Origin of the sequence: Streptomyces sp. NBC_00726, from assembly GCF_045161735.1 — a bacterium.
GTDB lineage: Bacteria > Actinomycetota > Actinomycetes > Streptomycetales > Streptomycetaceae > Streptomyces.
Genome location: NZ_CP108983.1, coordinates 6228383 through 6652437 on the forward strand (window position 1 = coordinate 6228383; position 424055 = coordinate 6652437).

The window sequence follows — 424055 nt, forward strand, 5'->3', positions numbered from 1 at the left end:
GCGACCCCCGTCGCCGTACTCGCGGGAGCGCGTACGGACCTCGCGACGCTCACCACCGAGAAGGCGGAGCCGACCGACCCGCCGACCACCGACCCGCCGACCACCGACCCGACGCCGACCCCCACCGACCCGCCCACCACCGACGCGCCGAACCCCGGGAACGGCCCCGACCTGAAGAAGGGCGTGGCCTATCTCACGGGCGCGGCGCAGCTCAAGCAAGGCCGGTACTACCCGGTCGGCCCCGGGTCCGGGCGCGCCGACTTCGGCCTGACCATCGACGGCGCCTACGCGCTCGCCGCCACCGGCCTCAACGACGCGAAGCTGCGCGGCATCGTGGACTTCCTGGACGACGAGGGCGAGGACGGCGAAGGGCGGACGGTCAACGACTGGACGGGCGTCGGCACCGAGTACGAGGCCGGCGGATCGCTCGGCAAGACCGCGCTGCTGGCCGAGGCCGTCGGGCGCGACCCGCGCGACTTCGCCGGGCACGACCTGATCGCCGCCCTGGACAAGGCGGTGTGCCCCGCCGCGAGCACCGCCCCGGACCGCTCCTGCGCGGCCGAGGGCGCCTACACCTACGCGCCGTCCGTCTTCTCGCAGGCCCTCGCCGTCATGGCCCAGCTGCGCGCGGGGGACGAGGACAACGCGAAGGCACCGCTCGCCTATCTGGAGAGCCTCCAGAACGACGACAGCGGCGCCTGGCCGAGCCTGATCCCGCCGACCGGCGACTCCGAGGTCGACTCCACCGCCATGGCCGCGATGGCCCTCGACCTCGCCGGCGGGAAGACGGCGGACGCCGCGGTCGGCAAGGCCCTGAAGTGGATCGCCTCCCAGCAGCTTCCCGACGGCGGATTCCCGGGCGCGGCGGGCAACTCGGTCAACTCCGCGGCCCTCGCGGTGCAAGGGCTGTCCCTCGACAAGGCGACGTACCAGAAAGAGATCGACGCGGCGCTGAAGTTCCTCGCCGGGCAGCAGAACTCCGACGGCGGCTTCAAGGTTGCCAAGGAGGGCCAGCCGGGCTCCGATCTGCGGGCGTCCACCCAGGCTGTGGGCGGCGCCACCGGCATCTCCTTCGGGAAGCTGGACCGCGGCCTCGACGGCACCTCCGCCCAGCCCACCCCCACCGACGACGCCGGCGGCACCCCGCTGATCGTCACCCCCGGCGACGACGACTCCGGTTCGGGCGGCGCCATCGTGGACGCGGACGGCGGTGACGGCGGCGCGCTGGCCTCCACCGGTGTCCAGATCACCGCGCTGGCGGCCTTCGCCGTGCTGCTCACTGCCCTCGGCTGGTGGGCCGTCGTCGCCGCCCGGCGCCGGGTCGCGGCGGGAGCGGGGCGATGAGGCCGGTCCTGCGTACCGTCGCACGTCTGGTGGCCGCGCTCGGCCTCACCCTCGCGGGGCTCGGCGCGACCGCGTCCCCGGCAGCGGCCGACCCGCAGCCCATGGGCCGGTGCACGACCACGTCGGGCGCGGTCCTCGCCGTCGACTTCAGCCACTGGGGCGGGCCCATCTACCGGGCCTGCGGTACGACTCCGACGACCGGCTACGAGCTGCTGAACCAGGGCGGCTGGCGCACGGTGGGGACCGGGCACGACGGACCCGCGTTCATCTGCCGGATCGGCTTCAGCGGCTACAAGAGCGGCAAGCAGTTCCCGCCCACGTCCGAGGAGGACTGCGTCCTCACGCCGCCGGCGTCCGCCTACTGGTCGTACTGGCACGCCGACCCCGGTGCCAATGACTGGGAGTACAGCCAGCTCGGCGCGATGCTCTACCGGCCGAAGCCGGGCAGCGTCGACCTGTGGATCTTCGGCGGGACCGACATCGGGGGGACCAAGGGCCGCCCCAAGGTCACCCCCGACCAGTTGCGGGCCCACAACACCAAGCCCACCGGGGCCGGTTCGCCCGCGTCCACCGAGAAGGCGCCCGACCTGCCGCCGGACGTCGACACGGGCCCCGCCCCGGAGCAGGGCGCCACCCAGGAGAACACCCCGTCCCCGACGCACTCGAAGAAGCCGAAGGCGTCCAGGACGCCCGAGTCCACGAAGCCCGAGCCCGAGACGAGCGAGTCACCGTCGCCGTCTCCCTCGGACACCGCGAGCGCGGACGCGGCGGCCGCGAAGGGCAAGACGCCCGTGCTCAACGCCGAACCGACCGCCGACGCACCCCACGACTCCGGCTCGGTGCTGCCGGTCGTCGCGGGCGCGGCCCTCGTGGTGCTCATCGGGGGCGCCGCGTTCTACGCCGCCCGCCGCAGGCGGCACGAGTGACCTCGGTGGCCCGCACCGCCGCGCAGCCGCCCGCCGCCCCGCCCGGTCCCGGACCGGACCGGGGCGGCCGGCGGCTGCCCCGCGGCCTGCACCCGCTCGCCTGGTGGATCTGGGCACTCGCCCTCGCCACCGCGGTCAGCCGCACCGCCAACCCGCTGCTGCTCTTCCTGGTGCTCGCCGTCCTCGGCTACGTCGTCACGGCACGCCGTACGACAGCGCCCTGGGCCCGGGGCTTCAAGTACTACCTCTACCTGGCGCTGACCGTCGTGGCGATCCGCGTCACCTTCCGCGCGGTCTTCGCCACCGGCATCACCCCGCACGACCACTTTCTCTTCGCCCTGCCGCACATCCCCACCCCCGACTGGTACGCCGGCATCCAGCTCGGCGGCCCCGTCTCACTGGAGGCGGTCCTCTCCTCCGCCACGGACGGGCTCCGCCTGGCGTGCATGCTGTGCTGCATCGGCGCCGCCAACACCCTCGCCAACCCGAAGCGGGCCCTGCGGGTCCTGCCCGGCGCGCTGTACGAGCTCGGCGTCGCCGTGACCGTCGCGATCAGCGTCGCCCCCCAGCTGGTGCAGAGCGTCCAACGAGTGTCCCGGGCACGGAAGCTGAGAGCAGGCCGGACCCGGGGCCTGGGCGCACTGCGCGGCATCGTCGTGCCCGTCCTGGAAGACGCCCTGGAACGGTCACTGCGCCTGGCCGCCGCCATGGACTCACGGGGTTACGGCCGTGCCGGCACCGCGACCCGCACCTCCCGGCGCGTCACCGGTGGCCTCATGCTCCTCGGCATGTGCGGACTGTGCGCGGGGGCGTACGGGCTCCTCGACGCCACCGCCCCCGCCTTCCTGGGCCTGCCCGCGATGAGCGTCGGCGCGGCGCTGTGCGTCGCCGGGCTCCGGCTCGGCGGCCGTCGTGTCACCCGTACGACCTACCGGCCCGATCCCTGGCGCGCCGCCGAGTGGCTGGTCGCGGGCAGCGGTGTGCTTTCGGCGGTCCTGCTGTTCGCGAACCTCGGCTACGACCCCGCCCAGCTCAACCCCACGTTCTACCCGCTCACTTGGCCGGACCTCCCGCTGGTGCCGACCTCGGCGATCCTGCTGGCCGGCGCGGCCGGATTCCTCGCCCCGCCGCCGGCCGCGACCCACCGCACCGACCCGAAAGCCGGAACCGCGTGATCACCTTCGACCAGGTCACCATCGAGTACGACGACGCGGCGGGACCGGCGCTCCGGGACGTCGACCTGACGGTCGAGGAGGGCGAGTTGTGTCTCGTCGTCGGCCACACCGGGGTCGGCAAGTCCACCCTCCTCGGCGCGGTCAACGGCCTCGTCCCGCACTTCACCGGCGGCACCCTGTACGGCAGGGTCACGGTCGACGGCCGGGACACCGCCCACCATCCGCCGCGCGAACTCGCGGACGTCGTCGGCGTGGTGGGCCAGGACCCCCTCGACGGATTCGTCACGGACACCGTGGAGGAGGAACTCGCGTACGCCATGGAGCAGCTGGCCGTCCCGCCCGCCACCATGCGCAAACGCGTCGAGGAGACCCTGGACCTGCTGGGGCTCGCCGACCTCCGCCACCGTGCCCTGCACGAGCTCTCCGGCGGCCAGCAGCAACGCGTCGCCATCGGCTCGGTCCTGACGAGCCACCCCCGCGTCCTCGTCCTGGACGAACCGACGTCCGCCCTCGACCCCACCGCGGCCGAAGAGGTCCTGGCCGCCGTCACCCGCCTCGTCCATGACCTCGGCGTCACCGTCCTCATGGCGGAACACCGCCTCGAACGCGTCGTCCAGTACGCCGACCGCGTACTCCACCTGCCCGGCGACGGCCACGTCCGCATCGGCGCCCCCGCCGACATTCTGCGCACCTCCGCCATCGCACCCCCCATCGTGGAGCTCGGCCGCGCCGCCGGATGGGACCCCCTCCCGCTGTCCATCCGCGACGCGAGACGCACCGCCCGCGAGCTGCGCACCCGGCTGACCGGCCACACCCCGGCACCCGTCCGCGAGGACCCCGGACCCGGCCGGCCCGACCTGCTCACCGCCCGCAAGGTGACCGTCGCCTACAAGGGCGTCCCCGCCGTCCGCGAGGTCGACCTCATCCTGCGCGCGGGCGAGGTCACCGCACTGATGGGACGCAACGGATCCGGCAAGTCCTCACTGCTGTGGGCCCTCCAGGGCACCGGGGCCCGGCACTCCGGCACCGTATCCGTGGCCGACGGCACGCCACGCGGCGCCGACCCCCACACCCTGCCCGCCGCCCGGGCCCGGCAACTGGTCGGCCTCGTCCCGCAGACCCCCGCCGACCTCCTCTACCTGGAAAGCGTCGAGCAGGAACTCGCCCAGGCGGACACCGAATCCGCGAACGGCCGGAACGCGCGGGAGATCCTGGACCGGCTCGCACCCGGAATCCACGGCGGCACCCACCCGAGAGACCTCTCCGAAGGGCAGAAACTGGCCCTCGTCCTCGCCATCCAGCTCACCGCGGCCCCGGACGTCCTGCTCCTGGACGAACCGACCCGGGGCCTCGACTACCGGGCCAAGAACAGTCTCGTGGAGACGGTCGACGCACTGGCCGCCGAAGGGCGCGCGATCGTCGTCTCCACCCACGACGTCGAGTTCGCCGCCCGCGCCGCCGACCGGGTCGTCGTCATGGCCGAGGGCGAGATCGTCGCCGACGGGCCCACCACGGACGTCATCGTCTCCTCCCCGGTCTTCGCACCCCAGACGGCGAAGATCCTGGCACCGCTGTCCTTCCTCACCGTGGACCAGGTCACCACCGCGCTGGCCGCACCCCGACCGGAGGGCGATCAGCCGTGACGACGCCGAACACACCGACCGTGCCCGCGATCGTGCTCGTGCCGCGCGCCACCGTCGTCATCGTGCTGGCGGCGCTCCTGGGGATCGTCGCCTTCTTCTGGCCGTTCGTCGTGGCGCCGGGCACCTTCGGGTCGAACTACGCACCGCCCCTGATCTTCGGCGTGCTGCTCGTCCTGATCCTGTGCGTCGTGCTCTCCGAGATCGCCGAGGGCGGCATCGACTCCAAGGCCCTGGCCATGCTGGGGGTGCTGTCCGCCGTCAACGCCGCGCTGCGCCCCCTCGGCGCGGGCACGGCGGGCATCGAGACCGTCTTCTTCGTCCTCGTCCTCGCGGGCCGCGTCTTCGGCCCGGGCTTCGGCTTCACCCTCGGCTGCACCTCGCTCTTCGCCTCCGCGCTCATCACCGGCGGAGTCGGCCCCTGGATGCCGTACCAGATGTTCGGCTGCGCCTTCGTCGGCATGCTCGCCGGGTTCCTCCCGCGCGCCACCGGCCGCCGCGAAGTGCTTCTGCTCGCCGTCTACGGCTCCCTGTCCGGCTACCTCTTCGGATTCCTTCTCAACCTCTCCTTCTGGCCGTTCTCCCTCGACCCGAACAGTTCCATCGCCTACCTTCCCGGCCTGCCCTTCACCGAGCAGTGGCACCGGTACGTCGCCTTCGACCTGGCCACCTCCCTCGGCTGGGACACCGGGCGCGCCGTGACCAACTTCGTGTGCGTCCTGCTCGCCGGCCCGGCCGTGCTCACGACGTTCCGCCGCGCCGCCCGCCGGGCCCGCTTCCGCGCCCCGGTCCGCTTCACCGCACCTCAGCCGGTGGACCGCACCGAGGGGCATGAGACGATGACCGCCGAATCGGGCGACGGGAGCTGAGGAAGCCGGTGTGAATCCGGCGCGGTCCCGCCACTGTGACCGGGCACGGCCCGGGAGCCAGACACTCACACCGTCGCCACCTCCACGACGTCCGGGGCGGACCTCCCCGGTGAGAGGCGGACGGCGTCATGCCGGAAACAACGGGCCTTACCGCAACGGCTTCCGCGCCCAGCAGGGTGACGGTGTGCCGGGACTGCTGCTGCGGCACGGTCAAGGTGCCGGGCGACCACGCGGCCCAGACCGCGCGCCTGCGCTCGGCCGTACCGGTGCGCGTCTCCGCGTGCCTGGACGTGTGCGAACAGGCCAACGTCATCGTCGTACAGCCCTCGGCCGATGCCCGTCGCGCCGGGGCCCGGCCGGTGTGGCTCGGGCTGGTCAACGACCGGGACGCGACCGAGGACGTCATAGCCTGGGTGAGCGCCGGAGGCCCCGGCACGGCCCCGATGCCCGAGATTCTCGACCTGTACGCGTTCGACCCGGGCGCGGCCGGCCGGGGGCCGGGACGCGAGTGACGTCCCGGCCCCCGGCAACCCCGTTCAGGAAGCGGGCAGTTCCGCCCGGACGGTACGGGCGGCGGCGACCAGGTTCTCCAGGGAGGCCCGGGTCTCGGTCCAGCCGCGGGTCTTGAGGCCGCAGTCGGGGTTCACCCAGAGCCGTTCGGCGGGGATCGCCTTCAGTCCCGTACGCAGCAGCTCGGCGGCCTCCTCGGCGCTCGGGACGCGGGGCGAGTGGATGTCGTAGACCCCCGGTCCCGCCTCACGCGGGTAGCCGTGGGCGGCCAGTTCGCGGGCGACCTGCATGTGGGAGCGGGCGGCTTCCAGGCTGATGACGTCGGCGTCCAGATCGTCGATGGCCTGGACGATGTCCCCGAACTCCGCGTAGCACATGTGGGTGTGGATCTGGGTGGCCGGCCGCACCCCGCCGGTCGTGAGCCGGAACGCCTCCGTGGCCCAGGCCAGGTAGTCCGCCCGGTCGGCCGCCCGTAGCGGCAGCGTCTCGCGCAGCGCCGGTTCGTCCACCTGGATCACCGAAGTTCCGCTTGCCTCAAGGTCATTGACCTCGTCGCGCAGGGCGAGCGCCACCTGCCGGGCGGTCTCCCCGAGCGGCAGGTCGTCGCGGACGAACGACCAGGCGAGCATGGTGACCGGACCCGTGAGCATGCCCTTGACCGGGCGGTCGCTCAGCGACTGGGCGTACGAGGTCCAGCGCACCGTCATCGGCTCGGGGCGCGAGATGTCCCCGGCGAGGACCGGCGGACGCACATACCGCGTGCCGTACGACTGCACCCAGCCGTGCTGGGTGGCGAGGTATCCGGTCAGCTGCTCGGCGAAGTACTGCACCATGTCGTTGCGTTCGGGCTCACCGTGCACCAGCACGTCGATGCCCGTCTTCTCCTGGAAGGAGATCACCTCGCGGATCTCCGTCCGGATGCGCTCCTCGTAACCTGCCGTGTCGATGCGCCCGGCCCGCAGATCGGCGCGGGCCGTCCGCAGCTCGCCGGTCTGCGGGAACGAGCCGATGGTCGTCGTCGGCAGCAACGGCAGCCCCAGGTGTGCCCGTTGGGCGGCGGCCCGCTCGGTGTACGGCTGCGAGCGGCGGCCGTCCGTGTCCGTCACGGCCTCGGCCCGGGCGCGTACGGCCGGGTCCCGGGTGATCGGGGAGTCCGCCCGGGAGGCCAGCGCGGCCCTGTTGGCGGAGAGCTCACCGGCGATGGCGTCGGTGCCCTGCGCGAGCGCCGTCGCCAGGGTGACGATCTCCGCGGTCTTCTGCCGGGCGAAGGACAGCCAGCGGACGATCTGCGGGTCGATGTCCCGCTCGGCGGCGGCGTCCAGCGGCACATGGAGCAGCGAGCAGGAGGCGGCCACGTCGACGCGGTCGGCCAGCCCGAGGAGGGTGCCCAGTGTGGACAGCGACTTCTGGAGGTCGTTGATCCAGATGTTGCGGCCGTTGACGACACCGGCGACCAGGCGCTTGCCGGGCAGTCCGCCCACGGCCGCCAGGGCGTCCAGGTTGGCGGCGGCGGCCTCGGTGAAGTCCAGCGCCAGGCCCTCCACGGGAGCCTTCGCCAGCACCGGAAGCGCCTCGCCCAGCCGGTCGAAGTAGGAGGCGACGAGCAGCTTCGGGCGGTCGGTGAGCGCGCCGAGGTCACGGTAGGTGCGCTCGGCCGCGTTGAGCTCGGCCGGGGTGCGGTCCTGGACGAGGGCCGGCTCGTCCAGCTGCACCCACTCGGCCCCGGCCGCACGCAGATCCGCCAGCACCTCCGCGTACACCGGCAGCAGCCGGTCCAGCAGGGTCAGCGGCTCGAAGTCGGCGGGCACACCGGGGGCCGGCTTGGCCAGCAGGAGATAGGTGACGGGGCCGACCAGCACGGGCCGGGCGGCAAGCCCCTGCGCCAGGGCCTCCTTGAGCTCAGCGACCTGCTTGCCGGAGTCCGCGGTGAAGACGGTGCCGGGGCCCAGCTCGGGCACCAGGTAGTGGTAGTTCGTGTCGAACCACTTGGTCATCTCCAGCGGCGCCACGTCCTGGGTGCCGCGCGCCATGGCGAAGTAGCCGTCCACCGCGTCGGCCGCGACGGCTTCCCGGTGGCGCTCGGGGATGGCGCCGACCATGACGGTGGTGTCCAGCACATGGTCGTAGAGCGAGAAGTCACCGGTGGGGACTTCCTGGATGCCGGCGTCGGCGAGCTGCTGCCGGTTGTCGTGCCGGAGCTGTGCGGCGGTCTGCCGGAGGGCGTCCGCGGTGACGCGGCCCTTCCAGTAACCCTCGACGGCCTTCTTGAGCTCCCGGTCCCGGTCCTGGCGGGGGTAGCCGTACACGGTGGCGCGTGCTGCCGCGGCTGCGGACTTGGTGGTCACGGAGATCTCCTTCGCGAGATGAATCCCTGAGATCCCGGAGACGGGACGAGAGCGCGAAGGTGACGACGACCCGACGGGCAAGGACGCTCCGCCTGGTGTGTACGCCGACCCGCCCACGAGGTCACCGGAATATCCGTGTACGGAATGGTCCGTACACGGGCAGTCGGCAGGTCTTCGGACTCGCGGGCCCATCCTCCGTGCCGGAGGACACCTACTGGCCGTCGCTTCCCAGACCCGTCCCGGGTCCAGTGCGTATGACGGCGGTCGTTCCCGCTCACCGCTGCGGGGCAGTCCCGGATTCCCACCGGGTTCCCTCTTACGACGCATCCCGCCTGGCGGACGGGGCGAACCAGCTGCGGTGCCCAGCCTACGACATGCCGGGACGCGCCTCTGGATTTACTAGGACGTCCAACTATATAGTCGCGAGTACAAGGCCCGCGGTGCAGGGAAGCCGGTGTGAATCCGGCACGGTCCCGCCACTGTGACCGGGGAGTACGCCGTCGAGCGTTACGCCACTGACGAGTTGGATGTCGGGAAGGCGGACGGCGCGCGCTGATCCGGGAGTCAGGATACCGGCCGCGGGATGTTCTGTGTTGTCCACGAGGATGGAGCTGACACGCATGGCATCGGTATGTATCCACGACCCAGGTGAGCCCGCCGTCTGACGGGGCCTCCGGCCATTCGCGATCTCGCGCCCCACCATACCCGTACGCCTTCGGTGCGGGTGTGCGCCCCGGCGCGCCATCCCCGGATCCCTCCTGACGAGAGCAGGCAGTCATGGTCCGCGAGCACGAACGCGCCTCCGTGCGCGAGTTGACCCACTTCGTCGGCGGTAAGAGCGTCCCGGGAACGTCCGGGGCGTACGGCGAGGTGTACGACCCCAACACCGGCGAGGTGCAGGCCCTGGTGCCCCTCGCGAACCGCACCGAGACCGAGGCGGTCATCGCCGATGCCGTCGAGGCGCAGCGCGGCTGGGGCGAGTGGAACCCGCAGCGGCGTGCGCGGGTCTTCATGAAGTTCCTTCAGCTGGTGGAGCGGGAGAAGGACGCGCTGGCCCGGCTGCTGTCCGCCGAGCACGGCAAGACGGTCGCCGACGCGCACGGCGACATCCAACGGGGCCTGGACGTGGTCGAGTTCGCGGCCGGCATCCCGCACCTGCTCAAGGGGGAGTTCACCGACAACGCCGGCACCGGCATCGACGTCCACTCCCTGCGCTCCCCGCTCGGCGTCGTCGCCGGCATCACCCCGTTCAACTTCCCCGCGATGATCCCGCTGTGGAAGGCCGCGCCCGCCCTCGCCTGCGGCAACGCCTTCATCCTCAAGCCCTCGGAGCGCGACCCCTCCGTCCCGCTGCGGCTCGCCGAACTGTTCCTGGAAGCGGGGCTGCCGCCCGGTGTCCTGAACGTCGTCAACGGAGGCCGCGAGACCGTCGACACCCTCCTCGACGACCCCCGGGTCGCCGCCCTCGGCTTCGTCGGTTCCACGCCGGTCGCCGCACACGTCTACGCCACGGCCGCCGCGCACGGCAAGCGCGCCCAGTGCTTCGGTGGCGCCAAGAACCACATGATCGTGATGCCGGACGCCGATCTCGACCAGGCCGTCGACGCCCTGATCGGCGCCGGCTACGGCTCGGCGGGGGAGCGCTGCATGGCGGTCTCCGTCGCCGTCCCGGTCGGTGAGGAGACCGCCGACGCGCTGGTGACCCGGCTGAAGGAGCGCATCGGCACGCTCCGGATCGGCCGCAGTGACGACCCCGACGCCGACTTCGGTCCGCTGGTCGGCCCGGAGGCCGTCGAACGGGTCCGCTCCTACGTCGACCTCGGCGTCGAGGAGGGCGCCGAACTCGTCGTGGACGGGCGGGACTTCGTCCTGGACGGGCATGCGGGCGGCTTCTTCGCGGGGGCCTCCCTGTTCGACCGGGTGACGCCGGCCATGCGTATCTATCAGGAGGAGATCTTCGGCCCGGTGCTGTGCGTCGTACGCGCCGCCGGCTACGAGGAGGCCCTGCGCCTGCCCAGCGAGCACGTCTACGGGAACGGGGTCGCGATCTTCACCCGTGACGGGGACACCGCCCGTGACTTCACCCGCCGCGTCGACACCGGGATGGTCGGCGTCAACGTGCCCATCCCGGTGCCGGTGGCGTACCACACCTTCGGAGGCTGGAAGCGCTCCGGCTTCGGCGACCTCAACCAGCACGGCCCCGATGCCATCCGCTTCTACACCCGTACGAAGACGGTCACTTCGCGCTGGCCCGCCGGGTTGCGCGAGGGTGCCAGCTTCACGATCCCCACGATGGGCTGAACGGCCATGACCAGCACCCTGCTCACCGAGGACCAGCAGGCCCTCACGGAGACCACTCTCGACTTCGCCCAGGATCACCTGGCCCCGCACGCCCTCGACTGGGACCGCGACAAGCACTTCCCCGTCGACGTCCTGCGCAAGGCCGCGGGGCTCGGGCTCGGCGGCGTCTACGTCCGGGAGGAGTCCGGCGGCTCGGGGCTCAGCCGCGCCGACGGCGTCCTCGTCTTCGAGACCCTTGCCTCCGGCTGCCCGTCCATCGCCGGCTACCTCTCCATCCACAACATGGTCGCCTGGATGATCGACCGGTACGGCGACGACGCTCAGCGCGAACGCCATCTGCCCCGGCTGTGCGCCATGGAGGACCTCGCCAGCTACTGCCTGACCGAACCCGGCGCGGGCTCGGACGCCGCCGCCCTCACCACCCGCGCGCGGCGGGACGGGGACGGCTGGCTGCTCACCGGCGTCAAGCAGTTCATCTCCGGGGCCGGCGCCACCCAGCTGTACCTCGTCATGGCCCGCACCGGCGGCCAGGGGGCGGACGGCATCTCCGCCTTCCTCGTGGACAAGGACGACCCCGGTCTCTCCTTCGGGCCCAACGAGCGGAAGATGGGCTGGAACGCCCAGCCGACCCGCCAGGTGATCCTGGACGGCGTACGCCTCCCCGCCGACCGGCTCATCGGCCGCGAGGGCGAGGGCTTCCGCATCGCCATGAACGGCCTGAACGGCGGCCGCCTCGGCATCGCCGCCTGCTCGCTCGGCGGCGCCCGCAGCGCCCTCGACCGCAGCCTGGCCCACCTCGCCGACCGGGAGGCGTTCGGGCAGCGGCTCCTCGATGCCCAGGCGCTGCGCTTCCGCCTCGCCGACATGGCCACCGAACTCGCCGCCGCCCGCGCCCTGGTGCAGCAGGCAGCCCAGGCCCTGGACCGGGGCGATCCGCAGGCCCCGTACCTCTGCGCGATGGCCAAGCGCTTCGCCACCGACACCGGCTACGCGGTCGCGGACCGCGCGCTCCAGCTGCACGGCGGCTACGGCTACCTCAACGAGTACGGCATCGAGAAGATCGTCCGCGACCTGCGCGTCCACCAGATCCTGGAAGGCACCAACGAGATCATGCGGTCATCGTCGCCCGGGGACTGACGGAGGCGTTCGGGTGAACGACGTCCTGTTCCGTACCACCGGCCACGCCGCCCACATCACCCTCAACCGCCCCAAGGCCCTGAACGCGCTCACCCACGAGATGGTGCTCCGCATCGACTGCGCGCTCACCGAGTGGGAGCACGACCCGGCCGTCGAGACCGTCATCCTCACCGGTGCCGGAGAACGCGGCCTGTGCGCCGGCGGTGACATCCGGGCCATCCACGACGACGCCCGCCACGGGGACGGCACGGCCGCCGCCGCCTTCTGGCGCGACGAATACCGCCTCAACGCCCGGATCGCCCGCTACCCCAAGCCGTACGTCGCCGTCATGGACGGCATCGTCATGGGCGGAGGCGTGGGTGTCTCCGCGCACGGAAGCGTGCGGATCGTCACCGAACGGTCCAGGGTCGCCATGCCCGAGACCGGCATCGGCTTCGTCCCCGATGTCGGCGGCACCTATCTGCTCGCGCTCGCCCCCGGCGAACTGGGCACCTACCTGGCCCTGACCGGAGCACCGGTCGGCGCGGCGGACGCCCTGCTGTGCGGGCTCGCCGACCACTTCCTGCCCTCGGCCGCCGTCCCGTCCCTCGTGGCCGATCTGGCCGGGATGCCGGTACGCGACGCCCTCGCGCGCCATGTGCAGGACCCGCCACCGGGGCGGCTGGCCGCCGGGCGGGCGTGGATCGACGACTGCTTCTCCGCCGGCACCGTCGAGGAGATCGCCCAACGGCTGCTCGCCCAGGACGTCCCGGCCGCCGACGAGACGGGCGTCACCCTGCTCGCCAAGTCCCCGACCGCGCTCAAGGTCACCCTGGCCTCGCTGCGCCGGGCCCGTCGGCTCGGCGCCCTGGAGCGGGTGCTCGACCAGGAGTACCGCGTCTCCCGCGCCTGCCTGCGCGCCCCGGACCTGGTGGAGGGCATCCGGGCCCAGGTCATCGACAAGGACCGCACACCGCACTGGTCCCCGAAGTCGCTCGCCGACGTCACCGAGGCGGACGTCGAGCGGTTCTTCGCCCCGCTGGGCGCGTACGAACTCGGGCTCGCCGCCGCAACCGACACGACCGAGGAGGTGGTCTGGTGAGCAGGACTGTCGCGTTCATCGGGCTCGGACACATGGGCGGCCCGATGGCCGCCAACCTGGCCAAGGCCGGTCACCGGGTGCTCGGCCACGACCTGGTCCCCGAGCTCCTGGCGGCCGCCGCCGGCACCGGCGTGGAACCGGCCGCGTCCGTCGCGGCCGCGGTCGCCACCGCCGACGTGGTCATCAGCATGCTCCCCGCCGGGCGCCATGTGCTCGGCCTGTACGACGACATCCTCACCGCGGCCCGGCCGGGCACCCTCTTCGTGGACTGCTCCACGATCGACGTCACCGACGCGCGGGCCGCCCAGGAACGCGCGGCGGCCGCCGGGATGCGGTCCCTGGACGCGCCGGTCTCCGGCGGGGTGGTCGGTGCCGAGGCGGGCACCCTCACCTTCATGGCGGGCGGGGGAGAGGCGGAGTTCGCCGAGGCGCTTCCCCTGCTGGAGGTCATGGGCAAGAAGGCCGTGCACTGCGGCGGCGCGGGCGCCGGCCAGGCGGCGAAGGTCTGCAACAACATGATCCTCGGCGTCTCCATGATCGCCGTCAGCGAGGCGTTCGTCCTCGGCGAGAGCCTCGGCCTGACCCACCAGGCGCTGTACGACGTCGCCTCCACGGCGTCCGGACAGTGCTGGGCGCTCAGCGTCAACTGCCCCGTCCCCGGACCGGTGCCGGCCAGCCCGGCCAACCGCGACTACCGGCCCGGGTTCGCCGCGGCGCTGATGGCCAAGGACCTCGGGCTGGCCGCGAACGCACTGCGCGAGGGCGGCATCCACGCCGAACTGGGACTGCGCGCGGCCGAGTTGTACGCGGCCTACGCCGAACAGGTCGGTGACACGGAGGACTTCTCCGGCATCGTACGTACCATCAGGGACCGGACCGGAGGCGCCGCATGACCACCCCGTACGAGACCGTCCTGGTCGAACGCAAGGGCCGCACCGCCCTCCTCACCCTCAACCGGCCCAGGGCCCTCAACGCACTGAATCTCCAGGTCATGAACGACGTCGTGGCCGCGACCGAGGCCCTGGACCGGGACCCGGACTGCGGCTGCATCGTGATCACCGGTTCGGCGAAGGCGTTCGCGGCCGGCGCGGACATCAAGGAGATGCGGCCCCAGGGCTACCTGGACATGTACCTCGCGGACTGGTTCGCGGCCTGGGACCGGCTCGGGCAACTGCGCACCCCGACCGTCGCGGCCGTCGCCGGATACGCCCTGGGCGGCGGCTGCGAGCTGGCCATGCTGTGCGACATCCTGCTCGCCGCCGACACCGCGGTCTTCGGCCAGCCGGAGATCAAGCTCGGGGTGATCCCCGGCATCGGCGGCTCCCAGCGGCTGACCCGGGCGGTGGGCAAGGCCAAGGCCATGGAGCTGTGCCTGACCGGGCGCACGATGGACGCGCAGGAGGCCGAGCGGGCCGGACTGGTCTCGCGGATCGTGCCCGCAGGCGAACTGCGCGGGGAGGCCCTGGCGGTCGCGGAGACCGTGGCGGGCATGTCGCTGCCGGTGGCGATGATGGCCAAGGAGGCCGTCGGCCGGGCCTTCGAGACCACGCTCGCCGAAGGCGTCCGCTTCGAACGACGCCTGTTCCACGCGGTGTTCGCGACCGCCGACCAGAAGGAGGGCATGGCCGCCTTCACCGACAAGCGGCCACCCGTCTTCCGGCACCGCTGATCCCGTCGCGGGTGTGTGGCCCCGGAACCCTTCCGGGGCCACACACGTTCCGGATCACACAGCCACGAGAACGGGGACTCCCGCGTCCCGGTCATGCGGGAGGAAGGGCCCCTCAGCCCTGGTCATAGGTGTGGAACCCCCGGCCGGCCTTTCGGCCCAGGAGCCCCGCCTCCACCATCCGCTGGAGCAGCGGCGGTGGTGCGTAGAGCGGTTCCTTGAACTCGGCGTAGAGCGATTCGGCGATCGACGCGACGGTGTCCAGGCCGATCAGATCCGCGAGCTTCAGCGGCCCCATGGGGTGGGCGCAGCCCAGCTCCATCCCGGCGTCGATGTCGCCGGCCGTGGCGAAGCCCGACTCCGCCATCCGGATCGCGGACAGCAGATACGGCACGAGCAGGGCGTTGACGAGGAAGCCCGCCCGGTCCTGGCTGCGGATCACGGTCTTGCCGAGCACCCGGCTCGCGAAGTCCTCCACGGCGGTGACGGTCGTGGCCGAGGTGTGCAGCGAGGTCACGACCTCGACCAGCGGCAGCACGGGCACCGGATTGAAGAAGTGGAGCCCCACGACCCGGTCGGCGCGGCTCGTGGCCATGCCGAGCCGCATGACGGGCAGCGACGAGGTGTTGGTGGCCAGGACGGCCGCCGGGTCCTCGACGATCTTGTCGAGTGCGGCGAAGACCTCGGTCTTGGCCCCGGGGTTCTCGATGACGGCCTCGATGACGAGCTGCCGGTCGGCCAGATCGTCCAGGCTGCCGGTGAACACGGTCCGGGCGAGCGCGTCCCCCGCCGCCGCCCGGTCCAGCTTGCCGCGCCGCACCGCCCGGTCCAGCGAGGCCGCCACCCGTTCGCGGGCCGTACGGGCCGCCACCGCGTCCACCTCGCAGACCACGGTGTCCAGCCCGGCCCGCGCGCAGACCTCCGCGATGCCCGCCCCCATCTGCCCGCCGCCGACCACACCGACGCGTGTGATGTCCGTGCTCATGCCCGCACCTCCGGCCGGCGGACCAGGTGGCGGGTGTAGGCGGCCGGAGTGAAGAACTGCGGCAACTCGCCCCGCATGGCCGTCTCCTCGAAGAGCGTACGGATGTCTTCGACGGGCGCCCACGGGTATTCCGCGCCGAGAGCGGTGATCTGGTCGTCGACCAGCGCGGTCATGGTCTCCCGGTCGGTCACCCGGTGCCGCAGCCACTGCCAGATCTGCACCCGGGCGATCTCGGCGGTGGCCGCGTCCTCCATCAGCCCGTCGATCGCGACCGCGCCCTGTCCGCGCAGCCATGCCGCGTAATACCGCAGCGCGACGGAGATGTTGGTCCGGACGCCCTCGGCGGTGGGCGGGCCGCTGATCCGGCGGACGGACAGCAGCTCGGCCGGGGTGACCTCGACGTCGTCGCGGGTACGGTCCAGCTGGTGCGGCCGGGCGCCGAGGACACCGTCGAACACGTCGCGGCAGACGGTGACGAGCGCCGGGTGGGCCACCCAGGAACCGTCGTAGCCGTCCTCCGCCTCCCGCTCCTTGTCGAGCCGGACCTTGGCGAACGCGGCCTCGTCGGCGGCCGGGTCCTTCGTGGGGACCTGTGCGGCCATGCCGCCGATGGCGTGCGCGCCGCGCCGGTGGCAGGTGCGCACCAGGAGTTCCGTGTACGCCCGCATGAACGGCGCGGTCATCGTCACCTTGGCGCGGTCCGGCAGCAGGAAGTCGGAGCGGTGGCCGAAGGTCTTGATGATGCTGAAGAGGTAGTCCCAGCGGCCGGCGTTGAGCCCGGCGCTGTGCTCGCGCAGCTCGTAAAGGATCTCCTCCATCTCGAAGGCCGCGGTGACCGTCTCGATGAGGACGGTGGCCCGGACCGTGCCGCGGGGGATGCCGAGGAGTTCCTGCGCCAGGACGAAGACGTCGTTCCAGACCTGGGCCTCGTAACGGTTCTCCAGCTTCGGCAGGTAGAAGTACGGACCGGAGCCGGCGTCGATCTGCCGCTGGGCGCAGTGGAAGAAGTACAGGCCGAAGTCGACCAGCGCGGCCGGCACCGGGCGGCCGTCGTACTCCAGGTGCTCCTCGTCCAGATGCCAGCCGCGCGGGCGGACCATGATGGTGGCCGGCCGGTCGCCGATGCGGTATTCCCTGCCCTCCGGCGTGGTGAAGTTGATGCGGCGCTCGACGGCGTCCAGCAGGGTGAGCTGGCCGTCGATGACGTTGTCCCACAGGGGAGCGGTCGCGTCCTCGAAGTCGGCCATCCACACTCGCGCGCCCGAGTTGAGCGCGTTGACGGCCATCCGGCGGTCGGGCGGCCCGGTGATCTCCACCCGGCGGTCGGCCAGTCCCGGCCCGGGAGGCGCCACCCGCCAGGTGGGGTCGTCGCGCACCGCGGCGGTGATCAGGGGGAAGCCGAGGGGTGAGCCCGAGGCCAGTCGCAGTGCCTGGCGGCGGCGTTCCTTCAGCAGCCACTGGCGGCGCGGCTCGAATGCCTCGGCGAGCCGGCCGAGGAAGTCCAGGGCGGCGGGGGTGAGGATCTCGTCGTGCCGTCGCCCGGGCGCGGCGAGGACACGGACCTGCTGGGTGAGTGCGGTGGTGGTCATCGGGCTCTCCTGAGGGGTGGGGCGGAGGGGGACGGGGACGGTCGTCCCCCTCCGCGGCCGAAGCCGGCCGGACCACGGCGGTCCGGCTCAGCGGCCTAGTGGAACTGCTCTTCCTCCGTCGAACCGGACAGCGCGGTCGTGGAGGAGGCCGGGTTGACGGCGGTGGACACCAGGTCGAAGTAGCCGGTGCCGACCTCGCGCTGGTGCTTGACGGCGGTGAAGCCCTGCGCCTGCGCGGCGAACTCCTTCTCCTGGAGATCGACGTACGCGGTCATGCCGTGGTCGGCGTAGCCGCGCGCGAGGTCGAACATCCCGTGGTTGAGCGAGTGGAAGCCGGCCAGCGTGATGAACTGGAACTTGTAGCCCATCGCGCCCAGTTCGCGCTGGAACTTGGCGATCTGGTCGTCGTCCAGCGCCGCCTTCCAGTTGAAGGACGGCGAGCAGTTGTACGCGAGCATCCGGTCCGGGTACCTGGCGTGGATCGCCTCGGCGAACTCGCGGGCCTGCGCCAGGTCCGGGGTGCCGGTCTCGACCCAGATCAGATCGGCGTACGGGGCGTAGGCGAGACCGCGCGCGATCACCGGGGCCATGCCGTTGCGGACCTGGTAGAAGCCCTCCGCCGTGCGCTCGCCGGTGACGAACTCGGCGTCCCGCTCATCCACGTCCGAGGTCAGCAGATTGGCGGCCAGCGCGTCCGTACGGGCGATGATCACGGTCGGGGTGCCCGCGATGTCCGCGGCGAGACGGGCCGAGTTCAGCGTACGGATGTGCTGCGAGGTCGGCACCAGCACCTTGCCGCCGAGGTGGCCGCACTTCTTCTCGGACGCCAGCTGGTCCTCGTAGTGGATGCCGGCGGCGCCCGCCGCGATCATCGCCTTGGTCAGCTCGAAGGCGTTGAGCGGACCGCCGAAGCCGGCCTCCGCGTCCGCGACGATCGGCGCGAGCCAGTCGGTGGTGTCGCCGGCGTCCTCGGCGGTGGCGATCTGGTCGGCGCGCAGCAGGGCGTTGTTGATGCGCCGGACGACCTGGGGGACCGAGTTGACGGGGTAGAGGCTCTGGTCGGGGTAGGTGTGCCCGGCCTGGTTCGCGTCGGCGGCCACCTGCCAGCCGGAGAGGTAGATCGCCTGAAGTCCCGCCCTCACCTGCTGGACGGCCTGACCGCCCGTGAGCGCGCCGAGCGCGTGGACGTAATCGAGGTCGTGGAGCTGCCGCCACAGCCGCTCGGAGCCGCGCCGGGCCAGGGTGTGCTCCTCGCGGACGCTGCCGGAGAGCCGCACCACGTCCTCGGCGCCGTAGGTGCGCTCGATGCCCTTCCAGCGCGGATCGGTCGCCCACTGCCGCGCCAGGTCCTCGATCGCCTGCGTCGTCTCCGCCATGACTCTCTCCGTCTCCTCGGTTTGTGCTGGCTGCCAACATCGCGGCCCGGATGGGACTGGAGGTGGCACTAAGTGTCTTCAAGTGAAGGGTGCGGCCCGCCGGTGCCGGGCGATGGAGCTGAGCAATGTTGCCGTGCAAGGGGATTCCCCTGCAAGTTCCGGAGGGCCGCACCACGACTCTGGCATTGGCACGGAGTGCCATCAAGCAGGGATGTGTGCCAACCTTTGCGAATCTTCCCGGCCGTTTTTGCCAAGGTTGCAAAGGCCGTGGGGTGTGATCCATCCCGTACGCTGAGCCGGAGAACCCCGGCTTCGAGGAGCGGACTGGTGAGCAAGACATACGCGGGTGCGCGGCTCCGCCAGCTGCGCACGGAGCGCCGGATGAGCCAGGCGGACCTGGCGCGGGTGCTCGGCATCTCGCCGAGCTACCTCAATCAGATGGAGCACGACTCACGGCCGCTCACCGTGCCGGTCCTGCTCCGGCTGACCGAGGCGTTCGGTGTGGACCCGGGGTTCTTCTCGGAGCGTGACACGGCCCGCCTGCTGGCGGACCTGCGCGAGGCGCTCGCCGGAGAGCTCGCCGAGTCCCAGGTGTCCGTCGCCGATCTCGGCGACCTGGCCACCCGGCTGCCCGCGGTCGCGAAGGTCCTCGTCGGACTCGGCCGCCGCAATCAGGAGTTGTCCGAGCGGCTGGCCGGGGAGGCGGACGGCCGGGGCCCCGGCCGGGCCACCACCACGCCGCACGAGGAGATCCGCGACTTCTTCTACCGCCGCCAGAACTACCTGCACGAAACCGATCTGGCGGCCGAGCACCTGGCCGCTGAGATCGGCATCCGGCCCGGAGAGGTGACCGGCGCCCTCGGCAGACGACTCACCGAGGCACACGGCGTCCGCCTGGCCGCGAAGCCGGGGGACCGGCTGCACCACTACGACGACAGAAGCCGCACGCTGCACCTGTCGCCGCGGCTGCGCCCCGGCCAGCGCGCCTTCCGCATGGCGACCCAGCTCGCCCTGCTGGAACACGGCGAAGAGCTCGGCCGGCTGGCCACCGAGGACTTTCCGCCCGCGTCGGCCACCCACGGGCTCGCCCGGATCGGCGTCGCCAACTACTTCGCGGCCGCCCTGATCTTGCCCTACGCCGCCTTCCACGCGGCAGCCGAGGACGCGCGCTACGACATCGAGCGCCTCACCGACCACTTCGGCCTCGGCTACGAGACCATCTGCCACCGGCTGAGCACCCTGCAACGGCCGAGACTCCGCGGGGTGCCCTTCTCCTTCGTACGCGTCGACCGGGCCGGCAACCTGTCCAAACGCCAGTCCGCCACCGGCTTCCACTTCTCACGGGCCGGCGGCACCTGCCCCCTGTGGAACGTGTACGAAGCCTTCTCCGCCCCCGGCCGCATCCACGTCCAGGTCGCCGAGATGCCCGACGGGCAGCGCTACCTGTGGACCGCGCGAGCCGTCACCCGGCACCGCGGCGGCTGGGGGGAGTCCGGCAAGACGTATGCCATCGGTCTCGGCTGCGAAATCCGCCACGCCCACCGGCTCGTCTACTCCGACGGCCTCGACCTCACCAACGCCTCCATCGCCACCCCCATCGGCATGGGCTGCCGCGTCTGCGAACGCCTCGACTGCTCCCAGCGCGCCGCCCCACCCCTCGGCCGGCCCCTGCGCATCGACCAGAACAGCAGCACCTTCGTGCCCTACCCGGTCCGGGAGGGCGGCGAGGCATCGGACCGGCACGGGTCCTGAACGCGGTAGGCCGTCTTCTTCCGCTGCCGGGGCCCGGAAGCGCCCTCCGCCGGATGGTCTGCTGTGGGTGCCAGGTGGGCCATGCAGAGGGAAGGGCCGACAAATGGCTCCAGTCGGTCGACTCGGAGCGGTGCGCGTACTTCCTGTAGGGCGCCTCGTATCAGACCGAGATGGAGGGAACACACGATGTCCCGATGTTCCTCGGCCAGTTCCAGGAACGGGCAGTGGCGCAGCGGAATGACGGGAGCGGAGTCGCACTCCGTGGGGCCGGGATCAAAGCCGGCGTCATCGAGTACCCGGGACAGCCGGCTGATCGACTCTTCGGCGGTGAGGCGCTGCGCGGGAGGCGGAGCGTCGGCGAGGTAGCGGCCCCACGCCTCACCCGTGGCGGCCGCGGCCTGTGCGGGGTGCTCCAGCGTTTCGGCCGCCAGCCCTGTCAGCATGTGGGCGAGCAGTTGGTAGCTTCGGCGGTCCGCCGGGGTCCGGGTCGCGGTGGCGCTGTACACGGCGCGCGGTCTGCCGGGCCGGCCGAGTGCTTCGTTGCCGCGTTCGGCAAGACCTTCGCCGACCAGCGTGTCCAGGTGGAACCGCACCGTGTTGGAGTGCAGTCCCGTCTCCTCGGCGATTTCCCGCACACCGACAGGGCCGGCCGCGGAGCGCAGGACATCGAGAACGTGGCGCCGGCTCTCGCCCACGGCGCCCGTGTCGGGCCCGGTCGGATCGCGCAACGTCGACTCACTCATTCGTTCCATTTTACCCAGCATATGTAGGAGAAACGAGTCGAATCGCGTTGATCATGTACGCGGTCCTCAACATCCTCGATGCCTGGGCGACGAGGCCGGGGCCGAATCGGGATGAGGGCGGATCTGCATGCCCGGGCGTCGCCGGTGCACGGTCACATAGGTCAGGCCGCCGATTCCCGCTGTGATACTCCGAGTCGAACCGTGCGGCAGCCACATGAGTGCTCCTGCCGTGAGGGACAACTCCCCTTCAGGCGTACGCATCACGCCTTCGCCGGTGACGATGAGGACCAGGACGTCCAGGTCGGGCTCGGCATGGGTGCCGATGCGCTCTCCCGCGGCCAGCCGGACCAGGTTGGCGTCGAGTTGCCTGCCGGATTCGACCAGTTTCCACAGGACGCCGGACGTCTCGGGAGCGCTCGGGGCGGCGTGCACGTCGCACAGGAGACGAACGGCCGCCGCCCCGTCCGGCCGTTCGTGCCGCCGGGCGTCAGGCACTGCCGGTCACCCGTGAGATGCGGACCTGCCACTGCTCGGGGCCCGACTCGACGTACTCCCAGGTGAACCTGCCGGGGTGGGTGGCCTCGAACTCACGGCGCAACGGCTTGGGATCGTGGTTGTTGACGAGTACGAATGACTCTCCCTCCGCGAGACGGGCGAAGCGGGTGAAGATGCGAGGGTGACGACGACCGTGCGGGATCTCGCGGACGTCGACAACGGTCGAGTCCTCCAGCCGGCCGCCGTTCAGGACGGTGGTGAAGTCCTCGGCGAGCGCGGACAGATCGACGCCCGGCAGCGCCCGCAACGCGGGCAGCAGGACGTCGCGCTCCGCGCCCAGGAGCAGCGTGAGCCCTCCTTTGAGCGCGTGCGCAGCTTCCCTGCGCCCGGGTTCGTCCGTCGCCGCGTTCAGCGCATCGATCTGCTCGCCGATCGTCCTGACTCCGGCGCGCAGTGCGCGTACCACCAGCCGGGTCTCGGCCGCGCCGGACGCGGCCGCATACAGCGTCAGGTCGGTGGCCGCCAGGCAGCGGTACAGATGCTCGGCGAACCGCGTGGCGGGCTGCCCTCCGGCCGCCGCCACCGCTTCGATCTGCTCCAGCAGTTGCCCATGGGACCGCTCGATCACGGCCTGGGCCCTCGTGTCCGGGTCCGTGTCGGTTGCCTGGATGAACACTTCCGCAGCAGGTGACATACGGGTCGCTCCCTCTCTCCTTCAGCAGGGCACTGACGGTGCTGACCGAATTATTACACATTGGATCGTGAAAATTAGAGTCCGTGCCCGCCCTCGTTCTGCGCTGCCCCGAAGCCTCGGCCTCCATCCCCATCGACCCCGCACGGGTCGGTGCCATTTATTACATGTAAAATTCGTGGAAACCAGGCGCTCCGCATCCACGCGGGCCGGCGGTCTTTGCAGCCGTCATTCCAGGCGGCGGAGAGGGAGCACCTCAATGAACACCACGTCAGCCGCGGTCGCGGGCGCCGTGACCTTCCTGTGGATCGGAATGGTGCTGGCGATCTCCTTCGTGGAGGCGCCGCTCAAGTTCCGCGCGCCCGGGGTGACCATCCCCGTAGGGCTGGGCATCGGCCGGATCGTCTTCCGTACGCTGAACCGCATCGAGATCGCTCTGGCGTCCGTCATCGTCGTGACGGTGGCCGTCGGCGACCCGCGCACCGGCATCGTCGTACTCGTCTGCGTCGTGGCCGCGCTTCTCGCCGTACAACTGGCCGTCGTCCGCCGACGGCTGAATCGGAGGTCGGATCGAGTGCTCGCCGGTGAGCAACTCCCGCGCTCACGAGGGCACGTGTACTACGTGGGATTCGAAATCGCGAAAGTCATCGCCCTGACGGCGTTGGGCGTCAGTCTGGCGACAGCGTAATCCGGCTGCCTGGCCGGCGTCAGTCACCGAGCCGATGATGAAGGCTCATATCACGCAGACCACGACCTACGCGGTCGGCCTGAGGACTTCGCCCCGTTGATCACCCACTCGTCGCCTCGCGCACGGCAGTCGTGGTGCGCGAGGCGACGTCGGTACCACCGCCCGGCTCGCTCAGCCCGAACGCGCTGAGCGCCTCACCCGCGCAGAGCTGCGGCATCCAGCTCTCCTTCTGCTCGGGCGTGCCGAACCCCATGCGGCCCCTCTCGGCGACCAGGTCGTAGGGGAACGCGTCCCGCTTGTACAGGTCGCCGGTCGCCGGGGCCCCGACGGTGCGCGCGAAGTCCTCCACGGTCTTGCGTAGGACCTCGTACTCCTCGTCGAGCCCGAAGCCGATCGCTTCAGTTCCCTCGGGTGGCGGCGGGCCGGGCGGGCCGGGAAGGGGGCGGCGCCGGTCAGGCGGGGACGGAGCCGACGAGACCGCCGTCGACGACGAACTCCTGACCGGTGATGTACGCCGCGCGCGGCGACAGCAGGAACAGCACCGTCTCGGCGATGTCCTGCGGGGTGCCGAGGGAGCCGAGGGCGACCTGGCCGCGGAAGAACTCGCGGACCTCCTCGACCGGGGCGATGGCGTCGAACATCTCGGTGTGGATGTGGCCCGGGGTGACCGCGTTGACCCGGATGCCGAGGCCCGCCAGGTCCGGGGCGAGGGTCTGCGGCAGGTTCAGCACGGCCGCCTTGCTGGCCGCGTAGACCGAGCCCGCGCCCATGCCGCGGTGCACCAGCCACGAGGAGTTGAGCACCACCGAGGAGCCCTCGGCGAGCAGCGGCAGCGCCTTCTGCACGGTGAAGAAGGCGCCCTTGAAGTTGGTGCCGACGATCTGGTCGAAGTCCTCCTCGGTCACGTCCGCGGTGCGGGCGTTGAGGCCGATGCCGGCGTTGGCGAAGACGCCGTGCAGGACGCCGAAGCGGGCGCGGACCTGGTCGTAGGCCGACTCCAGCTCCGCCGGGCGGGACACGTCGACGGTCACGGAGAGGGCCCGGTCGCCGCCGTCCAGCTTCTTGACGGCCTTTTCGAGGCGGGCGGCGTCGCGGCCGGCGATCACCACGTTCGCATCCTCGTCGAGCAGGCGGCGGGCGGTGGCGAAGCCGATGCCGCTGCCACCACCGGTGATGAAGTACGTTTTGTTGGCTAAGTCAGTCATACGGCCAGCGTCGGGGCACCGCGCACCGCCGCGCATCTCCTCGATTGCGCAGCGCCCCGCCCGGCGGCCGGGCCGCCAGCGGCTCGCGGGAACCGCCCGCACGACAGCAACCTCGAAGATGCCGCACGCCCCTCCCACCGGGGAGACTGGGCAGGTGGACCCACGCCTGATGCGGCCGAGCGGGAGTCGTACGGCGTCGGGGGCTTGGGCGCTCATGGTGTGACGGCGATCACGGGGGCTTCCGGCGGGGTGCTACGTAAGATTGCGTGGGCGTCGAGTGGGGGGTGGCGGCCGCGCGAGGCATCCCGGACGTGGCCTGATGAGGCGTCGGGAAAGTCGGCAAGTGGTCAGCACGAGTCCTGAAACCTGAGGAATGCTGCCCGGACATGCGACTCGTTGTAGAGTGGCCAACCAGCACTTGACCTGCGAAAACGCAGGCAGGGAGCCCAAGCCCAGGAGTACCTCGATGATACGAACGATGTTCAAGTCCAAGATCCACCGAGCCACCGTGACCCAGGCCGACCTGCACTACGTGGGTTCCGTCACGGTCGACGCCGAGCTCATGGAGGCCGCGGATCTGCTGCCCGGTGAGCTGGTGCACATCGTGGACATCGACAACGGTGCGCGGCTGGAGACGTACGTCATCGAGGGCGAGCGCGGGTCCGGGGTGATCGGGATCAATGGTGCCGCCGCCCATCTGGTGCACCCGGGTGATCTGGTCATCCTCATCAGCTACGCGCAGGTCGAGGATGCCGAGGCGCGGGCGTTCGTCCCGCGTATCGTGCACGTCGACGCGGACAACCGCATCGTCGCACTCGGTGCCGACGCCTCCGCGCCCGTGCCGGGCAGTGACACCGAGCGCAGCCCGCACGCGGTGCCCGCGGCGCGCTGAGGCGGCTCGTCCAGCGAGGGGTACAGCACCATGGCAGAGCAGACCGGGCCAGAGATCCGTGACGACCGGGCGGGCGGCAAGCTGTCCGCGTACGAGGACGGCGAGGCCGTCGGCGTCATCGCGTACTTCGTGCTGGACGGTGAGCCCGCCGGGCTCGTCGCCGTCCACACCGTCGTCGGTTCCGGGCACGAGGGCAAGGGCATCGGCTCCGCCCTGGTCAGGGAGTTCTACGCCATGGCGGGGCGCGAGGGCGTCCCGGTCGTGCCGTTGTGCCCGTACGCCGTCAAGTGGGCCTCGCGCCATCCCGGCGAGGCCCCCGAGGCGCCCGAGGGGCTGGTGGAGCGCGCGAAGACGCAGCTCGCCTCGCACCCCGAGCTGTACTGAACCGGAAGAGGCGGCCCGGCCATGACGCTCGCGCTGCTGCACACCTCACCCGTCCACGTCCCGGTTTTCGACGCCCTGCGTGACACCGACCACCCGGGTACCGCCCTGCGTCACGTCGTACGGGAGGAGCTGCTGGCCACGGCGGCGGCGCTGGGGCCCGAGGCGGTGGCCGACGAGGTGGCGGCGGTCGTCGCGGACCTGAGGGCCGACGGCGCGGACGCCGTGCTCTGCACCTGTTCGACCATCGGGGCCGTCGCGGAGGCCGCGGGGGTCGCGGCCGGCGTCCCGGTCCTGAGGGTCGACCGGCCCATGGCGGCGGCGGCCGTCCGGGCCGGCCGGGTCACCGTCCTCGCCGCTCTCGCCTCCACCCTGGAGCCGACCCGCGCGCTGCTCGCCGAGGAGGCGGCCTGCGCCGGGCTGACGGGGGCGGATGTGCGTACCGTGCTGGTGGAAGGTGCCTGGGGCCGCTTCACGGCGGGGGACCACGACGGCTTCCTCGACCTGGTGGCGGCCTCCGCCGACGCGGTGCGCGACGCGGACGTCATCGTGCTCGCCCAGGGCTCCATGGCCGGCGCGGCCGGGCGTACGACCACCGGAATCCCGGTCCTGTCCAGCCCGCGCCCCGGCCTCGCGGCGGCGGTTGCGGCAGCGGGGCGGTGACCCGGAGGGGGTGCGTGCGCCGTCCGTACGCGGCAGTGTTCCGCGTCCGTACGTATGGGCTCGCCGGGCGCGGGCAGCCGCTCCGGGAGACGGTGGAAGAGGTCCACCCTCGATCGTCCGGAGGCCCGAGATGACTCATCCGTTCCCCGACCCCGTCCCTCCGGCGCCGACCCCGGGTCCGCTGCCGGAGCCGACGCCACCCGCGCCGACCCCGCCCGTGCCCACACCTCCGGGTCCGACGCCCACTCCGCCGGGTCCCGCGCCCGACCCGATCCCGCAGCCGCCGTCGCCGAACCCCGACCCGGTGCCGCCGCCCGAGCCCGAGCCGTCACCGGTCTGACCCGGCGCTTTCCCGGCCCGGCCGTCAGCCGGCGGCCAGCATCGCGTCGGCCCGGGCGGTGACCTCGGTCAGCACCCGGCCCGCCGCGGCCAGGTCCTCGGCCGGCAGATCCCCGTAGAGCGTGGCCGCGATGTCGGCGATGCCCGCCTTGTACGACCGGACCAGCGCGCCGCCCGCCGGGGTGAGCGCGAGCAGGTCGCCGGGCCGCTCCTCCAGCAGACCGGCGGACGTCGAATCGGCGACCGTGGCCTCCGCCGCCGGAACGTCGAGCTTCACGGCGCCGGTCAGGCGTTCGATCAGCGCGCGGCGCCCGACGGTGCCGCCCGCGGTCTCGACGGCGGTGAGCGCCAGGGCCTGGGGGAAGGTGGTGCCCCGGGGCAGCAGCCGTTCGGCGAGCGCGCGGGTGGCGTAGTGGGCCATGCCGATGACCTGGCCGTTCACAGCGGGTGTGGTGGATGTGGTGGGTGCCGTGGTCATGATGACTCCTCACGGGAAGCGGTGACTGGGGGAACCGGCACGTCGAGCAGGGCCGTCAGTGCCTCGGTGAACGCCTCGGTGCCCTGGCCGCCGAGACCGCCGAGGGGTGCGAGCAGCCCGTTGACGAGCTCCCGCACCACCGCGACCGCGCGCTCCGTCGTCGCGCGGCCCTCCTCGGTCAGCGAGAGCCGGACGGCCCTGCTGTCCGAGGGGTCGGTGGTCCGTTCGACCAGGCCCGCCGCCGCCAGGGCGCGGGCCAGCTTCGAGACGTAGAGCGCTTCGAGTCCGGTGTGGTCCGCCAGCGCCCGCTGACTCGGCCGCAGCCCCGCGTGCTCCATGCCCTGGAGGGAGGCGACCAGCGAATACTGCGCGTGCGTCAGGCCGAGCGGTGTCAGTGCCCGGTCGATGGCCACTCGCCACTTCATGGACAGGCGCCAGACCAGAAAACCCGGGGTCGCGCCCTCGATCGCGTTGCTCATGACGAATACTGTACATGGCTACTATGTCCATGGCTACTAAATTCTGCCGGGCCGCCACGGCGCGCACACCCGCCCGCTCAGTCCCCCAGGTCCAGCAGCGCGTCGGCGTGCGCGAGGCCGCTCTCGGCGGAGACCGAGTCCAGCGACTGGGCGTCGCGTACCGGCGCGAACCGCACCACGGGGTCCTCGCCCCCGTTCGTACCGGCGAGGCCGAATCCGTACACCGCCGGGCGCGGCAGGCTGTTGTACGACCACGGGGTGGAGAAGTAGTACGCACCCGTGTCGTACAGCACCACGAAGTCGCCCGCCCGCAGCTCGGGCAGCTCCCGGGCATGCGCGACGACGTCCCCGGCGAAGCAGCACGGCCCCGCGATGTCCTGGACCACCGGGGGCCCGTCCTTGGGCCGCCCCTCGGAGTCGAAGGCACCGACCCGCAGCGGCCAGGCATCCGGCATGAAGACGGTACGGGTGGCGGTCTGCGCCCCCGCGTGGGTCAGCGCGACCCGGCGGCCGCCCGCGTCCTTCGTGTACTCGACCAGCGCGCCGATGAAGCCGTTCTTCGCGAGCAGGGACCGCCCGAACTCGGTGATCAGCTCGTACCGCCCGTCGAAGAGCCCCGGCACGGCCGCCCGCAACGCCGCCGCGTACGCCGCGAAGGTGGGCCGCACCTCGTCGTCGGCGAAGTTCACCGGCAGGCCGCCGCCGATGTCGAGCCCGGTGACCTGCCGGCGGCCCAGCGTCCCGTTGATCTCCTCGGCCAGCCGGTACGCCTCGGCGATCCCGGCCGCGATCAGCTCCAACGAGCAGCCCTGCGAACCGACATGGGCGTGCAGCCGGGTCAGCCACGGATGCGCGGCGAACGCCTTCACGACCTGCTCGCGCGCGCCGGGGTCGCGCAGCGCCACGCCGAACTTCGAGGTGGCCGTCGCCGTGCTCATCGCGCCGATCGAACCGCCGCCGACCTGCGGGTTGACCCGGAGACCGATGTCGGACACCGCGTCCGCCGGGCGCAGCGAGGCGATCCGGTCCACCTCGTCCAGGTTGTCCGCGTTGATCGCCACGCCCACGGCCAGGGCGCGCCGGATCTCGTCCCGGGTCTTGGCGGGGGAGTCCAGCACGATCCTGGACGGCGCGAACCCGGCGTCCAGCGCCAGCCGCAGCTCACCCGGGCTCGCGACCTCGCAGCCCATCCCGCACCGGGCGAGCAGCCGCAGCACCGGGACCAGCGAGGACGCCTTCGCGGCGAAGGTGTGCAGCACGGCAGGCACCCCGGGGAACGCCTCGTGCAGGGCGGCGACCGACGCGCGCACCCCGTCCGTGTCGATGAAACCGGCGACCGGACTCGCCTCGCCGAGCAGGCCGGAGGCCACGGCGTGGCGTACCACCGCCGCGACACGCGCGGAGCCCGCCGGGGCCGAGGACGAGGGGGCGGAGGAGGGCGAAGAAGAGGTCATGGACCCAGCGTCGGTGATGAGTGCCCCCAGGTCTCTGTCCGGGCGGCCAAGAACAGTGCGCTTCCTTGTCCGGCCGGCCAACGGTCAATGGGCACCCCCAGCCCTGCGGACAGACCGCAACCTACCCGCTGAGCCGGACGGCGAGCGTGACCAGCAGCCGGGTGTCGGGGTCGTCCAGGTCCACCCCGAACCGCTCCCGGGCGCGCCGCAGCCGGTAGCGCAGCGTGTTCGGGTGGACGACCAGGCGCTCCGCGGCCCGCGCCACGTCGCCCGACGCGTCGAGATAGGCCGCCAGCGACCGGACCAGCTCACCGCCCGCCGCCAGATCCGTCCGTACGAGCTCGTGCACCGGCCCCCGCCCCGCCTCCCAGACCGGCCGGGCGGCGTCCAGAATCCGGGCGACGTCCAGCGAGGGGCCCACGCCCGCCGCGTCCGCCGACCGCTGCCCGCTCCCCGCCGCCGCCCGCTCGCGCAGCACCCGTACGACGAGCAGGGCCTCCTCGCACGAATCCCGCACCCCGGCCGCCCCGGCCGCCACCGGACCGGCCCCCGCCAGCACCCCGGCGTCCTGCGCCTGGCCCGCCAGCTCCCGGGCCAGCGCCGCCGCGCCCCGGTCCGGCCCGGCGTCCACGGACAGCAGCACCAGCAGCCGGTCGCCGTCGCGCAGCACCCGCACGGACGGGCGGTACGTCGCCGCCTGGAGCGCGGCCACATCGAGCGTGCGGTCGCCCGGGGCGGGCGCGGCGGCCAGGGGTTCGGCGACCACGACCGCGCAGGCGGCGTCGGGGGAGAGGCCGAGCGACCAGGCATGCGTGCGGGCGTCCCCGTCCCCGTACAGCAGTCCGCGCAGGGCGAGTTCGCTGCGGCGGGCGGCGCCGCTCTCGCGCAGCCGGTGCCGCACCAGCAGCGGAGCCGCGACCTCGGCGGCCCGGCGCAGCGCGTCCGGCGCGTCCGGGCGCAGCGGCCGCCCGTCACCGGCCACCCAGATCGAGCCCAGCACCTCCGGGCCGCTGCGGACCGCGATGATCAGGCGCTCCGGTCCCTCGGCGTCGGCCGCGCGATGGATCACGTCCCGGGACGTCCACAGCGTCCGCAGCAGCCCGCTGCGCCGCAGCTCCGCGACCCGCCACTCCGGGACCCGGCCACCCAGGATGGTGGACCGGCGCAGCACATCGGCGTCGGGGCCGGTGGCGGAGTGGGCCAGCACCCGCAGGCGGGTGTCCTCGATGGTGATCGAGCCGCCGGTGTACGCGGCGACGGCCGCCGCGAGCGCGCTCAGGCTCTCCGGGCCCCCGGGCGCCGGCTGTCCGGCCGCCCCGTCGTCCGCGCCCGCCCGGGCGCAGGCCAGCGCGGAACGCAGCAGTGCGGCGGCGTCCGTCCAGTCGGCCCACTCCGCGCGGGTGAGCAGGGCCACCCCCGCCTCCTCGGCGGCGGCGAGCACCTGCGGCGCGGCGGCCACCCCCTCCACGGCGCGCAGTACCACACCGGAGGCGCCCCGGCGCGCGGCCTCGCGGACCGGGGCGGCGGCTTCGGGGGACGAGGCGGGCGCCCCGGTGACCAGGACCAGGCAGCCGTCCAGCGACCGGGCCGGGCCCTCGTCGCCCACGGCGACGCCGCGCACCCCGACGTCACGGCCGGACGGGGCGAGCAGCAGCCGCAGGCTTCCCCCGTCGTCGAAGGCGAGGACTTCGCGCAGCGCGACGGCGGGCTCCGGCGGGAGGGCGGCACGGCTCGTCATGGCAGCCGAGCATACGAGCACCCCGGGGCGCTGGGCTCACTCGTCGTTGAGGTCGTTCCGGCTGCACGCCAGGACCCCGGCCGTGCCCGCGAGCCGTGCCGTCAGCGCATCGGGGTCGCCGCGCCCCTGCACGCTCAGCGCGATCTCCACGGTCCCCTCGGCGTCCGGCTGCGCGCGCCGGCGCCGGTAGCGGCCGGAGCCGGAGAGCGTGGTCAGCTCGGAGACGGCGAACCCGGTCTCCGTACAGTGGTTGACCAGCTCGCGCAGCGCTCCGACGCCCTCGGTGTACGTGATGCGGTAGCCGATCGACGCGTTGCGCAGGGAGGGGAGCCGGTGGGCGAGGGGGCGTACCCCGTAGGACACCAGGAAGTACGCGAGGGTGGCCAGCGCCGCCAGCACGGGCAGCCCGGCGCCGGCCGCGCAGCCCACGGCGGCGGTGAGCCAGATGGAGGCCGCCGTGGTGAGGCCGCGCACCGAGCCCCGGTGGACGAAGATGACGCCGCCGCCGATGAAACCGAGCCCGGACACGATCTGGGCCGCGACCCGCGACGGGTCCAGCTCCACCTGGCCGGTCACCACGACGTCGGAGAAACCGAACTTGCTGACCAGCGTGAACAGCGCGGCCCCGAGCCCGACGATCGTATAGGTGCGCAGCCCGGCCGCCTTCTGGCGGATCTCGCGCTCGATCCCGATCGCGCACGACAGGACGAACGCGATGCCGAACTGCGCCGCGTGCGTCCAGTTCTGACCGAACGGTTCGTTGATGTCGAGTGCCACGCAGCCTCCGTGCCCGTCCGGCGGAACATGATCGGACAGAGTCCACCGTACCCGGCCGATCGGGCCCCGGCGGCAAGCGGCGGGCGGACGCGGGCCGAGGCCGCGACACGAGGGCGGCGGCTCCCGTGTCGCCCGGAACCGCCGCCGTCCGCGTCAGGGGTTACGGGCTGACGCAGCCGATCGAGCCGACGGGGAAGTCATTGCCCGTCGAAGTGGCCGTGAAGCCGAACGTGACGCTGCCGTCCGGCGGGATCGACCGGTTGTAGTCGGCGTTCGTCACCGTCAGCGTGCCGTCCGACCCGGTGCTCAGCACCCCGCTCCACACACTGCTGACCGTGGTGCCCGTGCCGGGCGTCCACTGCACGGCCCAGCCGTCGAGCGCCGTCGTGTTGTGGTTCATGACCTCGACGGAGCCCTGGAAACCGCCGCTCCAGGAGTTGGTCACGTTGTAGACGGCCATGCACCCGGTGTGCGGGTCGGTGGGGTCGGTCGGGTCCGGGGTCGGGTCGGTCGGGTCCGGGTCGGGGGTGCTGCCCGAACCGCGGATGCCGGTGACCTCGCCGTTTCCACCGTCGAAGACGATGTCGGAGCAGGAGAAGAAGTTCTCCTGGCTGTCCGAGCGCACCCACTGGATGAACATGACCGCGTCACCCGAGCGGCCCGAGGGCAGGGTCAGGTCCCAGTAGTAGTGACCGCCGTCGGTGCCCGGCGATCCCACCTGGGGCGGGTTGGACACGGTCTGGATCAGATCGAGGTCGTCCCAGCCCAGTTCGGTCGTGGGGGAGTACCCCGGCTTGGACATGTACACCCGGAACTCACCCGGGTGCGCGGCCCAGTTGCTGTGGTCCACCTCGATCGTGGCGCCCGAGGTGAGGTGCGTACGGGGCCAGTCGCCGCGCGGCGCGTTGTAGCCGGTGAAGTCGTACGGGGAACGGTCACCGGCGCTGCACAGCGTGCCGTCCGGGACGTAACCCTGGCCCCGGCCGCCCGCGTTGGAGTCCAGCACGGCGAACCAGTTGTACAGGGAGCTCGCGCCGCTCTCCGCGAGCGCGGCCTTGCACGCGGGGTTGGTCGGGTCCAGCGAGCCGGTGCTCGTCTTGGCGTCCAGCCAGCAGAGGTAGGTGCGCGAGCCCGGTGCCATGGTGACACCGTGGGCCTGCGCGCTGCCCTGGCCGAGCAGGGTGAAGGCGATACCGCCGAGCAGTGTCGCCAGCACCGCCGCCAGGGAGGCGAGTCGTGTTCTTCGTCGTGCCATGGTGTCTCCTTCTGCGGGTGCGAAGGGAATGTGAGGGTGCGTAGATGTGGGAGCGCTCCCATGTTTTCGTTGGTAGCGGACTGTAGGGCAGTAGTCGTGTCCCTGACAACCCCATGGACGGCATCGGCCGAAACGGGCCGCAGCCGGTGCGCGCGCCCATCTGGCCGCCAGGCACCTTGCGGATCAACTCGATTGACGCACCATCAGCCGTGTACGCAGGATCACGTGGTGCCACGCGACCTTCGGCCGGCTCATCTCCTCCAGCAGCAGCCGCACCATCGCCCGGCCGATCTCCTCCATCGGCTGCTGGACCGTGGTCAGCGGCGGGTCGGTCTGCTCGGCCAGCTCGAAGTCGTCGAAGCCCACCACCGCCACGTCCTCCGGCACTCGCAGCCCCGCCGCGTGCAGCGCCGCCAGCGCCCCGGCCGCCATGCTGTCGGACGCGGCGAACACCGCGTCGACCTCCGGATGCCGCTCGATCAGCCGGTCCATCGCGCGCCGCCCGCTGGCCTCGGTGAAGTCGCCCTGCGCGACCAGGGACGGCGGCTCGGCGCAGCCCGCCTCGCGCAGGGCCTCCCGGTAGCCGCGCAGCCGGCACTGGGCGACGTACATCTCGGGCGGACCGGCGATCGCGGCGATGGTCCTGCGCCCGCCGCGCACCAGATGGCCGACCGCGTCCCGCGCGCCGCCGACGTTGTCGGCGTCCACATAGGTGACCCGCTCGTCCCCGGAGCGCCGGCCGAGCAGTACCGTGGGCACCCCGGCGTCCGCGAGCATGTCCGGCAGCCGGTCCTCGGCGCTCACCGACATGAGCAGCACCCCGTCGACCCGGCCGCCGCGCACGTACTCCAGGAGCCGCTGCCGTTCGCTGTCCGTCCGGACGAGGGTGAGCAGCAGCTGCACGCCCTGCTCGTCCAGGGCGTCCCCGACCGCGCGCACGATCTCCGAGAAGAACGGCTCCCCGAACAGCCGCCAGTCCGTCTTGGTCATCACCAGGGCGACGGCGCCCGCGCGCTGTCCGGCCAGGGAGCGGGCGGCCAGATTCGGCACGTAACCCAGTTCGTCGATGGCGCGCTGCACGGCGCGGCGGGTGGACTCCCGGACGCCCGCCGCGTTGTTGATGACTCGGGAGACCGTGCCCCGGCCCACCCCGGCGAGCGCCGCCACCTCTTCCAGCGTCGGCGTGCCGGAACCCCTGTTCAGCATGGACCACCCCCAAGAGCCACCGATCCTACGGCCCGGAGGGTGAGTGGCCGATGGAGTCGGATCAATTGGCGGCGCGATCGGAGCACCTTTCTGGGAGCGCTCCCAATTTTATTTGTGCATGACAGCGTCGAATGGCTATGCGCGGGCACCCGGGGCGTGTACGGTCTCGGGCCGATGGGTTCTGGGAGCGCTCCCATCCAGTTGTTCCTCAGTTGTTCCCCTTCGAACGAGGAGAAATCGCTGTGAAACGCTTCTTGGCTCTACTGGCGGCCGGTGCCACGGCCACGGGCCTGACGGTCCTGGCCGGCCCTCCCGCGGCGGCCGCCACCGGATGCAAGGTGGAGTACACGGTCGCCAGCCAGTGGGAGGGCGGCTTCCAGGGCGGGGTGAAGGTCACCAACCTGGGTGACGCCGTCAGTGGCTGGCAGCTCAAGTTCACCCTGGGCCCGGGCCAGCAGGTGGTCCAGGGCTGGAACGCCACCTGGTCCCAGTCCGGCTCCACGGTCACCGCGGCCGGCGTCGACTGGAACGGCTCCCTGGCCACCGGGGCCACGGCCGACCTGGGCTTCGTCGGCTCCTTCTCGGGTGCCAACCCGGCACCCACGGGCTTCAGCCTCAACGGCGTCGCCTGTACGGGGACCGTCGGTGGCGGCGGGGGCGATGACGACGACCCGCCGCCGGTCACGGGAGACGGCACGCCGGTGGAGGTCAACGGTCAGCTCCATGTGTGCGGTGTGAACCTGTGCAACCAGTACGACCGCCCGATCCAGCTGCGCGGCATGAGCACGCACGGCCTCCAGTGGTTCAGCCAGTGCTACAACAACGCGTCGCTGGACGCGCTGGCGAACGACTGGAAGGCGGACCTGCTGCGCACCGCCATGTATGTGCAGGAGGACGGCTACGAGACCGACCCGGCGGGCTTCACCGGCAAGGTCAACAGCCTGGTCGACATGGCTGAGGCCCGTGGCATGTACGCCCTGATCGACTTCCACACCCTCACGCCGGGCGACCCGAACTACAACACGGAGCGCGCCAAGACCTTCTTCGCGTCCGTCGCCGCCCGTAACGCCTCGAAGAAGAACGTCATCTACGAGATCGCCAACGAGCCCAACGGGGTGAGCTGGGCGGGCATCAAGAACTACGCCGAGCAGGTCATCCCGGTCATCCGGGCCGCCGACCCGGACGCGGTCGTCATCGTCGGCACGCGCGGCTGGTCCTCGCTCGGCGTCTCGGACGGCTCCGACGAGGGCGAGGTCGTCAACAGCCCCGTCAACGCCACCAACATCATGTACGCGTTCCACTTCTACGCCGCCAGCCACAAGGACAACTACCGCGCGACGGTGAGCCGGGCCGCTTCGCGACTCCCGCTCTTCGTGACGGAGTTCGGCACGGTGAGCGCCACCGGTGGCGGCGCGCTGGACCGGTCGAGCACCACCGCCTGGCTGGACCTGCTCGACCAGCTGAAGATCAGCTACGCGAACTGGACCTACTCGGACGCCGATGAGAGCAGTGCCGCCTTCAAGCCCGGCACCTGCGACGGCGGCGACTACAGCAGCAGTGGCGTGCTGACCGAGTCGGGCGCGCTGCTCAAGTCCCGGATCAGCACCCCGGACAACTTCCCCACCGGCTGATCCGTGATGAGGTGCGGGGGCTCCGGCGGCGGCCGGGCCCCCGCATCCGCGTGTCCACCGGCCGAACCTTGACACTCCGTCGATAGCGGCGAGACACTGGGACCGTCATGGGAGAGCGCTCTCCCGAGCGATCTCGACCCCCGTGCCGACCCACTCCCCGCTGTCGGCACGGTCCAGAAGCCCGCGGTGACCACGGCTCTCCGTGGCCACCGCGGGCTTCTGTGTATATTCGGCCGCAAAGCTAAGGGTCCTAGGAAGGGCGGGAGCGGGGATGGTTCGCGCGGGGCTCACGACCGAGCGGGTCGTGGCGGCTGCGGCCGATCTGGCGGACTCGGCCGGCTTCGACAAGGTCACCATCTCCGCGCTGGCCCGGGGCTTCGGCGTCAAGGACGCGAGCCTCTACTCCCACGTCAAGAACCTGGGGGACCTGCGCACCCGCGTCGCGCTGCTGGCCGCCGAGGAGTTCATCGACCGCATCGAGGCGGCGGTGGCCGGCCGGGCCGGAAAGGACGCGCTGGTCGCGTTCGCCGACGCGTACCGCACCTTCGCGCTGGAGCACCCCGGCCGGTACGCGGCCACGCAGTACCGCGTCGACCCCGCGATCGTCGCCGAGGCACCCGCGTACCACCGCACCCTCCGCACCACCTCCGCGATGCTCCGCGCGTACGGCCTGACCGAACCCGACCTCACGGACGCGGTACGCCTGCTGCGCAGCACCTTCCACGGCTTCACCGCCCTGGAGGCCGAGGGCGGCTTCGAGGCGCCGCGGCCCGTGCAGAAGTCCTGGGAACGCGCGGTGGAGGGGCTGCACTTCCTGCTGACGGACTGGGCGCGGGCGACCGGCGGGGCGTAGCCGTTTCTTGCCGCATCCTGACTTCCCAGCCGGGCCATACCCATCGGGGCACCCAAGATCACAGAATGCAGGCTCTACCCTGCGGTGGTCTTCGAAGGCGTTACTGCTGTGTGTGCCGCGCGGGTGCTGGTTCGTCAACTCCGAGGGCTGTTGATGGACATCAGCGACGCCATCCATGCCCCTCTGGCGACGCGATCGACCGCGTTCCGAGACTGGACCCGACCTCAGAACTTCCTGGAAGTCGCATTCCCTGGACGTCTTTCGTCAGACGAACGCCAGCTCGCGGAACACGTTGCGGATGTCGGTCAGCGGTTGGCGGTCGCGGGTGAAGTAGAGCTTGTTGGTCAGCAGGACCGCCCAGCGGTCCTGAGCGGGGGAGATCCACATGCCGGTCCCGGTGAAGCCGTAGTGGACCCAGACATCCTGCTCGTCGGTCGTGCCGGGCGCCGGGTGCCAGAACAGGCCGCGCTCCGGTTGGAGGCCGCCGGTCTGCACGGTGAGGGAGTGGGCGCTCCACTCGGCGCCGAAGCCGGCCTCGGCGGGGGCTGTGGTGTGGTCGAGCATGTAGCGCAGGAAGACGGCCAGGTCGTCGAGGACGGTGAAGGCGCCGGCGATGCCGCAGACGCCGCCCAGGAGCCGGGCGGAGAAGTCGTGGGCGACGCCCTTGAGGTGGGTGTCGGTGTCCTGGTCGAGTTCGGTGGGAGCGCAGTTGGCCGCGAGGTCGGCGGGCAGGGGACCGTACCGGGTGGAGCTCATGCCGAGTGGGCGCCAAGTCCTTTTCTCGGCCAGCTGGTCGATCGGTTGACCGGAGAGGTGTTCGGCGAGGTAGCCGAGGATGAGGGCGGCCCGGTCGGTGTACTCGACGGCTTCGCCGGGCGGTCGATTGAGGGCTTCTCGCAGAACCCCGCGGCGAATGGCGACGGGATCACTGCCGTAGAGGCTCTTCAGCTGGGCTCGGAGGGGCAGACCGGCAGCGTGGGTCAGGAGCTGGCGCGCTGTTACGGCGCCGAGGGGGTGGCCTGCGGCCTCGTCCCAGAAGGTGCCGAGCGGGGCGTCGAGGTCGAGGACGCTGTCCTCCCACAGCGCGCCGATGGACGCCCAGGCTGCAAGGATCTTGGTCAGGCTGGCCGCGTCGAAGACGGTGTCCAGCCGCATCCTCACGTCGGGTTCATCGGGATTCAAAGCCCCGGTGGCACCAGCCGCCTGGACTCCGCCGGAGTCGCCGACAGCCCACACCGCGCCCGGATAGACCTTGTCGCGGACGCCTTCGCTCAACAGGTTCTCGATGCGGTCGGTCTGGAACAGCATGGTCTCCCTCTTCGTGTGGGCATCCCGGCGGCCAGCGTAGTGAAGTGAAGGGTGCGGGACGGACAGCGGCGTGCCGCTGGTATGCAGGGCGCGTTGCCCGGCCCGCTGGTCTCAAGTGAGCTGACGGCCGAGGCTGGCCAGTTCTCGGGCGGTCTTCGACAGGGGGTAGCGGGCGGCGTTGGCGTATCCGGCCTGTCTGAGGGCCGAGAGGAGTCCGGGTTCGCTTCGCAAGCGATCCAGATCCCGGCTGAGCACGGAAGGGCGCGTGAAGTCGGCAGTCATGCCGGAGCCACCGAGGGCTTCGCTGAGGCCGGGGACTGGCTGGTAGAGGACGGGGAGTCCGCAGGCTTGGGCTTCGAGGGCGACCAGGCCCATGGCCTCCAGGGTCGTGGAGGGCATGACGAGTAGGTCGTGCTCGGCGAACGTACTCCACAGCTGGGGGCGGCGGAGCCAGCCGAGATAGCGGGCCCTCACTCCCGCTTGCTGTAGCTGCGGGGCCAGCGCCCGGAACTGAGAGCTGGGAGCGGCGATCGACAGTTCGATGCCCTTGAGCGGGGCCACGCTCCGGATCAGCGCCTCCACGCCCTTCTCAGCGGTAAGCCGGCCCGCGTACAGCATGCGGAAGTGGCCCTTGGTCGTGCGTACGGGCTGGGTCAGCGGCTGAGTGAGGAGGTGGGCGGGGATGCCCCACGAGATACGGGTGATCTTGCGGCGGTCGGTCTCCGGAGCGAGCTTGAGAAGGTGATCTGCCATCGCGTTGGTGGGCACGACGATGGCGTCGGCGGCGCGGGCGGTCGCTCTCAGGACCCGGAGCTGGTCGCGGTGGGCTTCGGCGAAGATCAGGTCGGTGCCGTGCACCAAGGCGATTCGGGGGTGCTCGGGAAAGGCCCGGATCAGCGCTGGTGTCGCCCCGAATGCGAGGTGTTGCAGATGCAGTATTCCGACGTCTGCCGGATCTACCGCCCTGACCAGCGCCCGCTGGAGCGTGGCGACGTAGCGTTGGAAGGCATAGCCGGTCAGGCACTTGCCCGGCGCCTCCACCAGACCCAGTCCTGCTGGTGCTGTCGGCCTCGGCCCCCTGCCCTCCGGCGCGAGCATGAAGGCTCTGGCGGGCAGGAGTGGATCGCTGCCGGTGTAGAGGTCCAGGAAGAGTTCGACGCTTCCGCCGGGGCTCGGGAACGGTAGGTCGAGGGCCGTGAGGATGGTGGGGTTCACGCGGGGCCTCCCGGGTTTTCCTCGTGGAGGCGGGACGTTTCGATGCCCTGGCTTGCCCGGTATTTGAGGCCGTGGTCCTGGTAGCTGGCCGCAGCGCCGAGGGCCTGGAGGAAGACCAGCTTTCCGAAGGTCATGCGTGGGTAGACCCGGACCGGCCGGCTGGCGCGGATCTCCAGGGTCCAGCGGATGGCGTGGCCCTGGTGTCCGAGGGGAGCGGAGACGTGGACCCAGATGCCGAGTGCGCCGATGGTCCGGTTGCCGTTGAGGAACTGCGCGTACGTCTCCGAGCCGGTTCGCTCGTACGTCGTTCCCAGGTAGAGAACCTCCGGCCGCAGCACGTAGCCGGTGGCGGGGATCGGCACCTCCTGGAACTCGGTCGGCTTGGCTGCGTCCAGGGAGCCGTCGTGGAAGCGCAGGGTGTCGCCGAGGCTCCAGTCGTAAGCGTTGGGGGACACCCTCTGCGGCTCGTACGGCTCGATGGTGATCTCGCCGGCGGCTCTGGCGGCAGTGATGGCGGGGCCGGTGAGGATCACGATGCCACCGCCCGTAAGGCGGCGAGGTCGCGCCAGTACGCGGAGGGCTGGGGGCCGGCAGCGGACTGGTATTTGCCCGAGTAGAGCGCCACCGGGCCGACGGACACGAAGAACATGATCTGGCCGATCCGCATGCCGGGGTACACGCGCAGGGGTCGTATCGGGGAGAGCATGAGTGTCCACTGGCCGTGGAAGCCGATGTCGCCGATGGGTGCGGTGATCTCGACGAACAGGCCGAGGCGGCCTACCGAGGACCGGCCGAAGAGCAGCGGCACGAACGTGTTGGAGCCGACCTCTTCGATGGTGTGGCCGAGGTAGAGCTGGCCGGGTTGGAGTTCGTAGCCGTCGGGGCCGATCTCGATCGGCACGGTGGGATTCGGCTGGTGGGCGTCGAGCGTGTCTGCGGCGTACGTGAGCAGGGTCCCGCCGAGGCGGACGTTGTAGCTGTTCGGGTTGACCTGTGTCGGTTCGAACGGGGAGATGCGGATGCGGCCGTCGGTCGCGGCCTGGGTGATCTCGGGGCCGGTGAGGATCATCGCAAGCCTCCATCGGTGAGCGTGTGCTGCAGGGCTTGGCCGAGGGGGATGCCGGCCTGTTGGGTACGGCCTCCGAGGTACGTCTCGGCCAGATAGCCGGTGGTGAGTACGGTCGGCACGCGGTCGGGCAGGGGCTCGGGGGCGAACACGATCGGGCCGGTTCTCTCCGCGAGATGGGAGAGGAGGGCCGCCGGGTCTGTGGCGAAGGGCTCGGGTACGCGGGCGTGGACGAGCTGGTTGTTGAAGGGCTCGATGGCGAGGAGCGTTCCTGTGGTGAGCGTGGTCCCGAGCTGGACTGCGCGGAGGGCCGTTTCGTTGAGTACGACGGCTTCGGCGCCCAGGCCGCTGTGGAGGCGGTTGCAGAGGTCCTGGAGAAGGGCTCGACGTTCGAGAGGGCGGTTCTCGTACGGATGCCGGATCGGTCCGAGCGGTGTGCTCAGCTCCTCGCGGACAGTGTCGATGGCTTCTCGTACCGGCGTGAGCTCGTCCGGGAGCCCGCCCGCTGCTGGGAAGTCCGCCAGTCGACCCGCCCAGCCGGAGTGCAAAGGCTGCGCGAGTGCGTATCCCGCTGCCAGCTCGCGTCCCTTGAGGACGAGCGTGTCTCCGACGGGCACCGGCTTCGGACGGTCGCTGTGGCAGTGTCCGGCGAAGACGATGTCCAGGAACGGGCAGGCGGCGGCCAGCTTGAGGTCCTCGTCGAACCCGGAGTGGCTCAGCACTACCCAGGAGTCCGCCTTGTGGTGATGGGCCAGCATCAGCTCGCGCAGTGCACGCACGGGCTCGACGACACGGTGGCCGGCGCGTTGGTCGGGCGGGATGGCGTTGAATGCCTGCGGCCCGATGACGCCCGTGAGGGCGATACGGCGGGTGCCGATGCGCACCAGGCGGACCTGGTGGAAGAGCGGCTCACCGGTGTCGTCGCCGACGACGTTCGCGCACACGCTGATGTCGTGGAGGGCGGGTTCGAGGTGGTGGCTCCAGCCGTGATTGCCAGGAACGATGGCATCGTAGAGGCGGAGCAGGACGTCTCGTTCGATCCGTCCCCGGCCGAGCCGGTAGTAACCCGTGCCCTCGAAGAAGTCCCCGCAGTCGACGATGAGGCTGTCGTGTCTCATGGCGTGCAGGTGCGCGAGCATCGGTGCGGCGTCGTCGAACGCCGAGTGGAAATCGGTGGTGGCGATGATGCGCTGGAGGCGTCTCGGGGCGGTCATGGGGCGACCTCGCAGATGTCGGCGCCGAGTGCGAGGAGCTTGCCGGGCAGATCGGCGTGGCCGCGGCGGATCTGGTCGACTCTGCCGAGCGTGGTGACGCCTCGGGCGGTGAGCCCGGCGATCATCAGCGCCGAACCCGTACGGATGTCGGTCGCCTCCACCCCGGCGCCCGTCAGGCGCTGCGGTCCGGTGAACCGGCATTCGGTGGTGGACAGTTCGGTGATGACTCCGCCCATGCGGACGAGCTGAGGGATGAGGTTGCTGTGGCGTCCGGGGTTGATCGGGTCAGAGAAGAAGTGCGTGCCGGGGAATCCCAGGGCGAGGCCGAGGAGCGGTGGCTCGAAGTCGGCGTCGAGGCCGTTGGGAGCGAGGGAGGCCATGGCCCGGAGCGGCCGACCGGTCGGCTGGATGTCCAGGCCGTGTACGACGAGCGCCTCGGCTTCGTAGGCGATGGGGATGCCCACCCGGTTCAGCGCAGTGATCAGCGGTGCTATGTCGGGACCGTGGACACCCTCGACCCGGGCGGTACCGCCAGTTGCGGCCACGGCACAGGCCAGCGTCCCGGCCTCGATCTTGTCTCCGGGCACTTTCCAGGCAGGTACGTCCTGCAAAACCGAGGACGGCGCTACGAGGGTGAGGACGCGCTCGCCGGCACGGCACTCGTAGCCGATGGCCTTCAGCGCGTTCAGTACGCCGAGGACCTCCGGGGAGAGATTCGGCTGACCGAGCCGGAGCGGCGTACCGGCGACCGCGGCGCGCAGGATCGCGGCGATCGTCGCCCCGCGTGAGCGGAACGGCAGGACCAGCGACACCGTGCCCCGAACTGCCTTGCCGACTTCGACCAGGTACCCGCGATCATCCACGCGGATCCGGTCGCCGAAGGCTTCGTACACCTTGAAGTGCTGTTCCATGCCACGGTCGCCGATCCGGCACCCGCCGGGCCAGGGGAGCCGGGCCCGGCCGCACCGGGCGATAAGGGCGGGGACGAGGTAGTAGGAAGCACGGATGCTGGACGCGGCCTCACCCAGATCGTCGGGCGTCAGAGTAGTCTCGCCAGGGAGCACCAGGGTGGTTGGGCCGTCACTGAGCGGGTGAGCGGTGTTCCAGCCCGCCTGCTGCAGCAGGTCGAGCAGTGTCCGTACGTCGGAGCTGGCGGGCACGTTGTCGAGGCGCACGGGTCGAAGGAGGGCAGCCGCAGCCGCGACGAGCGGGAGCGCGGCATTCTTTGAACCGTCGACCCTCACGGCACCGGTGAGCGGCTGTCCGGGCCGGATCGCGATGACCTCGGATGTGACTGCGGGGGCACAGGCATTCACGTGCAACTCCTCTGCGTAGGAGGGGCCGAGGCGGATACCACCCCGGCGGAAGGTGGAACCGCCGCTTCGATCTCGGCCCAGCAGCACTTGCCGGAGTCTGTCGGCGTCGTACCGAAGCGGTCCGCGAGGACGCCGACGAGGAAGAGGCCGCGTCCGCCCTCGCTGTCCTTGTCCGGCAGCGTCGGCTTCGGTGCAGCGTGGCTCGCGTCGCTGACCTCCACCCGCACAACCTCGCCGGAGAGCTGAGCCTTGACGCCGATCGGCTGGTGACCGGCGTAACGGACCGCGTTCGTGACGAGCTCGCTGACGACCAACTCGACCGTGTCGACGGCTTGCGGCATCGCGAGCACTGCCGGCCATGCGGCTATGGCCTCCCGCACCCGGCGCCGCGCCACGGGCACGGCAACCGGCGTCGGCGGGAGAGTAAAGGTGAGCTGGTGGGCTTCCACGAGCGGCCTCCAGGGATCGGTTGCGACCACCCCAAGAAACCGCGCTCACGACGCAGTTCGCGATGCCCTGTGCCCGTACCGCATCGTCTATGCAGAAGCTGCATGAAGCCCCTGCACCGCTCGCCTACGCTCGTTCACAAGGGCATGCTCGGTGAGGACGGAAGGGCATGGATGGCAGACGTGAAGACCGAAGCCGAGACGATCGGCGCGGCGATCAAGCACGCCCGCCAGCGCGCCGGCCGCTCGCAGACGGACGTTGCCACTGCCCTGGGCTACCACCAGTCGAAGCTCAGCCGCCTGGAGAACGGGCGGGGTACGGAAGACACCCGGGTCTTACGTGCAGTCGCAGCCGAACTCGGCATCCCCTTAAGCCTCCTCGGCCTGAGCGCTACCGGCCCGTCCACAGAACCGACCGACGATCCCGAGACAGAAGACATGCGCCGCCGCACCTTCCTCGCCGTGAGCATCGCCTCCTTCACGGCCCACACCGCACCTGCCACGGCTGCCCACGCCGACCTCGTCCGCGCCCTTCTTCCCGGACCGCAGATTGCGTCCGCTCAGGCAGGAGCCTCGGACACAGCCTCTCTGGAGTCACGCGTCGCCGCCGCCCGGCGCCTGTTCTCCATGTGCGACTACGCACAGCTGGAAACCGTCCTGCCCGCCTTGCTCACCGACCTGCGAGAGGCCGCAGCCGACCACCGCAACGCGACCGAAGCGTGTGGACTCCTGGCCACCGCGTATCAGACCTCGACCAGCCTGCTGCTCAAGCAGGGCGACCACGGCAACGCCTGGCTCGCGGTAGGCCGCGCCCTCTCCGAAGCCGAGCGCTCCGGCGACCCCGTCGTCCTCGCCTCCAGCGTCCGCGTACACGCCCACGTCCTGACCAGAGAAAAACACACCACCCAGGCCGTCACTCTCGTCCGGCACACGGCGGGCCAGCTCGCCGGCGCGTACGACCAACGGTCCCCTCGCTACCTGGCCGCTGTGGGGCTACTCCTCCTCCGGGGAGTCACAGCCGCCAGCACGGCCGGAGATCGCGCAGCTACACGCGAATTCCTCGACGAAGCCCGGAACGTCGCCCGCTACGTCGCACTCGACCAGCCCGACGCCTGGGCGAACTTCAGCCCCACCAACCTCTCCCTTCACACCGTGAGCGCCGCGGTCGCCCTCGGTGATGCGGGCATCGCCCTGAACACCGCCGCGCCCCTCATGCGGCGGCACATCCCCGTCCCCGAACGCCGAGCGGCCCTGTGGGTCGAAGCAGCCCGCGCGTACAACCAGCAGGGCCGACTCGCAGAGGGCTACCAGGCCCTCCGTATCGCCGAATCCTGCGCCGCCCAAGACGTACGCCGCCCCGCGGTCCGCGACCTGGTGGTCGACATGGCCGCCCGCGACCGGCGACGTACGCTGCCCGCACTCCACCTCCTGAGCCGACGACTGGGAGCCCCAGCGTGACGACACAACCCTTCCTGTACGTCGTGGTCTGCGCAGCCGGTATCGCGGGCGACGCCCACAAGCTGATCACCGCCGCACAGGACAGGGGCTGGGGCGTCGGGGTCGTAGCCACGCCCCAGGGGCTCGGCTTCCTCGACACGGAAGCGATCGAGGCCCAGACCGGCTACCCGATCCGCTCGGCCTGGCGCAGTCCCGGCGACCCGCGCCCACTCCCGCCCGCCGACGCCATCGCCGTCGCGCCCGCCACCTTCAACACGATCAACAAATGGACGGCCGGCATCGCCGACACCCTGGCCCTCGGCATCCTGTGCGAGGCATACGGGTTCGGCATCCCGACTGCCGTCCTCCCGTACGTGAACACGGCCATGGCCGCCCACCCGGCATACGGCCGAAGCCTGAACCAGCTCCGCGAGATGGGCGTACTGATCGGGTCGTACGAGCCGCACCCACCGAAGACGGGCGGTGGAGCGGACCGCTTCCGGTGGGAGGAAGCGCTGGAGCTGTTGGAAGGCAAGATCGCATCTTCCTCCGGAAGATGATCGCTGTTCTGGGAGGACGACGGGGTGGTCACCGCAGCGGCCCGCCGGTTGTGGCACCCGCGTGGGCGGCTCCTGACCCACCCCGATTGGCCAGTTGTATTTTCAAGCTGTGTTCCTCATGTTGTCGCATGATGCTGACAAGTGCGCTTGATCTCGCGAAGGTGCACGCCAAGCTCGGATGTCCCGAGGCGCATCAGCCCGAGCAGGGTCTCGAAACAGGTCGTCGCCTGCGATAGTTGAAGGGGAGGGCGGCCGGGCGCCGCCGTGTCCGGTTACCCGAGCGGGACCCGGACACAGCGGTGCCCGGCCGCCCACGCTTGGATTCTAGTAGTCGTCACAAAACCCCAGCTCAAGGGGTGCGACGGACTTCGAGGGCCGACCGGCTGGGCCATGGGGGAATCGAACCCACGGCCGATGGATTAAAAGTCCGCTGGCCCCGACATCCCGCACCCCGAAACCCCCGGCGGCGGCGGTGGTCCGTCGCGGCCGGGGGCTGCCGGTGTGTCTGATGGGTGTCAGGCGGCCTTGCGGGGGCGGGGGGTCGTCGCTTCGCGGATCAGTTCCGCGTAACGGCGGCCGCTGGTTTTGACCGTGCGGCGCTGGGTCGCGTAGTCGACGTGGACCAGGCCGAACCGCTTGTCGTAGCCGTACGCCCACTCGAAGTTGTCCAGGAGCGACCAGGCGAAGTAGCCGGCCAGCGGGGCGCCCTTGCGGACGGCGCGGGCGCAGGCCGCGAGGTGTTCCTCCAGGTACTGCGTGCGCTCGGGGTCGTGCACGGACCCGTCGGCGAGCACGACGTCCTGGTAGGCCGAGCCATTCTCCGTGACGTAGATGCGCTCGGCGCCGTACTCCTCGGTGAGGCGCAGCAGCAGCTGCTCCAGGCCCTGCGCGTGCACCTCCCAGTCCATGTGGGTGTGGCGGGACCCGGGCAGGTACACCTGCTTGGCGTGCGGGACCGGGCCGGACGGGTCGGCGGTGACGACCTGGCGGAAGTAGTAGTTGACGCCCAGCCAGTCCAGCGGCGCGGAGATGAGCTCCATGTCGCCGTCCTGGAGGGGGAGTTCGACTCCGTACAGGTCCACCATGTCCTGCGGGTAGCCGCGCCCGAGGATCGGGTCGAGCCACCAGCGGTTGATGTGCCCGTCGCCGCGCACCGCCGCCGCCCGGTCCGCCTCGCGGTCGGTGGCCGCCTCCACGGGGCTGAGGTTGTTGACGATGCCGACCCGGGCGTCGGGGGAGATGCCCCGGATCGCCCGCACCGCGAGGCCGTGGCCCAGGTGCAGGTGGCAGGAGGCCCGGACGGCGGCGGTCAGGTCGGTGAGACCCGGTGCCATCGTGCCCTCCAGGTGGCCGATCCACGCCGAGCACAGGGGCTCGTTGAGGGTCGCCCAGTCCTTGACCCGGTCCCCGAGGCGTTCCACGACGGCCGAGGTGTAGGTGGCGAAGTGCTCCGCGGTCTCCCGTACGGTCCAGCCGCCCCGGTCCTGGAGCGCCTGCGGCAGGTCCCAGTGGTAGAGCGTGGCGAACGGGGTGATCCCGGCCTCCAGGAGCCCGTCCACCAGCCGGTCGTAGAAGTCGAGGCCGGCCGCGTTGACCGGTCCGTCGCCGCCGGGCACGATGCGCGGCCAGGCGAGCGAGAAGCGGTACGCGTTCGCGCCCACCTCCTTGATCAGGCCGATGTCCTCCGGGACCCGGTGGTAGTGGTCGCAGGCCACGTCGCCGGTGTCGCCGCCGGCCACCTTGCCCGGGGTGTGCGAGAAGGTGTCCCAGATGGAGGGGGCACGGCCGTCCTCGGCCACCGCTCCCTCGATCTGGTACGCGGCGGTCGCGACGCCCCAGGTGAAGCCGGCCGGCAGGGCGCTGAGGTCGTTCACGGACTTCCTTTCCGGTGTGGTCACTTGACGGCTCCCGCGGTCAGGCCGGCCACCAGATAGCGCTGGAGGAGCAGGAAGCCGGCGACGATCGGCACGCTGACGACGAGCGAGGCGGCCATGACCTGGTTCCAGTACACGTCGTTCTGGGTGGCGTAGCCCTGGAGGCCGACGGCCAGGGTGCGGGTCGTGTCGTTGGTCATGACGGAGGCGAAGAGGACCTCGCCCCACGCCGTCATGAACGCGTACACGGCGACGGCGACGATGCCCGGCACCGCGGCCGGCACCACGACCTTGAACAGGGCGCGGATCGGCCCGCAGCCGTCGACGAGCGCGGCCTCGTCCAGATCCCGGGGGATCGAGTCGAAGTAGCCGATGAGCATCCAGATGGAGAACGGCAGCGAGAACGTCAGATACGTGAGGATCAGACCGCCGCGCGAGCCGTACAGGGCGACGCCCGTGCTGTTGCCGATGTTCACGAAGATGAGGAACAGCGGCAGCAGGAAGAGGATGCCCGGGAACATCTGGGTGGAGAGCACGGTGACGGTGAAGACCCGCTTGCCGCGGAACTTGTAGCGGCTCACCGCGTACGCCGAGAACACCGCGATGATCACCGAGAGGACCGTCGCCGCGCCCGCCACGATCAGCGAGTTGACGAAGTACCGGGCGAGCGGGACGGTGTCCCAGATGTCGAAGTAGGGCTGCACGGTCAGCCCCGACGGGATCCAGTGGAACTTCCCCGACACGTCCTGGAGCGGCTTGAGCGAGCTGCTGATCATCACATAGACGGGCAGCAGCGCGAAGACGGCCAGGAAGGTCAGGATGGCGCGGCGGGCCCACAGGAAGGACTGCGGCGCGGCCATCGGCGAGCGGGTCCGCTTCCGCGCTCCCGTCTTCGCCGGCAGCGTCCCCGTCTTCGCCGGCAGTACGGACGGCTGGGCATGGCTAGGCATCGGCACCCTTCCTTCCGCGTGAGGTGATGAACAGGTAGACGGCCGTCACGACCAGCAGGAACAGGAGCAGGAGCACGGACATCGCGGAGCCGGTGCCGAAGTTCCAGGTGACGAACGAGGACTGGTAGATGTGGATCGAGATGAGATCCGCGTTCTCCGGGGCGGCCTTTCCGAAGAGCACGTACGGGGTGTTGAAGTCGTTGAACGTCCACAGGAACAGGACGAGCACCAGGACCTGGTTGACCGGGCGCAGCGACGGCAGCGTGATCTTGCGGATCTGCTGCCAGATGCCGGCGCCGTCGATGGAGGCGGCCTCGTACAGCTCGCGCGGGATGTTCTGGAGCCCGGCCATCACGATCAGGAAGGCGAAGGGCCAGCCCTTCCAGACCGAGACGATGATCAGCGCGTAGATGCTGTTGTCGCCGATCAGCCAGAACGACGGCTGGTCGGTGAGCCCGAGCTGGTCGTGGAGCACGTGGTTGATCAGGCCGTTGTCGCGCTGGAACATGAAGGCCCAGGTGATCACGGCCGCGTAGACCGGCAGGGCGTACGGGACGAGGAAGATCGCCCGGAGGAAGCCCCTGCCGCGGAAGTTCTCCTGGAGCATGATCGCCGCCGCGACCCCGAACAGCCACGCCAGGCCGACGGCGAAGAACGTGAAGACGCAGGTGACGAAGAACGAGTGAAGCAGTGCCTCGCCGATCGGGGCGTTGACGTCGACGGCGATCTTGTAGTTGTCGAAGCCACTCCAGGGCGCCCCGCCCCAGTTGTTGATGTAGAACTGCGTGAACTGGCGGAAGCTCATCACGATTCCGATGATCATCGGAATCACATGGACGAGGAGTTCGAGCAGGACGGCCGGCAGGAGCAGGAGATAGGGCAGTCCGCCCTGGCGGATCCGGTCGGGGATGCGCGGCAGTCTCCTGCGCGCACCCCCGCTGCCCCGGCTCGTCACCCTGTCCGACTTGTCCGTCAGGCTGTCGGTGGTCACGGTGGCGGTCATGAAGGGAGCCTTACTGCTGCATCGTCTGCTGGGCCTTTTCCAGGCGCGCCTTGACGGATTCGGTGGTCACGGGGCGGCCGGCCGCTGCGTCGGCCCACAGCTCCTTGACCGCGGTGCCGACGGCGGTCTCGAACTGCGACTCGTTGGGGACCTGCGGCAGCGGGGCCGCGCTCTTGGCCAGCGTGTCGCGCAGGACCGCGAGGTCGGGCGCCGAGAACGCCTCGTCCGCCTGGGCGGTCTTGACCGGCGGGATCGACCCGTAGGTCTTGTTGAGGAGCTTCTGCTCGTCGTCGCTCGTCATGAACTTCACGAACTTCTTGGCGCCGTCGAGGTTCTTGGTGTTCTTGAACACCGCCATGTTGATGCCGGCGACCATGGAGTTGGTGTTCTTGCCCTGGCCGGGGGTGCCGGACGCGACCGGGACGGGGGCCGCGCCCCAGTCCTCGGGCTTCATGCCCTGCGAGGCGAAGGTGGAGGCCGCGGCCTGCCACAGCACCATCGCGGTCTTGCCCTTGGCGAAGTCCGTCAGGGACTGGTTCTGGGCGTACTCCGCGTTGCCCGGGGCGATGATCTTGTCCTTGGCCATGAAGTCGATGTACTGCTTCACGGCCGCGACCGCGCCGTCCGAGGTGAAGGTCGGCTTGCCGTCGGCGTCGAAGAAGTCGGCGCCGTGCTGCTGGCCCAGGACGAACGTCTGGTGGATGTTGTTGGAGAGGTTCGAGCCCTCGGCGCCCAGCCCCCACTTGCCGTCCTTGGAGAGCTTCTTGCCGTCCGCGACCAGCTCGTCCCAGGTGGCCGGGGGCTTCTCGATGCCGGCCTCGGCGAAGCTCTTCTTGTTGTAGTAGAGGGCGTACGCGAGTGAGTACAGCGGGACCGCGGCGGGGTCCTGGCCCTCCGCGCCGGCCGAGGCGACCGCCGAGTCGACGAACCGGTCACGGCCGCCGATCGCGTCGAAGTTCTCCTCGCTCCAGGGGAGCAGCGCGCCGGTCGCCTGGAGCGACGCCGACCAGGTGTTGCCGATGTTCAGGACGTCCGGGCCCTGACCGGACGTGGTGGCGGCGAGGATCCGGTTGAGCAGGTCGGCCCACGGCACGACCTCCAGCTTGACCTTGATGCCGGTCTGCTCCTCGAACTTCTTCAGCTCGGGCGTCAGGATCTTCTTGTCGGCCTCGATGCTGGGTCCCTGGTTGGAGGCCCAGTACGTGAGGGTCTTCGGCGAATCGTTGCTGCCGCCCGAGGACGTGCCGCCTCCGCAGCCGGTGACACCGGCGGCTATGGAGATCGCGAGGGTGACGGCTGCCGCGGCTCTGATGGTGCGCATACGGGATGGCCCCTTTCCGGGGAGGAAGGCTGTGTTCGAGAACCGAACGACCTTCAGGACTTAATTTATGACGTGATTTAAGAGGTGAGAGAAGGTCGCGTCAAGTCCCGGGGTCGCGGTATGTTTCCGCCAGGGAAGGAGCCACATGGCTGAGCGCAACAGACGGACCGTGCGTGACCTGCGACGCGGCAACCGGTCGCGGGTATTGCAACGGTTGTATTTCGACGGCCCGCTGAGCCGCCAGGAGCTCGGTCCGGCGACCGGGCTGAGTTCGGGTTCCATCAGCAACGTCGTCGCGGAGCTCTCCGCGGAGAATCTCCTGGAGGAGGCCGGGGTCGTGGACTCCGACGGCGGCCGCCCCCGCACCCTGCTGCGCGTCGCCCCCGGCGGCGGCCTCCTCATCGGCATCGACATCGGTGAGACCCGGATCAGGGTGGAGCTCTTCGACCTCTCCCTGACCGAACTCGCCCGCACCGAGCGGCTGCTCGCCCAGCACGGCTACGACGTGGACCGCATCGTCGGCCATGTCCGCAGCGGCGTCGCCGACGTGCTGCGGGACGCCGGCGCCGACCCGCACCGGCTGCTCGGCATCGGGATCGGCGTCCCCGGCATCATCGAGCGCCACGCACCGGACGGCTCCGTCGGCGACGTGGGCTCCGTCGTCCACGGCCAGACCATCGACTGGAGCGCCGTCCCCTTCGAGCGGCTGCTCAGGGACGCCGTGCGAGTGCCGCCCGAGGTCCCGTTCTTCATCGACAACGGCGCCAAGACGCTCGGCCAGGCCGAGATGTGGTTCGGCGGCGGGCGCGGCGCGGGAGCCTCCGCGATAGCGCTCATCGGCTCCGGCGTCGGCGCCTGCGTCAATCACGGCGCACTCCTGGACGAGGACCGCAGCAGCCAGGCCCTGGAGTGGGGCCACAGCACCGTGCAGCTGCGCGGCCGGCGCTGCCGCTGCGGCTCGATCGGCTGCCTGGAGGCTTACGCGGGTGCCGAGGCGATGCGCGAGCGCTGGCACGAGGCGGGCGGCCCGCTGCCCGCCGACGCCGACGACGAGACCGCGCTCGCCGCGCTCCTCGGCGCCGCCTACCCGCCCCCCGGGGCCGAGCCCGACCCGGTGGCGGTCGCGCTCCTCGACGAGACCGCCGAGTGCCTGGGCGCCGCGCTGGGCGACCTGATCAACCTCTTCCTGCCCGAGCGCATCCTGCTCGGCGGCTGGGCGGGCCTCCTGATCGGCCCGCATCTGCTGCCCGACATCCGGCGGTACGCCCAGGAGTACGCGCTGAAGCACGCCGCGGCCCGGACCACCATCGAGATGGGCCGCCTCGGCCCGGACGCGGTCACGGTCGGCGCGGCGACCCTGCCCCTGGCCGACTTCCTGGCACGCGGCGGCAGCCGCCCCGCCCCGGTGACCCGCCCGGCCCCCACGGCCCCGGCGGCGCTCCGCACCCCGGCGGACGCCGTACGCGGCAGGGAACGGCCCCGGACGGGGTGAGCGGGGCTCTCCGGCGGACCGCGGCTCCCAGGGCGTGTCCGGAAAGTCCCGTCGTACGCCCGCAGGCCGGGCGGGGCTTCACGGACGCGCCCTACGCCGAGTCCCGCACCACCAGCGACGGCTCGAAGATCACGGACGTCGCGGCGCCCTCCGGCTTGCCCAGCCGCTCGATCAGCAGCCGGGCCATCTCGGCGGCCATCGCCTCCACCGGCTGGCGGACCGTGGTCAGTGGCGGACGGCAGGCCAGGGCCGCGCTGCTGTCGTCGAAGCCGATCACCGCGACGTCCTCCGGGACCCGCTTGCCGCGCTCCCGCAGGATGTGGCAGGCGCCCGTGGCCATCAGGTCGTTGGCCGCGAACACCCCGTCCAGATCCGGATGTTCGGCCAGCAGCCGCTCCATCGCGGTCTCGCCGCTCTCCTGCGTGAACCGCCCCTCGGCGATCGCGATGTAGGGGTGCCCGTTCTGCGTCATCGCGTCCCGGAAGCCGGCCAGCCGCTCCTGCACCGCGGGCACGTCGAGCGGTCCGGTGATGGTCGCGATCCGGCGGCAGCCCCGGGCCAGCAGATGCTCGGCGGCCAGTCGTGCGCCGTCCTGATGGGCGACGTCGACATAGCTGATCCGGGCCGCCCGTGCCGGGCGCGCGTACAGCACGGCGGGCAGCCCCGCGTCCGTCAGCATGCCCGGCAGCGGGTCCTCCGCGTGCGTCGAGACGACGAGCGCGCCGTCCGCGCTGCCCTGGCGCAGGAACGCCACCACGTCCTCCCGCGCCCGTGACGTCTCGGCGAACATCAGGACCGGGTGCATTCCGCGCGGCCGCAGATAGTTGACGACTCCGGTCACCACCCGCCCGAAGAACGGGTCGGCGAAGACCTGCCCGGTGAACGACGCCCCCTCGCCGCCCTCCGCCTCGTCCGCCGGCGCGTCCTCCGCCGCCTCTGTCTCCGGCTCGACGCCCGCGCCCGACACCACCAGCGCGATGGCGTCGGTGCGCCGGGTCACCAGCGAGCGCGCCGCGCGGTTGGGCGCGTAGCCGGTGGAGGCGACCGCGCGGCGCACCGCCTCCTGAATCACCGGGTCGACATTCCGTACGCCGTTGATCACCCGGGAGACGGTGGCGCGGGACACACCGGCCGCCCTCGCCACGTCCTCAAGGGTGGGTGTTCCGGCCGGTCGCAGATCATCCGTCATGAGCGCATTTATAGCATCAGCGGAGAGCGCTCTCCATCGTGCTCCGAACCGTTACCGGATCCTTTCCCGGCCGAGTCCGCACCCGGCCCCGCCACGATCCGCGCGGTGAGCGGCAGATCGCCCGCCGAACGGCCCCCGAGCAGCGTGAACGCACCCGCCTCCGTCTCCCAGCGGCGCCCCCCGGGCGACCAGTGGGCCAGCGCCCGCCCGTCCACCCGGACCGCCGCGACCGCGCTCTCCCCGGGCTCCGCCACGACCGCCGCGTAACCGATGAGCTTGCGCACCGGCCGCTCCACGGCGGACCCGCTCCGCGCCAGGTAGACCTGCACCACCTCCCGCCCGCGCCGCCGCCCGGTGTTCCGCACCCGCACCCGTACGTCGAAGGGCTCCCCGGCCCGCACCGCCGCCGGGGCCGTCAGCTCCTCGTACGCCCAGCCGGTGTACCCGAGCCCGTGGCCGAACCAGTACGCCGGAGCGGCCCCCGACCGCAGCCAGGCCCGGTAGCCGATGTGCGGGCCCTCCGTGTAGTGCAGCCGCCCGTCGCCGTCGGGCGCGGTCCCGAGCACCGGTACGTCGTCCTGGGCGGCGGCCCAGGTGGTCGGCAGCCGGCCGCCGGGCTCGGCGTGCCCGAACAGCACGTCGGCCAGCCCGTCCCCGGCCTCCTGGCCCGGGAACCAGGTGAGCAGCAGCGCGGGCACCCGGGTGTGCCAGGGCAGGGCGACCGGGCCGCCCGCGTTGACCACGACGACGGTGCGCGGGTTGGCCCGCGCCACCGCCCGCACCAGCGCGTCCTGGCCCTCCGGCAGGTCCAGGCTCTCCCGGTCGTGGCCCTCGGACTCGCTCTGCTCCGTTGTGCCCACGACCACCACCGCCACGTCGGCCGCGCGTGCGGCGGCGACCGCTTCGGCGAGCGCGGCGTCCCCGTCACCGGCGGGCGGGGCGGCGGCGAGGACCGTCGCGACCCCCGATCCCGGGGCGAGCGAACGGCGCGCGACGACCTCCACCTCGCGGCCCGCCGTCATCTCCGCGCGGGCCGTGTGGAGCGGCGGGGCGACGTGCACCCGGGTCGGGTCGTCGCTGTCCAGCGGGAAGGTGCCGGACAGCACCTCCTGCCCGTCGACGGAGAGCGAGATGTCGCCCCAGCCGCCCACCGCCCAGGTCCAGCTGCCGCCCCCGGCGGGCCGGTGGAGCGTCCGGATCTCGACGAACGCCGCGTCCCCGGCCGGCACCGAGGGCTCCACGATCCGCCCGGACAGCCGGTGCTCCGCGTGGAGTTCGGCCCCGTCCGCGTCGAGCAGCCGCACCAGCACCCCGGGCTCGCCGTCACGCGGATCGCGGGCCCGGTCGCGCCCGAGCGGTTCGGGCCGGCCGGACGGGGGAAGACCCGGCCGGTACGTCACCGCCGCGACCCCGTGAAGCTCCCGCTCGATCCCGGCCAGCGGGGTGACCACATGCTCCGGGAACACCTCCGCGCTGCCCCCGCCCTGGATGCGTACGGCGGTGGCGTGCGGCCCGATCACGGCCACGGACCTCAGCGCCGACGCGTCGAGCGGCAGCACCCCGCCCTCGTTGCGCAGCAGCACCGCACCGGCGGACACGGCCCGGCGCAGCAGGGCGCGCCCGGCCTCCGGGGTCGTCGCGGGCCTGCGCGCCGGGCGGTCCGGGCCGAGCGCGCCCACCCGGCGGGCCAGCCGCAGCAGTCTGCGCACCTTGTCGTCCACGGCTTCGGCGGGGACCAGGCCCGCTTCGAGCGCCGCGAGCAGACCGGCCGCCCAGGGGCCGTCCGGGCCCGGCATCGCCAGGTCCTGGCCGGAGCGCGCGGCGTCGAGGAGGGTCCGCACACCGCCCCAGTCGGAGACCACGAGGCCGTCGAAGCCCCAGTCGTCCTTGAGCGGGTGTTCCAGGAGCGGTGAGGCGGACATGGTGACGCCGTCGACCTGGTTGTACGCGGACATGACGGCCCAGACCCCGGCCGCGACGGCTTCCTCGAACGGGGCGAGATACACCTCGCGCAGGGTGCGTTCATCCATACGGATGTCGACGGTCAGCCGGTCCGTCTCGGCGTCGTTGCCGACGAAGTGCTTCGCGGTGGCGGCGACCCCGCCCGACTGGATGCCCCGGATCAGCGCCGCGCCGGTGCGGCCGGTGAGCAGCGGGTCTTCCGAGAAGCACTCGAAGTGCCGGCCGCCCAGCGGGGAACGGTGCAGATTGAGCGTGGGGGCCAGGAGCACGTCGACGCCCTTGCGCCGCGCCTCGGAGGCGAGTAGAGCGCCGAGGTCCGTCAGCAGCCGTTCGTCCCAGGAGGCGGCGAGCGCGGTGGGGGAGGGGAGGACGAGTGAGGTCTCGCGTTCGTCCCAGGTGTCGCCCCGGACACCGGCCGGACCGTCGGAGAGGGTGAGCGCGCGCAGCCCGGCGGCCGCCTCGGCGTAGGTGCGCCAGGTACTGGCCCCGGTGAGCAGACGAACCTTCTGTGCCGCGTCCAGCTTGTCGAGCAGCGGTTCGGTCTCTTCGTCCGTCATGGCGGCCATGCTCCTTCGTGCACCGCGCTCCCACGCATGTCGGAGAGCGCTCTCCCAGCTGTCGGGCCCAGGGTCCCCGCTCGCCGCCGACCGTGTCAATGGGTGCCAGGGGCGGGTCTGTTCGGCCGTCCGCCTCGCCGCCCGTGGCCGTCCGGCTGGAAAGCACCGGCCGGCCGGGGGACACCCGCCTCGGGCTGGCGATGCACCTCGACAACGAGGGGCCCACCCGCCCCGGAGTCGTCGTCCGGGTCCACATCGGAGCCGGCCGCACCGGCGACCCCCTTCCGGAGCTGGAGGAGAGGTCCGACGCGGGCTGGAAGGTCATCGCGCTCACCGCCGACCGGGACAAGCGCGGCTGGACCGGGCTGCTCCGGACGAACCTGCCGAAGGGCGGCCTGCTCGGCTTCCTGAACGTCACCCCGCACGCCGGACCCCGGGGCCTGTCGTCAGACTGGCGTCTGCCGCGCGACGCCATGCACGCACTCTCGCGGCACGCCGAGAGCACGCACCTGACGCCGCGCGGCCGCCCTTCGGGCAACGACGCCAGTCTGACGACAGGCCCCGGGTCGAGGGCGACGAACTCCCGGTGGACGTCACCCTGTCCGACGGTTCCCGGACCCTCGCACGCGGGCACGGGTCGGTGCGCCCTGCCGCCCTGTCGCTCGACCGCGCCACCGTGGACGAGCCCGCCGCACTGGGCCACGGGCGCTGGACCGAGGTGACGTACACCGCCGTCAACCACTCGCACAGTGGCTACCCGCAGGCCCAGGTCCAGGGCGAGCTCGGCGCCTGCGAGGCGGGACCGGACAATCCGCTCGAAGGGGCCGGCTGCTCCGGCTCGCGGCGCCATGCCGTGACCACGTTGCTGCGCACCCAGTGGTACGACGACGGCCGCCGGCAGGACGTGTCCGCGCCGGACGACGGCACTCTGCTCGCCGAGACGTTCACCCTGCCGCTGGGGGAACTGCCCGCGGACTCCAAACGAAAGGCCCTAGACGGAAAGGACCGTCTGCTCACGATCACGGCCCGGGTCAACGGCCAGGCCGCCGGTGCGTCGGAACGCTCCCTGGGCATGGGCGAGCCGCTCACCTTCGCCCTGCGCTGACCGCCCCGCACCCGCGCCGCGCGGCGATGGCCGAAACGTACCGTGGTCTTGTCATCACCCGCTGTCTGCACATAAGTTGACCGCTTGCGACATGTCCTACAGCCAGTGGGGGAGCCAAGTCATGGCCGCGAACGGACGGCACCGCAGATACCAGCCGAGCCGCATCAACCGGGCTTCGCTCACCGTCACCGCAGGGGGCGCCGGCCTCGCTCTCCCGCTCCTCACCGCCGCTTCGGCGGGCGCCGCGTCGACGGACGTCTGGGAGAAGGTCGCCGCCTGCGAGTCCACCGGCAACTGGCACATCAACAGCGGCAACGGGTACTTCGGCGGCCTCCAGTTCACCCGCTCCACCTGGGCGGCGTACGGCGGCACGGTCTACGCGGCGCGCGCCGACCTCGCCACCAGGGACCAGCAGATCGCCATCGCGGAGAAGGTCCTGGAGGGCCAGGGCCCCGGCGCCTGGCCGGTCTGCTCCGGAAAGGCGGGCCTGACCCGGGGCGGCGCCACGCCCGACGTCAGCCCGCAGAGTGAGCGCAGGGCGAGCGTCGCGACGCCGAAGAAGCCGGACAGCGCGTCGTTGTCGTCCGGCCCCACGCAGACCAAGAAGGCCACGGCCGCGGCCACACCGACCACGGTCCCGGGCAAGCGCGAGTCGTACACCGTGACATCCGGCGACTCGCTCTCCGGAATCGCGGACGACCAGCACCTCCAGGGCGGCTGGCAGCGGCTCTACGCGGCGAACCGCGCGGTCGTCGGCGACGACCCGGACCTCATCTTCCCCGGCCAGCGCCTGACCCTGACCGGAACGCCCAGGACGGCCACGAAGGCCGCGCCGAGGACGGCGACCAGGGCCGAACCGAAGACGGCGTCCAAGGCGGCCCCGAAACCCGTACAGACGCCCAAGCCACAGCAGAAGCAGACGCCCAAGCCGCAGCCGAAGAAGACCCAGCCGCAGAAGACCGGGCACGCGCAGAAGCACAGCGGGCTCACCGCCCCCGTCGCGGCCCGCACCGGCACTCCGTACCACCAGGCGGGTTCCTGGTCCAGCGGCTACCACACGGGCGTCGACTTCCCCGTGCCCACCGGCACCTCCGTCAAGGCGATGGCGGCCGGCACCGTCGTATCGGCGGGCTGGGCGGGACCGTACGGCTATCAGGTCGTCATCCGGCACGGTGACGGCAAGTACAGCCAGTACGCGCATCTGTCCTCGCTGCTCGTGCGCGGCGGGCAGCACGTCACCGGTGGACAGCGGATCGCCCGTTCCGGCGCCACCGGCAACGTCACGGGACCGCACCTGCACTTCGAGGTCCGCACCGGCCCCGGCTACGGCTCCGACATCGACCCGCTGGCCTACCTCAGGGCGGGCGGCGTCAAGGTCTGAACGCCCCGGTCACCGGCCTCCCCGGCGGCGGCCCGGCGCGCGGCGCCCGGCGGAGGGCCGAACCCCACCCGGCCAGCCAGGCCCGCCGGCGGCATCCGTGCGGGCAGCGCCGGGCGGGGTGTCCGAGGACCCGCCGCCCCGGGACCGGTTGCGGCGGCCGGCGCCTGCTCCACCGTGCGGGGCGGGACGCCCGCCGGGACCGGTGGTCCGGCGGGCCCGGCGAAATCCCCGGCCTCCTCGCCCACCGCCGAGGGCCCGTCCGGGGCGGACCCGGTGGCCGGTCCGGGGTCCACGGCATCCGTCGGCGCCCCCGGCGCCAGGCGTTCCGCGGTCATCCGTTCCGTGGTCAGCATGATCAGCCCGCCGGCCGCGACCGCCCCGCACACCAGGGCCAGCACCGTGCCCGTGACCCCGTGCCGGAACTGCTCGCCGAACAGCGTGATCCCCACCGCCGCGGCCACCACCGGATTCACCACGGTCACCGTGGCCAGCGGGGCCGTCAGACCCGCGCCCCGGTAGGCGGCCTGGGACAGCAGCAGACCGGAGCCCGCGAGCGCCGCGATCACCAGCAGGGGCATGAGCCCCGACTTCACGGCGCCCGCCGTCCACTCCATGGCCACGGTCTTCGTGTACACCGACGCGATGCCGAACGCGACGCCCGCCGCCCCGGCCAGCACCACACTGCGCATCACCGGCCGGCGCATCGCCCGCGAGAGCAGCATCAGCGCCGCCACCGCGCCGAAGGTCACCACCGCCAGCATCAGCTGCTGCGGGGCCCCCAGGCTGTGCGCGTCGGAGCTGCCCGTCAGCGCGAGCAGCCCGGCCAGACCCACCGTCGCCATGACCGCGCCGCGCCAGGCCGTCGCCCCGGCCCTGCGGCGTACGAACAGCGCGGCCATCGGCAGAGCGAAGACGATCGTGAGCGCTCCCAGCGGCTGTACGAGGCTCAGCGGGCCGTACGCCAGCGCCACGACGTGCAGGACGGCACCCAGCCCGTTGAGCGTGACGGCCGCCCACCAGACCCGGTTGCGCAGCGGGGCGAGCGAGCGGCCGTCGGAGGCCGTGGCCACGCGCTCCTGGACGATCGCCCCGGCCGCGTAGGCGACCGCGGAGACCAGTGACAGGAGAACGGACAGCGCAAGGGAACTCATGTACACCACGATCCCCTTTTCCAGCCGCCGCGTCGTCGTCCCTGAGGCGGCGATCCGGCGTACTGCTCTGGTAGTACGGCAGTGGTCCGGGTGTCCTCCTCTTGACGGTAGTCCTCCGCGCGGCGGACGTCAGAAGGATCTTGCCGGGGGCGGCCTTCACGGGACCGACACGCGAGGTGCCCGTCCGACCTCTTGACGCGGTCACGGCGGAATCCCAAGAATGATCGCGCTCTGACAACGTTGTCCTAAGGAGTCTCCCCATGCATCGGACCCCACGGCCGGGACTGCGCGGCCCGGCGGCCGTGCTCGCCGCCGCCGCGCTCCTGGGCGGTGTCCTCCTCCCCGGGGCCACGGCCGAGGCCGCCCCCCGGAGCGACGGCCGGCTGACCGATCTGGTCAACCCGTTCATCGGCACCCAGAACGAGGGCAACACCTACCCCGGCGCCTCCGTGCCCTTCGGCATGGTGCAGCTCTCGCCGGACACCGGGCACAACACCGGTTACGACTACGGCGAGAACCACATCCGCGGCTTCTCCGCCGTCCACCTCTCCGGCGTCGGCTGCGGCCTCGGCGGCGACCTGCCGACGCTGCCCACCACCGGGGACGTCACCGAGACCGACTACGCGAAGTACGCGGCGGAGTTCAGCCACGACGACGAGAAGGCGAGCCCCGGCTACTACCGGGTCGGACTCAAGACCGGCATCGGGGCCGAGCTGACCGCCACGCGGCGCACCGGCGTCCAGCGCTACACCTTCCCGGCCACCGACAAGGCCAACGTCCTGCTCAACGCCGGCCAGTCGCTGCACCGGACGCTCGCCTCCGACGTGGAGATCCTGGACAACCGCACCGTGCGGACCGCCATCACCGGCAGCGGCTTCTGCCAGGACACCAAGCCGTACACGGTCTACACGATCACCCGCTTCGACCGTCCCTTCACCACCTCCGGCACCTGGAACGGCGACACTGTCACCGGCGCCAGGAAGTCCACGGCCACCGACGCCCGCAACGGCGCCTGGCTGCGGTTCGACACGACGAAGGACCGCACGGTCGAGGCCACCACGGCCCTCAGCTACGTCGACGCCAAGGGTGCCGCGCTCAACCTCCGCGCCGAGGGCGGCCACAGCTTCGACCACGTCCTGCGCTCCGCCGAACGCACCTGGGAGGACCGCCTCGAAGGCGTGAAGGCCCAGGGCGGCGGCGACGAACTGCGCCGGACCTTCTACTCCTCCCTCTACCGCTCCTTCCTCGCGCCCAACGTGGGCAGCGACGTGGACGGCCGCTACACCGGGTGGGACCAGAAGAAGCACCGCGCGAAAGGCTTCACGTACTACCAGAACTGGTCGCTCTGGGACACCTACCGCACCCAGGCCCAGCTGCTTTCCCTGCTCGCCCCGCGCGAATCCCGCGACATGGCGATATCCGTCCTGCGCATCGACGCGGAGAGCGGCTGGCTGCCCAAGTGGGGCTACGGTACGGTCGAGACCAACATCATGACCGGCGACCCGGTCACGCCCTTCCTCACCAACGCCTACCAGCAGGGCCTGCTGAAGGGGTACGAGGAGGAGGCGTACCGCGCCCTGAAGAAGAACGCCGACGGGGTGCCGCCCACCGGCTCCGCACCCGTGGGCCGCGAGGCCAACGTCCCGTACCTGAAGGACGGCTTCGCCCCGTACATCAAGGACCGGCCGCACGCGAAGCCCGGCGACTCCGACTTCGACTACGGTGCCTCCGCCACTCTGGAGTACGCCCTGGCCGACGGCATGCTCGCCGAGATGGCCCGCGACCTCGGCCACAAGGCCGACGCGGCACGCTACGCGGCCCGCGCCCAGAACTACCGCAAGATCTTCGACCCCTCGACCGGCTTCTTCCGCGCCCGGGACGCCTCCGGCGCCTTCACCGGCCCCGCCGACCCGGCCGAGAGCGAGGGCTTCCACGAGGGCACGTCCTGGCAGTACCAGTGGCTGGTCCCGCAGGACATCCCGGGCATGGTCGACCTCATCGGCGGGAAGGACGCCGCCAACCAGCGGCTCGACTCGTTCTTCGCGTACGACAAGCTCCTCGCCGACCCGGCGAAGACCGCCCGCGAGGTGTGGGTGAACGGCCCGTACGCGTACTACAACGCCGACAAGTACAACCCGCAGAACGAACCCGACCTCATCGCCCCGTACACCTATCTCTCCACCGGCCGGCCGTGGCAGACGACCGATGTGGTCCACGCGGCCCTGACACTCTTCACCAACGGCCCGACCGGCATGACCGGCAACGACGACCTCGGCACGATGTCCGCCTGGATGGTGCTCTCGTCCATCGGCGTCTTCCCGGTCCAGCCGGGCACCGACACCTGGGGCCTGTCCACGCCCGCGTTCGAACGCGTCGACATCAAGCTCGACCGGCGCTACTACCCGCGTGGCGCGCTGACCGTCAGCGCCCCCGGCACCTCGGACACCGACCGCTACATCCAGTCCGCCCGGCTGGACGGTGCGGCGCAGTCGCGTACCTACCTGACCACGGACGACATCCGCTCGGCCCGCTCGCTCTCCTTCACGGTGGGCGACGAGCCGTCGGCGTGGGGCACCTCGCCCGAGGACGCCCCGCCCGCCCTGGGCTGACCGGGCGGTGACACGGCGAGCGCCCTTCTCCCCGCCGGACGGGAAGAAGGGCGCTCGGTGTTCGCCTCTTCGCTACGCGGGAAGCGGCGGGTCCATCGCCTCGGCGACACTGGGGAAGACCGGGACCGCGCTGTCCAGGCCCAGTACGGAGATCAGCCGCTCCATGAAGACCGAGGGCGCGGCGAGCCGCAGCCGGGGACCGAGCGCCGTCTGCCCCTGGAGCAGCACGTTCACCGTCGTGGAATCGGCGAAACTCACGTCCGACAGATCCACGACGACCGGCCCGGCACCCTCGCGCGACGCGTTCTCCAGCGCGGTGCCGAGCGGCGCCACGTTGTCGATGTCGAGGTCACCGGTTACCGCGAGCACCAACGCCCCACGTTCGTGCCGTGGGACGATCTGCATGGCTCGGCCGGCGCTGGGCGGTGGAAGCACGTTCACCTCGTGTTGCACTGGGCGGCGGGGAACGCCGCGATCGGACGGGCGGTTCGCATTCTGCTCCGTCCCTGCTCGCGGCGGGAATGTTCAACGATAAATCTGTACCGAACGATCAGCGTGAGCGCCCGTCCGAGCGGCGCCTTCGGAACGCGGAAGCAGGGGCGGACACGCCCTAGGCGCTGTCCGCGACATCGTCGCGAAGCCGGGGGGTGGTGCTCCGCTCACCGGTGAGCCGCCGCGATGCCGCCGAGCGGAAGGCGCCCAGCCCCACGGCCAGCGCCGCCACGTCGGAGGGCCGCATCCGCTCCAGCACGGCGGTCAGCTCCCGGGTGCGGATCGCCCGGTACTCCTCCAGCAGTTCCCGGCCCTGAAGCGTCAGCCGGAGCTCGACCTCCCGGCGGCTCGTCGGGCTCGGATCGCGCTGGACCAGGCCCATGGCCTCCATCCGGTCGCACAGCCGGCTCACCGACGGAGCCCGCGAACCGAGCGCCTCCCCGAGCGAGCGCAGATTGCTCCCCTCCTGCTGCTCGATGACGAGCAGCGCGCGAAGCTGGGAGGGGGAGACGACTCCCCGGGCGGCGGCCTCCTGGCCGCGTCCCCACAGCACTTCCAGCAGTTCGGACGCGGCACAGACGTCCTCGGACACCTGTTCAGGGCGGTGAGGGAGTCCGGTGCGGTGGGGCATTCTTCCACTCTGTCACCCGTAGCGTGCTCCTGTCAGCCTGGCTCCGTTCCCGCCGAGCCCGGGACGCCGCCCGCCCGGCGCTCCGGGCCGGCTCAGCTGCTCAGCGTGAACTCGGCCCGGATGCGCTTGCCGACCGGCACCCGCTCGGCCGTGACGCGGTCGCAGAGGGCCACCACGATCTCCATGCCGTGGCCGCCCAGCCGGCTCGGGTCGGGGGCGTAGAAGACGGGCAGCGCGCTGCTGCTGTCGTACACCGTGATGCTGATCAGATCCGCCGTGCCCTCAAGCTCCAGCAGATACGGGCCGTGGCTGTAGCGCTCCGCGTTGGTGACCAGCTCGCTCACGGCGAGCATCAGGTCGTTACGGGTGTGCGTGCCGAGCACGGCCATCCACTCGGACACCAGCCGGCCGAGAAAGCGGTCCGCCAGTGCCCGCGCCTGGGAAATGCACCCCGGCTCGCCGTCGAACACCTCGGCGCTGAGCAATGCCTCCGTGGGCGGACAACTCCGGGGGGAGTCGTCCGGCGGGGAGATCGCCTGTTCGTTCATGTGCTCCAGCCAGGGCGCAGCGGGGAGGTCGCAGACCTCTTTCCTGTGATCGTGTACCCGCGTCGGGAGATCCCACTCCCATGCGTCGTCAGCGAATATTACGCCCGGCCGGGAAGCCGCACCACGGTGACGAAGAAGTCGTCGATCTGCCGGACGGCCGCGATGAACGCCTCACGGGTCATCAGCTCGTCGCCCGGGTCTCGGGCTCGGGGTCGGCGGGCAGCGAGAAGTGGACCCGCGCCCCCTGACGGGAATCGGGATCGAGCCGGATCCGGCCCCCGTGGAACTCGATGATCTTGCGGCACAGGGCGAGGCCGATGCCCGTCCCCTCGTAATCGTCACGTGCGTGCAGGCGCTGGAAGATGACGAAGACCTTCTCCGCGAACTCCGGCGCGATGCCGATCCCGTTGTCGGCCACCGTGAAGTGCCAGTCGTCGCCCTCCCGCTCGCAGCCGACCGTGATCACGCACGGCTCGTCGGCGCGGCGGAACTTCACGGCGTTCCCGATCAGGTTCTGCCAGATCATCGCCAGCGTCGTCGGGTCGCCGGTGACCGAGGGGAGCGGGCTCTCCCGGACGACCGTGGTCCCCGACTCCTCGATCACCAGTGCCAGATTGGCCAGCGCCCGGTCCAGGGACCGGTCGAGCTCCACGGGCGTCCAGCTGTCGTGGACCCGGCCGACCCGGGAGAACGTCAGCAGATCGTTGATGAGCACCTGCATGCGCTTGGCGCCGTCGACCGCGAAGTCGATGTACTGCTTGCCGCGGCCGTCCAGCTCGTCCCCGTACCGCTTGTCCAGCAGCCGGCAGAACGAGGCGACCTTCCGCAGCGGCTCCTGGAGGTCGTGCGAGGCGACGTACGCGAACTGCTCCAGCTCCGAATTGGACCTGCGCAGCTCCACGGTCTGCTGCGCCAGCACCTCCTCCCGCTCCCGCGCGGCGTCGAGCTCGGCCACCAGCCTGCCCCGCATGTCCTCGACCGCGGCGGCCACCGCCCGTACGTCGGCGGGCCCGCGCACCGCGATCCGCTGCCGGCGGAAGCTGCTGGAGCGGACCCGCCGGGACGCCTCGGCGAGCGCGTCCAGCGGCCGCCCCACGGTGCGCTGGAGCAGCACGCTGAGGGCGACCACACAGAGCGCGAACACGATCAGCAGGGCGGTGAGGACCCGGTCGCGGGTGCGGCGGGCGTCGTCCAGCTCGCCGCGCACCCGGTCCCGGGCGGCGTCGAGACGCGCCTGCTGGGTGCGGTACAGCCGCCGCAGCTTGTCGAAGGCGGCCTTGCTCTCGGCCGTCTTGGCGGACGAGCGCGTCCCGGGGCCGTCGCGCCGGACCGCGGCGATCAGCGGGTCGGCGTGCACCCGGCGCCACTCCGCGGCGGCGGCGGAGATCCGGTCCAGGTCGCGGCCGTACGGCTGCTCGCCATCCATCGCGGAGCGCACCCGGGCCAGCCGCTTCCGCTCCTCCTTCTTGCCCGTGGCGAACGGCTTCAGGAACGAGGCGTCACCGGTCAGCGCGTAGCCCCGTACCCCGGTTTCCTGGTTCAGCAGCGCGTTCTGGAGCTGGAAGGAGGCGGAGCGGGCCGGCTGGATGCGGTCCACCAGCTCGGTGCTCCGGTCCGAGATGCCGGCCAGGACCAGGCCGCCCGCGACCACACAGCCGCAGACGACGAGGGCGAAGGCGCCCAGGATCAGATGGACCCAGTTCTGCACGGACAGCCGCGCCCACCGGCCGGCCGGCCGTACGACGGGGTCCGGTATCTCACCGCTCATGCGGAGTGCCGCTCCAGCCGAGGTGCAGGACGGCCACATCGTCGGCGAGACCGCCGTGCGGGGCCGCCGCCTCCGAGGCGCCGGCGACCAGCGCGTCCACGAACGGACGGGCGGCCAGCGGTGCCAGGTCCCGGGCCATGCCCAGCAGCCCCTCCTCGCCCAGCCGGCCGGCCGGTCCGGTGCGCCCCTCGAAGAGGCCGTCGGTGAACAGGACGAGGGCGGCACCGGGCGCGAGCGCCACATCGGTGACCGACCACTGGCCGTGCCCCGGCAGCAGCCCGAGCGCCATCCCGCCCTCGGGCTCCACCCAGTCGACCTCCGTGCCGTGCCGGAGCAGCAGCCCGGGGTGGCCGGCCCGCATGACGCGGACATGGTCGCGGCCCGGCGGGAAGGCCAGTGAGGTGACGGTCGCGAAGACGTGGGGGTCGGAGCGCTCGGCCACCAGGATCGACTCCAGGAGCCCGAGCTGTTCCAGCGGGTCGGTGCCGCACAGGACGGCGGTGCGCCAGGCGACCCGCAGGCACACCCCGAGCGCCGCCTCCGCCGCGCCGTGCCCCGACACGTCCCCGATGACCGCCCACACCGTGCCGTCCGGGGTCTGGACCACGTCGTAGAAGTCACCGCTGAGCAGTCCGTGGGCCCGGCCCGGCTCGTAGCGGGCGACGGCCCGGAAGCTGTCGTCGTTCAGCAGCGGGACGGGCAGCAGGCCGCGTTCCAGGCGCGCGTTCTCCTGCGCCATCAGCTGGTTGGCGCGCAGCGCGGAGGCGGCCCGCTCGACCTGCTTGCGCTGGAGGGCGTACCGGATGGCGCGCGCGAGGGCCTGCGGATCGAGCAGCCCCTTCACCAGGTAGTCCTGTGCGCCCGTCGCCACGGCGGCGAGCCCCGCGCCGGACTCGGCCAGGCCGGTGAGCACCACGATCGCGGCGTCGGGGGACGTCTCCACGATCTGGGTGACGGCCCGCAGACCGTGCACGTCGGGCAGATGCAGATCGAGCAGTACGCAGACGGGGGCGTGGTGCGACCGCAGGAAGGCCAGCGCCTCGGACAGGGTCTTGCACCAGGTGAGCGTCGGGTCCAGCTCGCCGTCGGCGAGCATTTCCTCGACGAGCAGGGCGTCACCCGCGTCGTCCTCGACCAGCAGAATGGTGCCGCCGACGTCCCACACGGAGTCGCGGTCGTCCGCCTCGGATGCCGCCTGGACCGGGAAGGCCCCCGGGACGGGAGGTCGGGCCGGGGCGCCCAGGCGCATCTCAGCCACGTTTCACTCTCTCCTTGTACCGAGCGGGCCGCCCGCCGGTGGTGCGCAGCATATGTGAACGACGCCCGGCGATCCGCCGCCGGGCGTCGTTCACTTCGCCTTCGGCCACACCCGTTCGGTGTGTGACCGGTTCGAGAGGGTCAGACCTCCACGGACATCCCTGCCCGCAGCCGCTTGACGATACGGGCGAGCAGCCGGGACACGTGCATTTGCGAGACCCCGAGCTCCGCGCCGATCTGGGCCTGCGTCATCTCCTCGCCGAACCGCATCTGGACGATCCGGCGCTCGCGCCCGTTCAGCTGCTCCAGCAGGGGCGCCAGCGTGTGCAGGTTCTCGACGGTCTCCATGCCGGGGTCGGCCTCACCGATCACATCGGCCAGCGACCGCTGCTCGTTGCCGGACTCCGTCTCGGCGGTGGGGGTGTCGATCGAGCCCGCCGAATACCCGTTGGCCGCGACCAGGCCCTCGATGATCTCCTCCTCGGACAGACCGAGGTGGGCGGCCAGCTCGGCGACCGTCGGATCGCGGTCCAGCCGGGCCGACAGCGTCTCCTTCGCCTTCGCGAGATCGACCCGCAGCTCCTGGAGCCGGCGCGGCACGTGCACCGCCCAGGTGGTGTCCCGGAAGAAGCGCTTGATCTCGCCGACGATATAGGGGACGGCGAAGGTGGCGAACTCCACCTCGCGCGAGAGGTCGAAGCGGTCGATGGCCTTGATCAGACCGATGGTGCCGACCTGGATGATGTCCTCGGTGTCGTCACCGCCGCGGTTGCGGAACCGCGAGGCGGCGTACCGCACCAGGGAGAGATTCATCTCGATGAGGGTGTTGCGCGCGTACTGGTACTCGTGCGTGCCCTCCTCCAGCGTCCGGAGCTGGTCCAGGAACATCTTCGAGAGGGCCCGGGCGTCCTTGGGAGCGACCTTTCCGGTGTCCTCGATCCACGGCAGCTCCGCGGTCCCGGCGCCGAGAGACGCGCCGTCCTGTACCGGAAGCGTGCACGTGTCGCCGAGGATTCCGTCGGTCTGCTCCGTCGTGGTCACCATGGTGTGCGGCCCCTCCTGCTCGCCAAGTGCTTCGCACACCGCCTGCCCCGGATCCGCGATGCCATGCACGACCGGTACGGACTTTTCCGCGCTCCGTCCGCCCGGCCCCGCGCTCACCCGATCGGAGCAGCCCGCGGACCATGGCAAACTTGACCGAGCCCCACGCCCCCGGTGAGGCCGGCGGCACGAGCACAGAGGAACGGCGATGACGGTGACAGAGGACGGCCCCGAGATCGTGGCCGGGACCGAGACATTCGGCCCCGGTATCGACCCCGAGCGGCTGGCCGTCTGCCTGAGCGTGCTGGACGAGCTCGACACCATCGAGGTCGACCACCCGGACGCCATCGCGGTGCGCCGGGCCACCGCCGGGATCTACCGGACTGTGAAGCAGCGCCGGCGCCAGGAGCGCCGGGCAGCCAAGACCGCGCACGACAAGGCGGTGACCGAGGCCACCGCCACCGGCTCGGCCGAGCGCATCGACGACGAGACCCAGGGCGTCCTGCCGTCCTCGTCCGCCATGACCGAGATCGCCGGCATCCTCCAGCGGCCCCGGTCCTGCTATGTGTGCAAGACGCGGTACGTCGAGGTCGACGCGTTCTACCACCAGCTCTGCCAGGACTGCGCCCGGGAGAACCGCGCCCGCCGCGACGCGCGCACCGACCTGACGGGTCGCCGGGCGCTGCTCACCGGCGGCCGCGCCAAGATCGGCATGTACATCGCGCTGCGGCTGCTCCGCGACGGGGCGCACACCACGATCACCACGCGCTTCCCCAACGACGCGATCCGCCGCTTCAAGGCGATGGAGGACAGCGACGAGTGGATCCACCGCCTGAAGATCGTCGGCATCGACCTGCGCGACCCGGCCCAGGTCGTCGCGCTCGCCGACTCGGTGGCGGCCGAGGGCCCGCTCGACATCCTGATCAACAACGCGGCGCAGACGGTCCGCCGCTCCCCGCAGGCGTACGGCGAGCTGCTGTCCGCCGAGTCCGCCCCGCTGCCCGCCGGTGAGCTGCCCGCCGCCGAGGTCATCGGCACCTTCGGCAGCGGCAGCGTCGACCGGGTCGCCTCGCTGCCCGCCGCGCGCAGCGAGGCGCTGAGCGCCCAGGAGGTCACGGACCTGGCCCTGGTCAGCGGTTCGGCGTCGCCGGCCCGGATCGCCGCCGGCACCGCGATCGACGCGGGCGGTCTCGTCCCGGACCTGCACGACACCAACAGCTGGATCCAGACAGTCGACGAGGTCGAGCCGATCGAGCTGCTGGAAGTCCAGCTCTGCAACTCGACCGCGCCGTTCATCCTGATCAGCCGGCTCCGCCCGGCCATGGCGGCCACCGCCGCCAAGCACGCGTACGTGGTCAACGTCTCCGCGATGGAGGGCGTCTTCGGGCGCGGCTACAAGGGCGCGGGCCACCCGCACACCAACATGGCCAAGGCCGCGCTGAACATGCTGACCCGCACCAGCGCCCAGGAGATGTTCGAGAGGGACGGCATCCTGATGACCGCCGTCGACACCGGCTGGATCACCGACGAGCGCCCGCACCCGGACAAGATGCGGCTGGCCGAGGAGGGCTTCCACGCCCCGCTCGACCTGGTCGACGGCGCGGCCAGGGTCTACGACCCCATCGTGCGCGGCGAGGCCGGCGAGGCGCTGTACGGCTGCTTCCTGAAGGATTACGCCCCCGCCAACTGGTAGGGGAGCGGGGCGGTCGCCCCGGAATGCGAGGACCCGGCGGGAATGATTTCCTGGCCGGGTCTTTTCCGTACGCGGTGGCTGAAAGTGACCTATGGCACACGTTCCATCGAGCGCGGACGCGCTCATTTGGTTACTCTGATGTGAACGGGCGTCATCGAGGAGTCCACAAACCTTCCTCGACCGTCCTGGGACAGGCTTCTCAACCAAGTCGCCGTCCCGCCCCGTACCGGCGCCACCGCGACCGAACTGTTCCTGCCCCTGCCCCGCACGGGCGGCTGATTCCCGGCAATGAGACCCGGAGCGTCGGCGACGCCCGGGGCTACGCGACACGAAGGAGTGCGCGGTGACGACACCGGAATTGACGAAGCAAGAGGAGCGCCCGGCCGAACGGCACGCAAAGCCGGGCCGCGGCGGCGACAAGCTCCGGAACATCGAGGTCTGGGCCAGGTCCGCACCGATCCGCCTGGCCGGCTACGAGGACGACCTCGCCGAGCCGCACATCCTGCCCGGCATCGACTGACCCCTCGGACACGCCTGTGGCCCGCCCCCACCGGGGCGGGCCACAGCGCGTTCCGCCGCCGCTCAGAACACCGCGCGCGCCACGGCGGCCCCGGCGAAGGAGAGCCCCAGCCCGGTGCCGACGGTGAGCAGCAGATAGGCCGCCGCCAGGCCGAGCCGGCGGGCCGAGTTGAGAGTGAGCAGTTCGTACGAGAACGTCGACCAAGTCGACAGTGCCCCGCAGAAACCGGTGGCCAGCAGCAGATTCAGCCGGGTGCCCAGATCGCCGTCGGTCGCCGCCTCCGCGAAGAAGCCGAGGAGCAGCGCCGCACCCGCGTTGGCCGCGAGGGTGCCCCAGGGGAAGACGCTGTGCAGGCGGAACTTCGCGTCCACGCCGAGCAGATAGCGTACCGGCGCCCCCACCAGACCCCCGGCCAGCACAAGCAGCCAGTCGGTCATGACGCCCCGCCCCGGGCCCCGTAGGACCGGCCGAAGGCGAAGTGTGCCGCGAACGCCCCCGCCGTCACGGCGGCCAGCGCCGCCGCCACGGTCAGCACCAGACAGCCGGTCGCGTAACCGGGCTGATGGTTCTCGAACAGCTGCCGCACATTGTCCGTGTAGTGCGAGAACGACGTGAAGCCGCCCAGCACCCCGGTGCCGAGCAGCGGACTGATCAGCCGGGGAGCCCCGGGGAAGCGCAGCTTCAGGGTGACCATCAGGACCCCCATCAGGAAACAGCCCACCGTGTTGACCAGCAGGATCGTCCAGGGGAAGGCGAAGGTCCCGGTCGGCCACAGGCGTTCGGCCGCGTACCGGGCGCAGGCCCCCGCGCCCCCGCCGACCGCGACGGCCACCACGACCGGGAGCTGCACCCCCGGATGGTGATCGGGGTGGCTGTGCTGGTGCAACCGCATCTTCTGGGCCATTCCGCGGACGCTACGGACGACGGCCGGGCACCGAGGGCCGGGGCGGCGGCGTGCCTCCCGGGGTGTACCCGAGTGGGCTACCGGGATCACTCCCAGCGCGAAGAAGCCACCTCTGTGTGACTTCATGGCATATGACGGGCGTCCTCGTGCATCCGTCGCGCCCCGCCCCCATGTGCCGACGATGTTGGAGCCCGCCTTGTCCCTCGCCGAGCCGGATCTCGTCCGGCGGCTGGAGAGCCGCCAGCCGTCCGCGTACCTCCTGGCGTCACTGCGCGGTGTCGGGCAGGTCGACTTCCAGGCCAGTCTGTACACCGGTGCCGCGATCCTCGCCGGGCTCTGGGTGGCGGGCTGGCAGACCGGACTGTTCGCGACGATCGGGACGCTGGTCGCCACGGCCGCCGCCTACGCGCTGGCCGTCGACCGGGGGAGCATTGCGCTCGGCATGCAGGGGTTCGCGGGCTGCCTGACCGGCATCGCCCTCGTCTCCTCGCTGGGCCACCACCCGGCCACCTATGTGCTGACCGTCGTGGGCGCCGTCCTCTGCGTCATCCTCATGGCGACCCTGGCCACCTTCCTCGCGCCGTACGACCTCGCACCCATGACCGCGCCCTTCTGCCTGGTCTCCGGCGTGATGGTGGTCGGCGCCCCCTCCTTCGACCGGGTCTGGCACGGCGCCCCGGCGGCCGTCGCCAGCACGACCAGCGGCGACACCGGGATCACCTGGAACGACCTCTGGCACGCCTTCTTCAACAACGTCTCGCAGATCTTCCTGGTCGAGAGCTGGTACGTCGGCCTGATCATGCTCGTCGGACTGGCCTTCGCCGGCCTGCGCGTCGTGCTCTACGCCGCCGCCGGCAGCATCGCCGGAATCGTCGCCGGCTGGCTGCTCGGCGCGCCGACCGACCTGATCGCCAACGGCATCTACGGCTACAACGCGGTGCTCGTCGCCATCGGCCTCGGAGCCGTCTTCATGGCCGACACGGCCTGGACCGCGGCCTACGCGATCTTCGGCGCGATGGTCAGCACCGGCCTCACCGCCACCCTGACCTCCTTCTTCAAACCGTTCGGCGGCCACACCTTCACCTGGCCGTTCATCCTCACCACCTGGACGCTGCTGGCGGCCGTCCCCCTGCTGCCGCGCCTGCGCCGCAGCTGACCCACCGCACATCCCGAGGAAGGTATCCCCGATGAACCTCGCCCCCCGCGAGATCGACAAACTGCTCGTGTACGTCGTGGCCGACCTGGCCCGCAAGCGCCGGGACCGCGGCCTCAAGCTCAACTACAGCGAGTCGGTCGCGCTGATCACCGAGGCGATCCTCGAAGCGGCCCGCGACGGCAAGAGCGTCGCGGACTGCATGGAGCTGGGCCGCCACATCGTCGGCGAGGACGCCGCCATGGACGGCGTACGGGAGATGCTCGGCCTCCTCCAGGTCGAGGCGTCCTTCGTGGACGGCACCAAGCTGGTCTCCGTACACGACCCCATCGGCGGCTGACCATGGCCGGGAACACGGCCGTCATCGCGGTCTGCGGCCACGAAGCCGCGTACGGCCGGGCGCTCGAAGGACGCCCCGGCCCGGACGTGGACACCGTCCCCAACGGGCGCGCCCTCTTCCGCGCCGTCGCCGCCCGTCTGCGGCGGGGCGAGCGCGTCGTCGTCGTCCCGATGACCCTCGGCCGTGAACCCGGGCTCGTCGCGGACACCGCCCGCACCCTGCGCGCCGTTCCCGAAGCCGGCCGGGGAGCAGTGCTGCTCGCCGAGCCGTTCGGCACCGCCCAGCACCTCGTCGGCTGGCTGCGCGCCGCCGCCGGCCGGGTGCCCGCCGACGCCGCGCTCCTGGTCGCCGCACCCGCCGGCGACCCCTTCGAGGACGCCGAACTCCACCGCGTCGCCGCGCTCGTACGCCGCTACGGGCGCCACGACCTGGTCGAGGTCGCCCTCGACGGCGGCGACCCCGGCCCGGCCGAAGGCGTCCGGCGCTGCGCGCTGCTCGGCGCGGAGCGCGTGGCGCTGCTGCCCGCCTCGTTCGCGGCCGTGGACCCGGGAGGCGAGGGGCCCGTACCGGTGACGGACGCGGGACCCCTGGTGCCGGACCCGGCGCTGCGCCGGGTGCTGGACGAGCGGGTGGCCGACGCGCACCGGCGCTGGGACGAGCACGGCGACGACGGCATCACGACCGGCCTGACGGCCGCCGACCACCACGGCCACGCGCACACCCACCCGCCGGGCGAGGGCCACGGCCACGATCACGGCCCTGCGCACGGACACCCGCACGAGCACGGCCCCGGGACCGGGCACCGGCATCACCACCACCCGTCCGCCGCTGGGGCGGACCTTGGCATCAGGAGCATCGCATGACGTTCCGTCAGCAGTACCTGTACGGGGACGACCCCATCGAACTCAACGCGGGCCGCCGCACGGTCAAGGTCACCGTGAGCAACACCGGCGACCGGGCCGTGCAGGTCGGCTCGCACTACCACTTCTTCGAGGTGAACTCGGCGCTCTCCTTCGACCGCGAGGCGACCCTGGGCACGCACCTCAACATCGCCGCCGGCACCTCCGTACGGTTCGAGCCCGGCGGCACGCGCGAGGTCGAGCTCTGCGCGTACGCCGGAACCGGCCGGCTCACCGGCTTCAGCGGGCTGCTCAACGGCAGCCTCGCCTCCCACCCCGCACGCGTCGAAGCCGTCCGCAAGGCCATCGAACGCGGCTTCCAGGGTGCGCAGAACGCCCCCGCGGCCAAGAGCGCCACCAAGAGCGCGGGCAAGGACGGCTCCAAGGGCTCCAAGGCCGCCAAGGACAAGAAGAAGGGTTCGCGCTGATGCCCATCCTGCCCCGCAAGCAGTACACCGACATGTTCGGCCCGACGGTCGGTGACCGCTTCCACCTCGCCGACACCAACCTCGTCGTCGAGGTCGAGAAGGACTACAGCGAGGGCCTGTACGGCGACGAGGTCGTCTACGGCGGCGGCAAGACCATGCGCGACGGCATGGCCTCCGACCCGCAGGCCACCGCCGCCCAGGGCGCGCTCGACACCGTCATCACCAACGTGGTCGTCATCGACCCGATGGTGGGCGTCGTCAAGTGCGACATCGGCATCAAGGACGGCTTCATCGTCGGCATCGGCAAGTCCGGCAACCCGCAGACCCAGAACAACGTCGACCCGGACCTGGTCATCGGCCCCGGCACCGAGGCCATCGCGGGCGAGCACCTGATCGCCACCGCGGGCGCCATCGACAGCCATGTCCACCTGATCGCCCCGCAGCAGGCCGAACAGGCGCTGACCAACGGCATCACCACCCTCATCGGCGGCGGCACCGGACCCACGGACGGCTCCAACGGCACCACCTGCACCCCGGGCCCGTACAACATCGGCCTGCTCCTCCAGGCGGCCGAGACGCTGCCGGTCAACCTCGGCATCATGGGCAAGGGCAACGGCAGCCTGCCGGGCGCCCTGGAGGAGCAGGTCACCGCCGGTGCCTGCGCGCTCAAGGTGCACGAGGACTGGGGCTCCACCCCGGCCGTGATCGACAACGCGCTGAACGTCGCGGACGAGCACGACGTCCAAGTCGCCATCCACACCGACAGCCTGAACGAGGGCGGGTTCTTCGAGGACACCCGCTCCGCCATCGACGGCCGCGCCATCCACACCTTCCACAGCGAGGGCGCGGGCGGCGGCCACGCCCCCGACATCCTGCGCGTCACCGGCGAGCCCAACGTCCTGCCGTCCTCCACCAACCCGACGTTGCCGTACACCAAGAACTCGGTGGACGAACTCCTCGACATGGTGATGGTCTGCCACCACCTCAGCCGTGAGATCCCCGAGGACGTGTCCTTCGCGGACAGCCGGGTCCGGGCCGAGACGATCGCCGCCGAAACGGTGCTGCACGACCTCGGTGTGATCAGCATGTTCTCCTCCGACTCGCAGGCGATGGGCCGCATCGGCGAATCCGTCACCCGGGCCTTCCAGACCGCGCACCACTGCAAGGACAAGCTGGGCGTGCTGGAGGGCGACTCCGAGCGCAACGACAACCAGCGGGTGCTGCGCTACCTGGCCAAGATCACTATCAACCCGGCCATCGCCACGGGCATCTCCGACTACGTGGGCTCGATCGAGAAGGGCAAGCTCGCCGACATCGTGCTCTGGCCCATCCACTCCTTCGCCGCCAAGCCGAAGATGGTCATCAAGGGCGGTCTGGTCTCCTGGGCCCAGATGGGCGACCCCAACGCCTCGCTGCCCACCCCGCAGCCGGTCACCTACCGGCCGATGTTCGGCCAGTACGGCAAGGCGCTCCAGGCCACCCACGCCACCTTCATGTCGCAGGCGGGCATCGCCGCCGGTGTGCCGGAACGGCTCGGCCTGGACCGCAAGGTCCTGCCCGTGCGCCGTACCCGCACCATCGGCAAGCACAACATGGTCCGCAACGACGTGCTGCCGGACGTGCGGGTCGACCCGGAGACGTTCAGGGTCACGCTCAACGGCAAGGTCGCCACCATCGACCCGGCCGAGACGCTGCCCCTGAACCACCTCTACTTCCTGGTCTAGGGCCGATGTACCGCAAGGAGGGCGACATCGCGGGCGACCCTGGGCCGGCGGGGACCACGGCGGCCACCGGCCTCGGACCGCTGCTGGTCAGCCTCCAGCTGACCGACTCGGCGTTCCCCAGTGGCTTCTACACCCTGTCGCACAGCCTGGAGGGCTTCGCCCAGGCGGGCGCCGTGGACGCGGAGAGCCTGCCGGCGCTGCTGGCGGACCTGCTGCTGCACGGCGTCGGTCCCGCCGACGCCACCGCGCTCGCCCTCGCCCACCGGGCGACCGCGGCGGGCGACCCGGAGGCCGTGGTCCGGATCGACGAGCACCTGTTCGCCACGAAGCTGGGCCGGGAGATGCGCCTGGCCGCCACCCGGACCGGGCGCCAGCTCCTGGACCTGGGCCACGAGGTGTTCGGCCGCCCGGAGATCGGCGACTACCACGACCGGGTCGTGCGCCGCGAGGCCCCCGGTACCCAGGCGGTGGCGGCCGGGGTCGTCTACGCGGCGACCGGAGTCCCGGTCCGCCAGGCGGTCGCCGCCGACCTGTTCGCGTTCTGCGTCAGCTTCGCGGGCGCCGCCCTGCGGCTGAGGCTGACCGATCACCGTACGGCGCAGACCCTGCTCCGAGGCGCCGCGCCCGTCATCGAGACCACCGTCGACGCGGCGCTGCGCAGGGAGCTGGACGACGTCGGCGCCACCGTCTTCGCCTCGGACGTCATGTCGGGCCGTCATGAACGCGCCGAGGCCCGCCTCTTCGCCAGCTGAGCCCCCCCACCACGACACCCCTAGGAGCACCATGGACGACAACGTACTGCGGGTCGGCATCGGCGGACCCGTCGGCTCCGGCAAGACCGCGCTCATCGAGGCGCTGGTCCCGGTCCTGATCGCACGCGGTCACCGCCCCGCCGTCATCACCAACGACATCTACACCCAGGAGGACGCCCAGCACGTCCGCCGCACCCTGGCCGGTGTCCTCGAACCCGAGCGCGTCGTCGGCGTCGAGACGGGCGCCTGCCCGCACACCGCCGTGCGCGACGACCCGACGATGAACCTCGCGGCCGGCGCCGAGATGCTGGAGCGCTTCCCGGACACCGACACGCTTCTGTACGAGTCCGGCGGCGACAACCTCACCCTGACGTTCAGCCCGGCCCTGGTCGACCTCTTCCTCTTCGTGCTCGACACGGCGGAGGGCGAGAAGATGCCCCGTAAGCGCGGCCCCGGCATCACCGACTCCGACCTCCTGGTCATCAACAAGATCGACATCGCGCAGTACGTGCGTACGGACATCAACGTCATGGAGTCCGACGCCCACCGGGTGCGCGGCGACCGCCCCGTCGTCCTCACCGACTGCCTGACCGGGGTCGGCGTGGACGAGATCGCCGGCTACCTCGAATCACGCCGCAAGGTGCTGATCTGATATGCCGCTCGCCCCGCGACGGCCGAAGGACCGGCTCACCGAGGACTACTACACGCCCGTCCGCGTCCCCCCGGACGTGGCGGCCCTGGCCTCCGTCCCGGACACCCTGGCGCCCGGCTCCCCGGCCAAGGTCGGCATCCTCGACCTCGCCTTCGCCGTGCGGGGCGGGCGCACCGAACTCGTCGGGCGCTACCAGAAGACCCCGCTTCAGATCATGCGCCCGCTGTGGATCGACCCCGCGCAGCCCGGCATGAGTTACGTGTATCTGATGGCGACCGGCGGCGGCATCGCCCAGGCCGACCGCTACCGGATGGACTTCCACTGCGGCCCCGGTACGCAGGTCCATCTGACGACCCAGGCCGCGACCAAGGTCTTCCGGATGGAGCACGACTACGCGAGCCAGCGCGTCCACCTCACCGCCGAGGCCGGCAGCTACGTCGAATACCTCCCAGACCCGCTCATTCCGTTCCGCGACGCGCGGTTCTACCAGCGGACCGAGGTCACCGTCGCGCCCGGCGCCACCGTGCTCGTCGGTGACACCCTCACCGCGGGCCGGCTCGCCCGGGGCGAGCGCCACGCGTACCGGACGCTCGCCACCGACCTCCGCGTCAGCCGGCCCGACGGCACCCTTCTCGCCATCGACACCCTGCGCCTGGCGCCGGGGCGGCAGGGGAACGGGCGGCCGGGGGCCGGAGTCCTCGGGCCCGGGGTGTTCGCCGGGCACGACCATGTCGCCTCGCTGTTCGTGGTGACCGACCGCGTTCCCGCCGCCGGGCTCGCCGACACCCTGCACAAGGCGCTGGCCGGGCTCGGCGTCCTGTACGGGGTGAGCGTGCTGCCCCGGGACTGCGGGGCGTGGGTGCGGCTCCTGGACGACAGCCCGGTCCGGGTCGCCGAGGCGCAACGGGCCGCCTGGCACGCCGTACGCCGGCTGCTGACCGGCCACCCGCCACCCGACCTGCGCAAGCCGTAGCGCTTCCCGTACCGCCCGCTCCCTACACGAGGTACCGCCGATGATTACCGCTCCCGCGCCCATGCCGGCCGCGTACGACTCCGGGGACACCGCCTGGCTGCTCGCCGCCACCGCCATGGTCCTGCTGATGACGCCCGGTCTCGCGTTCTTCTACGGCGGCATGGTGCGCACCCGGCACGTGCTGATGATGATCAAGATGAGCTTCGCCGCGCTGGCCTTCGGCACCCTCGTCTGGTGGATCATCGGCTACACCCTGGCGTTCGGGCCGGACGTCGGCGGTGCCGGGCTCATCGGGAACCTCGACCACGTCTTCATGAAGGGCATCCAGCTCAACACGCTGACCGGGGCCATCCCCACGTACATCTACAGCACCTTCCAGATGGGCTTCGCCGTCATCACCGTGGCGCTGATCAGCGGCTCCATCGCCGACCGCGCCACGATGCGGGGCTGGCTCGTCTTCGTCGTGCTGTGGCTGCTGATCGTCTACATCCCCCTCGCGCACTGGGTGTTCGACAAGGACGGCTGGATCGTGAAGCACCTCGGCGCCCTCGACTTCGCGGGCGGGCTGCCGGTGGAGCTCAACTCCGGGGTCGCCGGGCTCGCCGTCGCGCTCGTGCTGCGCGCGTCCCGCGACTTCGCGCGCCGCGAGGAGCGCCCGAACAACATCCCGCTCGTGGTCGTCGGTGTCGGGCTGCTGTGGTTCGGCTGGTTCGGCTTCAACTCCGGCTCCGCGCTCACCGACCAGGGCACGGCCGCGGCCGCCTTCATCAACACTCAGCTCGGTGCGGCGGGCGCCATGGTGACCTGGCCGCTGGTCGAGAAGTGGCGTACGGGCCGGGTGACCACCATGGGCGTGGTCTCCTCCGCCGTCGCGGGCATGGTCGCCATCACCCCGGCGTGCGGTGAGATCAACACCCTGGGCGCGGTGATCACGGGGCTGGTCGTCGGCGCGGTGAGCGCGTACGCGATCACCCTCAAATTCCGCTTCAACGTGGACGACACGCTCGACGTGGTCGGGGTGCACGGGGTCGGCGGGTTCATCGGCCTGGTCATGGTCGGCCTCTTCGCCACGGCCCGCATCAGCGGCAAGGAGGGCCTGTTCTACGGGGGCGGCTGGGGCCTGCTCGGCAAGCAGCTGGTGGCGATCGTGTCCGTGATCGCGTTCTCGTTCATCCTCACCTGGCTCATCGCCAAGGCCGTCGACCTGACCGTCGGTTTCCGGGCCGGGGAGAAGTACGCGAAGGTGCCCGGCGAGGAGGTCGAGCGCGCGTACGACTTCCAGACCGCCGAGCGGCTCGGCGCGCTGGTATCCGGGCGCCGGGTGGCGAGCGACGACGAGCTGGTCCAGCAGATCAGCCGGTTGCTGAGGGCCCGCGAGAGCGAGAAGTAGCCGCTCACGCCCTGGTCGGGCGCAGGAAGTCGCGGACGGGGGTGCGGTGCCACCAGCAGCCGGTGGCCCGCAGCTCGCGCCAGGTGGTGAACCGGTAGCGGAAGACCCGGGCCCGCACCTGGGCCGGCGGGGCGTCCGGGAACGGGTTGTGCCGCAGCAGCCGCAGCGTGTCCCGGTCGTTCTCCAACAGCCGCTCCACGAACGGCCCGAACCAGGACCTGGCGTACGCGGGGGAGAGCGCCGCGAACCACATCATCCAGTCGAGCCGCAGATGGTACGGGGCGAACTGGCGCGGCAGCCGGCGCGGATCGCCCGGCTTGCCCTTGAAGCCGTACTCCTTCCACACCGTGCCCGGACGCACCACCGCGTCGTCCGTGCCCTCCACCACCACCTCCAGGCGGACCCGGCTGATGCTGCCGAACGCGCCGTACGTGTTGACCAGGTGCAGCGGGTCGAAGGACCGGTTCATCACCTGGCGGCGGGAGACCAGATTGCGGGCCGGCCGGTAGCTGAGGACCAGGACCAGCGCGGTGACCGCGACGACCACCACCTCGTACCAGCCGGGGGCGCCCCGCTGGGCGGGCGGCTCGGCCACCGGCGACCAGTCGACGGCCGGCAGCGCGAGCGTGATGGTCAGCCAGTTGAGCCAGGCGAAGTTCCCCGAGAGCACCAGCCACAACTGTGTGACGATCATCAGCCCGGCCGCCGCGCCCGCCACCGGCCGCGGGGTGAACAGCAGCACCGGAACGAGCAGCTGCGTCACATGGTTGGCCGCCACCTCGACCCGGTGCACGGGCCGGGGGAGCCGGTGGAAGAACCAGCTCAGCGGGCCCGGCATCGGCTGCGTCTCGTGGTGGAAGTCCAGACACGTCAGCTTCCGCCAGCAGGCGTCCCCGCGCCACTTGATGAGCCCGGCGCCGAACTCCACCCGGAACAGCAGCCAGCGCAGCAGCCAGAGCACCAGCACCGGTGGCGCCGTGCCCGCGTTCCCCAGGAAGACGGCGAGGAAACCCGTCTCAAGGAGCAGCGATTCCCAGCCGAAGCCGTACCAGACCCCGCCGACCTGCACGATCGACAGATACAGCAGCCACGGCACCGCCCACAGCGCCATCGCGGCTCCCAACGGCACCCGGTTGTCCGCCCCGGCGAGCAGCGCGACGGAGACGGCGCACCCGGTCCAGGCGACCACGGCGAAGAAGCGGTCGGAGTAATGCAGCCGGAAGAGCCCCGGGGCGGTGCGCCAGGACGTACGCCGCAGCTCCCCGGCCGCGGGCAGCATGCCGTGCTCCCCGATCAGCGCCCGGAACTGAAGCGCCGCGGTGAGGAAGGCGGTCAGATAGACGACGGCGAGGGCCTTCTGGAAGACCAGCCGGCCGAGCCAGTACCCGTCAGCGGTGAACCACTCCATCACCACCAGTATCGGCCGTGCGCCCGCCGCCCGCCGGATCTTCCCGGCCCCTGTCCGTTTGCGGCGGACCGGGAAGTGCGGCAGACATAGGGGAGCGACCGGGAGACCGGTGACCAGGCAGGAGAACCGCCCGTGCCCTCACGCATACGATCGCGCCGCACCGTCCCCGCCCTGCTCTGCGCCGGTCTCCTCCTCAGCGCGGGCTGCGCGGGGGGCACCCCCGCCCGCGGCCCCGCCACGCGAACGGCCGGCAACGCCGACCTCGTCCTCCAGCCCGCGTCCGACCCCGGGACCGCCCCCTTCACCGCCTCCACGGCAGCTGGTCCGGCGCTGCCCCCGGGCGCCGCACGGACCGGGGCGCCCCGCTCCGCTTCGGCGCCCGGGCCGGCGCTCAGGCGCACCGGATCGACGCCCGGGCTGTACGCGGGCACCCGTGCCGTCCCCTCCTGCGACGTGGAGGCCGAGATCCGGATGCTTGCCGTGGACCCGGCGCGGGAAGAGGCGTTCGCGCGCACCGTGTCCGTCGCACCCGAGGAGGTCGCCGGTTTCCTGCGCGGCCTGACGCCCGTCGTGCTGCGCGCCGACACCCTGGTCACCGGGCACGGCTTCCGGGACGGGGCCGTCACCACCTATCAGGCCGTGTTGCAGGCGGGCACCGCGGTCATGGTCGACGCTCGGGGGCTGCCCCGGGTCCGCTGCGTCTGCGGCAACCCGCTGGACCCGCCGGCCGGCCCGGGGGACGCGGCGGCCGGGACGGGGAAGCGGTGGGAGGGGTTCGACCCGGCGCGGACCGTCGTGGTCGAGCCCGCCGCGCGGCCCGTGACGGAGCTGCTGATCGCCGACCTGGCCCACCACCGCTGGATCGCCCGGCCGGCCGGTGACGCGGGCACCGGCGACCGTGTTCCCGAAAAGCCGCCGCCCTACGCGCCCGACACCGACATCACCGGCCCGCTCCCCGGCGTAACGCCACCCGGCACGAAGCGGCCGGAGTCCCCCACGGAGTCCGCGCCGCCGGAGAAGTCGTCGGAGCCCACCCCGTCCCGGTCCACGGAGGACTGCCCGACGCCCGACGTACCCGCACCGGAGACGCCCACACCGCCCGGTGAGCCGGCGGCGGCCCGCGGCGTACCCGCCCGGGCGCCGGGGGAAACGTCCTGCCCGATGCCGACCGGAGAGCCCACGGACGAGCCCTCCGGGGTGCCGCCGGTGCCGGATGAGACGCCCCGGTCCGAAGAGCCGACGTCCATCCGGCTGCCCCGGGGCGCTGGCGACGGGCCGGCCGTGCGGTGGTGAGGGGCGGCGGGCCGCACTTCTCGGTGGGCCTCGGCGGCCCTCACTCCTCGGTCGGCAGCCAGTTGCCGTGGAGGCCGAGGGGGACGCGGACCGGGATGCGGATCCGGGCCACCGGGCCCGATGCCGGGTCATCGGACGGGATGACGAGCAGCCAGCTGGTCGCATCGGTGCGGTCGGTGGCGTACGTCATCCAGTAGCCGCCCTCGCCCGGCCCGGTGCCGGGGACGGGCGCGAAGACCGGCTCCCCCACCGACAGGTCCCCGGCATGCCACGCCACATGCGGGCCACCGGGGTCGTTGCCGTCGTACCAGCGCAGGGTGTCGTACTCGCCCGGCAGCAGATCCGGGCCGCCGGAGTCCGAGGCCACGGCCAGCTGGTGGTGGCGCCTGCCGATCAGCCGGTCGTCGGTGCGGGGGAGCTCCATCCGGACGTCGTCCAGCACGGTCCGGCGCATCGTGCCCGCCACGGGATCGATGACCGCGCGCACCAGGCCCGCCCGGTTGGGCCCGGCCCCCTCGGCGGGCGCGCCGAGCGACAGCCGGGTCCACTGCACGTAATCCAGCACCACATCGCCGCCGCCGGGCTCGGTGTCGAACGCGTTCACCGTGTGCCACAGCCAGAAGGCGTCGTCCGAGGCCCAGCGCACCGGGCCGCCGTCGCGTGGGATCAGGGCGAGGCGGGTGCCGCGTCCGGGGCGCCAGTCGAGCACGGAGCCGCCGTGCATGGCCGCCGCGATGTCGAAGAACACCGGGGCCAGCACGATCACCAGGAAGCGCGGGGTGATCGCCATGTCGTGGATCATCATCGGCTCGTCGGCCCCGTCCACGGGCGTGGGCCCCCGGAGCACATCGCCCCGCGGGCCGATCGCGGACCAGGTGAGGTAGGGCGGCTCCAGGCCGTAGCAGAAGACCAGCATCTCGCCCGTGACCGGGTCGGTCTTCGGATGCGCGGTGATGCCCGCCGGCAGCGCCCCGCCGAACGTCTCCTTGCCCACGGTCGCCAGCTCGGGCGTCATGAGGAACGGGCAGGCGGACTCCGCGAGCGCCAGCAGCCGGCCCGCGTGCCGCACCACGTTGATGTCGGGCATGTCGCGGAAGGTGCCGGCCAGCTCAGGACCGACGTCCGGCTCCCGCGGCAGGATCATCGACTCGATGCCGCCCCACAGCGCCCGCCCGGCCCGCTCCTCGGCGACCACGGCGGGTGTCCGGACGAACCGGTTGCGATAGCGGGCCCGGCCGCCGGAGATCCACACACCGTGCAGCATGCCGTCGCCGTCGATCGGGTAGAGGTACGAACCGATCGGCGTGAAGCGCGGGTTGGGGCCGTTGCGCAGGAACACCCCGTCCAGCTCCCCGGGCAGTGCGCCCGTCACGTCCAGATCCGCCGCGTCGACCTCTTCGGTCACGGGGGCGAAGCGCCCCGACAGATGGACGACCCGGCTCGGGTCGAAGGCGTGTGCGGCATGTGCGGCCATGGCGGCCTCCCTTGCCGGTACGTGGGGGCACACCCGGATACGGGCCGGGCTGACTCCTCATTCAATCCCCGGCCCAGGACCCCCGCAACGCGGGTCGCGGAGTGCGAAGGGCCGTCCCGGGGCCCACCATGGAAGACGCGGCAGATCGCCGTGCCGGGCCACACCTTCGGAGGTGTCCGGTGTCCGAAATTCGCTCCGGGCGGCGGACGGGGAATCTGTTCTTCGCGTTCGCGCCCTGGATCATCTTCATCGTCGTCGCCTCTCCCAGCACCTGGGAGTACGCCTCGCTGGCCGCCCTGGTGGCGGCCGTGGTGCTCAATCTGCCGGACATGCGCCGGGGTTCCTTCAAGGTCCTGGAGGTCACCGGCATCGTCTTCTTCGCGTTGATGAGCGTCCTGACCCTGTTCCTGGACCGTCAGGACCTGGACTGGGTCGAGCGGTACGCCCAGGTGCTGTCCAGCGGCGTGATCGCGGTGGTGGCGCTCGGTTCGCTGGCGTTCGTGCCGTTCACCGAGCAGTACGCGCGTGAGTCGACGCCCCGGGAGGTGTGGGGCACGCCGGTGTTCCGCCATGTCAACCGGGTGCTGACGCTGCTGTGGGGCGCGGTCTTCGCGGCCACCGCCCTGCTGGGCCTCCTCGCGCTGCACACCTCGTCGGGGCGCGACTGGTTCAACTGGATCATCCCGATCGTGCTGCTGGTCTTCGCGGTCCGCTTCACCGAGCGCTATCCGGACCGGGTGCGCGAACGGTCACGTCGTGCGCACGCCTCCCCATGAGACACACCGGCCGCTTCGGGTGATACGGCGACGGCCCCGCACACCCCTCGCGGAGAGGGTGTGCGGGGCCGTCGCCGTGGTGTCGGTGGCCGTCAGCGGCCGGCCTCCGAGGCGTCCAGCATCGCCTCGCGCTCCACGACCTTGACGCGCTCGCGGTCCTGCTCGGCCCCGAGGGCGCGCTCGTGCGCGTCGAGCCGGTACCAGCCCTCACGGGTGGTGTAGCGGATGCCGCGCTCCTCCAGGAAGGCGGGGACGGCCTCCGGCTCCGGGCGCGCCGGGGCGGGCAGCCGCCCAGCGGCGTGGTCCTCAAGCAGGCAGGCGACCGTCTCGTTGGCGTCGCCCTTGGTGTGGCCGATCAGGCCGACCGGGCCCCGCTTGATCCAGCCGGTGACGTACACCGACTCCATCGGCTCGCCGCCTTCGAGGACCCGGCCCGCGGCGTGCGGGACCGTGCCGGACGCGACGTCGAACGGCAGCTTCGGCAGCTCGCGCGAGTAGTAGCCGACCGCTCGGTAGACGCCCTGGACGTCCCAGTCGTGGAAGGTGCCGGTGCCGCGCACGTTGCCGGTGCCGTCCAGCTCCGTGCGCTCGGTGCGCAGACCGGTGACCCGGCCGTCCTCGCCGGTGATCTCGACGGGGGACTCGAAGAAGTGAAGGAAGAGCTTGTGCGGCCGGTCGCCGACGTCGCGGATCGCCCAGTTCTCCAGCGTGGAGGCGACCATGTTGGCCTGCTTGTTCCCGCGCCGGGTCTCGATCGAACCCGCGTCGTAGTCGATGTCCTCGGGGTTGACGATGACCTCGATGTTGGGCGAGTGGTCCAGCTCGCGCAGCTCCATCGGGCTGAACTTCGCCTGGGCCGGGCCGCGCCGCCCGAAGACGTGCACCTCCAGCGCCTTGTTCGCCTTCAGGCCCTCGTAGACGTTGGCGGGGATCTCCGTCGGCAGCAGCTCGTCGGCGGTCTTCGCGAGGATGCGGGCCACGTCCAGGGCCACGTTCCCGACGCCCAGCACCGCGACCTTCCCGGCCTCCAGCGGCCAGGTGCGCGGGACGTCCGGGTGGCCGTCGTACCAGGACACGAAGTCGGCGGCCCCGTACGAGCCGTCCAGGTCGTGGCCGGGGATGTCGAGCGCGCGGTCCGCGTCGGCGCCGGTCGAGAAGATCACCGCGTCGTAGAACGTGCGCAGCTCGTCCAGGTCCAGGTCGTTCGGGTAGTCGACGTTGCCGAACAGGCGCAGCTGCGGCTTGTCCAGCACCTGGTGGAGCGCCTGCACGATGCCCTTGATGCGCGGGTGGTCGGGCGCCACGCCGTAGCGGATCAGACCGAAGGGGGCGGGCATCCGCTCGAAGAGGTCGATGGAGACGCCCGGATCGGCGGCCGCGTCGGATTTGAGCAGCGCGTCCGCCGCGTAAATGCCGGCGGGACCGGCTCCGACGATGGCGACGCGGACGGGGCGTGTCATGGCGAGCTGTTCCTTCGAACGGGCGAGCAGAAGCGGGGCCGGTTGGTAAGGCAAGGCTTAGTCGACCCCGTCGCACACGTTAGCCGCTGCCCGGACCCGATTTCGGGGCGGGGCGGCGCTACCGGCCGGTATTCGGTCCCTCCTCCCGCGCCTGCGTGCCGGGATTCCTTGTGACGCGGGCCTCCGGCGCGCTCTGTGAATGTGTCCTATCGCACGTTCACCAAATGGACGGTTCAGTCGAAGAATCGGACAAATGGTGGCAGAGTGACGGACATGGACGATCGGGTAGCGGGTGCCCTGTCACTCCCGGACGACTGGCCCGCCCACCCGGATCTCAGCCTCGCCCTGAACCGAATGGGCAGCTTCGACTGGGATCTCGACAGCGGCCTCATGCACTTGGACCGGCCCGCCCTCGACGTGTTCGATCTGAGGGCCGACGAATACGACAACCGGCCCGAGACGCTCGGGCTGCGCGTGCCGCCGGACGAGGGTGTCCGGCTGGACGCCATGGTGTCGGAGGCGCTGAAGAGCGGCCGCAGCAACTACGGGGCGTACTTCCGCCTCCAGTCGCGCGACGGCACCCTGCGCTGGGCGCACACCCAGGGCTTCGTGCGCCGCGACGACACCGGCCGCCCCCGCCGGATCATCGGCATCGTCAGAGAAGCCGGCCCGGAGCTCGCCGAGTCCGCCGCCCGCCGCGAGCTGGACGAGGAGCTGCGCCGCCGCACCAGCCTGGTCGACGCCACCACGGCCGCCCTGGCCCACGCCCGTACCGTCAAGGACGTCATCGAGGTCCTGAAGAATTCCGAGGGCATGGCCCTGCTCGGCGCGACCAGCCTGGTCATGGGGCTCATCGAGGCCGGGCGCATCCATCTGGTGGCCGACGGGCCCGAGGGGTCGTTCGTGCCCGGCACCCGGTACACCCGGACGGACGAGCAGTACCCGATGAGCGAGGTCGTCCGCACGCTTGGCCCCCGCTTCATCGAGTCGGCCGAGGACTTCGCCACCTCCTACCCCGTCCTGTGGCCGCACATCAGCCACCTCGGCATCACCTCCGCCGCCTACCTCCCGCTGATCGCCCAGGCCCGCCCCATCGGCGCGCTCGGCCTCCTCTACAGCGGCAAGGACGGCTTCACCGCCGACGAGCGGAACCTGCTCCTCGCCCTCGGCAGCTCCATCGCCCAGAGCCTTCAGCGCGCCATGCTCTACGAACAGGAGCACGACCTCGCCGAAGGGCTTCAGCAGGCCATGCTGCCGCGCCGGATTCCCGATGTGCCCGGCGCCCAGATCGCCGTGCGCTACCGCTCGGCCCGGCTCGGCCGGGACATCGGCGGCGACTGGTACGACGTCATCCCGCTGCCCGGCGGCCGGGTCGGCGCAGTCATCGGCGACGTCCAGGGCCACGACACCCACGCGGCCGCCGTGATGGGCCAGCTCCGCATCGTGCTGCGCGCGTACGCAGCCGAGGGGCACAGCCCCGCCACGGTCATGGCGCGGGCCTCCGTCTTCCTGCACGAACTCGACACCGACCGCTTCGCGACCTGCACCTACGCCGAGGCCGACCTGACCACCGGCGTGGTCCAGCTGGTCCGCGCCGGACACGTCGACCCGCTCGTCCGGGACGCCGACGGCGGCTGCCGCAAGGTGCCGTCCGAAGGCGGGCTGCCGCTCGGGCTCTCCGCCGAATTCGGCCGGCTCGAATACCCGGTCGGCACGGTCGAGCTGGACCCCGGCCAGACCATGGTGCTGTTCACCGACGGGCTGGTGGAACTCCCGGGCGCCGATCTGGACGAGGGCACCCAGCTGCTCACCGCCCTCGTCACCAACGGCCCGCAGGACCTGAACCAGCTCGCCGACCGCCTCTGCGCCTCCGTGGACGAGCGCGGCGGCGAGGACGACGTGGCCCTGCTGCTCCTGCGCCGCAAGGCCGCCCAGGCCCCGCAGCCGGGCGGCCGGCTCCAGCAGCACGTCGGCCAGAACGACCCCGAGGCGCTCAGCTCGGCCCGCCACATGATCCGCGCGGCCGTCCGGGCCTGGGGTGCCAAGGACCGGGCCGACGAGGTCGAGCTGGCCGCCGACGAGCTGGTCACCAACGCCCTGATGCACACCGACGGCGGCGCCATCGTCACGATCCGCGTCCTCACCGGTCCCGAACGGCGGCTCCGGGTCGACGTCGAGGACCGGTCGAGCGCCCTGCCCCGCCGCCGGGAAGCCGGCGAGGCCGGGGTCTCCGGGCGCGGTCTGCTGCTGGTCGACCAGCTCGCGGACGCCTGGGGCGTCGAGTCCCGGGGCACCGGCAAGTGCGTCTGGAGCGAATTCGTGGTTCCGCCACGCGAATGACCCGCCACGCCCCCTTCGCCCGGACGGCCGAGAAGTTGCACGCAATGGGAATGTAACTGAACGTAACGTGTCTGTACTTGACCGTGATGGACCGCCGGAGATTGACTGCGACCTGGTCGGTCTCCCGTCTTCGATGACATGAGGACCCGTTGGGCACTGAGCTACTGGCACCCCTCGATCTCGCCTTCTGGCACCTTGAGTCCGCTGCCCACCCCATGCACCTCGGCGCGCTCGCCGTCTTCGCGCCACCCCCCGGCGCCGCCCCCGGCCCCGACGCGCTCCTCGCACTCCTCGGCGACCGCGCCGCCGCGATTCCCCGGCTGCGCATGCGGGTACGCGACGTGCTGCTGCCCGTCGGCGGCGCGGCCTGGTCCGCCGACCCGGAGTTCGACGTGTACCGCCACGTCCGGCGCGTACAGCTGCCCGCCGAGGCGACGGCGCCCGGCGGCGCGGGCTTCATGCCGGCCGCGACCCGGCTCGCCGGAGAGCTGCTGGAGCGGCCGCTGCGCCGGGGCCTGCCGCCCTGGGAGATGTACCTCATCGACGGACCGGACGGCGGCCCGTTCGCCGTGCTCGTCAAGCTCCATCACGCGCTCGCCGACGGGATGCGCGCGGTCGCCATCGGGGCCGGGATCTTCGACCAGATCGCCACCGCGACCACCCGCCCCCGCCCGTCCGCCCGGCCGCGCCCCGTCCCGCCCCGGTCCTGGATGCCGGGCCCGCGCCAGGTCGCCGGGCTCGCCCTCGGCCGGATCGAGGACCTGGGCCGTGCCTTCGGGGTCGGCGCCTCGCTGGTCCGGGCCGGCCGGCTCGACCCGCGCGGCGCACCGGTGCTCCGGGCCGGCTCCAGCGGGACCCGGCGGCTCGCCACGGCCGACCTCGACCTCGACGCCGTGCGGCGCGTCCGCCGTGTGACCGGGGGCACCGGAAACGATGTGCTGCTCGCCGTCGTGGCGGGTGCGCTGCGGCGCTGGATGCTGGAGCGCGGCGAGGCCCCGCCGCGCGACGACCCGCGTGCCCTGGTCCCGGTCTCCCGGCGCCGGCCGGGCGGCGCGGCCGTGGCCACCGGCAACCGGCTCTCCGCCTACCTCCTGGACCTCCCCGTCTCCGAGCCGGACCCCCGGGAGCGGCTGCGCGCGGTACGCGAGGCGATGGACCGGAACAAGGCCGCGGGCCCGCTGCGGGGCGCCGGGGCGGTCGCGGTGCTGGCCGATCAGCTGCCGTCGCTGGCCCACCGTTTCGGCGCCCCGCTCGCCGGGAACGCGGCCCGGATGCTCTTCGACGTCCTGGTCACCAGCGTGCCCCTGCCGCGCTCGCGGCTCTCGCTGGCCGGCTGCCCGCTGAGCGCCCTGTACCCGATGGCGCCGCTGGCGCGGGGGCAGTCGATGGCCGTCGCGCTGACGACGTACGGCTCGCGCGTGCACATCGGGATCGTGGGCGACGGCAAGGCGCTGCCCGGCCTGGACGGTCTGGCGCGGTGCGCCGACGAGGAGCTGTCGGCGCTCCTCGCGGAGGTGGTCGAGCCATGGACCGGACAGGCCGGATAGATCCGATAGATCGGTGCGGCATCGCCGTAATCGGTGGATGCGGGAGGGTTGACGCGCCCAAGTGATCCGATGAATATTCGCTGGATGGCAGCGATCATCGGGGCGGGCGGCGACAGGATGCGGCGCGGCAGGCTGGGCGGCGGCGCGGTCGAGATCACCGAACTCTCCTTCGGCGCGGCCGCCATCGGCAATCTCTTCAGCGCAGTGGAACCGGAAGAGGCGGCGGCCACCGTCGACGCCGCCTGGGACGCGGGCATCCGCTACTTCGACACCGCCCCGCACTACGGACTCGGCCTCTCCGAACGCCGCCTCGGGGAAGCCCTGCGCCACCGCCCCCGCGACGCGTACACGCTCTCCACCAAGGTCGGCCGCGTCCTCGACCCGCTGCCCCCAGGGGAGAGCGCCGCGTCCGACGGGCTCTCCGAGGGCTTCGCCGTCCGCGCCACGCACCGCCGCCGCTGGGACTTCAGCGCGGCCGGCGTCCGCCGCGGCATCGAGGACAGCCTCGGCCGCCTCGGCCTCGACCGCATCGACATCGTCTACCTCCACGACCCCGACGACCACGCCGAACCCGCCTTCCGCGAGGCGTATCCGGAACTGGAGAGGCTGCGCGCCGAAGGGGTCGTCGGGGCGATCGGCGCCGGCATGAACCAGACCGCGATGCTCACCCGCTTCGTCCGCGACACCGACGTCGACGTCGTCCTGTGCGCCGGCCGCTTCACCCTCCTCGACCAGTCGGCCCTCACCGATCTGCTGCCGGCCGCCGCCGCGCGCGGCCGGAGCGTCGTCGCCGGCGGGGTCTTCAACTCCGGCCTCCTCGCCGACCCCCGCCCCGGCGCCACCTACGACTACGCCACCGCCCCGGCCGGCCTGCTCGACCGCGCCCTCCGGCTGAGGGACGTCACCGAGGCGCACGGCGTGCCGCTGCGCGCCGCCGCCCTGCACTACCCGCTCACCCACCCCGCCGTCGCCGGGGTCCTCGTCGGCACCCGCTCCCCGGACGAGGTGCGCGACGCCGCCGTACAGCTCGGCCGGGAGATCCCCGACGCCCTCTGGGACGACCTGCGCGACCAGGGCCTGCTGCCCGGGAACGCAGCCTCCCCGACCACTTTGCCGCGGGGCGCCGAAGCCGGGCTCCCCGTCGTCCGGGAGCCGTGAGATGACCGCCCGGCCCCGCGTCGTGGACGCCCACCACCATGTGTGGGACCTCGCGGTCCGCGACCAGGGCTGGATCACCGGCGAGGCGCTGGCCCCCCTGCGCCGCGACTTCACCCTGGCCGACCTGGAGCCCGAGGCCCGCGCGGCCGGGGTGAGCGCCACCGTCCTCGTCCAGACCGTCACCGTGGCCGGCGAGACGCCCGAACTCCTGGCGCTCGCCGACCGCAGCGACCTGGTCGCCGGGGTCGTCGGCTGGACCGACCTCACCGCACCGGACATCGCCGACACCCTGGCCGCCCTGCGCGAACTCCCCGGCGGCGACCGGCTCGCCGGGCTGCGCCACCAGGTCCAGGGCGAACCGGACCCCGGGTGGCTGTTGCGGCCCGACGTGCTGCGCGGTCTGGCCGCCGTGGCCGGTGCCGGGCTCGTCTACGACCTGGTGATCCTCCCGCACCAGCTGCCCGCCGCGGCCCGGGCCGCCGCCGCGCTCCCGGACCTCGTCCTCGTACTCGACCACGCGGGGAAGCCGCCCGTCGCCACCGGGCGCACCCGGCCCTGGGCCGACGGCCTGCGGGCCCTCGCCGCCCTCCCCAACACCGTCTGCAAGCTCTCCGGACTCGTCACCGAAGCGGACCGGCGCACCTGGCGCACCGAGGACCTGCGCCCGTACGCGGAGACCGTCATCGACGCCTTCGGGGCCGGGCGGCTCATGTTCGGCTCCGACTGGCCGGTGTGCCGCCTCGCCGCCACGTACACCGAGGTCCTGGACACCGCCCGCACCCTGATCCACGACCTGAGCGACGACGAGCGGGCCGCCGTGCTCGCCACCACCGCCGAACGCGTGTACGGCCTCCGATAGGCGTCCCGGGCCCGGCTGCGGCAGGCTGGGACCATGCCCGAACTGCCGGAAGTCGAAGCCCTGCGGCTCTTCCTGGACGACCATCTCGTCGGCAAGGAGATCGACCGCGTCCTGCCGCTCGCGATCAGCGTCCTCAAGACGTACGACCCCCCGCTCACCGCCCTGCACGGGGGCACGGTCACCGACGTGCGGCGGCACGGCAAGTTCCTCGACATCGGCGTCGGCCCGCTCCACCTGGTCACCCACCTCGCCCGGGCCGGCTGGCTCCGCTGGAACGACGCCTTTCCCGCGGCCCCGCCGCGCCCCGGCAAGGGCCCGCTGGCGCTGCGTACCGTCCTCACCGGCGGCGACGGCTTCGACCTCACCGAGGCCGGCACCACCAAACGGCTCGCCGTCCACCTCGTGCGCGACCCGGCCGAGGTCCCCGGGATCGCCCGCCTCGGCCCCGATCCGCTCGGCCCGGAATTCGACCGGGACGCGTTCGCCGCGCTGCTCGACGGGGAACGCCGCCAGATCAAGGGCGCCCTGCGCGACCAGTCGCTCATCGCCGGCATCGGCAACGCGTACAGCGACGAGATCCTGCACGTCGCGAAGATGTCCCCGTTCAAGCTCACCGCGAACCTCACCGACGACGAGATCACCCGCCTCTACGAGGCCATGCGCACCACCCTGGAGGACGCCGTCGCCCGGTCCGGCGGCGTCGAGGCGGGACGCCTCAAGGCCGAGAAGAAGAGCGCCATGCGCGTCCACGGACGCACCGGCCAGGCGTGCCCGGTCTGCGGGGACACCATCCGCGAGGTCTCCTTCAGCGACTCCTCGCTCCAGTACTGCCCGACCTGCCAGACCGGCGGCAAACCGCTCGCGGACCGCCGCCTGTCCCGGCTGCTCAAGTAGGGGCGCGATGCGCGGGGCACGCCCTACACTCCGGCCTCATGCTCCGCGTACTCGCCGTCGACGACGAAGAACCCGCCCTGGAGGAACTGCTCTACCTCCTGCGCGCCGACCCCCGCATCCGCAGCGCGGAAGGGGCCACCGGGGCGACCGAGGCGCTGCGCCGCATCGGGAGCGCCGTCGACGCGGGGCCCGACGACCCGACCGCCATCGACGTGGTCTTCCTCGACATCCACATGGCCGGTCTCACCGGCCTCGACGTCGCCCAGCTCCTCGCCGGGTTCGCCGCGCCGCCGCTCATCGTCTTCGTCACCGCCCACGAGGGCTTCGCCGTGCACGCCTTCGACCTCAAGGCCGTCGACTACGTCCTCAAGCCCGTCCGCCGCGAACGCCTCGCCGAAGCCGTACGGCGCGTCGCCGAGCAGGTCCAGGACCGTTCCGCCCCCGCCGTCCACGACACCGCACAGGACCAGATCGCCGTCGAACTGGGCGGCGTCATCCGCTTCATCCCGATCGGCGACATCACCTACGCCGAGGCCCAGGGCGACTACGCCCGGCTGCACACCGCCAACGGCAGCCACCTGGTCCGTGTCCCCCTCACCACCCTGGAGGAGCGCTGGCGCACCCGCGGCTTCGTCCGCATCCACCGCCGCCACCTCGTGGCCCTCGGCCGGATCGACGAACTGCGCCTGGACGCCGGCACCATGAGCGTCCGCATCGGCACCGCGGAACTCGCCGTCAGCCGCCGGCACACCCGAGCGCTGCGCGATCTGCTGATGCGGCGGACCGGCCGCTGACCAGCGGCTACCGTCCTCCGAACCCCTTCCCAGCGGGGCCGGGTGCCGCCTACACTCCGGCCCCATGTCCGCAGAGCCCACACCCCGGCGCGAAGTGGTGACGGGGGAGCCCCGGCGGGTGCGCCCGCTGCCCCGCTACCGCACCCAGTCGGAGATCGAAGAGCAGACCGCGCTCGGCGGCGCCTACGTCCGCTCGCTGATGCGGGGACAGCTGCGGGCCGGACTCACCGCCTTCGCCGTCCTCGCCACCGTCGTGGGCACCCTGCCCCTCGTCTTCGAGGCCCTGCACAGCTCCGCCGTCGTCTGGGCCGTCCTCGGCTTCGCCGCCTACCCGCCGCTCACCGTGCTCGCCTGGTGGTACGTGCGCCGCGCCGAGCGCAACGAGAGCGACTTCGCCCGGCTCGTGGAAGGCCGCTCCGCCCCGTGAGCCGCACGTACGCGGTGGCGGCCGTCGCCGTCGTCGTCCTGGCCACCGTCCTCGTCGGCGGCTTCGGGCTGCGGATCTCCCGCACCACCTCCGACTTCTACGTGGCCTCGCGCACCGTGCGCCCCCGGCTCAACGCCGCCGCCATCAGCGGCGAATACCTCTCCGCCGCCTCCTTCCTCGGCATCGCCGGCCTGGTCCTCGTCCACGGGCCCGACATGCTCTGGTACCCGGTCGGCTACACCGCCGGCTATCTGGTCCTGCTGGTCTTCGTCGCCGCACCGCTGCGCCGCTCGGGGGCGTACACCCTGCCCGACTTCGCCGAAGGACGGCTGGAGTCCCGGCAGGTACGCAGACTCGTCAGCGTCCTCGTCGTCGGCGCCGGCTGGCTCTACCTGGTGCCCCAGCTCCAGGGCGCCGGACTCACCCTCAAGATCCTCACCGGGGCGCCCGGCTGGCTCGGCGACGTGCTCGTCGCCTCCGTCGTCGTGCTCGCCGTCGCGGCCGGCGGAATGCGCTCGATCACCTTCGTCCAGGTCTTCCAGTACTGGCTGAAGCTGACCGCGCTCCTGGTCCCCGCGATCTTCCTGGTGCTGGCCTGGCAGGGCGACGGACAGCCCCGCATCACCTTCGACGCACACCTCTCCGCGTTCCGCGCCGACCACCCGCTGTACGCGACCTACGGCCTCATCGTCGCCACCTTCCTCGGCACCATGGGCCTGCCGCACGTCGTCGTCCGCTTCTATACCAGCCCCAACGGCCGCGACGCCCGCCGCACCACCGTCGCCGTCCTCGCCCTCATCGGCGTCTTCTACCTCCTGCCGCCCGTCTACGGCGCGCTGGGCCGCCTGTACGCCCCCGAGCTGATCCACGGCGGAGACGCGGACGCCGCCGTGCTCCTGCTGCCCGGCCGGGTCATCGGCGGGCTCGGCGGCGACCTGCTCGGGGCGCTCGTCGCCGGCGGCGCGTTCGCCGCGTTCCTGTCCACCGCGTCCGGGCTCACCATGGCCGTCGCCGGGGTCATCACCCAGGACGTGCTGCCCTCGCGCGGGGTGCGGCACTTCCGGCTGGCCACCGTCCTCGCCATCTCCGTGCCGCTGGCCGGCTCGCTGCTGGTCAGCCGGGTCCCCGTCGCCGACTCCGTGGGCATGGCCTTCGCCGTCTCCGCGTCCTCCTTCTGCCCGCTGCTCGTCCTCGGTATCTGGTGGCGCCGGCTCACTCCGCCCGGCGCGGTGGCCGGGCTCCTGCTCGGCGGCGGCTCCGCGCTGATCTCCGTCGCCATCACGGTCAGCGGCGCGGTGCGCCCGCCCGGCTGGCCGCACGCCCTGCTCGCCTGGCCCGCCGTCTGGTCCGTGCCCGTCGGCTTCCTCGCCATGATCCTGGTCTCGCTCGCCACCCCGAGCCGGATACCGCCCGGCACCAACGCCGCCATGACCCGCTTCCACCTGCCCGAAGCGCTCACCACCGGGAGGCACCGGTGACCGGGGCCGGATACGCCGCCATCGTCGTGCTCGCCCTGCTGCTGTTCGGCGGGGGGCTCCTGCTCGGCCGCCGCACCGCCCGGCCGCTGCGCACCAGCGACGTCGGCACGCCCGTCGAACACGCCACCTTCGAGACCCTGCACACCGCTTCCCTGGCCGCGCCCCCGCTGCGCGCCGGGCTCACCGGGGACAGCGCCCGCCGGTCGGCGCGCCGGCTGCGCTCGCTGCTCGGCACCGACGCGCTGTGCCTCACCGACCGCGACGGGGTCCTCGTCTGGGACGGCGAGGGCGACCACCACGGCCGGGACGTCATGGAACAGGTCGCGGGCGTCCTGGAGACCGGCCGCGACACCGCCTTCCGCAGCGGCTGCGACGACCTGGACTGCCCGCTGAAGTGGGCCGTCGCCGTGCCGCTGACCGTCGACCACCGCGTCCTCGGCACCCTCGTCGCCTACGCCCCGCGAGAGTCGGCCGTCCTGGCCCGGGCCGCGGGCGAGGTCGCCCGCTGGGTCTGCGTCCAGCTGGAACTCGCCGAGCTCGACCGCTCCCGCACCCAGCTCATCGAGGCCGAGATCAGGGCCCTGCGCGCCCAGATCTCCCCGCACTTCATCTTCAACTCACTGGCCGCCATCGCGTCCTTCGTTCGCACCGACCCGGAACAGGCCCGCGAACTTCTCCTGGAATTCGCGGACTTCACCCGTTACTCGTTCCGCAGCCACGGCGACTTCACCACCCTCGCGGACGAGCTGCACTCCATCGACCAGTACCTCGCCCTGGTCCGGGCCCGCTTCGGCGAACGGCTCTCCGTCACCCTCCAGGTCGCCCCCGAGGTCCTGCCCGTCGCCCTGCCCTTCCTCTGCCTCCAGCCGCTCGTGGAGAACGCCGTCAAACACGGCCTCGAAGGCGCCGTCACCTCCAGCCGCATCACCATCAGCGCCCTGGACGCCGGCTCCGAGGCCGAGGTCGTCATCGAGGACGACGGCACCGGCATGGACCCCCAGCGGCTGCGCCACATCCTGCGCGGCGAGGGCGGCAGATCCACCGGCATCGGCCTGCTCAACGTGGACGAACGGCTCCGTCAGGTGTACGGGGACGAGTACGGGCTCGTCATCGAGACGGGCATCGGCGCCGGGATGCGGATCACCGTCCGGCTGCCGAAGTACCGGGCCGGGGTGCACGGGTCCTGAGCCGCGCGCCGTAGCGCAGGCGCCCCGCGACACGCCCTAGTACAGGTGCACCGCGAGATGGCCCAGCGGCAGGCCCAGCTGCCAGGCCGGGGTCCACACCTGCGCCTCCTCCTCCGGGCCCTCCGCCGCGCCCTCCGCCGGCTCCCAGGGCGGCAGCGCGCCGACGGCCTCCAGATCGGCGGCCAGCAGCTCGGTCTCCTCCAGCCACCGCCAGGCCGACCGGGCCAGCGCCAGATCCGCTTCGGTGCCGCCCGCCACCGGGGCGGCCAGCCGGGTGCGCACCCAGTGGCGCCACGGCGTCCCGGACGCGGTGAGCAGCCGCAGCTCGTCCACCCGCGCGGCCGGCAGCGCCCCGGCCACCGCACCGTCCAGCAGGAAGATGGTCAGCGCCAGCGCGTCCCGCCCCGCCCGGAACTCCAGCGTCGCCGGCTCCATCAGGTCGCCGGTGCGCAGCAGTTCGTCGGCCAGGTACTCCGCGTACATCCAGGCCATCGGGACCGGCAGCGCGGCCGCGCCGGACCCCTCATGACGTTCCGGAGGCATCCCGTATCGCCCCATTCCCTCGGTCTCTGGCCCGTACGGCCGGCGGGCCGGTCCGGCCGGTCGCCCACGCAGCATTGAACCGGGGGAACGCACCCCGTGTGGCCGGAAAAGCAGGATCCGCCGCACCGGATGCGTCACAGGCACGAGGTGCCGACGACCGTCCGTGCCCGGGAGGGCCGGCGGGTGTAGCCGGGGAGATTACGGGAAAGCAGCCGCAGCGCGTAATGCGAACGCGACTTCACCGTGCCCGCCGGTATCCCCAGCACCTCGGCCGTCTCGCCGACGCTCAGCCCGCGGAAGTAGATCTGCACCAGCACCGACCGGTGCTCCGGGCTCAGGGCGCGGACCGCCTCGCGTACATCGAGCGCCGCGACCGCGGACTCCGCCGTGTCGGCGCCCGCCGGAGCGCATTCCAGACCGGCGTCGCTGACCTCGGCCGGCCGGGCCAGCCGGGAGCGCCGGGCGTCGATCGCCAGCCGGCGCGCCACCGTGAACAGCCAGGGCCGCATCGACTCGTACGGGCCGTCGAACGCCTCCGGGTGCTGCCAGGCCCGTACCAGCGTCTCCTGGAGCAGGTCCTCGGCCCGCTGCCGGTCGCCGAAGGTCAGGCCGAGCAGGAAGTGGAACAGGGCGGGGCCGTGCTCACGCTGGAGCTCCGCGAGCGCCCGCTCATCGGTCTTCGTCGTGGTCATGGTGAACGCCCTTCCCGCCAAGGTCCGCCTCGCTGCCGACCTGGCGTATACGAGCGCATTCAGGCCACGAGGAACAGCGCAAACACCGCCCCGTGCGACGAGCGGTCGCTCAGAGCGGCGAATGGTGCGGTGAACGGTCGGGCGGCACCCCGGGCGGGGCCACGGCACCACGGACGGGCGGGGCTACGGGACCACGGTGACCGGCCAGCGTCCCGCCTTGACCAGGCGGACGGCCACCGAACCGATGAAACGGTGCCCCGCCGACTCCGACGCACCCACCACCACGGCGTCCGCCTTGAGTTCGTCGGCGGCGGTCACCAGGCCGTTGTACGGGTCGCCCCGGAAGGTGTGGAACTCCCAGCGGACATCCCATATGTCCTTCATCCGGGCCGTCGACTGCCGGATCTCCTCCACCAGGCCCTCGGCCACCTCGGCGGTCGCGTCGCCGACCGGGGCCCCGAGCGCCGCGCCGGCCGCCAGCACCGGCTGGACGTACACCAGCGCCAGCATGGCCCGCTGCCGGCGCGCGAGCCCGGCCGCGTAGGCCGCCGCGCGCATGGACGACTCGGAACCGTCGAGGCCCGCGACGATCACCTTCGGTCCGTCTGTGCCACGTTCGAACTGGTGGGAGTGCTGATCTGTCACGGCAGTGAGGCTATCGGCTCACCCCGGGGCGTCCGGCGCGCCCTCCCGGCGGCGCCCCGCGCCACAGGTTCAGCGGGTGGCCACCAGGCGGGCGAAGACCACGACGTTGCCGTCGTAGCCGTTGGCCTTGGTGTAGCCGCCGCCGCAGGTGATGACCCGCAGCTCCGGCTGCCCGGTGTCGCCGTACACCCGGGCGCCGGGGAAGTCGTTCTTGGCGAAGACCTCGACGCCGTACACCTCGAAGACCGCCACCCGGTCGTCGCTGCGGTCGACCTCGATGTGGTCCCCCTTCTTCAGCGAGCCGAGCCCGTAGAAGACGGCGGGCCCCGCCTTGTTGTCGACGTGGCCGACGATGACGGAGGTGCCGGTCTGACCGGGGGCGATGCCGTTCTGGTACCAGCCGGCCAGATTGGGGTCCTCCGGCGGCGGGGTCCCGATCCAGCCGTCCGGGTCGAGATTCACGTCGATGACCGGTGCGTCGACCTGGATGTCGGGGATCACCACGCGGGCGACGGGGGCGTACGGGAGCGGCTTGACGACCGGGCCCGCGGCCGGCGCGGCGGGGGCGTTGTTCTGGTGGCCCACGGAGGCGGCGGCCACCGGCTGCGGGGGGCCGGGGGAGAGGTCGGCACCGTTGCGCATGAGTGCCAGACCCGAGAGCATCGCCAGGGCGAGCGCGCCCCACGGCGAGTGTCGGATCCGTTCCGGTCGCCAGTTGTCCCGGCCCATGGTTCTCCCTTCGTCGCGACGAGCAGAACGCTAGGCGCGGTGCCACCGGGCGGCGATCAGAGAAGGGCGAACGGGTGGCGGCCCGCCACCCGGATGCTTATCGGAGTAGCGCGCGGATAAAACTTCTGACGGCCCGTGACCTGGGCATCCGTCAGCTTCCGGGGTGTCCGCACGGCGTGTCGGATCACCGGTCCGGAGCAGCGCCGAAATGCGGTCGATCAAGGTTCTGGTGAGGGTTCGTCATGGGAGGCGTTCTCGTCGATCCATCCCGGTGCACAGAGCCCCGGGGCGCTTCCCGGTGGAGGTTGGAACGATGCGTGCTACACGCGCTCTGGTGGTCGCGGCGGCCGCCGTGGCCGCTCTCGGGGCCGGCGCCCCGATGGCGACCGCCGGCGGAGACGTCGGGAACAACCAGAACAACAACCAGAACAACGGCAACAACCAGAACGACTGGAACGACCCGGGCGGCTGGAACAACGGCAACAACAACGGCAACGGGAACAACAACGGGAACAACAACGGGAACAACAACGGGCGCAACAACGGCCCGAACAACGTGACCGTCGACCCCGAGCGCGTGCACCAGGGCGCGGCCATGCAGGTCAGCGCCGAGGGCTGCGGCCGGGGCGGCAGCGTCTCGTCCAACGCCTTCCGCACCACCCGGCTCTCGGCCGGCCGGGTCGGCCACGCCCGGGTCCGCATCTTCGACGACGCGACGCCCGGCACGTACAACCTGACGGTCCGCTGCGACGGCACCGACCGGACGGCGGGCCACCGCTTCACCGTGCTCGACAGCCGGGGCGCCCAGGGCGGGCTCGGCGGCTCGATGGCGGCGACCCCGGCCGAGATGGGTGTCGGCGCCGGTCTCGTCGCCTCGGCGGCCCTCGGCGGAGGCGTGTACATCATGCGCCGCCGGAGGACGGCCGATGGGACGGCCTGACCGTCAGGACGCCCCCGCCGGACCGATAACGAAGTCGCCCCGGGTCCTGAATCAGGACCCGGGGCGACTCTCGTCTCCCATCCGCTCGCACCGGTCAGTGCGAGCGGCTCTCCCTGCGGCGGCGTACGAAGAACACGACACCGGCCCCGGCGGCCACGGCGAGCGCGGTGCCCGCCACGATCTCACCGGAGTTCACGCTGTCGATGCTGCCGCCCAGACCGCCCTGCACACCGGCCGGCGAGGCTGTGGCGGCCGCCGTGCTGGTCGAGCTAGTGGTGGGCGTGCCCGTGGCCGCGCTGACGGTGAGACTCACCTTGGCCGTGGAGCTGGGCGAGGTGTTGCAGATGAACGTCACCTCGTAGGCGGCGCCCGGCTTGGCGTCCCAGTCCACGGTGGCCTGGGCGCTGCCGTTCACCGGGATGGTGACGGTGTCGAACACCCCCGAGGACGCCGTGGCCGTGGTGGAGCAACCCCGGGCCGCCAGGGTGACCTTGCCCCCGGGCGCGACCACCGACGGCGTCACGGTGTACCCGTTCCCGCCGCCGGACGGACCGCCCGCGGTCGCCGCGTACGCGGTCACGGCCGGGCCGGTCAGGGCGAGTGCGGCGGCGCCGAGCAGAGCGACGGGGGCGACACGTATTGCGCGCATGGTGAATCCTCCGGGTCCCCGAGGAGCAGCTGCGGAACGGATTTCCACAAAGTGTCAGAAATGCACCTCGAACGCCGCCCACGCTAGAAGTGGTGCATTTCGGCCGCGATCGGGGTCCGGCGAATGGGGCACCGCTGTCCCCCGGGCGGCGCACCGGCACCGGCTAACCGCCCGTCGCCTTCGGGAAGAGGTCGAGGAAGGGCGCGGCGGTGGCCGAGAAGCCCCGTCCGAACGGTGCGTCGAAGTCCCAGATCAGGAAGAGGAGGAAGGCGATCAGCACACTGAAGAGCCCCGCGAGCAGGAGTTCCCGGAAGGTGCGGCGGATCTGGAGCGTGAAGATCAGCCCCACGGTCACCAGGGCTCCGATGACCAGCCCGAACCACACCACCCCGGGCATGGTCGCGCCGGCGCTCTGCCCGCGTGCGCTCCGGGCGTCGTCGGCGGCGGCCACCTGGTCGACCAGCGGCTGATACGCCTGCCCTTCGTGATCCGTCTTCGGCTCGTAGTCCGTGACGTCGTCGCGCACCCGGTCCAGCAGCTCGGCCCCGTGGTCGCCGAGCGCCCCGTGCTCGGTCATGGTCCGCCACTCGTCGTGCACCACATAGCTCACATACGCGTCCACATCGGCCCGGATGCGGGTGCGTACCTCCTGCGGATAGACGGCGGAGCGCTCGCTCACCTCGTGCAGGGCCTGTGCCTCCTGGCGTACGTACTCCTGCGCGGCGCCCCGGCCCTCCCAGACGCCCGCGATGGCGAGGCCCAGCACGATCGCGTAGATCACCCCGATCATCATCGTCATGTACTCGATGACGTCGGGGGTTTCGGACGGGTCGTCGTCCTCCGGGAGTCTGCGGTTGCTGAGTACGGCGATGGTCAGGACGACGGCGGTGGCCGCGACCATGGCGAGCGTGAGGACGAGCCATTCCGACATGGGCGTCTCCGGGATTCATCGGGAACGGGGGCGCAGCACGGCGACGGCGAACACCGCGGGGGCCGTGATCATCAAGGTGCGCGTGACCAGGGAGGTGTGCTGCCGCGGCGGCTTCCGCACCGGTCTGCGATAGGCGGGGAGGGTGACGTGGACGGGGGGAGTGGGCCGTACGGACGGTGAAGGACTCGGCGTCGGCTTCGGCTCGGGCTTCGGGGCCGGCGGTGGGGGAGGGGGCGGTGGTGGCGGTGCCGGTACGGGCTCGGGCGCCGGGGGCGGTGGCGCGGGAGGCGGGGGAGGTGGCGGTGGTGGTGCCGGTTTCGGGGGCGGCGGTGGCGGCGGGGGTGGCTTCGGTTTCGGCGGTGGCGTCGGTGTGGGCTCCGGGCCCGCGAAACAGCTGCCGTCGCCGCTGACGGCCACGGCCATGCCGCCGTCGCCCTCCCCGATGGACGCGTACGCGCAGCTGTCGGCGGCCGCGGGGGTGGGGGCGGTCAGCAGCCAGGTGAGCGCGAGCGCCGCGGCCAGCCGCCAGAAGAGTGATCCGTACACGACCGGGAGCATGTTCCGGGCCGTGCGGCGGCACGCCGGACCCCCTCCGGATTCGCCTGATGGAGGGGACCTGGGGCGTACGGGGTTTGGCGCCGGTGAAATGGAACAGGGGCCTGCCGGGCCCCGGTCTCCGGAAATGGCCGATTGTCGACCCTCTCCGCAAGAATGGCGCCAAAGGCCGTGTCAGGGGCCCGGCGCATTCCCGGGCTTGGCGCCGCGACGGGGAGGCGCGCGACGGTCAGACGGTCCCCGAACGCCCTCGTCCCGCGCCGGGCGCTTCCGGCCCGCGAACGCCAACGTCCAAGGCCCTCCCGGGACATGGTGCCCGAACCTCACCGACGCCGACTTCGCCGACGTACCAAAGTAGTCCGGGAGTGAACTATTTGATACCTCTCGTTCGGCGAATGTGACGGGCAGCGACGAGTCGGTTGCACATGCCATGGGAGTGTGACCAATAACGGACGGCTAATTTCCGTTTCCGCTCGCTCTCTTGGCGGTCGATCAGTAGCCTCTGGTCCACACTGACCATGGACATGGCCGGATCGCCGTGGCGACTTGTTGGAGACATCGATGGAGCGTCCCGCCTGGGCACCGCAAGGCATAGACATTTCGGTGCCGAGCGTGTCCCGAATGTATGACTTCTATCTGGGCGGCTCGCACAATTTCGAGGTGGACCGGGAAGCGGCCCGGAAGGCCATGGAGTTCATGCCGGGACTTCCGAAGGCGATGCAGGCGAACCGGGCGTTTATGCGGCGGGCGGTGCGCCACGCGCTGAGCGAGGGCGTCACCCAGTTCCTCGACATCGGTTCCGGGATACCCACCTTCGGTAATGTCCACGAGGTCGCCCAGGCGATCGATCCGACCGCCAGGGTCGCCTACGTCGACCACGACCCGGTCGCCGTCGCGCACAGCCAGGCCGTCCTCGAAGGCAACGCCGGCGCCACGATCTCCTCGGCCGACCTGCGCCGCCCCCAGGAGATCCGGGACAGCCCCGAGGTCGCCAAGCTCCTGGACTTCGACCGCCCGGTGGCGCTGCTTCTCGTCGCCGTCCTCCATTTCATCGAGGACACCGACGACCCGCGGGCCGCCGTCGCCGCACTCCGCGACATGCTGGCCCCCGGCAGCCTCCTGGTCGTCACCCACGCCGCGTACGAGGGCATTCCGCTGCCCCGCGAGGAGGCGGGCGGCACGGTCGGCGTCTACCGGAACATCCGCAGCCCCCTCGTCATGCGCACCCGCGAGGAGGTCGCCCACTTCTTCGACGGCTTCGAGCTGGTCGAACCCGGCCTCGTCGCGATGCCGGAATGGCGCCCCGAGAACACAGCCGCCCCCGAGAACGAGGACCCATACGCCTTCTCGGGCATCGCGGGAGTGGGACGCAAGGCGTGAGCATTCCCGCCCAGCCGTCCGGCTCCCCGGAGGCGGCACCCGACGGCCCCGAGGACCGGCTCCGGAGGTTCGCCACCATCTGGAGCCGTGCCATCTTCCCGTCGACGGCCACTTCCCTGACCCGGCCCGAATTCGAGCGGCACCTGCTGCCGCTGGCCCGTACGCTCAGCGAGACCCTGCACGCCCGCCCGTTCGACGCGGCCGCGGCCACCGGGGTGGGCGGCGCACTCGTCGCCGCCCACTGCACCGACCCCGACGCGCTCAGCTCCACGCTCGGCGTCGTCGACTCGTACCTGGTGCTCTACTGCGGCAGCAACGGACCGGTGGCCCTCACCACCGAGGACAGCCGGTCCCGCTGCGCCCGCATCCAGCATGCGGTGGCGGCCGGCTTCACCCAGGCCCTGCGCGAGCGCACCCTGGCCGAGCAGGAGGCCATCGCCCGCTCCGCGCTCGCCGCCCGCTCGCACGCCGAACAGGCCCTGCACGCCACCGAGGCACGCTTCCGCGCCGTCTTCAAGGACGCGGCCATCGGTATCGGCATCGCCGACCTCGACGGCAATGTGCTGGAGGTCAACGACACCCTCACCCGGATGTTCGGCGGCCTGGAGAACCACGTCCTGAGCCACCGCGTCAACGAGTGGGTCCACCCCGAGGACTCCCCGCAGGTCTGGAAGTACTACAACGAGCTGGTACGCGGCGAACGCGAGCACTACCGGGTCGAGAAGCCGTACTACCGCAACGACGGAACCGTCCTGTGGACCAACCTGACGGTGTCGCTGCTCCGCGACGCCGAAGGCCGGCCCGAATACCAGCTCGCGCTGCTGGAGGACACCACCGAGCGCCGCCTGCTCAACCTCCGCCTCCGCTACGAGGCGACCCACGACGCGCTCACCGGCCTGCCCAACCGCACGCTCTTCTTCGAGCGCTTGGAGAAAGCGCTCTCAGCCGGCGACGGCAGCCGCTTCGGGCTCTGCTATCTGGACCTGGACGGCTTCAAGGCGATCAACGACAGCCTCGGCCACGCCGCGGGCGACCGGCTGCTCGTGGAGGTCGCGGACCGCCTCCAGACCTGCGCGACCGCCTCCGGCGAGATGGTCGCCAGGCTCGGCGGCGACGAGTTCGTGGCGCTCACCACGAGCTTCGACAGCCCCGCCGAGGTGGACGAACTCGCCTGCCGCATCCTCGGCGTCCTCGGCACGCCCATCCGGCTGGACGGGCGCGAGCTGACGGTGCGCGGCTCGATCGGGGTCGTGGAGGGCCCCGCCGGGGAACGCAGCGCCGCCGAGGTGCTGCGCAGCGCCGACATCACCATGTACCGGGCCAAGTCCGCGGGCGGCAACCGCTTCGAGCTGGCCGACGCGGAGGCGGACGCCCGGGCCATCACCCGGCACGGCCTCACCACCGCCCTGCCGGCCGCCCTGGAACGCGGCGAGTTCTTCATCGAGTACCAGCCACTGGTGCACCTGGACGACGGTACGGTGCACGGCGCCGAGGCCCTGGTGCGCTGGTGCCATCCGCAGCACGGGGTGCTCGGGCCCGACCGGTTCATCGCGCTGGCCGAGCACACCGGGCTCATCGTGCCGCTCGGCCGCTGGGTCCTTGAGGAATCGGTTCGGCAGGCCAACTTCTGGCAGGAGCGGCACACCGACGGCGGTCCGCTGCGGATCAACGTCAACCTCTCACCGGCCCAGCTGCACCACCCGCAGCTGGTCGCGGAGACCGTCGAGGTCCTGGAGCGCTCCGGGCTCGAAGCGGGCGCGCTCTGCCTGGAGGTCACCGAATCGGCGCTCATCGGGGCCGACGAGGACGTGCTGAAGCCGCTGCGCCAGCTCGCCGAGATGGGCGTCGACATCGCCCTGGACGACTTCGGCACCGGCTACTCCAACCTCGCGAACCTGCGCAGGCTGCCGGTGAGCGTCCTGAAGCTGGACCGGTCCTTCACCCAGGGGATGCAGCACCATCCTGCGGACCCGGTCGACCTGAAGATCGTGGAGGGCATCGTCTCGCTCGCGCACAGCCTCGACCTGGCGGTCACCGTGGAGGGCGTGGAGACGGGCGCCCAGGCCGAGCAGCTGCGGCAGCTGGGCTGCGACACGGCCCAGGGCTGGTACTACGCCCGCCCCGGCGCCCCGGACCGCATCCACTCGCTGCTGCTGGCCGACGCGGTGTGAGCCGGGCGGGCGCGGCGGGCTTCAGGAGCCTGCCGCGCCCGCCCGCCCCGCCAGCAGCACCCGCTGGAACTCGCGGGCCGCGCGCGGCGGGGCCACGTCGCTGCGGTGCGCCAGCGCGATGGTGCGGCGCAGCCCGGGCCGGGCCAGCGGGGTCGCCCGCAGGTCGGCCCCGGAGCGGGCGGCGACCATGTGCGGGACGACCGCGATGCCCAGGCCCGCCCGGACGAAGCCGAGCACCGCGTCCATCTCGCCGCCCTCCACCGTGAACGACGGCTCGAAGCCCTCCGCCCGGCAGGCGGCCACCGTCAGCTCCCGCAGGTCGTAGCCGTGCCGGAACATCACCAGCGGCTCGCCCGCCAGATCCGCGATCCGGACCCGCCCGCCCCGGCCCGGCCGGGGACGCCGCTCCGACGAGACGACCACCAGGTCCTCCTGAAGCAGCTCCACCGTGGTCAGCGCCGGTGAGGCGGCCGGCAGCGGCAGCACCACCAGGGCCAGATCGAGCGCCCCGCGCGCCAGCTCCCGTACGAGATCGTGCGAACCGCCCTCCTCCAGCAGCAGCTGGATGCCCGGGTGCAGGTCGTGGAAGGCGCGCAGCACCTCCGGCAGCAGGCCCGTGCACACACTGGGCGTCGCCCCCAGCCGCACCCGGCCCCGGCGCAGCTGCGCCAGCTCCTGCACCTCGTGGCGCGCCGTGTCGGCGTCGGCCAGGATGCGCCGGGCCAGCGGCAGCAGCGCCTCGCCCGCGTCCGTCAGCGTGATGTTGCCGCGCGCCCGGCTGAACAGCTCGGCACCCAGCTCGTTCTCCAGGGCCCGGATCTGCTGGGAGAGCGAGGGCTGAGAGACATGCACCTCCTCGGCGGCGCGGGTGAAGTGCCGGGCCTCGGCGACGGCCACGAAATAGGTGAGCTGCTGGAACTGCATCACCCCACGCTACCCTGCTTCATAGGCAGCAGCTATGGACATCAGCTGATCGATGACTTGGACTGATCGGAGATCCGGCCCTAGCGTCGTGTCCATGGCATTGGCAACCCGGACGGACCGACGGCCGTCCATGACGCGTACGCTCTGGGGCTCGACCGTCGGCAAGAAGGCGATCATGGCCGTCAGCGGACTGGTCATGCTCCTCTACTTGGTCGTCCACATGATCGGAAACCTGAAGATCTTCTTCGGGTCCGGTGAGTTCAACGGCTACGCGCACTGGCTGCGGGTGGTGGGTGAGCCGTTCCTGCACTACGAGTGGGCGCTGTGGATCGTACGTGTGGTGCTCGTCGCCGCCGTGGTGCTGCACGCGGTCTCCGCGTACCAGCTCAGCCGCCGCGATCTGCGGGCGAGACCCAGCGCGTATGTGCACAAGCGCCCGCGCGCGAGCTATGCCACCCGCACCATGCGCTACGGCGGGGTCATCCTCGGGCTGTTCATCGTCTGGCACATCCTGGACCTGACGACCGGCACCGTGCACTCCGGCGGATTCCAGCACGGCCACCCGTACCAGAACGTCATCGACACCTTCTCCACCTGGTACGGCAATGTCATCTACATCGTCGCGATGCTCGCCCTGGGGCTCCACGTCCAGCACGGGTTCTGGAGCGCCGCGCAGACCCTCGGCGCCGGCCGCGCGAGCCGCGACCGCGCCCTGAAGACCCTCGCCAATGTCCTCGCGCTGGTGCTGACGCTGGGCTTCATCTCCGTACCCGTCGCCGTCATGACCGGAATCGTGAGCTGACATGAACGACTACACGCACTACACGACCGGCGAACCCGTCGCCGACGCCAAGGCCCCCACCGGCCCCGTCGCCGGGCGCTGGGACACCCGCCGCTTCGAGGCCAAACTCGTCAACCCGGCCAACCGGCGCAAGCACACCGTCATCGTCGTCGGCACCGGCCTGGCCGGCGGCTCGGCCGGGGCGACCCTCGCCGAACAGGGCTACCACGTCGTCCAGTTCTGCTTCCAGGACTCGCCCCGCCGGGCCCACTCGGTGGCTGCGCAGGGCGGCATCAACGCCGCCAAGAACTACCGCAACGACGGCGACTCGGTGCACCGCCTCTTCTACGACACCGTCAAGGGCGGCGACTTCCGCGCCCGCGAGTCCAATGTGCACCGGCTCGCCCAGATCTCCGTCGAGATCATCGACCAGTGCGTCGCGCAGGGCGTCCCCTTCGCCCGTGAGTACGGCGGCCTCCTCGACAACCGCTCCTTCGGCGGCGTCCAGGTCTCCCGCACCTTCTACGCCCGCGGCCAGACCGGACAGCAACTGCTCCTCGGCGCCTACCAGGCGCTGTCCCGGCAGATCGCCGCGGGCAACGTCGAGCTGCACCCCCGTACCGAGATGCTCGACCTGATCGTCGTCGGCGGACGGGCGCGCGGCATCGTCGCACGCGACCTCGTCACCGGCAGGATCGACACCTACTTCGCCGATGCCGTCGTGCTCGCCAGCGGTGGTTACGGGAACGTCTTCTACCTGTCGACCAACGCGATGAACTCCAACGCGACCGCCGTCTGGCGGGCCCACCGGCGCGGCGCCTACTTCGCGAACCCCTGCTTCACCCAGATCCACCCCACCTGCATCCCGCGCACCGGCGACCACCAGTCCAAGCTGACGCTGATGAGCGAGTCGCTGCGCAACGACGGCCGTATCTGGGTGCCCAAGGCCAAGGGCGACACCCGCCCGGCCAACGAGATCCCCGAGGACGAGCGCGACTACTACCTGGAGCGCCAGTACCCCGCCTTCGGCAACCTGGTGCCCCGCGACATCGCCTCGCGCGCCGCGAAGAACGTCTGCGACGAGGGGCGCGGCGTCGGACCCGGCGGCCAGGGTGTCTATCTGGACTTCGCGGAGGCCATCGGGCGGATGGGCCGGGCCGAGGTCGAGGAGAAGTACGGCAACCTCTTCGACATGTACGCCCGGATCACCGCCGAGGACCCGTACGCGACCCCGATGCGGATCTACCCGGCCGTGCACTACACGATGGGCGGCCTCTGGGTCGACTACGACCTCCAGACCACCATCCCGGGCCTCTTCGCGATCGGCGAGGCCAACTTCTCCGACCACGGCGCCAACCGGCTCGGCGCCTCCGCGCTGATGCAGGGGCTCGCCGACGGCTACTTCGTGCTGCCGTCCACCATCAACGACTACCTCGCCCGCCATCCGCACCGCGACGATGTCGACGCCTCGCACCCCGAGGTCGCGGAGGCCGTCGCCGATACCGAGGACCGGCTCCATCTGCTGCTGGCCGTCGACGGCGACCGCACCCCCGACTCCTTCCACCGCGAGATCGGTGAACTCATGTGGGAGTACTGCGGGATGGCCCGCAACGAGGAGGGGCTGCGCACCGCGCTCGCCCGCATCCCCCTGATCCGTGAGGAGTTCTGGCGCCGCATCAAGGTCCCCGGCACCGGCGAGGAGTTCAACCAGTCGCTGGAGAAGGCCAATCGCATCGTGGACTACCTGGAGCTCGCCGAGCTCATGTGCCTCGACGCCCTGCACCGCGCCGAGTCCTGCGGCGGCCACTTCCGCGAGGAGTCCCAGACCCCGGACGGCGAGGCCGCCCGCCGCGACGAGGAGTTCTCCTACGGCGCCGCCTGGGAGTTCACCGACACCGGCGAGGCCCCGGTCCTGCACAAGGAAGACCTCGTCTTCGAGTACGTCCACCCCACTCAGCGGAGCTACGCATGAAGCTCACCCTGCGCGTCTGGCGCCAGAAGAACACCGACGCCCCCGGTGCCATGTCCACGTACGAGGTGGACGGCATCTCGCAGGACATGTCGTTCCTGGAGATGCTCGACACCCTCAACGAGGAACTGATCCTCGCCGGTGACGACCCCGTCGCCTTCGACCACGACTGCCGCGAGGGCATCTGCGGCGCGTGCAGCCTCGTCATCAACGGTGACGCGCACGGCCCGGAGCGAACGACCACCTGCCAGCTCCATATGCGCGCCTTCGACGACGGCGACACCATCGACATCGAACCCTGGCGCGCCTCGGCCTTCCCGGTCGTCAAGGACCTGGTCGTGGACCGCTCGGCCTTCGACCGGATCATCCAGGCCGGCGGCTACATCTCCGCCCCGACCGGTACGGCCCCCGACGCGCATGCCACACCGGTGCCGAAGCCGGACGCCGACTTCGCCTTCGAGCACGCCGAGTGCATCGGCTGCGGCGCCTGTGTCGCGGCCTGCCCCAACGGTTCGGCGATGCTCTTCACCTCGGCGAAGGTCAACCACCTCAACGTGCTCCCGCAGGGCGCCCCCGAGCGGGAGACCCGGGTGCTCGACATGGTGGAGCAGATGGACAGCGAGGGCTTCGGCGGCTGCACCCTCACCGGTGAGTGCGCCACCGCCTGCCCCAAGGGGATTCCGCTGCCGTCGATCTCGGCCATGAACAAGGAGTGGCTGCGGGCGACCCGTAAGGCCCGCCGCTGAGCCGCCGCATCGGGCTGCCGCACGGCGAAAGGCCCGAGGGCCCCGGAGGCCGCCCGCCTCCGGGACCCTCGATGCCTCACACGTACCGGGTCAGGACTGGGTGACCGACAGGTCGTCCCCGTACACCGTGCCCTGGCCGTACCAGCCGTGCAGGTAGACCGTGACCGAGCCGCTGGAACCGGTGGTGAAGGTCACCGACTGCTTGGTGTAGCCGCTCGACAGGCCCCAGGTGCTCGCCGTCGCGCCGCCCCGGACGCCGAGGTAGGCGTAGTTCCCCTGCACGTAACCCTGAAGGGTGTACTTGGTGTTGGGGGACAGGGTCAGCGTCTGCGCGCACTCGCCGGTCTGCGAGGAGGTGGCCGCGACGGCCAGCGCGTGGCTGCCGCCGTGCACCGGCGAGGAGACGACCGCGCCGCCGGACTCGCAGGTCCACGGACCCAGCGCGCCGGTCTCGAAGTCACCGTTCACCAGGGACCCCGTGTCGCCGCCGGGACCCGGCACCGTCAGGGTGAACGAGGCCGAGTGGCTGAGGGTGCCGGAGGCGCCGGTCACGGTGACGGTGTACGTGCCGGGGGCCGCCGACGCCGAGGCGCTGAGCGTCAGCGTGGCCGAGCCGCCCGCGGTCACCGAGGTCGGGCTGAGCGCGGCGGTCACCCCGGCCGGGGCGCCGCTCGTGGTCAGCGCGACGGTCTGGGCGGCGCCCGAGGTCACCGCGGTCTTCACCGTGGCGGTCGTGGACCCGCCCGGCTCGACGGTCGCCGACGAGGGGGTCACGGCCACCGAGTAGTCGTCGGTCACCGGGCCGCTGCCGCCGCTCGTGAACGGGGCGAAGGTGTGCGTGAAGTACCAGGTGTCCTGCGCGATACCGGAGCAGGTGTCACTGCCGCCGGTGCCCGGGCAGCCGCCGTTGTCGCGCTGGAGCGCCCAGAACGACAGGGTGTTGACGCCCTTGGAGACGGCCCAGTCGTACACCACGGGCGCGTTGGCCGTGGTGAAGGTCTCGGCCGGTCCGTAGTCGTCGATGCCGGGCATCTCGATGATGCCGGTCATGCCCCACAGCTGGGCTTCGGTCTTCGACGGGTAGAGCTTCGCCAGCTGGCCCTTCAGACCGGTGATCGAGGTCTGGGTGTCCGTGGCCATGTTGTGCGTGGCGCCGTCGTAGTAGTCGAACGTCATGAGGTTGACGACGTCGACCTGCGTGCCGTTGGACACCGCGTTCTTGAGCACCGCGAGACCGCTGCTCGCCAGACCGCTGGTCGTGGTGGGCAGGGTGTACGAGATCTGGAGCGGTCGCCCACTGGCGGCGGCCCAGTCCTGGACCTTCTTGAGCGCCTTGTTGCGGCGGTCGATGCCGGCGCTGTTCGTCAGCGAGTTGTCCTCGATGTCCATGTCGAGGCGGGACACGTCGTAGGTCGTGATGACCTTCTCGTACGCGGCGGCGATCGAGTCGACGTCGGTGCAGCTGTCGGCGATCTCGGTGCCGGTGTTGTCCGCGGTGAAGCCGCCGAACGACGGGATGACGTCACCGCCGCGCGACCGCATCGTGGTGAAGTCGGCGCCGAACTCGGACTGGGCGATCGGCATGCTCGAATCGCCGTTCCAGTACGGGGTACAGGAACCCTTGGTCGCGGTCTGGATGAAGGCCATCGTCAGGTACTTGGCACCGGACGCCTGGGCGAGCGCGGCCGGGCTGTCGCCGTTCCACGCCTCGAAGTACGGGGCGAAGACGTGCGCGGGCATGGGGGTGGCGGCGGTGGTGGCGGCCTGTGCGCCGGCGCCTGATCCGAGGACCAGACCTGCGGACGCGACGGCGGTGGCCAAGGCGCTCAGGACGGCGCCGACTGTTCTTGGACGTCTCATGGGGCAGCTCCCAGCGGGGTGGGACAACGGGCGGATGCACGGCTCGGCCGCGCCCGGGGAGGGGCGCGGCCCGTTCCTGTGATTCCCGGCCGGGGGTCACATGCCGCACGGCGGCGTACGACCGTGCGGCATGCCCATGATTGGTATGGACCAGATAACTGTCAACATTCTTTACTGTTTCATTTCTCTTCCCCGCATCGGCCGCCAACATGCGGGACGCCCGCCGGAGTTGAGCCGGGCCACCCGCTCAGGCAAGCCCGAGAGCCGCCCGCAGATACCCCGCCGTACGGCTCTCCGACGCCTCCGCGACCGCCACCGGCGGCCCCTCGGCCACGATCCGGCCGCCCCGGTCGCCGCCGCCGGGACCGAGGTCGATCACCCAGTCCGCGCCCGCGACCACGGCCATGTCGTGCTCCACGACCACCACCGTGGACCCGGCCGCCACCAGCCCGTGCAACTGCCGCATCAGCACCTCGACATCGGCCGGATGCAGCCCCGTCGTCGGCTCGTCCAGGAGGTACAGCGTGCGACCCCGGCGCGTCCGCTGGAGCTCCGCCGCCAGCTTGATCCGCTGCGCCTCGCCGCCCGACAGCTCCGTCGCGGGCTGCCCGAGCCGCAGATAGCCGAGCCCCACGTCCAGCAGCGTCCCCAGGCTGCGCGCGGCGGCCGGCGTCTGTGCGAAGAACCCGGCCGCCGACTCCACCGTCAGGTCGAGCACCTGGGCGATGTTCAGCCCGCGCCAAGTGACCTCCAGCGTCTCCGGGTTGTACCGCGCGCCGTGACAGTCCGGGCAGGGCGCGTAGGTGCTCGGCAGGAACAGCAGCTCCACCGAGACGAACCCCTCGCCCTGGCACGTCTCGCACCGCCCGCCGGTCACGTTGAACGAGAACCGGCCCGCCCGGTACCCCCGCTCCCGGGCCGGGGGAGTGGCCGCGAAGAGTTTGCGCACCACGTCGAAAAGACCGGTGTACGTGGCCAGGTTGGAGCGGGGTGTACGCCCGATGGGCCGCTGGTCCACCTGCACCAGCCGGTCCACCGCGTCCAGCCCCTCGGCGCACGCGTACCCGGCGGCCGGCCGCTCGTCGCCCCGGTCCTCCGCAGCCCCGCCCCGGTCCGCCAGCGCCCCCGCGAGGACCTGCCCCACCAGCGTCGACTTGCCGGAACCGGAGACCCCGGTCACCGCCGTGAACACGCCCAGCGGGAACGCCGCGTCCACCCCGCGCACGTTGTGCCGCTCCACCCCGTACAGCCGCAGCCACCCCGAGGGCGCGCGCACCTCGCGCGACGGGGGCGGCGCGTCCGGGAACAGGAAGCGCCGGGTGGCCGACTCCGCGACCCCGGCGAGCCCGGCGGGCGGCCCGCTGTGCAGCACCCGGCCCCCGTGCTCACCGGCCAGCGGCCCGACGTCCACGAGCCAGTCCGCCCGCCGCACCACGTCCATCTGGTGCTCCACCACGAAGACCGTGTTCCCTGCTTCCTTCAGCCGCCCCAGCACCGCGAGCAGCGCCTCGGTGTCCGCCGGATGCAGCCCGGCGGACGGCTCGTCCAGCACGTACACCACGCCGAAGAGCCCCGCCCGCAGCTGGGTCGCCAGCCGCAGTCGCTGGAGCTCACCGGAGGAGAGCGTGGGCGCCGTACGGTCCAGGCTCAGATAGCCGAGGCCCAGTTCGGTGACGGTCCCGATGCGGGCGAGGAGGTCCGCCGTCAGCACCCGGGCGGTCCCGTCACCGCCCGCCGCCGCGAGCACACCGGCCAGCTCGGTGAGCGCCAGGCCCGCCAGCTCCGCGATGGTGTGCCCCGCGAACGTCACCGCCATGGCCTCCGGCCTCAGCCTGCCGCCCCCGCACACCGGGCAGGGCTCGCTGCTCAGAAAGCGCTCGGCCTTCGCCCGCAGGGCGGCGCTCTTCGAGTCGGCGAAGATGTGCATCACATAGCGCCGCGCGCTCATGTACGTGCCCTGGTAGGGCCGTTGGATGCGCCCCGCCTCGCGCACCGGATGGACCGTCACCACCGGCTGCTCGTCGGTGAACAGAATCCACTCCCGGTCGGCCGGGTCCAGCTCCCGCCACGGCCGGTCCACGTCGTGGCCGAGCGCGTCCAGCACATCGCGCAGGTTCTTGCCCTGCCAGGCACCGGGCCAGGCGGCGATCGCGCCCTCCCGGATCGACAGCCCCGGGTCCGGGACCAGCAGTTCCTCGCTGGTGCGGTGGACCCGGCCGAGGCCGTGGCAGCGCGGACAGGCCCCGACGGCGGTGTTCGGCGAGAAGGCGTCCGAGTCCAGCCGCCCGGCCCCCTCCGGATAGTCCCCGGCCCGCGAGAACAGCATCCGCAGCGAGTTGGACAGCGTCGTCACCGTGCCCACGGACGACCGGGCGCCCGGCGCCGATCTGCGCTGCTCCAGCGAGACGGCCGGCGGCAGCCCGGTGACCTCGCCGACGGCCGGCGCGCCGACCTGGTGGATCAGCCGCCGGGCGTACGGGGCGACGGACTCGAAGTAGCGGCGCTGCGCCTCCGCGTAGATCGTGCCGAAGGCCAGCGAGGACTTCCCCGAGCCGGAGACACCGGTGAAGACGGTGAGGGTGTCGCGGGGGATGTCGACGTCGGCGTTCCGCAGATTGTGCTCGCGGGCGCCTCGGACCCGGACGTACGGATCGTGGGGCGAGGTCATGGGGGAGAGGTCTCCGTGCTCGGTGCGGTGGGCCGGGGCCCGGCCGTTGGCCGTGCCGGTTGGCCGGACGGGGCGGCCGCTTGGTTTGCTGGCCGCATGAGAAACGACGTCCGGCCGGTGGCCGTGTTCGATCTTGACGGTACGCTCGCCGACACCACGCACCGCCGGCACCACCTGGAGGGCCGCCGGAACTGGGCCGCCTTCTTCGCCGCCGCCGTGGACGACCCGCCGCTGGAGGAGGGCGTACGGCTGGCGCTGGGCAGTGCCGGGGAGTGCGAGATCGTCTACCTCACCGGGCGGCCGGAGCGGTGCCGCAAGGACACCGTGGCCTGGCTGGACCGCCAGGGGCTGCCCGAGGGGCGGCTGCACATGCGGCGCAACGACGACCGCCGGCCGGCGCGCCGGACCAAGCTGGAGATCCTGGAGCGGCTCGGCCGGGACCGTACGGTGCGCATGCTGGTGGACGACGACGAGCTGGTCTGCGACGCCGCCGAGCTGGCCGGATTCACCGTGGTGCGGGCCCGCTGGACCCCGGCGTCGCCCGCGCTCAAGGACGCGCAGGAGCGCGAGGGACGCACCTGAACCGGACCCGCCGCACGGGCGCGGCGACGGGCGGTCGCGTCACTTCGGGTCGTCGAGCCGGAAGCCGACTTTCAGTCCGACCTGGTAGTGCGCGATTCGGCCATTCTCGATCTGCCCGCGCACCTGGGTGATCTCGAACCAGTCGAGATTGTGCAACGTTTCCGAGGCTCTTGCGACACCGTTGCGGATCGCCTCGTCCACGCCTTCCTGGGAGGTTCCTACGATTTCAGTGACGCGATACGTGTGGTTTGACACGATTTGGCTCCTCTCGTTCTTACCAAGGTGCCCTACCTCGGCCCGGTTCGCGAGGGATCGTGGACATCGCGCACGTCCGTGACACCGCTTGACCAAAGTATTGGTCCATACCAAAATCCAGCCACGCCCGTGCGAGCGCAGCCCGCAGTCCCCCACACCGGGTCCGCATATTTCGTCCTGCCGTTCCGCAGAAGGTGAATCGTGAAAAACCGCATGCTCGTCGGAGCTGTCGCCCTTATTTCCACTGTTGCGCTGGGTGGCTGCGGCGTGATCCCCGGAACCGGCGGATCCGGGGACAAGAAGGTGACGATCTGGCTGATGAAGAACAGCGTTACCACCGACTTCCTGGACCGTTTCAAGAAGTCGTACGAGGACGAGCACTCCTCGGTCGAACTGGATTTCAAGATCCAGGAATGGGGCGGCATCGGCCCCAAGGTCCTGGAAGCGCTCGCCGGCAAGGACACGCCCGACGTCATCGAGGTCGGCAACACCCAGGTCGCCCAGTACGCCGACAGCGGCAACCTGCGCGACCTCACCCTCGAATCCATGCGTGACCTGGGCAGAGAGGACTGGCTGCCCGGTCTCGCCGAGCCGGGGAGCATCGGCGGCGTCCAGTACGGAATCCCGTGGTACGCGGCCAACCGCGTGGTGATCTACAACAAGGACATCTTCGAGGACGCGGGCATCGAGAACCCGCCGAAGACGCGCGCACAGTGGATCACCGACACCGAGAAACTGAACCGCGACGGAATCCAGGGCATGTATCTGCCGGGGCAGAACTGGTACGTACTCGCCGGGTTCATCTGGGACGAGGGCGGCCAACTCGCCAGCGACGAGGAAGGCGACTGGGAGGGCACTCTCGACACGCCCGCCGCGCTCAAGGGCATGGACTTCTATTCCCAGCTCCAGGCACTGGGCGACGGGCCCAAGGACGCCGACGAGGAAAAGCCCCCGCAGGCCAATGTGTTCGCCGAGGGGAATGTCGCCCAGATCATCTCCACCCCCAGCACCGCGACCCTGATCGAGAAGAAGAACCCCGAACTCAAGGGCAAGCTCGGCTACTTCCCGATTCCCGGCAAGACCGCCAAGGCCCCCGGCTCGGTGTTCACCGGCGGCTCCGACCTGATCGTGCCGCAGAAGTCCGACCAGCGCGCCGCCGCCTACGAGGTCATCAAGGCGCTGGCCGGGGCCAAGTGGCAGGAGGACCTGGCCAAGACGATGAGCTACGTGCCCAACAAGCCCGCCCTGGCCCATGTCATCGAGGGCGAGGAGAGCACCGCCGCGATGGCTGCGGGCGCGGCGCAGGGCCACGCGACGCCCAACTCCCCGCAGTGGGCCGCGGTCGAGGCCGACAACCCGATCAAGACCTATATGACGGCGGTCCTCCAGGGCGGCGACCCGGCGACCGAGGCGAAGACCGCCTCCGAGAAGATCACCGCGGTGCTCGCCGGCAGCTGACCCCCGGCGCGGGTACGGGACCGGACACCGCCGGCCCCGTACCCGTGACGCACCCGGTCAGTCCACCGTCGACAGGGACAGCGCGAACCGGTCCTCGGAGTCCGTCCACCAGCGGGCCAGCCGGAGCCCCGCAGCGGCCAGTTCGCCGCGCACCCCGTCCTCGCGGAACTTCGCGGACACCTCGGTGCGCAGCTCCTCACCCGCCTCGAACGGCACCACCAGATCCAGCTCCGGAATCTTCACCGTCAGCGACCGGCGGGCCCGCAGCCGCATCTCGATCCACTCCTCGCGCGGATTCCACCGCGCCACGTGCGCGAAATCCTCCGGTACGAAGTCCGCGCCCAGCTCCCGGTCGACGACCGACAGCACATTACGGTTGAACGCCGCCGTCACCCCCGCCGCGTCGTCGTACGCAGCGACCAGCACCCCCTCGTCCTTCACGAGGTCCGTGCCGAGCAGCAGCGTGTCCCCGGGCGTCAGCAGATCGCGTACCGACTTCAGGAACACGGCCCGCTCACCCGGCAGCAGATTGCCGAGGGTGCCGCCCAGGAACGCCACCAGCCGGGGCCCGGGCGTCTCCGGCAGCGTGAGCCCGGCCGTGAAGTCGGCGATCAGCGCGTGTACGGAGAGCCGCGGCCGCTCCTTCAGCAGCGCCTCCGCCGCGCCGCGCAACGCGCTCTCGCTGACGTCGACCGGCACATAAGTGTGCAGGTCCGTCAGCGCGTCCAGCAGGTACCGAGTCTTCTCGGACGAGCCGGAACCCAGCTCCACCAGGGTGCGCGCGCCCGACGCGGCGGCGATCTCGCCCGCCCGGCCGATCAGGATCTCCCGCTCGGCGCGCGTCGGGTAGTACTCGGGGAGCCGGGTGATCTCCTCGAACAGTTCGCTGCCCCGGGCGTCGTAGAACCACTTGGGCGGCAGGGTCTTCGGGTGCCGGGACAGGCCGTGCAGCACATCGGCGCGCAGCGCCGCGTCCGTCGCGTCCTCGGGCAGGGTGCGGGTCAGCAGGAAGGGACTCACGTGCGGGGCTCCTTCAGCGGGGTCAGCAGGACGTCGCCGGCGGTCGCGGTCAGCAGGGTGCGGTCGGGCACCTCGGACCAGCGGGGATCGTCGTCGTACGGCTCCGAGGCGACGACCGTGAGCCGGCCGGGCTCGGTGAGATGCCACAGGGTGTCGCCCCAGGCGGTGGCCACGATGGCGCGGCCGTCGGTCAGCAGCAGATTGAGCCGGGAGCCCGGCGCCGCCTCCGCCACCTCGGGCACGGTGTCCGCCACGGCCTGCGCGAGCGCGTCGCCCGTCGCGAGCCGGTGCCGCACCAGCGCCCACACCAGGGCGGAGTCGTTGCGGGCGGTGAGCCGCAGCAGCTCGGCCGGGGGCAGGGTGGCCGCCACGGACGCCATCGAACCGGGCCAGCCCTTCACCACCCCGTTGTGGCTGAACAGCACCCGGTCCGCGGCGAACGGCGCCGCCGCCGCCTCGCCGTCCGGATCGGCGGCGGTCGCGTCCCGGACCGCGGCGAGCAGGGCGTGGCTGCGGACCACCCGGGCCAGATCGGCGAAGGTCTGGTCGCCCCAGACGGGGCCCTGGCGTCGGTAACGCCCCGGGACCGGGTCGCCCTCCGCGTACCAGCCGACCCCGAAACCGTCGGCGTTGACCGTGCCGTGGCGCTGGCGGCGGGGCTCCCAGGACTGCCGCACCAGGGAGTGCGCCGGGCGCGACAGCAGCTCGCCCAGGGCGACCGGCGGCCCCAGGTAGGCGAGGTGCCGGCACATCAGAGGTCCCTCGCGGTGCGGAACCCCGCGAAGATCTGCCGCCGGACCGGCAGGTCCCAGTTGCGGAACGTGCCCCGGCAGGCCACCTGGTCCACCGCGAACGAGCCGCCCCTCAGCACCTTGTGCTCCGGGCCGAAGAACACCTCCGAGTATTCGCGGTACGGGAACGGCGCGAACCCCGGGTACGGCAGGAAGTCGCTCGCCGTCCACTCCCACACGTCACCGATCAGCTGACCCGCCCCGCACGGCGCCCGCCCGGCCGGATACGCCCCGGCGGGCGCGGGCCGCAGATGGCGCTGCCCCAGATTGGCCCGCTCCGGCGTCGGGTCCTCGTCGCCCCACGGATAGCGGCGCGAGCGCCCGGAGCCGGGATCGTGCCGGGCCGCCTTCTCCCACTCCGCCTCGGTCGGCAGTCTGCGGCCCGCCCAGCGCGCGTAGGCGTCGGCCTCGTACCAACTGACGTGCAGCACCGGCTCGTCGTCCGGCACCGGCTCGGTCACCCCGAAGCGCCGCCGCAGCCACTGCCCGGCGTCCCGGTGCCAGAACAGCGGGGCGCGCAGCTCGTGCTCCCGCACCATCGCCCAGCCCTCGGGCGCCCACCAGCGCCGCTCGTCGTAACCGCCGTCCTCGATGAACGCCCGGTACGCGCCACAGGTCACCGGAGCCGTGTCGATGACGAACCCGGGCACGTCCCGCCGGTGCGCGGGGCGTTCGTTGTCCAGGGCCCACGGCTCGGCCGACGTGCCCATGGTGAACGGGCCGCCGGGCACCAGCACCTCGGCGGGCAGCGCCGGGGCGTCGTCCGCCGGGCGCGGCGGCTCCGGGGCCGTCAGCGCGGCCGGACCCGACCGCAGCTGATGCGTGATCAGCATCGTCTCGTCGTGCTGCTGCTCGTGCTGCGCGATCATCCCGAAGGCGAACCCGGACCTGACCAGCGCCGGCCCGTCACCGAGCGGCGCGGACTCCAGCACGTCCAGCGCCCTGCCGCGCACCTCGGAGGCGTACGAGCGGGCCTCATCGGGCGCCAGCAGCGGCAACGACGGCCGGGTGGCGCGCGGATGCTCGAAGGCGTCGTACAGGCCGTCGATCTCCGGGCGCATCGCCTCCCGCCCCGCCACACCGCGCAGCAACCACAGCTCCTCCTGGTTGCCGATGTGCGCCAGGTCCCAGACCAGCGGCGACATCAGCGGCGAGTGCTGGGCGGTCAGCTCCCGGTCGTCCACGCTCTCGGTGAGGAGCGAGGTGCGCCTGCGCGCGGTGAGCAGCGCGGCGAGCGCGTGCGCGCGCAGCGCCTCGGCGTCCCCGGCGTGCGGGGGCGCGGGGGATTCGGTCATGACAGGGTCCCCTTCGAATGGGCCGGGCGGCGCGCCCCGCCCGTGGTGAGCAGGTCCCGCAGGTCGTCGGCCGGGCATCTGCCCCGGGCGACATAGCGGTCGTGGAAGCCGGCGACCGCGTCCCGTACCGCGACGCCCGCGCCCAGCCGGGGCAGCGCCTCCGCGGCGAGCCGGAAGCAGAGGTCCGCCGCCTGGCGCAGCTCCGGATCGGCCAGTCCGTCGCGGGCGGCCGCGGTCCACAGCGGATTGCGCGGCGCCGAGCCCGTACCGGCCGTCTCGGCGAGCGGCTTCACGGTCCGGTACACCGTCTCGGCGGCCTCCGGGTCGTCGAACAGGGCGGTCGTGACGGCGAGCGGCACGATCCAGCCGTCGTCACCGGGCTGCGCGTCGATCATGCGCAGCTCCAGGTGCCCGCGCGGCCGGGCCGGCGGGAACAGCGTGGTGACGTGGTAGTCGAGGTCGCTCCGGTCCGGCCGCCGGGGCACCCCGGACCGGATCCAGTCGCGGAACGTGAGCCCGTCCGGCACCTGCCACGGCCCCTCGCCCCGTACGCACAGCACGGGCGTGTCCAGGACGTGCGCGGCCCAGGCGTCCCGGGGCGGCAGCTGCCCGTCGGGGGCCAGCGACCGCTTCGGGTCCAGGTCGGCCCACAGCGCCTGGCGGGTGGACCGCCAGGGCGTCGGCGCGCCCGTCCGGAACGGCGAGTTGGCGAAGGCCGCCACCAGGACGGCGCCCAGCAGATGGGCGAGCTGCCAGCGTCGCGCGTAGCCGAGCGGGCCCGGCTCCTCCTCCCCGGCGTCCAGGCAGACCTGGACGGAGGCGGTGGTGCACATCATCGCCCGGCCGGCCGGGCCCCACCGGTCGAGAGCCCGCTCCATGGCCTCGTACCGGGGCTCGCGCAGGAGCCGGCGCGGTGTCTGCCAGGGATCGACGCCCAGGCCGGCCGGAGCCAGGCCCAGTGTGCCGAGGGCGGCGCGTACGGCGATGAGATCGGCGGCGGTGTCCTCGACACACGCCATCAGGGAAGCGGCGGGGCGCGAGCTGAGTTCCAGCTGGCCGCCGGGCTCGAAGGTGAGCGCCGCGCTCAGGGGCAGCGCCCGGACGGCCGTTGCGGCCGCCTCAAGCAGGTGGGGCGGGACGGTGCGGTGCGGGTGGTCACGGTCGTGCAGGAGCCATTCCAGCTCGACGCCCACGGTGCGCGGCGGCCCCGTCTTGAAGCAGATGCCGCGCAGTAACTCCTCCGCCTCGCCCTCACCGAGGGGCGGGGCCTGACCGGGTGGCGGACCGTGGCCGCCGGGTGTCTCGGATGACATGCCGGGCCTCCTTGTTCCGGTGCGTCCGTCCTACCCAAACCGCTGCCGAGGCATCGCACAAGAGTGCGTTCTTCGCCGGAAATTCGATTGCGTGGCCGGGAGAAGAACGGCGAGCATGCCCCGTATGCACCATAAGGGGGAGGGCCCGTGAGCGCCCGGCTGCGCGGAATCGCGCGCGAGACGGAGGCCATCGTCCGGGCGGGTTCCTACCGCGCCGGAAACGGCCGCGAGATCAGCATCGAGAAGGGTGTGGCGGCCGCCCTCGCGGGCACGCGGCTGTACGGCCCCGAGCCGGTGCCGGTGACCGCAGACCGGGACCGGACCCCGGCCATCGAGGTCACCGGCGAGAGCAGCCTCCAGGCCGCCGCCCGGATGACGCGCGAACGCCCCGGCGAGGTCGCCGTCCTGAACTACGCCTCCGCCCGCAACCCCGGCGGCGGCTACCTCAACGGCGCCCAGGCGCAGGAGGAGGCCCTGTGCCGGGGCTCCGCGCTGTACGCCACGCTGCTGCGGGCGCCCGGCTTCTACGCCCACCACCGCGCCGAACGCGGCGTGTTCTACACCGACCGGGTCATCCACTCACCCGGCGTCCCGGTCTTCCGCGACGACCGCGGCCGGCTGCTCGACACCCCGTACCCGGCCGGATTTCTCACCTCACCGGCCCCCAACGCGGGCGTCATCCGCACCCGGACCCCGCACGAGGCGCACCGCATCCCGGCCGCGCTGGCCGCCCGGGCCGAACGGGTGCTGGAGGTCGCCGCGGTGAGCGGCTACCGCCGGCTGGTCCTGGGCGCCTGGGGCTGCGGAGTCTTCCGGAACGACCCGGCGGAGGTGGCGGGCGCCTTCCGCGCGCTGCTCACCGGGGACGGCCGGTTCGCCGGCCACTTCGATGAGGTCGTCTTCGGCATCCTCGGCCGCGACGACGATGCGCCCACCCGGGTGGCGTTCGAGCGGGTGTTCGCCGACCGGGGGTGACCCTCACCCTGAAGTCGAGGGTGAGGGCCGGGGCGCCTCACGCCCAGCCGTAACGCTCCCTCAGCCGCCCGACGACCAGGTCGAACCTGGCCCGGTCCAGGGCGCACGCCTCGCGCCGCATCCCGTCCTCGTGCACCCGCAGGACCCGGTCCAGATCCACCCAGGACGGACGCCCCGAGCTGTCCCAGGGACCCGCGCCCAGCGACACCCACTCCCGGTCCACGTCGTGCTGCTTGCTGGACAGCTGCACGGCCAGCAGCGTGCCCCTCGCCTCCCGCGCCACGACCAGGACCGGCCGGTCCTTGCCGCGCCCGTCGTTCTCCTCGAACGGCACCCACGTCCAGACGATCTCCCCGGGGTCGGGCGAACCGTCCCGGTCGGGCGCGTACGAGGTGCGCACCGGGCCCACCTCACGCGGATCGGCCTCGGCGGTGGCCGCGGAACCGGTCCGGCCCGGGAAGGCGGCCGGCTCGTCGTAACTGTCACTGCGGTGCTGGATCGTCATCGGAACACCCTAGGGCGTGTCTTGCCGAGCAAGGGGGCCGCCCTGTCCAGCCTGCGCGTCGGTGCGTCGCGGCGGTCTGGAAGACTGCGCGGAGCCATGAGCCAGTTACCCGATCAGCCCGCCGAAGGCCCCGTCCCGACCAGCGCCGACGTGGCGCGACTCGCCGGCGTCTCCCGGGCCACCGTGTCCTACGTCCTCAACAACAACGCGCAGGTGCGGATCAGCGACCAGACCCGCCGCCGGGTACGGGAGGCCGCCGACGAACTCGGCTACGTGCCCCACGCCGCCGCCCGCACCCTGCGCGCCGGCCACTCGCGCATGGTGCTGCTGCCCACCGGCAACCTGCCGACCGGCCCCCTGCACCTGCGCTTCCTGCGCGACCTGGAGGCGGGGCTCCGGCGCCTCGACTACACGGTCGTCCAGTACGGCTCGCTCGGCCTCGGCGCCGACGACGCCGCCCGCGCCTGGGCCGAACTCCGCCCCGCCGCCGTCATCGTGCCCGGCTCCGTCCCCCTCGCCCCGCGCGGCACGGCCGTGCTCCGGCGCTCCGGCGCCAAGGCCGTCATCACCCTGGGCCCCCACCCCGTGGAGGGCGCCCACGCCCTGATCATGGATCAGCGCGAGGTCGGCGGCAGCGCGGTGCGCCACCTGCTGGAACGCGGCAGGCGCCGCATCGGCGTGGTGATGCCCGAGGACCCCACCACCACGAACTTCGCCGCCCCACGCCTGGCCGGCGCCCGGGACGCCGCGCTCAACGGCGGCGCCCACGTCGAAGCGCTGCCGCTGCGCTACGAGGAGGAGTCGGCCGCGTCCCTGGCCGCCCGCTGGCCCGCGCTCGGCCTGGACGCCGTCTTCGCGTACGACGACACCTACGCCATGCTCCTGATGCGGGCCCTCCAGGACGCCGGCATCGCGATACCCGCCGAAGCCGCCGTGGTCGGCGCCGACGACTCGATGATCGGGCGGCTGCTGCGGCCGAGGCTCAGCAGCGTACGGATGGAGCTGGCGACCGCCCAGCCGCTGGCCGACCTGGTCGACCGGCTCGTCCGGCACCCCAGGACCCCGCCCGAGCGGCACGACCTGCTGCGCGCCCGCACCGTACGACGGGAATCCAGCTGAACCGGCCCGGCGACGTGCGCCGCGCACCACCCGTGCCTAGCGTCGGACCATGAACGATCCGCAGAGCTACGAAATCCTCATCGTCCCCGAGTTCACCGACGACAAGGCCCCCGCCACCGGAGCAGGCGCGACGGGGGCCAGCGTCAGGGGCGCGGCGGCCAAGGGCTCCGGCGCGGGGGGACCGGGCGCCGCCATCCGGTCGGCCGTGGTCACCGCCACGGGGGAGACGGGCGAGACCGGCTACCCCCGGTACGCGGGCGACGGCATGGTGGCCGACATCGACCCCAGGACCAAGGCCGTCGAGGGCCTGCTCGTGGACGGCTCGGAACTCGCGTACGGGCTCTCGGCCCGGGTCGCGGAGCGCGGCACCGGCACCTGAGGCCGCCCCGCCGGGGAACGGAGGGGCGGCGGCTTTGCTACTGCTGCCCCTCCGACTTGGCCTTCTGCTCGGCCTCGACGGCCTTGCGGACCTCGTCCATGTCCAGCTTCCTGGCCTGGCCGATGACATCCTCCAGAGCCGTCTCCGGCAGCGCGCCCGGCTGCGCAAAGACCGCCACGTTGTCCCGGACGATCATCAGCGTGGGGATCGACCGGATGTCGAACGCCGCCGCCAGCTCCTGCTGCGCCTCCGTGTCGACCTTGGCGAACACCAGGTCCGCGTGGCGCTCGGACGCCGCGTCGTACACCGGGGCGAACTGCCGGCACGGGCCGCACCAGGAAGCCCAGAAGTCGATCAGGACGAACTCGTTGTCGCTGACGACCTGGTCGAAGTTTTCCTTGGTGAGCTCTACGGTGCTCATGCGTTGCTCCCTCTTCGTGTGCCCGTATGAGACGTGTCCGGGTCAACGGTGCCCGATCTCGTGCTATTCCGTGCCTGCCCATGTGGCCGACGCCCACACCCCCCGCCAGAATGGGCCGCATGACACATGGAGCGGAGCCTGTCGCGTACGACGTCGTGGTCATCGGAGCGGGTCCGGTGGGTGAGAACGTGGCGGACCGGGCCCGGGCCGCCGGGCTGACCACCGCCGTGGTCGAGTCGGAACTGATCGGCGGCGAGTGCTCCTACTGGGCCTGCATGCCGAGCAAGGCGCTCCTGCGCCCCGTCGTCGCCCGCGCCGACGCCCGCCGCGTCCCCGGCCTGAGCGGCGCCGTCCAGGGACCGCTGGACACCGCCGCCGTCCTCGCCCACCGCGACGCGTACGCCTCGCACTGGAAGGACGACGGCCAGGCCGCCTGGCTCGACGGCATCGGCGCCGACGTCTTCCGCGGCCACGGCCGGCTGACCGGCCCCAAACAGGTCACCGTCACCGCGCCCGACGGCACCGGACACCGGCTCACCGCCCGGCACGCCGTCGCCGTCTGCACGGGCAGCAGGGCCGTGGTTCCCCGCCTCCCCGGCATCGAGGAGGCCCGCCCCTGGACGAGCCGTGAGGCGACGAGCGCCAAGGAGGTCCCCGGCCGGCTCGTCGTGGTCGGCGGGGGAGTCGTCGGTGTGGAGATGGCCACCGTGTGGAACGCGCTCGGCGCGAAGGTCACCCTGCTGGTACGCGGCAAGGGGCTGCTGCCCCGGATGGAGCCGTTCGCCGGTGAGCTGGTCGCCGGGGCGCTGACCGAGGCCGGAGCGGACATCCGTACGGGCGTCTCGGCCACCGCCGTACGCCGCCCGGGTGGCGACGGCCCGGTCACCGTGGAACTCGACGACGGCGGGAGCGTGGAGGCCGACGAGGTCCTCTTCGCCACCGGCCGCGCCCCGCGCACCGAGGACCTGGGCCTGGAGACGGTCGGCCAGGAACCCGGCACCTGGCTCGTCGTGGACGACACCTGCCGGGTCGAGGGCACGGACTGGCTCTACGCGGCCGGCGACGTCAACCACCGGGCGCTCCTGACCCACCAGGGCAAGTACCAGGCACGCATCACGGGCGACGCGATCGGCGCCCGCGCGCAGGGCAAGCGGCTGGACACCGCCCGCTGGGGCGCCCACGCGGCGACCGCCGACCACGCGGCCGTCCCGCAGGTCGTCTTCACCGACCCGGAGGCCGCGTCGGTGGGCCTCTCCCTCGCCGAGGCGGAACGGGTCGGCCGCCGGGTCCGCGCCGTCGACTACGACCTCGCCTCGGTGGCCGGGTCCGGTCTGTACGCGGACGGCTACCGGGGCCGCGCCCGCATGGTCGTGGACCTCGACCGCGAAGTCCTGCTGGGCGTCACCTTCGTCGGCCCGGGCATCGGCGAACTGCTCCACTCGGCGACGATGGCGGTCGCGGGCGAGATCCCCATCGACCGGTTGTGGCACGTGGTTCCGTCGTACCCGACGATCAGCGAGGTGTGGCTGAGGCTGCTGGAGACGTACCGGGGGTAGGCGCCGCGTGCGGGACCTCCGCGATGCGATCAGGCCGGGGGCGCGCTGTCGCTGGTGGTGACGCGGACGTGGTCCACGACGAGTTCGCCGGGGAAAACGGTGTTGCCGTCGGGGTCGCCGGACCCGCCGGCGAGTGGGCGTCCGGCGCGGAGGTTCCAGCGCCCCGAGCGCCCGGTCAGTTCCGTCAGCGTGAGCGGGGCGACGTCGAGGCGCCAGAACGCCTGCGGCGGCAACGCCAGCGCGTGGACCACGGCCGCGCGCACCAGGGGCGGTTCGGCGACGGCCAGCACCCGGCCGGCACCGGTCAGCGAGTCGAGCCAGGCGCCCGCCCTGGCGCACAGGCCGAGCAGCGACTCGCCGCCGTGCGGGGCGGCCGACGGGTCGCCCAGCCAGGCCGCGACCCCGTCCGGCTCCCGCGCACTCACCTCGTCCAGCCGGGCCCCCGACCAGCGCCCCAACTCCCAGTCCCGCAACCCCGGTTCGCCCGTCGAGCGCAGCCCCAGCGCCTCCGCCGTCCGGGCGCACCGCTCGGACGGCCCGTGCACTGCCCGGTCCGTTTCCGGGACGTGGGGCGCGGCCAGCCGGGCCGCCCGCACGCCGGACGCGTCGAGCGCCGCGTCGCCGGCGAACCGGGCCTCGCGCAGCGCCGCGTTCATCGCCGGTGAGATCAACATCACCCGTACCGTCATTACCACCCTCAACTTCCCGAACACCGGCCCCACGGCCAAGCACACCATGGCATCCGGGCCCCACGGACCGCTTGTAAGGGGCATGGCGGTGCCCGGTGTCCAGGGGGTATGGTCGCGGCGACATGACGAGGGTGTGAAGGAAGTCCGGTGAGAATCCGGCACGGTCGCGCCACTGTGTACCCGCGCACGCGGGAAGTCAGACCCAGCACCTTCGTCTCAGGCACCACGATCGGGACGCGTGTTCCCACAGGAGGTTCTGCCATGGCGCAGACTGCTGCCCCCGCCACCGGCGCATCCGCCATCACCCCCATCTCCCTGAAGGCCATTGCCCCTTGGGCGGTCTTCTTCGGCATCCTCATGCTGGTCCTGCTCTACTTCGTGGGCGCCGAGCAGGGCGCCACGGCCGTCATCTCGGGCGAGGGCGTCCACGAGTGGGTCCACGACGGCCGCCACCTCCTCGGCTTCCCCTGCCACTGACCGACCGACCGGCTGATCCAGGGGAATCCCTCATGAACTCCATATCCGTCAGAGCCCTGCTGGTCCGCGGCATGCTGGCCGGACTGGTCGCGGGCGCGCTCGCGCTGCTCGTCGCCTACTTCCTCGGCGAGTCCCGGGTCGACTCGGCCATCGCGCTCGAAGAGGCCGCGCACAGCGCCCACGGCCACGACCACGGCGCCGCCGAGGAACTCGTCAGCCGCGGCATGCAGTCCACCGCGGGCCTGGCCACCGGTGTGCTCGTCTTCGGCGTCGCGGTCGGCGGCATCGCCGCGCTCGTGTTCTGTTACGCGCTGGGCCGGATGGGCCGGTTCGGCCCGCGTGCCACGGCCGCGCTGATCGCGGGCGCCGCCCTGGTGAGCGTGTACATCGTGCCGTTCCTGAAGTACCCGGCCAACCCGCCGGCCGTCGGCAACCCCGACACCATCGGCAAACGCACCGCGCTGTTCTTCCTGATGGTCGCCCTCAGTGTGCTGCTCGCGGTCGCCGCCGTCATCGTCGGCAAGCGCCTCGCACCCCGCCTGGGCAACTGGAACGCGACGGTCGCCGCGGCCGCCGGTTACGTACTGCTGATCGCCCTCGCCTATGTGTTCCTGCCCTCGTTCAACGAGGTCGGCAAGGACTTCCCGGCCACGCTGCTGTGGCAGTTCCGGCTGGCCACGCTCGCGGTGCAGGCCACGCTGTGGACCACCTTCGGCCTGCTCTTCGGCCACCTCACCGAACGCCTGCTGGTGCCGAGGGCCGACACGGCCGCGGACGGCCGGGCGAACCGGACCGCCGCCGCGGTGGGCTGACGGCCGGCCGCGTACGTGCCGCAACGGGCGGAGCCCGCCGGGTGATCACCGGTGGGCTCCGCCCGTTTCTACGCCGTCCACTCGGCCAGGTAGTACTTCAGCGACTCGTCCTCGTCCACGAGGCGCATCCCGGCCGCCGTCATGACGCGCTGCGAGGCGATGTTGCCGGTGTCGGCGTCCCCGCGCACCCGGACGACGCCCTGTTCCCGGGCGAACCGCAACAGCGCCCGAAGCGCCTCGGAGGCGTAACCCCGCCCGCGTGCCGACTCCACCAGCCCGTAGCCGATCGTGACACTCCGCCGCTCGTCCGGCGCGGCGTGGAAGCCGATGCCGCCGATGACCACACCGTCTTCGCGGAGCCGTATCTCGTACGAACCGAAGGGGGTCGGATCGCCGCTCCTCAGACACGTGACGAGGAAGCGCGCGGCGGCCCCCCGCTCGCCGGGGGAGGGGTAGCCGGGCGCCCAGCGCGTCCCGGCCGGCGGCGAAGCGGTGGCGACGAACTCGGCGTAGGCGGGGGTCATCGGGCGCAGGACCAGGCGCGGCGTTTCAAGGTCGGTCATGGTCCTCTGGACTATCACGCGCCCGCCGCTTCCGGCACCCGAAATACGACAGGTGCCCGTACGCGGTTACGCGGACCCGAGGTCACCGGACAGCGCGGCGGCCAGCCGCAACTGCGTGTCCGCCTCGGCCTGCCGCCCCTGGCGCTCCAGGGTCCGGCCGAGCATCAGCCGGGCGTAGTGCTCCACCGGATCGCGCTCCAGAACCGCACGAAGCTCCGTCTCGGCCCGCCCGAGGCTCGCCGAGTGGTAGTAGGCGCGGGCCAGCAGCAGCCGGGGCGCGACCTGCTCCGGAACCTCCGCGACGAGTCCGTCCAGGATGCGGGCCGCGGTCGTGTACTCCTTCGCGTCGAAGAAGAACCCCGCGCGCTCCCAGCGCTCGGCGGCGGTGCCGAACTCGTAGTAGCCGTCGCTCATGTCGTCTCCTCGGTCGGTCGAGCGTCCGATCCTCACAACACCGGCAGGTGGTTTAACATTCCACTAATTGTCCGGCGTGGGTGCCATCCGTCCCCACCCGCGGCGGAATAGGTTGAGCGCCATGAGCAATCTCGATCGCCAGGCCGTCCCCACCGTCTGCGGGGGCCGTGGTTTCGTCGTCGCGGAGCCCGTACGTGAGCTGCTCGCCCCGCGCAAGGTGCGGCTCGGCGAGTCCACCGAGGTCCGCAGGCTGCTGCCCAACCTGGGCCGCCGGATGGTCGGCGCCTGGGCCTTCGTGGACCACTACGGCCCCGACGACATCGCCGACGAACCCGGAATGCAGGTGCCGCCGCACCCGCACATGGGCCTCCAGACCGTCAGCTGGCTGCATGAGGGCGAGGTCCTGCACCGCGACAGCCTCGGCAGCCTCCAGACGATCCGCCCGCGCGAACTGGGCCTGATGACCTCCGGCCGCGCGATCAGCCACTCCGAGGAGAGCCCCAAGCGGCACGCCGCCCTGCTGCACGGCGCCCAGCTCTGGGTGGCACTCCCGGACGCGCACCGCTTCACCGAACCCCACTTCCAGCACCACGGCGACCTCCCCGAGGTCACCGCCCCCGGCCTCACGGCCACCGTGATCCTGGGCGACCTGGACGGCGCCACCTCACCCGGCACCACGTACACCCCTCTCGTGGGCGCCGACCTCACCCTCACCCGGGGCACGCGGACCCGGCTCCCCCTGAACCCCGACTTCGAGTACGCCGTGCTCGCGATGTCCGGCGAGGCCGAGGTCGACGGCGTCCCGGTCCTCCCCGGCTCCATGCTCTACCTCGGCTGCGCCCGCACGGAACTCCCCCTCCGCGCGGAGTCCGACGCAAGCCTGATGCTCCTGGGCGGCGAGCCGTTCGAGGAGGAACTGATCATGTGGTGGAACTTCGTGGGCAGGACCCAGGAGGAGATCACGCGAGCCCGGGAGGACTGGATGTCCGGCGACCGATTCGGCACCGTACACGGCTATGACGGGCCGCCGATCCCGGCGCCGGTGCTGCCGGACGCGGCGTTGAAGCCGCGGGGGCGGGTGCGCTGAGCCCCGGCCTCCGCGTTCGACGGGTACCGCTTCCTCCGTGATCGGACTCGCGGCGGCGGACGCCTATGAGGTGGGCGGCTACGCCCGTGTCGAGGTGACCTTGCGCTCGGGAACCCGCGCATGGGTGTACCTGGACCGGGCGAGCGCCGAGACGGATACGGTCCGGGAGTGGCTGCGGAGTATCGAGGTGTTCGCCGGTCCGCTTCCGGACTTCGACCCGGCCGTTGCCCCGGCCGAGCCGGTCGGCCTGTTCATCGCCTGGCTCCGCGCTGCTCTCGCCGCCGGTGTGCCCGATGCACACGCCATGACCTTGCTCGGCCTGGCCGCGGCGTGCGGCCGCGACTCCGGCTCCACCTCGGCCGGCGCCACCGATCAGCTGCGGACGGTGCTCACCGAGGCGGGCGCGTGCTGGGTGGTCGACACGGTGGCGTGCCGCGGGGGCCCGATAGCACCTCCGGACAAGCCGGGCTGGTCATTTACTCGTCGTTGGGAAGGAGTTGACCTGCTGGTTTGCCGTCTTGGGTGTGTGCGTGCTTCGTCGTCGCGGTAGTCGTAAATCAGCCAGGTGTGTAAACGTACACCTTTGTTCAAGGTGTGAATGAAGTGGTCGGGCCCTCGTGCGGCCCTGACCTGCGGCCACTGGGACGGGGGCACGCGTCCGCACGGCGTGTGTCCCGGGCATCGCGACCGCCGATCAGCGGCTGAAACGGCACATTCCGACCCCATGCCGTGAGGCGTAAAAGCTTCTGCCTCTTCGCGCTTTCGTGATTTACGTTTGTTCTCGTGCCGGAGCGAGAAATGCCCGGCCGCTCTATTGGCTTCAACCTTTAATCGGGGCGCGGGGCAAAGGGAAAGTTCCCTCATCGGGCCGATTCGTCAAGCCTCCACACCGAAGGGTGGTTTCGTGGTCGGAGAGCCGATCCGGATAGTCGTAGCCGCAGATGACGGATACGCATTCCCGCTGGCGGCCTCGGTGAGGTCCATTGTGGACAACGCGCACCAAGACAGACCGCTTGAGGTCGTCATCCTGTCGTGCGGGATATCCGCCGAGTCCAAGCGCAGGCTGTCCGCGTCCTGGGACACCGGGCCGAACTGTCTCATCCGATTTCTGGATGTCGACGTGAACAGCCTGTCGGCCTGGCCGACCTCGTCCTCGCTTCTGAGCCATCCGACGTCGGCGACCTATGCCCGCCTCCTGCTGCCGCAATTGCTTCCAGAGAGCTGGAGCAAGGTCATCTACCTGGACGCGGACACGATCACCCTGTCGTCCTTCGACGCACTCTGGGAGCTGGATCTTGGCGGGCTGGCGGTCGGGGCGGTGATCGATCCGTTCAACCCGCTGATCGGCAGTCCGCGGGGTGTGCAGTGCTGGGAGGAGGTCGGTCTCGATCCCGACGCCCCCTACTTCAATGCCGGCATGCTCGTCATCAACCTGGATGTGTGGCGAAGAGAGCGGGTCGCCGCGAGAGCGCTCGCATATGTCGAGAGTCATGCGGACTGCATAGGGCTCCTCGACCAGGAGGCTTTGAACGCCATCGTCAACGGCGAATTCCTCGCGGTGGACGAGTCCTGGAACATGATGGACGTACGGTATGCGGATTCGCACCCGGCGGCCGGCGGGGCGACGCCTCCGCCGGTCAGTGAAGCCGCCCTGCGCCATCCGCGTGTACGTCATTTCACAGGAAAGCGGAAGCCCTGGAAAACGGGTTACCGCAACTCCGATTCCGTAGACCTCTTCTTCTCTTATGCCGACCGGACCCAGTGGGCCGGGAGCCGGGCCGGACGAGAGCTGAGCCAGGGGCCAGTGCCCCATGACCGGAAGACGGCAAAAAAGTGACCACCGCAGTCAGTTTCCTTTTTGATGTTTTGGAAGACCTCGACGTCGGCCATGTGTTCGGGGTGCCCGGCCAGGCGATCATGTCGATCTACAACGAGCTGCACGACCGGGGCCACCCGGAAGCGGTGCTCTGCGCGCACGAGACGGGCGCGGCCTTCGCCGCCACCGGATGGGCGCAGGTCCGAGGCACGGTCGGGGTGTGCTGCGCGACGACCGGGCCCGGAGCGCTGAACCTGATGACCGGCGTCGCGACCGCGTACTCGGAGGGCATTCCGCTGCTGGTCCTGACCGGCCAGTCGCCGCTGGGCGCTTTCGGGACGAGGGCCTACCAGGAGTCCACGAGCTTCGCGCGCGGAGTGGACACCGTCGCCGCCTTCGCGCCGGTCACCAAGAGCAGCAGCCTCGCGGTGAGCGGCGATCACCTCGTCAGGCTGCTGGTGAGCGGTCTGGCGCTGGCCCGGGACGGGCGCGCGGGCCCCGTGCACATCAGCGTGCCGAGGGACCTGTGGGACCAGCCGTTGACGCTGCCGCATCTCGACCGTCTGCGCGCCCGCGTCGTGGAAGACCGCCGGCTGCCGTCCCCCTCCGCCGGTGAACTGCACGCGTTGGAGCAGGAGTTGGCCGACGCGAACGCGCCCGTCATCCTGGCCGGCCGTGGCGTGGCCAGTGCGCGGGCCGGCGACGAAGTCGTGCGGTTCGCTCAGGCGCGTAACATCCCGATCGTCACCACGGTACGAGGCAAGGGCGCCCTGCCCGCCACCGTACCGCTGGTCCTGGGACACGTGGGAGCGGGCGAGGACCCGGCACTGCCCGCATGGTGGGCGCGCACGCAACCCGACCTCGTCCTCGCGGTGGGAACGTCCCTGAGCGGGATGTCGCTCGGTGGCCTGGCGGGTCTCCCCGCGCCCGGCCGTGTCATCTCGGTCAACGTCGACACCGAGGAAACCGGCATTCTGTGGCCCGCCGACAAGGTCCTGCCGGGGGATGCCGCAGCGGTGTTCGGCACCCTGGCGGAGTCCGCGGAGAAGACGACCGCTCCGCCCCTTCGCACGGAGCTGCTGCCCAGGACGCCGCAGCCGGACGCGGCCGGTTCCGATGCCTCGTACGACGAGCACATGCACCCCGGGGAGGCCCTTGCCGCGGTACGGGACGCTCTGCCGGCCGAAGCGCGGGTGCTCCCGGACAGCGGGAGCCACTGGATCTGGTCGATGCGGATATTCCGCGCCGCGTACAGCAACGCGATCCTTCCCGGACGGTCTCTCGGCGGGATGGGGCAGGGCATCGCCGCGGCGATCGGCGCGAAGGCCGCGGACCCGGACCGGCCCGTGGTCTCGGTGACCGGCGACGGCAGCTTCCTGATGCACGGCGGCGAGGTGGCCACCGCGGTGAACCACCACATCCCGGTGCTCTGGGTCGTCGTGAACGACGCCGCGCTCGGCCGTATCCGCTCCGCCCAGATCCAGGACTTCGACGGGCGGATCATCTCGACCGAGTTCCACGAGATGGACTTCGCCGAGGTGGCCGCGGGGCTGGGACTGTGGTCCCGGCGGGTCGAGAAGCTGGACGAGATCCCGGCGGCGGTCCATGACGCCCTCGCGTCCGGCCGGCCCGCGCTGCTGGACCTGCGCGTCCGCCGCGCCGATCCTCCGCTGGGCGGATGAGACATGGGCAGCCATGGAGCGGTCCTGGTGACCGGAGCCAGCCGGGGTATCGGCCTGGCCACGGCCGAGCGGATCCGGGACTCCTGCGAACAGCTCATCCTCGTAGGGCACACCAAGGCGCCGGAGACACCCGCCACCGGCGGGGGAGCGAGCGCGGAGACCTATCAGGTGGATCTGCGGGACCCGGACGAGCGGCTGCGGTTCCGGAAGTGGCTGGCCGCCCGCGAAGGCCCCCCGATCACCGGATTCGTCCACTGCGCCGGCGGGGGCATGCCGGCAGCCGTGGCGGACATCGACGGTCAGGTCTTGCGCGACCTCTTCGAACTGCATGTGGTCGCGTTCCTCGAACTCGCCCAGGACCTCCTGCCGGCCATGCGCGGCAGCCGGTTCGGCCGGATCGTGGGCGTCGGCTCGCTGGCACCGCTGCGGCCCCGGTCGTTCATGGTGCCCTACGCGGCGACCAAGGCGGCCCTGCGCACCACGGTCCAGTGCCTGGCCGCCGAGGTCATCGGTGACTCGGTGCTGGTCAACAGCGTCAGCCCGGGCGGCGTGGACACCGATCTGGGCCGCGCCGGCAGGGAGCAACTGGCAGGACTGTTCGAGCGGCAGGGCCGGCCGCTGCCCCCGCCGAGGCGGGACGACCTGCCCCGTGACCGCGCCGTCGAGGCCGCCGATGTCGCGCGTGCCATCGCGTTCCTCCTCGACCCGGAGAACGAAGTGCTCGCGGGCCAGGACGTGGTGGTCGCGGGCACCCATGTAATGCGCTGATCAAGGGAGAGACGAATGACCACCGAGAACGTGACCACAGAGGCTGTGACCACCGAGAACGTGACCGCCGAGACCGTGACCACCGAGCGGATATGGGCCACGGAGGCCGGTCGACTCCCTGTCCAGGAAAGGCCGTTCGGTACCATCGGGCACTTCCCGGCCAGCCAGGAGCGGATGCGCGTCTCGTACGTCGGAGTGCAGCCGGGCAGGCCCGCTCCGGTGACGCGCCACGCGCTGTCGGGAGAGCTGGTCTACGTCGTGTCCGGGTCGGCGGCCGCCTACATCGACGGCACGGTCGAGACGGTCGGGGCGGGGGCGACCCTCTACCTCCCGCCGGGCACGTCCCACGGATTCAAGGCGTACGGGGAGCCCGCCACGCTCCTCGTCGTGCACGTCCCGTCCGTCCCGCCGGCGGAGGACCACGAGGCCGTTCTTCCGGATTTCGACGCGTGAGCCTCACCACGGGTGCGGAATACCTGCAACGCCTCCAGGACGGACGCAGGGTCTGGCTGGAGGGCGAGACGGTCGCCGACGTGACCGCGCACGAGGGCCTGAGGGCGTCCGCCCGGGAGATCGCCGCACTCTACGACCTCCAGCACGATCCGCTGCACCGCGACGCGCTCACCGTGGAGCAGCACGGAGAGCGTCACGGCCGCGCGTACATGAAACCCGGTTCGGCCGGGCAACTGGTGGCCCGGCGCGAAGGGTTCGAGGTCTGGGCCCGCGCGTCGCTGGGCATGCTGGGCCGCAGTCCCGATTACATGGCGACCTGCCTGACCGCCTTCGCCGCGAACCAGACGTTCTTCTCGGCCCGGGAGAACAAGGGCTTCGCGGAGAACCTGGCCCGCTACCACGAGGACGCGCGACGAAGGGACCTGTGCCTCTCCCATACGTTCGCCGGCCCGCGCACCGACAAGAGCAAGACCGTGTCCGGGCAGGGCGCCGGTCTGGCCACCGCCCTGCGGATCGTCGGCGAAACGGACTCGGGCCCGGTCGTCCGGGGCATGCGGAGCCTGGCCACACTCGCGCCGCTCTCCGACGAGCTGCTCGTCTTCGGAGCCGGCCGCCCGCTGCAAGCGGGTGAGGAGGACCATTCCATCTCCTTCGCGATCCCGGTGCACACCCCGGGGCTGCAACTGATCTGCCGGGAACCGTTCACCCGCCAGGGCCGGGTCGACCATCCGCTGGCCTCCCGCTTCGACGAGATGGACTGCGTGGCGGTCTTCGAGGACCTGGTCGTTCCGTGGGAGCGGGTCTTCGTCTACCGCGACATCGAACTCGACCGGAACTTCAAGGTGGCCACCCATTTCAACGAGCACGTGGGCCAGCAGGTGCTCGCCCGGCGTGTGGTGAAGACCGAACTGGTCCTGGCCACCGTGTCCGCCGTGGTCGAGAGCACGGGGCTGTCGAAGGCCGACGAACCGCGCCGCAGGCTCGGTGAGATAGTCACCGGTCTCGACCTCACACGAGCCTGCCTGAGAGCCGCCGAGGCCGACGCCTTCCCCGCGGACTCGGGGATGTGGACGCCGGCCACCCAGCCGATGCTGGCCGGGCTCCGTGTCAGCAAGGACGTGTACGCCGCCGCCATCGGCACGCTGCGGGACCTGTCGGCCTCCGGACTCTTCATGACCCCCACCTCGGCGGACCTGGAGGGCCCGCTCGCGGAGGTGATCAGCCAGTACTACCGGGGGGCGACGGCCGACGGCAAGGAACGGACCCGCGTGTACCGGCTGGCGTGGGATCTCGTCGGTGAAGCCTTCGGCTCGCGCCAGCTGCTGTTCGAGAAGTATTTCCTGGGCGACCCCGCGCGCTCCTACGCGGCGGCCTGGGACCGGTACGACAAGGGCCGGCTCGGTGCCCTGCTGGAGGATGCCCTGGCGGGCGGCCCCACCGCTGACGAGCCCACGCGGGGGCGGTCATGACCATTCGGCTTGTCTCCGTCGTGGGCGGAGACGTCTCCCTGCTGCCGCACTCCCTGGCGCACTACACCGCGCTGGGCGTCGAAGCCTTCCACATCGTCCGCCATGTCGCGGACGCACAGGACCCGACGCTCGACGGGTCCGTGGCGACCATGGCGGAATTCGGGCTCGCCTTCGAGAGCGTCCACACCGGGCCGTGGCATGAAGACCTGAACGCACGGCTCATCCGGGAACTCATGCTGCGACATCCCGATGACTGGTGGGTCATCGCGGACCTGGACGAATTCCACGTCTACGACCGCCCGTTGACGGAGGTCATCGCGCGGTGCGAGGAGAACGGCCACGACTACGTGACCGGTGCCTTTCTCGACCGGCTCGGCGAGGACGGCCGGCTCACACCCGTAGAACCGCCCGAACACCGTCCGATCTGGGACCAGTACCCCAGGGCGGGACTGCTCACCCTTGCCCTGCTCCAGGGACGGACGACCAAGGTGACGCTCGCCCGCGGCACCGTGGAACTCGACTACGGCCAGCACAGGGCGTGGACCGGGAACGCGGCACCGGCCCGGGACATCTGCGCCCAGGTCCACCACTTCAAGTGGACGGAATCGGTGCGAAACCGCCTGGCGGAGCGCGCGGAAGCCTACTCCTCCGGGAAATGGAAACTGCTCCACGATTCCATCGTCGGCGAATCCGAGGCATTCCTTCAGTACCTCCGGGACCACGGAGGAAAGATCGACGTCGATGACAGCCGCTTCGCCTTCCTCCCCTGCGACGCGGACTACGCGACCTACCCGGACTGGCTGGACGTCGCCGAGCGCGTCTGGTCGGCCCACCGAAGCCGGGACGCCGAAGCGCGCGAGCGCCGGGCAGCCCGGAAGAGCAAGGCATCACCCGGCGCGAGTGAGGCGGCATGAACGTGACATCAGACCTGGCCCCGATCGTCTGCGCGGTCGACAACGGATACACCGCACCCCTGCGCACCCTGATGCGGTCCATAGCGGCGGCACACGGCCCGGCCACAGCCGAACTGCGGCTCATCGTCCTGGGCCAGGGCCTCGCGCCCGACAGCGAGGCGACGATTCTGCGCGACGCCGAGCGCCTGGGCCTGCCGGTCGAGATCCGCCCCATCCCCGAAACCGATCCGAGCCTGCCCATCGGCGCCTGGTACAGCGGAGCCATCTACGCACGCCTGACCATCCCCGACGTGATCGAGGACGAGCCGCGCGTCCTGTACATGGACGTCGACATCCTGGTGCTCGGGGACCTGCGACCGCTGCTCACCCGGGACCTGGACGGCCACCCGATCGGCGCGGCCCGCGACCCCATCTGCCCGCAGATCGGGATCGGCCCCGGCATGCCGGGATGGCGGGCACTCGGCCTCACCCGGGGCCGGACGTACTTCAACAGCGGCGTCATGCTGCTGGACCTCCCCAGGATCCGCGGCTCCCGCCTCTTCGAGCGGGCCCGCGAGTTCCTGGCCGAACACCCCGACAAGGTGCACTTCTTCGACCAGGACGCCCTCAACTACGCCGCCGACGGCGACTGGCACCGGATCGAGTCCCGCTGGAACACCTTCGCGATGTCCCCCCGCGGGCCCGAATACGTCCACCCGGCCGAGGAGATCAACCCCCTCGCCGCGCTCATCGAGGACGAGAAGAGCGCCGCCGTCATCCACTTCGCCGGCCACAAGAAGCCCTGGCAGGACATCTATCCGGAATCCCGGCTGCGCGACCTGTACCGCGGCTTCCAGCCGATCACGGGGGACACGGTCCGCACGTGAGCGCACACTACGACGTCATCATCATCGGCACCGGCGCCGGCGGCGGAACCCTCGCCCGGGTGCTCGGCGACGCGGGGAAACACGTACTCCTGCTGGAACGCGGCGACTTCCTGCCACGGGAGCAGGAGAACTGGGACCTGGGTGAGGTGCGCGGCAAGCGCCGGTACGTCTCACAGGACACGTGGTACGACGACGAAGGGCGCCCGTTCCAGCCGAACGCCTACTACTACGTCGGCGGCGCCACCAAGATGTACGGCGCGGCGCTGTACCGGATGCGCCCCGGCGACTTCGGCGAAGTCCGCCACATCGACGGGCCGTCCCCGGCCTGGCCCCTCGGCTACGACGCGTTCGAACCCTGGTACACCGCCGCGGAATGGCTGTACCAGGTCCACGGCACGCACGGCGAGGACCCCACCGGGGGACACTGGTCGAAGGACTACCCCTGGCCCGCCGTCTCCCACGAACCCGGTATGAGGCGGCTCGGCGACGACCTGAGGGAAGCGGGCTACCACCCGTTTCCCGCCCCGTGCGGCATTCTGCTCGACGAGGCCGACCGGCCGAGAAGCGCCTGCATCCGCTGCCCCACCTGCGACGGCTTCCCCTGCCTGCTGCACGCCAAGGCGGACGCGGAGGTCATCGGCGTCCGGCCGGTGCTCGACCGGGACAACGTCACCCTCCTCGTCGGCACCGAGGTGCGGCGGCTGACGACCGACGCTTCGGGCCGGACCGTGACCGGCGTCGTCGCCTCCTGCGACGGGGAGAGCGTGACGTACACCGGGGACCTGGTGGTGCTCGCGGCAGGCGCGGCCAACACCGCCCGCATCCTGCTGCGTTCGGCGTCCGAAACCCACCCCGCCGGACTGGCCAACGGCTCCGACCAGGTCGGCCGCAACTACATGGCCCACATCAGCCACCCCGTGCTGGTGATAGCCAAGGAGCCCAACGACACCGCGTTCCAGAAGACCCTGGGGCTCAACGACTTCTACTTCGCGGGCGAGGGCAGGCCGTGGCCGCTGGGGAACATCCAGCTGGTCGGCAAGTCCAGCATGGCGGCCAGGCACACGGACCCGCGGCTGTCCGCGCTCGGTCTGCCGCTCACCCCGGCCGAGATCGCCGACCACGCCGTCGACTTCTGGCTCACCACCGAGGACCTGCCGAAACCCGGGAACCGGGTCACCGTCGACCGTGACGGAAACATCCACCTGGCCTACCGGGCGACCAACGAGGCCGAGGCGGACGGACTCCGCCGGGAGCTGGTGACGGCCCTGAGCCGCATCGGCATCACCGCCGACCGCGTGCTCGGCCACGACTTCTTCCCGCGCAAGGGCCACCCGCTCGCCGGAGTGGCACACCAGGCGGGCACCTGCCGGTTCGGCACCGACCCCGCGACCTCGGTCCTCGACCCGAACTGCAAGGCGCACGAACTGGACAACCTGTACGTCGCCGACGCCGGCTTCCTGCCGAGCATGGGCGCGGTGAATCCGGCGCTCACCATCATGGCCAACGCGATCAGGGTCGGCGAGCACCTGCTCGAACGGCTGAACTAGGCAGGAAGGAACGACATGCGCTTCGGCTTGATCGGCACCGGATTCTGGGCCGGATTCACGCACGCACCCGCTCTCGCCACCACCCCCGGCTCGACCCTGGACGCCGTCTGGGGGCGCGACCCCGACGCCGCCGCCGCGCTCGCGGCGGAGTACGGAGCCGCCGCGCTCACCGACCTCGACGCGTTCCTCGCCGCGGTGGACGCCGTCGCGTTCGCGGTCCCGCCGCACATCCAGCCGTCCCTGGCGATCCGCGCCGCGCGGGCCGGCAAACACGTGCTGCTGGAGAAGCCGGTCGCGCTGACCCCGGCGGACGCCGACGCCCTCGTCACGGCCATCGACGACGCGGGCGTCGCCTCGGTGGTGTTCTTCACCTGGCGCTTCAACGCCGACATCCGCGCGTGGCTCGACGAGGAAGGCCCCTGGGACGGCGGTGCCGCGTTCTGGCCGGCCACCTCGCTGCGGTCCGGCTCCCCGTTCAACACCCCGTGGCGAAAGGAGAAGGGCGCGCTGTGGGACGTCGGCCCGCACCTGGTCGACATGCTCACGGCACGCCTCGGCCCGGTGACCTCGGTGACCGCCGTACCCGGCGGTGACGGGGTGAGCCACCTCGTACTCCAGCACACGACGGGCGCGTCCTCGACCGTCACGATGACGCTGAACGCGACCAAGGCGGCAGCCGGGCCCGACCTCTTCCTCTGGGGCCAGTCCGGCCGCTCGGCCATGCCTGTCGCCTCGGTCGACCCCAGACAGTCCCTGCGGGTCGCGGCCACGGAACTCGCCGCCGCCGCGGCCACCGGCCTGCGCACCCACCCCTGCGACGCGCGCTCCGCCCGGGAGAACGTCCGGATTCTGGCCGAGGCCGAGCGCCGGCTCGCCGCCGGCCGCACTCCGTACCCGGTCCGCTCGACGGACTGAGCTCGCTGTACCGATTCCCCAGGAGGTGTGCGTGCAACGCCGGTGGCGCACGTACAAGGAAGAACGCATCGAACCGCGGCTGTATCTGCTGCGGGAGCTGCGCGGTCTCACCCGCCCGGCCGTGTACTGGCTCGCGGCACTGAACGTGCTGGTCGGTGTGGTTCCCGGCGGCTTCGTGATCGCGTCGAGCAGCGTGGTCGGCCGTACCCCGGCCGCGGTCGCGGACGGAATCGGATCGACGGCGTGGGGCCTGCTGGTGACGGCGTTCGCGGTCTCCGCCGGCCTGCTGTTCGTTCAGCAGCTGCTGGTCCCGCTGTCGGCCGCGCTGGGACGGATCGTCAAGCACCAGGTCGACGGCGAGTTCCACGACCAGATCCTGGCGGCGTCCCTGCGGAGCACCGGAATCGCCGGGCTTGAGGACCACAAGGCCGCCGGCGACCTGTGGCTGGCGGCCGAGCAGCTGGAGCGCGGCCGCACCCCGGGCGACGCGGCGGCGGGCACCGTGGCGCTCGTGGTCAAGTACGCGCAACTGGCCACGTACACCGCCCTGCTCGGGGCCGCCGTCTCATGGTGGGCGGCCACCGCGATCTGCCTGGTCACGATGACGTTCCGGGTGGGACACCGGGCCGTCGTCCGCGTCTACACCCGGCTGCGCCCGGTGCTGGGCCCGCTGCGCCGCGAGTCCATGTACTTCCGCGAACTCGGCACCGGACCGGCCGCCGCCAAGGAGGCCCGGGTCTTCGGGCTGACCGGCTGGCTCACGCAGCGCTACCGCGTCGGCGCCATGGCCGCGCTGCGCCCGGTGTGGCGCGAGCGCCGAAGGGCCAACGGGGTCGCATTCGCATGGCGGACGGTGTTCGGCATGGCCGTGGCCGTCCTGGTGCTCACCCTGATGCTGCGGTCGGCCGCCGTCGGCCGGCTCTCCCTGACCCACCTGGTCCTCGGAATCCAGGCCACGCTGGGGGCAGTCTCGCTGGGCGAGTTCTACCACGAGTCGGACAACGGAACGCAGTTCGGCATGCAGTCGGTGAGCGCGCTGCGCCGGTTCGAACAGGCCGCGGCGGCGCTGGAACCCCCACGAGCCGCCGAGCCGGCCCAGCCGGTCGAACCGCTCCGGGACGGAATCCGCTTCGAGAACGTGTCGTTCGCCTACCCGGGCGGCGACCGCCCGGTGCTTAACGGACTCGACCTCACCCTGCACGTCGGCCAGTGCACGGCTCTGGTCGGCCTGAACGGCTCGGGGAAGACGACCCTCGTCAAACTGCTGTCCCGGCTGTACGAGCCGACGGGCGGCGCGATCCTGGCCGACGGCCGGGCCATCGCCTCGCTGGGAGCCGACGCCTGGCGGCGCCGTATCGCCGTCATCTTCCAGGGCTTCAACCGCTACGAACTGTCGGCGGCGGACAACATCGCCTTCGGCGCCGTCGAACAGCCGGCCGACCCCGAACGCCTGGCCGCGGCCGCGCGCACAGCCGGGATCGGCGGAGCGATCGACAAGCTGCCGCACGGCATGGGGACGCTGCTCTCGCGCCGCTACGAGGAAGGCACCGAGCTCTCCGGCGGCCAGTGGCAGCGGATCGCCATCGCCCGCGCCCTGTACGCGGTGGACCACGGGGCACAGCTGCTGGTCCTGGACGAGCCGACCTCGGCGCTGGACGTCCGGGCCGAGGCGGCCTTCTACGAGGAGTTCATCGCCAACGCCAGGGGACGGACCACACTGCTGATCTCCCACAGATTCTCCAGCATCCGGCACGCGGACCGCATCGTTGTCCTGGAGCACGGCCGGGTCGTCGAGGACGGCACCCACCAGAGCCTGCTGGACCAAGGCGGGCGGTACGCCGGCCTGTACCACCTCCAGGCACGGCGGTTCCAGGCCGGCGAAGACATCGACGACGAGCCCGCACCGGCCACCGAAAGGACGCACCGATGACCGCCGCCCTGCGCGCCACCGGCGAGATCATGGCGGCCGCCTGGCGCGACAGCCCCGGCCGGATGGCCCTGTCGGTCGTGCTGATGATTCTCGGCGGAGCGGCGGCACCGCTCCTCGCCCTCGCGCTCAAGCACGGCACCAACCAGGCGGTGGCCGGCGACACGGCGGGCGCGGCCACGACCGGCGCACTCGTCGGGATACTGGCCGTCTGCGCGCTCATGCTGGAGCACTTCGCCTTCGTCCCGTACGGAGAGGCCGCCGACCTCGTCACCGTCACGATGGACTGCGAACTGATCGCGCTCGCCAACGGATCCGCGGGCATCGAGTACCACGAACGCCCCGACTACGCCGACGAGATCGCCCTGCTGCGCAAGGAGATCGGACAGTACTCGGACGCACTCGTCGGGCTGATGGCCCTGCTGTCGCTGGGCGTGTCCGTGGCGTTCACGGCCTGGCTGCTCGCCTCGGTCAGCCCGTGGCTGATGCTGCTCCCGGTCGCCGCCCTGCTGCCCATGTACGCGACCCACCGCGCCCAGGAGGTCCAGAACCAGGCCCGGGAACGCTCCGCCACCGTCTCCCGCCAGGCCCGGAACCTCTTCGAACTCGGGACCGGCGCGGCACCCGCGATGGAGATCCGCGTCTTCCGGCTCCAGGAGGAGTTCCGGCGCCGCCACCGCGCGCTCTGGGCGGACGAGGGCAGGGTGCTGGCCCGTGCCGAACTGAGTTCGACGCTCATCGAGGCGGCCGGGAAACTGGCCTTCTCGGCCGCGTACATCGCGGCGGTCCTGCTGTCGCTGCGGCAGGCCATCTCCGGGCACGGCAGTGTGGGCTCCGTCGTCCTCGTCATCACCCTCGCCACCCAGGTCAACCGGCAGGTCAACGCCGCACTGGAGATGTTCCGGCGGCTCCAGCGGATGACGCGGGGCATGACCCGGCTGCGCTGGCTGCGCGGCCTGCTGGCCGCCGCCGAGCCGCCGCCCGCCGATGCCGAGGTCCCCGCCTCCCTCCGCACCGGCATCCGGCTCACCGACGTGGCCTTCGCCTACCCGGGCACCGGGCGCAGCTCACTTGAGCAGGTCGGCCTGACGCTGCCCGCGGGCTCGACCGTGGCGATCGTCGGCGAGAACGGCGCCGGGAAGACCACACTGGTCAAGCTGCTGTGCCGGTTCTACGACGCCGACTCGGGCACTGTCGAACTCGACGGCACCGACATCCGACGCTTCCCGCTGGACGCATGGCGGGCCAGGATCGCGACCGGTTTCCAGGACTTCGTCCGCTTCGAGACCACCGCGCGGGAGACCGTGGGCGTGGGTGATCTCCCCTTCCTGAACGAGGATGAAGCCGTCCTCGCCGCGCTGGACCGCGCCGATGCCGCCGGTGTGATCGACCAGCTCGACCAGGGGCTGACGACCCAGCTGGGGAAGACCTACGCCGACGGCAGGGAACTGTCGGGCGGCCAGTGGCAGAAACTCGCCCTCGGCCGGGCCATGATGCGCGAGGCGCCGTTGCTGCTGATCCTCGACGAGCCCAGTTCCGCACTGGACGCCGAGGCCGAGCACCAGCTCTTCGAGCGCTACGCCGAGCACGGCCGCCGCATCGGACAGGCCGGTGGCACCATCACCGTTCTGGTGTCGCACCGCTTCTCCACCGTCAAAATGGCCGACCTGATCGTGGTAGTGGCCGACGGGCACATCGCGGAGGCCGGAAGCCACACCGAACTCCTCGGACTCGGCGGCACCTACGCGAGCCTGTACGGCTTGCAAGCGGCGGCCTACCAGCCCTGATTCCCGGTCAGGCGTGGCGCAGACAGAGGCTGCCCCACTGGAAGCCCGCGCCGATGGCGGACAGCACATAGACGTCCCCCGGACGCAGGGCGCCTTCGGTCACCGTGGTGTGCAGCGCGGTGAACACACCCGCCGAACCGGTGTTGCCCAGCCGGTCGATGGTGACTGCGGCACGCTCACGGGGGACGCCGAGGGCGCTCAGCGTCTCGTTGAGGATGTTCAGATTGGCCTGGTGCAGAAAGAAGTGCCGCACCTGGTCGACCGGCACACCGGCCCGGTGCGCGGCGCCGCGGATGCTCTCGGGGAGCCGTGTCGTCGCGGTGTTCCACACAGCACGCCCGTTCATGTGCAGGTAGTGCCCCCCGGCGGCGACGGTGGCGCCGCTCGCGGGCAGCCGGGAACCCCCGGCGGGGATCTGGACGTCGTACGAGAGCCGGGAGCCCAGATCGTACGAGAGCAGCCCGGCCCCGGACGTCTCGCTGCGGGTGAGGACGACGGCCGCCGCCGCGTCCCCGAAGAAGACCCGCGTCGTGCGGTCGGCGGGGTCGGTGATCCTGGACGCGCAGTCGGCCGCGAGGACCAGGATCGTGTCGATGGAGGGGTTCTGGAGGAGGTGCGCGGCGATCAGCATCGCCTGGATGCCCGAGGCACAGGCGGCCTGGGTGACGTCCAGCGACAGGGCGCGGTGGGCGCCGAGGGAGTCCTTGACGATCAACGCGGTCGATACGAGCGGCTGGTCACCGGTGTAGCTCGCGACGACGACCGCGTCCAGCCCGGCGGGATCCACCCCGGCCGCCTCCAGCGCCGGATGTGCGGCGGCGACACACATGTCGGAGGTCGCCAAGTGAGGGGCCAGGCAGCGGCGTTCGCGGATGCCGGTGCGGCTGGTGATCCACGCGTCGGTCGTGTCCAGGGTGCGTGTCAACTCCTCGTTGGTGACAACCGCCGGCGGCAGATGCATCCCGGTTCCGGCGACGGCGAACGGCACGGACAGCCCGGCACCGGTCTGGTGGGACAGGGGCTGGTGGCCGGGCAGCGTGTGGGCGGGCGTGAGAATTCCCATATTCGGTACCTTTCGAAAGCGGTTCGAGATGGCGCGGCAATCCGTGAGCGTGAGGGATTGTGCGGCGGCTTGACTTCAAAACGGCGGGAATTGAACCCCGGTGGTCACGACTTCTTTTCCCCGGCCGGGGAAGTACGCAGGGACGGTACGGAGCCGAGCAGCGCCCGGGTGTACGGATGCGCCGGCGCCCGCAGCAGCGTCCCGGTCGGTGCGGTCTCCACGATCCGGCCGTTCCGCATGACCGCCACCGCGTCGGACACATGGCAGACCGCCGGCAGATTGTGGCCGATGAACAGCATGGACAGACCGAGCTCCCGCTGAAGCCGGCGGACCGTGTTCAGGACGGACGCCTGCACCGAGACGTCCAGCGCCGAGGTGATCTCGTCGGCGATCAGCAGCCCCGGCCCGACGGCCAGCGCCCGGGCCAGCGCGACCCGCTGACGCTGCCCTCCGGACAGCTGCCGGGGCAGCCGGTCGGCGAGCCGGACGTCCAGCCCGACCAGCTCCAGCAGCTCGGCGACGCGCTCCGCGCGGGCGGCCCGGTCCAGCCGCCGGAACACCGTGGCCGCCTCGGCCAGCGCCTGACGTACGGTCATCCGGGGATCGAGCGCGGTGTCCGGGTCCTGGAGGACCACCTGCACCCGGCGGCCCAGCCGGCGCCGGTCCCGGACGGTACGGGTGCGGACCTCCGCGCCGTCGACCATGATCCGGCCGGCCCGCACCGGCACCAGGCCCACGATCGCGCCCGCCAGCGTGGACTTCCCGGAGCCCGACTCTCCGACGAGGCCCAGCGTCGTACCCGGCGCGATCTCCAGCGAAACCCCGTCCACGGCGGCGAAGGGGCCACGGGGACCGGTGCGCCGGACGGTGAGGCCGTCCACCCGGAGGGCCGTCATGACGCGGTCACCGTCTCCGGGGCCGCCGTCACCGGCAGCGGGTACCAGCAGGCGACCCGGTGGCCGGAGCCCAGGTCGTCCAGTGGCGGAGCCTGCTCGGCACAGCGGTCCCGGCGGCTCGGGCACCGCGCCTCGAACGCACAGCCGGGGGAGGGCGCGAGCGGATCGGGTGGCGCGCCCTCGACCGTCGGCAGCGGGCGGTCGCGGTCGGCGGTGAGGTCCGGGACCGACGCGACGAGCGCCCGGGTGTAGGGGTGCCGGGCGCCCGCCGCGAGCCGGCCGACGGGCAGGGTCTCGACCAGCGTGCCCGCGTACATGACCAGCACCCGTTCGCAGAACTCGGCGACCAGCGCGACATCGTGACTGATGAACAGGATCGCGGCGGAGGTGTCCCGCCGGATGTCCACGAGCAGCCGGGTGATCTGCCGCTGCACGGTCACATCGAGCGCGGTCGTCGGCTCGTCCGCGATGATCAGCCCAGGCCGCACCATCAGCCCGGCGGCGATCATCACCCGCTGGCGCTGGCCGCCGGAGAGCTCGTACGGGCGCGAGCGCAGCAGCGACGGGGACAGGCCGACACGGCGCAGCGCCTCGGCGGCCTGCGCGGTGGCCTCGGCCCGCCCCGCCCCGCGATGGGCCCGGACCGCTTCGGTGAGCTGGGTGCCGATCCGCAGGGACGGGTTGAGCGCAGACGCCGGATTCTGGAAGATCACCGACAGGCCCGTCGCGAGCTGCCGGTCCCGCTCCTTGCGCGTCAGCGCGCCGAGGTCGGCCCCGAGCAGCCGCAGCGTACGCCGGGAGACCCGGGCACCGTACGGGAGCAGGTCGGCGATGGCGAGCGCGGTCAGCGACTTGCCCGATCCCGACTCGCCGACGAGCCCCACGATCTCGCCCCGCCCGAGCGACAGGCTCACCCCGCGCACCGGGCGCACCGGACCGGCCGGGGTCGGCAGTTCGACGGTGAGGCCGTCCACCTGGAGGACCTGTCCGTCCTCGGCGGGGCCGCCCGGCGCGGACCGCTGCGCCGGGATGCGCACCACCGGGCCGCGCCGGGCGGCGCCCCCGGCCAGGACCTCGCCCAGCAGCTGGAACGTCAGCGCCGCGTACAGCAGCGCCAGGCCCGGGGCGAGCGCGGGTAGCGGCTCGGCGTAGATCCGGTCGAGCCCCTGGCTGAGCAGCTGCCCCCAGTCGTAGCCCGGCGGCTGGACGCCGAGCCCGAGGAAGCTCAGCCCGGAGAGCGCGACCAGGGCGGTGCCCGCCGCCGTGGTGACGCTCAGGAGCAGCGGCTCGGCGATGTTCGGCAGGACATGGCGCCACAGCAGCCGGAGGCGCCCGAGACCGAGGACCCGGGCGGCGGCCAGGTGATCGGTGCCCGCCACGCCCGCCGCGAGGGTCTGGGCCAGCCGCGCGAACCCGGGCACACTCGCGGCGGCGAGGGCCAGAACCGCCCCGGTCGCGCCCGCGCCGAACACCACCGCGAGGAACATCGCGACCAGCAGCGCCGGGAACGCGAGCAGCAGGCTGATCAGCCCGGCGGCCAGCCGCCGGGCGCGCCGGCCGACGACGGCGGTGCAGGCCCCGAGGAGCACACCCGCCGTCGCACCGAGCAGGACCGACGCCAGCGCGAGCAGCAGCGAGGGCCGGGCGGCCGTCAGGATGCGGGCCAGCAGGTCCCGGCCGAGCCCGTCCGTGCCGACCGGGTGTGCCGCCGAAGGTCCCTGGAGCACGGCCGAGGGGTCCGGGCGGTCGGCCGCCGCACCCCAGAACAGCGGTCCGGCCACGGCGAGCACGACGAGCGACGCCAGCATCAGCCCGGTGACCCAGGCCATGGGGGAGCGCCGGAGACCGGCGGGAAGGCTCATGATCACATCTCCCGGATCGCCGAGCGGGGGTCGAGCAGGGCGAGCAGCACATCGACCAGGAGTCCGGCGAGCAGCACGGTGGTGCCGAGCACCAGCACCATGGCCTGTACGACCGGATAGTCCTGCGCGACCACGGACTGGGCCATCGCGGACCCGATGCCGGGCCAGGCGAACACCTTCTCGACCAGGACCGTGCCCGCGATCAGGGCGGGCAGCAGGCTTCCCGCGACGGTGAGCGTGGCGGACGCCATGTTTGGTGCGGCGTGCCGCAGATAGCGGCGCGCGGCGGACAGCCGCTTGCTCCGGGCGGTACGCAGATAGTCCTCGTCCAGCACTTTCAGCGCCTCCACCCTGACGATGCGCAGGAGTACGGCGGTGGGCGTGAGGGAGAGCGCGAGGACGGGAAGGACGAGGGAGGCGAGGCCCGCCGCACCGGCCACCGGGAACAGCTGGAGGCCGACGGCGAGCAGGGCGGTGAGCCCGGCGGCCAGCACGAAGTCGGGCACCCCGGTCAGACCGGCGGTGACCGTGGTGAACGCCAGCTCGGTGCGCGGGCGGCGGCCGTCGCGGGTGCGGACGGCGGCGAGCAGCCCGCCGGGCAGGGCGACGGCGAGTGCGGTGAGGAAGGCGAGGCCGGCGATCTCCAGGGTGGCCGGCAGCCGGGTGCGGACCAGCTCCGCGACCGGCGCCCCGGTGACCAGCGAGGTCCCGAGGTCGCCGTGCAGGAGGCCGCCGAGGTACTGCCGGTACTGAGCCGGGAACGGCATGTCGAGCCCGAGCGCGTGCCGCCGGGCGGCGACCAGGTCGGGCGCGGCGTCCACACCGAGCGCGGCCCGTACCGGGTCGCCGGGGATGAGGCGGATCATCGCGAACGACGCGGTGAGGACGAGGGCGAGGGAGACGAGGAGCCGGAGGCCGCGGCGGCCCAGGAACACCGTCCAGGGGTGCCGCAGCAGTGCGGGAACGGTCATGGTGGGCCCCGGAATCACTGGTGGAGGCGGATGCTCGTGGGGACGAGCTGACCGCCGAACGTGGTGGTGAACGTGGTGCGGTGGCCGTACACGCCGCTCCGGCCCTCGGCGATCGGCAGCGCGTCGGCCGATCGGAAGAGCGCGGCGGCGGCCTTGTTCCAGGTGGCGCATCCCGTCGTGTCCGGCTCCCGGAGGGCCCGGGCGACCAGGGCGTCGTACTCCGGGTTGGCCACCCCGGCGAAGTTCAGGCCGCCGGCGGGGGCGGGTCCGGAGAAGAAGGGGATGAAGCCCGCCGGCAGGGCGAAGCCCGGCGTACTGCCGATCACCACGTCGAAGTCGGCCGTCGTGTACATCGCGTTGACCAGGGCGGGCAGGCTCTCGGTGACCAGCTCGACCTGCGCGCCGAGCGCCGTCCACTGGCGGGCCATCAGCTCGGCGACCGATGCCAGGGTCGGGCCGAGATCGTCGCTGGTGATCAGACGGAGCCGGAGCGCGCGGCCGTTCTTGGTGAGCGGCCCGCCGGCCGGGCGGGTCCAGCCCGCTTTCCGCAGCGCCGCGGTGGCGTTCGGATCGGGCAGGTTGGCGTCGGCGAGGTCTCCGTGGCAGACGGCTCCCTCGGCGCCGAAGTCCCGGGCGGGGGTGCCGGTGCCGCCCACGGCGACGTTGGCGAGGCCCTGGCGGTCGAGGGCGGCGACCAGGGCCCGGCGCACCGCCCGGTCGGCGAGGACCCGGCCGGGGCGCTGGTTGAAGAAGGTCATCCCGATGACGGTGGCGACCTCGGTGGTGGCCAGGCCGTGGCCGGTGAGCCGGGCGCGGTCGGGTCCGCTCACCGACGCGATGTCGATGTCCCCGGTCAGCAGGAGGTTCGCCGCCGTGGACGTCTGGGGCACCACGGACAGCTCGATGTGCTCGGGCAGGCCGCGCGCGGCGGTCGTCGCACCGTCCGGTCCCCAGGTGTAGCCGTCGCGGACGGTGAACTCGTACGGTCCGCCGGGGGTGTAGCGGGTCAGCACATAGGGGCCGGTGCCCCGCGTGGTGCGGGCGAGCGAGCCGGGCCGGTCCAGGCCGGCCGGGCAGACGACCGGCAGCAGCCCGACGGTGCGGATCAGGAAGGGGTACGGGGCGGCGGCGGACACCGAGACCGTGTGCGTCCGGTCGTCGGCGCGGGCCGTGAGCGGGACGTTCGGCAGGACGGTACGGGCTCCGGCGAGCTGGTTGTCCGGGTCGGCCGCGTAGCTCAGCGACCGGGCGACCGCGGAGGCGGTGAGGGGCGTGCCGTCGGAGCAGGTGACGCCCGCGCGGAGCGTGAACACGGCCTCGGTCGCCGTGGCCCGCCAGTCCGTGGCGAGTCCGGTGACCAGGCCGCCGTCGGGGGCCGGGTTCACCAGGGAGTCGTAGGCGTAACGGGCCTGGGAGGCGCCGAAGGTGGAGTACGGGTCGAAACTCGGCGTCTCGCCGGCCTCGGCGATCCGGACGGTGCCGTGGTCCACCAGGGGGGTGGTCGTCGAGGAGCGGGCGACGCCGCCGCAGCCGCTCAGCGCGAGGACCGAGGCGGTGAGCGCGGCCGTCAGGACGGCCGGCGGGGTGCGTCGGAGCATGGCGTCATGGTGCCACCGGGGAGCGACCGCGATGATCCAACTTCCTTACGCGAAAAGCCTGTTCGAGCGCCCGCAGCCCCCTGGGCGCCGGGCCGGGCGCGGGCGGGAGCGGCCGGGGCGGCCGATCTTGATTCACCCGTACGAGGCGGGTCGGCGGCGTCACGGCAAGGGCCGGCGGCATGTTTCGGAAAAGATAGTCAGATAATCATTCCGGAATGTTCCGGGGGTGTGCTTAATTCCGGACACGAGAAATGGCCACGGACACTCACACGAGTGAACCCGGAGGAATCCGTTTGGCCCAGGCGGGTGTCGTTCGACTACCTTGATCAAGGGATCGGACGGCGTGTTCCCGCGACCGGGAATTCGATTTTCCGGCTCGGTACCGGATTTTCCGGGTCCGTTCCGGATTTCTAAAGGAATTCTCAAATTCCGCCCGACCGTGCGCCGCTCCCGTTCTCGTCGTGCCCGGGTTCCCTGTCATACGTATGCGTGGAGAGGATGGAGCGTCATGCCGCCTGTAGTACCGCCGTTTCTCGTCGGACTCATCGTCGCGCCGCTGGCCAAGCGCCTGCTGAAGCCACTGGTGGGAGGAGTCGTCAAAGCGTCCGTCGGAATCGCGATGGAGGTGAAGAAGGCGGCCCACGAGGCCGGGGAGAACATCCACGACCTCGCGGCCGAGGTCGCCGCCGACGTGGTCGCCGCCCAGATCGCCGCCGGCGAGACCGAGGGCCACTCCGTGCCCGGTCAGCACCCGACCGGGGCCGGTGCCAAGGGGGACCGGAGGGCCCCCAAGATCCGCGCTACCGCCGAGAGCGCCGCCGGCAAGGCGCACTGACGGCCCGTGTGACCCGCGGCCGCCACCCGGCGCGCCCGCCGACCGATTGCGGCGGAACGCGCCAGGGTGGCGGCCGTTCGCGGGCCGCCCCGCCCGCACCCCTGCCCGCGCCCCTCCGGCCCCGCTCCCTCTCTCCATTCCCGCTCCGTCGCCCTGATCCGTCGACTCCGTGACGGCCTTCCGCGACCTCCGCAAACAGGTGAACGTACACATGCCATCGCTACTGGGAGCCGCATCCGGATTCCGCACCGTGGAACCGGCCGCGAGCCCTCGCTCGGTCACACCGGGCCGCCAGCGCTGGGACGTCGGACTCGTCGTCGGACGCCCCCGGACGGCCGAGATCCTCGCCGCCGCGCTGCGCCACATCCCCGGAATCACCGAGGCCCAGGCCAGCCCGGTCACCGGCGGGGTGCTCGTCCGGCACGACGGACGGCTGCGCGCCGCGGACGTCGGCCGGATCATCGGCCGCACCGTCGCCCGGCTCGCCCGGGAAGCGACCGGCACGGGGCACGCGGTGGCGGACCCGCCCACGCGGGCCCCCGGGGCGGACCGCGGCCTCGTCGTACGACCGGTGCTCGCCGTCGGCGGCGGAGTCGCGGCCGGCACGGCACTGGTCAAGGGGTCGGCGCTGACCCGGCAGCTGGTGGCCGTCGGCGGAGTGGCCGCCGCGACCGCGGTCGTCCTGCGCAAGGCATGGCGAGGAACGGCCGAGGCGGCCGGTCCAGCCGAGGAGGGTGCCGCGGGCCACCCGCTGCTGGAGATCGTCGGACCGCACCGCCCCCGCCTCTACCGCGCCGCCGCCCTGTCCGTCGCCTGCCAGGCCGCGGAAATGGCGCTCGGCACCTTCCTCGGCTGGACCGGCCTGGTCCTCATCAAGGGCGAGGCCGCACCGCTCGCCGGCCTCGGCCTGACCACCGCCTCCGCCCAACTCCTGGGCCTGGCAGGGCTGGTCGCCGCCGCCTGCGCCGCCGTCGCCGGACTCTCGTACGCCTCCAACGTCCAGTGGCGCCGGCTCGGCCAGGACATCGAGCACGACTGGCGGAGCCGCACCTACCGGCATGTCCAGCACCTCGAACTGGCTCAGCTGGAGGGCGAGCGGACCAGCCGGGTCGCCGGCACCCTCACCAACGACGTCGGCCAGCTCGGCGCCTTCTTCGCCGGACCGGCCAACGACGTCCTCCAGCTCGGCACCAGCCTCGCCCTTCTCGTACCGGCGTTCCTCCTGCTGGCCCCCCAGATCGCCTGGATCGCCTTCCTCCCGATCCCGGTCATCGCCTGGCTGTCGCTGCGCCACCAGGAGAAGGCCGCCACGGACTACGCCGCCACCGGCGAACACCGCGCCAGGCTCGGCAGCCAGGTGATCAACTCGCTGGAAGCCGGCGCGACCGTCAAGAGCTTCTGCACCGAGGCGTACGAGGCCGAGCGCGTCGACCGGTTGAGCGACGCGGTCCAGGAGAGCAGCCACCACACCGACCGCGGCACCCTGCGCCACGGCGAGACCGTCCGGGCCTGCACCACCGCGTCGATGGCCGGAACGCTGCTCGTCGGCGGCCGCGCGGTCCTCGACGGCACCCTCCGCTTCGAGGTGTTCAGCCCCCTGATCGGCCTCCCTCAGATGCTGCTCATGCGGATGAGCCGGCTCGGTGGCATCGCCGACCAGTATCAGCGCACCCTCGCCTCCTACGACCGGGTCCAGCGCCTGCGCGCACTGCCCGTCGAGACCGACAGCGGGGAAGAAGCGCTCGAACTCCCCGCCGTGCGCGGCGAGATCGTCCTGGACGACGTCACCTTCGGCTACCCCGGCCGCCCGGCGACCCTGGACCATCTGTCACTGACCATCCCGGCCGGACGGGTCACCGCCCTGGTCGGCGCCACCGGCTCCGGCAAGACGACGATCGCCAAACTGCTCATGCGCTTCCAGGACGCGGAATCCGGCCGCGTCCTGCTCGACGGACAGGACGTCCAGCACCTGCGGCGCCACGACCTGCGCCACGCCATCGGCTTCGTCGCCCAGGACCCGTTCCTCTTCGACGGCAGCATCGCCGACAACATCCGCTACGGCAGCTTCGGCGCCTCCGACGAGGCCGTCGTCCGGGCCGCCGCCATGGCCGAGGCGCACACCTTCATCACGACCCTGCCGAACGGCTACGACACCCTCATCGGAGAGCGCGGCGCCGCGCTCTCCGGCGGTCAGCGGCAGCGCATCGCCCTGGCCCGCGCGATCCTCAAGGACTCGCCCGTCGTCATCCTGGACGAGGCCACCTCCGCCGTGGACAACGAGACGGAGGCCGCCATCCAGCGCACGCTGCACAGCTTCGCGGCCGACCGGACCATGGTCGTCATCGCCCACCGCCTCTCCACGGTCCGCCACGCCGACCGCATCTTCGTCCTGGACCAGGGCGGCATCGTCGCCGAGCAGGGCACCCACGACGAACTCCTCGCCCAGCACGGGCTCTACGCATCCCTCTGGCAGCTCCAGGCCGGCGAACTCGCCGCCTGACCGCAGGAATCCGCCCCACTGCCCGGCCGCGTGACGCCACCGCGGCCGGTGCGCCCTGCGCGCATGCCCTTTTCACACCTCTGGAGGTACCCCATGTCCCGACGCGACGGAGACGTCCTTCCCCTGACCGCGGCCCAGCGGGAGATCTGGCTCGCCGAGCAGAGCTCGCCGACGCCGATCCCCGGCTACCGCGTCGGTGAGTGCCTGGAGATCCATGGGCCGGTCGACCCGGAGCTGTTCGAAACCGCACTGCGCCGGGTGGTGGACGAGGTCGACGCCCTCCACGTCACCTTCACCGACGAAGGCGAAGGACCGCGCCAGACCCTCCGCGCGACCTGGGACTGGGCACCCGTACACCTCGACCTCGCGTCGGAGCCGGACCCCGGGGCGGCGGCCCGGGCATGGATGGAACACGACCTCGCCCGCCCGCTCGACCTCTCCCGCGATCCGCTGTTCGGCCACGCGCTGATCCGGCTGTCACCCACGGAATACCTCTGGTACCTGAACTACCACCACATGGTCCTGGACGCGATCAGCGCCTCGATGGTCCGGCAGCGGGTCGGCGAGGTGTATTCGGCGCTGGCCGAGGACGCCACCGTCCCGCCCACCCCGTTCGGCACACTGCGGGACCTGGTCGACAGCGACGCCGACTACCGCGCATCCGACGCCTTCACGGCGGACCGCGCCTACTGGAACGAGCGCTTCACCGACCTGCCCGCCCCGACCCGGCTCACCGACACCTCCACGACCGACCCGCACCAGGTCCTGCGTGTGGCCGGGGAACGCGAGCTTCGGGACCCGGAGGCACTGCGGGCGGCGGCGGCCAGGGCCGGAGTCAGGTGGTCCCGGGTGGTGATCGCGGCGACCGCGCTCTACGCCCACCGGCTGAGCGGCGCCCGCGACGTGGTCCTCGCCCTGCCCGTCACCGCCCGCCGGGGCGCCGGCCGCGACCTGATGTCCGTACCCGGCACGCTGTCCAACGTGGTCCCGCTGCGGCTGACCGTGCGGCCGGACATGCCCTGGGGCACGCTCGTGGCCCAGGTGGCGCGCGAGGTCGAGGCGGCCGTCGCACACGAGCGGTACCGGGGCGAGGACCTGCTGCGCGACCTCGGCGCACCCGGCGGCATCGGCACGGCGTTCCCGCTGATCGTCAACATCATGGCCTTCAACGCCAGGCCCACCTTCGCCGGACACCCCGCGTCCGTGCACCACTTCGTGTCCGGCTCCACCACCGACCTGGCCGTCTGGCTGTTCGACTACCGGGACGGCAACCCCCCGCTGCTCAGGCTGCACGGCGCGCCGGACGCGTACGGCGACGACGACCTCGCCGCACACCAGCAGAGGCTGCTTGCCCTGCTCGACGCCGTCGCGGGCCTCGACCCGGACGAGACGGTGGGCAGGGTCGGCCTGCTCACGACGGATGAGCACCGCGAGCTGGCGGCTCTGGGGACCGGGCCGGTGGTTCCGGCCGGTGTGGAGACGTTGCCGGGGGTGTTTCGGGCGCGGGTGCGGATGGTTCCGGACCTGACCGCCGTTGTGTGTGGTGATGTGTCGTTGTCGTATGCGGAGTTGGATGCGCGGGCGAATCGGTTGGCGCGTGTGTTGATGGTGCGGGGTGTGGGTCCGGAGCGGTTGGTCGCGGTGGCGTTGCCGAGGTCTGCGGATCTGGTGGTGGCGGTGTTGGCGGTGTTGAAGTCGGGTGCGGCGTATGTGCCGGTGGACCCGGAGTACCCGGCCGCTCGGATCGCGTATCTTCTGGATGATGCCCGGCCTGTGTTGACGGTGACCGATGTGCGTACCGGGCAGAGGCTTCCGGCGGACACCGGCGACCGGTTGGTGCTGGACGACCCGGCGACGGCGGCGGAGGTCGCATGCCGCCCCGCCACCGACCCGATGGTGGCGGTCGATGCCGGCCACCCCGCCTACGTCATCTACACCTCGGGGTCCACCGGCCGCCCCAAGGGCGTCGTCGCCACACACGGCGGCCTGGCCGACCTGCTCACCGACCACCAACAGGACCTGTTCGCACCGCTGTTGAAAACAAAGCGGCGGCTGCGCGTGGCGCTCACCACCTCGGTGTCCTTCGACGCCTCCTGGAACCAGCTGATGGCCCCCTTCGCAGGCCATGAGCTGCACGTCCTGGACCATGCGACCTGGACCGACCCGGAGGCATTCGTCGCGTACGCGGCAGACCGTGGGCTGGACTTCGTCGAAGCCACCCCTTCCTATCTCCACGACCTCGTATCGCACGGCCTGTTGAGCGACCCGCAGCGCAGTCCGGCGCTGGTCGCCGCCGGTGGCGAGGCCGTTCCGCAGCGGCTGTGGGAACGGTTGCGGGCGGTCGGCCACACGCGGTGCGTCAATCTGTACGGGCCCTCCGAGTGCACGGTCAACTCCGTTACCGCAATGGTCACTTCGAGCCCGGGGCCGGTCATCGGCCGGCCCGTCACCAACGCCCGGCTGTATGTGCTGGACGGGGCCCTGCGACCGGTGCCGAGCGGTGTGGCGGGTGAGCTGTACATCGCGGGTACGGGGTTGGCGCGTGGCTACCTCAACCGGCCGGGGCTCACCGCTGGGCGGTTCGTGGCCGACCCGTACGGCCCCGAAGGTACGCGCATGTACCGCACAGGCGACCTGGTGCGCTGGAACACGGACGCGAACCTTGAGTTCCTGGGCCGTACGGACGATCAGGTGAAGGTACGTGGTTTCCGTATCGAGCCCGGCGAGATCGAGGCCGCCCTCGCGGAGCACGAGGACATCGCACGTACCGCCGTCACCGTGCGCACCGAAGAGGAACCCCGCCTCGTCGCCTACGTCGTGCCCGCCGCCGGACGGGACATCGATCCGGACGCACTGCGGGCCCGGCTCCGCGACCGGCTGCCCGCGTACATGGTGCCGTCGGCGGTCGTGGTGCTGGACTCCCTGCCGCTGACCCCGAACGGCAAGCTGGACCGGCGCGCCCTCCCGGCCCCCGGGCACCGGCCCGCCGCGCCGGGCCGCGCCCCGCGCAGCGCGGTCGAGCACCTGTTGTCCGGGCTGTTCGCCGAAGTGCTGGGCGTCCCCGAGGTCGGCGTGGACGAGGGCTTCTTCGACCTCGGCGGGCACTCCCTGCTCGGCACCCGGCTCATCGCCCGGGCCCGGTCCGTGCTCGGTGTGGAACTGCGGCTCAGCGACCTGTTCGACGCGCCGACGGTGGCCCGGCTGGCGGCCAGGGTGGACGCGGCCGGACAGGCGCGCCCGGCGCTGGACCGGCGCGAGCGGCCCGAGACCGTGCCGCTGTCCTTCGCGCAGCGCCGGCTGTGGTTCCTGCACCGGATGGAGGGCCCCAGCGCCACGTACAACATCCCGCTGGCGCTGCGGCTGACCGGGAGCCTGGACGGCCACGCCCTCGAAGCCGCCCTGGCGGACATGGTCGAACGCCACGAGAGCCTGCGCACCGTCTTCCCGGCCGTCGCCGGTGTGCCGTGCCAGCGGGTGCTGGACCCCGACACGGCACGGCCCCGGCTGCGGGTGACCGAGACCGCCGAGCGCGAGCTGCCCGACCGGCTGGCCGAGGCGGCGCGTCAGGGCTTCGACCTCGCCGGCGAACCGCCGCTGCGCGCCGAGCTGTTCCGGCTCGGCGAGGAGGAGCACGTACTCCTGCTCGTCGTCCACCACATCGCCGGTGACGGCTGGTCGACGGGCCCGCTCTCGCAGGACCTGGCGACCGCCTACGCGGCCCGCGGCGAGGGCGCGAAGCCGCACTGGTCGCCGCTGCCGGTCCAGTACGCCGACTACACCCTGTGGCAGCGCGAACTGCTCGGCGACGGCGGCGACCCGGACAGCCTGCTGGGCGGCCAGCTCGGCTACTGGCGCGAACGCCTTGCGGGCCTGCCCGACCAGGTCGAGCTGCCCTTCGACCGGCCCAGGCCCGAGGCGATGTCCTACCGGGGCGCCCAGCTGCCCATCAGCGTCGACACAGAGCTGTACGAGGGCCTGCGCGGCCTCGCTCGCGACGGCGGGGCCAGCCTCTTCATGGTCCTCCAGGCCGGACTGGCCGCACTGCTCGGCAAGTTGGGCGCGGGCACCGACGTCCCGATCGGCACACCCGTCGCGGGGCGCACCGACGAGGCCCTGGACGAGCTGGTGGGCTTCTTCGTCAACACACTGGTGCTGCGCACCGACCTGTCCGGCGATCCGACGTTCACCGAACTCGTCACCCGGGTGCGCTCCGAGGCGCTGGCCGCCTACGCCCACCAGGACGTGCCGTTCGAGCACCTGGTCGAGGCGCTGAACCCGGCGCGTACCCTCGCCCACCACCCCCTGTTCCAGACGATGCTCACCCTTCAGAACGCGCCGTCCGGCACCTTCGACCTGCCCCGGCTGCGCGTGGCCTCCGGCCTGGTCCCCACCGGCACCGCCAAGTGCGACCTGACCTTCGTCCTCGCCGAACAGCCCGGCGGGGGAGGGATGTCGGGCGTGGTGGAGTACAGCACGGACCTGTTCGACGCGGCCACCGTCACCGGCATCGTGGAACGCTGGCTGCGGCTGCTGCACGCCGTCGCCGCCGACCCCGGCCGGCGCATCGGCCAGGTGGACGTGCTGTCCGACGACGAACTCCGGGCCCTGCGGCCGGCCGGCCGGGCCGTGGCACCGCCACAGCACAGCCTGCCCGCGCTGTTCGAGCGGCAGGCGCGGGCCACCCCCGACGCCACCGCCCTCACGGACGGCGCGACCACCCTCACGTACGGCGGTCTGAACGCCCGCGCCAACCGGCTGGCACACGCCCTGATCGAACGGGGCGCCGGCCCCGAGCAGTTGGTGGCGCTGGCGCTCCCGCGCTCGGCGGACCTGGTCGTCGCGGTGCTCGCGGTGCTCAAGGCGGGCGCGGCATATGTGCCGGTGGACCCGGAATACCCGGCCGCCCGGATCGCGTACCTCCTCCAGGACACCCGGCCATCACTGCTCCTGACCACCAGTCAGGTAAGCATGGAAGGCACGGAAGGCATGGACCGGCTGCTGCTGGACACCGCCGACCTGGACGGGCTGCCCGGCACCGACCCGGGCATCGCCGTCGACCCGGCTCACGCCGCCTATGTCATCCACACCTCCGGCTCCACCGGCCACCCCAAGGGCGTCGTGATCCCGCACCGCAACGTGGTGCGCCTCTTCGACACCACGCGCGAACGGTTCGCCTTCGGCGCCGACGACGTGTGGACGCTCTTCCACTCCTATGCCTTCGACTTCTCGGTCTGGGAGCTGTGGGGACCCCTGCTGCACGGCGGCCGCCTGGTGGTCGTGGACCACGAGACCAGCCGTTCCCCCGGCCGCTTCCTGGACCTGCTCGCCCGCGAACGGGTGACGGTGCTCAACCAGACGCCGTCCGCCTTCTACCAGCTGATGCAGGCTGACGCCGAGAACCCGGACACCGGCGACCGGCTCGCCCTGCGCACGGTGGTCTTCGGCGGCGAGGCACTGGAACACGCCCGGCTGGCCGGCTGGTACGAGCGCCACTCGGAGGACGCGCCGCGCCTGGTCAACATGTACGGCATCACCGAGACCACGGTGCACGTCACCCACACGGAACTCGGCCGGACCGCCACCACCCCCGGCGACATCGGCACCGCCCTCCCCGGCCTGTGCGCGTACGTCCTCGACGCCGGCCTGCGCCCGGTCGCCCCCGGCGTCCCCGGCGAGCTGTACGTCACGGGCCCCGGCCTGGCACGCGGCTACCTGAACCGGCCCGGCCTCACCGCAGGGCGCTTCGTGGCCGACCCGTACGGACCCGCCGGCGCACGCATGTACCGCAGCGGTGACGTGGTGCGCCGCGCCGCCGACGGCACCCTGCGCTACGTCGGCCGGGCCGACCAGCAGGTGAAGGTGCGCGGCTTCCGTATCGAACTCGGCGAGATCGAAGCCGCCCTGGCCGGACACCCGGACATCGCGCAGGTCGCCGTCCTCGCCCGGCAGGACCGTGCCGACGACACCCGGCTCGCCGCCTACCTCGTACCGGCCGCCGACACCGCCCCGCAGCCCGCCGCCCTGCGCGCGCACCTGCGCGAGCGGCTGCCGGAACACATGGTGCCCTCCGCGTTCGTCACGCTGGACACCCTGCCGCTGACCGTCAACGGCAAGCTGGACCACCGCGCCCTGCCCGCCCCCGGCCTCGCCCCCGCGACCTCATCCCGCGCACCGCGCACCGCCCGGGAGCGGATCCTGTGCGAGCTGTTCGCGGAGGTGCTGGGCACCCCGGCGGCCGGAGTGGACGACGGGTTCTTCGACCTCGGCGGGCACTCCCTGCTCGCCACCCGCCTCGCCGCCCGCATCCGCGCGACGCTCGGCGTGGAGATGCCGCTGCGCACGCTCTTCGAGGCACCGACCCCGGCCGCCCTCGCCACCGCCCTGGGCGCCGCAGGACCGACGCAGACCGCCCTGGCGCGCCGCGAGCGCCCCGAGACGGTCCCGCTGTCGTTCGCGCAGCGCCGGCTGTGGTTCCTGCACCAGCTGGAGGGCGCGGGCGCGAACTACCACATCTCCCTCACCTGGCGGCTCTCCGGAGACCTGGACCGGCGGGCCCTGGAGGCCGCCGTCGCGGACGTCGTCGCCCGCCACGAGAGCCTGCGCACCGTGTTCCCCGCGGTGGACGGCGTCCCCCACCAGCGTGTGCTGGACATGGCCGAGGCCCGCCCCGGCCTGCCCGTGCACCAGGCCACCGGGGCCGGGCTGCCGGCCCTGCTGGCGGCGGCGCGGAACCGGCGCTTCGACCTGGCCGCCGACCTGCCGCTGCGCGCCGAGCTGTTCGCCCTCGCCCCGGACGACCACGTCCTCCACCTGGTGCTCCACCACATCGCGGGCGACGGCTGGTCGCTGAGTCCCCTCGCGCAGGGCCTGACCGACGCCTACACGGCACGCGTCCGCGGCGAGGCCCCGCAGTGGGCGCCCCTCCCCGTCCAGTACGCCGACTACACCCTCTGGCAGCACGAACTGCTCGGCGACTCCGCCGACCGGGACAGCCTGCTCGCAGCCCAGGCCGACTACTGGACCCGGCAGCTCGCCGGGCTCCCCGAGCTGATCGAGCTGCCCGCCGACCGGCCCCGCCCGGCGGTCGCCTCGCACCGGGGCGGCTCCGTGCGCGCCGGCCTGGACGCCGCGCTGCACCGGGGGCTCAGCGACCTCGCGCGCGCCCACGGGACGAGCCTCTTCATGGTGCTCCAGGCCGGTCTGGCCGCGTTGTTGAGCAAGCTGGGGGCAGGCGACGACATCCCGCTCGGCAGCCCGGTCGCCGGCCGGACCGACCAGGCGCAGGACGAGCTGGTCGGCTACTTCGTCAACACCCTGGTCTTCCGCACCGACACCTCCGGCGACCCGACGTTCGCCGAGCTGCTGGACCGGGTCCGGGACACCGCGCTCGCCGGGTACGCCCACCAGGACGTGCCGTTCGAATACCTGGTCGAGGTGCTGAACCCGGCCCGGTCCCTCGCACACCACCCGCTGTTCCAGGTCATGCTGGCGCTCCAGAACGCACCCCGGGCCGACTTCGCCCCACCCGGCCTGCGCGTCGAGGACATGCCCTCCGCATCGGCCACGGCCAAGCTGGACCTGATCTTCACGATGGCCGAGCGGTACGCGGAGGACGGCACCCCGGACGGGCTCGACGGGTCCGTCGAGTACGCCGTCGACCTCTACGACCAGGCCACCGTCGAAACGATGCTCGCCCGCTGGGAGCGCCTGCTCCGCACCGCGGTCGCCGACCCCGGACAGCGGCTCAGCGGGCTCGACCTGCTGACGGCTGCGGAGCGGGACGCGCTTGCGATGCAGGGCAGCGGGCCGGTGGTCCCGGCCGGTGTGGAGACGTTGCCGGGGGTGTTTCGGGCGCGGGTGCGGATGGTTCCGGACCTGACCGCCGTTGTGTGTGGTGATGTGTCGTTGTCGTATGCGGAGTTGGATGCGCGGGCGAATCGGTTGGCGCGTGTGTTGATGGCGCGGGGTGTGGGTCCGGAGCGGTTGGTCGCGGTGGCGTTGCCGAGGTCTGTGGATCTGGTGGTGGCGATTCTGGCGGTGTTGAAGTCCGGTGCGGCGTACGTGCCGGTGGACCCGGAGTACCCGGCCGCCCGGATCGCGTATCTTCTGGATGATGCCCGGCCTGTGTTGACGGTGACCGATGTGCGTACCGGGCAAGGGCTTCCGGCGGACACCGGCGACCGGTTGGTGCTCGATGACCCCGGAACTTCCGCACTGATCGAAAGGTGCCCCGCCACCGATCCGATGGTGCCGGTCGATCCGGCCCAGCCGGTCTACGTCATCTACACCTCGGGGTCCACCGGCCGCCCCAAGGGCGTCGTCGCGACGCACACCGGCCTGGTCAACCTGTACGCCCACCAGGGCCCGCTGATCGCTCCGGCGGGGGAGCGGCTGCGCGTCGCCCTCACCACGTCCGTGTCGTTCGACGCCTCCTTGGACCAGCTGTTCGCCGTATTCGCCGGCCATGAGCTGCACGTCCTGGACGAGACGACCTGGACCGACCCCCGGGCCTTCCTCGACTACGCGGCGCGCTGCGGCCTGGACTACGTGGAAGCCACCCCGTCCTACCTCGCGGTTCTGGTCGAGCAGGGGTTGCTGGACGGTTCCGGGCATCGTCCGTCGTTGGTCGCGGCCGGGGGTGAGGCGGTCCCGCATCAGCTGTGGGAACGGTTGCGGGCGGCCGGCCACACGCGGTGCGTCAATCTGTACGGGCCCTCCGAGTGCACGGTCAACTCTGTTACCGCAGTGGTCGCTTCGAGCCCGGGGCCGGTCATCGGCCGACCCGTCGCCAACGCCCGGCTGTATGTGCTGGACGGGGCCCTGCGACCGGTGCCGAGTGGTGTGCCGGGTGAGCTGTACATCGCGGGTACGGGGTTGGCGCGTGGCTACCTCAACCGGCCGGGGCTCACGGCTGGGCGGTTCGTGGCCGACCCGTACGGCCCCGAAGGTACGCGCATGTACCGCACGGGCGACCTGGTGCGCTGGAACACGGACGCGAACCTTGAGTTCCTGGGCCGTACGGACGACCAGGTGAAGGTGCGCGGTTTCCGCATCGAGCCCGGCGAGATCGAGGCCGCCCTCGCGGAGCACGAGGACATCGCGCGTACCGCCGTAGTCGTCCGGCGGGGCGGCACACAGGGGCCCAGGCTCGTCGCATACGTGCAACCCGCCGCCGGAGCCGCACCGCGGACCGAGGAGTTGCGGACGCACCTGCGCGAGCGGCTGCCGGAGTACATGGTGCCGTCGGCGGTCGTGGTGCTGGACTCCCTGCCGCTGACCCCGAACGGCAAGCTGGACCGGCGCGCCCTGCCCGAGCCCGACGCCGCCACGACGGCCGGCCGGGCGCCGCGTACCCCCGAGGAACACGTGCTGGCCGGGCTGTTCGCCGAGGTGCTGGGCGTGCCACGGGTCGGTGCCGACGACGACTTCTTCGACCTCGGCGGGCACTCCCTGCTCGCCACCCGGCTCGTCGCCCGGGTCCGTACGACGCTGGGCGTGGAGCTGGCCCTGCCCACCCTCTTCCGTACGCCGACCGTGGCCGGACTGGCCGCCGGGCTGAGCACCGCCGGCCGGGCCAGGCCCGCGCTCGTACCGGCGGAGCGGCCCGCGCGGGTGCCGCTGTCCTCCGCTCAGCGCCGCCTCTGGTTCCTGCGCCAGCTGGAGGGCGCCGAATCCGTCTACAACATGCCCCTCGCCTGGCGGCTCACCGGTCCGCTGGACGCCGCCGCCCTCGAAGCGGCGCTCGGCGACCTCGTGGACCGGCACGAAACCCTGCGTACGGTCTTCCCGGCCCAGGACGGCATCCCGTACCAGCACGTGCTGGACACCGGGGCGGCACACCCGGACCTGACGGTGACCCCGGCCGGCGAGCGGAACCTGACCGAACTGCTGACGGCCGCCGCCGCGCGCGGCTTCGACCTCGCCGCCGAACCACCGCTGCGCGCCCAGGTGTTCGAGGTCGCGGCGGACGAACACGTGCTGCTCCTGGTGATGCACCACATCGCCGGCGACGGCTGGTCGCTCGGACCGCTGGCCGCCGACCTGGCCACCGCGTACGCGGCACGCGTCCGTGGCGAGGCCCCGCAGTGGGTGCCGCTTCCCGTCCAGTACGCCGACTACACCCTCTGGCAGCACGAACTGCTGGGCGACCCGTCCGACCCGTCCGACGCGGACAGCCTGCTCGCCCGGCAGACCGACTACTGGACGCGGACGCTCGCGGGCCTGCCCGAGCAGATCCGGCTGCCCGCCGACCGCCCCCGCCCCGCCGCGCCCTCCAGCGCCGGCGGCCGGCTCGCGATCGAGCTGGACGCGGAACTCCATGCCGGACTGGTCCGGCTCGGCCGTGAGCACGGCGCCAGCGTGTACATGGTGCTCCAGGCCGCCCTGGCCTCCCTGCTCGACAAACTGGGGGCGGGCCAGGACATCCCGGTCGGCAGCCTCATCGCCGGCCGCACCGACCAGGCCCTGGACGACCTCGTCGGGTTCTTCGTCAACACGCTGGTCCTGCGCACCGACACCTCGGGCGACCCCACGTTCGCCGAACTGCTGGGCCGCGTACGGGAGAACGCGCTCGGCGCGTACGCCCACCAGGACCTGCCGTTCGAGCAGGTCGTGGAGGCGCTGAACCCGGCCCGGTCGCTCACCCGCCAGCCGCTGTTCCAGGTGCTGCTGGCCCTCCAGAACGTGCCGCGCACCGATTTCGCCCTGAGCGGTCTCGCCACCGAACCCGTCCTGGTGGGCACACCGACGACGATGTTCGACCTCGGCTTCCACCTGTTGGAGCGCGGCGGCCCCGGTGCCTCCGAGGGCATCGTCGGGCGCGTCGAGTACAGCACCGACCTGTTCGACGCCGCCACGGTGGAGACCCTGGTCGCCCGCTGGCTGCGGCTCCTCGCGGCGGTCGTCGCCGCGCCGGGGCTGCCGCTGAGCCGCATCGACGTCCTCACCGCCGGTGAACGCCACGAGCTGCTGGCCGCCTGCAACGACACGGCCCGCCCGGCCGCCGACACCACCCTGCCCGCCCTCTTCGAGGAGCGGGTCCGGGCCACCCCGGACGCCCCGGCCGTGGTCTACGAGGACACCGTGCTGTCGTACGGGGAGCTGAACCGCCGGGCCAACCGCCTCGCCCACGCGCTGATCGCACGTGGGGTGGGCCCCGAACAGGTCGTCGCCCTCCGGCTGCCGCGCTCCGCCGAACTGGTGGTCGCGATCCTCGCGGTGCTCAAGACGGGCGCGGCATACCTGCCGGTGGACCCGGACTACCCGGCCGCCCGCATCGCGTACATGGTGGAGGACGCGCGCCCGGCCGTGGTGCTCGACGACCTCGCCTCCGTAACGCCGTCCGGCACGCTGCCGGAGCACGACCCGGATGTGCGCACTGACCCGCGCCAACCGGCCTACGTCATCTACACCTCCGGGTCCACCGGCCGGCCCAAGGCCGTCGTCATGCCCACCGCCGCACTGCTCAACCTGCTGGCCTGGCACCACCGGGCCGTCGGCGGCGAACCCGGCACGCGCACCGCGCAGTTCACCGCGATCAGCTTCGACGTCTCCGTGCAGGAGACGCTGTCCGCGCTGCTGTACGGCAAGACCCTGGTGGTCCCCACCGAGGAGCAGCGCCACAGCGCCGAACTGTTCGCCCACTGGCTGGACCGCCACCGGGTCGAGGAGCTGTTCGCGCCCAACCTGGTGATCGAGGCGCTGGCCGAGGCCGCCGAGGAGGCCGGTCTCGGCCTGCCGCACCTGCGGCTCGTCGCCCAGGCCGGGGAGGCGATGCGCCTGAGCGGTGCGGTACGCCGCTTCGCCGCCCGGTCCGGCCGGGTGCTGCACAACCACTACGGGCCCGCCGAGACCCACGTCATCACCGCCTACGCGCTCCCGGCCGACCCCGCCGACTGCCCGCAGCCCGTGCCGATCGGCCGCCCCGTCGACAACTGCCGGGTGTACGTCCTGGACGAGGCCCTGCGCCCGGTCGCCCCCGGAGTCCTCGGCGAGCTGTACCTCGCCGGCACCGGGCTCGCCCGGGGCTACCTCGGCCGGCCGGAGCTGACCGCCGGACGTTTCGTCGCGGACCCCTACGGGCCGGCCGGCGCGCGGATGTACCGCACCGGAGACCTGGTCCGCTGGGGCGCCCACGGCGAGCTGGAATTCGTCGGCCGGGCCGACCACCAGGTCAAGGTGCGCGGCTTCCGCGTCGAGCCCGGCGAGATCGAGGCCGAGCTGACCGCACACCCCGGCGTCTCCCAGGCCGCGGTGCTCGCCCGGGAGGACCGGCTCGTCGCCTACGTCGTCCTGTCGGACCCGGGCGCGACGACCCCGGCCGCGCTCGCCGCCCACCTGCGCGACCGGGTGCCGGACTACCTGGTGCCGTCCGCGTTCGTGCTGCTCGACGTGCTCCCGCTGACGCCGAACGGGAAGCTGGACCGGGCGGCGCTGCCCGCGCCCGACGCCGTGTCCACGGGGGGAGGCCGGGCGCCGCGTACCCCGCAGGAGCAGATCCTGTGCGAGCTGTTCGCCGACGTTCTGGGCCTCGCCCGGGTCGGGGCCGAGGACGACTTCTTCGCGCTCGGCGGGCACTCCCTGCTCGCCACCCGGCTCGTCTCGCGGGTCCGGGCGGCCCTCGGGGTCGAACTGGAGCTGCGCGCCCTGTTCCGGACCCCGACACCGGCCGGTCTGGCGGCCGGGCTGCATGACGCCGGCACCGCGCGCCGCGCGCTCGTGCCCCGGCCCCGGCGCGAGATGCTGCCGCTGTCGTTCGCCCAGCGCCGCCTCTGGTTCCTCCAGCAGTTCGGGGCGCCGAGCGCCACCTACCACATGCCGCTGGCCCTGCGGCTCTCCGGAGACCTGGACCGGGACGCGCTCGGTGCCGCCCTGGCCGATGTGATGACCCGGCACGAGACCCTGCGCACGGTGTTCCCGCACACCGGCGGCATCCCGCACCAGCGCGTGCTGGACACCTCCGAGGCCGGCGTCCCGCTCACCGTGCGCCCGGCCGGCGAGTCCGAGATGCCCGCGCTGCTGCGGGACGCGGCCGTGCGCGGCTTCGACCTGACCACCGAAATCCCCCTGCGCGCCGAGCTGTTCGAGGTTGCACCGGACGAACACGTGCTGCTCCTCGTCATGCACCACATCGTCGGGGACGGCTGGTCCATGGGCCCGCTCGCCCGCGACCTGGCCACCGCCTACACCACCAGGCGGAGCGGCGGCGCACCGGAGTGGCCGCCGCTGCCGGTGACGTACGCCGACTACACCCTGTGGCAGCACGAGATCCTCGGCGACGAGAGCGACGCCGACAGTCTCTTCTCCCGCCAAGTCGCCTACTGGCAGCGGACACTGGCGGGCCTGCCGGAACAGCTGCAACTGCCGGCCGACCGGCCGCGCCCCGCTGTCATGTCGTACGCCGGTGATGTGCTGGAACTCCGCATCGACGCCGAACTGCACGCCGGACTGGTGGAGTTGGCGCGCCGGTCCGGAGCAACCCTCTTCATGGTGTTGCAGGCGGGTCTGGCGGCGTTGTACACGCGGTTGGGTGCGGGGACGGATGTCGCGATCGGGAGTCCGATCGCGGGGCGTACGGATGAGGCGTTGGACGATCTGGTCGGGTTCTTCGTGAACACGTTGGTGTTGCGGACGGATACGAGTGGTGATCCGGGTTTCGGTGAGTTGCTGGGCCGGGTGCGGGAGACGGCGTTGTCGGCGTATGCCCATCAGGATGTGCCGTTCGAGCACTTGGTGGAGGCGTTGAACCCGTCCAGGTCGCTGTCCCACCACCCCCTTTTCCAGACCGGCCTGGTCGTGCAGAACGCGCCGGGCAGCGCCTTCGATCTGCCCGGCCTTCAGGTCTCCGCGATGCCCGTGCTCACCGGCACCGCACGGCTCGACCTGACCTTCGGGTTCGCGGAGGAGTACGGCCCCGACGGCACGCCGGCGGGCCTCAGCGGTGCCGTCGAGTACAGCACCGACCTGTTCGACCGCGCGACGGTCGAGGCGCTGGCCACCAGGTGGACCAGGCTCCTGGCCGAGGCCGTCACCGCTCCGGAGCGCCCGATCGGCGCCATCGACCTGCTGTCCGCCGAGGAGCGCGGCGAGCTGTTGCCCGCAGTGGGGGCCGAGGCGGCCGGGACGAGCCTGCCGGAACTGTTCGCGCCACGGGTGGCGGCGACGCCGGACGCGGTCGCGCTCGTCTGTGGCGGCGACACGCTGACGTATCGGCAGCTCGACTGCCGTGCGAACCGGTTCGCGCATGCGTTGGTCGCGCGTGGGGTGGGTCCGGAGTCGGTGGTTGCGGTGGCTCTGCCGAGGTCGGTGGAGTCGGTGGTCGCCGTGCTGGGTGTGCTGAAGGCCGGTGCGGCGTATTTGCCGGTCGATCCCGAGTACCCCGAGGCCCGGATCGCGTACATGCTGGACGATGCCCGTCCGGCGTTGGTGGTGGATGACCCCGCGATGGTGTCGGAGGGTGACTGGCCGGAGACGGATCCGCGGGTCGCGGTCGATGTGCGGCACCCGGCGTACGTCATCTACACCTCCGGCTCCACCGGCCGCCCCAAGGGCGTCGTCGTGAGCCATGCGGGTGTGTCGCGCCTGGCGGCGGTGCAGGCCGACCGGCTCGGCGTGGCGGCGGGGAGCCGGGTGCTCCAGTTCGCCTCGCCCAGCTTCGACGCGTCCTTCTGGGACCTGTGCAGTGCGCTGCTGACCGGCGCCGCGCTCGTCCTCGCCCCCGCCGACACCCCCCTGGACGCCCTGACGGACCCCGGGCTCGCCGTCACCCATGTGACACTGCCGCCCTCCGCCCTCGCCGCCCTGGGCGACGCCGAACTCACGGCCTCCACCCTGGTGGTGGCGGGCGAGGCGTGCTCACCGGAACTGGTGGCGCGGTGGGCGCCCGGACGGCGGATGATCAACGCCTACGGCCCGACCGAGACCACCGTCTGCGCGACCATGAGCGACCCGCTGACCCCCGGCACCGGTGTGCCCCCGATCGGCCGGCCGGTCGCAGACTTCCGGACCTACGTGCTGGACGAGCGGCTGCGCCCCGTACCGCCGGGTGTGACCGGCGAGTTGTACGTCGCCGGGCCCGGCCTGGCACGCGGCTATCTGGGCCGCCCGGGCCTGACGGCGGGACGGTTCACGGCCTGCCCGTTCGGGCCGGCGGGCGCGCGGATGTACCGCACCGGCGACCTGGTCCGGCGCCGCGCCGGCGGCGAGCTGGAGTACGCCGGCCGCGCCGACGACCAGGTGAAGGTGCGCGGCTTCCGCGTCGAGCCCGGCGAGGTCGAAGCCGCGCTCGCCGCACACCCCGCCGTCGCCCAGGCCGCCGTCGTGGCCCGGGACGACCGGCTCGTCGGCTATGTGGTGCCGCGCCCCGCAGCGGCCGTACGCCCCGCGGAGCTGGCCGCCCACCTGCGCGAGCGGCTGCCGGACTACTTGGTGCCGTCCGCGTTCGTGCTGCTCGACGTGCTCCCGTTGACGCCGAACGGGAAGCTGGACCGGGGCGCGCTGCCCGCGCCCGAGGCAGCGTCCACGGGAGGCGGCCGGGCGCCGCGTACCCCGCGGGAACAGATCCTCGCCGAGCTGTTCGCCGAGGTCCTCGACGTGCCACAGGTCTCCGTGGACGACGACTTCTTCGACCTGGGCGGGCACTCCCTGCTCGCGACCAGGCTCGTCGCCCGGGTGCGCACGGTGCTCGGGGCGGAACTCGGGCTGCGCGCCCTCTTCCAGACACCCACCGTGGCCGGCCTGGCCGGAGCCCTCGCCGCGGCCGACGGAGTGCGCCCGGCGCTCACCGCGTACCAGCGGCCCGACGCGGTGCCGCTGTCCTTCGCCCAGCGCCGCCTGTGGTTCCTGCACCGCATGGACGCCACCGCCGCCACCTACCACATCCCGCTGGCGCTCCAGCTCACCGGAACGCTCGACCGGGACGCGCTCGACCAGGCGCTGGCCGATGTGGTGGCCCGGCACGAGAGCCTGCGCACGGTGTTCCAGGAGGTCGACGGCGTACCCTGCCAGCGCCTGCTGGAACCGGCCACCGTCCGGCTCCGGGCACGCCCGGCCGACGTACCGGCGGACGAACTGCCGCACCTGCTCGCCGAATCCGCCCGGCAGCCCTTCGACCTGTCGGCCGAACCACCGCTGCGGGCCGAGCTGTTCACGGTCGCGCCCGACGAACACGTGCTGCTCCTCGTCATGCACCACATCGCCGCCGACGGCTGGTCCACCGGGCCGCTGGCCCGCGACCTCGCCGAGGCGTACGCGGCACGCTGCGAAGGCCGCACGGCGGACCGGCCGGAACTGCCGGTCCAGTACGCCGACTACACGCTCTGGCAGCGTGATCTGCTCGGCGACGCGACCGACCCGGAGAGCCGGTTCGCCGAACAACTCGACTACTGGAAGCGGCAACTGGCCGACCTGCCGGAACTGTTGCCGCTGCCCACCGACCGCCCCCGCCCGGCCGTCGCCGGCTGGCAGGGCAGCCACATCGGACTGGAGCTCGACACCGAACTGCACCACGCGCTCGTGGAGTTGGCCCGGCGGACCGGAACCAGCCTGTTCATGGTGTTGCAGGCGGGTCTGGCGGCGTTGTACACGCGGTTGGGTGCGGGGACGGATGTCGCGATCGGGAGTCCGATCGCGGGGCGTACGGATGAGGCGTTGGACGATCTGGTCGGGTTCTTCGTCAATACGTTGGTGTTGCGGACGGATACGAGTGGTGATCCGGGTTTCGGTGAGTTGCTGGGCCGGGTGCGGGAGACGGCGTTGTCGGCGTATGCCCATCAGGATGTGCCGTTCGAGCACTTGGTGGAGGCGTTGAACCCGTCCAGGTCGCTGTCCCACCACCCCCTTTTCCAGACCATCCTGGCCGTGCAGAACGCCCCGACCGGCCGCTTCTCGCTGCCCGGTCTGGATGTGACGACCTACGCGGTCGCGACCGGCACCGCGAAGTTCGACCTCGGCGTGAGCATGGTCGAGCAGTTCGGCCCGGACGGCACCCCGGCAGGGATCGTCGGCGCCGTCGAATACGCCACCGACCTGTTCGACCGTACGACGGTGGAGGCACTGGTCCGACGCTGGACGCTCCTCCTGAAGGCCGTCACCGCCGACCCGGAACAGCCGATCGGCGGAATCGACCTCCTCGACGCCGACGAACGCCACCAGATGCTGGAACGGGACAACGCGACCGCCCGCGACGTCGGCGCGCTCCCGCTGCCCCGGGCCTTCGCGGCACGGGTGGCGGCGACGCCGGACGCGGTCGCGCTCGTCTGTGGCGGCGACACGCTGACGTATCGGCAGCTCGACTGCCGTGCGAACCGGTTCGCGCATGCGTTGGTCGCGCGTGGGGTGGGTCCGGAGTCGGTGGTTGCGGTGGCTCTGCCGAGGTCGGTGGAGTCGGTGGTCGCCGTGCTGGGTGTGCTGAAGGCCGGTGCGGCGTATTTGCCGGTCGATCCCGAGTACCCCGAGGCCCGGATCGCGTACATGCTCGATGACGCCCGTCCGGCGTTGGTGGTGGACGACCCCGCGATGGTGTCGGAGGGCGACTGGCCGGAGACGGACCCGCAGGTCGCGGTCGATGTGCGGCACCCGGCATACGTCATCTACACCTCCGGCTCCACCGGCCGCCCCAAAGGCGTCATCGTCGGACACGGGGGTGTGGCGAGCCTGGTCGCCGGGCAGATCGAGCGCTTCGCGGTCGAAGCCGACAGCCGGGTCCTGCAATTCGCCTCGCCCAGCTTCGACGCCTCGGTGTCGGAGATCTGCACCGCCCTGCTCAGCGGCGCCGCCCTCGTGCTGCCCACAGCCGCCGGGCCCCTCGCCGCACTCACCGACCCGGAACTCGGCATCACCCATGTCACCGTGCCGCCGTCCGTCCTCGCCGCCGTTCCGGACGGGGCGGTGACCGCGTCGACGCTGGTCGTGGCCGGCGAGGCATGCCCGCCCGAGCTGGTGGCACGGTGGGCGCCCGGGCGCCGGATGATCAACGCCTACGGCCCGACCGAGACCACCGTCTGCGCGACCATGAGCGACCCGCTGACCCCCGGCACCGGTGCGCCCCCGATCGGCCGGCCCATCGCCAACGCCCGGGTGTACGTCCTGGACGGCAGGCTGCGGCCGGTGCCGCCCGGCGTCACCGGCGAGCTGTACGTGGCCGGCGCCGGCCTCGCCCGGGGCTACCTCGACCGGCCCGGACTGACGGCCGGCAGGTTCGTCGCCTGCCCGTACGCGACCGGCGAGCGCATGTACCGCACCGGCGACCTCGTCCGCCGGCTGGGCGACGGACAGCTGGAGTACGCCGGCCGCGCCGACGACCAGGTGAAGGTGCGCGGCTTCCGCATCGAGCCCGGCGAGATCGAAGCCGCGCTCGCCGCACACCCCGCCGTCGCGCAGACCGCCGTCCTCGCCCAGGACGACCGGCTCGTCGGCTACGTCGTCCCGCACCAGGACACGGCCCGGGACAGCGGCCTCGAAGCGGACCAGGTGGGGGAGTGGCAGGACATCTACGACGCCCTGCCCATCGCCCCCGGCTCCGCCCCCTTCGGCGACAACTTCGTCGGCTGGAACAGCAGTTACGACACACGGCCCATCCCCGAGGAGCAGATGCGGGAATGGCGGGACGCCACCGTGGCCCGCATCCTCGGCCTCGCACCCCGCCGGGTGCTCGAAGTCGGCGTCGGCACCGGTCTGCTGCTCTCGCAGATCGCACCCCACTGTGAGACCTACTGGGCGACCGACTTCTCCGCCACCGCCATCGACGCACTGGCCGCCCAGGTCGCCCGGGAAGAAGGGCTCACCGGGCGGGTGGTGCTCCAGACCCGTCCGGCACACGACACCGACGGGCTGCCGGCCGGCACATTCGACACCATCGTCATCAACTCGGTGGTGCAGTACTTCCCGTCCGCCGACTACCTCGCCGACGCCATCGCCAAGCTCATGGCGCTGCTCGCCCCCGGTGGCGCGCTGTTCATCGGAGACGTACGCAATCTGCGCCTGCTGCGCCCGCTCGCGACCGCCGTCCAGCTGCACCGTACGACCGAGGACACCGACCCCGCGGCCGTACGCCGCGCGGTGGAACAGGCGGTCCGGGTGGAGAAGGAACTCCTGGTCGACCCGGACTTCTTCACCGCCTTGCGGGACCACGGCACGGACATCGGCGCGGTGGCCGTCGAGCTCAAACGCGGCCACCACCACAACGAACTGAGCCGCTACCGCTACGACGTCACCCTGCACAAGGCGACGCCCCCGGCCCCCGCGCCCCCGACCGCCGACCTCGCCTGGGGACGGGACATCGCAGACCCCGACACACTGCGCGACCTGCTCACCGAGCCGCCCGCCGGCGCACTGCGGATCACCGGAGTGCCCAACCGCCGCGTCCTGCGGGAAACCGCCCTGGCCCGGGCGCTGCACGAAGAGGACACCACCCTCGCGGAGCTGCTGGAACGGCTGCACACCCCGGAGCGGGAACACGGGCTTCCCGACCCCGAGGACTTCCACACCCTCGGCCGGGAGCACGGCCGCACGGTGTCCGTCACCTGGTCGGCCGCCTCGGACGACGCCATGGACGTGGTCTTCGCCGACCCGGACGGCTCCCCGGTCGCCCACCGCCCCACGGGGCCCGCCGGCCGGGCGCTGTCCTCGCTGACCAACCGCCCGACCGGCAGCCGGAGCACCGGCGCCCTCCTCGGCGAACTCCGCGACTGGCTGCGCGAACGGCTCCCCGACCACCTCGTCCCCTCGGCGTTCGTCGCGCTGGACGCCCTGCCGCTGACCGCCGCCGGGAAGCTGGACCGGCGCGCCCTGCCCGCACCCGACCTCGGCCCCGCCATGGGCGGACGGGCACCCCGCACCCCGCAGGAGCAGCTGCTCACGGAGCTGTACGCGGAGGTGCTGGGACTCGCCCAGGTCGGGGTGGACGACAGCTTCTTCGACCTCGGCGGGCACTCGCTGCTAGCGACCCGCCTCGCCTCCCGGGTCCGGGCGACCCTCGGCGCGGAGCTGGAGGTCCGCACCCTCTTCGAGACCCCCACCGCGGCCGGTCTGGCGGCCCGCCTCGACGGGTCCGGAGCGGCGCGCCCCGCGCTGACCGCCCAGCCGCGCCCGGAGCGCGTGGAGCTGTCCTTCGCGCAGCGCCGCCTGTGGTTCCTGCACCGGATGGACGGGCCGAGCGCCACGTACAACATGCCGCTCGCGCTGGACCTCACCGGCAGCCTCGACCGGGCCGCGCTGCACGCCGCGCTCGCGGACGTCATCGCCCGGCACGAGAGCCTGCGCACGGTGTTCCGCGAGAGCGACGGCACCCCGCACCAGGTCGTGCTGCCCCCGGCCCAGGCCCACCCCGCGCTGCCCGTCGTGGACCTGGACGAGAGCGCGCTGGCCGGACGCCTGGCCGAAGCGGCACAGCGCGGCTTCGACCTGGCGGCGGAGCCCCCGGTCAGGGCCGAGCTGTTCGCGCTCGCCCCCGACCGGCACGTGCTGCTCGTCGTGGTGCACCACATCGCCGCCGACGGCTGGTCCATGGGCCCGCTCTCCGCCGACCTCGCGACCGCGTACGCCGCCCGCCGCCGTGACGAGGAACCGGGCTGGTCCCCGCTGCCCGTGCAGTACGCCGACTACACCCGCTGGCAGCGCGACCTGCTCGGCGACGCGGGCGACCCGGACAGCCTCTTCGCCCGGCAGCTCGCCTACTGGCGGGACGAGCTCGCGGGCATCCCGCAGCAGCTCCAGCTCCCCGCCGACCGGCCCCGGCCGCCCGTCGCCTCGCAGCGCGGGGACCGGGTCGTCGTCCGGCTCGAACCCGAGCTGCACCAGGCCCTGCGCGACCTCGCCACCGAACGCGGCGCCAGCATGTTCATGGTGCTCCAGGCCGGACTCGCCGCCCTGCTCACCCGGCTCGGCGCCGGTACGGACATCCCCATCGGCAGCCCGATCGCCGGCCGCACCGACCAGGCGCTGGACGAGCTCGTCGGCTTCTTCGTCAACACGCTCGTCCTGCGCACCGACACCGGCGGCGACCCCTGCTTCGCCGAACTCCTCGGCCGGGTCCGGCAGAAGGCGCTCACCGCCTACGACCACCAGGACGTGCCGTTCGAATACCTGGTGGAGGTGGCCAACCCGGTGCGGTCCCTGGCCCACCACCCGCTCTTCCAGGTCATGCTGGCCCTCCAGAACGCCCCGCTCGGCGACTTCGCACTGCCCGGCCTGGAAACGGGCCACCTGGAAGCACCGACCGGGACCTCCCGCGTCGACCTCACCTTCAGCCTGGCCGAGCGGTTCCGCCCGGACGGCGGCGCCGACGGACTCGTCGGCGCGGTGGAGTTCGCCACCGATTTGTTCGACGCGGCCACCGTGGAGCTGCTGTTCGAACGCTGGGCCCGGCTGCTGCGGGCGGCCGTCGCCGCACCGGACCGGCCGGTCAGCGGGATCGACCTCATGTCCGCCGACGAACGTCACCGGCTGCTCCACGCGTTCAACGACACCGCCGCGGAACTGCCCCCGGACGCCCTGCCCGCGCTGTTCGCCCGCCAGGTGCGCGCCACCCCGGACGCCGTCGCCGTCGTGGCGGACGGCACCGAGCTGACGTACACGGAACTCGACCGGCGCGCCGACTCCCTGGCCCGGGCCCTGATCCGCCAGGGCGTCCGGCCCGAGACACCGGTCGCGGTCATGCTGGACCGCTCGGCTGAGCTGGTCGTGGCGCTCCTGGCCGTCATCAAGGCCGGCGGCGCCTACGTCCCCCTGGACCCGCGCTTCCCGTCCTCCCGCATCGAACTGATCCTGCGGGAGAGCGGCGCCGCGCTCGTCCTCACCCAGGAGGTCCTGGCCGCGCTGGAGGCGTCCGGACACCACGAGCCGGAGGCCGCAGAAGTGCCGTGTGAGCCAGGGCAGTTGGCGTACATCATGTACACCTCCGGCTCGACCGGGCGGCCGAAGGGCGTGGCCGTCACCCACCGGGACGTGGCGGGCCTCGCGCTCAGCCCGGAGTGGCGCGGCGGCGGACACGAACGCGTACTCATGCACTCGCCGACCGCCTTCGACCTCTCCACCTACGAACTGTGGGTGCCGCTGCTCAGCGGCGGCCGGATCGTCGTCGCACCGCCCGGACAGCTCGACCTCGACCTGCTCCAGCACACCGTCGCCACACACGGCGTCACCGGACTCTGGCTGACCGCCGGGCTGTTCCGGCTCGTCGCCGAGGAACGCCCCCGGCTGCTCGCCGGAGTGCGTGAGGTGTGGACCGGCGGCGACGTGGTCTCCCCGGCCGCCGTCGCCCGGGTGCTCGACGCCTGCCCCGGCATCGAGGTCGTCAACGGCTACGGACCCACCGAGGCCACCACCCTGGCCACCCGCCACCAGGTGTGCGACCTCCCCGAGAACGCCGCGACCGTGCCCATCGGCGGACCCATGGCCAATATGCGCGCCTATGTGCTGGACGACCGGCTGCGCCCGCTGCCCGCCGGCCTCGTCGGCGAGCTGTACCTCGCCGGTACGGGGGTGGCGCGCGGCTACCTCGGCCGGCCCGGCCTCACCGCGGAACGCTTCACCGCCGACCCGTACGGGCCCGCCGGCAGCCGCATGTACCGCACCGGCGACCTCGCCGCATGGCGCCCCGACGGCACGCTGGACTTCGCCGGGCGCGCCGACCACCAGGTCAAGCTGCGCGGCCAGCGTATCGAGCCCGGCGAGGTCGAAGCCGTCCTCGCGGGCTGCCCCGGCGTCGCCCAGGCGGCCGTCGTCGCCCGCGAGGACCGGCCCGGGGACAAGAGCCTCGTCGCCTACCTGGTGCCCGCGCCCGACGCCCTGCCGGAGACCGCCGAGCTGTCCGGCCGGCTGCGCCGCGAACTGCCCGACTTCATGGTCCCGGCCGCCTTCGTCACCGTGGACGCGCTGCCGCTGACCGCCAACGGCAAGCTGGACCGGGCCGCCCTGCCCGCCCCGGACTACGGGGTTTCCGGTGTGGGGCGCGGGCCCCGGACCCCGCAGGAGCAGCTGCTGTGCGGGCTCTTCGCCGAAGTGCTGGGCCGCGAACAGGTCGGCATCGACGACGGCTTCTTCGACCTCGGCGGACACTCGCTGCTGGCCGCCCGGCTTGCCGCACGCGTCCGCGAGACCCTGGGCCTGGACCTGGGGCTGCGCATGCTGTTCGAGGCGCCGACCGTCGCCGGGCTCACCGAACGCCTCGCCATGAACAACCCGGACGACGCCCTGGACGTACTCCTCCCGCTGCGTTCGACCGGCACGGAGACCCCGCTGTTCTGCGTCCACCCCGGCGGCGGTATCAGCTGGTCGTACAGCGGACTGCTCAACCACATCGGCCCGCAGCATCCGGTCTACGCCATCCAGGCGCGCGGCCTCGGACGCCCCGAACCGCTGCCGGAGTCGTACGAGGAAATGGCGGCCGACTACGCCGACCACATCCAGAAGATCCAGCCGCAGGGGCCGTACCTGCTGCTCGGCTGGTCCGCGGGCGGACTGATCGCCCACGCACTCGCCTGCGAACTCCGGGCGCGCGGCGAACGGACCGCCCTCCTGGCCGTCCTCGACGCCTACCCGGTGAAGGACGTCCGGTTCGAGGACGAACCCGTGCCCACCGTGCGGGACGTGCTCGTCGGTGTGCTCGACGTCGACCCGGCCGAGCTGGGCGACCGCGACATCACCTACGCGGAGGTCGCCGAGGTGCTGAACCGGCGCGGCAGCGCCCTCGCCGGGCTCGACGAGCGGCAGGTCGAGGTCATCGTCGACATCATGATCAACAACGCGAAGCTGGCGGTCGAGTTCGTCCCCGGCAGCCACGACGGCGACCTGCTGCTGTTCAACTCCACGATCGACCGGGCCCAGGACGACGACGCCGGACCGGACGTCTGGCGCCCGTACATCACGGGCCGGATCGAATCCCACGAGATCACCACCCGGCACGACCAGATGACCCGGGCCGGTTCGCTGGCCCAGATCGGACCGGTCCTGGCCGCCAGGATCGCCGAGGTCACCGGAGACGCCGGTGACCTCACCCTCACCCCTCAGGAGGACTGACCCATGACCAACCCCTTCGACGACCAGGAAGGCACCTTCCTCGTCCTCGTCAACGATGAGAACCAGCACTCGCTCTGGCCCCAGTTCGCCGACGTCCCCGCGGGCTGGACCATCGCCCACGGCCCCGACACGCACGCCGCCTGCCTGGACCACATCGAGCGGAACTGGACCGACATGCGGCCCAGGAGCCTCGCCGACGCCATGGACGCCCGGCGGTAACGCGGCCGACATGACCTCCACCCACACCCAGACCGGGGCCCGCGACACCGCGGGCCCCGCCCCGGTCCGCGACCTCGGCGCCGCCCTGCTCACCCCCGAGGCCCGGCGCGACCCCTACCCGCTCTACGCCCGCATGCGGCGCGAGGACCCGGTCCACCGCAGCCCCCAGGGCGTCTGGTACCTCACCCGGTACGCCGACGTCGAGGCGGCGCTCGGCGACCTGCGGCTGTCCAACGACCGGGACAGGATGACCCGGGCCTACACCGCTCTCGGCGGCGACCTCAAGGAGTTCAGCCGGCTCACCGACCGGCTCGGCCGGGTGATGAGCAACACCGACCCGCCGGACCACGCCCGGCTCCGCAAACTCGCCAACCGGGCGTTCACCGCCCGCCGCGTCGAGGCGCTGCGCGACCGCGTCCAGCACCTCGTGGACCGGCTCATCGACGCGGCGGTCGCCGCCGGGCCCGAGCTGGAGCTGATCGAGGCGGTTGCCTCCCCGCTGCCCCTGTCCGTCGTCTGCGAGCTCTTCGGCATCCCCGAAACGGACCGGCCGCGGGTCAAGGACTGGTTCCGCCGCTTCGGCCGGCTCAGCGAGGACCTGGCCAAGTCCGAGACGGCGATCGACCAGTACGAGGACTACCTGTCCGGGCTCATCCGACAGCGCCGGCGCGCACCCGGCGACGATCTGATCAGCGCCCTGGTCGCCACCCAGACACACGACGACCGGCTCACCGACTCCGAACTGCTCTCCACCTGCTTCGTCCTCATCACCGCGGGCGACGAGACCACCACCCACCTCATCAGCAACGCCGTGCACGCCCTGCTGCGCCACCCGGACCAGCTGGCCCGGCTGCGTGCGGACCCCGGCCTCATGCGCGGCGCCGTCGAGGAGCTGACCCGCTACGACACGGTGACCCAGGCGATCGTCAGGGTCGTCGCGCAGGACCTGGAGATCGGCGGACGGACCCTGCGCGAGGGCGAGTTGGTGTACCTCTTCCTCGGAGCCACCAACCGCGACCCGGAACGCTTCGAGGACCCCGACCGGCTCGACCTGACCCGCCCCGGCAACCGGCACCTCAGCTTCGGCCACGGGCCCCACTTCTGCCTCGGCGGCCCGCTCGCCCGGCTCCAGACGGAAGTGGCCGTCGGCACCCTGGTGCGCCGGCTGCCCGGGCTGCGCCTGGCCGAGGGGGCGGAGCCGGACTGGCGGCCCAACCCGCTGCAACGACGGCTGACCGCCCTCCCGCTCACTTACTGACCATGAACGACGACGAAGGAGCAGCACCGACCATGGCCCGGGAATTCCGAGTCCGCAGGCAGCAGGACCTGCCCGTCGCACCCCAGCAGGTCTGGGACGCGGTCGCCACCGCCGCCGGAAACCTCGGCTGGCTCTACCCGATGGAGATCGAACCACGTGTCGGCGGCAAGGCCACCCGGGGCGACGCCACCGTCCTGACCTGGGAGCCCCCGCACCACCTCGCGCTGCGGGCCACCCAGGACGGCGGGTTCTCCAACACCCTCAGCTACCGCGTCGACCCGGCCGACGACGGCACCAGCCACCTGCGCATGGGCATCCACTGGGTGCACACCGGCGTCGTGGACGACGCCTGGAACTGGGACGGCAAGACGGACGCGGCCGAGAAGTACGTCGACTTCCACCAGCACGCCCTGACGGAATACCTCCGCCACTTCGCCGGGCGCCCCGCCGTCTACGTACCGGCCCACCGCCCCGAACCGACCGCCGACCCGGCCGACTTCGCCGCCCTGCGCCGCCGCCTGGGGCTCGCCGACGACGCGGCGGTCGGCGACCGGTTCACCCTCCTGGCCCCCGAGCCGGTGGCGGTGACGGTCGACTGGCTCAGCGCCGACTTCGTCGGACTGCGTGGCCCGGACGCCCTGTACCGGTTCTTCAACGGCAGCACCTGGAACGTACCGATCCGGCTCGGCCACCACCTGTTCGCCGAGGACGCCGACGAACAGCGGGCCACCGGGATGTGGTCGGCCTGGCTCAACGAGCCCGCCCGGGAGCGCTGATGGAAACCTCCACGCAGACCCTGCTGTTCGCCGCCGAACTCATCGAGGAGAACGGCACCTACACCCTCGTCGTGGAGGACGTGGGCCAGGGCACCGTCCAGTCCACCCCGGTCCCCAAGGCGATGGTCGACAAACTCCCGGTCTTTCTCGCGGCACTCACCGCGAAACTCGGCCCGCCGCGACCGCGCCGTGGGCGGTGACAGCCGATGCTGGGCGCACAGACCGCACGGGCCGCGTCCTGGGGCGCACCCGTCATCGTCAACACCTGGAACAAGATCAACGGAAGGTGGACCGCCAGCAACGAGCTGGAGACGTACACGCCGGACTGCGTCTTGTGTACTACTCGGGCCGGGTGGAGTCGACGGCGCTGTACGGGTACGGCACGTACAGCTTCACCGCGAGCATGCCCAACGGCCAGGGGCTGCTGCCCGCCGTGTGGGCCGCGTACCTCAACCCTTGGCTGCCGGAGTTCGACGCGGCCGAGATCGTGGGGCAGAACCCGAACGTCGTCCACCAGACCAACCACGACATCAACAACGCGCAGCACCCCCGGGACCGGGATGCGCTTCATCGCCGACATCGCGGTCGGCGGCGACTGGCCGGGCAACCCGGACGCCTCCACCTGGGCCACCGCCGACGGCGCCCGCTACCTCAAGCTCTCCTCCGTCACCCACACCCCGTACTACCCCTGACAGGCGCGACCGGGCCCCCGGCGGAGGGGCCGGACGGGACTTTGCGGGCAGGCACTAGCGTCGGGGGCGACCACGACGGCGCGGCAACGGAACACGGGGAAACCATGACCCACGGCAACAACACGTCCAGCGACCGAACCGAACCACCCGTCACCTTCATCACCGGCGGGTCCAGCGGGATCGGCGCCGAGACCGTACGCCGGCTCCTCGGCCTCGGACACCGGGTCGCCGCGACCGGGCGCAGCGCGAAGAAGCTGGCCGTGCTGGCCGAGGAGATGGCCGCGGGCGACCGGCTGCTGACGTTCGAGGGGGACGCGGGGGACTGGGAGCATGTGTCGGCGGCGGTCGAGGAGACCGTACGTACCTTCGGCCGGCTCGACCACGCCATCGCCAACGCCGGATACTCGGCCGACGCCCACGTCGAGACCGGCGACCCCGAGAAGTGGCGCGGCATGGTCCTGACGAACGTGCTGGGTCCGGCCCTGCTGGTCCGGGCGGCGCTCCCGGCGCTCAAGGAGTCGCAGGGCCGGATCGTGCTCATCGGCAGCGTCGCCGGGTACAAGAACACCGCCGGCAACCTGTACTCGATGACCAAGTGGGCGGTGACCGGCCTCGCCGAGAACGTACGCATGCTCACCACCGGATACGGCGTCGGCACGACGCTGATCGCACCGGGCCGGGTGCTCACCCCGTTCTGGGACGAGCGCCCCGGCGGAGCGGCGGCGGCCGGTCCGATGATCACCGCCGGGCAGCTGGTGGACACGCTCGTCTGGGCGATCTCGCAGCCGCGCGGTGTGGACGTGAACACGCTGGTGGTGCGGCCGATCGGCCAGTCCAACTGACGCGGATTCATTCCAACGGCAGCCGCGGAGGTGCGCCCCCGGCCCGCTGCGGCAGGATCGACCGGAGACCGACTCACGAAGGAGGTCACGCGATGCCGGAGCCCATTTCGCGATTCGCCCGGATAGCCCTGGTGTCCGCGCACACGGGCCCGCTCGCCCAGCCGGACGGTCCCGGCCTCGGCGGACAGCACGTGTACGTGGCCCAGCTCGCCGCGTGCCTGGCGGGGCGGGGACACGACGTCACCCTCTACACCCGCCGTGACCGGCCCGACCGCCCGACCCTGGTGCGCACCGCGTCGGGCGTGAAGGTCGTCCACGTACCGGCGGGCCCGCCCGTCCCGGTGCCGAGGGACGAACTGCTCACGTGGATGCCGGAGTTCGGCGCGTATCTGGCCAGGATCTGGCGGCTCAACCGGCCCGACGTCGTCCACGCGCACTTCTGGACGTCCGGCGTGGCCGCCCTGACCGGGGCCCGGGGCGCGGGCATCCCCGTCGTGCAGACCTTCCACACGCTCGGCACGACGGAACGGCGTCACCGGGGCGGAGCGGACGCCGGGCCGCCCGAGCGCGTCGGCATCGAGACCCGGATCGGCCGTGAGGTCCACCGCACCCTCGCGACCTGCGCGGACGAGGCGGACGAACTGGTGGCACTCGGCGTCCCCCGGGCCCGGATCAGCGTCGTGCCCTGCGGCGTCGACATCGCGCACTACGCCCCCGTGCCGCTCGCCGACCGGCCGCCCGATGCCGGCTTCCGACTGCTGTCCGTCGGCCGCCTCGACCCCCGGCAGGGGTTCGACCGGGCCGTCGGGGCGCTGGCCGGCGTCCCCGGCGCGGAACTGCTCATCGCCGGCGGACCGGACGCACAGCTCCTCTTCGCGGACCCGGAGGCCGAGCGGCTGCGCAGGACCGCCGTCCGGTGCGGGGTGGCCGAGCGGGTACGGCTGCTGGGCCGTGTGCCGCGGGCCCTGATGCCGCACCTCATGTCCAGCGCCGACCTGCTCGTGTCCCTGCCCCGCCACGCGCCGTCCGCCCTCGTCCCCATCGAGGCGATGGCCTGCGGCACCCCGGTCGTGGCCACCGCCGTCGGCGGGCAGCTGGACGCGGTCGTCGACGGGGTCACCGGGACGCTCGTGCCGCCGGCCGATGACGAGACGCACGACCTCGCCGCGACGATCCGGGGCCTGCTCGGCGATCCCGCCCGACTGGCGCGTTACGGGGCTGCCGCCCGCACCCACGCGCTCGCGCGGTTCGCCTGGGACGAGGTGACGGACGGCGTCTGCCGCGTCTACGCGGACCTCGCCCGCGGGCCCCGGGTCCGGGAGACGAGCCCGCTCAGCCCGGCCTGAGCGGGGCAGCGGAAGGCGGGCACCGGAGGACGGGTACCGGGAGGCGGGCCCCGAAAGGGCCCTACGCCGCCCGGTCGGCCTCCTGACCGGCGTCCCGGCGATCCGGCCCTGCGTCCCGGCGAGGCAGGACCCGTCCTCGGCCCCGGGCATCCCGGCGTCGAGCGACAGTGTGCGGTAGCCGTCGGTCCCGTCAGCGGTCCGAGACCGTGAAGAGCGCGCCCTCCGGATCACGGAGCACGAACGCGGTCCCCGGCACCCCCTCCACCGGTGTCGCCTCGCCCCCGGCGGCCACCACGGCCTCCGCCGTCCGCCGGCTGTCGGGCACCAGGAAGTCCACGATCCAGCGCGCCCGCACCAGGGGATCCGTGGCGTTCGCCACCCCGCCGCCACGCAGCGTCACCACGGTGTGCCCGCCCGCCCGTACGAGGACCCGGTCCTCCGCGTAATCGACGGCGCACCGGCTGTGCGTCTTCGCCCAGCCGAAGACCTCCGCGTAGAAGATGGCCGCCTCGAAGGCGTGGCGCGACTGGAGATCCACCCTGGCCGGGGCGCGCGGCCCGTCGGCCCAGACGGGCGCCGGGCCCTCCCAGAAGCCGAAGACGGCACCCTCCCGGTCGGCGGCTATCGCTGCCCGCCCCTCGCCCAGCGGCAGCGGACCCACGGCGAGCGTGGCCCCGCGCTCCCGGATGCGGTCGGCCGCGACGTCGGCGCCCGGCACGGCGAAGTACGGAATCCAGGCCGGCGGCGGGCCGCCGGCCGGGCAGCCCCCGATACCGGCGACCGCTCTGCCGTGAGCCCGGGCCAGGGCGAAGTCGTCGCCGAGGCTGCTGTCGTGGAACTCCCAGCCCATCACCCGGGCGTAGAAGTCCCGCGCGGCCCGCAGATCGTGGGTCGCGAGACTCACCCAGCAGGGCGCGCCCGCGACGGGTGTCTTCCAGTCCAGACTCGGCATACGGCGCTCCTTCGCCGGGGACCCTCTAGAACGATGCGCCCGCGCCCCGGCCCACGCACGCGCTCACCCGGCCACACGCCCCCGATTCCGCACCGGGCGGGACCGTGGGTCAGCCCTCCCGCCCCTGTTCCTCCTCCTCGTCCGTGGTGTACACGGCGGCCTCCTCGGCCGAGGCCGCGCCGCCGTCGATGCCCACGTCGTCGGCGTAGACGTCGGTGCGCCGGCCCGGCACCTCGTCCGCCGGGCTCAGCCGGCCCGAGCGGGTCTCGCCCTCCTCAGGCTCCAGCGGTTCGCCGTCGCCGCCGTCCAGGTCCCCGATTCCGTCGCCGTCCGGGGGCTCGACGTCCTCGACCTCCTGGGCCAGGCGCTGGTCGAGGGATTCGCCGCGGCGCTCCTCCTCGCCCGTCGTGCCGTACTTGTCGACGCCGAGGGGGCGCTCGGGCGGCGAGTAGCCCTCTTCCATCTGGTCGTCCAGGCCCCGCTCGCCGAGCGCGTTCTCCAGGTCGAGATCGTCGTTGGGCGGGTCCTGGCCCTCCTCCTGCGGCTGGTAGACGTCGTCGCCACGTGCCCCTGTCGGCATGATTCGTCCTTCCGTCGGAGGCGTCATGGATGCCGGGGCGGCCGCGGGCAGCCGCCCTGCGCATCCTGCGGGTGCCCTGCCGGGCACAGGGAAAACACACCTTTCGTCACCCTATGGGCACAGCCGGTCCGCGTCCTCCCGGGTGCGCTGTCAGACGCGGGCGTGAAGCGGTCCCAGCTACGGTGACCTGCGAGGATTTCCGTGATGCCGTCCAGCACCGTGGACGCGCCCCCCGGCCGCCACGACGCCCGGGGGGCGACCCGGCCTGGCCACGCGTACCCCCTCGCCCTCCGGCCGGACACCTCGGTCGTGCCAATCGCCGTACGGCCCTGAACTGGCCGGTCGGTAGGCTGGCTTCGTACACGCGGACGGCGAGGGGGACGTGGTGAGCGGAAGACCTGCCGGCGGTCCGGCGATTTCACCGGTGGCCGGGCGGCCCTGGTGGGCGGCCAACGAACTCCTCGCGTTCCTCCTGGAAATCGCGGCACTGGCCTGCCTCTTCCGGTGGGGGTACTCCCTGGCGGGCCACCTGGCCGTCCAACTGCTCACCGGCACCGCCGTCCTCGCCGCGGCCATCGTGCTCTGGGGCCTGTTCGCCGCACCGCGCGCCCGGTTCCGCCCGCCGCTCGCGGGAGTCCTGGCGGTGAAGGCCCTGGTGCTCGGCGGGGGAGCCCTCGCGCTGTACGGGGTCGGGCACCCGGCCGCCGCGGCGGTGCTGGGCGCCGTCGTCGTGGTCAACACCGCCCTGGCGGAAACCTTCCGGCACCGGGCAGCCGGCCCGCCGAAGCCGGCAGCGTGAAACATGACGACGACCGGCTGCCCCGACACACTCGGCCTGAATCGGGCATTCTGGTTTAACCCGGATTCCGTGGGAACCCGTCGCACGGAACCGCCGTGCGGGTCCGCCCGCAGGATGACCCGGGAGGAGACCACCCATGCGTGCACTGACCTGGCAAGGAAAGCGTGACGTCCGCGTCGAGACCGTTCCCGATCCGGTCATCCAGGACCCGGCCGACATCATCATCCGGGTCACCTCGACGGGCATCTGCGGATCGGACCTCCATCTGTACGAGGTGCTCGGCCCGTACCTCGACCCCGGCGACATCCTGGGCCACGAGCCGATGGGCGTCGTGGAGGTCACGGGGCCCGGGGTGACCGCCGTGGCGCGCGGCGACCGGGTCGTCGTCCCGTTCAACGTGTCCTGCGGCACCTGCTTCATGTGCGGCGAGGGTCTGCACTCGCAGTGCGAGACCACGCAGGTCAGGGAGTACGGCACCGGCGCCGCGCTCTTCGGGTACACCAAGCTCTACGGCCAGGTGCCCGGCGGCCAGGCCGAGCTGATGCGGGTCCCCTTCGGCAACACGCTGCCCATCAAGGTCCCCGAGGGCCCGCCGGACGACCGGTTCGTCTACCTGTCCGACGTGCTGCCCACCGCCTGGCAGGCCGTCGAGTACGCCGCGATCCCGCCCGGCGGCAGCGTCACCGTCCTCGGCCTCGGCCCGATCGGCGACATGGCCGCCCGGATCGCCCTGCACCGGGGTGCCGGCCTGGTCATCGGCGTCGACCTGGTCCCCGAACGCCTCGCCCGCGCCGCCGCGCGCGGCGTCCAGACCCTCGACCTGAGCCGCTACGGCAAGGACCTGCCGGACGCGGTCCGGGACCTCACCGGTGGCCGGGGCACCGACGCGGTCATCGACGCCGTCGGCATGGAGGCCCATGCCACCGGGGCACCGATCGGCAAGGCCGGCCAGTGGGCGACCGGGCTGCTGCCGGGCGCGGCCGCCCGCAAGCTCATGGAACACGCCGGCATCGACCGCCTCACCGCCCTGCTCACCGCCATCGACGCGGTACGCCGGGGCGGCACCGTCTCCATCTCCGGCGTCTACGGGGGTGCCGCCGACCCGCTGCCCCTGCTCACCATGTTCGACAAGCAGATCCGGGTCCGGATGGGCCAGGCCAACGTCAAGCACTGGGTGCCCGACATCCTGCCGCTGCTCGTGGACGAGGACCCGCTGGGCGTGGACGGCTTCGCCACGCACCATCTGCCGCTGGAGGACGGCCCGAAGGCGTACGAGACCTTCCAGGCGAAGGCCGACGGCATGGTCAAGACGCTGCTGCGGCCCTGACCCGACCGCCGGGGATCACCCCGTACGAGGCCACTCGTCGCGGGCCAGACGGGACTTTGCGGACACGCCCTAGCGGCTGACGGCCTTCAGCAGCTGCTCCTTGTTCATCGTGGAGCGGCCCTCGATGTTCTTCCTCTTCGCCTCTTCGTACAGCTGGTCCTTCGTACGGCCCTGCGCCCCCTTGTGCGAGCGCTCACCGCCGCGTTCGGAGGCCGACTTGGGGTCACGGGTGGACGTCCTGCTCGCCGTCCGCGACTCGCCGGAGCGGGCGCGCTCCTTGTTCACGGTGCGGGCGGCGATCTCCTTGGCACGCTTCTCGGACGTGCCCCGCTTCTCCGCGCTCTCCTTCACGTGCTCGTACTGACGCTCACGCTTGGGGCTGGATCCTGCCGGCATGACGCGGTCCTCCTCGTTCTCGCCTCGGCCCCCGGGCCCGGGTTGCCGGGGGGCCACGTCCGAAACATGGCACCGCCCCGCCGGGTACGCCCATCGGGTCGCGCGCTCGGGTGACACCACGCCCCGCCCACAGGCGGAGCGGCCGACTCCGGGTACCGGGGTCCTGCGAGGCCGGGCCACCCGGCGCACACCCGGACGACGCGCCGAACACGTAGCACCGAACGGAGAACCACCATGTCCAGAGCCACGACCGTGCGGAACCTGCTGGACGAGCACGGGCGGACCTATGCCGAGGAAGCCGGCATCCGGCTCCGCGACACGCCCATGCCGCTGTACCAGCTGCTCACCCTGTGCGTCCTGTTCTCGGTCCCCATCAAGGCCGGCATGGCGGTGGCCGCCGCCCGCGAACTCTTCGCCGCCGGGCTGCGCACCCCGCGCGCCATGGCGGACGCGTCCTGGCAGGACCGGGTCGACGCCCTGGTCCGCGCCCACTACCGCCGCTACGACGAGAGCACCGCCACCGCGCTCGGCGAGGGCGCCCGGCTCGCCCTCGACCGGTACCACGGCGACCTGCGCGGGCTCCGCGAGGAAGCCGGCGGGGACCCGGGGAAACTGCGCGAACTGCTGAAGGAGCTCCCCCGGATCGGGCCCGTGGGCGCCGACATCTTCAGCCGCGAGGCGCAGGGGCTGTGGCCCGAGCTGCGCCCCGCCTTCGACCGGCGCGCCCAGGACGCGGCCGAAGGACTCGGGCTGCCGCGCGAACCGGAGAAGCTGGCCGGCCTCGTCGCCGACGAGGACCTGCCCCGGCTGGCCGCCGCGCTGGTCCGGGTCGGGCTGGAGTGACCGGCCCCGCCGTCACCAGCCCGTCCAGAGCAGATGGTTGACGGCGAGGGCCACCACCGCCTGCGCGGCGAGCCAGCCCCGGCGGCCCCGGTCCGGCAGCAGCGCCGCAGCGGGAAGTAGCCAGACCATGAACGGCTGCCAGATCCGCTCGGTCTCCGCCTTGCTCATGCCCGACAGATCGGCCGCCAGCAACAGGACCAACGCCACAAGGACCAGCGGCACCAACCGGTCCGGCGCACTCGCCTCCCCGCCGCGCAGTGCCCGTACGGCACCCGGCCCACCCGCGAAGACGCGCCGCAGCCCCGCGACCGTCGCCGGGCCCACCGCGATCACGGTGCACGCGAGATTCGCCCACACCCAGTACCCGTACGGCCGGAACCCGCCCGCACCCTGGTGGTAGCGCTCCACGAGCACGTGGTACGCCTCCCACCAGTTGAAGCCCGCCGCCGTGAACCCGGCCGGCGCCACCAGGGCCCCGAGCAGCGCGAGCGGCAGCGGCCGCGCGGTGCGGGCGAGCACGAGAACGGCCAGGAGCAGGAGCGCGATCAGCGGCAGCCCGTAACTCAGGTAGCAGACCCAGCCGTAGAGGAGGCCCGCACCCAGCGCGGCAGCCACCGGACTCCGCGCCGTGCGCGTCGCCGCCAGGGTCAGCAGGGCCACCGACCAGGCGGCCACCGCCGCGAAGTACGCGTCCGCCGAGGTCCCGGCCCAGACCGCGACCGGGGCCAGGACGAGGAACGGGGCCGCGCGCCGGGCGATGTCCTCACCGGCCAGGGCCCGCACCGTGACCAGCACGGCGAGCAGCGCGGACGCGCCGGTCAGGACGCACCAGACACCGGCCCAGGCGCCGCCGCCGAGACCGGCCCGGTCCAGGAACACGAAGGTGAGCGTGGCGCCCGGCGGATGACCGGCGACATGGGCGGGCCAGTTCCCCGGCGGGCCGATCAGGATGTGCGTGTCGAACGTGCGCAGCGCGGCACCGATGTCCTGGAAGCGGTCGATGACCCGCAGATACTCGTGCTTGGTGGTCAGCCGCTCGGCGATGCCCCGGCCCCAGCCGTCGATCAGCGCGAGCGAGGAGATCCAGGCCAGCGAGGAGGCGTAGACCGTCAGGAGCAGGGAACGCCAGCGCAGCCGGCGGGCGAGGAGCGGCCCGTACGCGATCACGGCGACGGCCACGACCGGAGCGGCCACCGTCCCCGGGCCCGTGTGCGGGTACCAGGACGCAAGGAGCGGCGGCCAGTGCACGTACAGCGTCCGCGCGTAGTCCTCGATGGCCCGCCCGCCCAGTGCGGCGACGGCCACGAGCACGACACCCGCCCCGGCGGCCACCAGATCCCAGCGCTGTCCCGAGCTCCGGGCGGTGGCGCGTTCGGTACGGGGCTCGATGCGGTCCTCGGTCTTCACGCAGGCACCGTACGCACCGGGAGGCCGCGACGGCGGGTACCGCCCGGGCGCGTCACACAACCGTCAGATTCACGGCCGCCGCCGTACGTTCGCCGGGGTGACGTCACCGTTTCGTCAGGAGTCGCACGGGCCGGTCGCGCAGGCCACGGGCATAGCGTCGGGCTCATGGGCGACAGCCGTCGGAACGCTCCGACACCCTCCGCATCCTCCTCCCGGCCCCGCGCCGCCGCGCTCCTCGCACGGCTGCCGTCGGCGCCCGGCTTCTGGCGCAGCCCCGTGCGCGGCGTGCCGTTCACCGCCGTGCTCGGGCTCGTCCTGCTCGTCGGGATCACACTGCTCTTCGTGACCGGCCTGCTGTCGTACGCCGCGTACAACCCGGATCTCGCCCCGGTCAACGACAAGACGCCGGACAAGGGGCTGCTCGGCTTCTACCTCTTCCCCTGGCCCACCTCGCCGCACTGGCTCTACCGGCTGACGCAGGGACTGCACGTCACCCTCGGGATCGTCCTCGTCCCCGTACTGCTGGCCAAGCTCTGGTCCGTGGTGCCCCGGCTCTTCGCCCTGCCCCCGGCCCGCTCCCTCGCCCACGCCCTGGAACGGATCTCGCTGCTCCTGCTGGTGGGCGGGGCGCTCTTCGAATTCGTGACCGGGCTGCTCAACATCCAGCTGGAATACCTGTTCCCCGGCTCCTTCTACCCGCTGCACTTCTACGGGGCATGGGTGTTCTTCGCCGCCTTCCTCGCCCATGCCGCACTGCGCACCCCGCAGGCCGTACGGGTGCTGCGGGCGGGCGGGCTCAACGGGCCGGTCGCCGGCGACGCGCTGGAATCGCCCGCCCCGGCCCCGCCGACCCTGTCCAGGCGCGGCGCCCTCGCCATGGTGGGCGCCGGCTCCCTGCTCCTGCTGGTCACCTCGGCGGGCCGGAGCTTCGACGGGCCCCTGCGCCGCCTCGCCGTGCTCACCCCGCGCGGCGCGGCCGAACCGGGCTCCGGCCCGGGCGGCTTCCAGATCAACAAGACCGCCGCCGCCGTCGGGATCACCACCGCCGACACCGGCGAGGGCTGGTGGCTCACCGTCAGCGGCCCGGCCGGCGACCTGCGGCTGAGCCGGGAACAGCTGCTCGCCATGGAACAGCACAGCGCGGCTCTGCCCATCGCCTGCGTGGAGGGCTGGTCCACCTCGGACCAGTGGTGGCGCGGCGTACGGCTGAGCGACCTCGCGGCCCTCGCCGGATACCCGGACCGGCCGCCCGGGGTGCTGGTGGAGTCCCTTCAGCGCAGCGGCCCCTTCCGCCGGGCGGCGCTCCGGGACAACCAGGTGCGCGACCCGCGCTCGCTGCTGGCGTTGCAGGTCAACGGCGAGGACCTGTCGCCCGACCACGGATACCCGGCCCGGATCATCGTCCCCGCCGCCCCCGGGGTGCTCAACACCAAATGGGTGGCCCGGCTGACCTTCGGAGAACTGTGAACACCACCGGCCCCCGCGCCCTCCTGCGCCGCCGTTACGGTGCGGGCCCGCTGCACCTCGTCCTGCTGGCGGCCTCCTTCGCGCTCGCCGGATACGCGGGTGTGCGCCTGCTCGCCGGCGACTGGCTCGGCGTCACCCTGTGGTTCGTGGGCGCGGCCCTCGTCCACGACCTGGTACTCGTGCCGCTGTACGCGGCGGTGGACCTGGCGCTGCGCCGGGGCCCCGGACGGCGAAGGCCGGCCTCCGTCAATTACGTACGGGTGCCGGCCTTCCTGTCCGGGCTGCTGCTGCTCGTGTGGTTCCCGCTGATCACGCGGCCGAGGCGCTACGAGCCCGCGAGCGGGCTGTCGCCCGATGTGTTCCTGGGGAACTGGCTGCTGACCACGGCCGCGCTGTTCCTGCTGTCGGCGCTCCGGTACGCGGTCCGCACCGTCCGGCTCCGCCGCAGGGCGACGAAGGCGCGGCCGTCCGCCTCCCACTGACCCTCGGCCCGCAGCCCGTGCGGGCGGGCGTACCCCAGCAGGGCGGCGGAGCCGAGCCGCGCCCACGGGAAGAGCCCGTCCGCCGCGCGTCCGTCCGGGGCACGCCCGTCGTCCAGCCGCACCCGGACCCGCTCGTCCAGGTCGTGCGGCACGGTCTCGGCGATGAGGAGGCCGCCGGGGGAGAGGAGTTCCGCCGCCCGGCGCAGCAGCCGTTCCGGGTCGCCACCGATCCCGATGTTGCCGTCGGCGAGCAGCACGGTGCCCCAGCGGCCCTCGCCGGGCAGCGGGTCGAAGACGGACCGGCGCAGGGCATACCCGCCGAGCCGGACCGTCCGGGCGACCGCCGCCTCGCTGACGTCGATGCCGAGGGCGCGGTGGCCGCGCGACGCCAGTGCGGCGACCAGCCGGCCGGGCCCGCACCCGATGTCCAGGACCGGTCCCTCGCAGCGGCGCAGCGCCGACAGGTCCGCCGCGTCGGCCCCGGCGCACCAGCGCTCGACGTCCAGCGGCAGCAGCCAGCCGTCCGTACGGCGAAGGAACAGCGGCCCGTGCCCGTTGCGCAGGGCGTTGGTGTACGGGTCGGTGCCCCACGCGTCGGCGTCCGGACGGCCGGGGCCCCGGGGCGGGGCGGCCTGAGGGGCGGCCCGAGTCGCGTCGGCGCGGCTCATCGGACGGCCGCCCGGCGCGTCCGGGCCAGCTCGGCCGCGAACCGCCCGTCCGGTGCGAGCGCGGCGACCTCCGCCGCGTCGGCAGCCGTGTCCACGTCCCGCAGCCGGGGCAGGTCCCGCACGGTCAGCCCGGCGTCGACCAGCCGGCGCCGCTGCACCGCACCCGTCTCCGGCACGGACATCGGCACTCCGCGCAGCAGCCCGGGGTCCGGCTCCGCCAGGCCCAGCGCCCAGAATCCGCCGTCCTCCGCCGGGCCGAACCAGGCGTCGCACCCCTCCCAGGCCCCGGGGGCCAGCGCGGGGGCCAGGTCGGCCGCGGTGATCTGGGGGGTGTCCATCCCGATCAGCAGGGCCGGTCCGGCGCACGCCCCGAACGCGGCGGCCAGCCGCTCGTCCAGCCCGCCCGCCCCCTGCCTCACGACCTCGATGCCCGGCGGCAGCCACGGCCCGGGCGCTCCCGCCAGGACGACGGCGCGCCGGGCGGCCGGCAGGGCCAGGACGGTGTGCAGGGTGTCGGCGAGTGCGGCCTCCGCGAGGCGCGCGGCCTCGGCGGGGGAGAAGGGCGGGGTGAGCCGGGTCTTGACCCGCCCGGGCAGCGGCTCCTTGGCGATGACCAGCAAGGTCGTCGCACCGGCCGGCCCGGGTCCGGGCATGCCCGCGCTCACTGCGGCACCCCCGCCGGGACCGGCGGCTCGGCCAGCACGGCGCGCATGTCGCGGACCGCGTGCCAGGTGCCCAGCCAGGTGCCGGTGACCTTCGACTTCCCGGTACGCGCGAGGTACGGCACATCCGTCTCGGCCACCCGCAGCCCCGCGTCGGCCGCCCGCACCACCATCTGCAACGGGTAGCCGCTGCGCCGGTCCGTGAGCCCGAGCGCCAGCAGATCCGCGCGACGGCCGGCGCGCAGGGGGCCCAGATCGCGCAGCCGCAGCCCGGTCCTGCGGTGCAGCATCCGGGACAGCGCGGCGTTGCCCGCCCGCGCGTGCAGCGGCCAGGCGCCGCGCTCCCGGGGGCGCCGCCGCCCGAGCAGCAGATCGCATTCGCCGTCGGCCACCCGGCGTACGAAGCCCGCGAGGAGGGCGGGGTCCAGCGAGCCGTCGCAGTCGCAGAAGCAGACGAACTCCGCCGCACTGGCGAGCAGCCCGGCATGGCAGGCCGAGCCGAAGCCGCGCCGGGGCTCGTGCACCACGGTCGCGCCCAGCGCACGGGCCACATCGGCGGAGCCGTCGGTCGAGCCGTTGTCCACCACGATCGCCCGCCAGCCCCGGGGCACCCGGGCCAGCACACCGGGCAGCGCCGCGGCCTCGTCAAGACAGGGGAGGACGATGTCGGCGCGGGGGCCTGAGTCATCGGAAGGAAGGATCACCCGGCTCACCCTACGGAGCGAAAACCGGCATTTCGGGCTTTGGATTCTTACGAAACATGGACGTCGCCCGTCACCGGCCCGCCCGCGTTTCCGGCTGCGCCGCCCCGGGTGTCAGGGTGGTTCCATGCAGACGACCCCGGACACCCCGCCACCCGATCCCGCAGGCGAGGCGCCGTCCGCCACCCCGGCACGCGGTCACGTCCTCGTCGTGGACGACGACCCGACCGTCGCCGAGGTCGTCGCGGGATATCTGACCGGGGCCGGCTACGACGTCGCCAGGGCGGCGGACGGACCGGCCGCTCTCGCGCTGTACGAGGCCCGCCGGCCGGACCTGGCCGTCCTCGACCTCATGCTTCCCGGCATGGACGGCTTCGAGGTCTGCCGCCGCATGCGGGCGCACGGGCCGGTCCCGGTCATCATGCTCACCGCGCGCGGCGACGAGGACGACCGCATCCTCGGCCTCGAAACCGGCGCGGACGACTACGTCACCAAGCCCTTCAGCCCGCGCGAGCTCGTCCTGCGGGTCGACTCCGTGCTGCGGCGCGCCAGGGCGGCGGCGGTCCCGGCCGGCCGGCCCAGGCTGCTGGAGGGCGCGGGGCTGGTGCTCGACCCGGCCGCCCGGAGCGCGACCTGCCGGGGCGGGCGGCTTGCCCTCACGCTCCGCGAGTTCGACCTGCTCGCCTTCCTCCTGCGCCACCCGGGCCGGGTCTTCACCCGGGAGGAGCTGATGCGCGAGGTCTGGGGCTGGGACTTCGGGGATCTGTCCACCGTCACCGTGCATGTGCGCCGGCTGCGCGGGAAGGTCGAGGCCGACCCGGCCCACCCGGAGCTGATCCGTACGGTCTGGGGCGTCGGCTACCGACTCGACCTGCCCGGAGACGGCACCGCGGCCCCGGACGCCGGAGCCGCGTCATGACCGACACGCTCCTCATCGCCCTCTTCGCCTTCCTCGGCGCCGCCGCCGCGGGGCTGCTCGGGGCGTTCGCGCTGCGGCTCACCCGGCACCGCCCGCTCGTCGTCTCGCTGAGCATCGTGGCCGCCGTGGCCGTCACCGCGATGCTCGCCGGGACCCTGGCCGTCGCCTGGGCGATGTTCCTGTCACCGCACGACCTGACCGTGGTCACGACCGTCGTCGCCATGGCCGCCGTCGTCTCCCTCGTCACGGCGATGCTGCTCGGCCGCTGGGTCGCCGCCCGCAGCCGCGAACTGACCCTCGCCGCCCGGTCCTTCGGCGACGGCGGCACCTTCGCGGCGCCCGAGGCCCCGGCCACCGCCGAGCTCGCCGCCCTCACCCGCGAACTCGCCGCCACCAGCGCCAAGCTGGACAGCTCGCGGATGCGGGAACGCGCCCTGGAGACCTCGCGGCGCGAACTCGTCGCCTGGATCTCCCACGACCTGCGCACCCCCCTCGCCGGACTGCGCGCCATGTCCGAGGCGCTGGAGGACGGCGTGGCCGTCGACTCGCCGCGCTATCTGCGCCAGATCCGGACCGAGGTCGAGCGGATGAACGACATGGTCGGCGACCTCTTCGAGCTGTCCCGCATCCACGCCGGCTCGCTCGCGCTGACCCCCACCCGCGTCTCCGTCTACGACCTGGTGGGCGACGCCCTCGCCGGCGCGGACCCGCTCGCCCGCGAGCACGGGGTGCGGCTGGTCGGCGGACGGATCGAGGAGGTGCCCGTGGAGGTGGACGGCAAGGAGATGAGCCGGGTCCTCGGCAACCTCCTGATCAACGCGATCCGCCGGACGCCCGCCGACGGCACGGTCGCCGTCGCGGCCCACCGCGCGCCGGACGGGGTGGTCCTCTCGGTGACCGACGGCTGCGGCGGCATCCCTGAGGAGGACCTGCCGAGGGTCTTCGACACCGGCTGGCGCGGCAGCCATGCCCGTACCCCACCGGCCGGCGCGGGCCTCGGCCTCGCCATCGTGCGGGGCATCGTCGAGGCCCACGCCGGCCGGGCGGAGGTGCGCAACGTCACCGGTGGCTGCTGCTTCGAGGTGACCCTGCCCCCGGCGTGAGCACTAGGGGGTGTCTTGCCGATCAGGCGCGGACCCGGCCATGATCGGCAAGACACCCCCTGGGGCCTCCCGCAGCGGCGCCGCCGCGAAGTCGGCCATGCCCTCCGCGAACCCCACCTGAGGCAGCCAGCCCAGCTCCTCGCGCAGCCGCCGCGAGTCCGCCGTCACATGGCGTACGTCCCCGAGCCGGAACTCGCCGGTCACCACCGGGGCCGGACCCCCGTGGGCCGCCGCCAGCGCCCCGGCCATCTCGCCGATCGTGTGCGGCTCGCCGCTGCCGGTGTTGTACGCCGCGAAGCTCCCGGGACCGCGCGCGCCGACGGCCTCCAGCGCCACCGTGTTCGCGGCGGCCACATCCCGTACATGAACGAAGTCGCGCCGCTGCCCGCCGTCCTCGAAGACGCGCGGCGCCTCGCCCCGGGCCAGCGCCGACCGGAAGAACGAGGCGACACCCGCGTACGGCGTGTCCCGGGGCATCCCGGGCCCGTACACGTTGTGGTACCGCAGCGCGACCGCGCGCCCGCCCGTCGCCCGCGCCCAGGACGCGGCCAGGTGCTCCTGCGCGAGCTTGGTGGCCGCGTACACGTTGCGCGGGTCCGCCGGCGCGTCCTCCCCGACGAGCCCGGGCACCAGCGCCTCCCCGCAGTCCGGGCAGCGCGGCTCGAAGAGGCCCGCCGCCAGGTCGGCCGGGTCCCGGGGGCCGGGGCGGACGGTGCCGTGACACGGACACGCGTAACGGCCCTCCCCGTACACGACCATCGACCCGGCGAGCACCAGGCTCCGCACCCCGGCCTCCGCCATCGCGGCGAGCAGGACGGCGGTGCCCAGGTCGTTGCAGCCCACGTACTCCGGGGCGTCCGCGAAGTCCTTGCCCAGGCCGACCATCGCCGCCTGGTGGCACACCGCGTCGACGCCGTGCAGCGCACGGTCCACGACCGCGCGGTCCCGTACGTCCCCGACGATCAGCCGCCCGTCGTCACCCCCGGCCGGCCGGTGTACGGAGGGGCCGTGCGCCGAGGGCAGCAGTGCGTCGAGCACCACCGCCTCGTGCCCGGCCGAGGTGAGACCGCGGACGATCTCCGAACCGATGAACCCGGCACCGCCGGTGACAAGTACGCGCATACGGGCCACGCTAGGACGCGCACGGCCCCGTCACGCGCTTTGGAGACGGCACGTCACGGGACCGTAAGCCTTCGGCGTTCGCCCAGCGGTTTCCCTACCGCAGTTCCTGGATACGGACCAGGTTGCCCGCCGGGTCGCGGAACGCGCAGTCGCGGATGCCGTACGGCTGCTCGGTCGGCTCCTGGACCACCTCCGCGTCACCGGCCTGCACCTTCTCGAAGGTGGCGTCCAGGTCGTGGGTGGCGAGCAGGATCCAGCCGTACGTCCCCTTGGCCATCATCTCCGTGATGGTGCGGCGCTCGTCGTCCGTGATGCCCGGGTCCGCGGCCGGCGGCGCCAGCAGAATCGATGTGCTCGGCTGGTCCTTCGGGCCGACGGTGATCCAGCGCATCTTGCCCTGGCCGACGTCGTTGCGGACCTCGAAGCCGAGCGTGTCGCGGTAGAACGCGACGGACTCCTCCGGGTCGTCGTGCGGGAGGAAGCTGGTGTGAATGGTGATGTCCATGAGGATCATGCTAGGCAGCGGGACACAGCCGCGCTTCTCGAATCCTGACCGGTTCCCCGGCCCAGGCCCCGCGGCCCTCCGGACCGCCCCGTTGCCCGAAGAGGCACCCCGCCGTGCCCCGCACCGGACGGGGCCGGGCTGGACGGTGCAGTGGCGGGTCCCCCAGGGTGGAAGACCGGCAGAAGCGGGCGGTCCGCCGCGGCCGCCCCGGTGCGGTCAGGGGAGATGACGGTGAACGCACAGGACCACGACCACGAGCACGAACACCACGTGAAGCCCCCGGAGACCGGGGAGGACCACGAGCGGCTGTCGGCCGACGCCCCGCACGACGCGCCCGCCGAGGCCCCCGCCACCTCGGACGCCCACCACCTCTTCCGGGCCGCCGCCACCGGCCGGACCGACGTGGTCGGCACCGCCGGCATGGGCGTCCTCCAGCGCACCGTCGGCAACGCCGCGCTCGGCCCCGTGATCCAGCGCGCCCGGGCGGCGGCCCCGGAACAGGCCGAGGAGGCGGAGCAGCGCTCACCCGTGCACGACGTCATCTCCTCCGGCGGCGGCACCCCGCTCGACACCGACACCCGGGCCGACCTGGAGCACCGGATGGGCGCCGACTTCTCCGACGTACGCATCCACAACGACTCGGCCGCGCACGAATCGGCGAAGGGCGTCGGCGCACACGCGTACACCGTCGGCAACGACGTCGTCTTCCAGCGCGACGCCTACGACCCGTCCTCGCCCCAGGGCCGTACGACGCTGGCGCACGAGCTGACCCATGTCATCCAGCAGCGCAGTGGTCCCGTCGACGGCACCGAGGCGCCCGGCGGCATCCGGGTCAGCGACCCCTCCGACCGCTTCGAGCGGGAGGCCGTCGCCAACGCCGACCGGGTACTCTCCGACCCGGCCCCGGCACCCCAGGCGGCCCCCGCCACCGCACCCTCCGCCGCACCCGCCGTCCAGCGGGCGGCCACGGAGGACGAGGACGAGCAACCGGCGGACGTCCAGGGGTCGTTCGTACAGCGTGCGGAGGAGAAGAACCCGGAGGAGGAAGAGGAAGCGCCGGCCTGAACCGCTGCCGAACGGACCTGACGCACCGTCAATCGCCTTCGGTGTTCCGCATCGTGCCACCCAGGAACATCGACTCCGCGCACCGCGCCGGCGCCTGCGCGCCCACCGGCTTGCCCACCTTGCGGCAGTCGATCGTCATGGTGACCTTGCCGCCCGCCGGGACCACGATCGGCGTCACGAAGTGGTAGTCGGAGTCCCGGAAGTTCTCCAGACCCAGGCTCAGCACCCGGGTCTCCCGGCCCGCCGAGACCACCAGCGTCCCGGCGTCGCCCTGCGGATTCTGGACCACGATGTCGGTCAGCTGGAACACCTTCCCGGCCGGCACGGTGAGCGCCGTCCCCGTGTTCGTCCCGCCGCCCAGCGCATCCTGCACCCTGACCTGCGCACTCGTCGGCGTGGCCGCTCCCGCGTCGGCCGCCGCCGACGGGCTCGGGCTCGGCGTGGGCTTCGACTCGCCGCCCCCGCCCGACCCGCTCCCGGCGGAGTCGCCCCCGCCCGCCCCGGAACCGCCCGGGCCGCCCTGCTCCGGCGCCTTGCTCTTGTCGGCCGCGGCGGCGGACCGCACCGCTTCCGGGGTGACCGCCTCGCGCGCCGCCGACTTCACGGCCGGGCGCAGCAGCGCGTACCAGAGGCCGACCAGCGCGAGCACCAGGACGGCCGCGGTGATCAGGGCGCGGGGCAGCCAGCGGGGGAGCAGGGGCTCCTGCTCGTAACTGCCGTCCACGAGGACCGGCTCCACCGGATCCTGCCCCTCGGCCACCTGGGTCGCGGCGAACACCTGGAACGGGTGCGTGACCGGTGTGCCGCGCCACATCCGCTTGACGGGACGCACCCGGAGCTTCGCGAACTCCGCCTTGCCTGGCGCCACTTGGAGCTCCGGTGCGGCGAACACCACGCGGGCCCGCTCGGTCCCGGGCTGGGCGCCGAGGCGCACCGTGACCGGGGTGTTGCCCCGGTTGTCGACCGCCAGCTGATGGCGCCCGGCGAGCGCGCCGTGCGAACCGCGCGGGACCAGCTCGGCCGTCGTCCCGGTGAACGGCAGCACGGTCACCCGGCCCTCGGGCACCACCGTCTCGCCCTGCTCACCGGTCGGCACCACCCGGACCCCGAACGGCGTCTCGCCCGCCGGCACCGTCGCGTCGCGGGGCGGCCGCAGCATGAGCGATACGGTGCCCGAGTCGCCCGGGTACAGGGACAGCACGGCCGGCTCCACCGCCGCCCAGGCGGCACACGCGCCGACCACCTCGAAGCGGTACTCCTCGACGGTCTGACCGGAGTTGCGGACCTGAAGGGGGACAGCCGTCTCCGCGCCCGGTGCGGCGCTGACGGTGGACGCGTCGAGGCTTGCCGTGAGACTCATACGGCGGACCGTAAGGTCGCCGCCCAGGTCGTACATCGGCCGTGAAGGAACACTTTCGGGCACATCCGGTGCCCCGCCCAAGCAATTTGGTTTCCTCCTCAATGAACCCGGGCATCTTCCGTGCGCCTCCTCACCGTTGAGGCGCACGAACACGGCTGCGAGGCGTGTGCCAGAAGTGCTTCCGGCCGTCATACAGGGGGAGCACATATGGAGCGCACCACTGTCGCGTTACGGGCTCAGGACCCGATCTCGCAAGCCGGAGTGGCCAGCCAGTTGAGGGCGCGGCCCGAAGTGAACGTCGTGGACTGGAGCGAAGAGGGGCCCTGGCCCGATGTCGTCGTCATGGTCGTGGACGCCGTGGAGGAGGATGTGCTGACGACCCTGCGGCACATCCAGCGGACCACCGACTCCCGTGCCGTGCTCGTCACCACGGACATCGACGAACAGAAGCTGGTGAGCGCCGCGGAATGCGGGGTCGTCGGGGTCATCAGGCGGGCCGAGTCCACCCCCGAGCACCTGGTGCACGTCATCGAGACGGTCGCCCGGGGCGAGGGCCACCTCCCGTCCGACCTGCTCGGCCGGCTCCTCGCGGAGGTCGGCCGGCTCCAGGGCCAGGTCCTCGCACCGCGCGGTCTGCACTTCACCGGGCTCGCCGCCCGCGAGGTGGACGTCCTCCGCCTCGTCGCCGAGGGCTACGACACCGCGGACATCGCCACGAAGCTGGCGTACTCCGAACGCACCATCAAGAACGTCCTGCACTCCGTGATGACCCGGCTGCAACTGCGCAACCGGTCCCACGCCGTGGCGTACGCGATGCGCCAGGGCCTGATCTGACGCGGCCCCGCACCGCCCGACCCCGGCGGCTGCCCCAAAGGGCAGCGGGGGCTACCCGCCGAAAGGGCTGACCTCCCGCTGTGCGCGCGGCGCGCACGGGGGACCGTGTGGGCGCTGTTCTTCGGTGGGAGGTCCGGGTGCGGGGGAGAGAAGCTGTGCGGTGGATTCGGCCGGCTGGACGCCCGCCCGGACCGGCCGGCGCGCGCCGCTCGGCGGCGCTCGCCCTGCTCCTGCTGGCCACCGCGTTCGTCCCGGGACCGGGCCCGGCCGGCGCCGCCCCCGCCGTGCCCGTCCCCCCGGACCCGTGGGTCACCCCGGCGACCGTGCACGAAGCGCTCGACCCGGGCGGTTCCACGAGTGTCGACAAGTCGGTGCGTACGCCGGCGATCCCGCCGAAACCCGAGGTCGTCCTGTTGGTGGACGGCACGAACAGCATGGAAAAACCCATCACCGACGTACAGCAGAACCTGCCGGCCATCACCGAGAAGGTCCTCGCAGCGCAGCCCGGGTCGCGCTTCGCCGTCGCCACCTTCGGAGACCAGCAATTCGACCCCACGGGAGGTGAGTTCGAGGTCCTTCAAGGGCTGACGAACGACCTCGACAAGGTGCAGCAGGGCGTCGACGCGCTGACGACGGACCGGGGCGCCTACAGCATGGGCCCGTCCGAGGACTGGATCAACGGACTCTGGCAGATCGCCAACGGAGCCGGCGGCCAGACGGTCTTCCGGGAGGGCTCCAACCCGGTGATCGTGCTGGTCAGCGACGCGTCCAGCCACGCACCGAGCGCCGGCCACAGTATTGACGACACGATCTTCGCCCTCCAGGACAAGGGCGTCCGGGTGGTCGGCGTCGATGTGGACAGCGCGCTCGGCGACGGGCTCAACGGCACCGGCAACGCACACAACCCGGACTACCCCGACCAGGTCGAGGACCCGCCGACCGACCCGGGCCAGGCCACCCGCATCATCAACGCCACCCAGGGCCGGCTGCTCGAAGGCATCCAAGGTGACCAGGTGGCCCAGGCCATCGTCGACGGCATGGACAACCTCCCCACCTCCGTCGGCCACCAGCTCCAGTCGTGCAGCCCCTACCTGACCGTCGCCCTGGACCCGCCCACCCGGCAGCTGACCAGCGGCGACACCGCCCACTTCGCCGAGACCATCGACGTCGCGGCCGACGCCCCGCAGGGCGCCCGGCTCACCTGTACCGTCCAGTTCCTGCTGGGCCCGCAGATCCCCGGCACGGACAGACTCGCCCCCACGGCCGCGCCCGACCCCGACTTCCAGCAGACGATCACCATCGACGTGAACGACGTGAACGCCCCCGTCGTCACCGTGGGCGACCGCATCGCCAAGGCGGACGACGACGCCGGTACGAGGATCAGCTACTGGGCGACCGCCAGGGACGCCCAGGACGGCCGCCTTCCCGTCACCTGCACCCCCGCCTCCGGCTCCCTCTTCCCGATCGGCTCGACCACGGTCACCTGCACCGCCACCGACTCGGCGGGCAACACCGGCACCGCCACCGCCGTGTTCGAGGTGCTGCCCCCGCCACCGCCGCCGCTGCCCCCGCCACCCGCGACGGACGTCGCCGTCCGGACCGACCTCAGCCCCGGCCGTACGTACATCGGCCGCCCGGCCCACGCCCGCTTCACCGTGACCAACGCGGGCCCGGACACCGCCAGGGACGTCGTCATCGCCACGAGCTGGCCGAAGCCCGGCGGGACGAAGGACCGCACGCTGACCTCCCTCAGCCGCTGCACCGCCGCCGCCCCCTGCACCATCCCGCCCGGCGGCCGCATCGAGGTCACCCAGACCGGCACATACCGGGCTCCGGTCACCGGGGACGTACGCGCCACCGTGAGCGGCAACCTGGGCGAGCTGCACCCCGCCGACAACCAGGACACGGAACGGCTGCGCGTCCTCGAACCCTCCCTCACCGTCACCCCGCAGGTCGCCAAACCCGGCCAGCCCGTCGTGGCGCGCGGCAAGGACTACCCGCCGGGCGAGACCGTGCGCCTGACCTGGAACACCGGCATCACGGCGGACCGCACCGGCATCCGCGTGGACCGCGACGGCACCTTCGAGGTCCAGGTGCTGGTACTGCGCAAGGACACCCTCGGCCCCCGCGTCCTGCGCGCGGACATCACCGGGCTTCCCCGGCTCCGGAAACCCGTCCTGGTGGTCCAGCGCAACCTCCAGCCACCGGACTTCAAGGGCCGTACGTGAGAGGGGCGGGCACCAGGTGATCCACGAGGTGGACGACGTACTCCGGTCCCTGATCCGGGCGGAGGTGCTCGGCGGCGGCCAGATCACGGTCGTCTTCGACGCCCCCACCCGGGAGTGGGCCGCCAAGGTCAACGCCCCCATGGTCAACCTCTACCTGTACGACATCCGCGAGGACATGCGGCGGCGCGAGCGCGGCCTGCACAACGAGTACGACGAACGCGGCACCATCGTGGCGCGCCGCCGCCCGCCGCGCTACTTCAAGCTCTCGTACCTGATCACTGCCTGGACCAAGCGCCCGGAGGACGAACACCGGCTGCTCTCCTCGCTTCTCGCCTGCCTCCTCGCGTACGAGGCGCTGCCCCCCGAACGGCTCGCCGGAACCCTCGCCGGGATCGGGGCCGCCGTCCCGATGTCGATCGCCCTGCCCCCGCCGGAGGACCGCTCCTTCGCCGATGTGTGGAGCGCGCTCGGCGGCGAACTGAAGCCGTCCCTCGACCTGGTGGTGAGCGTGCCCGTGACGGCCTCGCCGACCTACCCGGCGGGACCGCCGGTCGGCGACGAGGGCCTGCACGCACGGTTCGGCGACCTGCCGGCCGCGCCCGGACCGGTACGGGGCGGTCTGCCGGTGTACGGAAGCCGTCCCGGCCGTCCGGTACGGGAGGAACCCGCGGCCTCCGCCGCGCGGCGCGGTCCGGGGGTGCGGATCACGGAGAAACGCGCGGCCACCGATCCGACGACGGAGGACCCCACCGCATGACGTCCCCGGGCCACCCCGACGACGACCTGAACCTGCGTCACCTCCTCGCCCGGGCGGCCGCCGTCGAGCAACGCGTCCGCCGCGCGGTGGAGGCCAGGCAGCACACGGACCCGGACCCCGAGGACGCCTTCCGGGGCCTGTATCTGACGGACGAGAACATCGCGCGGCTGCTGAACGAGGAGGGGGCGCGGGGGTTTCCGGACCCGGTGGGGGTGGAAGAGGAGGACGCCGCCGGCCCTTCCCGGCTCACCGCTCTCGAAACGCACTTCGGGCTGACCCCGCTCGACACCGAGATCCTGCTCATCGCCCTCGTACCCGACCTGGACGACCGCTTCGAGGCGTTCTACGGGTACCTCAACGACGATGTGACCCGCCGGCGCCCGTCCATCGGCCTGGCCCTCGGCCTGTGCGGGGTGTCCCCGGCCGACGCCGTCGCACGCGGCCGGCTGGCGGCGGCAGCCCCGCTCCGGGACGCCGGGCTGCTGCTGGCCGAGGACCTGGACCGCCCCTTCCTCAGCCGGGCGCTGCGCGTGCCGGACCGGGTCACGGCGCATCTGCTCGGCGACGACACGAGGGATGCGCGCCTCGCGGACCTTACGGCGCCCTCGGCGGCGGTCGAGGGCGTCGGCGACCCGGCGGCCCTGGCCCGGGTCCTGGCCGGCGGCGTCCCGCTGGTCTACCTCAGTGAGGACCAGGGCGGCGCGGGCACGGCCCTGGCCGCGTCGGCGCTGGAGCGGGCGGGCCGGAACGTCCTCGGCGTGGACCTTGCCCGCCTGGCGGCGGACCCGGCCCCCGCCGACGCCGTACGCGCCCTGGTCCGCGAGGCACGGCTGACCGGGGCGGGCCTGGTCTGCGCGCCACTGGACGCGGTGTCCCGCGAGCACCCTCATCTGTTACGCCTCCTGACGGCCACCCCGGTACCGGCGGTGATGGTGGGCCGGGTGCCGTGGGACGCCTCCTGGTCCACGGTGCCGCCGCTGCTGGTACACGCCCCGAGGGTGGAGCCGTCGGCGCGCGGGGCGCTGTGGAGCGAGGCGTACCGGCGTACGGGGTCGGGCGCGGTACCGGCCGGCGTCGACCCGGACCGCCTCCTCGCCCCCTTCCTCCTGACGCCGGAGCAGGTCGGGGGCGCGGCCCTGAGCGCCGCCCAGACGGCCCGGCTCGACGGCGGCACCCTCACCCCGGACCACGTGCGCCAGGGGGCCCGCGCCCAGAACGCGGCCGGTCTCGACCGCCTGGCCCGCCGTATCGAACCCGCGGTGACCTGGGACGACCTGGTCCTCCCACCCGACGCCCACGCCCAGCTCCGCGAACTGACCGCCCGCGCCCGGCACCGCGACCGGGTGCTGGGGGAGTGGGCGATGCGGCCGGGCGGCGGCCGGGGGCGCGGAGTCTCGGCGCTCTTCGCGGGGGACTCCGGCACGGGCAAGACCATGTCGGCCGAGGTGATCGCGGCCGACCTCGGTCTCGACCTCTACACGGTCGACCTGGCGACGGTGATCGACAAGTACGTGGGCGAGACCGAGAAGAACCTGGAACGCATCTTCACGGAGGCGGCGGGGGTCAACGGGGTCCTGCTCTTCGACGAGGCGGACGCGATTTTCGGGAAGCGCTCGGATGTGAAGGACGCGCACGACCGCTACGCGAACGTGGAGAGCGCCTACCTCCTCCAGCGTATGGAGTCCTTCGACGGCCTGGCCATCCTCGCCACCAACCTCCGTGCCAACCTGGACGACGCCTTCACCCGCCGGCTGGACCTGGTCATCGACTTCCCGGTCCCGGACGCCCCCCAACGCCTGGTGCTCTGGAACCGCTGCCTGGGCCCGATGCTCCCCCGAGCCGCCGACCTGGACCTCCCCTTCTGCGCCGAGAACTTCGAGCTGGCGGGCGGCAACATCCGCTCGATCGCGGTGACGGCGGCGTACCTGGCGGCGGACACGGGCGGCACGGTGACGATGGCGACGCTGATCCACGCGGTCCAGCGGGAGTACCAGAAACTGGGCAGGCTGACGCTGGCCTCGGAGTTCGGGCCGTATCTGGACCTGCTGACCACCTGATCTCCCGACCCGAGGAGAGGGGGCGGACACCGGTGTCACCCTTGCGCGGAACGGGCCGGGGAGCCACCGTGGTCGGAGCCGGGCTGCCGATGACCGGCTGGAACGATGCCTGTGGCGACGGGAGCCGGTGTGACCGCATTGTCTGTTCTGCCCGACGGAGTTCTGCCTCACACGCTGTACGGCGAGGGCCCGCACAAGGTGATCGCGGTGCACGGCTGGTTCGCCGACCGTTCGGCGTACGACCCGGTGGTGCGGGACCTGGACTCCGGCTCGTTCCAGTATGCGGTGGCGGACCTGCGGGGATACGGCGCGGCCAAGGACGTGGCCGGTGCGTACACGACGGCCGAGGGCGCCGCGGACGTGCTCGCGCTGGCCGACCGGCTGGGCTGGGAGCGCTTCTCGCTGATCGGCCACTCGATGGGCGGCTCCGTCATCCAGCGGACGCTGGCCGCCGCGCCGCACCGGGTGCGCAGGCTGGTCGGCATCTCGCCGGTACCCGCGTCCGGGCTGCCGTTGTCGCCCGAGCAGTGGGAGCTGTTCTCCGGCGCGGCGGCGAGCCCGGAGAACCGGCGGATGATCCTGGACCTCACCACCGGAGGCCGGCGCCCGGCGGCCTGGCTGGACCGCATGGTCCGGCGCTCCCTCCGGTGCAGCGACGAGCGGGCGTTCCGGGCCTGGCTGGACTCCTGGGCGGGCGAAACGTTCCACGACCGGATCGACGGGTCGCCGGTCGAGGCCCTGGCGGTCGTGGGGGCGCTCGATCCGGCGCTCTCCGCCGAGGTGCAGCGGGCGACCTGGATGCGCTGGTTCCCGCGCGGCGAACTCGTCGAGCTGGCTTCCTGCGGCCATTACGCGATGGACGAGGCGCCGCTCGACCTGATCCGGGTGGTGGAGGACTTCCTGCGGGCGGACACGCGTGACGGCGGGGGAACGGTGTGAGCGAGCCCGTCCGGCCGGGGGCCGTTCCCGATGTGTTCGACCCCCGGCAGTACGCGCGCGGAGTGCCCCACGACCGCTACCGGCTGCTCCGCGACCACCGGCCGGTCGCGTGGCAGGAGGAGTACGAGGTGCTGGGCTGGCCGGCGGGCCCCGGCTTCTGGGCGGTCACCCGGCACGCGGACGTGGTCCGGGTCCTGCGGGACTCCTCGGCGTACTCCTCGTACCTCGGGGCCACCCAGATCCGCGACCCCGACCCGGAAGACCTGCCGTTCATCCGTCGCATGATGCTGAATCAGGACCCCCCGCACCACCGGCGGCTGCGCGTCCTGGTGAGCCGCGCCTTCACTCCGAGGCGCATCAGCCGGTTCGAGACCGTCGCCCGTGAACGCGCCCATGCGCTGCTGAGCCGTGCGGTGGCCGGGGCACGGGACGGTGACGGCACCTGCGACCTCGTCAGCGAGGTCACCGACGACTACGCGCTGCTCAATCTGACGGACCTGCTGGGCATCCCGGAATCGGACCGCGGGCTGCTCCTCCACTGGACGCGCCGCGTCATCGGCTACCAGGACCCGGACGAAGCGGGCCCACCGCGACCGGGCCGCGACAGCGCACCGGTCAACCCGCGCTCTCCGGCGGCCCTGCGCGACATGTTCGACTACGCGCACACCCTGGCGGCCCACAAGCGCCGGCACCCCGCCGACGACGTGATGACGGCGCTGGCCACGGACTCCGAACTGACGGCGCCGGAACTGGAGATGTTCTTCTTCCTGCTGGTCGTCGCGGGAAACGACACGGTACGCAGCGCGGCTCCGGGCGGAATCCATCTCCTGGCCACGCACCAGGAGGAGTACCGCAGGCTGTACGACAACGAGGTGGGCATGGCGACCGCCGTGGACGAACTCCTCCGCCGCCACCCGCCGGTGCTCACCTTCCGGCGCACGGCCACCCAGGACACGACCCTGTCGGGCACGCGCATCCGCGCCGGCGACAAGGTGGTCGTCTTCCACGCCTCCGCCAACCACGACGAACGAGCCTTCCCCGACCCCTTCACCCTGGACCTGACCCGCTCCCCGAACCCCCACGTCTCCTTCGGCGACGGCCCCCACGTATGCCTGGGCGCCCACTTCGCCCGCCTGCAACTGCGCGTACTGTACGAGGAACTGACCCAATTCCTGCCACCGACCACCCTCACACCCGCAGCCCCACCGGGCCGCCTGCTGTCGAACTTCATCAACGGACTGAAGTCGCTGCCGGTGCGGGTGACGGACGTCTGAAGGACCCGAGACGCGCGGAGAAGCCATTGCAACATCCGCTCGATAGCGGTGACGGCGGCGGACACGGGGGGCGCGGTGACGATGGCCACGCTCATCCACGTTCGGCAAGCCTGTCACGCAGACTGGAAAAGTCGTCGGTGAATTCCTGGTCGAGAAAATTTAGTCCTTCACGCAGGTACGGCATTGACGCACGCATTCCATAGTTTTCCGGATCCGGGGTGGCGAAGAGATATTGCCAATCGTAGAGACCTCTCGTGAGCAGCATGTTGTCCAAGTAGCTGCTGTAACTGATGTCGAGCAGAGTGGCCCCCTGCCGAAGATCGCAGTACCAGACCTCCGGGGAGTTCTTATTTTCTGTGAACCGGAGTGCCGAGTACGTTCCCGTTCCCCCTACGGGATGTGTTTCGAAGACCCTCAGATCCTCGATGAGTTTTCCCGCTTCCGAGGCGGGATCGAAGGGTGACGGTTGCGGACCGCGGACGACAGCCTCGGCCATGTGGATGATGTGGAACTCTCCTGCGATTTTATCGAACGGTTCACGCGCCCGCCAGGAGAAGAAGAGGTTGGAGTAGCGGTGAAAATTCCTTTTCAAGTCATCGGAAGGTGACGTTTCCTGGACCACGCGCATGATGTTGAACGCGTCCTCGGGGCGTTTCATGTAAATGGCTATGGGGCCGCGATCGTATTTTTCCGTCTGAATGGATGTGCATGCTTGAACCTGCTCAACCGTCTTGCGTAGCCTTGATTCGAACTCTGTTTCCATGACGTCCTTCGATCTGTGGCCTACGAGGGAAGAGAATGTCAATCGAACCTGAGCCGCTGCGTGGCGTCGGCATCATTGAGTTGCGTTGTGAGGTGCGGAAACTTCTTGATCGCGTCAGCCAGGTCGGCTAGTGGAGTTGTTTTCACTAGATTTCGTATGGCTTTTGCGTCCGGCCTCGTGATCCCCAAGGAAGTGAAGACGGCGTACTTCGCTGTCGGCACGTTGATCCGGAGCACGTGGTGTGGTGCCGGTTCGAACCTCAGTCGCTGAACCGTTTGAGCGTTGGTCAGTTGTGCCGTGAGGTGAGGGAACTTTGCGATGGCGTCGCTGAGGTCGATCAACGGCCGGCTTTTCACGTACTTCTTGATCGCCTCGGCGTCCGCATCGGCGATGCCGAGGGACCTGTACACGGTGAACTTGACCCCTGACATGTTGATGCGCAGCACGTCCTGGTTCAGGGGTGCGGGGGGATCCTGAGTGTCCGAGAACGAACTGACACCGTTGCCCGGGCGGGGTGCGCGTTCGGTCCAAGTCCCGCCGGTGTACTCGTAACCTCCCCATCTGACTGCCAGTGATCTGGGGAAGCCGGGGTGGTTCGGATAGTAGTCGACGTTCACGTCGTACCACACCATGCGCTCAAGTGAAGGGCTTGTTGCTCCCTTGTTGAGCGACTTCATGGCCGGGTTCTCTATGGCCCACAGGAAGAGTGGATTATTGACAAAGCCTCGCGCGGGAACCAGGTTGGAGTCGGTTGCGTCACCTCCCAGAAATGCGGGAAGCAGGTGCATCTTCACCCATGCGTTATTGTCGGCGGACGTGTTGTAGGTTTCGGCTACGCTCCATCCCGTCAAGGTCGCTCCATTGTATGTTCCTGCTTCGCTGCCGTGCTTGATGTCCTTGTCGATGTATCTGGCCTTGAACGGTCGGGCGAGAACTCCATTTTCGAACGGCGGCAGCACGGGAGGGGGAAGCGGGGGTGTGGCGCCCGGCCTGTGGGCCAAGAGGGCGGCCAGTGCGGAAAGAGCTTTCAGTAGGTCTTCGTATGCGGACTGCTTGGCTCGTGATTGCCCGGGTAGCGCGACAAACGCCTTATTGAGATCCCTTACTTCTTTTTCCTTCTGCTTGACGCGGTCGAGAGCGGTTTGTGACGTACTGTCGGCGCCGGCCCCTGCGGTGTTCAGTTCGGTCTGCCAATCGTCCATGTACTTCGTAATATCCTGAGGTGAGCTGTGGACGACCAGTCCGGCGTCCGCGTTCCTTCCGTTGAAAAGAACCTTGTGACTCTCCTTGTCGAGAGATTCGAAATTCTTCTTCGGGATCGGGTACGAAGAAGGAAGGTTCTTTCCATCCTCTCCACCCTTCTTGTTATCCTTACCCCTTCCCTTCTTTCCCTTGATCTTGTTCCACAGGGCCTTGCCCTTCTTGGCGATGAAGTTCACGATCTTGTCGATCGCTCGGTTCACCGGGCGCGACACCGCGTGGAAGACGGACTTCACCTTCGCGGCCAGGCTGCCGATTCCCAGGAGGGAAGCCAGGAAACCGATGAGCAGGGGCACGCTTGCGGCCAGGGCGGTTTCGACCATCTTCGGGACGCCGGCCTTGCCGCCGTTGGCTATTGCCACTACCGCGTCCAGGACCGAGTTGACGAACTCCACTATCTGGGCGCCCTGGTTCACCACGAAGGTGACGATGTCGATGATGCCTTTGACTGCGCGGACGAATGCGGAGGCGGGGTTCAGGAGGGAGAGTATCCAGGTGATGCCGGCGATGATGACTGTGGGGATCAGGTAGGTCGTCAGCTTTTCCAGGATTGTGGATTTGAGGTCGCCGGCCTCTTCCTGGATCTCCTTGACCGCGCCGGCCGGGCCCTCGCGGGCGATGTTCTGGGCGACCGGGACCGAGGACTCGACGGCGGTCATGGCCTGGTCGGGGACGCCCTTGCGGGTGACGCGGGCGCGGATGTTGGCCCAGGTCAGGCCCAGGAGCGAGCCGATGAGCTGGATGATGCCCTTCATGTCGAACTTCTGGGGGAGTTCGAGGCCCGCCTTCACCGCCGTGCCCAGCAGCCACGACACGACCCCGGTCTTCAGGTGGTCGGCGATGTTCGTCAGGAAGAGGTTCAGGCCCGCGCCGACGGCCGACACCAGGTTGCCCAGGAAACCGATCGGGTCCTTGATGATCTTCATCATCGCGCCGGCGGCCTTGGCGAGGATGCCGAGGAGGAGGTTCTTCAGTTCGTTGATGGTCTTGATCGCGCCGACGATGGCGTCCTTCGCCTTGTCGATCAGCCCCTTGTTGGCCTCCTGGAGCTTCTTGATCTCCTCATCGACCTTGTTGAGCGCCGCCGTGTACTTCTGGGCCAGGTCCTGGACCAGCTGCTCCGACTTCTCGTTGACCGACGCTTCCAGATCGTCGAACTTGCCCGCGAAGTCCTTCGCCGCCTCCTCGCCGAACTGCCGCAGGTCGGCGGGGAGCTTGTCGACCGCCGCCTTCAGCTCGCCCCGCCCCTTCGCGATCCGGGCCTTCGCCTTGCCCAGCTCGGTGCCGATGATGTCGGCGACCGACGAGATCACCGTCCGCATCCGGGACACGTACAGCTTGCGGGCCTCCTGGTAGAGGCTGTTCGCCTCCTCGGGCAGGCCCGCGAACTTGTCCTTCACCCAGCGGGCCTTGCCGGTCCAGCCGGAGTACCGCTTGTCCTTGTACTTCTTCATCCGGCGCTTGTGGTCCGCCGTGAACGCGTCCCGGGCCGCCTTCTCCCCGGAGGTGAACGCCGCGTCGACCTTCTTGTCCAGGCCGGACAGCGTCGCCTCGACGTCCTTCTTCGTGCCGTCGTAGACCTTCTGGAGCTTCGCCGTGACCTCGGCGCGCTTCTTCTCGTCCTTCGACTTGGTCTCGCCCTTGCCGCCGTCCACCTTCTGTCCGGCCCGCGTACGCGTCGCGGTCAGCGTGTTCATCGCGGCGGCGCCCGAGGCCGCGGCGCCCGCCTTCGCGGCGGACAGCTGCCGGTTCTCGGCCGACCTGCCCTTCGCCGGGGCCTTCGCGGAGTCCGCCTCGGCGGTCTTCTTCGCGCTCAGCGCCTCGTTGAACTCCGGCTCGTTGCCCTTGGCGAGCTGGTCCTCGGTGACCTCCGCGTCCGCCATCGCCTTGTCGTTCTGCGCGGGCCCCTCGGAGAAGTCCGTGACCGACGCCGGCTGCTTCCCGGGGATCGCGGCCGCCGCGGACGGCGCCCCGGGGTTGCCGGGCGGCTGGTCCGGGGTGAGCGGGGTGACGGGCTTGTCCTTCGCGGCCGAGGCGTCCGGCGGGGCCTTCGTCGCGGTGTCGATGTCCTTGGCCGACGCCTCCTTGCCGTCCGAGACCTTGCCGTCGACCGCCGCCTTGACCCGCTCCGCCTTGCCGGACTTGGAGAACTTGTCGGCGTCGTCGAGGTTCTTCGGCGCCTGCGCGTCGATCGCCTTGTTCACCGCGTCGATGAACGCCTTCTTGTCGAACTCGCCCGGCTTCGCGGCGTTCATCTTCTCCGCGTTGGCCGCCTTGCCCTGCGCCTCCTTGTCGTCCGGAGGCGCGACGGCCGCGTCCTGCGACGCCTTCGACTCCGTCGCGGCCGGCCGGTGCTGGGCCAGCCGCCGCTTCTTCGCCGCGATGTCCGCCCTGACGCCCCGGAAGCCCGGCGCCTGGGCGGGGGACGGCTTGACGGGGGCCGTGTAGCGCTGGGCGACCAGACGCGAGACGGCCGCGTTGCCGGCCGCCCGTTGCAGCCGCTGGAGACCGCGGCGGTCGGGGGCGGGGGCAGGCGTGGGGGCCGGAGCCTCCTCCGCACGAGCGGAGGCCGCTTCCGTACGAGCGGAGCCGTCGCGGGACCCGGCGGCCGGGGCGGCGGGCGCCTTTCCGGGAACCGCCTTCATCCGTCCCCTCCCGCCACCACAGTTCCGCCCGCACACGGTGGCTAGCCAGGCTGCCGGGCGCCCCGGGGGCGGGGGGAGCCCCGGTGGGACGGGGCAGGGGCAGGCCCGTGCGGTGCGCGCGGCGCGGCCCGTTTGCCTCATCGGGCAGCCCCCGGTGCACGCCGGGGCGGCCGACCATCCGTTCCCGGTGATCGCCGAAGTGGCGAGAATCGCCGGTGTTCCCCGGTCGGGCAGCGGTCATGCGACGGGGTGGGAAGCACGTCGAGGAGCACGTCAAGGAGAGGCCCATATGCCGTCGTACCTGTCCCCGGGCGTCTACGTCGAAGAGGTCGAGTCCGGTTCCCGGCCGATCGAAGGGGTGGGCACGTCGGTCGCCGCCTTCGTCGGGTTCGCCCAGCGCGGCCCCTTCGACGAGCCGACGCTGATCACGAACTGGAGCCAGTTCGTCAGCACCTTCGGCGACTTCGTGGACGGTACGTACCTCGCCTCCAGCGTGTACGGCTTCTTCGCCAACGGCGGCGGCATCTGCTACGTCGTCCGCATCGGCGACGGCTCGGACACCGTGGCCGGGGGAGCGGAGGGCGAACTCGCGGCCGGCTCCGAGGTCCAGGTCGGGCCGTACGCCGTCAAGCCGAGGCCGGGCGTGGCCGGTGAGATCAGCGTGGAGGTCGCGGAGGCCGAGGGCGACGACCCGCCGTCCGACGTGTTCCAGCTGATCGTGAAGCGCGACGGCCAGGTCGCGGAGACGTATCCGTCCGTGACGACCAAGCGGAGCAAGGAGAACGTCGCCACCCGGGTCAACGCCAAGTCGGAGCTGATCGAGATACGGGAGTCGGGGCGCGGCGCCGCCCCCGCCCGGCCCGCACCCCAGTCGGTGACCCTCGCCCCTGCCGCCCCGCCCGCCGGAAGCGCCGGCGCGCTCGCCCCCGAGGTGTACGTCGGCGACGCCGACCGCCGCACCGGCCTGGGCGGCCTCGAAGCCGTGGACGACGTCACGATGATCGCCGTACCCGACCTCATGGGAGCGTACGAACGCGGGCTGCTCGACCTGGAATCGGTCGTCGCCGTACAGCAAGCGCTCATCGGACACTGCGAGTTGATGGGCGACCGGATCGCCATCCTGGACCCACCACCCGGTCTGACGCCGCAGCAGATCCGGGCCTGGCGCACCGACCGGGCGAACTTCGACTCGAAGTACGCCACGCTCTACTACCCGTGGATCAGCGTCGCCGACCCGGCGTCCGGCCGCGCGACCCTCGTACCGCCGAGCGGTCACATCGCCGGGATCTGGGCCCGTAACGACGATTCGCGCGGGGTGCACAAGGCCCCGGCCAACGAAGTCGTACGCGGGGCGGTGGCGTTGCAGACGCAGCTGACCAAGGGCGAGCACGACCTGCTGAACCCGATCGGGCTGAACTGCATCCGCTCCTTCCCCGGACGCGGCATCCGGGTCTGGGGCGCCCGCACCCTGGCCTCCGACCCGGCCTGGCGCTATCTGAACGTGCGGCGGCTCTTCAACTATCTGGAGGAGTCGATCCTCGCCGGTACTCAGTGGGTCGTCTTCGAGCCGAACGACGACGCGCTGTGGGCCCGTATCCGGCGCACGGTCTCCGCGTTCCTGGTGAACGAATGGCGCAAGGGCTCGCTCTTCGGCCTCACCCCGGACGAGGCGTTCTACGTCAAATGCGACCGGGAGACGAACCCGCCGGAAAGCGTCGACGCGGGACAGGTCGTGTGCGAGATCGGTGTCGCGCCCGTCAAACCGGCCGAGTTCGTCGTGTTCCGGCTCTCCCAGCTGACCGGCGGGACCGGGGGCGTGGACGAATGACCGGTGCGCACCGCCCTTCAGTGACCGGCCCGTTCCCGAATCTGGCGTAAGGAGCCTGTGGTGCCTCTTCCCGATCTCGACAGTTCCGTCGGGCACTCCTTCGGTCTCGAATTCGACAGCGTCGTCATCAAACAGATCACCGAGGTGAGTGGTCTGAAGATGGAGCAGGACGTCATCGAGCTGAAGCAGAACACCGCCGACGGCAAATACGCCATCAAGAAGCTGCCCGGCCGCCCCAAGGCCGGCGAGGTCACCGTCACACGCGGCCTGACCGAGGACAACAGCTTCGAGCGCTGGATCAAGGACTCCCGCTTCGGCCGCATGACGAACGCCCGCCGCAACGGCGCGGTCATCGTGTACGACTACGAGGGGCTGCCGATCAAGCGGTACAAGCTCATCAACGCCTGGCCCAAGTCGCTGGAGATCGGCACCCTCAAGGCGGGGGACACCTCGGTGCTCACGGAGAAGCTGGCGATCACGTACGAGAGCATGGAGCTCGACTGATGCGGCGTACGGTCCAGTTCCAGGCGCCTCCGGAACGGGACTCGGGCAAGGGCCGGTCCGAACCGTTGCGGACCGAGTTCGGCTTCGAGCTGCCGCGCGGTTACGTGGACGAGTCGGGCACCGTGCACCGCAGCGGGGTGATGCGGCTGGCGACCGCACGCGACGAGCTGGTCCCCCTGCGCGACGACCGGGTCCGGGAGAACTCCGCGTACCTCTCGGTCGTGCTGATCTCCCGGGTGGTGACCCGGATCGGGACGGTCGAGGACATCCACCCGGGCGTCATCGAGGACCTGTTCGCGTCCGATCTCGCGTTCCTCCAGGACTTCTACCGCCGGATCAACGCCGAGGGGCACACCCGCGCGGCCGTCACCTGTCCGTCCTGCGACGAGGAGTTCGCGGTGGATCTCGCCGGCGGTCGCCTGGGGGAATCGTGACGTACGCGGCCGACCTGCTCTACGAGGAGGTCGCGTACCTCGCCTACCACTTCCACTGGCCGCTGGACGACCTGCTGGACCTGGAACACCCGGAACGCCTGAAGTTCGTCGCACAGGTCGCCCGCCTCAACGGGCAGTAGCCAGGAGCACGGAGGAGGACGAGGAACCATGGGGCTGATGTCCTGGCTGCGCGGCGGCCGTTCCGCCGATGCCGTGCCCGTGCGGGGGCCGGGCGATGCGCGGGAGGACCGGGGCGACCGGGTCGACGTGAGCCGGCTGGAGCCCGTCCAGCGGTCCGTCACGGACCAGGATCTGCTGATCAACCCGGCGGGCTTTGAGGCTGGATTGACTACACGTCAGGACACGTTACTGGGTGCGCCGTTGGGTCACCTGGTGAGTCCCGAGGCGCCCGCCGGGCTGGTACGCGGTGTGGTCGACGCCGCGCCGGGAAACCCGCCCCCGCCGGTCCAGCGGACCGTCGGGATGCCGATGCGTCCCGGTACGCGACGCGGCCCCGTCGCCGTTCAGCGGATGTACGGGCATGGCCTGCCGAACCTCACCTCCGCCGGACCGGCCCCGGCGCTCGCCGGTGCGCCGGTGCGCCAACTCGTCGGCGAGCAGCCCCTCGTACCCCCGGACCGGCACACCGAGCCGGTTGGCCCGCAGCCTCACGCGGATGCCGTCGAGGCCGACGCGCCGGCGCCGGACACCCCGCCCGTACAGCGCACGCCCACTGGCGCGCCGGTGCAGCCGCCCCCGCCTCCGCCTCCGTCCCGGCGTGCGGGCGGTCTCGGAGCACCGCTTCCCGGCCTGCCGCCCACGGCCCAGCGCAAGGCGGTCCGGCCCTCGGAGCCCCCGCCGCCCCAGGTGCAGCGCGACAGCGTCCCGGACCGAGTCGCCGCCGCCGGCCCGGTGCCCGGCCGCCCCGGCGAGACCGCCGCCCCGGACGTGCCCGCAGGGGCGGAGGCCGTGGCACCGCTCCTGGGCGACGCCCCGCTCCTGGGCGACATCCCACGCCGGCCGGAGGGCAGCGCGCCCGACGTGACGGCGGACCGTCAAGCGCCCGCCGCCCCGGTGCAGCGCACCACCCCCGCACCCCCTGACCGCCCCACCGCGCCCCTGCTCGGGGACCGGCCCCTGTCCCTCCGTACGGCCGATGCCCCTGGCGACATCCCGGCCGTTCAGCGTGCGGCGGAGAGCGCGGGGGCCGGCGGCAGCGCATCCGGCCCCTCACCGTTCGTCCCCCCGCCCTCGGACCCGCCGCCCGCCGTGGCCGTCCGCTGGACCGGCCCCGACGAGGGGCCCGCGATGGGCGCCCCGGCGGCACCGTCGCAGCGTGCCGTCACCCCCGTACAGCGGCAGACGCCACCGCCACCGCCACCCGCCCGGCCGGAGGCGGCGCCCGGCCGGGGGCCCCGCGTCCCCGCCTCCGTACGGACCGCCGGGGCGGCCGCCGTCGCGGCCGGGGTGGCACAGCGCATGGCGGACGGGAGCGTCGTCTTCCCGTCCGCACCCCGCGACGGCACCTCGCGGCCGGTCGTGCAGCGGGACTCGGAGACCGCCGAGGAACCCCCGCCGCCGCCCCTGCCGGAACCCGATCCGGAGCCCGGACCCGAACCCGAACCCGAGCCGCCGGCTCCGGAACAGCCGGCGGCGACGGCCACCTCCACGAGCCCCGACGGGACCCCGCAGACGCCACCCGTCACCGACGAGCTGGTCCGGGCGCTCTACACGCCCCTCAGCAGGCTGCTGAAGGCCGACCTGCGACTCGAACGCGAGCGTTCCGGCTCCCTCATCAACACCCGTCACTGATCGAGAGGCACGCGCATGGCCAACGCCCCGGACGACGACCCCGCAGTCAGCGTCTGCTTCGTCGTGACGATCGATGACATCGAGCTCGGGTCGTTCAACACCTGTGACGGGCTGGGCTGTGAAGTCGTCCTGGAGACCCGCGAGGAGGGCGGCAACAACGGGCATGTGTGGCAGCTGCCGACCCGGCTGAAGTATTCCAACGTGAAGCTGTCGCGGCCGCTCACCCGGGAGACGGAGAAGGTGGCGCGCTGGTTCGCCACCATGACGACCGGGTTCAGCCGCAAGACCGCGCACATCGAGGCGCGGACCGGCGACGGCCGCAAGGTCGCCCAGTGGGGACTGCTCGAAGTCGTGCCGGTGCGCTGGACCGGGCCGTCGTTCACCCCGGAGTCGCCCAAGGTGGCGATGGAGACGATCGAGATCGCCCACCACGGCTATGTGATGGAGGGCTGAGCGGCGTGAGCGCGGGACCCATCGCCTTCAGCGCGGCCGGCACGTCCGGGGTGGCGTCCGCCGCGAAGGGCGGCTCCGCCAGGCCCAAGCTGGAACACGCCTACCTGGAGCTGCGCACCCCGCCCACCGGGGGCGGGCTGACCCCCGGCGGACCGTGCGGGCGGATCGACTTCCAGTTCAACCCCAAGGAGCTGAGCCTGACGAAGGCGGCCTCCTGGAAGCGCACCCCGGCCAAGGGCGCGAAGAGCTCCGGGCCGCCGGAATACCAGGGTTCACAGCCCAGCAAGCTGACCGTCGAGATGTTCTTCGACGCGGGCGACACCCAGGACACCCGGGTCGTGACGGCGGTGGAGCAGCTGTTCGCGTGCTGCGTACCGACGAACGAGACCAGACAGCAGCAGCGTTCCTCGCCGCCCTGGGTGGTGTTCCACTGGGGCGGACTGACCGGATTCCCCGGTTACGTCAGCCAGGTCGCCGCCAAATACACGCTGTTCACCACGTCGGGCGTGCCGATCCGGGCCGTGTGCCAGGTGACGATGGAGGAGATCAGCGGGGAGACGCCCGGCCAGAACCCGACCTCCGGGGCGCTGGCGGCCCGGCGGGTGCACCGGGTCGCGTCGGGGGACTCGCTGCCGTCGCTGGCCCATCGGGAGTACGGCGACGCGGGCGCCTGGCGGATCATCGCCGAGGCCAACGGCATCGACGACCCGATCAGGCTCGCCCCGGGCACCCAGCTGCTGCTGCCCGCGCCGGACGAGCTGAGCCGGCTGGACGACAAAGGCCGCCGGGGGGTGGGCCGATGACCCGGCCCGGGGTGGCCAGCGCGCTGGTGGTGGAGTTCGACGGCCGCCCGCTGCCCGCGAGGTTCCTCAACACCCTGGTCGAGGGCTATGTGGACGACAGCCGTACGCTCCCCGACCTCTTCCTGCTCCGGTTCCGCGACCCGGACCGCGTCCTGCTCGAACAGACCGGCCTGAAGATCGGCAGCGAGGCCCGGCTCCTCGCCCGGTCCGGCGGCGGAACCACCCCGGAACCGCTCCTCGAAGGCGCGGTCACCGCCCTGGAGATCGAGCTGGACGAAACCGGCACCTTCACCGTGGTCCGGGGCCTCGACGCCTCGCACCGGCTGCTGCGGGGCCGCCGCGTCGCCAGCTACCAGAACATGACCCTCTCCGACATCTGCGGCCAGGTCGCCCAGCGCGCCGGACTCAAATCAGGCACCGTGGACATCGCCGGACCGGTCATCGAGCACATCGCCCAGCCCAACGTCACCGACTGGGAGTTCGTACGCGGCCTCGCCGAGGAGGCGGGCGCCCAGGCATACGTACGCGACGGGCAGCTGCACATCACCCGGCCCGCCGAGGCGAGCGGGGCACCGGACAGCTCCGCACGCGCCGACCGGGACCCGCTCGTCCTCGAACTCGGCAGCAACCTGCTGCGCTGCCGCGCCGGAGTCTCGGCCGCCGAACAGGTCTCCGAGGTCGAGGTGCGCGGCTGGGACATCGGCGCCAAGGAACCACTGGTCGGCCGGTCGCCCGCCGGAAAGTCGGCCACGCTGGACCTCGGCGTCACGGCGGCCGACGTCACCGCCCCCTTCGGCGAGGCCCGGTTCGTCGTCACCGACGCCGCCTACGGCACCCAGGCACAGGTGGACCAGGCGGCGAAGGCGCTGGCCGAGCGCATCGCGGGCTCCTTCGCGGAGCTGGAAGCGGTCATCAGGGGCAACCCCGAGGTCACGGCGGGCAGCGCGGTCGCCCTCAACGCGGTCGGCGCGCCCTTCGAGGGCCGCTACACCGTCACCTCCTCGCGCCACGTCTTCGACGCCGTACGCGGGTACGAGACCTGGATCACCGTGTCCGGACAGCAGGAGCGCTCGCTGTTCGGACTCACCGGGGCGTCCGGCGCATCCGGGGGCGGTCCGCGCTGGGCCGGCCTGGTCAGCGGGACGGTCACGGACACCCAGGACCCGGAGGGCTCGGGCCGGGTGAAGGTGCGCTTCCCGTGGCTGTCGGAGAAGTACGCGAGCGACTGGGCGCGCACCGCGCAGTCCGGCGGGACGGGCGGCGGCGAGGCGTTCATCCCGGAGGTCGGCGACGAGGTGCTGGTCGGCTTCGAGCAGGGGCACCTGGACCGGCCGTACGTACTGGCCGGGCTGTACAACGGCAAGGACCGGCCCGGCGGGGGGACCTCAGGTGCGTCCGGCACCCCAGGCACCCCCGGCGCCTCCGACGCGGGCGGTGGCGACCTGGTCGACCCCACCACCGGCGCCGTCAACCGCCGAGCCTTCGCCTCCAAGAGCGGCAACCAGCTCGAACTGCTGGACGCCGCCAACGGTCCGCAAGGTGTACGGCTGCGCACCGGCGACGGGAAACTCACCATCGACCTGGACCGCCGGGGCACCGCCGTCGTCATCAACAGCGACGGCAGCGTCACCATCGAGGCCAGGGAACAGGTCTCCGTCACGGCCGCCAAGGGAGTGTCCCTGGACGCCGGACGCGGGGAACTCACCCTCACCGGCGAGAGCGTCACCCTCACCTCCCGCAACGGAGTCGCCCTGAACGGCGGCAACGGCAAGCTCGCCCTCTCCACGGACGGCGCGGTGGAGGTGCACGGCGGCCAGGTCACGGTCGACGGCAGCCGCCGCACGGACCTGAAGAGCGGCGGCTCGGTCTCCGTCAACGCACCGATGATCCAGCTCAACTGACGTATCACCAGATTCGCGGCGAACAGGAGCGCACCGTATGCCGTCAGCAGCAGCCGCCCGGGTCGGCGACCTCACGGGTCACCCCGGCACGGTCGGGCCGCCCGGGGTGGTCTCGGTGCTGATCGGCGGCAGGCCGGCGGCCACGGTCGGCACCCTCCACCAGTGCGCCTCGCCGCTCGGCCACCCGCCGTCCCCGATCGCGCCCCCGGGCAGCCGGAGCGTGTTCATCGGCGGCAGACCGGCCGCCCGCGTCGGAGACCTGAGCGGCTGCGGGGCGCCGATCCTCACGGGCTGCGCCACGGTGCTGATCGGAGGCTGAACGGACATGGGAGAACAGTTCATCGGGGCCGGCTGGGCCTTCCCGCCGCGTACGGACGCCACCGGGTCCATCGCACTGGTGCGGGGCGAACGCGAACTGGAGGAGTCCATCCGGCTGATCCTCGCGACCTCGCCCGGCGAGCGCCCGATGCGGCCCGAATTCGGCTGCGCCGTCAACGACTACGTGTTCGCCCCCGCCGACGCCGGAACGGCCGGGCAGCTCGCGTACGAGGTGCGCCTCGCCCTGGAACGCTGGGAGCCGCGCATCGAGGTCGCCGACGTCACCGTCCGGTTCGACGCGGCGGACAGCGGGGTGCTCTACATCGACATCGGCTACACCGTGCGCGGCTCCAACGACCCGCGCAACCTCGTCTTCCCGTTCTACGTGATCCCCCAGCACGGACCGGAGACGAACCCCGACGACGAGGAGGCCGGCGCGTGACGCTGCCCAGTCCCCATCTGGACGACCGCCGCTTCCAGGGCCTGGTGGACGAGGCCAAACGCCTGGTCCAGCAGCGCTGCCCGGAATGGACCGACCACAATGTGTCGGACCCGGGCGTCACGCTCATCGAGGCGTTCGCGACGATGGTCGACCAGCTCGTCTACCGGGTGAACCGGGTGCCGGAGAAGAGCTACCTCACCTTCCTCGACCTGATCGGCGTACGGCTCCACCCGCCGACGGCCGCACGCACCGAGGTGACGTTCCGGCTGTCCGCGCCCCGCCCCGACCCCGTCGTGGTGCGCGCCGGGACCGAGGTGGCGACCGTCCGTACGGAGACGGAGGAGGCGGTCGTCTTCACGACCTCGTCCGAACTGACCGTCGTCCCCTGCTCGTTCGCCCACCTCGCGACCTGGCCGGCCGCCGGTGAGGTGGCCGACCGCACCGAACAGCTCGCCATCGGTCGCGACGTGGCCTGCTTCGGCGCGACGCCCGCCCCCGGCGACTGCCTCTACGTGGGCCTGTCGGCCGCCGTGCCCGCCGGGGTCGTCGTCCTGCGGCTCGACTGCCGTGTGGAGGGTGTCGGTGTGGACCCGCTGCGCCCACCCCTGGTCTGGGAGGCATGGGACGGCACCAGCTGGGCGGCCTGCGAGGTCGAGAAGGACGACACCGGCGGCTTCAACCGCTCCGGCGAACTCATCCTCCACCTGCCGAGGACCCATACCCCGGCCGCCGTCGCCCGGCGCACCGGCGGCTGGCTGCGCTGCCGGCTCATCGAGGCCGAGCCCGGCCGCCCGACCTACCTGGCGCCGCCCGTGGTCCGGTCGGTCACCGCCTTCACCATCGGCGCCACCGTCGCCGCCGAACACGCCGAGACCCTCACCGACGAGGTGCTCGGCGCGGCCGAGGGCGTGCCGGGCCAGGCGTTCACGCTGGCCCGGTCGCCCGTCGTGCCGGGGGACTTCGTGGTCGAGGTCGCGGACCCGGCGAGCGGCCCCGAGCCGGAGTACACCCACTGGACCAGGGTGGACGACTTCGCGCACTCCGGCCCCGAGGACCGGCACATCACCCTCGACCCCAACTCCGGCCGCGTCGAGTTCGGCCCCGCCGTACGCGAACGGGACGGCTCCATCCGCTACTACGGGGCCGTCCCCGCCAAGGGCGCCACCGTCCGCGTGCGCTCGTACCGCACCGGCGGCGGGCTGCGCGGCAACGTCGCCCGGTCCACCCTGAAGATCCTCCGCAGCGCGATCCCGTACGTGGCCCGCGTGGAGAACCGCAGGCCCGCGCTCGGCGGGGTCGACGGGGAGAGCGTCGACAGCGCCCGGGTGCGCGGCCCGATGACCCTGCGCACCCTGCACCGCGCCGTCGTCCCGCACGACTACGAACTCCTCGCCCGCGAGGTCGCCCCCGACGCCGCCCGCGTCCACTGCATCAGGGCCGGGGCCGACGACGATACGAGCGACGCCACCGCGCAGGGCGTCCGGCTCCTCGTCGTACCGGCCGGGCGCAGTGACGAACAGGGCCGCATCGAGTTCGACGAGCTGATCCCGCCCGCCCAGACCCTGCGCCTCATCGCCGGGCACCTGGACGAGCGCCGCCCGATCGGCGCCCGCCTGGTCGTGGAACCGCCGTTCTACCAGGGCGTCACCGTCGTCGCCTCGGTCCAGGCCGAGCCCGGCGCGGACCGAGACCGGGTCCGGGACGCGGCACTGGCCGCGCTGTACGGGTACTTCAACGCCCTGACCGGCGGGCCGGCCGGCCAGGGCTGGCCGTTCGGGCGCCCGGTCCAGTCCGGCGAGGCGTTCGCCGTGCTCCAGCGAGTGCCGGGCGTGGACCTGGTGGAGGACGTACGCCTCTACCGCGCCGACCCGGTGACCGGTGAGCGCACCGACGCCACCACCAGGATCCCGCTCGACCGGCACGCGCTGGTCTTCAGCTACGAGCACCAGCTCCGCGTGAGGGGAGCCTGACCCATGCGCACCGGCGTCCCCGGGCTCCCCACCCCGCACCCCCTCATCGACCAACTCCCCGCCGTCTACCTGGAACAGGACTTCCTCCGCCGCTTCCTCACCGCCCTGGACGACGTCCTCGCCCCCGTCCTGCTCACCATCGACAACCTCCCCGCCCACCTGGACCCGCGCAGCGCCCCCGACGACTTCCTCGCCTGGCTGGCGCAGTGGGTGGCGGCGGAGTCCCCCGAGAGCGGACCCGTCGAGCGGCGCCGTGAGACGGTACGCGGCGCGGTGGCCCGGCACGCCCGGCGCGGTACGGCCGGCGGCCTCGCCGAGGCGGTGCGCCTGGCGACCGGCGCGGACCCCGAGATCACGGAGAGCGGCGGCACCGCCTGGTCCACCGGCCCCGGCACCACGCTCCCGGGCGCGCCGCGCCCCTGGGTGACGATCCGGGTCCGGGAGGGGCACGGCCGGCCCGTCGACCGGGCCCGGCTGGAAGACCTCATCGGCACGGAGGTGCCGGCCCACGTGGGCTTCACACTGGAGATCCTGCCCCCGGACGGGGGCGCGGGGGGTGCGACGCGGTGATCTGCGAGTCGTGCGGGACGAGGAACGAACCGGGGCGCGAATTCTGCGTGTCGTGCGAGGCGTTTCTGGCGTGGGGGGAGGGGGACGAGCCCGCGCCGGGCGCGCCTGCGTATCCCGGTCCGCCGGCGCCGGACGAGCCGGTCCGAGGCGTTGCACCTCCCGCACCTCCGGTTCCCGCACCTCCGGCACCCGTACCTTCGGTTCCGGGGCCTTCGTCCCCCGTAACCCCGGCTTCTGCACCACCGACCCCGACACCCTCAACCCCCGCGCCCCAGGCCCCGGACCCGTCACCCCGTACACCCGCCGCCGCCCCCCGCCGCCCCGGCGATCGGCCGGAGGCGCCGCCCGGTCCCGCCGCATGGACGCCGGACGCGTCGGCGTCCGGGCCGCCGCCCGACGCGCCCGTCCGGGCCGCCGCGCCGGTCCGGTGCCCCGGCTGCGGCACGGAGAACGCCCCCGATCGCACCCTGTGCGTCCGGTGCGCGCTGCTGCTCGACCCCGGGGCGCCGCCCGCCGTGCGTCCGCCCTGGTGGCGTCGTCTCTTCCGGCGGGGGCCGGCGAGGGGGCATGAGGCCGGGGCACGTCCGCGACGCCGCAAGCGGGGGCCGCGGCTCGGGGTCCCGATCGCGTTGCTGGTCGTCCTGGCAGGGGGGTGGTTCGCGCTGCCGCACCTGTCCGGGCTGCTGGGGCTGGCCAAGGAGGAGACGGGCGCGCCGGAGTCGATGCCGCCCGCCGCGTGTCACGCGTCCAGCGCGGCTCCCGGGCATGGCGCGGCTGCCGCCGTGGACGGGTTCAACAACCGGTACTGGGCGCCGAAGGCCACCGGCGCCGGGGCGGGGGAGTTCCTGGAGTGCACGTTCGACGCGCCGGTCCGGCTGCGGAAGATGGTGGTGTTCTCCGGCACGTCGACGCGGACGGACGAGTATCTGACGCAGGCCCGGCCGGCCAGGCTCATCGCCGAACTGACCGCGGAGGACGGCACCAGGAGCACGAAGACGATCCGGCTCGCCGACCAGGCCGGCCAGCAGACGTTCGACGTACGGGGGTCGCGGACCCTCCGCATCCGGCTGACGGTCGACTCCGCGTACGGCACCGGCAAGGGCCGCCGGGTGGCGGTCGCCGAGGTCGAGTTCTTCGGCCACCGGTCCTGACCGGGCCGCGCACCACGCGCGGCCCGGCTTGCGACGGGGGGACGGGGACGGCAGGGTTCGGTGCTGTGCCCACTCTCCTGATCGTGCATCACACGCCCTCGCCGAACTGCCAGGCCCTCTTCGAGGCCGTCGTCTCCGGCGCGACGACGGACGAGATCGAGGGCGTACGCGTCGTACGGCGCGCCGCGCTCGCCGCGACGGCGTCCGACGTACTCGAAGCGGACGGGCTGCTCCTCGGCACCCCGGCGAACCTCGGCTACATGTCCGGGGCGCTCAAGCACTTCTTCGACCAGATCTACTACCCGTGCCTCGACACGACGCGGGGCCGCCCCTTCGGCTACTACGTGCACGGCGGCAACGACGTCACGGGCGCCGTGCGCGGCATCGAGACGATCACCACCGGCCTCGGCTGGCGCCGGGCGGCAGAGGCCGTGAAGGTGACGGGCGAGCCCGCCCGGGCGGACACCGAGGCGTGCTGGGCGCTGGGGGCCACGCTGGCGGCCGGCCTGACCGAATAAGGGGTGCGCGGCCGGCGACCCGACGCTACGCTGTGCCGCGATGAAGACTCCTTCTCTCCAAAGAATGGGGGCCCCGTCCGCGCAAGGTGAGTGCTGATGACCACTCACCGGCCCGACGAGGATCCCTTCCTGTCCTTCTGGCTGCGCGTGCGCGAGTTCGCCGTGCCGCCCTCCATGATCGAAACAGCCACCGCCCGGCGTCGTAACGGCGACTGGGCCGGCGCGTGTGCCGCCGCCGGTGTCGACGTCGACTTCACGCCCCGGTCGCCGGCCCGCACGTACGGGCGGGAACTCGCCGCCCGCGTACGCGCCGACCTGCGCCACCTGGCACCCGACCTGCTGCGCTGGCACATGCCGAGGATCGCCCCGCGCGGCCTGCTGCGCCCCGGGCTGACGATCGCGCTCGCGCGGTACGACTCCGAGCCGCGTCCCGGAACCGCGCGCGCCCCGGCCCCCGTGCACCTGGTGGCCAGGACGCCCCCGGCGTGGGCGGACGCCGGGCAGCGGATCAGCCTCGGCCTGTGGGACGGCACCGGCCCCGGGACCGTACGCCTGCATCCGCACCCGCATCCCAGCCGGCGGTTCCGGCTCGACCTGCACCGCCATCTATGGGATGCGCGCAGCGCCGCTGACCTGCGGATACGTTCCGGAGGCACGGATGGGGCGGACGCGGACCTCCTCGGCCGGCTGCCGCCGGGGCGCCGCTGTGCCGTCGGCCGCTGGGCGGCGGAGGCCGCGCTGCTGCTCGACGCCGAGGGCCGCGCCTCGGGCCCCGTCACCGTGCGACTGGGCGGCCGGCACCGGCTCCTCCTGGACGTGGACGGGAACGGGCCGCCCGCCCTGCGGCTCGCGGACGCCCCGGCCCGTACCCCGCTGGTGCTGCCCGACGCGGCCACCTGGGCGCTGCCCGACCTCGAACTCCTGCGCTCCGGCGCGATCGGGGCCGACCGGCTGCACCCCCTCGTCGCGGCCGCGCTCGCCCCCGGGCACGCACCGGCCGGTCCGACCCCGGCCCCGGCGGACGCGGGCCATCCGCGCATCGTGGACTGCCGGGGCACCCCGCACCGGATCGGCCTGGCCGACGGGGTGCTGTCCGCCCTGGACCACGACCCGGCCGAGGTCCGGCGCGAGGAACTGCTGGTCGCCCTGACCGGGACCCCGCTGCCCTGTCTCAGGGCCATCGATGAGGCCCACCGCCGCCCGGACTGCCTCACCGGGGTACGGGAACGGCTCGACCACGGCGACATCGCCGGGGCCCTCGCCGTCGTCGAAGGTCTCCTCGGCCCCGGCGCGCAGCTCCGGGACGGCCCGCTGCGCGACGAACTGGAGACGGCGGCACTCCGCCGGATCACCTACGGGCTGTACCGGGCCGACCTCGTCGAACCCGGCCCCGGGGTCTGCCACCCCGTGCCCCCGCCCGCCCCCGCACACCGCACACGCCCGCGCCGGGCGGGATCGCGCTGACGGGTGCGCCGCCCGCACCCCGTACCCGCCCACCACGACTCACAAGGTGATGACACATGCCCGTAAGCACTCTTTCCGCCCCGCCCACCGCCCCGCCCACCGCCTCGCAGCTCGACATCGCCGGGGCGCTGACCGCCCTGCTGCGTGACACGACGACCGAGGCGCGCCCCGACACCCAGCTGGAGGCGCTGACGCTGGCCGTCGCCGCCGACCTGCCCGTTCTTCTGTGGGGCGAGCCGGGCATCGGCAAGACCGCCGCCCTCACCCAGCTCGCCGACGACCTCGGGCTGCCCCTCACCACGGTCATCGTCAGCGTGCACGAGCCGTCCGACTTCTCCGGGCTGCCCGTCGTCGGGGACGACCCGGCGGAACAGGGCGTCCCCATGGCGCCGCCGGACTGGGCCGTGCGGCTGGTCCGGGCCGGGCACGGACTGCTCTTCCTGGACGAACTGTCCACGGCCCCGCCCGCCGTGCAGGCCGCCCTCCTCCGCCTCGTACTCGAACGGCGGGTCGGCGCGCTGCGACTGCCGCCCGGCGTACGGATCGTGGCCGCCGCCAACCCGCGTTCGTCGGCGGCCGACGGCTGGGAGCTGAGCCCGCCGCTGGCCAACCGGTTCGTCCACCTCCGGTGGACCCACGACCAGGACGTCGTCGTACGCGGTCTCGGCGGGACCTGGCCCCGGGCGACCCTGCCCCGGCTCCGGCCCGAACGCCTCGGCGAGGCCGTCGAGTTCGCCCGACGCGCGGTGTGCGGACTCCTCGCGGCCCGCCCCGCGCTCGTCCACCGGCTGCCCAGCGGCGAGACCCGCAGGGGCGGACCCTGGCCGTCGCCCCGGAGCTGGGACATGACCCTCACCCTGACCGCCTTCGCCACCGCCGCCGGAGTCTCCCGCGATGTGCTCTCGCTGCTCGTCCGGGGCACGGTCGGGGACGGGCCGGGGCTCGAACTCCTGGCATCCATCGACCGGATGGACCTCCCGGACCCGGAAACCCTCCTGGCCGACCCGGAGTCCGCCGTACTGCCGGAGCGGGGAGACCTGCGACAGGCGGTGCTCGACGGGGTGGTCGCCGCGGTGCGCAACCGCCTCGACCGGTCGCGCTGGGACGCCGCCTGGACGCTGCTGGTGCGCGCGGCCGAGACCGGGGCGCCGGACCTGGTCGTCGTCCCCGCGACCACCCTCGCCACGCTCAGACGCGAGGAGTGGGACGTGCCCGCGTCGATCGAGGCGCTGGCGGGCGTCGTGTCGGTGTCCCGCCGCGCCGAGGACGCGGCGGCCCGGGCCGCCGTGGCGACGAAGGGCGGCCGGTGACCGGGGGCGCGCTGGACCGGGACAAGCTCTTCGCGGCCCGGTTGCAGGCCGTCAGGGCCCGCCCGTTCCTGGCGACGGCGCTGTTCGCGCTCCATGTGGTCGAGTCGCGGCGCGTTCCGACGATGGCCGTCGACCGCCACTGGCGGTGCTACGTGTCGCCGTGGTTCGTGGACCGCACACCGGTGGAGGAGCTTGCCGGGGTGTGGGTGCACGAGGTGTCGCACCTGCTGCGCGACCACCACGGGCGCGGCGACCGGTTCGCGAGACAGCACGAACTGACCGGCCCCGGGGAACGGTTGCGGATGAACATCGCGGCCGACTGCGAGATCAACGACGACGTGTACGGGGACGGGCTCGCCGCGCCCGAGGAAGCCGTGCGGCCCGCGACGCTGGGGCTGCCCGAGGGAAAGCTGATGGAGGAGTATCTGCGCCTGTTCCGGCTCGGGCCCCGTACACAGGACTTCGCCTGGCTGGACTGCGGCAGCGGCTCCGACGGGCTCGACCGCGAGTGGGACCTCGGACCCGACGGCGCGCACGGGCTCGGCGAGCAGGAACGCGACGCGGTGCGCTTCCGGGTCGCCCAGGGCATCAACGGCCGCCCGGGCCAGGCGCCGAAGACGTGGAAGCGGTGGGCGGAGGAGGCGTTCCACCCGCCGCAGGCATGGCGCGAACTGCTCGGGGCCGCCGTCCGGTCGGCCGTCTCCGGCCCCGGCGCGGGCGACGACTACTCGTACGGGCGTCCCTCGCGGCGCTCGGCCGGGCTGCCCGGGGTGGTCCTGCCGAGCCTGCGGCGCAGACCACCGCGGGTGTCCGTGGTCATCGACACCTCGGCATCGGTCAGCGACGCCGAACTGGGCAGCGCGCTCCTTGAGGTGTCCGCGATCACCCGTGCCGTGGGCGGCCGCCGGGACCTGGTCACGGTCCTGTCCTGCGACGCGGCCGCCCGGGTCGTGCACCCGCTGTGCCGCGCGGAGGGCATCCCGCTCGTGGGCGGCGGCGGAACCGATCTGCGTACGGGCTTCGCCAAGGCGCTGCGGACGCACCCCCGGCCCGACGTCGTCGTGGCCCTGACCGACGGCCAGACCCCGTGGCCCTCGGCGCAGCCCGCGTGCCGGACGGTGGTGGGCCTCTTCGACCGGGCGGACCGGGACTCCTGGGACGAGGACGACCCCGACTACGTACCGGACTCGCCGCCCGAGTGGGCGAGGGTCGTCAACATCGGCTAGCCGACGGGTCGTTGATCCGGGTGACGGGGCATGCGTTCGACACCGGACACCCCCGCCCGCAGCCCGTCCGCCACCGCGAACTGCCGATCAGCCCGGACCGCGTCCCGCGAGCGGGGAACACGCCCTAAACCCCCAGCCGCACCTCACGCCCCCGCCAGCGCCGCCGCAGCCAGCGGTCGTGGCTGGCGACCACGATCGCGCCCGGCCCCGGGCCCAGCGCCTCCTCCAACTCGTCGCACAGCGCGGGGGAGAGGTGGTTGGTCGGCTCGTCAAGGAGCAGCAGTGCCGGCGGGCGGGCCATCAGCAGTGCGAGCGCGAGCCTGCGCCGCTGACCCGCCGACAGCTGCCGCACCTCCTTGCCCAGGTCCGCCTCGCGCAGCAGCCCGAGCGAGAGCAACGGCACCAGCTCCGCCCGGTCGGCGCCCAGCACCCGTACATAGGTGTCGCCGACGGTACGGTCCGGCCGGGCGAACACGCTGTCCTGCGCGAGCACCCCGACGGAAAGACCCGGCCGCCGGACCACCTCACCGGCCGCCACCGGGCGGCCCGCGAGCACCGCGATCAGCGTCGACTTCCCCGTACCGTTGCCGCCCGTCACCAGCAGGCGGTCGGACGCCCCGACGTCGAGCCGGTCGACGGCCAGCCGGCCGGGGAAGCGCACCCCGCGCAGCGACACCAGCGTGCCCGGCTCGGACGGCTCGGCCCGCTCCGGGTGACGGAACCTCAGCGGACCTGGTGGCTCGGCGACCTGGCGGCGCTCCGCCTCGTCCAGCCGGCGGGTGGCGTTGCAGACCCGGCGCGCGATCTGGCTCTGCACCCGGCCCGCCCGCAGCCCGTACCCCATCTTCTCGCTGTCGCGGGGCCCCCGGTCGGGTGCGACCTGGCGCGCGGTCACCGCCGCCGACCGGCGCAGCTCCCCGATCTCCTCCTGCTCCTCCGCGTACCGGCGCTCCCACCGGGCCCGCTCCGCCCGCTTCTCCGCCAGGTACGCGCTGTACCCGCCGCCGTACCGTACGGGCCCGTCGACCGCCGGATCGAGATCGATCAGGTCCGTGCAGACGGCGTCCAGGAACGCCCGGTCGTGGCCGGCGAGCACCACGGGCCCCGGCATCGACCGCAGCTGCTCCTCCACGAACGCGGCGGCCTCGTCGTCCAGATGGTTGGTCGGTTCGTCCAGAAGCAGGCAGGCCGGCCGGCGCACCAGCAGCGCGGCGAGCGCCAGCCGGCCGCGCTGCCCGCCCGAGAGCGAGCGGATCGTCCGCCCGAGCGGCAGGGAGCCGAGCCCGAGCCCGCCGAGCACGACGGCCGCCCGCCGGTCGGCGTCCCAGACCTCCCGCTCCTCCGCCCGTTCGAGGCGTCCGCCGTACGTCTCCAGGAGCCGCGCGTGCTCCGGAGAGTCCTCCGGCGTACGGGAGAGCAGACCGGAGAGCCGGTCCAGCTCGGTGAGATCGGCCCGGGCCTCGCGCAGGGCGTCGTCCAGGACGCCCGCGAGGGTGGAGTCCGCGTCGAACGGCAGCTCCTGGTGCAGGAACCCCACATCGGCAGGGCGGGTCACCTGCCCGGCGTCCGGTTCGTCCACCCCGGCGAGCAGCCGCAGGAGTGTCGATTTGCCGACACCGTTCTCACCGATGAGGCCGATGCGGTCGCCGGGCGACGCGGTGAGCGAAACCCCGTCCAGGACACGCTTCGTGCCGAGGACGCGGACCAGGTCGTGGGCGAGGAGAGCGCGGCTCATGCTTCCGGTCCCCCCGTCTCCCGCAGCTCCCCGTCCGCCAGCCGCAGCCACCGGCCGACGCCGATCCGCTCCAGGAACCGTTCGTCATGGCTGACCACCACGAACGCGCCCCGGTACGAAGCGAGCGCGCTCTCCAGCTGGCCGGCGCTCACCAGGTCCAGGTTGTTCGTCGGCTCGTCCAGGAGCAGCAGCTGCGGGGCCGGTTCCGCGCACAGCACGCAGGCCAGGGTGGCCCGCAGCCGCTCGCCGCCCGACAGCACGCCGACCGGCAGCTGGGCCCGGTCTCCGCGGAAGAGGAAGCGCGCGAGCAGGTTCATCCGCTCGGCCTCCTCCCGGTGCGGGGCGTACGCGGCGAAGTTCTCGGCCACCGTGCGCCCGAGGTCGAGCAGATCGAGGCGTTGCGAGAGATACGCGATGCGCCCGTCGGCCCGCCGGACCGAGCCGCCGTCCGGCTCCAGGTCCCCGTTGACCAGCCGCAGCAGGGTGCTCTTGCCCGCGCCGTTGGGCCCGGTCAGCGCGATGCGCTCGGGACCCCGGATCGTCAGAGAGACGCCCTCGCCGGCGAACTGCTCCCGGCCGCCGAGGCGCACCCGCAGCCCCTCGGCGAGGAGCACGGTGCGGCCGGCCGGCACATCGGTGTCCGGCAGATCGAGCGTGATGCGCTGCTCGTCACGTACCGCACGCCCCGCCTCGTCCAGGCGGGCCTGTGCCTCGCCGACCCGGGCGGCGTGCGTCTGGCCGGACCTGCCGGCGGCCTCCTGGGCGCCGCGCTTCATGTTCCCGGCGAAGATGCGGGGCAGGCCCGCGTTCTTGAGGTTGCGGGCCGCGTTGCTCGCCCGCCGCTCGGCCCGCTCACGGGCCTGCTGCATCTCGCGCTTCTCCCGCCTCAGCTCCTGCTCCGCGTTGCGGACGTTCTTCTCGGCCACCTCCCGCTCGGCCCGCACGGCCTCCTCGTACGCCGTGAAGTTTCCGCCGTACAGCCGCAGTTCCGAGGTGCCGAGTTCCGCGATGCGGTCCATGCGGTCCAGGAGCGCGCGGTCGTGGCTGACGAGCAGCAGCGTGCCGTTCCACGACTCCAGGGTGTCGTAGAGGCGGAGCCGTGCGTCGAGATCGAGGTTGTTCGTCGGCTCGTCGAGGAGCAGGACGTCCGGCCGTTTCAGCAGCTGGGCCGCGAGGCCGAGCGAGACGGCCTGCCCGCCGCTGAGCGTACCGATGCCGCGGTCCAGGGCGATGCCTTCGAGACCGAGCCGGTCGAGCTGGGCGCGGGTGCGTTCCTCGATGTCCCAGTCGTCGCCGATGACCGCGAAGTGCTTCTCGTCCACGTCCCCGGACTCCACGGCGTCCAGCGCGCGGATCACCGCGTCGACGCCCAGGACCTCGGAGACCGACAGGTCACCGGTCAGAGGGAGGCTCTGCGGGAGACAGCCGAGGGTGCCGTCGACGGTGACGGAACCGGCGGCCGGCCGCAGCTCACCGGCGAGCAGCTTGAGCAGCGTGCTCTTCCCGGACCCGTTGGGGGCGACGAGACCGGTGCGGCCGCTGCCCACGCTGAAGGACAGGCCGGAGAAGACCGGGGTGTCGTCCGGCCAGGAGAAGGAGAGGTTCGAGCAGATGACGGATGCGTCGGACATACGGGACCTCGCGTGTGAATCCGGGGACGGCAGACACCACGGCCCCGGTGAGATGGTCTGAGGGAACAACGACATGGCCACTGCGGTGGCGCCCTGGGCGCCCGCTGCGGCTATGGGGCTCCGGGATCACCCGGAGATGTCGTCGTCGCCTGCCATGTCCGGTCTCCTCGTCGCACGCCGTCGCATGCCTCGTCACACGCTGGACAGCGTCATCGATGCTAACAGCCGGCTCGCTCGCACGGCCTCCCGATTCCGGTCGGCCGGGACCGGAGATCGATTGGCGACGGCCCTCACCCGGGTCTAACGTCGGGGGAGTGAACGACCGCGTTCACTCCCCGCACAAGCGGCGACGAACCCATGACCGGCTCCCACGCGACACCCGCGCAGGCCACCGCAACCCCCCGGAGGGACCGCGGCGGCACGATAGCCCTGCTGGTCATCTGCTCGTGCCAGCTGATGGTGGTCCTCGACATCACCATCGTGAACATCGCCCTGCCGCACATCCAGACATCCCTCGGCTTCTCCACCGAAAACCTGTCCTGGGTGGTCAACGCCTACACCCTCACCTTCGGCGGCCTGCTGCTGCTCGGCGGGCGGATCGGTGACATCCTCGGGCGGCGCCGGGTCTTCATGACCGGTGTCGCCCTCTTCGTCATCGCCTCCCTGCTCGGCGGACTCGCCCAGGAATCCTGGCAGCTGCTCGCCGCCCGCTCCCTCCAGGGCGTCGGCGGCGCCATCGCATCACCGACCGCGCTCGCCCTCATCACCACGACGTTCCACGAAGGCCCCGCCCGCAACAGGGCGTTCGGCGTGTTCGCGGCCGTCTCGGCGGGCGGCAGCGCCATCGGACTGCTCGCGGGAGGCGTGCTGGTCGAGTGGCTGGACTGGCGGTGGATCTTCTTCGTCAACGTGCCCATCGGTGCGCTGATCGTGCTGGCGACCCGCCGCTACATCCAGGAGTCCGAGCGCCACCCGGGCCACTTCGACATCCTGGGCGCCCTCACGGCGACGCTGGGCATGGTGAGCCTCGTCTACGGGTTCATCCGCGCCTCGGAGGAGGGCTGGAGCGACACCCTGACCCTGGTCGCGTTCGCCGCGGCGGTCGTGCTGCTCGGACTGTTCATCGTCAACGAGAGCCGGTCCCGGCAGCCCATCACCCCGCTGTGGATGTTCCGCGACCGCAACCGCGCCGGTACCTACGGGATCATGCTGAGCCTCGCGGCGGCGATGTTCGGGATGTTCTTCTTCCTGACCCTGTTCGTACAGAACATCCTCGGCTTCAGCCCGCTGCGCACGGGCCTCGCCTTCCTGCCGGTCAGCGTCATCATCGCGATCGGCGCCGGATTCACCTCGAAGCTGCTGCCGAAGTTCGGACCCAAGCCCTTCATGGTGACCGGCGCGGTCCTCGCGGCGATCGGGCTCGGCTGGCTCACACAGACCGACGTCCACAGCTCGTATCTGGGCAGTCTGCTGGGCCCGGTGCTGGTGTTCGGGCTCGGCATGGGCCTGCAATTCGTCTCGCTGACGCTGATGGCGCTCTCCGGCGTCGCGCCACACGAATCGGGCGCGGCCTCCGGAATCCTCAACACCACGCAGCAGGTGGGCGGATCGCTCGGCCTGTCCATCCTGGTCACCGTCTTCGGTACGGCCAGCCGCAACGAGGCGACCGACCAGGTGCCCAAGTTCATGGCCGAGGCGACACCGGCGCAGCTCGCGCAGTTCCGCAGGACGGGGCAGCTGCCCAGCCCCTGGGGCGACCAGGTCCTGGCATCGGGCGTCTCCACCGCGTTCCTGGCCGCAGCGGCCTTCGCCGTCGCCGCCGCGCTGATCGCGCTGCTCGTCATCCAGGTCCGCCCCTCGGACCTGGAACGGCTGCGCGGAAGCGGAAGCGGGAGCGGCCGGCCGGGCGCCTGAACATCCGCCGCACCGCTCCCGCCCGACCGCCTCCGCGACCCCTCAGCCCTTGACGGTGAAGCCCGCCCGCAGCAGGTCGTCGTCGCGCGACGACGACCCGACCAGCAGCTCGAAGGCCCCCGGCTCCACGACCCGCCGCCCCTCGGCGTCCACCAGTCCGCACGCGGCCACCGGCAGCTCGATCGTCACCTCGCGCGACTCGCCCGGGGCCAGCCGGATCTGCCGGTAGGTCTTCAGCTCCTTCTCCGCCCACGTCACGGACGTCACCAGGTCACTCACGTACGCCTGTACGGTCTCCAGCGCGGGGCGTCCGCCGGTGTTGCTCACGGTGACGCGCGCCCGCAGGGTGTCGCCCGCGCCCAGGACGTCGGTCAGCACCTCCAGGTCCGTGTAGGCGACGGTCGTGTAGCTCAGCCCCTCGCCGAACGCGAACGCGGGCCGCTGCGTCAGGTCCGCGTACCGCGAACCGTGCTGGCCGCGCAGCTGGTTGTAGTACGTGGGCTGCTGCCCGGCGTGGCGTGCGAAGGACACGGGCAGCCGGCCGGACGGCTCGATGAGGCCGAGGGCCAGCTCGGCCACCGCGCGGCCGCCCTGCATGCCCGGGTTGAACGCGTACACGATCGCCGACGCGCGGTACGCGGACGGCGGCAGCACCAACGGCTTGGAGGCGATGACGACCAAGGTGAACGGCTTGCCCGTCGCGGCGAGCGCGTCCAGCAGCGCGATCTGCCCGCCGATCAGCTCCAGGGTCGCGGTCGAGCGCCCCTCACCGATCAGCTCGATGCGGTCGCCCACGACGGCGACGACATGGTCGGCGGCCTCGGCGGCGGCGACCGCCTCCGCGATCAGCTCCTCGGACGGCTCGCACGGGACGACGATCTCGGGGCGCGGCTGCCCGTCCGGGAAGAACTCGCCCTCCGGGTCCGGGCCCACCGTCAGGATGTCGGCGCCGCGCGCGTGGGTGACGGTCCAGCCGGCGGGCACCTGCTCCCGGAAGCCGTCGAGGACGGTACGGATCATGGCACGCGGCTGACCGTCCGGCAGCCAGTCCGCCTGACCGGAGGAGCCCGCCCAGTCGCCGAGCTGGGTCTGCGCGTCATCGGCGTTGGGGCCGATCACGGCGACCGTACGCGGGGCCGCCCCGGCGTCCGCGACCGCCCGGCCGTCCGCCCCGGCCGCGAAGCCGCCGTCCAGCGGCAGGGCGCCGTCGTTGGCCAGCAGGACCAGCGAGCGGCGGGCCACCTCCAGGTTCAGCTCGGCGTGCCCGGCGCTGCCGATGACCGCCTGCTGCCGGTCCCGGTCGGGGTGGCGTGGGTTCTCGAAGAGGCCCAGCTCGAACTTGAGCGTGAGGATGCGTGCGACCGCCGCGTCGACGTCCTCCTCGGCGAGCCGCCCGGTCGCCACGGCCTGCTGCGCGCCCTCGAAGAAGTCGGGCGTGGTCATCACCATGTCGTTGCCCGCCCGGACCGCCGCGGCCGCGGCCTGGGTGTGGTCGGCGTACACCTTCTGCTCCCACACCATGCGCCCGACGTTGTCCCAGTCGGTCACCAGTGTGCCGGTGTAGCCCCACTCGCCGCGCAGCACCTCGTTGAGCAGCCAGTTGTTGACGGTGACGGGGACGCCGTCCATCGACTGGTAGCCCAGCATGAACGTACGGCAGCCCTCCTTGGCGACCCGCTCGAACGGCGGCAGGAACCAGGAACGCAGCTTGCGGCGCGAGATGTCGGCCTCGCTCGCGTCCCGGCCGCCCTGGGTCTCGGAGTAGCCCGCGAAGTGCTTGGCGCAGGCCAGGATCGCCGTCGGGTCGTCCAGCCCGTCGCCCTGGTAGCCGCGCACCATCGCCGACGCCAGCTCGCCGATGAGGTGCGGGTCCTCGCCGAACGTCTCGCTGACCCGGCCCCAGCGCAGGTCCCGGGTGATGCACAGCACCGGCGAGAACGTCCAGTGCACACCGGTCGCGGCCACCTCGACGGCGGTCGCCCGCGCCACCCGCTCCAGCAGCTCCGCGTCCCAGCTCGCGGCCATGCCCAGCTGCGTCGGGAAGATGGTGGCGCCCTCCCAGAAGGAGTGCCCGTGGATGCAGTCCTCGGCGACCAGGAGCGGGATGCCGAGCCGGGTGCGCCGGGTCAGCTCGGCAGCCTCCAGGACGCGCTCGGGCGAGGCGTGCAGGATCGAGCCCGCGTGCATGTCCTCGATGTGCTGCCGTACCCCGTCCTTGCCGTTCAGCTGGAGCATCTGGCCGACCTTCTCGGGCAGCGTCATCCGGCCCAGCAGGTCGGAGACGCGCTCCGCGATGGACAGGCGGGGGTCGAGATAGGGCAGGGAGGAGCCCACGGGAGGTCCTTTCACGACGTCGGCGACGTTCTGTATGCGGAGGCTGTGCGCTCCGGGCACCACCGTACGCCGAATACCAACCTAGTGGTAAGTAAGTAGGATGCGAACATACGCGGCGGGGCCTGCCGAGACGACCGGGGAGTGTGCGCGATGACCGGCGAAGAGCGGCGTGGATACGCGAAGGGCCGGGCCAAACGCGGGGAGATCCTCGACCAGGCCATGGCCATGTTCGGTGAGGCCGGCTACCGGGGCGCCTCGCTGCGGGTGATCGCCACCCGCTGCGGCATCTCACATCCCGGACTGCTGCACCACTTCCCGACCAAGGAATCCCTGCTGCTCGCCGTCCTGGAACACCGCGACGCGGTGGACGGCCAGTGGCTGGAGGCGGGCCGCCCGACCGGCGTCGACCGGCTGCGCCGGCTGGTCGGGCTCGCGGCGCTCAACGCCGAGCGGCGCGGCATAGTCGAGCTGTTCTGCGTGCTCTCCGCCGAGGCCACCTCCGCCGACCACCCGGCCCACGCCTACTTCGTGGAGCGGTACCGCTGCTCGGTCCGGTCCACGGCCGTCTCGTACGCCGAGGCGCGCGAGAAGGGCGTGCTGCGCGAGGGCATCGACCCGCGGGAGGCGGCGCAGCAGCTCATCGCGCTGATGGACGGACTCCAGGTCCAGTGGCTGCTCGGCGACGGTGAGACCGATATGGCCGGGGTGCTGTACGCGCATGTGCAGGCGCAGTTGACGGTGCCGCTCTGAGCGGAGAGCGGAGGCGACGGGCATCGCGAGACGGGTGCCCCGCACCTCTTTACGGGCTTGTCATGTGCCGGTAACTTCCCTTGCTGCAAGAGATTGCAGCAAAATTCCGGCTTGATTTACAAGCTCGCTCGGACCTTGAGGCGCGTCAGGGTCTCCGGCGGGACGGCGCGGGCCCCACCTCCCGCGCTTCGGACGCCACGGCTTCGCCGCCGCCGTGGCCCTTCCCTGGAGACACCATGAAACGCAACGCCCACCGGTTGCTGAGACGCACCCTGGCGTCCGCCGCTGCCGCCGCCGCGGTGTGCGGGCTGCTCACCGCGCTGCCGGACACCGGCCTCGACGCACGGCCCGTCGCGGCCTCCGACACGACGACCACGGTCTTCTACTACACCAAAACGAAGAACTGGGCCGCCTACAACCTGCATTACGCCCCCGACGGCGGCTCCTGGACCACGGTGCCCGGGGTGGCCATGGAGGCCGCCTGCACCGACTGGGTCAAGAAGACCGTCCCGCTCTCCGGCGCCGAGGGCATCCAGGCGACCTTCAACAACGGCTCGGGCGTCTGGGACAACAACGGGGGCGCCAACTACGACCTGGGCAGCGGGAACATCACCGTCAAGGACGGGGTCGTCGCCCACAGCGACCCGTGCGCGGACGCCGGTGACCCCGACCCGAGCCCCACCCCGACGGACGAGGCGCACACCGCCTCGGTGTACTACTCCACCGCCACCGTCGGCTGGACGACCACCAACCTCCACTACCAGCCCGCGGGCGGCTCCTGGACCACCGTGCCCGGTGTCGGCATGGAACCGGCCTGCACCGGCTGGGTGAAGAAGACGGTCGACCTCGGAACCGCCACCTCGATGCAGGCCGCGTTCAACAACGGCAACGGCGTCTGGGACAACAACAACGGCGGCGACTACACCATCCCGGCCGGCCTCAGCACCGTGAAGGACCGTGTGGTCGCCGAGGACGCCGACGACCCGTGCGCCGACGAACCGGCCGACACCGAGGCGCCCACCGTGCCGAGCGGAGTGACCGCGAAGGCCGACGGCGTCGCGGTCGTCCTGAGCTGGGAACCCTCCACGGACAACACCGAGGTGACCAGGTATCAGGTCACTCGCACGGGCGGTACCAAGGGCAGCGTCGTCACCGATGTGACCTCCACCGTGCTCTCCGAATCGGGCCTGGAGGAGCACACCGCCTACACCTACACCGTCAAGGCGATCGACGCGGCGGGCAACACCTCCGCCGCTTCCGCGCCCGCCAAGGCGACCACCGGTGACAAACCCCCGGCGGCCGCCCAGGGCACACCGCTCGGCACCGACCCCCGCAAGGACCCGATCTACTTCGTCCTCACCGCCCGCTTCAACGACGGCGACGCGAGCAACAACCGGGGCGGCAGCCAGGACGTCAAGTCCGGCAACGCGGCCAACAACGACCCCATGTTCCGGGGGGACTTCAAGGGCCTGGTCAACAAGCTGGACTACATCAAGGGGCTCGGCTTCTCGGCCATCTGGATCACCCCGGTCGTCCTGAACCGGTCCGACTACGACTACCACGGCTACCACGGATACGACTTCTACAAGGTCGACCCCCGCCTGGAGTCCGCCGGAGCCTCCTACCAGGACCTCATCAACGCCGCCCACGCCAAGGGCATCAAGATCTACCAGGACGTCGTCTACAACCACTCCTCGCGCTGGGGCGCCAAGGGCCTCTTCACGCCCACCGTCTACGGCGTCCGCGACACGCAGTGGAGCTGGTACTACGACGAGAAGAACGAGGGCTTCGAATACGACGGGCTCACCGTCGAATCCAAGAGCGGCAAGTCCTACTACAACGGCGACCTGTGGTCCACCGCCGAACCCGCCGGAAACACCTGCCTCAACTGGGGCAAGCCCACCGGCGGCAAGTCCGCCGAGGGCTACACCATCTACAACTGCCAGTGGCCCAACCCCACATCGGGCATGTTCCCGAAGGAGTACTACCACACCTGCTGGCTCGGCAACTGGGAGGGCGAGGACTCCCGCTCCTGCTGGCTGCACGAGGACCTGGCCGACTTCAACACCGAATCCGCACCGGTGCAGAACTACCTGATCGGCGCCTACGACAAGTACATCGACATGGGCGTGGACGGCTTCCGCATCGACACCGCGGTGCACATCCCGCGCACCACCTGGAACCGCCGCTTCCTGCCCGCGATCCAGGAGCGGGTCACCCAGCAGTTCGGCGCCGAGGCCGCGAAGAACTTCCTCGTCTTCGGCGAGGTCGGCGCCTTCGTCAACGACAAGTGGAACCGCGGCTCGGTCAACCACTCGGCGCAGTTCTTCACCTGGAAGGAACGCAAGGAGTACGACGCCGACGACGCCAAGGCCGCGCTGGAGATGTACGACTACGAGGAGCAGCTCGGCACCGGCAACCAGCCGACCTCGACCAACGCGTTCCTGGACGGCAACAGCTACCACACCCCGGACCACAGCGAGTTCTCCGGCATGAACATCATCGACATGCGCATGCACATGAACTTCGGTGACGCCACCAACGCGTTCAACAACGGCAAGGACTCCGACGACTCCACCAACGACGCCACCTACAACGTCGTCTACGTCGACAGCCACGACTACGGGCCCAACAAGAGCAGCGAACGCTACGCCGGAGGCACCGACGCCTGGGCCGAGAACATGGCCCTGATGTGGACCTTCCGCGGCATCCCGACCCTCTACTACGGATCGGAGATCGAATTCCAGGCCGGCAAGCAGATCGACTGCGGCCCCACCTGCCCGCTCGCCACCACCGGCCGCGCCTACTACGGCGACCACCTCGCGGGCAGCGTCACCGCCTCCGAGTTCTCGCAGGTCGACTCCGCCTCCGGTGAGGTCGCGAACACCCTCGCCCAGCCCCTGGTGAAGCACCTCCAGCGGCTCAACCAGATCCGCCGCGCCGTCCCCGCCCTGCAAATGGGCCAGTACTCCACGGAGGGCATCACGGGCCAGATGGCGTACAAGCGCCGCTACACCAGCGGTACGACCGACAGCTTCGCCCTGGTCACCGTCACGGGCGGCGCCTCGTACACCGGCATCCCCAACGGCACCTACAAGGACGCCGTCACCGGTGACACCCAGGTCGTCAGCGACGGAAAGCTGACCGTCGACGCCCCCGGCAAGGGCAACATGCGCGTGTACGTGCTCAACGGCCCAGGAAAGATCGGCACCGCGGGCCCCTACCTGAAGTAGCCCGGATGTGGGGGTGCCCCGGCTGCCGGGGCACCCCCACACCGTCACATGCCCAGCAGCTCCGCCCGGCCGATCATGGCCGTCGAGCCCGGAGCCGTACACGCGAAGGCACCCGCCACCGACCCCAGCCGGGCACACTCGGCGGGCGCACGCCCGTCGAACCTGCCGTACAGGAAGCCGGTGACGAACGCGTCGCCCGCCCCGTTGGAATCGACCACCGGCGCCGGCGGTACCACCGGGGGAACACGCACCGGCTCGTCGCCGCCGTCGCGCGTCAGGAGGTACGCACCCTCCGCGCCGGCCGTCGCCACCACCGCCCCGGCCCGGCCCTCGCGCAGGATCTCCCGCATCAGCGCGGGCGCCCGCTCCCCGGTCGTCGCCGCGCTGAAGAACACCAGATCGGACCGGAGCGCGAACTCCCGCTGATGCTCGCTCAGCCCGTCCCAGTCGTGCAGATCCGTGGAGACCGGCACCCCCAGCTCCTCGATGTCGTCGTACAGGAACCGGGCGAAGTGCGTGATCGACAGATGGACATGGCGGGCCCGGCGCAGATGGGGCAGATAGAACTCCCGGGGCATCCGCAGATCCTCCGGGTCCCGGGCGTCGTAGAACGACATCCGACGGCCCGTGGCGTCCACCAGATTCACCGCGCGCCGGGTCCCGGCCGGCGAGATCACCGCGTGGAACTCCACATCGCCCTTCGCCAGACGCTCGCGCACCTGACCACCGGTCCAGTCGTCACCGATGCAGTCCAGGAACGCCACGTCGAGCCCCAGCGCGCGGGCGCCGAGCGCCACGTTGCCGCCGGTCTGGCCGGGCCACTCCCGGATCGGGCCGACCATCACCGCGTCGGCCTGCGGGACCGGCAGGGCGTCGACGCGGACGATCGTGTCCACCCCGCTGCCGCCGACCACCACGACGTCGTACTCCGTTTGCCGTTGGACCACTGAGCCCCCTCTCGTGTTCCCGCCGCGCCCAGTATCGCCCACCCGCCGGCCGCTCGACGCGCGCCCGGGACACCCGCTGGCTAGGCTCGACCGGGGGCCGACGACCTGTGCCATGGAGGCTCACGCCATGAAGCTGTTGCCCGAACCGCGCGACATCCCGCCGCGCCTCGCCACCGGCGCTTTCATCCTCAACTCCGGCCTCGGCAAGCTCAAGGCCGACGAGGGGACCGCCCAGGGGCTGCACGGGATGGCCAGCAACGCCTATCCGTTCCTCGGCAAGCTGGAACCCGGTCGGTTCACCCGGTTGCTCGCCTGGTCCGAGATCGCCGTCGGCGCAGCGCTGCTGACCCCGGTCGTGCCGACCCGGCTCGCCGGACTCGCCCTCACCGGGTTCTCCGGCGGCCTCGTCGGCCTCTATCTGCGCACCCCCGGCATGCGGGAACCGGGCAGCCTGCGGCCGACGCAGGACGGGACCGCGCTCGCCAAGGACTCCTGGATGCTGGGCATCGGCCTCGGCTTCCTCGGCGCCGGCGGCTCCTGCGCCGGGCGCACCACCCCGAAGTGCCGCACCCGGCGCGGGTGCTCGCGCTGACCCCGGGCCACCGTCACGCGTGGACCCGGGCCATCAGCAGCGCCACGTCGTCGTGTCCGTCCGGGTCCCGCAGCTCGCGCAGCAGCCGGTCGCACGTCGCGTCGAGCGACACGTCCGGCGTACGCAACAGCCCCAGCAGCCTCGCCAGCCGGCTGTCGATGTCGTCGTCCCGCGTCTCCACCAGGCCGTCCGTGTAGAGGACCAGCCGGTCGCCCGGGCCGAGCGGGACCGTGACATCGCTGAACGGCACCCCGCCCACCCCCAGCGGCGCCCCGGCCGGCAGATCGAGCAGCACCGGCTCACCGCCCTCCGGGATCAGCACCGGCGGCAGATGCCCGGCCGTGGACACCCGGCACCGCCCGGCCCCCGGGTCGTAAGCGGCGTAGACACAGGTGGCGAACCACGGGTCCAGGCCGGCGGTGATCTCGTCCAGGTGACCCAGCACCTCGGCGGGCTCCAGGGAGAGCCGGGACAGGGTCTGGGTGGCGGTGCGCAGCCGGCCCATCGTGGTCGCCGCGTTGATCCCGCTGCCCATCACATCGCCCACCACCAGCGCGGTGCCGCCGTCACGCAGCCCGATCACGTCGAACCAGTCGCCGCCGACCTCGTACCGTGAGGCGGCCGGCCGGTAGCGGGACACCACGTCCAGGCCCACCGGGTCGTGATGGTTGCGCGGCAGCATGCTGCGCTGAAGGGTGAGCGCGGTCTCCTGCTGCTGGCGGTAGAGCCGGGCATTGTCGATGCCGACCGCGGCCCGGGCCGCCAGCTCCGCGGCCAGCGCCTCGTCCTCCGCCGTGAACGGCAGCGGGTTGTCCGTCCTGATCAGGTCGATCGCTCCCAGCACCTCGCCCCGCGCGATCAGCGGCACCGCCAGATACGAATGCGCACCGGCCTCGGCGAGCAGGGCGGCCGACCGCTCGTCCCGGGCCACCCGCGCCAGCTGCTCCGCGTCCAGACGCGGCACCCGCACCGGCCGGGCCGTCCGCACACAGCGGGTGACGAGGCGGTCGGCGTCGTACCGGGCGGCCCGGCCCGTCGGGTCGGCCGCCTCCACCACGGGCGTCGGCCGGGCCGCGACGACGGCGAGGGCCCGGATGAGCAGCGGGCCGTCCGTCGGCCCGGGGCGCCCCTTGAGGACGCTGTCCAGCACGTCCACCGCGGCGACGTCGGCGAGCTGCGGCACGGTGACCTCGGCCAGCTCCAGGGCCGTCTGCTCCAGGTCGAGCGTGGTGCCGATGCGCACCGACGCGTCGGCGATCAGCGCGAGATGCTGCCGGGCCCGCTCCGCCTCGGCCGCCGCGCGGTACCGGTCGGTGACATCGATCAGCGACACGGCGATGCCGAGCACCCGCCCCGCGGAGTCGTCGAGCCGGTACAGCGACACCGACCAGGCGCGGTCGTCGTCCGGCGCGGCGGGGGAGCGGCCCACCACCTGGCGTGACACCTGCGGGACACCGCTGTCCAGGACCTCCCGCGCGGCCGCCTCCAGGCCGTCCTGGCCCAGGAACGACAGGGCCTCGCCCACCGGCCGCCCCAGGTGCTCGGCGGCGCTCAGGCCGTCCATCCGCTCCAGCGCGGCGTTCGCGGACATGAACCGCAGATCGGGGCCCAGCACCGCGAGGCCGATCGGCGACTGGTCGACCAGGCCCACCGACAGCGCCAGATCCCGCTCCAGCCGGCGCAGCACGTCTCCGTCGGCCGCCAGCCCCAGCGCGTAGAAGTCGCCCCGGTCGTCCTGCAACCGCATGTTGCGGAACTCCAGCAGCCGGGTGGTGCCGTCCTTGTGCCGTACGGGGAAGACCCCGGCCCATGCCTCGCCGCTGCTCATCACCTCGCCGAACAGACGCAGCACCAGCTCGAAGTGCTCCTCGTCGACCAGCACCCGGGCGGCGAACTCGCCCAGCGCCTCCTCGGCGGAATACCCCAGCAGCCGTTCCGCCTGCGGGCTCCACAGGACGATCCGGCCCTCGGTGTCCAGGACGAGCGCGGCGACCCCGAGGACGTCGAGCAGACCGCTCTCGGCCGACCGGCGCGCGCCCGCCCGGCGGGCCTCGCCCCAGCCGATCCGCATGTCATCAGTGCCGCCCACGGACGATCCTTCCCAGCCGTCACCGTGCCCGACGCAGGCCCGCCGTCTCCCATGATCGCCCCTGAGCCGCCGCCCCCGCAGCTTCGCGGTAGGTGAAGAGGCCGCGAAGGAGGGGCCACCGGGGATTCGGGGACGAAATGCCGGTCACCCGCAGCGTACCGAGGCGAACGCGACCGCTTTGGATGAGGCAGGATGAAGCATGGACACCAAAGCTTGGATCATCGTCGGCGCGGCCCTCGTGCTGCTCATGCCGGCCGCCGTCGGCGTCCTCCTGGTCCGGGTCCTGAAGGCCAGGAAACTGCTGGTGGACGCGGGTGTCCCGCTGCACAGCAAGGCGCTGGTCTGGGCGGCGGTGCTGTACACCGTGTCGCCGGTCGACCTGCTGCCCGACCCGGTCTATCTCGATGACATCGGGTTCCTCCTGCTGGCTCTGCGCTCGCTGCACACGGCGGCGCGGACCGCGGGGATCGGCGGCCGCCCGGAGCACCCGGCGGAGACCGGGCGGAACCTCGTTCCGTAGCCCTTCGCGCACCTTCCGGTAAACCGGGCACGTCCTGATCGTTGACAGCTGGACGAGTACACGTCACTCTCCTGGGAGAGCGCTCTCCCAACCCGCCGCGGGGCCCCGTCCCGCACTCTTCCGCCAGGAGAGAATGTGCACAGAGCCGGTTCAGCCCTGCCCGCGAGACCCCGCGCGGGCACGCTGCTGATCACCCTTCTCGCCCTCGTCGCCTCGTCGCTGGTCATGCTGACCGCACCCGGCGCCCGGGCCGCGGAGTCCCTGCTTTCGCAGGGCAAGACCGCCACCGCGTCCTCGTCCGAGGGCGCCGGCTACGCGGCCTCGGCCGCCGTGGACGGCAACCTCACCGGAACGCGCTGGGCCAGCGAGTGGAGCGACCCCCAGTGGCTCCAGGTCGACCTGGGCGCCACCGCCGACCTCAGCAGGGTCGTCCTGACCTGGGAGTCCGCCTTCGGCAAGGCGTACGAGATCCAGGCGTCCGACAACGGTTCCGACTGGCGCACCCTGAAGACCGTCACCGACGGCGACGGCGGCACCGACGACCTCGCGGTCAGCGGTTCCGGGCGCTACGTCAGGATGAACGGCACCGCCCGCGCCGGCGGCTACGGCTACTCCCTGTGGGAGTTCCAGGTGTACGGCACCACCGGCGCCACGAACCCGGACCCCGGTACCGGCGGGGCCGTCCGCGTCACCGGTTCGCAGGGCAACTGGCAGCTCACCGTCGACGGCAAGCCGTACCAGGTCAAGGGACTGACCTGGGGCCCGTCCGTCAACGACGCGGCGCGCTACATGCCCGACCTGAAGTCCATGGGCGTCAACACCATCCGGACCTGGGGCACCGACGGCACCTCCAAGCCGCTGCTCGACGCGGCGGCGGCCAACGGCATCCGCGTGGTCAGCGGCTTCTGGCTCCAGCCCGGCGGCGGCCCCGGAAGCGGCGGCTGCGTCGACTACCTGACCGACGACGCGTACAAGTCCTCGTCGCTCACCGAGTTCGCCAAGTGGGTGGACACGTACAAGAGCCACCCCGGTGTGCTCATGTGGAACGTCGGCAACGAGTCGGTGCTCGGCCTTCAGAACTGCTACGGCGGTGACGAGCTGGAGAAGCAGCGCAACGCCTACACCACCTTCGTCAACGACGTCGCGAAGAAGATCCACACCATCGACCCGGACCACCCGGTGACCTCCACCGACGCCTGGACCGGTGCCTGGCCCTACTACCAGCGCAACGCCCCCGACCTGGACCTCTACTCGGTCAACTCGTACGGCGACATCTGCGCCGTACGCGACACCTGGGAGAACGGCGGCTACACCAAGCCGTACATCATCACCGAGGGCGGCCCGGCCGGTGAGTGGGAGGTCCCGGACGACGCCAACGGCGTCCCGGACGAGCCCACCGACGTACAGAAGGCCGAGGGTTACACCAAGGCGTGGAGCTGCGTCACCGCCCACCAGGGTGTCGCGCTGGGCGCCACCTTCTTCCACTACGGCACCGAGCACGACTTCGGCGGCGTCTGGTTCAACGTGGTGCCGGACGGCAAGAAGCGGCTCTCGTACTACGCGCTGAAGAAGGCGTACAGCGGCTCCACCGCCGGTGACAACACCCCGCCAGTCATCAGCAACATGACGGTGCAGAACGCCGGCGGCGCCCCCGCCGGCAAGGAGTTCACCGTGCGGGCCGACGTCCGCGACCCGGACAACGACCCGGTCACGTACAAGATCTACCTCAGCGGCAACTACGCCACCGGTGACAAGGGTCTGGTGGAGGCCACCTGGCGGTCCACCGGCAACGGCACCTTCGCGGTGACCGCGCCCGCGCGGCTCGGGGTGTGGAAGGTGTACATCCAGGCCGAGGACGGGCACGGCAACGCCGGCATCGAGACCAAGTCGGTGAAGGTCGTGGTGCCCCCGGTCGGCGGCACCAACATCGCGCTCGGCCGCCCCGCCACCGCCAGCTCCGCCCAGGCCGGCAGCAGCGGCTGCCCCTGCACCGCGGCGATGGCGACCGACGGACGGCTGGACACCCGGTGGGCCAGCGACTGGAGCGACCCGCAGTCCATCCAGGTCGACCTGGGCGAGCGGAAGTCCTTCAGCCACCTCCAGCTGGTGTGGGACCCGGCGTACGCCAGGTCCTACGAGGTGCTGGTCTCAGACGACGGCGACTCCTGGCGGTCGGTGTACACCACGACCACCGGTGACGGAGACGCCGACGACCTCGACATCGCGCAGACCGCCCGCTATGTGAAACTCAACCTCACCCAGCGCGGCACGGCGTGGGGCTACTCCCTCTGGGAGTTCGGCGTCTACAGCTGACGACCGGGCGGGCACCGGCGGGGCCACCCCGCCGGTGCCCGCCCCCATGCGTGTCGATGGCCGTGAGGGGGAAGGGGAACGGCCATGGTTGAACGCATGAACGTCACCGACATCCTGACCGATGGGTACACCCGCATCCGGGAGACCGTGCACGCGGCCGTCGAGGGCCTGGACCCCGACACCCTCCACGCCCGGCTCGACGACGACGCCAACTCGATCGCCTGGCTCGTCTGGCATCTGACCCGCGTCCAGGACGACCACATCGCGGACGCGGCCGGCACGGAACAGCTCTGGACCGCCCAGGACTGGGCCGGCCGCTTCGGCCTTCCCCTCCCCGCCGGCGCCACCGGCTACGGGCAGAGCAGCAAGGAGGTCGCCGCAGTCCGCGTGGGCTCGGCCGATCTGCTCCTCGGCTACTACGACGCCGTCCACGAGAACACGCTCGGCTACCTCCGCGGCCTGGACGGCCACGCGCTGGGCCGCGTCGTGGACGAGGCGTGGGACCCGCCCGTCACCCTGGGGGTGCGGCTGGTCAGCGTCCTGTCGGACGACCTCCAGCACGCGGGCCAGGCGGCGTTCGTCCGGGGCGTGCTGGAGCGCCGTTAGCGACTGCTCACACGCCGCGCGTACGGGCGTAGTGGCCCGGGCCCGTGCCCACGATCCGTTTGAAGTGGCGGGTCAGGTGCGACTGGTCGTAGAAACCCGCCGACGCGGCGACCGCCGACGCCGGGACCCCGCGCAGCAGCAGCCGGCGCGCCAGATCGACCCGCCTGCCGGTGACGTACTGGTGCGGCGCCATCCCGAACTCGCGGCTGAACGCCCGTACCAGATGGGCGTGATGGGCGTGCAGCCGCGCACCGGCCTCCTGGAGCGTGATGCCCTCGACATACGTCGCGTCGAGCAGTTCCCGAAGCCGGTGCGCGATCCTGCCGTCGTGGACGTACGGGGCCGAGCCGACCCGGTCGCCCAGATGCTGTCCGAGCCGTTCCGCGACGAGGGCGAGCCGGCTCGCCGCCTCCAGCTCGTCACCCGGGTCCGCGAGTGTGCGGTGGAGGCGGTCGATACGGCTGCGCAGCGCCGGGTCGTGCAGCACCGGCCGGTCCACCGCCCGGCCGATCAGCCGCTCGTCCACCTGGCCGGTGTCCAGATACAGCACGCGTTTGCGGAAGCCCTCGGGGGTGGCCGCCGCACCGTTGTGCGGGACGTGCGGCGGCAGCAGCGTCACCGTGTGGGTGAGTACACCGTGCTCGTGGTGGTCCAGGTCGTAGCGCACCATGCCCTCGTCCACGACCAGCAGCGTCCAGGCGTCGTGGGTGTGCATCGGGTAGGCGTGGTCGGTGAAACGCGCGTGGAAGACCTCGGCGATCCCCTCCACGGGCGGCGACCACGCGGTGATCTCGGGACGTGCTGCGGCCATACGCCGATCGTACGCCGGGCCGTCGCCGCGCCCCGACGTGCAAAGTTCGTACAAGACCGGGCCCCGGGCGCCCCGGCAGGCTCGGGGCATGACAGCCGAGACCGCCGCCCCCGCCCCCGTCCGCTTCGACACCAAGATCGCCGTGCTGCTCCGTGACGACCTGGAGACCTGGCAGCGGCTGAACGTCACCGCCTTCCTGGTCAGCGGTCTCGGCACGGTCGCCCCCGAGGTGATCGGCGAGCCGTACACCGACGCGGACGACACCCCGTATCTGCCGATGTTCCGCCAGCCGGTCATGGTCTTCGAGGGTGCCAAGGAGATGCTGACCACCGCCCACACCCGTGCCGTCGGCCGGGGCGTCGCGCTCTCCGTGTTCACCTCGGACCTCTTCGCGACGGGCAACGACCGGGACAACCGCGCCGCGGTGCGCGCCGTGCACCGGGACTCGCTGGACCTCGTCGGGATCGCGGTGCACGGGCCCCGCAACGCGGTGGACAAGATCCTCAAGGGCGCGTCGATGCACCGCTGAGCGGCACAGGGGGCCGGCCTTACGATCCGGTCCCCGCGCCGGACAGATGGCTCAGGAACCACGCGCGGGCCCGCTCGGCGACCTCGTCCAGCGTGCCCGGCTCCTCGAAGAGGTGCGTCGCGCCCGGGACCACGTCGAGCCGGCTCTCGCAGCGCAGCGCCGCCCGCGCCCGGCGGTTCAGGTCCAGCACCTCGGTGTCCCGGCTCCCCACGAGCAGCAGCGTGGGCGAGCGGACCTCGGCCAGGCGGGCGCCCGCCAGATCCGGCCGGCCGCCCCGCGAGACGACGGCCCCGATGCCCGTGTCCCGGTCCGCACCCAGCACGGCCGCCGCCTGGAGCGCGGCGGCCGCGCCCGTGCTGGCACCGAACACGCCGAGGGGCCCGGGCGCATGGGCCCGCACCCAGGCCGCGGCGTCCACCAGGCGGCCGGCGAGGGCCGAGATGTCGAAGACATGGCCGCCCTCCGCCTCCTCGTCCGCGGTGAGCAGGTCGAACAGCAGCGTGCCGAGCCCGGCCCGGTTCAGCGCCGCCGCGACCGACCGGTTGCGCGGGCTGTACCGGCTGCTCCCGGAGCCGTGGGCGAACACCACGAGCGCCCCGGAGGCACCGGCCGGGGTGAGGGTGCCCGGCAGGTCGACCCCGCCGGCCTCCACCAGGACGTCGCTGGTCAGCCGGGGCCCGGTCTGCCGCGCGGCCCGGGCCAGCAGCGCGACGACCTCCTCGTCCGGGGTCTGGCCGAAGTCCCGGTACCACTCGCCCACCGCCGAGAACGCGGCCGGCGAGGACAGGCACACCAGCTCGTCCGCCTCCTTCCGCAGCCGGGCCGCGGCGGACGGCGGTGCGACCGGCACGGCCAGCACCACATGCGCGGCGCCCTGCGCCCGGGCCACCGCGCAGGCGGCGAGCGCGGTCGCGCCGGTGGCGATCCCGTCGTCCACCACGACCGCGGTGCGCCCGGCGAGCGGGACGCGCGGCCGGTCGCCCCGGAACTCGCGGGCCCGGCGGCTCAGTTCGGCCTCCTCCGCCTCCTGGACGGCCGCGATGTCGGAGTCCGTCACACCGGCCCGGCGCACGATGTCGTCGCTGATGATCCGGACCCCGCCCTCCCCGATGGCCCCGAAGCCCAGTTCCGGGTGGCGCGGGACGCCCAGTTTGCGGACCACGATGACGTCGAGCGGGGCGCCGAGCTCCTGCGCGACGCGGAAGGCGACCGGCACACCGCCGCGCGGGAGGCCCAGCACGACGGGATCGCTCTGCGCGAGGGGCCGGAGGGCTTCGGCGAGCCGCCGGCCCGCGTCCGGACGGTCGGCGAACAGCACGGGACTCACCCCACATCGAGGACCACGCACGGCGCCGACCCGTCTCGCGCCGGGCGGCGCACGTACCTCATTCCAATCAACCTCGCTCGCCGGGCCTGCGCAAATCGGCGGAAACGCGGGGGATGCCGACAGCTAGATGACAATGAAAACGATTGTCGTTAACGTATGCCGGGTCGGGCGCGCAGCCTGCCGGCCATCTGCCGGCGTGCGCCCGGAATCCCGCAACCATGCGTAAAAGAGGGGGAGTCGTGGCTCATCTGCTGATGGTCGAGAGCTGGGTCGGGTCGATGAGCAGACTGTTGCCGAGAGCGATCCGGGAGGGCGGGCACGAGTTCACCTTCCTCACCCGCGATCTGCACCACTACCTGCGCTCGGCGCCGGAGGGCACCCGGCACCCGCTGCTCTCGGCCCGGAACGTGCTGACGGCCCCCACCAACGACCCCGACCGCCTGCTGCCGTTCGCCGAACGCGCCCACCGGGCCCTGGGTTTCGACGCCGTGGTCTCCTCCTGCGACTACTACCTGCCGGCCGCCGCCCGTATCGCGGCCCGGCTCGGCCTGCCCGGCCCCGCCCCCGAGGCGATGGAGAACGCCTGCCGCAAGGACGCCACCCGGGACGTCCTCGCCCGTGCCGGAGTGCCCGGACCGCGCTACGCGGTCTGCGCCGACTGGGCCGGCACCGCCAAGGCGGCGGCACGGATCGGGCTGCCGCTGGTCGTGAAGCCGGTGGACCTGTGCGCGGGGATGCTGGTGCGCCGCGTGGACGACGAGGCCCAGCTCGCCGACGCCCACCGCGCCCTCGACGGCTTCCCGGTCAACGCGCGGGGACAGCGGCGTGCCCCCGTCGTCCTGCTGGAGGAGCTGTTGCACGGTCCCGAGGTCAGCGTCGAGACCGTCACCCACCGGGGCAGGACCCGGGTGATCGGGGTGACCGACAAGAGCGTCGGCGGCGCCCCGGCCTTCGTGGAGACCGGGCACATGTTCCCGGCGGCCCTCACCGGACAGGACGCCCGAGCGGCCCGGGACACCGCGGTCCGGGCGATCGAGGCGCTGGGCCTGGACGGCGTCGTCGCGCACACCGAGATCAAACTGACGCCCACCGGCCCCCGCGTGGTGGAGGTCAACCCCCGCCCGGCCGGCAACCGCATCACCGAACTCGTCCGGCATGTGACCGGCATCGACCTCGCCGCCGCCTGTGTGAGCGTGGCCCTCGGCGAGGAGCCGGATCTCCGGCCGCACGACACCGGCCTGCGCAGCGCCGCCATCGGCTTCCTGGTGCCCGCCACCGGGGGAGTGCTGGACGGCATCGACGGCGGCGACATGATGGGCGAGGCCGACGACGTGCTGGAGCTCAGCCTCGCCGCCCCCGGCACCAGGGTCACCGCCGAGGGCAGCAACAACGGCTACCTCGGACATGTGATGGCGGGCGACACCGACGGGCCGGGCGCCCGCGCCCGCGTGGAAGCACTGCTGGCGGGCCTCCGCCCCCGGGTGGTGTCCCGATGACCGCGCACACCGCCACCGCCACCACCGCCCCGGCCCCCGGTTCGTGCGACGAGCTCGTCTCCCGTGTCCTGTCCGGCGCGTACGGGCACGACCCGAAGGCCCTCCGCGTCAGCACCGCGTTCACCACCCGCCAGTCCGTCAGGCATACGGGGCGGGCCGGCGGCTACCGCAACGAGGTGCTGAGCCTGCGCATCGGCGCCGCCGTCGGCTCCTGCGCCGTCGAACCGGGCGAACTGCCGGACGGCACGGCCGACGACTGCGCCGGAACCGACACCGCCACGCTGCTCGCCCACCCGTTGAGGCCGGTGCGGATCGCCGCGCTCGACGCCTTCCTCATGCACACCCTGCCGCACGGCCCCGCCTCGGGCGCCCTGCCCCTGCCGCTGCCCGCGGGCAGCTCGCTGGAGAAGTCGCGGGCCAGGGCGCGCGCCGTCGTCGGCCTGCTCGGCCTGCCGCCCGGCCGCACGGTGCTCGTCGTCGGCGTCGTCAACTCGCTCCTGGAGGCGCTGCGCGAGCGCGGACTGCGGTACGTGCCCTGCGATCTGAAGGACGGCACCACGGAGTGGGGCGAGCCGGTACGCGGCGACGCCTCGGACCACCTCACCCGCTGCGATGCCGTCCTCGCCTCGGGAATGACCCTCGGCAACGGCACCTTCGAACAGCTCAGGACCCACGCCCTGCGCCACGGCAAGCCCCTCGTGATGTTCGCCCAGACGGGCAGCGCGGTCCTGCCCCGGCTCATCGGCTCAGGGGTCACCGCCGTCTCCGCGGAGCCGTACCCCTTCTTCTGGCTCGACGGCGGCCCCGGCACCATCCACCAGTACGGAGGCACCCGGTGACCACGGCACTCCTGCGCCCCGCCGGCAACCGCGAACTGCTCGGCCTGGTCGGGCGCACCCCGCTCGCCCGGATCACCGTGCCGCTGCCCTGCCCGCACCCCGGCTTCTGGGCCAAGCTCGAAGGCTTCGGGGTGGGCGGCATGAAGGCACGCGCCGCCGTCTCGATGCTCCAGGGGGCCGAGGAACGCGGCGAACTCCGCCCCGGCGCCCCGGTCGTGGAGTCGACGTCCGGCACACTCGGCATCGGCCTCGCCTTCGCCGGCCAGGCACTCGGCCACCCGGTGATCCTGGTGGGCGACACCGAACTCGAACCGTCCATGCGGCAGTTGCTGCGCGCCCACGGCGCCCGGCTCGAAATGGTCGACCGCCCGGCCGAGGAGGGCGGCTGGCAGGCCGCGCGGCTCGCCCGGCTCCGTGAAATCCTGGCCGCACTCCCGGACGCCTACTGGCCCGACCAGTACAACAACCCCGACAACACCGCCGGTTACGCCTCGCTCGCCGCCGAGATCGCCGGCCGGCTCGACCGGGTGGACGTGCTGGTGTGCAGCGTCGGCACCGGCGGACACAGCGCCGGCACCGCCGCCTCGCTGCGCGGACACTGGCCCGCGCTGCGGCTGATCGGCGTCGACGCCACCGGCTCGGCCATCTTCGGCCAGCCCGCCCGCCCCCGGCTCATGCGCGGCCTCGGCAGCAGCATCCATCCCCGCAACGTCGCCCACGACCGCTTCGACGAGGTGCACTGGGTCGGCCCGGCCGAGGCCGCCGACAGCTGCCGCAGGCTCGCCAGGGGCAACTTCGTCAGCGGCGGCTGGAGCACCGGGGCCGTCGCCCTCGTCGCGGCCTGGGCCGCCCGCGTGCACCCGGGCGCGGTCGTGGCCACCGTCTTCCCCGACGGACCGCACCGCTACCTCGGCAGCGTCTTCGACGACGGCTTCAACGCCCTGCACGGCCTCCGTACGGGTGCCCCCGCGACCCGCCCCGTCGAGATCTCCCACCCCGGCGCTGCGGAGGCCACCGGCTGGACCCGCTGCACCACGGTCACCGCTCCCAGGGAGCGCCGATGAAGTGCACCCTCAGCACCGTGGAACTCCGGCTCGCCGAGCCACTGCGGATCTCCCGGTCCACCACCACCGCCCGGCACGCCGTCCAACTGTCCGTCGAGCACCAGGGACTCCACGGCCACGGCGAAGCCGTCACCAGCGTGTACTACGGGCTGGACACCGGCGCCCTGCACCAGTGGCTGCACCGGTCCGCCCGCGCACTCGCCCGCTTCCCCGACCCCGAGACCGCCCTCGCCGCACTTCCCGAGGACGCCACCCCCACGCCCCCGGCGGTCACCGCCGCCGTGGAGTCCGCGCTGCTCGACCTCGCCGGCCGGCGCGCCGGGAAGCCCGTGCACCGGCTGCTCGGCGCCGCCGCCCCGCCCACCGCCGCCACCGCCCGGACCATCGGCATCACCACGCCCGCCCGGGCCGCCGCCCTCGCCACCCGCCTCGCGGAGCAGGGGTTCACGGTCCTCAAGGTCAAGGCCGGATCGGCGGAACCGGAGGACGACATCGCACGAGTGCGCGCGGTCCGTGCCGCCGCCCCCGGCGTACGCCTGCTGCTCGATCCGAACGGCGGCTGGAGCGGGTCCGCCGCGCCCCGGCTGCTCGGGCGGTTCGCCGAACTGGGCGTCGAGGCCGTCGAACAGCCCGTCGTGCCCGGGGACCCCGAAGGGCTGGCCCGGCTCGCCGCACGGTCACCGCTGCCGGTGATCGCGGACGAGGACGCGGTCTCCTTCGAGGACGCCCGCCGCCTCGCCGGCCGGGTCCACGGCATCAACGTCAAGCTCGCCAAGTGCGGCGGCCCCGGCGCGGCCCTGCGCATCGCCGCCCTCATCGCCGGAAGCGGAACGGATCTCATGCTCGGCTGTCTCACCGCCAGCTCACTCGGCATCGCCCCCGCCGTCCACCTCGCCGACCGCGCCCGGTGGACCGACCTGGACGGCCACCTCCTGCTCGCCCACGACCCCTGGACCGGAATCGGCGGCGACGACGGCACCGTACGCGCGAGTGCGCGGCCGGGACTCGGCGTACATCCGGGCCCGGCGCCCGCCACGGCGGAGGTGCGCCCGTGACGACCTGGCGCGAGATCCGCAGTTTCAGCCCGGCCGTACGCCTCCTGCTGGTCAACCAACTCGGCGTCAACACCGGCTTCTACCTCCTCATCCCCTACCTCGCCGTCCACCTGAGCCGCGACCTCGGTATGTCCGCCGCCGCCGTCGGCACCGTGCTCGGCGTGCGCAACCTCAGCCAGCAGGGGCTTTTCATCCTGGGCGGCTCGGCGGCGGACCGGCTGGGCGCCCGGGGCGTGATCATCACCGGCTGCGCGCTGCGGACCGTGGGCTTCGGCCTGTTCGCCCTCGGCGACGGAACGGCGGTGCTGCTCGCGGCCTCCGTGCTCAGCGGGCTGGCCGGCGCCCTGTTCAACCCGGCCGTCCGCGCCTATCTCGCGCAGGAGGCGGGGGAGCGCAAGGCCGAGGCGTTCGCCCTGTTCAACGTGTTCGCGACGACCGGCGCCCTCGTCGGCCCCCTCCTCGGCAGCGCGCTCCTCCTCGTCGACTTCCGGGCCGCGGCCCTCACGGCAGCCGGACTCTTCGCGGTCCTGACCGTCGCCCAGGCCCTGATGCTGCCCGCCGGACAGGCCGCCGCCCCGGCGAAGGAGAGCGTGCTCTCCGACTGGCGCGAAGTGGTGGGGAACCGGGCGTTCATGGCGTTCGCCCTGGCCATGGTGGCGATGATCGCCCTGGAGAGCCAGCTCTATCTGCTGCTCCCCGAGGGCGCCCGCCGGGCCACCGGGTGGGACGGCGCGGCAGGACCGGTCCTCGTCGTGGCGACGCTCGCCGGGCTCGGGTTCCAGCTGCGCATCACCCGGACGCTGCAACGCCGGGGCAGCCGGGCGGGCTGGATCAGCTGCGGCCTCGCGCTGATGGCCGCGGCCTTCGTACCGCCCCTGCTCGTGACCTCCGGCCCGGGCGCCGACCCGGGAGACATGCCCGGCGCCGCACTGCGCATGCTCCCCGTACTGGCCGGTGCACTGCTCCTCCAGACCGGCCTGATGGTCGCCCAGCCCTTCGTGATGGAGCTGGTCCCCGGCTTCGGCCGGTCCAGGCTCACCGGCACCTACTTCGGCGTCTTCTACGTGGTCTCCGGCATCGCGGCCGCCCTGGGCAACGCCGCCGTCGGCTGGGCGATGGACACCGGGGCGCGCACGGGCGCCGGCTGGCTGCCATGGGTGTGCTGCGCCGCACTCGGGCTCGCCTCGGCGGCCGCCGTCGCCCGGCTGCACCGCACCGGGGCCCTGCCCGGCGCGCCGGCGCCCCTGCCGGCCCGGGCGTGAGGAGGCCGAGATGAGCGACAGGAACCTGCTCACCGACAACCCGGCCCTGTACGAGGCGCGCTTCCCGGACGCCGAACGGCTCGCGGGCCGCTGGACCGAGGAGTGCCTGCGCACCCACGGGTCCGGCGCCCGCGTCCTGGACCTCGGCTGCGGCACCGGCCGCGACGCCGCCCACCTGCACGGAGCCGGCCGTACGGTGACGGGCGCGGACCTCTCCGACGCGATGCTCCGGTACGCCGCCCGGCACCACCCGGGACCGCGCTACCGCCACGCGGACCTGCGCCGCTTCGACCTCGGGGCGGGGCGCTTCGACGCAGTGGTCTGCCTGGACAGCGCGCTGCTGTACTGCCGGACCGACGCGGAACTCGCCGGCTGCCTCGCCTCCTGCCACCGGGCGCTCGCCCCCGGCGGCCTGCTCGTCGCGGAGATGCGCAACGGCGCCTACTTCCTCGGCAGCGCCCACCGCGACGGCGCCCCCGCCGCCCACGCGTTCACCCACGAGGGCGTCGGCTACCGCTCCGTCACCCGGCTCCGCGTGGACCCCGCCTGCCGCCTGCTGCACCGCTCCCGCACCTGGACCACGGACGACGGCTCGCCCCCGGTCGAACAGCGCTCGGCCTGGCGCCTGCTGCTGCCCGACGAACTGCACCGCACCGTCACCGGGGCCGGATTCGAGGTGCTGGCCCTGCACGACGGGCCGGGACCGCGCACCGAACCCGCCTGGCGCGAAGGCGCGGTCCCGGCGGGCACGACGACCGCCGACCGGCTCCACCTCATCGCCCGGCGCACCGCCCCGCGCGCCTGAGCCCGGCCCCGATACCCACCGCACAGCAAGGACAACCGTGATGCACGACGACCATTTCCCCGGCCTGCGCCGCCGAGGCTTCCTGATCGCCTCGGGAGCCGCCGGCGCCGCCGGAGCCCTCGCCCTCGCCGGATGCGCGGGCACCCCCGCCCCCGGCACCTCCGACGCCAAGCAGGAAGCCGGCACCCCGAAGCGCGGCGGCCGGCTGAGGGCCGCCTTCGCCGGGGGAGGCGCGAGCGAAACCCTGGACCCGCACCTCAGCAACCTGTTCGCCGACGCCGCCCGTGCCAAGGCCCTCTACGACAAGCTCGCCGACTACGGCGCCGACCTCGCCGCCGAGCCCCGCCTCGCCGCCTCCTGGGAACCGGACGCCACCCTGAAGCGGTGGAAGATCTCCCTGCGCGCCGCCGTCTTCCACAACGGGAAGCCCGTGACCGCCGCCGACGTCCTCCACAGCTACCGGCGCATAGCCGACCCGAAGCGCGCCTTCCGTGCCAGGGCCTCGCTCGAACCGATCGACCTGGCCGCCAGCCGGGCCCCGGACGAGCGGACCGTGGAGTTCGTCCTCAAGCGCCCGACCGCCGAATTCCCCAACATCATGGCCGCGTTCGGCGCGTACATCATCCCGGCGTCGGCCCGCGAGGGCGACTTCGACCACGCACCCGTCGGCAGCGGCCCCTTCCGCCTCGTCTCCTTCGCACCGGGCCGCTCCACCCTCCTGCGCCGCAACGACGACTACTGGGAGGGCGCACCGCATCTGGACGAGCTGGAATTCGTCGTCGCCGACGAGGAGTCCGCCCGCGTCAACGCCCTGCTCGGCGGCCAGGTGGAATACGCCCACGAACTGAACCCCGCCACCGCCCGCGCCCACGAGCACGGCGGGCGCGTGACCATCGTGCGGCTCCGCAACAGCGCCATGCAGTCCTTCGCCATGAAGTCCGACCGGCCGCCCTTCCACGACCCCCGCGTCCGCCAGGCGCTGTTCCTCGTCGCCGACCGCGCGGAGCTCGTACGCAGCGCCCTCTCCGGCGCCGGCGAGATCGGCAACGACCTCTTCGGCAAGGGGTACGAGAACTACGCGGACGGCCTTCCGCAGCGCGAACAGGACCTGGGCCGCGCCCGGCGGCTGCTGAAGGAGGCGGGCACCGACGACCTGCGGATCACCCTGGACACCTCACCGGTCGCCACCGGCTTCACCGAGGCCGCCGCCGTCTTCCGCGACCAGGCCGCCAAGGCCGGCATCACCGTCCGCGTGCGGACCGGCAGCAAGGACACGTACTGGAAGGACATCCTCGACGCGGGCACCCTGTGCTGCTACCGCTCCGGGGCGATGCCCATCGAATCGCACCTCTCGCAGCGCCTGCTCACCGACTCCACCACCAACGCGACCCACTGGCGCCACCAGGACTTCGACGCCCTGTACCGGCAGGCCCAGTCCACGAAGGACCCGGAGCAGCGCGCCGCCGTCTACGCCCGCATGCAGCGCCGCCTGTACACCGAGGGGCCGTTCCTCATCTGGGGATTCGCCGACTGGATACTCGGCACCGCCCGCAACGTCCGCGGCATCGAGCACCGGGCCCCCGCCAACACCCTCGACTGGGCCCGCTTCGACAAGGTGTGGCTGGCGTGACCGCGACCGCACGCTGGGCGACGCGCCGGCTGCTGCTCGGCGGCGCGCAGACCGCCGCCGTGGTCCTGCTCGTCTTCGCCGCCACCGAGGCCCTGCCCGGCGACGCCGCCGTCGCCCTCGCCGGCGACCAGCCCGACCCCGAACGCATCGAAGCCGTCCGTACGGCAATGCGGCTGGACCGGCCCGCCCACGAACGCCTCCTCGACTGGACGGCCGGGCTGCTCCACGGCGACCTCGGCACCTCGCTGACCTCCGGGCGGCCGGTCGCCGCCGCGCTCGCCGACGGCATCGGCCCCACCCTGCTGCTCGCCGTACCGACCGTCCTGCTGCTGGTCCCGGCCGGAATCGGCCTCGGCGTGCTGGCGGCCCGGCGCGAGGGAGGCGCGGTGGACCGGACCATCAGCGCGGTGCTGCTCACCCTGTACGCCGTTCCCGAATTCGCCCTGGGAGCCCTGCTGGTCACCGTCTTCGCCCTGCGGCTCGGCTGGTTTCCGCCGACCGCGGTGGGGTACGGCACCGAGCTGGCCTCCCATCCCGCCGCGCTCGTGCTGCCCGTCCTCGTCCTGCTGGCGCGCCCGGTCTGCTCGCTCGCCCGGCTCGTCCGCGCGGGCATGCTCGACGCACTGGCCTCCCCGTACGTGGCCCAGGCCCGTCGCTGCGGTCTCTCCCACACCCGCGTCCGCTACACCCACGCCCTCCCCAACGCCCTCGCCCCGGCCGCCCAGCAACTCGCCCGCACGGTCGACTGGCTGCTGTGCGGGGTGGTCGTCGTGGAGGCCCTGTTCGTGGTCCCCGGACTCGGCACCGTCCTGATGAACGCGGTCGCGGAGCGCGATCTGCCCACGGTGCAGGGGCTCGCGGTGGTCTTCGGCCTCGTCACCGTCCTGCTCAACCTGGGCGCCGACCTGGTCACCCACCGCCTCGCACCCCGGACGGAGGCCGCCGCATGATGGCCGTCGCCGTGGCCCGCTCCCGGCGCGGGCTGAAGCGCATCGTCGTCGGCCGTCCGGGCGAGCCCGCCCGGGGGCGGGGCGCCGGACGGTTCGTCCCCGGCCTCCTCGTCCTCGGCGTGCCGCTCCTCATCGCCCTGGCCGGGCCGCTGTTCGCCGGTGACGCCGGACCGCGCGGCACCTCACTGACCACCGGGGCCGGCCACCCGCTCGGCACCGACTTCACCGGCCGCGACGTGCTGCGGGAGGTCCTGCTCGGCGGCCGGTCCGTCGTCCTCGTCGCCGTCGCCGCGACGGCCCTGACCTACGCGGTGGCGCTGCCCGTCGGCTTCGCCTGCGCCCTCACCCGGCGGGTCTGGCTGGAGGAGATGCTGATGCGCCCCCTGGACGTCCTGCTCTCCGTGCCGTCCCTCCTCGCCGTCCTGCTGGTGGCCGCCGTCGTGCGGCCGGGCCCGGCCGGGCTCGCGGTCGTCGTCGCGTGCGTCGGCATCCCGGACGCGGCGCGGATCGTCCGGGCCGCCGGAGCGGAGGCCGCCTCGCGCCCCGCAGTCGAGGCGCTGCGCATGCAGGGGGAGAGCTGGGCGCGCCTCGCCCTCGGCTACGTCGGGCGGGCCATCGGCCGCACCCTCGCCGCCGACATCGGCGTCCGCCTCACCGGTGCGGTGTACCTCGTGGCCACCGCCGCGTTCCTCGGCGTGGGCGTGGCCCCGGACGCGGCCGACTGGGCCGTCATGGTGGACCGCAACCGCACCGGCCTGTCCGTGCAGCCGTGGGCCACGGTGGTGCCCGCCCTGCTGATCGTCGCCCTCACCATGGGCGGCAACCTGCTCGCCGACGCCGCGCTCACCCACCCGCACCGCACGGAGAAGCCCCGATGACACCTGTACGCACCGCCGCGCGCGAGCCCGTCGCCGTCATCGAGGGGCTGCGGGTGGAGGTCGGCGGGCGCGCCGTGCTCGACGGTGTCGACCTCAGCCTGCGGCCCGGCCGGATCACCGCGCTCACCGGCGGATCGGGCAGCGGCAAGACGACCACCGGGCTCGCCCTGCTCGGCGAGTACCCGCCCGGCGCACGCGTGACCGGCCGGGTGCGGGCCCCGCAGGGCCTGATCGGCTACGTGCCGCAGCACCCGGCCGCCGTGCTCAACCCGGCCCGCCGCATCGGCGCGTTGCTCATGGACATCGCCCGCGACCGGGTCCGCCATCTGCCCCGGCCGGAACGCCGGGCGGCGGCGCGGGAACGCGTGCTCGACGCCCTCGCCCGCGTCCGGCTGCCCGCCGACGGACGGCTCCTGCGCCGCTTCCCGCACCAGCTCTCCGGCGGCCAGCAGCAGCGCGTGGTGCTCGCCCAGGTGCTGCTGCTCGGTGCACGCGCCGTCGTAGCGGACGAGCCGACGACCGGTCAGGACCCGCTGACGAAGCGCGGGATCGTGGGCCTGCTCGCCGATGTCGCCCGGCAGGGGATCGCCGTACTCCTGCTCAGTCATGACGCGGACGTCGTCCGGGCGCTGGCCGACGAGGTGGTGGTCCTGCACGACGGCCGGATACGGGACGCACCCCCGGCGGACGCGCCGGCTCGGGCCCCTCTGGGCGGTGCGGGGCGGGAAGGAGTGGTGCTCGATGTGCGCTCCCTCGCCGCGCGTCACGGCCGGACGCCCGTGCTCGACCGCGTGTCGCTCACCGTCCGTGCCGGTGAATGCCTCGCGGTCGTGGGCCGGTCCGGCAGCGGCAAGACCACCCTGGCCCGCTGCGTGAGCGGTCTGCACCCCCGCCACGCCGGGGACGTGCTGCTCGACGGGGCGCCCCTGCCGGCCGGGCTGCGCGAGCGGTCGCGGAGTCAGGTGGCCGGTGTGCAGTACGTGTTCCAGGACGCGAAGGCGGCCTTCGACGCGTACCGCCCCGTGCTCGACCAGGTCGCGCGGACGGCGGTACGCCTGCGCGGTGCGGCCCCGGCCGGGGCGAGGCACGAGGCGCTTGCGCTGCTGGACGCCCTCGGGCTCCCGGAGGCGAAGGCGGCGCGCCTGCCCGCCCACCTCTCCGGCGGCGAACTCCAGCGCGCGGCACTGGCCCGCGCCGTCCTCGCCCGCCCCCGGGTCCTGGTGTGCGACGAGATCACCTCCGGCCTCGATCCGCTGACCCGGGACGCGGTGCTGGGCCTGCTCGGCGGGCTGCTGCGCTCGGGCCGCACCGACGCGCTGGTCCTGATCACCCATGACCTGGCGACCGCCGCCCGGGCGGACCGCGTCGCGGTGATGGACGGCGGCCGGGTCGTGGAGGCGGGGGCGGCGGGGCGGGTGCTGGGCGCGCCGGAGCACCCGTGCACCAGGGGACTCGTGGCGGCGGACCGGTCGTTCGCGGCGGCGGACTGAGGGACGGGGCTGAGGGACGGGGCTGAAGGGCGCGCGACCACGCCTCAGCCGTCCTTGTCCCGCAGCGCCTCGATGAGCAGCAGCGCGATGTCGTCGCTGCCCGGTGTGACGTCCTTCGCGTACCGCACGAGGCTGTCGGCGACGGCCTCCATCGGCCGGCCGGTGTGCAGGCGGAACCGGTCGGCGAGCGCCGCCGTCGACCGGTCGGGATCGGTGCCCGGCACCTCCACCAGCCCGTCCGTGTACAGCGCGAGCGCGGCCCCCGGCGGCAGCGGGATCTCGGTCGTCGGGTAGCGGGCGTCCCGGTCGATCCCGAGCAGCAGCCCGGGCGGCAGCCGCAGCACCTCCGTGTCCCCGCCGGGATGGCGCAGCAGCGGCGGCGGGTGGCCCGCCGTGGCCAGCAGGGCGCGGTGGCCCGCCAGGTCCAGATGGACGTAGAGGCAGCTGGTGAACAGGTCGGCGTCGAGGTCGGAGAGCAGCCGGTTGGTGCGCGCCAGGACCTCGGCGGGCGGTGCGCCGGCCGAGGCGTGCACCGCCGTGCGTACCTGCCCCATCAGGGCGGCGGCCGTCACGTTGTGGCCCTGCACGTCGCCGATGGCCGCGGCCGCGGTGGTGGCGTCCAGCGGGATGACGTCGTAGAAGTCGCCGCCGATGCCCATGCCCCGGGTGGCGGGCAGATAGCGGGCGGCCACGTCGAGCCCGTCGATCCGGGGCAGCGTGTGGGGGAGCAGATGCGCCTGGAGGCTGTGGGCCAGCCGCTCCTTCGTGTCGTACAGGCGGGCCCGGTCCAGGGCCTGCGCGATGAGCCCGGCGATCGAGGTGAGGAGCGCCCGCTCCTCCGGCTCGAAGGAGCGCGTGCGGTCGTAACCGAACACCAGCGTGCCGACAGGGCGCCCGGAGGCGGACAACGGCAGGAAGGCCCACGCGGCCAGCCCCTCCTGGAGCGAAGCGGGCCGGAAGGCGCGCCGGAATTCGTCAAAGGTCCGGTAGAAGGCGGGCACACCGGTGCTCAGCACCTGCGCGACGGGCGCGCCGGACGTCAGCGGAGCGCCCTCGAAGCACTCCATCAGCGCGTCGCTGAAGCCCCGGTGCCGCTCGATGTGCAGCCGCCCCTCCGCCACGGTCAGCACGGCGAGCGCCTGGATGCGGAAGGCGGGCACCAGCTGTTCGGCGATCAGCTCGACCACGTCCTGGATGCCCACGGCCTCCGTGAGCGTCGCCGCCAGGTGCATCAGGTGGTAGAGCGCGACGGCCCGCCCCGGGGCGCTCGGCGAGGCGGCCGCGCCCGTGGCGGTGGGGAGCGCAGGGGCGTGCGGATCGGAGACCGGTGCGATGTACACACTGATCCCGGACGCGTCCGGGTAGAGGCGGAACGACAGCCACTGGTCCGGCGGCCGCAGGGCCACGAAGGACATCGGCTCCCGGCTGATGATCGCGCCCCGGTACTGGTCCTCGAACAGCGGGTCGGCCATCCAGCGCAGCGACTCCCACGGCAGCGTCCCCACCAGGTCCTCGACGCGCCCCCCGACCAGCGCGGCACCGTTCTCCGTGAGATAGGTGATCCGCCCGTGCATGTCGAGGGTGCAGCAGCCGCCCGGCAGCCGGCCCACGAAGTCCGCCGCGGCGACCGCCTCGGTGTGCGCGGGCGGCGGGGCGGTGACCGGGGGCAGCACCCGCGGCCCCCGGCCCGCGCTCACCGGACGGCCCCGCTCCCGCGCCTCGTGGAGCACCCGCGCGGCGTCGCGGCAGCAGTGGTCGACGGCCGCCCGCTCCTGCGGCGTCAGCTGCGCCGGATGGGAGCCGGGCCACAGCAGGACGAGTCCGCCGTGCACCCCGGTCGCGTCGGCGAGGGGCGCGGCGGCCAGCGCGAACCGGTACGGCAGCACGAGCGCGGGGCGCGGATACCGCCGGGCCAGCTCCTCCTGACTGCCCAGCCACACCAGCCGCTGGTCCTTCACCGCGTCCGACACCGGCATCGGCGCGGAGAGCGGCACCCGGACCCAGGGGTCGGCGATCTCCGGCGGAATCCCGGCGAGCACCGCGAGCCGGAGCGTCGTCCCGCCGGGCGGCAGCAGATAGAGCATCGCCAGCGCGGCGCCCGTCTCCCGCACGGCACACGCCACCGCCGCGTCCAGACGCTCCTCCGCCGAGTCCACGGCAGGTCCGACATTGCCCATAACCGGACAATACGCCCGCGTCTCGTGGTGGACACCGCCATGGTGTCCACCGCGACGCGCTTCCCGCCGCCCGGCTCCGCGGGTCCGCGTCCGATCAGCCCGCCGCGGCCTCCCGGCCGATCTGCTCGAACCGCGCCCCCATCTCCGCGGCCAGCGCCTGCGCGGCCGACAGCGGGCGGACCATCACCATGAGGTCGTCGATCAGGCCCTCCTCGTTCAGATGCAGGAAGTCGCAGCCGGTGATCTCCCGGTCGCCGACCTTCGCGGTGAAGACGAGCGCGTGGTCCCGCCCGTCCGGGCTCGCCATCTCCCGTACGTAACGGAAGTCCCCGAACACCTCCGAGACGGCCCGCAGGATCGCGGCCGTGACCGGCTTCCCCGGATAGGGCTTGAACGCCACCGGGCTGGTGAAGACGACGTCGTCGGCCAGCGTGGCCTCCACCGCCGCCAGATCGTGCGCCTCGACCGCCTTGCGGAAAGCGAGCATCCCGGCCTCCATAGTCAATTTGTTGAATAGGTGCGAACGACATTAATCACATGGGTGCTAGCGTGTCCAGATGTCCCTCAAGTACGCGGTCCTGGCAGCCCTGCTCGAAGGCGAGGCGTCCGGGTACGACCTGGCGAAGGTCTTCGACGTCTCGGTGGCGAACTTCTGGTCGGCCACCCCGCAGCAGCTCTACCGGGAACTGGACCGGCTCGCCGACGGCGGTCTGATCGAGGCACGCGTGGTCGAGCAGGTGCGCCGGCCGAACAAACGGCTCTTCACACTGACACCGGCCGGCCGCGAAGCGCTCGGCGCGTTCACCGCCGAGGCGCCCCGGCCCACCGCCATCCGGGACGAACTGCTCGTGATGATCCAGGCCGTGGACATCGGCGACGCCGAGGCCGTACGCGCCTCGGTCGAGGAGCGCATGGAATGGGCGCGCGCCAAGCTCGCCCGCTACGAACGGCTGCGCCTGCACCTGCTCGACGGCCGCGACGAGGCGGCGTTCCTCGCCGGGACCGACCGCGTCGGCCCCTATCTGACCCTGATGCGCGGCCGGTCCTTCGAGGAGGAGAACCTGCGCTGGGGCGCACGCGTCCTGGAGATCCTGGAGCTCCGGACCGCCCAGCGGCGCGCGGTGGCCCGATCGGACGACCCGGACGGGCGCGCCCGGGGCGTGCGGGCTGCAATGGACGGGTGACCGCGCCCCCCGACGACTGCCTCGCGCGCAACGAGTGGATCTGCGGCGCCTACCTCAGCAGCCGCCGCCACATCCTCTGGGAAGCGGCGCTGCAACACATCCAGCTGACCGCGGTCTCCGTACTCATCGGCCTCGCCCTCGCCCTGCCGCTCGCCCTCGCCGCACGGCGCCGGCGCTGGGCCGCCGGACCCGTCCTCGGCGTGACGACGATCCTCTACACCATCCCGTCGCTCGCCATGTTCTCCCTGCTGCTGCCGGTGTACGGACTCTCCGCCTCGCTCGTCGTCGCGGGCCTCGTCCTCTACTCCCTGACGCTCCTCGTACGCAACATCCTCGCCGGACTGCGCGCCGTACCCGAGGACACCAGACAGGCCGCCCGAGGCATGGGCTACGGCCCCGTACGACTGCTCGTCGCCGTGGAACTGCCGCTCGCCCTGCCCGCCGCGATGGCCGGCCTGCGCATCGCCACCGTCTCCGCGGTCTCCCTGGTCACCATCGGCGCGATCGTCGGCTACGGCGGGCTCGGCAACCTCATCTACGCCGGGATGAACACCTACTTCAAGGCCCAGGTGCTCACCGCGTCCGTCCTGTGCGTCGTCATCGCCGTCGCCGCCGACCTGCTCCTCCTGCTGCTGCAACGCCTGCTCACCCCATGGACGAGGAGCCGGTCGTGAACACCCTGACGGAAGCCTGGTCCTGGCTCACCACCTCCGCGCACTGGCAGGGCCAGGACGGCATCTGGGCCCGGCTCGGCCAGCACCTCTACCTCACCGCCGTCTGCCTGCTGATCAGCTGCCTCATCGCACTGCCCGTCGCCCTGCTCCTCGGCCACCTCGGCCGGGGCGGCGCGCTCGCCGTCAACCTCTCCAACATCGGGCGCGCCGTACCCACCTTCGCCGTCCTGGTGCTGCTCCTGCTCACCCCGGTCGGCCGCTGGGGCGAGGGCCCGACCGTCGTCGCGCTCGTCCTGTTCGCCGTACCCCCGCTGCTCACCAACGCGTACGTCGGCATGCGCGAGGTCGACCGGGACGTCGTCCGGGCCGCCCGGGGCATGGGCATGACGGGCCGCCAGCTGCTCCTCCAGGTCGAGGCGCCGCTTGCTCTGCCCCTCATCCTCACCGGGGTGCGCATCGCCGCCGTCCAGCTCGTCGCCACGGCCACCATCGCGGCCCTCGCGGGCGGCGGCGGGCTCGGCCGCATCATCACCGCCGGGTTCAACCTCGCCTCCACCCCGCAGGTGGTCGCCGGAGCCGTCCTGGTCGCCGCGTTCGCCCTGGTCGTGGAGGGGGTCTTCGAGGCGGCCCAGCGGTTCGCGCCGCGCCGGTTCGGGCTGCGCGTGGCGGAGGCGACCGCGTGAGGGCCGGACCCCGCGTCCGGGCCGGCCGCCCGCTCGCCGCGCTCCTGCTGCTGGCGGCCACCGCCTGCACCACCGGGCCCACGCTGGAGAACCAGGGCGCGGTCACCGCCCCGCCCGGCGACAGCAAGCACCTGACCATCGGCTCCGCCGGCTTCACCGAGAGCGACCTCCTCGCCCGGATGTACGCCCTGCTGCTGGACCGCTCCGGATACTCCACCGAGATCATCTCCGTCACCAACCGGGAGATCTACGAACCCGCCCTGGAGAACGGCCAGATCGACGTCGTCCCCGAATACGCGGCCACCTTCGCCGACTGGCTGAACGCCAAGGAGCACGGCGCCGACGCCGCCCCCGTCGGCTCGCCCGACCTCGCCGCCACGATGAAGGCCCTGCGCGCCCTGGCCGCACCGCGCGGGCTCACCGTCCTCAACCCCGGTAAGGCCGTCGACCAGAACGCGTTCGCCGTCACCGCCGCCTACGCCCGGAAGCACCGCCTCAGGACGCTCGGCGACCTCGGCCGCTCCGGGCTCCCGGTACGCCTCGCGGCCGGCGACGAGTGCGTCCAGCGCCCGTACTGCGCACCCGGGCTGAAGAAGACGTACGGCATCGACATCACCTCCGTCGACCCCAAGGGCGTCGGCACCACGCAGGCCAAGCAGGCCGTGCAGAGCGGCCGCGACCAGATGGTGCTGACCACCACCACCGACGCCACCCTGGACGACTTCGGGCTCGTCCTGCTCGCCGACGACAAGCACCTCCAGAACGCCGACTACCTCGTCCCCGTCGTCAACCGGGCCCGCGCGGGCGGCGCCGGGGTGCGCAAGGCCCTGGGCAAGCTGAACACCGTACTCACCACGGCCGATCTGGCCCGGCTCAACGAACAGGTCGACAGCTGGCGACGGCTCCCCGAGGACGTGGCCCGCGCCTACCTGCGCTCCGAACACCTCATCCCGACGGCGCCCCGATGGTCCGGGACTCGGTCTTCCGGATCGCCTCGCTCACCAAACCGGTCGCCGCCGCCGCGGCCATGATCCCGGTCGAGGACGGGCGGATCGCGCTGGACGACCCGGTCGCGCCCTGGCTGCCCGAGCTGGCGGCGCCCGTCGTCGTCCGCACCCCGGACGGCCCGGTGGGCGACGTGGTCCCGGCGTCCCGCCCGATCATCCTGCTCGACCTCATGACCTCGCGGGCGGGCTACGGATTCCCGTCCGACTTCTCGCTGCCCGCCGCCCGCCTCCTGTTCAGCGAGCTGAAGCAGGGCTCCCCGATGCCGCGCGACGTCGCACCCCCGGACGCCTGGATGGACACGCTCTCGCGCATCCCACTGCTGGCCCAGACGGGCCGCGAGTGGCTGTACAACACCTGCTCCGATCCTGGGCGTGCTCATCGCCCGGGTCGCCGGGCAGCCGCTGCCGGACCTCCTCACCGAGCGGATCTTCGCCCCGCTCGGCATGAGCGACACCGGCTTCGCGGTCCCGGATCGTCCCCGCCACCGGCACGACCGCGATCATGCTCAGCCAGGTGGAGATGACCGGCCCCACCCCGCCACGGCTGATGCGCGACTTCTGGCAGTACGCGGCGGAAGCCTGACCGGGGGCGCGTACCTCAGGCGTCCGCCACCGAGTCGAACCGCACCTCGTCGCGCCCCACGCCCTGCGCGTCCGCGTCCACCGAACGCCGCAGGGCCTCGTGGAGCTTCGCCGGGGTCAGCACGCCGAGGAACCGGGCCCCGTCCAGCACCGCGATCCACCCCGCGTCCCGCTGAAGCATCTCGCTGAACGCCCGTTTCAGCGGCGCGCCCACCGGCACCCACGCGTCCATCCGGCGGGCCAGCTCACCCACCGTGCCCTGGTCCCCGGCGATCCGCAGCGCGTCCGCCGACACCCAGCCGTGCAGCTCGCCCGACTCGCTCAGCACGACCGCCCAGCGCGCACCGGCCGTGCCCAGCCGGGCGGCCGCCACCCCCGCCGGCTCGTCCAGCCGGGCCAGTGGCGGCTGCTCCAGGTCGTCCGGCTCGATCGCGGTGACCGACAGCCGCTTCAGCCCCCGGTCCGCGCCGACGAACTCCGCCACATACGGGGTCGCGGGCGAGCCGAGCACCGCGCCCGGTGTGTCGAACTGCTCGATGCGCCCCTCGCCGTACACCGCGATCCGGTCACCCATCCGCACCGCCTCCTCGATGTCATGGGTGACCATCAGAACCGTCTTCCTCACCCTCGACTGGAGCTTGAGGAATTCGTTCTGCAACCGCTCACGCACCACCGGGTCCACCGCGCCGAACGGCTCGTCCATCAGGAGCACCGGCGGGTCGGCCGCGAGGGCCCGCGCCACGCCGACGCGCTGGCGCTGGCCGCCGGAGAGCTGCGCGGGATAGCGGGAGCCGTACACCGACGGGTCCAGGCCCACCAGATCCAGCAGCTCGGCCGCCCGCTCCCGCGCCCGCGCCCGCTTCCAGCCCACCAGGGCCGGCACGGTCGCCGTGTTGTCGAGGACCGTCCGGTGCGGGAACAGCCCCACCTGCTGGATGACATAGCCGATGCCGCGGCGCAGCTTCACCGGGTCGGTCCGTGCGATGTCCCGGCCGTCCACCAGAATGCGGCCCGAGGTCGGCTCGATCAGCCGGTTCACCATCATCATCGTGGTCGTCTTGCCGCAGCCCGAAGGGCCCACCAGGGTGACCAGTTCTCCCTCGGCGACCTCGAAGGACAGTCCGTCGACCGCGGTCGTGCCGTCCGGATAGACCTTGCCGACCTGTTCGAACCGGATCATGAGAGCACGGTAGGAGCCCGCCGCCCCGGCCGCACACGGGCCGCGACCGTCCGGGGCACACCGGTGTGCTGAACTGTCCGGGAACCGTCCGATCCAGGAGCACCCTTGAACAGCTACCGGCAGCCCGGCCTCGTCCTCACCGACCACCGCTTCACCGTCCCGCTCGACCACGCCGACCCCGGCGGTGAGCAGATCGAGGTCTTCGGCCGGGAGATCGTGGCCGCGTCCAGGGCCGGCCAGGAGCTGCCCTGGCTGCTGTATCTGGAGGGCGGTCCCGGCTTCGGCGCCCGGCGCTTCACCGGCGCGGAGGCATGGCTCGGGCGCGCGGTGCGGGAATTCCGGGTGCTCCTGCTCGACCAGCGCGGCACCGGCCTGTCCACCCCGGCCAGCCGGCAGACCCTCCCGCTGCGGGGCGGGCCGCGCGAGCAGGCCGACTACCTCGCACACTTCCGCGCCGACAGCATCGTCCGCGACTGCGAGTTCATCCGCCCGCAGCTGACCGGCGGCGCGCCCTGGACCGTACTCGGCCAGTCCTTCGGCGGTTTCTGCGCCGTCCGGTACCTCTCGGCCGCCCCCGAGGGGCTGAACACCGTCCTGATCACCGGCGGCCTGCCCTCCCTCGACGCCCACGCGGACGACGTCTACCGGGCCGCGTACCCCCGTATCGAGCGCAAGGTCGCCGCACACTACGCCCGCTACCCGCAGGACGTCGAACGCGCCCGCGAGATCACCGCTCACCTCGCGGAGCACCGCCCCGAGAGCGCCGGACACCGGCTGACGCCCGAGAGCTTCCAGTCCCTCGGCATCATGCTCGGCGGCGGCAGCGGCAGCCACCAGCTGCACTACCTCCTGGAGAACGCCTTCGTCCGCACCCCGCACGGCACCGAGCTCTCCGACACCTTCCGGGAGGCCATGCGCGCGGCGACCTCCTTCGCCGGACACCCCCTGTACGCCCTCATGCACGAGGCCATCTACGGACAGGGCGGGCGCCCCACGGACTGGGCCGCCGAGCGGGTCCGCGCCGAGTTCCCGCAGTTCGACGCCGCGACAGCCCTCGCGGGCGACGGACCGGTCCTGTTCACGGGCGAGTCCATCCACCCCTGGCACTTCGAGGCGGACCCCGCGCTGCGCCCGCTGCGCGAGACGGCCGCGCTCCTCGCCGCCCGCACCGACTGGGAGCCGCTGTACGACCCTGAGCGGCTGGCCGCCAACGAGGTCCCGGTGGCCGCCGCCGTCTACCACGACGACATGTACGTGGACACCGCCCACGCGCTGCGCACCGCCGCCGCGATCCGGGGGCTGCGCACCTGGGTGACCGACGAGTTCGAGCACGACGGGCTGCGCGCGGGCGGGCCCCGGGTGCTGGACCGGCTGCTCGCGCTGGTCCGCGACGAGGTCTGACGTACAGCGCGGGGCCGGTCGTACGGGACCGGCCCCGCGAGGTCTCAGCCCTGGAGGGCGTCCAGCGTGGCGTTCAGGCCCGGCGCCGAGCGCGGCGCGCGGTTGTGCGGCAGCTTCGACAGGACCGCCGCCATCCCGCAGGTGTTGGTGACGGCGGAGAAGACGAGACCGGAGCCGACACCGGCGGACAGCCAGCGCGCGGCCGGATATCGGACGCCCGCCAGCAGCCCGGCCACCACGAGCGAGCCGGCCGCCAGCCGGACCTGGCGCTCCATCGGCCAGGTGGCCCGCGCCCCCTCCGGGCGCTCCAGGCCGCGGCCCTCGCTCTCCCAGGCGGAGGTGCCGCCGGTGAGCGTCGCCGCCTCGATGTCGGCCGCCGACAGGACGTCGCAGGCCCGCGTCGAGCGGTTGCCGGAGGCGCAGACCATGAGCAGCGCGCCGCGGGCGGACACGGACTTGAGCGCGGGCAGCGCCTCGTCGAGCCGGTCGAGCGGTATGTTCACCGCCCCCGGCACATGCCCGGCCGCGTACTCGCCGGGTGCGCGTACGTCGATCACGGTGAACTCCGTGAGGCGGGCGGCCGCCTGGGCGGGGGAGAGGGATACGGGGCTGGTCACGAGCTGTGTTCCTTTCGTTCACCGGGGTACGGGACAGGTCTCGCTCTCGCCTGCCCCGGATGGCCCAGGATACCCCCCTGGGTATTCAGTCCATCGTGTCGCGGGTCTCATCTCCGCCTTGCCGGTTAGCCTGCCGATATGACCGATGTGACTGATGCGGCCGAGCAGCTGAAGCCCATGCCCGAGGACTGGCGGCGCGCCCTCGCCGTCGTCGCACACCCCGACGACCTGGAGTACGGCTGCGCGGCGGCGGTGGCCGGCTGGACCGACGCCGGGCGCGAGGTCACCTATCTGCTCGCGACCAGGGGCGAGGCCGGGATCGACACCCTCGAACCGGAGCGGTGCGGGCCGCTGCGCGAGCGCGAGCAGCGGGCGAGCGCGGCGGCCGTCGGCGTCTCCCGCGTCGAGTTCCTGGACCACCGCGACGGGGTGATCGAGTACGGCGTCCCGCTCCGCCGGGACATCGCGGCCGCCATCCGCCGGTACCGCCCCGAGCTGGTGATCACGCTCAACCACCGTGACACCTGGGGCGGGGTCGCGTGGAACACGCCGGACCACCGTGCCGTCGGCCGCGCCACGCTCGACGCGGCGGCCGACGCGGGCAACCGCTGGATCTTCCCGGAGCTGGGGAAGCAGGGCCTCGAACCCTGGGACGGCGTGCGCTGGGTGGCCGTGGCGGGCTCGTCCACGCCCACCCACGCGGTGGACGCGACCGCCGGTCTTGAACGGTCCGTCCAGTCCCTCCTGGCCCACCGCACGTACATCGAAGTCCTCACGGACGAGGACCCCGAGACCTACTGCCGCACCTTCCTCACCGGCAACGCCGAGGCCGCCGCCGACCGCTTCGGCGGGCGTCCCGCGGTCCCCTTCGAGCTCTTCGCCAGGTAAGGTCCTGCCGCACCGGGGTCATCCGGGTGGCAAGGCCGCCGGACTCGCCGTGCGCGACTGGCCCGGCGCCGCCCTGCGCATGGTCGAGGCCGCCCGCGCCGGGAAGGGTGCCCAGGCGTGGGGGCTCCGGCAGCAGCTGCCCGCACAGGTGGAGCGCGCCGCCTCGTACACGTACACCGGGCTCGACGGGCGCAAGGTGCCGGTGCTGGTCGGCGACGGGCAGCTGGACGGGTTCACCGACGCCGCCACCGCCGAGTGCGACCGGCTGCTCGGCGTCAGCGGCAGGCCGATGGCCTCGACGAGCCTGGGCGCGTACCAGGACAACACCGTCGCCCGGATGCTCGACGGCGACGACTCCACGTACTTCTGGAGCGACGGGGCGCCCGCCGCTGGGGACCGGCTGACCGTCGACCTCGGCGCGTCCCGGGCCATCGGCTCCGTCACGCTCGCCATGGCCAAGCCGGGCAGCACCGACGACTACCTCCACGAGGGCGTCCTCGAATACTCGGAGGAAGGCAAGACCTGGCAGAAGCTCGCGGACTCTCCGCGAATTCCAGGTCACGACCACGGACGGCGTGGTCACCGGCAACCCGCCCGCCGCCACCGGCTCCTCGCTCCGCGCGGAGGGGCCGGGCGCACGGGCATGTTCGGGACCGTTGTTCCGCAGGCTGTTCCCACGAAGGCAAGCGACCGCTTAGTATGTGCCGGAGCAGTGGTAATGCCGACAGTGTCGTGGAGGCCCCTCATGCAGGCATGGCGAGTGCACCGGAACGGCGAGCCGAGTGAGGTGATGCGGCTGGAGGAGACGGACCGGCCGGTGCCCGGCGACGGGCAGGCGCTGGTCGAGGTGCTCGCGGCGAACATCAACTTCCCCGACGCGCTGCTCTGCCGCGGCCAGTACCAGGTACGGCCCCCGCTGCCGTTCACCCCGGGCGTCGAGATCTGCGGCCGCACCGAGGACGGGCGCCGGGTGCTCGCCACCCCCGCCCTGCCGCACGGCGGTCTCGCCCAGTACGTCGTCGCCGACGAGGCGGCCCTGCTGGACGCCCCGGAATCCCTGGACGACGCGGAGGCCGCGGCCCTGCACATCGGCTACCAGACCGGCTGGTTCGGGCTGCACCGGCGCGCTCACCTGAAGGCGGGTGAGACCCTGCTCGTGCATGCTGCCGCCGGCGGGGTCGGGAGCGCCGCCGTCCAGCTCGGCAAGGCCGCCGGCGCCACCGTCATCGGCGTCGTCGGCGGACCGGAGAAGGCGAAGGCCGCCGCCGCGCTCGGCTGCGACCTGGTCATCGACCGGCGTACCGAGGACATCGTCGCGGCGGTCAAGGAGTTCACCGGCGGCCGGGGCGCCGACGTCGTCTACGACCCGGTCGGCGGGGACGCGTACGCCAAGTCCGTGAAGTGCATCGCCTTCGAGGGCCGGATCGTCGTCGTCGGCTTCGCGTCCGGCACGATTCCCACCCCCGGGCTCAACCACGCCCTCGTCAAGAACTACTCCGTCCTCGGCCTCCACTGGGGCCTCTACAACACCAAGGACCCGCAGGCCGTACGCGACTGCCACCGGGAGCTGACCCGGCTCGCCGCCGAAGGTGTCATCAAGCCGCTGATCAGCGAGCGGGTCGCGATGGGCGAGGCGGCGGCCGCCGTCCAGCGCGTCGCCGACGGCACCAGCACCGGCCGCATCGTCGTCCTCCCGTCAGGAGCCGCCCGATGACCGCACCCGACGCCGCCGGACTGCGCCGCCGCACCCGCGAACTGCTCGCCGCACACCCTCCGGCCGCCACCGGACGCACCGACTTCCTCAAGGCGCGCTTCGACGCCGGACTCGCCTGGGTGCACTACCCGGCCGGGCTCGGTGGCCTGGACGCCCCGCGCTCCCTCCAGCCCGTGGTCGACGCCGAACTCGCCGCCGCGAACGCCCCCGACAACGACCCGCGCCGCATCGGCATCGGCCTCGGCATGGCCGCCCCGACCATCCTCGGCTTCGGCACCGACGAGCAGAAGCAGCGGTTCCTGCGCCCCCTGTGGGTGGGGGAGGAGGTCTGGTGCCAGCTCTTCAGTGAACCGGGCGCGGGCTCGGACCTGGCCGCCCTCGGTACGCGCGCGGTGCGCGACGGCGAGGACTGGGTGGTCGACGGGCAGAAGGTGTGGACCTCCAGCGCCCACCTGGCGCGCTGGGCGATCCTCATCGCCCGTACCGACCCCGGCCTGCCCAAGCACCGCGGCATCAGCTACTTCATCTGCGACATGACCGACCCCGGCGTCGAGGTCCGGCCGCTCCGTCAGATCACCGGCGAGGCCGAGTTCAACGAGGTCTTCCTCACCGGGGTGCGCATCCCCGACAGCCACCGGCTCGGGCCCGTCGGGGAAGGCTGGAAGGTCGCCCAGACCACCCTCATGAACGAGCGCGTCTCCATCGGCGGCTCCCGCATCCCCCGCGAGGGCGGCATGATCGGCCCGGTCGCCAGGACCTGGCGCGAACGGCCCGAACTGCGCACCCACGACCTGCATCAGCGCCTGCTCACCCTGTGGGTCGAGGCGGAGGTCGCCCGGCTCACCGGTGAGCGCCTGCGCCAGCAGCTCGTCGCGGGACAGCCGGGCCCCGAGGGCTCGGGGATGAAGCTCGCCTTCGCCCGGCTCAACCAGGAGATCAGCGGCCTCGAAGTGGAACTCCTCGGCGGCGAGGGCCTGCTGTACAGCGACTGGACCATGCGGCGGCCCGAACTGGTCGACTTCACCGGCCGCGACGCCGGCTACCGCTACCTCCGCTCCAAGGGCAACTCCATCGAGGGCGGTACGAGCGAGGTACTGCTCAACATCGTCGCCGAGCGCGTACTCGGGCTGCCCTCCGAGCCCCGCAACGACAAGGACGTCGCCTGGAAGGACCTCTCCCGATGACCGCACGGACCGAAGCAGGCCAGGCACCCGACCTCCTCTACTCCGAGGCCGAGGAGGACCTGCGCGCCGCCGTCCGCTCCCTGCTGGCGGACCGGGCCGACGCGCCGTCGGTGATCGCGCGCACCGAGTCCGACACGCCGTACGACCCGCAGCTGTGGAAGGCCCTCGCCACTGGCATCGGCGCCGCCGGGCTCCTGGTGCCCGAGGAACTGGGCGGCCAGGGCGCCACCCACCGCGAGGCCGCCGTCGTGCTGGAGGAGCTGGGCCGCAGCGTCGCGCCCGCGCCGTTCCTGACCAGCTCCGTCGTCGCCACCGAGACGCTGCTGGCGCTCGGCGCGCAGGACGGGCCGGCCGCGGAACTCCTCGCAGGGCTCGCCGAGGGACGCCAGGTCGCGGTGGTGGCCGTGCCGTTCGCAGCCGCTTCGGCGGACGTGTACGCCTCGGTGGCGAGCGGCGCCCTGGACGGGACGCTCGGCCCGGTCGCCGACGCGGCCGCCGCCGATGTGCTCCTGGTGCCCACCGCGGACGGCCTGTACGCCGTGGCCACGGACGCGCCCGGCGTACGCGTCGAACCGCTCGTCGCGCTCGACCTCACCCGCCCGCTTGCCACCGTCACGCTCGACAGCGCCACCGGAACCCGCCTCGCGGACGCCGAAGCGGGAAGGGGTGCGGTGGACCGGGGGCTGCTGGCCGGTGCCGGACTGCTCGCCTCCGAACAGCTGGGACTCGCCGAGTGGTGTCTCACCGAGACGGCGCGACACACCCGGGAACGCCACCAGTTCAACCGGCCCATCGGCTCCTTCCAGGCGCTCAAACACCGCATGGCGCAGCTCTGGCTGGAGGTCGTCTCGGCCCGGGCCGCCGCGCGAAACGCCGCCGACGCCCTCGCCACGGGCAGCCCCGACACGCCGTTGGCCGTGGCCGTCGCGCAGGCGTACTGCTCGAAGGTCGCGGTCCACGCCGCCGAGGAGTGCGTGCAGTTGCACGGCGGGATCGGGATGACCTGGGAGCACCCCGCGCACCTCTACCTGAAGCGGGCCAAGGCCGACGCGACCGCGTACGGCACGGCGGGACGCCACCGGGACACCGTCGCCGCGCTCATGGAGCTGCCGGCGCCCTGAGGTTTCGCCGCGGGGGGCGCGGGAACACCCCCGCGGCGCCCGCGCGATCCACGCCTCTTCCCCGGTTCGGCGGCCGTGACCCAAGCGCTACCCGTTTGGCGGACACGCCGATGCGCCGGACGGCTCGCGGGCTGCGCCACACTGACGCCGAATGCCGCAAATCAGGCGCGGCGGAGGAGGCTGGCCATGGCAATTTCGATCTCAGTGGTGCTGCTTCTGCTGATTCTCGCGGTGGTGTTCCTCCGCAACGGCGGAATGAAGCTCTCGCACGCCCTGGTGTGCGGCATGCTCGGATTCCTCCTCGCGGGCACCAGCATGGCCCCCACGATTCAGGACGGCATCACGGCCACCGCCGACGTGGTCAGCGGCATCAGGCCCTGACCGTTCGCACGGGCACACTCCGGCGGCCGGTCCCGTATCCGTACGGGGCCGGTCATTCCGAGCCCGCCGCCCGCTCGGGGCCGGGCTGCGGGAGTGGAACCCTCGCCGCCGAGCCCTGCCGGACCGCCTCCACGGCGGCCGCGTGCAGCGCGCGGCTCGCTTCCTCCGACGGACAGGGCACGGGACTGCCCGCCATGGTGAACCAGTCGGCCGCGTCGGTGTACTGCACGGTGATCTGCGCCGTGCCCTCGGCCCAAGTGGTGTGGATGGTCAGGTCACCGGACAGCGGCCCGACCTCATCGGTGAGCACGCCGCCGTGCCCCGAATACACTCCGCGTGTTGTCCAGGACGCCCAGGTCATGCTTTCAGGCTCGCACCAAAGTGCCCGGATCGCGACCCGCGTGACCAGGGAATTCGGACTGTCGTCGCATCTTCGCCCGCCGTGCACGAAATCCCCCCGAACCGCGTCGCCACGCGGGACCGGGACGGGATCGCGGTCGATCGGGTGACACTGCCCGGTCACCCCACATGCCGGAGCCGTACGGCGGTTAAGCATCCGGGCATGACATGTGACTCCCCCTCCAAGAACACCGGATTCCTCCGTGCCCACCGGGTGCGCGCCGCCGGCGTCGCCTGCGTCGTGGTCACCGCCGCCCTGCTGACCGGCTGCGGCCAGGACAGCGGCAGCACCTCCGCGAGCACGCAGACCTCGGAGGCCGCCCGCGCCGTGCCCGAGGCCACCACGAGTCCGTCCCCCACCGGGAGCGACAGCGCCTCGCCGGGCCGGATGACGGAGGACCAGCAGGAACGCAAGGACCTGATCTCCGCCACCAAGGTCACCTACGACAAGGCCGTCACCACGGCCGAGGGCGAGGTCAAGGGCGGCAAGCTCGTCGACCTCGAACTCATGACCGCCAAGGACGCGGCCGACGAGGACGAGAGCCCCAGCCCCTCCCCGACGGGCAGCCCCTCGCCCACCGGCAGCCCCTCCCCGACGGGCAGCGCAGCGGCCGGTGCCCCGCAGTGGGTCGCGACCGTCGCCGCCAAGACCGGGACCAAGCACAAGGTCCACATCGACGCCGTCTCCGGCAAGGTCCTCAGCTCGTCCGAGGACAGCGACCAGAGCACCTCGGACAAGGCCAAGACGGCCAAGCGGATCACCCAGGCCAAGCAGACCCCGCAGCAGGCGGCCAAGGCCGCCACCGCGAAGCAGCAGGGCACGGTGACCGCCCTCGACCTGGACGACGACGACCAGGGCGCGCTCGTCTGGAAGACCGACGTCGTGACGAAGGACTGGAAGAAGACGACCTTCGACATCGACGCGTCCAACGGCTCGGTCACCCACCAGGAGACCGACAACGACTGATCCCACGCTCTCCGAGTGGCCCCCGGTCCGCACGGACCGGGGGCCACTCGCGTCAGGCGGACCCCACGGGCTCCTGCTCGTCGCCCGCCGCGTCCGGCGAGGCGAACTGAGTCCGGTACAGCTCCTCGTACCGGCCACCCGCCGCCAGCAGCGCGGTGTGCGTACCCCGCTCCACCACCCGGCCCTCCTCCACGACCAGGATCAGATCGGCGGCCCGCACCGTCGAGAGCCGGTGCGCGATCACCACGGCGGTGCGCCCCTCCAGCGCCTCCGTCAGGGCCTCCTGCACGACCGCCTCGGACGTGGAGTCGAGGTGTGCGGTCGCCTCGTCCAGGATGACCACCCGCTGCCGGGCCAGCAGCAGCCGGGCGATCGTCAGCCGCTGGCGCTCCCCGCCGGAGAGCCGGTAGCCGCGCTCGCCCACGACCGTGTCGAGCCCGTCGGGCAGCGACGCCACCAGCCCGTCGAGCCGGGAGCGCCGCAGCGCGTCCCAGATCTCGTCCTCGGCGGCACCGGGCCTGGCCAGCAGGAGGTTCGCGCGTACCGAATCGTGGAACAGGTGCCCGTCCTGGGTGACCATGCCGAGCGTTTCCCGGATCGAATCGGCGGAAAGATCGCGTACGTCGACGCCGTTCAGCCGTACCGCACCCTCATCGGTGTCGTACAGCCGGGGCAGCAGCTGGGCGATGGTCGACTTGCCGGCGCCCGACGAGCCGACCAGGGCGACCATCCGGCCGGGCTCGGCCCGGAACGAGACGTCGTGCAGCACCCGCGTGCCGCCCCGCGAGTCCAGCGTCGCGACCTCCTCCAGCGAGGCCAGCGACACCTTGTCGGCCGACGGGTAGCCGAAGGAGACCCCGTCGAACTCCACGGACACCGGCCCCTCGGGCACCGTACGGGCATCCGGCTTCTCGGTGATCAGCGGCTTCAGATCCAGGATCTCGAAGACCCGCTCGAAGCTCACCAGCGCGCTCATCACCTCGACCCGGGCGCCCGCCAACGCCGTCAGCGGAGCGTAGAGCCTGGTCAGGAGCAGCGCCAGCGTCACGACCGCGCCCGGCTCCAGGCTGCCGCGCAGCGCGTAGTAGCCGCCCAGCCCGTAGACGAGGGCCAGGGCCAGCGCGGACACCAGGGTCAGCGCCGTGATGAACGTGGACTGCGCCATCGCCGTACGGATGCCGATGTCCCGTACGCGCCCGGCCCGCGCGGCGAATTCGGCGGACTCGTCGGCGGGCCGGCCGAAGAGCTTCACCAGGGTCGCACCCGGCGCCGAGAACCGCTCGGTCATCTGCGTGCTCATCGCCGCGTTGTGCGCGGCCGCCTCACGCTGCATCCGCGCCATCCGCGAGCCCATCCGCCGGGCCGGTACGACGAACACCGGCAGCAGCGCGAGCGCGAGCAGCGTGATCTGCCAGGAGATCGTCAGCATCACCGCGAGCGTCAGCACCAGCGTCACCACATTGGACACCACCCCGGACAGGGTGTTGCTGAACGCCCGCTGCGCACCGATGACGTCGTTGTTGAGCCTGCTCACCAGCGCCCCGGTCCGGGTCCGGGTGAAGAACGCGACCGGCATCCGCTGCACATGGTCGAAGACCGCCGACCGCAGGTCCAGGATCAGCCCCTCACCGAGCGTCGCCGACAGCAGCCGGGTGAGCAGCCCGAGCCCGGCCTCCGCCACGGCGATCACCGCGATCAGCAGGGCGAGACGCACGACCGTGCCGCTCTCCTTTCCCTGCACGATCGCGTCGACCACCCGGCCCGCCAGCATCGGCGTCGCCACGGCCAGCAGCGCGGTGACCACGCTGAGCAGCAGGAACCGGTAGAGCTGGTTGCGGCGTGGCCGGGCGAACGAGGCGATCCGGCGCACGGTGGCCCGGGAGAAGGGGCGGCGGTCCGCTTGCGCGTTGATCGTGCTGTGCAGCGACGTCCACGCGGTCACTTCCATGCTCATACGGGTGCCTCCGGGGCAGAACGGATCGGTACGGCCCCGGCGGCCGGTGCGGACCGGGGGTGTGCGAAGAACGCTAGAAGCTCAAGCGAACTTGAGGTCAAACATGCGGTGCCCGGTGCGGACCCGGCACCGGACCTGCGTAGAATCGGCCCCTGTTTCCGGCCGGACCACGGCAGACACGACCGATTGAGGCAGTTCGACGTGAGTTTCACAGACAGTTCCGACGCACCCATCTACGCCGGTCTCGTGGAGGAGCACGGAGATGTGATGGCCGAGGTGCGCCGGGTGGCTGAAGAGACCATGCGGGAGGCCGACCGGGCCATCGACTTCAGCGATATCCGCAGGTCACCGGCGTACCGCTAGCCCACAGCCCGTCCCTCCCGGGGCTTACGTCCGAGCGCTTCCCGATCCGCCGGTGACCCCGGCAGACCCGCGCGGACGGCCCGACCGTACTACCCGTCCGGCACATTCCGGAGGCGGTACGGGGATGTCTCGCACTGCGGACCCGGCTCTCCCGTCGGAGCATGGAACGAACAGCCGCCGACGACATCGGGACGAAGGGAAGCCGGATGGGTGGTGAACGGCATGAGCCACCGACCGACGCGTTCGAGGCCGAGCTGGACCAGATCGAGGCGCTGAACCGGATGCAGGCGCCGGGCCCCGACCCGGTGCTTCCCCCGGGGCCCGACCAGGGGACCCGGGCCGCCGGCACGCCGGAAGAGGCCAGACGCCGTGACTCCCTGCTGCTCTCGGCCGGACACGCGGTCGCCGCCGCCGACACCCTCGACGAGGCCCTGAGACTCGCCGCCGGCCTGTACGCCCCCGATTTCCCGCTGGACGGCCAGTGCGTCTTCGGCGTCGCCGACGGCAACCTCACCGCGCTCGGGCAGTACGGATTCCGGCCCGGCGGCGCGGGCCGCGGCTTCCGCATGCCCATGAACACCGGCTACCCGGCCGCCGAGGTGGCCAGGACCGGGCGCGCCGTCTACCTGGACTCCCCGGAGGAATACCGCCGCCGCTTCCCGGCGACCTGGCACCTGTCCGCGCGCAAGGGCCGCGAGGCATGGGCCTTCCTGCCCCTGGTGACCGCCGGTCGGGTCGTCGGGGTCTGGCTGGCAGCCTTCCGCACCCCTCTGGACTTCACCGCCAGCGAGCGCGCCCTGCTCACCGTCACCGGACGCATGATCGCCCAGGTCCTCGAACGGGCCCGGGCCAGCCGCGCCGAACTGGAACTCTCCCGGGGCCTGCGCCGCAGCATGCACACGGCCGGCGCGGCCCTGACCGGGCTCAGCGTCGCCACCCGCTATGTGCCGACCGGCGGCGGCCTCATGGTCGGCGGCGACTGGTACGACAGCATCGACCTGCCGAACGGGCGGATGGCCGTCGTCATCGGCGACGTACAGGGGCACGACGTGCACGCCGCGGGGCTCATGGCGCAGCTGCGTACCGCCGTGCACGCGTACGCCGCCGAGGGGCACGGCCCCGACGCCGTCCTGGCCCGCGCCTCCCGCTTCCTGACCACCCTGGACGAGGACCGCTTCGCGACCTGCCTCTACATCGAGGCCGACCCGTCCACCGGCGATCTGCACATCGCCCGCGCGGGCCACCCGCACCCCGTCCTGCGTATGCCGGACGGCACATGTGTTCTCAAACACGTCAGCGGCGGCCTTCCACTCGGGCTGATGCCCGGCGAGGAGGACTACCCCATCGACACCGTGCGCCTGCACGAGGGCGAGATCCTCATGCTGTGCACCGACGGGTTCATCGAGAACGGCGGCCACGACATGTACACCGGCTGGGTGCGGGTGCGCGACGCGTTCTCGCCCGGCCCCACCGACGACCTGGAGGGCATGGCCGACCGGCTCATGGCGGCCGTCCTCAACCCCGGACCCGGCGCCCGGGAGGAAGCCGTCGCCCGCGACGGTGACGACATCGCCCTCCTGCTGCTGCGCCGCGACGCCATCCACGCCCGCGCCGAGGTCAGCCAGCGCCGTCTGATGCTCACCGTCGGCCAGGACCAGGGGGAGGGGCTGGCCGAGGCCCGCGCGGAGCTCAAGGCGCTGCTGCACGACTGGGCGCGCCCGGACCAGGTGGACACCGCCGTGCTCCTGGCGACCGAACTCCTCGGCAACGTCCTCGTGCACACCGACCAGGACGGCGCCCTCAACGCCACCGTCTCCGGCGAGACCGGCACCCGCCGGCTGCTGGTCGAGGTCATGGACCGCGGCGACGAACTGCCCCACCAGCGCACCCCGGGCGAGCTCGCCTCCTCGGGCCGCGGTCTGCTCCTGCTGGACATCCTCGCCGACCAGTGGGGTGTACGGCCCGAGCCGGAGGGGAAGACCGCCTGGTTCGCGCTGAACGAGGCCGCCCCCGCCGACGGCGTGGACGCGCCGGCCATCTGAGAGCGGGACGACCGGCGACCCGCCCGGGTCAGACGCTCTCGCCCGGCCGCTGCACCAGCACCGCGCCCAGGAACAGCCCGGAGCCGATCGCGGTCACGAGGGTGACCAGCTCCGTCAGGTCGCGGAAGCCCTCGATCGCGTACCCGCCCGCCAGGGCCGTCAGTCCCCGCATCCCGAGCGAGCCCACCGTCAGCGTGAAGAAGCCCGGCAGCACCAGGACCAGACGGGGCGGGCGGCCCGGCCGGCGCGCCAGCCAGGTGGTGGCCGCGCCGAGCACGACCGCCGCCGTGAACGTGCCGCCCACATCGCCGAGCAGCTTGGTGAAGCCCGTCTGCACGCCCACCGTCAGATACACGAGCACCAGGAGCATGCCCAGCAGCCGGGCGGGTACGGCGAAGGCGAGCAGGGCGCCCGCGGTGAACACGATCCAGCTCGCGAACAGCATCCAGCGCGGCAGGTCCGCCGCGGCCGCCACGTCGAACAGGTCCTGACGCGGGCGGCCCGTGATGACCAGGCCCAGGATCACGCCCACATAGAGCTGGACCAGGAGCGCGACCGCGTACACCAGGCGCACGGCGCCGGTCGTGAGGTACCCGGCGGCCAGCTCGGCCGCCGCCGCGCTGAGGTAGTCACCGGGCACGAAGAAGAACAGCGCCGGAAGCATCAGCAGCACCGGGCCGCCGTGCGCGGGGGAGCGGGCGAACACCTCCAGGGCGAGCAGCGAGACGGTCACCGCCGCGACCAGCGGCAGCACCTTCGCCAGCCGGGGCAGCCGGTCGGCGGCGACCGCCAGGCACGCCGCGACCGTGCCGAGGACCGCCGTGCTCCCGACCTCGTACCAGGTCGGCTGCATCAGCGGCGCGAAGCCCACCGAGAACAGCACCACCCCCAGCAGCTTCGCCCACCAGGGGTACGGGGGAGCGGCGCGGGTGATCGCGGTGAGCCGGTCGCTCGCCCTCCTGGTGTCCAGCCGGCCCGCCGCCACCTCGTCCAGGAGCGGCTTGAGCGCCACCACCTGGTCCATCCGGAAGACCTCGGGGAAGGCGCGCACCACGAGGGCCGAGCGGCGGCCGTGCGAGGTCACGACGACCGTGGCGGCGTCCGGCAGCACCGCCACCGCCGCACTGCCGCCGAGGCCGCGGGCGGCCGAGGTGACGGAGCGTTCGACCTGCTCCGCCCCCTCGCCGCTGGTCCCGAGCAGGAGCCGGGCCAGCCCGTCGAGGAAGCCGACGAGGGCGTCGTGCTCGTCGGCTTCCGCTACGGGCTCCGTTCCCGGCACCGCGTTCAGCGCGCCGCGCGGGCGAAGGCGTGGAGGAAGCGGGCCTCCACCTGGGCCATGTGCTCGATCTCCGTCGGGTCGACGCTCTCGTTGGGCGCGTGGATGAGGCACTTCGGCTCTTCGACGCCCATCAGGATGATCTCGGCCGACGGGCAGAGGTCCGCGAGGACGTTGCAGAGCGGGATGGACCCGCCCTGGCCGAGGTACGTCATCGGCTTGCCGTACACCGCCTGCATCGACTCGCCGAGCGCCCGGTACGCCGGGCCGTCCGTGGCCGCGCGGAACGGCGCGCCGGACTGCTCCGGCTCCACCTCGATCCGTACGCCCCAGGGGGCCGCGCCGGTCAGATGGTCCGTCAGGGCGCGTTGGGCGGCCTCCGCACCGGTGCCCGGCGGGATGCGCAGGCTCACCCGGGCCCGGGCGGTGGCCGGGACCGAAGCGGAGGAGCCCACCACGGGCGGGCAGTCGATGCCGAGGACGGTGACGGCCGGGCGGGCCCACAGCAGGTCGGACACCGAGCCCGTGCCGGTGAGCGGCACGCCGTCGAGGACGCCCGCGTCTTTGCGGAACTGCTCCTCCTCGTAACGTGCGCCCTGCCAGGTGCCCGAGGCGTCCAGGCCGCGTACGCGGGTGGCCCCGGTTTCGGGGTCGCGCAGCGTGGAAAGCAGCTGGATCAGCGCGGCCAGCGCGTCGGGGGCCGGGCCGCCGAACATCCCGGAGTGCACCTCGCCGGCCAGCGTATCGACGGTGACCACGACGTTCACCAGGCCGCGCAGGGAGGTGGTGGCGGTGCCGACGCCGACGGCCGCGTTCCCGGTGTCGCAGATCAGCAGGGCGTCGGCGGCGAACTGTTCGGGGTGCGCGGCCGCATAGGCTTCGAGGCCGCCGGTGCCCTGTTCCTCCGAACCCTCGGCCACAAACCTCAGCCCGACGGGAATGTCGTCGCCGAGCGCGCGCAGGGCGGTGAGGTGCATGACGATGTTGCCCTTGCAGTCGGCCGTGCCCCGCCCGTACCAGCGGCCGTCGCGCTCGGTCAGCGTGAAGGGCGGCGTGGTCCACGCGTCGTCGTCCAGCGGGGGCTGTACGTCGTAGTGGCAGTAGAGCAGTACGGTCGGGGCGCCGGGCGGGGGCGGGCGGTGCCCGATCACCGCGTTGCTGCCGTCCGGGGTCTCCACGAGGCGTACGTCGTGCAGACCGGCCCCGGTGAAGGCGTCGGCCACCCACCGGGCGGCCCGTACGCACTCCTCGGGCGGATACTGCCGGGGGTCGGCCACCGAGGGGATGGAGACCAGTTCGGTCAGGTCCGTCCGTGCGCGGGACATCAGGCCGGAGATACGTCCGGCGAGTTCGTCGGTGGCCATCAGCGCCTCACAGTGTTCTCGGTCTTGAGGTCGGCGATCTTGTCCTCGATCTTGTCCAGCTTGTCCGGACAGTAGATCTCCAGGATCTTCGCCTCCGCCCGGATCGCCTCGGTGTCCCCGATCACGGGGCGCATGCCGGGGCCGGTGGCGCCGTTGGAAATGCTGATCTTCCACAGCGCCGACTTGAGCGAGGAGCCGGGCTTCTCGCAGACCTGGCCGCCGTCGTCGCCCAGGGTCCGCTTGATGGTGCCCACATCGGGCCGGGGGTAGCCGGCCTCCTCGGCGGCGTCGGCCAGCTGCTCGGCCTTCTCCGTCGCCTTGTTGTTCGTCTTGACCTTCTCGTACCGGATGATGCCGACGACCGCGAGCGCCACCAGGAGGACGATCGCGCCGATGTAGAGCCAGCGGTGCTCGGAGGCGAAGCGGGTCGGGCTCATGACGCGGCCTCCTCACCGGCCGCCGCCGTGCGCCAGCCGGGTTTGCGCAGTTTCAGGAACAGCCAGGGGATCAGCAGCCCGAGGATGACGAGCCCGCCGCCGACGATGGCCACGTACACACCGACGCTGCCGCCGCCGAACTGGGAGGGCGGGACGAAGCCGATGGCCAGGGCCGCGAGCGACGCCAGCAGACCGACCCCGCACAGCAGCCCGAGCGCCGGGACCCGGTAGCCGCGCGGATGGTCCGGCTGGGTCTTCCGCAGCCGGACGGCCGCCACGAACATCAGCAGGTAGACGATGAGATACACCTGAGTCGTGATGGTGGAGAAGATCCAGTAGACGCTGGACACGTTCGGGATCAGCGCGTACAGCAGCGCGATGACGGTGGTGACGATGCCCTGCGTGACCAGGATGTTCTGCTGGATGCCGTTCTTGTTGAGCCGCTGGAGATAGGGCGGCAGATAGCCCTCGCTGCGGGAGATCTCCAGCAGGCCCTTGGACGGCCCGGCCAGCCACGTCAGCATCCCGCCGAGCGCCGCCGAGATCAGCATCACCGCGGCGATCGGCGTCATCCAGCCGACATGGAAGTGCGAGAAGAACGCGTCGAACGCCTGCATCACACCGGCCGTCAGGCTCAGCTGGCTGGCGGGCACCACCCAGCTGATCGCGAGCGCCGGCAGGATGAAGATCAGCAGCACCAGACCCATCGCCAGGAACATCGACTTCGGGTACTCCTTCGCCGGATCGCGCAGTGAGGAGACGTGCACGGCGTTCATCTCCATGCCGGAGTACGAGAGGAAGTTGTTGACGATGAGCACCAGGCTGGCGAGCCCCGTCCACTGGGGGAACAGATGCGCCGAGGTCATCGGCGCGGCGGAGCCGTTCCCCTGTCCGAGGAAGACGATGCCGAGCACGACCAGCACCGTGCCGGGGATCAGTGTGCCGATGACGAGCCCCCAGGAGGACAGGCCCGCCAGCGCCTTGGTGCCCCGGGACGAGACCCAGACGCCGGTCCAGTAGAGCACCATGATCACGATCGCGGTGTACACGCCGTTGGACGCGAGCGAGGGGTCGATGACGTACGCGATGGTGGACGCCACGAACGCCAGCAGGCTCGGGTAGTAGAAGATCGTCATCGCGAACTGGCACCACACGGCGAGGAATCCGAGCGGCTTGGACAGCCCTTCGCTCACCCAGCGGTAGACACCGCCGGGCCAGCCCGAGGCCAGTTCGGCCGAGACCAGTGCGGTCGGCAGCAGGAACACGACGGCCGGCAGGAGATAGAGGAAGACACAGGCCAGCCCGTAGACCGCCATCGTCGGCGCGGCCCGCAGACTCGCCACCGACGCCGTCGTCATCAGGGCGAGCGTCAGCCAGCTGATCCTCGGCGCCGCCGGCCGGTCCCTGACGGCGGTGCGTGCCGAATCCTTCGGCAGATCCGCCGGCATGTCCATCGCGCTCATCCGTACCTCCGGTCGCGACGCCACAGTGCGTTCAGAACGCCAGCCTTGGCCGCCTCACGCCCGTCCGCGCGCGGGGTCACCCGAAAGGGTGGCCGGTGCGGTGTTTACGGGTGGTCGCCGCGCTGAAGAGGGCGTGCCGCAACCGTTGACAGCTCTCCCGGGAACTGGCTTCATGAGCAACGCCATTGGGAGCGCTCCCATGCCCCCGTGGGGCACGCACGTACCCCCGCACACACCCGGCACCCCCACCGACGTGACGAAGGGAAAGTCCGTTGCGCTCGCTCACCCTCCCCGCCCTGCGAAGGCGGTCCCGAAGACCAGACCGTGTCCGGCACGGCCGGGGCCCCGTCGGAGCCGTCGCCCTGGCGCTCGCCGTCGGCGCGGGCCTGCTGCTCCCGCTCTCCCGGCCGGCCGGCGCGGCTGCGGCCCCCGCCTTCGACTACGGCGAGGCGTTGCAGAAGTCCGTCCTGTTCTACGAGGCCCAGCAGTCCGGAAAGCTGCCCGACACCAACCGCGTCTCCTGGCGCGGCGACTCCGCCCTGGACGACGGCAAGGACGCCGGCCTGGACCTGACCGGCGGCTGGTACGACGCCGGGGACCATGTGAAGTTCGGCCTCCCCATGGCCTACTCGGCCACCATGCTCGCCTGGGGCGGCACGGAGCAGCGTGCGGCGTACGAGGCGTCGGGCCAGCTGCCCTACCTGCGCAACAACCTGCGCTTCGTGGACGACTACCTCCTGAAGGCCCACCCCTCGCCCAATGTGCTGTACGGGCAGGTCGGCAACGGCGGCGACGACCACAAGTGGTGGGGCCCCGCCGAGGTGATGCCGATGGAGCGCCCCGCGTACAAGATCGACGCCTCCTGCCCCGGAAGCGACCTGGCCGGGCAGACGGCCGCTGCCCTGGCCTCCTCCTCGATGGTGTTCTCCGACAGCGACCCGGCGTACGCGGCGAAGCTGATCACCCACGCGAAGCAGCTGTACACCTTCGCCGACACCTACCGGGGCAAATACAGCGACTGCATCACCGACGCGCAGAGTTACTACAACTCCTGGAGCGGGTACGACGACGAGCTTGTCTGGGGTGCCGTCTGGCTGTACAAGGCGACCGGCGACACCGCGTACCTCGCCAAGGCCGAGGCGTACTACGACAACCTCTCCACCGAGCCGCAGACCACCACCCGGTCCTACCGCTGGACGCTCTCCTGGGACGACACCTCCTACGGGGCCTATGTGCTGCTCGCCCAGCTGACGGGCAAGCAGAAGTACATCGACGACGCGAACCGCTGGCTGGACTGGTGGACGGTCGGCGTCAACGGGCAGCGGGTGCCCTACTCACCCGGCGGCCAGGCCGTGCTGGACAGCTGGGGTTCCCTCAGATACGCCGCGAACACCGCCTTCGCCGCGCTCAGCTATTCCGACTGGCTGACCGGTGACGCCGTCCGCAAGGCCCGCTACCACGACTTCGCGGTCCGCCAGATCGACTACGCGCTCGGCGACAACCCGCGCGGGTCGAGCTATGTCGTCGGCTTCGGCGAGAACCCGCCGACCAAGCCGCACCACCGCACGGCCCACGGCTCGTGGACCGACCAGATGACCAACCCGGTGGAGACCCGGCACACGCTGTACGGGGCACTGGTGGGCGGCCCGAGCGCACCCGACGACACGTACACCGACGACCGCGGCAACTACGTCAACAACGAGGTCGCCACCGACTACAACGCCGCCTTCACCGGGGCGCTGGCCCGGCTCTACGCGGAGTACGGCGGGGCCCCGCTCACCGGCTTCCCGCAGCCGGAGCGGCCGGATGGTCCCGAGATGTCGGTCCAGGCGTCGGTGAACGCGGCCGGCGCGGACTTCACCGAGATCAAGGCGTACCTGATCAACCGTTCCGCGTGGCCCGCCCGCGCGCTCACCGACGCCTCGGTGCGTTACTACTTCACGCTCGAACCGGGCGTCGCACCCGGCGACATCAGCTTCACCACCAATTACAACCAGTGCGGCGAGGTGACGGGCCCGACGCATCTGGCGGGCGACGTCTACTACGCGACGGTGGACTGCTCGGGTACGGACATCGCACCGGCCGGCCAGTCCGCGTACCGCAAGGAGGTGCAGTTCCGGATCAGCTCGGCCGGTGCCTGGGACCCGACGAACGACTGGTCCTACCCGTCGACGGCCACGACCCCGGGCGGCACGCCGGTCGACGCCCCGCACATGGTGCTCCTGGAGGGCTCGGCGCCCCAGTGGGGCAGCGCACCGGACGGCACGGACCCCGGCCCCGGCCCGACCACCACCCCCGACCCGACGACGACTCCCGACCCGTCCCCGACGCCCGATCCGACGGACACACCCGGCCCGACGGACACACCCGATCCCGCACCGGGGGCCTGTCACGTCACCTACCGGGTCAGCCAGGCGTGGGGCACAGGTTTCACCGCCGATGTGACGGTGAAGAACACCGGATCGACTCCGCTCGACGGCTGGCGGCTGGCCTTTGACTTCCAGGGCGCCGAGAGCGTCGGCAACGCCTGGAACGCGACCGCCGCACAGAGCGGCACCCGGGTCACCGTCGAGAACGCCGGCCACAACGGCTCCGTCCCGGCGGGCGGCAGCGCCTCGTTCGGCTTCCAGGCGAACGGCGCGCCGGGCGCCGACCCGGACTCCTTCACACTCAACGGGAAGGAGTGCGACTGACCGCTCGGCGCCGACGCGTCGCGGTGCGCCGTCCGTCACGCCCCGGACGGCGTCCGCAGCGCCGCGTACGTCCCCGACACCGCCGCCAGCAGCATCACGCAGCCCGCGAAGACCAGCCCGGCATCGCGCAGCCCCACCGCGGTCGCCAGCGCGCCCACCCCCACCACCGGCAGGGAGATCCCCGTGTAGGCGACGACGAAGAACGCCGAGATGGTGCCGCCCCGGTGCTCGGCGGGGGCCGCCTCGCTCACGAGCGTCAGCGCCGCCCGGAAGGCGAGCCCCTGCCCGATGCCCCCGCAGACGGCACCCAGGACGAGCAGCACCAGCGACTTCGCCGGCAACGAGGAGGCGACCAGCAGAAGCCCCACGATCAGCACGCCACAGCCCAGCGGCAGCGCGCGGCGCGCCCCGATGCGCGGGGCCAGGGACTGCCCCACCGTCGAGGCGCAGAACACCGAGAACACCACCGCGCCCGTCACCGCCAGGTTGCGCACATCCAGCGTCTCGGCCGCGAAGCTGGGCGCGACCGCCGTGAACAGGCCGAGCAGCGCGAAACCGGCGAAGGCGGCCAGCGAGGCCGGTACGAACACGCCCTTCACCTCGGCGGGCACCCTGACACCCTGCGGTTCCAGCCGGGGCCACCGCCGGGGTTCGGCCACCGTCTCCGCCAGCCGCCAGGTGATGAGGCACGCCACGGCGATCAGACCCAGGTGCACCCAGAACGGCAGCGACAGCGGCCAGGGCGTGTACTCGGCCAGCACCCCGGAGAGCAGTGGGCCGCAGCCCAGCCCGCCCATGTTCGCGGCCGTCGCGGCGAACCCGGCACGCGCCTGCTGACCCGGGCCCGCGAGCTCGATGACCGCCGCCGTCGCCGCGCCGCTCAGCAGCCCCGCCGCGCCGCCGGACAGCACCCGCCCGGCGAAGAGCAGGGGCAGCCCGCTCTCCAGCAGGAAGCACCCCGCACTCGCGGCGGACAGGGCCATGGCGGCCAGCAGCACCGGCTTGCGGCCCACCTTGTCCGAGTAGTTGCCCGCCACCAGGAGTACGGAGATGACCGCGACCGCGTACACGGCGAAGACCACGGTCACCATCAGCTCGGAGAACCCGATCTCCTTCTGGTAGAGCCCGTACAGCGGGGTCGGCAGCGTGGTGCCGGCCATGCCGATGGCGAAGACCACCGCAGCCGCGAGATAACCCGCGCGATGCCCGCCCGTCCGTCCCGTATCCTCACGCGCCATCACGCATGCCACTCTATGCAGCGGGCGGCCCCCGGCCGGAGCGACGGGCGGCGGCCCGCCGCAGCCCGAAAGAGAGCCACCACCATGAGGATCGCCGACGCGCAGGTCGTCGTCACCAGCCCCGGCCGCAACTTCGTGACACTGAAACTGACGACGGACGAGGGGGTCACCGGTCTCGGCGACGCCACGCTCAACGGCCGCGAGCTCGCCGTGGTCAGCTACCTCACCGACCATGTGGTGCCCCTGCTCACCGGCCTGGACCCGCACCGGATCGAGGACACCTGGCAGTACCTCTACCGGGGCGCGTACTGGCGGCGCGGCCCGGTCACCATGGCCGCCATCGCCGCCATCGCCGCCGTCGACGTCGCCCTGTGGGACATCAAGGCCAAGGCCGCCGGACTGCCGCTCTACCAGCTGCTCGGCGGCGCCTCCCGCGACCGCCTCGCCACCTACGGCCACGCCAACGGCCGCGACATCCCCGAACTCCTCGACTCCGTGCGGCAACGGCTGGACGAGGGCTACCCCGCCGTTCGCGTCCAGACGGGCATCCCCGGCCTCAAGGCCGTCTACGGCGTGCACACCACCGGCGCACAGGGCGAGCGCGTCCTCCACCAGCAGACCCGGCCCCTGGTCGAGGACTGGGACACGGACGCCTACCTCCGCCACACCCCCGCCGTGTTCGAGGCGGTACGTGCCGAGTTCGGCGCCGGGATACCACTCCTCCACGACGCCCACCACCGCCTCACGCCCATCCAGGCGGCCCGGCTCGGCAAGGACCTGGAGCCGTACCGTCCGTTCTGGCTGGAGGACTGCACCCCCACCGAGAACCAGGAGGCGCTGCGGCTCGTACGCCGGCACACGACGACGCCCCTCGCGACCGGCGAGGTCTTCAACACGGTGTACGACTACCAGACGCTGATCACCGAGCAGCTGATCGACTATGTGCGCAGCGCGGTCACCCACTTCGGCGGGGTCACCCCGCTGCGCAAGCTCTTCGACTTCGCCGCCCAGTACCAGATCAAGAGCGCGATCCACGGTCCCGAGGACATCTCCCCGGTCGGGATGGCCGCCGCCGTCCACCTCGGCTTCGCCGTGCACAACTTCGGCATCCAGGAGTACTCCGGCCACAACGCCCTCACCGAGGAGGTGTTCCGGCATGCGTACGCCTTCACCGACGGCCATCTGCACCCCGGCGAGGCGCCCGGCATCGGTGTGGAGCTGGACGAGAAGCTCGCGGCCGCCCATCCGTACGAGCAGACCTATCTGCCCGTGAACCGCCTCCTGGACGGCACCGTCCACGACTGGTGAACGAGGGGCCCGGGAGCGCCCGGGCCCCTTCCGCTCCTACGGGAACGCCGGCTGAAGGCCCGCGTACACCCCATGGCGGCCCAGCAGCTCCTGGTGCGTGCCCACCTCCACGATCCGGCCGCCCTCCATCACCACGATGCGGTCGGCGCCCTGGATCGTGGAGAGGCGGTGCGCGACGACGAAGACGGTCCTGCCGTGCACCAGCCGGGACAGCGCCTCCTGCACCAGCGCCTCGGAGCGGTTGTCCAGCGCCGAGGTGGCCTCGTCCAGGACCAGCACCCTCGGATCGCGGATCAGTGCCCGGGCGATCGCGAGCCGCTGCTTCTGGCCCCCCGAGAGCCGGGCGCCGCGCTCACCGACCACCGTGTCCAGGCCCTGGGGCAGCCGGCGGACGAACTCCATCGCGTTGGCGTCCTCCAGGGCGCTCAGCAGCGTCGCCTCGTCGGTGTGCCCGAGGCCGTACGTGACGTTGTCGCGGATGCTGCCCTCGAACAGGATCGACTCCTGCGGCACCACCGAGAGGAACCGCCGGTAGCTGCGCAGATCGAGCCCGGCCATGTCGGTGCCGTCCAGCAGGATGCGCCCCGCGGTGGGCCGGATGAACCCGATGAGCAGATTGAGGACCGTCGACTTGCCCGCCCCCGACGCGCCGACCAGGGCGATCGTCTCACCGGGCCGCGCGGAGAGCGTGAATCCGTCGACGGCCGGCCGCTCGTCCTCGTACGCGAAGGAGACGTCCTCGAATTCGATGCGCCCGGCGACCTGCTCCACCTGCGCCTTGCCCGCGTTGTGCTCCAGGTCGGGTGCCTGGAGCACCTCACCCGCCGAACGCACCGACTCAAGGCCCTTGGTGAGGATCGGGGCGAGCCCGAGCAACGTGGTCACCGAACCGGTCAGGACGGTGAAGAAGGCGCTCAGCATGACGACGTCACCGGCGGTGACGGCCAGCCAGCCGTGGTACGCCACCAGCGCGGACCCGGTCAGACAGAGCACGCCCAGCGTGTTGAGCAGGACCCAGGCCAGCGAGCCGAAGCGGCCGTTGAGCATGTCCAGGCGCAGACCGGCGGCGAACACCTGCCGCAAGGAGCCGTCCACCCGCCCGAGCGCGGTCCGCTCCAGGCCGTGGGCGCGGGTGATGGGGATGAGGGTGGTCATCTCGCCGACCCGGGACGACAGCTGCTCCACCTCGCGCCGGAAGGACTCGTTGTGGCTGCGCAGCCGGCCCCGCAGCTTCATCACGAGGAACCCGGCGGCGGGGACGACGACCAGGAAGACGGGCAGGAACGAGGGGACCCGGATGCCGATGACGACGAGCCCGCCGACCAGCGTCACGACGGCCCCGAGCCCCATGTCGGCGCTCTGCTGCACCATCTGCTCCACGGCTTCGACGTCGCGGACCACCTTGGCCTGGAGCACGCTTGAGCTGACCCGGGCGTGGTAGCCGACGGACAGCTGCTGCATCCGGCGGCAGAGCGCGGAGCGCAGCGTGATGCCCATGCGGCGGATGCTGCCGCCGAGGCAGCGTACGTACCACTGATGGAGCGGGTAGTTGAGGACGAGGATGAACAGCAGGAGGCCGGTAGCCTGCCAGAGCTCGGACTCCGGGCCGTGCTGCACCACCACGTCCAGCACGGTGGCGGTGATCAGGGGCAGCAGCCATATGGGGCTGTGCTTCACGGTGAAGAGGACGACGGCGAGGGCCAGCCGCCCCCGGTCCGGGCGGAAGAGGAGGGCGAGAGTGCGGACCGGGTGTTCGCCGCGGTAACGGTGGTCCAGGTGGTCGAAGGGCGCCAGAGATTCGGCGGAGGGTGGGGATACCGCTTTCTGCATGACACCATCCCAACCCGCGACCGATGCCCGGGGCAACTGTGTTCCACGTACGGGACAGGTGCCCGCGACGGTACGGAAGCGGTCAGCGTACGGGGAGTTCGGCAGGCCGCGGTTCCGGTGCCGGTTCCGCGCGCCGGGGGCGTCCCACCGTGGCGATCGCGCCGGTGACGAGGCCGGCCAGCAGGCCCCAGAACGCCGAGCCGATACCCAGCAGCGTCACGCCCGAAGCGGTGGTCAGGAAGGTGACGACGGCCGCCTCGCGCGACGCCTTGTCGGCGAGCGCGGTGGTCAGCGAGGACTCGATGGTCGCGAGGAGCCCGATCCCCGCGATGGCCATGACGAGTTCGTGCGGCATGGCCGTCAGCAGCGAGGCGACGGTCGCGCCGAGGAGCCCCACGCACAGATAGAAGAACCCCGCCCACACCGCCGCCAGATAGCGCTTGTCACGGTCCGGGTGCGCCTCGTCGCCCGTGCAGATCGCGGCCGTGATGGCGGCGAGGTTGAGCCCGAAGGCCCCGAAGGGCGCCAGCACGGCGTTGGCCGCGCCGGTCCACGTCATCAGCGGGGACACCGGCACGTCGTAACCGGAACCGCGCAGTACGGCGACACCGGGCAGGTTCTGCGAGGCCATGGTCACGACGAACAGCGGCGCGCCGACGCTGACGAGGATCTTCCAGTCGAACTCGGGTGCGGTGAAGACCGGTGTGGCCAGGGAGAGCCGGACCTCCCCGGTCCGCCAGCCCCCGGTGAACAGGGTGGCCGCCACGCCTGCGGCCAGCGCCGGCAGCACCGCGTAACGCGGCAGCAGACGGCGGGCCAGCAGGTAGATCACGAACATCGGGAACGCGACCGCGAAGCTGTGGTGCATGGTGCTGAACAGGCCCATGCCGAACCTCAGCAGCACCCCGGCGAGCAGCGCGGCCGCCAGCGGCACGGGGATGCGGTTCATGACCCGGGCGAACCAGCCCGTGACCCCGCTCACCACGATGAGCAGTGCCGAGAAGATGAACGCGCCGACGGCCTGCGCCATGGACACCCCGCTCAGACCCGTCGTGAGCAGGGCCGCGCCGGGAGTCGACCAGGCGGTCACGACAGGTGCCCGGTGACGCAGCGACAGACCGGCGCAGGTGCAGGCCAGTCCGACGCCGAGCGCCAGCATCCAGGAGGAGACCTCGCGCGCGTCCGCCCCCGCCGCCTTCGCGGCGGTGAAGACCAGCGCGGCGGAGCTGGTGACCCCGACCATGACGGCGATCAGCCCGGCCGCCACGGCGGAGGGAGGTGCGGCCGAACGTATGCGGGTCAACGCGGACATGAGTGTGCCACTTCCGGGAAGCTGCCGGTCGTTCCATATACGGAACGTTCTGTTTGTGGAACACTAGGGACGCGGGCCGGTGCCCGTCAACCGGATGGACGAGCGGGCGGGCGGCGATGGGGCTGAACGAAGACGTGGGGCGCAGACTGCGGGCCCTGCGGACCGGCATGGACGTGTCGCTCTCGGAGCTCGCGCGGCGCTCCGGGGTCGGCAAGGGCACGCTGTCGGAGCTGGAGAGCGGCCGGCGCAACCCCACGCTGGAGACCCTGTACGCCCTCACCACCGCCCTCGGCCGCCCCCTCAGCGCGGTGCTGAGCGACCCGCTGCCGGACGGCGCCCCTTCGGGGCAGCCGGCGGGCGTCTCCGGCAGCGCCGTCACCGCCGTGCTGATTGAGCGGTACGAGGACGGGGAAGCGGTCACCGACGTGTTCCGGGTGACCATTCACGCCGGGGCGGTCCAGCAGTCGGAGGCCCATGTGCCGGGTACGGCCGAGAGCCTGATGGTGCTCGCCGGCACGGCCGTCGTCGGGCGGCCGGACGACCTCAGTACCGTCGGGCCCGGGGCCTCCGCCCGGTGGCGGGCCGACGAGCCCCATGTCTACAGCGCGCCCGACGGCGATGCGCAGGGAATCCTCTTCGTGCGCTGCCCGGTCAGCCCGCGCCGAGGAGATTGACCAGCCGGATGTAGCGGACCCAGTCCCAGTGCGGACCCGGGTCGGTGTGGTCGGTGCCCGGCACCTCGACGTGTCCGAGGATATGCGCCCGGTCCTTGGGAATTCCATGACGGTCGCAGACATTGGCCGTGAGCAGCGCCGACTGCTCGTACATGGAGTCCGTGAAGTACGACGGCTGGTCCACCCACCCCTCGTGCTCGATGCCGATACTGCGGGTGTTGTAGTCCCAGTTCCCCGCGTGCCAGGCGACGTCCTTCTCCCGCACCATCTGATTGACGTACCCGTCGCCCGAGCGCACCACATAGTGCGCGGAGACCTGCTTCGCCGGGTTCTGGAAAATGGACACCGCCTCGGAGAACGTCTCCTGCGTGACATGGATGATGACGTACTGGACGGGGTACGCGGAAGGGCGCGAAGAAGCCGTGTAGTTGGACGCCGAAGCGGGAACCCAGTGTGCCGCCGGGTAGTCCGTGGCACCCGTCGTCGCGGCGGTGGCGCGGACGGAGGCGGGGAGCAGCGCTCCCGCCGCCGCCACCATGGCGCCCTGAAGGATTCTTCTGCGTTCCATGCGAACTCCTGTGGGGGTGAGACGGGCAGGGATACGGAAGGTGTGCCGCCGGGCGTGGGAACCGGCAGGACCGTCCGCTGACCGGAGCGGGCTGTCCGATGTGCGGCCGAGTCGAGTGCGGGCCCCACCGTACGGGCGCCGCGCACGTCGCGGAAGACGGCAGGAACCCCAAATCCTGTCCATTCAAGGGGTGTTCAGGCCAGGCCGACGCGCCGTCAGACGCCCTGAGCCTCCGCCCAGGCGGCCGCCGGGTCGTCGTCGGACGGACCCGCCGGGAACCACTGGCCGTCCTCCTTCCGGTACGGATACCAGCGACCATCCGGTCCGTAGCGGAGCTGGAGGCCGCCGTCCGCCGATGTCCAGCGGCTGCGCTCGGCCCGCAGCCGGGGCGCCTCGTCCTCCTCCCACGCCTCGGCCAGCCGGGTCCTGGCCCGGGCCAGCGCCTCGCCGTCCAGGGGCCGGTCCTCGTCGAGCACGGCGAGCGCGGTCGCCCCACCGTACCGCCAGGCCGCGGCCGCGGCGGGGAGCCCGGCGCGCGTCCTTCCCGCACCGGCCGCCAGCCGGTGGGCGATCCACGGCTCGGGGCGCGCGTCCGCCGCCAGCCTGACCGCGTCCTGGCGCACCGTCAGCGCCTCGGGCACCGGGCGCCCTTCATGACCGGGCGCCAGGGCCTCGGCGAGCATCCGGTGCGCCCGGGCCGCCGCGTCCCGCGCCAGCATCTCCAGCGCCGTCGGGTCCACCCCCGCCTCGGGGTCCGTCTCCGTGTCCAGCGAGGGGGCGTCGCCGGGCTCCCCGGGAAGCCCCGGAGGCGCCGGCAGCGCGGGCAGGATGGCACCGGCGGCATACACCTGCTCCGCCGGTACGCCGGACACGTCCGGGTCCGACGCCGGCTCCTCGGCCTCGGCCGTGACGTCCGGGGCACCCGCCGTCGCCGCGATCCGCTCCTGGAGCCCGTCCAGCAGCATCCGTTCGCCGCGCCCCCGCATCAGCAGCAGCACGAACGGGTCCTGGTCCAGGAGCCGCGCCACCTGGTAGCAGAGGGCGGCCGTGTGCGGGCAGTGGTCCCACGCCTCGCACGTGCACCGCGGTTCCAGATCACCGATCCCCGGAAGCAGATCCATGCCCGCCGCCGCGGCGTCCTCGACCAGGTGCGGCGGCATCTCCCGGTCGAGCAGCGCCGCGATATGCCCCGTCCGCTCGGTCGCCATGCCCAGGAAACGGTCCCACTCCCGCTCGTCCAGCTCCTGGAGCAGCACATCACTGCGATACGTGTTTCCGTCCCGCTCACGCACCACCGCCGTGATCCGGCCGGGCCGTACGGACACGGCACCGACCCCGCCCTCCCGGGCCAGGCGGCGCCCCGCTTTCAGCTGCCGCAGGTCCAGAGCGGTGTCCTCCAGCGCCTTGAGCCACGCCTTTCCCCACCAGGAAGCGGCGAAACCGCGGCCGGGCGCCGGAGGCAGGGCGGCGAAGGTGCGCTCCTGCGCGGCCACCCCCTCCTCCCGCTCGTCGCCACCGTCGGTGAACTCCTCGGCGTCGTATCCGTCGCTCATCGCGTCCCCCCTCGAAGCTCCACCAGATCGGCCAGTTCCGCGTCGCTGAGCTCCGTGAGGGCGCTCTCACCGGACCCCAGCACCGCGTCGGCCAGCCCCTGCTTGCGGGCGAGCATGTCCGCGATCCGGTCCTCGATCGTCCCCTCGGCGATCAGCCGGTGGACCTGCACCGGCTGCGTCTGCCCGATCCGGTACGCGCGATCGGTGGCCTGCGCCTCGACCGCCGGATTCCACCAGCGGTCGAAGTGCACCACATGACCGGCCCTCGTCAGATTGAGGCCAGTGCCGGCGGCCTTCAGCGACAACAGGAACACCGGTGCCTCGCCCGCCTGGAACCGGTTCACCATTTCCTCGCGCGCGGCGACCGGAGTGCCGCCGTGCAGGAACTGCGTGCCGATGCCGCGCGCCGCCAGATGCCGTTCGAGGAGCCGGGCCATTCCGACGTACTGTGTGAACACCAGCACCCCGGCGCCCTCCGCCACCATGGTGTCCAGGAGTTCGTCGAGCAGTTCCAGCTTTCCCGAGCGGCCGGCGATGCGCGGTTCGTCCTCCTTGAGGTACTGCGCCGGATGGTTGCAGATCTGCTTGAGCGAGGTCAGCAGCTTCACCACGAGACCGCGCCTGGACATGCCGTCGGCCTCCGCGATCGCCGCCAGCGTCTCCCGCACCACCGCCCCGTACAGCCCCGCCTGCTCGGGCGTCAGCGACACCGCACGGTCCGTCTCCGTCTTCGGCGGCAGCTCCGGCGCGATGCCGGGGTCCGACTTGCGGCGGCGCAGCAGGAACGGCCGCACCAGCGCGCCCAGCCGCTCGGCCGCCGCCGGGTCCCCGCCCTCCACCGCACGCGCGTACCGGGTACGGAACGTGCCGAGCCGCCCCAGCAGCCCCGGCGTCGTCCAGTCGAGGATCGCCCACAGCTCCGAGAGGTTGTTCTCCACCGGGGTGCCGGTCAGCGCCACCCGCGCCCCGGCACCGATGGTGCGCAGCGCGCGGGCCGTCGCCGAGTACGGGTTCTTCACATGCTGCGCCTCGTCCGCGACCACCATGCCCCACCGAGCGGAGGCGAGCCTCGGCGCGTCCAGCCGCATCGTCCCGTATGTGGTGAGCACGAACCCGTCGGCCGCCAGGTCGTCCAGGGTGCGGGACGCGCCGTGGAAGCGGCGGACCGGGGTGCCGGGGGCGAACTTCTCGATCTCGCGCTGCCAGTTGCCCATCAGCGAGGTCGGGCAGACCACGAGCGTGGGCCCGGCGCCCCCTTCTAGGGTCTGGCGGTGCAGATGCAGCGCGATCAGGGTGATCGTCTTGCCGAGCCCCATGTCGTCGGCGAGGCAGCCGCCGAGCCCGAGCGAGGTCATGGTGTGCAGCCAGTCCAGACCCCGGAGCTGGTAGTCCCGCAGGGTCGCGGCGAGCGCGGCCGGCTGACCGACCGCCGGCCCCCCGCCGCCGTCCTGCCGGGCCGGGTCGGCGACGCGCTCGCGCAGCCGCTCCAGCCAGCCGGTGGCCCGGACCTCGACCCGCCGGCCGTCCACCTCGGCGGACCCGGTCAGCGCCGCGCCCAGCGCGTCGATCGGGGTGACCTTGCGGTCCCGGGTCTCCCGGGCCCGCCGCGCCTCGTCGGGATCGATGAGCACCCACTGGTCGCGCAGCCGCACCAGCGGCCGGCCCGCCTCGGCGAGCCGGTCCAGCTCCGCACGGCTCAGCTGCTGGTCGCCGAGGGCGAACCACCAGTTGAAGGTCAGCAGGGCGTCGGACGACAACAGCGGCCCGGCGTCCGACGCGGTACGCGCGAGACCCCGGGGCGCGCCGTCCTCCGCCTCCTCGCCGTCCGGTCCGATCACCGCGCGCGCCGTGAGCCTGCGGGCAGTCAGCTCCCTGGGCCAGTGCACCTGGACGCCCGTCGCGGCGAGCGCCCGTGCGGCGGGTCCGAGGAGCTCGGTGATCTCCTCGTCGGCCGGCTCCACCGCGTCCGGCACGGCCGCCGAGAGCAGCGGAGTGAGCGTCGGCCAGGCGCGGGCGGCCCGGCGCAGCATCAGCAGGGTGTCCATCCGGGCGCGCGGCCCGAACGCCTCCGCGGCCGGGCCACCGCCCGCCCACACCTCGGCGGCATCGGCGACCACGGCCGGATCGCTGACGCTGTGGATCTGCGGCACCACGCGGAACGAAGGCCCGGCCCCCGGTCCGTCGCCCCGGTCGAGCCCCGCCACCTCCACGCGTAGCGACAGCCGGACACCCGCGTCGTGCCCGGCCGCGACATCGGCGGCCCAGGCCCGGTGAGCGGGCAGGCGCTGCGGTTCCCACGCGGTGAACGCCGGTCCGCCCGCGGCGAGCGGTGCGGCGGGGGTCCGGGGCAGGGAGTCGGCGACCGCGTCGAGGAACGCCCGTACCAGGCGCTCCGGTTCGGGCAGCAACAGGGGCCGGGCCGCCGCGTCGACGGGCGCGGCGTGGGCGGTGGGCGGCATGGAGGCCGCCAGGGTGCGGATCCGCATCAGGTCGTCGGCGGTCAGCGGCCCGGACCGCCAGCTGTCGTGGTCCGTCGCGCTCAGCCCCGGAAGGAGCAGGCCCCGGGCGGCGAACTGAAGGGCGAGCAGCCCCGCCGCGCCCCAGAACGCCACGGCCGCGGAAGCGTGCGCCGCCAACCGTGCGCGCGTGAGCAGGGGCAGCCCGTCGGCGACGGACAGGAGACGCGCCGGCACCTCGTACGGCAGGGCGTCGGGGCCCGCGACCGTCAGCGCGCCGGGCTCGCCGGGGCCTTCGGGCGGGCTGCTGCCGTCGGGGTGCCAGAAGGCGAGGCGACCGGTGCGGGAGGGATCCGAGGGCAGGAAGACCACGGAACAGCCGGCGAGTGCGGAGATTGCAGAGATTACGGAGATTGCGGGGGTTGCGGAGGGGGAGACGGAGGAGGGGCGGTGCACAGCGATGTCAGAGTCCTCAAATTTGACTAGCCGACCGAGGTCGCCGAGGGTACTCCAACTTTTACGCTTCGGGACCGCCCATATGTGTGAGGTGCGCCACGCGGCGGTACGGGCGCGGCTCCCCGGTGCAGTCGGCCCCCCGCTCCGGGAGGGTGCTGGCACCACCATGCCCCGGGTGGTGGCGCCATGGCTCCGCGCACCCCGCGAACCGTACGTTTCCTGAGGTCGGAGCGGATTCGAGACCGGAGACACCATGCCCCAGGCCACCCTTGCCGCAGCGGAACACACGCGTGACGGCGCCCGAAGCCCAGGAAGCGACTTCACGCCCCTGCTGCGTGACGTCAAGGCGCAAGGACTCCTCGAACGGCGCACAGGCTGGTACGCCGCCGGCATCACCGTCAACCTCCTCGCCCTGGCCGCCGTGGTCACCGGCATCGTCCTCCTGGGCGACACCTGGTGGGTGCTGCCGCTCGCCCTGCCCCTGGCGCTCCTCTGGGCCCGCACCTCCTTCGTGGGGCACGACGCGGGGCACGCCCAGATAACCGGCAACCGCGGAGTGAGCCGGGTGATCGGCCTGTTTCACGGCAATCTGCTGCTCGGTATGAACGAGGCGTGGTGGAACGACAAACACGTACGCCACCACGCCAACCCGAACCACATCGACAAGGACCCCGACGTCGGTGTGGGCGCCCTCGTATGGACCCAGAAGCAGGCCGCCCAGCGCGAGGGCTTCGCCCGCTGGCTCACCCGCAACCAGGCCCGGCTCTTCTTCCCGATGCTGCTCCTCGAAGGCATCGCCCTCAAGGTCTCCGGATTCCAGTACCTGAAGCGGCAGCCGCTGCGCGAGCGCGCCCTGTCCGCCCTCCTGCTCACCGCGCACCTGGGCCTCTACGCCACCCTGCTCCTCACCGTGATGTCCCCGGGGAAAGCGGTCGTCTTCGCGCTCGTGCACCATGCCCTCTTCGGACTCCACCTCGGCATGGCCTTCGCCCCGAACCACAAGGGCATGGAGATGCCCGACCCCGACGGGGACCGCTGGGACCATCTGCGGCGCCAGGTCCTCACCTCGCGCAACGTACGCGGAGCGGCCCTCACCGACTGGTTCCTCGGCGGCCTCAACTACCAGATCGAGCACCACCTCTTCCCGAGCATGCCCCGGCCACACCTGCGCCTGGCCCAGCCCATGGTCAAGGCCCACTGCGAGGCCGTCGGCCTGCCGTACACGGAGACCGGACTCGTCGAGTCCTACCGGCAGGCGCTCACCCATATGCACGAGGTCGGTGCGCCGCTGCGGTGACCGGGCGCTCCGCGTACGAGGGAGCGGGAACGAGGAACCGATGAGAGCGCGCGGACGTTCTCATCATCAGAGGCGGCCACGGGCCGCGGAGGAGGTACGGACGATGTCGAACAGCGCCAAGGTCGCCATCGGGGGAGTCGTCGTCGCGGTCGTCCTGATGCCCTTCATCGGGTTCTGGCTGTCCCTGCTCGTGCTTGTCGGAGTCCCCACGCTGGCCTATCTCGCCCTGGACCCCGCCCAGCGCCGACGGCTCCGTAGGATCACACGCAAGGAGATCGGCCGCTGAGGGCCGGCCGCCGGAAGGGACATCCGCCGTGAGTGGCACCGTGACCGCCGTCAGCAGGAACGAGACCTACAGCTTCACCAAGCCGAACCGCGACAGCGTCACCCTGCTCGCCGGCCTCGGGGTGGACGGCGATGTGCACGCGGGCATCACGGTCAAGCACCGCTCCCGCGTCGCCCAGGACCCCACCCAGCCCAACCTGCGCCAGGTCCACCTCATCCATGAGGAGCTGTTCGAGGAGCTCCGTGCGCTGGGCTTCGAGGTGGCACCCGGCGCCATCGGGGAGAACGTCACGACCCGGGGCATCGATCTGCTGGCCCTGCCTGTCGGCACCCTGCTGCATCTCGGCGATGAGGCGGTTGTCGAGGTGACCGGGCTGCGCAATCCGTGCATGCAGATCGAGAACTTCCAGGACGGCCTCCTCAAGCAGGTCGTCGGCCGCGACGAGGCGGGCAACATCGTCCGCAAGGCCGGCATCATGAGCGTCGTCACAGCCGGTGGCGTGGTGCGGCCCGGAGACCCGGTCAGGATCGAGCTCCCCGCCGAGCCGCACCGGCCGCTCGAACGCGTCTGACCCCGTCGGCGGTCAGGACGGGCGTACGGCTATCGCGTCCAGGGCCGTGAGGAGACCGGGCAGCTCGGGCCCGCGCCGGACGGGCAGGATCTCGCCCGGGACCTCGTCCAGGAGCAGGAAGGCGATGTCGTCGGTCCTGGCCACCATCGACCATCCGGGGCCGTCCGCCCGGATCATCCGGGCGTCCCCGGGCGCGAACGAGGACCGGATACGGCCAGGGGGCGGCGGATCGTCCAGATAGCCGCGCGCCTCGGCGAGGGCCCGCCGGACGCCGGGGTGCGGGCCGGGGGCCGGTTGCTGCGGTGTGCCGTCGTCGGGGGTGGGGTCGGGGCCGGCCGCTTCGGTTGCGGGAGCGGTGGTTTCCGAGCCTTCGCTTACGGCCGCCGCGTCGTCCATCTGCTCGCGCCAGGCGGCCCACTGCGAGGCGATGGCGTCCGCGCCCAGGCGGCGCTGGGCGGGCCCCCACACCTCGGTATCGGGAGGCGACAGAGGGGCCGGGTTCTCCCCGTCCGCCTCCGGGTCGGGTTCCGGGTCGTGCGGGGCGGGAACCCCGGGCGCGGCGACGGCCACGGCGAGCGGCCAGCCGGGCAGCGCGCAGACCACCGAGCCGTCGTCCGGCGACAGGTCGTACTCCATACCGCAGTCCCACGAGGCGATCGCCACCGCGACCAGGGACACGTCGTCCACGACGACGGTCCACCGGGCGCCGTCGGAGTCCTGACCCAGGACCAGCCCGTACCCCTCCGCGTACGGCTCAAGCCCCAGCGCCGCACAAGCCGCCGGGTAGTCGTCGCCGAGCACGCTGGGGAACTGCGCGGGTGTCAGCAGGATCGCGGTCAGCACATACAGCGCGTCGTCGGAGACCGCGTCGTCCGTCCCGGTCACTGCGTTCTCCTCGTCCGTCATGGATTCCGTCGGCGCACCCTAACCAGTGGGTAACCCCGCCGTCGAGGCCCTGACAAGGAAGGATGCCCCATGAGCGCGTTCCCCGGTCCGCCCGGATCAGGCATCGGATGCGCAGGACACCGAATATCGCGGTCGTGGGACCCCGCCTCCCGTCAGCACACGTCAACACGTCAACGCGCGTGCGTCGCGCGTACTCACCGTCCCGCTCCCGGACGTAGGCTGGGACACTCGACCTGGACAAGGGGGACGGCGCGGTGAAGCGTTACGACCGGCTGAAGGAGATCCAACGCCTCGATCCCGAGCGGGACTTCCTGGAGATCTACCGGATCACCGTCACCCAGGAGTTCCCCTGGGACATCACCCGCGCCCTCGAACTCGCCCTCTACCGCACCTACGCGGTCCCCAGCATCGGCCGCCTCCTCGCCGACACAGCGGAACTGACGGACCGTACGCAGAAGAGGTACGACGACACCGCACTCCTCCTGGACACCGTGGTCGAGCACGGCTTCGACAGCGATCCGGGGCGCACCGCCCTGCGCCGCATCAACCGGATGCACGCCGCCTACGACATCGGCAACGACGACATGCGCTACGTCCTGTGCACCTTCGTCGTCACCCCGAAGCGGTGGCTCGACGCCTACGGCTGGCGCCGGCTCTGCGACCACGAACTGCGCGCGTTCGCCACGTACTACAGGACGCTCGGCGCCCGCATGGGGATCAAGGACCTGCCGCAGACGTACGAGGACTTCGAGCGCATCCTCGACGCCTACGAGGCCGCGCACTTCGGCTGGGACGAGAGCGCCCGCTCGGTCTCCGACGCCACGCTGGACCTGATGGCGTCCTGGTACCCGCGCCCCCTCGCACCGCTGGTACGCGGCGCGAGCCTCACCCTCCTGGACGACTCGCTGCTGCGCACCTTCCGCTACGAGCGCCCGGCGCCCCTGGCCCGAAGCCTCACCCGGGGCGCGCTGCGGCTGCGCGCCCGCGCCGTACGCCTGCTGCCGCCGCGCACCACACCGCACTACGCACGGCAGAACCCCGAGATCAAGGGCTACCCGGACGGTTACGAGGTGGCGGACCTGGGAACGTTCCCCACCCCCGGGGTGCGCGGCTGCCCGGTCCGTGACCTCACGCCCTAGGCTCCTGGACCGGCGCGGCGCAGCTGCGCCAGCTCCTCGTTCATCGCCTGGAGAAAGCGGATCACGATACGCAGCTCGTCGTCGGCGAACTGTCTGCGCGCCGCTTCCGTGCCCGTCGCCAGCGGCTTGAAGAAGTCACGGGCCACATGTTTGGCGGCGGCCGCGTAGTGAAGATGCACCACACGCCGGTCGCCGCTGTCCCGTACCCGCCGGATGTGCCCCGCGCGTTCCAGCCGGTCCAGACACGCGGTCACCGCCCCCGAGGTGAGATTCAGCTGTTCCCGCAGCCGCCCCGGTGTCATGGCGCGACCGCCCTCGCCCCGGTCCGCGTCGAGGATGGCGACCAGGGCCTGCATGTCCGTCGGGTGCAGCCCCTGGGCCTGGGCGAATTCATGTGCGATGCGATTGAACTCGCCGTTCATGCGGCGCAGCAGCACAGCGAACGACTGGAGGCTCGTGGGCCCGTCGTCCGTGCCTCTGTCCGGGCTCTCGTCTGTGGTGCGCATGCCCCTACAGTAATATCTCTTGATCATTGAGATAATGAATGGCTGAGATACTTCGTCATCCGTGTCATGTGTCGATCCCTGAGGAAGCAATGAAGCCCCCACCGAGGCACCGCGTCGTCCGCTGGCTCGTGCCTGTAGCGCTGCTCGTCGTCTGGCTCGGAATCGGCGGGGCACTCGGCCCGTACGCCGGCAAGCTCGGCGAGGTGGCGACCAACGACCGGGCGGCGTTCCTGCCGCGCAGCGCCGAGTCGACCAGGGTCGCGGACGAGCAGAAGGCGTTCCAGCGGTCCGGGACCGTGCCCGCGATCGTCGTCTGGACCGGCGGCGACGGGGGCCTCCCGGACGGCGCCCGCGCGTCCGCGACCCGCGCGCTGGCCTCCCTGGCCGGGCAGCCCGGCGTGGTCGGCACGCCGTCACCCGCGCTGCCGTCCGAGGACGGCGAGGCCCTGTCGGGCGTCGTACAGCTGCGTTCCGATCTCGGCGACGAGCTCCCGGACACCCTGGACCGGGTGCGCGACGCCGCGGGTTCGGTGGCGGGCACGAGCGCCGAGATCGCCGGACCCGCGGCCACCCAGGCCGACCTCAAGGACGCGTTCGCCGGGATCGACGGGCTGCTGCTGGGAGTGGCCCTCGCCGCCGTCCTCGTGATCCTGCTGCTGGTCTACCGCAGTGTGCTGCTGCCCTTCCTGATCATCATCAGCGCCGTCTTCGCCCTCGCACTGGCCTGCGCCATCGTCTACGTCCTCGCGGACCACGACGTCGTCCTCGTGGACGGCCAGGTCCAGGGCATCCTGTCGATCCTGGTGATCGGCGCGGCCACCGACTACGCGCTTCTGCTGACCGCACGTTTCCGGGAGGAGCTGGCGGTCCACGGCGACCGGACGACAGCCGCCCGCGCGGCCCTCCACCGCTCCTTCGGTGCCATCGTCGCGAGCGCCGCCACCGTGGCGCTCGGGCTGCTCGCGCTGCTGCTCAGCGACCTGACGAACACCCGGGCGCTGGGGCCCGTCGGCGCGATCGGCATCGTCTGCGCGGTGCTCAGCACCATGACCTTCCTGCCCGCCGTGCTGGTGCTGTGCGGGCGCGCGGCCTACTGGCCGGCCAAGCCGCGCCCCGTGGACGAGGCGGCCGGCGGGCACGGGATCTGGCGCCGGGTCGCCGCGCGCGTCGACGGGTCCCCGCGCAAGGTGTGGCTCTCCTGCGCGGTCGTCCTGGTCGCCTGCGCCGCGTTCGCCCCCACCCTGAAGTCCCACGGCGTCCCGCTGGACGAGATCTTCGTGAACGACGCCCCCTCCGTCTCCGCCCAGGCCACGCTGAGCAAGCACTTCCCGGGCGGCTCCGGAAACCCGGCCGTCGTCATCGCCGACGCCGACAGCGCCGACGAGGTGACCGAGGCCGCCGAGGCGACACCCGGGGTGGCCTCCGCCGCACCCGTCACGGCCTCGGGCCGGCCCGGCGGCGGCAAGCCGCTCGTGGTCGACGGCCGGGTGCGCGTCGACGTCACCCTGAAGGACGCGGCGGACAGCGACGCGGCGACGGAGACCGTCAAGCGTCTGCGTAACGCCGTCCATGCCGTACCAGGCGCGGACGCGCTCGTCGGCGGTTACACCGCACAGCAGTACGACACCCAGCGCACGGCCGAGCGCGACCGGGACATCATCGTTCCGGTGGTGCTCGTCATCATCCTGCTGATCCTGATGGGCCTGCTGCGGTCGGTCCTGGTGCCGGTGCTGCTGGTGGCCACCGTCGGCCTCAACTTCCTGGCGACCCTCGGTGTCTCGGCCCTGGTCTTCAAGCACGCCTTCGGCTTCAGCGGTACGGACGCCTCGGTGCCGCTGTACGGATTCGTGTTCCTGGTGGCCCTCGGCGTCGACTACAACATCTTCCTGATGTCACGGGTCCGCGAGGAGGCGCTGGAACACGGGGCACGGCAGGGCATGCTGAGGGGCCTGGTGAGCACCGGCGGCGTCATCACTTCGGCGGGCGTGGTGCTGGCGGCCACCTTCGCCGCGCTGATCGTGATCCCGCTCGCCTTCCTCGCGCAGATCGCGTTCATCGTGGCCTTCGGCGTCCTGTTGGACACACTGGTGGTGCGGTCGCTGCTGGCACCCGCGCTGGTCGTGGACATCGGCCCCGGGGCGTGGTGGCCGAGCGCCATCAGCCGTACCCCGCGCGAAGGGGAGCCGTCGTACTCCGGCTGACGGCCGCCCGGACGCAGCCGGCCCGGCCGCCGCGGACGCGGAGCCGGGCCGGTGGGGCGGTCACCCTCAGACGTTCACGCCGAAGTCCTTCGCGATACCCGCCAGGCCGGAGGCGTAACCCTGGCCGACCGCACGGAACTTCCACTCGCCGCCGTGCCGGTACAGCTCGCCGAACACCATCGCGGTCTCCGTCGAGGCGTCCTCGCTGAGGTCGTAGCGGGCGAGCTCCACACCGTTGGCCTGGTTCACGACGCGGATGAACGCGTTGCGCACCTGGCCGAAACTCTGCCCCCGGCTCTGCGCGTCATGGATGGAGACCGGGAAGACTATCTTCGCGATGTCGGCGGGGACCGCCGACAGGTTCACGTTGATGGACTCGTCGTCGCCCTCGCCCTCACCCGTCAGGTTGTCCCCGGTGTGCTGGACGGAGCCGTCCGGGCTGTTGAGGTTGTTGTAGAAGACGAAGTGCAGGTCGGAGACCACCTTTCCGTGCTCCGCGCACAGCAGCGCACTGGCGTCGAGGTCGTAGTCGGCCCCGGTCGTCGTGCGTACGTCCCAGCCCAGGCCGACCGTCACCGCGGTCAGGCCGGGCGCCTCCTTCGACAAGGAGACGTTGCCGCCCTTGGCCAGGGTCACACCCATGAACTTCCTCCAATGATCCAGTGGTTCACCGACCACGCCCCGCACGTTCCAGCCGGCCGCGGTCCGGCCGTCGCCCGGAACGGACGACGGCTGTCCCCTCACTCTTCAGGAAACGCGAGGATTTGCCCAGGGGCGCGGGTGGCGTCCCGCCCGATTCATCGCAGGGCGGGCGGGGAAGACGCCCTTTGCCCCACTGGCTTCCGGCGTCTTCCGGTCAATGTTTCCGGTGACCCTGTGGGGAGAGGGGATCGGACTGACGATGGTCAGGTCCGGGGCGCACGAAGTCATCGCACGTCACGACCAGAAAACCGCACAACTGCACGACCGTACGGGTGTCGCCGGGAGGCGGCCCCGCACGGCAGCCGTACGAACGGGGTGGCCCATGGCAAGCAGGAACAGAGCGACAGGGGCGGGGAGGAGGGGGAGCCGGCTGCGGCGGACGGCGGTGTCCGCGCTGTCCTTCCTCGTCCTGCTGGTCGCCGGGATCGGCTGGGGATATCTGAAACTCACCGGCAGCATCGACACGTTCAGCAGCGACGGAGTCTCCGGCGACCGGCCGCCCGGTTCCTCCGGGGGCCAGAACGTCCTTGTCATCGGATCGGACACCCGCTCGGGCAAGAACAAGGGGCTGGGCGGAGCCACCGGTGACGTCGGCCGCTCGGACACCGTGCTCCTGCTGCATGTGTACGCCGATCGCAGGCATGCCGTGGCCGTATCCGTTCCCCGTGACGCCATGGTCGACATCCCGGCCTGCCGGAAGCCCGACGGCAGTTGGACCGCCCCACGCCACCACAGCCAGTTCAACGGGGCGTTCTCGGTGGGGGAGACCGTCGAGGGCAACCCGGCCTGCACCCAGAACACCGTCGAGCAGCTGACCGGACTGCGCGTCGACCACACCGTCGTCATCGACTTCGCGGGATTCTCCGCGCTGACCTCCGCCGTCGGCGGAGTGCCGGTGTGCCTGCCGAACGACATCTATCAGCGCGACCTGAACCCCAAGCGCACGACCCGGGGCACCCTGATCTTCGAGAAGGGCCCGCAGACGGTCTCGGGCCAACGCGCCCTCGACTACGTACGGCTGCGCCACGGCATCGGTGACGGCTCCGACATAGGGCGGATCAAGAGGCAGCAGGCATTCGTCGCCTCCCTGGTCAAGAAGATCAAGTCGCGCGGTATGAATCCCACGGCCCTCCTGCCGCTGGCCGACGCCGCCACCGACGCGATGACCGTCGACCCCGGGCTCGGCTCGGCCGACAAGCTGCTCTCCTTCGCCCTCTCGATGAAGAACATCGACCTGCACAACACCAAGTTCGTCACCGTTCCATGGCGGTACGAGGGTGAGCGCGTCGCCGTCGTGGAGCCGGACGCCGACGCGCTGTGGGCCGCGCTGAAGGCCGACCGCCCCCTCGACGCCAAGGCGGACACCACCGAGTCCCCCAAGGCTTCACCGTCCCCCGTCTCGGGCAAGGGCATCCAGGCCGCCGTCTACAACGGCACTACGGTGCCCGGGCTCGCGGCCGAGGCGGCCGGGCTCCTGCGCGCGCACGACTTCACCGTCACCAACACGGCCAACGCGCGGGACCAGACCCGCGCCACCACCGTCATCGCGTACGGCCCCGGCCTGCGGGACCAGGCCCGCACCATGGCCGGGCTCTTCCCCGGCGCACGGATCACCGAGTCCGCCGATGCGGGAAGCGGCCTCCAGGTCACCGTCGGACAGGACTACGCGAACAACCCCTCGGCCGCACCCGACGGCGCGTCCGCCACCCCGGAGGTGCCGGCCGCGATCGCCGACGAGGCCCGGTCGGCGGACGACGACCCGTGCGAGAACCTCTCCTACGGCTGAGCGGAGGTGGCCGCTTCCCGACCGGTGCCGGGGACGGGGTGCTTGCCCCTACGTGACCCGTGCGCAAGGCTTGCCCACGAGCGAGGCACGGGGAACGCGTGAACGGGGAGGAAACGGAATGGCGATGGACAGGGGACTCGACTGGCTCCTGGACGATCTCACCAAGCGGGTGGCGCACATACGGCACGCCCTGGTGTTGTCGAATGACGGTCTGGTGACCGGTGCGAGCACCGGGCTCGCCCGTGAGGACGCCGAACACCTGGCGGCCGTCTCGTCGGGGCTGCACAGCCTGGCCCGCGGTTCGGGCCGGCACTTCCGAGCCGGAAAGGCCCGGCAGACCATGGTGGAGTTCGACGAGGCACTGCTGTTCGTCACGGCGGCGGGGGAAGGCAGCTGCCTGTGCGTGCTGAGTGAGGCGGAGTCGGACGTCGGTCAGGTGGCGTACGAGATGACGCTGCTCGTCAACCGGGTGGGACAACACCTCGGCGTGGACTCCCGGCAGGACGGGACCGGGGGAGTCAACCGGCTCTGACCCGCCCGACGCACTCCGGCCGCCGCCGGGGCCGTGGAGTTATCCACAGGCTCGGCGGCGGTTGACTTCCCCGCGCTACTCTGATCACAGAGAGTAATCGAAACTCGCGGGGGAGTGACGTCATGACGACGAAGCAGCTGAAAAACGGGGTGTTCGGGGCCGATTCGGATCCTGGAGTGGCCTCGGCGCCCGGAACCGTGCGTGACGAATCCGGATCCACGCTCGGCGCGGCCCGCGCCGCTGCGGAACTCAGCCTCAAACGGAACGAGTTCGACCTCGCCGTGTACCTGGGAGCGGTCCGGGCGAGGAGCGGACCGGACGGCCGGCCCAGGATCGACCGCGCGGAGATCGAGCGCCTGCGGGCCCAGGACGGATTCCCCGGCGCGCTGCGGGCACGGGTGCGCACGGTGGGGACCGCCGAGGGGGCCCGGCTGCTCGGGATCAGCCCGGTCCGGTTCGCCCGGCTCGCCCGGGCCGGATGCCTCACACCTGTCGCCTTCTACCTCAACCGGTACCGGGCGGTGGTGTGGGTCTATCTCGCCCAGGAACTCGAAGCGTTGGCTGCCCGGTCGCCGGAGCTCCTGGTGGGCAACAGCCCGTCCTGGATGCGCGGCAGGCTGGACACCGGGGCCGACTGGCGGCCGCGCAACTGGCGCTCCCGACGGATCGAGCGCCTGCTCGCCCTCACCGACGACCCATGGGTGCGCGCGGCGATCGTCGCCCAGAGCCTGGATCCGGTCCAGCTGGCGGAGGTCGTGGACGACCCCTACGAGCGGGCCCACTTCACCAGGGTCAGGCCGGAGGCGGTCTTCGGCCGACGAGGATCGATCGCCGGCCGCGAGGCGATGGCACGGCTGATGCCCGCCGACGAACCGGACGAGATCCTATGGCGCCGGATCAGCCTGATCGCCGAACTGGACGCCGCCCGGGAGGCGCGCCCGGCGCCGCGACCGGGGGACGGGCCGCGGGACGCGGCGGACGGTCTGCTCGTCGGGCCGGCTGCTTGGGTGCAGCCCGAAGCGCCGGACGGGGCGGTCTCGCCGGGCGAACCTGCCGCGCCCCGCCCGGAGCCTGCCGCGCCTGGGGCGGAGACTTCGGGGCCGGGCGCAGGCCCCGCCGGGCACGTACGCCCCGGGGGTCCGTCCGGGCTGCTGGCCCGGCTGCGGGGGCGCGCGGCCCGGGGGCTGGGGTTCCGCCGGCCCCGGCGCGGCGGGCCGGCGCGGGCGGTGCGGTCCGGTGGGCGCCGGCGGGCCGGGGCGGTGCGGGGCGCTCCGGATAACCGTTGGTGATCGCGGCGCTGACCGGGCATTCTGTGCGCCATGCTGATCAGGGAAGCCACCGCCGAGGACTGGCCCGCCATCTGGCCGTTCTTCCACGAAATCGTCGCAGCCGGCGAGACCTTCACCTACCCCCTCGACCTCCAGGAGGCAGACGCGGCCGGCTGGTGGCTGCTCAAGCCCCCCAACCGGACCGTGGTCGCGGTCGCCGACGACGGCACCGTCCTCGGTACGGCGAAGATGAACAACAACCACATGGGCAACGGATCCCACATCGGCAGCGCCAGTTACATGGTCGACCCCCGGCACTCCGGGCGCGGTGTCGGACGCGCCCTGTGCGAGTACAGCATCGACTGGGCGCGCACGGCCGGGTTCCGGGCCATGCAGTTCAACGCGGTGGTGGAGACCAACACCGCTGCGGTCAAGCTCTACCGCTCGCTGGGCTTCGACATCCTGGGCACCCTTCCCGAAGGGTTCGACCACCCGGTCGAGGGCTTCGTGGGGCTCCACATCATGCACCGCCGACTCTGAAAGCGGGACGGGGCGCGGGGGCGGCCGGGCGGTCCCGGACCGTGTCCGGCATGTCCTGACCCGGCGACGGTGTGGGGACGGTTGTGACGCGGAAACGGCTGTGGGGCGGGTGCACACGGTGGGGAAGGGGGCAGTACTGTGCGCTGCACCGCCCAGACGGGCGCGAAACATCTGCGGAGGAAGTATCCATGACCATACCCAGGAGACCGTGGCGCGCAGCGGGAACTCTCGTCGCCGCCGCGGTGGTCGGCCTCTCCGGCGCGGTCCTCGCCGCCGGTCCGGCCGCAGCTCACACCCCCACCTGGGACGTGACCTGTGACGAAGTGAGCCTCCACCTCACTCAGTACAACGCCGGTGTCACCAACGAGGTGACCGTCACCGTCGAAGGCAACGCCCTGCTGCCGACGGAGACGTTCGGCAAAAGCTTCGAGAAGAAGCTCGCGCTGCCGGAGCACGACCAGCCGCTGACGGTGTATCTGGTCGTCAAGGCCGGGGACGACGACCAGTTCTCGATCGAAGACACCAAGCAGGCGCCGGTGTGCGAGGACACCCCGCCGACGAAGTCGTCGCCGAGCCCGACCGAGACGAAGCCGTCCGAGACGCCCACCACGGCGTCACCCAGCCCGACCGTCAAGCCGAGCGAGTCCGCTCCGTCGTCGTCCGCGCCCGCCGCGGCGACGCCGAGCCCCAGCTCGCCGAACCTGGCCGAGACCGGCTCCTCGTCCGCCACGCCGATCATCGGTGGCGCCGCGGTGGCCGTACTGCTGGCCGGTGGCGGCATCATGTGGTCGGTGCGCAAGCGCCGCACCGCGCAGCACTGACGTAAACCCCGCCGTCCGGACGCGCACAGCGAAGGGGCGGCGGCGGGGCCGAGGGGCGTACCGTCACACGCGACGTGGCGGTGCGCCCCTCACCGTTGGGCGCCCCCGGCCTGCGGGCCGTCCCCGGGCGGTTTCGCGGCGTGCCGGTGCACCGGGGGCGTGGTGGGCGGTGCGCCCGGTCCGATCTCGCACCAGACCGCCTTGCCCTCGCCCCTCGGCTCGATGCCCCAGCGCGTGGACACGGCGTCGAGCAGCAGCAGTCCCCGGCCCGACGTCGCGGTCTCGCCCGGTGACCGGCGGCGCGGCCAGGCGCTGGAGCGGTCCTGCACCGACAGCCGCACCCGGCGGACCGGCTCCGGCAGCACCTCCAGGGTCAGGACGGCCCCGCCCTCCGTGTGGAGCAGTACGTTCACCAGCAGCTCACCGGTCACCAGCTCGGCGTCGTCGGCCAGTTCGGCCATGTCCCAGTCGGTCAGCGCCTGGCGCACGATGTTCCGCGCCTCGGACAGCCCCTCCGGATCGGCCTGGTGGATGTACTGGTGGAGCCTCGGCGCCCTGGGCGACCCCGGGTCGGGGCTGCGGCGCAGCACCAGCAGGGCGACGTCGTCACCGGAGCCCCACCGCTCCCACAGCCGGTCCGACAGATGGTCGGCCAGTGCCTCCGCGCCCGCCGGCCCCGCGCTGACCTCGGTGATCAGGGTGCGCACCCCCGCGTCGATGTCGGCGCCCGGCTCCTCCACGAGCCCGTCCGTGTACAGCACCAGCGTCTCGCCCGGTACCAGGTCGAGCCGGGTCTCCGGATACTCCTCGTCGCCGAAGTCGGTGGAAATGCCCAGCGGCATGCCGCCACGCACCCGGGGGGTGCCGACCCGGCCGTCCATGTGCCGGATCAGCGGCCCGAAATGACCGGCCCGCACCACCCGCACGGTCCCCGTCTCCAGATCGACCTGGGCATAGGCGCACGTCGCGAACCGGTCCGTGTCCAGCTCGGCGAGGAACCGTGAGGCGCGGGCCAGCACCGTCGCGGGCGGATGCCCCTCGGCGGCGTACGCGCGCAACGCGATCCGGAGCTGTCCCATGATCGCCGCCGCATGCGTGTCGTGCCCCTGGACGTCGCCCACCACGATCCCGAACCGCCCCTTGGGCAGGGCGATCACGTCGTACCAGTCACCGCCGACCTGGCGGCCGCTCCACGCCGCGTGGTAGCGGACCGCGATCTCACCGCCCTCGATGTCATGGATGCGGCGCGGCAGCATCGCGGACTGCAGCCCGGTCGCGAACTCGCGCTCCTCGTCGAACAGCTTGGCCCGTTGCAGGGACTGGGCGACGATCGCGGCGAGCCCGAGGCACAGATTGCGCTCGTCGGCCGTGAAGGCGGTGCGCTGCCGGTAGAAGAGGGCCAGACCGCCGAGCGTCCTCGCCTGGGCGACGAGCGGCAGATAGGCCGCCGCCTGGAACCTCAGCCGGCCCACGTACGGCTCCAGCACCGGGTAGCGCCGGGTCAGTGCCGTCAGTGAGCCGACGAAGCGGGGACGTCCGCTGAGCACGGTGTCGGCCAGCGGGTACGTCGGGTCGAGCCGGCCCGAACCCAGGTCGTCCAGCACCTCCAGGGATTCACCGCTCAGCGCGATGACGTTCAGCGCCGCGTTGTCCAGCAGCCCGAGGGCCAGCCCGTCCGCGCCCAGCCGCGCCAGACCGCCGGGACCGGTCAGGGCGGCGGTCACATCGTCCACCGTCACCGCACGCGACAAAGCACTCGTTGTGCGTTCAACGATGTCGGTCTGGCGGCGGCGGCGTTTTTCCAGATCCAGTACGAAGTCCGAATGGGTGACCTCGGCCGTCGCGTCCCGCACCAGACCGATCACCCGGCGCGCCTTCCCGTCCTCGCCGCGCAGGATGCGCCCCTGGACATGCGTCCACTGATCCCGGCCGTCGGCGAGCGGAATCCGGAAGTGGACGCTGTACGAGCTGCCCACGCCCTTCAGCGCCTCGTCCGTCGCCACCCCCAGACGGGTCCGCTCCTCCGGGTCGAGCACCTCCGCCAGGGACTCCGGGCGCGCGTCGAATGCGGCCGGGTCCAGTCCGAAGACCAGCAGGCCCGCCTCGTCCACGTCCAGGATCCAGGCATCGAGATCCCAGTCGAAGCTGCCCGTCCGGTTCATCGCGAGCCGCTCCGCCGTACCGGTCTCGCCGACCGGCGTCCTGCCCTCAGGCCGGCCGGGCGGTCCAGGGACGACCGGCGGCCGGTTCTGATCGGTCATTCCAGCTCCGAGGATCGTCCGGCGGGTCCGCCGTACGGCGTGCCTCAATTGTCCGGCCGGTCCGGCACGCCTGCCACAGCGGAAACCACCCCGCACCGCCCGCTCCCAGCGGCCCCGCGCACAATGGCAGCGGAGGATCGTCCCCCGACCGGCGGACGGCACGGCACCCGGGCTGAGCGGAGCGCACGCATGAACCACGAGGACCCCGTCCTGCTGCACACCGAAGGACGAGTCCGCCACCTCACGCTCAACCGGCCCCGCGCCCTCAACGCGCTCAACCACGCCATGGTGCGGCTCATGGCCGCCGCGCTCGACGCGGCCGACAGCGACGAGGCGGTCGTCGCCGTGCTGCTCACCGGCGCGGGGGAGCGCGGCCTGTGCGCGGGCGGCGACATCCGTGCCGTCCGCGACGACGCCCTGGCCGGGGGCACCACCTCGCTGGACTTCTGGCGGGACGAGTACCGGCTCAACGCACGGATCGCCCGCTTCCCCAAGCCGTACGTCGCCCTGATGGACGGCATCGTGATGGGCGGCGGCGTGGGAGTCTCCGCCCACGGCTCCGTCCGGATCGTCACGGAGCGCTCCCGCATCGCCATGCCGGAGACCGGCATCGGATTCGTCCCGGACGTCGGCGGAACGTACCTGCTGGGCGCCGCACCCGGCGAACTCGGTACGCATCTCGCGCTCACCGGAGACTCCGTCGGCGCTGCCGACGCGCTGCTCTGCGGACTCGCCGACCACTTCGTGCCCGCCGAGGGGCTCGCCGCCCTCGTCGCCGCCCTGGCCGACTGCACGACCCCCGAGGCCGTCACCAGGACCGTCGCGGACCACGCCCGCCCCGCCCCCGGCGGCGAGCTCGCCGCGCATCGCGCCTGGATCGACTCCTGCTACGCGGCCGACACCGTCGAAGAGATCGTGGACCGCCTCGCCGGCCACGGGGACCCGGCCGCCAAGCAGGCCGCGGCGACCATCCTGGCCAAGGCGCCCACCTCGCTCAAGGTGACGCTCGAAGCCGTGCGCCGGGCGCGCCGCCTCGGCGGGCTCGAAGCGGTCCTCGACCAGGAATACCGCGTCTCGACCGCCGCCTTCGCAGGCCCCGACCTGGTGGAGGGCGTCCGCGCCCAGATCGTGGACAAGGACCGCGACCCCCGCTGGCACCCCGCCGAGCTCGCCCAGGTCACTGACGAGGACGTGGCCCGCCACTTCGCGCCCCTCGGCGACCGCGAACTCGGCCTCGCACCACTCCCCGAGGTCCGCTGAGGCCCTACCGGCGGGACCGCCTCGGCGCCCTCCTCAGCGGCCGCCGCCCGTCAGGCTCGGCCGGAGCGACCCGACCAGTTCGAAGAACCGCGTCTCGTTGCCCGCGAACCCCGCTCGCCGGAGCGCCCCGTCCGCCTCCTCCATCGGTGACGTGAGCAACGGCAGATACACCGGGGCGTCGTCCGGGTCGGTCAGGGCCGCCCGGGTGGCCTCCAGTAAACGGACATACGCCTGCGCCGCCGCGAGTTCGTCCTTACGCATCTCAGCATCTCCAGGGTCAGAGGTGTCGGACCCGACCAGCATCCCCCATGGGTCTGACAACGGCGGCCGGCGAGTGGCACGGCACGGCGACTATCGGCCGACCGGCGGACCCGCCGGCGGCTCGACCTCCAGGAACCGGCGACCGCGCGGCCCCCGGTACAGCAACGCGGTCCAGCCCAACTCCCGCAGCGCGTCCGCGCACCGGGGCAGCTCGCCGGCCTCCTCGTACGCCGCCCCGCTCCCGGCCGGGCCCAGCCACTCCACCCGCACCGTCCCCGGCGACGCCCCCGCCGTCACGCGGTAACCCTTCCCCGTACGCTCCCCTGACGGGCCGACGGCCGAGGCGGGCAGCCCCGCGGCTTCCAGGGCCAGGGCCACGGCCCGTACCGGACGGTGCAGCTCCCACGGCGCGGGCACCGACTCCGGATCGGCCCGGCCGCTGTTCGCCAGCCGCCTGATCTGCACCAGCCCGGCCCACGCCGACCGCACCGAAGCGGCGCGCACCACCGCATCGCCGGGAGCCGGCGGGCCGTCCCCCGTCGCCGGCTCGAACCCGCTCTCCGCCCCGCCGCCCATAGCCGACCCCCTCCGTCCCGTCCCCGTAACGCACTGCTGCCAGTGTGCGCCGCCCCACCGACAACGGCCGACCGGATGCGAAGCCGATAGGCTCCGGTGCTGCTCACGAACACCGCGCCCCGAAGGATTCACCCACCGTGCCCGACACCGACCGACCCGCCGGCACCGACCGCCAGGACGGCGACGGCCGTGACGCCCTGCGCGCCGACTGCGGCAACTGCTTCGCCCTGTGCTGCGTCGCGCTGACGCTCACCCGCTCCGCCGACTTCGCCGTCAACAAGGCGGCGGGCACGCCCTGCCGCAACCTCCGGGACGACTTCCGCTGCGGCATCCACGCCCGGCTGCGCACCGAGGGGTTCCCCGGCTGCACCGTCTACGACTGCTTCGGGGCGGGCCAGAAGGTGTCGGTGGAGATCTTCGGCGGCCGGGACTGGCGCGGCGCACCGGAGACCGCGCAGCAGATGTTCGAGGTCTTCCCGGTCGTCCGGCAACTCCACGAACTGCTCTGGTACCTGACGGAGGCGGCCGGCCTCGTCCCCGCCCGCCCCCTGCGCGGCGAGATCCGGCGCACCCTCGAAGCGACCGAAGCCCTGACCCGCCTCGACGCCGCCGCCCTGGCGGAGCTCGACGTGGCCGCCCACCGGGGCGAGGTCGCCGTGCTCCTCGGCCGGGTGAGCGAACTCGTGCGCGCCACGGCCCCCCGCCCCACGACCGGCCGGAAGAAGCGCAGCCACCGGGGCGGCGACCTCATGGGCGCCCGGCTCAGGAAGGCGGACCTGCGGGGCGCCGATCTGCGCGGCGCCTACCTCATCGCGGCGGACCTCGGCGGCGCCGACCTGCGCCTCGCGGACCTCATCGGCGCGGACTTCCGGGACGCGGACCTGTCGGGCGCCGACCTGACCGGGGCGCTGTTCCTGACGCAGGCGCAGGTGAACGCCGCCCGGGGGAGCGCCACCACCCGGCTCCCCTCGTCGCTGAGCCGCCCCGCGCACTGGACGGCATGACCCTCAGGCGTCCGGGGACTCCAGCGCCGCCTTGAGGCGGTCGAGCGTGGTGCGGATGTTGCGGCGCTGGAACACGGCGAAGGTGTGCCCCCTGGTCGCCACCCGGTCGAAGGCGTTGGCCACGAAGTCCGGCCAGGCGCGGCGGTCGTCCGTCCAGGTCTCCGTGACCCGGGTGCCGCCCTCCACCGCCTCGAAGCGGTACTCCCAGGTGGCGATCGGCCCGCGCAGCAACGGCCGCCGCGCACCGATCGCGTGGACCCGGAACGCGAACCGCCGCCCCGGATCGGCCGCCGTCACCGTGCACCGGGTCGTCCAGCTCACTGGCCCGCGCTTGTTGCGGCCGTCGAAGACCATGCCGACGTACGCCTCCCGGCGTTCCCCACGCACCCGCGCGCCCAGGTTCTCCGGGCTCCAGCGGCCCATCGCCGTGGGGTCGCTCAGCAGGGTGTAGACCTCCAGCGGTCCGGTGTGCACGACGACGCTGTCCGACACGGTCATGGTGCGGGGCATGGGGCACTTCCGTTCCGCGGCCGGCTGCGGTCACCACCGGGCGTCGGACCGGCCGCACGGCCGACGGGCTCCCGCCCGCACACCTTACTGACCGGTCACATAAAATCCGGAGGCGGGGAGTGACGCATCCGGCAGCCGGGAAGAGAACGCCCCGCGGCCGTGGTTCGTTGCACAGACGTCGCATCCGGAACACGCCGACGACCGACCGAGGAGCCCGCACATGCAAGGCCGTACCGATCCCAGCCGCACCGAGCCCGGCACCGCAGACCGCACCCGGCTCGTCGAACGGCTGATGGAGCAGTTCCCGCACGTGCCGCGCGAGGCCGTCATCAAGGAAGACCTGCTGCGCGGCGGCGTCGCCTTCGACGAGTCCGCGCTCAGCGACAACGAGGGCGGCGACGTCAAGCCGAAGTCGTACTTCATCTTCTCCTTCGACCACGGCACCCTGCCCGAGCTGGGCGCGGCCGCCCTGCGCCGCCCGCCGGAGGAGATCGTGCTCACAGGCGGCCCCTACGAGCTGCGGCGCACCGTTGTCTCCGTGCGCGTCAACCCCGCGTCCCCGTACCGTGTCGCGGCGGACGCGGACGGGATGCTCGGGCTCTACCTCGACGGCAGGCGCATCTCCGACGTCGGTCTGCCCCCGATGCCCGACTACTACCGGCACACGCTGGCCAACGGTAAGTCCGTGATGGAGGTCGCCCCGACCATCCAGTGGGGCTACCTCGTCTACCTCACCGTCTTCCGCGTCTGCCAGTACTTCGGTGCGAAGGAGGAGTGCCAGTACTGCGACATCAACCACAACTGGCGCCAGCACAAGGCGGCGGGCCGCCCGTACACCGGCGTGAAGCCCGTCGAGGAGGTGCTGGAGGCGCTGGAGATCATCGACCGGTACGACACGGCGAAGACCTCCACCGCGTACACCCTCACCGGCGGCGCCATCACCTCGCACATCGGCGGCCGGGACGAGGCGGACTTCTACGGCCAGTACGCCAAGGCCATCGAGGAGCGTTTCCCGGGCCGCTGGATCGGGAAGGTCGTCGCCCAGGCGCTGCCCAAGGCGGACGTCCAGCGGTTCCACGACTACGGGGTGCAGATCTACCACCCCAACTACGAGGTGTGGGACCGCCGTCTGTTCGAGCTGTACTGCCCGGGCAAGGAGCGCTACGTCGGCCGTGACGAGTGGCACCGCCGCATCCTGGACTCCGCCGACGTGTTCGGCGCGCGCAACGTCATCCCGAACTTCGTCGCCGGAGTGGAGATGGCCGAGCCGTTCGGTTTCAGCACGGTGAAGGAAGCCATCGACTCGACCACCGAGGGCCTGCGCTTCTTCATGTCGCACGGCATCACCCCGCGCTTCACCACCTGGTGCCCGGAGCCGACGACTCCGCTCGGCAGGACCAACCCGGACGGGGCGCCGCTGGAGTACCACATCCGGCTTCTGGAGTCGTACCGCGCGACGATGGAGGAATTCGGACTCAGCTCGCCTCCCGGTTACGGACCACCCGGAGCGGGGAACGCGGTGTTCTCCGTCAGCTCCTTCATGGACAGCCTGCCGGCCGCCCCGGCCAGGACCACGCGCAGGGGCTCGACATCGGTGAGCGGCACCCAGGACAGGTCGGGGCGCGCGTAGTAGCGGGCCATGCTCTCGGGCGCGAAGCAGATCACGGACCCCTGCACCACCTGCTCCAGCATCTCCCGCACGGCATCAAGGTCCTGATCGTGGAACCCGGCTCCTTCCGCACCGGGTTCGCCGGCGGCGGCGCGCGCCCGCCTCCGCGTGTGTGCCGGAGCGTGCGCCCCGGCACACACGCGCATTCGTGCTTCGAGTGAGGGTGGGAGGCGGACGATCAGGGAAAGTAAGCGGAACAGAGCCCCCCGATTGTAAAGGCGGCGCCCATGCTGCACGGTGTCGATGTCAGCGCCTATCAGTCCTCGTTCGACACGGACGGACTGGACTTCGTCTTCATCAAAGCCACCGAGGGCCGTTCCTACGTCAATCCGCGCCTGTCCGACCAGACGAAACGGGCCCGCGACGCCGAATGCGTCGTCGGCTTCTACCACTTCCTGTGGCCCGGAAACATCGCGGCGCAGGCCGAATACTTCCTGAGCAAGGCGCCCGAGAAGGCCGGCGATCTGCTCGCCGTCGACTGGGAGCAGAACGGCGAGGGCACCCGCCCGAGCAACGCCGAGAAGGACCGCTTCATCCGCGAGGTCAAGCGCCTGCGGCCGCACCACCGCGTCCTGCTCTACTGCAACCGCTACTTCTGGCTGAACCACGACACCACGTCGTACGCCGGGGACGGGCTCTGGATCGCCGACTACGTGAAGGCGGGCAAGCCGCGCATCAAGGCGTCCTGGCGCATCCACCAGTACACCGACCGGCCGCTCGACAAGGACGTCGCCGACTTCTCCTCCCGCTCCGCCATGCGCGCCTGGGCCAAGAAGTAACGCCGACGGGCACCGGTCAGTAGGACTGAAGCTCCACGAGATGCCCCTCGGGGTCGCGCACATGGGCGGTGCGCAGCCCCGGACCCCACTCCGGGCGGTCGCACGCGGGCGCGGTCAACTCGGCGCCGTGGCCGAGGCAGACGGCCAGCCCCGCGTCCACGTCCGCCACACGCAGGACGAACATCGACCGGTCCTGGGCCGGGGGCGGGTCCGCGGGCAGGTGCTTCGTGCCGGCGACCGCCGCCATCGCGCTCCGGTCGAACAGCACCAGCGCGCCCTGCCCCCCGACGTCCCAGTGCGCGTACGGCCCCGAGGCGTTGCCGCTGGCGCGTACGGCACCGATCAGCTCCGGCAGCACGGCGTCGTAGAAGCGGAAGCAGTCGGCGAACCGGCCGACCAGCAGGCGGGGATGCAGCGCGTCCACGGAGGCTCCTTCAGTAGGTGCACACCCATCATGGGTTGGCCCTACGATATACCTGATGAACGAAACCCCTCCCAGTCTCCTGGGTATGACGACCTACCTCATGTCCAAGACCGGCAAGGCGGCGCGCGGCCGGCTCGCCGACCGGCTGGCCGAACGCGGGCTGAGGCTCTGGCACATGGCGATCCTCGCCGCGCTGGCCGACTTCGGCCCCCATGTGCAGCGCGAACTCGCCGCGCGGCTTTCGATCGACCGCAGCGACGTCGTCAAGATCGTGGACGGACTCGGCGCGTCCGGCCTGGTGGACCGGGCCCGTGACACCGCCGACCGGCGGCGTGTCACAGTCACCGTCACACCGGCCGGCCGCGCCCTGCTGGAAACCCTCAAGGCCGAGGCGCTGGCCGTACAGGACGATGTCCTGGCGCCCCTGACCTCCCGCGAACGCGCCCAGCTGACCGCCCTGTTGCTCCGCGTCCACGACGGGACGCGGGAGAACACACCGGAACGGCCAGGTCGCTGACCCATTCGGGGCACCGGGTGCGGCAGAATTCCCCGGTGACCACACCCGCGGCCCAGCCGCCTCGTGACCGTGCGCTCGGGCGCGGCATCACCACCCTCATCCCACAGGCCACCCCCGCCACACCGGCCGAACAGGCGGCGGCCGTCCTGACGGCCATGCGGTCCGTTCCGGTGCGCGTCGGCGTACTCCAGGCGGCGGTGGTGCTGCTGGAGGAACGGGTGCGCGCCACGGACGACGAGGCGGAACGGGCCGCGGCGGCGACCACGGTGGCCATGCTCCGCAGCGCGATCGGACAGGCCGGCTGATGAATCCCTTGTCGACGGACAGCGGTGTGTACGAGACGGCAAGCGGCCGGGTACGCGGACGCGCACCGCGCAATGACGTCGCCGCCGTCCTCGGAATCCCCTACGCCGAGCCGCCGTTCGGCGAGAACCGCCTCCGTGCCCCGCGCCCGCGCGCCCCGTGGCCCGGGGTCCGTGACTGCACGGAGTTCGGCCCCGTCCCGCCCCAGTCCGCCGAACTGCCGGGCGCTCCCACCTGGTCGCCCGGCGACGAGGACGTCCTGAGCCTCAACATCTGGACCCCCACGACCGCGCCGGGACCGCTGCCCGTGCTGGTCTGGATTCACGGCGGCGCCTACACCTTCGGATCGAGCGCCCAGCCGGACTTCGACGGTACGGCCCTGGCCCGCACCGGCCTCGTCGTCGTCACCCTCAACTACCGCGTCGGCTTCGAGGGCTTCGGCCATGTCCCGGACGACGCCTGCCCGCCCAACCGGGGCCTGCTCGACCAGATCGCCGCCCTCGAATGGGTCCGCGACAACATCGCCGCGTTCGGGGGAGACCCGGCAAACGTCACCCTGGCCGGACAGTCGGCGGGGGCCACCTCCGCGGTCTGCCTGATGGTGATGGACCGCGCGCACGGGCTCTTCCGGCGGGTGATCGCGCACAGCGCGGTCGGCCCCGTCTTCGCCCCGGAGCTGGCCGGACAGGTCACGGACCGCGTCGCCGTCGCCACGGGGAAACCCCTCACCGGAGCCTCCCCGCAGGAACTGCTGAAGGCTTCGGAGCAGGTCGTCGGGGACTACCGCGCGGACCCCGGCTCCGGGGCGCTGCACTGGGACCCGGTCATCTACGGACCGGTCGCCGACGGGGAGGTGCTGCGCGACGACCCGCTCGCTCTCGTCGTCGCAGGGGCCGGCCGGGACGCCGACCTGCTCGTCTGCCACACGACCGAGGAATACTGGCTGATGGACGCCGTAGGCAGCGCCTGCGAAGTCCCCACGGACGAGCGGCTGAAGAGCTTCGCCGCCGACTTCGGACTGCCGTCCGGGCTCATCGACGGGTACCGCGCACTCATGCCCGGCGCCGGACCGTATGACATCCACCTCGCCGTCTACGGGGACCTGATGTTCGGCGTGTACGGCAGCAGGCTCGCCGAGGCCCACACGGCGGCGGGCGGCCGCGCCTTCCTGTCCCGGTTCGACCGCAAGGGCGGGGGAGTGCGGGCCTGGCACTGCGCCGACGTGCCCTTCGCCTTCGGCAACGTGGACGACGAGGCCATCCGGTTCCTCATCGGAGGCGCCGCGCCGACGCCCGGGGACCGGGCCCTCGCGGACCGGATGACCGCGGCCTGGGCCGGGTTCGCGGCCACCGGCGACCCGGGCTGGGAGCCGGGCCCCGGCCACATCAGGGTGTGGGGGACGCCGGACCGCGCGACGGCCTCCGGGCACTGGCGGGACGGCGACGCGGTCCGGGCGCTGTGGGACCCGTACACCTACCGCCCCGCCCGCTCCTGACGCGGCGGTTCACATCGGGGGCAGTTCCAGCGGTCCCCGGCCCTCGCGGACCTTGCCGATCTCCCGCAGCTCGCCCAGCAGCCGCCCGTCCAGGTCGGTGGTCGCCAGCACGGCCCGGTCGCCCAGGCACGTCTTGTCCCCGTCGGGCTCCTCGCAGTACAGGACGTACCCCGTGAGCCGGTCGACGGTCCCGGGCTCCAGGCGCCAGATCCACTCGTAATCGCTCACCTGCACGCGGGGGTGGGCAGCCCGGAGCCGGTCCTTGACGGCGCCCTGGACGGCGGTGGCGAACTTCTGCCGCTCGGCGAACGGGCGGACGATGCGGGCGCTGCCCGACGCCGGGTCGACGTGCCCGTCCTTCGCGGAGTAACCGGCGCTGTAGTACGCGTGCGAGCCGAGGGCCGCGAGCAGTGAGGTCGCGCTCAGACGCATGGCCGTCGGCTGCGACTTCTTGCCCGCGGGCCGCTTCCTCGCGACGGCAGGGGAGACCAGATTGACCGCCGCGCCCTTCACCTCGGTCCCGTCCTTCCACCGCCGCGCGCAGCCGCCGATGTCCTTGAGCAGGCCGGAGACCGTCGCGTTGGTGGGGGCGGCGGCGATCCAGGGCGTCCCGGTCTGCGGGTCGACGGCGATCACCTCGTGGCCGCAGCTCCGGAACGCGCCGACGAGCACCCGCAGCGCCGCCGCCTCGCGCCGCCCGCGCTCCACCGCGTCGTCCAGCACGCCCCGGCAGTCATGGGTGTTGCAGGTGCCGGCGTCGGCGTCCACCCACATCCGGACCACGGCGTCGGGGTCGTCGGTCATCGCGAAGGTGATCTCCGAACCACTGGCGTTCGGGATCAGGGTGTGCGCCTCGATGACGCGGAGAGCGCCCGGGTAGTACTTCTCCGCCAGCTTCTCGGCGTACGCACGGTCCTCCTTCGTGGTGGTCACGAGCCCGCACCCGGTGAGCGCGGCCGCGAGGCCGAACACCAGTGCCCCGGCCACCCCGGCCGCCATCCTGCGCCGTCTCGGCGATCCGTCCATCTCCGCCCGCCCCCTGCTCGAGTTCCGGCCCGCCCAACGGCCGGACCTGCTCCTTCAGCTGATGTGACAGTAGGACGGGGCCGCGCGCGGGGGATGAGTACGGCTACTCAGCCGGCGGCTCGTGCGGTCACCCATGTCATTGGCATGGACCTGCTAACAACTTCTCGGCTACAGTCCGGAACGGCACACTCTGAGAGCGCTCTCAACGAGGCGCCTCGGACGCCTGCTGTTCCTCCCCCACCCAGCCGGAACAACAGAAGGGCCAAGACCTTGAGACGCTCCACAGCCTTGAGAACCGCACTCTCCGCCGTACTCCTCCTCGGAGCCTGGGCGGGCGCGGGCTTCCCCTCGGCCTCCGCCGCCGACACTCCCACCGCCGCCCCCGCACCCGCGTCCGACGGCCTGCTCACCGCCATGCAGCGGGACCTCGGACTGACGGTGAGTCAGGCCAAGGCGCGGATCTCCCAGGAGAAGACCGCCACCGCGCTCCAGCCGAAGGCCCGCCACGCCGCCGGGGCGGCGTACGGCGGTTCCTGGTTCGACCCGGCGACCGGCGGCCTGACCGTCGCCGTCACCGACGCCGGGCAGGCCGACGCCGTACGGGCCACGGGCGCCGCCGTACGCATGGTGACCCACACCGAGAAGCGCCTCGACTCGGTCAAGGCGAAGCTCGACAAGCTGGACGCGCCGCAGGGCGTCAGCAGCTGGCACGTCGACCCGCGCACCAACTCGGTCGTCGTGGACGTCGTCGCGTCGCAGCGTTCTGACAACGATGTCCAGGCATTCGTACGGAAGGCCCGGGAAGCCGGTCCCGTCACCGTCGAGCAGACCGCCGAAGCGCCCCGGACGTTCTCGGCCGGGACCGTGGGCGGTGACCCGTACTACACGGGCAACGTACGGTGCTCGATCGGCTTCTCCGTCTACGGCGGCTTCGTCACGGCCGGCCACTGCGGCCGGGCGGGCGCCGGGGTCAGCGGCTGGGACGGCTCCTTCATCGGCAACTTCCAGGGCTCGTCCTTCCCCGGCGACGACTACGCGTGGGTCAGCGTGGGCAACGGCTGGTGGACGGTCCCCGTCGTCCTCGGCTGGGGCACCGTCTCCGACCAGCTGGTCCGGGGCTCCAACGTGGCCCCGATCGGCGCCTCGATCTGCCGCTCCGGCTCCACCTCGCACTGGCACTGCGGCAATGTGCTCGCCACCAACGACACCGTCAACTACTCCCAGGGCGCGGTCTACCAGATGACCAAGACGAGTGTCTGCGCGGAGGGCGGTGACTCCGGTGGTTCGTTCATCAGCGGTGACCAGGCGCAGGGTGTCACCTCGGGTGGCTGGGGCAACTGCAGCTCCGGCGGCGAGACCTGGCACCAGCCGATCAACGAGATCCTGAACCGGTACGGGCTGACGCTCCACACTGCCTGACCGCGTTCCGCGCGACCTGGGGTCTGCCGAGCGAGGCGGCGGGCCCCGGGTCGCGTGCGTGCCCGGCCGTCAGGCGAGCCGGAGGTCGATGAACGGCACGGTGTCGCCCGGCAGGACGTACCGCTCGGTCTCCACGAAGCCGTTCCGCAACGCGAACCGCAGCCCCTCCGGGTTCGACTCCAGGACACATGTCTCGATGACCTGCGCGCCGAGCCCCCGAGCCAGCTCAAGCCCGTGTGCGTACAGCTGCCCGCCGAACCCCCGGCCCCGGTGCTCGGGCAGGATGCGGGCGATCACGGTCCCCACCGGGTTGTCCGCGCCGGGCGGGCGCACCGTGGAACACCCCACCAGCACGTCCCCCGCGTACGCGACGCACAACCGGTTGCGCCCCGCACGCTCCGTCACTTCCGCAAACGACAGGGTGGCCGTCGGGATGATGGCGTTGTGCACGGACTGCCAGTCCCGGAGCGAGCCGTCGCCGTCCACCCGCGCGATACGAAGATCGTTCATCGCGCCAGGAAACCGGCCCCCGGGGCCGCGCGTCAACCGGCGGGGTGCTCAGACGGCCCAGGTCCCGCGCAGCGCGGCCGTGGCGAAGCCCGGCCCGTACGCGACGGTGATGCCTTCGGCGCCGGCCGGCGGCGGTTCGGCGTGGGTGCGTTCGAGGATGCGGAGCACGGAGACACCGCCGAGGTTGCCCTCGTCGGTGAGGGTGGCGGTGGAGTGCCGGGTGTCGTGGGCGTCCAGCCCGAGGGCCGTCGCGGTGTCGCTGATGATGCGCGTACTGCCGGGGTGGATGACCCCGAAGCCGACGGAGGGGCGGCCGAGCCAGTCCAGCAGGGCGGGCAGCACATCGTCCGCCGCGCTCAGCGCCTCCTTCGTACTGTCGAAGTGGAACCCGGCCGGATCGACGCGGCCGGCATACCGGGTCAGGCTGTCCGGCAGGGCGTGTTCGTAGGTGTCGGCCGGGGAACCCACCCGGAAACCGGGGCCCAGCGGGGCGTCGGTGACCAGGGTCGCCGCCGCGCTGTCCCCGAAGAGCACCTTGTAGATCATGTGCTCGACGGCGTCGTCCTGATGGTTGTACACCGAGGAGATGACCTCGGCGGCGACCACCAGGACGGTCGCCCCGGGTCTCGCGGCCAGCAGGTCGACCGCCCGGATCAGCGCCTGGGTGCCGCCCGCGCACGCCAGCGTCGTCAGAGCGATCCGGGAGACGTTCTGACGCAGGCCCAGCCGGTTCATCAGGTGGATGTCCATGTTGGGGACCGACCAGCCGGTCGAGTGCGTCGTGATGATCGCGTCCACATCACCCGGCTCCAGCCCGTACGCCCCGAGCACGCCCCGTGCCGCCTGCTCCGCCATGTCCAGCGCGTCGGCGAACGCCGCCTCGCTCCGGGCCGTGACACCGGCGTCCCCCGACACGGTCGGCGCCGCCAGCGGCCGGGTGAAGTACCTGCTGCGCACCCCGGTGTTGGCCACGATGCGGAGGATCGCGGCGAGCCGAGGGTGGTCCGGGTGATGGGCGCGGATGTCGTCCGCGATCTCGGCGGTGGTCACCTTGTGAGCGGGGAACACGGTGGTGGGGCGGGCTATGTAGGCAGGCACGACATCCTCCGGCGGGCACGGTGCGGCGGCGATGTGGGGGTGGGCACAACCTAAGCCACAAACGGCCGTGCCGCCCTGATCACAACACCGCGGAAGCCCGGAGGGAAGCCCCTACGGAGCGCGCAGCACCGGCACGCGGGTGTGCGCGCGCCGCGCGCCCGCGTGGAAGACGAGAACGATCATGCGCGCGCCCGGAGCGGCCATGGGCTGCGCGGCGCACATCGTCACCCACCCCGGACCGTCCACGGCGTGCCGGATGGGCCGTTCGTCGCCGTCGGGATGGATGTGCGCGGCGCCCGACTCCCAGATCGGCGCACACCGCGGGTCGGCCAGCACGTCCTTCTCCAGCAGGCGGAGCACCTCGTCGTCGGGCCGGCTGGCGAGCGCCGCCCGCAGCTGCGGCACGACCAGCGGTGCCCAGGCGGTGTCCCAGTCGATGAGCATGTCGCGTCCCTGCTCTTCGAGGAGCATCCACCTCATCGTGTTCCTGGGCACGTTTCCCCCGGGGAACAGCCGCGCGAACTCGTCGTTGTGCGCGATGAGTTCCCAGGAGGCGTCGGTGATGTACGCGGGATGGGTCATCCCGTCGATGGCCTCCTGCCAGACCCCCGGCACCTCCTTGCCCGAGCGGGCGGTGAGCGGGCCCGGCGGGTCGCCTATCCCGGCGTACCGGCACAGCGACACCCATTCCTGCTCGTTGAGGGCGAAGAGCATCGCCACATCACGGAGGAAACCGGTGTCCGGCCTCGGCCAGGCGCCCGACTCCAGCCGGCGGTAGGTGCCGGGGGTGCGGTGCAGCAGCTGGTCGACCTGGTGCTGGGACAGTCCGGGTGCACGGCGCCCCTGCCGGGACGAACGGTGGAAACCGTGTCCGGTGGGGTCGATCAGTGCACGACGGACTCTGAGGAGTGTCCGAAGTGCCGTCTTGTCGGTGTTGGTCATGCGATCAAATCCCCCGCGTATGGGCCCGGTTGCGCGGGCGTGAGCCTAATTGGCGCGACGTGGCTTAGCGCTAAAAACTGGACGTAGAAAACAGTCTGTTTACCTTCCATGCTGGAGCTCGTGAGGCGGCGGACCGCAACTCTTCGGAGCGGTGAGCCCACGCCTGACGTGCGGTCTTCCTGCTGTCCTCTCCTGGCAATGTTCGCAGCCGGAATTCCGCACCCGTTCAGAACGGTGGCGGGAAGGGCTTGACCAGCAGACCGTATTTCGTCCCCCTGTGGGGCGGCTGCGCACCACGGTCCGCTGATCTGGCTCTTTCCGTCACCCACCTCGGTCTCCCGGGCCGAGGCGGGGCGGTACTCGGTGCGGTCGGCAGCCCCCCTGCCGGCCGCACCATTCTCTTCCCCCTCCCTCTTCCCCTTCTCTCCCCGGGGACACTGCTCCATCCGGAGCCGGGCGGGTACGGCCCCATCTGCGGCCTTCCCCGGCACCCGGCGCGACGCGAAGTCGTTGCTCTCTGGTGGAGAGGGGTTTCGCCATGTAGCGTCACTGCCGGAAGTCGTGGTTCGCCGAAACCGCCCGTGCTCCGGCGCGGGCGCCTTGCTGTGCAGGGGCGGACCGGGACACCACTGGGACCGCGTGGTGCGGCTCCCGATATCGACTGAGAGGCACCGGCATGGCCAGCGGAACCGTCAAGTGGTTCAACGCCGAAAAGGGTTTCGGCTTCATCCAGCAGGACGGCGGCGGGCCGGACGTCTTCGCTCACTACTCGAACATCAACGCCTCCGGCTTCCGTGAGCTCCAGGAGGGCCAGGCGGTGACCTTCGACATCACGCAGGGCCAGAAGGGCCCGCAGGCGGAGAACATCACGGCCGCCTGACGCCGTAGTACCACCGTCCGGCCCCGGGGAGCACGCTCCCCGGGGGCCGGACGCGTGACACGGCCTCGTGGCCGCTCAGCCGGGCATCCGGGCCGTCCCGCCCTCGGACGGGGCCGGTTCGGTCGCGGTGTACATGGCCGCGCCTTTCTGGATGCCCTTGCCGATGGCGCCCCGCTTCACCAGGGTCTCCAGGGTGTTGCGCACCACCTGCACCGAGGTGCCGCGCTCCGGGTGGGCCTCGGTCAGATCCGCGTGCACCTCGCGCACCAGGCGCGGTTCGCCCGGGGGCATCAGGGCGCGGATGAGCTGGTGCAGCGGAGCGGTCGCCGTGGCCGCCCTGCTGCCGCCCGCCTTCGCCCGGGACGGCCTCGGCTTCGCGCGCCCGGCGGGCCTCGGGCCCGGGACGGGTGTGCCGGACGGGGTGTCGTCTTCCGCCGGTTTCTCGCCGGTACGCGGTGCGCGGCGCGGCCGAGGGGGCGCCGTCTCACCCGGCAGCGCGGCCTGCATCCCGGTCAGCCAGGTCTCGTCGGCCCTGAGCTGTGCCAGGCGGGCCCGCAGCCGCTCGATCTGCGCGGTGAGCTCCTTCTGCTCCGCACGGTTGTCGGTGAGATCGGTGGCGAACCGCTCGGCATACATCGTCTGTACGCTCTGCGACGCACTGTCCGCGTTGTTCATGATGGTCCACGCTCCTCGGGCCGGGGATTTGTCGGCGCATGCCCCCCATTCACCCCCCGGAAGGACGCGAAAGGCGCAATTTGCGCCCAAGATCCAGCCGAAGGGATGAACGCCCGGCCGGGACCGGGGGGATCTCATCGGACGGGCCGGATAAGCGGGTCGGATTTCTCAACTCCGTTTGTGTGTACAGGTCTTGCATTGACGCATGCGTGTGCTGTTCATAACATCGCAACACCTGAAGCCGTGAATGACCGGATCTCGCCGGTGGCGAGACCGTTCGGCCACTGCGGTATCCCCGTACCGCCGCGTCGCTCCCCCCACATGCTCCACACGTCCCCATTGACCTGAAGCAACCGCACACCACGCCGCTCGGCGTGCGCGCCGAGGGAGTCGGATGAGTACCCAGGCTGTCCAGTCGTACCTGACGCATGGCCAGAAACGTCTGTGGTTCCTGCACCAGATGGACCCCGACGACGCCTCGTACAACATTCCGCTCGTCCTGCGCCTTTCCGGCGAGCTGTCCGGGCCCGCCCTGCGCGCCGCCTTCGACGCGGTGGCCGCCCGCCACGAGGCGCTGCGCAGCCGCTTTCCCGCCGAGGACGGCGAACCGGCCGCCCTGGTGGCCGAGCCGGGCCCGGGCGACGTGGAATGCCACGACCTGCGCGGCCGAGGCGACCGGCTGGAGCCGCTGATCGCCGAGCGCACCAACCGCGCCTTCGACCTCGCCCGGGGCCCGTTGCTGCGCGTCGCCCTCTTCCGTACGGGAGACACCGAGCACGTCCTGTGCGTGGTCCTGCACCACATCGTCGCCGACGGCTGGTCCCTCAACATCCTGCGCGAGGAGCTGGCGGCGCACTACACCGCACACCTCCGGGGCGCGGCCGCCGACCTGCCCGCCCCACCCGTACACCCGGCCGGGCAGGAGCAGGAGGCGGACGAGACGCAGACGCGCGAAGCCCTCGCCTACTGGCGGGACCGCCTGGACGGCGCACCCGCCCTGGAACTGCCCCTCGACCGGCCCCGCCCCGAACACCCCTCGCCCGAGGGCGCCTTCCACACCCGGCTGCTCACCGGCGCGGGGCCCGTCATCGACGCGCTCGCCCGGGCCCGGCGCTGCACCCCGTTCATGGTGCTGCTCGCCGCCTACCAGGCGACCCTGCACCGCTGCACCGGGCAACACGACTTCTGCGTCGGCGTCCCCACGGCGGGCCGCTCGGGACCCGACGCCGAACAGGCCATCGGCTACTTCTCCCGGACCCTGGTCCTGCGCTCCGACCTGACCGGGACGCCCACCTTCGCCGACCTGCTCCGCCGCGCCCGCACCACGGTGCTCGGCGCCTTCGCCCACGACCGCATCCCCTTCGAGGAACTGGCCGAAACCCTGCGCCTGGACCGGGACCCCGGGCGCACCCCGCTGTTCCAGACGATGCTGACCGTCCACACCCAGGACGCCGGCCTGCTGCGCGACGCGTCCTTCGCCGGTCTCGGCTGCACCGAACTGGACCCCGCCATGCGGGCCTGCAAGTTCGACCTCACCCTCGACGTGCGCCGGGACGGCGAGGACGTCGTCGCCGTCTTCGGCTACCGCACGGACCTGCTGGACGGCGACCGGGTCGCCCGCCTCGCGCGCTGGTTCGAGACGCTGCTGCGCGGCGCGGCGGACGCCCCGGACACCCCGGTCCACCTCCTGCCCCTGCTGGACGAACCCGAACGCGCCGCCCTGCACGCGGCCGGCCGGGGACCCGCCCTGCCCGACGGCCCGCCCACCGTGCACGACGCCATCGCCCGCACCGTCCGCGAACACCCCGGCGGCGAGGCCCTGCGCGGGCGCGACGCCTCGCTCTCGTACGCCGGGCTGTGGCAGCGCGCGGGCGGCCTCGCCGCACGGCTGACCGCCGAGGGAGTCCGGCACGGGGACACCGTGGGCGTGCTGCTGCCGCGCGGACCGCACGCCGTCGTGGCGATGCTCGCCGCCTGGCGCGCCGGCGCCGCCTACCTCCCCCTGGACCCCGAATACCCGGCCGCCCGGCTCGCGTACATGGCCGCCGACAGCGGCGCCCGCACCGTCCTGACCACCCGAGACACCTCACGGCCCGAGCTGCCCGGGAGCGTCCGGACGCTGTACGTGGAGGACGCGGCGGACACCGGACCGGCGGGGGAGGGGTCCACCGGCGGCACCACCGCGCCCCACCCCGACGACCCCGCGTACCTCGTGTACACCTCCGGCTCGACCGGCAAACCCAAGGGCGTCCTCGTCCCGCACCGGGCACTGGCCGAGCGGGTGCGCTGGATGCGCGAGGGATACGGGATCACCGCCGAGGACCGCGTCCTGCACTGCGCCTCACTCAGCTTCGACACCTGCGCCGAGGAGCTGTTCCCCGCACTGGCGGCCGGGGCCACCCTCGTCGTGGCCGACCCCGGCGCCACGCTGCCCGACCAGCTGACCGAGGACTTCACCGCCGGCATCACGGTCATGGACCTGCCCACCCCGTACTGGCAGCATCTCGTCGGCGACCCGGACGTCGTCGCCTGGCCGGACCGGCTGCGGCTGCTGATCCTGGGCGCCGACCAGGTCCAGGCCGCCGCCGTCGGGGCCTGGCGCGAGCGGTTCGGCGACCGGGTGCGCCTCGTCAACTCGTACGGCCCCACCGAGACCACCGTCATCGCCACGACCGCCGGCCTCGGCGACCCGGACACCCGCGCCCGCCCGCCCATCGGCACCCCGATCGGCGGCGTCACCGCCACCGTGTGCGACGAGCACGGCGGCCCGGTCCCGCCCGACACCCCCGGCGAACTCCTCATCGGCGGTACGGGGGTGACCTACGGCTACACCGGACGGCCCGGCGCCACCGCGCGCGCCTTCGTCCCCGACCCGTACGGCCCGCCGGGCTCCCGCCGCTACCGGACCGGCGACCTGGTGCGCCGCCGGAACGACGGGGCCCTGGAATTCCTGGGCAGGCTGGACGGCCAGCTCAAGGTGCGCGGCTACCGCGTCGAGCCCGGCGAGACGGAGAGCGCGCTCCTCGCCCAGCCCGGGATCGCCGAAGCGGTGGTCGTCGCCCACCGCGACACCCTGGTCGCCTACGTCGTCCCCGCCGCCCCGGGCCTTGATCCCGCCGCCGCGCGGACCGCCGTGGGAGCGCTCCTACCGGCCCATCTCGTGCCCGCCGCCGTCCTCGTCCTGGACCGGCTGCCGCTCACCCCGAACGGCAAGCTGGACCGCGCGGCCCTGCCCGCCCCCGAGCAGCGCCCGGAGCTGCGCGCGAGCTATCTGGCCCCGCGCACCGAGGCGGAGGAGCTGGTCGCCGACATCTGGCGCGAGGTGCTCGACGCCGAACGGGTCGGCGCCCTGGACGACTTCTTCGACCTGGGCGGGCACTCCCTGCTCGCCACCCGGGTCATCGCCCGCGTCCGGGCCACCGCCGACCTCACCGTCCCCCTGCGCACCCTCTTCACCCACCGCACGGTCGCGGCCTTCGCCGAGGCCGTGGAGGCCGCCCTGACGGCCGAGATCGACGCCCTGTCCGAGGAGGAGGCCGCCGCCCTCCTCGCCTCGGACGGCGGCACCCTGGAAGGAACCGGTACGCCGTCATGAGCGACACCACCACATCCCCCGCCGGCCTCTCCGACGCCAAGCGCGCCCTGCTCAGCCGCCGGCTCAAGGCAGGCCGCGCCGCCGCCTCCCGCCCCGTCGTCCCCCGGAGACCCGAGGGCGTCGTGCCGCCGCTCTCCTTCGCGCAGGAACGCCTGTGGTTCATGGAGCAGTTCGCGCCCGGCACCGCCGCGTACAACATCCCCGTCGCGCGCAGGCTGCGCGGCACACTGGACCGGGAGGCACTGGCCCATGCCCTGGCCACCGTCACCGCCCGCCACGAGACGCTGCGCTCCCGCTACCCGGTGACCGACGACGGCCGCCCCGTACTGGAGATCGCGGAGCCCGCGCCCGCGCCGCTGCCCGTCGTGGAGGCGCGGGAGGAGGAGCACGCCGCACGGCTCGTGGACGAGGCGGGGGCCGAGCCCTTCGACCTGGCCGCCGGTCCTCTGCTGCGTACCCTGCTCGTACGCGTGACCGACCGCGACCACATCCTGCTGCTGGTCGTCCACCACAGCGTCAGCGACGGCTGGTCCAGCGAGATCCTGATCTCCGAGATCCTGCGCTGCTACGCGGCCCGCATCGCGGGAGACGACGACCCGCTGCCCGAACTCCCCGTCCAGTACGGCGACTTCGCCCAGTGGCAGCGCGACCGGCTGAGCGGAGACGTGCTCACCGCCGAAGTCGCCTACTGGGCGGACGAGCTCGCCGGAGTGGAACCGCTCGTCCTGCCCACCGCCCGGCCCCGCCCGGCGCGGCAGACCTTCGACGGGGCCGGCTACGGATTCCAGGTGGACCGCGCGCTCCTCGACCGGCTCGCCGCCCTCGGCAAGGCGCACGGCGCCACGATCCACATGGTGCTGCTCGCCGCCTTCCAGGAACTCCTGGCCCGGTTCAGCGGCCAGCGCGACTTCGCGGTGGGATCACCCGTCGCCGGCCGGCCCGAACCGGAACTGGAGGGCCTGGTCGGCATGTTCGTCAACGTCCTGGCCCTGCGCGCCCGGCTCGACGGCGACCCCACCTTCGCCGAGCTGCTGGAACGCACCCGCGAAACCTGCCTGGAGGCTTACGCCCACCAGGAGTTGCCGTTCGCCCAGCTGGTCACCGAACTGCACGTGGAACGCGATGTCTCCCGCTCCCCGGTCTTCCAGGCGGTGCTCGCCGTCCAGAACTACGCCACCGGGCGCCAGGCCACCGCCGGTCCGGACCTGGACGTGGAGACCTACGGCCTGCGCGCCTCGGGCACCCGTTTCGATGTCGAACTCTTCCTGATGGAGTGGCCGGACGGGCTGCGCGGCGCCTTCAACTACAACACCGACCTCTTCGCCGAGGCGGACATCGCCCGGCTCGCCGCCCACCTCGACCGGCTGCTGCACGCGGTGGCCGACCGCCCCGACGCACCGCTGTCCGGCATCGACCTGCTCTCGGACGACGAACGCGCCCTGGAGACGGAGCACTTCAACCGTACGGAGGTGCCGGTACCGGCCGACGCCACCCTGGTCTCCCTCATCGCCGAGCAGATCGCCCGCACCCCCGACGCCACCGCCGTGACGGCCGACGGCCGACGGCCACAGCCTCACCTACGCCGGACTGGACGCCGCCGCCGACCGCATCGCCGCCCGCCTCGTCGCGGCGGGCACCGGTCCCGGGGGCGTCGTCGCGGTCGGTGCGGAACGCTCCCTCGAACTCGTCGCCGCACTCCTCGCCGTTCTGCGCACCGGTGCCTGCTACACCCCGCTCGACACCGAATACCCGCCCGAACGGCTCGCGTTCACGCTGGACGACAGCGGCGCACGGGTGCTCCTGACCCAGCGGACCATCCCCGTCCCCGAGGGCTGCAAGGCCACGGTCCTCCACCTCGAAGACGACGACCTGTCTCGCGGGAGCGCTCCCATGACGCCGGGAAACACTCCCGCGCCCGACGACCCCGCCTACCTCATCTACACCTCCGGCTCCACCGGCCGCCCCAAGGGTGTGCCGAACACCCACCGCGCCATCGTCAACCGGCTGTTGTGGATGCAGCGGAGTCACCCCATCGGTCCCGAGGACTCCGTGCTCCAGAAGACGCCGGCCGGGTTCGACGTCTCCGTCTGGGAGTTCTTCTGGCCGCTGATGACCGGCGCACGTCTTGTGCTGGCCCGTCCCGGCGGCCAGAAGGACGCCGCCTACCTCGGCGAACTCATCCGCTCCGCACCCGTGACCGTCGCCCACTTCGTCCCCTCCATGCTGCCGCTCTTCCTCGCCGAGGAGGGCGCGGGGCGGTGTACGGACCTGCGCCGCGTGGTGTGCAGCGGCGAGACGCTGCCGCCCGACACGGCGCGCGCCTTCCGCGAGGTGCTGCCCGGCTGCGCCCTGGCCAATCTGTACGGGCCCACGGAGGCGGCGGTCGACGTGTCGGCCTGGGAGTGCGAGGGGCCGTTGGACGTGGTCCCCATCGGCTTCCCGGTCGACAACATCCGCCTCCACGTCCTGGACCGGGCACTGCGGCCGGTGCCCCCGGGCGCACCCGGTGAGATCCACATCGCCGGGACCGGGGTCGCCCTCGGCTACCACCGGCGACCGGGGCTCACCGCCTCCCGGTTCGTCCCCGACCCGTACGGTCCGCCGGGCTCGCGCCTCTACCGCACCGGCGACCTGGGCCGGCGCCGCCCCGACGGGGCCCTGGAACACCTCGGCCGCGTCGACCAGCAGGTCAAGCTTCGCGGCCTGCGCATCGAACCCGGCGAGATCGAGGCGGCCCTGCGCGCCCTGCCCCCGGTGAGCGAGGCGGCCGTCGTCGTACGCGAGGACACCCCGGGCGACAAGCGGCTCGCCGCCTACCTCGTCCCCGCCGGCGAGGAGCCCGCGCCCGACCCGCAGGAACTGCGCACCGCGCTCAAGCGGGTGCTGCCCGATTACATGGTGCCCGCCTCCTTCACCGCCCTGCCCGCCCTCCCGCTCACGCCCAACGGCAAGCTGGACCGCCGCGCCCTGCCCGCCCCGCAGATCCACCGGACGACCGGCGCGGCCAGTACGCCCGGGAGCCCGGCGGAACGGGTGCTCGCCGAGGTGTGGGCCGATGTGCTGGGACTGGACGAGGTCGGTGTGGACGAGGACTTCTTCGACCTCGGCGGCCATTCGCTCCTCGCCACCCAGGTCGTCGCCCGCGCCCGCAAACTCCTCCCGGAGGCGGGCGCCCGGCCGGTCAGCGTGATGGACCTGTTCACCTGCCGGACCGTCAGGGACCTGGCCGCGTTGGCGGACACCCCCGAGGACGCCCGGGGCCCCCGCAGACTGCTGCACCGCCTCACCCCGCAGGCCCCGGCCGGACACCCGCGCGCCACCCTGGTCTGTGTCCCGTACGGCGGCGGCAGCGCGGTCGTGTACCAGCCCGTCGCCGAACTCCTGTCAGAAGGCTACGAGTTGTGGTCCGTCGCCATCCCGGGCCATGACGTCGGCGTGACGGAGGAACACCTGCCGTTCGGCCAACTCGCGGAGAGCCTGGCCGCCGAGATACGCGAACGGGTCAGGGGCCCGCTGATCGTGTACGGGCACTGCGGCGTCGGCACCGCGCTGGCCGTGGCGACCGCGCGACTGCTCGAAGCCTCCGGCCGCGAACTCGAAGCGGTGTACGCGGGCGCGCAGTTCCCCTTCGCCAAACCACGCGGACGGGTTCTCGGCGCACTCTCCAAGGTGGCCTCGCTGGAATCACTGCTCGGCAACCGGGTGTACGTCAACTGGCTCACGGGCATGGGCGTCGACACCTCCCAACTCGACCGCGAGCAGACCGAATTCATCGTGGGCAACATGCGCCGCGACAGCCAGGCCGCCGAGGAGTACTTCACCGGGGCCATCGCGGACGTCGAGGCCGGTGCCCCGAGGCTGCGGGCCCCACTGGTGTCGCTCGTCGGCGACCGCGACCCGGCCGCCGACTTCTACCAGGAGCGCTACCGGGAATGGCTGCTCCTCGCTGAGCGCTCGGCGGTCGCCGTCATCGACCAGGGCGGCCACTTCTTCGTGAAGTACCGGGCCGCCGAGGTCGCCGAGGCGGTCACGAGCGTCCACCGGGCGGTCCGCGCGGAGGCCACCGAGACCCTGCCCGAGCGCTCCCCGGACGCGGCCTGGTGGTTCCACGCCGAGACCGGGCCGCCGGGTGGTGCCGAGGCGGACCCGGCGGCCGGGGGCGGTGCGAAGGACGCGGGCGCCCCGGCGCCGGGTGCGGCACGCTTCCTCGCCGTGGTGCTGGGGCAGTTGGGGTCGATCGTGGGCTCCGCGCTCACGGAGTTCGCCCTGCCCATCTGGATTCTGCTGGAGACCGGCTCTCTGGCCCGGTTCGCGCTGTACTCCGTGGTGGCGATGCTGCCCGGCATCCTCGTCGGCCCGCTGGCCGGTGCCGTCGTGGACCGGTTCGACCGGCGCAAGGTGATGCTCGCGGGCGATCTCGCTGCGGGGCTCAGCCAGGTCGCCATGCTGTGCCTGCTGTTCGGCGGTGTGCTGGACACCTGGTATCTGTACGTGCTGCTCGGCGGCCTCTCGGTGGCACTCACCTTCCAGCGCCTCGCGTACAGCTCCGCGATCCCGCAGCTGGTCCCCAAACGCTATCTCGGCCACGCCAACGGCATCGTCCAACTAGCCTTCGGTACCGCCCAGTTCGTTGTGCCGCTCGTCGCGGTGGCGCTGATGGCGGGCATCGGTCTGCGCGGCATCCTGATCCTCGACATCGCGAGTTACGTGGTCGCCGTCGCCGTGCTCGTCTGCGTCAGGTTCCCCCACACCCTGCCCTGGACCCGCCGGGAACCGGTCGTCGAGGAGATCAGACAGGGCTTCGCCTACACCTGGCGGCACCGGGGCTTCCGCTCGATGCTCCTGTGGTTCGCCGGCCTCAACCTCTTCCTGTCACCGCTGTTCCTCCTGGTGACGCCCCTGGTGCTGTCCTTCGACACCCTGGACGGGGCGGCGGCGGTCGCCACGGCGGGCGGGGCCGGGGCCGTCGCCGGCGGGCTGATCATGGGGGTGTGGGGCGGGCCCCGCAGACACCGGGTGCGCGGGATGCTCGCGCTGGCCGGGGTGTTCGCCCTGGCCGGGGCGGTGACCGGGCTGCGCGCCGACCTCTGGGTGATCGGTGCCGGTGCCTTCGGGATGTCCTGCGCCATCGCCCTGGTCAACGGGGTGTACTCGACCATCGTCCAGGTCAAGGTCCCGCAGCGCTTCCACGGCCGCGTATTCGCCCTGAACACCATGGTCGCCTGGTCCACCCTCCCCATCGGCCACGGACTCGTCGCCCCCCTGGGCGCCCGGCTGTTCGACCCCTTGCTGGCCGACGACGGAGTGCTGGCCGGCAGTGTGGGACGGGTGCTGGGCACGGGGCCGGGACGCGGGATCGGGCTGATGTACCTGCTGTGCTGCCTGGTGATGCTGGCGCTGGTGGCCCTGGCCCTGCGGCTGCCCGTCCTCGCCCGCTTCGACCGCGAGGTGCCGGACGCCGAACCCGACGACCTCATCGGACTCAGGGAACGCGCGGCCGCGCTCGCCGCTGCGGGGGACGACCGGTGAGCCCCGCCGCGCCCCCGCGCTCCCTGACCGAGCTGCTGGTCCACCGCGCCGCCCGCCACCCGGAGCGCGTCGCCCTCCGCAACGGCCCGCGCGCCCTGGACTTCGGCAGCTGGCGGGACCGGGCCGCCGCCCTCGCCCATGGCCTGCGCACCCGCGGCCTGCGCCCCGGCGACCCGGTCGGGCTGCGCTACGGCAGCACGGAGTGGACCGATTACGCGGTCGCCTACTGCGGGGTGCAGTGGGCGGGCGGCATCGCCGTACCCCTGTCCGACCGGCTGGCCCCGGCCGCCGCCGCGCACATCGTCGCGGACAGCCGGTGCGCGGGCGTCCTGCACGGCGCGGGCGGGCCACCGCCCCGGCTGCCCGCCGGGGTGTGGCGGGCGACCGGCGACGACTTCGGGTCCGGGTCCGGGGACGGGCCGCCGTTCCCCGACCCGTCCGCACCCGCCCAGTACCTCTACACCTCCGGCACCACCGGCCTCCCCAAGGGCGTCCGCGCCACCCACGCCAACCTCGCCCACGGCTGCACCCTGGACGAACGCCGCCGGCCCCTGCGTCACTCGCGCACCTTCCTGCACAGCTTCCCGATCGGCACCAACGCCGGACAGACGATGCTCGTGAACTGCCTGGACACCGCGGCCACCGGGATCGCCGCCCCGCAGTTCACCCCGCTGCGATTCGCCCGGCTCATCGAGGAACACGCGGTCGGCAGCGTCTTCCTGGTGCCCGCCACCGCCATCGAACTCCTCGCGTCCACCGCTCTCACCCGCCGCGACCTCAGCACAGTCAGACTGGTCGGCTCGACGGCGGCGGCGCTCCCGCAACCCGTCGCGCTACGGCTGGCGCAGGCGTTCCCCGGAGCACAGATCGTCAACTACTACACCTCCACCGAGGCCGCACCCGCCCAGATCACCCTGCTCTACGACCCCGACCACCCCGACTCACCCGGCCGGCCCGCCACACTCGACCACCTGCGCATCACCGACGCCGAGGGGCGCCCGGCGGCCATCGGCGAACCCGGCGAGATCTGGCTGCGCTCACCCACCGCACCCCGCGCCTACCTGGGCGCGCCCGACGCGGACGCCGAGGTCTTCCGGGGCCGCTGGGTGCGCATGGGAGACATCGGGCGGCTCGACGCGGACGGCTACCTCCACCTGCTCGACCGGGAGCGCGACGTCATCAAGTCCGGCGCGCACAAGGTGTCCACCATCCAGGTCGAGAACGCGCTCCACGCCCACCCGGACATCGCCGACGCCGCCGCCTTCGGCATCCCGCACCCCGTGCTGGGCAGCGTCGTCGCCGCCGTCGTCGTGCCCCGGCAGGGCGAGCCGGACACCACCCGGCTGCGGGCCTTCCTGCTCGACCGGCTCGCCGCGCACGAACTGCCGGCCCGCATCCTCTTCCGCACCACCCTGCCCCGCAACGAGGGCGGCAAGGTCCTCAAACGCGAACTCCACCGGCTCCTGGACGACGAGGCGACCCCATGACCCCCTCCTTCGCAACACCGGCCCCGCTCGACCCGGCCCAGCACGGCCTCTGGGTCACCGAGCAGACCCGCGACACCGGCTCGGCATACCACCTCAGCCTCGCCCTGCACATCCAAGGCCCCCTGGACCCCGCAGCCCTGACGACCGCCTGGGGCGAGTACGTACGGGCGACCCCCGTGCTCGCGTCCCGGACCGACCCCGCCGGGCCGGGCCTGGTCCCGGGCGAGGCACCACCCCTGCGGCTGGTCACCGCCGCGCCCGGCGACCTCGGCAAGCTCCGCGACGAGGAGACCGCCGCCCGCTTCGCACCGGGCGAGGCCCTGGCACGCGCCACGCTGTTCACCACCGCCCCGGACCGCCGTCTGCTGCTCGTCGTCGCGCATCACCTCGTCTTCGACGGCGAGTCCAAGGACCTCCTGGTCACCGGAGTGGCCCGGGCGTACCGGGCGGTGACGGGCGAGGAGAGCCGGCCGGCCCCGGCGTCCGAGGCACCGGCACCCCCGGAGCCCGTCTCCGACGCGGCCGTCCGGGACGCGACCCGCTTCTGGGCCGGCCGCCCGCACGACACCCCCGCGCCCGCCCTCCCCGGCCTCACCGCCCACCACACGGACCCCGTCGCCCCGGCCCCCGGCAGCGCCTGCGGCTTCCGGCGCGACGGGGAGTGGCACGCCCGCCTGGTCACCGCCGCCGCGGCACTCGGCGTCACCCGGTTCGAACTCCTCACGGCGGCCTGGCACGCCCTGCTGCTGCGCTACGGCAACACCGCCCCCGCCACCGCGATCGAGCTCTCCACCCGCGTGCCCGGCGCGCCCCGGCAGGTCGGCCTGCACGTCAACGAACTCCCCCTCTTCACCGACCCGCGCCCGGAGCTCACCTTCGCGGACTTCGCCCACGCGGTCCGGGCCGAGCTGCGCGCCCTGTACGCCCACCGCACCGTCCCCCTCAGCCGTGCGGTGCGCGGACTCACCCCGCGCACCGCGCTGTGCCCGGTCTCCCTCAGCTACCGGCGGCGCGACACCTCCCGGCCCGCCGACTTCGGCCCCGGCCTCGCCGTGCGCACCGAGTGGACCGGCTTCGCGCGCACCGCCCGCAACATCGCCCATCTCCAACTGGTCGACGCCCCCGACAGCCTGGAAGGCAGCCTCCAGTACCGCACCGCCGCCTTCGAGAGCGAGGCCCCCGCCCGCATTCTGGACCACTTCCTCACCCTGCTCGACGGCACCCTGGCCGCCCCGGACACCGCCCTCGGCAGGCTGCCGGTCCTGCCGCCCGAGGAACGCGCCGCGCTGCTCGCCGACACCACCCGCACCCCGGGCAACGCCCGCTCCACCCTGCCCGCGCTGTTCGCCGCCCAGGCCGCCGCGACCCCGGACGCCGTCGCCGTCATCGAGGGCGACACCTCCCTCACATACGCCGAACTCGACGCGGCCGTACGCCGCCGCGCCCACCTGCTGCGCGCCCGGGGGGCCGGTCCCGGTGCCCTCGTCGGCATCGCCCTGCCCCGCTCGGCCGCCCAGCTCGTCGCCGCCCTCGGCACGCTCACCGCAGGTGCCGCCTACCTGCCGCTGGACCCCGACCACCCGGCGGAGCGCCTGGAATTCCTGCGCGCCGACTCCGGGATCACCCTGGAGACCGCCACCGACCCGGGGCCGGAGGACCTGGACCGGCTGTCCGACGCCCCGCCGGCGCCCGCGCCACCCGCCCTCACGGACCCCGCCTATGTGCTGTACACCTCCGGCTCCACCGGTGTGCCCAAGGGTGTCGAGGTGTCGCACGCGGCCCTCGCCAACCTCCTCGCGGCCCTGCGGGACACCACCGGCACGGGCCCCGGCAGCCGCTGGCTGGGGCTCACCTCGCTGTCCTTCGACATCTCCACCGTCGAACTCTTCCTGCCTCTGGTCACGGGCGGCACCGTCGTCCTCGTCCCCGAGGGCCGCCACCGCGACGGCACGGCACTTGCCGAGCTGGTCGACCGGCACCGCCTCACCCACGTACAGGCCACCCCCAGCGGCTGGCGCACCATGCTCGCCGCCGGGCTCCACGCACCGGACCTGGTCGCCCTGACCGGGGGAGAGGCCCTGCCCGACGTCCTGGCCCGCGAACTGCGCACCGCAGTGGGCCGGTTGGTCAACGTGTACGGACCGACCGAAACGACGGTCTGGTCCACGGCCGCCGAGCTGGGACCCGACGACCCCGTGACCATCGGCCGCCCACTGGCCAACACCCGCACCTACATCCTGGACGCCCGGCTCCAGCCACTGCCGCAAGGGCTGACCGGCGAGCTGTACATCGGTGGTGACGGCGTCGCCCACGGCTACCGGGGCCGCCCCGGCCTCACCGCCTCCCGCTTCGTCCCGGACCCGTTCGGCCCGCCCGGTGCCCGCCTCTACCGCACGGGCGACCTGGTCCGGCTCACCGCCGACGGCCGCATCGCCTTCGCGGGCCGGTCCGACACCCAGGTGAAGGTGCGCGGCCACCGCATCGAACTCGGCGAGATCGACACCACCCTCGGCAACCACCCGCAGATCGCCCAGGCGGTGACGGTGCTGCGGGAAACCCCGGACGGCGGGCCCGGCCGGCTGGTGGCCTACGTGGTGCCCGCGTCCGGCCACGTACCCCTCACACCCCAGACACTGCGCGACCACCTCGCCCGCTCCCTGCCCGCGGCGGCCCTGCCCGACGCCTGTGTGACGCTCGACGCGATGCCGCTCACCCCCAACGGCAAACTCGACCGGGCCGCCCTGCCCGAACCGCCGCGTGAACGGGCCACCGGCGAAACCCCCGAGGACCCGGGCGACGAAGGCATCACCGCCACCGTCCTCGCCATCTGGCGCGAGGTGCTGGACCTCGACGACCTCGGCCCCGACGAGGACCTGTTCGACCTCGGCGGCCACTCCCTCACCATCACCGCCATCGCGGGCCGCATCCGCAAGGAGTACGGCGTCGCCGTGCCCTTCGACGCCTTCTTCGACAGCCCCACCGCCCACGGCATCGCCGCGTGCGTCGCCGCACTCATCGAGGAGAACCAGTGAACACACCCGCCCTCCGCTACCTGGTGGCGGTCAACGACGAGGAACAGCACGCCCTTTGGCCCGCCGGAACCCCCTTGCCCGCCGGGTGGCGACCCGAGGGGTTCAGCGGCACGGAGGACGAGTGCGTGGCCCACGTCGACCAGGTGTGGCCCGACATCAGGCCCCTCGGCCTGCGCCGTCGCCTGGCCGCGAGGGAGGACAGTTGAGCACCGCCCAGGACCCGGCCACCGAGCCACGCGCCCGGCTCGCCGGGCTGATCAGCGACGCCATGGACGGGCAGCTCGCCCCGGCCGAGATCCTCACCGCCCGGGGCACCCTCACCGAACTGGGCGTCAGCTCCCTGGCGCTGCTCCGGCTCGCCGACACTCTGGAGGACGAGTACGGCGTAGAACTCGACCTCGCCGACCCGGCGTTCCACGAGGAGAACATCGACAGCCTGGCAGCCCGGCTGGTGACGGAATGAACGACCTCGCCACCGCCCGCACCCTGCACATCCCCTTCGCCGGGAACAGGGCGGGCACGGCACCCCTCACCTGGGGCCAGCGGGCGATCTGGAACGCCATCCTGCGCACCGCGCCCAACGACGTCTACTTCAACATCGGACGCCTCCTCCCACTGGGCGAGCGCGGCCGGGTCACGGACCTGCCCCGGCTCGCCACCGCACTCACCACTCTGATGGAACGTCACGAGGCGCTGCGCACACGGCTGTACGACGACGAGGACGGCGAGCCCCGACAGTCGCTCACCGACTGCGGCGCCCTGCCGGTCACCGTGGTGGACGAGCCCGACCCGGCACGGACCGAGGCCACCGCACACGCCCTGCTGGACGAACTCACCGCCACCCGCTTCGACTACGCGCGGGAATGGCCGCTGCGCGTCGGCGCGGTCTGCCACCGGGGCCGGGTCACGCACGCGGCCCTGGTCCTCTGCCACCTCGCGGCCGACGGCCACGCCGCCGAACAGGTGGTACGCGACCTGCGGTTGCTGGTGCGCCGGGGCTCGGCCGGGCGGGCCCCGCGCACCAACCCGCTCGACCTCGCCCGGGACCAGCACGGACCGGCCGGTGTACGCCGCAGCGAACGGTCCCTCGCCCGGTGGGAGAGCTTCTACCGGACCATGCCGCCGACCATGTTCCCCCGGCGGGCCGCCACACCCCGCACCCCCCGCTTCTGGAGCGGCCGGCTGGTGTCCGAGGCGCTGATGCGGGCGACGGACACACTCGCGGCCGTCCACCGGATCAGCGGGTCGACGGTCCTGATGACCGCCCTGGCCGCCCTGGTCGCCGCCGAGGGCGGCCACCCCGCGGCGGCTATGACGCCCATCGTCGCCAACCGGGCCGCCGACGACCGGCGGGACCTGGTGGCGATGCTCTCCCAGGACGCGCCGTTCCTGCTCGACACGGCCGGCGCCGAACGGTTCACGGACCTCCTGCCGGTGGCGTGGCGCGCGGCCCTGGCGGGATACCGGGCCGCGTCCTACGACCCGGTCGCCTGGGAGGCCCTGCGCGAGCGCGTCGGCCGGGAACGCGGCACCCCCGTACACCCGTACTGCTGCTACAACGACCAGCGGTTCTTCGTACGCCCGCCGGACGAAGGGCCGCCGCCGGGTGCGGCGGGGCTGCGCGCGGCACGGGCCCGCACGGAGTTCGGCTTCCCGGCCACCGAGGACAAGCTCGGCTGCCGGTACTGCGTCCACGTCACCGAGGAGGAGGGCGTCCTGGCCGTCATGCTCACCGCCGACACCGCCTACCTCCCGCCGCCCAGGATCAGGGCACACCTGTGGGCACTGGAGGAGCTGGTCGTCGCCTCGGCGTGCGGCGACGCCCCGCTCCTCGCCGGCCTCCCGGCCCTCCTGGCCCGCGCGGAGGCGGCCGCCTGACGTGTGATCAGGTCCTGCTCACGGCTGCCGGGGGCGGCGCCCCCACGCGGAGATCATCGGCGCTGTCGCGAGGTCCAGGCGGCCGGTCCCGACGTGTCCCAGATGGCGGTCGATCTCCTCGTCGGTGGCCAGCCCCGCCGCCACCAGCCGGCCCCGGATCTGCCGCACCGTCGCCGCCTCCAGGACCGTGCACGCCGGGGAGGTGATCGGGAAGTACGCATCGGCCCGGACATCGTCGAGACCCGACTCACGCAGCAGCCGGGGCAGCGTCCTGCCGTACTCCAGATCCGCGCCGCGCCCTGCCATCAGCGACCGGAAACCCGAGCGCAGCCGGTTCGCGAGCCGCTGCTCCGGCCCCGACTCGTCCGGGCACAGCAGCGGCTGCAACCCCGGATCGGCGTCCTCCAACAGCAGCACACCGCCCGGCCGCAGCGCCCGGACCATCCGCCGCAGCGCCTCCGCGCGGTCGGTCACATGCACCAGGACCAGCCGCGCGTGCACCAGATCGAAACCGCCCTCCGGCGGCGGGTCGGCGGCCACATCGTGCTCCACCACCTCGATCACCCCACCGGCGACCCCCGCGGTCCAGGACACATTGATGTCGGTGGCGACCACCGCCCCGTCCGGGCCGACCCGCTCCGCCAGACCCAGCGGCACGGACGGCCCGCCCGCACCGACCTCCCAGCACCGCATGCCGGGCCCGATGCCCAGCTGGTCGACATGGCGGAACGTCACCGGGTCGAAGAGTTCGGAGAGCGCGCCGAAGCGGATGCCCGCCTCCGACTGCTGGTTGTCCAGGAGATAGCCGTCACCGGATGTGTGCTGAGCCATGGCGCAATTCTGACAGCCTGGCAGGAAACGGCCGGACGGCCCGCCCCGGCCCGGAAAACGGTTCGACAGGCGGGCACGCCACGCCGTGTGATGGTCCGGACCGCCCGCCACACGCAGTGGGCCGAGGACAGGGAACCGCCGTTGGCAGCCACGAGCGACCGCCCCGCGATCGACACCCCGCTGGTCAGGCGGCTGGTCGACAGCCAGTTCCCGCAATGGGCCGGACTGCCGCTGGAACGGCTCGCCCAGGCCGGTTCCGACCATGTGATCCACCGGCTCGGCCGTCAGCTCTCCGTACGGCTGCCGCGTTACGCCGGTGCGATCGGCCAGGCCCGCAAGGAGCACACCTGGCTGCCCCGGCTCGCCCCGTACCTCCCGCTCGCCGTCCCCGTGCCGGTCGCGGTGGGGCAGCCCGGCTTCGGATACCCCTGGCCGTGGGCGGTGACCCGCTGGCTGGACGGCGAGCCTGCCACCGTCGAGGCCCTGGGCGACTCGCGCGAAACCGCCGTGGCGCTCGCCGGATTCCTGACGGCCCTGCGACGCTTCGAGCCCGTACCGCTCACCCCCGACATCGACCGCACCGCGGACTCGCTGCGCGGGCGGGACCCGGCCACGCGCGCGGCGATCGCGGCACTGGACGGTGTGTTCGACGCCGGGGCCATGACGAAGGTGTGGGACGAGGCACTGGACGCACCCGCCTGGGACCGGCCCCCGGTCTGGGTGCACGGCGACTTCCACACCGGCAACCTGCTCACCCGCGACGGCCGCCTCAGCGCCGTCATCGACTTCGGCGGGCTCGGCCTCGGCGACCCGGCCTGCGACATGATGATCGCCTACACCCTGCTCTCGGCGGACAGCCGGTCCGCCTTCCGCACGGCACTGGGGCGTGTCCGCGAAGTCCCGTCTGGCCCGGACGACGCGACCTGGACACGGGGACGCGGCTGGGCCCTGGCCACGGGGCTGAACGCCTACACCTTCCACGCCGCCACCGACCCGCGGGTGGCCGCGCAGACGACCCGGCAGATCAACGCCGCCCTCGCAGGCTGAACACCCCGGGACCCGGTCACCCGCGCGGAACACCGGCAGGCAGACTGGGTGCCGTGACGACACTGAGCAAGGGCGCCAACATGCCGGTGACCCCATCCGCCGTCCGGGCCGTGCTGAGCTGGACCGCAGGGCCCGGAGTGCCCGACGTCGACGCCTCCGCGCTGGTGCTGGGCGCGGACGGGCGGGTCCGCTCGGACGGCGACCTCGTCTTCTACAACCAGCCCCGGCACGCTTCCGGGACCGTCCGCCACCTCGGCAAACAGCCCGGCGCCGACACCCTGGAGGCCGACCTCGCCGCGCTGGGCCCCGACGTGGCACGGGTCGCCCTGTGCGCGTCGGCCGACGGCGGCACGTTCGGGCAGGTGCCCGGGCTCCGGCTGCGGCTGCTGGACGCCGGGTCCGGCGCGGAGCTGGCCCGCTTCGACATGGCGGCCGGCCCGGAGACCGCCTATGTGTGCGGGGAGCTCTACCGGCGGGCCGGCGGCTGGAAGTTCCGGGCCGTGGGCCAGGGGTACGCGAGCGGGCTCGCCGGCCTGGCGACGGACTTCGGTATCAGCGTGGACGAACCCCGTACGGCGCAGGCGCCCGCCGCTCCTGCTCCCGCTCCTGCTCCTGCTCCGCCGAGCCTCGGCAAGGGTGAGGAGCACCTGCCGGTCGACATGCGCAAGCGCCTCTCGCTGCGCAAGCAGCAGGTGGCCGTCAGCCTGAGCAAGCACGGCCTGGACCGGCTGACCGCCCGGGTGATCCTTGTCCTCGACGCCTCCGGATCGATGAGCGCCCTCTACTCGCGCGGCACCGTCGCCGGGGTCACCGAACGCATGGCCGCCGTCGCCGCACAGCTCGACGACGACGGCGCGATGCAGGCGTGGACCTTCGCCTCCAACCCGGCCCGGCTCCCCGACCTGACCATCGGCGAACTGCCCGAGTGGCTGCGGCTGCACGTGCGGGTCGGCCAGGTCAGCCTGTTCGGGCGGAAGAAGCCCCGGAAGGGACTGGTCCCCGGGCAGGTCGACATGCGCGCGGTCGGCATCCAGAACGAGGAGCAGAAGGTCATCGCCGAGGTCCGTGCGTACGTACGCACCAACCCGGTGCCCGCACCGACGCTCGTCCTGTTCTTCTCCGACGGCGGTGTGTACCGCAACAACGAGATCGAGCGCGAGCTGCGCGCCGCGGTCGAGGAACCCGTCTTCTGGCAGTTCATCGGCCTCGGCCGGGCCCAGTACGGAGTGCTGGAGCGGTTCGACACCATGCCCGGCCGCCGGGTGGACAACGTCGGCTTCTTCGCCGTGGACGACATCGAGCAGCTCTCCGACCAGAAGCTGTACGACCGGCTCCTGTCGGAATTCCCGTCCTGGCTGAGTGCGGCCCGGCAGGCCGGCATCCTCCGCTGAGCCGTACGGGTCATGAGCCGCCGGACCGCCGGGTTACGGCACGTACGGCCGCGAGCCACCGGCTTACGGTGGCGGCCGGCCACCCCCGGCTCACGGAAGGCTCGTCCATGAAGATCACGGTCATCGGCGGTACCGGACTCATCGGCTCCCAGCTCGTGTCGAAGCTGCGCGAGGCCGGGCACACGGCGGAACCCGCCTCCCTGTCCACCGGTGTCGACCTGCTCACCGGCAAGGGCCTCGGCGAGGCGCTCACCGGCGCGGAGACGGTCGTCAACGTCACCAACTCACCCACCTTCGACGCCGCGTCCCCCGACTTCTTCCGCACGACCATGGGCAACCTGCTGACGGCCGGTGAGCAGGCCGGTGTACGACACCAGGTCGTGCTGTCCATCGTCGGAGTCGACCAGGTGCCCCAACTGGACTACTACCGGGCGAAGACCCTCCAGGAGGAGCTGCTGCGCAACGGGCCCACCGCATACTCCATCGTGCGCGCCACGCAGTTCTTCGAGTTCATGGACGCCGTCATGTCGTGGACCTCCGACGAGGACACCGTCCGGCTCCCCGGCACCCGCGTCCAGCCCATCGCGACGGCCGACGTGGTCGCCGCCCTCGCCGACACCGCCGCCGGCGCGCCGCTGAACGGAACGGTCGACGTGGCCGGGCCCGACGTTTACCCGCTCGACGGGCTCGGGCGCCTCACCCTGGCCGCCCGGGGCGACCGCCGCACCGTCGTCACGGACGACCGGGCGGGCATGTTCGCGGCCGTCGAGGGCGACGTGCTGATCGCGGGGCCCGGGGCGCGCATCGCCCCCACCTCGTACCAGGAATGGCTCGCCGGGAACCGCTGAGACGAAAGGGCGGCCACTCGGTGCGAGCCGGAGCCCGCACCGAGTGGCCGCCCTCTTTCCGGCCGGTGTCTCAGGTGTTGTTGGCCAGAGCCAGCAGCCGGCTGGCGCTGCCGTTGAACCGGTCGCGGTCCACGGCTCCCGAAATGCCGCCCACCGAACCGGAGTCGGTGTACTGCCAGAACGTCCAGTACGGGAAGCCCTTCGGGATGGTGGGGCTCGCCGCGCTCGTCCAGTGCGCGGTGAACAGCGGGCTGCGCGCCGACATGCCGCTCCAGCCGCCCGTGCACGAGTTCCACCAGCTCGCACTGGTGTAGATGACGACGTCACGGCCCGTCTTGGCCTTGTACGTGTTGTAGAAGTCGAGGATCCACGACCGCATGGCGGAAGCCGACTTGCCGTAGCAGCCGCCCTCCAGGTCGAGCATCCCCGGCAGGGTCAGGTTGTCCCGCGACCACGCGCCGCCGTGGCCTGCGAAGTAAGTGGCCTGGGCCGCTCCGCTGGACAGGTTGGGACGCGCGAAGTGGTACGCGCCCCGGATCACCTTCGCGTTATAGGCGTTGAGGTAGTTGGCGTTGAAGTTGGGGTCCTTGTACGTGGTGGACTCGGTGGCCTTGATATAGGCGAACTTGATGCCCGCCGACTTCACCGACGACCAGTTGATCGAGCCCTGGTAGTGCGAGACGTCGATGCCGGGGAGCGTCGTCGCCTGGATGGAGGCGCTGCTCTCCGGAGTGAGGTCCACGTGCCGGTTGTCCGGGGCGAACGTGTCGCCGTCGGCGATATAGCCGGCGCCCATGTACCCGTCGCCGAGCGGGATGGCCCCACTGGACGACGCGGGCGGCTGCGGCGACGCGGAGGCCGGCACAGCGGTGACGGTGGGCACCGCCACCATGCCGAGGCCGACGGCACCGAGGGCCACCAGCTTGCGGAGTGCGGGTCTGCGGCTGCGGATCGATAACACGGGAGCCTCCTGGGGGGAGCGGCGCGATGGGGGTCTACTCGCGTGGGGGGTCTACTCGCGTAGCATGTGGAGCGGTTCCGAGCGTAGCGGCGGGTCCGGGAGATGGCCTGTCACGGAGTGCGGGGGGAGCCACTCTCTTGACGAGGGCACGCCACGAGTGACGCATGAACACCGCTGCGTCGTAAAGGGTTTCGGATGGGTGACTGTGGTCCAGTCCAGTGAAGAATCCACCGAGCTGGGGCGACACCGCCAACCGGGTGAGAAGTTTCACTCCACTGAAACCCCGGCGCGCGCCCGGCGGTCCGGGAGGCGGACACCACGGCCCCCGCCGCGACGCCGGTCCGCCGGCAGGCGAACCCGACGCCCAGAAGCCGGGCCCGACCGCCATGCTTTCCGGACCGCCCGAGCCAGGGCCCCAATCGGGCCCGCGGAGACGGCATTCGCCACCGGCCTACACTGCCCGGATGGAATCGGTCACGCTGGACGCACTCGACCTGCGGCTCCTGCACGCCCTCCAACTCGACGGCCGGGCCCCCTTCAGCAGGATCGCCGAAGTGCTCGACGTCTCCGACCGCACCGTCGCCCGGCGCTTCGGCAAGCTCCGCGCCGCCGGCATCGCCCGCATCGCCGGAGTGACCAACAGCCACCGCCTCGGCCACGCCGAATGGCTCGTCCGGCTGCGCGTCCCGCCCGCCCGGAGCACCGCCCTCGCCCGCGCGCTGGCCCACCGCCCCGACACCGCCTGGGTGGCCGTGCTGTCGAGCGGCACCGAGATCGGCTGCGTCTTCCGCGTCGCCGGGGAGGGCCCCGCGCCGCTGGCCGCGCTGGGCCGCCTGCCGTACGTCAGCCACGTCGAGGCACACCGCGTGCTGCGCCCGGTCATGGAACGGCGGTGGTCCGGCCGGAACCTGGCGCTGACCGACGCCCAGATCGCCGTGCTCACGCCCGAGCCGGCCGCCGACCCCACACCGGTGGAGCTGACCGGCCTCGACCGCCGGCTGCTGCCCGCCCTGGCCGCCGACGGCCGCGCCGCCTACCCGGACCTGGCCCGGCGGACCGGCTGGTCGGAATCCGCCGTACGCCGACGGCTGCACGAACTGCGCCGCATGGGCGTGCTCCAGCTCGACGTCGAGATCGACTCGGGCCTCTTCGGCTTCTCCGTGCAGTGCATGCTGCGGCTCTCCATCGCGCCCGGCAGCCTCGCCCAGGTGGCCCGGGCCCTGGCGGAGGACACCGAGGCGGCCTTCGTCGGCACCATGACGGGCTCCCACAACCTGGTCGCCGTCACCGTCTGCCGGGACGCCGCGGCCCTCGACACGTACCTCACCGAGCGCGTCGGCACGCTCGGCGGCGTCGAACACGTGGAATCCGCGCTGGTCACCGCCTACTTCAGGCGCGCCGCCCCGGAGGGCTGAGGCCCGCCCCTCAGGCCATCTCGGGCTGCGGCTCCAGCTTCGGAACCGCAGCCGTCTTCGGCTCCCAGCGCCGGTCGATGCGTACGTACGCGTAGATCACCGAACACATGGCCAGGATGACCAGCGGGCCGAACACCCACGGGTGGTGGGCCATCTCCAGCGACAGATAGCGGTACGACACCAGGAGCGCGGCGAAGACCACGGTGCCGTAGGTGACCAGACCGACCGCCGGGCGGTCCCAGCCGCGGTCCAGCGCGCGCATCCCGGTCTCGATCGTCAGCGTGAACACCACACCGGCGACGAGGTCCGCGCCGTAGTGGTAGCCGAAGCCCAGGGTCGCGGCGAGCGTGGCGATGAGCCAGAAGGTGCCGGCGTACCGGAGGAACTTCGGGCCCTTGCGGGAGTGGATGAAGATCGCGGTGGCCCACGCGGTGTGCAGGCTCGGCATGCAGTTGCGCGGGGTGATCTCGTCGAACGGCATGTGGTGCGGGGTGCCGACCGGCACCACGGTGTCGGGCCACATGTTGCCCACGGCCCAGTGCCCGCCGTCGGCGCCGAACGCGAAGATCGGGCCGACCACCGGGAAGATCATGTAGATGGCCGGGCCGAGCAGGCCGATCACCAGGAAGGTGCGCACCAGGTGGTGCGCGGGGAAGCGGCGGTCCCTGGCCACGTTGCGCAGCTGGTACACCGCGACACAGACCGCGGCGACCGCCAGCTGCGCGTAAACGGCGTTGAGGAAGTGGGTGCCGGCCGGGCCGGTCGCCTCGACGAGCCGCCCCACCACCCAGGACGGGCTGCCGAGCGCGTGGTCGGCGTTGGCCATGTACTGGTCGAGCACCTCGGGGCGGGTCTTGGAGGTGATGACCAGCCAGGTGTCACCGGTCTTGCGCCCGGCCACCAGCAGCAGACCCAGGCCGACCCCCTTCAGGAGCAGCATGCGCTCCTGGCCCGTGCGGCGGGTGAGGGCGATGACCGTCACACCCACGATCACCCACAGCGCACCGTTTCCGAAGGGGTGTCCCTCCTTGACCGGGGCATCGGCCACCCACCTGATCAAGGCGATGACGACATCGATGCCCGCGGCCACACCGAGCGCGATGAACCGCTGCCTCCAGGTGAGGACCACCATCATCAGACCCATGCTGGCGTACAGCAGGAAGCCCGATTTCGGGGCGATCACGACTTCTTGTACCTGAGTGGTGACCGGCCCCGGCAGACCGTAGTGGCGTGCGGCGATCTCCAGCGCGACGAGGAACGCGAGTGTCACCACCGCCGCCGCAGTCCATAGGATCGCTCGTGGCCGACGCCATGCGGCGAAGGATATTCGGCGGTTTATTCGCGAAAACACCCGCGATGCTCTAGATATCAATTCTCTGGCCGATGTCCTGGGTTTTGGTCAAATAGGTCGCTTTTCATGCCACATGGCATGGTGTGCGGGCGATGAGGGTGGTCGCCGGGGCGGGATCATGCTAGCCGAGGGGTTTCGACGGGTATTTCGGTGGTCGTGTCCGCGTTCGAAACCGGTGTCCCGAATGCGGTGCAGCCCGCCACGACGGGCGGGCTGCGGTGCTCCCTTCCGGAGCGGGGCGGGCGGACGGGACGGTCAGGACAGTGTGCAGCTCACGGTCGGTACGGCTCCGGCGGCCGGTGTGCCCTGGAAGCCGAAACTCGTGTGCGCGCCGGCCGCGAGCGAGCCGTTGTAGTCGGTGCTGGTGACGGTGACGGCGGCGCCGCTCTGGGTGTAGGAGGCGTTCCACATGTTGGTGATCTTCTGGTCGCCGCCGTAGGTCCAGGTCAGCTTCCACGAGGCGGCGGGTGCCGTGCCCGTGTTGGTCACGGTGATGTCCACCCCGAAGCCGCTGCCCCAGTCCCCGTTCACCGTGTAGGCGGCCGTGCAGCCGGTGTCGCCGGTGGAGCCCGTGGTGGTGGCGGTGACGGACGCCGAGGGTGCGGAGGTGTTGCCCGCCGCGTCACGGGCCCGGACGGTGTACGTGTACGAGGTGCCGGACGTCACACCGGTGTCGGTGAACGTGGTGCCGGTGGCGGTGCCGGCCTTGGTGGAGCCCCGGTAGACGTCGTAGCCGGTGACCCCGGTGTCGTCGGACGCGGCCGCCCACGACAGGGAGACGGAGGTGTCGGTGGTCCCGGTGACGGTGAGGCCGGTCGGGCCGGTGGGCGCCTGGGTGTCGTCATCGCCGCCGCTGCCACCGCCGCCGTTGCCGAAGCCGGGCGCCTTGATGCTCGCGAGGTAGCCGTCCTTCACGGTGTCGACCGAGGTCCAGTCGTCCTTGAGGATGCCACCGGTGTCGCCGGAGTTCGGGTTCCAGGACCAGAAGGTCCAGGAGAAGCTGTCGGCCCCGTACCGGCTGGTGGGCCGCAGATAGTCGGCCAGGGCCTTCAGCCACTTCTGGTCGGTGGTGGACTGGAGCGTCGTACCGAACTCGCCGACCCACACCGGGGCGATGTTCTGCTTGAAGATGTAACCCCAGTACTTGTCCCAGACGCCGGGCATGTTGTCCGGGAACGAGGAGTCGGTGAACCAGGGCTGCTGGGCGACGCTGGTCGCGTAGTCGTGCGCCGAGTACACCACCTTGTGCGGCACGCTCAGCTCCACCGGGTACTGCCCGACGCCCATCAGGTTGCCGCCCCACCAGCCGGACACCCCGTCGACGGTCTGCACGCCCTCCACGAAGATCAGCAGGTCCGGGTTGGCGGACAGCACGGCGTCGCCGCCCCGCTCCGCCGCGAGCCGCCAGTCCTTCGTGGTGTCGCCGCAGCCCCAGCAGGCGGGGTCGTGCGGCTCGTTGTGCAGGTCGATGCCGACCACCGCGTCGTTGCCCGCGTACCGCGCGGCCAGCGCCTTGAGGTTGGCGAGCCAGGTGGACTCGGGGACGGCCGAGGTGTACCAGAGCGCCGACTGGCCCGCCGAGTCCGGGCGGTGCCGGTCCAGGATGACCTTCATGCCGACGCTGCCCGCGTGGTCCACGATGCGGTCCATCACCTGGAGCGAGTCCAGGCCCGCCAGGTCGGTGTTCATCCCGGCGGAATAGTTGATGCTCGCCGGTTCGGTGCCGGCGAAGATGTCGTCGCTGTAGGGCAGCCGGATGGTGTTGTAACCCAGCGACCGCATCTGGTCGATCATGCTCTTGTAGTCGCGGGACCAGAGTCCGTGCGGCACGTAGTTGGCGGTCTCGAAGCCGAACCAGTTGATACCGGCGATCCGGACCGGCTGGTCGGCCGCGTCCAGGATCTGCCGCCCGCTGGTGTGCCAGTAGCCGGAGCCGGCGGCGGCCGCGTCGGCCGATGCGGTGTGGGCGCCGGTGAGGGGCAGAAGCAGGGCCGCCGCGGCGACGGCGACGGTTCTGGCGGCTCTTCGGAAGGTGCGGAGAGGGTGAAGCACGGTGCTGGTTCCTCTCTCGGAGGTGCGGTGCGGGGTACGAGCGTGAAATGGGAGCGCTCCCATGTCGCGCAATAAAAGCGATAGAGCAATGAGCATGTCAATGGACGTGCGGCGTTCATGTGTTGAACGCAAGTGGGGCGCTGGAGCTAGCAGTTGCATCCGGTGGCGTAGAACGCGGAGGAGTGTCACCCCGGAGGTGGGCACGAAGAAGCCCGTCGTGAGGGCGACGATGCCTCGCCGACCGCCTCCATGGCGCCCTCCTCCTGTGCATTCTTCGGCTCGCGGGAGGGGGCTCGTGGAGGGGTGTGGGGGTTGCCCGGCCGCGAAAAGGGGTGGACGCGCAACTCTCCATACTGCAAAGATATTCCACATGACGCATGATCATGCATTGCAGGCGAATGACCAACTGACCTGGCCCATCGGCTTTCGCGGGTACACCGGCCACGGTGGGCTGCGCGACCACGGGGACGACATCTCGATCGTCGCCTCGGACCGGCCGGCGGCCAGTGCCGCCGTGTTCACGCAGAGCCTCTTCGCCGGTCCGGCCGTGCTGCTCAGCCGCCGGCACGCCGCAGGGCGCAACCTCCGGGCCGTGACCACCCTGGCGCAGAACGCCAACGTCGCGACCGGGCGCCGGGGCGAGGAGAACGCCGCCGAGGTCGTCCGGCGCGTGGCCGCAATCCTCGGCGTTCCCGAAGGCGAAGTGCTCATCGGCTCCACGGGTGTCATCGGCCGCCCGCTGCCGATGTCCACCATCCTCCCGCACTTCGACCGGACCGCCGAGCAGGGCATCGCCGCGTTCACGGCCGCCCCGCAGGCCGTGGCCCGCGCCATGATGACCACCGACACCCGCCCCAAGACCGCGTCCCGCACCGTCGGGCGGGCGCGCATCGTGGCCGTGGCGAAGGGCGTCGGCATGCTGGAGCCCAACATGGCCACGATGCTGGCCTATGTGTTCACCGACGCCGCGCTGTCACCGGCCGACCTGGACGCCGCACTGCGCGGAGCCGTGGACCGTACGTTCAACTGTCTGAGCGTCGACACCGACACCTCCACCTCCGACACCGTGGCCGTCATCGCCAACGGGGCCGCCGGACCGGTCGACCCCGCGCTGTTCGCCGAGGCGCTGGCCGATCTCTGTCTGGATCTCACCCTGCAACTGGCGAGCGACGGCGAAGGGGCCACCAAGCTCCTGTGTGTCACCGTGGACGGCGCCCGCGACCACGCACAGGCCAAGCGCATCGCCAAGAGCGTGGTGAACTCGCCCCTGGTCAAGACCGCCGTCCACGGCGCGGACCCCAACTGGGGGCGCGTGCTCATGGCCATCGGCAAGAACACCGACGAGACCGACATCGTCCCGGACCGCGTCACTGTGAAGTTCGGTGACATCGAGGTGTATCCCGACGAGCCCGAGGCGGACACCCTGGGCGGACTCGTGGAGCTCATGCGCCGGGACGAGGTGGACATCGCCGTCACGCTCGGTATCGGTGAGGGCGAAGCGACCGTGTACGGCTGTGACTTGACCGCCGACTACATCCGCGTGAACGCCGACTACACCACCTGACCGACGGGCCCGTCGTCGCGGTGTACGCGCACACCGCGACGACGGGCCGGATCACACTCGTACAAAGCACCCCACCAGCACCGCCAGTGAAACCGCCAGCATGCCCAGGCAGTTCACCCAGAACGTCATGTTCAGCGCCCGGGCGCGGATGTGCGCGGCGGCGGCCGCGAGGAAGTAGACCACGATCGCCGCGGTCGTCGTCATGGCCACCCCGGACACCCGGAAGCCGACGAGAAGGCCCACGACCGAGGCGGTCTTGGCGGTGGTCAGCACCCACCACCACTCGCGCGGCAGCCGGACGCCCTCCAGGCAGTCCACGATGAACTTCGGCGGGCGCAGCATCATCGCCGCGTCACCGGCCTGGATGACCAGCAGTACCACCACCGGCCATACGGGGGAGGGGAGTTCGAGGAGCGACATGGGTCAGTTCCCTTCCTGCGCGGTGACGAAGGCGGCGATGGTCCTGAGCCTCGCCGCCGTCTGCTGGGGTCCGGTCGTTCCGGCGGCGAGCAGCATCAGTTCGCCCAGATAGCCGGCGAACATCACCTGCGCCCCGAGCCGGGCGCGCGCCTCGGCCATCCCGCCGTTCACCATCGCGGCCGTCAGATTGCCCTCGGAGAGCGCGCGGAGTGTGCCCAGGGCGGCGTTCTCCGGCCTGCCCCGGGCCAGGGTCCGGAAGTACGCGCGGGCCAGGTCGTCGTTCTCCGCGAACAGGGCCAGGAACGGGTCGAAGTAGTGCGCCAGATAGTCGACGGCGGGCGGTGCGGCCCCCGCCTCCGCCGGTGCGGGCGGGGTCGGGATCCGGTCCGCGATGGCCTGGTCGTACACCAGGCTGAGCAGCGACTCCTTGTCCCCGACCGCCATCACCGCACCCACCGAAACCCCTGCCTCCGCGGCGATCCGACGCACCGTCGTGCTCTGGAAGCCCTGCTGGTGGAAGAGCGTGGCGGCGGCCCCGACGATGCGGGCGGCGGTCCGCCGCTTCTGCTCCGCACGGGTTGAGTGAACGTGTTCAGCGAACATGTTCATAATGTACGAGGACGGCTCCGCCCGGGCAAGAGCCCCGGCCCACGGGGTCGCGGACCGGGGCTCGGACGCTCTCCGTTACAGCTCGTCGCCGAACGCGTCGGCCAGCTCGCGGTACTCGGCCAGCGGCAGCCCCGCCCTGCCGCCCTCCGCCGTGACCACCTGGAGCGCCACGTGGTCCGCGCCCGCGTCCACGTACTCGCGCGTCCGCGCCTTCACCCGCTCGGCGTCGCCCAGCGCGAAGAGGGCGTCCAGCAGGCGCGGGCTGCCGCCGCCGTCGAAGTCGCCCTCCGTGAAGCCGAGGCGCAGCAGGTTCCCGGTGTAGTTGGGCAGCTTGAGGTACATCGCCAGCATCCCGCGCGCCGTGTCGCGGGCCCGGCCGAGATCGGCGTCGAGCACCACGGACAGCTCGGGCGCCAGCAGCGCGTCCGGGCCGAGCGCCTGCCGCGCCTCCGCCGTGTGCGCGGCGGAGACGAGGTAGGGGTGCGCGCCCAGCGCCCGGCCGGCCGCCAGCTTCAGCATCTTCGGGCCGAGCGCCGCCAGCACCCGGTGCCGGGGGCCCACGGACGGTTCGGCGGCGTCCAGCGCGTCGAGATAGGCCACCATCGCGCTGTACGGCTTCGCGTACTGCGGGGCCAGCACGTCGTGGCTGACCCCCAGGCCGAGGACGAAGCGTCCCCGGGCGTTCGCGTCGAGCACGGCGACGCGGGCGGCCACCTCCTCGGCGGTGTGGCTCCAGATGCTCAGGATGCCCGTCGCGACGGTGATGGTCCGGGTGGCGGCGACGATCTCGGCGGCGTCGTCGGGGGAGGGGCTGCTGCCGAGCCACAGCGTCCCGTAACCCAGCGCCTCGATCTCGGCGGCGGCCTCCGTCATCGCCTTCCTGCCGTCGGCGTCCGCCCGCGACGCGTGCAGGGCCCCGCTCCAGATGCCGATCCGGCCGAACGTCTCACGCTTCTCAGAAGTCATGCCGGGGACAACAGCGGCCATCACGCACTATTCCCGCGCCTCCCGCGAATGGGTGGACCGTCTTCCGGCACACCGTCAGGGGGCGGTGAGCGGGGCCCATGTGGCGCAGTCGCCGCGTGTGCGGCGGCGGTGCCGGGGCAACCGGCGGATATTGGATGCCCTGCGGCTCCGCAGGACGCACCCGCCCGGACGAGGAGGAAGCTGCCGTGACGACCCCCGCCGCATCGGAGGGACCCGGGGACAGGGAACGGCGCCCGGACCGGGGGCGCGACCGGCGCGACGAGGCGGCGGCACCCGGCGATTCCGGACTCGGCACCGTCACCACCGCCGTCCCGGCCAGGCTCGACCGGCTGCCGTGGTCGCGCTGGCACTGGATGATCGTCATCGGCCTCGGCACGGTGTGGATTCTCGACGGCCTCGAAGTCACGACGGTCGGCAACATCGCGAGCCGGCTCGCCGAGGACGGGTCGGGCCTGGACATCACGTCTGCCCAGGTCACCGGGCTCGCGGCGGCACTCTACGTGGCGGGTGCCTGCACGGGGGCGCTGTTCTTCGGCTGGCTCACCGACCGCTACGGCCGCAAGAAGCTGTTCATGGTGACGCTCGCGGTCTACCTCGCCGCGACCGCCATGACCGCGCTGTCCTTCAGCGCCTGGTGGTTCTTCCTCTTCCGCTTCCTCACCGGCTTCGGCATCGGCGGCGAGTACGCGGCGATCAACTCGGCCATCGACGAGCTCATCCCCTCGAAATACCGGGGCCGGGTCGACCTCATCATCAACGGCAGCTACTGGCTGGGCGCGGTCGGCGGTGCGCTGCTGTCGATCGTCATGCTGGACACCGACATCTTCCCCAAGGACCTCGGCTGGCGCCTCACCTTCGCGCTCGGCGTCGTCCTGGGCCTGGTCATCCTCCTCGTACGCCGGCACGTCCCGGAGAGTCCGCGGTGGCAGTTCATCCACGGCCACGGCGACGAGGCCGACGAACTGGTCGACTCCGTCGAGCGGGAGGTCGAGGCGGAGAAGCGCGAGAAGCTGCCGCCGCCGGCCGGAGAGATCACGATCCACCAGCGCAAGAGCATCGGCTTCGGGCTCATCGCCAGGACCGTCTTCCGCAGCTACCCCAAGCGCGCGGTGCTCGGCCTCTCCCTCTTCATCGGGCAGGCGTTCCTCTACAACGCGATCACCTTCGGCTTCGGTGCGATCCTCACCACGTTCTACGACGTGGAGAGCGGCCACACCGGCTACTACTTCGCGGTGATCGCGGCCGGCAACTTCATCGGCCCGCTCGTGCTGGGCAAGCTGTTCGACACCATCGGACGGCGCATCATGATCGCCGGCACCTACATCCTGCCGGGCATCCTGCTCTTCATCACGGCCTGGCTGTTCGACCGGGGCTCGCTCACCGCCAACACCCTCACCGCGTGCTGGTGCGTGGTGCTGTTCTTCGCGTCGGCCGGAGCCAGCAGCGCGTATCTCACGGTCTCCGAGGTCTTCCCCATGGAGACCCGCGCGATGGCCATCGCCTTCTTCTACGCGATCGGCACCGCGGCCGGCGGGATCAGCGGCCCCCTGATCTTCGCCGACCTCACCGAATCGGGCGTCCCCGGCGACACCGCCCTCGCGTTCTCCATCGGCGCGGCCCTGATGTGCGCGGCGGGCCTGGTCGCCGCCTTCCTCGCGGTCGACGCGGAACAGCGCTCCCTGGAGGACATCGCCAAGCCCCTGTCCCAGACCTCGTAACACCCCCGGGCGCACCCCTCACCCGGACGCGGGTCCGGCCAGTCCGTGCAGCAGCAGCCGGGTCAGCGTGTCGATGATCTCGTCGTCGGAGACCGCCGGCCGCCCGGGCCCCGCCGTCGTCACCGCGAACGCGAGCTGCGAGACCATCGCGCCCATGGCGGCGGCCACCACGGCCGGATCGCCCGGGAGCCGGTGCCCCCGGTCGCGCAGCCAGGCCAGGTGCTCGCGGAAGATACCGGTGTCCCCGGCCAGGCTCGCCCAGGCGCGCCCCTCGCTCGGCGGCCCCGCGAAGGTGGTCTGCATCATCGCCACGATCACCGGGAGATGATCGCGGATCACCCCCCAGGTGGCCGCCAGATGTGCCCGCAGCTGCGCCGGGTCGGTCAGGTCGTGGCCGGCCGGGTGCTCCTGTGCGCCCATCTCCGCGTGCAACTGCGCGTTCAGGTCGCCCACCAACGCCTTGAGCAGGTCTTCCTTGTCCGCGAAGTGCGCGTAGAAGGAGCCGGTGGCGCGCCCGGCCTCACGCGTGATGTCGGTGATCTTCGTATCGAGGTAGCCCCGCTCGGCGAACAGCCGGCGCGCCGCCTCCTTCAGCGCCGCCCCGGTCTCGGCGGCCCTCTCCTTGCGAACGCCCATCGGACGGTGGCTCCTTGTCGCGCTTGACGTGCGGTCGGGTGCCCATCATAGTGAACCCGAGTTCGATGAATTGTGATTCACTGAATATGGATTCAGGGGGCTGATGTGAACGTCATCGTCGTCGGCGGGGGAGTGGCCGGAGTGGCGAGCGCCATCGCGTTGCGGCGGCTCGGCGCGGAGGTCACGGTCTACGAGGCGTACGCCGAACCGGCGGGCCGGGTCGGCTCGTTCCTCAGCCTCGCGTCCAACGGGCTACGGGTGCTGCGCGCCCTGGACGTCCTGGACCAGGTGCGGAGCGCGGGCTTCGACGTGCCGCGCCAGCGCATGTGGTCCGGGTCCGGCAAGCTGCTCGGGGACGTACCGAGGGGACGGCTCGGCGGCGACGGGCTGCACAGCGTGACCCTGATGCGCGGCGCCCTGGTCGAGACACTGCGCACCGAGGCGCTGGCCGCCGGTGCACACCTCGTCACCGGCGAACGCCTGGTGGACGCCGTCGCGACGGACACCGGTGTACGCACGGTCTTCGCGAGCGGCCGCACGGCCGAGGCGTCCCTGCTCGTCGGCGCGGACGGCATCCACTCGGTGACCCGCACCCTGCTCGACCCGGGCGCCCCCGTCCCCGCGTACGCCGGTCTGTACAGCATCTCCGGCGTCTCCGAAGGTGTGCCCGTCGAACCCGGCGTCTTCCACATGACGTTCGCCCGCAACGGCGCCTTCCTCCACCTCGCGGCCCCGGACGGCAGGGTCTGGTGGTCCGCCCAGGTCGCGAGCCCCGGAGAGCCGGACCTCGGCCGCGGCGACGCGGCATGGCTCACCCACCTCGCCGCTCTCCACCGGCACGAGCGGGTGCCGTCCGCCGTCCTCGCCGCCACCGTCGCACTGCACCGCCCCACCCTGACGCACACCCTGGGCCCGGTGACGGTCCGTCACAACGACCGCATCGTGCTGCTCGGCGACGCCGACCACCCCGTGGGCGCCGGCCAGGGCGCGTCGATGGCGCTGGAGGACGCCCTCGTGCTCGCACGCTCGCTCGGCACGGAGCCCTCAGTACCGGCCGCCCTCACGGCGTACGACGCCGCGCGCTCGGACCGCCTCGCGCGGATGGCCAGGGCGGCGGCGGGCAACCGCGACGCCAAGACGGCGGGCCCGCTCGGCCGTTGGGCGCGGGACCTGATGATGCCGGTCGGCATCCGCCTCTTCTACGAGAAGGCCATGGCCTGGCTCTACACGTACGACTGCGGTGAACTCCCCACCCCACGGGCGGGCGTGCTACGGGACTGACCGAACCCGGTCCCGGCCGAGTGGACGGCACGTCCGGCCGTACGGGAGGCTCCGGATGTGATCGAGCGAGAAGAGGCTGTGCGCCTCGTAGCGGAGCAGTTGGAGCGCGAGCACCGCGAGTGGCTGGCCAAGGGGGTGGAGCAGCCGGCCGTCGCCGTGGCCGAAGCCGAGGAACACGAGCTGGTGTGGATCGTGCACTGGCAGTCCGTGAAGTACCTGCGGACCGAATCCTTCAGGGACATGCTGCTGGGCGTCGGGCCGTATCTGGTCGACCGCGTCGACGGGGGCCTGCACCGGATCGGCGCCGTCTCGGCGATGTCCGGCGCATGGGAGGACGACTACCGGGGCCGGATCCGGGGACTGCCCGTCCGTACGGCGGTGGACGACCTCCACGACGCCGTACGGGCGGCAGCCGCCGAGCACGGGCGGCTGCACGCGGTGCGGCTGCTGCGCCGGACACTGCCGGGCATGTCGCCCTCGGAGGCCGCGAATTACGCACGCACCCTGCTGGACGGCGAGCCGCCCGCGCACTTCGTGGCCGCCGCGACGGCGGAGCTGGTCGAACCGATCAACCCGGTCGAAATGGTGAAGACCGTCCGGCCGGGCCGCGCACCTTGAGGAAACCGCGCGCCTCAGGACCCAGCCCCGCACGGCAGGCCCCCCGGTCAGCTGCCCTCCCCGTGCACGAAGCCGAACCTCGCCAGGCAGTGCCACACCTTCTTGACCGCCTGCGGGTCGAACCGCCCCGAGCGCGCCGCGTCCCCGACGACACGGGGGTCGAGCACACCGTCCACGGCGATGGCCGCGCCCAGGTCCACGTACTCCTGCCCCCGGTAGCCGGGATGCCGGCGCAGTCCGTCCACCGAGAGGCGGAACCCGGGGTGCCACTCCACCGGACAGCCCAGCCGCCCGGCGGCCGCCGCCACCTCCGTGCCCCGGTAGCAGGGGTCCAGGACCAGCGCCTCCACATGGGCGTCCGGGCGGACCGGCCCGTGCACCTGCGCCTCGATGTAGTCGTCCAGCACATCCCGCTCATCGGCCCGCGCGAGGGCGATCAGACCCATACGCGCGGCGACCCCGAAGTCCGTGGGGCCGAAGAAGCTGTCCGGATAGCAGAAGGTCGTACGCTCCAACGCCCCGGCGCCCAGCCGGAAATGCGCGGAACCGAACCGCGGCGCCGCGCCGACCACGTACCGGCGGAAGTTCAACGCCCCGTAGACCGGCCGCTCCCCGGCCGGCGCGCTGTCGTACACCCCGCCGAACATCCTGCTCTCCCAGTGCCACCGGTCACCGCCCGGATAGGCCGTGAGACCCCCGTTGCTCGTGCCGGTCACGAACTGCGAGGAGTAGACACCGGTTTCGGCCATCGCCTCCAGCACGGGCAGGCCGGCCCGCAGACGGTCCGGATGGAAGTTGAGGGTCACACGCAGCGCCGGGTCCGCCGCAGGGCCCGAGGCCAGCGCCGCGACATGGGCGAGAGCACGCAGGGAGTTCATCGGCACAGTGTTTCCGCAGACGGCCGGTCGCCGCACGGCATTACTCACCGCTCGGCAGGCGGCGCGGTGCCGATATGGTTTCTCCGGCGCGCAACACGACCGACCGGGGGGCCTTCGTGAGTCTGACCGCACAGATACTGCCGCTCGCCGGCGTCGCCCTGGGGGCCGTCACCTCGTTCCTGGTGACCAGCGCCCATGAGCGTACGAAATGGCGCAGACAGCAGGCCGTGCGATGGGACGAACGCCGCCTCACCGCCTACGCCGAATACGCGCACGCGGTCAAGGAACTGGCCGCGCGCTATCAGATGCTCGCCGCCGGCCGGGGGCTCACGACCGGGCCCATCCCCGTGGAGGCGACCCCCGAGGTCCTGACCGAGGTCGGCCGGCTGGAATCGCGGCGCTCCGCGCTCTCGGAAACGCTCGGCCTGCTCGGCGACACCGAGGCGAACACCGCGTCCAAGTCCGTGGACCACTGCCTGTGGCGCCTTGAGGCCCTGGCCCGGGGCGTCGAGACCTCGGCCGAGCAGGACTGGGACCAGGCGTACCGGCAGTTCCGGCAGGCACGCGACCGTTACGTCGACCGCGCCCGGGCCAGCCTCGGCGTGCCGGGGGCCGCCGCGCGCGCCGTGCCCTGGCCGGACGACTGGCGGCCCACCGCCGGCTGAGCGGGGCGGGCGCGCGGTGCGCTACCTTCCTGGGGTTATGGACGAGGACGCCGAGGCACCTTTCAGCGGGGCACCCTTCATCGACCCGGAGTCGGACTACCCGTGCTGCTGGTTCTGCCCCGCGCTGCGGCTGCCGCGCACCGGTTTCCTCGTCGCGGACCGGCCCAGCCGGGACTGGCCATTCGACGCGGCGGACGGCTTCCGGTACACCGTGGACACCCGGACCCCGGTCTGCGTCCACCCCGGCCGGGTCGGCCTGGCGGCGGAGCTCACCGCCCGGACCTATGTGGACCCGCCGCTGCCGGACCCCGGGCAGGACGCCCCGGACGGGCACCCGCGCCGGTGGTGGCGGCTGCGGCGGCCCGGCGTCCGGGCCGTACCGGCGCGCCGGTAGCCTGGGACGCCATGACGCGTGCCTGGCTGCTGCCGATCCTCTTTCTCGCCTCCGGGGCGGCCGTCGCCGCCGGACTGATCGCCCGGGGGAGCACCGGCGAAGGCGTCGCCCTTCTGGTGGCCTTCGTACTGCTCGCCGGCCTGAATTCGCCCCTGGTCTTCCCGAGGTCGGTCAGCGCGGCGGAGGCCCGGCGCCGCAGCGCGGCCGACGGCCGGCCCATCGTCTTCTGGCGGCCGGGCTGCACATACTGCCTGCGGCTGCGGTTCCGGCTGCGCCGGCACGCCCGCCGGCTGCACTGGGTCGACATCTGGCGCGACCCCGAGGCCGCCGCCGCGGTGCGCGCGGTCAACGACGGCAACGAGACCGTCCCCACCGTCTTCGTGGCGGGACAGCCCCACACCAACCCGGACCCGGCGTGGGTACGCGCCCGGATCGCCCAGCGTGACCCGGGGGACAGGCCCTAGTCCTCCACGCGCAGCCCCAGCCGCTCCGCGACCGTCCCCAGGGCCGCCCCCAGCGGAAGCCCGATCCGCGCGACGGCCTGGCCGTCGCCCCGGGTCGGCTCCCGGTTCACGATGAGCACCGGCTTCCCGGCCCGCGCCGCCTGCCGGACGAACCGCAGCCCGGACATCACCGTCAGCGAGGACCCCAGGACGAGCAGCGAGGACGCCGTACGGACCAGCTCGCGGCAGTGCTCGACCCGCGCCGGGGGCACCGACTCGCCGAAGAACACCACATCCGGCTTGAGGACGCCGCCGCAGACCTCGCACGGCACCACCCGGAAGTCCCCGACCTGCTCGTCGGTGAGATCGGCGTCGCCGTCCGGATTGACCCCGGCCGCCACCGGCTGGAACCCGGGGTTCGCCTCCTCAAGCCGCCGCGCGACCTCCCGCCGCGCGACGAACGTGCCGCAGTTCAGGCAGACCACCCGGTCCAGGCCGCCGTGAAGCTCCACCACGTCCTCGCTGCCGGCGGCCTGATGCAGCCCGTCGACGTTCTGGGTGATCACCCCGGACAGCGCACCGCCGCGCCCGAACACGGCCACCGCCCGGTGACCGGCGTTCGGAAGGGCCCGCCGGAACGTCTTCCAGCCGAGGTGGCTGCGCGCCCAGTACCGCCGCCGGGCCGCGGCACCGGACGTGAAGTCCTGGTACGTCATCGGCGTGTGCCGGCTCAGGCTCCCGCCCTCGCCCCGGTAGTCGGGGATGCCGGACTCCGTCGAGATACCCGCCCCGCTCAGCACCAGCACACCGGCCCGGCCGAGCGCGTCGACCACGGGTTCCAGGTCGGTGGTGGCCGGGGGCAGCCCCGTGGTGGGGGTCCAGCTCAGAGTGGGGCGCATCCGCATGCGTCCAGGGTACGGAACCGGCCGCCGACCGCCCCGCCGTCAGGACAGCAGCTCGATGTACCCGTCGGTGCCGTGGACGCGGATGCGCTGCCCGTCCCGGATGCGCCGCGTGGCGTGCTCGACGCCCACGACGGCCGGCAGACCGTACTCCCGGGCGATCACCGCGCCATGCGTCATCAGCCCGCCCACCTCGGTCACCAGGCCCGCGATCCCGACGAACAGCGGCGACCAGCTGGGGTCCGTGAAGGTGGTGACCAGGATGTCGCCCGCATCGAGGTCCGCCTCGGACACGTCCAGGATCACCCGGGCCCTTCCCTCGACGGTCCCGGCGGAAACCGGCAGCCCGTTCAGCGCGCCCTCCGGCACGTCGTCGCGCCGGTATGCCCCGTTCACCGCCTCGCCGTCCGAGGTGAGCACCCGGGGCGGGGTGAGCGCGCTGTACGCCCGGAATTCCTCCTTGCGGCGCCGGATCAGCTCCTGGTCCACCACGCCGGAGCGCACGGCGTCACCGAACTCCTCCAGGGTGAGGTGGAAGGCGTCCTCCCGGTCGGCCAGCACCCCGGCGCCGGCCAGGCGGCCGGCCTCCCGCATGAGGGCCTGCTTGTAGAGGAAGTAGCGGCAGACGATCCCGTACTTCGGGTACTCGCGGTAGCCGATGAAGGTGCGGACCCGGTCGATCATCGCCTTGGTCTCGTCGGCCTTCCGGTCCCCGTCCGGAAGCGCCCGCAGCCGGGCGAGCACGTCCCGCTCCTTCGCCAGGGCCTTCCGCCGCCCCTCCTCGAAGCGCCGCGCGGCCGTGCCCGGCCCGAAGAGCCGTACGTTGTCCAGGATCACCGGCACCAGCGCGCTGGGACGTTCGCTCCAGCGCGGCCGGCTGATGTCGATCTCGCCGACGCACCGCATGCCGTACCGGCCGAGATACGCCTCGATGGCCTCGCGCGCCGCAGCCCCGCCCACGACCTTCCCCAGGCCGTCCAGGAAGCCGTCGTCGTCGCCGACGCCCCGCAGATATGCCACCGCCTCCGGATGCGGGCGGATCGCGTCGGCGACGTCGAGGAGCGCGAGGCCCATCTCCGAGGTCACGTTGCCGGGGGCGGAGAGGGTGAGCGTGTCGGCCGCGTTCTTCTCGCCGAGCCATTCGAGCAGTTTCTCGTTGAGCCACCAGGTGGACTCCATGCCCGCCATGATCGCCTGCATGTTCACGGGGTCGCCGAGCACCCGCTTGTGCTCCTCGAAGGCCGTCGGCAGGAAGTCGAACAGGGCCGGTCCGGTGTGCGTCCGGATGTCGCGCGCCAGGGCGGCGACGGACGCCTCGCTGCGCGCGATCAGCCCCGCGACGACGGCCGGGTCGGTCGCGATCGGGTCGGGCCCGCCACCGGCCGGCGGCGCGGCGGGCGCCGGGTCGGGGAGCGTCGGGACGAAGCCGGGGCGGGCGAGGACGGTCTCCAGGGCGTCCCTGACCAGCGGATCACCCTTGCCCATCAGGTCCAGGAGCCCGGCCCGGGCGGACGGCGGGCCGAGGCGCCGGGTGACGTCCACGAACAGCCGCCCGCCGGCCGCCGGCATCGGAACCATGGCGGTCTTCCGCCACATCGACAGACCCAGGGGCTTCATCGCGTCGGTCATCATCTGCTGATGCCCGACGGAGACGTAGACGTGATTCTCGCCGTCGTCCGCCTCCGGGACGGGGAACAGCGTCGTGACCGGCCGGCTCTGGACGATCCGGAAACCGTCGTCGGACAGACACCACTCGATGTCCTGCGGGCGGCCGAAGCGGGCCTCGATCCGCCGCCCGAGCCGTACGAGCCCGAGGACCTGTCTGTCCGTCAGCGCCGGCTCCTCGCGCCGCCGCGCGCCGACCGCCACCTCCCGCGTGCCCCCGCCGTCCAGGGCCTCGACCGCACGCTCCTTGACGGCGATCGACCGGGTGGGTGATCTCGCCGTCGCGCACGGTGAAGACGTCCGGGTTGACCAGACCGGAGACCAGGGCCTCGCCCAGCCCGAAGCCGGCGTCCACCGTGGCGTCCTTGCGGTTGCCGGTCACCGGGTCGGCCGTGAAGAGGACGCCCGACGCCCGCGGGAAGACCATCCGCTGCACGACGACGGCCATGTGCACGGTGCGGTGGTCGATGCCGCCCCGCCGGCGGTACGTCACGGCCCGCTCGGTGAACAGCGAAGCCCAGCACCGGCTGAGATGCCGGAGCACCGACGCCGCGCCCACGACGTTCAGATACGAGTCCTGCTGGCCCGCGAAGGAGGCCGTCGGCAGATCCTCCGCCGTCGCGCTGGACCGTACGGCGTACGCGGCGTGCTCCCCGTGCCGGGCGAGTGCGCCGGTCACCGCCGCCACCAGCTCGTCCGGCAGGGGCAGGTCCTCGACGGTCCGCCGGAGCTCCGCGCTCAGGGCACGCACGGCCTCCCGGTCGTCCGGGTCCACGCCCGCCAGCCGGTCGAGCTGTCCGGCGACCGCAGGTTCCGAGGCCACGACGCGCCGGAAGGCGTCCGTCGTGACGCAGAACCCGCCCGGCACCCGGACGCCCTCGATCCGCGACAGCGTGGCCAGATGCGCGCCCTTGCCGCCGACGGCCGCGACCGGCGCCCCATCGGCCTCGTTCAGATCCCACACGTACCGCTCGCGCACGCAGCGTCCTCATTTCCGCAGGCCGGGGTGGTCAGGCCGATGATTCTGCGGCACCCCCCGGCCCTTGCCGCAAGCCCCCCGGTGCGCTATACGTTGGATAGGGCAGGGAGACGGTTCTCCCTGCTTTCTGTTTTGTACGCCGTGCCGGCCGCTCCGCCCGCCACCGGCACGCGCCCCCGGCCACCTCATCGGGTCAGGAACCGGGCCGCCCCCTCCGCAGCAGCACCGGCCGCAGCCGGCTGTAGCCGCGTACCGACACCGGGCGCAGCGGCCTCAGCGTGTACGCCGCCGTCCCCGCCAGCTCCCCGGCGAGCGCGGTGTTGACCAGGACGGACGCGGGGCGGGCCACCGCCGTCAGCCGGGCCGCGACGTTGACCGCCGCCCCGTAGACGTCACCGAAGCGGCCGATCACGGGGCCGTGGGCGAGCCCGGTCCGCACCTGCGGCAGCTTCGGATCGGCCTGGGCTCGGGCCGACAGTTCGAGGCCGATCCCGGCGGCGTCGGCCGCGGACTCGCAGACGAAGAGCACCTCGTCCCCGATGGTCTTCACCACCTGGCCCCGGCCCTCGGCCACCACATCGCCGGTCATGGTCTCGAACCGGTCGAGCACACCCACCAGTTCGGCGCCGTCCAGACCACGGGTCATCCGGGTGTAGCCCACCATGTCGGTGAACCCGACCGCACGCTCCCGGACATGCGCGCCGTCACCGGCCGCACCGCCCTCCTCCCGCTCCTCGGCCGGCAACTGCCCGGCATGCGCGACGAGATGGCGGCGCCAGACATACCGCTGAAGGCGCTCGATCTCCGGCAGCAGCACCGCCATGTGCGCCAGGAGGGCTTCCCGGCCGGGCGCGGTGTCCCCGGCCCGCTCCATCCAGTCCCGCAGGGTGTCCACCTGCCAGTCGGCGAGCCGGGAGAGATGGTGGCCGAGGGCCCGGGCCATCAGAGCCTCGCTGTGCTCGGTGATCAGCCCGGCCGCGATGAGGCGTTCCCCCGCGCGAAGGGCCTCCACATCGGCGTCCGTGAACACCCTGGCGTCGTCGTCCAGCGCCGGGAACCCGAGTGCGCGCCACACCCGTACGGCACGCTCGAACTCCACCCCGGCGCGCGCGGCCACGTCCCGTCGCGTCCAGACCCGGCCCCCGCCGAGCAGCACCTCCTCGACGGTCTCCGGCTTTCCGCTCATGTGGTGTGCACGATCAGGACGTCGAGGCCGGCCTTTCTGGCGACATCCGCCGGCACGGACCCGAGCAGCCGCCCCGCCAGCGACCGCAGCCCCCTGTTTCCGACCACCAGGAGGTCGGCCGAGCACTTCCGGGCCGCCCGCACGAGCGACGGGACCGGCTCACCCTCCACGGCGACCGTACGCACCTTCGACGCGCCCTGGAGACGCGCACGGTCTCTCGCGGCTCTCAACGTCTCCTCGGCCGGCGCCGAGCCCACCACCTGGTACGCCTCCGCACCCAACTGATCCTGCGCGGCCGCGAGTTCCGGGCCGCGCATAGGGGCGTACGCGCAGGTGATGACAAGCTCGGCACCGCACACGGCGGCGAGGCGCGCGGCGGCCTCGACGGCCGCGTACGACGATTCCGAACCGTCCGTGCCGACCAGGAGGGTCTGATAGGCGGTCAACGCAATCTCCTTACTCCGAAGTAAACTTACTTCAGAGTAAGGTATGGGCCAGGGCAGGCCCGAGCAAGACCGGGCAACGGCCCCGGAGGCATGGGGCCAGGGGTACGCCGTCGAGGCGTGCGCCGCGGTCCTCGACCGGTTCGCGGAGACGTGCCGGGGCGAACCCGTGGTGCTCTTCACCCAGACCGCCAACGCCCCCTCCGTGCGCCTCGCCGAGAAGCTCGGATTCACCGAGATCCACCGCTTCGAGGCGTGGGGCGCCGAGCAGTGGATGGGTGTACGGCACCCGGCCGCGTAACCCGTCACAGCACCGCTGTCACGCGTCGAGCACGGCGGCGACCGCCTCGATCTCGACCAGCTGATCCTTGTAACCCAGCACGGTGACGCCCATCAGCGTGCTCGGCACGTCATGGTCGCCGAAGGTGTCCCGGACCACCTGCCAGGCCGCCACCAGGTCCTCCTGGCGGCTCGACGCCACGAGCACCCGGGTGCTGATGACGTCCTGGAGGGACGCGCCGGCGGCACGGAGGGCGACCTCCATGTTCTCGACGGCCTTGAGCGCCTGGCCCGCGTAGTCCCCGGCCGCCGCCGTCGAACCGTCGTCGTTCAGCGGGCACGCCCCGGCGAGGAAGATCAGCCGGGACTCGGCGGGCGCCGTCGCCGCGTACGCGTACTCGGCGACATCGGAGAGGGCAGCCGAGCGGATCAGGGTGACGGCGCGGGGCATGGGGCGGGGGTCCAATCGCGTAGAGAGCGGAACCCGGACATCCTGCCAACGCGACCCGCCCCCGTCTCCTTCTTTTCCACCCGCCCTCAGAGCCTCTCGCCCGCCGCCCAGCGCAGGCCCCCCAGCAGATGGCCCCGGAACGCCGGGTCGGTGTAGGCAGCCTCCGCGTGTCCGAGGGCGGTGTAGAACGAGCGGCCCGCGCCGGACTCCCGGCACCAGACCAGGGGGTGGTCGGACCCCATGCCCCCGCCCTCGTAACCGGTCTCGGCGATCGTCGCCAGGACCCGCACCCCGGGCAGGCCGCGCGGGTTGCTCCGGAAGTCGTACCACTCGTCGTGCCGGTCCCAGCGCGGCGGCAGATGGCGCGTCGCCGGATGGTCCGGGTCCTCGATCAGCACGGTGCCGGGCTGGAATGCGGGGTGCCCCGCGAAGCGCGCACCGAGCAGCTCCCCGTAGTACGGCCAGTCGTACTCGGTGCACGCGGCGGAGTGGACCCCCATGAAACCGCAGCCGTCGGCAAGCCGGCGCCGGAGCGCGTCCCGCCCGTCCGGGGTGAGCACATCGCCGCTGGTGGACAGGAAGACCACCGCACTCCGCCCCGCCAGGGACGCGTCGGTGAAGACCGAGGGGTCCTCGGAGCACTCCACCCCGAACCCGTACTCCTCGCCGAGCGCGCGCAGGGCCGCCCGCCCGGCGGGGATCGAGTCATGGCGGTAGGCCGTGGTGCGGGTGAAGACGAGAACGTCCGACAGGCGGCCGGTACGGGGCATGCTGCGACTCCGGGGTCCGGGTGGTGCACGAGGGCGACGGTCACCGGCAGTCTGCCCAGGCGGGCGGGTATCCCACGCGTACGTACCGGCTGGGCAACCGTTCGAAGCCCGGGAGCCTTCCCGCCGGGGCGCGTCCTTAGACTCGCGGCATGAACAACCTCACGTGCACCCACTGCGGAACCGTCGGCCTGGAGGACGGCTTCATCGAGGACGGCGGCGACCACTCGCGCGGGTACTCCCGCTGGATAGAGGGCGCCCTGGAACGCGGTGTCTTCGGCGGCGCCAAGCGCATGGGCCGGCCACGCCGGCAGATCGAGGCGTTCCGCTGCCCCAAGTGCGGCCACCTGGACCTGTTCGCCACCAACCACGTGTAGGCCACGTGCGGGACCCGTCCGGCGGACCGGTCCGTTTCGGATACGCCGACGATATGCGGCAGCTCGTAGCATGACCGCATGCGTGTGCTGATCGTCGAGGATGAACCGTATATGGCGGAAGCCATCCGCGACGGTCTGCGCCTGGAGGCCATCGCGGCCGACATCGCGGGCGACGGCGACACCGCGCTCGAACTCCTGGAAGTCAACAGCTACGACATCGCCGTCCTCGACCGGGACATCCCCGGGCCGTCCGGCGACGAGATCGCCCGGCGGATCGTCGCCTCCGGGAGCGGCATGCCGATCCTGATGCTCACCGCCGCCGACCGGCTCGACGACAAGGCGTCCGGCTTCGGACTCGGCGCCGACGACTACCTCACCAAACCCTTCGCCCTGCGGGAACTCGTGCTCAGGCTCCGGGCGCTCGACCGCAGACGCGCGCACAGCCGGCCGCCCGTGCGGGAGGTGGCGGGCCTGCGCCTGGACCCCTTCCGCCGCGAGACCCACCGCGACGGCCGGTACGTCGCGCTGACCCGTAAACAGTTCGCGGTCCTCGAAGTCCTCGTCGCAGCCGAAGGCGGTGTCGTCAGCGCCGAGGAACTGCTGCGACGGGCCTGGGACGAGAACGCGGACCCGTTCACCAACGCCGTACGCATCACCGTCTCCGCACTGCGCAAGCGGCTCGGCGAGCCGTGGATCATCGCCACCGTGCCTGGCGTCGGCTACCGCATCGACACCGCGCCGGGACCGGGCGACGAGGCGACCGGCCGTGGCTAGACAGCCGGGCATGAGCATCCGCCTCAAGCTCACCCTCAGCTACACCGGGTTCGTCCTGCTGGCCGGCATCCTGATGCTCGTCACCGGATGGCTGTTCCTGACGCGCGTACCGCACATCGGGCTGGTCTTCGTGCCCGACTACCAACTCGCCGTCGCCCGCGACTTCGCCCCGCTGGCCGCCGTAACGCTGTCGTTCCTGCTGGTGTTCGGCCTCGGCGGGGGATGGTTCCTCGCCGGCCGCATGCTCGCGCCCCTCAACAGCATCACGCAGGCCACCCGCACGGCCGCCGCCGGGTCGCTGTCCCACCGCATCCGACTGCCCGGACGCCAGGACGAGTTCCGCGAACTCGCCGACGCCTTCGACACAATGCTCGCCCAACTCGAAGCGCACGTCGGCGAACAGCAGCGGTTCGCCGCCAACGCCTCCCACGAACTGCGCACCCCGCTCGCCGTGACGAAAGCACTGCTCGACGTGGCCCGCGCCGACCCGGACCGCGCCACCGACCCGCTCATCGACCGCCTCCACACCGTCAACACCCGCGCCATCGACCTCACCGAGGCGCTGCTCCTGCTCAGCCGGGCGGACCGGCAGACCTTCACCCGCGAGGACGTCGACCTCTCCCTCGTAGCGGAGGAGGCGACCGAAACGCTCCTGCCGCTCGCCGAGAAACACGGGGTCACCCTGGAAGCCGACGGCGACATCGCCCCCACGACCGGATCGCCCGCCCTCCTGCTCCAGCTGGCCGGCAACCTCGTGCACAACGGGATCGTCCACAACCGGCCCGAACACGGCAGCGTACGGGTCACCACCGAGGTCCGCCCGCACACCGTGCTGCTCACCGTCGAGAACACCGGCGAACCCGTGCCCCCGGACCTTGTCCTGCGCCTCACCGAACCGTTCCAGCGCGGCACCGAACGCGTCCACACCGACCACCCCGGCGCAGGGCTCGGACTGGCCATCGTCCGGTCCATCACCCACGCCCACCACGGCACACTCACCCTCACCGCGCGCCCCGCCGGCGGACTCCGCGTCACGGTCGAACTGTCCGCCGCGACGCCGCGGACCTGACCGCACATCGCCCGCGTATATCGCGCACGTATCGAAATACGCATACGCCACCGCAACCACCCCGCGTGTTGAGTGGGGACCATGGATCAGAACTCCGCACTGCCCGCCTCGCCCCGCCGCGTCCGAAGAGCCGTCCGCCCGGTCGTGCTCACCGCCCTCGGCGTCGCCGCGGCGGCCCTCGCGCCGTTCGTGCTGCACATGTTCGTGGTGTCCGTGCCCATGGTCGTGCACGGTGGCTGGTACGCCTGGTTCTGGACGTTCAACGGCGTGATGCTGGCCATGGTGGCCGCGCTGCCGGTGTCCGCGCTGATCGTGTGGTTCCTGACGCGCAGGCGCCGGGCGGCGGGCGTCGAGCCGGCCCGGGCACGGCGCGCCTCGCTGGCCGAGGTCGGCATGGTGCACGGAACGGTGCCGTGGGTGTGGCTCATCCTGATGCCGGGCGCCAACGCCGGTGAGGTCCCCGGCCGCGTCAGCCTGGTCCCGCTGGTGGACCTGGTCACGATGGGAACACTCGGGCTGGTCGGCAATCTGCTGGTGTTCGCCGCGCTCGGCTTCTTCGCCCCGATGCGGTACGCCGCACTGGCATCGCTGCCACGCGTCCTGGCACTCGGTGCCGGCCTGTCGGTCCTGCTGGAAACCCTCCAGTACGTGCTCCGCCTCGACCGGGTCTCCTCGGTGGACGACGTCCTGGTCAACGCGACCGGCGCCGCCCTGGCCGCCCTCGTGTCCACCCGGTGGTGGCTCCCGCGCGAGCCGGCCACCCGGCACCTCGCCACTGATGGCCCCAAGGTGCCCTGAGCCACCCGGAGTTCACGCATAGGCGGCCAGGAAGGCGCGGATGCCGCCGTCCGCGCAGCGGTCCAGGTCGGCGTCGGTGTGCTGGGAACTGCCGTGGAACATGGCCTGGTTCACCGGGATCCACAGCAGCAGCCCGGAGAAGTGGTGGGCGGCCAGGAGCGGGTCGGGGGTCTTGAGGAGCCCCTGGTCGGTGAGACGGCGGAAGGTGTCCGCCAGCGTGGCGAGGACCCGCTCGAACCCCTGCTCGTACCAGGCCGCGCCGAGCTCCGGAAAGGTGTCGGCGTTGGCGATGATCAGACGCCGCAGCTGGATCACCTGGGGCCGGGTGAGGCCCGTGAGGAACTGCCGGGCGAGCCGGGTCAGGTTCTCGCCGAGGGTTTCCGCGTCGGCCGGGATGTCGGCCGCCAGGTTGACCAGGGCGTCGATGCGGTCCGTGGTGGCCAGCACGATCTCGGCGAACAGCTTCTCCTTGTCCGCGAAGTGCTTGTAGACGGTCTGCTTGGAGACCGCGGCCAGCTTCGCGATGTCGTCCATGCTCGTGCCCGCGTATCCCTTGTTCAGGAACACCTCGGTCGCGGCGTCCAGAATCGCCCGGTGTTTCCGCGCTGACCGGCTGTCCATCATCGGCTCCCTCTTTATGTCCGCGTTTGCCTGCCCCGAAGAGTACTGGACTGACCAGTTCCCATATGGGTACTGTACCGTCTAGTTCCGAACCGCGGCTCACTGCGGCCCGGGAGCCGTGTCAACCATGCATCTATGGGGGTATTTCGCATGAGCAGGACTGTGGACAAGGTCGTCTCCGCCGACGGCACGGCCATCGCGTTCGAGAAGCAGGGCAACGGCCCGGCCGTGGTGCTCGTCGGAGGCGCCCTGATGACCCGGGGCGCCTCCGCCGGACTCGCCGCACTGCTGGCCGGTGAGTTCACGGTGATCACGTACGACCGCCGGGGCCGGGGCGACAGCGGGGACGGCCCCGCGTACGAGGTGCGCCACGAGATCGAGGACATCGACGCGCTCATCGAGGGTCCGGGCGGTGGCTCCGCGATGCTCTTCGGGATGTCCTCGGGTGCCGCGCTCGCCCTGGAGGCGACGGCCCGGGGGAGTGCCGTACCGCGTCTCGCGCTCTACGAGCCGCCGTTCATCACGGACGGCAGCCGGCCGCCGCTGCCCGCCGATTACGTGGCGCACCTGACGGAGCTGATCGGCCGCGAGGAACGCGGGGAGGCCGTCGCGTACTTCATGACGGCGGCGGTCGGTGTGCCCGGCGAGATGGTCGAGGGCATGCGGCAGGCGCCGTTCTGGGCGGACATGGCGGCCGTCGCCCACACCCTTCCGTACGACGGCCGGGTCATGGGCGACACCATGTCCGGCCGCCCGCTGCCGGTCGAGCGCTGGGCTTCGGTCACCGTGCCGGTGCTCGTCGGCAGCGGAGACGTGGGCGCGCCGCACATGCTGACCGGTGCCCGCGAACTCGCGGGGACGGGCGACAACTTCACCCTCCGGGTCTTCCCGGGGGAGGAGCACAACATCCCGGCGCAGGCCCTGGCACCGGTCCTCGCCGCCTTCCTCGGCGGCGAACAGACACGGTAATCAGCACAACCGACAGGTACACCCACACCAGAAGGAGCCACCGCATGGCCGCACCGGCCAAGGGGCCCGCCAGCTACTTCCCCTCCATCGAGAAGAAGTACGGCCGCCCCGTCGAAGAGTGGAAGGGCATGATCCGCGCGTCCGACCTGACCAAGCACATGGAGCTCGTCGCCTGGCTCAAGGCCGAATACGGTCTGGGCCACGGCCACGCCAACGCCCTGGTCGCCCACACGCTGGCGGAACAGGGCAAGTGAACGCGGCCCGCCCGCTCCGTGCTCCACGGAGCGGGCGCCCGGCGGTGGGGGAGGCGTTCACACCGGGTCGGGCGCACCCTCCCGGGTGGTCTCCTCGGCCGTGGCGGCCGCACGCAGCGCCGCTTCGACGCGGCGGTTGTTCGTCATGGACGCGGTGACCGCCGTCATCGTCAGCAGCAGCGCGGCGGCGGTGTAGAGCGGGGTGCGGATGTCGTACGCGGTCGCCAGCCAGCCGCCGACGAACGCCCCGACGGGCGCGGCGCACATCGCGAGCATCCGGGAGGTCGACGCGACCCGGCCCATCAGGTGACCGGGGACGATCGCCTGCCGGAGCGAGGGCCCGAGCACCATCGTGGCGCCCATGGCCGCCCCGCACACGGCGAGCGCCGACCCGGCCACGTACGGGTCCGAGGCGGAGGCCAGGCCGAGGATCGCCAGGCCCTCGACGGCGGCCGTGCAGGTCAGCGCGGTGCCGGTGCCGAGGCGCCGGCCCAGCCGTGAGGCGACGGCCGCACCAAGCAGGCCGCCGGTCGCCTCCGCGGTGAGCAGCAGACCGAAGCCGTACGCACCGATGCCGAGGCGGTCGTGGGCGAAGAGGGCGAGGACCGTTTCCACGGCCAGGAAGGCGATGTTCCCGACCGCCGGGCGCAGCGCCAGCCCGAGCAGCAGCTGGTTGCGGAACACGTAGGACGCACCGGCCCGGGCCTGCTTGAGCAGCGGCTCACGGGCCTCCGGCACGGGCCGGGGCGTGGCCGGCAGCGTACGTACGAGCAGCGCGGAGAGCGCGAACGACGCGGCGTCGGCGACCAGCGGAACCGCGCGCCCGAGCGCCAGCAGCGCGCTGCCCGCGGGCGGCCCGGCGAACCCGGACATCGCGGTCTGTGCCCCGCGCAGGCGGGAGTTGGCGCGCTCCAGCTGCGCGGGGTCGCGGCTGAGCAGGTCCGGCAGATAGGCCGTGGCAGCGGTGTCGAAGAAGAGCCCGCCGAGGCCGAGCAGGAACGCGACGGCGGCCAGCAACGGAATGCTCAGCAGGTCCAGCCCGGCCGCCACCGCCGGTATCGCGAGCAGCGCCGCACGCACCGTGTCCGCCACCCACATGGTGCGCCGGCGGTCCCAACGGTCCACCAGCGCACCGCCGAGGACCCCGAACAGCAGCCACGGCAGGGTGCCCGCGGCCGTGACGACGGCGAGGGCCATCGGGTCCCGCGTCAACGTCAACGCGATCAGCGGCAGCGCGGCGTGCGTGACCCCGTCGCCGAGCGAGGAGACCGTCTGGGCGGTCCACAGCCGGCCGAACCCGGCAGGCAACTTCGTTGTACTGGGCTTCACTTGGTTTCCCCCTCGGGCTGCCGGACCGGCGCGGGACGGAACAGCGCGAACACGAGCGAGGTGTCCGGCAGCGCCGGATCGGAGAGCTCCCGGTACTCGTCCGCCAGCGCCTGCAACCGGGCCCCCAGCTCCGCGAACTGCTCGTCGGTGAGCCGCAGATGCGCCATCCGTACATGCCGCTCGCCGCCCGCCGGCGACGCCTCCAGGTCCGCCACCGCGTGCCGCATCAGCACATCCGGCCCCCCGTCCCCGGGGTCGGGCAGCTCGATCGACCGCGCGGCCATCGCGTAGTACCGCTCCATGACGCCCCGCACCTTGCGCGTCCGCACCACCTTCACCAGGCCGGCCCGCTCAAGGAGCCGCACGTGATAGCTGGAACTCCCCTTCGCGAGGCCCACCCGCTCGGCGATCTGCGTGATCGTCGCGGGCTCGAAGCGGAGCACCGCCATGATCCGGTGGCGCGTCAGATTGGAGACCGCGCGCAGCTGCTCGTCGGTGGTGACATGAAACGTCTCGGGGACGTCGTCGGTTGGCATGCCCTCAATGGTCAACGTTTCTTGACCATTGGGCAAGAGGTTTCCGTGAAGTGGCGCCAAAAAGGCCCCGGGCAGCGAAATCCGCACGCTCCGGGGCCTGTTGAAGGTGGCTTACTCGCCCGCCGCGGCCTCCGGCTCCCAGCGGAGCAGGTCGCCCGGCTGGCATTCGAGCACCTCGCAGAGGGCGGCGAGCGTCGTGAAGCGCACCGCCTTGGCGCGGCCGTTCTTGAGCACCGCCAGATTGGCGGGCGTGATCCCCACGCGCTCCGCCAGCTCGCCCACGGACATCTTCCGCCTGGCCAGCATCACGTCGATGTCGACGGTGATCGCCATCAGATCACCTCGCTCAACTCGGCCCGCATCCGCGCGGCCTGGGCGAGCAGCGCCCGCAGGACGAGCACGATGAGCGCGACCCCCAGAATGCCCACGCCCACCCCGGCCATGATGACGGTGACCCCCGGGTCGTCCCGCTGACCCGGGGCGTTCACACCCGTGACCACGAACCACACGAGGGCGGCCGAGGTGATCGCACCGATGACGCCGTCCACGTAACGGAAGGCGGCGTGCGAGAACACCGTGCCGCGTCGCGCCATCGCCACGAGTCGCCAGACGCAGACGGCGACGACCTGGACCGACACCATCCCCAGGATCGTGAGCACCCGCAACGGCGTCAGCGGCATCGACCCGTCCTCCGGATCGTTTCCGCTGATCAGCGCCCACGCCATACCCGCCTGTACGAACAGGGTGCCGGTGCACACCACCACGAGCAGGGTGCGCAGAGCGCCCACGGTCAGTCGTCCCATGATTCACCTTCCATCGATCAACGATGGGAAGCTATCGAAAAACGATAGGTGTGGCAAGGTGTGGGTGTGCCCCCGCTCAGCGGAAGGCGTCCGCGTGTTCCGCGGCCCACTGCCGGAACGGCCTGGCCGGTGTGCCCGTGAGGTGCCGGACGGTGTCGCGCACGGCGAGGAGTTCGCCGTTGACGTCTCCGCCCGTGACATCGAGGACCGCGTCCGCCGCCTCGGCCCCGAAGACCTCGGCCATCCACGCCCGGGCCTCCTGGCGGCCGATCCCGGCGAAGGGCACCTCGCGCCCGATGGCGGCCCCGATCGCCGCCACCTGCTGCCGGGCCGACACCGGCTCCGGGCCGGTCAGGGCGTAGGTGCGGCCCCGGTGACCCGGCTCGGTGAGCGCCACCCGCGCCACCGACGCGATGTCCCCGGGATGGATCGTGGGCAGCCCGGTGTCCGCGAACGGCGCGCGGACCGTGTCGCCGGAGCGGATGGACGCCGCCCACATCAGGGCGTTCGACGCGAACTGGGTCGGCCGCAGCACCGTCCAGTCCATGCCGCTGTCCTTGAGCAGCCGTTCGACCGCCTGGTTCTCACCGGCGGGGCCCAGATGGGGATGGGTCAGCACGGTGATGGACGACACCAGCACCACATGCTCCACACCCGCCCGCCGCGCCGCCGCGATGATGTCCGCGTCCGGCCCCACACGCGACGGCAGGAACAGCGACCGCGCCCCGGCCAGCGCGGGCCCCAGGGACTCCGGCACCGCGAGATCGCCCTCGACGGCCTCGGTCCCGGCGGGGAAAGCCGCCCGCGAGACATCACGGGTCAACGCCCTCAGGGGGCCCGCGCCCCGGGAGTGCAGCTCCCTCAGCAAGGCGCTTCCGATGTTTCCGGTGGCTCCGGTCACAAGAATCATGGCGTGTGCTCCCGTCGTCAGGCGGTGGACTCGGGAACACGCTAGAAACTCAAGCGCACTTCAGGTCAAGGAGACGCCGTGTGCGCCGCCCCGTGCGCCAGGCGCCGCCGGACCCGGTCAGCGGCACCCCCCTACGCTCGCTGGAGCAGGTGATTCCGGCTCGGGCGCGTTCCACGCTCACGTGACATGGGCAATTTCCGACCAGCGGTCCTCACCGTTGGAGGGACACCCCACATGACGAGCAACGCGACCGAAGCCGCACTCGAAAGCCTTCTGACCCGCGCACTTCAGGCCACCCGCACCGGCGACTGCTGGACGACCCGGACCGACGAGGCGTGGTGCCGCGTCGCCCCCCGCTCGGCGACCCGGCGCGACCAGGGCTGGAAGCTCCACCTCTCGGCAACGGCCGCCTCCGCGCCGACCGTCCTCGTCAGGGCCCTCGACGTCCTGCTGCCGGACACCTCGGCGTTCAAGTTCGCCCGGTCCCTCGACCAGGTGAGCACCCTCAACTCCCGCGCTACGCCCAGGGGCAGCTCCGGAAAGTTCATCACCGTCTACCCGCGCTCGGACGCCGACGCGGTCCGCCTCGCCCGCGAACTGCACGCGGCGACCACCGGACTCGCCGGCCCCCGCATCCTCTCCGACCAGCCCTACGCCCCGTACAGCGTGGTGCATTACCGCTACGGCGCCTTCACCGGCCGTCAACGCCTATCGGAACAGGGCCTGTTGATCTGGTACATCGAGGACCCCGACGGCAACCCCGTCGAGGACGAGCGCAGCGGCCACTACACACCGCCCCCGTGGGCCGACTGCCCGTTCCCCGCCACCGTGCCCCTTCCGCCCCCGGCGGCGGAGGCGACGAGCGGCCCGGTTCTGCTCGGCGGCCGCTTCGCGGTACGGGAGGCGATCCGGCACACCAACAAGGGCGGCGTCTACCGGGGCACCGACGTCTCCACCGGCGCACCCGTCGTCATCAAGGAGACCCGGCCCCATGTGGAGGGCGACGCCTCCGGGCGCGACGTCCGCGACTGGCTGCGCGCCGAGGCCCGGATGCTGGACCGGCTGAAGGACACCGGACTCGCCCCGGACGCCCTGGCCCTCTTCGAGCACGGTCAGCACCTGTTCCTGGCCCAGAGCGAAGTCCCGGGTGTCAGCCTGCGCACCTGGGTCGCCGAGCGCTTCCGCGACCTCGGCGGCGAGGAGTACCGCCGCGAGGCACGGGACCTGGTCGCCCGGCTCGTGGACCTCGTCACGGCGGCCCACGCCCACGGCTGCGTGCTGCGCGACTTCACCCCCGGCAACGTCATGGTCCGCCCCGACGGCGAACTGCGCCTCATCGACCTGGAACTCGCCGCCGAGGAGACGGGCTCCTGCCTCCCGACCCGGGTGGGCACCCCCGGCTTCAGCGCCCCCGAGCGCCTGCGGGACGCGCCGGTGTCCGTGACCGCCGACTACTACAGCCTCGGCGCCACCGCGTGCTTCGTCCTGACCGGCAAGGTGCCGAACCTGCTGCCCGAGGAACCCGCCACCCGGACCGGCGAGGACCGGCTCGCCGCCTGGCTCGGCGCCTGCGGACCCGCCGAACCACCCCGCGCCATCGCGGAGATGATCACCGGGCTGATGCGGGACGAGCCCGCCGCCCGCTGGGACACCCGCCGGGCGCGCGAAGCCCTCCGCGCACCGGACCCCGCCCACCCCACACGTACCGCACCGGCACGGGCGGCCCGCCACGAGGACCTGGACCATGCCGTCGCCGGACTCGTCGACCACCTGCTCGACACCGTCACCCCCGAGGACGACCGGCGCCTGTGGCCCGTGTCCACCGCGGCCGGCGAGACCAACCCGTGCACCGTGCAACAGGGGGCGGCCGGACCCCTGGCCGTCCTGACCCGGTACTTCGAACTGACCGGGGACCCCCGGCTGCCCGAAGTCCTCGCGGCGGCCGGCCACTGGATCGCGGACCGCACCCACCCCCGGACCACCCGCCCCGGCCTGCACTTCGGGGACCTCGGCACCGCCTGGGCGCTCTACGAAGCGGGCCGGGCCCTCGCCGACCAGACGCTCATCGACCACGCGCTCGCCCTCGCGCTGACCCCGCAGGAACCCACCCTCCACCACGACATCACCCACGGCACCGCCGGCAGCGGCATGGCCGCCCTCCACCTCTGGCAGCGCACCGGCGACCCGCGCCTCGCCGCGCTGGCCGAGGACGCGGCCGACCGGCTGGCGGCCGCCGCACGGCGCGGCCCGTCCGCGGTGAGCTGGCCGGTCCCCGCCGAAGCGGCATCCGGCGAAGCCGGCAAGCAGTACCTGGGCTTCGCCCACGGCTCCGCCGGCATCGGCTGCTTCCTCCTGTGCGGCGCGACCGCCTCCGGGCGCCAGGACCACCTGCGGCTCGCGGTGGAGGCCGGCGAACACCTCCTGCACAGCGCCGTACGGATCGGCGACGCGGTCCAATGGCCGGCCCAGGCCGGCGACGAACCCACCGCCCCGTACTGGTGCCACGGCTCCGCCGGCATCGGCACCTTCCTCGTACGCCTCTGGCAGGTCACCGGCGACGACCGGTTCGGCGACCTCGCCCGCCGCAGCGCCCCGGCCGTCACCGAACGCGCCTCCAGGGCCCCGCTGTCCCAGTGCCACGGCCTCGCGGGCAACGGCGACTTCCTGCTCGACCTGAGCGCCGCCACGGGGGAGTCCGCCCACCACGCCATGGCCTGCGCGATGGGCCGGCTCGCCATCACCGAAGGCGCCCGCCGCCACCGGCACCTGGTCTTCCCCAACGAATACGGCGACGTCTCGACCAGCTGGAGCGACGGATCGGCCGGAATCCTGGCCTTCCTCCTCCGGCTCCGCCACCCGAGCTCCCGGCACTGGCTCGCCCAGCTGCCGGGCTGAGCGGCAGAAGAACCTGCCGCCGAACCACAAGAAGAAGGAGAGAACCATGGAAAACCAGACCCAGGACCTCGAACTCCTCGCCCACCTCCACGCCCTGCCCGAGACCGACCCGGTCGGCGTCGACGCGGCGGGCTTCTCCGGCACGTGTGAGTGCATCGGCCTGCTGACGGTCCTCAACACGGTGTGCATCGGCATCAGCTGCGCCTAGCACCGGCCCACGTCCGGCCGGCGGCTGTCCCGGGACAGCCGCCGGCCGGACCCCACCGCGAACCAGAGGTGAGGACCGGACCATGCGGCTTCACACCGGCGGCGAGGAAATCGCCCCCGAGCACAACCCCACGCACACCCCCACCACCCCCGGCCCGCCCGATTGCACCATCAGCACCCGCGGCCTCGTCAAGAGCTACCCCGGCCCCAACGGCACCACCACACACGCCGTGAACGGCCTGGACCTGGACGTCCACCGCGGCGAGACCTTCGCCTTCCTCGGACCCAACGGCGCCGGGAAGTCCACCACCATCGCCATGCTCTGCGCCCTGGCCCGTCCCACCGCCGGCAATGCCACGGTGGCCGGCGCCGACGTGCGCACCCAGCCCCACCAGGTGCGCAGGCGCGTCGGCATGCTGTTCCAGCAGAGCGCCCTGGATCCGGACCTGACCCCCGAACAGAACCTCCGCATCCACGCCCGCCTCTACGGCATGCGCCGCGCCCACATCCGCCGGCGCACCGCCGAAGTGCTGGAGACCGCCGGACTCACCGACCGGCGCTCCGCACCCGTACGCACCCTGTCGGGAGGCATGCGCCGTCGCCTCGAAATCGCCCGCCAGCTCCTGCACGCACCGGGCCTCCTCTTCCTGGACGAGCCCACCACCGGCCTCGACCCCCACGCCCGCGCACAGCTCTGGGACCACCTGTACGCCCTGCGGGAACGGAACGGCAGCACACTCTTCATCACGACCCACCAGCTGGACGAGGCGGCCAACTGCGACCGCGTCGCCATCATCGACCACGGCCGGCTGGTCGCCCAGGGCCCGCCCGGCGCGCTCAAGGCCGCCATCGGCGACGACCGGGTCGTGCTGCGCACCAGCCAGGACGAGCGAGCACACCGCGTCGTCCACCGCCTCGTTCCGCGCGGACATGCCGTGACCAGGGAAGCCGACGGGATCTGCCTGCGCGTGCCCGACGGCAGCTCCTGGATCCCCCGCCTCTGCGCGACCCTGGAAAGCCACGGCATCTCCGTCCGCGCCGCCTCCGCCACCCCGCCCACCCTGGACGACGTGTTCTTCCACCACACCGGCCGCAGCATCCACAGCACCGAGCCGGGCGGCAGCCGATGACCACACTCCCGCTCCACGCGACCGGCACCGGGGGCAGCGCACGGCCCGCCCGGCTGCGGCACGAACTGCGCGCCGTCCACGGCCTGGTCCACCGGGACCTGCTCCGCCTCGCAGGCCAGCGCGCCCACACCGCGCTGATGCTGCTCCACCCCGTGCTGTACCTCCTGATCCTGGGCGGCGGACTCGCCAGACTCATCCCCGACTCCACGCTCGGGGTCGGCTATCAGACCTACCTGTTCCCCGGCATGCTGATGATGACCGTGCAGACCCCGGCCATCCTGGTCGGCATCCGCCTGATCACCGACCGCCAGAGCGGCTATCTGCGCGAACTCCTCATGGCCCCCGTCAGCCGCACCACCCTGCTCCTGGGCAGCTGCGCCGGCGGCACCCTCGTCGCCACGATCCAGGGCGCCGTACTGCTCAGCCTGGCCGGAATCGTCGGCCTGCCCTACGACCCGCTCCTCCTGGCGCTGCTCCTCGCCGGCATGGCCCTGATCTCCTTCACGATCACCGCCCTCGCCCTGACCCTGGCCGTGGGCCTCAGCAGACCCGAGACGTTCCACACGCTGCTCGGTGTGCTGATGATGCCCCTGCTGTTCCTCTCCGGCGGTTTCTTCCCCCTCCAGGCACTCCCCGGCTGGACCCACGCCCTGGCCGCCGCGAATCCCCTCGCCTACGGAGTCGACCTGCTGCGCGGCAGCATCGCCCTGCGCGCCCCGGACACGGCGGCCGCCGGCGGCATCACCTGGGCCGGCCACCCGCTCCCGCTCCCCGCGGCGGCGGCCCTGCTCCTGATCAGCGGCGCGGGTGCGCTGCTCTGGGCCGCCCGCCGGTTCGCACGGCAGGAGTGACAGGCCCTGGGCCGAACGGGTGGGTGCGGCACCGGCCATGCGTGTTCTCTCCGTGACACGCGGGTCCGGCGTGAGGATGTCGGCGGAATGGGTGCACCGGGCAATCACGGCTGAGAGCGGGGACGTCACGTGGCGGAGACAACGGGCTCGACGGCGCAGGTCGGCGCGTGGGCGGAGATGCGGGACGCGATCACCACCAGAGCCGTCCTCGTCATGGTGGGCGTGCTGCTGCTCCAACTGGGCTTCGCCCTCTCGTACATGGGGGCGTTCCACGCCCCGAAGCCGCACCGCATCCCGATCACCCTGGTCGCCCCGCGCCTGGTGGAGGCCGACCTCGTCGCCCGGCTCAACTCACTGCCCGGCGAACCGGTGCACGTCACCGCCGTACAGGACCGCACGCAGGCCAGGGCCCGGCTGCTGGAGCGGAAGACCGACGCCGCGCTGATCGTGGCGGCGGCCGGACGCACCGACACACTGCTCGTCGCCTCGGCCGGCGGCCCCTCGGCGACCGACGCCGCCGCGAAGGTCGTGGCGGCCGTGGAACGTACACAGAACCGGGAGCTGACCGTACGCGACATCCGCGCGCCCGCCGCCGGCGACAGCCGAGGACTCTCGTCGTTCTATCTGGTGCTCAGCTGGACGATCGGCGGCTACCTCGCCGCCTCGGCGCTGAACATGGCGGCCGGGTCCAAGCGCCCCACGCTCCGGCGCTCCATCGTGCGGCTCGCGGCGATGGTGCCGTACGCCTTCGTCTCCGGAATCGGCGGCGCCATCATCGTCGGCCCCGTGCTGCACTGCCTGCCGGGCGCCTTCTGGGAGCTCGTCGGCATCGGCACCCTGGTCGTCTTCGCCTCCGGCGCAGTGGGCGTGGCGCTCCAGTCGCTGCTCGGCACGATCGGGCTCGGCCTGACCATCCTCATCTTCACGATCCTCGGCAACCCCAGCTCCGGCGGCGTCTACCCGGCCTCGCTGCTGCCGCCCTTCTGGGCCGCGATCGGCCAGGCCCTGCCACCCGGCGCCGGCACGACCGTCGTCCGGAACACGGTCTACTTCGACGGCAACAACATCACGGGCGCCCTGTGGATCCTCGGCGCCTGGGCGTTCGCCGGGATCGCCGTGGCCCTGGGGGCCGCCGCCCTGCGCGGCTGGCGGGCCCGCACGGAAACCCGTTAGGCGACCGCCGCGACCCCCTGCTACATTCTCCCCGGCCGTGCGAAAGAACGAGGAGGTGGTACCCGTGAACGCAGTATCGACATGGGTGCTCCCCTCCGGGGTCACGGTCGGGCGATAGGCAGGTCGTCCGGGAGCGCCGTTCTGTGCACTCCCGAAAGGCACGATCATGCATTTCACTTCCGAGCAGCGCCTGGACGACGGCGTACGCGAACGCTCCTTCACCCTCGACGACATCCCGGGCATCCTCTGGACGCCCGAGTCCGCGTCGGCGTCCGCACCGGTCCCGCTGATCCTCCTCGGCCACCCCACGCTCGGCCTTGAGCGGATGTACCCGCGCCTGGCCGACCGGGCCCGGCACTCCGCGGCGGACGGCTTCGCCACAGCCGCCGTCGAACTCCCCGGCTGCGGCGACCGGTCCCGGCTGCCGGCCCTCGACGCGGCCCGCGCCGACATGCGGCGGGCCCTGCAAGCGGGCGAACCGGTCACCGACGAGATCGTCGACGCCGTCGTCCTCCCGCTGGTGGACCAGGCGGTCCCGGAATTGCAGGCCGCCATGGACGCGATCCTCGCGCTCCCCGAGGTCACTGGTCCGGTCGGCTACTCGGGCGGGGTGATCGCCATCGGCGTCCGGCTCGCGGCGGTCGACCCGCGCATCGAGGCCGCCGGCCTCTTCGCGGGCAGCTTCATCCCGCGCACCACGTACGACGAGGCCCGCCGGCTCACCATCCCGCTGCACGTCCTGTTGCAGTGGGACGACGAGGGCAACGACCGGCAGGCGGCGCTCGACCTGTTCGACGCGTTCGGCTCCGAGGAGAAGTCGCTGCACGCCAACATGGGCGGCCACACCGGCGTCCCGGCGCACGCGGGGGCAGCGGCGGCCCACTTCTTCACCCGGCACCTGAAGTAGCACCGCGGGGGTACAGCTGAGGCGCCTAAGGTGTCTCCTGTACGGGTGTGCCCCCGCACGCGTGGACGGCAACGAAGGAAAGAGGTGACGTGATGCTCCGCAACGGCCTGGAACCGTGGCACCTGATCATCGTGGCATTGGTGGTCCTCATGGTGTTCGGCTCGAAGAAGCTCCCCGACATGGCCCGCTCCCTGGGCAAGTCGGCCCGCATTCTCAGGAGCGAGGCCAAGGCGATGAAGGCCGAGGCGAGCGCCGATCCCGCCGCGCCGGGGCACTCGTAACACCTGCGCCGACAAGGGGCCGGGGCGACGGACAACGGGCCGTCACCCCGGCCTCTTCGTGCGCCCTAAGCCGCGCGCACGACGGCCTCGATGTGGCCGAGGTGGGCCGCGAGGATGTCCTCGAAAGCCGCCTGGTGGTCCGTCTGGAGCGGGCGGAGGTCACGGGCGAAGTGCGCCAGGGCGGGGAAGCGCTCGGGGTCGGCGCCCAGGACCGCCACCCGGAACAGCTCCCGGCCCTGCTCGCGCTCCTCCGGGGTGAGGGTGTCGGCCCCGGCCTCCGAGGCGATCAGCGAGGCGATGAGGACCACGATGCGGTGGTAGCGCACCGGGATCTCCGCGTCGGCCAGCCCCGAGGCGCGCAGCGCCTGAAGCACCTCCTCCACGACGAGCCGTGAACCCGTGCCGCTCGACACGTAACGTGCCCAGACCGCGGCGAGCTGCGGCTGCAGGCGGAAGGCGTCCCGCACGCGCAGGGCCAGGGTCATGAGGCGCTGCTTCCAGTCGCCCTCGGGGCGGTAGCCCTCCATGGCGGTCAGCAGGACCCGGTCCGCGACCGCGCGCAGCAGCTCCGTCTTGCTGCGGAAGTGCCGGTAGAGGCTCGACGAGTCGGTCCCGAGGACCGCCGCCAGCTTCCGCACGCTGAACGTCTCCGTCGCGCTCGTACGCAGCAGTTCAGCCGCCGCGTCCAGGATCTCTTCGCTCGTCCAACGCCTTCGGCCTGCCATTCCGCTCCTCTCGCCGGCCTCCAGCCTAACCTATGCACTTGGTGTTGCACGCGGTGCGTGCATAATGGGTGCATGAGCTTGCCGGGCGGCCCGGCAGGAGGCGGACCGGCGTGTGCGACCGCCGGTCCCGGGGGCTACGAAGGGACGCACGACGTGAACAACCCACTGGATTCCACAGCACTGGACGCGGCCATCGAGAACGTGCACCGCGCGGGTGTGCCCGGCCTGTTCGCCGAGGTCCGGCACGGCGACCGGATCTGGCGCGGCGCGGCCGGCGTCGCCGACACCGCGACCGGCCGGCCGGTCGACGCCGGGATGCGCCACCGCGTCGGCAGCGTCACCAAGACGTTCACCGCCGCGGCGGTCCTGCGGCAGGCCGAGCGCGGCCGGATCGAACTCGACGCACCGGTCGGCCGCTATCTGCCCGGCCTGGTGCCGGGGGAGCGGGGTGAGGCCATCACCGTACGGATGCTGCTCGACCACACCAGCGGCCTCGCCGAGTACCTTCCGTACGCCTATCCCTCGCTGAAGGCGTTCCCCGTCATCGCCGAGACCGGGCCCGAGAGCCTGGACGACCACCGGTACACGCGGTGGGAACGGACGGACCTGATCGCCATGGGCGTCGACGCACCCGCCGCCGGCGCTCCGGGCGGTGCGCCGGGGCTGTACTCCAACACCAACTACCTGCTGCTCGCCGAGCTCCTGGCGCAAGTGAACGGCACCACGGCCGAGGAGTGCATCACCCGCGAGGTCATCGAGCCCGCCGGGCTCACGGACACCGCGTTCCCCACCGGGCCGGAGATCGACGGACCGCACTCACGGCTCTACGAGGCGTGGTTCGGCATGATCGAACCGCCGCGCGACTACAGCGTCTTCGACATGTCGTGGACGGGCCCCTCTGCCTCCCTGATATCGACCGTCGCCGACCTGAACCTCTTCTACGCCCAGCTCCTGGCCGGAAAGATCGTCACCCGGTCCTCACTGGACCGGATGCGACGCACCAACCCGGTCATCTCCCAGGAGGGCCGGATCATCGCATACGGCCTCGGACTGCACCCGGCGGAAGCACCGGGCCGGGACACCTTCTGGGGCCACGGCGGCACGGTCTGGGGCGGCGGCACCCTGGCCATGACCCGCGCCGACGGCCAACGGCAGATGGCGGTGGCGGTCAACCTCCAGCGGTGGAACAGCCTGGACGCCTCCGGCAGGCCGCGGCCCCACCCCGTCGACGCGGCACTGGAAGCCCTGTACCGGGTCGCGATGTACGGCTGACCGGTCACTCGCACAGGTGGCGCGGACCGTGTACGCGCAACTCGTCCAGCACCGTGGCCCTTCCGGGCGGCGGGGTGAAGATGCGCAGGCGCTGGTCCGCCGCGGGGGTGGCCAGCACCTCGCAGTCCAGGTCGATCCTGCCCAGGTCGGGATGGATGAGCCGGTACGGATGCGACCGCCGTACGGCGACCTCGTGCCGGTCCCACAGTGCGGCGAAGTCCGGGCTCGCGGCCCGGCACCGCGCCACCAGCGACCGGGACGCCGCGTCGTCCCCGCGCCGGGCCGTCGCGGCCCGCAGGTCGGCCACCAACTGCCGCGCCTGCTCCCCGTGTTCCTCGGCCGCGAAGTGGCCGCGCACCACCGGATCGGTGAACCAGCGCAGGACGATGTTGCGGTCCTCCTCCGCGACCGAGCAGACGCAGCCGAACAACGCCAGCGCCAGGTTGTTCTGCGCCAGCAAGTCGCCCAGGTCGCTGACCACCTGAACGGGCACCCCGTCCAGCCGGTCCAGCAGATACCGCAGGCCCGGGCGCAGATACCCGCCGGCCCGCGCGCCCTCCGGCGGGCGGTGCCCGGCCAGTACGTACAGATGGTCCCGCTCGTCCTCGGTCAGCCGCAGCGCACCCGCCAGCGCGGCGAGCACCTGGACCGAGGGCTGCGGGCCACGAGCCTGTTCGAGCCGCATGTAGTAGTCGGCGGACATCCCCGCGAGGACGGCGACCTCCTCGCGGCGCAGCCCCGGTGTCCGCCGCCTCGGCCCCTCGGCCAGCCCGACGTCGCGCGGTGTCAGCCGCCCCCTGGACCGGCGCAGGAAGTCGGCGAGCTCTGGACGCTTCGGTGTCATGTCGCCCTCAGGATATCGGCCCCGGGCCGCCGCATCCTGGGACCGCCGGTCCTAGGTGAAACGCTCCGCTCCCGGCCGGACGCAGGCGGCGGCACGATCGGCACAGGGCCCGTCCGGGGCCTGTCCGGCACACAGATCGGCGGTCGCACGATGAGGGAATCCACGCTGTCCGTTCCGGGCGCGCGACTGCGCCACACCGTCCGCGGCGAAGGCCCCCTGCTCCTGCTCATCGCCGGAGGCCACCACGGGATCGACGCCACCGAACCCCTGGCACGCCATCTCGCCGACCGGTACACCGTCGTCACCTACGACCGGCGCGGCCTGTCCGGGAGCACCACCGAAGCCCCCGCGAAGACGCTCGCCACCCACGCCGACGACGCCTCCCGCCTGCTCCGCAGCCTCACACCGGAGCCCGCACTCGTCTACGGAACCAGCCTCGGCGCCCTCCTGGCGCTGGAGCTGACCACACGTCACCCCGAGCAGGTCGCGGCGGTCGTCGCCCACGAACCGCCCGCCGTGCGACTGCTTCCGGAGCCCGCGCAGGGCATCGGGCCGCTGCTCGCCGTCGAGCGGACCTTCCGGACACAGGGCGCGGAGACGGCCATGCGCGGGTTCGCGGCGGGCCTCGGCGTCGACCCGGCCGACTCCGAGCCCGGCCTCCCACCATGCACTCCGGGTCCGGACCGCCTGCGGAACATGGAGGTCCTGCTCACGTACGACCTGCCGGCGATCAGGGCCCATGTCCTCGACCCGGCCGCGCTCGCCGGCTCACCCGCACGCGTCGTGGCCGCCGCCGGCGAGAAGTCGGGCCGCCTCTGGACGTACACATGTGCCGCGCTTCTCGCCGGCGCGCTGGGGACGCGTCTGGAGACGTTCCCCGGCGGCCACAACGGTTACGTGTTCCGCCCACGCGCCACCGCGGACCGGATCCACGAGGTGCTCGGTGTCACTCGAAGAACTTGAGGCTGTATCCGGTGTCGGTGTTCGGCCCGGGGACATTGGCGCGGCTGTATGTGGTGTTGCCCCACCAGCAGAAGGAGCCGGTGTACCAGTAACGGTTCTCCCAGCTGTACGGGGTTCCCTTGGGCACCGCGTGGAACATCAGGGGGAAGGTGGGACCGGCCGGCGGGCTGGTGGCGATGTCGCCGTCGAGCAGTACGAAGGTGTGGTGGCCCGGCCCGTTGACGTACAGGGTGGGATCCCAGCCGGCCATCATGGTCGCGCGGTTGGAGCCGAACAGGCAGCCGTTGGACTTGTACCAGTCCCACACGTACGTCGGGTCACCGCCCGCCCGGAGCCGCAGTTCCGCGATGCAGTACTGGTCGCTCCAGCTGCCGTTGGCGGAGTAGGTGATGTGCAGCTGCCCGTTCGGGTCCTTGATCGCTTCCGGGCCCTCGTTGATGAAGGGGTTGCCGACGACGCGCTCCCAGCTCTCCCTGGGCTGGGAGATGATGTACCGGGCGCCCGTGGGGGTGGTCGGGCTGCTCATGCGCGCGATGTAGAGGTTCTGCTCGACGTTGGTGGTGCCGGCCCAGCCCGACCAGACGAACCAGCGCTGTCCGTTGAACGTGAACATGGTGCCGTCGATCGCCCACTTGTCGTCGGGCAGGGCGAGTTTCGTCGCGGCGGTGTAGCCGCTGTCGGGGGCGGCGGAGCTGATTACGTACATGCGGTGGGCGGTGCCCCGGCCGGCCGAGAAGTAGACGTAGTAGCGGCCGCCGTCCCGCACGATCTCCGGAGCCCAGATCTCACCCAGGTTCCCGGTGTCCGACCACACCTGCCGGGCCGCGGCCGAGGCCAGACCGCCGGTCGAGGACGCCTGCCGGACGCTGATGCCGCCGCCCGTCGACTGGACCGAGATGTACGTTCCGCCCACGCGCAGCACGCTGGGGTCGGCGCCACGGATGGCCGTCTGCCCTGCCTCGGCGGTCGGGGCGGACATGAGTGACATGGTGAGGGCCAGAAGCATGGACAGCGCGAAGGCTGCCACACCGGACATCCGGGAGAGTCTCATGGCTTCCCTTCCCCGTACGGGGGTTCGTGGAGGGACGGACTGACTCCATGACCCTATCCGCGAACAGGCGTGTCCATGTCAAAGCGGGCCCGTCTCACCCCTCGCAATCCTCAATGAGGCGGCTGATGACACCGTGCAGGATGTCCGCCCGGGCCCGGTCCTCCCGCTGCTCGCGCAGCGCGCCTTCCACCGCACCGAGCCTCCGCCGCGCCTCCGGGTCCCCGTCCATGGCCCGGTCCACGAGCGGCGAGGAGGCCAGCTCCAGGCACTCCGCCAGCCGCAGCCGGGTCGCGGTGACCGGCGGGCCGGACGGGGGCTCGGCGAACCCGTCCGTCAGATACCGCGCGGGATCGCCGAGGCGCCACCCGGCCACCACCCCCTCGTAAACCAGGAGGTCCACATCGGGGGCGACCCCGAGCCGTGCGTCCGGCTCCCCGCCGAGAAGGCCGACGTCCGCGAGGCAGGTCAGCGCGCGGGCCCCGGGGCCGCAGTGGAAGACCGTGGTCTGCGGCATGCCGAACTCCCCGACGGCATCCGCGCGGAGCCCGGCCGCCCGGGCCGGCGGCCCGTCCTGGAACGAGGGGCCCTCGGGGACGTACCGCGCGGGCACGAAGAACGTGAGACTGCGCAGCTCACGGCTGTCGCGGTCGAACCGCATGTACTCGTCCTGAGACCACAGCCACCGCATGCTGCCGAATGTCTCCGGCAGCTCCCGCTCGCGCCCGGCCGGGTCCGCGTACCCCGCCACGATCAGCTGGAGATCGCGGAAATCGAAGCGGGGGGCGAACGCGAGGGGGCTGTCCGTCGTCGTGGCGGCCATGCCGTCGCCGACCGTGACCTTCACCGTGGTCGTCGCCTCACTTGATGCGCCTCGCGGCCGGCAGATAGCCGCCCTTGGTATCGCGGATCTTTCCGTTCACGATGTCCTCGTGGGTCATCGGGGGCTGCGGGTCGTCGGGCGAACCGCCCAGCGCCTTGGCCCCGGACTCGCCCTTCTTCCCGGAGGGGCCGTAGCCCGTGATGACGTCGCCCGCGCCGGCGCCCGGACCCTTCGTCACCACGATGTCCTCGCCCTTCCGGAAGATGAGGTTCCCCCGCTGCCCCTGAGAGAGGTACACCGCGTCCGGGGCCTTGAGGATCTCCGCCACGCGCTCGTCGCTGAAGTGGGGGTGGTAGTTGCTGGACTTGCGCACCTTGCCGTCCCCGGCCCGCTCGATGACGGTCTCCGCGGCCTTCACCGCCTTGGCGTCGGGGCACTTGGCGCCGGTGAAGAACCCGGCCCATGAGGACGGACGATGGTGTACGAGGGCGGCAGAGCGGATCGGCCCGGCCGGCTCGGTGACACCTCCGGAGCGGGCCGAGGCGCCCGAGGCCGAGGTGCGGAGCGCGCAGCCGCCGGTGTCGCGTTCCTCGCGCACCTTGTCGACCAGCTTCTTGACCTCGGTCCTCGCCAGGGCGTAGGCGTTGATCAGGGTGTCGGCGCGGTACGGGATCCGGTACTCGACGCGCCGGCCGCCACTGGCCCGGGAACGGGCCCGCGCCTCGTTCTTCTTCTGCGTCTCGACCGAGGAGAAGGTGGGCCCGGCACCCGGGTTGGAGCAGGACAGGCTGCCCGAGACGGATGTTCCGGAGACCGCGAAGGAGCTCTGCGGGCTGGTGCACCGGCCGGCGGACCTGCCGTCGATGCTGAAGGAGGCGGTCATTACCGCGGTGACCTTGCCGCTGATCAGGCGGCTCTTGGCGCTGGTGGTGATGTGTCCGGAAAAGCTGTTCTTCGCCGTGCAGCCACCGGAACCGCACTTCACCGTTCCGCCGCTGCTGAGGGTCAGGGCGATGCCGCCGTCGGTGGCGTTCTTCAGCTCCTCCGTCTGCTTCTCCAGCGTGTCGTACATGGGGTCGACGGCGTCCTCGGCGACCGGCGCCAGGTCCAGCCCCGCGGAATCGCTGTCCGCCAACGGGCCGTCCGTCAACGTGGGAAGCTCGGGCGGATCCTCGTCCTCGGAGTCCGCCCGCGCGAGGACGGCCGCCTGCCGGACCGAGGCCGCTTCGGCCGAACCGTCCGACGTCCCTCCGGTCCGGGAGGGGCCGTACGACTCAAGGCGCAGCACCCGGTGGGGCTTCCGCTCCGTGACGAGCAGCCGGCCCGCGGAGGTGTCCACCGCGAGGGCAGGGGTGCCGTCGACGGCGGGCGGCTGCGCGGACTCGCTGGGGGCCGGAGTGCCCTCCAGCCGGTCGAGCGCCTTCGAGAGCGCGGTCGCCAGGTCGGGCGGGGCCGGCATGTGCCCGACCGTCTCCCGCGTGACGCTGTCGCTCTCGTCGGCGGCCGCCCACGCGCCGGAGCCCGAGTCCTTCGTCCGGGTGAACGTCCTGCCGCCGATGTGCAGGACCTCGCGGGCGAGTCCGGAGCTCCCGACCTCCACGGCGCCGAAGCGGCTGCCGGACGCGGTGACGGTGATGTCCCGCTTCAGCAGGTCGTCACCGGAGTCCCGGTACCGCAGACCGGGGGCGTCCGCCAGCGCGGTCACGGCCTGCCGGAACGGCCTCAGGTCCCGCTTGGCCACCGGCTCCTGCGACCCCGGCCCCCCGTGCCAGACCAGCAGCCCGGCCACCAGCCCCGCGGCCAGCACCCCGACCCCGCCGAACAGCAGCAGCCGCTTGCGCCGCCGGGCGGGCGGTGGCTGCCCGGGGCCGTACTGCGGTGGCTGCCCGGGCCCGTACTGCGGCGGCCCGTACGGGTATTGCGGCGGCGGCCCGTAGGGCGAGCGCGGCGGCGGTACGGCCTGCGGCGGCCCGAAGGCCCCGGGCGGGGCGGCGTACGGGGAGTGCTGCGGCGGGATGTCCGCGGGCGGCGGCCCGAAGACCCCGGCCGGCGGGGTGTACGGGGCGCCCTGTGGCGGGCGGTCCGCCGGGGGCCGGTACGCGTCTTCGTGGTCCGTCATGAACTTCCCCCGTGGATGGTCTGCTGGCCGCTGATCGCTACAGGAACAGTGTGGGGGCGACGCCCCCTCGCGCCACCGGAATTCGGACACCGGACCCGGGTCACGGCAGCCGGTCGACCAGCCCGTCGACGTACTCCGGAGTGAGCGGGCCCATGCCGAACAGGACCCGGCTGTACATCGGGGCCAGCACGTAATCCAGCACGGTGAGCGCTTCGGGCGCGGACTCGCCCCGCTCGTGGGCGCGGTCGAGCATGGACTGCAACTGCCGGATGCGCTCGGTCCGCAGAGCGTCGCGCGCCTGTACGCCCTGCTCGCCCGCGTTCGCCAGGGCGACTGCCAGGTGCAGGACCGCAGGTCCTTCGGGCCCGGTGATCTCGCGGGCCACCTGGGAGGCATACGTACGCAGGTCGCCGTCCAGGCTCCCGGTGTCGGGCATGGGGGAGCGCGCGTTGAGACGGTTGAGCGCCACATCGCAGAGCAGGGCCTCCAGATCGCCCCACCTGCGGTAGATGCTGCTGTCGGCCACGCCCGCGCGGGCCGCGACCTCGCCGACGGTGAAGTTTCCGTAGCCGCGCTCGCTGATGAGCTCGGTGACGGCCTGGTGCACCTGCGCGCCGACCCGCGCGCTGCGCCCACCGGGCCGCCGGGCTCGCTGTTGCTCCTCCATACACCCACCTTAACGCAGGAGCCGCTTGCGTTTAAGGCGCACCCCTGCTTACTGTCGACTAACGCAGTCATCGGCTGCGTTAGGGGTTGTACGGCGACCCGTGCCGACCACGGCCGGGCGCGTCTCACAGGGGGAGAGGGATTCCCATCACCGCATCGCATACGACCGCAGGCAGCCGGCGGAACCGCGCCCTGCTGCTCACGGTGACCTGCCTGGGCCAGTTCATGGTCCTGCTCGACAACACGATCGTGGGAGCGGCGCTGCCCGACATGCAGCACCGCCTGCACCTGGAACTCACCGGCCTGCAATGGATCGTCGACGCGTACGTCCTGCTGGTCGCCATGCTGCTGCTGTCCGGCGGCATCTTCGCCGACCGCTTCGGCCGTAAACGCGTGTACCTGACCGGCGTCGCGGTGTTCACCGTCGCATCGGTGGCGTGCAGCCTCGCGCCCTCGCTCGGCTGGCTGGTCGCCGGCCGGGTGCTGCAAGGCATCGGGGCGGCCGCGCTCAGCCCCGCCTCGCTGGCCCTGCTCGCCGCCGCCTACCCCGTGCCGCAGGAACGCGTCAAGGCGATCGGGCTGTGGGCCGGCCTCAGCGGAGTCGGCCTGGCCGCGGGCCCCGTGATCGGCGGCGTGCTCACCGACGCCTTCGGATGGCCCGCCGTCTTCCTGGTCAACCTGCCCATAGGCGCGGTCCTTCTCCTGGCCGGACTGCGCCATCTTGAGGAGGCCCGCAATCCGGATGCCCCCGCGCTCGACATCCCCGGGACGGCGCTGTCCGTCCTGGGAGTGGGGGCGCTGGCCTACGGTCTGATCGAGGGCGGGGCGCGCGGCTGGACGTCGCCGCTCATCCTCGGCAGCTTCACCGCCGCGGCGCTCCTCCTCGTCGCCTTCACAGCCGTCGAAGCACGCCGCCGCGCACCGATGCTGCCGCTGCGGCTGTTCCGGGAGCGCCTGTTCACGGTCTCCAACACCGCCATGGTCGTGGTGGGCTTCGCGCTCATGGGCGCGACGTTCTTCTTCTCCCAGTTCTTCGTGTACGTCCAGGGCAGCTCGATCCTGCGCGCCGGCCTCCAGACCCTCCCCGCCACCCTCGCCATGGTGATCGTCAGCCCGTACGCGGGCCGCCTCGCCGCCCGGCACGGCTTCCGCGTCGTGGTCACCGCCGGCCTGGCCCTGGCCGGGCTCGGACTGCTGGCGCTCGGCACGGTGCACGCCGACACGGGTTACGGGAACGTGTGGTGGCGGCTGGCGGTCGTGGGCATCGGCTTCGCCCTGACGATGTCCCCGCTGACGGGCGCCGCCATCCAGGCCGTCAGCCCGCAGGAGGGCGGCCTCGCCTCGGGTATCAGCAGCACCACCCGGCAGATCGGCGCGGTGCTCGGCGTGGCGGTCCTCGGAGCCGTGGTCCGCGCCCGGCAGTCCGGCGGGGCGTCCTTCGGGACCGGCCTCGACAGCGCCTTCCTGACGGCGGGAGCCATCACCCTGGCCACCGCCGTGTTCACGGGCATCTGGCTGACGAAGGCCCAGCCCACGGAAGGCGCCGCCGCGCCGGCACGGTCCACCGAAGCGCCGAAGACCACCACAGCGGACAGCCGTTGAGAGCCCGGGCGCATGTCCCGGCCCCGCCTCCCGGCCGCACGCCGTAAGCCGCTATCGGGCGCCTGAACGCCGCGTCAGGCGACCGGCCCCAGACGCATCGCGCCGGGCCCGCGGCCGGGGGTGTTGGTGCAGCGGTGGTCGCCCGCGGGCTGCTGGAGTTGCAGGGTCAGGCAGGTGCCGAGCGCCTGCTGCCCGTAGCTGTTGGGGTGGAGGGATTCCTGCCGCTGACCTTGGCCGGCGCCGCTGGTCACGAAGCGGATCCACTCGCTGGTGGCGCCGCTCGGCGGGTGCGCCAGGTCGGCCTGCCGGGTGGTCGTGGAGCACACTTCGCGCCCCTCGAAGGAGCGCGACAGGTCGAGGAACTCGGCGCCGGCTTCCCGGGCCGCTCCTGCGAGCGTGGTGCTGATACGGGGCACGAGGTCGTCGTGCGCCCAGGTGAGGTCCTTGTCGAAGAACGGGCAGCCGCCGGAGGTGAGGCGGTCGTACTTCTCGCCGGGGTAGCGCAGGCGGGCGGCGTCGGGCAGCGGCGACGGGTAGGACTGGAGGACGAGACGGTAGGAGCCGGCCGGGTGCCCGGCGCGGGCGAGGGCGGTCTTCACATCGGCCAGCGTGTCGACCGCCGCCTGCCGGACACCCGGCAACCGCTCGGCGACCTGCTGCGACGCCGTCGGCGTACAGGGAGAGCCGCCGAAGGGCTTGACGAAGTTGCTCGCGCAGTCGGTGATGATGCCGGAGAAACCGAGGTCGTTGCCGCCGATCGACACCACCACGGCGCGCACCGGGTGCCCGGTCACCGCCTCGCGGAGCTGCGCCGCCTGCGACGGCTCGCCCTTGAACGGCTTGCCGCCGTGCTCCGGCAGCAGCACCGCCGTGGAAGTCGCCCCGGAACAGGCGAGGTTGAGGCGGTGTACGTCCAGCGTGAGCGACTGGACCTCCGCCACGTCGGAGCGGTTGCAGCCGTTGTCGTAGGAGGCGCCGTACACCCGGTGCGGGTCACTGGCCCGGGCATCCGGGTCCCAGGCCCGGTCGGTGCGCGCGTAGCCGCTGCCGGACTCGTTGCTGTTGCCGGCCCAGCGACCGGCCTCGCCGGAGATGAAGCTGTCGCCCAGGGACACCACCCAGGACGTGGCGGCGGCGCGGGCGTTCTCGGACGGGGACGCGGACACGGAGCCCGCCGCTGCCAGGACACATGCCGAAGCGGCCGCGAGCGCCAGCGTCCTGGAACGTCGTGAGGAGGAAGGAGTCATGCCCGTGATGTCGGCAGCGGGACCGCGAGAAATGAAGGCCGAGCCCCGTTTGCAGCCGATTGGATCAGTGCAAGATCGTTTCGCCCCGCCTTCCGGCTCCCGTACGAGTCACCCCGCGTCGCCGTGCCGCCCACCCGGCTGCCAGGCGTCCATCGGCTCCTCGAAGACCCCGCCGTCGTGGTTGACCGGCAGAACGAATTTCGCCATCACGTACTCCCGTTGTCAGCTGTCAGCTGTCTGCGGGTCCCGGAAACGAGAAGTAGAGCGCGTCGGCGTAGAACGACGCGAAGTGCCGCTGCCAGTCGGCCCGTACGGAAGCGAGCCAGGCGTCGTCGCGGCCGGCGATTGCCGCCTCGGCGAGGGCGACGGCCTCGGGGACGTCCTCGGACGCCAGACGCCGTACGCTCTCCGCCGGGTCGTCGTCCGTCATCGAAACGATCTCACCCGTTTCCAGCAGGAAGAACTTCGCCTCCTGCTTCTCCAGGTGGGCCGTCGTCCTGGCCACGCACTCGGCGAACTCGGCGTCGTCCTCCAAACCGTCGCCGACCGCGCGCAGGACGTCGCGGAGCAGCGCCGTCCCGGCGGCGTAATCCGCCGCGATCCCGATCGGGTGGTTCCAGATCACGGACGGGACGATCCTCGTCCCGCGCCCCACCAGAAGCTTGTGCGCGAGCGGGATGTCCCAGTTGTGCTCGGATATGCAGCGGATCCGCTGCGGGATGTCCGCGTCGCTCGGAACCGAGTCGGCGGAGTAGAGATACGAACGATTCGCCATGGTGGCGAAGCTAGCACCGGGGACTGACAACGCCGCCGGACAAGTCCCGCGCAGCCGGGAGAGCCAGTGCATGATGACCGCATGAGCACGCCTTCCGACCTCACCGTCACCCTCGTACGGGGCGACATCACCCGCCAGTCCGTCGACGCCGTCGTCAACGCCGCGAACTCCTCGCTGCTCGGCGGCGGAGGTGTGGACGGGGCGATCCACCGCCGGGGCGGCCCCGCGATCCTCGCCGCCTGCCGGGAGCTGCGCGCCTCGCGGTACGGCAAGGGGCTGCGCACGGGCCGGGCCGTCGCCACCACCGCCGGAAAGCTTGACGCCCGCTGGGTCGTGCACACGGTCGGCCCGGTGTGGAGCAGGACCGAGGACCGGTCGGCCCTGCTGGAGTCGTGCTACCGCGAATCCCTCCGCGTCGCGGCGGAACTCGGGGCCCGTACCGTCGCCTTCCCCGCGATCTCCACCGGCGTCTACGGCTGGCCCATGGACGACGGAGCCCGCGTCGCCGTCCGCACCGTGCTGATGGAGGCCGCGGCGCCCGTCGAGGAGGTGCGGTTCGTGCTCTTCGACGCGGAGGCGTACGGGGAGTTCCAGGCGGCCCTGGCGGCGGCCCGGCCCTGAGGAAGGCTGAATCCGCGCCGGTGCCGGAAGTATGAAGCAGTCGTGAAGACCCTGCGGAAGCGTTGTCAGTGGGGCCGCTTATGCTGCACCGAACGATCAAGCGTGACCAGGGGAGGGCGCGGCATGTTCGGCAAGCTGTTCGGCAGGGCTGAGGAGAGAACGGCGGCCGGCCCGCACGCGCTTCCCACCCCGCGCAAGCAGAACGGGATGTACACCCTGCGGGCCCTGGGGGACACCCGGGTCCTCGCCCTCGTGGGGGCGGCCGGATTGGGGGACTGGGAGGCGGTCAAGGCGGCACTGACACCCTTCGACCTCGGCCGCGACCACCAGATCCTGAACGAACTCGAAGAGCTCGGCCGCGTGCAGACCTGGATCGGCCGAGCGGTCGAGGAGGACAAGGAGCACCGGGCGACCGCCCTGCTCATCGCGGGAGCCCGCCACATCAAGTGGGGCTGGGAGGCGCGCACCGCCGCCCGTGCCTCCCAGGTGACGGAGCAGCAGTGGCGGGTCTTCCACAAGCGGCTCCGCATCGGCGAGGAGCAGCTGCTCGAAGCGGCCGAGCTGAGGCCCGAGTGGGTCACACCATGGCGCCGGCTCCTCACCTCCGCCCGCGGCATGTCCCTCGGCGCCGACATCACGGAGGCCCGGCTCGACGCGGCCCTGCGCCGCGCTCCGCTGGACCTGGAGACCCACATCGAATGGATCTCCCAGTTGCAGCCCCGCTGGGGCGGTGAACCGGGCCAGGCGCTGTGGTTCGCCCGCGACGCGTACGCCCACGCGCCGGAAGGCGACCGGGTCGGCTGCGTAATACCCATGGCGCACATCGAGGACTGGGTCGAGTCGGACGAGACGAACTGCCTGAAGACCGACGAGATCCGGGAAGAGCTGCGCCGCGCCGCCGAGCACAGCATCCTCCACCCCGCCTACGAACGGCGCCCGGGCTGGCAGAACGACTTCAACATCTTCGCGATGGCCCTCTCGCTGGCTGGCGAGCGGCAGGCGGCGAAGCGGGTCTTCCACGCGCTCGACGGTGCCTTCACCAGCTGGCCGTGGGCCTACTTCGGCGAACCCGAGAAGCAGTTCGCCCGCCACCAGCGCCGCGCCTGACCACCCACAGGCCCCGGGGCCCGCCGTCCGGGCCCGCACCCCATCACCCGCTCCTCCCTCTCCGGACTGCCTGATGACATCGCCCGACACCACCTCACGACAGACCGGCGACGACCGCACCTTCCAGGTGGATCTGCGCGGCCTCGTCGACCTCCTCTCCCACCACCTCTACTCCAGCCCGCGCGTCTACCTGCGCGAACTCCTCCAGAACGCCGTGGACGCGCTGACCGCCCGGCACACCCTCGAACCCGGCGCCGGCACCGACGCGTTCGGTATCCGCCTGTACGCCGACGGGGCCGTCGTCCGCGTCGAGGACGACGGCGTCGGCCTCACCGAGACCGACGTCCACGCCTTCCTCGCCACGATCGGCCGGAGCAGCAAGCGCGCCGAACGGATCGCCGAGCAGCGCGGCGACTTCATCGGCCAGTTCGGCATCGGACTCCTCTCCTGCTTCCTCGTCGCCGACGAGATCCACGTCCTCAGCCGCTCCGCCCGCACCCCCGACGCACCCGCCGTGGAGTGGCGCGGCCGCGGCGACGGCAGCTACACCGTCCGCACCCTGCCCGCCTCCGCCCGCCCCGCCCCCGGCACCACCGTCACCCTCACACCACGCGCCGACGCGGGCGAGTGGACCCGCCCGGCACAGGTCGCCGCCCTGGCCCGGCACTTCGGCTCCCTGTTGCGCCACCCGGTCACGGTGGACGACGGCAAGGGCGGCCCGGCCGCCCGGATCAACCCCGAGCCCGCGCCCTGGGCCCGCCGCCACCCGACCCCCGGAGCCCGCTCCCGCGCCCTGGCCGCCTACGGCACGGAGGTCTTCGGGTTCGAACCGCTGGACACCCTCGATCTCGACCTGCCTGCCGTGGGGCTCAAGGGCATCGCCTGCGTGCTGCCCGAGACGGTGCCGACCGGCCGCCGCCACGGCCACCGCGTGCACGTCAAGGGCATGCTGCTGTCCGAGCAGGCCGAGGAGATCCTGCCGGAATGGGCGTTCTTCGTCCGCTGCGTGGTCGACGCCGAAAGCCTGCGCCCCACGGCCTCCCGGGAGGCCCTGTACGAGGACGACACCCTCGCCGCCGTCCGCGACGCCCTCGCCGAAAAGCTGCGCGGCTGGATCTCCCGCATCGCCGCCAGCGACCCGGAACTCCTCGCCCGCTTCCTCGGCGCCCACCACCTGGCCGTGAAGTCCCTCGCGGTGCACGACGACGGGATCCTGCGGATGCTGCTGCCCTGGATCCCGTTCGAGACCACCGACGGCTCCACCACCCTGGACGAGTTCGCCCGTAAACACCGCACCGTGCTCGTGACCTCCAGCGTGGAGGAGTTCCGGCAGGTCGCCGCGATCGCCTCGGCCGCCGGGCTCGGCGTCGTCAACGGCGGCTACACGTACGACAGGGAACTCGTCCACCGGCTCTCCGAGCTCCGGCCCGAGGTCAGCGTCGCCGACCTCGACCCGGCGACGCTCACCGCCCACCTCGACCCCGTCGACCGCGAGACCGAACTCGCCGCGGCGCCCTACCTCGCCCTGGCCCGCGACGCCCTCGCCGTCTTCGACGTCGACGTCGCCCTGCGCACCTTCCAGCCCGCCTCCGCCCCGGCCCTCCTCATCGACAGCCGCGACGCCCGGCACGAGCGCACCCGCTCCCAGCTCGCCCGCGAACAGCAGGGCGGGGTCTGGGGCGACATCCTCGGCGCCCTGCGCCAGGAGGCCCCGCGCGCCCAGCTGATCCTCAACCAGCTCAACCCACTGGTCCGCACCGCCGCCGCCATCACCGAACCGGAACTGGCCCGCACCAGCGCCGAAGCCCTGTACGGACAGGCCGCGATGCTGTCCCGGCGCCCGCTCAGGCCCGCCGAGACGAGCCTGATCAACCGCTCCTTCCTCGATCTCCTCGCCCACGCCCTCCGCAAGGACAGCTGACGATGCCGACCGCACCCCAGAACACCGACGAGCTGTACGACGCGCTCCAGGAGAACCAGCGGCGCCCCTACGGCCGCGCCCGCACCATCGCAGCCGAGGAACTCGCGGAAGCCGCCGAGCGGTTCGAAGACCCCCTGGCCCTCGTCCGTACGCTCTTCGAGCTCCAGGAGGCGTACACGTACGGCTCCGAGCCCCGCAAATCGCCCGTAGTCTTCGCCCGCCTGCTCACCCTCTTCGACGAGCAGCCCGACATCTTCACCGACCGGCTGCACCACCTGCTGTTCTGGCGGTTCAAGTGGGTGGCGAACTCCCTGCGCGCCCTGCCCGAGATCCCCCTGACCAGCCTGCGCCAGTGGCTCACCGAAATGCGCGGCCGCTACGAGAAGGCCGGCCTCGGCCTCCAGCCGTACTACGCCCAGACCTACCAGCTCGCCGCCCACACCGGCGAGGACACCGCCCCCGCCTACGAGCTGTGGGCGGCCCGCACCCGCACCCCGCTCAGCGACTGCGAAGCCTGCGAGATCTGCGAACGAGCCCTCCACCACCTGGAGGGCGGCGACGACACCCGCGCCCTGCGCACCTGGGCACCCGTCCTCGACGGCAAGGAGAGCTGCCAGGAGGAGCCCGCCCGCTCCCTCTCGTACGCCCTGCTGCCGCTGCTGCGCACCGGTGCCACCGACCGCGCCCGCGAACTGCACCTCGCCGGCTACCGGGGCTGCCGCCGCAACCCCTCGATGGCCGGGGAGGCCGGCCGGCACCTGGAATTCTGCGCCCTGACCGGCAACGAGGCCCGCGGCCTCGAACTGCTCGCCGAGAACCGCGTCCTGTTCTCCGAGGTGGACTCGCCACTGGACCAGTTCGACTTCCTCACCGGCGTGGAGGTCCTTCTGCGGCGCGTCGAGTCCCTTGGCCACGGGGAGCTGCCGGCCGCCGGATACCCGGGCCGCACCTGGACCGTCGCCGCACTGTCCGCCGAGGTCCGGGAGCGCGCCGACGACCTCGCCGCCCGCTTCGACGCCCGCAACGGCACCACGGCCCACGCCGACCGCCGCAAGGCCCGCCTCGACCGCGCACCGCTGCTCGACGCGCTGGAACTGACCCTGCGCACCCGAGCCCTCGAAGACCTGTCCCCGGCCGCCCCGGCCACCGCACCCCCCGCCCCCAGGACGCCCGCCGTCCCCGACACGGTCCCCGAGCTCATCGCCCGGGCCCGCGAACTGGACGAGCAGGGACACCCGGACGCACAGCCCTGCTGGGACCGGCTGCGCACGCTGGTCGCCGCCCGCGACTACACCCACCCCGAGGACCCGGCCGTGGGCCCGCTCGTCAGGCTGCGCGCGGACCTGCTGTCCGACGAGGCCACCGACGCCGCCCACAGGGATGACGACGCGCAGGCCGCCGCCCTCTACGAGGAAGCCGCCGGCCTGTACGAAACGGCCGAGCTGCCGGGCGACGCGGCGGTCGCCCACGCCGCCGCCACGCTCGCCCGGACCGAAGCCGACGGCGAGGAGAAGGCCGACGCCGAGGAGAAGGCCGAGGGGCTGACCGCCGGTCACGCGCGCGTGGTCCGGCTGCACGAGGACACGCCGGGGCTCACGCCGTGCCAGGAGGGCCGCCTGCTGCGCATGCGCGCCAGCGCGCTCTGCCTGCGCGCGCAGCTCACCAGGAGCGACGAACACCTCGCGTCGGCGGCCGCCGAAGTGGAGCAGCTGCATACGTTCGCCACCCGGCACGAGCTGGCCGTCCAGATATCCGGCGCCGTCCTGCTGCGGGCCGGCACCTACGCGCTCTCCGGCGACCTGCCCACCGCGCTCACCGTGCTCGACGCACACGTCGACCACCTGCGGCAGCACGGCCCCGCCTGGCATCTGCCGCGCACACTCGGACTGCGGGGCCGCTTCAAGATGGGCGCGCGGGACGCACAGGCCGCGTACGCGGCACTGTCCGAGGCCGTACGTGTGGCGGCCGAGTGGCCGGCCAGGATCTCCGACACCGCCACTCTCCACGGCGACCTGGCCGAGGCGTGCATGCACGTGGGCCACCCCGACGAGGCACTGCGCCACCTGACGCGCTCCGCCGAGCTGGACCTCCGCCAGGGCAAGCGGACGGACGCCTTCTGCACCTACAGCAACGCCGCCCAGCTCAGCCTGGACCTGGGCCGGGTCGAGGACTCCATAGCCCTCCTCGACTCCGTCCTGGCCGAACCGGACGTCGCCGCCGGAGAGCTGGACGACCGGCTCACCGCCCAACTGCGCCTGCTCCGCGCCCGCGCCCTGCACGCGGGGGACGACCTCAAGGCCGCCACGACGGAGCTCGTCGCCCTCGCCGCCGAGTCGGCGGACTGGGACGACGACCCCGGGAGCCACGCCATGATCGCCGCCGAGACGGCCGTGCTCCTCGGCGAGGCCGGCGACTTCGACCGGGCCGGCGACGCCCTCGATCAGGCGCTCGCCGCCCACGCCCGCGCCCCACGCTACGAACAGCTGAGCAACGCCCTGCGGGAACTCGCCCGCCTCCAGGCCGAGCAGCAGGGCGCCGACGGCCTCACCGACGCCCTCGCCCGCCTCGCGGACGCCGGCCGGATGGCCGACGAGGCGCGCGCCGCCGGATACGAGCCCCGGGGCCGCTCCCTGGAGACCGCCCTCGCCTACGAACACGGCCGGGTCCACGCCTACGCCGAACAGTACGAGGACTCCCTGACCGCCCTGGAGAAGGCCCTCGGCATGCTCGGCGAGCCGGGACCGGAGAACGCCGGCGAATGGGCCGAGTGCGTCCGCCTCGCCGGCGTCGTGGAGGGCATCTACCTGGAACGCACCGCCCCCGCCCTCACTCGCCTCGACACGGCGATCCCGCGCCTGGCCGCCCTGGGCCACACCGAGGAAACGGAAGCCCTGACCGCCCTGGCGACCCGGTTCCGCGACGAGGAGTGACACGCCGAGCCTCACCGGGCCTCCGCGCACACGGAGGCCCGGTGAGCCCCCGGGAACGAGGCACGTGCACCGTCAATGCCGCGGTGCGACCTCCACCGAGAGGTCGTTGTCGAGGGTGTAGTACGGGCGCACCGACACCCCTCCCAGCGTGGTTGCCGGGTAGACGAACACCGTCTTCCGGTCCGCGACGTCGTCCAGCAGCCGGGCGACCCGCACCCGCGGAGCACCGGCGCACGGGTGGACGAACACGTCCCAGACCGCCGGTGCACCGCCCACCGCTTCCGCCAGGAGGTCCGCGTAATCCACCGTGAACGAGAAATCCCGGTCCCCCTCGGCGCTCAGCGCGAACCGCGCCATCGCGGACTCCCGCCCGCGCCGGATCAGCGACACCTCCGCGCCCTCGCCCAGCCCGGCACCGTACAGCCGCGCCATTACGGCCATCGCGCCCGACCCGACGGTGATCCGGCCGGCCTCCGCGTGCGTGGCGCGCCGCCAGGCCCGTATGGCGAGCCGGCCGTCCTTCGTCGCATACGGGATACGGACCGCCACCGGCCCGCCCCGTACGGCATCCCCACCGGACACCAGCCCGCGCAGATCGCGCAGGCCGGGCAGCAACGGCACACGCTCCTCACCCGGCCCGGTCACGACATAGGCATCCCAGCGCCCTTCCTCAAGGGAGGGAGCGGCCTCCAATACGGTCTGCCACTCGTCCGGCCCCACAGGCTCCAGTACGAGCGAGCGCCCGGCCTCCTCCGGCCGCCCCTTCTTCGGGCGCGGCTGAAGCAGCAGCCGCGGCCGCGCCGAGGCGGGCAGGGGCAGCCGGACACGTACGAGCAGACACCCTCCGTCCCGCACCGTCACCGCGCCACGAGGCTTCTCCATCAGCCCGTTCACACCGTCGCCACTCATCGCCGCGCCTTCCGCGCGGCCCTCATGACACTGCCGGCCGCGATGAGCATCGTGTCCCTGGCCGCGAAACCGCTGCTCGCCAAGGTGCGGCCGGACCCGGCCACCGCCCGGCCCTCACGCCGGGCGGCCAGCAACTCCTCGAACAGCCCTTCCGCCCGGGCCACGACGGGGACGGGGCCGTAACGCCGGGAATTCACCACCGCGTTACGCCCCATACGGCGGCGCAGCTCGTCATCGCCGACGAGGTCCAGCAGGGCGCCGGCCAACGCGTCCCGGTCTCCGACGGGCACCAGCCGGCCGTCCTCCCCGTCGGCGATGATCTCACCCGGGCCGTAGGCACAGTCGGTGCTCACGACGGGCAACCCGCAGCGCATCGCCTCGACGATGGTCATGCCGAAGGACTCGAAACCCGAGGTCACCGCCGCGATCGACCCCTTGACCCACTCGGCCTCCATCGGGGACACCGCACCCATCAGGAAGACGTTGTTGTACAACCCGAGCCGGTCGATGAGCGCGCGCAGCCGCTCCCGCTCCTCGCCCCTGCCGTAGATGCGCAACTGCCACTCGGGATACGCCGCCACGACCGCGGCGAAGGCATCGACCAACAGGTCGAACCGCTTCACCGGCGCCAGCCGCCCGGCGGCCACCACGATGCGCCCCCGGCCGTCCGCCGGTGCGAGGACCGGGGCGGGCACACTGTTGGGCAGCGCCTCCACACGCACACCCGGCAGCCGCATCCGGCGCCGGTAGACGGCCGAGTCGGCCTCCGTCACGGGGGTGATCGCGTCCAGCCGCGGATAGGCCCGACGCAGCGCCCTGCGCAATCGCGGGGGGTGATGGTCGTGCGCGAGGTGCTCCTGCCCGACCCGCACCGACCGCGCGGGCCCGTGGAGCGCCAGGTGGACATTGAGCCCGGGCCGCGTCCCCACGACGACATCGGCGTCGAGCGAGGCGAGCGCCTCGCCGATACGCTCATCGGTCAGCGCGCTGTACTCGCCGTAGCGGTACTCCGACGCGGGGAAAACCCTCGCCGGTGTGAGGTGTCGCGGATCGTCCCTCTCGTGCCGCAGATCCACCAGGGGCCGTAACCGCACCCGCGGATCGAGTGCGATGCTCGGGCGCTCCCGGTTCCGGAGCACGGAGATGACCTCCACCTCGTGCCGATCAGCCAGTGCGCGAGCCAGGTTGAACGTGGTGGTGATCGTCCCTCCGATCGCGTACGCGTTGTGTATGAGGAAGGAGATTCTCATGCAGTACAGGACGACCACCCCAGACGAAAGGTTGCCCTCAGTCCGCCCGCCACCGGCCAACATCCTTGCCGGACTGGACAGATGGGGCACCTTTTCTGCGGGGAACCTCTGCCGCCCGGCGCGGCTGGGCACAGCCCCTTCAGGGCTCTCGGCGCACGGCTCAACGCCGACAGGTCGCCGCGTCCTGACCCCCGGCGGCCACCTCACCCTGACCTGCTTCGCGGCCGGTGAGGACGGAATGGGCTCCGAGCTCGCCGACGCGGATCTCTACCGCGAACGCCGGCTGCAAGGCGGCCTCGCCTACACCCCGGAATCACTGCGCCGGATCTTCTCCGATCTCATGGAAGTCGAACTGCGCCGCATGCGGGACGAGCCACCCGACGCGCCCCACTTCGGCGCCGGATTTCTTTGGACGGCCCTGTTCCGTACGAGCTGACCGGCACAACCACGTTGACCGCCCCCAGCAGCGGTGCTTGGGTCGGTACGTGGACAGCATCTCCGGCAACAGGCGTTTCTGGAATCAGATCAGCAGCGCCTACCAGCACAAACACGATGCGCGGATCGGCGCGACGCCCCGCTTGTGGGGCACGTACGCCATCCCCGACGCGCACCTGCGAGCGCTGGGCGACGTCACCGGCAAGCGCGTCCTGGAACTCGGCTGCGGCGCCGGCCAGTGGTCCAGGGCACTCGCCGCCGAGGGCGCCGCGGTGGTCGGCTTCGACCTGTCCGAACAGCAGCTCGCCGCCGCGGCTCGCACGATGGGGGCGGCCCGCTACCCGCTGGTGCAGGGCGCCGCCGAACACCTCCCGTTCGCCGCCGACACCTTCGACCTGGTGTTCTGCGACTACGGCGGGCTCAGCTGGGCACCCCCGCACCTCGCCGTACCGCAGGCCGCACGCGTACTGCGGCGCGGCGGGCGCCTGGTGTTCAACGTCGCCAGCCCCTGGTTCGAAGCCTGCTACGACGAAGCGACCAGCCGCGCGACCACGACGCTGCAACGGGACTACTTCGGCCTGGACACCATCGATGAGGACCAGGGCGCCACCAGCTACCAGCTCACCTACGGCGACTGGATCAGGGTCCTACGCGGCGCGGACCTCGTCATCGACGACCTCATCGAACCACGCCCCGCCCCCGAAGCGGCCAACGGCTACAACAAGACGGACCCACCCGACTGGGCCCACCACTGGCCGGCGGAAGCACTCTGGGTGACCCACAAACCGTAAGCCGTAAGCCTCACGGCAGGCCCGGCCCTCACCGAACGGCCAACGGAGGCCCACCCTCACTCGAAGTCGTCGGGCAACAGGGAGAACAGAACGAGGTCGACGCGTCCCGTGTGAACGAAGCCCGCATTGCGCAGGATGCCTTCGCGGCGGAATCCGGCCCGGATCGCGACCTTCTGAGAAGCGGCGTTGCCGGTCGCGGCGCGCAGCTCCAGCCGCTGGAACTGCTGCTCGGTCAGAAGCCACCGTGCCACTGCCCGAGTGGCTTCGACGGCGATGCCGTTTCCACGCCCCCAGGGAGAGATCCAGTATCCGACCTCGCTTGTCCGGGCCCGCCAGTCGGTCTTTTTCAGTCCAACGGTGCCCATCAGCCGTCCCGCACGGCAGTCGGTGACCGCGAAGTGGATGCCGTCACCGGATTCATGGAGGGCCGGCGCCACTTTCGTACACCAGGACGTGGCGTCCTCCAGGGTGTAGGGCCGGGGGAGAGGCAGCCATTGCAGGGTGAGTGAATCCGAGCAACTGGCCTGGACGTCGGGGATGTCGCTGCTGTCGAACGGGCGAAGGAGCAGTCGTTCGGTATGCAGCGCTGTCTCAGGAAACATGTCTCTCCCAGGTCTCCATCGTGGTCAGCCCCCCCAGGCCCCGGCTCACAAAGCGATCGGCCGATAGGCCAGGGCCCGATCGACCACTTCTTCGGCCGAAAGCTCTCGCTCCGGAGGCCAGTAGATCAAGTCACCGACGTGACCGGAGGGACATACCAGGGCCTTGTCGAGCCTCTCCAGGGACTCCGCCATCTCGTCATCGGAGGCGTAGTCCGCGTCCATGATGCGCTGAATGAGCGCGACAGCCTCCGCGCGGCTCAACTCCATTGCACTCACCTGGCCCTTCCGCCCGGAGCACCGTAACGCGGCCGGCCATCGCCCGGAGCACCCCGCCGAGGAGGCGGTGACGTGCAAGGGGTGTTGCCGTGAGACTACCGAGCGGTAATCTTCGGCTTCGTTCACGACCTGGGGGAGTGGTATGGACACCGTAACCGAGCACGAGCAGACCCGCGCCGCACTGGCCGCCGCAGTCTCACGCCTGGTCGCGCTGCTACGTGACGTGCCTGACCCGGACGCGGCATCGGGTGTCCCCGAATGGACGGTCGGCGACGTCGGCACCCACCTGGCGGCCGTATACCTCGCGTACACCTCCCTCGTCTCGCCCGACGACGCGATGGACCGGGGTGACGTCCTGCCGCCCGGCGAAGGCACGTTCGCCGAGCGGATCACGGCCATGAACGAGCGCTCCCTGACCCTGTTCCAGGACGAACAACGCGCGCAGGCACCGGACTTCATCGCCGAGCGAAGCGAGACGTTCCTGCGGGTCACCGAGGGCCTGGCCCCGGACACCCCCGTGGCCTCGCCCTGGTACGAAGAGGTGCCGTTCACCCTGGCGACGCTGACCGGCCTGATGTTCAGCGAGACCCTTGTCCACGGCCTGGACATCGCGCGCGGAGCCCGCCTCCCGTGGCTGATCGGCGACGACGAGGCCCGCCTCGTCCTGGGGCAGTCGATGCCGACGATGATGACGGCAGCCCTCGACACAGCGAAGGCGAAAGGCGTACGCATCGCCTTCGACGTCGCGATCAAGGGCGGCCCGAACCTCGCGGTCGTCGTGGACGACGGAACGGTGCAGGTCACCCGCGACGCCCCGCCGCGCACCTACGACTGCCGGATCACCGCGGCCCCGGCCACCTTCCTCCTGGTCTCCTTCCGGCGCACCCCCATCTGGCTGGCGGTCGCGACGGGCCGGATGCGGGCCGGCGGCCGTAAACCGTGGCTGGCCATGCGACTCGGCCAACTCGTCGCCAGCCCCTGAACACGCGGTGAGCGCCGGCCCGGCCCGGCCTGTAACACGGTCGAACCCATCAGGTAGTTCTCCGAGCGGAAGCGAACCGACACCACCATGCCCGACACGACCGGTGAACACAGGGACCGGGGCGCGCCCGGCCTTACGAGCGGTGCCATGTGGCTCAAGGGGGCCCTGCTGGACATCGCGTCGGCCCTGCGCCCGGACCACGGTCCGACGGTCGTCCGTGAGTGGAGTGATGCCGTACGGCTCCTCGACCCCGAACCGGTCGGATTCCGTGCCCTGTTCCTCATCGGGCTGGGCTGGGAAGGCCACCCTTCGCCCTCGAAGCTCGAAGAGACCCTGACCGCCTTCACCGAGGCCGGCTGGGCGGTGCACCAAGACGTGACGGACCAGGACGGGGAGAGCTGGGCGACGGCTCGGCGCGAAGAGTTCGAGGTGCGGGTGTACGAGGGCGGTCGGTCCGGGCTCGTCGCTCTCACCGGGTGGACACCGGTGACGTACCCCGAACTGAGGCTCGGGCAACCGTCGTTCACGCGCAGCACGGCCGATGGGGTGCTGTGCGACGACTGCCATGGCTGGGGTGTGTGCTTGACCTGCGAAGGCCGTCCGTACGAGAGGCGTTACGAACGCTGCTGGTGTATCGCGAACAACGCCGGTCCCGGAAAGTGCGTGGAGTGCGCGGGAAGGGGACTCCGCAGCCACGCGATCGTGCTGTGGTGCCGCCCCCGGCAGTTGCTGCACGGTGCGGACGCGGAGGCCGCCCCGCTGTCCCCGATCGCCGAGGCGGGCCACGACTCAACCCTGTCCGCGCTCTCGGACATCGCTCAACGGAACTGCACATGCGGGGAGTTCCGATGCTCCTGGCGCAACGTCGTGCACGAGGAGGGCGAACACCTCCTGGCCCGGTTCGTGGGCGCGTGCCAGGGATGCGACGCACAGCGCGCCTATACGTTCACACTTCCGCTGCCCTGACCACGCCCTGGCCGCGACGACTCGCGGCCGCGAGGCTGTGTCAGTGGGCGCGTCTAGGGTGCACTGTATGACGCATTGGATACACCGCGCGCTCCCGCACCACGACGAGACCAACGTCGTCTTCTTCCGAGGGCTGCCCCTGGACACACTCGTACGAGGACTCCTCGACCAGCAGCGCATGCCACTCGCGTACGGCGGGGGAGCCGACTGGGGCCTGGTGATGCACGACATGTTCAGCTGGGAGAGCGGCGAGTACGGGCTCGCCGATTACGGACGGCTCTGCCCGGCCGGCGGCGAACTCGGTGTTTTCGTGACCGAGCCGTGCTGGGCGAAGGCCCACGGGCCCGCGTTCCAGTACTACCGCGACGGACGTCTGATCACGGACTTCAGCTTCGAGACCCTGTACTACCGCGCGGGCGAGGAGCCCGATCTGCTGCTGCCCGCCCTCACGGCGGCCCATCTGACCGGGCCGACGGCGGATCTCGACCGGGAGGACGACGAGGAACGAACGGTGCGGGCCATCAGCGGCTTCTTCTCCTTTCCCGAACTCGAAATGCCTTGACCAGGCCGCTCGGAGGAAGGTCGCCACGCGCCGCCTTCGGTGACCCGTGCCGCCGTCCGGAACAGGGGCGAGGAGCGTACCCAACGGCATCAACACCCTGCCGGCGCGGAAATGCCTTCGACCGGTCGCCGCTGGTGCGGCACCCTCGACGCCATGACCACACCCCCCTTCCTTCCCGGACTGCAACTCTCACGCCGCTTCTACGTGGAAGCGGTGCGGCCACTGCTGGACGAGGCCGTGCCCGGGCTGGCGCACTCCGCCGCCCGCCTCGGCAGCGGTTCGGAAGTCCTCGGGTTCGACACCGCCCGTTCCGCCGACCACGAGTGGGGACCCCGGCTGGAGGTATTCCTGTACCCGCAGGACGTCGCCCGACACGCGGCGGACATCACCGCGTTGCTCTCCGAGCACCTGCCGAAGACGTTCCGCGGCTACCCGACGCACTTCGCCGAGAACGGCGACGCCGGCATCGGGGTCATGCGGGAGACTGGGGGACCGGTGCATCACCGGGTGACGGTCACGGACGCCGGCACCTGGTTCACCGAGCGACTGGGCTTCGACCCGGGCAAGGGCGTCACCCTGGCGGACTGGCTGGCCACCCCCGCCCAGCGCCTCGCCGAGGTCACGGCCGGTGAGATCTTCCACGACGGCCTCGGCCAACTCGCACCGGTCCGGACCGCCCTCGGCTGGTACCCCGACGACCTCTGGCGGTACCTCCTGGCCTGCCAGTGGCGGCGCATCTCCCAGGAGGAAGCCTTCGTCGGGCGCTGCGGCGAGGTGGGGGACGAACTCGGCTCCGCCGTCGTCGCCGCCCGGCTGGTGCGCGACCTGATGCGGCTCTGCCTGCTCATGGACCGCCGCTACCCGCCGTACGGCAAATGGCTCGGCAGTGCCTTCGCCCTCACCCCTCAGGGGCCGGCCCTTACGCCGGTGCTCACCGCCGCCCTCGCCGCGACCGACTGGCACACCCGCGAGCAGTATCTTGCCCGTGCGTACGAGACCGTCGCGACGGCGCACAACCGCTTGGGCCTCAGTGACCCCGTCGACCCCACGACACGTCCGTACCACAACAGGCCGTTCCAGGTCCTGCACGCCGAACGCTTCGCCGGTGCCCTGACCGCCCGAATCACCGACCCGGCCGTCCTCGCCCTGCCACCGGCCGGCGCCGTCGACCAGTTCATCGACAGCACCGAGATCCTCAGCCGCCCGAACCTCGCCCGCGCTGCCACTCACGTAACGGCCCTGCCGTAGAAGGCGCCCATGGCACAGGGCCCCGCCCGCTTCCCCCTGAGGAGACGCGGGCGGGGCCACGAGCGTGTGCGGTCAGCGCTTGGCGGCTCCCTTCGTCGGGCTGCCAGTGAAGGTGAACTGCGAGCCCGGCTCGACGAGCAGGTCCCCGTCGCGCGAGTTCGAAATCGTCACGTTGGACAGGGTCGCGTCACCGCGGGCACCGCTCATCGCGAGGATGCCGGAGCCGTTGTTCGACTTGTCGATGCGTACATCGGTGATCTTCGTCCCGGTGTACTGGCCGCCACCCGTCTTGAACTGGATGCCGTCGTACGTCGAGTCGAGGATGTCGGTGTCCCGGATGGTGACACCGGGGATGTTCGTCGCCTGCGCGAAGAGCGTGATGGCGCCGAACTCCTGGTCCTCGTTCCAGAACGCCCCGCCGGTGCGGTTCAGCGTGTTGCCCGCGATGAGCGTCTGGCCGCTGAAGGGGATCGGGTCGTGGTCGGTGGCGAGCATGATGCCCGGGTAGTTCATCGTGTCGGAGACGACGTTGTTCTCGATGGTGTTCCCGAAGCCGCCGTAGATCGCGATTCCGTTGGCCCGCCAGGGCAGTTGCACCGTGTTGTTGCGGAAGTGGTTGTTGGAGCCGACGTCGACCGAGGTGTCCTTGACGTACTTGCTCGACCAGACGGCGAGCGAGTCGTCGCCGGTGTTGCGGAAGGACGAGTTGTAGACGGTCGAATTGCGGGTGCCGTTGGTGAAGTTGATGCCGTCCGCGTACGTGTCGCGGATTCGCATCCCGCTGAACTCCAGGCCGTCGCCCGGCCCCCACAGCTCGGGGATGTTGGAGTAGTCGCGGCCCACCCAGACCCCGACGTTGGCGTGCTCGATCCACACGTTGGAGATCTTGGTGTTCTTCCCGAGGCGCCCGTTGATGCCGACGCCGCCCTCCGCGTTGCCGTCGCCGCCGCGGATGCGTCCGGAGCCGAAGATGGCGAGGTCGGAGATTTGCGTGTTGTCGTCGATGTCGAAGCCGAAGTTGCCCTCGTGCGGGTGGTTGATGCCGCCGGCGTCCTGCGGCTGGGTGAGGGTGTAGAGCTGCGAATACCACATGCCGGCGCCCACGATCCGCACGTTCTTGATGCCGACCTGGTTGTACTGGCCGCGGTGCTGCGGGTCCGGGGTGAGGATCTTCTGCTCCTGGCGCCACTGCCCGGCCGGGATCCAGACGCAGGAGATCTGCCCGGCCTGGTCCGCCATGACGGCGCGCTGGAGGGCGTCGGTGTCATCGATGCCGTCGTTGGGGACGGCGCCGTACTCGGTGATCGAGGTGCACTCGGCGGGCTTCGCCTTAGCCGGGGCGACCTGCTCCAGGTCGACCAGGTCCACGATGTAGAAGGCCGCAGAGTCCCCGGCGTCGCGCTGCAGCCGGAACTTGGTGCCCACCGGATAGGTCTGGGCGAGCAGCGCGTTCGACTCGTCGAAGAGGCGCCGGGCGTCCCCGCCGGGGGTGTTGGTCAGACCCTCGGGGTCGTCGGTCGTGCCGTACAGCCACGAGTGCTTCGAGGAGAGGTCGAGCTTGCGGACGAACTCTCCGTCGGCGTAGAGGCTGAGCGTCGCGGCCTGCCCGCCGCCCGCGGCGGCGTCCGGAATGGAGTTGCGCACCACGATCGAGTTGGTCGGGTTGGTGGAGGTGAACTCGACGTACTCACCGGTGTTGTCGAGCCGCACCGACTTGCGCCCACTGGACTCCGTGGCGAAGTTGGTGTGGCCGAAGGTGCGCTCGGCATCGGTGGTGAGGAGCTTGCCGGTGTACGTGCCGTTCTCGGCCTCGTACTCGGTGTACGGCACGGCGGCGCCCCGGCCGACGACGATCGAGCGGGCGAAGGTGTTGTTGTTCTCGTCGGTCTCGGCGACGGTGTTCGTCGCGTCGGCGCTCGCGCTGAGCGTCGCGCCGCCGTCGGTCGCCGTCCACGTACCGGATATCGGCACCTGGACGGAGGCGCCCGCAGCGACGGCGGGGGTGGTGCCGTCGAGCGTGGTCGTCCCGGCCGTCAGCCGGGTGACGGTGCCGGCCGCGACGGCGCTCGTGCCGCGGTTCTTCACGGTGACCGTGAAGCTGACGCTCGCCCCGCTCGCCGGGCTGTCCGGATTGGTGGCGATACCGGTGACCTGGAGGTCGGGTCCGGGACTCTGCTCGACGACGAGCGGCTCGGCGCCCGCCCGGCTGTTGTTGCTGTCGTCCTGCTCCACGACGGTGTTGTCCGGGTCCACGACGGCGGAGACCGCGTAGGAGCCCTGCGGGTGCTTGCCGGTGTCCACAGTGACGGTCGCCGAGGCGCCGGCGGCGAGCGCGCCGACGGCGGCGGTGCCCGCGATGGTGCCGTCCAGACTGACGGCGACGGTGGTGGCCGGGGAAGCGGCCGTGCCGGCGTTACGGACGGTGGCCTTGACGCTCACCGCGTCCTTCTCGGACGGGGAGGCGGGCGTCCAGCTCAGGTCGGTGAGCGTGAGATCGGGGTTGGGCGCGGCGGTGCCGACGACCTCGATCTCGGCGATCTGGCCGCCGGGAGCACCGGAGTTGGCGCTGAGCGCGAGCCGGAGATCGGCCGCGCGGCCGGAGACCGGGATGGTCACGGTGTTCTTGTTCCCCGCCGGGCTGAAGTCGTAGTTCGCGCGCGCCTTGAGCGTGGTGAAGGCGGAGGCGCTCTGGCCGCGGCCGCTCACCTCGATCGCCTGCGTCCGTGCGCCCCACAAGGCGTCGGGGTTGAGCTTGACGACGACGGCGGAGAGCTCCGCGTCGGCGCCGAGCTTCACGGTGAGCTGCCCCGGCAGTCCGGCGGACTCCCAGTACGTGTTCACGTCCCCGTCGTTGGCGTTGGCCGGGACGAAGGTGTGGACGTAGCCGTTGGCCTCGACGGGCTTGCCCTTGGCGAGGTTGGTGCCGGTGGGCGGGGTGCCGGGGTCACCCGGGTCATCCGGGTCGCTTCCGCCGCCCTCACCGCGGACCTCCAGCTCCGAGAGCTGCGCGGCCTGCCAGCCACTGTTGGCGGTGACCTGCACCCGGACGTACCGGACGTCCGCGGCGTCGAAGCCGACGGTCACGGCGCCGGCGTCGGCGGGGGTGAAGGTGCGCTTGGCAGAGCCGGAGAGAGTGTTCCAGGTGTCGCCGTCGGTGCTGCCCTGCACGGTGAGCGTCTCGTCGCGTGCCTCCCACGTCGTGGGGAGCTTGAGGGTGACCTCGTTGACGGACGTCCTGGCGCCGAGGTCGACACGGACCCACTGCGGGAAGGATCCGGCGGGACCCTCCCAATAGCTGGCCTGGTTCCCGTCGGTGACGTTGCCCGCGCCGTACTCGCCGTTGGCACCGCTGGCGGTGGCCGGACGGCCCAGGGCGAGGTTGGTCCCGGCGGCGACGCCCCGGGGCGCGGCGGCGTGCGCCGTGGCGGGAAGGAGTCCAAGGGGGATCAGACAGGCTGCGAGCAGCCCGGTGACCAGCCGTCGGACGGATGACTTCCGTCTCATGCTGTCCTCTGTTCGGTGGGGGACGGGGGTAGAGGCGGGAGGCCGTCGTGGAGCATGGAACAGGTTGGGCGAAGTCCCGCATCCAGGAAGGGTGATGATGGATTTTTGAGTGAATGAGTCAAACTTTTGCGGCTACATGGAGACAGATTTCTGACAGGTTAAAGTTTTGTCAACGGCTCTGACAGCTTTATGACGCTCGGTGCTTGGGTGTGACGCACCGTCCGGTAAGCGGAACCCATCCTTCAGGCATGCGCGAGCGCGCCGAGCAGGCGAAGTCCTTGAGGCTGGAGGAACGGATACTGACAGGGATCGTGATCGACGCGCAGGACGTCGCCCGCATGCACCGTCTCTGGCCGAGCGGCGACGCGCGGTCGCACGGAGACCCACCCGAAGACGACCGCCCAGCCGCTGTTACGGGCGCAGCAGCCCGAGTGGACAGCCAACGGCGAGCGCGTCGGCCGCGGTGACGACGACGTCCACCCTTACGCCCATCGCATTCCGGTCGCGGACAGGAGTTCCATCCGCTCCGGTGTCAGCGTGGCCGCCCGGGAGCGCTGGTTCCCGATCCAGGCACCCAGCTTGTGCTCCCGCTCCTCCTGGTTCTCGCCGATGATCCGCTCGACGTGCTTCCGGGGGACGTGGAGGTGTCCTTCGCGTTCGTAGAACTGTTTGGCGGCCTCGTAGTGCATTGCCCACTTGTCGGCCTGCGTACGGCGCTTGGGCTTCTCATCCTGGCCGGCGGGCTCGATTCCGAGGACCTGCTCGCACATCCATTGCTGGACGGTGGTGAGCTGGTCCCAGCCGAGCCGGACCGACTGCACCCACCGTCCGAGGTCCTCGCCCTGGCGCACGACGTCGCCCGCCTCGGTGGGCAGTGCCTCGCCGGTGTTCAGGTGCATCCGCGCGAGGTGGAAGGACCGCTGCCACGTCACTGGCCAGCTCGGGCACCAGGACGCGTCGATGTCCTCCAGCTGCTCGCGCCGTTCGTCCGTCAGCGCGCCGGTCACCGACTGGATCGGCAGTCCCTCGGTACGCCGCTGTTCGTTCTCTGCGGCCCTGCGGGCTGCGGCTCGGGCGTTCTTCAGCCAGATGCCAACCTTCGCGCCTTGGAAGACGGCGTCGGTGGGGGCCAGGAGGTGCCCGTGTTCGGCTGCCCACCCGCGTGCGGCGGACAGGCCCTCCTCCCACGCGACGTCGAAGTGCGACCAGATCATGCCGAGCTTCTCCAACTGCGCGACGCGGTCCGCGTCCATGTTGCCGCGGGCGTAGAACCGGCGGGCGTCGGCGGTCCACTGCCCGAGCGGGAAGCCGGCGAGCGAGGCCGGCCACGCCCCGCCCTCCGTCTCCTGGCCGTCGACGGCGGCGGGCACGCGGAACGTGAACGGGACGCGGAGGTCGCCGTGTTCGAGGGCGTAGATGACCGCGGCCTCCACGCCGCGCCGCCAGTGTTCGTGCTCGGGGTTGAGGACCCGCAGGTTGATGAACGCGGCGAGGGCGGCCGGGTCGCGGGGCGTGGAGAACTTCAGTAGGGCCTTGGCGGGGGCGCTGATGCCTCCGGAACCCTCGCCGCTCCCGCCCGTGCTCTTGCCGCTGACGGGCTTGTAGCGGCTCGGGGCCTGCTGCTCCGCGAGGCTCTCCACGATCCGCGCGTCGTGCGCCCGCAGCGCCTCCAGCAGCTTGGCCAGCCCGCCGAACGCCCGAGAGGTCAGCATGTTGTCCGCAGTCTCCCCGAGCCCAAGCAGCACTGGCACCACGAGCGAGGCCACCTTCCCCTCGCCGGGCTGCATCCGCAGCGCCCGGCCCACGGCCTGGACCAAGTCCGGCATCGAACCGCGAACGTCCGCCCAATACACGGAGTCGCAGTTACGGGTGTCGACGCCCTCGCCCAGAACCTTCACCGAGCACAGGAAGCACTTCTCCACCACGGTGCCGTCCGTGGCGATCCCCGCCGCGAACTCTTCGAGCAGCCGGCGGCGCTGGAGCGGCTTGTGGTCTCCGCACAGCCAGTTTGCCCAGATCGTCTTGGGATACAGGTCGGGGTCGTTGGCGTGCAGCTGCGCGGCGATGTCGGGGAGGCCGGCCGCGAAGGCTTCGGCTTCCTTGACCATGTGGTGGAAGACGAGCGTGCGCCGGAAGCCCTCTTGAGCGGACGCCTTCACCAGGGCGGTCTGGAGCGCCGCGAGCCGGGTCCCACGGACCTCCGCCGAGCGGTTCTCGGCGCCCAGGAGCTGCGCGGCCTGGAGGGCGGTGTCGGTGACGTCCACACAGACGACCTGGTAGGGGGCACAGATGCCCCGGTCGATGGCCTCCGAGAGGGTCAAGGTGAAGCAGCGGCTGCCGAAGGGGCCCTCGGGGTCGTCTTCCATGCTCGCGACCAGCTCGCCGGGAGCGCCGGCTTTGTCTTGGTCCAGCTGCCACAGCCGGGGCGTGGCCGTCATGTACAGCCGACGCAGAGCAGGGATGCGGGTGTTGTCGTGGACGACGGCCCAAGGCTTCCCGATCCGGCCCGAAACGCGGTGGGCCTCGTCCACGACGATCAGGTCCCAGGCCGGAAGGCCGGCGGCGTGCGCGCGCTCCAGCGTGCCCAGACCGAGGCTGGCGTACGTGGCGTACACGGTCACCTTGTCCAGGCCCCGCGTCCACTCCACCAGCTCGTCCACGTCCGTGGTGTTGGGGAAGGGTACCTCCTCACCCCGCAGCGAGGACACCCCGATCATCGGCCCCCGGCGGCCTCCCTCGCGCCACGCGGACTCGGTCTGGGCGAGCAGGTCCAGGGAAGGCACGAGCACCAGCACACGGCCCGTGTGGAGCTCTTCGGCGATGCGGGCGGCCACGAGGGTCTTGCCAGATCCGGTCGCCATTACGACCTGAGTCCGCAGCCCTCGCTCAGGCATGAGCGCTTGGGCAGGAAGTTCGAGGGCTCGGAGGATCGCGTCGACGGCCTGTCGCTGGTGAGGCCGTAGGTCCATGTCAGCTGTCCTTTGTCAGTCTGGAGGCTGCGGAGGGACTGGCTTAAGTGGCGCTGTAGGCGATCTGGGCCAACCGCAGGGCGTCGGTCAGGCTTACTTCGTCGGTGAGGCTGACGCTCACGCGGTACTCGCGGTGCCCGGTGGTGAGTATCCGGGCGGTGGTGATGCCCAGCTCGTCGAGTTGCTGCTGGCTGTGGTTGAGCCGGAGGTTGATGGTGCTGTACTCCGCGTAGACGTAGGCGAAGCCGCCGAACTGGGATCCCTGCCGGCGCAGGCGCAGGTAGCGGCTGTAGTCCAGGGGAGCGTCGGGCAGTGAGTTCTTGCGCTTGATGCCGTAGACACCGACGTTGTCCCACCGCGTCGCCTCATCGAGGAACCGGACGAACAGGCCGGGAGCCGGGCTGCGGAGCAGCAGCTGACGCACCGTTTCCTGTCCCTCGTCAGCTACTCCCGGAACCCGGGCTGGCAGAGTCCCGCTGTCGCAGGTGCCGTTGGGAACTACCGCAACGGCATCACGTGGGTGATTGGTCAACTCCTTCAGTACCTGCGAGGCATCCAGCTCCTCTGGAGTGCCTTCGAACTGAAATACGGTCACCTTCATGGGATCCCCTCCAGGCTGACTTCCGCATACTCTACCACTAACTATGCATAGCTAGAGCATCTATGTATAGTTCCCCGCTCGTCGGACTGGCACTGAGGGGAGACGTGCATGGGCCGAGTCAGCGCGCTGTTGGGGTGCTCGGAGGGCAGGAGGTTTCGGCGGACAGGATTGTGCCTTGACGGCGCCGCGGCGTCCAAGCGGGCTGAACCGCCTCCTCTCACGTGAGGCGAGCATGGCACTTGGCCACCTGTCGCGGGTCGGTGAATCTGTGCAGTGGCCGTGCCTCTGACGTGGTGTTATGTAGTTTGGGTGAGCAGGTTTTTGGTTGGGTGGCTCGCTGAAGCTGCACAGTTTCTGGGTGCGGCAGCCGTTTGACTTGGGGTGTTTTTGGCTCCGGGCTTGCCTGTGCAGGTTGGTTGGGTACTGCGCAGGTTCCGTGATCCCCGGTATATGGCGGCGGTTACGGGGTGGGGTTGGTGGCGAGCCAGGTGGTGGGGATGAGTTTTTCGCCGTTGCGCCAGTTGTGGCGGACGGGTGCCTGGTACCAGGTGTGGGGCAGGTCGGCGTGGTCGCTGACGATGATCTGGAAGTCGGGGGCGGGTTCGGTGACGACCTGGTGCATGAGCTGGAGGAGGCGGGTGACCGTCTCGCGGTCTTCGTCCAGGGCGAGGTCTTCGGGCCGGGCTCGTGCTTTTGCCATGTTGGAGGGGTAGTAGGGTTTGGTCGACTGGTCGAGCATGGGGTAACCGCGCAGCTTTGCTGGCCGACGAACCTACCTGTTGAACTGGGCTACAGCGGGGGAATACCGTTGGTCCAGTTCGGATCCATACCAAGAAATGAAGCATAGCCTTGGCTGGGACTCGAAGCCGGCAGGATTCGAATCCGCTCACTCCGTACAGCCGGCTGCCCGCGTAGCGGGTTCTTGCCCGGGAGCGAAGCGGACGGGCCGGGGTGGAGCGGACGGGCCGGGGTGGAGCGAAGCGGAACCCCTGACACACTGCCATAAAGCGGCCGTCTGTCAGGCGGCGCGGAGCGAGGTCCGTTCACTGCGTTCACGGAGCGAAGCGGAGGGAACGCCCGCGCTTCGCGCGGGCCGGGGAGCGAAGCGAGCCGGTGTCCCCTAGCCCCTGGAGCGAAGCGGAAGGGTGCGCCAAGCGGAGCGCGGCGCTTCGCTTGCTCATCGCGTAGCGA

Annotated in this window: 359 protein-coding genes, 9 pseudogenes and 4 riboswitches (1 of these 372 cut by a window edge); of the genes and pseudogenes, 217 read left to right on the forward strand and 151 right to left on the reverse strand. The window is 72.3% G+C overall.

The annotated features are described in order from the left end of the window. The 6 genes from OG338_RS27670 to OG338_RS27695 form a co-directional block, all read left to right on the forward strand. Positions 1-1344, forward strand: partial view of a prenyltransferase/squalene oxidase repeat-containing protein gene (locus tag OG338_RS27670; RefSeq protein WP_405939945.1) — the 3' end only. It extends 1404 nt beyond the left edge of the window; 1344 of the gene's 2748 nt are visible here — the last part of the coding sequence; the start codon falls outside the window, past its left edge; its stop codon occupies positions 1342-1344. Further along, positions 1341-2270: a hypothetical protein gene (locus OG338_RS27675; RefSeq protein WP_405939946.1), complete on the forward strand. Its 930-nt coding sequence runs from the start codon at positions 1341-1343 to the stop codon at positions 2268-2270. Before OG338_RS27670 ends, OG338_RS27675 begins: the two co-directional genes overlap by 4 nt. Then, a complete protein-coding gene (locus OG338_RS27680) occupies positions 2267-3445 on the forward strand; it encodes an energy-coupling factor transporter transmembrane component T (protein ID WP_405939947.1) in 1179 nt (392 codons plus the stop codon). Before OG338_RS27675 ends, OG338_RS27680 begins: the two co-directional genes overlap by 4 nt. Then, complete coding sequence (locus OG338_RS27685; RefSeq protein WP_405939948.1) at positions 3442-5088, forward strand: ABC transporter ATP-binding protein; 1647 nt, start codon at positions 3442-3444, stop codon at positions 5086-5088. Before OG338_RS27680 ends, OG338_RS27685 begins: the two co-directional genes overlap by 4 nt. Continuing rightward, positions 5085-5954 carry an ECF transporter S component gene (locus OG338_RS27690; RefSeq protein ID WP_405939949.1) on the forward strand — a complete coding sequence of 290 codons (870 nt, stop codon included), beginning with the start codon at positions 5085-5087 and terminating at the stop codon, positions 5952-5954. The genes OG338_RS27685 and OG338_RS27690 overlap by 4 nt, the downstream gene beginning before the upstream one ends. Continuing rightward, positions 5953-6021, forward strand: a riboswitch (cobalamin riboswitch). (Overlaps the previous gene by 2 nt.) Before the next feature lie 61 nt (positions 6022-6082). Beyond that, positions 6083-6466 (forward strand): hypothetical protein, encoded by a 384-nt coding sequence (locus OG338_RS27695; protein ID WP_405939950.1) that lies wholly within the window; start codon positions 6083-6085, stop codon positions 6464-6466. 24 nt (positions 6467-6490) lie between these two features. Here OG338_RS27695 and metE read toward each other — a convergent pair whose 3' ends face one another. Then, the gene (metE, locus tag OG338_RS27700; protein ID WP_405939951.1) at positions 6491-8809 is read right to left on the reverse strand and encodes a 5-methyltetrahydropteroyltriglutamate--homocysteine S-methyltransferase; all 2319 of its coding nucleotides are present in this window, start codon (positions 8807-8809) and stop codon (positions 6491-6493) included. 147 nt (positions 8810-8956) lie between these two features. Then, a riboswitch (cobalamin riboswitch) is annotated at positions 8957-9178 on the reverse strand. 45 nt (positions 9179-9223) lie between these two features. Further along, positions 9224-9405: riboswitch (cobalamin riboswitch) on the forward strand. A gap of 181 nt (positions 9406-9586) precedes the next feature. Between metE and OG338_RS27705 the strand changes: the two genes are divergently transcribed. From OG338_RS27705 to OG338_RS27725, 5 genes and pseudogenes are all read left to right on the forward strand, one after another. Continuing rightward, entirely contained in the window at positions 9587-11110 is a 1524-nt protein-coding gene (locus tag OG338_RS27705; RefSeq protein WP_405939952.1) for a CoA-acylating methylmalonate-semialdehyde dehydrogenase, read from the forward strand. A gap of 6 nt (positions 11111-11116) precedes the next feature. Continuing rightward, positions 11117-12264 (forward strand): annotated as a pseudogene (locus OG338_RS27710) (acyl-CoA dehydrogenase family protein). Further along, a complete protein-coding gene (locus OG338_RS27715; protein ID WP_405939953.1) occupies positions 12261-13328 on the forward strand; it encodes an enoyl-CoA hydratase/isomerase family protein in 1068 nt (355 codons plus the stop codon). The pseudogene OG338_RS27710 and the gene OG338_RS27715 overlap by 4 nt, the downstream one beginning before the upstream one ends. Beyond that, positions 13325-14221: a 3-hydroxyisobutyrate dehydrogenase gene (mmsB, locus tag OG338_RS27720; protein ID WP_405939954.1), complete on the forward strand. Its 897-nt coding sequence runs from the start codon at positions 13325-13327 to the stop codon at positions 14219-14221. Before OG338_RS27715 ends, mmsB begins: the two co-directional genes overlap by 4 nt. After that, a complete protein-coding gene (locus OG338_RS27725; protein WP_405939955.1) occupies positions 14218-14997 on the forward strand; it encodes an enoyl-CoA hydratase in 780 nt (259 codons plus the stop codon). The genes mmsB and OG338_RS27725 overlap by 4 nt, the downstream gene beginning before the upstream one ends. A 112-nt stretch (positions 14998-15109) precedes the next feature. Here the strand turns inward: OG338_RS27725 and OG338_RS27730 are convergent, their stop codons facing one another. The 3 genes from OG338_RS27730 to aceA all read right to left on the reverse strand — a co-directional run bounded on the left by OG338_RS27730 (position 15110) and on the right by aceA (position 18944). Beyond that, entirely contained in the window at positions 15110-15979 is an 870-nt protein-coding gene (locus OG338_RS27730; RefSeq protein ID WP_405939956.1) for a 3-hydroxybutyryl-CoA dehydrogenase, read from the reverse strand. Continuing rightward, entirely contained in the window at positions 15976-17568 is a 1593-nt protein-coding gene (aceB, locus tag OG338_RS27735; protein WP_405939957.1) for a malate synthase A, read from the reverse strand. Before aceB ends, OG338_RS27730 begins: the two co-directional genes overlap by 4 nt. A 95-nt stretch (positions 17569-17663) precedes the next feature. After that, entirely contained in the window at positions 17664-18944 is a 1281-nt protein-coding gene (gene aceA, locus OG338_RS27740) for an isocitrate lyase (RefSeq protein WP_405939958.1), read from the reverse strand. Positions 18945-19271: 327 nt separating this feature from the next. Between aceA and OG338_RS27745 the strand changes: the two genes are divergently transcribed. Next, entirely contained in the window at positions 19272-20696 is a 1425-nt protein-coding gene (locus OG338_RS27745) for a short-chain fatty acyl-CoA regulator family protein (protein WP_405939959.1), read from the forward strand. Here OG338_RS27745 and OG338_RS27750 read toward each other — a convergent pair. The 3 genes from OG338_RS27750 to OG338_RS27760 form a co-directional block, all read right to left on the reverse strand. Further along, positions 20648-21439, reverse strand: a complete 792-nt coding sequence (locus tag OG338_RS27750) for a helix-turn-helix transcriptional regulator (RefSeq protein ID WP_405939960.1) — start codon at positions 21437-21439, stop codon at positions 20648-20650. The genes OG338_RS27745 and OG338_RS27750 overlap by 49 nt on opposite strands. 66 nt (positions 21440-21505) lie before the next feature. Then, positions 21506-21934, reverse strand: a complete 429-nt coding sequence (locus OG338_RS27755; RefSeq protein WP_405939961.1) for a hypothetical protein — start codon at positions 21932-21934, stop codon at positions 21506-21508. After that, on the reverse strand, positions 21927-22628 hold the full coding sequence (locus OG338_RS27760; protein ID WP_405939962.1) for a DUF2249 domain-containing protein: 702 nt from the start codon (positions 22626-22628) through the stop codon (positions 21927-21929). Before OG338_RS27760 ends, OG338_RS27755 begins: the two co-directional genes overlap by 8 nt. A 256-nt stretch (positions 22629-22884) precedes the next feature. On the opposite strand from OG338_RS27760, the gene OG338_RS27765 reads away from it, so the two are divergent. Beyond that, the gene (locus tag OG338_RS27765; protein WP_405939963.1) at positions 22885-23313 is read left to right on the forward strand and encodes a hypothetical protein; all 429 of its coding nucleotides are present in this window, start codon (positions 22885-22887) and stop codon (positions 23311-23313) included. 100 nt (positions 23314-23413) lie between these two features. Here OG338_RS27765 and OG338_RS27770 read toward each other — a convergent pair whose 3' ends face one another. Then, entirely contained in the window at positions 23414-23662 is a 249-nt protein-coding gene (locus OG338_RS27770) for a hypothetical protein (RefSeq protein ID WP_405939964.1), read from the reverse strand. Positions 23663-23765: 103 nt separating this feature from the next. Then, positions 23766-24518, reverse strand: coding sequence for an SDR family NAD(P)-dependent oxidoreductase (locus OG338_RS27775; RefSeq protein ID WP_405939965.1), 753 nt, complete (start codon positions 24516-24518; stop codon positions 23766-23768). Between the two features lie 466 nt (positions 24519-24984). Here OG338_RS27775 and panD point away from each other — a divergent pair, with 466 nt between their 5' ends. Genes panD through OG338_RS27790 form a run of 3 tightly spaced genes read left to right on the forward strand, consistent with a single transcriptional unit; the run spans position 24985 to position 26454 of the window. Beyond that, the gene (gene panD, locus OG338_RS27780; RefSeq protein WP_405939966.1) at positions 24985-25410 is read left to right on the forward strand and encodes an aspartate 1-decarboxylase; all 426 of its coding nucleotides are present in this window, start codon (positions 24985-24987) and stop codon (positions 25408-25410) included. Between the two features lie 30 nt (positions 25411-25440). Further along, entirely contained in the window at positions 25441-25794 is a 354-nt protein-coding gene (locus OG338_RS27785) for a GNAT family N-acetyltransferase (protein ID WP_405939967.1), read from the forward strand. Positions 25795-25815: 21 nt separating this feature from the next. Then, the gene (locus tag OG338_RS27790) at positions 25816-26454 is read left to right on the forward strand and encodes an aspartate/glutamate racemase family protein (protein ID WP_405939968.1); all 639 of its coding nucleotides are present in this window, start codon (positions 25816-25818) and stop codon (positions 26452-26454) included. A gap of 364 nt (positions 26455-26818) precedes the next feature. Here the strand turns inward: OG338_RS27790 and OG338_RS27795 are convergent, their stop codons facing one another. From OG338_RS27795 to OG338_RS27825, 7 genes are all read right to left on the reverse strand, one after another. Beyond that, entirely contained in the window at positions 26819-27271 is a 453-nt protein-coding gene (locus OG338_RS27795; protein WP_405939969.1) for a hypothetical protein, read from the reverse strand. Next, entirely contained in the window at positions 27268-27750 is a 483-nt protein-coding gene (locus OG338_RS27800) for a MarR family winged helix-turn-helix transcriptional regulator (RefSeq protein ID WP_405939970.1), read from the reverse strand. The genes OG338_RS27795 and OG338_RS27800 overlap by 4 nt, the downstream gene beginning before the upstream one ends. Positions 27751-27827: 77 nt before the next feature. Further along, positions 27828-29204, reverse strand: a complete 1377-nt coding sequence (locus OG338_RS27805; RefSeq protein WP_405939971.1) for a diaminopimelate decarboxylase — start codon at positions 29202-29204, stop codon at positions 27828-27830. A gap of 121 nt (positions 29205-29325) precedes the next feature. Next, complete coding sequence (locus tag OG338_RS27810; RefSeq protein ID WP_405939972.1) at positions 29326-30942, reverse strand: PucR family transcriptional regulator; 1617 nt, start codon at positions 30940-30942, stop codon at positions 29326-29328. 36 nt (positions 30943-30978) lie between these two features. Further along, positions 30979-31719 carry an MgtC/SapB family protein gene (locus tag OG338_RS27815; protein ID WP_405939973.1) on the reverse strand — a complete coding sequence of 247 codons (741 nt, stop codon included), beginning with the start codon at positions 31717-31719 and terminating at the stop codon, positions 30979-30981. Between the two features lie 160 nt (positions 31720-31879). Continuing rightward, the gene (locus OG338_RS27820; protein ID WP_405939974.1) at positions 31880-32974 is read right to left on the reverse strand and encodes a lytic polysaccharide monooxygenase; all 1095 of its coding nucleotides are present in this window, start codon (positions 32972-32974) and stop codon (positions 31880-31882) included. A 183-nt stretch (positions 32975-33157) separates the two neighbouring features. Next, positions 33158-34180, reverse strand: coding sequence for a LacI family DNA-binding transcriptional regulator (locus OG338_RS27825; protein ID WP_405939975.1), 1023 nt, complete (start codon positions 34178-34180; stop codon positions 33158-33160). A 242-nt stretch (positions 34181-34422) separates the two neighbouring features. Here OG338_RS27825 and OG338_RS27830 point away from each other — a divergent pair, with 242 nt between their 5' ends. After that, entirely contained in the window at positions 34423-35811 is a 1389-nt protein-coding gene (locus OG338_RS27830; protein WP_405939976.1) for a cellulase family glycosylhydrolase, read from the forward strand. A gap of 271 nt (positions 35812-36082) precedes the next feature. Beyond that, the gene (locus tag OG338_RS27835; protein ID WP_405939977.1) at positions 36083-36664 is read left to right on the forward strand and encodes a TetR/AcrR family transcriptional regulator; all 582 of its coding nucleotides are present in this window, start codon (positions 36083-36085) and stop codon (positions 36662-36664) included. Positions 36665-36928: 264 nt separating this feature from the next. Here the strand turns inward: OG338_RS27835 and OG338_RS27840 are convergent, their stop codons facing one another. The 7 genes from OG338_RS27840 to OG338_RS27870 form a co-directional block, all read right to left on the reverse strand. Continuing rightward, on the reverse strand, positions 36929-37972 hold the full coding sequence (locus tag OG338_RS27840; protein ID WP_405939978.1) for a serine hydrolase domain-containing protein: 1044 nt from the start codon (positions 37970-37972) through the stop codon (positions 36929-36931). Positions 37973-38083: 111 nt separating this feature from the next. After that, positions 38084-39187, reverse strand: a complete 1104-nt coding sequence (locus OG338_RS27845) for a glycosyltransferase family 4 protein (protein WP_405939979.1) — start codon at positions 39185-39187, stop codon at positions 38084-38086. Further along, positions 39184-39720, reverse strand: a complete 537-nt coding sequence (locus OG338_RS27850; protein WP_405939980.1) for a dCTP deaminase domain-containing protein — start codon at positions 39718-39720, stop codon at positions 39184-39186. Before OG338_RS27850 ends, OG338_RS27845 begins: the two co-directional genes overlap by 4 nt. After that, complete coding sequence (gene dcd / locus OG338_RS27855) at positions 39717-40256, reverse strand: dCTP deaminase (RefSeq protein ID WP_405939981.1); 540 nt, start codon at positions 40254-40256, stop codon at positions 39717-39719. Before dcd ends, OG338_RS27850 begins: the two co-directional genes overlap by 4 nt. Continuing rightward, positions 40253-41467: a metallophosphoesterase gene (locus OG338_RS27860; RefSeq protein ID WP_405939982.1), complete on the reverse strand. Its 1215-nt coding sequence runs from the start codon at positions 41465-41467 to the stop codon at positions 40253-40255. Before OG338_RS27860 ends, dcd begins: the two co-directional genes overlap by 4 nt. Further along, positions 41464-42783: a UDP-N-acetylglucosamine 1-carboxyvinyltransferase gene (locus OG338_RS27865; protein ID WP_405940546.1), complete on the reverse strand. Its 1320-nt coding sequence runs from the start codon at positions 42781-42783 to the stop codon at positions 41464-41466. The genes OG338_RS27860 and OG338_RS27865 overlap by 4 nt, the downstream gene beginning before the upstream one ends. Next, positions 42780-43232 (reverse strand): ATP-binding protein, encoded by a 453-nt coding sequence (locus tag OG338_RS27870; RefSeq protein WP_405939983.1) that lies wholly within the window; start codon positions 43230-43232, stop codon positions 42780-42782. The genes OG338_RS27865 and OG338_RS27870 overlap by 4 nt, the downstream gene beginning before the upstream one ends. A gap of 171 nt (positions 43233-43403) precedes the next feature. Here OG338_RS27870 and OG338_RS27875 point away from each other — a divergent pair, with 171 nt between their 5' ends. Next, complete coding sequence (locus OG338_RS27875; RefSeq protein ID WP_405939984.1) at positions 43404-44687, forward strand: helix-turn-helix domain-containing protein; 1284 nt, start codon at positions 43404-43406, stop codon at positions 44685-44687. Beyond that, entirely contained in the window at positions 44684-45226 is a 543-nt protein-coding gene (locus tag OG338_RS27880; protein WP_405939985.1) for a flavoprotein, read from the forward strand. The genes OG338_RS27875 and OG338_RS27880 overlap by 4 nt, the downstream gene beginning before the upstream one ends. Before the next feature lie 515 nt (positions 45227-45741). Here OG338_RS27880 and OG338_RS27885 read toward each other — a convergent pair. From OG338_RS27885 to OG338_RS27900, 4 genes are all read right to left on the reverse strand, one after another. Next, positions 45742-47100, reverse strand: coding sequence for a GH1 family beta-glucosidase (locus tag OG338_RS27885; RefSeq protein ID WP_405939986.1), 1359 nt, complete (start codon positions 47098-47100; stop codon positions 45742-45744). 20 nt (positions 47101-47120) lie between these two features. Next, positions 47121-47960 carry a carbohydrate ABC transporter permease gene (locus OG338_RS27890; protein ID WP_405940547.1) on the reverse strand — a complete coding sequence of 280 codons (840 nt, stop codon included), beginning with the start codon at positions 47958-47960 and terminating at the stop codon, positions 47121-47123. Between the two features lie 82 nt (positions 47961-48042). Then, complete coding sequence (locus tag OG338_RS27895) at positions 48043-49053, reverse strand: carbohydrate ABC transporter permease (protein WP_405939987.1); 1011 nt, start codon at positions 49051-49053, stop codon at positions 48043-48045. Positions 49054-49063: 10 nt separating this feature from the next. Beyond that, positions 49064-50374 carry an ABC transporter substrate-binding protein gene (locus OG338_RS27900; RefSeq protein ID WP_405939988.1) on the reverse strand — a complete coding sequence of 437 codons (1311 nt, stop codon included), beginning with the start codon at positions 50372-50374 and terminating at the stop codon, positions 49064-49066. Between the two features lie 145 nt (positions 50375-50519). On the opposite strand from OG338_RS27900, the gene OG338_RS27905 reads away from it, so the two are divergent. Next, entirely contained in the window at positions 50520-51866 is a 1347-nt protein-coding gene (locus tag OG338_RS27905) for an ROK family protein (RefSeq protein WP_405939989.1), read from the forward strand. A gap of 91 nt (positions 51867-51957) precedes the next feature. On the opposite strand, the gene OG338_RS27910 is transcribed toward OG338_RS27905, so the two are convergent. Both OG338_RS27910 and OG338_RS27915 read right to left on the reverse strand, forming a co-directional pair. Further along, a complete protein-coding gene (locus OG338_RS27910; RefSeq protein WP_405939990.1) occupies positions 51958-53055 on the reverse strand; it encodes a LacI family DNA-binding transcriptional regulator in 1098 nt (365 codons plus the stop codon). Positions 53056-53063: 8 nt separating this feature from the next. Further along, positions 53064-55574 (reverse strand): glycoside hydrolase family 3 C-terminal domain-containing protein, encoded by a 2511-nt coding sequence (locus OG338_RS27915; RefSeq protein WP_405939991.1) that lies wholly within the window; start codon positions 55572-55574, stop codon positions 53064-53066. Positions 55575-56160: 586 nt separating this feature from the next. On the opposite strand from OG338_RS27915, the gene OG338_RS27920 reads away from it, so the two are divergent. Together OG338_RS27920 and OG338_RS27925 are read left to right on the forward strand one after the other, a co-directional pair. After that, entirely contained in the window at positions 56161-56679 is a 519-nt protein-coding gene (locus OG338_RS27920; protein ID WP_405939992.1) for a hypothetical protein, read from the forward strand. A 121-nt stretch (positions 56680-56800) separates the two neighbouring features. Then, entirely contained in the window at positions 56801-58060 is a 1260-nt protein-coding gene (locus OG338_RS27925; protein ID WP_405939993.1) for a transglycosylase family protein, read from the forward strand. On the opposite strand, the gene OG338_RS27930 is transcribed toward OG338_RS27925, so the two are convergent. Beyond that, positions 58030-59220, reverse strand: a complete 1191-nt coding sequence (locus OG338_RS27930; protein WP_405939994.1) for a DMT family transporter — start codon at positions 59218-59220, stop codon at positions 58030-58032. The genes OG338_RS27925 and OG338_RS27930 overlap by 31 nt on opposite strands. 251 nt (positions 59221-59471) lie before the next feature. Here OG338_RS27930 and OG338_RS27935 point away from each other — a divergent pair, with 251 nt between their 5' ends. Then, a complete protein-coding gene (locus tag OG338_RS27935) occupies positions 59472-61820 on the forward strand; it encodes a GH92 family glycosyl hydrolase (RefSeq protein WP_405939995.1) in 2349 nt (782 codons plus the stop codon). A 72-nt stretch (positions 61821-61892) separates the two neighbouring features. On the opposite strand, the gene OG338_RS27940 is transcribed toward OG338_RS27935, so the two are convergent. The 7 genes and pseudogenes from OG338_RS27940 to OG338_RS27970 form a co-directional block, all read right to left on the reverse strand. Next, a complete protein-coding gene (locus OG338_RS27940) occupies positions 61893-62225 on the reverse strand; it encodes an STAS domain-containing protein (protein WP_405939996.1) in 333 nt (110 codons plus the stop codon). Between the two features lie 205 nt (positions 62226-62430). Continuing rightward, positions 62431-62943, reverse strand: coding sequence for a MarR family winged helix-turn-helix transcriptional regulator (locus tag OG338_RS27945; RefSeq protein ID WP_405939997.1), 513 nt, complete (start codon positions 62941-62943; stop codon positions 62431-62433). 92 nt (positions 62944-63035) lie between these two features. Then, positions 63036-63491, reverse strand: coding sequence for an ATP-binding protein (locus OG338_RS27950; protein ID WP_405939998.1), 456 nt, complete (start codon positions 63489-63491; stop codon positions 63036-63038). Positions 63492-63589: 98 nt separating this feature from the next. Further along, positions 63590-63664 (reverse strand): annotated as a pseudogene (locus OG338_RS27955) (response regulator); the annotation flags it as partial. Between the two features lie 8 nt (positions 63665-63672). After that, the gene (locus OG338_RS27960) at positions 63673-65259 is read right to left on the reverse strand and encodes a CHASE3 domain-containing protein (protein WP_405939999.1); all 1587 of its coding nucleotides are present in this window, start codon (positions 65257-65259) and stop codon (positions 63673-63675) included. Continuing rightward, the gene (locus OG338_RS27965) at positions 65249-66508 is read right to left on the reverse strand and encodes a PP2C family protein-serine/threonine phosphatase (protein ID WP_405940548.1); all 1260 of its coding nucleotides are present in this window, start codon (positions 66506-66508) and stop codon (positions 65249-65251) included. Before OG338_RS27965 ends, OG338_RS27960 begins: the two co-directional genes overlap by 11 nt. 149 nt (positions 66509-66657) lie before the next feature. After that, positions 66658-67560, reverse strand: coding sequence for an RNA polymerase sigma factor SigF (locus OG338_RS27970; protein WP_405940000.1), 903 nt, complete (start codon positions 67558-67560; stop codon positions 66658-66660). Between the two features lie 205 nt (positions 67561-67765). On the opposite strand from OG338_RS27970, the gene OG338_RS27975 reads away from it, so the two are divergent. Together OG338_RS27975 and OG338_RS27980 are read left to right on the forward strand one after the other, a co-directional pair. Then, positions 67766-69250: an SDR family NAD(P)-dependent oxidoreductase gene (locus tag OG338_RS27975; protein ID WP_405940001.1), complete on the forward strand. Its 1485-nt coding sequence runs from the start codon at positions 67766-67768 to the stop codon at positions 69248-69250. A 343-nt stretch (positions 69251-69593) separates the two neighbouring features. Continuing rightward, positions 69594-69770: a hypothetical protein gene (locus tag OG338_RS27980; RefSeq protein WP_405940002.1), complete on the forward strand. Its 177-nt coding sequence runs from the start codon at positions 69594-69596 to the stop codon at positions 69768-69770. A gap of 62 nt (positions 69771-69832) precedes the next feature. On the opposite strand, the gene OG338_RS27985 is transcribed toward OG338_RS27980, so the two are convergent. Both OG338_RS27985 and OG338_RS27990 read right to left on the reverse strand, forming a co-directional pair. Continuing rightward, a complete protein-coding gene (locus tag OG338_RS27985; RefSeq protein ID WP_405940003.1) occupies positions 69833-70207 on the reverse strand; it encodes a fluoride efflux transporter FluC in 375 nt (124 codons plus the stop codon). Continuing rightward, positions 70204-70674 carry a fluoride efflux transporter FluC gene (locus OG338_RS27990; RefSeq protein ID WP_405940004.1) on the reverse strand — a complete coding sequence of 157 codons (471 nt, stop codon included), beginning with the start codon at positions 70672-70674 and terminating at the stop codon, positions 70204-70206. Before OG338_RS27990 ends, OG338_RS27985 begins: the two co-directional genes overlap by 4 nt. Before the next feature lie 196 nt (positions 70675-70870). Between OG338_RS27990 and OG338_RS27995 the strand changes: the two genes are divergently transcribed. The 9 genes from OG338_RS27995 to OG338_RS28035 are packed head-to-tail and all read left to right on the forward strand — an operon-like array spanning position 70871 to position 78985. Next, positions 70871-71830 carry an urea transporter gene (locus OG338_RS27995; RefSeq protein ID WP_405940549.1) on the forward strand — a complete coding sequence of 320 codons (960 nt, stop codon included), beginning with the start codon at positions 70871-70873 and terminating at the stop codon, positions 71828-71830. Between the two features lie 31 nt (positions 71831-71861). Then, positions 71862-72167: an urease subunit gamma gene (locus OG338_RS28000; protein WP_405940005.1), complete on the forward strand. Its 306-nt coding sequence runs from the start codon at positions 71862-71864 to the stop codon at positions 72165-72167. Positions 72168-72169: 2 nt separating this feature from the next. Further along, entirely contained in the window at positions 72170-73030 is an 861-nt protein-coding gene (locus OG338_RS28005) for a cobalamin biosynthesis protein CbiX (protein WP_405940006.1), read from the forward strand. Continuing rightward, complete coding sequence (locus tag OG338_RS28010) at positions 73027-73494, forward strand: urease subunit beta (protein WP_405940007.1); 468 nt, start codon at positions 73027-73029, stop codon at positions 73492-73494. Before OG338_RS28005 ends, OG338_RS28010 begins: the two co-directional genes overlap by 4 nt. Then, complete coding sequence (ureC, locus tag OG338_RS28015; protein WP_405940008.1) at positions 73494-75218, forward strand: urease subunit alpha; 1725 nt, start codon at positions 73494-73496, stop codon at positions 75216-75218. Before OG338_RS28010 ends, ureC begins: the two co-directional genes overlap by 1 nt. A 5-nt stretch (positions 75219-75223) precedes the next feature. Continuing rightward, on the forward strand, positions 75224-75970 hold the full coding sequence (locus tag OG338_RS28020) for an urease accessory protein UreF (protein ID WP_405940009.1): 747 nt from the start codon (positions 75224-75226) through the stop codon (positions 75968-75970). Positions 75971-76001: 31 nt separating this feature from the next. After that, the gene (gene ureG / locus OG338_RS28025; RefSeq protein ID WP_018099943.1) at positions 76002-76622 is read left to right on the forward strand and encodes an urease accessory protein UreG; all 621 of its coding nucleotides are present in this window, start codon (positions 76002-76004) and stop codon (positions 76620-76622) included. A gap of 1 nt (position 76623) precedes the next feature. Next, positions 76624-77595 (forward strand): urease accessory protein UreD, encoded by a 972-nt coding sequence (locus OG338_RS28030; RefSeq protein ID WP_405940010.1) that lies wholly within the window; start codon positions 76624-76626, stop codon positions 77593-77595. A gap of 40 nt (positions 77596-77635) precedes the next feature. After that, entirely contained in the window at positions 77636-78985 is a 1350-nt protein-coding gene (locus OG338_RS28035) for an ammonium transporter (RefSeq protein ID WP_405940011.1), read from the forward strand. 4 nt (positions 78986-78989) lie between these two features. Here the strand turns inward: OG338_RS28035 and OG338_RS28040 are convergent, their stop codons facing one another. Then, positions 78990-80393, reverse strand: a complete 1404-nt coding sequence (locus OG338_RS28040) for a lipase maturation factor family protein (protein WP_405940012.1) — start codon at positions 80391-80393, stop codon at positions 78990-78992. 132 nt (positions 80394-80525) lie between these two features. Here OG338_RS28040 and OG338_RS28045 point away from each other — a divergent pair, with 132 nt between their 5' ends. Beyond that, positions 80526-81686 carry a DUF6777 domain-containing protein gene (locus OG338_RS28045; RefSeq protein ID WP_405940013.1) on the forward strand — a complete coding sequence of 387 codons (1161 nt, stop codon included), beginning with the start codon at positions 80526-80528 and terminating at the stop codon, positions 81684-81686. Between the two features lie 40 nt (positions 81687-81726). Here OG338_RS28045 and OG338_RS28050 read toward each other — a convergent pair whose 3' ends face one another. Further along, positions 81727-83160, reverse strand: a complete 1434-nt coding sequence (locus OG338_RS28050; RefSeq protein ID WP_405940014.1) for a carotenoid oxygenase family protein — start codon at positions 83158-83160, stop codon at positions 81727-81729. Positions 83161-83339: 179 nt separating this feature from the next. On the opposite strand from OG338_RS28050, the gene OG338_RS28055 reads away from it, so the two are divergent. After that, positions 83340-83936, forward strand: a complete 597-nt coding sequence (locus tag OG338_RS28055; protein WP_405940015.1) for a hypothetical protein — start codon at positions 83340-83342, stop codon at positions 83934-83936. A gap of 92 nt (positions 83937-84028) precedes the next feature. Here the strand turns inward: OG338_RS28055 and OG338_RS28060 are convergent, their stop codons facing one another. Continuing rightward, a complete protein-coding gene (locus OG338_RS28060) occupies positions 84029-85396 on the reverse strand; it encodes an FAD-dependent oxidoreductase (protein WP_405940016.1) in 1368 nt (455 codons plus the stop codon). A gap of 273 nt (positions 85397-85669) precedes the next feature. Between OG338_RS28060 and OG338_RS28065 the strand changes: the two genes are divergently transcribed. From OG338_RS28065 to OG338_RS28105, 9 genes are all read left to right on the forward strand, one after another. Next, positions 85670-87736, forward strand: a complete 2067-nt coding sequence (locus tag OG338_RS28065; protein ID WP_405940017.1) for a SpoIIE family protein phosphatase — start codon at positions 85670-85672, stop codon at positions 87734-87736. 149 nt (positions 87737-87885) lie between these two features. Next, a complete protein-coding gene (locus OG338_RS28070; RefSeq protein ID WP_405940018.1) occupies positions 87886-89283 on the forward strand; it encodes a wax ester/triacylglycerol synthase family O-acyltransferase in 1398 nt (465 codons plus the stop codon). Positions 89284-89367: 84 nt separating this feature from the next. After that, complete coding sequence (locus tag OG338_RS28075; protein WP_405940019.1) at positions 89368-90441, forward strand: aldo/keto reductase; 1074 nt, start codon at positions 89368-89370, stop codon at positions 90439-90441. Position 90442: 1 nt separating this feature from the next. Further along, positions 90443-91300: an amidohydrolase family protein gene (locus tag OG338_RS28080; RefSeq protein WP_405940020.1), complete on the forward strand. Its 858-nt coding sequence runs from the start codon at positions 90443-90445 to the stop codon at positions 91298-91300. Between the two features lie 33 nt (positions 91301-91333). After that, positions 91334-92194, forward strand: a complete 861-nt coding sequence (locus OG338_RS28085; protein WP_405940021.1) for an Fpg/Nei family DNA glycosylase — start codon at positions 91334-91336, stop codon at positions 92192-92194. Positions 92195-92232: 38 nt separating this feature from the next. Further along, positions 92233-92988 (forward strand): LytR/AlgR family response regulator transcription factor, encoded by a 756-nt coding sequence (locus OG338_RS28090; protein WP_405940022.1) that lies wholly within the window; start codon positions 92233-92235, stop codon positions 92986-92988. Between the two features lie 64 nt (positions 92989-93052). Beyond that, a complete protein-coding gene (locus tag OG338_RS28095) occupies positions 93053-93415 on the forward strand; it encodes a hypothetical protein (protein WP_405940023.1) in 363 nt (120 codons plus the stop codon). Beyond that, positions 93412-94893: a cation acetate symporter gene (locus tag OG338_RS28100; protein ID WP_405940024.1), complete on the forward strand. Its 1482-nt coding sequence runs from the start codon at positions 93412-93414 to the stop codon at positions 94891-94893. Before OG338_RS28095 ends, OG338_RS28100 begins: the two co-directional genes overlap by 4 nt. After that, entirely contained in the window at positions 94890-96080 is a 1191-nt protein-coding gene (locus OG338_RS28105) for a sensor histidine kinase (protein ID WP_405940025.1), read from the forward strand. Before OG338_RS28100 ends, OG338_RS28105 begins: the two co-directional genes overlap by 4 nt. Positions 96081-96116: 36 nt before the next feature. Here OG338_RS28105 and OG338_RS28110 read toward each other — a convergent pair whose 3' ends face one another. The 4 genes from OG338_RS28110 to OG338_RS28125 form a co-directional block, all read right to left on the reverse strand. After that, a complete protein-coding gene (locus OG338_RS28110) occupies positions 96117-96623 on the reverse strand; it encodes a hypothetical protein (protein WP_405940026.1) in 507 nt (168 codons plus the stop codon). 134 nt (positions 96624-96757) lie between these two features. After that, a complete protein-coding gene (locus tag OG338_RS28115) occupies positions 96758-97315 on the reverse strand; it encodes a sigma-70 family RNA polymerase sigma factor (RefSeq protein ID WP_405940027.1) in 558 nt (185 codons plus the stop codon). A 183-nt stretch (positions 97316-97498) separates the two neighbouring features. Continuing rightward, complete coding sequence (locus tag OG338_RS28120; RefSeq protein ID WP_026171102.1) at positions 97499-97960, reverse strand: universal stress protein; 462 nt, start codon at positions 97958-97960, stop codon at positions 97499-97501. A gap of 69 nt (positions 97961-98029) precedes the next feature. Further along, positions 98030-98689 (reverse strand): class F sortase, encoded by a 660-nt coding sequence (locus tag OG338_RS28125; RefSeq protein WP_405940028.1) that lies wholly within the window; start codon positions 98687-98689, stop codon positions 98030-98032. A 313-nt stretch (positions 98690-99002) separates the two neighbouring features. Here OG338_RS28125 and OG338_RS28130 point away from each other — a divergent pair, with 313 nt between their 5' ends. Further along, positions 99003-99629, forward strand: a complete 627-nt coding sequence (locus tag OG338_RS28130; protein WP_405940029.1) for a hypothetical protein — start codon at positions 99003-99005, stop codon at positions 99627-99629. Between the two features lie 94 nt (positions 99630-99723). Here the strand turns inward: OG338_RS28130 and OG338_RS28135 are convergent, their stop codons facing one another. Together OG338_RS28135 and OG338_RS28140 are read right to left on the reverse strand one after the other, a co-directional pair. After that, a complete protein-coding gene (locus tag OG338_RS28135; protein WP_405940030.1) occupies positions 99724-100278 on the reverse strand; it encodes a hypothetical protein in 555 nt (184 codons plus the stop codon). A gap of 163 nt (positions 100279-100441) precedes the next feature. Further along, positions 100442-101209 carry a hypothetical protein gene (locus OG338_RS28140; RefSeq protein ID WP_405940031.1) on the reverse strand — a complete coding sequence of 256 codons (768 nt, stop codon included), beginning with the start codon at positions 101207-101209 and terminating at the stop codon, positions 100442-100444. Between the two features lie 1116 nt (positions 101210-102325). On the opposite strand from OG338_RS28140, the gene OG338_RS28145 reads away from it, so the two are divergent. Then, positions 102326-103144 carry an SAM-dependent methyltransferase gene (locus OG338_RS28145; protein WP_405940032.1) on the forward strand — a complete coding sequence of 273 codons (819 nt, stop codon included), beginning with the start codon at positions 102326-102328 and terminating at the stop codon, positions 103142-103144. After that, on the forward strand, positions 103141-105315 hold the full coding sequence (locus OG338_RS28150) for a putative bifunctional diguanylate cyclase/phosphodiesterase (protein ID WP_405940033.1): 2175 nt from the start codon (positions 103141-103143) through the stop codon (positions 105313-105315). The genes OG338_RS28145 and OG338_RS28150 overlap by 4 nt, the downstream gene beginning before the upstream one ends. Before the next feature lie 21 nt (positions 105316-105336). Here the strand turns inward: OG338_RS28150 and OG338_RS28155 are convergent, their stop codons facing one another. Next, positions 105337-106239, reverse strand: coding sequence for a LysR family transcriptional regulator (locus OG338_RS28155; RefSeq protein ID WP_405940034.1), 903 nt, complete (start codon positions 106237-106239; stop codon positions 105337-105339). Between the two features lie 94 nt (positions 106240-106333). Here OG338_RS28155 and OG338_RS28160 point away from each other — a divergent pair, with 94 nt between their 5' ends. Genes OG338_RS28160 through OG338_RS28170 form a run of 3 tightly spaced genes read left to right on the forward strand, consistent with a single transcriptional unit; the run spans position 106334 to position 109735 of the window. Further along, entirely contained in the window at positions 106334-107041 is a 708-nt protein-coding gene (locus OG338_RS28160; protein ID WP_405940035.1) for a succinate dehydrogenase, read from the forward strand. A gap of 1 nt (position 107042) precedes the next feature. Further along, positions 107043-108992: a fumarate reductase/succinate dehydrogenase flavoprotein subunit gene (locus OG338_RS28165; protein WP_405940036.1), complete on the forward strand. Its 1950-nt coding sequence runs from the start codon at positions 107043-107045 to the stop codon at positions 108990-108992. Then, complete coding sequence (locus OG338_RS28170) at positions 108989-109735, forward strand: succinate dehydrogenase/fumarate reductase iron-sulfur subunit (RefSeq protein ID WP_405940037.1); 747 nt, start codon at positions 108989-108991, stop codon at positions 109733-109735. The genes OG338_RS28165 and OG338_RS28170 overlap by 4 nt, the downstream gene beginning before the upstream one ends. Positions 109736-109825: 90 nt before the next feature. On the opposite strand, the gene OG338_RS28175 is transcribed toward OG338_RS28170, so the two are convergent. After that, positions 109826-111595 carry a glycosyl hydrolase family 18 protein gene (locus OG338_RS28175; RefSeq protein WP_405940038.1) on the reverse strand — a complete coding sequence of 590 codons (1770 nt, stop codon included), beginning with the start codon at positions 111593-111595 and terminating at the stop codon, positions 109826-109828. A 247-nt stretch (positions 111596-111842) separates the two neighbouring features. Then, the gene (locus OG338_RS28180) at positions 111843-114263 is read right to left on the reverse strand and encodes an ABC transporter (RefSeq protein ID WP_405940039.1); all 2421 of its coding nucleotides are present in this window, start codon (positions 114261-114263) and stop codon (positions 111843-111845) included. Positions 114264-114359: 96 nt separating this feature from the next. Between OG338_RS28180 and OG338_RS28185 the strand changes: the two genes are divergently transcribed. Next, positions 114360-114845: a hypothetical protein gene (locus tag OG338_RS28185; protein ID WP_405940040.1), complete on the forward strand. Its 486-nt coding sequence runs from the start codon at positions 114360-114362 to the stop codon at positions 114843-114845. Between the two features lie 39 nt (positions 114846-114884). Here the strand turns inward: OG338_RS28185 and OG338_RS28190 are convergent, their stop codons facing one another. Beyond that, positions 114885-115100: a dodecin gene (locus OG338_RS28190; protein ID WP_073967229.1), complete on the reverse strand. Its 216-nt coding sequence runs from the start codon at positions 115098-115100 to the stop codon at positions 114885-114887. 201 nt (positions 115101-115301) lie between these two features. Here OG338_RS28190 and OG338_RS28195 point away from each other — a divergent pair, with 201 nt between their 5' ends. Beyond that, positions 115302-116558: an extracellular solute-binding protein gene (locus tag OG338_RS28195; protein WP_405940041.1), complete on the forward strand. Its 1257-nt coding sequence runs from the start codon at positions 115302-115304 to the stop codon at positions 116556-116558. Between the two features lie 57 nt (positions 116559-116615). On the opposite strand, the gene egtD is transcribed toward OG338_RS28195, so the two are convergent. Genes egtD through egtA form a run of 4 tightly spaced genes read right to left on the reverse strand, consistent with a single transcriptional unit; the run spans position 116616 to position 120977 of the window. Continuing rightward, entirely contained in the window at positions 116616-117578 is a 963-nt protein-coding gene (gene egtD / locus OG338_RS28200) for an L-histidine N(alpha)-methyltransferase (protein ID WP_405940042.1), read from the reverse strand. Then, positions 117575-118330 carry an ergothioneine biosynthesis protein EgtC gene (gene egtC, locus OG338_RS28205; protein ID WP_405940043.1) on the reverse strand — a complete coding sequence of 252 codons (756 nt, stop codon included), beginning with the start codon at positions 118328-118330 and terminating at the stop codon, positions 117575-117577. Before egtC ends, egtD begins: the two co-directional genes overlap by 4 nt. Next, positions 118330-119664, reverse strand: a complete 1335-nt coding sequence (egtB, locus tag OG338_RS28210) for an ergothioneine biosynthesis protein EgtB (RefSeq protein ID WP_405940044.1) — start codon at positions 119662-119664, stop codon at positions 118330-118332. Before egtB ends, egtC begins: the two co-directional genes overlap by 1 nt. Continuing rightward, positions 119661-120977 carry an ergothioneine biosynthesis glutamate--cysteine ligase EgtA gene (gene egtA, locus OG338_RS28215; protein ID WP_405940045.1) on the reverse strand — a complete coding sequence of 439 codons (1317 nt, stop codon included), beginning with the start codon at positions 120975-120977 and terminating at the stop codon, positions 119661-119663. The genes egtB and egtA overlap by 4 nt, the downstream gene beginning before the upstream one ends. Before the next feature lie 147 nt (positions 120978-121124). On the opposite strand from egtA, the gene OG338_RS28220 reads away from it, so the two are divergent. After that, positions 121125-121952, forward strand: a complete 828-nt coding sequence (locus tag OG338_RS28220) for a TIGR02452 family protein (protein ID WP_405940046.1) — start codon at positions 121125-121127, stop codon at positions 121950-121952. Between the two features lie 37 nt (positions 121953-121989). Here the strand turns inward: OG338_RS28220 and OG338_RS28225 are convergent, their stop codons facing one another. Continuing rightward, the gene (locus tag OG338_RS28225; RefSeq protein WP_405940047.1) at positions 121990-122457 is read right to left on the reverse strand and encodes a type II toxin-antitoxin system PemK/MazF family toxin; all 468 of its coding nucleotides are present in this window, start codon (positions 122455-122457) and stop codon (positions 121990-121992) included. 96 nt (positions 122458-122553) lie between these two features. Here OG338_RS28225 and OG338_RS28230 point away from each other — a divergent pair, with 96 nt between their 5' ends. Together OG338_RS28230 and OG338_RS28235 are read left to right on the forward strand one after the other, a co-directional pair. After that, positions 122554-123576, forward strand: coding sequence for a LacI family DNA-binding transcriptional regulator (locus tag OG338_RS28230; RefSeq protein ID WP_405940048.1), 1023 nt, complete (start codon positions 122554-122556; stop codon positions 123574-123576). A gap of 49 nt (positions 123577-123625) precedes the next feature. Continuing rightward, positions 123626-123955, forward strand: coding sequence for a hypothetical protein (locus OG338_RS28235; RefSeq protein WP_405940049.1), 330 nt, complete (start codon positions 123626-123628; stop codon positions 123953-123955). Positions 123956-123992: 37 nt separating this feature from the next. On the opposite strand, the gene trxA is transcribed toward OG338_RS28235, so the two are convergent. Next, entirely contained in the window at positions 123993-124376 is a 384-nt protein-coding gene (gene trxA / locus OG338_RS28240) for a thioredoxin (protein WP_405940050.1), read from the reverse strand. A gap of 119 nt (positions 124377-124495) precedes the next feature. Here trxA and OG338_RS28245 point away from each other — a divergent pair, with 119 nt between their 5' ends. Continuing rightward, positions 124496-125932 carry a dihydrolipoyl dehydrogenase family protein gene (locus OG338_RS28245; RefSeq protein ID WP_405940051.1) on the forward strand — a complete coding sequence of 479 codons (1437 nt, stop codon included), beginning with the start codon at positions 124496-124498 and terminating at the stop codon, positions 125930-125932. A gap of 29 nt (positions 125933-125961) precedes the next feature. Here OG338_RS28245 and OG338_RS28250 read toward each other — a convergent pair whose 3' ends face one another. Beyond that, positions 125962-126621 carry a histidine phosphatase family protein gene (locus OG338_RS28250; RefSeq protein ID WP_405940052.1) on the reverse strand — a complete coding sequence of 220 codons (660 nt, stop codon included), beginning with the start codon at positions 126619-126621 and terminating at the stop codon, positions 125962-125964. A gap of 124 nt (positions 126622-126745) precedes the next feature. Further along, positions 126746-126837: riboswitch (adenosylcobalamin (AdoCbl) riboswitch) on the forward strand. Positions 126838-126882: 45 nt separating this feature from the next. Between OG338_RS28250 and OG338_RS28255 the strand changes: the two genes are divergently transcribed. Then, complete coding sequence (locus tag OG338_RS28255) at positions 126883-127098, forward strand: CbtB-domain containing protein (protein WP_018099889.1); 216 nt, start codon at positions 126883-126885, stop codon at positions 127096-127098. Positions 127099-127130: 32 nt separating this feature from the next. Then, the gene (locus OG338_RS28260; RefSeq protein ID WP_405940053.1) at positions 127131-127910 is read left to right on the forward strand and encodes a CbtA family protein; all 780 of its coding nucleotides are present in this window, start codon (positions 127131-127133) and stop codon (positions 127908-127910) included. Positions 127911-127978: 68 nt separating this feature from the next. On the opposite strand, the gene OG338_RS28265 is transcribed toward OG338_RS28260, so the two are convergent. Continuing rightward, positions 127979-128473: a GNAT family N-acetyltransferase gene (locus tag OG338_RS28265; RefSeq protein WP_405940054.1), complete on the reverse strand. Its 495-nt coding sequence runs from the start codon at positions 128471-128473 to the stop codon at positions 127979-127981. Between the two features lie 66 nt (positions 128474-128539). Then, complete coding sequence (locus OG338_RS28270) at positions 128540-128887, reverse strand: tetratricopeptide repeat protein (protein ID WP_405940055.1); 348 nt, start codon at positions 128885-128887, stop codon at positions 128540-128542. Between the two features lie 121 nt (positions 128888-129008). Between OG338_RS28270 and OG338_RS28275 the strand changes: the two genes are divergently transcribed. The 13 genes from OG338_RS28275 to OG338_RS28335 all read left to right on the forward strand — a co-directional run bounded on the left by OG338_RS28275 (position 129009) and on the right by OG338_RS28335 (position 144118). Further along, complete coding sequence (locus OG338_RS28275) at positions 129009-129974, forward strand: pirin family protein (RefSeq protein WP_405940056.1); 966 nt, start codon at positions 129009-129011, stop codon at positions 129972-129974. 37 nt (positions 129975-130011) lie between these two features. Continuing rightward, the gene (locus OG338_RS28280; RefSeq protein ID WP_405940057.1) at positions 130012-130524 is read left to right on the forward strand and encodes a hypothetical protein; all 513 of its coding nucleotides are present in this window, start codon (positions 130012-130014) and stop codon (positions 130522-130524) included. Between the two features lie 354 nt (positions 130525-130878). Further along, positions 130879-131811: a glycosyltransferase family 8 protein gene (locus OG338_RS28285; protein WP_405940058.1), complete on the forward strand. Its 933-nt coding sequence runs from the start codon at positions 130879-130881 to the stop codon at positions 131809-131811. Then, entirely contained in the window at positions 131808-133472 is a 1665-nt protein-coding gene (locus tag OG338_RS28290) for a thiamine pyrophosphate-binding protein (protein ID WP_405940059.1), read from the forward strand. The genes OG338_RS28285 and OG338_RS28290 overlap by 4 nt, the downstream gene beginning before the upstream one ends. Positions 133473-133475: 3 nt before the next feature. Next, positions 133476-134240 carry an SDR family oxidoreductase gene (locus tag OG338_RS28295; RefSeq protein ID WP_405940060.1) on the forward strand — a complete coding sequence of 255 codons (765 nt, stop codon included), beginning with the start codon at positions 133476-133478 and terminating at the stop codon, positions 134238-134240. A gap of 15 nt (positions 134241-134255) precedes the next feature. Then, positions 134256-134693 carry a cupin domain-containing protein gene (locus OG338_RS28300; RefSeq protein WP_405940061.1) on the forward strand — a complete coding sequence of 146 codons (438 nt, stop codon included), beginning with the start codon at positions 134256-134258 and terminating at the stop codon, positions 134691-134693. Then, positions 134690-136162, forward strand: a complete 1473-nt coding sequence (locus OG338_RS28305; RefSeq protein WP_405940062.1) for a 4-hydroxyphenylacetate 3-hydroxylase family protein — start codon at positions 134690-134692, stop codon at positions 136160-136162. Before OG338_RS28300 ends, OG338_RS28305 begins: the two co-directional genes overlap by 4 nt. Beyond that, positions 136159-137076, forward strand: a complete 918-nt coding sequence (locus OG338_RS28310; RefSeq protein ID WP_405940063.1) for a glycosyltransferase family 2 protein — start codon at positions 136159-136161, stop codon at positions 137074-137076. Before OG338_RS28305 ends, OG338_RS28310 begins: the two co-directional genes overlap by 4 nt. Further along, on the forward strand, positions 137073-137942 hold the full coding sequence (locus OG338_RS28315) for a glycosyltransferase family 8 protein (protein WP_405940064.1): 870 nt from the start codon (positions 137073-137075) through the stop codon (positions 137940-137942). The genes OG338_RS28310 and OG338_RS28315 overlap by 4 nt, the downstream gene beginning before the upstream one ends. Beyond that, positions 137939-139489 carry a GMC oxidoreductase gene (locus OG338_RS28320; RefSeq protein WP_405940065.1) on the forward strand — a complete coding sequence of 517 codons (1551 nt, stop codon included), beginning with the start codon at positions 137939-137941 and terminating at the stop codon, positions 139487-139489. The genes OG338_RS28315 and OG338_RS28320 overlap by 4 nt, the downstream gene beginning before the upstream one ends. Positions 139490-139504: 15 nt before the next feature. Then, complete coding sequence (locus OG338_RS28325; protein WP_405940066.1) at positions 139505-140404, forward strand: Gfo/Idh/MocA family protein; 900 nt, start codon at positions 139505-139507, stop codon at positions 140402-140404. A gap of 31 nt (positions 140405-140435) precedes the next feature. Further along, the gene (locus OG338_RS28330; RefSeq protein ID WP_405940067.1) at positions 140436-142334 is read left to right on the forward strand and encodes an ABC transporter ATP-binding protein; all 1899 of its coding nucleotides are present in this window, start codon (positions 140436-140438) and stop codon (positions 142332-142334) included. Next, positions 142331-144118, forward strand: a complete 1788-nt coding sequence (locus OG338_RS28335; RefSeq protein WP_405940068.1) for an ABC transporter ATP-binding protein — start codon at positions 142331-142333, stop codon at positions 144116-144118. Before OG338_RS28330 ends, OG338_RS28335 begins: the two co-directional genes overlap by 4 nt. A gap of 7 nt (positions 144119-144125) precedes the next feature. On the opposite strand, the gene OG338_RS28340 is transcribed toward OG338_RS28335, so the two are convergent. The 5 genes from OG338_RS28340 to OG338_RS28360 all read right to left on the reverse strand — a co-directional run bounded on the left by OG338_RS28340 (position 144126) and on the right by OG338_RS28360 (position 150508). Beyond that, complete coding sequence (locus OG338_RS28340; protein ID WP_405940069.1) at positions 144126-145181, reverse strand: 3-oxoacyl-ACP synthase III family protein; 1056 nt, start codon at positions 145179-145181, stop codon at positions 144126-144128. A gap of 104 nt (positions 145182-145285) precedes the next feature. Beyond that, positions 145286-146077, reverse strand: coding sequence for an ABC transporter ATP-binding protein (locus OG338_RS28345; protein WP_405940070.1), 792 nt, complete (start codon positions 146075-146077; stop codon positions 145286-145288). After that, positions 146074-147939 carry a dipeptide/oligopeptide/nickel ABC transporter permease/ATP-binding protein gene (locus OG338_RS28350; RefSeq protein WP_405940071.1) on the reverse strand — a complete coding sequence of 622 codons (1866 nt, stop codon included), beginning with the start codon at positions 147937-147939 and terminating at the stop codon, positions 146074-146076. Before OG338_RS28350 ends, OG338_RS28345 begins: the two co-directional genes overlap by 4 nt. 2 nt (positions 147940-147941) lie before the next feature. Further along, positions 147942-148910: an ABC transporter permease gene (locus OG338_RS28355; RefSeq protein ID WP_405940072.1), complete on the reverse strand. Its 969-nt coding sequence runs from the start codon at positions 148908-148910 to the stop codon at positions 147942-147944. Between the two features lie 14 nt (positions 148911-148924). Then, positions 148925-150508 (reverse strand): ABC transporter substrate-binding protein, encoded by a 1584-nt coding sequence (locus OG338_RS28360; RefSeq protein ID WP_405940073.1) that lies wholly within the window; start codon positions 150506-150508, stop codon positions 148925-148927. A 508-nt stretch (positions 150509-151016) separates the two neighbouring features. Here OG338_RS28360 and OG338_RS28365 point away from each other — a divergent pair. From OG338_RS28365 to OG338_RS28415, 11 genes and pseudogenes are all read left to right on the forward strand, one after another. Further along, the gene (locus OG338_RS28365) at positions 151017-151343 is read left to right on the forward strand and encodes a DUF5132 domain-containing protein (RefSeq protein ID WP_405940074.1); all 327 of its coding nucleotides are present in this window, start codon (positions 151017-151019) and stop codon (positions 151341-151343) included. Between the two features lie 211 nt (positions 151344-151554). Continuing rightward, on the forward strand, positions 151555-153843 hold the full coding sequence (locus OG338_RS28370) for an ATP-binding cassette domain-containing protein (protein WP_405940075.1): 2289 nt from the start codon (positions 151555-151557) through the stop codon (positions 153841-153843). Between the two features lie 93 nt (positions 153844-153936). After that, positions 153937-177858, forward strand: coding sequence for a non-ribosomal peptide synthase/polyketide synthase (locus OG338_RS28375; RefSeq protein WP_405940076.1), 23922 nt, complete (start codon positions 153937-153939; stop codon positions 177856-177858). A gap of 3 nt (positions 177859-177861) precedes the next feature. Further along, positions 177862-178077, forward strand: coding sequence for an MbtH family protein (locus tag OG338_RS28380; RefSeq protein WP_405940077.1), 216 nt, complete (start codon positions 177862-177864; stop codon positions 178075-178077). A gap of 10 nt (positions 178078-178087) precedes the next feature. After that, positions 178088-179335: a cytochrome P450 gene (locus tag OG338_RS28385; protein WP_405940078.1), complete on the forward strand. Its 1248-nt coding sequence runs from the start codon at positions 178088-178090 to the stop codon at positions 179333-179335. A gap of 2 nt (positions 179336-179337) precedes the next feature. Then, complete coding sequence (locus tag OG338_RS28390; RefSeq protein ID WP_405940079.1) at positions 179338-180111, forward strand: SRPBCC domain-containing protein; 774 nt, start codon at positions 179338-179340, stop codon at positions 180109-180111. Continuing rightward, entirely contained in the window at positions 180111-180311 is a 201-nt protein-coding gene (locus OG338_RS28395) for a hypothetical protein (protein ID WP_405940080.1), read from the forward strand. The genes OG338_RS28390 and OG338_RS28395 overlap by 1 nt, the downstream gene beginning before the upstream one ends. 152 nt (positions 180312-180463) lie before the next feature. Then, positions 180464-180577, forward strand: a pseudogene (locus OG338_RS28400) (glycoside hydrolase family 16 protein); the annotation flags it as partial. 94 nt (positions 180578-180671) lie between these two features. Next, a complete protein-coding gene (locus tag OG338_RS28405) occupies positions 180672-180803 on the forward strand; it encodes a hypothetical protein (protein ID WP_405940568.1) in 132 nt (43 codons plus the stop codon). Positions 180804-180907: 104 nt separating this feature from the next. After that, the gene (locus OG338_RS28410; protein ID WP_405940550.1) at positions 180908-181645 is read left to right on the forward strand and encodes an SDR family oxidoreductase; all 738 of its coding nucleotides are present in this window, start codon (positions 180908-180910) and stop codon (positions 181643-181645) included. Between the two features lie 92 nt (positions 181646-181737). Next, entirely contained in the window at positions 181738-182991 is a 1254-nt protein-coding gene (locus tag OG338_RS28415; RefSeq protein ID WP_405940081.1) for a glycosyltransferase, read from the forward strand. 190 nt (positions 182992-183181) lie between these two features. Here the strand turns inward: OG338_RS28415 and OG338_RS28420 are convergent, their stop codons facing one another. Continuing rightward, complete coding sequence (locus tag OG338_RS28420; RefSeq protein WP_405940082.1) at positions 183182-183943, reverse strand: VOC family protein; 762 nt, start codon at positions 183941-183943, stop codon at positions 183182-183184. Positions 183944-184052: 109 nt separating this feature from the next. Then, positions 184053-184523: a DUF5709 domain-containing protein gene (locus OG338_RS28425; protein WP_405940083.1), complete on the reverse strand. Its 471-nt coding sequence runs from the start codon at positions 184521-184523 to the stop codon at positions 184053-184055. Between the two features lie 424 nt (positions 184524-184947). On the opposite strand from OG338_RS28425, the gene OG338_RS28430 reads away from it, so the two are divergent. Both OG338_RS28430 and OG338_RS28435 read left to right on the forward strand, forming a co-directional pair. Next, positions 184948-185322, forward strand: coding sequence for a YrdB family protein (locus tag OG338_RS28430; RefSeq protein WP_405940551.1), 375 nt, complete (start codon positions 184948-184950; stop codon positions 185320-185322). 136 nt (positions 185323-185458) lie between these two features. After that, the gene (locus OG338_RS28435; protein ID WP_405940084.1) at positions 185459-186649 is read left to right on the forward strand and encodes an alcohol dehydrogenase catalytic domain-containing protein; all 1191 of its coding nucleotides are present in this window, start codon (positions 185459-185461) and stop codon (positions 186647-186649) included. A 69-nt stretch (positions 186650-186718) separates the two neighbouring features. Here OG338_RS28435 and OG338_RS28440 read toward each other — a convergent pair whose 3' ends face one another. After that, a complete protein-coding gene (locus tag OG338_RS28440) occupies positions 186719-187045 on the reverse strand; it encodes a plasmid stabilization protein (RefSeq protein ID WP_405940085.1) in 327 nt (108 codons plus the stop codon). A gap of 234 nt (positions 187046-187279) precedes the next feature. On the opposite strand from OG338_RS28440, the gene OG338_RS28445 reads away from it, so the two are divergent. Next, positions 187280-187888 (forward strand): endonuclease, encoded by a 609-nt coding sequence (locus OG338_RS28445; protein WP_405940086.1) that lies wholly within the window; start codon positions 187280-187282, stop codon positions 187886-187888. A gap of 12 nt (positions 187889-187900) precedes the next feature. Here the strand turns inward: OG338_RS28445 and OG338_RS28450 are convergent, their stop codons facing one another. Continuing rightward, the gene (locus tag OG338_RS28450; RefSeq protein WP_405940087.1) at positions 187901-189295 is read right to left on the reverse strand and encodes a hypothetical protein; all 1395 of its coding nucleotides are present in this window, start codon (positions 189293-189295) and stop codon (positions 187901-187903) included. Positions 189296-189460: 165 nt separating this feature from the next. On the opposite strand from OG338_RS28450, the gene OG338_RS28455 reads away from it, so the two are divergent. Further along, positions 189461-190762 carry a molybdopterin-dependent oxidoreductase gene (locus OG338_RS28455; protein WP_405940088.1) on the forward strand — a complete coding sequence of 434 codons (1302 nt, stop codon included), beginning with the start codon at positions 189461-189463 and terminating at the stop codon, positions 190760-190762. A 325-nt stretch (positions 190763-191087) separates the two neighbouring features. Here the strand turns inward: OG338_RS28455 and OG338_RS28460 are convergent, their stop codons facing one another. The 3 genes from OG338_RS28460 to OG338_RS28470 are packed head-to-tail and all read right to left on the reverse strand — an operon-like array spanning position 191088 to position 193278. Beyond that, complete coding sequence (locus OG338_RS28460; protein ID WP_405940089.1) at positions 191088-191912, reverse strand: class I SAM-dependent DNA methyltransferase; 825 nt, start codon at positions 191910-191912, stop codon at positions 191088-191090. Next, positions 191909-192565 (reverse strand): DUF2064 domain-containing protein, encoded by a 657-nt coding sequence (locus tag OG338_RS28465; RefSeq protein ID WP_405940090.1) that lies wholly within the window; start codon positions 192563-192565, stop codon positions 191909-191911. The genes OG338_RS28460 and OG338_RS28465 overlap by 4 nt, the downstream gene beginning before the upstream one ends. Positions 192566-192573: 8 nt before the next feature. Continuing rightward, a complete protein-coding gene (locus OG338_RS28470; RefSeq protein WP_405940091.1) occupies positions 192574-193278 on the reverse strand; it encodes a glycosyltransferase family 2 protein in 705 nt (234 codons plus the stop codon). Positions 193279-193402: 124 nt separating this feature from the next. Between OG338_RS28470 and OG338_RS28475 the strand changes: the two genes are divergently transcribed. Next, positions 193403-194194 carry a response regulator transcription factor gene (locus OG338_RS28475; protein WP_405940092.1) on the forward strand — a complete coding sequence of 264 codons (792 nt, stop codon included), beginning with the start codon at positions 193403-193405 and terminating at the stop codon, positions 194192-194194. Continuing rightward, positions 194191-195297 (forward strand): sensor histidine kinase, encoded by a 1107-nt coding sequence (locus OG338_RS28480; RefSeq protein WP_405940093.1) that lies wholly within the window; start codon positions 194191-194193, stop codon positions 195295-195297. Before OG338_RS28475 ends, OG338_RS28480 begins: the two co-directional genes overlap by 4 nt. A 3-nt stretch (positions 195298-195300) precedes the next feature. Here the strand turns inward: OG338_RS28480 and OG338_RS28485 are convergent, their stop codons facing one another. Beyond that, a complete protein-coding gene (locus tag OG338_RS28485; RefSeq protein WP_405940094.1) occupies positions 195301-196419 on the reverse strand; it encodes an NAD-dependent epimerase/dehydratase family protein in 1119 nt (372 codons plus the stop codon). A 94-nt stretch (positions 196420-196513) separates the two neighbouring features. Continuing rightward, positions 196514-196924 carry a VOC family protein gene (locus tag OG338_RS28490; protein WP_073862304.1) on the reverse strand — a complete coding sequence of 137 codons (411 nt, stop codon included), beginning with the start codon at positions 196922-196924 and terminating at the stop codon, positions 196514-196516. A 225-nt stretch (positions 196925-197149) separates the two neighbouring features. Between OG338_RS28490 and OG338_RS28495 the strand changes: the two genes are divergently transcribed. Next, positions 197150-197989, forward strand: a complete 840-nt coding sequence (locus OG338_RS28495; protein WP_405940095.1) for a DUF4157 domain-containing protein — start codon at positions 197150-197152, stop codon at positions 197987-197989. 28 nt (positions 197990-198017) lie between these two features. Here the strand turns inward: OG338_RS28495 and OG338_RS28500 are convergent, their stop codons facing one another. Further along, positions 198018-199349, reverse strand: coding sequence for a hypothetical protein (locus OG338_RS28500; RefSeq protein WP_405940096.1), 1332 nt, complete (start codon positions 199347-199349; stop codon positions 198018-198020). A 207-nt stretch (positions 199350-199556) separates the two neighbouring features. On the opposite strand from OG338_RS28500, the gene OG338_RS28505 reads away from it, so the two are divergent. From OG338_RS28505 to OG338_RS28530, 6 genes are all read left to right on the forward strand, one after another. Then, a complete protein-coding gene (locus OG338_RS28505) occupies positions 199557-200183 on the forward strand; it encodes a response regulator transcription factor (RefSeq protein ID WP_405940097.1) in 627 nt (208 codons plus the stop codon). Positions 200184-200338: 155 nt separating this feature from the next. Further along, positions 200339-202411 carry an HYR domain-containing protein gene (locus tag OG338_RS28510; RefSeq protein WP_405940098.1) on the forward strand — a complete coding sequence of 691 codons (2073 nt, stop codon included), beginning with the start codon at positions 200339-200341 and terminating at the stop codon, positions 202409-202411. 16 nt (positions 202412-202427) lie between these two features. Beyond that, positions 202428-203168, forward strand: a complete 741-nt coding sequence (locus OG338_RS28515; protein ID WP_405940099.1) for a DUF4255 domain-containing protein — start codon at positions 202428-202430, stop codon at positions 203166-203168. Then, positions 203165-205225, forward strand: a complete 2061-nt coding sequence (locus OG338_RS28520; protein WP_405940100.1) for an ATP-binding protein — start codon at positions 203165-203167, stop codon at positions 205223-205225. The genes OG338_RS28515 and OG338_RS28520 overlap by 4 nt, the downstream gene beginning before the upstream one ends. A 105-nt stretch (positions 205226-205330) precedes the next feature. Beyond that, positions 205331-206164: an alpha/beta fold hydrolase gene (locus OG338_RS28525; protein WP_405940101.1), complete on the forward strand. Its 834-nt coding sequence runs from the start codon at positions 205331-205333 to the stop codon at positions 206162-206164. Continuing rightward, the gene (locus OG338_RS28530) at positions 206161-207438 is read left to right on the forward strand and encodes a cytochrome P450 (protein WP_405940102.1); all 1278 of its coding nucleotides are present in this window, start codon (positions 206161-206163) and stop codon (positions 207436-207438) included. The genes OG338_RS28525 and OG338_RS28530 overlap by 4 nt, the downstream gene beginning before the upstream one ends. Positions 207439-207529: 91 nt before the next feature. Here the strand turns inward: OG338_RS28530 and OG338_RS28535 are convergent, their stop codons facing one another. Both OG338_RS28535 and OG338_RS28540 read right to left on the reverse strand, forming a co-directional pair. Beyond that, positions 207530-208201 (reverse strand): hypothetical protein, encoded by a 672-nt coding sequence (locus OG338_RS28535; RefSeq protein ID WP_405940103.1) that lies wholly within the window; start codon positions 208199-208201, stop codon positions 207530-207532. Between the two features lie 38 nt (positions 208202-208239). Continuing rightward, complete coding sequence (locus OG338_RS28540; protein WP_405940104.1) at positions 208240-211716, reverse strand: hypothetical protein; 3477 nt, start codon at positions 211714-211716, stop codon at positions 208240-208242. Positions 211717-211750: 34 nt separating this feature from the next. On the opposite strand from OG338_RS28540, the gene OG338_RS28545 reads away from it, so the two are divergent. From OG338_RS28545 to OG338_RS28630, 18 genes are all read left to right on the forward strand, one after another. After that, entirely contained in the window at positions 211751-211909 is a 159-nt protein-coding gene (locus OG338_RS28545) for a hypothetical protein (protein ID WP_405940105.1), read from the forward strand. Between the two features lie 486 nt (positions 211910-212395). Continuing rightward, entirely contained in the window at positions 212396-213934 is a 1539-nt protein-coding gene (locus OG338_RS28550) for a phage tail sheath family protein (RefSeq protein ID WP_405940106.1), read from the forward strand. A 60-nt stretch (positions 213935-213994) separates the two neighbouring features. Further along, complete coding sequence (locus OG338_RS28555; RefSeq protein WP_018099792.1) at positions 213995-214438, forward strand: phage tail protein; 444 nt, start codon at positions 213995-213997, stop codon at positions 214436-214438. Beyond that, positions 214438-214872 (forward strand): hypothetical protein, encoded by a 435-nt coding sequence (locus OG338_RS28560; RefSeq protein WP_405940107.1) that lies wholly within the window; start codon positions 214438-214440, stop codon positions 214870-214872. Before OG338_RS28555 ends, OG338_RS28560 begins: the two co-directional genes overlap by 1 nt. Beyond that, positions 214869-215012, forward strand: a complete 144-nt coding sequence (locus OG338_RS28565) for a DUF6760 family protein (RefSeq protein ID WP_018099790.1) — start codon at positions 214869-214871, stop codon at positions 215010-215012. The genes OG338_RS28560 and OG338_RS28565 overlap by 4 nt, the downstream gene beginning before the upstream one ends. Positions 215013-215040: 28 nt before the next feature. Continuing rightward, positions 215041-216684 carry a hypothetical protein gene (locus OG338_RS28570; protein ID WP_405940108.1) on the forward strand — a complete coding sequence of 548 codons (1644 nt, stop codon included), beginning with the start codon at positions 215041-215043 and terminating at the stop codon, positions 216682-216684. 15 nt (positions 216685-216699) lie between these two features. Continuing rightward, positions 216700-217137, forward strand: coding sequence for a phage tail protein (locus OG338_RS28575; protein WP_018099789.1), 438 nt, complete (start codon positions 216700-216702; stop codon positions 217135-217137). 5 nt (positions 217138-217142) lie between these two features. After that, positions 217143-217940, forward strand: a complete 798-nt coding sequence (locus tag OG338_RS28580) for a peptidase M23 (RefSeq protein ID WP_405940109.1) — start codon at positions 217143-217145, stop codon at positions 217938-217940. Continuing rightward, positions 217937-219841, forward strand: a complete 1905-nt coding sequence (locus OG338_RS28585; protein WP_405940110.1) for a VgrG-related protein — start codon at positions 217937-217939, stop codon at positions 219839-219841. The genes OG338_RS28580 and OG338_RS28585 overlap by 4 nt, the downstream gene beginning before the upstream one ends. Before the next feature lie 37 nt (positions 219842-219878). Further along, on the forward strand, positions 219879-220160 hold the full coding sequence (locus tag OG338_RS28590) for a PAAR domain-containing protein (RefSeq protein ID WP_405940111.1): 282 nt from the start codon (positions 219879-219881) through the stop codon (positions 220158-220160). 6 nt (positions 220161-220166) lie between these two features. Further along, entirely contained in the window at positions 220167-220601 is a 435-nt protein-coding gene (locus tag OG338_RS28595) for a GPW/gp25 family protein (protein WP_018099785.1), read from the forward strand. Beyond that, positions 220598-222571 (forward strand): putative baseplate assembly protein, encoded by a 1974-nt coding sequence (locus OG338_RS28600; RefSeq protein WP_405940112.1) that lies wholly within the window; start codon positions 220598-220600, stop codon positions 222569-222571. The genes OG338_RS28595 and OG338_RS28600 overlap by 4 nt, the downstream gene beginning before the upstream one ends. A 3-nt stretch (positions 222572-222574) precedes the next feature. Next, positions 222575-223141, forward strand: a complete 567-nt coding sequence (locus OG338_RS28605; protein WP_405940113.1) for a phage tail protein — start codon at positions 222575-222577, stop codon at positions 223139-223141. Between the two features lie 629 nt (positions 223142-223770). Continuing rightward, positions 223771-224292, forward strand: a complete 522-nt coding sequence (locus tag OG338_RS28610; RefSeq protein ID WP_405940114.1) for an NADase-type glycan-binding domain-containing protein — start codon at positions 223771-223773, stop codon at positions 224290-224292. 65 nt (positions 224293-224357) lie between these two features. After that, positions 224358-224810: a flavodoxin family protein gene (locus OG338_RS28615; RefSeq protein WP_405940115.1), complete on the forward strand. Its 453-nt coding sequence runs from the start codon at positions 224358-224360 to the stop codon at positions 224808-224810. Between the two features lie 96 nt (positions 224811-224906). Beyond that, positions 224907-226274, forward strand: a complete 1368-nt coding sequence (locus OG338_RS28620; protein WP_405940116.1) for a hypothetical protein — start codon at positions 224907-224909, stop codon at positions 226272-226274. 56 nt (positions 226275-226330) lie between these two features. Beyond that, the gene (locus OG338_RS28625) at positions 226331-227584 is read left to right on the forward strand and encodes an AAA family ATPase (RefSeq protein WP_405940117.1); all 1254 of its coding nucleotides are present in this window, start codon (positions 226331-226333) and stop codon (positions 227582-227584) included. Then, on the forward strand, positions 227581-228810 hold the full coding sequence (locus OG338_RS28630) for a DUF2201 family putative metallopeptidase (RefSeq protein WP_405940118.1): 1230 nt from the start codon (positions 227581-227583) through the stop codon (positions 228808-228810). Before OG338_RS28625 ends, OG338_RS28630 begins: the two co-directional genes overlap by 4 nt. A gap of 124 nt (positions 228811-228934) precedes the next feature. On the opposite strand, the gene OG338_RS28635 is transcribed toward OG338_RS28630, so the two are convergent. Together OG338_RS28635 and abc-f are read right to left on the reverse strand one after the other, a co-directional pair. Beyond that, a complete protein-coding gene (locus tag OG338_RS28635; RefSeq protein ID WP_405940119.1) occupies positions 228935-230545 on the reverse strand; it encodes an ABC-F family ATP-binding cassette domain-containing protein in 1611 nt (536 codons plus the stop codon). Continuing rightward, positions 230542-232176, reverse strand: a complete 1635-nt coding sequence (gene abc-f / locus OG338_RS28640; protein WP_405940120.1) for a ribosomal protection-like ABC-F family protein — start codon at positions 232174-232176, stop codon at positions 230542-230544. Before abc-f ends, OG338_RS28635 begins: the two co-directional genes overlap by 4 nt. Before the next feature lie 357 nt (positions 232177-232533). Between abc-f and OG338_RS28645 the strand changes: the two genes are divergently transcribed. Beyond that, the gene (locus OG338_RS28645) at positions 232534-234090 is read left to right on the forward strand and encodes an MFS transporter (RefSeq protein ID WP_405940121.1); all 1557 of its coding nucleotides are present in this window, start codon (positions 232534-232536) and stop codon (positions 234088-234090) included. A gap of 42 nt (positions 234091-234132) precedes the next feature. Here OG338_RS28645 and OG338_RS28650 read toward each other — a convergent pair whose 3' ends face one another. Continuing rightward, positions 234133-236424, reverse strand: coding sequence for a glycoside hydrolase family 3 N-terminal domain-containing protein (locus tag OG338_RS28650; RefSeq protein WP_405940122.1), 2292 nt, complete (start codon positions 236422-236424; stop codon positions 234133-234135). A 150-nt stretch (positions 236425-236574) separates the two neighbouring features. Between OG338_RS28650 and OG338_RS28655 the strand changes: the two genes are divergently transcribed. Both OG338_RS28655 and OG338_RS28660 read left to right on the forward strand, forming a co-directional pair. After that, the gene (locus OG338_RS28655; protein ID WP_405940123.1) at positions 236575-237174 is read left to right on the forward strand and encodes a TetR/AcrR family transcriptional regulator; all 600 of its coding nucleotides are present in this window, start codon (positions 236575-236577) and stop codon (positions 237172-237174) included. 236 nt (positions 237175-237410) lie between these two features. Further along, positions 237411-240407 carry a carbohydrate binding domain-containing protein gene (locus tag OG338_RS28660; protein ID WP_405940124.1) on the forward strand — a complete coding sequence of 999 codons (2997 nt, stop codon included), beginning with the start codon at positions 237411-237413 and terminating at the stop codon, positions 240405-240407. A gap of 44 nt (positions 240408-240451) precedes the next feature. Here OG338_RS28660 and OG338_RS28665 read toward each other — a convergent pair whose 3' ends face one another. Continuing rightward, entirely contained in the window at positions 240452-241354 is a 903-nt protein-coding gene (locus OG338_RS28665; RefSeq protein ID WP_405940125.1) for a carbohydrate kinase family protein, read from the reverse strand. Positions 241355-241481: 127 nt separating this feature from the next. Here OG338_RS28665 and OG338_RS28670 point away from each other — a divergent pair, with 127 nt between their 5' ends. Further along, positions 241482-241946, forward strand: a complete 465-nt coding sequence (locus OG338_RS28670; RefSeq protein ID WP_405940126.1) for a hypothetical protein — start codon at positions 241482-241484, stop codon at positions 241944-241946. A 13-nt stretch (positions 241947-241959) separates the two neighbouring features. On the opposite strand, the gene OG338_RS28675 is transcribed toward OG338_RS28670, so the two are convergent. Continuing rightward, entirely contained in the window at positions 241960-244017 is a 2058-nt protein-coding gene (locus OG338_RS28675; protein WP_405940552.1) for a SpoIIE family protein phosphatase, read from the reverse strand. Positions 244018-244234: 217 nt separating this feature from the next. On the opposite strand from OG338_RS28675, the gene OG338_RS28680 reads away from it, so the two are divergent. The 3 genes from OG338_RS28680 to OG338_RS28690 all read left to right on the forward strand — a co-directional run bounded on the left by OG338_RS28680 (position 244235) and on the right by OG338_RS28690 (position 247474). Further along, the gene (locus OG338_RS28680; RefSeq protein ID WP_405940127.1) at positions 244235-244555 is read left to right on the forward strand and encodes a YkvA family protein; all 321 of its coding nucleotides are present in this window, start codon (positions 244235-244237) and stop codon (positions 244553-244555) included. A gap of 135 nt (positions 244556-244690) precedes the next feature. After that, on the forward strand, positions 244691-246868 hold the full coding sequence (locus OG338_RS28685; RefSeq protein WP_405940128.1) for a discoidin domain-containing protein: 2178 nt from the start codon (positions 244691-244693) through the stop codon (positions 246866-246868). Positions 246869-246964: 96 nt separating this feature from the next. Continuing rightward, a complete protein-coding gene (locus tag OG338_RS28690; protein WP_405940553.1) occupies positions 246965-247474 on the forward strand; it encodes a mycothiol transferase in 510 nt (169 codons plus the stop codon). Between the two features lie 7 nt (positions 247475-247481). Here OG338_RS28690 and OG338_RS28695 read toward each other — a convergent pair whose 3' ends face one another. After that, positions 247482-248285, reverse strand: coding sequence for an AraC family transcriptional regulator (locus tag OG338_RS28695; RefSeq protein WP_405940129.1), 804 nt, complete (start codon positions 248283-248285; stop codon positions 247482-247484). Between the two features lie 88 nt (positions 248286-248373). On the opposite strand from OG338_RS28695, the gene OG338_RS28700 reads away from it, so the two are divergent. Beyond that, a complete protein-coding gene (locus OG338_RS28700) occupies positions 248374-248814 on the forward strand; it encodes a DUF2000 family protein (RefSeq protein ID WP_405940130.1) in 441 nt (146 codons plus the stop codon). Between the two features lie 19 nt (positions 248815-248833). Here the strand turns inward: OG338_RS28700 and OG338_RS28705 are convergent, their stop codons facing one another. Continuing rightward, positions 248834-250132, reverse strand: a complete 1299-nt coding sequence (locus tag OG338_RS28705; RefSeq protein WP_405940131.1) for a phosphoribosyltransferase family protein — start codon at positions 250130-250132, stop codon at positions 248834-248836. A gap of 248 nt (positions 250133-250380) precedes the next feature. On the opposite strand from OG338_RS28705, the gene OG338_RS28710 reads away from it, so the two are divergent. From OG338_RS28710 to OG338_RS28755, 10 genes are read left to right on the forward strand one after another with little or no spacing between them, the layout of a single operon-like run. After that, complete coding sequence (locus tag OG338_RS28710) at positions 250381-251637, forward strand: ATP-grasp domain-containing protein (protein ID WP_405940132.1); 1257 nt, start codon at positions 250381-250383, stop codon at positions 251635-251637. Then, complete coding sequence (locus OG338_RS28715) at positions 251634-252476, forward strand: Rossmann-like domain-containing protein (protein WP_405940133.1); 843 nt, start codon at positions 251634-251636, stop codon at positions 252474-252476. Before OG338_RS28710 ends, OG338_RS28715 begins: the two co-directional genes overlap by 4 nt. Continuing rightward, the gene (locus OG338_RS28720) at positions 252473-253540 is read left to right on the forward strand and encodes a PLP-dependent cysteine synthase family protein (RefSeq protein ID WP_405940134.1); all 1068 of its coding nucleotides are present in this window, start codon (positions 252473-252475) and stop codon (positions 253538-253540) included. The genes OG338_RS28715 and OG338_RS28720 overlap by 4 nt, the downstream gene beginning before the upstream one ends. Further along, the gene (locus OG338_RS28725; RefSeq protein ID WP_405940135.1) at positions 253537-254595 is read left to right on the forward strand and encodes an enolase C-terminal domain-like protein; all 1059 of its coding nucleotides are present in this window, start codon (positions 253537-253539) and stop codon (positions 254593-254595) included. Before OG338_RS28720 ends, OG338_RS28725 begins: the two co-directional genes overlap by 4 nt. Further along, positions 254592-255857: an MFS transporter gene (locus OG338_RS28730; protein WP_405940136.1), complete on the forward strand. Its 1266-nt coding sequence runs from the start codon at positions 254592-254594 to the stop codon at positions 255855-255857. Before OG338_RS28725 ends, OG338_RS28730 begins: the two co-directional genes overlap by 4 nt. 10 nt (positions 255858-255867) lie before the next feature. Next, positions 255868-256662 (forward strand): class I SAM-dependent methyltransferase, encoded by a 795-nt coding sequence (locus OG338_RS28735; protein WP_405940137.1) that lies wholly within the window; start codon positions 255868-255870, stop codon positions 256660-256662. Positions 256663-256702: 40 nt separating this feature from the next. After that, positions 256703-258292: an ABC transporter substrate-binding protein gene (locus OG338_RS28740; protein ID WP_405940138.1), complete on the forward strand. Its 1590-nt coding sequence runs from the start codon at positions 256703-256705 to the stop codon at positions 258290-258292. Further along, the gene (locus OG338_RS28745) at positions 258289-259242 is read left to right on the forward strand and encodes an ABC transporter permease (RefSeq protein ID WP_405940139.1); all 954 of its coding nucleotides are present in this window, start codon (positions 258289-258291) and stop codon (positions 259240-259242) included. Before OG338_RS28740 ends, OG338_RS28745 begins: the two co-directional genes overlap by 4 nt. Next, positions 259242-260120 carry an ABC transporter permease gene (locus tag OG338_RS28750; protein WP_405940554.1) on the forward strand — a complete coding sequence of 293 codons (879 nt, stop codon included), beginning with the start codon at positions 259242-259244 and terminating at the stop codon, positions 260118-260120. The genes OG338_RS28745 and OG338_RS28750 overlap by 1 nt, the downstream gene beginning before the upstream one ends. Then, on the forward strand, positions 260117-261610 hold the full coding sequence (locus tag OG338_RS28755; protein WP_405940140.1) for an ABC transporter ATP-binding protein: 1494 nt from the start codon (positions 260117-260119) through the stop codon (positions 261608-261610). The genes OG338_RS28750 and OG338_RS28755 overlap by 4 nt, the downstream gene beginning before the upstream one ends. A gap of 44 nt (positions 261611-261654) precedes the next feature. Here OG338_RS28755 and OG338_RS28760 read toward each other — a convergent pair whose 3' ends face one another. Together OG338_RS28760 and OG338_RS28765 are read right to left on the reverse strand one after the other, a co-directional pair. After that, a complete protein-coding gene (locus OG338_RS28760) occupies positions 261655-263787 on the reverse strand; it encodes a SpoIIE family protein phosphatase (RefSeq protein WP_405940141.1) in 2133 nt (710 codons plus the stop codon). Between the two features lie 94 nt (positions 263788-263881). Continuing rightward, complete coding sequence (locus OG338_RS28765) at positions 263882-264274, reverse strand: nuclear transport factor 2 family protein (RefSeq protein ID WP_405940142.1); 393 nt, start codon at positions 264272-264274, stop codon at positions 263882-263884. 70 nt (positions 264275-264344) lie between these two features. Between OG338_RS28765 and OG338_RS28770 the strand changes: the two genes are divergently transcribed. The 5 genes and pseudogenes from OG338_RS28770 to OG338_RS28790 form a co-directional block, all read left to right on the forward strand. Then, complete coding sequence (locus OG338_RS28770) at positions 264345-264971, forward strand: PadR family transcriptional regulator (RefSeq protein ID WP_405940143.1); 627 nt, start codon at positions 264345-264347, stop codon at positions 264969-264971. Beyond that, a complete protein-coding gene (locus tag OG338_RS28775; RefSeq protein ID WP_405940144.1) occupies positions 264968-265645 on the forward strand; it encodes an ABC transporter permease in 678 nt (225 codons plus the stop codon). The genes OG338_RS28770 and OG338_RS28775 overlap by 4 nt, the downstream gene beginning before the upstream one ends. Then, positions 265642-266328 (forward strand): ABC transporter permease, encoded by a 687-nt coding sequence (locus tag OG338_RS28780; RefSeq protein WP_405940145.1) that lies wholly within the window; start codon positions 265642-265644, stop codon positions 266326-266328. The genes OG338_RS28775 and OG338_RS28780 overlap by 4 nt, the downstream gene beginning before the upstream one ends. Next, complete coding sequence (locus OG338_RS28785) at positions 266325-267359, forward strand: ABC transporter substrate-binding protein (protein WP_405940146.1); 1035 nt, start codon at positions 266325-266327, stop codon at positions 267357-267359. Before OG338_RS28780 ends, OG338_RS28785 begins: the two co-directional genes overlap by 4 nt. Then, positions 267287-267860, forward strand: a pseudogene (locus OG338_RS28790) (serine hydrolase domain-containing protein); the annotation flags it as partial. The gene OG338_RS28785 and the pseudogene OG338_RS28790, both read left to right, overlap by 73 nt. 73 nt (positions 267861-267933) lie before the next feature. Here OG338_RS28790 and OG338_RS28795 read toward each other — a convergent pair. Continuing rightward, entirely contained in the window at positions 267934-269097 is a 1164-nt protein-coding gene (locus tag OG338_RS28795) for an ABC transporter ATP-binding protein (protein ID WP_405940147.1), read from the reverse strand. Positions 269098-269202: 105 nt separating this feature from the next. On the opposite strand from OG338_RS28795, the gene OG338_RS28800 reads away from it, so the two are divergent. Next, a complete protein-coding gene (locus OG338_RS28800; RefSeq protein ID WP_405940148.1) occupies positions 269203-270498 on the forward strand; it encodes an alpha/beta fold hydrolase in 1296 nt (431 codons plus the stop codon). Between the two features lie 44 nt (positions 270499-270542). Here the strand turns inward: OG338_RS28800 and OG338_RS28805 are convergent, their stop codons facing one another. Further along, positions 270543-271115 carry a rhodanese-like domain-containing protein gene (locus OG338_RS28805; RefSeq protein ID WP_405940149.1) on the reverse strand — a complete coding sequence of 191 codons (573 nt, stop codon included), beginning with the start codon at positions 271113-271115 and terminating at the stop codon, positions 270543-270545. A 138-nt stretch (positions 271116-271253) separates the two neighbouring features. On the opposite strand from OG338_RS28805, the gene OG338_RS28810 reads away from it, so the two are divergent. The 6 genes and pseudogenes from OG338_RS28810 (at position 271254) to OG338_RS28835 (ending at position 276403) form a co-directional block, all read left to right on the forward strand. Then, positions 271254-272003 carry a PIG-L deacetylase family protein gene (locus OG338_RS28810; protein WP_405940150.1) on the forward strand — a complete coding sequence of 250 codons (750 nt, stop codon included), beginning with the start codon at positions 271254-271256 and terminating at the stop codon, positions 272001-272003. 337 nt (positions 272004-272340) lie between these two features. Next, positions 272341-272502 (forward strand): annotated as a pseudogene (locus OG338_RS28815) (hypothetical protein); the annotation flags it as partial. A 246-nt stretch (positions 272503-272748) separates the two neighbouring features. Beyond that, on the forward strand, positions 272749-273717 hold the full coding sequence (locus OG338_RS28820) for an NADPH:quinone oxidoreductase family protein (protein WP_405940555.1): 969 nt from the start codon (positions 272749-272751) through the stop codon (positions 273715-273717). Then, positions 273714-274901, forward strand: a complete 1188-nt coding sequence (locus tag OG338_RS28825) for an acyl-CoA dehydrogenase family protein (protein ID WP_405940151.1) — start codon at positions 273714-273716, stop codon at positions 274899-274901. The genes OG338_RS28820 and OG338_RS28825 overlap by 4 nt, the downstream gene beginning before the upstream one ends. Further along, entirely contained in the window at positions 274898-276022 is a 1125-nt protein-coding gene (locus OG338_RS28830; protein ID WP_405940152.1) for an acyl-CoA dehydrogenase family protein, read from the forward strand. Before OG338_RS28825 ends, OG338_RS28830 begins: the two co-directional genes overlap by 4 nt. Positions 276023-276208: 186 nt before the next feature. Next, positions 276209-276403: a hypothetical protein gene (locus OG338_RS28835; RefSeq protein WP_026171777.1), complete on the forward strand. Its 195-nt coding sequence runs from the start codon at positions 276209-276211 to the stop codon at positions 276401-276403. Positions 276404-276455: 52 nt separating this feature from the next. On the opposite strand, the gene OG338_RS28840 is transcribed toward OG338_RS28835, so the two are convergent. Further along, positions 276456-276764: a hypothetical protein gene (locus tag OG338_RS28840; RefSeq protein ID WP_405940153.1), complete on the reverse strand. Its 309-nt coding sequence runs from the start codon at positions 276762-276764 to the stop codon at positions 276456-276458. A 201-nt stretch (positions 276765-276965) separates the two neighbouring features. On the opposite strand from OG338_RS28840, the gene OG338_RS28845 reads away from it, so the two are divergent. Beyond that, the gene (locus OG338_RS28845) at positions 276966-277769 is read left to right on the forward strand and encodes a PepSY domain-containing protein (protein ID WP_405940154.1); all 804 of its coding nucleotides are present in this window, start codon (positions 276966-276968) and stop codon (positions 277767-277769) included. A gap of 52 nt (positions 277770-277821) precedes the next feature. Here the strand turns inward: OG338_RS28845 and OG338_RS28850 are convergent, their stop codons facing one another. Then, on the reverse strand, positions 277822-279723 hold the full coding sequence (locus OG338_RS28850) for an ABC transporter ATP-binding protein (protein WP_405940155.1): 1902 nt from the start codon (positions 279721-279723) through the stop codon (positions 277822-277824). 201 nt (positions 279724-279924) lie between these two features. Here OG338_RS28850 and OG338_RS28855 point away from each other — a divergent pair, with 201 nt between their 5' ends. Together OG338_RS28855 and OG338_RS28860 are read left to right on the forward strand one after the other, a co-directional pair. Then, positions 279925-280086, forward strand: a complete 162-nt coding sequence (locus OG338_RS28855; RefSeq protein ID WP_164629374.1) for a hypothetical protein — start codon at positions 279925-279927, stop codon at positions 280084-280086. A gap of 206 nt (positions 280087-280292) precedes the next feature. Then, on the forward strand, positions 280293-282128 hold the full coding sequence (locus OG338_RS28860; RefSeq protein WP_405940556.1) for a SpoIIE family protein phosphatase: 1836 nt from the start codon (positions 280293-280295) through the stop codon (positions 282126-282128). Positions 282129-282156: 28 nt separating this feature from the next. Here the strand turns inward: OG338_RS28860 and OG338_RS28865 are convergent, their stop codons facing one another. From OG338_RS28865 to OG338_RS28880, 4 genes are read right to left on the reverse strand one after another with little or no spacing between them, the layout of a single operon-like run. Then, positions 282157-283407, reverse strand: coding sequence for a threonine/serine exporter ThrE family protein (locus OG338_RS28865; protein WP_405940156.1), 1251 nt, complete (start codon positions 283405-283407; stop codon positions 282157-282159). A 5-nt stretch (positions 283408-283412) separates the two neighbouring features. Then, complete coding sequence (locus tag OG338_RS28870; protein ID WP_405940157.1) at positions 283413-284768, reverse strand: dipeptidase; 1356 nt, start codon at positions 284766-284768, stop codon at positions 283413-283415. Next, positions 284768-285205 carry a hypothetical protein gene (locus tag OG338_RS28875; protein WP_405940158.1) on the reverse strand — a complete coding sequence of 146 codons (438 nt, stop codon included), beginning with the start codon at positions 285203-285205 and terminating at the stop codon, positions 284768-284770. The genes OG338_RS28870 and OG338_RS28875 overlap by 1 nt, the downstream gene beginning before the upstream one ends. Continuing rightward, a complete protein-coding gene (locus OG338_RS28880; protein ID WP_405940159.1) occupies positions 285202-286668 on the reverse strand; it encodes an APC family permease in 1467 nt (488 codons plus the stop codon). The genes OG338_RS28875 and OG338_RS28880 overlap by 4 nt, the downstream gene beginning before the upstream one ends. Positions 286669-286940: 272 nt before the next feature. On the opposite strand from OG338_RS28880, the gene OG338_RS28885 reads away from it, so the two are divergent. After that, the gene (locus tag OG338_RS28885; RefSeq protein WP_405940160.1) at positions 286941-289361 is read left to right on the forward strand and encodes a glycoside hydrolase family 9 protein; all 2421 of its coding nucleotides are present in this window, start codon (positions 286941-286943) and stop codon (positions 289359-289361) included. Between the two features lie 35 nt (positions 289362-289396). Here OG338_RS28885 and OG338_RS28890 read toward each other — a convergent pair whose 3' ends face one another. Next, positions 289397-290599: an MFS transporter gene (locus tag OG338_RS28890; protein WP_405940161.1), complete on the reverse strand. Its 1203-nt coding sequence runs from the start codon at positions 290597-290599 to the stop codon at positions 289397-289399. 84 nt (positions 290600-290683) lie between these two features. Here OG338_RS28890 and manD point away from each other — a divergent pair, with 84 nt between their 5' ends. Continuing rightward, complete coding sequence (manD, locus tag OG338_RS28895; RefSeq protein ID WP_405940162.1) at positions 290684-291907, forward strand: D-mannonate dehydratase ManD; 1224 nt, start codon at positions 290684-290686, stop codon at positions 291905-291907. 36 nt (positions 291908-291943) lie between these two features. On the opposite strand, the gene OG338_RS28900 is transcribed toward manD, so the two are convergent. After that, the gene (locus OG338_RS28900) at positions 291944-293737 is read right to left on the reverse strand and encodes an ABC transporter ATP-binding protein (protein ID WP_405940163.1); all 1794 of its coding nucleotides are present in this window, start codon (positions 293735-293737) and stop codon (positions 291944-291946) included. Positions 293738-293819: 82 nt separating this feature from the next. Then, entirely contained in the window at positions 293820-295049 is a 1230-nt protein-coding gene (locus OG338_RS28905) for a benzoate/H(+) symporter BenE family transporter (protein WP_405940164.1), read from the reverse strand. Between the two features lie 116 nt (positions 295050-295165). Here OG338_RS28905 and OG338_RS28910 point away from each other — a divergent pair, with 116 nt between their 5' ends. Further along, positions 295166-295723 (forward strand): helix-turn-helix domain-containing protein, encoded by a 558-nt coding sequence (locus OG338_RS28910; RefSeq protein ID WP_405940165.1) that lies wholly within the window; start codon positions 295166-295168, stop codon positions 295721-295723. Here the strand turns inward: OG338_RS28910 and OG338_RS28915 are convergent. The 3 genes from OG338_RS28915 to OG338_RS28925 form a co-directional block, all read right to left on the reverse strand. Next, positions 295701-296291: an N-acetylmuramoyl-L-alanine amidase gene (locus OG338_RS28915; RefSeq protein ID WP_405940166.1), complete on the reverse strand. Its 591-nt coding sequence runs from the start codon at positions 296289-296291 to the stop codon at positions 295701-295703. The two genes, OG338_RS28910 and OG338_RS28915, sit on opposite strands and share 23 nt — an antisense overlap. Positions 296292-296506: 215 nt before the next feature. After that, positions 296507-297844, reverse strand: coding sequence for an SWF or SNF family helicase (locus OG338_RS28920; protein ID WP_405940167.1), 1338 nt, complete (start codon positions 297842-297844; stop codon positions 296507-296509). Further along, positions 297841-300756 (reverse strand): SNF2-related protein, encoded by a 2916-nt coding sequence (locus OG338_RS28925; protein WP_405940168.1) that lies wholly within the window; start codon positions 300754-300756, stop codon positions 297841-297843. The genes OG338_RS28920 and OG338_RS28925 overlap by 4 nt, the downstream gene beginning before the upstream one ends. Positions 300757-301009: 253 nt before the next feature. Between OG338_RS28925 and OG338_RS28930 the strand changes: the two genes are divergently transcribed. The 3 genes from OG338_RS28930 (at position 301010) to OG338_RS28940 (ending at position 302910) form a co-directional block, all read left to right on the forward strand. Next, positions 301010-302053 (forward strand): fatty acid desaturase family protein, encoded by a 1044-nt coding sequence (locus OG338_RS28930; protein WP_405940169.1) that lies wholly within the window; start codon positions 301010-301012, stop codon positions 302051-302053. Positions 302054-302156: 103 nt separating this feature from the next. Continuing rightward, entirely contained in the window at positions 302157-302339 is a 183-nt protein-coding gene (locus OG338_RS28935; RefSeq protein ID WP_018105018.1) for a hypothetical protein, read from the forward strand. A 28-nt stretch (positions 302340-302367) separates the two neighbouring features. Continuing rightward, on the forward strand, positions 302368-302910 hold the full coding sequence (locus OG338_RS28940) for an MOSC domain-containing protein (RefSeq protein ID WP_405940170.1): 543 nt from the start codon (positions 302368-302370) through the stop codon (positions 302908-302910). 12 nt (positions 302911-302922) lie between these two features. Here the strand turns inward: OG338_RS28940 and OG338_RS28945 are convergent, their stop codons facing one another. After that, positions 302923-303795, reverse strand: a complete 873-nt coding sequence (locus OG338_RS28945; protein ID WP_405940171.1) for a hypothetical protein — start codon at positions 303793-303795, stop codon at positions 302923-302925. A gap of 275 nt (positions 303796-304070) precedes the next feature. Between OG338_RS28945 and OG338_RS28950 the strand changes: the two genes are divergently transcribed. Then, positions 304071-304955 carry an oxygenase MpaB family protein gene (locus OG338_RS28950; RefSeq protein ID WP_405940172.1) on the forward strand — a complete coding sequence of 295 codons (885 nt, stop codon included), beginning with the start codon at positions 304071-304073 and terminating at the stop codon, positions 304953-304955. Here OG338_RS28950 and OG338_RS28955 read toward each other — a convergent pair. Next, a complete protein-coding gene (locus tag OG338_RS28955; RefSeq protein ID WP_405940173.1) occupies positions 304952-305461 on the reverse strand; it encodes a MarR family winged helix-turn-helix transcriptional regulator in 510 nt (169 codons plus the stop codon). The two genes, OG338_RS28950 and OG338_RS28955, sit on opposite strands and share 4 nt — an antisense overlap. A gap of 89 nt (positions 305462-305550) precedes the next feature. Here OG338_RS28955 and OG338_RS28960 point away from each other — a divergent pair, with 89 nt between their 5' ends. Continuing rightward, positions 305551-307662 (forward strand): MMPL family transporter, encoded by a 2112-nt coding sequence (locus OG338_RS28960; protein ID WP_405940174.1) that lies wholly within the window; start codon positions 305551-305553, stop codon positions 307660-307662. 66 nt (positions 307663-307728) lie between these two features. Here the strand turns inward: OG338_RS28960 and OG338_RS28965 are convergent, their stop codons facing one another. Next, the gene (locus OG338_RS28965) at positions 307729-308304 is read right to left on the reverse strand and encodes a TerD family protein (protein WP_405940175.1); all 576 of its coding nucleotides are present in this window, start codon (positions 308302-308304) and stop codon (positions 307729-307731) included. A 445-nt stretch (positions 308305-308749) separates the two neighbouring features. On the opposite strand from OG338_RS28965, the gene OG338_RS28970 reads away from it, so the two are divergent. From OG338_RS28970 to OG338_RS28990, 5 genes are all read left to right on the forward strand, one after another. Further along, positions 308750-310150 carry an LCP family protein gene (locus tag OG338_RS28970; RefSeq protein ID WP_405940176.1) on the forward strand — a complete coding sequence of 467 codons (1401 nt, stop codon included), beginning with the start codon at positions 308750-308752 and terminating at the stop codon, positions 310148-310150. A gap of 118 nt (positions 310151-310268) precedes the next feature. Then, the gene (locus OG338_RS28975) at positions 310269-310682 is read left to right on the forward strand and encodes a roadblock/LC7 domain-containing protein (RefSeq protein WP_405940177.1); all 414 of its coding nucleotides are present in this window, start codon (positions 310269-310271) and stop codon (positions 310680-310682) included. A 122-nt stretch (positions 310683-310804) separates the two neighbouring features. Then, positions 310805-311971 carry a DUF6397 family protein gene (locus OG338_RS28980; RefSeq protein WP_405940178.1) on the forward strand — a complete coding sequence of 389 codons (1167 nt, stop codon included), beginning with the start codon at positions 310805-310807 and terminating at the stop codon, positions 311969-311971. A gap of 30 nt (positions 311972-312001) precedes the next feature. Continuing rightward, positions 312002-312490 (forward strand): GNAT family N-acetyltransferase, encoded by a 489-nt coding sequence (locus OG338_RS28985; protein WP_405940179.1) that lies wholly within the window; start codon positions 312002-312004, stop codon positions 312488-312490. A 188-nt stretch (positions 312491-312678) separates the two neighbouring features. Beyond that, positions 312679-313311, forward strand: a complete 633-nt coding sequence (locus OG338_RS28990; RefSeq protein WP_405940180.1) for an LAETG motif-containing sortase-dependent surface protein — start codon at positions 312679-312681, stop codon at positions 313309-313311. 89 nt (positions 313312-313400) lie between these two features. Here OG338_RS28990 and OG338_RS28995 read toward each other — a convergent pair whose 3' ends face one another. Continuing rightward, positions 313401-315572, reverse strand: a complete 2172-nt coding sequence (locus OG338_RS28995; RefSeq protein WP_405940181.1) for a SpoIIE family protein phosphatase — start codon at positions 315570-315572, stop codon at positions 313401-313403. Positions 315573-315761: 189 nt separating this feature from the next. Between OG338_RS28995 and OG338_RS29000 the strand changes: the two genes are divergently transcribed. After that, positions 315762-316832, forward strand: coding sequence for an enoyl-CoA hydratase/isomerase family protein (locus OG338_RS29000; RefSeq protein WP_405940182.1), 1071 nt, complete (start codon positions 315762-315764; stop codon positions 316830-316832). Positions 316833-316865: 33 nt separating this feature from the next. On the opposite strand, the gene OG338_RS29005 is transcribed toward OG338_RS29000, so the two are convergent. Further along, on the reverse strand, positions 316866-317093 hold the full coding sequence (locus OG338_RS29005) for a hypothetical protein (RefSeq protein WP_405940183.1): 228 nt from the start codon (positions 317091-317093) through the stop codon (positions 316866-316868). A gap of 90 nt (positions 317094-317183) precedes the next feature. Continuing rightward, positions 317184-317669, reverse strand: coding sequence for a hypothetical protein (locus OG338_RS29010; RefSeq protein ID WP_405940184.1), 486 nt, complete (start codon positions 317667-317669; stop codon positions 317184-317186). A 137-nt stretch (positions 317670-317806) separates the two neighbouring features. On the opposite strand from OG338_RS29010, the gene OG338_RS29015 reads away from it, so the two are divergent. Continuing rightward, the gene (locus OG338_RS29015) at positions 317807-318673 is read left to right on the forward strand and encodes a pentapeptide repeat-containing protein (RefSeq protein WP_405940185.1); all 867 of its coding nucleotides are present in this window, start codon (positions 317807-317809) and stop codon (positions 318671-318673) included. A gap of 3 nt (positions 318674-318676) precedes the next feature. Here the strand turns inward: OG338_RS29015 and OG338_RS29020 are convergent, their stop codons facing one another. Next, positions 318677-319183, reverse strand: a complete 507-nt coding sequence (locus OG338_RS29020; RefSeq protein ID WP_405940186.1) for an SRPBCC family protein — start codon at positions 319181-319183, stop codon at positions 318677-318679. A 220-nt stretch (positions 319184-319403) separates the two neighbouring features. On the opposite strand from OG338_RS29020, the gene OG338_RS29025 reads away from it, so the two are divergent. Next, positions 319404-320813, forward strand: a complete 1410-nt coding sequence (locus OG338_RS29025; protein ID WP_405940187.1) for a radical SAM protein — start codon at positions 319404-319406, stop codon at positions 320811-320813. Positions 320814-321079: 266 nt separating this feature from the next. After that, positions 321080-321631: a glycoside hydrolase family 25 protein gene (locus OG338_RS29030; RefSeq protein WP_405940188.1), complete on the forward strand. Its 552-nt coding sequence runs from the start codon at positions 321080-321082 to the stop codon at positions 321629-321631. Positions 321632-321647: 16 nt separating this feature from the next. Here the strand turns inward: OG338_RS29030 and OG338_RS29035 are convergent, their stop codons facing one another. Next, entirely contained in the window at positions 321648-322055 is a 408-nt protein-coding gene (locus OG338_RS29035) for a VOC family protein (RefSeq protein WP_405940189.1), read from the reverse strand. Between the two features lie 55 nt (positions 322056-322110). On the opposite strand from OG338_RS29035, the gene OG338_RS29040 reads away from it, so the two are divergent. Genes OG338_RS29040 through OG338_RS29050 form a run of 3 tightly spaced genes read left to right on the forward strand, consistent with a single transcriptional unit; the run spans position 322111 to position 324370 of the window. Beyond that, positions 322111-322572 (forward strand): MarR family winged helix-turn-helix transcriptional regulator, encoded by a 462-nt coding sequence (locus OG338_RS29040; protein ID WP_405940190.1) that lies wholly within the window; start codon positions 322111-322113, stop codon positions 322570-322572. Between the two features lie 35 nt (positions 322573-322607). Continuing rightward, positions 322608-322877 (forward strand): hypothetical protein, encoded by a 270-nt coding sequence (locus OG338_RS29045; RefSeq protein ID WP_405940191.1) that lies wholly within the window; start codon positions 322608-322610, stop codon positions 322875-322877. Then, complete coding sequence (locus tag OG338_RS29050; RefSeq protein ID WP_405940192.1) at positions 322877-324370, forward strand: carboxylesterase/lipase family protein; 1494 nt, start codon at positions 322877-322879, stop codon at positions 324368-324370. Before OG338_RS29045 ends, OG338_RS29050 begins: the two co-directional genes overlap by 1 nt. 9 nt (positions 324371-324379) lie before the next feature. Here OG338_RS29050 and OG338_RS29055 read toward each other — a convergent pair whose 3' ends face one another. Next, entirely contained in the window at positions 324380-325303 is a 924-nt protein-coding gene (locus OG338_RS29055; RefSeq protein ID WP_405940193.1) for an SCO7460 family lipoprotein, read from the reverse strand. On the opposite strand from OG338_RS29055, the gene OG338_RS29060 reads away from it, so the two are divergent. Together OG338_RS29060 and OG338_RS29065 are read left to right on the forward strand one after the other, a co-directional pair. After that, a complete protein-coding gene (locus tag OG338_RS29060) occupies positions 325293-325463 on the forward strand; it encodes a hypothetical protein (protein WP_405940194.1) in 171 nt (56 codons plus the stop codon). The genes OG338_RS29055 and OG338_RS29060 overlap by 11 nt on opposite strands. Positions 325464-325666: 203 nt before the next feature. Further along, positions 325667-326815, forward strand: coding sequence for a S1 family peptidase (locus tag OG338_RS29065; protein WP_405940195.1), 1149 nt, complete (start codon positions 325667-325669; stop codon positions 326813-326815). A gap of 69 nt (positions 326816-326884) precedes the next feature. Here the strand turns inward: OG338_RS29065 and OG338_RS29070 are convergent, their stop codons facing one another. The 3 genes from OG338_RS29070 to OG338_RS29080 all read right to left on the reverse strand — a co-directional run bounded on the left by OG338_RS29070 (position 326885) and on the right by OG338_RS29080 (position 329365). Beyond that, positions 326885-327325 carry a GNAT family N-acetyltransferase gene (locus OG338_RS29070; protein ID WP_405940196.1) on the reverse strand — a complete coding sequence of 147 codons (441 nt, stop codon included), beginning with the start codon at positions 327323-327325 and terminating at the stop codon, positions 326885-326887. A 48-nt stretch (positions 327326-327373) separates the two neighbouring features. Next, complete coding sequence (locus OG338_RS29075) at positions 327374-328423, reverse strand: PhlD (protein ID WP_405940197.1); 1050 nt, start codon at positions 328421-328423, stop codon at positions 327374-327376. A 111-nt stretch (positions 328424-328534) separates the two neighbouring features. After that, positions 328535-329365, reverse strand: coding sequence for a helix-turn-helix domain-containing protein (locus OG338_RS29080; RefSeq protein WP_405940198.1), 831 nt, complete (start codon positions 329363-329365; stop codon positions 328535-328537). A 676-nt stretch (positions 329366-330041) separates the two neighbouring features. On the opposite strand from OG338_RS29080, the gene OG338_RS29085 reads away from it, so the two are divergent. Beyond that, positions 330042-330245 carry a cold-shock protein gene (locus tag OG338_RS29085; protein ID WP_018104984.1) on the forward strand — a complete coding sequence of 68 codons (204 nt, stop codon included), beginning with the start codon at positions 330042-330044 and terminating at the stop codon, positions 330243-330245. Between the two features lie 75 nt (positions 330246-330320). Here OG338_RS29085 and OG338_RS29090 read toward each other — a convergent pair whose 3' ends face one another. Next, a complete protein-coding gene (locus tag OG338_RS29090; RefSeq protein ID WP_405940199.1) occupies positions 330321-330920 on the reverse strand; it encodes a hypothetical protein in 600 nt (199 codons plus the stop codon). 394 nt (positions 330921-331314) lie between these two features. Between OG338_RS29090 and OG338_RS29095 the strand changes: the two genes are divergently transcribed. The 8 genes and pseudogenes from OG338_RS29095 to OG338_RS29130 all read left to right on the forward strand — a co-directional run bounded on the left by OG338_RS29095 (position 331315) and on the right by OG338_RS29130 (position 346441). After that, positions 331315-334515: an amino acid adenylation domain-containing protein gene (locus OG338_RS29095; protein ID WP_405940200.1), complete on the forward strand. Its 3201-nt coding sequence runs from the start codon at positions 331315-331317 to the stop codon at positions 334513-334515. 161 nt (positions 334516-334676) lie between these two features. Further along, positions 334677-335894 (forward strand): annotated as a pseudogene (locus OG338_RS29100) (condensation domain-containing protein); the annotation flags it as partial. A 229-nt stretch (positions 335895-336123) separates the two neighbouring features. After that, positions 336124-340044, forward strand: a complete 3921-nt coding sequence (locus OG338_RS29105; protein WP_405940557.1) for an amino acid adenylation domain-containing protein — start codon at positions 336124-336126, stop codon at positions 340042-340044. Next, positions 340041-341531, forward strand: coding sequence for a class I adenylate-forming enzyme family protein (locus OG338_RS29110; protein ID WP_405940201.1), 1491 nt, complete (start codon positions 340041-340043; stop codon positions 341529-341531). The genes OG338_RS29105 and OG338_RS29110 overlap by 4 nt, the downstream gene beginning before the upstream one ends. Further along, on the forward strand, positions 341528-344563 hold the full coding sequence (locus tag OG338_RS29115; RefSeq protein WP_405940202.1) for a non-ribosomal peptide synthetase: 3036 nt from the start codon (positions 341528-341530) through the stop codon (positions 344561-344563). Before OG338_RS29110 ends, OG338_RS29115 begins: the two co-directional genes overlap by 4 nt. Further along, positions 344560-344769, forward strand: a complete 210-nt coding sequence (locus OG338_RS29120) for an MbtH family protein (protein WP_405940203.1) — start codon at positions 344560-344562, stop codon at positions 344767-344769. Before OG338_RS29115 ends, OG338_RS29120 begins: the two co-directional genes overlap by 4 nt. After that, positions 344766-345026 carry an acyl carrier protein gene (locus OG338_RS29125; RefSeq protein ID WP_405940204.1) on the forward strand — a complete coding sequence of 87 codons (261 nt, stop codon included), beginning with the start codon at positions 344766-344768 and terminating at the stop codon, positions 345024-345026. Before OG338_RS29120 ends, OG338_RS29125 begins: the two co-directional genes overlap by 4 nt. Beyond that, a complete protein-coding gene (locus OG338_RS29130) occupies positions 345023-346441 on the forward strand; it encodes a condensation domain-containing protein (RefSeq protein WP_405940205.1) in 1419 nt (472 codons plus the stop codon). The genes OG338_RS29125 and OG338_RS29130 overlap by 4 nt, the downstream gene beginning before the upstream one ends. An 18-nt stretch (positions 346442-346459) precedes the next feature. Here OG338_RS29130 and OG338_RS29135 read toward each other — a convergent pair whose 3' ends face one another. Next, entirely contained in the window at positions 346460-347272 is an 813-nt protein-coding gene (locus OG338_RS29135) for a class I SAM-dependent methyltransferase (protein WP_405940206.1), read from the reverse strand. Positions 347273-347362: 90 nt separating this feature from the next. Here OG338_RS29135 and OG338_RS29140 point away from each other — a divergent pair, with 90 nt between their 5' ends. From OG338_RS29140 to OG338_RS29150, 3 genes are all read left to right on the forward strand, one after another. Next, the gene (locus OG338_RS29140; protein WP_405940558.1) at positions 347363-348319 is read left to right on the forward strand and encodes an aminoglycoside phosphotransferase family protein; all 957 of its coding nucleotides are present in this window, start codon (positions 347363-347365) and stop codon (positions 348317-348319) included. Between the two features lie 80 nt (positions 348320-348399). After that, positions 348400-349710 carry a VWA domain-containing protein gene (locus OG338_RS29145; RefSeq protein WP_405940559.1) on the forward strand — a complete coding sequence of 437 codons (1311 nt, stop codon included), beginning with the start codon at positions 348400-348402 and terminating at the stop codon, positions 349708-349710. A gap of 107 nt (positions 349711-349817) precedes the next feature. After that, positions 349818-350558: an SDR family oxidoreductase gene (locus OG338_RS29150; RefSeq protein ID WP_405940207.1), complete on the forward strand. Its 741-nt coding sequence runs from the start codon at positions 349818-349820 to the stop codon at positions 350556-350558. A 70-nt stretch (positions 350559-350628) separates the two neighbouring features. Here the strand turns inward: OG338_RS29150 and OG338_RS29155 are convergent, their stop codons facing one another. Beyond that, entirely contained in the window at positions 350629-351519 is an 891-nt protein-coding gene (locus OG338_RS29155) for a GH25 family lysozyme (protein ID WP_405940208.1), read from the reverse strand. 464 nt (positions 351520-351983) lie between these two features. Here OG338_RS29155 and OG338_RS29160 point away from each other — a divergent pair, with 464 nt between their 5' ends. Continuing rightward, positions 351984-352934, forward strand: a complete 951-nt coding sequence (locus OG338_RS29160; protein WP_405940209.1) for an Lrp/AsnC family transcriptional regulator — start codon at positions 351984-351986, stop codon at positions 352932-352934. A 10-nt stretch (positions 352935-352944) separates the two neighbouring features. Here the strand turns inward: OG338_RS29160 and OG338_RS29165 are convergent, their stop codons facing one another. Then, on the reverse strand, positions 352945-354261 hold the full coding sequence (locus OG338_RS29165) for a phosphatase PAP2 family protein (RefSeq protein ID WP_405940560.1): 1317 nt from the start codon (positions 354259-354261) through the stop codon (positions 352945-352947). 279 nt (positions 354262-354540) lie between these two features. Next, positions 354541-356337: a cellulase family glycosylhydrolase gene (locus OG338_RS29170; protein ID WP_405940210.1), complete on the reverse strand. Its 1797-nt coding sequence runs from the start codon at positions 356335-356337 to the stop codon at positions 354541-354543. Between the two features lie 370 nt (positions 356338-356707). Between OG338_RS29170 and argJ the strand changes: the two genes are divergently transcribed. Continuing rightward, on the forward strand, positions 356708-357901 hold the full coding sequence (gene argJ, locus OG338_RS29175) for a bifunctional glutamate N-acetyltransferase/amino-acid acetyltransferase ArgJ (RefSeq protein WP_405940211.1): 1194 nt from the start codon (positions 356708-356710) through the stop codon (positions 357899-357901). A 51-nt stretch (positions 357902-357952) separates the two neighbouring features. Here argJ and OG338_RS29180 read toward each other — a convergent pair whose 3' ends face one another. The 3 genes from OG338_RS29180 to OG338_RS29190 form a co-directional block, all read right to left on the reverse strand. Further along, positions 357953-358321 (reverse strand): DoxX family protein, encoded by a 369-nt coding sequence (locus tag OG338_RS29180; protein WP_405940212.1) that lies wholly within the window; start codon positions 358319-358321, stop codon positions 357953-357955. A gap of 3 nt (positions 358322-358324) precedes the next feature. Further along, positions 358325-358924 carry a TetR/AcrR family transcriptional regulator gene (locus OG338_RS29185; protein WP_405940213.1) on the reverse strand — a complete coding sequence of 200 codons (600 nt, stop codon included), beginning with the start codon at positions 358922-358924 and terminating at the stop codon, positions 358325-358327. Positions 358925-359005: 81 nt separating this feature from the next. Then, a complete protein-coding gene (locus OG338_RS29190; protein ID WP_405940214.1) occupies positions 359006-359896 on the reverse strand; it encodes a TIGR03620 family F420-dependent LLM class oxidoreductase in 891 nt (296 codons plus the stop codon). Positions 359897-360102: 206 nt separating this feature from the next. Here OG338_RS29190 and OG338_RS29195 point away from each other — a divergent pair, with 206 nt between their 5' ends. Continuing rightward, positions 360103-361635, forward strand: a complete 1533-nt coding sequence (locus OG338_RS29195; RefSeq protein WP_405940215.1) for an MFS transporter — start codon at positions 360103-360105, stop codon at positions 361633-361635. Positions 361636-361653: 18 nt separating this feature from the next. Here OG338_RS29195 and OG338_RS29200 read toward each other — a convergent pair whose 3' ends face one another. Beyond that, a complete protein-coding gene (locus tag OG338_RS29200; protein WP_405940216.1) occupies positions 361654-362271 on the reverse strand; it encodes a TetR/AcrR family transcriptional regulator in 618 nt (205 codons plus the stop codon). A 105-nt stretch (positions 362272-362376) separates the two neighbouring features. On the opposite strand from OG338_RS29200, the gene OG338_RS29205 reads away from it, so the two are divergent. Then, entirely contained in the window at positions 362377-363552 is a 1176-nt protein-coding gene (locus OG338_RS29205) for an FAD-dependent monooxygenase (RefSeq protein ID WP_405940217.1), read from the forward strand. Positions 363553-363609: 57 nt separating this feature from the next. After that, positions 363610-364170, forward strand: coding sequence for a YrhB domain-containing protein (locus tag OG338_RS29210; RefSeq protein WP_405940218.1), 561 nt, complete (start codon positions 363610-363612; stop codon positions 364168-364170). A 47-nt stretch (positions 364171-364217) separates the two neighbouring features. On the opposite strand, the gene OG338_RS29215 is transcribed toward OG338_RS29210, so the two are convergent. Continuing rightward, a complete protein-coding gene (locus OG338_RS29215) occupies positions 364218-365048 on the reverse strand; it encodes a DUF3626 domain-containing protein (RefSeq protein ID WP_405940219.1) in 831 nt (276 codons plus the stop codon). A 116-nt stretch (positions 365049-365164) separates the two neighbouring features. Here OG338_RS29215 and OG338_RS29220 point away from each other — a divergent pair, with 116 nt between their 5' ends. The 3 genes from OG338_RS29220 to OG338_RS29230 are packed head-to-tail and all read left to right on the forward strand — an operon-like array spanning position 365165 to position 366571. Continuing rightward, positions 365165-365713, forward strand: coding sequence for a hypothetical protein (locus OG338_RS29220; RefSeq protein WP_405940220.1), 549 nt, complete (start codon positions 365165-365167; stop codon positions 365711-365713). Positions 365714-365750: 37 nt separating this feature from the next. Then, entirely contained in the window at positions 365751-366107 is a 357-nt protein-coding gene (locus OG338_RS29225; RefSeq protein ID WP_405940221.1) for a hypothetical protein, read from the forward strand. Positions 366108-366118: 11 nt separating this feature from the next. Beyond that, the gene (locus OG338_RS29230; RefSeq protein ID WP_405940222.1) at positions 366119-366571 is read left to right on the forward strand and encodes a glutaredoxin domain-containing protein; all 453 of its coding nucleotides are present in this window, start codon (positions 366119-366121) and stop codon (positions 366569-366571) included. Here the strand turns inward: OG338_RS29230 and OG338_RS29235 are convergent. From OG338_RS29235 to OG338_RS29250, 4 genes and pseudogenes are all read right to left on the reverse strand, one after another. After that, positions 366568-367455: an NAD-dependent protein deacetylase gene (locus OG338_RS29235; RefSeq protein ID WP_405940223.1), complete on the reverse strand. Its 888-nt coding sequence runs from the start codon at positions 367453-367455 to the stop codon at positions 366568-366570. The genes OG338_RS29230 and OG338_RS29235 overlap by 4 nt on opposite strands. A gap of 39 nt (positions 367456-367494) precedes the next feature. Further along, a pseudogene (gene rph, locus OG338_RS29240) lies at positions 367495-370096 on the reverse strand (rifamycin-inactivating phosphotransferase). A 193-nt stretch (positions 370097-370289) separates the two neighbouring features. Further along, a complete protein-coding gene (locus tag OG338_RS29245) occupies positions 370290-371282 on the reverse strand; it encodes an adenylate cyclase regulatory domain-containing protein (protein ID WP_405940224.1) in 993 nt (330 codons plus the stop codon). After that, positions 371279-371728, reverse strand: a complete 450-nt coding sequence (locus OG338_RS29250) for a universal stress protein (RefSeq protein ID WP_405940225.1) — start codon at positions 371726-371728, stop codon at positions 371279-371281. Before OG338_RS29250 ends, OG338_RS29245 begins: the two co-directional genes overlap by 4 nt. Positions 371729-371810: 82 nt before the next feature. Here OG338_RS29250 and OG338_RS29255 point away from each other — a divergent pair. Further along, positions 371811-372026, forward strand: a pseudogene (locus OG338_RS29255) (GNAT family N-acetyltransferase); the annotation flags it as partial. An 18-nt stretch (positions 372027-372044) separates the two neighbouring features. Here OG338_RS29255 and OG338_RS29260 read toward each other — a convergent pair. Further along, a complete protein-coding gene (locus tag OG338_RS29260) occupies positions 372045-372455 on the reverse strand; it encodes a RidA family protein (RefSeq protein WP_405940226.1) in 411 nt (136 codons plus the stop codon). A gap of 86 nt (positions 372456-372541) precedes the next feature. After that, entirely contained in the window at positions 372542-373225 is a 684-nt protein-coding gene (locus OG338_RS29265) for a ThuA domain-containing protein (RefSeq protein WP_405940227.1), read from the reverse strand. A 149-nt stretch (positions 373226-373374) separates the two neighbouring features. Here OG338_RS29265 and OG338_RS29270 point away from each other — a divergent pair, with 149 nt between their 5' ends. The 4 genes from OG338_RS29270 to OG338_RS29285 all read left to right on the forward strand — a co-directional run bounded on the left by OG338_RS29270 (position 373375) and on the right by OG338_RS29285 (position 376240). After that, complete coding sequence (locus tag OG338_RS29270) at positions 373375-373599, forward strand: hypothetical protein (protein ID WP_405940228.1); 225 nt, start codon at positions 373375-373377, stop codon at positions 373597-373599. Between the two features lie 78 nt (positions 373600-373677). Then, positions 373678-374373 carry a response regulator transcription factor gene (locus tag OG338_RS29275; RefSeq protein ID WP_405940229.1) on the forward strand — a complete coding sequence of 232 codons (696 nt, stop codon included), beginning with the start codon at positions 373678-373680 and terminating at the stop codon, positions 374371-374373. A 10-nt stretch (positions 374374-374383) separates the two neighbouring features. Beyond that, entirely contained in the window at positions 374384-375442 is a 1059-nt protein-coding gene (locus tag OG338_RS29280) for a sensor histidine kinase (RefSeq protein ID WP_405940230.1), read from the forward strand. An 81-nt stretch (positions 375443-375523) separates the two neighbouring features. Further along, positions 375524-376240, forward strand: coding sequence for a VanZ family protein (locus OG338_RS29285; RefSeq protein ID WP_405940231.1), 717 nt, complete (start codon positions 375524-375526; stop codon positions 376238-376240). 12 nt (positions 376241-376252) lie between these two features. Here the strand turns inward: OG338_RS29285 and OG338_RS29290 are convergent, their stop codons facing one another. Next, positions 376253-376861, reverse strand: coding sequence for a TetR/AcrR family transcriptional regulator (locus OG338_RS29290; RefSeq protein ID WP_405940232.1), 609 nt, complete (start codon positions 376859-376861; stop codon positions 376253-376255). A gap of 150 nt (positions 376862-377011) precedes the next feature. On the opposite strand from OG338_RS29290, the gene OG338_RS29295 reads away from it, so the two are divergent. After that, complete coding sequence (locus tag OG338_RS29295; RefSeq protein ID WP_405940233.1) at positions 377012-377830, forward strand: alpha/beta fold hydrolase; 819 nt, start codon at positions 377012-377014, stop codon at positions 377828-377830. 44 nt (positions 377831-377874) lie between these two features. Then, a complete protein-coding gene (locus OG338_RS29300; RefSeq protein WP_405940234.1) occupies positions 377875-378084 on the forward strand; it encodes a DUF4287 domain-containing protein in 210 nt (69 codons plus the stop codon). A gap of 57 nt (positions 378085-378141) precedes the next feature. Here OG338_RS29300 and OG338_RS29305 read toward each other — a convergent pair whose 3' ends face one another. The 5 genes from OG338_RS29305 to OG338_RS29325 all read right to left on the reverse strand — a co-directional run bounded on the left by OG338_RS29305 (position 378142) and on the right by OG338_RS29325 (position 381662). Further along, on the reverse strand, positions 378142-379392 hold the full coding sequence (locus tag OG338_RS29305; protein WP_405940561.1) for an MFS transporter: 1251 nt from the start codon (positions 379390-379392) through the stop codon (positions 378142-378144). 17 nt (positions 379393-379409) lie between these two features. After that, a complete protein-coding gene (locus tag OG338_RS29310; RefSeq protein ID WP_405940235.1) occupies positions 379410-379949 on the reverse strand; it encodes an ArsR/SmtB family transcription factor in 540 nt (179 codons plus the stop codon). A gap of 111 nt (positions 379950-380060) precedes the next feature. Continuing rightward, positions 380061-380282: a helix-turn-helix domain-containing protein gene (locus tag OG338_RS29315; protein WP_405940236.1), complete on the reverse strand. Its 222-nt coding sequence runs from the start codon at positions 380280-380282 to the stop codon at positions 380061-380063. Beyond that, positions 380282-380752, reverse strand: a complete 471-nt coding sequence (locus OG338_RS29320; RefSeq protein WP_405940237.1) for a DUF2975 domain-containing protein — start codon at positions 380750-380752, stop codon at positions 380282-380284. The genes OG338_RS29315 and OG338_RS29320 overlap by 1 nt, the downstream gene beginning before the upstream one ends. Before the next feature lie 76 nt (positions 380753-380828). Continuing rightward, a complete protein-coding gene (locus tag OG338_RS29325; protein WP_405940238.1) occupies positions 380829-381662 on the reverse strand; it encodes an NAD(P)H-binding protein in 834 nt (277 codons plus the stop codon). 234 nt (positions 381663-381896) lie between these two features. Here OG338_RS29325 and lanL point away from each other — a divergent pair, with 234 nt between their 5' ends. The 7 genes from lanL to tatA all read left to right on the forward strand — a co-directional run bounded on the left by lanL (position 381897) and on the right by tatA (position 389106). Further along, positions 381897-384557 (forward strand): class IV lanthionine synthetase LanL, encoded by a 2661-nt coding sequence (lanL, locus tag OG338_RS29330; RefSeq protein ID WP_405940239.1) that lies wholly within the window; start codon positions 381897-381899, stop codon positions 384555-384557. Between the two features lie 46 nt (positions 384558-384603). Continuing rightward, the gene (locus tag OG338_RS29335) at positions 384604-384765 is read left to right on the forward strand and encodes a VenA family class IV lanthipeptide (RefSeq protein ID WP_405940240.1); all 162 of its coding nucleotides are present in this window, start codon (positions 384604-384606) and stop codon (positions 384763-384765) included. A gap of 82 nt (positions 384766-384847) precedes the next feature. Further along, positions 384848-385894 (forward strand): ATP-binding cassette domain-containing protein, encoded by a 1047-nt coding sequence (locus OG338_RS29340; RefSeq protein ID WP_405940241.1) that lies wholly within the window; start codon positions 384848-384850, stop codon positions 385892-385894. Continuing rightward, positions 385891-386745 (forward strand): ABC transporter permease, encoded by an 855-nt coding sequence (locus OG338_RS29345; protein ID WP_405940242.1) that lies wholly within the window; start codon positions 385891-385893, stop codon positions 386743-386745. The genes OG338_RS29340 and OG338_RS29345 overlap by 4 nt, the downstream gene beginning before the upstream one ends. Before the next feature lie 177 nt (positions 386746-386922). Further along, a complete protein-coding gene (locus OG338_RS29350; RefSeq protein WP_405940562.1) occupies positions 386923-387918 on the forward strand; it encodes a DUF3533 domain-containing protein in 996 nt (331 codons plus the stop codon). 166 nt (positions 387919-388084) lie between these two features. Beyond that, on the forward strand, positions 388085-388825 hold the full coding sequence (locus OG338_RS29355) for a dienelactone hydrolase family protein (RefSeq protein WP_405940243.1): 741 nt from the start codon (positions 388085-388087) through the stop codon (positions 388823-388825). An 89-nt stretch (positions 388826-388914) separates the two neighbouring features. Next, positions 388915-389106, forward strand: a complete 192-nt coding sequence (gene tatA, locus OG338_RS29360) for a Sec-independent protein translocase subunit TatA (protein WP_405940244.1) — start codon at positions 388915-388917, stop codon at positions 389104-389106. Positions 389107-389171: 65 nt separating this feature from the next. Here the strand turns inward: tatA and OG338_RS29365 are convergent, their stop codons facing one another. Next, positions 389172-389831: a TetR/AcrR family transcriptional regulator gene (locus tag OG338_RS29365; protein ID WP_405940245.1), complete on the reverse strand. Its 660-nt coding sequence runs from the start codon at positions 389829-389831 to the stop codon at positions 389172-389174. Positions 389832-389984: 153 nt separating this feature from the next. On the opposite strand from OG338_RS29365, the gene OG338_RS29370 reads away from it, so the two are divergent. Continuing rightward, a complete protein-coding gene (locus OG338_RS29370) occupies positions 389985-391103 on the forward strand; it encodes a serine hydrolase domain-containing protein (protein ID WP_405940246.1) in 1119 nt (372 codons plus the stop codon). A 4-nt stretch (positions 391104-391107) separates the two neighbouring features. Here the strand turns inward: OG338_RS29370 and OG338_RS29375 are convergent, their stop codons facing one another. Continuing rightward, on the reverse strand, positions 391108-391947 hold the full coding sequence (locus tag OG338_RS29375; protein ID WP_405940247.1) for a helix-turn-helix transcriptional regulator: 840 nt from the start codon (positions 391945-391947) through the stop codon (positions 391108-391110). Between the two features lie 150 nt (positions 391948-392097). Here OG338_RS29375 and OG338_RS29380 point away from each other — a divergent pair, with 150 nt between their 5' ends. Beyond that, a complete protein-coding gene (locus tag OG338_RS29380; protein WP_405940248.1) occupies positions 392098-392910 on the forward strand; it encodes an alpha/beta fold hydrolase in 813 nt (270 codons plus the stop codon). Here OG338_RS29380 and OG338_RS29385 read toward each other — a convergent pair. From OG338_RS29385 to OG338_RS29400, 4 genes are all read right to left on the reverse strand, one after another. After that, a complete protein-coding gene (locus tag OG338_RS29385; RefSeq protein WP_405940249.1) occupies positions 392894-393946 on the reverse strand; it encodes a glycoside hydrolase family 43 protein in 1053 nt (350 codons plus the stop codon). The genes OG338_RS29380 and OG338_RS29385 overlap by 17 nt on opposite strands. Positions 393947-394055: 109 nt before the next feature. Further along, complete coding sequence (locus tag OG338_RS29390) at positions 394056-394805, reverse strand: hypothetical protein (RefSeq protein WP_405940250.1); 750 nt, start codon at positions 394803-394805, stop codon at positions 394056-394058. Between the two features lie 13 nt (positions 394806-394818). Continuing rightward, positions 394819-396900, reverse strand: a complete 2082-nt coding sequence (locus tag OG338_RS29395; protein ID WP_405940251.1) for a hypothetical protein — start codon at positions 396898-396900, stop codon at positions 394819-394821. A gap of 100 nt (positions 396901-397000) precedes the next feature. Continuing rightward, on the reverse strand, positions 397001-397567 hold the full coding sequence (locus OG338_RS29400; RefSeq protein ID WP_405940252.1) for a TetR/AcrR family transcriptional regulator: 567 nt from the start codon (positions 397565-397567) through the stop codon (positions 397001-397003). Between the two features lie 146 nt (positions 397568-397713). Between OG338_RS29400 and OG338_RS29405 the strand changes: the two genes are divergently transcribed. Further along, complete coding sequence (locus tag OG338_RS29405; protein WP_405940563.1) at positions 397714-399168, forward strand: MFS transporter; 1455 nt, start codon at positions 397714-397716, stop codon at positions 399166-399168. Positions 399169-399242: 74 nt separating this feature from the next. Here OG338_RS29405 and OG338_RS29410 read toward each other — a convergent pair whose 3' ends face one another. Both OG338_RS29410 and OG338_RS29415 read right to left on the reverse strand, forming a co-directional pair. Next, positions 399243-400415, reverse strand: a complete 1173-nt coding sequence (locus OG338_RS29410) for a GDSL-type esterase/lipase family protein (RefSeq protein WP_405940253.1) — start codon at positions 400413-400415, stop codon at positions 399243-399245. 229 nt (positions 400416-400644) lie between these two features. Beyond that, the gene (locus OG338_RS29415; RefSeq protein ID WP_405940254.1) at positions 400645-401190 is read right to left on the reverse strand and encodes a hypothetical protein; all 546 of its coding nucleotides are present in this window, start codon (positions 401188-401190) and stop codon (positions 400645-400647) included. An 81-nt stretch (positions 401191-401271) separates the two neighbouring features. Here OG338_RS29415 and OG338_RS29420 point away from each other — a divergent pair, with 81 nt between their 5' ends. The 4 genes from OG338_RS29420 (at position 401272) to OG338_RS29435 (ending at position 407769) form a co-directional block, all read left to right on the forward strand. After that, positions 401272-401811: an O-acetyl-ADP-ribose deacetylase gene (locus OG338_RS29420; protein ID WP_405940255.1), complete on the forward strand. Its 540-nt coding sequence runs from the start codon at positions 401272-401274 to the stop codon at positions 401809-401811. A 123-nt stretch (positions 401812-401934) separates the two neighbouring features. Beyond that, positions 401935-402918: a hypothetical protein gene (locus OG338_RS29425; RefSeq protein ID WP_405940256.1), complete on the forward strand. Its 984-nt coding sequence runs from the start codon at positions 401935-401937 to the stop codon at positions 402916-402918. 73 nt (positions 402919-402991) lie between these two features. After that, positions 402992-404839: an HSP90 family protein gene (locus OG338_RS29430; protein WP_405940257.1), complete on the forward strand. Its 1848-nt coding sequence runs from the start codon at positions 402992-402994 to the stop codon at positions 404837-404839. A gap of 2 nt (positions 404840-404841) precedes the next feature. Then, the gene (locus OG338_RS29435; protein WP_405940258.1) at positions 404842-407769 is read left to right on the forward strand and encodes a hypothetical protein; all 2928 of its coding nucleotides are present in this window, start codon (positions 404842-404844) and stop codon (positions 407767-407769) included. A 72-nt stretch (positions 407770-407841) separates the two neighbouring features. Here the strand turns inward: OG338_RS29435 and OG338_RS29440 are convergent, their stop codons facing one another. Further along, a complete protein-coding gene (locus tag OG338_RS29440) occupies positions 407842-408678 on the reverse strand; it encodes a hypothetical protein (protein ID WP_405940259.1) in 837 nt (278 codons plus the stop codon). Further along, positions 408675-409928: a glycosyltransferase family 4 protein gene (locus OG338_RS29445; protein WP_405940260.1), complete on the reverse strand. Its 1254-nt coding sequence runs from the start codon at positions 409926-409928 to the stop codon at positions 408675-408677. The genes OG338_RS29440 and OG338_RS29445 overlap by 4 nt, the downstream gene beginning before the upstream one ends. 178 nt (positions 409929-410106) lie before the next feature. Between OG338_RS29445 and OG338_RS29450 the strand changes: the two are divergent. Beyond that, positions 410107-410364 (forward strand): annotated as a pseudogene (locus OG338_RS29450) (SAM-dependent methyltransferase); the annotation flags it as partial. Between the two features lie 49 nt (positions 410365-410413). After that, positions 410414-411154 carry a class I SAM-dependent methyltransferase gene (locus tag OG338_RS29455; RefSeq protein ID WP_405940261.1) on the forward strand — a complete coding sequence of 247 codons (741 nt, stop codon included), beginning with the start codon at positions 410414-410416 and terminating at the stop codon, positions 411152-411154. 56 nt (positions 411155-411210) lie between these two features. On the opposite strand, the gene OG338_RS29460 is transcribed toward OG338_RS29455, so the two are convergent. Together OG338_RS29460 and OG338_RS29465 are read right to left on the reverse strand one after the other, a co-directional pair. Further along, on the reverse strand, positions 411211-411756 hold the full coding sequence (locus OG338_RS29460) for a GNAT family N-acetyltransferase (protein ID WP_405940262.1): 546 nt from the start codon (positions 411754-411756) through the stop codon (positions 411211-411213). Positions 411757-411801: 45 nt separating this feature from the next. Beyond that, entirely contained in the window at positions 411802-412023 is a 222-nt protein-coding gene (locus tag OG338_RS29465) for an e9imm peptide (RefSeq protein WP_405940263.1), read from the reverse strand. Between the two features lie 151 nt (positions 412024-412174). Between OG338_RS29465 and OG338_RS29470 the strand changes: the two genes are divergently transcribed. The 4 genes from OG338_RS29470 (at position 412175) to OG338_RS29485 (ending at position 415790) form a co-directional block, all read left to right on the forward strand. Beyond that, positions 412175-413014 carry a maleylpyruvate isomerase N-terminal domain-containing protein gene (locus OG338_RS29470; protein ID WP_405940264.1) on the forward strand — a complete coding sequence of 280 codons (840 nt, stop codon included), beginning with the start codon at positions 412175-412177 and terminating at the stop codon, positions 413012-413014. A 147-nt stretch (positions 413015-413161) separates the two neighbouring features. After that, entirely contained in the window at positions 413162-413980 is an 819-nt protein-coding gene (locus OG338_RS29475; RefSeq protein WP_405940265.1) for a hypothetical protein, read from the forward strand. Positions 413981-414047: 67 nt separating this feature from the next. Next, positions 414048-414542 (forward strand): hypothetical protein, encoded by a 495-nt coding sequence (locus tag OG338_RS29480; protein ID WP_405940266.1) that lies wholly within the window; start codon positions 414048-414050, stop codon positions 414540-414542. Positions 414543-414695: 153 nt separating this feature from the next. Then, on the forward strand, positions 414696-415790 hold the full coding sequence (locus OG338_RS29485) for a DUF4037 domain-containing protein (RefSeq protein WP_405940267.1): 1095 nt from the start codon (positions 414696-414698) through the stop codon (positions 415788-415790). A gap of 72 nt (positions 415791-415862) precedes the next feature. Here the strand turns inward: OG338_RS29485 and OG338_RS29490 are convergent, their stop codons facing one another. The 4 genes from OG338_RS29490 to OG338_RS29505 form a co-directional block, all read right to left on the reverse strand. Next, entirely contained in the window at positions 415863-419294 is a 3432-nt protein-coding gene (locus tag OG338_RS29490; protein WP_405940268.1) for a CARDB domain-containing protein, read from the reverse strand. Between the two features lie 482 nt (positions 419295-419776). Then, positions 419777-422263 (reverse strand): Helicase associated domain protein, encoded by a 2487-nt coding sequence (locus OG338_RS29495; protein WP_405940269.1) that lies wholly within the window; start codon positions 422261-422263, stop codon positions 419777-419779. A 43-nt stretch (positions 422264-422306) separates the two neighbouring features. Then, positions 422307-422864 carry a hypothetical protein gene (locus OG338_RS29500; protein WP_405940270.1) on the reverse strand — a complete coding sequence of 186 codons (558 nt, stop codon included), beginning with the start codon at positions 422862-422864 and terminating at the stop codon, positions 422307-422309. 460 nt (positions 422865-423324) lie between these two features. Next, positions 423325-423603: a DUF3732 domain-containing protein gene (locus OG338_RS29505; protein WP_405940271.1), complete on the reverse strand. Its 279-nt coding sequence runs from the start codon at positions 423601-423603 to the stop codon at positions 423325-423327. Positions 423604-424055 lie beyond the last annotated feature (452 nt).

What these genes read in the sequence shown, in the direction of transcription:
- OG338_RS27675 (WP_405939946.1), top strand. Translation starts at nt 1,341, where the DNA reads ATGAGGCCGGTCCTGCGTACCGTCGCACGTCTGGTGGCCGCGCTCGGC.
- OG338_RS27695 (WP_405939950.1), top strand. Translation starts at nt 6,083, where the DNA reads ATGCCGGAAACAACGGGCCTTACCGCAACGGCTTCCGCGCCCAGCAGG.
- OG338_RS27705 (WP_405939952.1), top strand. Translation starts at nt 9,587, where the DNA reads ATGGTCCGCGAGCACGAACGCGCCTCCGTGCGCGAGTTGACCCACTTC.
- OG338_RS27725 (WP_405939955.1), top strand. Translation starts at nt 14,218, where the DNA reads ATGACCACCCCGTACGAGACCGTCCTGGTCGAACGCAAGGGCCGCACC.
- OG338_RS27730 (WP_405939956.1), bottom strand. Translation starts at nt 15,979, where the DNA reads ATGAGCACGGACATCACACGCGTCGGTGTGGTCGGCGGCGGGCAGATG.
- aceB (WP_405939957.1), bottom strand. Translation starts at nt 17,568, where the DNA reads ATGACCACCACCGCACTCACCCAGCAGGTCCGTGTCCTCGCCGCGCCC.
- aceA (WP_405939958.1), bottom strand. Translation starts at nt 18,944, where the DNA reads ATGGCGGAGACGACGCAGGCGATCGAGGACCTGGCGCGGCAGTGGGCG.
- OG338_RS27750 (WP_405939960.1), bottom strand. Translation starts at nt 21,439, where the DNA reads ATGAGTGAGTCGACGTTGCGCGATCCGACCGGGCCCGACACGGGCGCC.
- OG338_RS27760 (WP_405939962.1), bottom strand. Translation starts at nt 22,628, where the DNA reads ATGTCACCTGCTGCGGAAGTGTTCATCCAGGCAACCGACACGGACCCG.
- OG338_RS27765 (WP_405939963.1), top strand. Translation starts at nt 22,885, where the DNA reads ATGAACACCACGTCAGCCGCGGTCGCGGGCGCCGTGACCTTCCTGTGG.
- OG338_RS27775 (WP_405939965.1), bottom strand. Translation starts at nt 24,518, where the DNA reads ATGACTGACTTAGCCAACAAAACGTACTTCATCACCGGTGGTGGCAGC.
- panD (WP_405939966.1), top strand. Translation starts at nt 24,985, where the DNA reads ATGATACGAACGATGTTCAAGTCCAAGATCCACCGAGCCACCGTGACC.
- OG338_RS27785 (WP_405939967.1), top strand. Translation starts at nt 25,441, where the DNA reads ATGGCAGAGCAGACCGGGCCAGAGATCCGTGACGACCGGGCGGGCGGC.
- OG338_RS27790 (WP_405939968.1), top strand. Translation starts at nt 25,816, where the DNA reads ATGACGCTCGCGCTGCTGCACACCTCACCCGTCCACGTCCCGGTTTTC.
- OG338_RS27795 (WP_405939969.1), bottom strand. Translation starts at nt 27,271, where the DNA reads ATGACCACGGCACCCACCACATCCACCACACCCGCTGTGAACGGCCAG.
- OG338_RS27800 (WP_405939970.1), bottom strand. Translation starts at nt 27,750, where the DNA reads ATGAGCAACGCGATCGAGGGCGCGACCCCGGGTTTTCTGGTCTGGCGC.
- OG338_RS27805 (WP_405939971.1), bottom strand. Translation starts at nt 29,204, where the DNA reads ATGACCTCTTCTTCGCCCTCCTCCGCCCCCTCGTCCTCGGCCCCGGCG.
- OG338_RS27810 (WP_405939972.1), bottom strand. Translation starts at nt 30,942, where the DNA reads ATGACGAGCCGTGCCGCCCTCCCGCCGGAGCCCGCCGTCGCGCTGCGC.
- OG338_RS27820 (WP_405939974.1), bottom strand. Translation starts at nt 32,974, where the DNA reads ATGGCACGACGAAGAACACGACTCGCCTCCCTGGCGGCGGTGCTGGCG.
- OG338_RS27825 (WP_405939975.1), bottom strand. Translation starts at nt 34,180, where the DNA reads ATGCTGAACAGGGGTTCCGGCACGCCGACGCTGGAAGAGGTGGCGGCG.
- OG338_RS27835 (WP_405939977.1), top strand. Translation starts at nt 36,083, where the DNA reads ATGGTTCGCGCGGGGCTCACGACCGAGCGGGTCGTGGCGGCTGCGGCC.
- OG338_RS27840 (WP_405939978.1), bottom strand. Translation starts at nt 37,972, where the DNA reads ATGCTGTTCCAGACCGACCGCATCGAGAACCTGTTGAGCGAAGGCGTC.
- dcd (WP_405939981.1), bottom strand. Translation starts at nt 40,256, where the DNA reads ATGATCCTCACCGGCCCCGAGATCACCCAGGCCGCGACCGACGGCCGC.
- OG338_RS27860 (WP_405939982.1), bottom strand. Translation starts at nt 41,467, where the DNA reads ATGACCGCCCCGAGACGCCTCCAGCGCATCATCGCCACCACCGATTTC.
- OG338_RS27875 (WP_405939984.1), top strand. Translation starts at nt 43,404, where the DNA reads ATGGCAGACGTGAAGACCGAAGCCGAGACGATCGGCGCGGCGATCAAG.
- OG338_RS27890 (WP_405940547.1), bottom strand. Translation starts at nt 47,960, where the DNA reads ATGGCCGCGCCGCAGTCCTTCCTGTGGGCCCGCCGCGCCATCCTGACC.
- OG338_RS27895 (WP_405939987.1), bottom strand. Translation starts at nt 49,053, where the DNA reads ATGACCGCCACCGTGACCACCGACAGCCTGACGGACAAGTCGGACAGG.
- OG338_RS27900 (WP_405939988.1), bottom strand. Translation starts at nt 50,374, where the DNA reads ATGCGCACCATCAGAGCCGCGGCAGCCGTCACCCTCGCGATCTCCATA.
- OG338_RS27905 (WP_405939989.1), top strand. Translation starts at nt 50,520, where the DNA reads ATGGCTGAGCGCAACAGACGGACCGTGCGTGACCTGCGACGCGGCAAC.
- OG338_RS27910 (WP_405939990.1), bottom strand. Translation starts at nt 53,055, where the DNA reads ATGACGGATGATCTGCGACCGGCCGGAACACCCACCCTTGAGGACGTG.
- OG338_RS27915 (WP_405939991.1), bottom strand. Translation starts at nt 55,574, where the DNA reads ATGACGGACGAAGAGACCGAACCGCTGCTCGACAAGCTGGACGCGGCA.
- OG338_RS27925 (WP_405939993.1), top strand. Translation starts at nt 56,801, where the DNA reads ATGGCCGCGAACGGACGGCACCGCAGATACCAGCCGAGCCGCATCAAC.
- OG338_RS27935 (WP_405939995.1), top strand. Translation starts at nt 59,472, where the DNA reads ATGCATCGGACCCCACGGCCGGGACTGCGCGGCCCGGCGGCCGTGCTC.
- OG338_RS27940 (WP_405939996.1), bottom strand. Translation starts at nt 62,225, where the DNA reads ATGCAGATCGTCCCACGGCACGAACGTGGGGCGTTGGTGCTCGCGGTA.
- OG338_RS27945 (WP_405939997.1), bottom strand. Translation starts at nt 62,943, where the DNA reads ATGCCCCACCGCACCGGACTCCCTCACCGCCCTGAACAGGTGTCCGAG.
- OG338_RS27950 (WP_405939998.1), bottom strand. Translation starts at nt 63,491, where the DNA reads ATGAACGAACAGGCGATCTCCCCGCCGGACGACTCCCCCCGGAGTTGT.
- OG338_RS27960 (WP_405939999.1), bottom strand. Translation starts at nt 65,259, where the DNA reads ATGAGCGGTGAGATACCGGACCCCGTCGTACGGCCGGCCGGCCGGTGG.
- OG338_RS27965 (WP_405940548.1), bottom strand. Translation starts at nt 66,508, where the DNA reads ATGCGCCTGGGCGCCCCGGCCCGACCTCCCGTCCCGGGGGCCTTCCCG.
- OG338_RS27970 (WP_405940000.1), bottom strand. Translation starts at nt 67,560, where the DNA reads ATGGTGACCACGACGGAGCAGACCGACGGAATCCTCGGCGACACGTGC.
- OG338_RS27975 (WP_405940001.1), top strand. Translation starts at nt 67,766, where the DNA reads ATGACGGTGACAGAGGACGGCCCCGAGATCGTGGCCGGGACCGAGACA.
- OG338_RS27985 (WP_405940003.1), bottom strand. Translation starts at nt 70,207, where the DNA reads ATGACCGACTGGCTGCTTGTGCTGGCCGGGGGTCTGGTGGGGGCGCCG.
- OG338_RS27990 (WP_405940004.1), bottom strand. Translation starts at nt 70,674, where the DNA reads ATGGCCCAGAAGATGCGGTTGCACCAGCACAGCCACCCCGATCACCAT.
- OG338_RS28000 (WP_405940005.1), top strand. Translation starts at nt 71,862, where the DNA reads ATGAACCTCGCCCCCCGCGAGATCGACAAACTGCTCGTGTACGTCGTG.
- OG338_RS28005 (WP_405940006.1), top strand. Translation starts at nt 72,170, where the DNA reads ATGGCCGGGAACACGGCCGTCATCGCGGTCTGCGGCCACGAAGCCGCG.
- OG338_RS28010 (WP_405940007.1), top strand. Translation starts at nt 73,027, where the DNA reads ATGACGTTCCGTCAGCAGTACCTGTACGGGGACGACCCCATCGAACTC.
- ureC (WP_405940008.1), top strand. Translation starts at nt 73,494, where the DNA reads ATGCCCATCCTGCCCCGCAAGCAGTACACCGACATGTTCGGCCCGACG.
- OG338_RS28020 (WP_405940009.1), top strand. Translation starts at nt 75,224, where the DNA reads ATGTACCGCAAGGAGGGCGACATCGCGGGCGACCCTGGGCCGGCGGGG.
- ureG (WP_018099943.1), top strand. Translation starts at nt 76,002, where the DNA reads ATGGACGACAACGTACTGCGGGTCGGCATCGGCGGACCCGTCGGCTCC.
- OG338_RS28030 (WP_405940010.1), top strand. Translation starts at nt 76,624, where the DNA reads ATGCCGCTCGCCCCGCGACGGCCGAAGGACCGGCTCACCGAGGACTAC.
- OG338_RS28035 (WP_405940011.1), top strand. Translation starts at nt 77,636, where the DNA reads ATGATTACCGCTCCCGCGCCCATGCCGGCCGCGTACGACTCCGGGGAC.
- OG338_RS28040 (WP_405940012.1), bottom strand. Translation starts at nt 80,393, where the DNA reads ATGGAGTGGTTCACCGCTGACGGGTACTGGCTCGGCCGGCTGGTCTTC.
- OG338_RS28050 (WP_405940014.1), bottom strand. Translation starts at nt 83,160, where the DNA reads ATGGCCGCACATGCCGCACACGCCTTCGACCCGAGCCGGGTCGTCCAT.
- OG338_RS28060 (WP_405940016.1), bottom strand. Translation starts at nt 85,396, where the DNA reads ATGACACGCCCCGTCCGCGTCGCCATCGTCGGAGCCGGTCCCGCCGGC.
- OG338_RS28065 (WP_405940017.1), top strand. Translation starts at nt 85,670, where the DNA reads ATGGACGATCGGGTAGCGGGTGCCCTGTCACTCCCGGACGACTGGCCC.
- OG338_RS28075 (WP_405940019.1), top strand. Translation starts at nt 89,368, where the DNA reads ATGGCAGCGATCATCGGGGCGGGCGGCGACAGGATGCGGCGCGGCAGG.
- OG338_RS28080 (WP_405940020.1), top strand. Translation starts at nt 90,443, where the DNA reads ATGACCGCCCGGCCCCGCGTCGTGGACGCCCACCACCATGTGTGGGAC.
- OG338_RS28085 (WP_405940021.1), top strand. Translation starts at nt 91,334, where the DNA reads ATGCCCGAACTGCCGGAAGTCGAAGCCCTGCGGCTCTTCCTGGACGAC.
- OG338_RS28090 (WP_405940022.1), top strand. Translation starts at nt 92,233, where the DNA reads ATGCTCCGCGTACTCGCCGTCGACGACGAAGAACCCGCCCTGGAGGAA.
- OG338_RS28095 (WP_405940023.1), top strand. Translation starts at nt 93,053, where the DNA reads ATGTCCGCAGAGCCCACACCCCGGCGCGAAGTGGTGACGGGGGAGCCC.
- OG338_RS28110 (WP_405940026.1), bottom strand. Translation starts at nt 96,623, where the DNA reads ATGCCTCCGGAACGTCATGAGGGGTCCGGCGCGGCCGCGCTGCCGGTC.
- OG338_RS28115 (WP_405940027.1), bottom strand. Translation starts at nt 97,315, where the DNA reads ATGACCACGACGAAGACCGATGAGCGGGCGCTCGCGGAGCTCCAGCGT.
- OG338_RS28125 (WP_405940028.1), bottom strand. Translation starts at nt 98,689, where the DNA reads ATGGGCCGGGACAACTGGCGACCGGAACGGATCCGACACTCGCCGTGG.
- OG338_RS28130 (WP_405940029.1), top strand. Translation starts at nt 99,003, where the DNA reads ATGCGTGCTACACGCGCTCTGGTGGTCGCGGCGGCCGCCGTGGCCGCT.
- OG338_RS28135 (WP_405940030.1), bottom strand. Translation starts at nt 100,278, where the DNA reads ATGCGCGCAATACGTGTCGCCCCCGTCGCTCTGCTCGGCGCCGCCGCA.
- OG338_RS28140 (WP_405940031.1), bottom strand. Translation starts at nt 101,209, where the DNA reads ATGTCGGAATGGCTCGTCCTCACGCTCGCCATGGTCGCGGCCACCGCC.
- OG338_RS28145 (WP_405940032.1), top strand. Translation starts at nt 102,326, where the DNA reads ATGGAGCGTCCCGCCTGGGCACCGCAAGGCATAGACATTTCGGTGCCG.
- OG338_RS28155 (WP_405940034.1), bottom strand. Translation starts at nt 106,239, where the DNA reads ATGCAGTTCCAGCAGCTCACCTATTTCGTGGCCGTCGCCGAGGCCCGG.
- OG338_RS28160 (WP_405940035.1), top strand. Translation starts at nt 106,334, where the DNA reads ATGGCATTGGCAACCCGGACGGACCGACGGCCGTCCATGACGCGTACG.
- OG338_RS28165 (WP_405940036.1), top strand. Translation starts at nt 107,043, where the DNA reads ATGAACGACTACACGCACTACACGACCGGCGAACCCGTCGCCGACGCC.
- OG338_RS28170 (WP_405940037.1), top strand. Translation starts at nt 108,989, where the DNA reads ATGAAGCTCACCCTGCGCGTCTGGCGCCAGAAGAACACCGACGCCCCC.
- OG338_RS28175 (WP_405940038.1), bottom strand. Translation starts at nt 111,595, where the DNA reads ATGAGACGTCCAAGAACAGTCGGCGCCGTCCTGAGCGCCTTGGCCACC.
- OG338_RS28180 (WP_405940039.1), bottom strand. Translation starts at nt 114,263, where the DNA reads ATGACCTCGCCCCACGATCCGTACGTCCGGGTCCGAGGCGCCCGCGAG.
- OG338_RS28185 (WP_405940040.1), top strand. Translation starts at nt 114,360, where the DNA reads ATGAGAAACGACGTCCGGCCGGTGGCCGTGTTCGATCTTGACGGTACG.
- egtC (WP_405940043.1), bottom strand. Translation starts at nt 118,330, where the DNA reads ATGTGCCGGCACCTCGCCTACCTGGGGCCGCCGGTCGCCCTGGGCGAG.
- egtB (WP_405940044.1), bottom strand. Translation starts at nt 119,664, where the DNA reads ATGACCGAATCCCCCGCGCCCCCGCACGCCGGGGACGCCGAGGCGCTG.
- egtA (WP_405940045.1), bottom strand. Translation starts at nt 120,977, where the DNA reads ATGTCATCCGAGACACCCGGCGGCCACGGTCCGCCACCCGGTCAGGCC.
- OG338_RS28225 (WP_405940047.1), bottom strand. Translation starts at nt 122,457, where the DNA reads ATGACGATCCAGCACCGCAGTGACAGTTACGACGAGCCGGCCGCCTTC.
- OG338_RS28230 (WP_405940048.1), top strand. Translation starts at nt 122,554, where the DNA reads ATGAGCCAGTTACCCGATCAGCCCGCCGAAGGCCCCGTCCCGACCAGC.
- OG338_RS28235 (WP_405940049.1), top strand. Translation starts at nt 123,626, where the DNA reads ATGAACGATCCGCAGAGCTACGAAATCCTCATCGTCCCCGAGTTCACC.
- trxA (WP_405940050.1), bottom strand. Translation starts at nt 124,376, where the DNA reads ATGAGCACCGTAGAGCTCACCAAGGAAAACTTCGACCAGGTCGTCAGC.
- OG338_RS28245 (WP_405940051.1), top strand. Translation starts at nt 124,496, where the DNA reads ATGACACATGGAGCGGAGCCTGTCGCGTACGACGTCGTGGTCATCGGA.
- OG338_RS28250 (WP_405940052.1), bottom strand. Translation starts at nt 126,621, where the DNA reads ATGACGGTACGGGTGATGTTGATCTCACCGGCGATGAACGCGGCGCTG.
- OG338_RS28255 (WP_018099889.1), top strand. Translation starts at nt 126,883, where the DNA reads ATGGCGCAGACTGCTGCCCCCGCCACCGGCGCATCCGCCATCACCCCC.
- OG338_RS28260 (WP_405940053.1), top strand. Translation starts at nt 127,131, where the DNA reads ATGAACTCCATATCCGTCAGAGCCCTGCTGGTCCGCGGCATGCTGGCC.
- OG338_RS28265 (WP_405940054.1), bottom strand. Translation starts at nt 128,473, where the DNA reads ATGACCGACCTTGAAACGCCGCGCCTGGTCCTGCGCCCGATGACCCCC.
- OG338_RS28270 (WP_405940055.1), bottom strand. Translation starts at nt 128,887, where the DNA reads ATGAGCGACGGCTACTACGAGTTCGGCACCGCCGCCGAGCGCTGGGAG.
- OG338_RS28275 (WP_405940056.1), top strand. Translation starts at nt 129,009, where the DNA reads ATGAGCAATCTCGATCGCCAGGCCGTCCCCACCGTCTGCGGGGGCCGT.
- OG338_RS28295 (WP_405940060.1), top strand. Translation starts at nt 133,476, where the DNA reads ATGGGCAGCCATGGAGCGGTCCTGGTGACCGGAGCCAGCCGGGGTATC.
- OG338_RS28300 (WP_405940061.1), top strand. Translation starts at nt 134,256, where the DNA reads ATGACCACCGAGAACGTGACCACAGAGGCTGTGACCACCGAGAACGTG.
- OG338_RS28310 (WP_405940063.1), top strand. Translation starts at nt 136,159, where the DNA reads ATGACCATTCGGCTTGTCTCCGTCGTGGGCGGAGACGTCTCCCTGCTG.
- OG338_RS28315 (WP_405940064.1), top strand. Translation starts at nt 137,073, where the DNA reads ATGAACGTGACATCAGACCTGGCCCCGATCGTCTGCGCGGTCGACAAC.
- OG338_RS28325 (WP_405940066.1), top strand. Translation starts at nt 139,505, where the DNA reads ATGCGCTTCGGCTTGATCGGCACCGGATTCTGGGCCGGATTCACGCAC.
- OG338_RS28335 (WP_405940068.1), top strand. Translation starts at nt 142,331, where the DNA reads ATGACCGCCGCCCTGCGCGCCACCGGCGAGATCATGGCGGCCGCCTGG.
- OG338_RS28340 (WP_405940069.1), bottom strand. Translation starts at nt 145,181, where the DNA reads ATGGGAATTCTCACGCCCGCCCACACGCTGCCCGGCCACCAGCCCCTG.
- OG338_RS28345 (WP_405940070.1), bottom strand. Translation starts at nt 146,077, where the DNA reads ATGACGGCCCTCCGGGTGGACGGCCTCACCGTCCGGCGCACCGGTCCC.
- OG338_RS28350 (WP_405940071.1), bottom strand. Translation starts at nt 147,939, where the DNA reads ATGAGCCTTCCCGCCGGTCTCCGGCGCTCCCCCATGGCCTGGGTCACC.
- OG338_RS28355 (WP_405940072.1), bottom strand. Translation starts at nt 148,910, where the DNA reads ATGACCGTTCCCGCACTGCTGCGGCACCCCTGGACGGTGTTCCTGGGC.
- OG338_RS28360 (WP_405940073.1), bottom strand. Translation starts at nt 150,508, where the DNA reads ATGCTCCGACGCACCCCGCCGGCCGTCCTGACGGCCGCGCTCACCGCC.
- OG338_RS28365 (WP_405940074.1), top strand. Translation starts at nt 151,017, where the DNA reads ATGCCGCCTGTAGTACCGCCGTTTCTCGTCGGACTCATCGTCGCGCCG.
- OG338_RS28370 (WP_405940075.1), top strand. Translation starts at nt 151,555, where the DNA reads ATGCCATCGCTACTGGGAGCCGCATCCGGATTCCGCACCGTGGAACCG.
- OG338_RS28375 (WP_405940076.1), top strand. Translation starts at nt 153,937, where the DNA reads ATGTCCCGACGCGACGGAGACGTCCTTCCCCTGACCGCGGCCCAGCGG.
- OG338_RS28380 (WP_405940077.1), top strand. Translation starts at nt 177,862, where the DNA reads ATGACCAACCCCTTCGACGACCAGGAAGGCACCTTCCTCGTCCTCGTC.
- OG338_RS28385 (WP_405940078.1), top strand. Translation starts at nt 178,088, where the DNA reads ATGACCTCCACCCACACCCAGACCGGGGCCCGCGACACCGCGGGCCCC.
- OG338_RS28390 (WP_405940079.1), top strand. Translation starts at nt 179,338, where the DNA reads ATGAACGACGACGAAGGAGCAGCACCGACCATGGCCCGGGAATTCCGA.
- OG338_RS28395 (WP_405940080.1), top strand. Translation starts at nt 180,111, where the DNA reads ATGGAAACCTCCACGCAGACCCTGCTGTTCGCCGCCGAACTCATCGAG.
- OG338_RS28405 (WP_405940568.1), top strand. Translation starts at nt 180,672, where the DNA reads ATGCGCTTCATCGCCGACATCGCGGTCGGCGGCGACTGGCCGGGCAAC.
- OG338_RS28410 (WP_405940550.1), top strand. Translation starts at nt 180,908, where the DNA reads ATGACCCACGGCAACAACACGTCCAGCGACCGAACCGAACCACCCGTC.
- OG338_RS28415 (WP_405940081.1), top strand. Translation starts at nt 181,738, where the DNA reads ATGCCGGAGCCCATTTCGCGATTCGCCCGGATAGCCCTGGTGTCCGCG.
- OG338_RS28420 (WP_405940082.1), bottom strand. Translation starts at nt 183,943, where the DNA reads ATGCCGAGTCTGGACTGGAAGACACCCGTCGCGGGCGCGCCCTGCTGG.
- OG338_RS28425 (WP_405940083.1), bottom strand. Translation starts at nt 184,523, where the DNA reads ATGCCGACAGGGGCACGTGGCGACGACGTCTACCAGCCGCAGGAGGAG.
- OG338_RS28435 (WP_405940084.1), top strand. Translation starts at nt 185,459, where the DNA reads ATGCGTGCACTGACCTGGCAAGGAAAGCGTGACGTCCGCGTCGAGACC.
- OG338_RS28440 (WP_405940085.1), bottom strand. Translation starts at nt 187,045, where the DNA reads ATGCCGGCAGGATCCAGCCCCAAGCGTGAGCGTCAGTACGAGCACGTG.
- OG338_RS28445 (WP_405940086.1), top strand. Translation starts at nt 187,280, where the DNA reads ATGTCCAGAGCCACGACCGTGCGGAACCTGCTGGACGAGCACGGGCGG.
- OG338_RS28455 (WP_405940088.1), top strand. Translation starts at nt 189,461, where the DNA reads ATGGGCGACAGCCGTCGGAACGCTCCGACACCCTCCGCATCCTCCTCC.
- OG338_RS28460 (WP_405940089.1), bottom strand. Translation starts at nt 191,912, where the DNA reads ATGAGCCGCGCCGACGCGACTCGGGCCGCCCCTCAGGCCGCCCCGCCC.
- OG338_RS28465 (WP_405940090.1), bottom strand. Translation starts at nt 192,565, where the DNA reads ATGCCCGGACCCGGGCCGGCCGGTGCGACGACCTTGCTGGTCATCGCC.
- OG338_RS28475 (WP_405940092.1), top strand. Translation starts at nt 193,403, where the DNA reads ATGCAGACGACCCCGGACACCCCGCCACCCGATCCCGCAGGCGAGGCG.
- OG338_RS28480 (WP_405940093.1), top strand. Translation starts at nt 194,191, where the DNA reads ATGACCGACACGCTCCTCATCGCCCTCTTCGCCTTCCTCGGCGCCGCC.
- OG338_RS28485 (WP_405940094.1), bottom strand. Translation starts at nt 196,419, where the DNA reads ATGCGCGTACTTGTCACCGGCGGTGCCGGGTTCATCGGTTCGGAGATC.
- OG338_RS28490 (WP_073862304.1), bottom strand. Translation starts at nt 196,924, where the DNA reads ATGGACATCACCATTCACACCAGCTTCCTCCCGCACGACGACCCGGAG.
- OG338_RS28495 (WP_405940095.1), top strand. Translation starts at nt 197,150, where the DNA reads ATGACGGTGAACGCACAGGACCACGACCACGAGCACGAACACCACGTG.
- OG338_RS28500 (WP_405940096.1), bottom strand. Translation starts at nt 199,349, where the DNA reads ATGAGTCTCACGGCAAGCCTCGACGCGTCCACCGTCAGCGCCGCACCG.
- OG338_RS28505 (WP_405940097.1), top strand. Translation starts at nt 199,557, where the DNA reads ATGGAGCGCACCACTGTCGCGTTACGGGCTCAGGACCCGATCTCGCAA.
- OG338_RS28520 (WP_405940100.1), top strand. Translation starts at nt 203,165, where the DNA reads ATGACGTCCCCGGGCCACCCCGACGACGACCTGAACCTGCGTCACCTC.
- OG338_RS28525 (WP_405940101.1), top strand. Translation starts at nt 205,331, where the DNA reads ATGCCTGTGGCGACGGGAGCCGGTGTGACCGCATTGTCTGTTCTGCCC.
- OG338_RS28535 (WP_405940103.1), bottom strand. Translation starts at nt 208,201, where the DNA reads ATGGAAACAGAGTTCGAATCAAGGCTACGCAAGACGGTTGAGCAGGTT.
- OG338_RS28540 (WP_405940104.1), bottom strand. Translation starts at nt 211,716, where the DNA reads ATGAACGCCGCGAAGCCGGGCGAGTTCGACAAGAAGGCGTTCATCGAC.
- OG338_RS28550 (WP_405940106.1), top strand. Translation starts at nt 212,396, where the DNA reads ATGCCGTCGTACCTGTCCCCGGGCGTCTACGTCGAAGAGGTCGAGTCC.
- OG338_RS28560 (WP_405940107.1), top strand. Translation starts at nt 214,438, where the DNA reads ATGCGGCGTACGGTCCAGTTCCAGGCGCCTCCGGAACGGGACTCGGGC.
- OG338_RS28570 (WP_405940108.1), top strand. Translation starts at nt 215,041, where the DNA reads ATGGGGCTGATGTCCTGGCTGCGCGGCGGCCGTTCCGCCGATGCCGTG.
- OG338_RS28575 (WP_018099789.1), top strand. Translation starts at nt 216,700, where the DNA reads ATGGCCAACGCCCCGGACGACGACCCCGCAGTCAGCGTCTGCTTCGTC.
- OG338_RS28585 (WP_405940110.1), top strand. Translation starts at nt 217,937, where the DNA reads ATGACCCGGCCCGGGGTGGCCAGCGCGCTGGTGGTGGAGTTCGACGGC.
- OG338_RS28590 (WP_405940111.1), top strand. Translation starts at nt 219,879, where the DNA reads ATGCCGTCAGCAGCAGCCGCCCGGGTCGGCGACCTCACGGGTCACCCC.
- OG338_RS28595 (WP_018099785.1), top strand. Translation starts at nt 220,167, where the DNA reads ATGGGAGAACAGTTCATCGGGGCCGGCTGGGCCTTCCCGCCGCGTACG.
- OG338_RS28605 (WP_405940113.1), top strand. Translation starts at nt 222,575, where the DNA reads ATGCGCACCGGCGTCCCCGGGCTCCCCACCCCGCACCCCCTCATCGAC.
- OG338_RS28620 (WP_405940116.1), top strand. Translation starts at nt 224,907, where the DNA reads ATGACCACTCACCGGCCCGACGAGGATCCCTTCCTGTCCTTCTGGCTG.
- OG338_RS28625 (WP_405940117.1), top strand. Translation starts at nt 226,331, where the DNA reads ATGCCCGTAAGCACTCTTTCCGCCCCGCCCACCGCCCCGCCCACCGCC.
- OG338_RS28635 (WP_405940119.1), bottom strand. Translation starts at nt 230,545, where the DNA reads ATGAGCCGCGCTCTCCTCGCCCACGACCTGGTCCGCGTCCTCGGCACG.
- abc-f (WP_405940120.1), bottom strand. Translation starts at nt 232,176, where the DNA reads ATGTCCGACGCATCCGTCATCTGCTCGAACCTCTCCTTCTCCTGGCCG.
- OG338_RS28645 (WP_405940121.1), top strand. Translation starts at nt 232,534, where the DNA reads ATGACCGGCTCCCACGCGACACCCGCGCAGGCCACCGCAACCCCCCGG.
- OG338_RS28655 (WP_405940123.1), top strand. Translation starts at nt 236,575, where the DNA reads ATGACCGGCGAAGAGCGGCGTGGATACGCGAAGGGCCGGGCCAAACGC.
- OG338_RS28660 (WP_405940124.1), top strand. Translation starts at nt 237,411, where the DNA reads ATGAAACGCAACGCCCACCGGTTGCTGAGACGCACCCTGGCGTCCGCC.
- OG338_RS28670 (WP_405940126.1), top strand. Translation starts at nt 241,482, where the DNA reads ATGAAGCTGTTGCCCGAACCGCGCGACATCCCGCCGCGCCTCGCCACC.
- OG338_RS28675 (WP_405940552.1), bottom strand. Translation starts at nt 244,017, where the DNA reads ATGCGGATCGGCTGGGGCGAGGCCCGCCGGGCGGGCGCGCGCCGGTCG.
- OG338_RS28680 (WP_405940127.1), top strand. Translation starts at nt 244,235, where the DNA reads ATGGACACCAAAGCTTGGATCATCGTCGGCGCGGCCCTCGTGCTGCTC.
- OG338_RS28690 (WP_405940553.1), top strand. Translation starts at nt 246,965, where the DNA reads ATGAACGTCACCGACATCCTGACCGATGGGTACACCCGCATCCGGGAG.
- OG338_RS28695 (WP_405940129.1), bottom strand. Translation starts at nt 248,285, where the DNA reads ATGGCCGCAGCACGTCCCGAGATCACCGCGTGGTCGCCGCCCGTGGAG.
- OG338_RS28700 (WP_405940130.1), top strand. Translation starts at nt 248,374, where the DNA reads ATGACAGCCGAGACCGCCGCCCCCGCCCCCGTCCGCTTCGACACCAAG.
- OG338_RS28715 (WP_405940133.1), top strand. Translation starts at nt 251,634, where the DNA reads ATGACCGCGCACACCGCCACCGCCACCACCGCCCCGGCCCCCGGTTCG.
- OG338_RS28725 (WP_405940135.1), top strand. Translation starts at nt 253,537, where the DNA reads ATGAAGTGCACCCTCAGCACCGTGGAACTCCGGCTCGCCGAGCCACTG.
- OG338_RS28735 (WP_405940137.1), top strand. Translation starts at nt 255,868, where the DNA reads ATGAGCGACAGGAACCTGCTCACCGACAACCCGGCCCTGTACGAGGCG.
- OG338_RS28740 (WP_405940138.1), top strand. Translation starts at nt 256,703, where the DNA reads ATGCACGACGACCATTTCCCCGGCCTGCGCCGCCGAGGCTTCCTGATC.
- OG338_RS28750 (WP_405940554.1), top strand. Translation starts at nt 259,242, where the DNA reads ATGGCCGTCGCCGTGGCCCGCTCCCGGCGCGGGCTGAAGCGCATCGTC.
- OG338_RS28755 (WP_405940140.1), top strand. Translation starts at nt 260,117, where the DNA reads ATGACACCTGTACGCACCGCCGCGCGCGAGCCCGTCGCCGTCATCGAG.
- OG338_RS28760 (WP_405940141.1), bottom strand. Translation starts at nt 263,787, where the DNA reads ATGGGCAATGTCGGACCTGCCGTGGACTCGGCGGAGGAGCGTCTGGAC.
- OG338_RS28765 (WP_405940142.1), bottom strand. Translation starts at nt 264,274, where the DNA reads ATGCTCGCTTTCCGCAAGGCGGTCGAGGCGCACGATCTGGCGGCGGTG.
- OG338_RS28770 (WP_405940143.1), top strand. Translation starts at nt 264,345, where the DNA reads ATGTCCCTCAAGTACGCGGTCCTGGCAGCCCTGCTCGAAGGCGAGGCG.
- OG338_RS28795 (WP_405940147.1), bottom strand. Translation starts at nt 269,097, where the DNA reads ATGATCCGGTTCGAACAGGTCGGCAAGGTCTATCCGGACGGCACGACC.
- OG338_RS28810 (WP_405940150.1), top strand. Translation starts at nt 271,254, where the DNA reads ATGACCGATGTGACTGATGCGGCCGAGCAGCTGAAGCCCATGCCCGAG.
- OG338_RS28820 (WP_405940555.1), top strand. Translation starts at nt 272,749, where the DNA reads ATGCAGGCATGGCGAGTGCACCGGAACGGCGAGCCGAGTGAGGTGATG.
- OG338_RS28825 (WP_405940151.1), top strand. Translation starts at nt 273,714, where the DNA reads ATGACCGCACCCGACGCCGCCGGACTGCGCCGCCGCACCCGCGAACTG.
- OG338_RS28830 (WP_405940152.1), top strand. Translation starts at nt 274,898, where the DNA reads ATGACCGCACGGACCGAAGCAGGCCAGGCACCCGACCTCCTCTACTCC.
- OG338_RS28835 (WP_026171777.1), top strand. Translation starts at nt 276,209, where the DNA reads ATGGCAATTTCGATCTCAGTGGTGCTGCTTCTGCTGATTCTCGCGGTG.
- OG338_RS28840 (WP_405940153.1), bottom strand. Translation starts at nt 276,764, where the DNA reads ATGACCTGGGCGTCCTGGACAACACGCGGAGTGTATTCGGGGCACGGC.
- OG338_RS28845 (WP_405940154.1), top strand. Translation starts at nt 276,966, where the DNA reads ATGACATGTGACTCCCCCTCCAAGAACACCGGATTCCTCCGTGCCCAC.
- OG338_RS28850 (WP_405940155.1), bottom strand. Translation starts at nt 279,723, where the DNA reads ATGAGCATGGAAGTGACCGCGTGGACGTCGCTGCACAGCACGATCAAC.
- OG338_RS28860 (WP_405940556.1), top strand. Translation starts at nt 280,293, where the DNA reads ATGGGTGGTGAACGGCATGAGCCACCGACCGACGCGTTCGAGGCCGAG.
- OG338_RS28870 (WP_405940157.1), bottom strand. Translation starts at nt 284,768, where the DNA reads ATGGCCACCGACGAACTCGCCGGACGTATCTCCGGCCTGATGTCCCGC.
- OG338_RS28875 (WP_405940158.1), bottom strand. Translation starts at nt 285,205, where the DNA reads ATGAGCCCGACCCGCTTCGCCTCCGAGCACCGCTGGCTCTACATCGGC.
- OG338_RS28880 (WP_405940159.1), bottom strand. Translation starts at nt 286,668, where the DNA reads ATGAGCGCGATGGACATGCCGGCGGATCTGCCGAAGGATTCGGCACGC.
- OG338_RS28890 (WP_405940161.1), bottom strand. Translation starts at nt 290,599, where the DNA reads ATGGCGCGTGAGGATACGGGACGGACGGGCGGGCATCGCGCGGGTTAT.
- manD (WP_405940162.1), top strand. Translation starts at nt 290,684, where the DNA reads ATGAGGATCGCCGACGCGCAGGTCGTCGTCACCAGCCCCGGCCGCAAC.
- OG338_RS28900 (WP_405940163.1), bottom strand. Translation starts at nt 293,737, where the DNA reads ATGCAGAAAGCGGTATCCCCACCCTCCGCCGAATCTCTGGCGCCCTTC.
- OG338_RS28905 (WP_405940164.1), bottom strand. Translation starts at nt 295,049, where the DNA reads ATGTCCGCGTTGACCCGCATACGTTCGGCCGCACCTCCCTCCGCCGTG.
- OG338_RS28910 (WP_405940165.1), top strand. Translation starts at nt 295,166, where the DNA reads ATGGGGCTGAACGAAGACGTGGGGCGCAGACTGCGGGCCCTGCGGACC.
- OG338_RS28915 (WP_405940166.1), bottom strand. Translation starts at nt 296,291, where the DNA reads ATGGAACGCAGAAGAATCCTTCAGGGCGCCATGGTGGCGGCGGCGGGA.
- OG338_RS28920 (WP_405940167.1), bottom strand. Translation starts at nt 297,844, where the DNA reads ATGAGCGACGGATACGACGCCGAGGAGTTCACCGACGGTGGCGACGAG.
- OG338_RS28930 (WP_405940169.1), top strand. Translation starts at nt 301,010, where the DNA reads ATGCCCCAGGCCACCCTTGCCGCAGCGGAACACACGCGTGACGGCGCC.
- OG338_RS28935 (WP_018105018.1), top strand. Translation starts at nt 302,157, where the DNA reads ATGTCGAACAGCGCCAAGGTCGCCATCGGGGGAGTCGTCGTCGCGGTC.
- OG338_RS28955 (WP_405940173.1), bottom strand. Translation starts at nt 305,461, where the DNA reads ATGCGCACCACAGACGAGAGCCCGGACAGAGGCACGGACGACGGGCCC.
- OG338_RS28960 (WP_405940174.1), top strand. Translation starts at nt 305,551, where the DNA reads ATGAAGCCCCCACCGAGGCACCGCGTCGTCCGCTGGCTCGTGCCTGTA.
- OG338_RS28965 (WP_405940175.1), bottom strand. Translation starts at nt 308,304, where the DNA reads ATGGGTGTGACCCTGGCCAAGGGCGGCAACGTCTCCTTGTCGAAGGAG.
- OG338_RS28975 (WP_405940177.1), top strand. Translation starts at nt 310,269, where the DNA reads ATGGCGATGGACAGGGGACTCGACTGGCTCCTGGACGATCTCACCAAG.
- OG338_RS28980 (WP_405940178.1), top strand. Translation starts at nt 310,805, where the DNA reads ATGACGACGAAGCAGCTGAAAAACGGGGTGTTCGGGGCCGATTCGGAT.
- OG338_RS28985 (WP_405940179.1), top strand. Translation starts at nt 312,002, where the DNA reads ATGCTGATCAGGGAAGCCACCGCCGAGGACTGGCCCGCCATCTGGCCG.
- OG338_RS28990 (WP_405940180.1), top strand. Translation starts at nt 312,679, where the DNA reads ATGACCATACCCAGGAGACCGTGGCGCGCAGCGGGAACTCTCGTCGCC.
- OG338_RS28995 (WP_405940181.1), bottom strand. Translation starts at nt 315,572, where the DNA reads ATGACCGATCAGAACCGGCCGCCGGTCGTCCCTGGACCGCCCGGCCGG.
- OG338_RS29000 (WP_405940182.1), top strand. Translation starts at nt 315,762, where the DNA reads ATGAACCACGAGGACCCCGTCCTGCTGCACACCGAAGGACGAGTCCGC.
- OG338_RS29005 (WP_405940183.1), bottom strand. Translation starts at nt 317,093, where the DNA reads ATGCGTAAGGACGAACTCGCGGCGGCGCAGGCGTATGTCCGTTTACTG.
- OG338_RS29010 (WP_405940184.1), bottom strand. Translation starts at nt 317,669, where the DNA reads ATGGGCGGCGGGGCGGAGAGCGGGTTCGAGCCGGCGACGGGGGACGGC.
- OG338_RS29020 (WP_405940186.1), bottom strand. Translation starts at nt 319,183, where the DNA reads ATGCCCCGCACCATGACCGTGTCGGACAGCGTCGTCGTGCACACCGGA.
- OG338_RS29025 (WP_405940187.1), top strand. Translation starts at nt 319,404, where the DNA reads ATGCAAGGCCGTACCGATCCCAGCCGCACCGAGCCCGGCACCGCAGAC.
- OG338_RS29030 (WP_405940188.1), top strand. Translation starts at nt 321,080, where the DNA reads ATGCTGCACGGTGTCGATGTCAGCGCCTATCAGTCCTCGTTCGACACG.
- OG338_RS29040 (WP_405940190.1), top strand. Translation starts at nt 322,111, where the DNA reads ATGAACGAAACCCCTCCCAGTCTCCTGGGTATGACGACCTACCTCATG.
- OG338_RS29050 (WP_405940192.1), top strand. Translation starts at nt 322,877, where the DNA reads ATGAATCCCTTGTCGACGGACAGCGGTGTGTACGAGACGGCAAGCGGC.
- OG338_RS29070 (WP_405940196.1), bottom strand. Translation starts at nt 327,325, where the DNA reads ATGAACGATCTTCGTATCGCGCGGGTGGACGGCGACGGCTCGCTCCGG.
- OG338_RS29080 (WP_405940198.1), bottom strand. Translation starts at nt 329,365, where the DNA reads ATGACCAACACCGACAAGACGGCACTTCGGACACTCCTCAGAGTCCGT.
- OG338_RS29085 (WP_018104984.1), top strand. Translation starts at nt 330,042, where the DNA reads ATGGCCAGCGGAACCGTCAAGTGGTTCAACGCCGAAAAGGGTTTCGGC.
- OG338_RS29090 (WP_405940199.1), bottom strand. Translation starts at nt 330,920, where the DNA reads ATGAACAACGCGGACAGTGCGTCGCAGAGCGTACAGACGATGTATGCC.
- OG338_RS29095 (WP_405940200.1), top strand. Translation starts at nt 331,315, where the DNA reads ATGAGTACCCAGGCTGTCCAGTCGTACCTGACGCATGGCCAGAAACGT.
- OG338_RS29115 (WP_405940202.1), top strand. Translation starts at nt 341,528, where the DNA reads ATGACCCCCTCCTTCGCAACACCGGCCCCGCTCGACCCGGCCCAGCAC.
- OG338_RS29130 (WP_405940205.1), top strand. Translation starts at nt 345,023, where the DNA reads ATGAACGACCTCGCCACCGCCCGCACCCTGCACATCCCCTTCGCCGGG.
- OG338_RS29135 (WP_405940206.1), bottom strand. Translation starts at nt 347,272, where the DNA reads ATGGCTCAGCACACATCCGGTGACGGCTATCTCCTGGACAACCAGCAG.
- OG338_RS29140 (WP_405940558.1), top strand. Translation starts at nt 347,363, where the DNA reads ATGGTCCGGACCGCCCGCCACACGCAGTGGGCCGAGGACAGGGAACCG.
- OG338_RS29145 (WP_405940559.1), top strand. Translation starts at nt 348,400, where the DNA reads ATGCCGGTGACCCCATCCGCCGTCCGGGCCGTGCTGAGCTGGACCGCA.
- OG338_RS29150 (WP_405940207.1), top strand. Translation starts at nt 349,818, where the DNA reads ATGAAGATCACGGTCATCGGCGGTACCGGACTCATCGGCTCCCAGCTC.
- OG338_RS29160 (WP_405940209.1), top strand. Translation starts at nt 351,984, where the DNA reads ATGGAATCGGTCACGCTGGACGCACTCGACCTGCGGCTCCTGCACGCC.
- argJ (WP_405940211.1), top strand. Translation starts at nt 356,708, where the DNA reads ATGACGCATGATCATGCATTGCAGGCGAATGACCAACTGACCTGGCCC.
- OG338_RS29180 (WP_405940212.1), bottom strand. Translation starts at nt 358,321, where the DNA reads ATGTCGCTCCTCGAACTCCCCTCCCCCGTATGGCCGGTGGTGGTACTG.
- OG338_RS29185 (WP_405940213.1), bottom strand. Translation starts at nt 358,924, where the DNA reads ATGTTCGCTGAACACGTTCACTCAACCCGTGCGGAGCAGAAGCGGCGG.
- OG338_RS29190 (WP_405940214.1), bottom strand. Translation starts at nt 359,896, where the DNA reads ATGACTTCTGAGAAGCGTGAGACGTTCGGCCGGATCGGCATCTGGAGC.
- OG338_RS29200 (WP_405940216.1), bottom strand. Translation starts at nt 362,271, where the DNA reads ATGGGCGTTCGCAAGGAGAGGGCCGCCGAGACCGGGGCGGCGCTGAAG.
- OG338_RS29215 (WP_405940219.1), bottom strand. Translation starts at nt 365,048, where the DNA reads ATGAACTCCCTGCGTGCTCTCGCCCATGTCGCGGCGCTGGCCTCGGGC.
- OG338_RS29225 (WP_405940221.1), top strand. Translation starts at nt 365,751, where the DNA reads ATGGACGAGGACGCCGAGGCACCTTTCAGCGGGGCACCCTTCATCGAC.
- OG338_RS29230 (WP_405940222.1), top strand. Translation starts at nt 366,119, where the DNA reads ATGACGCGTGCCTGGCTGCTGCCGATCCTCTTTCTCGCCTCCGGGGCG.
- OG338_RS29235 (WP_405940223.1), bottom strand. Translation starts at nt 367,455, where the DNA reads ATGCGGATGCGCCCCACTCTGAGCTGGACCCCCACCACGGGGCTGCCC.
- OG338_RS29245 (WP_405940224.1), bottom strand. Translation starts at nt 371,282, where the DNA reads ATGAGCGGAAAGCCGGAGACCGTCGAGGAGGTGCTGCTCGGCGGGGGC.
- OG338_RS29260 (WP_405940226.1), bottom strand. Translation starts at nt 372,455, where the DNA reads ATGCCCCGCGCCGTCACCCTGATCCGCTCGGCTGCCCTCTCCGATGTC.
- OG338_RS29265 (WP_405940227.1), bottom strand. Translation starts at nt 373,225, where the DNA reads ATGCCCCGTACCGGCCGCCTGTCGGACGTTCTCGTCTTCACCCGCACC.
- OG338_RS29270 (WP_405940228.1), top strand. Translation starts at nt 373,375, where the DNA reads ATGAACAACCTCACGTGCACCCACTGCGGAACCGTCGGCCTGGAGGAC.
- OG338_RS29275 (WP_405940229.1), top strand. Translation starts at nt 373,678, where the DNA reads ATGCGTGTGCTGATCGTCGAGGATGAACCGTATATGGCGGAAGCCATC.
- OG338_RS29280 (WP_405940230.1), top strand. Translation starts at nt 374,384, where the DNA reads ATGAGCATCCGCCTCAAGCTCACCCTCAGCTACACCGGGTTCGTCCTG.
- OG338_RS29285 (WP_405940231.1), top strand. Translation starts at nt 375,524, where the DNA reads ATGGATCAGAACTCCGCACTGCCCGCCTCGCCCCGCCGCGTCCGAAGA.
- OG338_RS29290 (WP_405940232.1), bottom strand. Translation starts at nt 376,861, where the DNA reads ATGGACAGCCGGTCAGCGCGGAAACACCGGGCGATTCTGGACGCCGCG.
- OG338_RS29295 (WP_405940233.1), top strand. Translation starts at nt 377,012, where the DNA reads ATGAGCAGGACTGTGGACAAGGTCGTCTCCGCCGACGGCACGGCCATC.
- OG338_RS29300 (WP_405940234.1), top strand. Translation starts at nt 377,875, where the DNA reads ATGGCCGCACCGGCCAAGGGGCCCGCCAGCTACTTCCCCTCCATCGAG.
- OG338_RS29310 (WP_405940235.1), bottom strand. Translation starts at nt 379,949, where the DNA reads ATGCCAACCGACGACGTCCCCGAGACGTTTCATGTCACCACCGACGAG.
- OG338_RS29315 (WP_405940236.1), bottom strand. Translation starts at nt 380,282, where the DNA reads ATGGCGATCACCGTCGACATCGACGTGATGCTGGCCAGGCGGAAGATG.
- OG338_RS29320 (WP_405940237.1), bottom strand. Translation starts at nt 380,752, where the DNA reads ATGGGACGACTGACCGTGGGCGCTCTGCGCACCCTGCTCGTGGTGGTG.
- OG338_RS29325 (WP_405940238.1), bottom strand. Translation starts at nt 381,662, where the DNA reads ATGATTCTTGTGACCGGAGCCACCGGAAACATCGGAAGCGCCTTGCTG.
- lanL (WP_405940239.1), top strand. Translation starts at nt 381,897, where the DNA reads ATGACGAGCAACGCGACCGAAGCCGCACTCGAAAGCCTTCTGACCCGC.
- OG338_RS29335 (WP_405940240.1), top strand. Translation starts at nt 384,604, where the DNA reads ATGGAAAACCAGACCCAGGACCTCGAACTCCTCGCCCACCTCCACGCC.
- OG338_RS29340 (WP_405940241.1), top strand. Translation starts at nt 384,848, where the DNA reads ATGCGGCTTCACACCGGCGGCGAGGAAATCGCCCCCGAGCACAACCCC.
- OG338_RS29345 (WP_405940242.1), top strand. Translation starts at nt 385,891, where the DNA reads ATGACCACACTCCCGCTCCACGCGACCGGCACCGGGGGCAGCGCACGG.
- OG338_RS29350 (WP_405940562.1), top strand. Translation starts at nt 386,923, where the DNA reads ATGCGGGACGCGATCACCACCAGAGCCGTCCTCGTCATGGTGGGCGTG.
- OG338_RS29355 (WP_405940243.1), top strand. Translation starts at nt 388,085, where the DNA reads ATGCATTTCACTTCCGAGCAGCGCCTGGACGACGGCGTACGCGAACGC.
- OG338_RS29365 (WP_405940245.1), bottom strand. Translation starts at nt 389,831, where the DNA reads ATGGCAGGCCGAAGGCGTTGGACGAGCGAAGAGATCCTGGACGCGGCG.
- OG338_RS29375 (WP_405940247.1), bottom strand. Translation starts at nt 391,947, where the DNA reads ATGACACCGAAGCGTCCAGAGCTCGCCGACTTCCTGCGCCGGTCCAGG.
- OG338_RS29380 (WP_405940248.1), top strand. Translation starts at nt 392,098, where the DNA reads ATGAGGGAATCCACGCTGTCCGTTCCGGGCGCGCGACTGCGCCACACC.
- OG338_RS29385 (WP_405940249.1), bottom strand. Translation starts at nt 393,946, where the DNA reads ATGTCCGGTGTGGCAGCCTTCGCGCTGTCCATGCTTCTGGCCCTCACC.
- OG338_RS29395 (WP_405940251.1), bottom strand. Translation starts at nt 396,900, where the DNA reads ATGACGGACCACGAAGACGCGTACCGGCCCCCGGCGGACCGCCCGCCA.
- OG338_RS29400 (WP_405940252.1), bottom strand. Translation starts at nt 397,567, where the DNA reads ATGGAGGAGCAACAGCGAGCCCGGCGGCCCGGTGGGCGCAGCGCGCGG.
- OG338_RS29410 (WP_405940253.1), bottom strand. Translation starts at nt 400,415, where the DNA reads ATGACTCCTTCCTCCTCACGACGTTCCAGGACGCTGGCGCTCGCGGCC.
- OG338_RS29415 (WP_405940254.1), bottom strand. Translation starts at nt 401,190, where the DNA reads ATGGCGAATCGTTCGTATCTCTACTCCGCCGACTCGGTTCCGAGCGAC.
- OG338_RS29420 (WP_405940255.1), top strand. Translation starts at nt 401,272, where the DNA reads ATGAGCACGCCTTCCGACCTCACCGTCACCCTCGTACGGGGCGACATC.
- OG338_RS29425 (WP_405940256.1), top strand. Translation starts at nt 401,935, where the DNA reads ATGTTCGGCAAGCTGTTCGGCAGGGCTGAGGAGAGAACGGCGGCCGGC.
- OG338_RS29430 (WP_405940257.1), top strand. Translation starts at nt 402,992, where the DNA reads ATGACATCGCCCGACACCACCTCACGACAGACCGGCGACGACCGCACC.
- OG338_RS29435 (WP_405940258.1), top strand. Translation starts at nt 404,842, where the DNA reads ATGCCGACCGCACCCCAGAACACCGACGAGCTGTACGACGCGCTCCAG.
- OG338_RS29440 (WP_405940259.1), bottom strand. Translation starts at nt 408,678, where the DNA reads ATGAGTGGCGACGGTGTGAACGGGCTGATGGAGAAGCCTCGTGGCGCG.
- OG338_RS29445 (WP_405940260.1), bottom strand. Translation starts at nt 409,928, where the DNA reads ATGAGAATCTCCTTCCTCATACACAACGCGTACGCGATCGGAGGGACG.
- OG338_RS29460 (WP_405940262.1), bottom strand. Translation starts at nt 411,756, where the DNA reads ATGTTTCCTGAGACAGCGCTGCATACCGAACGACTGCTCCTTCGCCCG.
- OG338_RS29465 (WP_405940263.1), bottom strand. Translation starts at nt 412,023, where the DNA reads ATGGAGTTGAGCCGCGCGGAGGCTGTCGCGCTCATTCAGCGCATCATG.
- OG338_RS29470 (WP_405940264.1), top strand. Translation starts at nt 412,175, where the DNA reads ATGGACACCGTAACCGAGCACGAGCAGACCCGCGCCGCACTGGCCGCC.
- OG338_RS29475 (WP_405940265.1), top strand. Translation starts at nt 413,162, where the DNA reads ATGTGGCTCAAGGGGGCCCTGCTGGACATCGCGTCGGCCCTGCGCCCG.
- OG338_RS29480 (WP_405940266.1), top strand. Translation starts at nt 414,048, where the DNA reads ATGACGCATTGGATACACCGCGCGCTCCCGCACCACGACGAGACCAAC.
- OG338_RS29485 (WP_405940267.1), top strand. Translation starts at nt 414,696, where the DNA reads ATGACCACACCCCCCTTCCTTCCCGGACTGCAACTCTCACGCCGCTTC.
- OG338_RS29490 (WP_405940268.1), bottom strand. Translation starts at nt 419,294, where the DNA reads ATGAGACGGAAGTCATCCGTCCGACGGCTGGTCACCGGGCTGCTCGCA.
- OG338_RS29495 (WP_405940269.1), bottom strand. Translation starts at nt 422,263, where the DNA reads ATGGACCTACGGCCTCACCAGCGACAGGCCGTCGACGCGATCCTCCGA.
- OG338_RS29500 (WP_405940270.1), bottom strand. Translation starts at nt 422,864, where the DNA reads ATGAAGGTGACCGTATTTCAGTTCGAAGGCACTCCAGAGGAGCTGGAT.
- OG338_RS29505 (WP_405940271.1), bottom strand. Translation starts at nt 423,603, where the DNA reads ATGCTCGACCAGTCGACCAAACCCTACTACCCCTCCAACATGGCAAAA.